At 63.7% G+C, this 461,373-nt stretch carries 418 protein-coding genes, 1 tRNA gene and 7 pseudogenes (2 of these 426 only partly in view); 219 read left to right on the forward strand and 207 right to left on the reverse strand.

Going from position 1 to position 461,373, the window contains the following annotated elements; all coding sequences use genetic code 11:
- On the forward strand, positions 1-235 hold the final stretch of the coding sequence (locus V6657_RS19070; protein ID WP_048932934.1) for a class I SAM-dependent methyltransferase. Its footprint begins 632 nt before the window's first position; only the last 235 of its 867 coding nucleotides appear in the window; its start codon lies beyond the left edge, outside the window; the stop codon is at positions 233-235.
- 11 nt (positions 236-246) lie between these two features.
- Here V6657_RS19070 and V6657_RS19075 read toward each other — a convergent pair whose 3' ends face one another.
- On the reverse strand, positions 247-579 hold the full coding sequence (locus tag V6657_RS19075; RefSeq protein ID WP_021193410.1) for a hypothetical protein: 333 nt from the start codon (positions 577-579) through the stop codon (positions 247-249).
- 371 nt (positions 580-950) lie between these two features.
- Between V6657_RS19075 and V6657_RS19080 the strand changes: the two genes are divergently transcribed.
- Together V6657_RS19080 and V6657_RS19085 are read left to right on the forward strand one after the other, a co-directional pair.
- Positions 951-1,367: an organic hydroperoxide resistance protein gene (locus V6657_RS19080; RefSeq protein WP_169340507.1), complete on the forward strand. Its 417-nt coding sequence runs from the start codon at positions 951-953 to the stop codon at positions 1,365-1,367.
- 68 nt (positions 1,368-1,435) lie between these two features.
- On the forward strand, positions 1,436-2,002 hold the full coding sequence (locus tag V6657_RS19085; RefSeq protein ID WP_048932935.1) for a thioredoxin family protein: 567 nt from the start codon (positions 1,436-1,438) through the stop codon (positions 2,000-2,002).
- Between the two features lie 5 nt (positions 2,003-2,007).
- On the opposite strand, the gene V6657_RS19090 is transcribed toward V6657_RS19085, so the two are convergent.
- The 6 genes from V6657_RS19090 to V6657_RS19115 form a co-directional block, all read right to left on the reverse strand.
- On the reverse strand, positions 2,008-2,397 hold the full coding sequence (locus V6657_RS19090; protein ID WP_048932936.1) for a DUF2784 domain-containing protein: 390 nt from the start codon (positions 2,395-2,397) through the stop codon (positions 2,008-2,010).
- 60 nt (positions 2,398-2,457) lie between these two features.
- Entirely contained in the window at positions 2,458-2,730 is a 273-nt protein-coding gene (locus V6657_RS19095) for a hypothetical protein (protein ID WP_048932937.1), read from the reverse strand.
- Positions 2,731-2,890: 160 nt separating this feature from the next.
- Positions 2,891-3,256 carry a response regulator gene (locus V6657_RS19100; RefSeq protein WP_021193405.1) on the reverse strand — a complete coding sequence of 122 codons (366 nt, stop codon included), beginning with the start codon at positions 3,254-3,256 and terminating at the stop codon, positions 2,891-2,893.
- Positions 3,257-3,282: 26 nt separating this feature from the next.
- The gene (locus V6657_RS19105) at positions 3,283-3,816 is read right to left on the reverse strand and encodes a hypothetical protein (protein WP_048932938.1); all 534 of its coding nucleotides are present in this window, start codon (positions 3,814-3,816) and stop codon (positions 3,283-3,285) included.
- Between the two features lie 19 nt (positions 3,817-3,835).
- Positions 3,836-4,552, reverse strand: a complete 717-nt coding sequence (locus tag V6657_RS19110) for a methyl-accepting chemotaxis protein (protein WP_048932939.1) — start codon at positions 4,550-4,552, stop codon at positions 3,836-3,838.
- Positions 4,552-6,936 (reverse strand): HAMP domain-containing protein, encoded by a 2,385-nt coding sequence (locus tag V6657_RS19115; RefSeq protein WP_048932940.1) that lies wholly within the window; start codon positions 6,934-6,936, stop codon positions 4,552-4,554. Before V6657_RS19115 ends, V6657_RS19110 begins: the two co-directional genes overlap by 1 nt.
- 459 nt (positions 6,937-7,395) lie before the next feature.
- Between V6657_RS19115 and V6657_RS19120 the strand changes: the two genes are divergently transcribed.
- The 4 genes from V6657_RS19120 to chrA all read left to right on the forward strand — a co-directional run bounded on the left by V6657_RS19120 (position 7,396) and on the right by chrA (position 10,173).
- The gene (locus V6657_RS19120; RefSeq protein WP_048932941.1) at positions 7,396-7,791 is read left to right on the forward strand and encodes a DUF1801 domain-containing protein; all 396 of its coding nucleotides are present in this window, start codon (positions 7,396-7,398) and stop codon (positions 7,789-7,791) included.
- 81 nt (positions 7,792-7,872) lie between these two features.
- The gene (locus tag V6657_RS19125) at positions 7,873-8,205 is read left to right on the forward strand and encodes a DUF2322 family protein (RefSeq protein WP_048932942.1); all 333 of its coding nucleotides are present in this window, start codon (positions 7,873-7,875) and stop codon (positions 8,203-8,205) included.
- A 130-nt stretch (positions 8,206-8,335) separates the two neighbouring features.
- Positions 8,336-8,917, forward strand: a complete 582-nt coding sequence (locus V6657_RS19130) for a membrane protein (RefSeq protein ID WP_048932943.1) — start codon at positions 8,336-8,338, stop codon at positions 8,915-8,917.
- 17 nt (positions 8,918-8,934) lie between these two features.
- The gene (chrA, locus tag V6657_RS19135) at positions 8,935-10,173 is read left to right on the forward strand and encodes a chromate efflux transporter (protein ID WP_048932944.1); all 1,239 of its coding nucleotides are present in this window, start codon (positions 8,935-8,937) and stop codon (positions 10,171-10,173) included.
- A gap of 5 nt (positions 10,174-10,178) precedes the next feature.
- On the opposite strand, the gene V6657_RS19140 is transcribed toward chrA, so the two are convergent.
- Positions 10,179-11,414: an NADH:flavin oxidoreductase/NADH oxidase family protein gene (locus tag V6657_RS19140; RefSeq protein ID WP_048932945.1), complete on the reverse strand. Its 1,236-nt coding sequence runs from the start codon at positions 11,412-11,414 to the stop codon at positions 10,179-10,181.
- Positions 11,415-11,490: 76 nt separating this feature from the next.
- On the opposite strand from V6657_RS19140, the gene V6657_RS19145 reads away from it, so the two are divergent.
- The 4 genes from V6657_RS19145 (at position 11,491) to V6657_RS19160 (ending at position 20,341) form a co-directional block, all read left to right on the forward strand.
- On the forward strand, positions 11,491-11,949 hold the full coding sequence (locus V6657_RS19145; protein WP_048932946.1) for a MerR family transcriptional regulator: 459 nt from the start codon (positions 11,491-11,493) through the stop codon (positions 11,947-11,949).
- 103 nt (positions 11,950-12,052) lie between these two features.
- Positions 12,053-16,984: an NAD-glutamate dehydrogenase gene (locus V6657_RS19150; RefSeq protein WP_048932947.1), complete on the forward strand. Its 4,932-nt coding sequence runs from the start codon at positions 12,053-12,055 to the stop codon at positions 16,982-16,984.
- Positions 16,985-17,179: 195 nt separating this feature from the next.
- A complete protein-coding gene (locus tag V6657_RS19155; RefSeq protein ID WP_048932948.1) occupies positions 17,180-18,904 on the forward strand; it encodes a molecular chaperone HscC in 1,725 nt (574 codons plus the stop codon).
- Positions 18,905-18,916: 12 nt separating this feature from the next.
- A complete protein-coding gene (locus V6657_RS19160; RefSeq protein ID WP_248694778.1) occupies positions 18,917-20,341 on the forward strand; it encodes an energy transducer TonB in 1,425 nt (474 codons plus the stop codon).
- A gap of 13 nt (positions 20,342-20,354) precedes the next feature.
- Here V6657_RS19160 and V6657_RS19165 read toward each other — a convergent pair whose 3' ends face one another.
- Positions 20,355-21,359 (reverse strand): lyase, encoded by a 1,005-nt coding sequence (locus tag V6657_RS19165; protein WP_048932949.1) that lies wholly within the window; start codon positions 21,357-21,359, stop codon positions 20,355-20,357.
- 150 nt (positions 21,360-21,509) lie between these two features.
- On the opposite strand from V6657_RS19165, the gene V6657_RS19170 reads away from it, so the two are divergent.
- Entirely contained in the window at positions 21,510-21,944 is a 435-nt protein-coding gene (locus V6657_RS19170; protein WP_048932950.1) for a hypothetical protein, read from the forward strand.
- 178 nt (positions 21,945-22,122) lie between these two features.
- Here the strand turns inward: V6657_RS19170 and V6657_RS19175 are convergent, their stop codons facing one another.
- The gene (locus V6657_RS19175; protein ID WP_082170142.1) at positions 22,123-22,356 is read right to left on the reverse strand and encodes a hypothetical protein; all 234 of its coding nucleotides are present in this window, start codon (positions 22,354-22,356) and stop codon (positions 22,123-22,125) included.
- Positions 22,357-22,731: 375 nt separating this feature from the next.
- Entirely contained in the window at positions 22,732-23,280 is a 549-nt protein-coding gene (locus V6657_RS19180; protein WP_048932952.1) for a GNAT family N-acetyltransferase, read from the reverse strand.
- Positions 23,281-23,432: 152 nt separating this feature from the next.
- Here V6657_RS19180 and V6657_RS19185 point away from each other — a divergent pair, with 152 nt between their 5' ends.
- Positions 23,433-23,909 carry an SRPBCC family protein gene (locus tag V6657_RS19185; RefSeq protein WP_048932953.1) on the forward strand — a complete coding sequence of 159 codons (477 nt, stop codon included), beginning with the start codon at positions 23,433-23,435 and terminating at the stop codon, positions 23,907-23,909.
- Between the two features lie 69 nt (positions 23,910-23,978).
- Here V6657_RS19185 and V6657_RS19190 read toward each other — a convergent pair whose 3' ends face one another.
- From V6657_RS19190 to kbl, 8 genes are all read right to left on the reverse strand, one after another.
- Positions 23,979-25,004, reverse strand: a complete 1,026-nt coding sequence (locus V6657_RS19190; RefSeq protein ID WP_048932954.1) for a PgaD family protein — start codon at positions 25,002-25,004, stop codon at positions 23,979-23,981.
- Positions 25,001-26,281 (reverse strand): poly-beta-1,6-N-acetyl-D-glucosamine synthase, encoded by a 1,281-nt coding sequence (gene pgaC / locus V6657_RS19195; protein WP_048932955.1) that lies wholly within the window; start codon positions 26,279-26,281, stop codon positions 25,001-25,003. The genes V6657_RS19190 and pgaC overlap by 4 nt, the downstream gene beginning before the upstream one ends.
- Position 26,282: 1 nt before the next feature.
- On the reverse strand, positions 26,283-28,439 hold the full coding sequence (gene pgaB, locus V6657_RS19200; RefSeq protein ID WP_048932956.1) for a poly-beta-1,6-N-acetyl-D-glucosamine N-deacetylase PgaB: 2,157 nt from the start codon (positions 28,437-28,439) through the stop codon (positions 26,283-26,285).
- A gap of 50 nt (positions 28,440-28,489) precedes the next feature.
- The gene (gene pgaA / locus V6657_RS19205; protein WP_048932957.1) at positions 28,490-30,925 is read right to left on the reverse strand and encodes a poly-beta-1,6 N-acetyl-D-glucosamine export porin PgaA; all 2,436 of its coding nucleotides are present in this window, start codon (positions 30,923-30,925) and stop codon (positions 28,490-28,492) included.
- A 91-nt stretch (positions 30,926-31,016) separates the two neighbouring features.
- On the reverse strand, positions 31,017-31,943 hold the full coding sequence (locus tag V6657_RS19210; protein ID WP_048932958.1) for a response regulator transcription factor: 927 nt from the start codon (positions 31,941-31,943) through the stop codon (positions 31,017-31,019).
- Positions 31,944-32,543: 600 nt separating this feature from the next.
- Positions 32,544-32,804, reverse strand: coding sequence for a hypothetical protein (locus tag V6657_RS19215; protein ID WP_171017979.1), 261 nt, complete (start codon positions 32,802-32,804; stop codon positions 32,544-32,546).
- Positions 32,805-32,894: 90 nt separating this feature from the next.
- Positions 32,895-33,878 carry an NAD-dependent epimerase/dehydratase family protein gene (locus tag V6657_RS19220; RefSeq protein WP_048932959.1) on the reverse strand — a complete coding sequence of 328 codons (984 nt, stop codon included), beginning with the start codon at positions 33,876-33,878 and terminating at the stop codon, positions 32,895-32,897.
- A complete protein-coding gene (kbl, locus tag V6657_RS19225; RefSeq protein ID WP_048932960.1) occupies positions 33,878-35,095 on the reverse strand; it encodes a glycine C-acetyltransferase in 1,218 nt (405 codons plus the stop codon). The genes V6657_RS19220 and kbl overlap by 1 nt, the downstream gene beginning before the upstream one ends.
- Positions 35,096-35,182: 87 nt before the next feature.
- On the opposite strand from kbl, the gene V6657_RS19230 reads away from it, so the two are divergent.
- Together V6657_RS19230 and V6657_RS19235 are read left to right on the forward strand one after the other, a co-directional pair.
- Entirely contained in the window at positions 35,183-35,791 is a 609-nt protein-coding gene (locus tag V6657_RS19230) for an XRE family transcriptional regulator (protein WP_048932961.1), read from the forward strand.
- Positions 35,792-35,803: 12 nt separating this feature from the next.
- Positions 35,804-35,962 carry a hypothetical protein gene (locus V6657_RS19235; RefSeq protein ID WP_160315279.1) on the forward strand — a complete coding sequence of 53 codons (159 nt, stop codon included), beginning with the start codon at positions 35,804-35,806 and terminating at the stop codon, positions 35,960-35,962.
- Between the two features lie 404 nt (positions 35,963-36,366).
- Here V6657_RS19235 and V6657_RS19240 read toward each other — a convergent pair whose 3' ends face one another.
- The 5 genes and pseudogenes from V6657_RS19240 to V6657_RS19260 all read right to left on the reverse strand — a co-directional run bounded on the left by V6657_RS19240 (position 36,367) and on the right by V6657_RS19260 (position 42,448).
- A complete protein-coding gene (locus V6657_RS19240; RefSeq protein WP_048936133.1) occupies positions 36,367-36,834 on the reverse strand; it encodes a universal stress protein in 468 nt (155 codons plus the stop codon).
- Between the two features lie 57 nt (positions 36,835-36,891).
- Positions 36,892-37,536: a hypothetical protein gene (locus V6657_RS19245; RefSeq protein ID WP_048936134.1), complete on the reverse strand. Its 645-nt coding sequence runs from the start codon at positions 37,534-37,536 to the stop codon at positions 36,892-36,894.
- A 5-nt stretch (positions 37,537-37,541) separates the two neighbouring features.
- A pseudogene (locus tag V6657_RS19250) lies at positions 37,542-39,834 on the reverse strand (heavy metal translocating P-type ATPase).
- Between the two features lie 69 nt (positions 39,835-39,903).
- On the reverse strand, positions 39,904-40,428 hold the full coding sequence (locus tag V6657_RS19255; protein ID WP_048936132.1) for a cytochrome b: 525 nt from the start codon (positions 40,426-40,428) through the stop codon (positions 39,904-39,906).
- 679 nt (positions 40,429-41,107) lie between these two features.
- The gene (locus V6657_RS19260) at positions 41,108-42,448 is read right to left on the reverse strand and encodes an MATE family efflux transporter (RefSeq protein ID WP_048936131.1); all 1,341 of its coding nucleotides are present in this window, start codon (positions 42,446-42,448) and stop codon (positions 41,108-41,110) included.
- A gap of 374 nt (positions 42,449-42,822) precedes the next feature.
- Between V6657_RS19260 and V6657_RS19265 the strand changes: the two genes are divergently transcribed.
- On the forward strand, positions 42,823-44,466 hold the full coding sequence (locus V6657_RS19265) for an APC family permease (protein ID WP_048936130.1): 1,644 nt from the start codon (positions 42,823-42,825) through the stop codon (positions 44,464-44,466).
- 101 nt (positions 44,467-44,567) lie between these two features.
- Here V6657_RS19265 and V6657_RS19270 read toward each other — a convergent pair whose 3' ends face one another.
- The 5 genes and pseudogenes from V6657_RS19270 to V6657_RS19290 all read right to left on the reverse strand — a co-directional run.
- Positions 44,568-45,515, reverse strand: coding sequence for a LysR family transcriptional regulator (locus tag V6657_RS19270; protein WP_048936129.1), 948 nt, complete (start codon positions 45,513-45,515; stop codon positions 44,568-44,570).
- 205 nt (positions 45,516-45,720) lie between these two features.
- Positions 45,721-46,506, reverse strand: a complete 786-nt coding sequence (istB, locus tag V6657_RS19275) for an IS21-like element helper ATPase IstB (protein WP_004630242.1) — start codon at positions 46,504-46,506, stop codon at positions 45,721-45,723.
- Positions 46,496-48,022 carry an IS21 family transposase gene (istA, locus tag V6657_RS19280; protein WP_012760797.1) on the reverse strand — a complete coding sequence of 509 codons (1,527 nt, stop codon included), beginning with the start codon at positions 48,020-48,022 and terminating at the stop codon, positions 46,496-46,498. Before istA (V6657_RS19280) ends, istB (V6657_RS19275) begins: the two co-directional genes overlap by 11 nt.
- Positions 48,023-48,120: 98 nt before the next feature.
- Positions 48,121-48,438, reverse strand: coding sequence for a hypothetical protein (locus V6657_RS19285; protein ID WP_248694738.1), 318 nt, complete (start codon positions 48,436-48,438; stop codon positions 48,121-48,123).
- Between the two features lie 440 nt (positions 48,439-48,878).
- Positions 48,879-49,262: pseudogene (locus tag V6657_RS19290) on the reverse strand (MerR family transcriptional regulator); the annotation flags it as partial.
- 229 nt (positions 49,263-49,491) lie between these two features.
- Between V6657_RS19290 and V6657_RS19295 the strand changes: the two are divergent.
- A complete protein-coding gene (locus V6657_RS19295) occupies positions 49,492-51,300 on the forward strand; it encodes a phosphodiesterase (RefSeq protein ID WP_053166409.1) in 1,809 nt (602 codons plus the stop codon).
- A 171-nt stretch (positions 51,301-51,471) separates the two neighbouring features.
- On the opposite strand, the gene V6657_RS19300 is transcribed toward V6657_RS19295, so the two are convergent.
- The 7 genes from V6657_RS19300 to V6657_RS19330 form a co-directional block, all read right to left on the reverse strand.
- On the reverse strand, positions 51,472-52,269 hold the full coding sequence (locus V6657_RS19300) for a thioesterase domain-containing protein (RefSeq protein WP_048934929.1): 798 nt from the start codon (positions 52,267-52,269) through the stop codon (positions 51,472-51,474).
- Positions 52,270-52,283: 14 nt separating this feature from the next.
- A complete protein-coding gene (locus V6657_RS19305; protein ID WP_248694737.1) occupies positions 52,284-55,844 on the reverse strand; it encodes an indolepyruvate ferredoxin oxidoreductase family protein in 3,561 nt (1,186 codons plus the stop codon).
- Between the two features lie 109 nt (positions 55,845-55,953).
- Positions 55,954-56,928 (reverse strand): ketoacyl-ACP synthase III, encoded by a 975-nt coding sequence (locus V6657_RS19310; protein ID WP_048934928.1) that lies wholly within the window; start codon positions 56,926-56,928, stop codon positions 55,954-55,956.
- Positions 56,929-56,966: 38 nt separating this feature from the next.
- Entirely contained in the window at positions 56,967-58,031 is a 1,065-nt protein-coding gene (locus V6657_RS19315; protein ID WP_048934927.1) for a ketoacyl-ACP synthase III, read from the reverse strand.
- On the reverse strand, positions 58,032-58,268 hold the full coding sequence (locus V6657_RS19320) for a phosphopantetheine-binding protein (protein WP_021193357.1): 237 nt from the start codon (positions 58,266-58,268) through the stop codon (positions 58,032-58,034).
- A gap of 16 nt (positions 58,269-58,284) precedes the next feature.
- Complete coding sequence (locus V6657_RS19325; RefSeq protein WP_160315307.1) at positions 58,285-59,001, reverse strand: HAD-IB family hydrolase; 717 nt, start codon at positions 58,999-59,001, stop codon at positions 58,285-58,287.
- 14 nt (positions 59,002-59,015) lie between these two features.
- Positions 59,016-59,723 (reverse strand): AfsA-related hotdog domain-containing protein, encoded by a 708-nt coding sequence (locus V6657_RS19330; protein WP_048934925.1) that lies wholly within the window; start codon positions 59,721-59,723, stop codon positions 59,016-59,018.
- A 524-nt stretch (positions 59,724-60,247) separates the two neighbouring features.
- Here V6657_RS19330 and V6657_RS19335 point away from each other — a divergent pair.
- The 6 genes from V6657_RS19335 to V6657_RS19360 all read left to right on the forward strand — a co-directional run bounded on the left by V6657_RS19335 (position 60,248) and on the right by V6657_RS19360 (position 66,398).
- The gene (locus V6657_RS19335) at positions 60,248-60,631 is read left to right on the forward strand and encodes a nuclear transport factor 2 family protein (protein ID WP_048934924.1); all 384 of its coding nucleotides are present in this window, start codon (positions 60,248-60,250) and stop codon (positions 60,629-60,631) included.
- A gap of 121 nt (positions 60,632-60,752) precedes the next feature.
- Positions 60,753-61,574 carry a hypothetical protein gene (locus tag V6657_RS19340; RefSeq protein ID WP_048934923.1) on the forward strand — a complete coding sequence of 274 codons (822 nt, stop codon included), beginning with the start codon at positions 60,753-60,755 and terminating at the stop codon, positions 61,572-61,574.
- A gap of 66 nt (positions 61,575-61,640) precedes the next feature.
- Positions 61,641-63,206 (forward strand): MFS transporter, encoded by a 1,566-nt coding sequence (locus tag V6657_RS19345; protein WP_048934922.1) that lies wholly within the window; start codon positions 61,641-61,643, stop codon positions 63,204-63,206.
- Positions 63,206-64,039 carry an alpha/beta hydrolase gene (locus V6657_RS19350; RefSeq protein WP_048934921.1) on the forward strand — a complete coding sequence of 278 codons (834 nt, stop codon included), beginning with the start codon at positions 63,206-63,208 and terminating at the stop codon, positions 64,037-64,039. The genes V6657_RS19345 and V6657_RS19350 overlap by 1 nt, the downstream gene beginning before the upstream one ends.
- Before the next feature lie 10 nt (positions 64,040-64,049).
- On the forward strand, positions 64,050-65,216 hold the full coding sequence (locus V6657_RS19355) for an NAD(P)/FAD-dependent oxidoreductase (RefSeq protein ID WP_082170261.1): 1,167 nt from the start codon (positions 64,050-64,052) through the stop codon (positions 65,214-65,216).
- A gap of 18 nt (positions 65,217-65,234) precedes the next feature.
- Positions 65,235-66,398 carry an acyltransferase gene (locus V6657_RS19360; protein ID WP_048934919.1) on the forward strand — a complete coding sequence of 388 codons (1,164 nt, stop codon included), beginning with the start codon at positions 65,235-65,237 and terminating at the stop codon, positions 66,396-66,398.
- Positions 66,399-66,401: 3 nt separating this feature from the next.
- Here V6657_RS19360 and V6657_RS19365 read toward each other — a convergent pair whose 3' ends face one another.
- On the reverse strand, positions 66,402-67,157 hold the full coding sequence (locus V6657_RS19365; protein ID WP_048934918.1) for an autoinducer binding domain-containing protein: 756 nt from the start codon (positions 67,155-67,157) through the stop codon (positions 66,402-66,404).
- Positions 67,158-67,689: 532 nt separating this feature from the next.
- On the opposite strand from V6657_RS19365, the gene V6657_RS19370 reads away from it, so the two are divergent.
- Together V6657_RS19370 and V6657_RS19375 are read left to right on the forward strand one after the other, a co-directional pair.
- The gene (locus V6657_RS19370; RefSeq protein WP_048934917.1) at positions 67,690-68,766 is read left to right on the forward strand and encodes a type IV toxin-antitoxin system AbiEi family antitoxin; all 1,077 of its coding nucleotides are present in this window, start codon (positions 67,690-67,692) and stop codon (positions 68,764-68,766) included.
- Between the two features lie 118 nt (positions 68,767-68,884).
- Positions 68,885-69,625, forward strand: a complete 741-nt coding sequence (locus V6657_RS19375; RefSeq protein ID WP_338755512.1) for a nucleotidyl transferase AbiEii/AbiGii toxin family protein — start codon at positions 68,885-68,887, stop codon at positions 69,623-69,625.
- 45 nt (positions 69,626-69,670) lie between these two features.
- On the opposite strand, the gene V6657_RS19380 is transcribed toward V6657_RS19375, so the two are convergent.
- Positions 69,671-70,831 carry a mandelate racemase/muconate lactonizing enzyme family protein gene (locus tag V6657_RS19380; RefSeq protein ID WP_048934915.1) on the reverse strand — a complete coding sequence of 387 codons (1,161 nt, stop codon included), beginning with the start codon at positions 70,829-70,831 and terminating at the stop codon, positions 69,671-69,673.
- A gap of 567 nt (positions 70,832-71,398) precedes the next feature.
- Between V6657_RS19380 and V6657_RS19385 the strand changes: the two genes are divergently transcribed.
- From V6657_RS19385 to V6657_RS19395, 3 genes are all read left to right on the forward strand, one after another.
- Positions 71,399-72,817 (forward strand): discoidin domain-containing protein, encoded by a 1,419-nt coding sequence (locus V6657_RS19385; protein ID WP_048934914.1) that lies wholly within the window; start codon positions 71,399-71,401, stop codon positions 72,815-72,817.
- A gap of 364 nt (positions 72,818-73,181) precedes the next feature.
- Positions 73,182-74,849, forward strand: coding sequence for a twin-arginine translocation signal domain-containing protein (locus V6657_RS19390; protein WP_048934913.1), 1,668 nt, complete (start codon positions 73,182-73,184; stop codon positions 74,847-74,849).
- Between the two features lie 27 nt (positions 74,850-74,876).
- Complete coding sequence (locus tag V6657_RS19395) at positions 74,877-75,890, forward strand: 2-dehydropantoate 2-reductase (RefSeq protein WP_048934912.1); 1,014 nt, start codon at positions 74,877-74,879, stop codon at positions 75,888-75,890.
- Positions 75,891-75,897: 7 nt separating this feature from the next.
- On the opposite strand, the gene V6657_RS19400 is transcribed toward V6657_RS19395, so the two are convergent.
- Positions 75,898-76,572: a Crp/Fnr family transcriptional regulator gene (locus V6657_RS19400; protein WP_048934911.1), complete on the reverse strand. Its 675-nt coding sequence runs from the start codon at positions 76,570-76,572 to the stop codon at positions 75,898-75,900.
- Between the two features lie 158 nt (positions 76,573-76,730).
- Here V6657_RS19400 and V6657_RS19405 point away from each other — a divergent pair, with 158 nt between their 5' ends.
- Positions 76,731-77,444, forward strand: a complete 714-nt coding sequence (locus tag V6657_RS19405) for a tetratricopeptide repeat protein (RefSeq protein ID WP_048934910.1) — start codon at positions 76,731-76,733, stop codon at positions 77,442-77,444.
- 5 nt (positions 77,445-77,449) lie between these two features.
- On the opposite strand, the gene V6657_RS19410 is transcribed toward V6657_RS19405, so the two are convergent.
- Both V6657_RS19410 and V6657_RS19415 read right to left on the reverse strand, forming a co-directional pair.
- Positions 77,450-77,824, reverse strand: a complete 375-nt coding sequence (locus V6657_RS19410; protein ID WP_021193340.1) for a 2OG-Fe(II) oxygenase — start codon at positions 77,822-77,824, stop codon at positions 77,450-77,452.
- Between the two features lie 41 nt (positions 77,825-77,865).
- A complete protein-coding gene (locus V6657_RS19415; RefSeq protein WP_048934909.1) occupies positions 77,866-78,129 on the reverse strand; it encodes a DUF2164 domain-containing protein in 264 nt (87 codons plus the stop codon).
- A gap of 272 nt (positions 78,130-78,401) precedes the next feature.
- On the opposite strand from V6657_RS19415, the gene V6657_RS19420 reads away from it, so the two are divergent.
- From V6657_RS19420 to V6657_RS19430, 3 genes are all read left to right on the forward strand, one after another.
- Positions 78,402-78,785, forward strand: a complete 384-nt coding sequence (locus V6657_RS19420; protein ID WP_048934908.1) for a VOC family protein — start codon at positions 78,402-78,404, stop codon at positions 78,783-78,785.
- Positions 78,786-78,838: 53 nt separating this feature from the next.
- Positions 78,839-79,405, forward strand: coding sequence for a transcriptional regulator (locus V6657_RS19425; RefSeq protein ID WP_048934907.1), 567 nt, complete (start codon positions 78,839-78,841; stop codon positions 79,403-79,405).
- A gap of 82 nt (positions 79,406-79,487) precedes the next feature.
- Positions 79,488-80,096, forward strand: a complete 609-nt coding sequence (locus V6657_RS19430) for an HD domain-containing protein (protein ID WP_048934906.1) — start codon at positions 79,488-79,490, stop codon at positions 80,094-80,096.
- On the opposite strand, the gene V6657_RS19435 is transcribed toward V6657_RS19430, so the two are convergent.
- Entirely contained in the window at positions 80,075-80,632 is a 558-nt protein-coding gene (locus tag V6657_RS19435) for a dihydrofolate reductase family protein (protein ID WP_048934905.1), read from the reverse strand. The genes V6657_RS19430 and V6657_RS19435 overlap by 22 nt on opposite strands.
- 73 nt (positions 80,633-80,705) lie before the next feature.
- Between V6657_RS19435 and V6657_RS19440 the strand changes: the two genes are divergently transcribed.
- Positions 80,706-81,425 (forward strand): site-2 protease family protein, encoded by a 720-nt coding sequence (locus tag V6657_RS19440; RefSeq protein WP_048934904.1) that lies wholly within the window; start codon positions 80,706-80,708, stop codon positions 81,423-81,425.
- Positions 81,426-81,438: 13 nt separating this feature from the next.
- Here the strand turns inward: V6657_RS19440 and V6657_RS19445 are convergent, their stop codons facing one another.
- From V6657_RS19445 to V6657_RS19470, 6 genes are all read right to left on the reverse strand, one after another.
- Entirely contained in the window at positions 81,439-82,413 is a 975-nt protein-coding gene (locus tag V6657_RS19445; protein WP_048934903.1) for a cysteine synthase A, read from the reverse strand.
- Positions 82,414-82,477: 64 nt separating this feature from the next.
- Positions 82,478-83,650, reverse strand: a complete 1,173-nt coding sequence (locus tag V6657_RS19450; RefSeq protein WP_048934902.1) for a GGDEF domain-containing protein — start codon at positions 83,648-83,650, stop codon at positions 82,478-82,480.
- 167 nt (positions 83,651-83,817) lie between these two features.
- Positions 83,818-84,366: an RNA 2'-phosphotransferase gene (locus V6657_RS19455; protein WP_048934901.1), complete on the reverse strand. Its 549-nt coding sequence runs from the start codon at positions 84,364-84,366 to the stop codon at positions 83,818-83,820.
- 104 nt (positions 84,367-84,470) lie between these two features.
- A complete protein-coding gene (locus V6657_RS19460; RefSeq protein ID WP_048934900.1) occupies positions 84,471-84,797 on the reverse strand; it encodes a hypothetical protein in 327 nt (108 codons plus the stop codon).
- Between the two features lie 59 nt (positions 84,798-84,856).
- Complete coding sequence (locus V6657_RS19465; RefSeq protein ID WP_248694741.1) at positions 84,857-85,288, reverse strand: GFA family protein; 432 nt, start codon at positions 85,286-85,288, stop codon at positions 84,857-84,859.
- A gap of 85 nt (positions 85,289-85,373) precedes the next feature.
- Entirely contained in the window at positions 85,374-85,724 is a 351-nt protein-coding gene (locus V6657_RS19470; protein ID WP_021193329.1) for a hypothetical protein, read from the reverse strand.
- Positions 85,725-85,914: 190 nt separating this feature from the next.
- Between V6657_RS19470 and V6657_RS19475 the strand changes: the two genes are divergently transcribed.
- The gene (locus tag V6657_RS19475) at positions 85,915-86,502 is read left to right on the forward strand and encodes a chorismate mutase (protein WP_048934899.1); all 588 of its coding nucleotides are present in this window, start codon (positions 85,915-85,917) and stop codon (positions 86,500-86,502) included.
- Positions 86,503-86,595: 93 nt separating this feature from the next.
- Here the strand turns inward: V6657_RS19475 and V6657_RS19480 are convergent, their stop codons facing one another.
- The gene (locus V6657_RS19480) at positions 86,596-87,162 is read right to left on the reverse strand and encodes a hypothetical protein (RefSeq protein WP_048934898.1); all 567 of its coding nucleotides are present in this window, start codon (positions 87,160-87,162) and stop codon (positions 86,596-86,598) included.
- Between the two features lie 158 nt (positions 87,163-87,320).
- Here V6657_RS19480 and V6657_RS19485 point away from each other — a divergent pair, with 158 nt between their 5' ends.
- The 5 genes from V6657_RS19485 (at position 87,321) to V6657_RS19505 (ending at position 93,073) form a co-directional block, all read left to right on the forward strand.
- Positions 87,321-88,358: a bifunctional nicotinamide-nucleotide adenylyltransferase/Nudix hydroxylase gene (locus tag V6657_RS19485; protein WP_048934897.1), complete on the forward strand. Its 1,038-nt coding sequence runs from the start codon at positions 87,321-87,323 to the stop codon at positions 88,356-88,358.
- Positions 88,359-88,429: 71 nt separating this feature from the next.
- Entirely contained in the window at positions 88,430-89,863 is a 1,434-nt protein-coding gene (locus tag V6657_RS19490; protein ID WP_048934896.1) for a nicotinate phosphoribosyltransferase, read from the forward strand.
- A gap of 93 nt (positions 89,864-89,956) precedes the next feature.
- Entirely contained in the window at positions 89,957-91,294 is a 1,338-nt protein-coding gene (locus tag V6657_RS19495; RefSeq protein WP_048934895.1) for a radical SAM protein, read from the forward strand.
- Positions 91,291-92,316, forward strand: a complete 1,026-nt coding sequence (locus tag V6657_RS19500) for an aminotransferase class I/II-fold pyridoxal phosphate-dependent enzyme (RefSeq protein ID WP_048934894.1) — start codon at positions 91,291-91,293, stop codon at positions 92,314-92,316. Before V6657_RS19495 ends, V6657_RS19500 begins: the two co-directional genes overlap by 4 nt.
- 1 nt (position 92,317) lies before the next feature.
- A complete protein-coding gene (locus V6657_RS19505) occupies positions 92,318-93,073 on the forward strand; it encodes a class I SAM-dependent methyltransferase (protein ID WP_048934893.1) in 756 nt (251 codons plus the stop codon).
- Positions 93,074-93,147: 74 nt separating this feature from the next.
- Here V6657_RS19505 and V6657_RS19510 read toward each other — a convergent pair whose 3' ends face one another.
- Both V6657_RS19510 and V6657_RS19515 read right to left on the reverse strand, forming a co-directional pair.
- Positions 93,148-93,660, reverse strand: a complete 513-nt coding sequence (locus tag V6657_RS19510; protein WP_048934892.1) for an SRPBCC domain-containing protein — start codon at positions 93,658-93,660, stop codon at positions 93,148-93,150.
- A complete protein-coding gene (locus V6657_RS19515) occupies positions 93,650-93,994 on the reverse strand; it encodes a metalloregulator ArsR/SmtB family transcription factor (protein ID WP_048934891.1) in 345 nt (114 codons plus the stop codon). The genes V6657_RS19510 and V6657_RS19515 overlap by 11 nt, the downstream gene beginning before the upstream one ends.
- A 222-nt stretch (positions 93,995-94,216) precedes the next feature.
- On the opposite strand from V6657_RS19515, the gene V6657_RS19520 reads away from it, so the two are divergent.
- The gene (locus V6657_RS19520) at positions 94,217-94,696 is read left to right on the forward strand and encodes a VOC family protein (protein ID WP_048934890.1); all 480 of its coding nucleotides are present in this window, start codon (positions 94,217-94,219) and stop codon (positions 94,694-94,696) included.
- A gap of 389 nt (positions 94,697-95,085) precedes the next feature.
- Here V6657_RS19520 and V6657_RS19525 read toward each other — a convergent pair whose 3' ends face one another.
- The 3 genes from V6657_RS19525 to V6657_RS19535 all read right to left on the reverse strand — a co-directional run bounded on the left by V6657_RS19525 (position 95,086) and on the right by V6657_RS19535 (position 98,771).
- Positions 95,086-96,558 carry a DegQ family serine endoprotease gene (locus V6657_RS19525; RefSeq protein WP_048934889.1) on the reverse strand — a complete coding sequence of 491 codons (1,473 nt, stop codon included), beginning with the start codon at positions 96,556-96,558 and terminating at the stop codon, positions 95,086-95,088.
- A 149-nt stretch (positions 96,559-96,707) separates the two neighbouring features.
- The gene (locus V6657_RS19530; protein ID WP_048934888.1) at positions 96,708-98,024 is read right to left on the reverse strand and encodes an ATP-binding protein; all 1,317 of its coding nucleotides are present in this window, start codon (positions 98,022-98,024) and stop codon (positions 96,708-96,710) included.
- Between the two features lie 3 nt (positions 98,025-98,027).
- Complete coding sequence (locus tag V6657_RS19535; protein ID WP_048934887.1) at positions 98,028-98,771, reverse strand: response regulator transcription factor; 744 nt, start codon at positions 98,769-98,771, stop codon at positions 98,028-98,030.
- Positions 98,772-99,286: 515 nt separating this feature from the next.
- Here V6657_RS19535 and V6657_RS19540 point away from each other — a divergent pair.
- From V6657_RS19540 to V6657_RS19570, 7 genes are all read left to right on the forward strand, one after another.
- Positions 99,287-100,453, forward strand: coding sequence for an ABC transporter substrate-binding protein (locus V6657_RS19540; RefSeq protein WP_048934886.1), 1,167 nt, complete (start codon positions 99,287-99,289; stop codon positions 100,451-100,453).
- A gap of 101 nt (positions 100,454-100,554) precedes the next feature.
- Positions 100,555-101,475, forward strand: coding sequence for a branched-chain amino acid ABC transporter permease (locus V6657_RS19545; RefSeq protein WP_137884693.1), 921 nt, complete (start codon positions 100,555-100,557; stop codon positions 101,473-101,475).
- Between the two features lie 124 nt (positions 101,476-101,599).
- Positions 101,600-102,490: a branched-chain amino acid ABC transporter permease gene (locus V6657_RS19550; RefSeq protein ID WP_248694740.1), complete on the forward strand. Its 891-nt coding sequence runs from the start codon at positions 101,600-101,602 to the stop codon at positions 102,488-102,490.
- Positions 102,487-103,275 carry an ABC transporter ATP-binding protein gene (locus V6657_RS19555; RefSeq protein WP_048934884.1) on the forward strand — a complete coding sequence of 263 codons (789 nt, stop codon included), beginning with the start codon at positions 102,487-102,489 and terminating at the stop codon, positions 103,273-103,275. The genes V6657_RS19550 and V6657_RS19555 overlap by 4 nt, the downstream gene beginning before the upstream one ends.
- A gap of 1 nt (position 103,276) precedes the next feature.
- Positions 103,277-103,987, forward strand: coding sequence for an ABC transporter ATP-binding protein (locus tag V6657_RS19560; protein WP_048934883.1), 711 nt, complete (start codon positions 103,277-103,279; stop codon positions 103,985-103,987).
- Complete coding sequence (locus tag V6657_RS19565) at positions 103,977-104,861, forward strand: alpha/beta hydrolase (RefSeq protein WP_137884689.1); 885 nt, start codon at positions 103,977-103,979, stop codon at positions 104,859-104,861. The genes V6657_RS19560 and V6657_RS19565 overlap by 11 nt, the downstream gene beginning before the upstream one ends.
- A gap of 96 nt (positions 104,862-104,957) precedes the next feature.
- A complete protein-coding gene (locus tag V6657_RS19570; RefSeq protein ID WP_048934962.1) occupies positions 104,958-105,431 on the forward strand; it encodes a MarR family transcriptional regulator in 474 nt (157 codons plus the stop codon).
- Positions 105,432-105,476: 45 nt separating this feature from the next.
- On the opposite strand, the gene V6657_RS19575 is transcribed toward V6657_RS19570, so the two are convergent.
- A complete protein-coding gene (locus V6657_RS19575; RefSeq protein WP_048934882.1) occupies positions 105,477-107,201 on the reverse strand; it encodes a S53 family peptidase in 1,725 nt (574 codons plus the stop codon).
- A gap of 206 nt (positions 107,202-107,407) precedes the next feature.
- On the opposite strand from V6657_RS19575, the gene V6657_RS19580 reads away from it, so the two are divergent.
- Positions 107,408-108,256: a MurR/RpiR family transcriptional regulator gene (locus tag V6657_RS19580; RefSeq protein ID WP_048934881.1), complete on the forward strand. Its 849-nt coding sequence runs from the start codon at positions 107,408-107,410 to the stop codon at positions 108,254-108,256.
- Here the strand turns inward: V6657_RS19580 and V6657_RS19585 are convergent.
- From V6657_RS19585 to zwf, 4 genes are all read right to left on the reverse strand, one after another.
- Entirely contained in the window at positions 108,241-108,615 is a 375-nt protein-coding gene (locus V6657_RS19585; protein WP_048934880.1) for a CzcE family metal-binding protein, read from the reverse strand. The two genes, V6657_RS19580 and V6657_RS19585, sit on opposite strands and share 16 nt — an antisense overlap.
- 114 nt (positions 108,616-108,729) lie before the next feature.
- Complete coding sequence (locus V6657_RS19590) at positions 108,730-109,785, reverse strand: glucokinase (RefSeq protein WP_048934879.1); 1,056 nt, start codon at positions 109,783-109,785, stop codon at positions 108,730-108,732.
- Positions 109,766-110,470: a 6-phosphogluconolactonase gene (gene pgl / locus V6657_RS19595; RefSeq protein ID WP_048934878.1), complete on the reverse strand. Its 705-nt coding sequence runs from the start codon at positions 110,468-110,470 to the stop codon at positions 109,766-109,768. Before pgl ends, V6657_RS19590 begins: the two co-directional genes overlap by 20 nt.
- Positions 110,470-111,939, reverse strand: a complete 1,470-nt coding sequence (gene zwf, locus V6657_RS19600) for a glucose-6-phosphate dehydrogenase (protein WP_021193296.1) — start codon at positions 111,937-111,939, stop codon at positions 110,470-110,472. Before zwf ends, pgl begins: the two co-directional genes overlap by 1 nt.
- 388 nt (positions 111,940-112,327) lie before the next feature.
- Here zwf and edd point away from each other — a divergent pair, with 388 nt between their 5' ends.
- Positions 112,328-114,166: a phosphogluconate dehydratase gene (edd, locus tag V6657_RS19605; protein ID WP_048934877.1), complete on the forward strand. Its 1,839-nt coding sequence runs from the start codon at positions 112,328-112,330 to the stop codon at positions 114,164-114,166.
- A gap of 47 nt (positions 114,167-114,213) precedes the next feature.
- Here the strand turns inward: edd and V6657_RS19610 are convergent, their stop codons facing one another.
- Both V6657_RS19610 and V6657_RS19615 read right to left on the reverse strand, forming a co-directional pair.
- Positions 114,214-114,912 carry a YceH family protein gene (locus tag V6657_RS19610; RefSeq protein ID WP_048934876.1) on the reverse strand — a complete coding sequence of 233 codons (699 nt, stop codon included), beginning with the start codon at positions 114,910-114,912 and terminating at the stop codon, positions 114,214-114,216.
- A gap of 124 nt (positions 114,913-115,036) precedes the next feature.
- Positions 115,037-115,492: a universal stress protein gene (locus tag V6657_RS19615; RefSeq protein ID WP_048934875.1), complete on the reverse strand. Its 456-nt coding sequence runs from the start codon at positions 115,490-115,492 to the stop codon at positions 115,037-115,039.
- Positions 115,493-115,623: 131 nt separating this feature from the next.
- Between V6657_RS19615 and V6657_RS19620 the strand changes: the two genes are divergently transcribed.
- The 8 genes from V6657_RS19620 to V6657_RS19655 all read left to right on the forward strand — a co-directional run bounded on the left by V6657_RS19620 (position 115,624) and on the right by V6657_RS19655 (position 122,992).
- The gene (locus tag V6657_RS19620; protein ID WP_048934874.1) at positions 115,624-116,091 is read left to right on the forward strand and encodes a DUF3293 domain-containing protein; all 468 of its coding nucleotides are present in this window, start codon (positions 115,624-115,626) and stop codon (positions 116,089-116,091) included.
- 99 nt (positions 116,092-116,190) lie between these two features.
- A complete protein-coding gene (locus V6657_RS19625; protein WP_021193290.1) occupies positions 116,191-116,703 on the forward strand; it encodes a hypothetical protein in 513 nt (170 codons plus the stop codon).
- A 232-nt stretch (positions 116,704-116,935) separates the two neighbouring features.
- Positions 116,936-118,093, forward strand: coding sequence for a c-type cytochrome (locus V6657_RS19630; protein WP_048934873.1), 1,158 nt, complete (start codon positions 116,936-116,938; stop codon positions 118,091-118,093).
- 12 nt (positions 118,094-118,105) lie between these two features.
- Positions 118,106-119,875, forward strand: a complete 1,770-nt coding sequence (ctaD, locus tag V6657_RS19635; protein ID WP_048934872.1) for a cytochrome c oxidase subunit I — start codon at positions 118,106-118,108, stop codon at positions 119,873-119,875.
- The gene (locus V6657_RS19640) at positions 119,872-120,480 is read left to right on the forward strand and encodes a cytochrome c oxidase subunit 3 (RefSeq protein ID WP_048934871.1); all 609 of its coding nucleotides are present in this window, start codon (positions 119,872-119,874) and stop codon (positions 120,478-120,480) included. Before ctaD ends, V6657_RS19640 begins: the two co-directional genes overlap by 4 nt.
- Complete coding sequence (locus tag V6657_RS19645; RefSeq protein WP_048934870.1) at positions 120,477-121,169, forward strand: heme-copper oxidase subunit III family protein; 693 nt, start codon at positions 120,477-120,479, stop codon at positions 121,167-121,169. The genes V6657_RS19640 and V6657_RS19645 overlap by 4 nt, the downstream gene beginning before the upstream one ends.
- An 8-nt stretch (positions 121,170-121,177) precedes the next feature.
- Positions 121,178-121,528, forward strand: coding sequence for a cytochrome C oxidase subunit IV family protein (locus V6657_RS19650; protein ID WP_048934869.1), 351 nt, complete (start codon positions 121,178-121,180; stop codon positions 121,526-121,528).
- Between the two features lie 150 nt (positions 121,529-121,678).
- Positions 121,679-122,992 (forward strand): MFS transporter, encoded by a 1,314-nt coding sequence (locus V6657_RS19655; protein WP_137884687.1) that lies wholly within the window; start codon positions 121,679-121,681, stop codon positions 122,990-122,992.
- Here V6657_RS19655 and V6657_RS19660 read toward each other — a convergent pair.
- From V6657_RS19660 to V6657_RS19690, 7 genes are all read right to left on the reverse strand, one after another.
- A complete protein-coding gene (locus tag V6657_RS19660; RefSeq protein ID WP_048934868.1) occupies positions 122,983-124,221 on the reverse strand; it encodes a cystathionine gamma-synthase family protein in 1,239 nt (412 codons plus the stop codon). The genes V6657_RS19655 and V6657_RS19660 overlap by 10 nt on opposite strands.
- A gap of 116 nt (positions 124,222-124,337) precedes the next feature.
- A complete protein-coding gene (locus V6657_RS19665; protein ID WP_082170255.1) occupies positions 124,338-125,474 on the reverse strand; it encodes a porin in 1,137 nt (378 codons plus the stop codon).
- A 117-nt stretch (positions 125,475-125,591) separates the two neighbouring features.
- Positions 125,592-126,812 (reverse strand): 3-(3-hydroxy-phenyl)propionate transporter MhpT, encoded by a 1,221-nt coding sequence (mhpT, locus tag V6657_RS19670; RefSeq protein ID WP_048934867.1) that lies wholly within the window; start codon positions 126,810-126,812, stop codon positions 125,592-125,594.
- 29 nt (positions 126,813-126,841) lie between these two features.
- Positions 126,842-128,593, reverse strand: a complete 1,752-nt coding sequence (locus tag V6657_RS19675; RefSeq protein ID WP_048934866.1) for a tannase/feruloyl esterase family alpha/beta hydrolase — start codon at positions 128,591-128,593, stop codon at positions 126,842-126,844.
- A gap of 61 nt (positions 128,594-128,654) precedes the next feature.
- Positions 128,655-130,535: a feruloyl-CoA synthase gene (locus V6657_RS19680; protein ID WP_048934959.1), complete on the reverse strand. Its 1,881-nt coding sequence runs from the start codon at positions 130,533-130,535 to the stop codon at positions 128,655-128,657.
- 81 nt (positions 130,536-130,616) lie between these two features.
- On the reverse strand, positions 130,617-132,068 hold the full coding sequence (locus V6657_RS19685) for an aldehyde dehydrogenase (protein WP_048934865.1): 1,452 nt from the start codon (positions 132,066-132,068) through the stop codon (positions 130,617-130,619).
- Positions 132,069-132,101: 33 nt separating this feature from the next.
- Positions 132,102-132,935, reverse strand: a complete 834-nt coding sequence (locus tag V6657_RS19690) for a p-hydroxycinnamoyl CoA hydratase/lyase (protein WP_048934864.1) — start codon at positions 132,933-132,935, stop codon at positions 132,102-132,104.
- Positions 132,936-133,124: 189 nt separating this feature from the next.
- Here V6657_RS19690 and V6657_RS19695 point away from each other — a divergent pair, with 189 nt between their 5' ends.
- The 4 genes from V6657_RS19695 (at position 133,125) to V6657_RS19710 (ending at position 139,703) form a co-directional block, all read left to right on the forward strand.
- Positions 133,125-133,607, forward strand: a complete 483-nt coding sequence (locus V6657_RS19695; protein ID WP_048934863.1) for a MarR family transcriptional regulator — start codon at positions 133,125-133,127, stop codon at positions 133,605-133,607.
- Between the two features lie 165 nt (positions 133,608-133,772).
- Entirely contained in the window at positions 133,773-136,967 is a 3,195-nt protein-coding gene (locus V6657_RS19700; protein WP_048934862.1) for an efflux RND transporter permease subunit, read from the forward strand.
- Entirely contained in the window at positions 136,960-138,252 is a 1,293-nt protein-coding gene (locus tag V6657_RS19705; protein ID WP_048934861.1) for an efflux RND transporter periplasmic adaptor subunit, read from the forward strand. The genes V6657_RS19700 and V6657_RS19705 overlap by 8 nt, the downstream gene beginning before the upstream one ends.
- Positions 138,249-139,703: an efflux transporter outer membrane subunit gene (locus tag V6657_RS19710; RefSeq protein ID WP_048934860.1), complete on the forward strand. Its 1,455-nt coding sequence runs from the start codon at positions 138,249-138,251 to the stop codon at positions 139,701-139,703. Before V6657_RS19705 ends, V6657_RS19710 begins: the two co-directional genes overlap by 4 nt.
- Here the strand turns inward: V6657_RS19710 and V6657_RS19715 are convergent.
- On the reverse strand, positions 139,700-140,629 hold the full coding sequence (locus V6657_RS19715; protein ID WP_048934859.1) for a hypothetical protein: 930 nt from the start codon (positions 140,627-140,629) through the stop codon (positions 139,700-139,702). The two genes, V6657_RS19710 and V6657_RS19715, sit on opposite strands and share 4 nt — an antisense overlap.
- Before the next feature lie 574 nt (positions 140,630-141,203).
- On the opposite strand from V6657_RS19715, the gene mqo reads away from it, so the two are divergent.
- The gene (gene mqo, locus V6657_RS19720; protein WP_048934958.1) at positions 141,204-142,841 is read left to right on the forward strand and encodes a malate dehydrogenase (quinone); all 1,638 of its coding nucleotides are present in this window, start codon (positions 141,204-141,206) and stop codon (positions 142,839-142,841) included.
- A 54-nt stretch (positions 142,842-142,895) separates the two neighbouring features.
- Here the strand turns inward: mqo and V6657_RS19725 are convergent.
- A pseudogene (locus tag V6657_RS19725) lies at positions 142,896-143,123 on the reverse strand (cupin domain-containing protein); the annotation flags it as partial.
- A gap of 362 nt (positions 143,124-143,485) precedes the next feature.
- On the opposite strand from V6657_RS19725, the gene V6657_RS19730 reads away from it, so the two are divergent.
- Both V6657_RS19730 and V6657_RS19735 read left to right on the forward strand, forming a co-directional pair.
- Positions 143,486-143,848, forward strand: coding sequence for a RidA family protein (locus tag V6657_RS19730; RefSeq protein ID WP_048934858.1), 363 nt, complete (start codon positions 143,486-143,488; stop codon positions 143,846-143,848).
- Positions 143,849-143,861: 13 nt separating this feature from the next.
- Complete coding sequence (locus V6657_RS19735) at positions 143,862-145,115, forward strand: FAD-binding oxidoreductase (protein ID WP_048934857.1); 1,254 nt, start codon at positions 143,862-143,864, stop codon at positions 145,113-145,115.
- 13 nt (positions 145,116-145,128) lie between these two features.
- Here the strand turns inward: V6657_RS19735 and V6657_RS19740 are convergent, their stop codons facing one another.
- Positions 145,129-145,788 (reverse strand): glutathione S-transferase family protein, encoded by a 660-nt coding sequence (locus tag V6657_RS19740; protein WP_048934856.1) that lies wholly within the window; start codon positions 145,786-145,788, stop codon positions 145,129-145,131.
- A gap of 280 nt (positions 145,789-146,068) precedes the next feature.
- Between V6657_RS19740 and phaZ the strand changes: the two genes are divergently transcribed.
- The gene (gene phaZ, locus V6657_RS19745; protein WP_048934855.1) at positions 146,069-147,424 is read left to right on the forward strand and encodes a polyhydroxyalkanoate depolymerase; all 1,356 of its coding nucleotides are present in this window, start codon (positions 146,069-146,071) and stop codon (positions 147,422-147,424) included.
- A gap of 100 nt (positions 147,425-147,524) precedes the next feature.
- Positions 147,525-148,724, forward strand: coding sequence for a hypothetical protein (locus V6657_RS19750; RefSeq protein ID WP_200900883.1), 1,200 nt, complete (start codon positions 147,525-147,527; stop codon positions 148,722-148,724).
- Here the strand turns inward: V6657_RS19750 and V6657_RS19755 are convergent.
- The 7 genes from V6657_RS19755 to V6657_RS19785 all read right to left on the reverse strand — a co-directional run bounded on the left by V6657_RS19755 (position 148,655) and on the right by V6657_RS19785 (position 155,968).
- Positions 148,655-150,130 carry a M81 family metallopeptidase gene (locus V6657_RS19755; RefSeq protein ID WP_048934854.1) on the reverse strand — a complete coding sequence of 492 codons (1,476 nt, stop codon included), beginning with the start codon at positions 150,128-150,130 and terminating at the stop codon, positions 148,655-148,657. The genes V6657_RS19750 and V6657_RS19755 overlap by 70 nt on opposite strands.
- Positions 150,131-150,143: 13 nt before the next feature.
- The gene (locus V6657_RS19760) at positions 150,144-151,397 is read right to left on the reverse strand and encodes a Zn-dependent hydrolase (RefSeq protein ID WP_048934955.1); all 1,254 of its coding nucleotides are present in this window, start codon (positions 151,395-151,397) and stop codon (positions 150,144-150,146) included.
- 13 nt (positions 151,398-151,410) lie between these two features.
- The gene (locus V6657_RS19765; protein ID WP_137884692.1) at positions 151,411-152,109 is read right to left on the reverse strand and encodes an ABC transporter ATP-binding protein; all 699 of its coding nucleotides are present in this window, start codon (positions 152,107-152,109) and stop codon (positions 151,411-151,413) included.
- A gap of 5 nt (positions 152,110-152,114) precedes the next feature.
- Positions 152,115-152,885 (reverse strand): ABC transporter ATP-binding protein, encoded by a 771-nt coding sequence (locus V6657_RS19770; RefSeq protein WP_048934852.1) that lies wholly within the window; start codon positions 152,883-152,885, stop codon positions 152,115-152,117.
- On the reverse strand, positions 152,882-153,850 hold the full coding sequence (locus V6657_RS19775; RefSeq protein ID WP_048934851.1) for a branched-chain amino acid ABC transporter permease: 969 nt from the start codon (positions 153,848-153,850) through the stop codon (positions 152,882-152,884). The genes V6657_RS19770 and V6657_RS19775 overlap by 4 nt, the downstream gene beginning before the upstream one ends.
- The gene (locus tag V6657_RS19780; protein WP_048934850.1) at positions 153,850-154,707 is read right to left on the reverse strand and encodes a branched-chain amino acid ABC transporter permease; all 858 of its coding nucleotides are present in this window, start codon (positions 154,705-154,707) and stop codon (positions 153,850-153,852) included. Before V6657_RS19780 ends, V6657_RS19775 begins: the two co-directional genes overlap by 1 nt.
- A 61-nt stretch (positions 154,708-154,768) precedes the next feature.
- Complete coding sequence (locus tag V6657_RS19785; RefSeq protein ID WP_048934954.1) at positions 154,769-155,968, reverse strand: ABC transporter substrate-binding protein; 1,200 nt, start codon at positions 155,966-155,968, stop codon at positions 154,769-154,771.
- A 355-nt stretch (positions 155,969-156,323) separates the two neighbouring features.
- Here V6657_RS19785 and V6657_RS19790 point away from each other — a divergent pair, with 355 nt between their 5' ends.
- Positions 156,324-157,163, forward strand: coding sequence for a FadR/GntR family transcriptional regulator (locus tag V6657_RS19790; protein WP_048934849.1), 840 nt, complete (start codon positions 156,324-156,326; stop codon positions 157,161-157,163).
- A 4-nt stretch (positions 157,164-157,167) separates the two neighbouring features.
- Here V6657_RS19790 and cynS read toward each other — a convergent pair whose 3' ends face one another.
- The gene (gene cynS, locus V6657_RS19795) at positions 157,168-157,611 is read right to left on the reverse strand and encodes a cyanase (RefSeq protein ID WP_048934953.1); all 444 of its coding nucleotides are present in this window, start codon (positions 157,609-157,611) and stop codon (positions 157,168-157,170) included.
- A 307-nt stretch (positions 157,612-157,918) separates the two neighbouring features.
- Between cynS and V6657_RS19800 the strand changes: the two genes are divergently transcribed.
- The 5 genes from V6657_RS19800 to V6657_RS19820 all read left to right on the forward strand — a co-directional run bounded on the left by V6657_RS19800 (position 157,919) and on the right by V6657_RS19820 (position 164,357).
- Entirely contained in the window at positions 157,919-159,274 is a 1,356-nt protein-coding gene (locus V6657_RS19800; RefSeq protein WP_048934848.1) for a carbohydrate porin, read from the forward strand.
- Between the two features lie 31 nt (positions 159,275-159,305).
- Complete coding sequence (xylF, locus tag V6657_RS19805; protein ID WP_048934847.1) at positions 159,306-160,316, forward strand: D-xylose ABC transporter substrate-binding protein; 1,011 nt, start codon at positions 159,306-159,308, stop codon at positions 160,314-160,316.
- A gap of 42 nt (positions 160,317-160,358) precedes the next feature.
- Entirely contained in the window at positions 160,359-161,906 is a 1,548-nt protein-coding gene (locus V6657_RS19810) for a xylose ABC transporter ATP-binding protein (RefSeq protein WP_048934846.1), read from the forward strand.
- Positions 161,907-161,920: 14 nt separating this feature from the next.
- Positions 161,921-163,120 (forward strand): sugar ABC transporter permease, encoded by a 1,200-nt coding sequence (locus V6657_RS19815; RefSeq protein ID WP_048934845.1) that lies wholly within the window; start codon positions 161,921-161,923, stop codon positions 163,118-163,120.
- 310 nt (positions 163,121-163,430) lie between these two features.
- Complete coding sequence (locus V6657_RS19820; RefSeq protein WP_048934844.1) at positions 163,431-164,357, forward strand: NAD(P)-dependent oxidoreductase; 927 nt, start codon at positions 163,431-163,433, stop codon at positions 164,355-164,357.
- 18 nt (positions 164,358-164,375) lie between these two features.
- Here the strand turns inward: V6657_RS19820 and V6657_RS19825 are convergent, their stop codons facing one another.
- Together V6657_RS19825 and V6657_RS19830 are read right to left on the reverse strand one after the other, a co-directional pair.
- Positions 164,376-165,416, reverse strand: a complete 1,041-nt coding sequence (locus V6657_RS19825) for a LacI family DNA-binding transcriptional regulator (RefSeq protein ID WP_048934843.1) — start codon at positions 165,414-165,416, stop codon at positions 164,376-164,378.
- Between the two features lie 122 nt (positions 165,417-165,538).
- Positions 165,539-166,429, reverse strand: coding sequence for a DMT family transporter (locus V6657_RS19830; RefSeq protein ID WP_048934842.1), 891 nt, complete (start codon positions 166,427-166,429; stop codon positions 165,539-165,541).
- A gap of 107 nt (positions 166,430-166,536) precedes the next feature.
- Here V6657_RS19830 and V6657_RS19835 point away from each other — a divergent pair, with 107 nt between their 5' ends.
- Entirely contained in the window at positions 166,537-167,331 is a 795-nt protein-coding gene (locus tag V6657_RS19835) for a helix-turn-helix transcriptional regulator (RefSeq protein WP_048934841.1), read from the forward strand.
- A 40-nt stretch (positions 167,332-167,371) separates the two neighbouring features.
- Here the strand turns inward: V6657_RS19835 and V6657_RS19840 are convergent, their stop codons facing one another.
- A complete protein-coding gene (locus V6657_RS19840; protein ID WP_048934840.1) occupies positions 167,372-168,142 on the reverse strand; it encodes a glucose 1-dehydrogenase in 771 nt (256 codons plus the stop codon).
- 158 nt (positions 168,143-168,300) lie between these two features.
- On the opposite strand from V6657_RS19840, the gene V6657_RS19845 reads away from it, so the two are divergent.
- The 5 genes from V6657_RS19845 to V6657_RS19865 all read left to right on the forward strand — a co-directional run bounded on the left by V6657_RS19845 (position 168,301) and on the right by V6657_RS19865 (position 171,558).
- On the forward strand, positions 168,301-169,200 hold the full coding sequence (locus V6657_RS19845) for a LysR family transcriptional regulator (RefSeq protein ID WP_048934839.1): 900 nt from the start codon (positions 168,301-168,303) through the stop codon (positions 169,198-169,200).
- A 74-nt stretch (positions 169,201-169,274) separates the two neighbouring features.
- Positions 169,275-170,078, forward strand: a complete 804-nt coding sequence (locus V6657_RS19850; protein ID WP_160315305.1) for a helix-turn-helix domain-containing protein — start codon at positions 169,275-169,277, stop codon at positions 170,076-170,078.
- Positions 170,079-170,121: 43 nt separating this feature from the next.
- Positions 170,122-170,439 carry a putative quinol monooxygenase gene (locus V6657_RS19855; RefSeq protein ID WP_048934837.1) on the forward strand — a complete coding sequence of 106 codons (318 nt, stop codon included), beginning with the start codon at positions 170,122-170,124 and terminating at the stop codon, positions 170,437-170,439.
- 136 nt (positions 170,440-170,575) lie between these two features.
- Positions 170,576-171,070 (forward strand): hypothetical protein, encoded by a 495-nt coding sequence (locus tag V6657_RS19860; protein WP_031328827.1) that lies wholly within the window; start codon positions 170,576-170,578, stop codon positions 171,068-171,070.
- Positions 171,067-171,558 carry a hypothetical protein gene (locus tag V6657_RS19865; RefSeq protein WP_048934952.1) on the forward strand — a complete coding sequence of 164 codons (492 nt, stop codon included), beginning with the start codon at positions 171,067-171,069 and terminating at the stop codon, positions 171,556-171,558. The genes V6657_RS19860 and V6657_RS19865 overlap by 4 nt, the downstream gene beginning before the upstream one ends.
- Here the strand turns inward: V6657_RS19865 and V6657_RS19870 are convergent, their stop codons facing one another.
- Entirely contained in the window at positions 171,559-172,140 is a 582-nt protein-coding gene (locus tag V6657_RS19870; protein ID WP_048934836.1) for a TetR/AcrR family transcriptional regulator, read from the reverse strand.
- Between the two features lie 93 nt (positions 172,141-172,233).
- Here V6657_RS19870 and V6657_RS19875 point away from each other — a divergent pair, with 93 nt between their 5' ends.
- The 9 genes from V6657_RS19875 to V6657_RS19915 all read left to right on the forward strand — a co-directional run bounded on the left by V6657_RS19875 (position 172,234) and on the right by V6657_RS19915 (position 179,394).
- A complete protein-coding gene (locus V6657_RS19875; RefSeq protein WP_048934835.1) occupies positions 172,234-172,968 on the forward strand; it encodes an SDR family oxidoreductase in 735 nt (244 codons plus the stop codon).
- Positions 172,969-172,996: 28 nt separating this feature from the next.
- On the forward strand, positions 172,997-173,584 hold the full coding sequence (locus V6657_RS19880; RefSeq protein ID WP_048934834.1) for a 2-hydroxychromene-2-carboxylate isomerase: 588 nt from the start codon (positions 172,997-172,999) through the stop codon (positions 173,582-173,584).
- A gap of 133 nt (positions 173,585-173,717) precedes the next feature.
- Complete coding sequence (locus V6657_RS19885) at positions 173,718-174,002, forward strand: hypothetical protein (RefSeq protein WP_048934833.1); 285 nt, start codon at positions 173,718-173,720, stop codon at positions 174,000-174,002.
- On the forward strand, positions 173,999-174,265 hold the full coding sequence (locus tag V6657_RS19890) for a hypothetical protein (protein ID WP_048934832.1): 267 nt from the start codon (positions 173,999-174,001) through the stop codon (positions 174,263-174,265). The genes V6657_RS19885 and V6657_RS19890 overlap by 4 nt, the downstream gene beginning before the upstream one ends.
- A gap of 2 nt (positions 174,266-174,267) precedes the next feature.
- The gene (locus tag V6657_RS19895) at positions 174,268-175,914 is read left to right on the forward strand and encodes a PepSY-associated TM helix domain-containing protein (RefSeq protein ID WP_048934831.1); all 1,647 of its coding nucleotides are present in this window, start codon (positions 174,268-174,270) and stop codon (positions 175,912-175,914) included.
- A 119-nt stretch (positions 175,915-176,033) separates the two neighbouring features.
- Complete coding sequence (locus tag V6657_RS19900; protein ID WP_082170252.1) at positions 176,034-178,229, forward strand: TonB-dependent siderophore receptor; 2,196 nt, start codon at positions 176,034-176,036, stop codon at positions 178,227-178,229.
- Between the two features lie 115 nt (positions 178,230-178,344).
- Entirely contained in the window at positions 178,345-178,761 is a 417-nt protein-coding gene (locus V6657_RS19905; RefSeq protein ID WP_048934829.1) for a MarR family transcriptional regulator, read from the forward strand.
- A 51-nt stretch (positions 178,762-178,812) separates the two neighbouring features.
- Positions 178,813-179,205: a 4-oxalocrotonate tautomerase family protein gene (locus tag V6657_RS19910; RefSeq protein WP_048934828.1), complete on the forward strand. Its 393-nt coding sequence runs from the start codon at positions 178,813-178,815 to the stop codon at positions 179,203-179,205.
- Positions 179,206-179,259: 54 nt separating this feature from the next.
- Positions 179,260-179,394, forward strand: coding sequence for a hypothetical protein (locus V6657_RS19915; protein WP_039596576.1), 135 nt, complete (start codon positions 179,260-179,262; stop codon positions 179,392-179,394).
- 5 nt (positions 179,395-179,399) lie between these two features.
- On the opposite strand, the gene V6657_RS19920 is transcribed toward V6657_RS19915, so the two are convergent.
- Positions 179,400-180,437, reverse strand: coding sequence for a helix-turn-helix domain-containing protein (locus tag V6657_RS19920; RefSeq protein ID WP_048934827.1), 1,038 nt, complete (start codon positions 180,435-180,437; stop codon positions 179,400-179,402).
- Positions 180,438-180,521: 84 nt separating this feature from the next.
- On the opposite strand from V6657_RS19920, the gene V6657_RS19925 reads away from it, so the two are divergent.
- The 5 genes from V6657_RS19925 to V6657_RS19945 all read left to right on the forward strand — a co-directional run bounded on the left by V6657_RS19925 (position 180,522) and on the right by V6657_RS19945 (position 188,917).
- Positions 180,522-181,664 carry an acyl-CoA dehydrogenase family protein gene (locus V6657_RS19925; RefSeq protein ID WP_048934826.1) on the forward strand — a complete coding sequence of 381 codons (1,143 nt, stop codon included), beginning with the start codon at positions 180,522-180,524 and terminating at the stop codon, positions 181,662-181,664.
- A 17-nt stretch (positions 181,665-181,681) separates the two neighbouring features.
- A complete protein-coding gene (locus V6657_RS19930) occupies positions 181,682-182,887 on the forward strand; it encodes an acetyl-CoA C-acetyltransferase (RefSeq protein WP_048934825.1) in 1,206 nt (401 codons plus the stop codon).
- 12 nt (positions 182,888-182,899) lie between these two features.
- Positions 182,900-185,026, forward strand: a complete 2,127-nt coding sequence (locus V6657_RS19935) for a 3-hydroxyacyl-CoA dehydrogenase NAD-binding domain-containing protein (RefSeq protein ID WP_048934824.1) — start codon at positions 182,900-182,902, stop codon at positions 185,024-185,026.
- 27 nt (positions 185,027-185,053) lie between these two features.
- The gene (locus V6657_RS19940; RefSeq protein WP_048934823.1) at positions 185,054-186,013 is read left to right on the forward strand and encodes a fatty acid desaturase family protein; all 960 of its coding nucleotides are present in this window, start codon (positions 185,054-185,056) and stop codon (positions 186,011-186,013) included.
- 225 nt (positions 186,014-186,238) lie between these two features.
- Complete coding sequence (locus tag V6657_RS19945) at positions 186,239-188,917, forward strand: EAL domain-containing protein (protein ID WP_082170251.1); 2,679 nt, start codon at positions 186,239-186,241, stop codon at positions 188,915-188,917.
- Here V6657_RS19945 and V6657_RS19950 read toward each other — a convergent pair.
- From V6657_RS19950 to V6657_RS19990, 9 genes are all read right to left on the reverse strand, one after another.
- Positions 188,914-190,029, reverse strand: a complete 1,116-nt coding sequence (locus V6657_RS19950) for a diguanylate cyclase (RefSeq protein WP_082170250.1) — start codon at positions 190,027-190,029, stop codon at positions 188,914-188,916. The genes V6657_RS19945 and V6657_RS19950 overlap by 4 nt on opposite strands.
- Positions 190,030-190,081: 52 nt before the next feature.
- Positions 190,082-191,089 carry a chemotaxis response regulator protein-glutamate methylesterase gene (locus V6657_RS19955; RefSeq protein WP_048934822.1) on the reverse strand — a complete coding sequence of 336 codons (1,008 nt, stop codon included), beginning with the start codon at positions 191,087-191,089 and terminating at the stop codon, positions 190,082-190,084.
- Positions 191,086-193,455 (reverse strand): hybrid sensor histidine kinase/response regulator, encoded by a 2,370-nt coding sequence (locus V6657_RS19960; RefSeq protein WP_048934821.1) that lies wholly within the window; start codon positions 193,453-193,455, stop codon positions 191,086-191,088. The genes V6657_RS19955 and V6657_RS19960 overlap by 4 nt, the downstream gene beginning before the upstream one ends.
- Positions 193,452-194,156, reverse strand: coding sequence for a chemotaxis protein CheW (locus tag V6657_RS19965; protein WP_048934820.1), 705 nt, complete (start codon positions 194,154-194,156; stop codon positions 193,452-193,454). The genes V6657_RS19960 and V6657_RS19965 overlap by 4 nt, the downstream gene beginning before the upstream one ends.
- The gene (locus V6657_RS19970) at positions 194,137-195,564 is read right to left on the reverse strand and encodes a CheR family methyltransferase (protein ID WP_048934819.1); all 1,428 of its coding nucleotides are present in this window, start codon (positions 195,562-195,564) and stop codon (positions 194,137-194,139) included. The genes V6657_RS19965 and V6657_RS19970 overlap by 20 nt, the downstream gene beginning before the upstream one ends.
- A 5-nt stretch (positions 195,565-195,569) precedes the next feature.
- Entirely contained in the window at positions 195,570-196,040 is a 471-nt protein-coding gene (locus V6657_RS19975; RefSeq protein ID WP_048934818.1) for a chemotaxis protein CheW, read from the reverse strand.
- Between the two features lie 37 nt (positions 196,041-196,077).
- Positions 196,078-197,754 carry a methyl-accepting chemotaxis protein gene (locus V6657_RS19980; RefSeq protein ID WP_048934817.1) on the reverse strand — a complete coding sequence of 559 codons (1,677 nt, stop codon included), beginning with the start codon at positions 197,752-197,754 and terminating at the stop codon, positions 196,078-196,080.
- Positions 197,755-198,005: 251 nt separating this feature from the next.
- Positions 198,006-198,839, reverse strand: coding sequence for an anti-sigma factor (locus V6657_RS19985; RefSeq protein ID WP_048934816.1), 834 nt, complete (start codon positions 198,837-198,839; stop codon positions 198,006-198,008).
- The gene (locus tag V6657_RS19990) at positions 198,829-199,470 is read right to left on the reverse strand and encodes an RNA polymerase sigma factor (protein WP_048934815.1); all 642 of its coding nucleotides are present in this window, start codon (positions 199,468-199,470) and stop codon (positions 198,829-198,831) included. Before V6657_RS19990 ends, V6657_RS19985 begins: the two co-directional genes overlap by 11 nt.
- A gap of 208 nt (positions 199,471-199,678) precedes the next feature.
- On the opposite strand from V6657_RS19990, the gene V6657_RS19995 reads away from it, so the two are divergent.
- Entirely contained in the window at positions 199,679-200,641 is a 963-nt protein-coding gene (locus V6657_RS19995) for a metallophosphoesterase (protein ID WP_048934814.1), read from the forward strand.
- A 1-nt stretch (position 200,642) separates the two neighbouring features.
- A complete protein-coding gene (locus V6657_RS20000; protein ID WP_048934813.1) occupies positions 200,643-201,020 on the forward strand; it encodes a cytochrome c oxidase subunit II in 378 nt (125 codons plus the stop codon).
- Positions 201,021-201,088: 68 nt separating this feature from the next.
- On the opposite strand, the gene V6657_RS20005 is transcribed toward V6657_RS20000, so the two are convergent.
- Positions 201,089-202,399 carry an MFS transporter gene (locus tag V6657_RS20005; RefSeq protein WP_048934812.1) on the reverse strand — a complete coding sequence of 437 codons (1,311 nt, stop codon included), beginning with the start codon at positions 202,397-202,399 and terminating at the stop codon, positions 201,089-201,091.
- 235 nt (positions 202,400-202,634) lie between these two features.
- On the opposite strand from V6657_RS20005, the gene V6657_RS20010 reads away from it, so the two are divergent.
- From V6657_RS20010 to V6657_RS20025, 4 genes are all read left to right on the forward strand, one after another.
- Positions 202,635-203,240: a J domain-containing protein gene (locus tag V6657_RS20010; RefSeq protein WP_048934811.1), complete on the forward strand. Its 606-nt coding sequence runs from the start codon at positions 202,635-202,637 to the stop codon at positions 203,238-203,240.
- A 173-nt stretch (positions 203,241-203,413) separates the two neighbouring features.
- Positions 203,414-203,626 (forward strand): hypothetical protein, encoded by a 213-nt coding sequence (locus V6657_RS20015; RefSeq protein WP_160315304.1) that lies wholly within the window; start codon positions 203,414-203,416, stop codon positions 203,624-203,626.
- Between the two features lie 86 nt (positions 203,627-203,712).
- A complete protein-coding gene (locus tag V6657_RS20020; protein WP_048934810.1) occupies positions 203,713-205,002 on the forward strand; it encodes an extracellular solute-binding protein in 1,290 nt (429 codons plus the stop codon).
- On the forward strand, positions 204,999-207,941 hold the full coding sequence (locus tag V6657_RS20025) for an EAL domain-containing protein (RefSeq protein ID WP_048934809.1): 2,943 nt from the start codon (positions 204,999-205,001) through the stop codon (positions 207,939-207,941). The genes V6657_RS20020 and V6657_RS20025 overlap by 4 nt, the downstream gene beginning before the upstream one ends.
- A 50-nt stretch (positions 207,942-207,991) precedes the next feature.
- On the opposite strand, the gene V6657_RS20030 is transcribed toward V6657_RS20025, so the two are convergent.
- The 4 genes from V6657_RS20030 to V6657_RS20045 form a co-directional block, all read right to left on the reverse strand.
- Positions 207,992-208,147, reverse strand: coding sequence for a hypothetical protein (locus V6657_RS20030; RefSeq protein WP_248694736.1), 156 nt, complete (start codon positions 208,145-208,147; stop codon positions 207,992-207,994).
- Positions 208,148-208,277: 130 nt separating this feature from the next.
- Entirely contained in the window at positions 208,278-208,682 is a 405-nt protein-coding gene (locus V6657_RS20035; protein ID WP_137884686.1) for a hypothetical protein, read from the reverse strand.
- A 22-nt stretch (positions 208,683-208,704) separates the two neighbouring features.
- Entirely contained in the window at positions 208,705-209,226 is a 522-nt protein-coding gene (locus V6657_RS20040; RefSeq protein ID WP_048934807.1) for a DUF6714 family protein, read from the reverse strand.
- A gap of 99 nt (positions 209,227-209,325) precedes the next feature.
- Entirely contained in the window at positions 209,326-209,643 is a 318-nt protein-coding gene (locus V6657_RS20045) for a hypothetical protein (protein ID WP_048934806.1), read from the reverse strand.
- A gap of 657 nt (positions 209,644-210,300) precedes the next feature.
- Here V6657_RS20045 and V6657_RS20050 point away from each other — a divergent pair.
- Positions 210,301-210,816, forward strand: a complete 516-nt coding sequence (locus V6657_RS20050; RefSeq protein WP_048934804.1) for an ATP-binding protein — start codon at positions 210,301-210,303, stop codon at positions 210,814-210,816.
- A 9-nt stretch (positions 210,817-210,825) separates the two neighbouring features.
- Here V6657_RS20050 and V6657_RS20055 read toward each other — a convergent pair whose 3' ends face one another.
- Positions 210,826-211,731: a LysR substrate-binding domain-containing protein gene (locus V6657_RS20055; protein WP_048934803.1), complete on the reverse strand. Its 906-nt coding sequence runs from the start codon at positions 211,729-211,731 to the stop codon at positions 210,826-210,828.
- A 293-nt stretch (positions 211,732-212,024) separates the two neighbouring features.
- On the opposite strand from V6657_RS20055, the gene V6657_RS20060 reads away from it, so the two are divergent.
- Both V6657_RS20060 and V6657_RS20065 read left to right on the forward strand, forming a co-directional pair.
- Positions 212,025-213,365, forward strand: a complete 1,341-nt coding sequence (locus tag V6657_RS20060) for a hypothetical protein (protein WP_048934802.1) — start codon at positions 212,025-212,027, stop codon at positions 213,363-213,365.
- A gap of 58 nt (positions 213,366-213,423) precedes the next feature.
- Positions 213,424-213,705 (forward strand): high-potential iron-sulfur protein, encoded by a 282-nt coding sequence (locus tag V6657_RS20065; protein ID WP_048934801.1) that lies wholly within the window; start codon positions 213,424-213,426, stop codon positions 213,703-213,705.
- A gap of 86 nt (positions 213,706-213,791) precedes the next feature.
- On the opposite strand, the gene V6657_RS20070 is transcribed toward V6657_RS20065, so the two are convergent.
- From V6657_RS20070 to gspG, 20 genes are all read right to left on the reverse strand, one after another.
- The gene (locus tag V6657_RS20070) at positions 213,792-214,424 is read right to left on the reverse strand and encodes a lytic transglycosylase domain-containing protein (RefSeq protein WP_048934800.1); all 633 of its coding nucleotides are present in this window, start codon (positions 214,422-214,424) and stop codon (positions 213,792-213,794) included.
- 20 nt (positions 214,425-214,444) lie between these two features.
- Entirely contained in the window at positions 214,445-215,092 is a 648-nt protein-coding gene (locus V6657_RS20075; protein ID WP_048934799.1) for an SCO family protein, read from the reverse strand.
- Between the two features lie 143 nt (positions 215,093-215,235).
- Positions 215,236-216,801, reverse strand: coding sequence for a c-type cytochrome (locus V6657_RS20080; RefSeq protein WP_171017964.1), 1,566 nt, complete (start codon positions 216,799-216,801; stop codon positions 215,236-215,238).
- 104 nt (positions 216,802-216,905) lie between these two features.
- Positions 216,906-217,739: a hypothetical protein gene (locus tag V6657_RS20085; RefSeq protein WP_082170248.1), complete on the reverse strand. Its 834-nt coding sequence runs from the start codon at positions 217,737-217,739 to the stop codon at positions 216,906-216,908.
- Between the two features lie 29 nt (positions 217,740-217,768).
- Positions 217,769-218,557, reverse strand: coding sequence for a hypothetical protein (locus tag V6657_RS20090; RefSeq protein WP_048934798.1), 789 nt, complete (start codon positions 218,555-218,557; stop codon positions 217,769-217,771).
- Positions 218,558-218,605: 48 nt separating this feature from the next.
- The gene (locus tag V6657_RS20095; RefSeq protein WP_048934797.1) at positions 218,606-219,121 is read right to left on the reverse strand and encodes a hypothetical protein; all 516 of its coding nucleotides are present in this window, start codon (positions 219,119-219,121) and stop codon (positions 218,606-218,608) included.
- Positions 219,118-227,463 carry an Ig-like domain-containing protein gene (locus V6657_RS20100; RefSeq protein WP_048934796.1) on the reverse strand — a complete coding sequence of 2,782 codons (8,346 nt, stop codon included), beginning with the start codon at positions 227,461-227,463 and terminating at the stop codon, positions 219,118-219,120. Before V6657_RS20100 ends, V6657_RS20095 begins: the two co-directional genes overlap by 4 nt.
- A 23-nt stretch (positions 227,464-227,486) precedes the next feature.
- A complete protein-coding gene (locus tag V6657_RS20105; RefSeq protein WP_048934795.1) occupies positions 227,487-229,085 on the reverse strand; it encodes a multicopper oxidase family protein in 1,599 nt (532 codons plus the stop codon).
- Between the two features lie 10 nt (positions 229,086-229,095).
- Positions 229,096-230,577 (reverse strand): multicopper oxidase domain-containing protein, encoded by a 1,482-nt coding sequence (locus V6657_RS20110; protein ID WP_048934794.1) that lies wholly within the window; start codon positions 230,575-230,577, stop codon positions 229,096-229,098.
- A gap of 178 nt (positions 230,578-230,755) precedes the next feature.
- On the reverse strand, positions 230,756-231,250 hold the full coding sequence (locus tag V6657_RS20115; RefSeq protein WP_048934946.1) for a type II secretion system protein: 495 nt from the start codon (positions 231,248-231,250) through the stop codon (positions 230,756-230,758).
- A 65-nt stretch (positions 231,251-231,315) separates the two neighbouring features.
- On the reverse strand, positions 231,316-231,708 hold the full coding sequence (locus V6657_RS20120; RefSeq protein ID WP_048934793.1) for a prepilin-type N-terminal cleavage/methylation domain-containing protein: 393 nt from the start codon (positions 231,706-231,708) through the stop codon (positions 231,316-231,318).
- 8 nt (positions 231,709-231,716) lie between these two features.
- Entirely contained in the window at positions 231,717-232,244 is a 528-nt protein-coding gene (locus tag V6657_RS20125; protein WP_048934792.1) for a type II secretion system protein, read from the reverse strand.
- Between the two features lie 3 nt (positions 232,245-232,247).
- Positions 232,248-234,524, reverse strand: a complete 2,277-nt coding sequence (locus V6657_RS20130; RefSeq protein ID WP_048934791.1) for a type IV pilus secretin PilQ — start codon at positions 234,522-234,524, stop codon at positions 232,248-232,250.
- A complete protein-coding gene (locus tag V6657_RS20135; RefSeq protein ID WP_048934790.1) occupies positions 234,525-235,106 on the reverse strand; it encodes a hypothetical protein in 582 nt (193 codons plus the stop codon). It lies immediately after the preceding gene.
- The gene (locus V6657_RS20140) at positions 235,103-235,669 is read right to left on the reverse strand and encodes a hypothetical protein (protein ID WP_048934789.1); all 567 of its coding nucleotides are present in this window, start codon (positions 235,667-235,669) and stop codon (positions 235,103-235,105) included. Before V6657_RS20140 ends, V6657_RS20135 begins: the two co-directional genes overlap by 4 nt.
- On the reverse strand, positions 235,666-236,196 hold the full coding sequence (locus V6657_RS20145) for a hypothetical protein (RefSeq protein ID WP_048934788.1): 531 nt from the start codon (positions 236,194-236,196) through the stop codon (positions 235,666-235,668). The genes V6657_RS20140 and V6657_RS20145 overlap by 4 nt, the downstream gene beginning before the upstream one ends.
- A complete protein-coding gene (locus V6657_RS20150) occupies positions 236,193-237,239 on the reverse strand; it encodes a hypothetical protein (RefSeq protein ID WP_048934787.1) in 1,047 nt (348 codons plus the stop codon). The genes V6657_RS20145 and V6657_RS20150 overlap by 4 nt, the downstream gene beginning before the upstream one ends.
- Positions 237,220-238,923: a GspE/PulE family protein gene (locus V6657_RS20155; RefSeq protein ID WP_048934786.1), complete on the reverse strand. Its 1,704-nt coding sequence runs from the start codon at positions 238,921-238,923 to the stop codon at positions 237,220-237,222. The genes V6657_RS20150 and V6657_RS20155 overlap by 20 nt, the downstream gene beginning before the upstream one ends.
- 7 nt (positions 238,924-238,930) lie before the next feature.
- Positions 238,931-240,133 carry a type II secretion system F family protein gene (locus tag V6657_RS20160; protein WP_048934945.1) on the reverse strand — a complete coding sequence of 401 codons (1,203 nt, stop codon included), beginning with the start codon at positions 240,131-240,133 and terminating at the stop codon, positions 238,931-238,933.
- Positions 240,134-240,192: 59 nt separating this feature from the next.
- Positions 240,193-240,660: a type II secretion system major pseudopilin GspG gene (gspG, locus tag V6657_RS20165; protein ID WP_137884784.1), complete on the reverse strand. Its 468-nt coding sequence runs from the start codon at positions 240,658-240,660 to the stop codon at positions 240,193-240,195.
- Between the two features lie 316 nt (positions 240,661-240,976).
- Between gspG and V6657_RS20170 the strand changes: the two genes are divergently transcribed.
- Positions 240,977-242,122 (forward strand): histidine kinase, encoded by a 1,146-nt coding sequence (locus tag V6657_RS20170; RefSeq protein WP_048934785.1) that lies wholly within the window; start codon positions 240,977-240,979, stop codon positions 242,120-242,122.
- Between the two features lie 41 nt (positions 242,123-242,163).
- On the opposite strand, the gene V6657_RS20175 is transcribed toward V6657_RS20170, so the two are convergent.
- Entirely contained in the window at positions 242,164-242,922 is a 759-nt protein-coding gene (locus tag V6657_RS20175) for a response regulator transcription factor (RefSeq protein WP_248694735.1), read from the reverse strand.
- Positions 242,923-243,743: 821 nt separating this feature from the next.
- Here V6657_RS20175 and mdcA point away from each other — a divergent pair.
- From mdcA to V6657_RS20230, 11 genes and pseudogenes are all read left to right on the forward strand, one after another.
- The gene (gene mdcA / locus V6657_RS20180; RefSeq protein WP_048934783.1) at positions 243,744-245,429 is read left to right on the forward strand and encodes a malonate decarboxylase subunit alpha; all 1,686 of its coding nucleotides are present in this window, start codon (positions 243,744-243,746) and stop codon (positions 245,427-245,429) included.
- Positions 245,429-246,343, forward strand: a complete 915-nt coding sequence (locus V6657_RS20185) for a triphosphoribosyl-dephospho-CoA synthase (RefSeq protein ID WP_048934782.1) — start codon at positions 245,429-245,431, stop codon at positions 246,341-246,343. The genes mdcA and V6657_RS20185 overlap by 1 nt, the downstream gene beginning before the upstream one ends.
- Entirely contained in the window at positions 246,330-246,629 is a 300-nt protein-coding gene (locus V6657_RS20190; protein WP_048934781.1) for a malonate decarboxylase subunit delta, read from the forward strand. The genes V6657_RS20185 and V6657_RS20190 overlap by 14 nt, the downstream gene beginning before the upstream one ends.
- 9 nt (positions 246,630-246,638) lie before the next feature.
- Positions 246,639-247,484: a biotin-independent malonate decarboxylase subunit beta gene (locus V6657_RS20195; RefSeq protein ID WP_048934780.1), complete on the forward strand. Its 846-nt coding sequence runs from the start codon at positions 246,639-246,641 to the stop codon at positions 247,482-247,484.
- Positions 247,481-248,326: a biotin-independent malonate decarboxylase subunit gamma gene (mdcE, locus tag V6657_RS20200; RefSeq protein WP_048934779.1), complete on the forward strand. Its 846-nt coding sequence runs from the start codon at positions 247,481-247,483 to the stop codon at positions 248,324-248,326. Before V6657_RS20195 ends, mdcE begins: the two co-directional genes overlap by 4 nt.
- A 337-nt stretch (positions 248,327-248,663) precedes the next feature.
- On the forward strand, positions 248,664-249,071 hold the full coding sequence (gene madL / locus V6657_RS20205; RefSeq protein WP_048934778.1) for a malonate transporter subunit MadL: 408 nt from the start codon (positions 248,664-248,666) through the stop codon (positions 249,069-249,071).
- Positions 249,072-249,082: 11 nt separating this feature from the next.
- Complete coding sequence (gene madM / locus V6657_RS20210; protein ID WP_048934777.1) at positions 249,083-249,847, forward strand: malonate transporter subunit MadM; 765 nt, start codon at positions 249,083-249,085, stop codon at positions 249,845-249,847.
- A complete protein-coding gene (locus V6657_RS20215; RefSeq protein ID WP_048934776.1) occupies positions 249,844-250,479 on the forward strand; it encodes a malonate decarboxylase holo-ACP synthase in 636 nt (211 codons plus the stop codon). The genes madM and V6657_RS20215 overlap by 4 nt, the downstream gene beginning before the upstream one ends.
- Complete coding sequence (mdcH, locus tag V6657_RS20220; RefSeq protein ID WP_048934775.1) at positions 250,476-251,411, forward strand: malonate decarboxylase subunit epsilon; 936 nt, start codon at positions 250,476-250,478, stop codon at positions 251,409-251,411. Before V6657_RS20215 ends, mdcH begins: the two co-directional genes overlap by 4 nt.
- Positions 251,412-251,429: 18 nt before the next feature.
- Positions 251,430-252,019 (forward strand): annotated as a pseudogene (locus V6657_RS20225) (RpiR family transcriptional regulator); the annotation flags it as partial.
- 141 nt (positions 252,020-252,160) lie between these two features.
- On the forward strand, positions 252,161-252,676 hold the full coding sequence (locus V6657_RS20230; protein WP_048934943.1) for a DUF2867 domain-containing protein: 516 nt from the start codon (positions 252,161-252,163) through the stop codon (positions 252,674-252,676).
- Between the two features lie 57 nt (positions 252,677-252,733).
- Here the strand turns inward: V6657_RS20230 and V6657_RS20235 are convergent, their stop codons facing one another.
- On the reverse strand, positions 252,734-254,329 hold the full coding sequence (locus V6657_RS20235; protein WP_048934774.1) for a peptide chain release factor 3: 1,596 nt from the start codon (positions 254,327-254,329) through the stop codon (positions 252,734-252,736).
- Between the two features lie 391 nt (positions 254,330-254,720).
- Between V6657_RS20235 and V6657_RS20240 the strand changes: the two genes are divergently transcribed.
- Together V6657_RS20240 and V6657_RS20245 are read left to right on the forward strand one after the other, a co-directional pair.
- The gene (locus V6657_RS20240; protein ID WP_039596537.1) at positions 254,721-254,948 is read left to right on the forward strand and encodes a hypothetical protein; all 228 of its coding nucleotides are present in this window, start codon (positions 254,721-254,723) and stop codon (positions 254,946-254,948) included.
- Between the two features lie 124 nt (positions 254,949-255,072).
- Positions 255,073-255,366 (forward strand): hypothetical protein, encoded by a 294-nt coding sequence (locus V6657_RS20245; RefSeq protein ID WP_048934942.1) that lies wholly within the window; start codon positions 255,073-255,075, stop codon positions 255,364-255,366.
- Here V6657_RS20245 and V6657_RS20250 read toward each other — a convergent pair.
- From V6657_RS20250 to V6657_RS20265, 4 genes are all read right to left on the reverse strand, one after another.
- Entirely contained in the window at positions 255,363-256,355 is a 993-nt protein-coding gene (locus tag V6657_RS20250; RefSeq protein WP_048934773.1) for a YihY/virulence factor BrkB family protein, read from the reverse strand. The genes V6657_RS20245 and V6657_RS20250 overlap by 4 nt on opposite strands.
- A 90-nt stretch (positions 256,356-256,445) precedes the next feature.
- Positions 256,446-256,751 carry a membrane protein gene (locus V6657_RS20255; protein ID WP_048934772.1) on the reverse strand — a complete coding sequence of 102 codons (306 nt, stop codon included), beginning with the start codon at positions 256,749-256,751 and terminating at the stop codon, positions 256,446-256,448.
- A 63-nt stretch (positions 256,752-256,814) separates the two neighbouring features.
- Positions 256,815-256,982: a DUF1328 family protein gene (locus tag V6657_RS20260; RefSeq protein ID WP_048934771.1), complete on the reverse strand. Its 168-nt coding sequence runs from the start codon at positions 256,980-256,982 to the stop codon at positions 256,815-256,817.
- Positions 256,983-257,060: 78 nt separating this feature from the next.
- Positions 257,061-258,467: a sigma-54 dependent transcriptional regulator gene (locus V6657_RS20265; protein WP_048934770.1), complete on the reverse strand. Its 1,407-nt coding sequence runs from the start codon at positions 258,465-258,467 to the stop codon at positions 257,061-257,063.
- A 589-nt stretch (positions 258,468-259,056) separates the two neighbouring features.
- Here V6657_RS20265 and V6657_RS20270 point away from each other — a divergent pair.
- On the forward strand, positions 259,057-260,178 hold the full coding sequence (locus V6657_RS20270) for a sigma-54 dependent transcriptional regulator (RefSeq protein WP_048934769.1): 1,122 nt from the start codon (positions 259,057-259,059) through the stop codon (positions 260,176-260,178).
- 226 nt (positions 260,179-260,404) lie between these two features.
- Here V6657_RS20270 and V6657_RS20275 read toward each other — a convergent pair whose 3' ends face one another.
- Positions 260,405-260,740, reverse strand: coding sequence for a hypothetical protein (locus V6657_RS20275; RefSeq protein WP_048934768.1), 336 nt, complete (start codon positions 260,738-260,740; stop codon positions 260,405-260,407).
- A gap of 312 nt (positions 260,741-261,052) precedes the next feature.
- Between V6657_RS20275 and V6657_RS20280 the strand changes: the two genes are divergently transcribed.
- The 3 genes from V6657_RS20280 to V6657_RS20290 are packed head-to-tail and all read left to right on the forward strand — an operon-like array spanning position 261,053 to position 264,618.
- The gene (locus V6657_RS20280; RefSeq protein WP_048934767.1) at positions 261,053-262,564 is read left to right on the forward strand and encodes an RNA polymerase factor sigma-54; all 1,512 of its coding nucleotides are present in this window, start codon (positions 261,053-261,055) and stop codon (positions 262,562-262,564) included.
- A 32-nt stretch (positions 262,565-262,596) separates the two neighbouring features.
- On the forward strand, positions 262,597-263,808 hold the full coding sequence (locus tag V6657_RS20285; protein WP_248694733.1) for a glycosyltransferase: 1,212 nt from the start codon (positions 262,597-262,599) through the stop codon (positions 263,806-263,808).
- A 15-nt stretch (positions 263,809-263,823) separates the two neighbouring features.
- Entirely contained in the window at positions 263,824-264,618 is a 795-nt protein-coding gene (locus V6657_RS20290) for a DUF2334 domain-containing protein (RefSeq protein ID WP_048934766.1), read from the forward strand.
- Between the two features lie 548 nt (positions 264,619-265,166).
- On the opposite strand, the gene V6657_RS20295 is transcribed toward V6657_RS20290, so the two are convergent.
- A complete protein-coding gene (locus V6657_RS20295) occupies positions 265,167-265,793 on the reverse strand; it encodes a TetR/AcrR family transcriptional regulator (protein WP_048934765.1) in 627 nt (208 codons plus the stop codon).
- A gap of 127 nt (positions 265,794-265,920) precedes the next feature.
- Here V6657_RS20295 and V6657_RS20300 point away from each other — a divergent pair, with 127 nt between their 5' ends.
- The gene (locus tag V6657_RS20300; protein ID WP_048934764.1) at positions 265,921-266,874 is read left to right on the forward strand and encodes an SDR family NAD(P)-dependent oxidoreductase; all 954 of its coding nucleotides are present in this window, start codon (positions 265,921-265,923) and stop codon (positions 266,872-266,874) included.
- A 587-nt stretch (positions 266,875-267,461) separates the two neighbouring features.
- Here the strand turns inward: V6657_RS20300 and V6657_RS20305 are convergent.
- The 5 genes from V6657_RS20305 to V6657_RS20325 all read right to left on the reverse strand — a co-directional run bounded on the left by V6657_RS20305 (position 267,462) and on the right by V6657_RS20325 (position 273,073).
- Positions 267,462-267,998 carry a phosphatase PAP2 family protein gene (locus tag V6657_RS20305; protein WP_137884783.1) on the reverse strand — a complete coding sequence of 179 codons (537 nt, stop codon included), beginning with the start codon at positions 267,996-267,998 and terminating at the stop codon, positions 267,462-267,464.
- Positions 267,976-269,148, reverse strand: coding sequence for a glycosyltransferase family 1 protein (locus tag V6657_RS20310; protein WP_048934762.1), 1,173 nt, complete (start codon positions 269,146-269,148; stop codon positions 267,976-267,978). The genes V6657_RS20305 and V6657_RS20310 overlap by 23 nt, the downstream gene beginning before the upstream one ends.
- 8 nt (positions 269,149-269,156) lie before the next feature.
- Entirely contained in the window at positions 269,157-269,600 is a 444-nt protein-coding gene (locus tag V6657_RS20315; protein WP_048934761.1) for a hypothetical protein, read from the reverse strand.
- Between the two features lie 209 nt (positions 269,601-269,809).
- Positions 269,810-272,134, reverse strand: coding sequence for a PAS domain-containing protein (locus V6657_RS20320; RefSeq protein ID WP_048934940.1), 2,325 nt, complete (start codon positions 272,132-272,134; stop codon positions 269,810-269,812).
- 153 nt (positions 272,135-272,287) lie between these two features.
- Positions 272,288-273,073: a DUF4397 domain-containing protein gene (locus V6657_RS20325; RefSeq protein WP_082170244.1), complete on the reverse strand. Its 786-nt coding sequence runs from the start codon at positions 273,071-273,073 to the stop codon at positions 272,288-272,290.
- A 211-nt stretch (positions 273,074-273,284) separates the two neighbouring features.
- Here V6657_RS20325 and V6657_RS20330 point away from each other — a divergent pair, with 211 nt between their 5' ends.
- Entirely contained in the window at positions 273,285-274,556 is a 1,272-nt protein-coding gene (locus V6657_RS20330) for an integrase (protein WP_048934760.1), read from the forward strand.
- Between the two features lie 287 nt (positions 274,557-274,843).
- Here the strand turns inward: V6657_RS20330 and V6657_RS20335 are convergent, their stop codons facing one another.
- On the reverse strand, positions 274,844-276,148 hold the full coding sequence (locus tag V6657_RS20335; protein ID WP_048934759.1) for an NCS2 family permease: 1,305 nt from the start codon (positions 276,146-276,148) through the stop codon (positions 274,844-274,846).
- A gap of 1,483 nt (positions 276,149-277,631) precedes the next feature.
- Here V6657_RS20335 and V6657_RS20340 point away from each other — a divergent pair.
- Positions 277,632-278,705, forward strand: coding sequence for a replication protein RepA (locus tag V6657_RS20340; RefSeq protein WP_048934758.1), 1,074 nt, complete (start codon positions 277,632-277,634; stop codon positions 278,703-278,705).
- An 82-nt stretch (positions 278,706-278,787) separates the two neighbouring features.
- Here the strand turns inward: V6657_RS20340 and V6657_RS20345 are convergent, their stop codons facing one another.
- Positions 278,788-278,991: a cold-shock protein gene (locus tag V6657_RS20345; RefSeq protein WP_021193171.1), complete on the reverse strand. Its 204-nt coding sequence runs from the start codon at positions 278,989-278,991 to the stop codon at positions 278,788-278,790.
- Between the two features lie 407 nt (positions 278,992-279,398).
- Here V6657_RS20345 and V6657_RS20350 point away from each other — a divergent pair, with 407 nt between their 5' ends.
- From V6657_RS20350 to V6657_RS20380, 7 genes are all read left to right on the forward strand, one after another.
- Entirely contained in the window at positions 279,399-280,067 is a 669-nt protein-coding gene (locus tag V6657_RS20350) for a ParA family protein (RefSeq protein ID WP_048934757.1), read from the forward strand.
- A complete protein-coding gene (locus tag V6657_RS20355; RefSeq protein ID WP_048934756.1) occupies positions 280,064-281,077 on the forward strand; it encodes a ParB/RepB/Spo0J family partition protein in 1,014 nt (337 codons plus the stop codon). Before V6657_RS20350 ends, V6657_RS20355 begins: the two co-directional genes overlap by 4 nt.
- Positions 281,078-281,391: 314 nt before the next feature.
- On the forward strand, positions 281,392-282,228 hold the full coding sequence (locus tag V6657_RS20360; RefSeq protein ID WP_048934755.1) for a DNA-binding protein: 837 nt from the start codon (positions 281,392-281,394) through the stop codon (positions 282,226-282,228).
- Between the two features lie 246 nt (positions 282,229-282,474).
- A complete protein-coding gene (galU, locus tag V6657_RS20365; protein ID WP_082170243.1) occupies positions 282,475-283,422 on the forward strand; it encodes a UTP--glucose-1-phosphate uridylyltransferase GalU in 948 nt (315 codons plus the stop codon).
- Between the two features lie 245 nt (positions 283,423-283,667).
- Positions 283,668-285,020, forward strand: coding sequence for an MFS transporter (locus tag V6657_RS20370; RefSeq protein ID WP_048934754.1), 1,353 nt, complete (start codon positions 283,668-283,670; stop codon positions 285,018-285,020).
- Positions 285,021-285,027: 7 nt separating this feature from the next.
- Positions 285,028-286,938, forward strand: coding sequence for an ATP-binding protein (locus V6657_RS20375; RefSeq protein ID WP_048934753.1), 1,911 nt, complete (start codon positions 285,028-285,030; stop codon positions 286,936-286,938).
- Complete coding sequence (locus V6657_RS20380) at positions 286,931-288,304, forward strand: sigma-54 dependent transcriptional regulator (protein WP_048934752.1); 1,374 nt, start codon at positions 286,931-286,933, stop codon at positions 288,302-288,304. The genes V6657_RS20375 and V6657_RS20380 overlap by 8 nt, the downstream gene beginning before the upstream one ends.
- A 9-nt stretch (positions 288,305-288,313) precedes the next feature.
- Here the strand turns inward: V6657_RS20380 and V6657_RS20385 are convergent, their stop codons facing one another.
- A complete protein-coding gene (locus tag V6657_RS20385) occupies positions 288,314-289,114 on the reverse strand; it encodes a YhfC family glutamic-type intramembrane protease (RefSeq protein WP_048934751.1) in 801 nt (266 codons plus the stop codon).
- A gap of 128 nt (positions 289,115-289,242) precedes the next feature.
- On the opposite strand from V6657_RS20385, the gene V6657_RS20390 reads away from it, so the two are divergent.
- The 7 genes from V6657_RS20390 to V6657_RS20420 all read left to right on the forward strand — a co-directional run bounded on the left by V6657_RS20390 (position 289,243) and on the right by V6657_RS20420 (position 297,510).
- A complete protein-coding gene (locus tag V6657_RS20390) occupies positions 289,243-289,683 on the forward strand; it encodes a surface-adhesin E family protein (RefSeq protein ID WP_048934937.1) in 441 nt (146 codons plus the stop codon).
- Positions 289,684-289,793: 110 nt separating this feature from the next.
- On the forward strand, positions 289,794-292,475 hold the full coding sequence (locus tag V6657_RS20395) for a diguanylate cyclase (RefSeq protein ID WP_048934750.1): 2,682 nt from the start codon (positions 289,794-289,796) through the stop codon (positions 292,473-292,475).
- 468 nt (positions 292,476-292,943) lie between these two features.
- The gene (locus V6657_RS20400) at positions 292,944-294,104 is read left to right on the forward strand and encodes an ABC transporter substrate-binding protein (protein WP_048934749.1); all 1,161 of its coding nucleotides are present in this window, start codon (positions 292,944-292,946) and stop codon (positions 294,102-294,104) included.
- A 105-nt stretch (positions 294,105-294,209) separates the two neighbouring features.
- Entirely contained in the window at positions 294,210-295,091 is an 882-nt protein-coding gene (locus tag V6657_RS20405) for a branched-chain amino acid ABC transporter permease (protein ID WP_048934748.1), read from the forward strand.
- 13 nt (positions 295,092-295,104) lie between these two features.
- On the forward strand, positions 295,105-296,001 hold the full coding sequence (locus V6657_RS20410) for a branched-chain amino acid ABC transporter permease (RefSeq protein WP_048934747.1): 897 nt from the start codon (positions 295,105-295,107) through the stop codon (positions 295,999-296,001).
- A 7-nt stretch (positions 296,002-296,008) separates the two neighbouring features.
- Entirely contained in the window at positions 296,009-296,788 is a 780-nt protein-coding gene (locus V6657_RS20415; RefSeq protein WP_048934746.1) for an ABC transporter ATP-binding protein, read from the forward strand.
- Positions 296,785-297,510 carry an ABC transporter ATP-binding protein gene (locus V6657_RS20420; protein WP_048934745.1) on the forward strand — a complete coding sequence of 242 codons (726 nt, stop codon included), beginning with the start codon at positions 296,785-296,787 and terminating at the stop codon, positions 297,508-297,510. Before V6657_RS20415 ends, V6657_RS20420 begins: the two co-directional genes overlap by 4 nt.
- Before the next feature lie 106 nt (positions 297,511-297,616).
- On the opposite strand, the gene V6657_RS20425 is transcribed toward V6657_RS20420, so the two are convergent.
- On the reverse strand, positions 297,617-298,489 hold the full coding sequence (locus V6657_RS20425) for a LysR family transcriptional regulator (RefSeq protein ID WP_048934744.1): 873 nt from the start codon (positions 298,487-298,489) through the stop codon (positions 297,617-297,619).
- A gap of 197 nt (positions 298,490-298,686) precedes the next feature.
- Between V6657_RS20425 and V6657_RS20430 the strand changes: the two genes are divergently transcribed.
- The 4 genes and pseudogenes from V6657_RS20430 to V6657_RS20445 all read left to right on the forward strand — a co-directional run.
- A complete protein-coding gene (locus V6657_RS20430; RefSeq protein ID WP_048934743.1) occupies positions 298,687-299,685 on the forward strand; it encodes a quinone oxidoreductase in 999 nt (332 codons plus the stop codon).
- Positions 299,686-299,804: 119 nt separating this feature from the next.
- Positions 299,805-300,122: a YciI family protein gene (locus V6657_RS20435; protein ID WP_048934742.1), complete on the forward strand. Its 318-nt coding sequence runs from the start codon at positions 299,805-299,807 to the stop codon at positions 300,120-300,122.
- 52 nt (positions 300,123-300,174) lie between these two features.
- Positions 300,175-301,626 carry a ClcB-like voltage-gated chloride channel protein gene (locus V6657_RS20440; RefSeq protein WP_248694731.1) on the forward strand — a complete coding sequence of 484 codons (1,452 nt, stop codon included), beginning with the start codon at positions 300,175-300,177 and terminating at the stop codon, positions 301,624-301,626.
- A pseudogene (locus V6657_RS20445) lies at positions 301,623-301,718 on the forward strand (PKHD-type hydroxylase); the annotation flags it as partial. The gene V6657_RS20440 and the pseudogene V6657_RS20445, both read left to right, overlap by 4 nt.
- A 56-nt stretch (positions 301,719-301,774) precedes the next feature.
- On the opposite strand, the gene V6657_RS20450 reads toward V6657_RS20445, so the two are convergent.
- Complete coding sequence (locus V6657_RS20450; RefSeq protein WP_021193148.1) at positions 301,775-301,921, reverse strand: hypothetical protein; 147 nt, start codon at positions 301,919-301,921, stop codon at positions 301,775-301,777.
- Positions 301,922-302,111: 190 nt separating this feature from the next.
- On the opposite strand from V6657_RS20450, the gene pip reads away from it, so the two are divergent.
- The 4 genes from pip (at position 302,112) to V6657_RS20470 (ending at position 305,897) form a co-directional block, all read left to right on the forward strand.
- Entirely contained in the window at positions 302,112-303,065 is a 954-nt protein-coding gene (gene pip, locus V6657_RS20455; protein WP_048934741.1) for a prolyl aminopeptidase, read from the forward strand.
- A 9-nt stretch (positions 303,066-303,074) separates the two neighbouring features.
- Entirely contained in the window at positions 303,075-303,980 is a 906-nt protein-coding gene (locus V6657_RS20460; RefSeq protein WP_048934740.1) for a LysR family transcriptional regulator, read from the forward strand.
- A gap of 94 nt (positions 303,981-304,074) precedes the next feature.
- Positions 304,075-304,737 (forward strand): HAD-IA family hydrolase, encoded by a 663-nt coding sequence (locus tag V6657_RS20465; protein WP_137884781.1) that lies wholly within the window; start codon positions 304,075-304,077, stop codon positions 304,735-304,737.
- A 77-nt stretch (positions 304,738-304,814) separates the two neighbouring features.
- On the forward strand, positions 304,815-305,897 hold the full coding sequence (locus V6657_RS20470; RefSeq protein WP_171017976.1) for an alanine racemase: 1,083 nt from the start codon (positions 304,815-304,817) through the stop codon (positions 305,895-305,897).
- On the opposite strand, the gene V6657_RS20475 is transcribed toward V6657_RS20470, so the two are convergent.
- The 3 genes and pseudogenes from V6657_RS20475 to V6657_RS20485 form a co-directional block, all read right to left on the reverse strand.
- Positions 305,885-306,676, reverse strand: coding sequence for a LysR substrate-binding domain-containing protein (locus V6657_RS20475; RefSeq protein WP_248694730.1), 792 nt, complete (start codon positions 306,674-306,676; stop codon positions 305,885-305,887). The genes V6657_RS20470 and V6657_RS20475 overlap by 13 nt on opposite strands.
- 206 nt (positions 306,677-306,882) lie before the next feature.
- Complete coding sequence (locus V6657_RS20480; protein ID WP_160315302.1) at positions 306,883-307,716, reverse strand: aspartate dehydrogenase; 834 nt, start codon at positions 307,714-307,716, stop codon at positions 306,883-306,885.
- A gap of 140 nt (positions 307,717-307,856) precedes the next feature.
- Positions 307,857-307,979, reverse strand: a pseudogene (locus V6657_RS20485) (rhodanese-like domain-containing protein); the annotation flags it as partial.
- Here V6657_RS20485 and V6657_RS20490 point away from each other — a divergent pair.
- Positions 307,927-308,169: a helix-turn-helix domain-containing protein gene (locus V6657_RS20490; RefSeq protein WP_082170241.1), complete on the forward strand. Its 243-nt coding sequence runs from the start codon at positions 307,927-307,929 to the stop codon at positions 308,167-308,169. The pseudogene V6657_RS20485 and the gene V6657_RS20490 sit on opposite strands and share 53 nt — an antisense overlap.
- Positions 308,170-308,222: 53 nt before the next feature.
- Here V6657_RS20490 and V6657_RS20495 read toward each other — a convergent pair whose 3' ends face one another.
- Positions 308,223-308,795, reverse strand: coding sequence for a hypothetical protein (locus tag V6657_RS20495; RefSeq protein ID WP_048934736.1), 573 nt, complete (start codon positions 308,793-308,795; stop codon positions 308,223-308,225).
- Between the two features lie 110 nt (positions 308,796-308,905).
- A tRNA-Leu gene (locus tag V6657_RS20500) sits at positions 308,906-308,990 on the reverse strand.
- Positions 308,991-309,181: 191 nt separating this feature from the next.
- Here V6657_RS20500 and blaOXA point away from each other — a divergent pair.
- Positions 309,182-310,021 (forward strand): OXA-22 family class D beta-lactamase, encoded by an 840-nt coding sequence (gene blaOXA / locus V6657_RS20505; protein ID WP_048934735.1) that lies wholly within the window; start codon positions 309,182-309,184, stop codon positions 310,019-310,021.
- A 9-nt stretch (positions 310,022-310,030) separates the two neighbouring features.
- On the opposite strand, the gene V6657_RS20510 is transcribed toward blaOXA, so the two are convergent.
- Entirely contained in the window at positions 310,031-310,756 is a 726-nt protein-coding gene (locus tag V6657_RS20510) for a winged helix-turn-helix domain-containing protein (RefSeq protein WP_048934734.1), read from the reverse strand.
- 127 nt (positions 310,757-310,883) lie between these two features.
- On the opposite strand from V6657_RS20510, the gene V6657_RS20515 reads away from it, so the two are divergent.
- The 5 genes from V6657_RS20515 to V6657_RS20535 all read left to right on the forward strand — a co-directional run bounded on the left by V6657_RS20515 (position 310,884) and on the right by V6657_RS20535 (position 319,026).
- Positions 310,884-312,260, forward strand: coding sequence for an MFS transporter (locus tag V6657_RS20515; protein WP_053166403.1), 1,377 nt, complete (start codon positions 310,884-310,886; stop codon positions 312,258-312,260).
- A 98-nt stretch (positions 312,261-312,358) separates the two neighbouring features.
- Complete coding sequence (locus tag V6657_RS20520) at positions 312,359-313,048, forward strand: glutathione S-transferase family protein (protein ID WP_048934933.1); 690 nt, start codon at positions 312,359-312,361, stop codon at positions 313,046-313,048.
- A gap of 735 nt (positions 313,049-313,783) precedes the next feature.
- Positions 313,784-316,879, forward strand: a complete 3,096-nt coding sequence (locus V6657_RS20525; RefSeq protein WP_171017975.1) for an autotransporter outer membrane beta-barrel domain-containing protein — start codon at positions 313,784-313,786, stop codon at positions 316,877-316,879.
- Between the two features lie 459 nt (positions 316,880-317,338).
- On the forward strand, positions 317,339-317,518 hold the full coding sequence (locus V6657_RS20530) for a DUF3311 domain-containing protein (protein ID WP_009240236.1): 180 nt from the start codon (positions 317,339-317,341) through the stop codon (positions 317,516-317,518).
- The gene (locus tag V6657_RS20535) at positions 317,518-319,026 is read left to right on the forward strand and encodes a sodium:solute symporter family protein (protein ID WP_048934732.1); all 1,509 of its coding nucleotides are present in this window, start codon (positions 317,518-317,520) and stop codon (positions 319,024-319,026) included. The genes V6657_RS20530 and V6657_RS20535 overlap by 1 nt, the downstream gene beginning before the upstream one ends.
- Before the next feature lie 210 nt (positions 319,027-319,236).
- Here V6657_RS20535 and V6657_RS20540 read toward each other — a convergent pair whose 3' ends face one another.
- On the reverse strand, positions 319,237-319,572 hold the full coding sequence (locus V6657_RS20540; protein ID WP_048934731.1) for a DUF3175 domain-containing protein: 336 nt from the start codon (positions 319,570-319,572) through the stop codon (positions 319,237-319,239).
- Between the two features lie 231 nt (positions 319,573-319,803).
- Here V6657_RS20540 and V6657_RS20545 point away from each other — a divergent pair, with 231 nt between their 5' ends.
- Positions 319,804-319,992 (forward strand): DUF3008 family protein, encoded by a 189-nt coding sequence (locus tag V6657_RS20545; protein ID WP_082170264.1) that lies wholly within the window; start codon positions 319,804-319,806, stop codon positions 319,990-319,992.
- Between the two features lie 54 nt (positions 319,993-320,046).
- Positions 320,047-320,208 (forward strand): DUF1328 domain-containing protein, encoded by a 162-nt coding sequence (locus V6657_RS20550; RefSeq protein WP_048934730.1) that lies wholly within the window; start codon positions 320,047-320,049, stop codon positions 320,206-320,208.
- A 274-nt stretch (positions 320,209-320,482) separates the two neighbouring features.
- Here V6657_RS20550 and V6657_RS20555 read toward each other — a convergent pair whose 3' ends face one another.
- Positions 320,483-320,938, reverse strand: a complete 456-nt coding sequence (locus V6657_RS20555; protein WP_048934729.1) for a PRC-barrel domain-containing protein — start codon at positions 320,936-320,938, stop codon at positions 320,483-320,485.
- A gap of 182 nt (positions 320,939-321,120) precedes the next feature.
- On the opposite strand from V6657_RS20555, the gene V6657_RS20560 reads away from it, so the two are divergent.
- Positions 321,121-321,603: a hemerythrin domain-containing protein gene (locus V6657_RS20560; RefSeq protein WP_048934728.1), complete on the forward strand. Its 483-nt coding sequence runs from the start codon at positions 321,121-321,123 to the stop codon at positions 321,601-321,603.
- Positions 321,604-321,663: 60 nt separating this feature from the next.
- Positions 321,664-323,406: a thiamine pyrophosphate-requiring protein gene (locus tag V6657_RS20565; RefSeq protein ID WP_248694729.1), complete on the forward strand. Its 1,743-nt coding sequence runs from the start codon at positions 321,664-321,666 to the stop codon at positions 323,404-323,406.
- 22 nt (positions 323,407-323,428) lie between these two features.
- Here the strand turns inward: V6657_RS20565 and V6657_RS20570 are convergent, their stop codons facing one another.
- Entirely contained in the window at positions 323,429-323,920 is a 492-nt protein-coding gene (locus V6657_RS20570) for a YetF domain-containing protein (RefSeq protein ID WP_048934726.1), read from the reverse strand.
- A 121-nt stretch (positions 323,921-324,041) separates the two neighbouring features.
- On the opposite strand from V6657_RS20570, the gene V6657_RS20575 reads away from it, so the two are divergent.
- The gene (locus V6657_RS20575) at positions 324,042-324,890 is read left to right on the forward strand and encodes an SDR family oxidoreductase (RefSeq protein ID WP_048934725.1); all 849 of its coding nucleotides are present in this window, start codon (positions 324,042-324,044) and stop codon (positions 324,888-324,890) included.
- On the opposite strand, the gene V6657_RS20580 is transcribed toward V6657_RS20575, so the two are convergent.
- Positions 324,836-326,158 (reverse strand): phosphatidylserine decarboxylase family protein, encoded by a 1,323-nt coding sequence (locus V6657_RS20580; RefSeq protein WP_048934932.1) that lies wholly within the window; start codon positions 326,156-326,158, stop codon positions 324,836-324,838. The two genes, V6657_RS20575 and V6657_RS20580, sit on opposite strands and share 55 nt — an antisense overlap.
- Positions 326,159-326,411: 253 nt before the next feature.
- Here V6657_RS20580 and V6657_RS20585 point away from each other — a divergent pair, with 253 nt between their 5' ends.
- On the forward strand, positions 326,412-326,666 hold the full coding sequence (locus V6657_RS20585; protein ID WP_048934724.1) for a hypothetical protein: 255 nt from the start codon (positions 326,412-326,414) through the stop codon (positions 326,664-326,666).
- A 210-nt stretch (positions 326,667-326,876) separates the two neighbouring features.
- Positions 326,877-327,800: a recombination-associated protein RdgC gene (locus V6657_RS20590; protein ID WP_048934723.1), complete on the forward strand. Its 924-nt coding sequence runs from the start codon at positions 326,877-326,879 to the stop codon at positions 327,798-327,800.
- Positions 327,801-327,902: 102 nt separating this feature from the next.
- On the opposite strand, the gene V6657_RS20595 is transcribed toward V6657_RS20590, so the two are convergent.
- The 4 genes from V6657_RS20595 to V6657_RS20610 all read right to left on the reverse strand — a co-directional run bounded on the left by V6657_RS20595 (position 327,903) and on the right by V6657_RS20610 (position 330,922).
- On the reverse strand, positions 327,903-328,472 hold the full coding sequence (locus V6657_RS20595; protein ID WP_048934722.1) for a YdeI/OmpD-associated family protein: 570 nt from the start codon (positions 328,470-328,472) through the stop codon (positions 327,903-327,905).
- 97 nt (positions 328,473-328,569) lie between these two features.
- Entirely contained in the window at positions 328,570-328,962 is a 393-nt protein-coding gene (locus V6657_RS20600; protein WP_048934721.1) for a VOC family protein, read from the reverse strand.
- A gap of 236 nt (positions 328,963-329,198) precedes the next feature.
- A complete protein-coding gene (locus V6657_RS20605; protein ID WP_137884779.1) occupies positions 329,199-330,077 on the reverse strand; it encodes a HEAT repeat domain-containing protein in 879 nt (292 codons plus the stop codon).
- A complete protein-coding gene (locus V6657_RS20610; RefSeq protein WP_048934719.1) occupies positions 330,074-330,922 on the reverse strand; it encodes a LysR substrate-binding domain-containing protein in 849 nt (282 codons plus the stop codon). The genes V6657_RS20605 and V6657_RS20610 overlap by 4 nt, the downstream gene beginning before the upstream one ends.
- Positions 330,923-331,025: 103 nt before the next feature.
- Between V6657_RS20610 and V6657_RS20615 the strand changes: the two genes are divergently transcribed.
- Positions 331,026-331,673 (forward strand): LysE family translocator, encoded by a 648-nt coding sequence (locus V6657_RS20615; RefSeq protein WP_048934718.1) that lies wholly within the window; start codon positions 331,026-331,028, stop codon positions 331,671-331,673.
- A 51-nt stretch (positions 331,674-331,724) separates the two neighbouring features.
- Here V6657_RS20615 and V6657_RS20620 read toward each other — a convergent pair whose 3' ends face one another.
- The 3 genes from V6657_RS20620 to V6657_RS20630 form a co-directional block, all read right to left on the reverse strand.
- Positions 331,725-332,378, reverse strand: a complete 654-nt coding sequence (locus V6657_RS20620; RefSeq protein WP_048934717.1) for a glutathione S-transferase family protein — start codon at positions 332,376-332,378, stop codon at positions 331,725-331,727.
- Between the two features lie 201 nt (positions 332,379-332,579).
- Positions 332,580-333,278, reverse strand: coding sequence for a DUF2076 family protein (locus V6657_RS20625; protein ID WP_048934716.1), 699 nt, complete (start codon positions 333,276-333,278; stop codon positions 332,580-332,582).
- Between the two features lie 102 nt (positions 333,279-333,380).
- Complete coding sequence (locus V6657_RS20630) at positions 333,381-334,352, reverse strand: helix-turn-helix domain-containing protein (protein WP_048934715.1); 972 nt, start codon at positions 334,350-334,352, stop codon at positions 333,381-333,383.
- A 97-nt stretch (positions 334,353-334,449) separates the two neighbouring features.
- Between V6657_RS20630 and V6657_RS20635 the strand changes: the two genes are divergently transcribed.
- The 17 genes and pseudogenes from V6657_RS20635 to istB (V6657_RS20715) all read left to right on the forward strand — a co-directional run bounded on the left by V6657_RS20635 (position 334,450) and on the right by istB (V6657_RS20715) (position 353,020).
- Positions 334,450-334,908, forward strand: coding sequence for a tautomerase family protein (locus V6657_RS20635; RefSeq protein WP_048934714.1), 459 nt, complete (start codon positions 334,450-334,452; stop codon positions 334,906-334,908).
- 15 nt (positions 334,909-334,923) lie between these two features.
- Complete coding sequence (locus V6657_RS20640; RefSeq protein WP_048934713.1) at positions 334,924-335,739, forward strand: dienelactone hydrolase family protein; 816 nt, start codon at positions 334,924-334,926, stop codon at positions 335,737-335,739.
- A 135-nt stretch (positions 335,740-335,874) separates the two neighbouring features.
- Positions 335,875-338,238, forward strand: a complete 2,364-nt coding sequence (locus tag V6657_RS20645) for a bifunctional salicylyl-CoA 5-hydroxylase/oxidoreductase (protein WP_048934712.1) — start codon at positions 335,875-335,877, stop codon at positions 338,236-338,238.
- 16 nt (positions 338,239-338,254) lie between these two features.
- Positions 338,255-339,022: an SDR family NAD(P)-dependent oxidoreductase gene (locus V6657_RS20650; protein ID WP_048934931.1), complete on the forward strand. Its 768-nt coding sequence runs from the start codon at positions 338,255-338,257 to the stop codon at positions 339,020-339,022.
- Positions 339,019-339,624 (forward strand): MarR family transcriptional regulator, encoded by a 606-nt coding sequence (locus V6657_RS20655; RefSeq protein ID WP_048934711.1) that lies wholly within the window; start codon positions 339,019-339,021, stop codon positions 339,622-339,624. The genes V6657_RS20650 and V6657_RS20655 overlap by 4 nt, the downstream gene beginning before the upstream one ends.
- Complete coding sequence (locus V6657_RS20660; protein WP_048934710.1) at positions 339,621-340,472, forward strand: enoyl-CoA hydratase family protein; 852 nt, start codon at positions 339,621-339,623, stop codon at positions 340,470-340,472. The genes V6657_RS20655 and V6657_RS20660 overlap by 4 nt, the downstream gene beginning before the upstream one ends.
- Before the next feature lies 1 nt (position 340,473).
- A complete protein-coding gene (locus tag V6657_RS20665) occupies positions 340,474-341,649 on the forward strand; it encodes an acyl-CoA dehydrogenase family protein (protein ID WP_048934709.1) in 1,176 nt (391 codons plus the stop codon).
- Positions 341,650-341,675: 26 nt separating this feature from the next.
- The gene (locus V6657_RS20670) at positions 341,676-343,295 is read left to right on the forward strand and encodes an AMP-binding protein (RefSeq protein WP_048934708.1); all 1,620 of its coding nucleotides are present in this window, start codon (positions 341,676-341,678) and stop codon (positions 343,293-343,295) included.
- Positions 343,292-343,714 (forward strand): thioesterase family protein, encoded by a 423-nt coding sequence (locus tag V6657_RS20675; protein WP_048934707.1) that lies wholly within the window; start codon positions 343,292-343,294, stop codon positions 343,712-343,714. Before V6657_RS20670 ends, V6657_RS20675 begins: the two co-directional genes overlap by 4 nt.
- Positions 343,715-343,727: 13 nt before the next feature.
- A complete protein-coding gene (locus tag V6657_RS20680) occupies positions 343,728-344,120 on the forward strand; it encodes a RidA family protein (protein ID WP_048934706.1) in 393 nt (130 codons plus the stop codon).
- A 141-nt stretch (positions 344,121-344,261) separates the two neighbouring features.
- Positions 344,262-344,623: pseudogene (locus V6657_RS20685) on the forward strand (aldehyde dehydrogenase family protein); the annotation flags it as partial.
- Positions 344,624-346,248: 1,625 nt separating this feature from the next.
- Positions 346,249-347,322: a patatin-like phospholipase family protein gene (locus V6657_RS20690; protein ID WP_160315301.1), complete on the forward strand. Its 1,074-nt coding sequence runs from the start codon at positions 346,249-346,251 to the stop codon at positions 347,320-347,322.
- Positions 347,315-348,361 carry a cyclic GMP-AMP synthase DncV-like nucleotidyltransferase gene (locus tag V6657_RS20695; RefSeq protein ID WP_048934703.1) on the forward strand — a complete coding sequence of 349 codons (1,047 nt, stop codon included), beginning with the start codon at positions 347,315-347,317 and terminating at the stop codon, positions 348,359-348,361. Before V6657_RS20690 ends, V6657_RS20695 begins: the two co-directional genes overlap by 8 nt.
- On the forward strand, positions 348,354-350,138 hold the full coding sequence (locus V6657_RS20700; RefSeq protein WP_137884777.1) for a ThiF family adenylyltransferase: 1,785 nt from the start codon (positions 348,354-348,356) through the stop codon (positions 350,136-350,138). The genes V6657_RS20695 and V6657_RS20700 overlap by 8 nt, the downstream gene beginning before the upstream one ends.
- Positions 350,135-350,620: a Mov34/MPN/PAD-1 family protein gene (locus tag V6657_RS20705; protein ID WP_082170237.1), complete on the forward strand. Its 486-nt coding sequence runs from the start codon at positions 350,135-350,137 to the stop codon at positions 350,618-350,620. Before V6657_RS20700 ends, V6657_RS20705 begins: the two co-directional genes overlap by 4 nt.
- Before the next feature lie 98 nt (positions 350,621-350,718).
- Positions 350,719-352,245, forward strand: a complete 1,527-nt coding sequence (gene istA, locus V6657_RS20710) for an IS21 family transposase (RefSeq protein ID WP_012760797.1) — start codon at positions 350,719-350,721, stop codon at positions 352,243-352,245.
- Entirely contained in the window at positions 352,235-353,020 is a 786-nt protein-coding gene (istB, locus tag V6657_RS20715; RefSeq protein WP_004630242.1) for an IS21-like element helper ATPase IstB, read from the forward strand. Before istA (V6657_RS20710) ends, istB (V6657_RS20715) begins: the two co-directional genes overlap by 11 nt.
- 61 nt (positions 353,021-353,081) lie before the next feature.
- Here the strand turns inward: istB (V6657_RS20715) and V6657_RS20720 are convergent.
- A protein-coding gene (locus tag V6657_RS20720; protein ID WP_137884966.1) for an IS3 family transposase occupies positions 353,082-354,220 on the reverse strand; the annotation gives its coding sequence in 2 pieces (ribosomal slippage) (positions 353,082-353,956 and positions 353,956-354,220; 1,140 coding nt in all).
- Positions 354,221-354,288: 68 nt separating this feature from the next.
- On the opposite strand from V6657_RS20720, the gene V6657_RS20725 reads away from it, so the two are divergent.
- The gene (locus tag V6657_RS20725; RefSeq protein ID WP_048934698.1) at positions 354,289-363,687 is read left to right on the forward strand and encodes a LysM peptidoglycan-binding domain-containing protein; all 9,399 of its coding nucleotides are present in this window, start codon (positions 354,289-354,291) and stop codon (positions 363,685-363,687) included.
- A complete protein-coding gene (locus V6657_RS20730) occupies positions 363,688-363,954 on the forward strand; it encodes a DUF5076 domain-containing protein (protein WP_048934697.1) in 267 nt (88 codons plus the stop codon).
- A gap of 299 nt (positions 363,955-364,253) precedes the next feature.
- On the opposite strand, the gene V6657_RS20735 is transcribed toward V6657_RS20730, so the two are convergent.
- The 8 genes from V6657_RS20735 to V6657_RS20770 all read right to left on the reverse strand — a co-directional run bounded on the left by V6657_RS20735 (position 364,254) and on the right by V6657_RS20770 (position 370,705).
- Entirely contained in the window at positions 364,254-364,424 is a 171-nt protein-coding gene (locus V6657_RS20735; RefSeq protein ID WP_171018006.1) for a hypothetical protein, read from the reverse strand.
- 239 nt (positions 364,425-364,663) lie between these two features.
- Positions 364,664-364,894: a hypothetical protein gene (locus V6657_RS20740; protein ID WP_053166401.1), complete on the reverse strand. Its 231-nt coding sequence runs from the start codon at positions 364,892-364,894 to the stop codon at positions 364,664-364,666.
- Between the two features lie 705 nt (positions 364,895-365,599).
- Positions 365,600-366,904, reverse strand: a complete 1,305-nt coding sequence (locus V6657_RS20745; RefSeq protein ID WP_048934696.1) for an MFS family transporter — start codon at positions 366,902-366,904, stop codon at positions 365,600-365,602.
- 187 nt (positions 366,905-367,091) lie between these two features.
- Positions 367,092-367,394, reverse strand: a complete 303-nt coding sequence (locus V6657_RS20750) for an addiction module antidote protein (protein ID WP_048934695.1) — start codon at positions 367,392-367,394, stop codon at positions 367,092-367,094.
- A gap of 2 nt (positions 367,395-367,396) precedes the next feature.
- A complete protein-coding gene (locus V6657_RS20755) occupies positions 367,397-367,696 on the reverse strand; it encodes a type II toxin-antitoxin system RelE/ParE family toxin (RefSeq protein WP_048934694.1) in 300 nt (99 codons plus the stop codon).
- A 98-nt stretch (positions 367,697-367,794) separates the two neighbouring features.
- A complete protein-coding gene (locus tag V6657_RS20760; RefSeq protein WP_048934693.1) occupies positions 367,795-369,015 on the reverse strand; it encodes an MFS transporter in 1,221 nt (406 codons plus the stop codon).
- Between the two features lie 123 nt (positions 369,016-369,138).
- The gene (locus V6657_RS20765; RefSeq protein WP_048934692.1) at positions 369,139-369,972 is read right to left on the reverse strand and encodes a GntR family transcriptional regulator; all 834 of its coding nucleotides are present in this window, start codon (positions 369,970-369,972) and stop codon (positions 369,139-369,141) included.
- 190 nt (positions 369,973-370,162) lie between these two features.
- Positions 370,163-370,705: a helix-turn-helix domain-containing protein gene (locus V6657_RS20770; RefSeq protein WP_048934691.1), complete on the reverse strand. Its 543-nt coding sequence runs from the start codon at positions 370,703-370,705 to the stop codon at positions 370,163-370,165.
- Positions 370,706-370,837: 132 nt separating this feature from the next.
- Between V6657_RS20770 and V6657_RS20775 the strand changes: the two genes are divergently transcribed.
- Positions 370,838-371,416, forward strand: coding sequence for a GNAT family N-acetyltransferase (locus tag V6657_RS20775; RefSeq protein WP_048934690.1), 579 nt, complete (start codon positions 370,838-370,840; stop codon positions 371,414-371,416).
- 247 nt (positions 371,417-371,663) lie between these two features.
- The gene (locus V6657_RS20780; RefSeq protein WP_048934689.1) at positions 371,664-372,107 is read left to right on the forward strand and encodes a VOC family protein; all 444 of its coding nucleotides are present in this window, start codon (positions 371,664-371,666) and stop codon (positions 372,105-372,107) included.
- A 35-nt stretch (positions 372,108-372,142) separates the two neighbouring features.
- On the opposite strand, the gene V6657_RS20785 is transcribed toward V6657_RS20780, so the two are convergent.
- On the reverse strand, positions 372,143-372,316 hold the full coding sequence (locus V6657_RS20785) for a hypothetical protein (protein ID WP_160315300.1): 174 nt from the start codon (positions 372,314-372,316) through the stop codon (positions 372,143-372,145).
- A 211-nt stretch (positions 372,317-372,527) separates the two neighbouring features.
- On the opposite strand from V6657_RS20785, the gene V6657_RS20790 reads away from it, so the two are divergent.
- On the forward strand, positions 372,528-373,850 hold the full coding sequence (locus V6657_RS20790; protein WP_048934688.1) for an MFS transporter: 1,323 nt from the start codon (positions 372,528-372,530) through the stop codon (positions 373,848-373,850).
- Positions 373,851-373,908: 58 nt separating this feature from the next.
- Positions 373,909-374,796: a LysR family transcriptional regulator gene (locus tag V6657_RS20795; protein WP_048934687.1), complete on the forward strand. Its 888-nt coding sequence runs from the start codon at positions 373,909-373,911 to the stop codon at positions 374,794-374,796.
- Here the strand turns inward: V6657_RS20795 and V6657_RS20800 are convergent.
- Positions 374,784-376,889: a TonB-dependent receptor gene (locus V6657_RS20800; RefSeq protein WP_048934686.1), complete on the reverse strand. Its 2,106-nt coding sequence runs from the start codon at positions 376,887-376,889 to the stop codon at positions 374,784-374,786. The two genes, V6657_RS20795 and V6657_RS20800, sit on opposite strands and share 13 nt — an antisense overlap.
- 212 nt (positions 376,890-377,101) lie before the next feature.
- On the opposite strand from V6657_RS20800, the gene modA reads away from it, so the two are divergent.
- Positions 377,102-377,884, forward strand: a complete 783-nt coding sequence (gene modA, locus V6657_RS20805) for a molybdate ABC transporter substrate-binding protein (RefSeq protein ID WP_048934685.1) — start codon at positions 377,102-377,104, stop codon at positions 377,882-377,884.
- On the opposite strand, the gene V6657_RS20810 is transcribed toward modA, so the two are convergent.
- A complete protein-coding gene (locus V6657_RS20810) occupies positions 377,885-379,183 on the reverse strand; it encodes an MFS transporter (protein ID WP_048934684.1) in 1,299 nt (432 codons plus the stop codon).
- A 182-nt stretch (positions 379,184-379,365) separates the two neighbouring features.
- On the opposite strand from V6657_RS20810, the gene V6657_RS20815 reads away from it, so the two are divergent.
- The 7 genes from V6657_RS20815 to V6657_RS20845 all read left to right on the forward strand — a co-directional run bounded on the left by V6657_RS20815 (position 379,366) and on the right by V6657_RS20845 (position 387,297).
- Entirely contained in the window at positions 379,366-380,013 is a 648-nt protein-coding gene (locus V6657_RS20815) for a TetR/AcrR family transcriptional regulator (RefSeq protein WP_048934683.1), read from the forward strand.
- A gap of 97 nt (positions 380,014-380,110) precedes the next feature.
- Complete coding sequence (locus V6657_RS20820; RefSeq protein WP_048934682.1) at positions 380,111-381,091, forward strand: MoxR family ATPase; 981 nt, start codon at positions 380,111-380,113, stop codon at positions 381,089-381,091.
- A 12-nt stretch (positions 381,092-381,103) separates the two neighbouring features.
- Positions 381,104-382,210: a DUF58 domain-containing protein gene (locus V6657_RS20825; protein WP_048934681.1), complete on the forward strand. Its 1,107-nt coding sequence runs from the start codon at positions 381,104-381,106 to the stop codon at positions 382,208-382,210.
- Between the two features lie 99 nt (positions 382,211-382,309).
- The gene (locus tag V6657_RS20830) at positions 382,310-384,358 is read left to right on the forward strand and encodes a DUF3488 and DUF4129 domain-containing transglutaminase family protein (protein ID WP_048934680.1); all 2,049 of its coding nucleotides are present in this window, start codon (positions 382,310-382,312) and stop codon (positions 384,356-384,358) included.
- Between the two features lie 15 nt (positions 384,359-384,373).
- On the forward strand, positions 384,374-385,081 hold the full coding sequence (locus V6657_RS20835) for a GNAT family N-acetyltransferase (RefSeq protein ID WP_048934679.1): 708 nt from the start codon (positions 384,374-384,376) through the stop codon (positions 385,079-385,081).
- Positions 385,082-385,441: 360 nt separating this feature from the next.
- Positions 385,442-386,608, forward strand: coding sequence for a collagen-like triple helix repeat-containing protein (locus tag V6657_RS20840; protein WP_182570811.1), 1,167 nt, complete (start codon positions 385,442-385,444; stop codon positions 386,606-386,608).
- A gap of 140 nt (positions 386,609-386,748) precedes the next feature.
- Positions 386,749-387,297 carry a DinB family protein gene (locus V6657_RS20845; protein WP_048933835.1) on the forward strand — a complete coding sequence of 183 codons (549 nt, stop codon included), beginning with the start codon at positions 386,749-386,751 and terminating at the stop codon, positions 387,295-387,297.
- Positions 387,298-387,302: 5 nt separating this feature from the next.
- Here the strand turns inward: V6657_RS20845 and V6657_RS20850 are convergent, their stop codons facing one another.
- On the reverse strand, positions 387,303-388,262 hold the full coding sequence (locus V6657_RS20850) for a helix-turn-helix domain-containing protein (RefSeq protein WP_048933870.1): 960 nt from the start codon (positions 388,260-388,262) through the stop codon (positions 387,303-387,305).
- A 109-nt stretch (positions 388,263-388,371) separates the two neighbouring features.
- Here V6657_RS20850 and V6657_RS20855 point away from each other — a divergent pair, with 109 nt between their 5' ends.
- The 3 genes from V6657_RS20855 (at position 388,372) to V6657_RS20865 (ending at position 390,231) form a co-directional block, all read left to right on the forward strand.
- Positions 388,372-388,680: an antibiotic biosynthesis monooxygenase gene (locus tag V6657_RS20855; RefSeq protein WP_048933834.1), complete on the forward strand. Its 309-nt coding sequence runs from the start codon at positions 388,372-388,374 to the stop codon at positions 388,678-388,680.
- Between the two features lie 306 nt (positions 388,681-388,986).
- A complete protein-coding gene (locus tag V6657_RS20860; RefSeq protein ID WP_048933833.1) occupies positions 388,987-389,778 on the forward strand; it encodes a membrane protein in 792 nt (263 codons plus the stop codon).
- Positions 389,779-389,817: 39 nt separating this feature from the next.
- The gene (locus V6657_RS20865) at positions 389,818-390,231 is read left to right on the forward strand and encodes a hypothetical protein (protein ID WP_048933832.1); all 414 of its coding nucleotides are present in this window, start codon (positions 389,818-389,820) and stop codon (positions 390,229-390,231) included.
- A gap of 21 nt (positions 390,232-390,252) precedes the next feature.
- On the opposite strand, the gene prpF is transcribed toward V6657_RS20865, so the two are convergent.
- From prpF to prpB, 4 genes are all read right to left on the reverse strand, one after another.
- Positions 390,253-391,437 carry a 2-methylaconitate cis-trans isomerase PrpF gene (gene prpF, locus V6657_RS20870; protein WP_048933831.1) on the reverse strand — a complete coding sequence of 395 codons (1,185 nt, stop codon included), beginning with the start codon at positions 391,435-391,437 and terminating at the stop codon, positions 390,253-390,255.
- Positions 391,434-394,031: a Fe/S-dependent 2-methylisocitrate dehydratase AcnD gene (gene acnD, locus V6657_RS20875; protein WP_048933830.1), complete on the reverse strand. Its 2,598-nt coding sequence runs from the start codon at positions 394,029-394,031 to the stop codon at positions 391,434-391,436. The genes prpF and acnD overlap by 4 nt, the downstream gene beginning before the upstream one ends.
- A 278-nt stretch (positions 394,032-394,309) precedes the next feature.
- Positions 394,310-395,479 carry a 2-methylcitrate synthase gene (gene prpC, locus V6657_RS20880; RefSeq protein ID WP_048933829.1) on the reverse strand — a complete coding sequence of 390 codons (1,170 nt, stop codon included), beginning with the start codon at positions 395,477-395,479 and terminating at the stop codon, positions 394,310-394,312.
- Between the two features lie 35 nt (positions 395,480-395,514).
- Entirely contained in the window at positions 395,515-396,411 is an 897-nt protein-coding gene (gene prpB, locus V6657_RS20885; protein WP_048933828.1) for a methylisocitrate lyase, read from the reverse strand.
- A gap of 194 nt (positions 396,412-396,605) precedes the next feature.
- Here prpB and prpR point away from each other — a divergent pair, with 194 nt between their 5' ends.
- Positions 396,606-398,558, forward strand: a complete 1,953-nt coding sequence (gene prpR, locus V6657_RS20890) for a propionate catabolism operon regulatory protein PrpR (RefSeq protein WP_048933827.1) — start codon at positions 396,606-396,608, stop codon at positions 398,556-398,558.
- A gap of 25 nt (positions 398,559-398,583) precedes the next feature.
- On the opposite strand, the gene V6657_RS20895 is transcribed toward prpR, so the two are convergent.
- Positions 398,584-399,153, reverse strand: coding sequence for an isochorismatase family cysteine hydrolase (locus tag V6657_RS20895; RefSeq protein ID WP_048933826.1), 570 nt, complete (start codon positions 399,151-399,153; stop codon positions 398,584-398,586).
- 233 nt (positions 399,154-399,386) lie between these two features.
- Here V6657_RS20895 and V6657_RS20900 point away from each other — a divergent pair, with 233 nt between their 5' ends.
- Positions 399,387-399,818, forward strand: coding sequence for a hypothetical protein (locus tag V6657_RS20900; protein ID WP_048933825.1), 432 nt, complete (start codon positions 399,387-399,389; stop codon positions 399,816-399,818).
- Between the two features lie 18 nt (positions 399,819-399,836).
- Here the strand turns inward: V6657_RS20900 and kdpA are convergent, their stop codons facing one another.
- The 7 genes from kdpA to V6657_RS20935 form a co-directional block, all read right to left on the reverse strand.
- Entirely contained in the window at positions 399,837-401,573 is a 1,737-nt protein-coding gene (gene kdpA / locus V6657_RS20905; RefSeq protein ID WP_048933824.1) for a potassium-transporting ATPase subunit KdpA, read from the reverse strand.
- Positions 401,574-401,698: 125 nt separating this feature from the next.
- Positions 401,699-402,070: a DUF6697 family protein gene (locus V6657_RS20910; RefSeq protein WP_048933823.1), complete on the reverse strand. Its 372-nt coding sequence runs from the start codon at positions 402,068-402,070 to the stop codon at positions 401,699-401,701.
- A 110-nt stretch (positions 402,071-402,180) separates the two neighbouring features.
- Positions 402,181-402,324 carry a hypothetical protein gene (locus V6657_RS20915; RefSeq protein WP_160315293.1) on the reverse strand — a complete coding sequence of 48 codons (144 nt, stop codon included), beginning with the start codon at positions 402,322-402,324 and terminating at the stop codon, positions 402,181-402,183.
- Between the two features lie 576 nt (positions 402,325-402,900).
- Positions 402,901-403,749 (reverse strand): DUF2242 domain-containing protein, encoded by an 849-nt coding sequence (locus tag V6657_RS20920; protein ID WP_048933822.1) that lies wholly within the window; start codon positions 403,747-403,749, stop codon positions 402,901-402,903.
- 214 nt (positions 403,750-403,963) lie between these two features.
- Positions 403,964-404,788, reverse strand: coding sequence for a glycoside hydrolase family 75 protein (locus V6657_RS20925; protein WP_048933821.1), 825 nt, complete (start codon positions 404,786-404,788; stop codon positions 403,964-403,966).
- Positions 404,789-404,843: 55 nt separating this feature from the next.
- Positions 404,844-405,812, reverse strand: a complete 969-nt coding sequence (locus V6657_RS20930; RefSeq protein ID WP_048933820.1) for a hypothetical protein — start codon at positions 405,810-405,812, stop codon at positions 404,844-404,846.
- Positions 405,813-405,842: 30 nt separating this feature from the next.
- Entirely contained in the window at positions 405,843-406,166 is a 324-nt protein-coding gene (locus tag V6657_RS20935; protein ID WP_137884663.1) for a hypothetical protein, read from the reverse strand.
- Positions 406,167-406,558: 392 nt separating this feature from the next.
- Here V6657_RS20935 and V6657_RS20940 point away from each other — a divergent pair, with 392 nt between their 5' ends.
- A complete protein-coding gene (locus tag V6657_RS20940) occupies positions 406,559-407,233 on the forward strand; it encodes a hypothetical protein (RefSeq protein ID WP_048933818.1) in 675 nt (224 codons plus the stop codon).
- A 118-nt stretch (positions 407,234-407,351) separates the two neighbouring features.
- On the opposite strand, the gene V6657_RS20945 is transcribed toward V6657_RS20940, so the two are convergent.
- Genes V6657_RS20945 through V6657_RS20955 form a run of 3 tightly spaced genes read right to left on the reverse strand, consistent with a single transcriptional unit; the run spans position 407,352 to position 409,392 of the window.
- Positions 407,352-408,065 carry a hypothetical protein gene (locus V6657_RS20945; protein WP_248694617.1) on the reverse strand — a complete coding sequence of 238 codons (714 nt, stop codon included), beginning with the start codon at positions 408,063-408,065 and terminating at the stop codon, positions 407,352-407,354.
- A 13-nt stretch (positions 408,066-408,078) separates the two neighbouring features.
- A complete protein-coding gene (locus tag V6657_RS20950; RefSeq protein ID WP_048933817.1) occupies positions 408,079-408,819 on the reverse strand; it encodes a metallophosphoesterase family protein in 741 nt (246 codons plus the stop codon).
- 33 nt (positions 408,820-408,852) lie between these two features.
- Entirely contained in the window at positions 408,853-409,392 is a 540-nt protein-coding gene (locus tag V6657_RS20955; protein ID WP_137884664.1) for a YcxB family protein, read from the reverse strand.
- Positions 409,393-409,587: 195 nt separating this feature from the next.
- Between V6657_RS20955 and V6657_RS20960 the strand changes: the two genes are divergently transcribed.
- The 3 genes from V6657_RS20960 (at position 409,588) to V6657_RS20970 (ending at position 413,440) form a co-directional block, all read left to right on the forward strand.
- Positions 409,588-410,550, forward strand: a complete 963-nt coding sequence (locus V6657_RS20960) for a restriction endonuclease (RefSeq protein WP_048933815.1) — start codon at positions 409,588-409,590, stop codon at positions 410,548-410,550.
- 71 nt (positions 410,551-410,621) lie between these two features.
- A complete protein-coding gene (locus V6657_RS20965) occupies positions 410,622-412,697 on the forward strand; it encodes an AAA family ATPase (protein WP_048933814.1) in 2,076 nt (691 codons plus the stop codon).
- Positions 412,698-413,161: 464 nt separating this feature from the next.
- A complete protein-coding gene (locus tag V6657_RS20970; protein ID WP_048933813.1) occupies positions 413,162-413,440 on the forward strand; it encodes a hypothetical protein in 279 nt (92 codons plus the stop codon).
- A gap of 70 nt (positions 413,441-413,510) precedes the next feature.
- Here the strand turns inward: V6657_RS20970 and V6657_RS20975 are convergent, their stop codons facing one another.
- A complete protein-coding gene (locus V6657_RS20975; RefSeq protein WP_048933812.1) occupies positions 413,511-414,584 on the reverse strand; it encodes an FUSC family protein in 1,074 nt (357 codons plus the stop codon).
- A gap of 290 nt (positions 414,585-414,874) precedes the next feature.
- Here V6657_RS20975 and V6657_RS20980 point away from each other — a divergent pair, with 290 nt between their 5' ends.
- Entirely contained in the window at positions 414,875-417,046 is a 2,172-nt protein-coding gene (locus tag V6657_RS20980) for an EAL domain-containing protein (RefSeq protein WP_048933811.1), read from the forward strand.
- Positions 417,047-417,162: 116 nt separating this feature from the next.
- Positions 417,163-417,441 (forward strand): hypothetical protein, encoded by a 279-nt coding sequence (locus tag V6657_RS20985; RefSeq protein WP_048933810.1) that lies wholly within the window; start codon positions 417,163-417,165, stop codon positions 417,439-417,441.
- 68 nt (positions 417,442-417,509) lie between these two features.
- Here the strand turns inward: V6657_RS20985 and V6657_RS20990 are convergent, their stop codons facing one another.
- The 6 genes from V6657_RS20990 to V6657_RS21015 all read right to left on the reverse strand — a co-directional run bounded on the left by V6657_RS20990 (position 417,510) and on the right by V6657_RS21015 (position 423,062).
- A complete protein-coding gene (locus V6657_RS20990) occupies positions 417,510-418,577 on the reverse strand; it encodes an HNH endonuclease (RefSeq protein ID WP_082170200.1) in 1,068 nt (355 codons plus the stop codon).
- Between the two features lie 257 nt (positions 418,578-418,834).
- Positions 418,835-419,416, reverse strand: coding sequence for a hypothetical protein (locus V6657_RS20995; RefSeq protein WP_137884665.1), 582 nt, complete (start codon positions 419,414-419,416; stop codon positions 418,835-418,837).
- Between the two features lie 59 nt (positions 419,417-419,475).
- Positions 419,476-420,462: a dienelactone hydrolase family protein gene (locus V6657_RS21000; RefSeq protein ID WP_248694618.1), complete on the reverse strand. Its 987-nt coding sequence runs from the start codon at positions 420,460-420,462 to the stop codon at positions 419,476-419,478.
- A gap of 176 nt (positions 420,463-420,638) precedes the next feature.
- The gene (locus V6657_RS21005) at positions 420,639-421,190 is read right to left on the reverse strand and encodes a hypothetical protein (RefSeq protein ID WP_053166383.1); all 552 of its coding nucleotides are present in this window, start codon (positions 421,188-421,190) and stop codon (positions 420,639-420,641) included.
- Between the two features lie 79 nt (positions 421,191-421,269).
- Positions 421,270-422,277, reverse strand: coding sequence for a serine hydrolase domain-containing protein (locus V6657_RS21010; protein WP_048933807.1), 1,008 nt, complete (start codon positions 422,275-422,277; stop codon positions 421,270-421,272).
- A gap of 41 nt (positions 422,278-422,318) precedes the next feature.
- Complete coding sequence (locus V6657_RS21015; RefSeq protein ID WP_048933866.1) at positions 422,319-423,062, reverse strand: acyl-CoA thioester hydrolase/BAAT C-terminal domain-containing protein; 744 nt, start codon at positions 423,060-423,062, stop codon at positions 422,319-422,321.
- A 164-nt stretch (positions 423,063-423,226) separates the two neighbouring features.
- Between V6657_RS21015 and V6657_RS21020 the strand changes: the two genes are divergently transcribed.
- From V6657_RS21020 to V6657_RS21040, 5 genes are all read left to right on the forward strand, one after another.
- Complete coding sequence (locus V6657_RS21020) at positions 423,227-423,688, forward strand: GFA family protein (protein WP_048933806.1); 462 nt, start codon at positions 423,227-423,229, stop codon at positions 423,686-423,688.
- A gap of 127 nt (positions 423,689-423,815) precedes the next feature.
- The gene (locus V6657_RS21025) at positions 423,816-424,418 is read left to right on the forward strand and encodes a hypothetical protein (RefSeq protein WP_048933805.1); all 603 of its coding nucleotides are present in this window, start codon (positions 423,816-423,818) and stop codon (positions 424,416-424,418) included.
- Between the two features lie 36 nt (positions 424,419-424,454).
- Positions 424,455-425,303, forward strand: coding sequence for a hypothetical protein (locus V6657_RS21030; RefSeq protein ID WP_048933804.1), 849 nt, complete (start codon positions 424,455-424,457; stop codon positions 425,301-425,303).
- Between the two features lie 55 nt (positions 425,304-425,358).
- Positions 425,359-426,906: a tetratricopeptide repeat protein gene (locus tag V6657_RS21035; RefSeq protein WP_048933803.1), complete on the forward strand. Its 1,548-nt coding sequence runs from the start codon at positions 425,359-425,361 to the stop codon at positions 426,904-426,906.
- Between the two features lie 77 nt (positions 426,907-426,983).
- Positions 426,984-427,502: a hypothetical protein gene (locus V6657_RS21040; protein WP_048933802.1), complete on the forward strand. Its 519-nt coding sequence runs from the start codon at positions 426,984-426,986 to the stop codon at positions 427,500-427,502.
- A 68-nt stretch (positions 427,503-427,570) separates the two neighbouring features.
- Here the strand turns inward: V6657_RS21040 and V6657_RS21045 are convergent, their stop codons facing one another.
- Positions 427,571-428,974 carry a GGDEF domain-containing protein gene (locus tag V6657_RS21045; protein WP_248694619.1) on the reverse strand — a complete coding sequence of 468 codons (1,404 nt, stop codon included), beginning with the start codon at positions 428,972-428,974 and terminating at the stop codon, positions 427,571-427,573.
- A 275-nt stretch (positions 428,975-429,249) separates the two neighbouring features.
- Here V6657_RS21045 and V6657_RS21050 point away from each other — a divergent pair, with 275 nt between their 5' ends.
- The 3 genes from V6657_RS21050 to V6657_RS21060 all read left to right on the forward strand — a co-directional run bounded on the left by V6657_RS21050 (position 429,250) and on the right by V6657_RS21060 (position 432,185).
- Positions 429,250-430,164 (forward strand): DMT family transporter, encoded by a 915-nt coding sequence (locus V6657_RS21050; protein WP_048933800.1) that lies wholly within the window; start codon positions 429,250-429,252, stop codon positions 430,162-430,164.
- A 123-nt stretch (positions 430,165-430,287) separates the two neighbouring features.
- Complete coding sequence (locus V6657_RS21055; RefSeq protein ID WP_048933799.1) at positions 430,288-431,202, forward strand: amino acid ABC transporter substrate-binding protein; 915 nt, start codon at positions 430,288-430,290, stop codon at positions 431,200-431,202.
- Positions 431,199-432,185 (forward strand): threo-3-hydroxy-L-aspartate ammonia-lyase, encoded by a 987-nt coding sequence (locus V6657_RS21060; RefSeq protein WP_048933798.1) that lies wholly within the window; start codon positions 431,199-431,201, stop codon positions 432,183-432,185. Before V6657_RS21055 ends, V6657_RS21060 begins: the two co-directional genes overlap by 4 nt.
- A 14-nt stretch (positions 432,186-432,199) precedes the next feature.
- Here the strand turns inward: V6657_RS21060 and V6657_RS21065 are convergent, their stop codons facing one another.
- The gene (locus tag V6657_RS21065; protein ID WP_053166381.1) at positions 432,200-434,032 is read right to left on the reverse strand and encodes an alpha/beta fold hydrolase; all 1,833 of its coding nucleotides are present in this window, start codon (positions 434,030-434,032) and stop codon (positions 432,200-432,202) included.
- Between the two features lie 178 nt (positions 434,033-434,210).
- Between V6657_RS21065 and V6657_RS21070 the strand changes: the two genes are divergently transcribed.
- From V6657_RS21070 to V6657_RS21085, 4 genes are all read left to right on the forward strand, one after another.
- On the forward strand, positions 434,211-434,870 hold the full coding sequence (locus V6657_RS21070) for a LuxR C-terminal-related transcriptional regulator (protein WP_137884667.1): 660 nt from the start codon (positions 434,211-434,213) through the stop codon (positions 434,868-434,870).
- A 467-nt stretch (positions 434,871-435,337) separates the two neighbouring features.
- The gene (locus V6657_RS21075; RefSeq protein ID WP_160315290.1) at positions 435,338-436,849 is read left to right on the forward strand and encodes a caspase family protein; all 1,512 of its coding nucleotides are present in this window, start codon (positions 435,338-435,340) and stop codon (positions 436,847-436,849) included.
- Between the two features lie 80 nt (positions 436,850-436,929).
- Positions 436,930-438,582: a C1 family peptidase gene (locus V6657_RS21080; protein ID WP_048933796.1), complete on the forward strand. Its 1,653-nt coding sequence runs from the start codon at positions 436,930-436,932 to the stop codon at positions 438,580-438,582.
- Positions 438,579-439,124, forward strand: coding sequence for an OmpA family protein (locus V6657_RS21085; RefSeq protein WP_048933795.1), 546 nt, complete (start codon positions 438,579-438,581; stop codon positions 439,122-439,124). The genes V6657_RS21080 and V6657_RS21085 overlap by 4 nt, the downstream gene beginning before the upstream one ends.
- Before the next feature lie 129 nt (positions 439,125-439,253).
- Here the strand turns inward: V6657_RS21085 and V6657_RS21090 are convergent, their stop codons facing one another.
- The 12 genes from V6657_RS21090 to V6657_RS21145 all read right to left on the reverse strand — a co-directional run bounded on the left by V6657_RS21090 (position 439,254) and on the right by V6657_RS21145 (position 451,793).
- Positions 439,254-440,036 carry a DUF4852 domain-containing protein gene (locus tag V6657_RS21090; protein WP_048933794.1) on the reverse strand — a complete coding sequence of 261 codons (783 nt, stop codon included), beginning with the start codon at positions 440,034-440,036 and terminating at the stop codon, positions 439,254-439,256.
- A 50-nt stretch (positions 440,037-440,086) separates the two neighbouring features.
- Positions 440,087-440,863 carry a hypothetical protein gene (locus V6657_RS21095; protein ID WP_160315289.1) on the reverse strand — a complete coding sequence of 259 codons (777 nt, stop codon included), beginning with the start codon at positions 440,861-440,863 and terminating at the stop codon, positions 440,087-440,089.
- A 221-nt stretch (positions 440,864-441,084) separates the two neighbouring features.
- Entirely contained in the window at positions 441,085-442,530 is a 1,446-nt protein-coding gene (locus V6657_RS21100; RefSeq protein ID WP_048933792.1) for a caspase family protein, read from the reverse strand.
- Positions 442,527-443,186, reverse strand: a complete 660-nt coding sequence (locus V6657_RS21105) for a hypothetical protein (protein ID WP_048933791.1) — start codon at positions 443,184-443,186, stop codon at positions 442,527-442,529. The genes V6657_RS21100 and V6657_RS21105 overlap by 4 nt, the downstream gene beginning before the upstream one ends.
- Positions 443,183-443,905 (reverse strand): sigma factor, encoded by a 723-nt coding sequence (locus V6657_RS21110; RefSeq protein WP_048933790.1) that lies wholly within the window; start codon positions 443,903-443,905, stop codon positions 443,183-443,185. Before V6657_RS21110 ends, V6657_RS21105 begins: the two co-directional genes overlap by 4 nt.
- Before the next feature lie 103 nt (positions 443,906-444,008).
- A complete protein-coding gene (locus tag V6657_RS21115; protein WP_048933789.1) occupies positions 444,009-444,431 on the reverse strand; it encodes a YbjN domain-containing protein in 423 nt (140 codons plus the stop codon).
- A 154-nt stretch (positions 444,432-444,585) separates the two neighbouring features.
- Positions 444,586-445,425 carry a glycerophosphodiester phosphodiesterase family protein gene (locus V6657_RS21120; protein WP_248694620.1) on the reverse strand — a complete coding sequence of 280 codons (840 nt, stop codon included), beginning with the start codon at positions 445,423-445,425 and terminating at the stop codon, positions 444,586-444,588.
- Positions 445,426-445,507: 82 nt separating this feature from the next.
- On the reverse strand, positions 445,508-447,130 hold the full coding sequence (locus tag V6657_RS21125; RefSeq protein ID WP_248694621.1) for a hypothetical protein: 1,623 nt from the start codon (positions 447,128-447,130) through the stop codon (positions 445,508-445,510).
- Entirely contained in the window at positions 447,127-448,029 is a 903-nt protein-coding gene (locus V6657_RS21130) for a hypothetical protein (RefSeq protein WP_137884673.1), read from the reverse strand. Before V6657_RS21130 ends, V6657_RS21125 begins: the two co-directional genes overlap by 4 nt.
- 167 nt (positions 448,030-448,196) lie before the next feature.
- On the reverse strand, positions 448,197-449,390 hold the full coding sequence (locus tag V6657_RS21135) for a hypothetical protein (protein ID WP_053166379.1): 1,194 nt from the start codon (positions 449,388-449,390) through the stop codon (positions 448,197-448,199).
- A 114-nt stretch (positions 449,391-449,504) separates the two neighbouring features.
- Positions 449,505-450,065, reverse strand: coding sequence for a DUF4755 domain-containing protein (locus V6657_RS21140; protein ID WP_048933786.1), 561 nt, complete (start codon positions 450,063-450,065; stop codon positions 449,505-449,507).
- Positions 450,066-450,164: 99 nt separating this feature from the next.
- Positions 450,165-451,793 (reverse strand): hypothetical protein, encoded by a 1,629-nt coding sequence (locus tag V6657_RS21145; RefSeq protein ID WP_137884674.1) that lies wholly within the window; start codon positions 451,791-451,793, stop codon positions 450,165-450,167.
- Between the two features lie 452 nt (positions 451,794-452,245).
- On the opposite strand from V6657_RS21145, the gene V6657_RS21150 reads away from it, so the two are divergent.
- Together V6657_RS21150 and V6657_RS21155 are read left to right on the forward strand one after the other, a co-directional pair.
- The gene (locus V6657_RS21150) at positions 452,246-453,358 is read left to right on the forward strand and encodes a hypothetical protein (protein WP_048933784.1); all 1,113 of its coding nucleotides are present in this window, start codon (positions 452,246-452,248) and stop codon (positions 453,356-453,358) included.
- A gap of 82 nt (positions 453,359-453,440) precedes the next feature.
- A complete protein-coding gene (locus V6657_RS21155) occupies positions 453,441-454,961 on the forward strand; it encodes a hypothetical protein (RefSeq protein ID WP_048933783.1) in 1,521 nt (506 codons plus the stop codon).
- Positions 454,962-455,053: 92 nt separating this feature from the next.
- On the opposite strand, the gene V6657_RS21160 is transcribed toward V6657_RS21155, so the two are convergent.
- The gene (locus V6657_RS21160) at positions 455,054-455,989 is read right to left on the reverse strand and encodes a GlxA family transcriptional regulator (RefSeq protein ID WP_048933782.1); all 936 of its coding nucleotides are present in this window, start codon (positions 455,987-455,989) and stop codon (positions 455,054-455,056) included.
- A 144-nt stretch (positions 455,990-456,133) separates the two neighbouring features.
- Between V6657_RS21160 and V6657_RS21165 the strand changes: the two genes are divergently transcribed.
- Both V6657_RS21165 and V6657_RS21170 read left to right on the forward strand, forming a co-directional pair.
- Positions 456,134-456,820 carry a DJ-1/PfpI family protein gene (locus tag V6657_RS21165; protein WP_048933781.1) on the forward strand — a complete coding sequence of 229 codons (687 nt, stop codon included), beginning with the start codon at positions 456,134-456,136 and terminating at the stop codon, positions 456,818-456,820.
- 86 nt (positions 456,821-456,906) lie between these two features.
- A complete protein-coding gene (locus V6657_RS21170; RefSeq protein ID WP_048933780.1) occupies positions 456,907-457,713 on the forward strand; it encodes a 5'-methylthioadenosine/adenosylhomocysteine nucleosidase in 807 nt (268 codons plus the stop codon).
- Here V6657_RS21170 and V6657_RS21175 read toward each other — a convergent pair.
- Together V6657_RS21175 and V6657_RS21180 are read right to left on the reverse strand one after the other, a co-directional pair.
- Positions 457,697-458,155 (reverse strand): lysozyme inhibitor LprI family protein, encoded by a 459-nt coding sequence (locus V6657_RS21175; RefSeq protein ID WP_048933779.1) that lies wholly within the window; start codon positions 458,153-458,155, stop codon positions 457,697-457,699. The genes V6657_RS21170 and V6657_RS21175 overlap by 17 nt on opposite strands.
- A 25-nt stretch (positions 458,156-458,180) precedes the next feature.
- Positions 458,181-458,783, reverse strand: a complete 603-nt coding sequence (locus V6657_RS21180; protein WP_048933778.1) for a DJ-1/PfpI family protein — start codon at positions 458,781-458,783, stop codon at positions 458,181-458,183.
- A 114-nt stretch (positions 458,784-458,897) separates the two neighbouring features.
- Between V6657_RS21180 and V6657_RS21185 the strand changes: the two genes are divergently transcribed.
- Positions 458,898-460,235, forward strand: a complete 1,338-nt coding sequence (locus V6657_RS21185; RefSeq protein ID WP_048933777.1) for a PLP-dependent aminotransferase family protein — start codon at positions 458,898-458,900, stop codon at positions 460,233-460,235.
- An 83-nt stretch (positions 460,236-460,318) separates the two neighbouring features.
- Positions 460,319-461,170, forward strand: a complete 852-nt coding sequence (locus V6657_RS21190) for a cytochrome c (RefSeq protein WP_048933776.1) — start codon at positions 460,319-460,321, stop codon at positions 461,168-461,170.
- 12 nt (positions 461,171-461,182) lie between these two features.
- On the opposite strand, the gene V6657_RS21195 is transcribed toward V6657_RS21190, so the two are convergent.
- Positions 461,183-461,373, reverse strand: partial view of a helix-turn-helix domain-containing protein gene (locus V6657_RS21195; RefSeq protein WP_248694622.1) — the 3' end only. Its footprint extends 841 nt past the window's final position; 191 of the gene's 1,032 nt are visible here — the last part of the coding sequence; its start codon lies off the right edge, out of view; it ends in the stop codon at positions 461,183-461,185.

The following is a 461,373-nucleotide window of genomic DNA, read 5'->3' on the forward strand; positions in this document are numbered from 1 at the left end:
AGATCCCGACGTGCGCCCCGGGCTGGAGATGGCCGAGAAAGGTGCACGGGCCAGCGGCACGCCCTTCATCAGCTTCTTCACGCCACCGCAAATTCAGTCGCTGGCCCGTGAAGCCGGTTTCAGCAAGGCAGAGCACGTTTCTGCAGCTGCGCTGACCGAACGCTACTTTGCCGACCGGACCGATGGCTTTCGCCCGCCGAACAACGCAGAGGAGTTGCTCGTCGCAACGGTCTAGCCGCGTGTGGACTACCGTTCGTGCACAGGCCCCGGCAGCGCCTTCAGGCCGATCCACAACACCCCGATCACCATGTTGATCGGCACGCTGAGCGCACTCGGTACGTAGAACACCGCCGACAAGCCGGGCGTCTTGAGCCCCAGCTCAACCAAACCGCCCAGGGCATAACAAAGTAGTCCACACCAGAGCCAGCGGCGCATATAGGCCAGCAGCCAGTGCGCATGTGCCTTGTTGAAACGCCACGCTGCCGAACGCTCGAACAGGTTGCCGTGGCTGGCATCCTTGAACAGCCAGCCGAAGAAGAAGTAGCGATACAGCAGGGTGCGAAAGGCAAGCTCTTGCATGACGACTCCTTCACCCGTTGCCCCGTGAGCCCAATCCGTTCCAGCGTATCAAGGAATCGCCAACTTTGAAGCCGATTCTTTGCGGCCGACACGGCTAAATACCGGGCGGTTCGGCCGGATGGTCCGATGCGCAAAACGCCTCACCTGCCCACCTTACCCATGCCAACGCTCCGCCACTTCACGGGGCGTTTTGTATGCGTTTGTATCTGCCGCCTACCGCGATACGTGCCCTGACAGAAAGGGGGGCTGGGCGCTACGTGCGTGATACGTCCGCCGTCTTAAATGCGTCTCGTGGCCCGGCGCCGAACGCAAGCAAAGCGCTCTCCGGCCGCGCAATCCCAATGCAAACCCTCTCTCCAAGGAACACGATCATGACCCGCATCGAGAACGTGCTGTACACCGCCAACGTCCACGTGACCGGTGGCCGCGACGGCCAGGCGCAGAGCAATGACGACCGCCTGAATCTGAAGCTCTCGCCCCCGGGCAGCAGCGGCCGCGGCACGAACCCGGAGCAACTGTTTGCTGCAGGTTGGTCCGCCTGCTTCATTGGTGCGATGGGCCGCGCGGCCAGCCAGATGAAGATCAAGCTGCCGGCAGACCTGGCACTGGATACGGAAGTGGACCTGGGCACCACCGACGATGCGTACTTCCTGCAGGCCCGCCTGAACGTCAGCCTGCCGGGTCTGGACCGCGAGGTTGCGCAGGCCGTGGTGGAAGCCGCACACCAGCTCTGCCCGTATTCGAAGGCCACGCGCGGCAACATCCATGTCGAACTGAATCTGGTCTGACGCAGTCCACCGCCAGCCCGGTGCGATCGGGCTGGCTACCGCTCCCAACCTTTCACAGGCTAGAGATCATGCGCACCTATTTACGCGCCGCCCTGGTGGCGATTGCCATTGGCGCGGCCTACTTTGCTGCCACCGGCGCACGCGCCTACAGCCCATTCAGCGCACCTGCGGCCAACGGCACTGCTGCCCCTGAGTTCACCGGCATTGACCAATGGCTGAACTCCCAACCGCTCACCATGCGCAGCCTGCGCGGCAAGGTGGTGCTGGTCGATTTCTGGACGTACTCGTGTATTAACTGCATTAACACGCTGCCATACGTGAAGCAGCTGCACGAGAAGTACAAGGATCAAGGGCTCGTTGTGGTGGGCGTACACACGCCCGAGTACCCGTTCGAGAAGTCGACTGCGAATGTGCAGGCCGCGCTCAAGCGCTTCGACATCCGCTATCCGGTGGCGCAGGACAACAGCTATGCCACATGGACGGCCTTCAACAACCAGTACTGGCCAGCCCAGTACCTGATCGATGCCGATGGCCGCATCGTCTACCAGCACTTCGGCGAAGGGCGCTATGCCGAAACGGAAGCTGCCATCCAGAAGCTGCTGGCGGAACGCAAGCCGGCACAACCTGCACGTTGACGCCATCACCCCGAGGGGCCCGACCCCTTGGGGTGTGGCGGAATACGCCACCACGTGAGCACCACTGCCAGCAGGAACGCGACGTAGCTCACGGCAAACACCCACAGTGGCAGATCGTAGTAAAGCAGCGCGCTCACCCAGCGCTGGATGAAACCGCTTGAGCCGGCTGACCCGGTGCGCAGCCGATCCTCCAGCACTGTGAGCGGACATGGCACATCAAGCACCGCCAGCCCGGCAACGATGCTGATGGCCGTGAGATGCACAAAGCGGAACACGCGATTGCGCGCCCAACTGCGCTTGCGCGCTCCACCAACCCAGATGGCAACGAGCCCGCCGACAATGAACACGACGAGCAACGCGTGCAGCACGAGCACTGCATCGGCCAATGCAGTCATGGCATCTGGCCCTTGGGTGGCTTGGGTGGGAAGGTACGTCCAGCCTAACGCCGAAAGTCGTCAGGCGGGCATTCGGCTTGAATCGGCACCGGAGGCAAACCACTGCTCCACGATGGATTGCCCCTGCTGCATGCCGGCAGAGATAGCCTCATCGGCCGAATCGAAATCGGCAGCGGTGTGATGAAAACGCTGGAGTTGCGGATAGGCGAGGCTTTCACCTTTCGGTGCGCAGACGAACCCGGTGTAGGCGTAATGGAAGCGGGCACCGCGCCCCAGCACCGCAAGCACATGCACCGAGCAGCCGCGAAACTGCTGAATCGCCCAGGCCTGCATCCTTCCTCCTGCGAAGTTTCAATGCAGGCATTCTCAGCGCAGAGGGAAGCGGTGCGCAACGTGACCTTGCTTCAATCACATATGTGACAAATTTATGTCATCACCGCATGCGCGGCGGCGGGCATCTTCTCACCCGCCGCTCAGCGCACACCGGGTTGGCTCAGCTCGCCAGCTTCTTGAACGTCTCCAGCACGGCATCGCCCTTGAAGGGCTTGACGATCCAGCCCTTCACGCCAGCCGCCTTGCCGCGGTCCTTCATGGCCGGGCTGCTTTCCGTGGTCAGCATGATGACGTTGACCGTCTTGTTGCCCAGCTCGCCGCGCACCTTCTCGACCATGGTCAGGCCGTCCATGTTGGGCATGTTCACGTCGCTGATGACCAGTTTCAGGCCGGGGTTGGCCTTGATCTTTGCCAGGCCGTCCTTGCCGTCCACGGCGGTATCCACTGCCAGCCCGTTCTTCTTCAGGAAGCCGGCCACTTCGTCGCGCACCGTGCTCGAATCGTCGACCACCAGAATCTTGCTCATGGGTTTTTCCTCTTTCTCAAGCTGAATCAAAACAATTCCAGTTCACCGCTGGACTCGACCTCGTCACGCACGTCGGCCACGAAGTTCAGCGGTGCATGGGTGCACACACACACCGTTGCGGCTACCCGCACAGCGTCATTGATCGTGACCGTGTAGGCGGCCATGTACCCCGGCTTGAGCGCGTCCAGATACGGCAGGCAGCGCGCGCTCACTACATAGGGCGTCGACATGCCAAGGTCCGGAAACACTTGCAGCAACTCCTGGTTCACCGCCCCGCAGCACAGGTTGCCGATCTCCAGGCAAGCCTCGTCAAACGAGCGACCCGGCGCCTCGCCTGTGTAGTACGCCCGCGTGTTGTCTTCATCGTCAAAACGCAGCACCAGCAGCAGGCGAAATGCGATGGACGAGATGGTCAGGATCATGGCCTGCTCGCCGCCAACGGCATCGCCCTGGGGTGCGGTGACCACATCGCAGGTGTCTTCCGCATGCAGCGCGAGCCTGCTGCGCGCGGCCTTGCGGAAGATGCGGTCGAAGCTGTCTTGCGCGTTACTGCTGATCACGTCGTACCTACCTGATGGCCTAGTGAAGCTGGGTTTGAAACTGGTTGGCCAGCGCCTCGACGCTCGACAACGACGCCGTGATCATCTTCCCGCCTGCCTGAATGTCCTGGAACGTGGCGGTGGTGGTCAGATCATTAAGGTGCAGGCTGTTGCGGTAGCTCTTGGAGAGTTCCTCCGAGCGCGCCGCAAGCGAACGCACCTCGCTGGCAACCACGGCAAAGCCACGCCCCGCCGTACCCGCACGCGCCGCCTCAATGGAGGCATTGAGCGAGACGATCACCACATGGCGCACGATCGACTGCAACTCCTGGTTCTTGGCGTGCATGTCGTGGTTCTGTTCCATGAGCGAGATCATCTGCTCGTGCCAGCGCTCGAAGGTCAGCGCCAGGCCGCGCAGGCGTGCTGCCTCGTCGGTAATCTGCCGGGCGCGGCTGGCCCATTGCTCCTTGGCCTCTGCGGCTGACTGCAGCTCGGTGCGCAACTGCTCAACAAGCTCTGCCTGATCGGATGCGGCGCTCTGCATCTGCGCGACAGTGGCTTCCAGCGTCTGCACCTCGCGCGTGCCGGCTTCCACTTGTGCGGTGTGTTTCGCCAAATCACTCGACAGTGCGGCGATGCGGTGTTCGGCGTCGCCCAGCGTGCGCATCAGCGCGTTGACCCGGCGTTGCTGTGCCATCCATGCCAGCACACCCAGCACCAATCCGCCGGCCAGCGCGGCCAGAACAATCGATCCCATCACGACGCTTCCTTATCCATATCCAGATGCACATCCGGCTGACCGCCGAGTGCCGCGTTCACGCTGTCCACCGCAAAGCGCTCGGGCAGGCAGACCACAGTCTGGAACTGGCGGAACGCTGCGCCCTTGTGGTCATCGGTAAAGCGCAGCTCGATGCGGCCCTGCTCGCGCTTGAGGAACTCCAACACGGCATCCATGCCAACGCCGCGGCCGGAGATTTCCGTCACCGTCTCGGCGGTCGAGAAGCCGGGGCGGAAGATGAACTGCGCGATGTCCTCATCGCTCGGGCGCTCTTCCGCGCCAATCCAGCCGCGCTCCACGGCGATGTTGCGGATGCGATCGAGCGCCAAGCCACGGCCGTCGTCACACAGCGTGATCTGCAGCATGCCCTGGTCGACACCGACTTCGAGGTGGATCGTGCCGGCTGCCGGCTTGCCGAGCGCAGTGCGCACGTCGGGCGTTTCGATGCCGTGGTCGATCGAGTTGCGCAGCAGGTGCGTGAACACGTTCTGTAGGATGCCGCCGGCTTCCGTGCGCACGCGGTAGCCGTTGTCGTCGATGCGCACGGCGGCCGGTTCTTTGCCCAGCTCCTTGGCGAGCGACGGCAGCGATTGCAGCACGCCCGACAGCATCTCATCCACCGTTTCGCTGCCCAGCAGACGCAGCAGGTGGTAGACAGAATCACGCATCGAGACCAGCTCGTACAGGCTGCCCGGATTGGCCGATTCCAGCAGGCGCAGGCTTTCTTGAATGCGCGACATGGCGTCCGGCACCACCTGCACCGCACCGCCCTGGGCTGCGCCACCCTTTCGGCCCAGCTTGCTTTCGTTGATGCGCGCGTAGTTCTCGATCGCCTCGCGCACGCGGGTCAGCTCTTGCATCAGCCAGTCCTGGTCCCACGTGTGCTCGCTGCCGGGCTCGCGCAGGGCGTGGTAGGTCTGCTCGGTCTCGTGCACGACGTTGGTCAGGTGCTGCAGGTTGTACGTGCGCGCATTGCCCTTGATGGTGTGCATGTTGCGGAACAGCGCCGCAATGGCCGCGCTGTCCGCCTGCGAGTACTGGCGGATGATGCGTTCGTTCTCGTGCACGAAGCTGGTGGAACTGTCGATGAAGTGCTGGAACTTCTCCTGGCTCACCGCCAGGATCTCGCCAATCATCTCCAGGTTGCGGCGCTGCTCGCTGGCCTCCGCAGCCAGCTTGCGCAGCTCGGTCACGTCGCGCACACACAGCATCAGGCGCAGGATGGTGTCGCTCTCATCGGTAATGGCCGACCACGACAGGTCCAGCGTCTTCACGCGGCCATCCGGCATGCGCTTTTCCACCTCGCTCGCCAGCAAGTGCTGGTTGAAGGCAAAGTTGATGACGTCCTGCCCCAGGCACGCGTCCACCGCTGCGTCCACCTGTGACAGCGCATCGGCGCCCAGGTTGGTATCGGCAAAGATCAGGTCCATCAGCTTGCGACCGGCAATCTCCTGCGTCTCGAAAATCGATTCCAGGTAGATCGAATACTCCTCATGCACCACGCCGGCATCGACCACGGTCAGGATGCCCTGCTGCATGTTCTGCAGCATCGCCTGGATGTCGGCCGTCTTCTGCTTGAGCAGTGCCTGGTTCTCCTGGATCTTCTCGATCATCTGGTTGAACGCCACCACCGAGTGACCGATCTCGTCCATGCGGCCCACAGGCACGCGGCGCGTGAAGTCCTGGCTGGTGGCGATCTCGCTCATCTCGGCCTGCATGCGCGTGAGCGGGCGGGTGATCTGGCGATACAGCAGCATGCCGATCGCAGTCAGCAGCACGATGGCCACGCCGCTCACCACACCGATGGTGGTGGCCGTGCTGGCGAGCTTGCCGTTGAGGCCGGCAATGGCATCGTCCTTCTCGCGGTTCTTCTCGATGCGCAGCGTCTCGACAATCTTCTCCAGCACATCGCGATAGCTGGCCACGTTGGCAAACAGGAAGGCCTGCGCAAGCTCGTTCTTGCCTTGCACCTTCATGTCGGTGGTCTGCTGGATGGCCTCGAAGTAGCTGTCGACGGTTTCCTTGGCCTGCGTGACCAACCCTTCCTGGGCATGACTGTTGGCGCGCTTGGCCTGCACTTCCAGCGCGGCACGCAGCGCGGCTTCCTTGGTCTTCAGGTCATCCTTGGCCTGGCTGACGATGTTGTCGTCGGGGGCATACACCAGCGCCATCGTCGCCAGTTGCACATCCTTCACCAGCGACACCAGATCGGCTGATGCCAGCGCGCTCGGCACAACGCCCTCGGTCACCTGCTTGACCTCCGACGCGCTGCTGCGGGTCTGGTAGACCGCATAACCGCCAATGGCCGCCAAGGCGACAAACATCAGCACGATCAGCAAAGTAATACGATGACGAATAGTCATTTGAAATTCTCTCGGTCCAATCGCCACCCCTTCAAAAGTGGGGGCATCCTTATGCGTTACCGACTTCGGAGGCGCAATTATTGGATTCGAAAGATGACCAATCGATGACTGCCACAGCAGAAATCAGGGCATTTGCAACAGCGCATCGCTGCGTGCGAGCATCGAGCTGCACACCCGCATCCTGCTTGGGTTCGGGCTGAAATGGCCTTGCACCCTACTCAAGTGGGGAATTAGCGAAAATGGCTCAAGTTCTTAGAAATTCCGCCGTTAAATAAGAGCCGATTTATTATCTTTTTATTTTCCGATCCATTTTCCCAAAATTAACCCGGAATTCAGCAAAAATGCGTTTCTAAGCTTTCCGCTGAATATCTGCGACCAACCCCGCACAGCGTTGCCGATTGGCGACCGCCCCGCGTTCCTGCCAGAATGGTCTGCTGGTCCCACCAGGAGGCAGCCCCCATGAAGAAGAGCGCACCGGAGAACGCGGCACCTGCATCTGAATTGATCGACGCGAAAATCGCTGAACTGGATGACTGGCGCGGCGAGATGCTCGCCAAGCTGCGCGCGCTGATCCTGGCGGCCGACCCCGACGTGGTAGAGGAATGGAAGTGGAGCGTGCCGGTCTGGTCGCACGACGGCATCCTCTGCACCGGCGAGACCTACAAGCAGACCGTGAAGATGACGTTTGCCAAGGGCGCTTCTGTGCCGGACCCCACGGGCCTCTTCAATTCCAGCCTGGAAGGCAACACCCGACGCGCGATTGATTTTCGCGAAGGCGACAAGGTGGACGAGAAGGCGCTGAAGGCACTCATCCAGGCCGCCGTGGCCCTGAACCAGTCCACCGCGCGGCGCTGAGGTTCACGTTGGTGGTGTCAGAGCAGTTAACATACGGCCCCATCCAGGGCCGAACCCTGGCCAACCAACGGAGCAATTTCAGTGATTCAGCCGAGCAACGTATTCAAGGACAACCTCGCCCAACTGCCCGCCATTGACGGCATCGAGCGCATCGATCTGGTCGACGGCAAGGGCGCCGTGGTGGCCGACATCGAGAACAAGCCCGGCAAGCAAGGCTCGGTGGCGGTGTATCACTATCTGCAGCAGGCCTTCGGTCAGCTCGACGCCAAGGCCGCTGAGCACGGTCTGGCCGTGTTTGCCGAGCACACGGTGGATGCACGCAACCGCCCGGGTGCCCACCCGAATGTGGATCGCCTGCTCGCCATCGTGGCCGGCGGCGAGGCGCTGCAGATCAACGTCATCGCCCGCGCGTGATACGTTAGCCGCATCGCCCTGGATTGGCAGTTCTGCGGGCGGGCATCCCTGCAAATCATCATCGGATGACAACGCCGGTCAATGCCCCCCACCTCACTCACAGTCACAGTCAATCTCCGCACGCCAACCCATGAAGCTCACCCGGATCCTGCTGGCCACCAGTGCCGCCTTGTTGATCGCATTGCCCACTGCAGCACTTGCCTTCGTCAAGCCGCTGCGGGTTGTTGCGCCATCGCTCATGCCGGGGGTGTCCTGTCCGCTGCCCAACATCTGCACCGACGACATTGCCAGCCTGAGCGATGCGCAACGGCTGTACCAGGAGGGCTACGCCAAGACCGCTGACGTGGTTGGGCCATTCCAGCGCGCGCCGCGCATGGTGTTCTGCACAACAACGGCTTGCGCCGATATGTTCGGCCTGGGGCGCCGCGCGGCAGAAGCCGTGGGCAACCTCGGCCTGGTCGTTGCGCCGCGCGGGTGGAAGACCTACTACGTGACGCACGAGTTGATCCACTTCCGGCAGGCGGAAGTGCTGGGCAACTATGCGGTGGCCACCCGCCCCGGATGGTTGATCGAGGGCATGGCCTATGCATTGAGCGACGACCCCAGGCACCCGCTGGGCGAGCCCTTTGAGCAATGGCGATCCCGCTTCGAAGCCTGGCATGCAGCCCTCGGCACGCGCGACCTGTGGGACGCGGCAAGAGACATCCGTTAAACGGCGCGCAGACAGCAATGGACACCAACATGGATGCATCACGGCCCGCACAGGCAACCAACGCGCTGGGCGTGCTCGCGGTCTTCCTCAAGCTGGGGCTGACGTCGTTTGGCGGTCCGGTGGCACACATCGGGTACTTCCGCCGCGAGTTTGTCGAGCGACGGCGCTGGCTTGACGACGCGACGTTCACTGATCTGGTTGGCCTGTGCCAATTCCTGCCGGGGCCGGCCAGCAGCCAGGTCGGCTTTTCGATCGGCTTGCTGCGCGCCGGGTGGCTTGGCGGCCTGGCTGCGTGGTGCGGGTTCACGCTGCCGTCCGTCGTGCTGCTGATTGCCTTTGCCATGCTGGCGCCAACGCTCGGCGGCCCCTTTGGTGATGGATTGATCCACGGGTTGAAGCTGGTGGCCGTTGCCGTGGTTGCGCAAGCCGTGTGGGACATGGCGCGGCGCTTGTGCCCCGATTTGCGTCGGGCCGGCATCGCACTGGCAGCTATCGTACTGCTGGGCCTGACGGCTTCCGTCTATGCGCAGCTCATCGCCATTGCGCTCGGTGCGGCGCTTGGCCTTGCGCTGTGCCGAGACACATCCGTGACCGGCGTCACCGCTGTGCCCGCGCAGCACGCGGGGTTCCGCATTTCCCGCAGCGCGGGCGCCATCGCGCTGGTGCTCTTCTGCGTGCTGTTGCTCGGGTTGCCTGCGCTAGTACAAGCCGGCGCCGGCGATGCTGTTCGTGTGTTCGACGCGTTCTACCGCTCCGGCGCGCTGGTGTTTGGCGGCGGCCATGTCGTGCTTCCGCTGCTGCAGGAGCAGACGGTTGCCACGGGGTGGGTGACGTCCAGCGACTTTCTTGCTGGATACGGCGCCGCGCAGGCCGTACCAGGGCCACTGTTTACGTTCGCCGCGTTTCTCGGCTGGATGATGAGCGGCGTGCCCAATCACCTGGGCGGTGCCGTGCTCGCCACGGCGGGCATCTTCCTGCCTGGTTTGCTGCTGGTTGTTGCCGCGTTGCCGTATTGGCAGGCACTGCGTGCGCGCAAGTCCATGGCGGCGCTGTTGGCCGGGGTGAATGCGGCCGTGGTTGGCGTGCTGGCCGCCGCACTGTACTCGCCGGTCTGGACCAGCGCGGTGCATGCTCCGCTGGATTTTGCGATTGCCGCCGTCGGGTTCTGCCTGCTGACGCGGTGGAAGCTGCCACCGCTTGCCGTGGTGGCCCTCTGCGCAGCCGCTGGCATTGCCCAAGCCACCCTCCTGCACTAGTTCGGTCAATCTACAGCGCGCTGCGCCGTCCAGCGCTTGTACCGCCGTGTCTGGCACGCGTTGGACAACTGCTGCACCACCAACGCCCTGAACGGCGAGACACGCGGGTTCGTCCCACGCCCCTGGCTTAGCCGTTGCAGCTGAAACTTGACCACCGCCATGTTGGCCAGCGAGCCCAGCACCTTGTTCTTCCAGGTAATCGGGCGCAGCACCGGTGCTGTGTTCTTGCCCGCCTGCCAATCGCGCGGCAGGTTCGGATCAATCGACAGCGCGGTCGCAATGCCAACCATGGCGATACCGCTGTCGACCACCTGCTCTGCCACCGCACGGCGGCGGATACCGCCCGTGACCATCAACGGCATCTGCGCAATGGCAACGATGTCGCGTGCGAACTCCAGAAAGTAGGCCTCGCGGGCCAGCGTGCGGCCGTCGCGGGCGTGCCCCTGCATGGCCGGCGCTTCGTAGCTGCCGCCAGAGAGTTCCACCAGATCCACACCCAGCGGGTTGAGCAGTTCGACCACGTGCTTGGCATCGTCCGGGCTGAAGCCGCCACGCTGGAAATCCGCCGAGTTCAGCTTGACCGCCACCACAAACTGCGGCGACACCGCGCCGCGCACCGAACGCACGATGTCGAGCAGCAAGCGTGCACGGTTCTCGATCGGGCCGCCCCATTGGTCCTGCCGCTTGTTCGTGATCGGGGAGAGAAACTGGCTCAGCAGATAGCCATGTGCCGCGTGAATCTGCACGCCGGTAAAACCGCTCTGCTCAGCCAGCACCGCTGCGCGCGCGAAGCGCTGCTGCACGTCGGCGATGTCGTCGGCGGTCATCTCCCGGGGCACGGGAAACTGCTTGGAAAGCGCGCCCAGATCCATCGCCACGGCAGACGGCGCCAGCGTGGTCTGGCCGAGTGCGGCAGGCATCTGGCGGCCCGGGTGGTTGATCTGCATCCAGACATGCGCGCCGTGCGCACGTGCGGTTTGTGCCCAGCGCCGGAAGCGGTCTAGGTGAGCATCGCCTTCCAACACCACGCCGTTGGGACCGGTCATGGCGCGGTGGTCCACCATAACGTTGCCCGTGAGCATCAGGCCGACGTTGCCTTTGGCCCAGGCTTCATACAAGCGCACCAGCGCATCGGACGGCGCGTGGTCCGCATCGGCCATGTTCTCTTCCATGGCGGCCTTGGCCAAGCGGTTGGCAATCACCGCGCCATTGGGCAACGTAAGAGGCGTGAACAGCTTCATGAGGGGCACTCCGGTTTGACGACGCACTAACCTTAAGCTTAAAGTTGACTTTAATGTCAAGCCCCGGAGCCTGCGTATGAAAATCGGCGAACTGGCGGAGCAGAGTGGCGTAGCCGCCTCGCGCATCCGCTTTTACGAAGCCAGCGGCCTGCTGCAGCCCGCACAGCGACAAGCCAACGGCTACCGCGAGTACACGCCCGACACGCTGACCCGGCTGGAGATCATCCTGTGTGCGCAGGGTGCGGGGTTCTCGCTGGAGGAAATCCGCGCCATCCTGCCGCCCGATCTGGACAAGTGGCCACATCAGGAACTGCTGGAAGCGCTGCACCGCAAAATCAGCGAGATCGAATTGCTGGAGCAGCGCCTGGCACAGACCAAACACCACCTGCTCGCGCTCGTGGGCGACATCAACAACCGCACGGAAGGCGAGAGCTGCGCAGGGCGGACCAAACGCGTGCTCGACAAGATCACGCAAGGCGCCGCAAAAACACCCTCAACCGATCTGCAAACGCGCCGCACAAAAAAGCGCGCCTGACCCACGCTCCCCTTTCGGTTGACACGGGTTGCACGTTGCGGCCCAAGGGCACGCGGCGTAGCATGGAAAAGCCGTTTTTTCCGCGCTTTTCGGGAGATCGCCCATGTCTGCCCAGCACGAAGAAAAAGTCCGTCAGCACATGATGGATGCAGTGGCCCTCGCACGCGGACGTGCGCCAGAGATAGCCGCGCTGTTCGAGCCATTCATGCGGCACTACTACGGACTGGCCGACCCCGAAGACGTTGTCTCGCGCAGCGTGGCCGATCTCTACGGCGCGGCAATGGCGCACTGGCAGCTTGGCCAGAAGTTCGTGTCAGGGCAGCCACGCGTGCGGGTCTACAACCCAAGCCTGGAACAGCACGGTTGGTACTGCGGCCACACGGTGGTCGAGATCGTCAACGACGACATGCCCTTCCTGTTTGACTCCGTCACCATGGAGATCAACCGGCAGGGGTTGGCGCTCCATTCCGCTTTCCACCCCGTCTACCGCATGCGGCGCGATGCGTCGGGCACGCGCACGGCGGTAGAAGCCGGCGGCGTGTTGCGGCCGGCCGCACTCGCGGGTGACGCGCCAGCCGACGCCTACGACGACACGAATGGCGACGCGCACTACGAGTCGTATATCCACATCGAGGTCGATCGTTTCTCTGAGCCGCAGCGGCTGCAGGCGCTGCACGACGGCCTGGTGCGCGTGCTGCGCGACGTGCGATCCGCCGTGGAAGACTGGAAGCCGATGCAAGCTGCAGCGCAATCCGCCATCGATGCATTGGGCGCGCGCGCCGCGCAAGCCTCGACCGATGAAACCGAACGTGCAGAGATTGCCGAGGCACAAGCCTTTCTGGCGTGGATGCTTGATCGGCATTTCACCTTCCTGGGCTATCGCGACTACGAACTCGTCGTGAAAGAAGATGGCCACTACCTGCAAGGTCTGCCGGGCACGGGCCTGGGCGTGCTGCGCGAAGCGTTGCGCGATGCGGGTAGCCCAGACCTTTCGCGACTTGCTCCGGGCGCGGTCAAGATCATCAACGCCCCGGCTCCCATCTTCATCACCAAGGCCAACTCGCGTGCCACGGTGCACCGCCCCGGCTATCTGGACTATGTGGGTGTGAAGCGCTTTGATGCCGAAGGCCGCACCTGCGGCGAGCGGCGCTTCCTGGGGCTGTATACCTCCACCGTGTACATGGAGCCTGCAGAGAGCATTCCGCTGGCACGGCGCAAGGTCGCCAGCGTGATCGCGCGCACCGGCTTCCTGCCGAACGGGCACCTTGCCAAGACACTCATTACGATTCTCGAACAGTATCCGCGCGATGAGCTGTTCCAGCTTGAGGGTGAGGAGCTGCACGACATCGCGCTCGGCATCCTGCGGCTGCAGGAGCGGCAGCGCACGCGGCTGTTTGTGCGGCGCGATCGCTTTGACCGCTTCGTGTCTTGCCTTGTATTCGTGCCGCGCGAGAAGTTCAACACAGACTTGCGCATTCGCATTCAGAAGCTGCTGCAGGACGCCTATCACGGTACGGGGGTTGAGTTCACACCGTTGCTGTCGGAGTCCATGCTCGCGCGCATCCACATCACCGTGCGCACGCAGCCGGGCAACGTGCCCGAGGTGGATGTGGCCGAACTGGAAGAGCGCATCGTGCAGGCCGCGCGGCGCTGGCAGGACGACCTGGCCGATGCCCTGCTGGAGCGCGGCGGCGAGGAGCGCGGCAACCGCCTGCTGCGCCGCTATGGCGATGCCTTCCCCGCGGGCTTCCGCGAGGACTACCCCGCGCGACTCGCCGTACGCGACATCGAACTGATGGAACCGCTGTTGGCGGCTCCACCATCGGCACCGCAAGCCGCTGCCGCCGGCACACTCACGATGCAGCTCTACCGGCCGCTGGAGGCACCCACCGGTGCCCTGCGCTTCAAGATCTACCGTGCAGGCGAGCCGACCTCGCTGTCGCGCAGCCTGCCGATGCTTGAGCACCTTGGCGTGCGCGTCAACGAAGAGCGCCCCTACTGTGTCGAACCTGCCGATGCCGCCCCCATCTGGATGCACGACTTCGGTATGGAGACCATCGACGGCAGCGAAGTCGATCTCGATGAAGCGCGCGTGCGCTTTGAAGACACCTTCGCCCGCATCTGGACGGGCGAGGTCGAGAACGACGATCTGAACCGTCTCGTGCTGCAGGCTGGCCTGACTTGGCGCGAGGTCCGCATCCTGCGAGCGTATGCGCGCTATATCCGCCAGATCGGCTCGACGTTCAGCAACGCCTATATGGAAAGCGCGCTGACGGGCAATCCGTCCATTGCCCGGGCATTGGTCCGCCTGTTCCTGGTGCGCTTTGACCCGTCACTCAACGAGGCCGAACGCACCCGCGATGCCGACAAGCTGCGCGCACAGATTGCCGAAGCACTGGAAGAGGTGCCGAACCTGGACGAAGACCGCATCCTGCGTCAGTTCCTGGGCGTGCTGGAGGCCACGCTGCGCACCAACTACTTCCAGAGTGCGGCAGACGATGGGCAGGCCGGGCAATCCAAACCGTACCTGTCGTTCAAGTTCGACCCCGCACGCGTGCCGGGCCTGCCCGAGCCCAAACCGATGTTCGAAATCTGGGTGTATTCGCCGCGTGTGGAGGGCGTGCACCTGCGTGGCGGCAAGGTGGCGCGCGGCGGGCTGCGCTGGTCTGACCGGCGCGAAGATTTCCGTACCGAAGTGCTGGGGCTGGTCAAGGCGCAGATGGTCAAGAACACCGTCATCGTGCCGGTGGGCTCCAAGGGCGGCTTCATCGTCAAGCAACCGCCGCCCGCCGGAGACCGCGATGCGTACCTGGCCGAAGGCGTGGCGTGCTACCAGACCTTCCTGCGCGGCCTGCTGGACCTGACCGACAACTACGTCGACGGCCACCTCGTGCCACCGCGCGACGTGGTGCGCTATGACGAGGACGACCCCTACCTGGTGGTGGCCGCCGACAAGGGCACCGCCACGTTCTCCGACTACGCCAACGCCATCTCTGCGGAATACGGCTTCTGGCTGGGCGATGCGTTTGCCTCCGGCGGCTCGGTCGGCTACGACCACAAGAAGATGGCCATCACCGCGCGCGGTGCGTGGGAATCGGTCAAGCGGCACTTCAGCGAGATGGGCATCGATACGCAATCGCAGGACTTCACCGTGGTGGGCGTGGGCGACATGTCGGGCGATGTATTCGGCAACGGCATGCTGCTCTCGCGCCATATCCGTCTGCTGGCGGCGTTCGATCATCGCCATGTCTTTCTTGATCCATCCCCCGATGCGGCCACCAGCTTTGCCGAGCGCGAACGCATGTTCAACCTGCCGCGCTCAAGCTGGGCCGACTATGACAAGACGCTGATCAGCCCCGGGGGCGGCATCTTCCCGCGCACAGTCAAATCGATTCCGCTATCGCCCGAAGTGCGCGCGATGCTGGATGTGACCGCAACCGAGATGGCACCGAATGATCTGCTGCACGCCATCCTCAAGGCGCCGGTGGATTTGCTCTACAACGGCGGCATCGGCACCTACGTCAAGGCCAGCAGCGAAACGCACGCTCAGGTAGGCGACCGAGCCAATGACGGGCTGCGTGTGGACGGCGCAGAGCTACGCTGCAAGGTCGTCGCTGAAGGCGGCAACCTGGGCTGCACGCAACTCGGCCGCATTGAATATGCGCTGCATGGCGGCCGCATCAATACCGATGCCATCGATAACTCCGCCGGCGTGGATTGCTCCGACCACGAGGTCAACATCAAGATCCTGCTGGGCCTGGTGGTGGCCGACGGCGAGATGACACTCAAGCAGCGCAACACGCTGCTCGCCGAGATGACCGACGAGGTGGGCACGCTGGTGCTGCGCGACAACTACTTCCAGACGCAGGCGCTTTCACTCGCACGCACGCGCACGACACAGTGGCTGGATGCCGAAGCGCGGCTGATGCGCTATCTGGAACGCACCGGGCGCCTGAACCGGGTCATCGAATTTCTGCCGCCCGACGAGGAGATCGACGCCCGGCGCGCCGCCAGCGGTGGCCTCACCACGCCGGAGCGCGCGGTGCTGATGGCCTACAGCAAGATGTGGCTGTATGACGCGCTGCTGGCCAGCGATTTGCCCGACCAGCCCTTCGTGGCCGACGGCCTGCCCGGCTACTTTCCGCATCCGCTGCAGGCACGTTGCGGCCCGACCATGCCGCGGCATCCGCTGCGGCGCGAGATCCTGGCAACCATGCACGCCAATGCGCTCATCAACCGCGCCGGCGTAACGTTCGTGCACCGCCTTGCCGAAGAAACCGGCGCCGAGCCGCTAGCTGTTGTGTGGGCCAGCTTGGTGGCGCGCGCGGTCTATCGGCTGGACCCGCTCTGGGAGCAAGTCGACGGGCTGGATGCGCAGGTGCCGCACGAAACGCAGACGGCGCTGTTCACCGCATTTGCGCAGCTACACGAGCGCGCCGCGCTGTGGTTCCTACGGCGGCGCATGTCGGACGTGCCGGCCACGGTGGAACGCTTCCGCGATGCGGTGGATGCGCTGGCGCCGGAAGTGGATGGTTTGCAAACGGAAGACTCCGCGCGCACGTCGGCACAACAGCAGCAAGCGCTGGCCGACGAGGGCGTGCCCGAAGCGCTGGCGCGCACCGCGGCAGGTGTGCCGGCGCGCGTGTCGCTGCTCGACATTGCCGAAGTGGCTGCCGCCAGCGGTTGCGACGCCAAGCTCGCTGCACGCGTCTACTTTGCGCTCGACCAGCCGCTGGGTTACGGCTGGCTGCAGGGCGGCATCCTCAACCTGCCCACGCAAACCCATTGGCAGATGCTGGCGCGCGCAACGCTGCTTGAAGAACTGGGGCAACTGCGCCGCAGGCTGACCGGCTCGGTGCTGCGTGATGCGCCCGTCGGCGTTGGGGCAGAGGCGCTGGTCGATACGTGGAAAGCCGCCCGGCAGGAAGCACTGGCGCGCTACAACCGCGTGATTGCCGATCAGGTGGCCGCAGGGCAAGCCGATCTGGCCATGTTGTCGGTGGGGCTCAAGGCGCTGGCAGAAGTGGAGGCTTGAACCTAGCGCCCCTCCATTCCCCCCTCTCCTGTGCGGCGGCCACACCACTTCTGCCGTGGTATCTTGGCCGCCGCGTCGTGATTCCGTGGCCAGATCGCACCGATCAGCGGCATGACAGGCACGGGCGATTCACGTTACGCATCCGACAGAAATCACAAGTGGCCTGAAGGCCGTATCAAAGTTGTTGGGGGCGGGATGATCATCGGCATTGATCTGGGAACGACAAACAGCCTGGTGGCCGTTTGGGAAGATGGGCGACCACGCCTGATTCCGAACAGCCTCGGGGAATTCCTCACACCCTCCTGTGTGAGCCTGGACGAAGACGGCACCATCCTGGTCGGGCGCGCGGCGCGCGAGCGGCTGCAAACGCATCCGGACAAGACCGCCGCCGTGTTCAAGCGCTTCATGGGTAGTGAGCGCACCATTCGCCTTGGCAAGCGCGAGTTCCGTGCCGAAGAGCTCTCCGCGCTGGTCCTGCGCTCGCTCAAGGAAGATGCGGAAGCCGCGCTGGGCCAGCCGATCACCGAAGCCATCATCACCGTTCCTGCCTATTTTTCCGACGCGCAGCGCAAGGCGACGCGCGCAGCGGGTGTCATGGCGGGCCTGAAGGTCGATCGGCTGCTGAACGAGCCCACGGCGGCGGCCCTCGCCTACGGCATCCATCAGCTTGGCGCCGAAACCCGCTTCCTCGTCTTCGACCTGGGCGGCGGTACGTTCGATGTGTCGGTGCTCGACATGTTCGAGGGCGTCATGGAAGTCCGGGCGTCTGCCGGCGACAACTTCCTCGGTGGCGAAGACTTTGTCGCCTGCATCATCGACCGCTTCTTCGAGCAGGCCAAGGCACCGGCCAAGCTCAAGACCGATACCGCGTTCATGCAACAGCTCACCGCGCAGGTCGAGGCAGCCAAACGCGCGCTGTCGGAACAGCCGGCGGCCACGATCGAGGTCGCTCACAACAGCGATACGTACACGCTGGAACTGGATGAAGCAACGTTCGAGCAGATCTGCGCCCCGCTGCTGCAGCGGCTGCGTGCGCCGGTGGAACGCGCCCTGCGCGACGCCAACCTGCGCGGCACTGATCTGGACAAGATCGTGCTTGCGGGCGGCGCCACGCGCATGCCGGTGGTCCGGCGCATGGTCGCCCGCATGTTCGGGCGCTTTCCGGAGTGCGAAATCAATCCGGATGAGGTGGTGGCGTTGGGGGCTGCCGTGCAGGCCGGCCTGAAGATGAAAGACGCGGCACTGGATGATGTCGTCATGACAGACGTCGCGCCCTACTCGCTCGGCGTCGCCGTGGCCATGCAGCTCCCTGACGGCTCTTATACCGACGGCCACTTTGACCCGATCATCGAGCGCAACAGCCCGGTGCCGATCAGCCGTGTGAAGACCTACAGCCCGATCCGCGAACAGCAGCGCGCAGTGGATCTGCACGTCTATCAAGGCGAAGCCCGTCTCGTGACCGAGAACATCCAGCTGGGCACATTGAAAGTGCCCTTGCCCGACCTGCCACGCGCCCAGTGTGCCGTCGACGTGCGCTTTACCTATGACGTCAATGGCCTGCTGCAGGTGGAAGCCACGGTGCAGAAGACGCAGGAAACCGTGAGCCTCATCATTGAAGACAACCCAGGCCTGCTGTCCGAAGAGGAGATCGCAGAGAAACTCGCCGCGTTATCAACGCTCAAGATTCATCCACGTGACCAGATGGAGAACCGCACCCTGATGGCGCGCGCGGAACGGTTGTATCAGCAGTTGCGCGGTAACGAGCGTGAATGGTTCGGCGCCCAGATCCGGCTGTTCGAAGCGTCACTGGCATCGCAGGAGCTGCACCGCATTCAGGCTGATCGGCAGAAATTCGACGAACTGGTAGAACACGTCGAGCGCCAGATCCGTATCTTCCCGCAGCCAGAACCCCAAGCCTGATTCGTGACCGGAATGCTCATGGTGCCGCGCTTTCTGCAGCAACTCGAACTCGATACCTCGGCGGACGAGCGCGCAATACGGCGCGCGTATGCGCAGAAGCTCAAGAAGATCGACCAGGAAGCCGACCCGGCGGGCTTTCAGGCTCTGCGTGCCGCTTACGATGCGGCGCTGATGTGGGCGCGACAGCCCAGCAGACCGACGCCGGAACAAGACCTTGACGCAGAGGACGAGGACGAAGCTGACGCGGCGCCAAGCCCGGCGCCCACGGCATCTTTTGCGCCGCCGCACGTGGCGATCCCCAAGCTACGCGTGGAGGCGACATCGCCGCCTCCAGCAGCAGCGCCCGTGCCGGCGCCGACACAGCAAGACGACGCAGCAGCGCATGCCAACACCGCGTTTGCCGGCTTCATGGACACGTTCAAGGCAGCCGCGGCCAACCCGAAGACCATGCCGGACTACCACACGTGGCAGGCCGCGCTTGAAAAGCTCATGGCCGGCGATGCGCTGATCAGCATGACCGCGCGCGAGATGTTCGAGTACAAGTTCGCGGCCCTGCTAACACAGGGGTGGAAGCCTGGTCACGAAGCGCTGCTCGTCGCCGCCACCAATGTGTTCCGCTGGAACGAAGACCGCCGGCATCTTCAGAATTTCGGGAATATTGGCTTCGTGCTCGACCGTGCCCTGCAGGAGCGCGCGGCGTTCGATCTGCTGCAGCCGATGGATCGTGCGCAACAACGTGCGCTCATCCAGCGCCTGCGCAATCCGTCAGAGCCGAACCATCGGGAGCTGCAAGACTCTTTCGCGCTGCTGGAGAACACGGTCAGGAATTTTCCGACCTGGTTGGGCATCATCACCGACGTCAGTCAACTGCCGCGTTGGCGAGAACTGTATGCCGCGTTGCCGCCTGGCAAGCGCAGAGAGCAGGCGCCGCAGCGGCAGTCGTCTGGGCCTTCCTCATCCAAACGGTCATTCTCCAGCTGGTGGTGGGTATGGCTAGTGTTGATTGTGCTGATCAATGGCGCGCGCTTGCTCGGCAACGGACCAGTGCAGCCATCGACGGTGTCTCACGAATCAAGCACTGCAGGCAGCCATGATCTTCTGGCACAGCGTTCCCCTTCACCGACCATCGCACCACCTCCGGCATCGAGCGCGATGGGCAGCACTGGCGCCAACACCATCCAATGCAACGATCCACAGCCGGTGTATCCGTCGATGTCGCAAAAGATGGGCGAGGAAGGTCGAGCGACAGTCAAGCTCTTCATTGGTGAAACCGGTGAGATCACCAATGTGGCACTGACCTCTTCATCCGGCTCACCGCGCCTTGACAACGCTGCCACCACTGCCGCCCGTACCGTTAAGTGCACGCCCTATCGGCAACATGGCAAAGCTGTACCTGTCGTGGCAAGCAAGTCATACGTCTTCAGGCTCGACAACTAGCGACCGAGCACCTTCAGTTTCCGCCCGCCCCTGCTGCGCGTGTCTGATAGCGCAGCAGATGATCGGTGCCGGATTCGGACAGCCACAACTCGCCCGGTCGCCCCATCATCTGACGCACGCGCGCATGCGGCCGGGGCATCGGCAACACGTCAAACGTCTCCGTGCGCAGGTCAAAGCGCACCAGTGCGTTGGCGGTCCACTCGCTGAGCCAAACGATGTCCTTATCATCGACAAAGATGGCATAGGCGTGTGGATCTTCACCGGGCAATTTCCATTCGCGCCATTGATGGGTTGCCGGATCGAACATGCCGACCTTTCCCGCATTCCACTCGCTGATCCAGACGCGCCCTTTTGAATCTGCCCAGACGCGGCGTGCGCCCTGCTTTGGTGTAGGCGGCTCAATGACCTGCGCCGCACCGCTCACACGATCGATGTGGCCCAAGTAGCTACTGGCCAGCGATGCAAAGTACAGATTGCCGTTTGGGGTGACGCAGATACCGTAGGCACCCGGGCCGCGCGGTGCATCGAACACGCGCATCTTTCCGCTGGCGGGGTCCAGCTCACCGTAGATGCCGCTCTGTCCGGTAAACCACAGGTGTCCTTGCTTGTCGAAAACGGCGGTGTTCAGGTTGGCGCCGGTGCGGTTCTTCGGTAGCGGAAAACGCGTGACGGCGAGCGTTTTCGGGTCAACGCGCACGATGGCATTGAGGCCGCCATCAGTAATCCACGCTGCCTGGTCGGGACCAACGATCACGCCATGCGGCGCTGAACCGGTGCCCAACGCAACACGATCCGCCTTGCCGCTGCTTGGGTCCAACCGCCCCACAGCCGCTTGCGCCTGCGCGGTGTACCACACGGTGCCGTCGGGGGATGGTGCAACGTCGTGCGGCGCACTGCCAATCGGCACGGCAAAGCCTTCATACGATGACGATTGCAGCGACTGTGCCTGCGCCGTGCCGATGGCAAGTGCAATGGACATCAGTGCTGCCATGCCCACACTTCGACCGATCTTCAACATGTCCGCCTCCGTGCGAGGGACACCAACTGCTTCAGTGTTGCACTGATGCCGTCGCCATCCCAACCCATATTCGTCCGCTTCAGCACAGCAAAAGGGCCCATGCAGTGCACTACATGGGCCGCTTGGGGTTGGCATCGCGTGCGTGGATCAATGCTCCATGTGCTCGCGCATTTCATGTTCACGGGCCTCACGTTCACGGCGCTCTCGCATTTCACGCTCGTGATCCCTGGCGGCTTCCGCACGTGCCTGCTGGCGGTCGCGCATCATCTCGTGGCGTTCCTCGTGCCGCTTCTCAGCGTGCTCCGCACGCTCGCGGTCTTGACGAAGTTCGTGACGCTCTTCCGGCCCAGGGGCGCCCAGCGGAGCGGTCTGTGCATAGGCAGCAGTTCCGGCCAGAGCAAACAGGGCAGCGATCAACGTGTGCTTGGTTTTCATGGTGGCTTCCTCGTGAGTAATCAGGCGCCTCACCCGGCGGTGCCGGCGCGCCGCTCCACGAAGGCCGTGCGCCCGCAGCATCCCACACAGAGTGGACACCTGTTACTCAGCAAGAAGCTCGCCCCGTCCATCGCGCACAAGGCGGTGTGAACCGTGTGCTAGCGGTATCGCAATCGGGATGACCGCAACCGTTCGCGTGCGCTGCGTGCGGGCGACGGTGATCCGAGCGCAGCGCGCAATCGACACCGCAAACGGCAACCCTCACGACAGGATGCCGTGATAGCTGCACATCAAGAATGAAGAGACGTTCGCGCTTGAAGCCGTGCGTTCAATGCGCAGTTGCGGTGGCCAACCTTCGCCCGCTTGCGCGAACATGGCCCGAGGCTTTGAGGAAGACGTACCCTTGGAGGGTCACCCGCGCGTAGCAACGGTCGGGGCCACGATGCTCCAGCGTGACGAGCTGCCGCTCGATCAGCGCCTCGACATCAGCACGATCCAGTTCATCGGGCTCGGCACCATCGTTGACGAGAAGCAGGACGGCAAATTCATGGGGACTCAGCACAGTCAACTCCAGCATGTTTGTCGGTCACGGAAGGGCCGCCGTGACGATAGGCTTGATTCACTGACACCATGAGCACTGCAAGAGCCGATGAAGATGAGAGAGCGTGCTGTGCCGGCCTGCAGGAGAACCAAGCATAGGCGTGCGCGAACAACCAATCAAGGCGCCCGCTCACCACGTCAACACCAGGCTGCTGGCCGATTTACGGTGCCCGCGCACGCTCGCGGCGCAACATACGTTTGCCTGATCAAGGCTCGCGCGGCCGACAACGATTGCGCTGGCCGAGCGTTTGCACTGCAGCGACTATGCAGCGACGTTTAGTCCTTTTTCGCTAGCCCTTTTGCTTGTTGCAATGACGTCTTGCCGGTTCTACTGCGCTCAACCATCCACCGGTTGTTCGGGCATCTCCAGGTTCAATTGATAGAACGCGGCATCCAGCCAGCGGCCGAATTTGAAGCCGGCCTCTTTGACGGTGCCCGCGTGCATGAACCCCAGACGGGTGTGCAGGCCGATGCTCGCCCCGTTGGCCGCGTCAATGCAGCCCACCAGCACGTGCACCTGCTTTTCTTTTGCGCGGCGGATCAACTCGCGCAGCAACCGCTCGCCCAGCTTGCGGCCGCGGCATTCGTGGTGCACGTACACGCTGTGCTCCACCGTGTACTTGTAGGCGGGAAACGCGCGGAACGTGCCCCAGCTCGCAAAGCCCAGCAGCTTGCCCGAGGCATCGACCGCGCCCACCACCGGAAAGCCGCCCGCGCGCTTGGCAGCAAACCAGGTTTCCATGGCTTGCGGCGGGCGCGGCACATAGTCGTACAGCGCCGTGGAATTGACGATGGCCTCGTTCAGGATTTCAAGAATGGCTGACGCATGCTCGGCCTCGGTGCAGTCAATGAAGCGGATGTCGTCGTGGGGTGCGGGGGAAGTCATGCAAGCTCCAGTGCAGCGGTTCGATGATTTCCATCATACTGGATTTCATGTCCATTAAACTGGAATTCAAACCATGGGCGACGCAACAGGCCGTCCCCGGTTTTCGTGCCTGATCGCGCGTTCTATGCTGAAACGACAACGGGAGAACGCCCATGCCACAGTCGACCTTTTCCTACGTGACCTATATCCGCACCACACCTGAGAAGCTGTGGCATGCCCTGACCGACGCTGAATCCATGAAGCAATACTGGTTCGGCATGCGCTGTGAAAGCGAATGGACGGCGGGCGCTTCGTGGGCGCTGGTATCCGGCGATGGCGTGGTCTTCGACGACGGCGAGATCGTCGAAGCCGAGCCGCCCCGCCATCTGGTCATCCGCTGGCAGCACCAAACCAAACCCGAACTCAAAGCCGAGGGCCCATCGCTCTGCACGATGGAACTGGAGCTGAGCAGCACGGCAGTCAAGCTGACGATTACGCACACCATTGAGCGTGTGCCTTCGAAGCTGATCGAAGCCGTGTCGGGTGGCTGGCCGAAGATCCTATCCAACCTGAAGTCGTTGCTGGAGACGGGGGCCATTGCGCTGGAGGAGGCCTATCCGTCCAAGAGCGCCCAGCCTCAACAAGCGTGAGTGACATGCGATAAAAAAAGCGCGCCTTCCAAGGAAAGGCGCGCCGTGGCTGACTGCCCGTTCAGGCGATCAGTCTTCGTCCGCAACGATGTTGCCGCGACGCCCGAAACCATGCAGCGGGTCGATACGCTCAACGCGGTCCAGCGTCGCATATGGGTCTTCCAGTTGCGCATGCGCGCCAAACGCATGCAGGCTCCGACGGCGCTCCGAGGTGCGGTCTGCCGCATGCACCGCGGGGCGAGCACGGCCATGCACCACAGCGCTCACACCGCCGTAGTGGCGCGCCATGCCTGGGCGCATCGCAAATGACTGTGCCGGCTCGGGGGGCTCCACCCAATCGTTGCGGCCCAGTTTGCCGCGATAACCGAAGCGATGAAATCCAGCGGCTTCCGCGGTGACAGTGTCGGCGGCCTTCACCACGTCGCGCCGCTGCGGTGCTTGCGGTGCCACTTCGGTCGCTTCGGCCGCATGGGGTGCGTGGGCCAGTGACGGCTCGGCACGATCGGCGCGGTCCACAACGATCACCGGGCTAGCGGAGAGCACCGGTTCGTCCGGGTCGTATTCGGGGCTGCGCGTGAACGGCGTGGCCGGCGCAGCGGTCCCTGCCGGTGCCGGGCGGCCAGACCACTCCTGCCACGAGCGCACGTGGGTGATATCGCCGTCGTCGTCATGGTCGACCACCAGCAGGCGCGTGTTGCGCGGGCGCTGCCACGCCGTCTGCTGGCCATGCAGCGCAGCACGCGAAGCCGCGGCGGTGGGCGTGAGGGTGGACGCAGGCGCGGGGGCCTTAGCGTGCGCCATCTTGCGGCGGATGGCGCGGTCCAGGCGCGAGAGAACCAACCACACCACCAGCACCGCGCCCATGCCGGCAATGATGTGGCTATACATGCGCAGCTGTTCGAACGGCAGGCCGCTTGGCCCCACGCTGCTGATGGAGTAGCCCACATACAGCCCCAGCAGCGCCCAGATCGAGATCACAAGAATCGGCCGGAAGATACGGAACCACAGCACGTGATGCACGGTGCCGACAACACCCTTGTCCGAGAACGACTGTCGGATCGAATTGCGTGAAACGTCAATGACAAGTGCGGTCATGGCGAATTCCCCTGTTGTTGTACGCCCCGGTCGGGGCTGGTCCAGCGGGCGCGGGCGCGCGTGCGCTGGAAAGCGACGGCCGGAAAGCCGACCACCGTGGTGATGAGGTTGAGAATCCAGAACGCCACCGGATACCAGACGGTATCGACGAAGTAGCGCAGGATGCCGTCGTCGTAGCGGCGGTCGATAAAGCAGCCGACCAGCAACTGCAGCACGCACGTGATGAACAGCAGCGTGCCGTGCCAGCGTGGGAAGGCCTCCATGCGCCATTCGGGTGCCATGTCGACGAAGAAGCCAAGCACCGACCACGTGATGACCAGCAGCATGTTGTACGCCCACACGACCGACAGCGCGTACTCGAAGAAGATCGGCCACATCATCGATTGCCGCAGGCTCAGCATGGCCGGCGCGTACTTGATCAGCGCCTGGATACCGCCCTTGGCCCAGCGCAGCCGCTGCTTGTACAGGCCGCGGAAGGTCTCAGGCATCAGGATCCACGACAGCGCGCGCGGCTCGTAGCGGATGATCCACCCGCCCACCTGCAGCTTCCAGCTGATGTCGATGTCTTCCGTAAGCATGTCGTTGCTCCAGTAGCCCACTTCTTCGATGGCGTGCTTGCGGAACATCACGACCACACCCGACACCGTCAGCAAGCGCCCGTAGATTTGCTGCGTGCGCTTGATGAGCCCCACGATCGACGAAAACTCACCCACCTGCATACGCCCCAGCAACGTGGAGCGTGTGCGAATGCGCGGGTTGCCCGTCACGGCCCCGATGGTCGGGTTCTCCAGCAAATGGCGGATCATCCAGGCAATGGCATCCACATCGAGGATGGAGTCGCCATCGATGCACATCAGGTACTCGGCATCCGTAACCTGCGCGGCGGTGGTCAGCCCAATCGCCTTGCCTTGGTTGGACGACTGATGGATCACCAGCAACTGCGGGTACTGCGCGGCGAGTTCGTTCAGGCGCTCGCCGGTGCGGTCGGAGCTGCCGTCGTTAACGGCAATGATGTCGAAGTTCGGATAGCGCATGCGGGCGAGGTGGCTGATCACCTCGCGCACGTTGGCCTCTTCGTTGTAGCAGGGCACGATGATCGACACCTTGGGGTAACTCTTCACCCCCAGCAGCGCAAGCGGATGCTGCACGCGCGCGGTGCCGCGCTCCAGCAGGAAGTAGTGCAGCAGCCCCCCGATCATCCAGAAGTACGACATGAAGAACGGGTAGTAGAAGACGAAGCCCGAGACCCAGCGCTTGGCGATCAGCAAGTCCACCATGTCAGCCTCCCGCCTTGTTGTTGGCCGGAGCAGCAGCGCCCGCCGCAGCCTCGGTTGCTACCGGGCTCTTGCTTGCCGGTGCCGCCTGAGCACTCGGCGGCTGGGTCTTCGGCAACGCGCCGTTGATCTTCTCGGCGCTGGGCGGCGCACTGCGCGTTTCGATATAGCTCTTGAGCGACATCACATCGCGCAGCACCTCGGTGTCGGGCCGCCCGGCAATGAAGTCGTCCGGGTAGTAGCCGTAGTTCAGGGCACCGGCAGCACGCAGGTGGCTCATCTGCTCGTGCAGCTCTGCACTCGGGATGGGCTTGTCCTTGTTACGCCAGTCCACGGCCTGCAGCTCGAAGATGGTCTTGCGCAAACCATCCTTGTGCTTGGCCACGGCTGCCGTCAGCTTCTTCATCCAGTCCCTCGGATCCTTGGCCTCTTCCATGTAGGGCATGGCTTCAAGCGCAACGTAGTCGTAGGCCTGCAGGAAGTCGTCATAGTTCTGCGCCGTCCAGGTTTCGGCCTTCGGATCGAGCACGGGGCCCGCGAAGATGTTGCGCGCGGTCAGCATGTCGCGGCCGTTCTGGTAGCCCTGCGCCACCGAGATCAGCTCGTGCGAGAACGCGATCAGCGCGGCGGTCTTGCCGCGTGTCCACTTCTGCATCAACTCGGGCGACTGGCGGATCTGGTTGATGTCGCCCGGCAGACCCATCGCCTGGTAGGCCTTGAGTGCGGCGGGGCTGGCGTCTTCATAGTCATCGAGCACGCCGTCGTCGTGGAAGAGAATGCCGTCGATGATGGCGTTCTTGGCCAGGTCCTCGTAAATGTCGCCGATCATCTTGCGTGCTTCCGGATCAAACGGCGACAGGCGCGGCGGCTTGACCGTGCCCGGCTTTTGCGGTGCGCCCGGCAAGGATTGCACAAGGTGCGTGGCGGCCGGGTTGTTGGCCGGCAGCTTGAACGACAGCATCGGCAGCCAGGCGTACACCTCCACCTTGGCACGGGTCTTCAACTGCCACGACACGCGCGAGAAGAGGTCGGCACGCATCGGCATGTGGCGGTTCGGGAAGTACACAGACTCCACGGCGCCGTTGCCCTTCGCGTCTGCATAGGCCTGCAGGTAGACCGCCCGCGGTGCCAGGTCCTTGATGCGGTCGATCAACTTGCCGAGGTTGGCTTCCTGCTGCTTCGGGTCAGGGTCGTAGATGTAATCCATGTCGACCTGCACGACGCGCTGCACGGGGTTGATCTCACCGTGGTGGGTGACCGGTTCGCGCAACGAGCGCTCCAGGTTACCGGTGGTGGTGTCGTAGCCCATCAGGCTACGGCGGATGGCGGTGAGCGGTACGTCCGGCGTATTCGGGCCCGGCTCCAGCGTGAGCATGTACTTCAGGCCCACGTTGGCCGCTTCCTGGTCAAGGATCACGTTATGCGCACCGTACGGCCAGACCACGGTGTGCACCTTGGCGCCGATGTTCTTCTGGATGATGTCGACGCTGCGCTGCAGATCATCACGCACGCGCTTGCGATACTCGTCGTCGGTCTCATACCGGCCCATCTTGGGCAGATATTCGTGCGTGCTGGCGGCCGGCAATTCGTTGCCCTGTGGGTTGCCCAGAACGCCGTGGTGCAGGTCGTGCGTGTGGGTGGCGAATTCCGCCAGGCCCGAGGCCTGCATCTCTCGGATCTGATTCCAGTTCATGAAGAAGTCGCGGTCGACGATCTGCTTGTCCGACAGCTTGACCTTGGCCCCCGGAGGCGCGTTGGTCCACTCCGTCACCAGCCCGAACACGGCCGGGAAGCGGAACTGCTTGAGCAGCGGGAAGACCTTCGCGTAGTGGCTTTCGTAGCCATCATCAAAGGTCAGCAGCACTGGCCGTTTGGGCAGTGGCTTGCCGCCGCGGCGCGCCTCGTCAATCTGCGCCAGCGTCACCGGGTGGTAGCCGTTGGCCTGCAGCCAGCTGAACATGTTGGTGAGTGCCTTGGTGTCGATGGCAAACGCATCGGGCAGCGTCTCGAAGCTGGCGCGCAGGTTGTCGCGAATATCGTGGAAGCAGAGCACGCGGTACGTCTTGCCGTCGTCCGGATCGGGCTTAGGCAGGAAGTCCACCTGCAGCGCGGCAGCCGGACGGATGGCGGCGGTCAGCGTCATCGCCGCAATCAAGACCATCCAGCCGAAGAATCGTCGCAATGACGTTTGTCGGAGAGCTTGCATGGGCATCAGAGGGGAATATTGAGGTTCAGATAGAGGAACTTGCGGTTCTCAGGCTGGCCGTCATAGCGATGGCGCCCGTAACCGATCCCATACGAGACCTGCGTCTTGCGGTTGATCTGCCAGACGTGCTCAAGCCGTGCCTCATACATCGGGCTGTTGCCGAACGACTGCTGGTTGTACATACCGCCGGTCAGGTACACGCGCTGCGTGAACGACTTGTCGGCATAGCGCCAGGGCGTCCACGACCAGATGGCAGTGGCCGTGCCGCTGTAGTCGCGTGATGGGCTGAAATAGTTCAGGCCCGTCATGGTGTTGGTACTGGTATCGGCCCCCAACAGCACGCCCACCGTGTGGCGCGGCGAAGTGAACACCTGCTGATAGAAGTTCGCAGCCACGCGCTTGCGGAAGTTGTCATCTGAATAGCGCGACATGCCGTACGTCAACGATGCGTAGCGCGTTTCATCCCAGGTGTAGCGCACGTTGCCGCTCACGGTCTTGCCGGTCACGCCCACCTGGTACGCCTTGTAGGGCACCTCCAGGTCATCGGTGGTGACCAGGCCCGACACCTTCCAGTGGTCGCTCGGCAACCAGGTGGCGTCGAGGGTGCCGCCCGTCTTGCCGGCCGCACCCACCGATTGGTGCACCTCGCCGTTCACCTCAATGCCGGTGTCGAACCACTGCACGCCCGCACCGTTGCGTACGCGGCTTTGCGATGCGCCATCAAACTGCGCCTTGCCCACAAAGCTATCGAAGAACAGGCGGTAGTGATCGGCAAACGGGCTGCTGTAGACCTTGGTGTTGACGCCGTACTCGTTGTTGGCAAACACCGAATTGCCCTTGTCGGCCGTGGACTGGATGATGAGCTGCGGGCTCTGGTAGACATCCAGGTCCTTGTTCAGCGCATTGATCGAGCCGTTCTCCGGAAAGCGCTCGCCCAGCCCGTTGGCGACATCCTTGGCGGTCTTGAGGTCATCCACCGCAAGCGAGGCACGCCCATAACCCGAGACCACGCTCAGATCATCCGGGTGCTCCGCCAGCGCAGTTTTGTACATCTCGCGCGAGCGATAGGGCTCGGCCTGCACCATCGCACCGTCGGCACGTGCACTCACCAGCGACGCGGAGAACGGCGCCTCATGCCGCCACTTGTCCATCTCGGCAATACCCTGGTGCGTGCGGCCGGTCAGCACCAGGTATTGCGCCTCCAGGCGCTTGACGCGTGAGTAGTCCGGGTTGGGCGTGCCGACTTCCGGTGCCAGGCGCACGTACTCGGGGTTGTCGGCCTTCATTTTGTCGAGCAGTGCGCGGGCCTCTTCAAAGCGGCCGGTATCCAGCAGCGCATAGAACAGGCCTTCCTGCACGTCACCGGTTTCGATCTCGCCGGGGCCGGCGTCTTTCAACGCCTGCGCGTAGGCGGCAGCAGCCTTGTCCGGCGTATCAAGATAGGCGTAGGCATCGCCCGCGGCCACGCGCGTGTAGGCGGGCACCTTGCCTGCCTGCGACATCTCTTCGTAGCGCTTGACGGCATCCTTCATGCGCCCGCGGGACGCCAGCGCTACCACCTCGTCGGCGACGATCTCCTGGCGGAACTCGGCGTTCTCCTTCGTATCGGGCACCTTCTTGATCAGCGCTTCGATCTCGGCCACCGCCTGGTCGATGATGACAAAGCGCTCAGGCCCCTGGATGGACTTCATCTGCTGACGGCCCCACCGGATGCGCTGCGCGGCGGCCGCATGATCGACATGCCAGGACTCGGCTTCCATGAACCAGTCCGGGTGCTCACGCAAATGCTCCTGCGCCAGCGTGGCCGCACCTTCGCGGGACTCGCGCTGGACTTCGTTGCGGAAGGCCTCGCGATCGGTCGGCATCGGGCCTGCGGGGGCGTTCTCCGGCTGGTTGGCAGTGGCATGGGTAGCCGCAGCGTTGGCGGCTTCGGGAGACACCTGCAGCGGCTCCAACGCACCCGGGCCTTGGGCGCTGGGGCCTGCGGGCATGGGTGGTGCAGCGTCGGTCGAGTGGGTGCCCGGCGGCAGGATCACCGTGGGTGATGGTGGCGGTGCGGGCGGCGCCATGTCGGCGCCGGGCATGGGCGATGGGGCCTGCTGTGCGGGCGCGGCCGGCGCCGCGGCGTTGGCATCGGCCGGGGCGGGTTGCTGCGCCTGCGCCACCAGCCTTGCATTGGCGGGCGAAGCCGGCAGACCGTTCGAGCCGGTGGGAGCGGCAGCGGCTGTCGTACTGCCGTTCAGTTCAGCGAGCTCCGCATCGATCAGGTTGCGCGTGGCGGTGTTCGATGCATCGTTGGTGGTGGCCGCAGCGTGTACGGCCATCGGCGCCGTGCCGACCAGCACCACAGTGGCGCCAGCAATCGCGCACCGACGCGGGTGCCAGGCAGAAGCCGTACTGGCGCACGGCTGGCCAGAGAGAATTGGCTCGTAGGTGTTCATGTTGTTTTGGTGTCCGTTAGGCGGCGCACACGTGCGTGCATGCGTCGGCCGCGTGATGTGGGGATCGGACCCTGGGGACCAGGAGCGTGTGTCAGCCCAGGCGGGCTGTGCCGTTGGCGGTACGCACGGGCGTGCGTGGTGATTTGGCGGGCGTCACGCCGCCAAAGGCGCGTGTCATGGCTGCCCACCGCGATTCCGCACCGTGGTCGGCCACCGCAACGCGGGGCGAGCTCATCACAGCATCGGTGGCAGACATCGAGGTGGACGCAGACGCGCGCGACGGGCCGGCAGCGGTCTGGACAAACACGGCGGCGGCGTCCTGCACGGCGGCAGTGGTTTCACCCTGTGCCATGGCATTGCCTTGCAGTTCCAGCGGAATGCCCAGGCGCATGGCGGCGTACACAGCCTCGCTCTTGTTGCGCACGTTCAGGCGGCGATACAGCGTGCACGCGTGCGTTTTGACGGTGGCTTCCGAAATGCCGAGCAGGCGGCCAACACCCTTGACCGAGTGCCCGCGCGACAGGAGCACCAACACCTCGTACTGGCGCAGCGATACATTCAGCCGCTGCGCGGCTTCCGACGCATCGAGCGCGAGCATGGTCACGGCCGTGGTGGCCGGGCGCGGCATCAATGCCGGATACGACTGCCCACCCGCCAGCACCAGCTGCAGCGTGGCGAGCAGCACTTCAGGCGACTGTGACTTGGAGACATAGGCATCCACCCCGCACGTCATCGCAACGTGCGCCTCTTCTGCCGACGGGCGAGCCGCGAGCAGAACCACGCGGCTGGCCTCGCTGCAGGCAATGGCTTCGCGCAGTTGAGCCATGTCGACAGGGGCATCGGCTTCGTCCAGGCCGATGACAAGCAGGTCGGCACGCGTATCAACGGCATGCACGTCGCCCGGCTCGCCAACCGGCAGCACGGGGGCGACGACTTCCAGGCCCAGGGTGGGATGCTTGAGCAGTGCGCCAAGTCCGGCTCGCAGCAACGGATGATTCTCCAGCAGGACTGCTTTCATGGTTTCCTCGTTTTCTGGTGAAGCGATTCCGGTCGAGCGCGTACCGAGCCTGCCGCGGCAGGCATGCACGTGCGCGTAGTCGACCGTTGAAACCCCGGGACCGTCCGAGAGAAGCGCCCTGCCACCAGCGAAGTGCGAGAGTGCCGGCAGTTGAGAAGCGAAGTGCGAATGCCGTGGATTGCTCCGGATCCGCTTATGGGAAGAACGTTGTGTGCGTGAGGCGCCAAGCGCCTGCTCACGCAGCGTGACCGCACGACATTGAGCAAGCATCGGGCCAGCACCGTGCAACGCAACATCTGCTTACATACTTGGCACAAAACCGACCAGTCGGAAGGCGGTTGAAACCTGCTGTGGCAAAGGCTCAACGGCCTGCAGCATCGTTTGTTGCACTGCCGCGTACGCACCCGATTCTGTAACCGGATGGTTACGACTTCAGGACGCTTGGCGAATGCGCGCTCGTGCCGTTGGTCGACAACTGAACGTTTTTACAACCTGTTTTAAAACTTACCGAGCGAGAGAGGCCGGCGTCGCTTGATCAGCTGGCAGCTGGCACCTTGGCATGTGCCGCAAGCAACGCGGAGGGAAAGGATGCTGCGCCGCTCAGGACTTACGACGCATCACAAAGAGGAACAGGCTGTCGATAGCGCCCACCGTGAAGATGAGGCCCGCGGCGGTGTGGAGCATCCACGCGCCATCCGCAAACGGTAACGAGATCGAGGTGTGCGGAATGGCACCCACCACCGCGGCTGCCACTGACATGCGCACCACGGGTACCCACCACGTGCGTTGCGCGGGCGGCGGGTCGTCACGATGACGCGGCGGCGGAGGGGGCATGCGGCGGGGGCAGGAAGTGGCGGTCATGCTGCATTGTTGGACACAACCGATCCGACCGAAACCGGGAACAGCCCCGCACATCAGCCCCATTTCCGTCGATCGCCCTACCGGTGTTGTTTAGTGAGCGCTCTGCGTAGCCAGGTGCGCGAGGTTCTTCAGCATGTCGGTCGTCATTTCCGCCACGCCGTACTCGGGCCTCCAACCCCAGTCGCGCCGGGCGACCGAATCGTCAATCGAATTGGGCCAGCTTGCGGCAATCGCCTGACGGAAATCCGGCGCGTACGTCACTTCAAACGCTGGGTGATGCCGGCGAATTTCCGCCGCCAGTTCTGCCGGCGTAAAGCTCACACCCGCTAGGTTGTAGCTGCCGCGTTCGGTAATGTGCTCGGCCGGTGCTTCCATCAGTTCGATGGTGGCGCGCACGGCATCGGGCATGTACATCATGGGCAGCGCTTCGTCGCTCTCCAGAAAGCACGTGTAGCGTTCGCCCTTCACGGCGGAATGGAAGATGTCGATGGCGTAGTCAGTCGTACCGCCGCCCGGCGCGGTCTTGTACGAGATCAGCCCCGGATAGCGCAGGCTGCGCACGTCGATACCGTGGTGCTCGAAGTACCAGCGGCACCAGCCCTCGCCCGCCAGCTTGGAGATGCCGTAGACCGTCTTGGGCTCCATGATCGTGCTCTGCGGCGTGTTGTCGGGCGGCGTAGTGGGCCCGAACGCGGCAATCGAACTCGGCCAGAAGATGCGCTCGATGTTGTGCTGGCGCGCGGCCTCCAGCACGTTCAGCAGGCCGTTCATGTTGAGCTGCCAGCCCCACGTGGGCGATTGCTCCGCCGCTGCCGAGAGCGCCGCCGCCAGGTGATAGATCTGCGTGATGCCGTGGCGCTCGATGATCTCGCGCAACTGCCCGCGATCGATCACGTCGAGCATTTCGTGGCGGATCTGCGGGTGGCGCCCCTTGGGCACCATGTCGCTGGTCACCACGTTGCCGGTGCCGTAACGCTCGGCCAGCGCCGCCGCCAGCTCCGTCCCCAATTGCCCATTGGCGCCGATGATGAGAATGCGCGGCGCACTTCCTGTCCCACTGCCGGTGTTGCTCATCAGATGATCCCCAGTTCCTTGCCGGCGGTTTCGAACGCCTTGAGTGCTGCATCGAGCTGCTCACGCTCGTGCACTGCGCTGATCTGCACGCGGATACGCGCCTGCCCCTTGGGCACCACCGGGTAGAAGAAGCCGATCACATACACGCCCAGCTCCAGCAGGCGTTTGGACAGCGCCTGCGCCTTGGGCGCGTCGTACACCATGATCGGCACGATGGGGTGGTCACCCGGCTTGATGTCAAAACCGAGTTCAACGATCTTGCGGCGGAAGTACAGTGCGCTGTCTTCCAGCTTGTCGCGCAACGAGGTGTCGGCCTCCAGCAAGTCGAGCACCTTGATGCTGGCGCCAACAATGGCCGGTGCCACGGTGTTCGAGAACAGATACGGCCGCGAGCGCTGGCGTAGGAGCGCCACCACTTCCTTGCGCGCGCTGGTGAAACCGCCCGATGCACCGCCCAGGCCCTTGCCCAGCGTGCCGGTAATGATGTCGATCTTGCCAAACACGCCGCGGTGCTCGTGCGAGCCGCGCCCGCGCTTGCCCAGGAAGCCCGTGGCATGGCACTCATCAATGCCCAGCAACGCGCCAAACTCATCGCAAATGGCGCGAATTTCATCGAGCCGCGCAATGGTGCCATCCATCGAGAACACGCCGTCGGTAAAGACCAGCTTGAAGCGCGCGCCGGCTGCGTCCGCAGCTTTCAGTTGCGCGCGCAGGTCATCCAGATCGTTGTGCTTGTAGCGATAGCGCTGTGCCTTGCACAGGCGGATGCCGTCGATGATGGACGCGTGGTTCAGCTCATCGCTGATGACGGCGTCTTCCGCGCCAAGCAGCGTCTCAAACAACCCACCGTTGGCATCGAATGCCGAGCCGTAGAGGATGGTGTCTTCCGTACCGAGAAACTTCGCCAGCCGCGCTTCCAGCGTCTTGTGCAGATCCTGCGTGCCACAGATGAAGCGCACCGAGCTCAAGCCAAAACCGTGCGTGTCCAGCGCCTCATGCGCCGCCTTGAGCACCTCGGGGTGCGACGACAAACCCAGGTAGTTGTTGGCGCAGAGGTTGATGACCTCCTTGCCATCGTCCGTACGGATCACGCTGCCCTGCGGCGAGGTGATGATGCGCTCGGTCTTGTAGAGACCGGCCTCCTCGATGGCTTCCAGTTCGCTGCGGATATGCGCGTAGAAAGCGTCGATGGAAGCGTTGGCTGCCGTTGTCCCCATGGTGCTCCTCCTGTAGACTGCGTTGATCGATAAATCGAACAAGTTCGATATATCGAATAATTTGTTCAATTTACAAGATACCATCCAATGGCACAAGCCCCTGCCACCCGTCCGTTCGATGAAGGGCTTGCCGAAGGCCCGCCGGCCGTTGGCGCCAAGCTGCAAGTGCTGCGCCAAGCACGCAAGCTGTCGCTGGACGAACTCTCGCGCCGCGCCGGCGTATCCAAATCCATGCTCTCGCAAGTCGAGCGCAACCTCGCCAACCCGACCGTGGCCGTGCTGTGGCGCTTGGCAACCGCGCTGGGCGTGGGGCTGGCGGATTTCCTCTCGCCCGAAGGTGCAGCGGATGCGGCACCGTCCGTCACGGTCATCCCGGCTCACTCCATCCCAGTCATCAAAAGCCCGGATGGCAAGTGCGAATTGAAGATTCTTGGGCCGGTGGACCTGGCGGCGCGTTTTGAGTGGTATGAGCTGTCGATCCAGCCAGGCGGTGTGCTGGCGTCAGAACCGCATGAGGTGGGAACGAAGGAGCACCTGTCGGTGCTCAGCGGCACGCTGACGGTGCAATCCGGGTCGAGCGAGAAAAAGGTGCGGCACGGAGAGTCCGCGCGCTACCCGGCGGATGTGCAGCACGCGATTTCGAATTCGGGGAAGACAGTGGCGACGGCGTTGTTGGTGGTGGAGTGTGCGCAGTAGTGAGCGCAAACAATGGACACGCAACTGCTACAGACTGAAGACGCTTACAACGAGGCGCTCGCCATCGTGTCGAAACTCGTCGATGCTGCCGCTACGCCAGGCACGACAGATGGAAATCGCCTCGAAATCATGACCGGGCTGATCGAGCTGTTGAGATTCACTCAACGCTGAATCTCGCATCAGCGAGCGCCGTGCTTTCCAAAGACCGCGCTTAATTCAGTCTGAATCGCTGGTTCACTTAACGTTGAACTATCCGAGTTTTGGTTCTCTTAACTCTGAACTTTCCGGCTACGTTTCCAACGTCAGAAATAGCACGGGCCGGCCGTGATCGACCCGCTACGGACGTTCGATGCTGCGCATTCTTGGTCCGCAACAGGTTCTTAAGCCGTCGCTCGTCACGCAACAAAGAGTCGGCGGCAGCAAACAGGAAAGGTGGCTCCCTTGAAATCCTGACTCTCCCAACAGGCTGTCAGACTATGCGAAGGAGCTGCCTCGCCGATGAGCAAGGTGCCGCTTTCGAGCGGTTTCCCGAAGTGACGCACATGCCGTCCCGAGGAGACTCGCGATAACAGCGGCTAGCCGTGGGCCTCTCTGTCCGGATTGTTTCTCACCAGTAGTACCGGGAGGGAAGACGTACGGACAACGCTCTCCGCGACGCTTCCCAGCAACGCCCTCGGCACGCCTCGCCTCCCATGTGTGCCAAGCACCAAGACTTGCGCGCCAGCCTCCGCCGCAAGTCTCTCCAGCTCCGTGGCGACGTCAATATACGTCAGCGGATCTCTTGTGATGGCGACCGAAGCCTGGATTCCAGCTTGTTGGGCCTTCCGAATCGCAGCCGAGATCAGCGTCTCTCCGCGCTGAGCCAGCGCTGCCGTGACCTCCCGCACGAACGGAGAGCTCAAGTCGTATTTGACGTGGGCGTTATCCACGACATGGGCGATCACAAGCTTTGACCCGAGTGATTTGGCCAGGCGGATGGCCTCGTCGAGGGCTTGCTCCGCGGTCGGGCTTGCATCGATTGCGACCATGATGGTTTCGTACATCGTGATCTCCTTTCGGTACCTGCGTTGAACGATGGTTTGCCGCGTCACTGCATCGGATCAGTGATCCCCGGATGGTCTGGGGCCCTCTGGAGACGAGGGGCTTCTTTGCGGGTGCCGCCAGCACAGCCGCTTTTCCGTCATGAGGCGGCGCCAATCCACTTTCGTGAACCCATAGACCGCAGCGAGAAACACCAGCTGCGACACGACAAAGTAGACACCAAGATAAGAGCCATCGATCTCGGACTCTTCGTCCAGATAGCGGGCCCCGATCTGGGCAATGTGCGTCCAGGTCAGGTAGCTCACCCAGCGCCCCACCAAGAATGGCAGTCCGATCAACCACAGCCGCATGCCGGTCAGGCCGTAGGCGATGAAGATGGTGTTGGATGGAAACGGGCTGAACGCGTAGGCAAGCACCAGTCCCACAGTCATACCTTTGCGCTGCTTGAGCCAAGCGCCCACCACGTCGATGTTCTGCCGGTCCGATTCGCGCATCCAATGGTTGCGGACCAGCATGCAGGCCAGCCTCGCCAGGACCAGACGCCCCGCCGTCGCGGCGCAGGCGGCCACCGCTGCCAGCGCAACGGGGTTGGCTTCGGGCTGAGAAAAACCGATCCATGACATCACCATCCACGTGGGTGGCGCAAAGGCTGGGATCACGTTCAGGGCAAAGACCGTGGCAAACAAGGCGAGCAGGCTCGTCATGGTGTTCACGCCTCCTTGCCGAGTACGTGAAACAGCTCATCTTCCTGGGCGCAGTGCAGCCGCAGGACCGCGTCCAACCCATACAGCAAACGCTGCAGTTCCTGTAACGCGGAGGGGTCCGGTCCTTGCTCGGGGATGTCCGCGACGATCCTGTCCAGCAGGCTCGTCACCCGAAAGATTTCGCGATGCATGCCGCTCATGGCGGCCAGGGGGTCTTCCCCCCCCAAGCAGGCGCGCCACGTCAGGATAGATCTCGGTATCGTCACGGCGCTCGTGCGGCACCAGCACCAGATTCAACGACCGGTTCAGCTCGGAGAGCGCCGTCTTTGCCAGACTCCGTTCCATCCGCGGTAGTTGATCCGCCACCGTGCGGATGTGGTTCATGATCGGTTCCAGCTCGGTATGTTCGGCTTTGAGGCGTTCCACGTCCGTTGGCGGCAACGAGCGTGTGGCTTCACGCCGGCCTGCTTGTAGGGCGCGCAGGGCATTGAGGATGACGAGAACGTCGATGATCTCCTGCAGCAGAGCCCCGGCCAGCGCAGGCAGATAACCCAGCGCTGCCGCGATCATGGCCGCGATCGACAGTGACATCCCGGCTCCCACGCTTTGGACCGCAATGCGACGTGTGCGCCGGGCGATCCGCACGGCATCGACCAGGCGGTCCAACCGGTCAACCAGCAACACAACGTCCGCCGCTTCCGAGGACGCCGCGGCACCGCGTGCCCCCATCGCCACTCCGATGTCCGCTGCCGCCAGCGCCGGTGCGTCGTTCACGCCGTCACCGACCATGATCACCGTGCCCGCCGCGCGGGCCTCCCTGATTGCTGTGAGCTTGTCCGCGGGCGATTGCTCCGCATAGACGTCGGTCACGCCCAGCATCGCGCCAACCGATTCGGCCACATCAGGCCGATCCCCCGTGAGCATCCCTTGGCGGCACACCCCAATCTGGCGCAGCAAACGCAGCGCGCGCGGGGTTTCAAGGCGGATGCGGTCTGCAAGCTGCAACGCACCGGCCAGCTCACCATCCACCCCCACGAAGACAGCTGATGCGCCGGCATACCGAACACGCTTGATGAACGCCTCGCTCCATGGCGGCGCGACCGCCGAGCCGAGCACGTGAGGCAAGGTGCCAATCGAAACAGCATGGCCGCCCACATGACCTTGGACCCCCGCGCCTGGACTCTCGATCACGGCGCTGGGCAGCAGCAGCGCGGCACCTCGCTCGCGGGCCGCTTTGGTCACCGCTTCGGCCATGACGTGATTCGAAGCTTGTGCGAGAGAGGCTGCGAGACGCAGCACCTCCTGGGGTTCATAGCGGCTGCTGCACTCGATGTCGACCAGCCGCGCGTACCCTCCTGTGAGGGTCCCGGTCTTGTCGAAGAACAGGGTATCGGCCTGTGCGAGCCGTTCCAGGGCGCCGCCGCCCTTGATCAGAACGCCGCGCCAGGCACAACGCGACATGCCCGATACGATCGCCACCGGTACTGCCAGGATCAGCGGGCAAGGCGTGGCAACCACGAGCACCGCGAGGCAACGGGCTGGATTGCCTGTCAGTAGCCAGCTCGCTCCGGCGAGCACGACCGCGACGGCTGCGAATGCGAATGCATAGCGGTCGGCCAGGCGCACGGACGGGCTGCGCTCGGCCTGGGCGGCACTGACCATCCGGACAATGCCCGCAAAGGTACTGCGCTCGGCCGATGCCGCCGCCACCATCTCGAAGGCGGCCCCAGCGTTCAGCACACCGCTGCTCACGGCTTCTGCGGCCTTGCGGTGTCGCGTGACGGATTCACCGGTCAGCGTTGACTCATCTAGATCGGCCGGCTCCGACAAGGTGCCGTCCACGGGTACGACTTCGCCATGCCGCACCAACAACCGGTCGCCCGACCGGACTGTCGCCAGATCAACCTGGCACCACTGGCCGCCATCGAAGCGATTGGCCTGTTTGGGTGCGTGGCTCAGTAGCGCCGTCATCTCCTCTTGCGCACGCGCCTGAGCGAAGTCCTCCAGTGCGCGCCCGCTCGCCAGCATGAGGGCAATGACGGCGGCCACCAGCACCTCGCCCGACAACAGCGCAAAGCTGATCGACAAGAGTGCCAGGACGTCAATGCCCGCTTGCCGCCGTATCAAGGAACGAACGATCGTGACCGTCAGCGCCACCCAATTGGGAGCAATGCCGATCAACCATAGATCTTGCGCCAGCGCACCTGCGTTCAGGTAGCGAGCGAGCAATCCTGCCGACAGCGTCAACGCAGAGGCGGCGAGCAGGACGGCATTGAGGTGTCGGAAACCGGAGGGCATGGGCCAGAGGCAGGCGGGAGGAGCCGAGACGGCAGAGGCATCGCCTCCGTTCCTGCGCGCTCAACGATGCTAGATCATGCGGCGCAACAGCCTATCCTTCAGTACAACCTCGTGCCAGAGAGCAGCAACAGCGTGCAGTCCCACGAAGATGTACACCAGCGTTGCTCCCGACTCGTGGACTTCCTTGGCTAGGTCAGCCAGCGCCTTGTCCGGCGCAAGCGGGACAGGCCAGTCCAGGCCGAACGGCTGGATGGCCTTGCCATCCCAGGCGAGTGCCAGTGCACCGAGGATCGGCATACCCAGCATCAACACGTAGAGCACTAGGTGCATGGCTCGTGCAGCACGCTCAAGAAGCTTAGGCCCTGGAATTGCCGCTGGCACTTCCGTGCCTAGGCGGGCAAACAACCGCAGCACCATCAAGGGCAGCACGGAAAGGCCAGCCGTTTGATGGATGGTGAACAGGGCGTCCCGCATGGCGCTGCCCTTAGGGAAGAGATCGTGGATATCGATGGTCACCACCGCGATCAGCGCAGCTAGGAACACGAGCCAATGCAGCGACCGTATGACCGGGGAGTATTTCTGCTCGGAGCTCATGGAGGTCACCCAGGGAGAAGGTGGAAAACCGGTAGGTCGCGATCCGCAACCGCTACGTTTCACGGATACTCGTTCCAGTTCGGGAGGGCTTGTCGCAAGTCAACAAAGCATGAGTCGGCCGCGATTAAATCGGCACACAACCTCACCGACCGGGCAGCTATCACAGCGCACAATCTGCGGATACACCGGCGCCGAGATTGCAAATACCCGTTTTGTCCCGCTCGGAGCGGGTGCTCGTGCGCTTATTCGACAACCGGCGCGGGTCGTACTTGCTACAAAGCGGGGCGCGTGTTCGATCTGGAAAATGACCGTCGTGTAGGCCTGAGCAAACTTTCAAATCTCGGCTCGAGGATGAGGAGCGTGCGAGCCAAGTGCAGTCGGAGAGCTGCGTGGGCGCTTCGTACGCAATCGCGGACATTCAAGATACATAGGCGACCGTCCCCTTGATGGCCGAACTGAGCCTAATATCCTCCCCGTTCTGCCGATCGTGCCTCGGTTCCGGCCTCTGCCGCGCTTTCTGCCGGTTGCCCAGCCGTCCCTGTTGGCACTTCCGTGTTCCTTACCCACGACCGTACCGAGGGGCGTGTGCCGCAGGAAGTTCAGAGTTAAACGAACAAGGTTCAAAGTTAAGTGAATCTCGACACGAGCAGTACGAAGCGCAGGATTTTCCGTTTGAACCCTAGGCCGCCCACCACACCCTCGGCAGCAATACTCCAAGCATCAACCCACGCAGCGCCATAAAACCCAGCATCGACACCCACAGCCCGTGGTTACCCCACAGCGGCTGGAGCATGACCGACAGCCCCCAGAACGCAGCGGCGGCCACAGCCATCGTCACCAGCAGTTCACGCGTGCGCGTGGCGCCGATAAACACGCCGTCAAACTGGAAGCCCCACATGGAAACGATCGGCAGCAGCGCCGCCCACACCAGATAGTGGCGCGCGGCCTCGCGCACGGCCGGCTGATCGGTCAGCACGCCGATGATGGCCGAGCCCGCCAGCGCATACACCGCCGCAAACAGCCCCGCCCCCAGCACTGACCAGAACGTCGATACGCGAATTGCCATGCGCAGTGCATGGCGGTCCCGCCCGCCCAGTGCGGCGCCCACCAGTGCCTCGGCGGCATGCGCAAAGCCGTCCAGCCCGTAGGCCATGAAGGTCAGGAAGTTGAGCAGCAGCGCGTTGGCAGCCAGCACCACGTCGCCCTGCTTGGCGCCCGCGTGGGCAAACCAGCCGAAGGCGCCCAACAGGCACAACGTGCGCAGAAAAATGTCGGTGTTCAAACCCATCAGCCGGCGCCAGGCGTCGCGCGCGAGCAGTTCAGCGCGCGTGAGCGGGGGCAAACCCAGCGGCCGCTGCAGCCACAGCAGCAGCATGCCCAGCGCAAACCCGGCGATGTCCGCCAGCGCTGTCGCCGCGCCGATGCCACCGACACCCATGCCCGCCCCCAGCACCAGGCCCAGCACCGCCGCCATGTTGACCGCGTTGATGAACACCTGCAGCAGCAACGCGCGCCGCACCTGCTGGCGCCCGAGCAAGGTACCGAGCACCACATAGTTGGCCAGCGCAAACGGCGCTGACCAGATACGCGCATGGCAATACACCTCGGCCATGCGGGTGACGGTGTCACTTGCCCCCAGCAGCGTCAGCGTGATGCGGATGGCCGGCCCCTGCAGCACCAGCAACAGCGCACCAATAGCCAGCGCCAGCAGCAACGCACGCACCACGCTCGCCCGCAGTGCACGTGCATCGCCCGCACCATGCGCCTGCGACACCAGCCCCGTGGTACCCATGCGCAGGAAGCCGAAGCCCCAGAACACGAAGTTGAAGAACACCCCGCCCAGCGCCACCCCGCCGATGTATTCCGGCCCAGGCAAATGCCCCGCCACGGCCGTATCCACCGCCGACAGGATCGGCTGCGTCAGGTTGGCCAGCACGATGGGAAACGCCAGCGTCAGCACGCGCCGATGCCACTGCGCAGGTGTCGCAGGTGCAACCGATGTGACGGATGAGGACTCCATGGGGGTAAAAAATGGGGAGGGACAGTGAAAATCGGATGAAAAAGAGGTGCAACCGCCAGCGATTTCGCTATGATTGCGCCCCATTGCGAGTTCCGGCAATCGTGCGACAAGTGCGTCACCCTGCACAACGTCGCCGATGACTATACGCGAATCCCCCCGGAAGGCAGGCACCATGCCCCCGCCTTTCAACGCGACCGGACAAGCGCGGTTGATGCTACGCGTCACCCCGTGCACGCATGTTCTGCGCTGGTGACACCCACCATGCGGAACGGTGGGCGACGCCAAAACAGCGTCGCCTCGGTAGAACTAAGCGGACTGTTAAGCAAGCCGCGGTGCCCTGTCGAGCGTCCGAACTCGCCGGGGTGGAGACTTCCTTGGAAAAAAACGTACAACGCAACCTTGGCGCCTGGCCCCTGATGTTGACCGGCTTGGGCTCGATCATCGGTTCGGGCTGGCTGTTCGGTGCGGGTCACGCCGCACAGGTGGCAGGCCCTGCCGCCATCTTTACCTGGGTCATCGGCGCAATCGTTATCCTGGCCATCGCCCTGACGTATGCCGAACTGGGCGCGATGTTCCCCGAGTCCGGCGGCATGGTGCGCTACGCGCGCTACTCGCACGGCTCGCTGGTGGGCTTCGTGGCCGCGTGGGCCAACTGGATCGCCATCGTCACCGTCATCCCCATCGAGGCCGAAGCCTCCATCCAGTACATGAGCTCGTGGCCGTGGCCGTGGGCGCAGGGGCTGTTCCAGAACGGTGAGCTGACCCCGGTCGGCCTGGTGCTCTCGGCCGTGCTGGTGATCGTGTACTTCCTGGTGAACTACTGGGGCGTGAAGGCGTTTGCCAAGGCCAACAGCGCCATCACCATCTTCAAGTTTGTGATTCCGCTGGCAACCGCCGTGGCGCTGATCGTGGCGGGCTTCCACCCGGGCAACTTCGGCATGGCCGAAGGCGCGAGCACGGCAGGCGGCTTTGCGCCGTATGGCTGGTCGGCGGTGCTGTCGGCCATTGCCACCAGCGGCATTGTGTTTGCCTTTAACGGCTTCCAAAGCCCGATCAACCTCGCGGGCGAGGCGCGCAACCCAGGCCGCAACGTGCCCATTGCGGTGATCGGCTCCATCCTGCTGGCCGCTGTGATCTACGTGGCCTTGCAGATTGCCTTTCTGGGTGCAGTGCCCCCGGCGTCGCTCGCGGGCGGCTGGCATGGCATCGACTTCCACTCGCCGTTTGCTCAATTGGCGATTGCGCTCAACCTGAACTGGCTGGCCGTCGTTCTGTATCTGGATGCGTTCGTGAGCCCCTCGGGCACCGGCGCCACCTACATGGCCACCACCACGCGCATGATCTACGCGATGGAGCGCAACAACACCCTGCCGGCCATCTTCGGCCGCGTGCACCCGGTGTTTGGCGTGTCGCGTCCGGCCATGTGGTTCAACCTGGCGGTGTCGTTCATCTTCCTGTTCTTCTTCCGTGGCTGGGGCGCACTGGCAGCCGTCATTTCGGTGGCGACCGTCATCTCGTACCTGACGGGCCCGATCAGCGTGATGTCGCTGCGCAAGACCTCCCCGGGTCTGCACCGCCCGCTGCGCCTGGCTGGCCTGTCGCTGATCGCACCGTTTGCCTTCGTGTGCGCATCGCTGATCCTGTACTGGGCCAAGTGGCCGCTGACCGGCGAAATCATCGTGCTGATGCTGGTGGCACTGCCCGTGTACTTCTACTACCAGGCCAAGGCTGGCTGGCCCGACTTCAAGACGGAGCTTAAGGGCGCCTGGTGGATGATCGCCTACCTGCCGACCATTGCCGCGATGTCGTACTTCGGCAGCAAGGAATTCGGCGGCCTGGGCCTGATCCCCTACGGTTGGGACATGGTCATGGTGGCGGTTGTGTCGCTGGGCTTCTACCGGTGGGGCGTGGCCAGCGGCTGGCACACCCGTTATCTGGATGAAGTCGAGCACGTGCATGAAGACGCGCCGGCTCCAAGCGGCAAGCGCGCACCGCGCGGCGTACCGCAAGGCGTCTGATACCAGCATCGCCATCCTCAGAAAAAACGCCCGTCCGGTTCGCCGGCGGGCGTTTTTTTATTTCACGATGGCTCCAGCACCGTTGTCCGCTGGACTGCGCCTCAGTTTGACTCCCGGTGCATCGCTGACTTGCCCCGAGGAGAAGCCACGTCGCTGAGAGCCTGCCGCAGGCGTGGCGCGGCAAAATCAAGGAAGCGACGCATCTTCAACGGCATCTGCCCACGTGCAACGTGCACGAGATGGACTGGAGCGGGTTCCGGCTCGTACGCCTCCAAGAAGATCTGCAGCTCGCCACGCGAGACAGCCTCCGCCGCCTGGTAGTGCAGCAACCGAGTGATGCCGACCTTGCGGACTGCCGCCTGCATTGCCGCTTCCGGAGTCGTGACGGTCAGACGCGGCAGGATCGGGACATCGATCACCGTGCCGGATCGCGGGTGCAGAAAACGCCACGACGGCGAAGGCATGGGCGTGTCCACGCTCACACACGGAAGACGCGACAGATCATCGGGAGCCTGCGGTGTGCCGCGACCGGCAAGGAGCCCGGGGCTGGCACACGTGACCGTTCGCATGACGCCGATTTGCGTGGCCACCATCGAGCTGTCCGGCAGCTTCCCAATGCGCACCGCCATGTCCACATGGTCGCCAATGAGATCCACGTTGCGATCGGACAGGATGAGCCGAATGTTGATCTCAGGAAACGCCGCCAGAAAGTCGGTAACAACCGGCAGCACGTGCAGGCGCCCAAACATGAGCGGCGCGGTGACGACCAATTCGCCCTTGGGCACGGTGAACTCGCCAGCCGCTTGGCGCTCCGCCTCCTCCACCTCGTCGAGGATGCGGCGTGCTGACGCCACATAGGCGACGCCGGCATCCGTCAACGTGAGCTTGCGGGTCGAACGGATCAGCAGCCGCGCGCCGAGCCGCGTTTCCAGCTCGGAAATCTTGCGGCTGAGGGTGGCCAGCGGCACCTTCAAATCGCGTCCCGCCGCAGATAGGCTGCCTTTCTCCGCAACCGCCACCAGCAACGACATGGCCTCCAGGCGATCCATCTTATCCTTCCAACATTTGGTAGAGATATTCTTGATATTGCCGGATTATCAATAGAAATGGAAAGAGGCAAGATCCATTTCACCGAGCGTATTCCACGCTCGAGACACTGGAGAACGCCATGTCCCGCCTTGCCATCCCGACTGTTGATTTGCACCGAATCCTGACCCAGGATTTGCATCGAAAACTGACCCACCCCAAAGGCTGTTAGGTGTCGCTTTGTGCGGGTTGTTTGGCGGTGCGTTTCTCCTTCTTGGGCTGGGTGGTGCTGTGCTTGAAACGATAGCTATCGTTGCCGGTTTCAACAATGTGGCAGTGGTGCGTGAGGCGATCCAATAGCGCGGTGGTCATCTTGGCGTCCCCGAAGACGCTGGACCATTCGCCGAAGCTCAGGTTGGTGGTGATGACGAGGCTGGTGCGCTCGTAGAGCTTGCTGATCAGGTGGAACAGCAATGCGCCGCCGGTCTGGCTGAACGGCAGATAGCCCAGCTCATCGAGGATCACCAGGTCGGCATACATGAGTCGCGTGGCCAGGTGTCCCGGCTTGCCTGAGACCTTCTCCAGTTCCAACGCGTTGACGAGCTCCACGGTCGAGAAGAAGCGCACTCGACGGTGATGGTGCTCCACGGCCTGCACGCCGATGGCGGTGCCGAGATGGGTCTTGCCCGTACCTGGGCCGCCGACCAGCACGATGTTGTGCGCCGACTCGAGGAACTCGCAGCGGTGAAGCTGCCGCACCAGTGCTTCGTTGGCCTCGCTGCAACTGAAGTCGAAGCCGGTCAGGTCTCGGTAGGCTGGGAAGCGCGCCACCTTCATCTGATAGGCCAGCGAGCGCACCTCGCGCTCGGTGAGCTCGGCCTTGAGCAGACGCGACAGGATGGCCACGGCCGACTGGTAGGCCGGCGAGTCCTGCGCCGCCAGGTCGCCCAGCGCTTGTGCCATGCCGTGCAGCTTCAACGACTTGAGCATCTCCAACATGACTTCATGCTGCATGATGCACCTCCCGATCTCGCAAGCTGTCGTAGCGGCCGACGTTGGCCTGCGGTTCGACGTGCAGCGCCAGTGCCTGTGGTGAGGTGATCGGTGCCACGGGCTCGCCTTCCAGGAGGCGGCTGAGGATGTTCAGGATGGTTTGCTTGGACGGGGCACCCGCCTCCAGTGCGAGCTCCACCGCAGTGAGCACGGCCTGTTCGTCGTGCAACAGCACCAGCGCCAGGATCTCGACCATCTCGCGATCGCCACCAGGGCGTTTGAGCAGTGTGGATTGCAGGCGTCGGAAGCCCTCTGGCAGTTCGGCGAACGGTGCGCCGTTACGCAGCGCACCGGGCTTACGCTGCAGCACCGCGAGGTAGTGGTGCCAGTCATAGATTGTGCGCCCCGGAAGATGGCTACGGTCGATGTGCCGCACGTGCTCGGCAATCACCTGGCCTTCGGCCACGAACACGAGCCGATTGGCATAGACGCGCAGACTGATGGGCCGGTTGGCAAACGACGCCGGTACGCTGTAGCGGTTGCGCTCGAAGGTCACCAGGCAGGTTGGTGAGACGCGCTTGGTGTGCTCCACAAAGCCATCGAACGGCTGCCCCACGGGCATCAGGTGTGGCCGCTCCAGCGACCAGGCCTCCCAGAGGGTCATGTCCAGCTCAGGATGGCGGGTCTGCTGCCACAGCCGTACGCACTGGTCGGCCAGCCAGTCATTAAGTGCCGCCAGAGAGCCGAATGCAGGGATGCGTTGCCAGATGCGGTGACGGCTGTCCTGCACGTTCTTCTCTATCTGCCCCTTCTCCCAGCCCGAGGCCGGGTTACAGAACTCGGCGTCGAACAGGTAGTGGCTGACCATGGTGCTGAAGCGCAAGTTGACGTCACGCAACTTGCCCAGGCGCACGCGATCCACGGCGGTCTTCATGTTGTCGTAGATGCCGCGACGCGGGATACCGCCCCAGGCCACAAAGGCGTGGTGATGGGCATCGAACAGCATCTCGTGGGTCTGCAGCAGATACGCGCGCAGGAAGAATGCGCGGCTGTGGCTGAGCTTGAACTGAGCCACTTGCAGCTTGGTGCGCTCGCCGGCGATGACCGCCCAGTCCTCGCTCCAGTCGAACTGGAAGGCCTCACCCTCTGCGAAGCGCAGTGGGATAAAGGTGCCTCGCCCCGACGTGCGGGCTTGCTCCTGTTGCTCCTGGCGCCAGCGGCGAGCGAATGCGGCAACGCGATCGTAGGAGCCGGTGAAGCCCAAGGCACACAGATCAGTGTGGATCTGCTTGAGTGTGCGCCGTTGCTTGCGTGGCTTGTTGGCCTCGGTCTTGAGCCAAGCGGAGAGCTTGGCGGCATGGCCGTCGAGCTTGCTCGGACTCTGCCGTGCAGGATAGGCCGGTGCCGTGGTGTCAGCGCGCAGATAGCGCCTGACCGTGTTCCTGGAGATGCCCAGGCGTCTGGCGATCTCGCGCAGCGGGATCTGGTCGCGAAGATGCCAGCGTCGAATGATGCTCAGTATGGCCACGTCGATCACTCCGATCTCCCGCTCGTTGCCGAGCGGGACAGTGTTCTATACGTGGGTCAACATTCGATGCAAAAACCTACCTCGGGTGGGTCAGGATTCCGTGCAAATCAACAGGTTGCCCATTCAGTGCCATGCTCACCGGCTCTCTGCGAGGTATTTCTGGAGGAACACACCGCTACTCTCTTTGACCTGAGGCCGCCAAGAAAACGAGAAAGAGCGCTGCGACGACAGGCGAAAAACATAATTGCTCTTCCGACTGACGGCACCCTGGGGGGCGCCCCGGATTCATCGACCACGACGATCTCACCGCCCTGGTGAAGCTCCAGTAGAGTGGCCTCCAGCATGTCGCGAGTGGCTCGCGTTGTGTTGAGCCGCTTCAGGAAGAACTGCTCGAAGGCCATGCCCTCGGCACCGTTGAACGACATCGCGGAGATCCGTTCGATCAACTCCGATGATCTTCCAGTAATGAGGACGAAGTATTGGAAATACCTTACCTCACATCACGCTAGATGAAATCTAATCAACTTCGCTATTTTTTATAAATAACTTCGCTACTCCCGGGGCGGGAGGCGCCATTTTTTCTAAATTTCTTCGCTACGCCCACACTAGCTCCATGCCGCCACCTCTTGCTCGTCGTAGGCATCGCACAATGACCTACAGCTACAGTTCAGGCTCAAGCTCTGGGATGTCGAAACCTCCACGCGGCTCAATGGCGAGCGGGCACATCGCTCGGACCATTGGTCATTAGAACACCCCCAGCAGCTACAGGTTCTTTCCCCAAGGATTGCCAATCGATGCTGGGACACCCAGCACCGGGCAGCAGTGCGGTGACAGATTTGTAAGTAAACAACCCAACACCGCTCTTCATGGTCATCCATTCCAAGGTTGTGAGCCACTCGGCAAGCTCGGGCTCTTCCTTGCGCATGAGCTGGTCGTGCAGACGGGTCAGCCGATCGCGCAGCACGCTGGCCTGCGTGATCTGCTGATCGAGCATCGCGATCTGCCGTTCCATGATCGTGGTCAGGGGAACGTCCGGGCTTGCCAGGAAAGCCCCGACATCGGCCAGCGACATGCCGAACCGCCGCAACGCCTGAATCTGGTGCAGCCGGGCAATGTCAGCCTTGTCGTACAGCCGGTAGCCGCTGTCGGAGCGGGCCGAAGGCGTGAGCAGGCCGATGCTGTCGTAGTGATGCAGCATGCGGACGGTGAGGCCGCAGCGTTTGGCGAGGTCGCCCACTTTCAACAACATGGTCAGCTCCTGTCTTTTGGCTTGAACCCAGGCTAGGACCTCACGCAGTGTGAGGGTCAAGCGCGGCGTGAATGGATGGCGCCCCGTGAAGACTCCGGCGCACTCCGCATTCTGAACCATGCCCCCTCTGTGGTGGGGGCTGCAGCCCGCCAACCCGCGCTGTGCCGTGCGTCATAAAAAATTCATTCAACGCTGTGTTCAGCACTCTCGTCTGTGACCGTTAGGCGGAATGTCCGAGCTTCCGTCCAACGCCATGACTTTCTCACCGCTTCCCTTGCCGGCGGGCATTGCGCCCGAGATGCTGCGTACGGTGTTCCAACCGATCTTCCGCCTGTCCACCACCGAGGTGCTTGGTTACGAGGCGCTGCTGCGTGGGCCGGCGGGCACGGCCATGGAGTCGCCCGCCGCGTTGTTTGCCGCGGCATCGGACACGCAGGGCGCAATTGCGCTGGAGACCACGGCCGCGCGCCTGGCCATTGCCAATTTCTCGGCCATGCGCCTGCCGGGCAAGCTGTTCCTGAATTTCAGCGCGTTTGGCGTGCGCCAGTTGCTGCAAGACCATGCCCGCCTCCTGCACGCGATTGCCGACCACGATCTGCACCCCTCGCGCATCGTCATCGAGCTGACCGAGCAGACGCCCATCGACGACCTCGCCAGCTTTGCCCAGGCGCTGTCGGTGGCGCGTGACTTCGGCATGCAGTGCGCACTGGACGATTTCGGCACGGGCAATGCCAACCTGAACCTGCTGATCGAACTGACGCCGGACTTCATCAAGCTCGACAAGTATTTCCTGCGCGACATTGCCAAGCACCCGGCCAAGCTGGACGTCGCACGCTCTTTGCAGCAAACGCTCAAGGGCGGCGCGACCAGCATCATTGCCGAGGGGCTGGAAACGGAAGATGAACTGGGCGTGGTGCGCGATCTGGGCATCCGCTTTGGCCAGGGTTTCTTCCTGGGGCGACCGCAAGACAAGCCGGCGGGCGACATGTCGAGTCAGGCAGCGCGCGTGCTGCAGTCCTCGCAGATTGCGGTGTTTCCGCAGGCGGTGCGCGTGGGCTGGCGCGCCATCACCGCCAGCAAGCTGCTGCGCGTGGCACCCACTCTGCCCCTGCGCTGCAGCAACGACGACGTGCTGCACCTGTTCAACCGCCACCCCGATCTGCATGCCGTGGCGCTGCTGGATGAAGACGAACGGCCGCTGGCGCTCATCGCCCGCCGCGCCTTCATTGACCGCTACGCGATGCCGTATCACCGTGAGCTGTACGGCAAGAAATCTGCGCTGGCGTTTGCCAACCGGCAGCCGGTACTGGTGGAAAAGTCCGCCTCGCTGGAAGACATGTCTGCGCTGCTGATGAGCGAAGACCAGCGCTACCTGACCGACGGCTTCATCATCACCGAGCACGGCCGCTACCTCGGCCTGGGCACGGGTGAAGAGCTCGTGCGCACCGTGACCGAGATCCGCATTGAAGCCGCGCGCTACGCCAATCCGCTCACGTTCCTGCCGGGCAACATTCCGTTGAACCTGCACATTGAACGTTTGCTGGAAGCGCGCGCGGAGTTCTACGCCTGCTATGTCGACCTGAACCACTTCAAACCCTTCAACGACCAGTACGGCTACTGGCAGGGTGACGAGATGCTGAAGATGGCCGCTGCCGTACTGGCCACGGCGTGCGAGCCGACGCGCGACTTTCTCGGCCACGTGGGTGGAGATGATTTCCTGATCCTGTTCCAGAGCGCCGACTGGCGTGCGCGCGTCGAGCATGCCATTGCCACGTTCAACACCAATGCGCTGGCGATGTATACACCGGCCGACCAGCTAGCCGGCGGTATCCATGCCGAAGACCGCAAGGGCCTGCCCGCGTTCTTCCGCTTTGTGACGATGGCGGTGGGTGCCTTGCACGTGCACCCAGGTGCCGCACGTAACAGTGATGACATTGGCACCGCCGCCGCGCTGGCAAAACGCCGCGCCAAACAGAGCGACAGCGGCTTCTACCTGGAAGCGATGCGGCCCGCGCAAACCCTGTCGGCCATCGCCTGAGCGTCGGTTGCTAGTCCGCTGAATCATTGAAATGGGAGGGGCAGGACATGCCATGCGGGATGCAGCGCTAGGCGCAAAGCGCAGCAATAGCTGGCTATTGCGAGCATTTGCAACGACGCGATGCGCCCGCATGGCGTGGCAGGCACCGACCAATTTCAGTGATTCAGTGGACTAGAGCGCCTCCGCCGGATCGCGCCGGCGGCGAGTCGGGCGGTTGGCCAGCGGCGTGAGATCGGCTTCAAGGTGTGCGTGCAACGCCTCCAGCCCATCCTGTTCAAAGAAGTGGTGGCCGGGCAGCGTGCGTAGCACGCTCGGGCCACGCGTGACGTCGGCCCAAGCGGCATAGTCTGCTTCGTTCAGCAATGGATCATCCTGGCCGCGAAAGCCGAACAGCGGCAACGACAGCGGCGGCTCCTCACGGTAGTCATAGATTTCCGACAGGCGCAGATCGGCCCGCAATGTCGGCAGGATGTACGACAGCGTGCGCGTATCCGTCAGCACGGATTCCGGCATGCCGCCCAGCCCACGCAGGCGGTCGATGAAGGCGGTCTGCTCCAGTTCACAGATCGGCGGGCGGCCCAACAGCCGATGCGGTGCGCGATGCCCGGAAATGGCCAGCGCCACCGGCTGCGGCCCGCCACGCGCTCGCAGCGTACGGGCCAGCTCGAACGCCACCAGCGCGCCCAGGCTGTGCCCGTAAAACGCAAACGGCAACGCATCGGCCTGCGCACCGGCCACTTCATCGGCCATGCCAGGCAGCAGTTCATCGAGATGGCCGGCACGCGCCACCCCCGCCGGCAGAAAGCGATGCGGCAACTGAATGGCCCGCACCTCGAAGCTGCGCAGCCCGGCCGGCCACTTGGCAAAGTTGCCTGCGCTGCCGCCCGCATGGTGGAAGCAGTACAACCGCAGGCGCGGCGCAATCACGGGCGTGCGCCCGACCGGAACGATATAGCGTAGCTGGGACATGGCGGTCACCCTCCTTACCAGGAAACCTCGCGCGGCAGGCCGTAGCCATCGGCCCCGGGGAATGCCGGCCACGCAGGCGCCTGTGCTTCGTGCGCCGGGCTGTGGCCGGTCAGTTGTGCCAGCAGCGCGTGCTGGCGGGTGCGGGCGGATTCGATGCTGGCGGCCTTCACGTGGCCGTAGCCGCGGATCTGCTTGGGCAGGTTAGCCAGCTGCAGCACGGCGTCGTACGTGAGAGCACTGAGCTTGCCGAGCGCGGTGTCGATGGCGTGCTCGTACTCGACGATCAGCGCGCGCTCCTGCCGGCGCTCGCGCGTGTAGCCGAACGGGTCGAAGCGTGTGCCGCGCAGCCACTTGAAGCGCGCCAATACGGCAAACAGGCGCTGCGTGCCGGGCCCGTACGTGCGCTTGCGCGGCGTGCCGCCTTCCAACGCAGAGAGAACGGGCGGCGCCAGATGAAAGCGCAGCGTGACGTCGCCTTCAAAAGTATCGGCCAGCGCGCGGCGGAAGTCTTCACCGCTGAACAGGCGCGCCACCTCGTACTCATCCTTGTAAGCCATCAGCTTGAACAGGTTGTGCGCCACGGCGGTGGCCAACGTCTGCTTGCCGGTGGCGGCGCGCTCGGCCTGCCGCACGTGCTCGACAAAGTTCACGTAGCGGCGCGCATAGGCTTCGTTCTGGTAGGCCGTCAGGAAGCCGCGGCGATGCGCGAGCACAGCATCCAGGCTGGCAGGCTTTTGCAGCTTGATGATGGATTCCGCCAATGGCTTGCTCGCCCCGATGCCCGCGTCGAACGCCGCATACCGCCCCCACTGGAACGCACGCTGATTGGCCGCCACGGCCACGCCGTTAACTTCAATGGCGCGCAGGATGGACGCCTCCGACAGCGGCAGCAGCCCACGCTGAAACGCATAGCCCAGCATCAGCAGGTTGGTGTACAGCGCATCGCCCAGGTGGTGCTGCGCGAGCGCACCCGCGTCAACAAACTCCAGCCTGGCCTCGGCCGTTTCCCCCAGCAGGCGGCGCAGTTGCTCGGTGGGGAACTGCCAGTCCACTTGCCGGATGGCGTGCCCAGGGGGTGTCTCCTCCGTGTTCAGCACGATCTGCGTATGGCCGGGCTTGATCTTGTCCACCGCATCCCGCGCAGCGGCGGTGAGGATGTCGTAGCCGAGCACCACGTCCGCCTGGCAGGCAGGAATACGCTGCGAGTGCAGCGCGTCCTGCCGCTGCGCGATGCGCACGTGCGACATCACCGCACCGTTCTTCTGCGACATGCCGGTCATGTCCAGAACCGAGGCGCCCTTGCCTTCCAGATGCGCGGCCATACCGAGGATGGTGCCGACCGTGATCACGCCCGTACCACCAATGCCACAGATGAGCACGTTGAACGGTGCATCCAGCGCTACAAGTTGCGGTGTCGGCAAGGCTGGCAGGTTGTCGGGCAACGCGGCCTTCTGCTGCTTGCGTCCGCTGCCGCGCAGGCGGCCGCCTTCCACGGTCACAAAGCTTGGGCAGAAGCCCTTGGCACACGAGGTGTCCTGATTGCACGACCCCTGGTGCACGGCACGCTTGCGGCCGAACTCGGTTTCCAGCGGCACGATGGACGAACAGTTCGATTGCGTGGCGCAGTCTCCGCAGCCCTCGCACACCAGCGGGTTGATGAAGAGATGCCGGGCCGGCGCCTGCACCGCTTGCTTCTTCTTGCGGCGGCGTTTTTCCGCCGCGCACACCTGTTCGTAGATCAGCACGCTGGTGCCCTGCACTTCACGCAACTCGCGCTGCACGGCATCGAGCGACTCACGCGGGTGAATGGTCACGCCGTCCGGCAAGCCGATGCGGCCGTCATGGCGTGATGGGTCTTCCGACACCAGCGCGATGCGTGTCACGCCTTCCGATGCCAACTGTCGCGCAATCGCCGGCACGGTCACGGTGCCGTCCACCGGCTGGCCGCCGGTCATGGCCACGGCGTCGTTATAGAGCAGCTTGTAGGTGATGTTCACCTTGGCGGCTATGGCCGCGCGAATGGCGAGATAGCCCGAGTGGAAGTAGGTGCCATCGCCCAGGTTGGCAAACACGTGCGGCACCTGCGAGAACGGCGCCTGCCCGATCCACGTCGCACCCTCGCCGCCCATCTGCGTAAAGGTCTTGTTGTGCTCGGGGTAGATGGCGGTGGCCATGATGTGGCAGCCGATGCCGCCCAGCGCCAGGCTGCCCTCGGGCACCTTGGTGGACGTGCTGTGCGGGCACCCCGAGCAGTAGTAGGCCGAGCGCGCGGGCGTTGCCACCTCACGATCGAGAAAGGCCTGCCGGTCACGCAGCCAGGCCGCCGTCTTGGCAAGGCGGCCCTGCGGATGAAACTGTGCGAGCCGATCCGCAATCACCATGGCGATCTGCGCGACGGAAAGATCCGTCTTGGCCGAGAACACACCATTGCCAGCGGGGCCGGCCAGCTCGCCCACCCCGTCGGACTTGCCGACGATCCGCGGGCGCGCGTTGTCCGGCAGGTCGTACAGAAACTGACGCAACTGCGATTCCACCACCGGGCGCTTCTCTTCGATGACGAGAATCTCGTCCAGCCCCGTGGCGAAATCGCAGATACCCTGTGGCTCCAGCGGCCACGGCATGGCCACCTTGTGCAGGCGCAGGCTGGCCATCTCGGGTGAATCGGCATCGATCTCCAGCAGGGCGAGTGCTTCGCGCACATCGCGGTAGCTCTTGCCGGAGGCGATGATGCCCAAGCGCGCGGTGGGCGCATCGTGCGTGGTGCGATTGAGCCGGTTAGCGCGCGCATAGGCCAGCACCGCGGGCAGCTTGTGGTCTTGCATCAACGCTTCCTGCTTGCGCGCGGTCAGGCCCAGTGGGTCTGATGAAAGGCGGCAGTTCAGCCCGCCTTCTGGCAGCACGTGGTCAGTCGGCAAATGGATCTGCAAGGCAAACGGATCAGCCTCGATGCCGGCGGACGACTCCACCGTATCGGCCAGCGCCTTGAAGCCCACCGCGCAACCCGAGTAACGCGACATGGCCCAGCCGTGCAGGCCCAGCTCGATGTACTCCTGCACATCGGCCGGATACAGCACGGGAATCATCGCCGAGCAGAACAGGTGATCGCTCTGATGCGGCAGCGTGGACGAATACGCACCGTGATCATCCCCTGCCACCAACAGCACGCCGCCGTGCGCGCTGGTGCCAGCATGGTTCAGGTGCTTGAGCACATCGCCCGAGCGGTCCACGCCCGGGCCCTTGGCGTACCAGAGTGCAAACACGCCATCGTGCTTTGACTCACCCAGCAGATGCACCTGCTGCGTACCCCATACGGCGGTGGCGGCCAGGTCTTCATTTACACCGGGTTGAAAGCGGATGTCGTGCGCCGCCAGCGCATCACTGGCTTTCCAGAACGCCTGATCCAGCCCGCCCAGCGGCGAGCCGCGATAGCCCGACACAAAGCCCGCCGTGTTGAGCCCCGCAGCGCGGTCGCGCAAGCGCTGCACCACCGTCAGTCGGACCAGCGCATCGATGCCGCTCAGGAACACGCGCCCCGTGTGCGCCGTGTATTTGTCTTGTGCCGTGGTGAGTTGCACGCGAACCTCGCGAAGGTGAGGCAGTAACAAAACGCAGCGCGAGCGGAGCCTGCCCCGCCGCGCAGCGGGCATCGAAACAGCATGGATTGAACGGAAGAAGGCGGCCGGCTTACCAGTCGATCAGGCAGGCGCTCCATGACAGCCCCGCGCCAAAGCCGATCAGCACGACCTTGTCACCGCGCATCACACGGCCTTGCCGCACGGCATCGCCCAGCGCCAGCGGGATGCTGGAAGCACCGGTGTTGCCGGTATCCGCCAGGCTGACGAAGAAGCGTTCTGGCGCAATACCCATCTTGATGCGCACCGACTCCAGCATGTGCGCGTTGGCCTGGTGGAAGACGAACAGGTCCACGTCTTCCTGTTCCAGGCCGTTCTTCTCCAGCAGCGCGTCGATCACCTCCGGCACCTTGGTCAGCACGAAGTTGAAGACGCCCGGCCCATTCATGCGGAAGTCCGGCTGATACGCGCCGCCGCTGGTCAGGCCATGCAGCCCCGAGGTGTACGCGGTGATGGCCTCGGCGCCCGTGCCATCGGTGCCGAACTCGAAATCGCGCACGCCGATGCCTTGGTCGGCCCGGCGGATGAACGACGCCGTGGCTGCATCGCCCATGATGGTCTTGAGGCTGCGGTCTTCCGGCGCCACCAGCTTGGTGTACGTGTCGGCCGTGATGAGCAGCACGCCCTTGGCGCGGCCGCTGTCGACCAGCCCTTCGGCCAGCATCAGGCACGACACGTAACCCGAGCACCCCTGGTTCACGTCGAGCGCGCCGCTGCGCGTGGGCAGCCCCAGTGCATGCTGCACCAGGCAGGCGCTCGTCGGGATCAGGAACTTGGGCGTCTGGCTGCAGAACAGGATGAAGTCCACGGCTTCCGGTGCGATGTTGTGCTCGTCCAGAAGACGGCGTCCGGCGGCGATGGCCAGCTCGAGGCTGTACTCGTCGTCGCCGGATATATGCCGAAGGTGGATGCCGGTTTTGCCTGCGATTTTGTCGACAGGCCAATCCGGGTTCAGCGCAGCAATGGATTGATTGCTGAGCGTCGCATCCGGCAGCGCATAGCTGATCGATTGAATCTGTACCGCCATGAGAGGGCTCCGCGTGAGTGCGTGGTTGCGCGACTGCGTTATTGACGGTGATACACAAGAGGCACCATGACCGGGTCGGCCTGCCGCAACAGCGCCCCACCCCACGAAAAGCCCACGCCAAAGCCGACCATGCCGAGGGTCTCACGCGCCGGCCGCGGAGCGTCTGCGTCGTGCTCTGTCACCATCATCAGTGGGATGGACGGCGGGCTGGTGTTGCCGAAGCGGTCGATGTTGCTCGGCATCTTCTCGGGCGCAATGCCGATCTTCTTCGAGAAGTAATCGAGCATGAACTTGTTGGCCTGGTGGAAAAGCCAGCGGTCTACGCTCTGCACCGGCCAACCGGAGATGGTGGCAAGCTGCTGCACCAGTTCCGGCACGTGGTTGAGCGTGAGGCCGAACACGGCCGAACCATCCATGTACAGCTCTTCCTGCGAGCGCAGCACCTTGTCTTGCGGGTGTGGACGGCGCTCGGCCGATTCCGCCGTGCTCGGCTGGCGAAACCCGCCGGCCTGGATGATGAGCGAGTCGCTGCCCGCGCCGTTGGTGCCGGCAAAGAAGAAGCTCTCGGCTGCGTCTTCCGAATACTCGATGGCCGTGGCCGTGCCTGCATCGCCAAACAGGATGTTGGCCGGAATGTCGTGCGGCGAGATCAGCTTGCTGGGCGTGTCACCCACCAGCAGCAGCACGCGCCGCATCCCTTCCTTGGCCAGCAGGCCGAAGCCCACCATCAGCCCATACACATAGCCCGAGCAACCGAGCGTGATGTCGAACGCCGCGCAGTGGAACGACAACCCCAGCCGGCGCTGCAGCACGCAGCTCGTGGCGGGCACCACGTAGTCAGGTGTTTGCGAGAGGAAGATCAGCGCGTCGACGGAATCCTTCTCCCAGCCGACGGACTCCAGCAGGCGCTCCGCCGCCACGTAGCAGAGGTCGGATGCGCACATGCCGTCAGGCGCCACATGCCGGGCCTGGATGCCGCACAGCTTGGCCGTGCGGCCGATCTCCACCGGATCACCGGCGATGTCTTCATTGCGCCGGACGTGATCCGGCACCGCGGCAGACACCCCGGCAATGCGCGCGTTGTGAAAGCGCCGGTAGCCCATTCAAGCCTCAACGCTCTGACCGTGCACCAGCGCACGCAGCTCGCGGAACGTGGTTAGCTCCTGGAGTGCCATCGGGTCCACGACTTTCTTGTAGTGCGTGTCGATGAGGGCGATGGTGCTGAGAAACGCCAGCGAATCCCACACTGCCTCTTCCACCATGTTGAAGTCGTCGGTGATCCGCTCCGGCGACACTTCGAGCAGGGCCGCGAAGTCTTCAATGAATTTTTGATCGTCCATCGGTTCACCTCAATCATCAGGAAACAGCGGGGGAAATACGCCAGTCGTGCCGGCGGGCATGGTCCAGCAGTGCTGCGTTGGAGCCGACCGCCACCGGGTGGTCAGCCAGGGAAAGCAGGGGGATGTCGCTGTCGTGGTCGCCATAGGCAAAGCCGCCGTGCATGGAAAGGCCGTGCACCTGCAGGAACTGGCGCAACGCAGTGGCCTTGCCTTCGCCAATGGTCGGCTCGCCCAGCATCGCGCCGGTGTAACGGCCATCACGCTGCTCAAGGTGCGCGCACACCACATGCTCGATCGATAGGTCAGCCGCAATGGGTGCAATGGCCTCAGCAAACGAACCGCTCACCACGATGACAACGGCGCCGGCCTGCTGATGCGCGTTGAGCCGTGCGACTACCGTGTCGTGGTACAGCACTGCGCGATTGGCCTCAAACCACTGCTGCGCGGCGCGTGCCATGTCCGCCACCGGAATGCCCGCGAGCTGTCGGTAGAAGTAGCGGTTCTGCGCGGCGCGGTTGGCATTGCGCTCGACGTACCACGTCAAGTTGGCGCGCACATCACGGATGCGGCGCTCGGCCTGATCGGGCGAAGCGGCCGTACTGCGGTGATACTGCTCCAGCACGGCGAGCATGCTCTTCGGGCGGATCAGCGTTTCGTCCAGATCGAACACCGCGCAGATGCGCGTAGCGTTGACCTCCGGCGCAGCACAGTCAGGGGCGATGGCGGCAGTCATGGCAGCACCGTCCATCAGTTGTGCAACGACTTGAGCGCCGTGCTTTCCAGCGCCGAGACAAACTTGCGATCGAGCACCGTGAAAGTGAGCGTAAGTTGCGCGATCACTTTGCCTTGCTGGCGAAAGTCGATCCGCACGGCCATCTTGCCGTCGCCGGTGGTGCGCAGGTTGCGCTCCAGCACGCGGTATTCCAGGTCCACCTGGAACGGATAGGCAAAGGCCTTGAAATCCACGTTGATGTTTTCGGCCAGGTACATCTTGGCCGCCGTGGAGTGAAATTTCTGCGTCACGGCATTGCCCATCTGCCGGGCCGCTTCCAGCAGCACCATGAACTGCACATGCTTGCCGGTGACGTGGTCGCTCAGGTCAGCGCATTCATCGTCGATCAACAGCACGCTGGCGTAGGTGTCTTCGCCCGTTTCCTGCGGGTCGGAGATCAGCGTATTTGCGCGCTTGATCTTGTGCGTGAGCGTGCCGTCACAGCGCTGATGGCTGTCGAAATAGCTGCGCAGTGAGATCTGCCCGGCGTGGTTGCTCTGGGCCACGAGATCGCGCAGCACATCCACCTGCGATTCCGAGATGCCCTGTTCCAGCGAGATGGCGGCCGGCTCAAGCTGCCCGTCACGAACACGCGCCACAAGCTCATCGAACGTGAGGATGCTTTGCGCGTTGGACAACTCCTGAAACTTGTTGCCAACCACACGAATGAGGGTATCGGTCATAGGGCGCCTGTCGTATGCGTGCTGGGTAATTGGATTGCCAATTGCGATGCATGCGGTATCCATTCGAATGCGCTTCGCATTTGTCATCGTTTTTATATTGACCCGCCTTTTCCGCATGTGCGCTATTGCATTTACATATGCGGCCAACCTGATGAATTCGCGCTTTGGTGCCTTGCCGCAAATCCACTGCTGGAAACGGGTCGTTGCCTCTGCCGGACGCATCCTACCGTTTGCTGCAATGCGGTCAACTGCAAAAAAATACAGTAGACGGGTTGCCGCTTTTCACACAGCATCCGCGCTTAATCACGGCGCCTTTGTGCTTTGAACCAAACCGGGGCACAGGCGGCGCTGCAACACCTTTTTGATCTGCAAAACGGTGCACGCACGTGATTTAAAAGGCCGCCATTGGATTGCCAATCAATCCAATGCGACGGATTGGTGAAACCGCGCGTTGGTGCGCGGCATCCGGCCCAACCTGGATGCCCGCTTGCCGATGCGTTCCACACTCCAATAGAGGCAGCAAGATGGCTCAACACGACTCCAAGGCTCTGGCCAACAAGTTCATCCACGCGCTGGAAACACGCGACCTCGACGCCGTATCGGACCTGCTGGCCGATGACGTTGTCTTTGAAGACGTGCCGCTGGCCGACACCGTGCACCGCGGCAAGCCCAAGGCTGTCGAAAAGGTGGCCGAGTTCTTCGGCAAATCGTCTTCGTACGTCTGGAAGAAGCACCGCGTGGTGTCGGAAAACGGCACGGTGTTTGTCGAGCGCACCAGCGACATCGTCTTTGGCGACAAGAAGGTCACGCTGCCGATGGTCGTCATTCTTGAATTCAACGACGCCGGCAAGCTGACGCTGTTCAAGGACTACTTCGACCTGCAGACGCTGCAAAGCCAGCTGGCCTGATTCGCTGCTATTCCGCGGCTGATTCGCGGGCGCATCCCATGCAGGCACGCCGCCATCCCGAGCAGGTGGCGGCACCTTCCCATCGCCCTACCTACCAATCCACCGTTTGAGGAGATGACCGATGAGCACGTCGTATCGCTCCGAAATCCACCGCTTCGGCGCACCCGCCGAAATCCGTGACCTGCACATCGATGAAGCCGTGGCGCTGGTGCGCGATGGCGATGCGATTGCCGTATTGCTGGACGTGGTCCAGCCCGAGCAGCTCGATACCTGGTGGGCCGACCCGTCGTACCCCGAGGTGATTCCGCACCGCTCGCTCTCGGGCGTGGCCAACACCGGCGTGGCGGTCGGCCCGATGCAGTTTCTGGAAAACGAAAAGCTCGTGGTCGGGCTGGCGGACTACTTTGCTTATGCCGGCCGCTTCAACGGGCAACTGCGCAACACCGCCTTTGCACGGCTGATTCACGATGCGCTGCACATCGACACCGTGCAGGTGGGCACGTGGGCGGAGTTTCCGCTCACCTCCAAGCGCGAGTTCCAGCCCAAGAAGGAAGGCATCTACAGCGTGCCGCCGCATTGCGACGCCATCCACTTCTCGCGCGACCCGGGCAACTGGCCGATTGGCGAGAACTACTCCGAGCTGAAGAACCAGATCTCGGTGTTCCTGTCGGTGGCGGATTCCAACGAGGGCACGGGCCTCGTGTTCTGGGACTACCGCCCGCAGGACTTCGCCCAGCTGCACACGCTGATGGCCGAGTTTTTTGCCAATCAAAGCATCCCCCAGCTTGAAGACGTGCCCAAGCTGGTGGTGCGCGGCAAGCCCGGTCAGCTGCACGTGCTCAACACGCGCGTCATGCATGCCGTGGAGCAATGCCAAGCCGTGCGCCGCACGATCGGCGCCTTTCTGGTGCGCCATGAAGACAGCTGGCGCATGTTCCACTGACCCTGCCCAGCCACACGTTGGCCGGCAGATGCCCACACGGCGTCTGCCGGTGCAAGAGGCCTGCCCATGAAGAAATGGATCGTGCTGTTCTCGATCGGCATCTACCTGTTGCTGATCAACCTGGATCTGACCATCGTCAACCTGGCGCTGGCGGAATTCTCCAAAGATTTCAACGCCAGCATCGAGCAGATTCAACTCGTGATCGTCAGCTACCTGGCGGCTGCGGCGGCGTTCTTCTGCCTGTCGGGCGTGCTGGCTGATCGCTATGGCAAGAAGCGTGTGTTCATGGCGGGCGGCCTGCTGTTCGTGCTGTCGTCGCTCTACATCGGAGCATTTGCGCACAGCATCGAGGCCATCATCGCGGCGCGCTTTGTCCAGGGCATTGGCTTCTCGGCCACGCTGGGGCTGGCGCTCATCCTGATCGGCAAGGCGTTTCCGCCCGAGCAGAAGGGCCTGGCAACCGGTGTGGCCGTCACCATCACGGGGATTGGGCTGGCGGCGGGGCCGCCGCTGGGCGGCTTCATCCTGCAGGCCTTCGGGTGGGAGATGATCTTCCTCATCAACGTGCCGCTGGGGCTGCTGTCGCTGCTGCTCACCGCCGTGTTTGTCGACAAGGATGATCCGAACGAACTGAGCGCCCGCGCGCTCGACGTGGTGGGCGTGCCGCTGTACCTGCTGGGGCTCGGTTGCCTGATCGTGCTGTCCAACGCGCTGGCCACGCTCTCGTGGGCGCAGATCGGTGCGCTGACTGCCGTGGGCGCCATCTCGACCATGCTGTTCGTGCGCCGCAGCCTGCGCGTAGAGGCACCGCTCATCAACCTGTCGCTGCTGAAGAACGGCACCTACCTGACGGTGGTGGGCATCCGCATCATCTTCAACTTCGTGATGGCGAGCTTCCTCTTCGTGCTGCCGCTGTTCATGCAGAACATCCTGAACTACTCGAAGGTGCGCGCGGGGCTGTGGGTGCTGTGCATGACGGCGTGCATCTTTGTGGTGGGGCCGATTACCGGCAAAGTCATCGACCGCCGCGGCTACAAGCTGCCGGTACTCACCGGCATGACGCTGCTGCTGGTGAGTTGCGCTGCATTCCTCACGCTGCGTGTGGACCTGTCCATCGTGCTGTTCGTGATCGGGCTGGTGAGCTTCGGGCTGTCCAACGGGGCGCTCACCACGGCCACCATCAACGGCGCTACGTCACAGGTGTCGCCCAAGCACACGGGCACGGCCATCGGCCTGTTCTTCACGCTGTCGATGGTGGGAGCGATGTTTGGGGTGGCGGTGTCGGGGTTGATCTTGAGCAAGGTGGGCGCGTTTGAGCTGGCCCGCCACATTGCCGGTGCCGCGACCACGTTCACGCCTGAACAGCTGCACACGCTGCTCGGCCTCGTCAACGCCAGCCAAAACCTAGTCAACGTCACAAGCACGTTTGCCGATCACCCGATCGATGCGGTGCGCGACATCGTCAACACAAGCTACGTGCCCGCCATGCGTGCGCTGATGGCGTTCAACGCCCTGCTGGCGGCCATCGGCATCGGCCTGTCGGTTGCTCTGTTCAAGCGCAAGGAAACGCGCCCCGCTGAATCCGCTGACCCCACGCAATCCCGCAACGAACACCTCGAAGGAGCCGTGTGATGCAATCCAGATTCCTGAATTTCGATTTCGGCAAGCTGCACTACCTGCAGGGCGGCAAGGCCAACGGGCCCACCATCGTCTTCCTGCATGGCACGGCGTCCACCGCCGCTTCTTACGCCGATCTGGAACCGATCCTGGGCGACCAGTTCAACCTGATCGCGCTGGATTTTCCGGGCCACGGCCAGTCGGACCATATCGACGTGGCGCGCTTCGGCTTTCAGTACAGCATGATCGGCCTGCGCACCTTGTTTGAAGAGTTCCGCCACCGCCTGTCGCTGCACGAGATCATTGCCGTGGGCAACAGCGTGGGCGCCAACATCGCCACGCAATCGCTGTTCAAGGACCCGAACCTGCTGGGGCTCGTGTCGATTGCCGGCGTGCATGCCGTCAGCCGCGAAGATGCGTTCTCCAACTTCCGCCCCGAAGCGCCGAAGGAACTCGCCTTCAAGAACCACTTGGTAGGCGACGAGGCCGATGCGCTCACACGCGCTTACCTGGATGTCTCGCAAGCCGGCACCGACGTGTACAAGCGCATGCTCACGGACATCAAGGAATCCGACGGCAACTTCCGCGAGCAATTCGCCATTCACCTGAAGACGCAGGGCTGGCTGGACGAACTGGCCATCCTGTCGGGCAGCAAGGTGCCCTTCCTGTACATCGGCGGCAAAAACGATGCCTTCATCGACAACGCCTACTACGACAAGCTGCAGGCCCGCGTGCCGCGCATCCAGCCGGCCAACGTGCACATCCTGGAAGACGTGGGCCACGTGCCGCACCTGGAAGCACCCGAGGTGTGCGGCAAGCTGATTCTTGAGTTTTCCAAGACGCTGTGAGGAGCCGGCCATGAGCCTACTGATCGTCGGGTGTGGCCCCGTAGGGATGACGCTGGCCGGGCTGCTCGCACAACGGGGCGAGGCGGTGCAGGTGATCGACAAGCGGCTGGAGCTGTCGACCCTGCCGCGCGGCATTGCCGTCAACCAGGCGAGCCTGGCGGTGTTCGACCAGCTTGGCATCGGCGCGCAGCTGGATGCGCTGGGCCTGCGCGTGCCGCGCATGAACCTGTACCGGCGCCGCGCGTACTTTGCCGACATCAACTTCCACCAGCTCGACATTGCGCGCCCGCACTTCTTCCACCTCACGCAAGACGTCATCGAGCGCGCGCTGTATCAGCGTATTTCCGAGCTGGGCGTGTCGATCCGCCAGGGGCTGGAGTTGCAGGCGCTGCAAGAGACGCCCACCGGCGTGGTCGCCACCTGCACCCACCCGGACGGCACCGAAGAGCGCATCTTTGCCGACCATGTCATCGCCTGCGATGGTGGCAACAGCACGGCACGGCGTCTGCTCGACATCCCCGTCGACCAGGTCATGTATGCCGGCTACTTTGTGGTGGCAGACGTGAGCTTCGACACGCTGCCGCTGGCCAACGACGAGATGCACTGTTTCTGCGGCGTGGATGGCTACCTGATGATCGTGCCGATCCCTGGCGGCAGCTACCGCGTGATCGCGTCCTTCCCGGGCGAAGACCCGCAGAGCGGCTTCGATGCAGCGTTCATTGAACGCATCATCCGTGAGATGACGCCCATCGCCGCCAACGTGCAACACCTGCACTGGATCACGCACAGCGCGTTCGGCCACCGCATTGCGAGCCGCGCACGCGTGGGGCGCGTGTTCTTTGCCGGTGATGCATGGCACCAGTTCAGCCCCATCGGCGGCACCAACATGAACCTCGGCATTGAAGACGCGGCGGTGCTGGCGCGCGCCATCCTCGCGCGCGATCTAGATGCGTATGAGCTGCCGCGCCTGGAAGCCGTGGCCCGCAATCTGGCGGTCACGCGCTACCTCAGCCGCCTACTGGTGCGCTCCCCCGACCTGGCGACGACCGAACGTCCGTTTGGCGCATCGTCGCTTGAGCGTTTGCTGCACGACGAGCTACCGCGCTTTCTGACGGGGCTGCGCACGCACATCCCGGCCGTAGCAACCCGCAGAGAAACCGAAGTCGCCACCGCCTGATCTGCACAGGAGACCTTCATGGTGCTCACGTTCCGCACGCCTGCAGCCAGCCGGCTGCCGTCGCTCACCGGGCTGCGCTTTCTGGCGGCCATGCTGGTCTTCCTGTACCACGGGTCGCTCATGAAGATCGCGGTGTTCAACCCGTTTGCGGATGCGCAGTGGGCCACGGCCTACAACCACCTGTTCAACGTGGGCGGACGCGTGGGGGTGTCGTTCTTTTTCGTGCTGAGCGGATTCGTGCTGACGTGGTCTGCACGCAGTACCGATACCACGTCGGCGTTTCTCAGGCGGCGCCTGCTCAAGATCTACCCCAACCACATCGTCACATGGGCGGTGACCATGATGCTGCTGGTGGCACCCGGAACGCGGGCTGCCGTGTGGCTGCCCAACCTGTTCCTGCTGCATGCGTGGGTGCCGGAAGACGACATCCTGCGCGGGGTGAACGCGGTGTCGTGGTCGCTCGGCAGTGAGCTGGTGTTCTATATGCTGTTTCCGTTGATCCTGCCGGCGGTGCAGCGCATACGTGCAGCGCGGTTGTGGTGGTGGGCAGCGGGCACCGTGGCGGCGCTGTTGGCAGCACAGGGGCTCATCACGCTGCTCACACCGGACGCGCCCGTCGCGCCCGGTTGGCCGTTGCCTGAACTGCGTTTCTGGCTGGCGTATTTCTTCCCGCCGCTGCGGCTGTTCGAGTTCGTGCTCGGCATGCTGATGGCACGCATTCTCATGACAGGGCAGTGGATCAGGCTTGGCCTGCTGCCGGCGTTTCTCATCATGGCCGCGGGTTATGCGGCGGCGCGCGTGGTGCCGTTCCAGTACAGCCTGAACGCGGTCACCATCGTGCCGATTGCGCTGCTCATCACCGCGGTGGCGGCAACAGATGTGGCCGATGCACCCACGCTGCTCGCCTCGCGCCCGATGGTGTGGCTGGGCGAGGTGTCGTTTGCGTTCTACATGGTCCACCTGGAGGTGCTGTACGGCGCGCAAGCGCTGCTGCACGGGCAGGCGTTTGCCACGCCCGTGGCACTGGGCGTGATTGCGGCGGAGTTCGGCACGGCGCTGCTGCTGGCGTGGATGCTGTACGCGCTGGTCGAACGCCCCATCATGCGCCGCTGGGCCGGCAGCGCACGGCCACGCACCGCGCGCGCGCTGGTCAGCCGCGCAGACGACGGCAGCCGTGCTTGAGCCTCAGGCTGCCGTGGCCGGAATCAACCCCAGCATCGCCGCCTTCACCACCGCATGCGTCTTGTTGGCCGCGTTGAGCTTGGTGATGGCGTTCTGAATATGAAAGCTCACGTTGCGCTCGGTCATCTCCAGGATGGCCGCCACCTCGGCCACGGTCTTGCCCTCGGCCGTCCAGTGCAGCGTCTGGCGCTCAACGTCTTTGAGGCGCGCGGCGGCATCAGGCAGCACCTTGCTCGCCATCAGGTTGCTGATGGTGGCGTGGGCAAGCTGGCCCAGCCAGATCATCTCCGGCTCGATGACGGCCAACTCGTCTGCGGTAATGGGCTCGGCGGTGCGCGCCAGGCTGAAGGTGCCGAAGATGCCGCGATGGTCTCGCATGGTTTGCGACCACCCGTGGTTCAGCCCATGCTGACGTGCCTCCACCCAGAACGGCTCGTTCGGATCGCTGATGCCCGGCCACAGCATGGGCTTCACGCAGCGCTGGCCGAACTGCAGCACCGGGTCGATGGCAGCATAGCCGCGCGCCAGATAGGTCTCTCGCCAGCGCTCGGGATAGTTGCTCCACGCCACGGTATTGAAGCGCGTGATCGGGATCGCCGCGCGCAGGGCATAGGCGTAATAGTCGAAACCCAACAGGGTGACGGCCGTGTTCAGGCTGCGAAACGCAGCGTCTGCATCGTCCAGGGTGTTCAACTCGCGCAACAGTTCTGCGCGCCACGATGTCATCCGGTTTTCCGTCAATTCAATGCGAGCGCCCATGCAAGCGTTCTCCCAAATAGAGTCAGTGCGGCAGCAATGGCGCCGGATAATCCCACGCGCATTACCGCCTCCACCTACAGACGTTTTGAACATGGCCGCGTGCCGGCACAGCATGCGGCACTCCCCCGGCTCAGGCTTGTGGCGGCCAACCCGCGTCGGTACGCGGTTTCAGCCTTGATCTGGTCGTCGCCTTACGCTTTGCTGATGGCTCGAAACGGCGTGCTGGAACTATACAAAATCTGAAGCGGTTTGCGCGGCGCAACATACTAATGAGGGGTAGTACGTTGTCTCGAATGCGGATTTGACTGAAGGCAGGAATAAATCTTCTGATAATCGCCTACCTTTGCGCAAAGTTGATTCATTGATATAACCACATGCTTTTTATTGGCTGCTGTGTAGTTGCCTGTTGTTCAGACTTCCATAACGTTCACGTTGCATGAACACTGAATTTTCTTGAACAAAGCAGCCTTGCCGTTCATACTTATCATGTGTTCACGAATCATGAACATGTGACAAATATGAACAACCTCACATGGCGACCCGATACGATCCCCAGCATCACGAGCGTGAAGTGCTCGATACTGCGCTGAAAGCCCTGGGCGAACTCACCGGCATAGACGGCAAGGTTGTTGCGATCGAAGCCCGCACCAGTCCCCGCGCAAAGTCCGACGCCGTTGTCGACCTGAAGGTCGCCGGCCAGACACATCGTTACCTTGTGGAATGCAAGCGCACGATGGACCGACCCTCCGCACTGGCCCTAGTTCGTACGCAACTGGCCCCCCACCTCGACTCTGGTTTGCTGGTTGCACCGTACCTCAGCCCACAACTGGCAGAGCACAGCCGGCAGCTCGACTTGCAGTTCATTGATACCGCAGGCAATGCTTACCTTAAGACCGATGGTTTGTACGTATTTGTGAGTGGACGCAAGCCGCTCGCCCTTCCGACACAGACGTCTACGCGCAGCGCGGGCAACGCCACAGCATGGCGCATGGCCTTCGCCCTGCTCTGCGAACCTACACTCGTACAGGCGCCATATCGGGAGATCGCAGAGGCCGCCGGCATTGCACTCGGCTCCGTCGGTGCAGTGTTCCAGGACTTGGCCGCGCGCGGTCTGCTAGTTGAGTCAGCAAGAGGCCGTCGCCTCGCAGCGCCTGCGCAAATGCTCGACGAATGGGTTGCCGGCTACCCCTCGATACTGCGCCCCAAGCTGCATCCTCGCCGCTTCCAAGCGACCAACCCAAACTGGTGGCAAGACGCCAGCCTGGCCGACCCGACACAACTGAGCGCGCAATGGGGTGGCGAAGTCGCGGCCGCCCGCATGACCGGCTATCTCAAACCCGCCACGCAGACGCTCTATATTGACCCGCCTGCCATGCGAGATACGCTGCGCCACCTAGTCACCAAGTATCGCCTTCAGCCTAGCGCGGATGGCCCCATCGAACTGCTGGAGACCTTCTGGCGACCGCCGACTAGCCAAACCGCCCGGGAAAGTCTTGTACCACCGATCCTGGTGTATGCGGATCTCATCGCCACCATGGACTCGCGCAATTTGGAAACCGCCAACCTCATCCGAAAAAAAAGCGTCGCTCGTGTACTCGATCCGCTCTGACCGCCCACTGGACCGCTCAACCCAGGACATTCTCAGTGCCATCCACGACATGGCTGCACCGCTGGCACTGCCCATCTTCGTGGTGGGCGCCACAGCGCGCGACATTCTGCTGACACACGTGTTTGGCATCGAGACCGGGCGTGCCACGCTCGACGTGGATTTCGCCGTTGCCGTAGAACATTGGCCGCAGTTCGAAAACATCAAGCAGCACCTGCTAGCTAACGACCATTTCGACTCTGCCACCAGCATCACCCATCGACTGCTCTATCGCACGAGCGACAACACGATCGCCCGGCCAATCGATCTCATCCCATTCGGCGGCATCGAACAGCCGCCAGCCACTATCAAATGGCCGCCCGACATGGCTGTCATGATGAATGTTGCGGGCTATGCAGATGCCTGGCGGGCCGCGGTCGAAGTAGAGTTTGCGCCCGGACGCAGCATACGCGTGGCATCGTTGGCTGGGCTTGCCGTGCTCAAGCTAATCGCCTGGAAGGATCGCGGCCTGGAGGACCCAAAGGACGCGGAAGACCTGCAGTTCCTGCTGCAAAACTATGCCAGCGCCGGCAACTTGGATCGTCTGTATGACGCCGAATCCGCTCTGCTGGAATCGGCCAACTACGACCAGGACCTCGCAGGCATGGCCTTGCTTGGTAGAGATGCCGCCACGCTGGCCGGCCCGCAAACCTGTGAGCAATGCATCGCCCTGCTCGACGACACAGCAATGCGCGATCGCCTGGCCCTGCATATGGCCAGAACGCGTGCTGGCGCAACGGATGCGCTGGACGCGGCCTATACCCGCTTGACCTGGTTCCGGCGAGGGTTCGAACTGCACGCGACCGGCTCCCCCTCCGTCTGATTACGAGGCGGCGCCAACTCGAACCCGCCGCCACTGGACGCGCACTTATGCAAATGTCTGCCGGAATGTGCGCCATGCCTCGGTGTGCGTCTCGAAACCGATGCCAGGCGCCTGCGGCAAGCCTGCGTAGCCCGCCTCGATGCGTGCGCCATCCGCCAGCCCGCGAAACGGCGCAAATGCAAATGGACTGACCTCCGCACCACCCAGGCCAAGTGCCGCCACCAGATGCAGTGCAAAGAGATGCCCACCGTGCGGCCAGAATGCATGGCGCGGCCAGCCATGCGCGGTCATGGTGTCGATGATGCGCAGGTAGCCCGGCACGCCATAGCAATGCACGGGATCGAATACCAGCACGTCGCGTGCGCTGCGCAGGCCACCGTAATGATCGAGCAACCGCGCCTCTGCCTGTGAGAACAACGCCTCGCCCGCAGCGATGGGCGGCGCGTATACCTCGGCCACCTTGGCGTGCGTGGCGAAGTCCAGCGGGTCGCACAGGTCTTCGAACCACCAGAGCGCATAGGGCTCCAGCACGATGGCGGCCTGCAGCGCGGTGGTCTGGTCATACAGGTTCATGGCATCCACAGCGAGGTGGCCGGTGCCAGACAACTGTGCAGCGGCCACTTCAATGCGCCGGCAATCCACATCCAACGGCGCACCACCGATCTTGATCTTGGCGTGCGTGAAGCCGAGATCCACGCAGCGGCGCATCTCATCAGACAGGCGCGCGAGATCGTCTTGCGGATAGCGATAGCCTCCGCCGGCATACACGCGCACACGCGGCTGCGCCACCCTACCGAGCCGCTGCGCAAGGAAGGCGTGCAGCGGCACACCAGCAATCTTTGCGGCGGCATCCCAGATCGCCATGTCGAGTGTGCCGACGGCCACGCAGCGCTCGCCGTGGCCGCCGGGTTTCTCGCCCGCCATCATCGTGTGCCACGCGCGGAACGGGTCGAGATTGGTGCCAGCATCATCCGCCAGGCTGCCGGGTGATGCACGCAGCAGGCGCGGTGCAAAGCGCTCGCGAATCAAACCGCCCTGCGCAAAGCGGCCAACCGATGCGTAGCCGTAACCGACCACCGGTTTGCCGTCACGCATCACATCGGTGGTGACGGCCACTAGGCTCGTCGTCAACCCGCCCGATGGAATGGACGGATCGTCATATCGGGATACCGGAATGGCCTGCTCGCGAATCTCGGTGATGTGCATGTCAGCCCTCGCTGCACCGCCGATGTGGCGGCACGTTCGCGTGCATTGTCGCAAGCTCTCGCACACTGCGTGCGCCCGCGGCGACATGGCTGCGCAGTCGTCAGCAAGCCGTGCGCCGCAACCACGCGACAAATCGTCGCGGTAAAAATAACAATTTGCACGGCCTGCGTGCAGCGCGGACAACGTTGCGGAAATTGCGCGTGTCACTTTTACACGCGCATGTGGCGGCGGCCGCCCGTGCAGAAAATTGAGCGCCGATTTAATGCGGAAAGCACACGTTTATCGCGCTATCGAATTGCGCGCAAAGCCCTTAAAGTCTCGCCCGCGACTCGCCTTTCCGATGTAGTCGAGACCCCGACAATAAGCACGACGGTACGAAGCAACAGGGTCACTTTTCGGCGCGTCTTCGTCGCCTCGTCACTCCCCCGGTTTGTGGCGCTTTTTCAACTTGGGCCTGTCCCGAGATGGCGGAGCTTTGCCTGCAATCTGGCGATGAGACGAGGACGTGGTTTTGACCTACCGCGGCGTTCTTCGCCGTGACCCTCTTGCACAGGAAGTACCCGTTTCATGCGTACCCAACTACTCTCTCTTGGTGTTGCCGTTGGTGCAACGTTTGCCCTGTTTGCGGCACCGAGCCAGGCCAACTGCGTGGCCAATCCGCCCACGCAATCCAACACCACGTTTCCGGCCAGCCTGACCGGCAAGCTCGCGTACCACAGCTACGTGAGCTACGGCGATGGCACCAGTCAACTCTTCATCTACGACTTTGCCGCGCGCACGCTGCAGCAGGTATCGCAACCCGCCTGGGGCATCCAGGACCCGATGAACGCGGTGTTCAGCCCCGACGGCAAGTGGATTGCCTTCATGGGCATCACCAACAACGCATGGAACGTGTTTTTCTGGCAGGTCGGCTCCAGCAACAGGCCGATCAACCTGACCAACAGCACGGGCCAGACGCGCAATGAAGATCCGAAGTTCAGCGCCGATGGCAAGTCGCTGATGTTCAAGCAGAACGGCGACGTGATGCAGGCCGCGCTGTCGTACACGAGTTCGGGCCCGGTGTTCACCTCCATCGTCAACCTGACGCGCACGGCACCGGCGGTGGAAAACTCCATGCCCTTCCTCACGCCCGATGGCACCGCCGTGTACTACGCCACTGGCACAGGCAGCAACATGGGCCTGTACAAGCAGACCGTCGGCAGCACCAACAAGGTGGCGTTCGACACGCCGGCCGGCCTGGTCGCGTACTACCCGATCGTGCGTGCAGACGGCACCGTTTTCTACGCCCGTTGGCTTGACGCCACCAGCCAGTCCGACCAGATCTACACCAAGGTCAACCCGGGTGACACGCCCAACCAGCTCTCGCTCAACGACTGCAACAGCAACAACTCCGACCCCTCGCCCGTGAACGGCACGAACTACGTGTTCTTCTCGTCCACCACAGCCGGCGGCTATCAGCTCTACCTGGGCGATGCGAGCACGGGCCAGCGCTGGAGCCTGTCGCAGTTTGGCGTGAACAACGACACGACCAAGGCCAAGCTCGGTTCGAACTACTACGCGGGCACCACGGCTGCCGCTACTCAGCAAACCGTATTGCTGTCGCAAGGCAAGCCGGCCAGCGCGTCGTCCAGCTACAGCAGCAGCCTGGGCCCGGCCTACGCGTTTGACGGCAACACCACCAGCACGCGCTGGGATTCGATTGAAGGCGTGGCCGGCACGCAATGGCTGATGGTGGACCTCGGCTCGACGCGCACCATCAACGGCGTTGATCTGTACTGGGATGCCGGCGCCAAGGTGTACTCCATCCAGACTTCCAACGACGGCGTGAACTGGACCAACATCTACTCGACCAGCAATGGCGTGGCGTATGGCCACGTGGCACTGGCCAACCTCAAGGGCAGCGGCCGCTATGTGCGGATGTACGGTACGCAGCGCGCCACGCAGTGGGGCTACTCGCTGGACGAAATGCAGGTGTGGGGCTACTGATTGGCGGATCAATTGATCGGCCTATCTGCCTGACATGACAACGCCCCGGTGGCAACGGCCATCGGGGCGTTTGTCTTTGCAGCGCGCTGGCGCATCACCCCGCCTGGAACTCGCCAGGCACCCAGGCAAACGGCTTGGCAATACGGTTCCACATGCAAAGGCTCCGTTGAAAGACCGCGGCCATGGTAGGCAGCACTGACCGTTGCAGCGTGCGTGCATACCGTATGGCAAAGATCATCCCGCCGGTATATGCCGCGCCGTTGCCTCTGGTTGAGGACTAACCCCTAGATTGTCAAAAGCTGAACATTCAGGGTGGACATGGCTCGGCACGATGGCGTCTCCGCACCACGCCACAGGATGGACGATGCCCGCTCCGATCAAACCACGCACCCAAGCACCGCACGGCATGAGCCGGCGCGATTTCTTGACCCTCGGCACCGCCGCTACCGGCCTGGGCGCGTTTGGCCTGACCTTGCCCGACACCGCACTCGCAACCGCATCGGCAGCGGATACCAACTGGCATGCCGGGCAGCTTGCACACCTGATCCCCGCCGCCAGCCATGACCGCTTTCTCATCAAGGCATCGTTTCAGGCACCACTGGCACGCGCACCGTGGGTGATCGTGAACGGCAAGCGTGTTGCTGGCGAGCCCACCGACACGGCAGGCCGCTTCTGGCGCTTTGATGTGCGCGGCCTGCAGCCGGCCACGCAGTACACGCTGCGCATCGTCGACGCTGGTGGCAAACCGCTGGCCGATGCCTGGCCGCTGAAGACCTTCCCCGCACCCAACGCCACACCCGCGCGACTGCGCATCCTCGCCTACACGTGCGCGGGCGGTTACGACGGCCCTTCCATCGCCGGCAAGACCGCTTGGCTCGACATGGCCGCGCGCCGCCGCCTTCTGGCGCGCGGCATGGCGTTCGCACCCGACGCCGTCATCGCCAACGGCGACCACATCTACTGGGACTTGCAGACCTCGCAGAACAAGCCCTTCGCACGCCAGGTGCGCGAGCTGATGTGGACAAAATTTGGCGGCGCACTCGACATGTCGGTGCCGATGTCGTACCCGAAGAACGAGGCGATCTTCACGCGCGTATGCGACTACCAGATTGGCGGGTTGTACGGCACCACGCTGCGCTCCACGCCCGCGTACTTCCTGACGGATGACCACGACACCTTCGAGAACGACGAGTTTGACGACAAGGTCGCCACGCTGCCGCCGGAGCCATATGGGCTGATCGGCGCGGAGCTGACACAGCACCGCTACTACCCCGAGTTCCTGCCCGATGCCAACCGCCCCGTATGGCTGCCCGGCGGCGACAAGGCAGGCATGCCCGTCGACACCAACAGCGCGTTCGGCACCCTGCGCTACGGCAGCCTGCTTGAAGCGGTGTTGTATGACTGCCGGCGCTTTCTCGACAACAAGGGCATGCACGCACGCGTGGTGCCACAGTGGGTGGAAGACTGGCTCGTGGCACGCACGCGTGCGGAAGACACGGCGCATTTCTTTCACGTACCGTCGCTGCCGTTTGCGTACTCCTCCGGCAAGCTGGGCGACTGGTATCCGGACCTGCTCGACACGAAGACCGGGCGGCTGGTCGGCAATCAGCCCAAGCCCGGCTGGCAGACCGGCTGGCACGCACAGCATCAGCGCCTGGTGGCGGCGCTCGGGCAACAGAAGCAGCGTGCCGCCGTCATCGTGCAGGGAGATTTTCACGCGTCGGCCGTCGGGGCGATGTCGCGCTCGGCCGAGCTGGAGTTCGCGCATCCGGTGCATGCCATCATGACCGGGACGCTGGGCACCGGTGACATGGGCTTCCCCTCCGCCTTCCGCAGCATCGAGACCACGCCCGCGCTGTCCGTCGCCATGCAGGAAGCGTTGCGCCCAACCGAGAAAAACGGCTTTACTATCATCGACGTGACACCGGAGAAGATGACCTTCTCGCTGTTCCTGTGGCGCCCGCCCGAGCCGGTGGACGCCATCGATACCCTCCAGCCGGCCCTGGTGTACGAGGTGCCGCGCCTGGCCTGAGGTGTCTGCACAACAACAAGGAGACGCATGGCGAAGATCTGCATCGTGGGGGCTGGCTCGATCGGCTGCTATCTGGGGGGCCGTCTGCTGGCCGCGGGCGCTGACGTAACACTGGTCGGGCGGGCGCGCATTGGCGATGAACTGCGCACACATGGCCTGACGTTGACGGACTACCGTGGTGGTCGCTGGCAGGTGGACGCCGCCAACGTGGCCTATATGACCGAGCCCGACGTAGCCGCCACGGCAGATCTGGTGCTGGTCACGGTCAAGTCAGCCGCAACCGCTTCCGTGGCTGATGCGCTAAAGCCGCTGCTGCGCCCCGGCACGGTGGTGGTCAGCTTCCAGAACGGACTGGGTAATGCCGACGTGCTCCGCGCCGCGCTGCCGCAGCAGACAGTGCTGGCTGGCATGGTGCCCTTCAATGTGATGCAGCCCGGGCCGGGCGCCTTTCATCAGGGCACAGCGGGCGAACTGGAGGTCGCGGCGTCGCCCGCGTTGCACATCTTCCTTGATACTTTCCGGCGTGCCGGTCTGCCGCTGGTTGAGCGTACGGACATGGCATCGGTGCAATGGGCCAAGCTGCTGCTCAACCTGAACAACGCCATCAATGCACTGGCCAATCGGCCATTGAAGGAAGAGCTGTCGCAGCGCGCTTACCGGCGCTGTCTGGCGCTCGCGCAAACCGAGGCGATGCGGCTGCTGGCGCGCGCAGGCATCCGGCCCGCCAAGCTCACCCCCATACCACCCGCATGGATTCCGCACCTGCTTGCCACACCCGATGCCGTGTTTGCCCGGCTGGGCGGCAAGATGCTCGCCATCGATCCGCTCGCACGCTCGTCCATGTCCGATGACCTGGCCGTCGGCCGCACTACCGAGGTCGACTGGATCAACGGCGAGGTCGTACGCCTGGCCGACCGGCTTGGGCAGCGTGCGCCAGTCAACGCGCAGTTGTGCGCACTGGTGCATGCTGCAGAAGCCGCCGCCACACGCCCGAGCTGGTCGGGCAACGATCTGCTCGCGGCGCTGCGCTCAGCCACCTGAACGCGGTTCAGCCCACGCTCAGCAGTAGCGGCATGTCCTGAATCTCGATGTGCCCGTAGCGCAGGCGGATGGCGCCCAGCTTCACCAGCGCCTGCAACTCCTTGCTGAGCGTCTGCCGGCTGATGCCCAGCATCATGGCCAGCGCGTCCTGCGAGGTGTTGATGGTTGCGCGCCCTTGCGCCGATTGCGATACATCGCCGTGTGCCAGCATGGCAATCCGCCGTGCCACGCGTACGCGCGTGCCCTGTAGCGCGGCACTCGCCAGCGAGCCATAGGCCAAGCGCAAACGCATCGCCACCAGGCGCGCGATGGCGGCCGCAAATGCCGCATCACGCATCAACGCCTCGAAGCGCTCGGCACTGACGGCGAGCACCTCTGCATCTTCCAGCGCAATCGCACAGTGGCCGCGCGGTTGCTGATCCAACGTCGACACGCCGCCAAACCAGTTGCCGGGCTCAACCAGCGCGAGAATCGCCTCGTCGCCTTCGGCGTTGAAGATCGACAGCTTGAGCACGCCGCTGGCGACGCCAAAGAACGCGTTGGTACCCGCATCCACCGGATCACCCTGGCGGAAGAGGAATGCACCAGCGGCAACCGGCACGGTCGTGGCGGCCTTCAGCAAGGCCTCGGCGGCCTGTTGCGGAAGACTCTGGAACCAGGGATTGGTGAAAAAAACTTGCATGGCCGGCGGCGGTGAATGCGCTGGCACGAGACTACCTGCAATGCCTGCCTATTGGCAAAACGGTTGTGCGTTGCGGTGCACCGACATACCCCACTTCCAGGCCCACCAGCGGCCGGCACGTTCTGCTAACGTCGCTCGACATTTCAATGGGAGGGGCCATGCCGTATCCGCGTGTTCTGGTTGCCGTTGCCGCACTGCTTGCAAGCGTGTCCGTCTGGGCGCAGAGCGCGCCCGCCGCCAACGCAGACGACACCCGCAACGCTCAGCTGTTGCAGGAAGGCGCACAGCTTGCCAAAGCGAGCCGGCAAGCCGAGGCCATCGACGATTTCGATAAGGTGGCCACCTTCTACGAAAACGCGTATCGCGACGAAACGGCCCGGCTCTACAGCGCCCGCAGCCAGGTGGAATCGCTGTTGTACCTGGCGGAAGCGGCCAACGCCAAGACGAGCGCCAAAGTGGTGTCCTCCAACTGGGCGTACGCGTACTACCTCAAAGCCTACGCCCTGATCGAGTTGAACCGCGCAAGTGAGGCCAAGACGATCCTGCAGCGCGCCATCGACATGGCACCGCACAATGCGCAGTTCCATGCAGAGATGGGCAACCTGTACCAGCGCGAGAAGAACTGGCCGCAGGCACTCGCCAGCTTCGACGCCGCCGCACGCGATGCGCGCGAGTTCTCGCCCCCGCAGATCAAGAACAACGAGATTGGACGCGCCTGGCGTGGCACGGCGTACGTGTATGTCGAACAGAACCGGCTGGACGAGGCCGAAGCGCTGTATCGCAAGTGCCTGGAGCTGGACCCCAAAGACGGCCGCGCGGCAGCAGAACTGCGCTACGTGCAGGCGCAACGCGCCAAGGCAGGCAACCCGTAAGCGGATTACCCTGGCCGACGCCCCAGCACCCACCCCACTGAGAACACATACCGGCTGCCGCCCACCACGCGCGTCACGCTGTGCTCACACGCATCGGGGCGGAACAGCTTGATGCGCCGTGTCTGGAAGATCGGGTTGGCGCAGATGAATTCACCGCCTGCGCGCGGCGACTTCAACACGACGTTCAGCCGATAGTGCCGCCCGTTGGATACGGGGTCGGTATGCGGGGGGATTTCCGACCCTTCCGGGTAGCGGATCAGATAGCTGTCAAACGGGATCGGCCACATGGCTGTGGCCAGCAGCATCTTGTCGTAGCCCGTGCCCTGACGGCCGCGTTGCCAACGAAAAGCGGTTTGAAGAAACTGGCGCAAGGAAGACATGAGGGCCACGGGTCGCTGAACCCGCGCATGTTAGCCGGGAACTACCGCCGCTTGCCAACCTTCGACCAGTACGTGAAGGGCGCTTCGTGGCATTCATAGTCGAGTTCGGCCACGCGCGTCTGCAGGCGCTCCTGTACATCCCGTACAGCGAGGTTGTAGACCACCGGACCGATCTCTTCGATGAAGAAACTCAGCAACGCGCCAGCCTGGATGTTGCCGATGCGTTCTTCCAGGTGTTCAGTGAAGTAGCGCTGGATGGATTGAATCGCCTCTTCGCGGGTATCGCGGTCAAGCTCGATCGGCATGGGGGCTCCTAAGAATGGGCTGGCTTCAGCGCGTCAGCTTGTAGCCCTCGTGGCTCGCCACGAAGCCCAGGCTTTCGTAAAAACGATGTGCGTCGCTGCGGGAAGTGATCGACAGCGGCAATGCGCGTTGGCCGCCAGTCTAAGCCTTTCTGTGCGCTGGCCGCATGAGCGTTGCACAGCCAAAAGCATCCATCCATCGTCTATCGTTAAGGCAGGACCACGGCGGCCCGCCAGCGAGTGCATGGGCCGCCTCATCGCATGGGAGACACAGCATGCGCGTCGAGCTAAACCACACCATCGTCTGGTGCCGCGACAAGCAACAGTCCACCCGCTTCCTGCGCGACATCCTCGACCTGCCCGAACCCATCCCATTTGGGCAGATGCTGGTCGTACCGCTGTCCAACGGCGTCTCGCTCGACTTCTTTGACAGTGACGCGCCGATCGCCGCGCAGCACTACGCCTTCCTCATCAGCGATGCCGAGTTCGATCGCGCCTTCGCGCGCATCCAGGAAAAAGGGCTTGCGTACTGGGCCGACCCCGCCAAGAAACGGCTTGGCGAGACCTATGCGCACAATGGTGGCCGCGGCCTGTACTTTGATGACCCGGACGGGCACTTTCTGGAGATCATGACGCGGCCGTATGACCTCGGGTCGTAAGCTCGCCCTCCCATGCAAGGCCTGATGGCATTCCTCTGCACAACACAATCCACATGGACAACGCTCCATTTACGCAACGCCCGCTAGGGCCGATGCTGCGGCGCTGGCGCACCCTGCATCGCGTCAAGCAGACGCACGCCGCAGAACTGTTTGGCGTAGCGCAATCGACCATTTCCCGCTGGGAGGCCGGCGTGCAGGACATGCTTCCGGATGAGCGCCACCGCGCAGAAACGCTGCTGCATGCACGACTCAGCTCCGCCGCCGACCACGCACTAGCCCGATTGATCGACGCGCATCCGCGTGCAGTGCATCTCGTCTGCGACCTGACCCATCGGCTGCTCGCATGCTCACCCGCACGTGCCGCCGAGTTCGGCCAGCCGATGGCGCAACTGATGGGGCAATCGCTATGGCGTTATGCCACGGAGGCCATCGCCCAGCAGGAAGCTGCGCTTGGCGCGCTGGGCTGGCATGACAACCTCGCCCCGCCCGGCGTGGAGTTCAGCACCGGCACCAACGAATCGATCGTCGTGCCCATTCGGCCAAGCCTGTGCCGCTGGACGCGCATGACACTGTCCGACGGCACGGCGGTGCGGCTTGTCGAAACGCTGTCGGCAAGCTGAATCGTGCCGTCCGCATTTTTTATGCGTGGACAGTGCACAGTCGAACGCCATAGGCTCAGCCAACAAACAATCGACCCGCCCCATGATCACCGATACCTTGCTTGCCCGGCTCGACTTTCTGCGCGAGGCGGAGCGCCTCAAGAACGTACTGCGTAGCGGCCATACCTCAACAGGCCGCCCCGAAAGCACGGCGGAACATAGCTGGCGCTTGAGTCTGATGGCCATCGTGTTTGCCGACGCGCTGAAGGAACTCGACCTGTTGAAGGTATTGCAACTGTGTGTGGTACACGATCTGGGCGAAGCCATCCACGGCGATGTGCCCGCCACCCATCAACACGCACATCCCAACAAGAGCATGCAGGAGCGCCTTGACCTGCTACAGCTCACGCACATGCTGGATACCCCGGCGCGCAACGCCATCGTCGCACTGTGGGATGAATACGAAGCAGAAGCCACGCCGGAAGCACGCGCGGTAAAGGCGCTGGACAAACTGGAGACCATCCTGCAGCACAACCAGGGCGCCAACCCGGACGACTTCGACTACGCGTTCAACCTGAGCTACGGGCAGCGCTACATGCAAGCGGCGCCGCTGTTTGCCACGCTGCGCGAGCTGCTGGATGCACAGACGCGGCTGCGGATGGCGGACTCGACACAGGTCGCTGAATCGGACTACCCGCGCACCACCTCGTAGCGCATCTCCACGAACGTATCCTTGTACGGCGTGGCCGATGTCAGCTTCAATGCCGGTGTCACCACCGCACGTGGCAGGAGCGGCAACCCGCTGCCCAGCACCACCGGCATGATCTGCACGATCAACTCGTCGAGCAGACCGCGATCGAGAAACTGCCCGGCCAGCTCTCCGCCACCAACAATCCACACGTTCTTGCCGTTGGCCGCTGCGCGCATCTGTTGATGCACCAGCGCCACGTCACCTTGCACGAAGCGGACATCGGCACCCTCCACCACCGGCAGCTTGCGCGAAGTGAACACCCACGCGGGCTGCGCATACGGCCAAGGCGCAGCTTGCGCAGTGCCGGGCTTGACCAGCTCGCGCAGCAGCCATTCATACGTGGATGCGCCCATCGCCAACGCACCCACATCGCGAATGAAACCGTCGTAGCTCGTGCCCTCCAGCGAACCGAACTGCATCAGCCAAGCCAGCGAGTGATCCGTCGTCGCGATGAATCCATCGAGGCTCGCGGCGGCGTAGTACTGAGTCTTGGACATGGCATGCGCTCTTGTGAATGTTTGGGGGCACGATGCTACGCACACCACGTTAGTACCGGCTTGCGGACATACAATGCAGCCCAGCCCACTGCGGGCTGATTCCAGCCACCCGACCCAGGACAACGCCGCAATGCCCACCGGCTACGCCTTCATCGCTGCCTTTGTGCTCTGCGCGCTGCTGCATCTGACGACGTTCGCTGTCGTCGGCACGGCGTTCCGGATTCCTGTACGCGAGATGACGCTCGGCTTTGGGCCGCAGTTGATCCGGTTGGGACGTGTGCGCATCCGCCTGTTGCCGCTCGGCGGCTCTGTCCGCTTCAAGGACTTGAGCGAAGACGCGCTGACCGAAGACGATCTGCTCGGTGCGCTGGATACCCAGCCGCTGTGGATGCAACTGGTGCTGGCCCTCTCGGGTGGGACCATGCTGTTGGTCGTGGCGTTGGCGCTGCTCCAGCTTGAAGCGCTGCCGACCTTCATTCACGGCTTTGCGCAGATCGTGCTCGGCGCCCTGTCTCCCGCCGGCGATGCACAGACCTTCCTGGCGCAGGCGCATCAGGCCATCCTGCAGTGGCCATTCACCATGCTGCTGGGCAGCGTGGCCGCCAAGTTTGCGGCGTTCAACCTGCTGCCGCTTCCTGCAACGAATGGTGGGCAGGCACTGGCCTTCATTGGGCGCAAGCTTGGACTGGCCAGGACTTGGCCCGCTCAGCTGACGCAGTTGCTGATGCTGGCATATCTGGCATTGGTGTTGTCCTGGGCCGCTGCGCTCTTGATGTACATCGCGCACCGATAGTCCGCATCGCCGTTCACCCTGCCCGCAAGCCTTTTTGCGCCAACCACTGCGCATTGAACAGCCGCGCGAAGTACAGCGTGCCCCGATCGCACAACAGCGTGACGATGATGTGCCCCGGCCCCATCTCGCGCGCGAGCTGCACCGCCGCGCCCACGTTGATACCAGTCGAGCCGCCAACGAACAACCCTTCCTCGCGCAGCAGCCGGTAGACCATCGTCACGCACGTCTGGTCATCAATGCGGATGGCGTCGTCGATGGGCGTGCCCTCCAGATTGGCCGTCACACGCGTCGAGCCGATGCCCTCGGTGATGGAACTGCCCTCAGCCTGGATGGCACCCGTCTTGATGAAGCTGTAGAGCCCGCTGCCGTGCGGGTCGGCAAGTACGATCTTCACCGCCGGGTTTTGCTCTTTCAGGTAGCGCGCCACGCCGGCCAGCGTGCCACCCGTGCCCGTTGCGCAGACGAAGGCATCGACCCTGCCTGCCGTGTCATTCCAAATCTCGTGGCCGGTGGTCTCGTAGTGCGCCTGGCGGTTGACAGGGTTGTCGAACTGGTTGGCCCAGATGGCGTTGTCCAGCTCCTGCGCCAGTCGACCGGCAATCTTCTGGTAGTTGTTCGGGTCTTTGTACGGCACTGCCGCCACCGGGCGCACCTCTGCGCCCAGCACGCGCAGCAGGTCCATCTTCTCGGGCGATTGCGTTTCAGGAATCACGATCACGCAACGATAGCCGCGCGCCGCGCAGATGTGCGCCAGACCGATGCCGGTGTTGCCTGCGGTGCCCTCCACTACCGTGCCACCCGGCTTGAGCACGCCACGCCGCTCGGCGTCTTCGATGATGTAGCGCGCGGCGCGGTCCTTGACCGATCCCCCGGGGTTCAGGAATTCCGCCTTGCCAAGAATCTCGCAACCGGTCTCCTCGCTCAGCCGGGCCAAGCGGATCAGTGGCGTGTTGCCGATCGTGCCGACAAACCCATCGTGGATAGACATGGCGCCTCCTGCAGGGTGGTGTGCACACCTCTACAGAATAGGCAGGGAACGCCGGCCCGGTGGGCTAGACCACACTGGCAGCGTTGGCGACGTCGGCCGCGCAGATCCTGTTGCGCCCCTGGTGCTTGGCGTCGTACAGCGCGCGGTCTGCGCGCACGCTCAGTCGGTCGAAGGATTCCCCAGGCTGCCAGCTGGCCACGCCGCCGCTCAGGCTGTAGTGATGCACCTGCGCACCGATCGCCACCATCTGAACGGCGGCTGCCTTGCGCAACCGCTCTGCCAGCAGCATGGCGTTGTCCAGGCTGGTCTCTGGTAGCAACAGCGCAAATTCCTCGCCGCCGATGCGCCCCAGCACGTCGGTCGGCCGCAACTGCGCCTGCGCCATCTGCACGAAGGCACGCAGCACGGCATCGCCACCCGCATGGCCCAACGTGTCGTTGATGTTTTTGAAATGGTCCAGATCCAGGATCAGCAACGAGAGCGGCCGGGCCTGCTGCTGCAGGCGATCCACGTAGCGGCGCGCCAAGGTTTCGAAGCCCTTGCGCGACAACGCGCCGGTCAGGAAATCACGGTTGGCAGCCTCTCGCGCATCGGCCAGCAGCGCGTCGTGCATCATCAGCATGGCCGACATCGACAGGATCGGCATGATGGCCGCCGCAATCACCAGCAGCAGCACGCTGCCCGCCGTGGAAAACATGGAGGGGCTGGAAGCGGTATCCAGCGTCAAGAAGTAGATGCCACGCACGAGCTGGCATGCACCGAAGATGAAGGCGATGGCGGCCGTCACCCGATACGGATACGTAGGGCGGCCCGCCGGCGGATACCGTACGAGCATCCATGCCAGCGCCGAGCAGAAAGCAGCGGAGAACAGCGTGGTCGAAAACACCCGCATCGGGATGCTGTCGACGGCATAGCGCCAGTAGATGACGGCGACGCCCACCGCCGCCACGCCCGCCAGCAGCATCGGCCAGTGCGGCCGGCGCCCGAGAAAGCGCGCGCAGCCCGCGTAGTAGGCCGCACCCGCCAGCGCAAGCAGCACGTTGGCCACAACAACGGACAGCGCATCGGGAATCGTTCCGCGCAGCAGGAGCATCGGCAACGCCAGCACCACAGCAAGGTTGGCGCCAAACCATTCGGCCACACCCGGCTTGCCTGCGCGCAGCAGCGAGCCCAGCAGCACCAAGAGCACAAAGCTCATCAGCGCAGACGTGGCGATGGCGACACCTGGATCTAGCATGGGCACCCTCCCGCTGGGTCTACTGTGGCGGTGGATTCTACGTGAGGGGGCGTTCTGCGGGCATCACCGGGTGGTGGGGCACGAACTCCCGCGAACTTGTCTACATCCAGTACTCAAGTTAAGCGAGCCCGCGTGTGGGCAGATGAAAGATCTGCGCGTACCACGACTCAGATGCCGGCAGAAAGATAGCGTGCCGGCACCACGTCAGTCAGCCACACACCGTTCTCTGAGCGGAAGAACGTGTGCCCCTCGGCATGCATGCGCGCGGCGTCCACTGTCAGTACCACCACAACCCCATAGCGCTGGCCGACCGATCGGGCAGTGGCAGGATCGTTCGTCAAGTGCACATGGTGGCGCTGGCGCTTGTCCAGGCCAGTGGCAAGGATGGACTCCAGAAACCGCGTTGCCGTGCCGTGGTACAGCACCTCGGGTGGCGCCGCGGGCAGCAGGCCGAGGTCCACATCGATCGAATGGCCTTGATTGGCGCGAATGTGCTGGCCATCTTCGCTGATCGCAAAGCGTTTCTTGTCGCTGGTTTCGACCACGGCTTCAAGCTGCTCGCGCGTCATCGGGCGACCTGATGCGGCGGCTTTCTCCAGCAAGGTGCCGATGCCGGCCCATCCGGCATCGTCGAGCGCCAGCCCGATGCGTTCGGGCTCGTGGCGCAGGATCAGGCTGAGAAATTTGCTGAGGGATTTGAGTTCGGATGGGTGCATAGGGCCGATGTTCTCACCCCTCAGGACGGACGACCATCAGGCGTGGCCAGAAAGCTGCGAAATGATCGCGCCCGGATGCTTGGTAGCCGGCGCCGCCGTTGCGATCAGTGCCTGGGGTACAGATCGTCGATGGCAACACCACCAACCGAAATCAGCAGGGCCTCTGTGGATGCCATCGCTGCGGGGTCGGCCTCTACGGTCAGGATGTAACGGCCGCCCAGAACGACGTTCTGGAACTTGCTCTCGTACGTTTCGGCCTGCTCGCCGCGCGGTTCGTGATCTCCGCTGACGAAGTTGCCGCACACGGCACCCGCTTCGTCACCCTGGTACGAGAGCGCCACGCAATCGCGTGCCAGGCCGGACCGCAGCACGGTCTGCCGGGCCGCTTCAGCATCCGCGTGGTCAATAAAGATGCGAACAATGGTAGGCATAAGGTTCTCCCTGTCGTGGTGAACCCTGTTTTGACGCATCACATGTGCCTGCCGCTAGGTCACACCACGTCGTACATCGGCCCATCCCATCCGTCCAGGTATTTGGGCAATGCATCCGCCACATCCACCACGCGGTGCCGGTAAAACAGATGCATGGTCGGCGCCAATGCGTCAGGCAAACCGTTCTGCGCGGCGCGCGCGAAGAGGCTGTTAGGGATCACCGCCATGCCCAGGCGATTGTTGCCGAAGAGGGTCTCTCCGCAATGGCGGCAGAAGTGGCGCTTGAGTTGGCGTGTGGGGTGCTGGAAGGCGATGAGGTCGGCGGCGCCGCGTTCAACGGTGACGTGGGCTGGGTCCCACGCGGTGGCGGAGAGTACCGGCGTGCCGTAGAAATCGCGACAGGCGTTGCAGTGGCAATTGGCGCGTGCAGCGGGTGAGCCGGCAATGCGCAGTTGCACGCGGCCACAGATGCATTGCAGGGTATCGGGGATTGCTGTCAAACCTGAACTCCTGAGCTGGAATGCTGGTGCGCATTCTACGAGCGCCCGCTCAGGTCTGCTGGTAACGCTGCGCCGCTTAGAACAACGCCATCTGCCGCATGCCAAACCCGATCGCCTCTTCCACGCGCATGCGCGCATGCGAGAGCGACCCTTCAATGCCCGACAGCGTGCCCGCCAGCCAGCGGTAGACGAGGGGCGCATCGCCACGCGGGCTCAGGTGGATTTCACCGAGCTTCTTGCCGCGCTTGTCGCGATAGTAGTGAGAGCGGTAGCCGCGTTCCCAATGCGTGATCGGGCCGCGCCATTGGCGCGGGCGGCGGGGTTTGGCGGAGGGGGGGTCGGCGGGCGCTGCCGACACCGAATCCTCCCAGCCGAATGCGGGTTTGGCGAACAGCGGCAAACCTTCCAGATCGGGGTAAAAATCCATCGTCGTAGGCTCAGCTAACCGCGCCGCCGCTGGCTTTGCAGACATACACGGCGCGTAGTCCGCATGATACCTGGGTTTGTGGAGAACATCACGTGCAAACGCAATGCGGGCGCGCTCCGGATGCCATTTGCATCGGTATCATTGCGCTTGCCAACCCACCCAGATCTCCGGTAATCCGCCAACACCCGCCATGCACACCACTCTCAAACCTTCCGTCACGATCAAGACTGCCTTGCTCGCCTGCGCCGTGTGCCTCGTGGCGGGTTGCGCAACGCCGGTGACTGCGCAGGAAAGCGCCTTCGCACCGCTGCTGCGCCATCTGGCCGACCGTCTTGTCACCGCCGATCAGGTGGCCCTGAGCAAATGGGACACCGGCCAATCGGTCTACGACCCGGAACGGGAAGCCAAGGTCATCGCCAACGTTTCGGGCATCGCGTCCACCTTCGGGTTGAACGCGACGGACGTGGCCAGTGTCTTTGCCGACCAGATCGAAGCCAACAAGGAAGTGCAATACGCCCTGCTCAACGACTGGCGCAGGGCCGGCGCGGCACCCACCACGCCGCGGCAGAGCCTGTCCGGCGACATCCGGCCGCGCTTGGACACACTGCAGACGTCGATCCTGCAAAGCCTGCGTGACGCTGCCCCAGCCCGCAGTCAAGCAGATTGCCTGACGCGCGTCGCACAAGACATCGGCCGTGTTGCCCACGAGAAGTCGCTAGACACGCTGCACCGCATAGCACTGGATCGCGCGACGGCGCGGCTTTGCGCCAAATCCTGAGCGACGGATATGTCAGCGCGGTGACTGATCTACGCGCAGCCAGATGCGCGAAGCATGCTGAGGGCGCTGGTTCAATGCGGGCGGCGTGAGCGCCTACAGCGTGCCCGCCCGGCGACAGACCTCTCTGACCAGCGCGTTCAGCAACGTCGCCTGCTCACTGGCCACCTCCACCATCGGCACAGCCCAGGCACAGTCCGACAGATCGAAGTGATGCTGCCAGTCCTGCGAGGCCCGCAGCCCGGCAAGGCTGAACCCTGACGACCCGCCCGTATCGGCGTGCCCGCCGCCGATGGATTCGCCAAGCTCGAACGCCCGCTCCCTGAACGGGCAGAGCCACACGCCGTACACGTGATGCGACGCATGCTGAGAAGTCGGTGCCTGGTTCTTGTAGCCAAGCCGAAGAACCTGGCGCTGCAGCGCCCAGCCTTCGATCGGCTTGGACTTCTCATAGAGATAAGCGGCGTCGAGAATGCGGCCGCCAGGCCAGCACACCTGCCGCGCGTCAAAGGTCAGGTTCTTGAGCTTGTGCGGATAGGCAAGCTCAGGCCAATCCTTCTCCGTCCGGGCGATCGATGCGTCGAACAGGCGAATCTCCTGCCCTTCAAACTCCAGCGCGAGTTGCCAGGTTTCGTTCGGGATGACGTTGGTGAGGGTGGGCATCTTGTCGTGGCTAAGTCGTCTGACAACGGGTCGCATGCCGTTGTTGCACATCGCGCATTTTTACGAGATTTTCATTTGACGCTCAATGGGGGCGGCGCGTAGTATGAATTCACGGTTGCGGGACAGACCCAACGCCGCCAATCTCTTGAGGGAGCCTCATGAGCACCAATGCAAAGCGCTTCGATGCGCTTGTCTTCATCGGCCGTTTCCAGCCGATGCACCGTGGACACCTTGACGTACTGCGCCGGGCATTGAGCCTTGCCGATACGGTTTGCGTCCTGATCGGCTCGACCGATAAACCCCGCACCATCAAAGACCCGTTCTCGTTCGACGAGCGCCGGCAGATGATTGCCTCTGCGCTGGACGCGGCGTCCCGCACCCGCGTGCGCTTTGCGCCGGTACAGGACTCCACCTACAACGACGGCGACTGGGTCCGCTGGGTACAAGACGCGGTGGCCGCCGAACTGGGCGACACCGCCGGCCGCAAGATCGGCATCATCGGCCACGAGAAGGATGGCACCTCGTACTACCTCCGCATGTTTCCGCAGTGGGAGCTGGTGGAAGTCGACAGCACCGAGGACATTTCCGCCACCGAGATCCGCGAGCAATTCCTGGCTGAGCGCAGCAACAGCTTCGTGTCGTGGGCCGTGCCCGCACCGGTGTTCGAGTGGATGGAGAACTTCCGCAACCAGCCGGCGTTCGCGCAGCTGAAGGCGGAAGCGGAGTTCATTGCCGGCTACAAGAAGGCCTGGTCGGCAGCGCCGTATCCCGTCACCTTCGTCACGGTCGATGCGGTGGTCGTGCATTCCGGCCACCTGCTGCTGGTGCGCCGGCGCAGCGAGCCCGGGCGTGGCCTGTGGGCATTGCCGGGCGGCTTCGTCAACCAGGAGGAACGGCTGGAGGCTGCGTGCCTTCGCGAGTTGCGCGAAGAGACGGGGCTCAAGCTGCCGGAGCCCGTGCTGCGCGGCTCGTTGAAAGACCGGCAGGTGTTTGATCACCCGCAGCGCTCGCTGCGCGGGCGGACGATCACCCACGCGTTCCTGTTCAGCTTTCCGGTGGGTGACCTGCCGCGTGTCAAGGGCGGCGACGATGCCGACAAGGCACGCTGGGTCCCGCTCAACGATTTCGCGCGCATGCGCAGCGTCATGTTTGAGGACCACTTCGATATCGCGTACCACTTTCTCGGCAAGCTCTAACGCTACCGATACCCGCTTCACCCGCTGGGACAGACCCGGCGGCCACCCAACGGCATAGAGGAGCTCTAGCCATGCAAAACGACCTGCGTCGTCTGTCGTCCATCCTGTCCAATCCGATCCTCAACACGGATTCGTACAAGGCTTCCCACTACCTGCAGTACCCGCCGGGCACCTCGGCGATGTTCTCGTACATCGAGTCGCGCGGCGGGCGCTACGACAGCACGCTGTTCTTCGGGCTGCAGATGCTGCTCAAGGAGTACCTGAGCCAGCCCATCACTACGGCGATGATCGACGAAGCCCGCGACTTCTTTGGCGCGCACGGCGAGCCGTTCAACGAAGCCGGCTGGCGCTATATCGTCGAGGCCTATGGCGGCTATCTGCCGGTGCGCATCCGTGCGGTGCCGGAAGGTTCGGTGGTGCCCACGCACAACGTGCTCGTGACCGTGGAATGCGACGACCCACAAGTGTTCTGGCTGACCTCGTATATCGAGACAATGCTGCTGCGCGTCTGGTATCCGGTGACGGTGGCCACGCAGAGCTGGCAGTTGCGGCAGCTTGTGCGCCGCTACCTGGAGCGCACCAGCGACGACATCTCGCAACTGCCGTTCAAAGTGCATGACTTTGGCGCACGCGGTGTGTCGAGCGCTGAATCCTCGGCCATTGGCGGCGCCGCACACTTGGTGAGCTTCATGGGCTCGGACACCGTGCTGGGCGTGGTGGCGGCCAACGCCTACTACAACGCGCCCATGGCAGCATTCTCGGTGCCGGCCGCCGAGCACAGCACCATCACCGCCTGGGGCCGCGCGGGTGAAGGCGATGCGTATCGCAACATGCTCCAGCAGTTCGGCAAGCCGGGCGCGATCGTCTCGGTGGTCTCCGACTCGTACGACCTGTTTGCCGCGCTGCGCATGTGGGGTACGGAACTCCGGCAGACGGTCATCGACTCCGGCGCCACGTTGGTCATTCGCCCAGACTCCGGCGACCCGCAGACCATTGTGATGCAGACCCTGCACGCGCTGGACGAAGCCTTCGACTCGGTGGTCAACGGTAAGGGGTATCGCGTGCTCAACCATGTGCGCGTGATCCAGGGCGATGGCGTCAATGCAGACTCCATCGAGGCCATCCTGGCTGCGATGGAAGCCGCGGGCTATGCAGCAGACAACATCGTGTTCGGCATGGGCGGCGCGCTGCTGCAGCAACTGAACCGCGACACACAGCGCTTTGCCATGAAGTGCTCGGCAGTCAAGGTGGACGATGTCTGGCGCGATGTCTGCAAGGACCCGGTCACGGATGCCGGCAAGCGCTCCAAGCAAGGGCGCCTGACCTTGCTGCGCAATCGGCAGACCGGCGCCTACCAAACCACGACGCTCCCGCTGGCCTGGGACGACCGTCGCGTCGAAGGCGATTGGGTGGAAGCGCTCGAAACGGTGTTCGACTGCGGCAAGCTGCTGATCGACGTGTCGCTGGATGACGTACGCGCCCGCGCCCAGGCGCACGAAGTCTAAGTACAAGGCTGTAGCGCGCCTGCCGCGACCCGGACGACCTTTACGTGGCTCTGCCGCGGCAGACGCAGAAGCATCAAGAAACGGATTCCGATCATGATCGAGAAGAAGAAGCTCTATCACGTGACCGTGCTGTCCAACTTCGCACGGGCATTCGACAAGTACTCGCATTGCTATGCGAAGGCCGGCATTCCGGAAAGCACCTATCCCGACCGCTTCTATCTGCTGGAGCGCAGCGACCTCCACATCGGTTATCAGAAGGCTTCGCAGTTGCTGGAGAAGCTCGCAATTCCTGGCAACCGATTGATCGCACTGGAAACCGAAGTCGACCCCAGGCTGATCCAGGAGAACACGACCACCGGACGCGGCGTTTTCATTCAATCCGATCACATCAGGCTCAGCGGGCTGTACGACCTTAAGCCGAACGACAACGGCATCGCCATACGCCGCGCTGTGGTTGAGGAAATGACAGCGGCTTCGCTTCGGCTGTCGAGCCAGCAGTTTCAAGAATTTGCGGCGCTGCGGCCGCGCACCCTGTCCATCCTGCCCATCGCGCAGGGTTGTCAGGCCAAGTGTGCGTTCTGCTTTTCCAAGGCGTCGATTTCCGCTGACCAGGCACCGTATCGGCCCGACTGGGACACCGTTGGCGCATGGCTGGACAAGGCGGCAGCGCATGGTGCCGAACGCGCCGTGATCACCGGTGGTGGCGAGCCGACGCTACTGCCTTTCGCACAACTCGAAAAGCTCATTGCCTGTTGCGCAGAGCGATTCAGCAAGGTGGTGCTGATCTCCAACGGACACGCGTTTGCAACGCTTGCACAAGCCGAGCGCATTGCGCACTTGCGTGCCCTGCACGACGCGGGGCTGAGCGTGCTGTCCCTCTCCCGCCATCACTTCGATGCGCAGCACAACGAACGCATCATGAAGCTCAACACGCCAGTTGAAGCGATCGTCAGCACTTGGCGCGAGCATCGTCATCTCTGGCCGAATCTGCGCCTGCGGTTCATCTGTGTTCTGCAAGATGGCGGGGTGGAAGATGAAGAGACGCTCGAACACTATCTGACCTGGGCGGCAGATCAGGGCATTGAAGAAATCTGCTTCAAGGAGCTTTACGTTTCAACCAGCACGGAATCGATGTACTTCGATCGCGCGGCAAACGATTGGAGCCGGCATCACCAGGTGCCGCTTGCGCTTGTCACCGATTTTGCCGCGCGCGCGGGCTTCTCCATTGCGCACCGCCTGCCCTGGGGCGCGCCCGTCTTTGCCGGTGAATGGGCAGGCCGTCCCATGCGCATTGCCGCCTATACCGAACCGAGCCTGTACTGGGAGCGCACCCACGGCATCGCCCGCAGCTGGAACGTGATGGCTGATGGCCGCTGCTACGCCTCACTGGAAGACCGCGCAAGCGAACTCACCCTGGAGGCCCTGACATGAACTTCGCAGCGTTCAAGCTGTGGCGCGAGGCCTGCATTCGTACGGTGCCCGACGTGGTGGATTGCGCCGAAACGAATCTGTATAGCGCCCTCGCCCCACTGCAACCGCGTCTTGATCCTTCAGACACACATCCGCGGGTGCATCGTTGCGATCTCGCGCGGGCATGGCTGCAACGGTATGGCTTTGATACCGGGCGTTCGCGCCAGGCGCTCGTGTGTCGAGGGGTGCGGCATGCTCTGCAATTGATCTTCAAGCGGCTGTCTGCAGAGGGCGCTCGCCTGTGGCTGCCGAGTGATGTCTACCCCGTCTACCAAGCGCTCGCGCAGTCGGCAGGCATCGCACCGCAGACGTTCCCGACGCTACCCGCGCCGAGCTTTCCTATGGCCGGGGGGACCGACGGCCCCGAGTTTCTCCTCATCGCGAACCCGCTCAAGCCGCTGGGGCGATTCCTGAACGATGAGGAATGCGCCGCGCTGGTGGCATGGGTCAACGCGGCACCTGGCCGGCGTCTGCTGATTGACTGCGTCTACGACCTGGGGGCGCCGTTTCACTCAACGACGATGCAGTTGCTGCAGACCGAACGCGCGATCCTGCTCCACTCGACCACCAAAGGCTGGCTGACGCCGCAGACGTTCGGCGTGGCACTGGTGGGCGAGGACTGCGCTGGGTTCGAATCCGACTTCCGGGAGGATCCACCGGCCGCAATGCAGCTACAGCTCGCGCACCATTTTCTTTCGGTGGAAGCCGACTGCCCCGCGCGTGTGGTCGACGCGCTTCAGGCACGCGCCCGCAGACTTGCCGAGCGATTGCCCGAGGCCATTCGCGATGCGGGCCGGGTTGGGTCCACAGACTGCGCGCCTGGCTGCTACCTCTTTCCGGTACCGCTCAGTGCGGAGCAGCTCCTGCACACGCACGGCCTGGTTGCCATCCCCGCAAGCGCGTTCGGCGCCGAAGGCTGGAGTGGCAGCATTCTGACCAGCCTGTCCGATAGCTTTGCTCCACAACACCATGCATCGACCTGACATGACGCCACTTGCCGACATGGCCGTCTACGAAGACGCCGACTTCTACGATCAGGAATTCACCAACCGAGCGCACGACGCCAGCTTCTTCATCGAGCAGGCCAAGCAAGCCGACGGCCCCGTGTTGGAGGTGGCCTGCGGCACCGGCCGTATCACGCTGCCCATTGCGCGAGCCGGTGTCGACATCACGGGGCTGGACGTCATGCGTTCCATGCTGGACCGGGCACGCCAGAAATCGCAGGCCGAAGGGCTTGATGTGATCTGGCTTGAGCAGGACTGCCGGGCGATCCAGTCAGAACGGCGCTTCTCGCTGATCTTCTCGGCCACCAATGCCATGCAGCATCTGCACGACCTGGATTCGGTCAACGCGTTTCTGGGTTCTGCAAAGCGCGCGCTGGCGCCGGGCGGCACGTTGATCCTCGATGTGTTCAATCCGGACATCCGCAAGCTGGCGCGGTCGGGCGATACCCGCTACCTGCACAAGTCGATGATTGACGCCGAGGGAAGGGAAATCCGCGTCGAGGCGACTTCGCACTACGACACGGCCAGCCAGATCCTGAGATTCGAACTCTATTACCTGCGTCACGGCGAGTGCATCCGGACCAAGCAGGTCAGCATGCGCTGCTTTTTCCCGGAAGAGCTGCTGGCGCTGTGCCGGTTCAACGGATTCGACGTTGTGCAGCGGTTTGGAGGGTACGACGCGTCGCCATTCACGACGCACGCATCCAAGCAGATCCTGTTCTGCCGTGCCGCCTGACATACGCCCCGGCCAAGCGCAGCGATACGGAAGTCCGCTGCGCCTGGCCCGAAAGGCCTGCATACACCTGATGCCTAGGCCTCTGCTGCACCGATGACCTGTAGAAGCTCGTCGAGTCGCTCAAGGGTGGAGGTCATGCCGTCCTTCAATCCCATGTCGATGACCTTCTGCACATCTTCCGGCGAGTTGTAGACCACAACGGTCGTCACCAGCGTCGTTTCCTTTGCATCGGTGAAGGTGACATCCCAACGCGCCCTGGGCATATCGGGATTCACAACGCCGGTCTCGTCGCTGAAGCCGTCCAGGGCCGTGTAGCCGTCGATCGGGTTGACGGTTTGGTAGTCCACCCGGCTCCAGAACGTCTGGCCGTCAGGGGTGGTCATACCGTAGTGCCAGTAGCCTCCTGCCTTGAATTCCATGTGCTTTGTCTTGGCGGTCAGAGGCTTGGGTGCAAACCATCGATCGAGCAGCTCGCGCTTCGTATGGCAATCCCACACGAGCTGGCGCTTGGCCGCGAACTCTCGCTTCACGGTGATGCGGCTCTTTTCCTTGTCGACGAGAAAATCGAATTGAAGCTTAGCGTTCATCACCTTCTCCCTTTAGTTCATCCAAGAGGTTGTCCAGATTGCGATACCGGCTTGCCCAGGTCGCGCGCTGGTCTGCAAACCAGCGCTCTGCGGCATCCAGCTTCTCTTGTTCAAGCACGCACGTCCGGATTCGGCCGCTCTTGCTGGAACGGATCAACCCGGTCATTTCCAGTACCCGCACGTGTTTCATGAACGACGGCAGGGCCATGTCGAATGGCTCCGCCAGTTCACTCACCGTTGCGGGCCCGCTACCGAGCCGATGAACAACAGCCCTGCGCGTCGGGTCTGCAAGCGCATGAAAGATCGCGTCTAGCGCAATTGCATTGTTATCCATTTGGCTAACTATAGTCTCGATGATTTTTCATTGCAACAAGGATGACCGCAACGACAGCCGGCCGCACTACGAGTAGGCCAGCAACCGACATACACCCGTCGCGGAGGTGTGAGACATTGGTCGCCCCGACAGCGGCATGCGCCCTATCCCGCAGCGCCCGGCTCTGTGATGTGATCGATTGAAGCCAGCGGACGCGCGTGCCCGATTCTTCAGGAGACACACATGCCCAGCAAGAACACGATCTGTCTATGGTTCAACAACGATGCGGTTGACGCTGCCAACTTCTATGCGCAGACCTTTCCCGACAGCGCGGTGCAGGCCATCCACCGCGCGCCGGGCGACTACCCCGCGGGCAAGCAGGGCAACGTGTTGACGGTGGAGTTCACCGTGGCCGGCATTCCCTGCCTGGGGCTGAACGGCGGCCCGGCCTTCCAGCACAATGAGGCCTTCTCTTTTCAGATCGCCACGGACGACCAGGCCGAAACCGACCGCCTGTGGAATGCCATCGTCAACAACGGCGGCCAGGAAAGTGCGTGCGGCTGGTGCAAGGACCGCTGGGGCGTCTCGTGGCAGATCACTCCGCGCGTGCTCAGTGAGGCGATCTGCGATCCCGACCCCGCCGCGGCCAAACGCGCCTTCGACGCGATGATGACGATGGGCAAGATCGACATCGCCACGATTGAAGCGGCACGGCGGGGCTAGGGCGCCACCTCAAACACCATGTGCACTGGGCGGCTGGATCACGACACCAGCGCCCGCTCTAACCCTCGCAACCTTGTCATCCAGCCGGTCCCGTCGCTTGCAGCGATTCTTCTCTCGGTCGAACAAAAGAAAGGTGAGCCTTTGACCAAACCGGAGGTGGAAGCCCTGCGGGACAACATCACCGTGGTCGCGGTGCCCGCTGAAGCTGCGGAGGCTGTCGATATCAATCGGGGCGCCAAGGACATCGACGCCTCCAATGTTTGGGAAGCGTGGCAGGTGCTACGGAAGCCGTTTCAGTGCGTTGACTGCCCGCTCAACAACGAAAATGGCCAGTCCATCAAGACCGGCCATCCGGGGAGAAGCGTCTCCCAGCGTGTTGGGGAGTGGGATCAACCCAAATCAAGCGGCACGAAAATCTTTGTATCGTCCCGCTGCACCAGCAACGCAACATGCTTGCCGGCGCGATCGACCAGCGTGCGCAGTTCCTGCGCAGACGACACCGGCGTACCGTTGAGCGACAGAATCACGTCGCCCGGCTGGATGCCGACCTTGGCCGCAGGCCCCGTCGCATCCATCACCACCAGCCCGCCAGGCAGGCCGCTCTGACGCTTTTCTTCCGGCTGCAGCGGGCGCACCGCCAGGCCCAGGCGACCTTGGTCAGGCGTCGCCTTTTCGTTGGCCGCCACCTTCGCATCCTTGGCAGCACCCACGGTGACCGCCAGCGTGGTCGGCTTGCCCTGGCGGATGATCTGCATCGGCACGGTGGTGCCCGGCTTGATCTCGGCCACCTGTTCGGGCAGGTCGCCCGAGTGGTCAATGCGAGCACCGTTGATTTGCAGGATCACGTCACCGGTCTGCAAGCCCGCCTTGGCGGCCGGGCCATCGGCCTCCACCGAGTTGACGAGCGCACCTTCAGGCTTCGGCAGCTTGAAGGAATCGGCCAGCGACTGATTGACCTCCTGCACAGCAATGCCCAGGCGGCCGCGCGTGACCTTGCCGGTGGACACAAGCTGCTGCTCCACCTTCATCGCCACATCAATCGGGATGGCAAACGACAGGCCCTGGTAGCCACCGGTCTGGCTGTAGATCTGCGAGTTGATGCCGATCACCTCGCCGCGCACATTGAACAGCGGGCCGCCCGAGTTGCCGGGGTTCACGGCCACATCCGTCTGGATGAAGGGCACATACGTATCGTCTGGCAATGAACGCGACTTGGCGCTCACGATGCCCGCCGTCACCGTGTTGTCAAAACCGTACGGCGAGCCGATGGCCGCCACCGGCTCACCCACCTTGGTGTTGGCCGGGTTGCCGATCTGCACCACGGGCAGGTTGTTGGCAGAGATGCGCAGCACAGCCACATCCGATTGCTTGTCCACGCCCAGCACCTTGGCCTTGAACTCGCGGCGGTCGGTCAGCTTGACGTTGACCTCCTGCGCACCATCCACCACGTGGGCGTTGGTCAGGATCAGCCCATCGGCCGAGACGATGAAGCCCGAGCCCAGCCCGCGCACGATCTGGTCGCCGCGCTGCTGCGGCACCTGCGGCATGAAGCGCTTGAAGAATTCAGCAAACGGATCGTCCGGGCTCATGCCGGGCGGCAAGCCTTGCATGCTGGTGCGTTGCGCGTGCGCGGTGGTGCTGATGTTGACCACCGCGGGGCCATAGCGCTCGACGATGCCAGAGAAGTCCATCGGTGCAGCCACCGCTATCGGGGCACCTGCTGCAGCCTGCGCAGCCACCGGCGCCAGCGGTGCGGCCACCGCATGCGAGATCATGTCCTTCTGCAGATAGGCATAGCCGCCTGCAACGGCCAATACAGCGGCCAGGCCGGCCGCGCTGCGGGTCAGGGTTTGACGCGTCATGTCGTGTCCTCTCGTGCTTGGTACGCGGGCCACGACTGACAAGGTCGCCTGTCGTGCCCATCGGTTGCCAACATCGTAGGCACGCAGACTTAATCGAGACTTAAATGCTCGGGCGTCACATGCAACAAAGTATTTCTGGAGGGTGACGGCTAGGCGGCCGCCTTGAACGGAAAGCGCAGCACCACGCGCAAACCGCCGCCCTCTCGCTCCTCAAGCGCCAACGTGGCGTCGTGCCCCTGCGCAATCTCGCGCACGATCGCCAGGCCCAGTCCGCTGCCGCCGGTGGGTGCCTGCGCGGGACGATAGAAGCGGTCCAGCACGCGCTCGCGCTCTTCCGCCGGAATGCCGGGGCCGTTGTCTTCCACCACGAGCTGTGCGCCACCGTCAGGCGCATGGCCCGTCGATACGTCCACCCGCGCGCCGCGCGGGCAGTAGTTGAGCGCGTTGTCGACCAGGTTGACCAGCAGCACGCGCAGCGCATCCCCGTTGCCGGTAACAGACGCGGGCTGCGACTCCATGGCGATGCCGAGGTCGATGCCCTTGTGCATGGCCGCCGGCGACAGCTCGGCCACCACATCAGCCGCCACCGCATCAAGCGCAACCGGCACGCGCTGCGTATCTGCCGCGCCGGGCTCCTGCCGCGCTAGCGTCAGGAGCTGGCCCACGAGGCGAATCATCCGCTCCACACCGCGATGCAGATCGGCATGCGCGGCGCGACGCTCATCCTCATCTTGCGCGCGGTCGGCCACCTGCAGCTGCAGCTTGAGCGCGGCCAGCGGGGTACGCAGCGCATGCGCCGCATCCGCAACGAAAGCACGCTGATGCGCGAGTGCCGTACCAAGACGGGCCAGCAGATCATTCAACGCATTGGTAAGCGGGCGAATCTCATCCGGCAAACCCTGCGTGGGCAACGGCGACAGCGCAGCAGCATCACGTGCCTGCACTTGCTTGGCGACCGAGCCCAGCGGCGCCAGCCCGCGCCCCACCGCCAGCCACACGATCCACCCCAGCAGCGGCAGCAGGATCAGCAACGGCGCCACCGTGCGCAGCGCCATGCGGGCAGCCACCTCGTGCCGCGCGCTATACGGCTGCGCGATCTGCACGACCGCCGGCCCATAGGCGACGCTGTAGACGCGCCATAGGCCCTCGGGCGTGCGCACATCGGAGAAACCGAGTGCGGCACGCGCGGGCAAGTCGGGGCGCGCGTGCGAGAGGTAGAGACTGCGGCCCGTGTCGTCCCAGATGCGGATCACCACATCGTCATCCCCCGCAATAGCGGCCAGTGCGGGCGGCGGCGGGTCGATCCACTGGCTCGGCAGCGCGGCGGCTACCTGCTGCATCTGGTAGTCGAACAGTGCGTTGGCTTCCTGGCGCGCCTGCGCGTAGATCAGGCCGGTGGCCACGACGATGGCCGCCAGCAGACCGCCGGCCAGCCACCACAGCAGGGTTTTTCGAATCGATTGCATGCGCTATTGGTGGTCTTTGCTGTCCGCAGGTTCCGCAGGAGACGCCGACGTCTCGCGCGGGATGACATACCCCACACCACGGATGTTCTGGATGAAGTGGCTGCCAAGCTTCTTGCGCAACGCGTGGATGTAGACCTCCACCGTATTGCTGCCGACCTCTTCATCCCAGCCATAGAGGTTGTCCTGCAACTGCGCGATCGACCATACCTTGCCCGGTCGCGCCAGCAGCGCATGCAACACGGCAAACTCGCGCCCCGACAGCTTGACTGGCAGGCCCGCACGCAGCACCTCGCGCGTAACGGGGTTGAGCAGCACCTCGCCGTGGCGCATGAGCGGATCAGCACGGCCGCCCTGGCGACGCAGCAGCGCATGCATGCGCGCAGCCAATTCCTGCAGGTCGAACGGTTTGACGAGGTAGTCGTCTGCCCCCGCGTTGAGGCCGGCCACACGGTCGGCCACCGCATCGCGTGCGGTCAGGATCAGGATGGGGATGGCGATGCCGCGCTGGCGCACCTCGCGCACCACCTCCAGCCCGTCGCGCTTGGGCAGGCCGAGGTCAAGCAGCATCAGGTCGAACATGGAGGTGCCGGGGTCAGTACCGGTCGCACCGGGGGCGCCTGGTGTGATTACAGCCTGCACGGCGGCTTCGCCGTCGCGCACCCAATCGATGGCGAAACCGTCGTGGCGCAAACCCTTGCGCACGCTGTCGCCAATCATGTCGTCGTCTTCGACTAGCAGTACGCGCATGACAAGAAAGATGATGAGCCGGGGAAGGCTCATTGTAAGACCGCCATCGGGATTGCCCGATGAAGGCCCGACGGCCCCTCTGGTTTACCCCTTCATCCGAAAGAGACGCACCGTCTACGCCCGGCCCGCTGGGCGCTTGCCGTGCCGCAACAACGCTGTATGCATCCCGCGCAAACCCAATCACCATGGGCTTTTTTGCGCATATCGCACACAGGTGGCAGGGCGTACAAGCCCGCCTTCCCGCTCCGGCAGGGGCCGTGAAAACCCCGAGTCGGCGGCAATTGACAGCTTAAATAGTTCATACCTAAATTAATCACACTCAAACCATTCGCAGCCGGCATCACACCGCCGGGCCCTGCGCAGCCTGGCGCGACCGTACCCGGACGCGCCCCGCCCCAGCCCGCACACCAGGCGAAGGGTATGCGGCCGACCGCCGCTTCATCTCGCGCCGCACGCATGAGCCGCACCGCCAGCAGCACCCCAAGCCGTATCCACCCCAATACCGAGGAGACCCCATGTTCAAGCCACTCGTTCTTGCCGCGGCGCTATCTACATTGGCCGCGGGCGCCATGGCCGCCGACGGCATCAAGGTCGGCATGATGACCACGCTGTCGGGCCCCGGCGCGAGCCTGGGCATCGACATCCGGGACGGCTTCAACCTGGCGCTCAAGCGGCTGGACAAGAAACTGGGCGGCCTGCCGGCCGACGTGCTGATCGCCGACGACGCGCAGAACCCCGAGACGGGCAAGCAGATTGCCGAGCGCTTCATCAAGAAGGACAAGGTCGACATCGGCACCGGCATCGTCTTCTCCAACCTCATGCTGGCCGTGGGGCCGGCGTTCTTCAACGCGCAGACCTTCTACATCTCGGCCAATGCCGGGCCCAGCCAGTACGCGGGCGCGCAGTGCAATCCGTACTTCTTCAACGTGGCCTGGCAGAACGACAACCTGCACGAGGCGATGGGCAAGTACATGCAGGACAAGGGCATCAAGAAGGCCGTGCTGCTGGCGCCCAACTACCCGGGCGGCAAGGACGCGTTGGCGGGCGTGAAGCATTACTACAAGGGCGCGGTGGCCGACGAGATCATGACCAAGCTCGGCCAGCTCGACTACGCCGCCGAGATCGCGCAGATCCGCGCGGCGAATGCCGATGCGCTGTACGTATTCCTGCCCGGCGCGATGGGCGTGAACTTCATCAAGCAATATGCGCAGTCCGGCCTGCTCAAGAAGACGCCGCTGTACGCGCCCGGCTTCTCCGCCGACGAGGATGTCGTGAAGGCCGTGGGGCCCGCCATGGAAGGCATCTACAACACCTCGCACTGGTATCGCGAGATGGACAACCCCACCAACAAGCAGTTCGTTGCCGACTTCCAGAAGGAATACGGCCGCCTGCCGACGCTGTATGCATCGCAGGGCTATGACGCCGCCCTGCTGATCGACGCAGCCGTCAAGCAGGTCGGCGGCAAGCTCGACAACAAGGCCGCGCTGCGCAAAGCCCTGGAAACCGTCAAGGCTCCGACCACGCGCGGCGAATACCGCTTCGGCCCCAATCACTACCCCGAGCAGGCTTACTACCTGCGCGAGGTCGTGAAGAACGCCGACGGCAGCGTCAGCAACAAGTACATCGGCAAGGTGGCCGACAAGCTGGCCGACGCCTACGTGGGCGAGTGCAAGATGCAGTAGGCGGGCGGACCACCGACGTTATACCGATGCCGATGCCGCTTCGCGCCACGCGGGGCGGCCCTCCTGGATGGCCTCACGCCTCTGCGCTTCCCTGCGGTTTCATCATGCTGGCACTGATCTTTGAACAATTCCTCAACGGGCTGCAGTACGGGCTGATGCTGTTCCTGCTGGCGGCCGGGCTGACGCTCGTGTACGGCATCATGGACCTGATCAACCTGGCCCACGGCTCGCTGTACATGATCGGCGCCTTCCTGGCGGCTGCGTTCTACCAGCTCGTGCACCACTTCTTCGGCGCGCTGCTGCTGGCGATCGTGGCCACGGCGCTGTTGGGCGCGCTGCTGGAGAAGGTGCTCTACCAGCGGCTGCAGCGCATGCCGCATCTGTCGCAGGTGCTCGCCACCTTTGCGCTGATCCTGATCGCCAACGAGGCCACAAAGATGCTCTTCGGCGCGCAACCGCTGATGATCGGCATGCCCGACAGCCTCTCGGGCTCCGTCAATCTGCTGGGCGACGATCTGCAGTACCCGCTCTACCGCCTGGTGATCATCGCCGTGGGCGTAGCGGTTGCGGTGGGGCTGTATGTGCTGGTCAACAAGACGCGGCTCGGCATGTGGATCCGGGCGGGCGCTTCCAACCCGTCCATGGCGGCCACCATGGGCGTTCGCATCCAGCCACTGTTCACGTTTGTCTTTGCGCTGGGCGCAGCGTTGTGCGCGCTGGCGGGGGCGCTGCTCGGGCCGCTGCTGTCGGTGTCGATCGGCATGGGTGAATCGATCCTGATCCCGGCCTTCGAAGTGATCGTGATCGGCGGCATCGGGTCGATGCGCGGCGCGCTGGTAGGCGCCCTGCTGGTGGGCATGATCGACACGCTGGGCCGGCTGGTGATGACCACGCTGCTCAAGGCGCTTGCGGTGTCAGAGGCGGCCACGCTGGGCGCCACGCTCGCCTCCATGCTGGTCAGCCTGCTGATGGTGGGCATCCTGTTCTTCCGGCCCAAGGGCCTCTTTCCGGCGCGGGGGTAAGAGCATGTCGCAACAACCTTCTCTGCTGAACCTGCGCCCCGCCGACACACCTTTGACGGCCGGCCTGCCCGGCGGCTGGACCGCGCTGGCCGTGGTGGTCGGCCTGGCGCTGTACCCGCTGCTGATGCACGGCATCGGCGCGGATTTCTACATCACGCTGGGCGCGCGCATCCTGATCCTGGCGCTGGCTGCCAGTGCGCTCAATCTGGCGCTTGGGTACGGCGGCATGATCAGCCTCGGGCATGCGGCGTTCCTCGGCACCGGCGCCTACACCGTGGCCTTCCTGATGAACCAGGGCGTGCAGGCGGCCTGGCTGGCGGTGCCGGCCGGCGTGGCTGTCGCCGCGCTGGCGGCCTTCCTGATCGGGGCGGCCAGCCTGCGCACGAGTGGCGTCTACTTCATCATGATCACGCTGGCCTTTGCGCAGTTGCTGTACCTGCTGGCGGTGTCGCTGCCGGTGCTGGGCGGCGACGACGGCCTGCAGTTGACGACCCGCCTGAACGTGCCCGGCCTGTCGCTGGGTGACGACGTGGCCTTCTACTACTTCGTCCTCTTCATTGCAGGGCTGGCCTTCGCTCTGCTCTACCGCCTGGTCGCCTCGCGCTTCGGCCGCGCGCTGGTCGCCATCCGCGAGAACGAGCGGCGCATGGCGGCCATCGGCTACCCCGTCTACCGGCTCAAGCTGATGGCCTTCACGCTCTCGGGTGGGCTGGCAGGACTGGCCGGTGCACTGCTGGCCAACCTGAGCCTGGGCGTCACGCCGCATACGCTCACGTGGCACCAGTCGGGCCTGTTGATGGTCATGGTGATCCTGGGCGGCTCGGGCTATTTCTGGGGCGGCGTTGCGGGCGCGGCCATCTTCCTGCTGCTGGAAGAGGTCATCTCCTCGCACACCGAACACTGGAACCTCGTGCTCGGCGCGCTGCTGCTGTTGATCGTGATGGTGGCGCCCAACGGCGTGATGAGCCTGCGCGGCCGCATAGCCGCTGCGCTGCGCCGCGGAGGTGCGCAATGAGCCCGATCCTGCAGGTTGATCATCTCTTCAAGCGCTTTGGTGGGCTGGCGGCCACCAACGACTGCAATCTGGAAATCGCCGCCGGCGAGGTCCATGCGCTGATCGGCCCGAACGGCGCCGGCAAAACCACGCTGTTGGCGCAACTGTCGGGCGAACTGGCCTCTGACAGCGGCCGCATCCTGTTCCGCGGCAACGACGTCACGCGCCAGCGCGTGCATCAGCGCGTGGCGGCGGGCATCGCGCGCTCGTACCAGATCACGACGCTGTTTGCCCGCCTGACGGTGCGCGAGAACCTCGCGCTCGCCGCGCAGGCCCGCACGGGCCACTCCTTCGACGTGCTGGGCGTGGTAGCCGGTGAATCGGAGTTGGACGCCGCCGCGCAGGAGATCGCCCACGTCGTCGGACTGAGCGATGCGCTGAACCGTGTGGTCGGCACGCTCTCGCACGGCAAGCAGCGCGCGCTGGAACTTGGCATGGCGCTGGCCTGCCAACCGGCCGTGCTGCTGCTGGACGAGCCGATGGCCGGTACCGATCCGGAGGAATCCCAGCGCATGGCCGATTTGATTCAGGCGCTGCGCGGCACGTACACCATCGTGCTGGTCGAGCACGACATGGATGCGGTGTTCCGCCTGGCCGACCGGATTTCGGTGCTGGTCGCCGGCCACGTCATCGCCACGGGTGCGCCGGCAGACATCCGTGCCAATCCGGCCGTCATCCAGGCCTACCTCGGCAACGACAGCGACACCGCCGACGAGGCGTCTGCCACCCACACGATAGTGATCTGAGATGAGCGCCCTGCTTTCGTTTGAACACGTGGAATCCGGCTACGGCCAGAGCCAGGTGCTGTTCGGCATGGATTTCGAACTGCGCGCCGGCCAGGTAACCACCCTGCTCGGCCGCAACGGCATGGGCAAGACCACCACGCTCAAGGTGCTGTTCAACCTGCTGCCCGCCTGGCGCGGCGAGATCCGCTTCCGCGGCGAACGCATCAACGGCCGCTCCACCGAACGCATTGCGCAGATGGGCATTGCGCTGGTACCGGAAGGCCGGCAGATCTTTCCGAACCTGACCGTGCGCGAAAACCTCACCGCCTTTGCCGGCAACCGCAGCGGCAGTGCAGACCCTTGGAACCTCGACCGCATCCACGCCCTGTTTCCGCGCCTGAAAGAGCGCAGCGACAACATGGGCAACGAATTGTCCGGCGGCGAGCAGCAGATGCTGGCCATCGGCCGTGCATTGATGACCAATCCGCATCTGCTGATCCTGGACGAGGCGACCGAGGGCATCTCGCCGCTGATCCGCCGCGAGATCTGGAACGTGCTGGCCCGCCTGAAGGCCGCCGGCCAAACCATCCTGGTGATCGACAAGTACCTGAAGGAAATCCAGCGCGTGGCCGACTACCACGTCTTCATTGAAAAAGGCCACGTGCCGTGGACGGGCGACAACGCCCGCCTGGCGGCGCAGCCCGACCTGTGGGAGCGCTATCTTGGCGTCTGAACCGATGCATGCGCCGGCGGTGGACCTGGCGCGCGAATACGATGTCTCGGCCTTCGTGCCGGCCTTTGCATCGACCCTGTCGTCGTGGACCGAGCGCTCCCGCGCGCTGCGCGACGGGCCGAACCGGCTGCCCGGTCACTACAACCTGCCATACGGGCCGGGCGAAGCGGAACAGCTCGACCTGTTCTGCGCCGCACCGGCCACGCACAACGCGCCCCTGCTGGTCTTCCTGCACGGTGGCTTCTGGCGGCGCCTGCACAAGGACGATTTCGCCTGGGTCGCTCCCGCTTACGTGCAGCGCGGCGTGTCCGTGGCCGTCGTCAACTACGGCCTGGCTCCGGCCACGACGCTGGAGACCATCGTCGACCAGACGCGTCGGGCCATCGCCTGGCTGTACAGCCAGGCAGACACCTACGGCATCGATCGCCGCCGCATGGTCGTGTCGGGCCACTCGGCGGGCGGGCACCTGACGTGCATGGCCATTGCGACCGACTGGCCCGCGTTGGATGCAGCCCTGCCGGCACGGCTGCTGGCGGGCGGCATTGCGCTGTCGCCGCTGGCCGACCTTGCGCCGCTAGCGCAGGTGCCGGTCTTGCACAACGACCTCCATTTCACGCCGGAGCGCATTGCGACCTTGAGCCCGATCCACCAGATGCCGGTGGCGAACACCCCGCTGATCGGCGCCGTGGGCGGCCGGGAAAGCAGCGAGTTCAAACGCCAACTGGCGCTGCTTGCCGATGCCTGGTCCGATGGCTGGCGCGGTGCGGTCGACATGCCGGCGGACGATCACCTGAGCCTGTGCGAAGCCTTCGCGCAACCGCAGTCACCGTTGTTCGAGGCATCGCTGGAATTGATCGATGTCTGTCGCGCGTAGGACCGCACCGGCAAGCATGCACAACGCTTGGCAGACATCGTGAACGCTCCACGCAACCGGCGCAAAGGCAAGACGGAACCGCAGCATGGCGGCGCCGTGCGCCCCGACTCGAAGCCCCCATCCGCCGGCAACCACGGTGCTTTGCGCGTGTGGTTGCGGCTGCTGACCTGCCACAGCCTGATCGAAACGGAACTGCGCAGCCAGCTGCGCACCCGCTTCGAGACCACCCTGCCGCGCTTCGACCTGATGGCGCAGCTTGAGCGCCATCCGCAAGGGCTGAAGATGCGCGACCTGTCGCGGCTGCTGATGGTGTCCGGCGGCAACGTGACCGGCATCACTGATCGCCTGGTCGAAGAAGGCCTGATCGAGCGCCGTGATGACCCGCGCGACCGGCGAGCCTACACGGTCTGCCTGACGGACAAGGGCAAGACCCAGTTTGCGGAGATGGCGGCGTTGCACGAGCAGTGGGTGATCGCCCTGTTCGACGGCCTGAGCGGCGAAGAGCAGGGCCAGCTCGCCAACCTGCTCGGCAAGCTCAAGCGCCACCTGGGCGAATCGCCTGGGCGCTAGCGGCCGCCCCTTGCCGGCCGCTAGCCAACCACGTCTACGTAGCGATCAGAACCCGCCCGACCGGATGAGCTGGTTCAGCGCACCGATGTTCAGGCTGCCCCAACCCGTCGGGTAATCCCAGCCCTGGGCCGCGTTATAGCCGTAGCCCTGGTAGCCGTTGTTGCCCGACACCACGTCATACCGCAGCAGCGAGGCGTTGGCCGGTATGGCGCTGTACAGCCGCGCCGCCGGGAAGCCCAGGTTGCCGTTGGCCGCCAGCAGCCGTGCCCAGAAGCCCACGAAGATCGGCGACGACAGGCTGGTGCCGCCAATCTGCTGCAGTTGCCCGTAGTTGTAGATGTAGGCACCCGTGCTTTGCGCGGCATCGAATGACACGTCGGGCAGCAGGCGAGCGTTGCCGCCCTGCCAGGCGGGTGCCGGCAGGATCTGGCTGATGCCGCCGCCCGTGGCCCACAGCTTGCCGTTGCCATCCAGGCCCTCGTTCCACACGGTTTCGCTGGCGAAGCTCGAACCGCTGGTGTAGAGCGTCGTGCCGCCAATGGCCAGTACGTGCGGCGACGATGCCGGCCACGACACGCTGTAGTTGCCGCCGTCCGGATAGCCACGGTTGTTGCACTCGTACACCCCTTCGTCACCGGAAGAGACGGAGAACGTCTGCCCCTGCGCGGCGGCCGTGGTGAAGATGGCCTCTTCAGCGTTGAGCGTGCCGTCGGCGTTGGCGTCGTTCTCACACCAGCCGAGCGACACGTTGATGATCTTGGCCGTGTTGTCCGACACCGCCTTGTTAAAGGCCTTGGTCAAACCCGTATTGCCCGGCGCGTTCAGATCCGCCATGTAGAAGGCCAGCTTGCCGACGGCGCCGCCTGCCGCACCCACGATGGATTGGCTATCGAGGTTCCACTCGCCCTGGCCTTCCTGGTCATCGGCGTAATTGCCGCTCGTGCCGTTGGTCTTGATGGTTTGCGTGGAAACGGTGGCGTAACCATTGCTGCTGGTGAAGGTGCGCAGGTCACGCAGCGTTTGCGACACACCGCCAATGGTGATGATGCCGATGGTGGTACCGCTGGCCGTCGGCACGCCGGTAGCGCCGTACAAGGCCGGGAATTCTCTCGGATAGTGACCCGTAGCCGTACCGGCGGCCAGCGTACGCGCTTCTGCCACGTCACCCACGCGCAGTAGCGGGCGGGCGCGCGTCACGTTCTGCAGCCCCAGCACGGAGCCGACAATGCCGCCCAGCGCACGCGGCACCTGAGCCTTGCCGCTGTTGGCAAAACCGCTGCGGCCCGCAAACTGGTATTGCACCAGCGGCGTATTGAATGCGGTCTTGACCGTGCCTGCCGTACCGCGTGCCGACACCAGCAGCCGGTTGGGCGCAACCTCGATGTCGATGAAGCCGTTCTGGCGTAGATAGCTCACCACCGCATCGACCTGCGCCTGGGTGGGCGCATGGTCAGCCAGGAATTGTGCGCTCGTGAGGTACTGGCGATAGTGCGGGCTGCGCGGATTGTTCACGTCGTGCGCGAGCGCCTTGAGCTTGGCTTCGTTGCGCGGCGTGAGGCTGATCAGCACATCGGTGGTCTGGCCAGGTGCGACCTCGTTGGCGGCACCGCGCGCCATGAGTTGGGGGCCCGTGACGAAGGCCTTGGTGTGGGTGTCGACCCAATCCGTGGCGGCATGCACGGAGCCCGCCGCCAGCACCAGCGGCCATGCGCGGGCCAGGTGACGGCATAGGGAGGAAAGATGCTGCATGGGGGTGGCAGTACGGTTCATCGGATGTCCCTTTGAGGAGTACGACGTTGTGGAGCCACCGCGCTTGTGGCGCCCGTGGCGTCGTTCACCGTATCCACCACCTCGCCCCTGCAACAGTGCAAAAACATACAGTTGCGGGCGGAGTGATCCACACCTAAGCAGGCGGTTGCGCAAGGCCGCGCTTGCCTTTATCGTGACGCGATCGACCACCCGAGACCCGTGCGCAGATGAGCGCCCTGCCAGCCACGCCCCCCGCTCCCGCCAACGCCTCGACCGACTTGCGCGAGCGCATCCGTACAGCACGTGCATCGCTGTCGCCAGCGGAACGCCAAGTGGCCGACTGGGTGCTGCGCCAGCCGGGCACGGTGCTGAGCCTGCCCGTGGCAGCCATCGCGCGTGAGGCCGGCGTCAGTCAGCCAACCGTGATCCGCTTCTGCCGTTCGATGGGCTGTCACGGCCTGTCGGATTTCAAGCTGCGATTGGCGCAGGGCAATGTGGCGCACGATGGCGCACGCGGTGCCACGCCGGAACGCGCCGCACCGCCGCCGGGCACGCGCGTGCTGCAGAACACCATCGACGCACTCGCCGCCTTGCAGGACCGGCTCGACCCGCACGCGCTGGAAGCCGCCGTTGCACTGGTCGACGCTGCCCACCGCATCGACCTGTATGGCTTCGGCAGTTCCGGCGTGGTGGCGGCCGATGCGCAGACCAAGTTCTTCCGCTACGGCATTCCCGCCAATGCGTACAGCGATCCGTACCTCGTGTCGATGTCGCTGAACGTGTTGCAGGCGGGCGATGTGGTGATCGCCATTTCCAAGTCGGGCGCGCTGCCCGAATTGCAGACGGCCGTGGAACGCGTGCGTGAGCTGGGCGTGCGTGTGATTGCCGTGACGGCGCCCGACAGTGCACTGGCCGCGCTGGCCGATGTGGTGTTGCCTGTCGACGTGGACGAGGCTGTAGCCGACCGATCCATGGTGGCGCGGCTGCTGCACCTGGCGCTGCTCGATGCGCTGGTGCTGGAAGTGGCGCTGCGCAAGGGCAGTGCCATTCCGCAAGACCGTCAGTTGCCCGAGTAGATCGGGCTGCGCTCGATCAGCACATACACCTGCGCACCGCCAGGCATGGCGGGCAACAGTTCACTGAGCGCCACCGTCGTGCTGTCAGCTCGCGGCGTGAAACTCCATGCGCCGGTACGCGTGCCGCTGCTGAACGCCACCGTCTCCCCCGATGACACACGCACCACGTTCTGGCCGCGCAACTCGATCGTGCGCGTTGCCGTCTTCGCATCCGCGGGCGTGCCGAACAGGTGGGAGTAAGCGCCCGGCCGGGCAGCTTCCTGCACGGTCATCTGCGTGACGGCCAACGCAGGATTGGCACTGAGAAACGCCGCAAGCGAAAGCGCGGCGGGCACTACATAGGAAGCAGAGAAGGTCATCGCAAACTCCTGTCGTCGTGTAAGAGACAGGGTCAGCGTAGAAGGCGGCCCCCAACGCGAACGTGGCGCGCAGATGACAAACGCATCATCTACCGCACCCACATCCGGGCGCGATCAATGCCCTTGTGCGACCGCGTGGTCCATCGCAGCGCACAGGCCGATGAGCGCGGGGTACGGCGAGTGAATCACATACACCGGCATTGATGCCACATAGGCCGAGAAACGCCCCTTGTCTTCAAAACGCCGACGGAACGGCGAGTTGGCAAAGGTCGGCCCCAAGCGCGGCACGATACCGCCGCCGATATACACACCGCCCCGCGCACCAAGCGTGACCGCCAAGTTGGCCGCGATGGTGCCCAGGAACGCGCAGAACGTGTCGACCGCATAGCGGCAGCGCGCATGATCGCCCAGGTTGTCTTCCATCTCGCCGAGCGCGATGGCGGTGATGTCTGCGGCGCGCCGCACGGCGGGGCCTTGCTGCCAGAGGTCAAAGCATGCGCCCAGCGCTTCGTAGATCAGCTCCAGCCCCATGCCTGAAATCAGGCGCTCGGCCGACACGTGACCAAAGCGGTCGCGAGCGAAATTCCAGATCGCCACTTCCTCATCGTTCATCGGTGGAAAGGCGACATGGCCGCCCTCACCCGCCACGGCAATGAAGCGACCATCCGGTGTGGGCAGCAATGACGCCACGCCCAGGCCTGTGCCGGCGCCCAGCAGCGCGCGCGGCGCATCGGTCAGGCTGGCACCACCGCCCACCTGCTCCAGCTCATCCGCCGGCAAGTACGGCAACGCATGCGCCAGCGCCGCAAAGTCATTGAGTACGACAAAGGTGTCGAAGCCCAACGATTGCCGCATCGCTTCAATGGAAAACGCCCAGTCGCGGTTGGTCATGCGGATCTGGTCGCCCAGCACCGGGTTGGCGATGCCGATGGCGGCATGCCTGACACCCGTGGCCGCAATCTCACGCGGCAGCGCCGCAAGATACGTGCGCATGGCCGCTTCGAGCGAGGGATAGTCATCACCGGCCAGCACGCCGATATGGGCGAGGCGCATGGGCGCCATCTCCAGCGCGAAACGCACGTTGGTGCCACCCACGTCAGCCACCAGGCGCGGGTAGGCCGTCACATCGGCCGTGGTGCCCGTGCTCACCTCATGCAGTCCAATAGACATCGAGCGGTACCTCCCGCTGATGAATGACGTAGCTCACCGGCAGCGCGCGTTGCGCCACGCCCTGCGCAGCCTCGTCGAATACCGTGCGCTTGACCGGCCCCGTGATCGACAGGAACAACTGCCGCGCCGCGCACAGCGCCGACAGGTTCAGGCTGATGCGCCGATGCGGCGCCACACCCGGGCGCACCGGCAAATACGCAGGCGCATGCTTGCGGTCGATGCCCTCGTCCAGTTCTGCCGCGTCGGGAAACAGCGATGCCGTATGCCCGTCGTCTCCCATGCCGAGGATCACTACGTCGGGTTGCTGAAACGGATCGTTGGCGGTGGCCACACACGCATCCACATCCACGGAATCACCATGTACGTGTGCGGACAGCACCAGCGGAAAGAAACGCGCGGCGGCAGCGCCGTCCTGCAGCAAATGTTCGCGCACCAGGCGTGCGTTGCTGTCGGCATGCTCGGGCGGCACGGCGCGCTCGTCGACCAGCGTGATCGACACATCGGCCCAGCGCAGCGGCAGTACACGCAGCGCGGCAAACAAGGCGATGGGCGAACGCCCGCCGGATACGGCTAGGCAAGCACTGCCCTGCTCGTCGATCACGCGTGCAAGCGTGCCGGCAATGGCTTCTGCCAAGCGCGCGACTTGTGCTTGCGCGTCGGCCGCGGCATGCCACTGCATCGTCATCACATCTCCTCGTGCCAGGCAGCGGCGTCGCGCGAGAGCAGTGCGCTCGACGCAGCCGGGCCCCAACTGCCCGCCGTATAGCCCTTGGGTGGCGTACGTGCCTCATTCCACGCTTCGATGATGGGCTCGACCCAGCGCCACGCCTCGGCTTGCTCATCGCGACGCACGAACAGGCCCAGCTTGCCGTTGACGGCATCCATCAGCAGACGCTCATACGCGCCAGCATGGCGCACACCGCCGTGGTTGGTGAAGTCCAGGTCCAGCGTGGAAGGCTGCAGGCCCAGCGCCGCGCCCGGCGTCTTGGTCAGGAACTGCAGGCGGATGCTTTCTTCCGGCTGCAGGCGAATGACCAAGCGGTTCTCGGGAAACTGGATCAGCGGCTTGGGGAACAGCGCGTGCGGCACGTCATGAAAGCGCACGACGATTTCCGCCAGCCGCTGGGGCATGCGCTTGCCGGTGCGCAGGTAGAACGGCACGCCGGCCCAGCGCCAGTTGGCAATCTCGGCCTTGATGGCGACAAACGTTTCGGTACGGCTGTCAGGCGGAATGCCCTGCTCGTGCAAATAGCCCTGCACCGGCTGCCCGGCGATGGCACCTTCCAGATACTGGCCGCGCACGGTCTTCTCGGGCACTTCCTGCAACGGAATCGGCTTGAGTGCCTTGAGAATCTTGAGCTTCTCGTCGCGGATGGCGTCTTGCGACAGGCTCGACGGCGGCTCCATGGCGACGATACACAGCAGTTGCAGCAGGTGGTTCTGCACCATGTCGCGCAGCGCGCCAACGCCGTCGTAGAAATCCCCACGCTTCTCTACGCCGAGCTGCTCGGCAATGGTGATCTGCACGTCCTTGATCCACTCACGGCGCCACAGCGGCTCGAACAGCGCATTGCCGAAGCGGATGGCCATCAGGTTCTGGACGGACTCTTTCCCGAGGTAGTGGTCGATCCGGTAGATCTGCTCTTCGGCAAAGAACTCGGCCACGGCAGAGTTGATGCGCTCGTTCGACGCGAGATCGGTGCCCAGCGGCTTTTCCAGCACGAGCCGTACGTTGGGCGTATTCAGGCCAACGCGGGCAAGCTGCGCGCAGATGTCGATGAAGATGCCGGGCGCGGTGGCCAGGTAGCACACGGTCACCGGCGCACGGTCTTCACCCAGTGCAGCGGCCAGTCCGTCGAAATGCTCCGGTTTGCGGGCATCGACCTGCTGATAGACGATGCGCTTGGCGAAAGACTCCCAGGCGTCGTCCGACACGGGTGCCCCGGAATAGAGGCGCATGGTCGGCCGGGTTTCGCGCTCCAGCAGGGCCAGGTAGCCCGCCGTTTCCAGCGGCTGCGTGCCGATGGCGAAGATCCGCCCGCGCGGGTGCAGCTCGCCGCCCTGGTGCGCATCGAACAAGGCCGGAATCAGCTTACGGCGGGCCAGATCGCCCGTACCGCCAAACAACACCATGTCGAATGCGGGCACCGACATCGTCATCTCCTGTGTGTGAGCCACTGATTAGGCTAGCCTAGGAAACCTGCACCAATCGCGCAGGAGTTGCGCAGGAATCGCGCCGATTCATTGTGAGCGCGTTTCATGGCGGCTAGCGGGGCAACGTGCTTTTCTCGTCCATTTTGTAGTATTACTACATCACAGGCAAGGCGTTGTTGCGGCCGCCATGGCAATGTTTTCCGGTCGACCGGAACCTGCCGGAAATGCCGCACAGCGAGAACCTTGGCGCCTCTTCGGGCACGCAATTCGCGTACTCAGCCGTCAGAACACAACCGGCACCGGTGGAAAACCCTGCACCACGAACGGCCTGTTTGTAGGAAAATTACAGAATTCCGTCCCACCCCGGACCCCCACCAGGAGAACCCGTATGGCCCCGCACCGCCTGCACAACGTTGTGGCCGACGTCACCCAGCGCATCATCGACCGCAGCCGCGGCCCTCGACAGGCCTATCTGGACGTCACGCGCAAGAACATCGGCCGCAAGGTCGAGCGCTCGCTGCTGTCGTGCACGAACCTCGCCCACGGTTTTGCGGCCATGCCGGGCGAAGCGAAGATCCGCCTGAAGGCGCTGGAGCGGCCCAACATCGGCATCGTCTCGGCGTACAACGACATGCTCTCGGCGCACCAGCCGCTGGAGGCATTTCCGGCGTGGATCAAGGAGACCGCACTGGAAGCCGGCGGCACCGCCCAGTACGCCGGCGGCGTGCCGGCCATGTGCGATGGCGTGACGCAGGGGCAGGACGGCATGGAGCTGTCGCTGTTCTCGCGCGACACGATTGCGCTGTCGACCGCCGTGGCGCTGTCGCACCAGATGTTTGACGCCGCGCTGTACCTGGGCGTGTGCGACAAGATCGTGCCGGGCCTCGTGATTGGCGCGCTGTCGTTCGGCCATCTGCCGGCCATCTTTGTGCCGGCCGGCCCAATGACCACCGGCATGAGCAACGACGAGAAGGCCCAAACGCGCCAGCGCTACGCCGAGGGCAAACTCTCGCGCGCTGACCTGCTGGAAGCCGAATCCAAGTCGTACCACGGCGCCGGCACCTGTACGTTCTACGGCACCGCCAACTCCAACCAGATGCTGATGGAAGTCATGGGCCTGCATCTGCCGGGCACCGCCTTCATCAACCCGGGCACGCCGATGCGCGAAGCGCTCACGCGCGAATCTGCCCGCCAAGTGCTCAAGCTTGTGTACGGCGGCGAACAGTTCACGCCGATTGCCGATGTGCTGGACGAGCGCGCCTTCGTCAACGGCATCGTCGGCCTGCTGGCGACGGGCGGCTCGACCAACCACACGCTGCACCTGATTGCCATGGCACGCGCGGCGGGCATCCTGCTCACATGGGATGACTTCAACGATCTCTCCGGTGTGATTCCGCTGTTGGCGCGCGTGTACCCGAACGGCAAGGCCGATGTGAACGAATTCCAGGCGGCGGGCGGTTTGTCGATCGTGATTCGCGAGCTGATCGACGCCGGCCTGCTGCACGACGATGTGACCACCGTCATGGGCAAGGGTCTGCGTCGTCATGCACAAGAGCCCTTCCTGGAAGGCAGCACGCTGGTGTGGCGCGATGGTGCGGCAGCGTCGCTCGACACCAACATCGTGCGCGGCGTGGCGGAGCCGTTCTCGGCAGATGGCGGCCTGCGCGTGCTGGACGGCAACCTCGGGCGTTCGGTCATCAAGGTGTCGGCGGTCAAGCCGGAGCATCGCTTTGTGGAAGCACCGGCACGCGTGTTCCTTGCGCAGGATGATTTGATCCACGCCTTCAAGGCCGGCGAGCTGGAGCGTGATTTCGTTGCCGTGCTGCCCTACCAGGGCCCGGCCGCCAACGGCATGCCCGAGCTGCACAAGCTCACGCCCACGCTGTCGGTGCTGCAGGAGCGCGGCTTCAAGGTGGCGCTGGTCACGGACGGGCGCATGTCGGGCGCATCGGGCAAAGTGCCGGCCGCCATCCACATCACGCCGGAAGCGCTCAACGGTGGGCCGCTGGCGCGCGTGCGCGATGGCGATGTCGTGGTGCTGGATGCCGAAGCCGGCACGCTGCAAGTGCGTGTACCGGAGGCGGAATGGAATGCCCGTCAGGTCACGACGCCAGACCTGGCGCACTACCACGCGGGTGTTGGGCGGGACTTGTTCTCGGGCTTCCGCCGCAATGTGTCGGCAGCGGAAGAAGGGGCCTGCACGTTGTTTGTGTCGGCAGGGGCGTAAGTTAGCGCAGTGTGCGTCGGCGCTTTTCCGGGGCGAGCTGCCCCCGATTACAGTGTCGACGTGTCAATCGAGATACCCAACTCCGCTGCCATCCGTTCAACAAGCGCTTGAAGCCGGGCCACTTGGTCGGCCAAGCGCTTCTGCTCCGCTTTGAGCGCTTCGAATTCGGAAGGCGCGACGGTCTCGTCGCCAGCGCTGCTCTGCGGCATATCGGTCTGCGTGACTTCACCGCACAGCAAATGCATCCAACGGCTTTCACGCTCGCCCGGCGTGCGCGCCAACTTTACGGCGGTCGGCGGATCGCTTTCGGCCATCTCTTCCAGAAACGCTTCGACGGACGAAATGTCGGCAAAGGCGTGGAGCCTTGCGGCGTTCAGTCGCAATTCGGCGGCGGTCTGTGGGCCGCGCAGCAGCAGCACGGTGAGCAACGCAATGGCTTGGCTGGGCACACCGAGCACGCGATTCATGTTGTGCTCGAAGCGCGGCACGCGGCTACTGCTGCCTTCCATGACCAGGCTCAGTGATTTCAGCCCGTCAATGGCGGTGAGGATCTCGGCTTCGGTGACAGACATCACCGGGGCGCGTGCGGTCTTCTGATTGCAGCCCGAAGCCAGCGCGTTGAGCGTCAGTGGGTAGGTGTCAGGCACCGTTTTCTGCTTCTCGACCAGGACGCCGAGCACGCGTCCTTCAAGTGCGGTGAGAGTGCGGATTGTGCGGCGCACAGGCGCGTCGGGATTGACGTTCATGATGGGATGGCGACGGATGTGTTGGGAGCGAGGCCGGTCGTGCGCCTGTTAGGCGGCGGCCTGTGATCCCAACATGATATCCGGCACAGGCGGGGGCACCCGTCGCCATCGGGCCGGCGTTACGTCAGCCCTTGGCAGGCCCACGCACCAGCAGTACCGGCGTGGTGGCCTGGCGGATGAACTTCTCGGCCACGCTGCCCAGCATGGCGTGCGCCAGACCACGGCGGCCGTGCGTGCCGATCACGACCACATCAGCACCGCTCTGTGCGGCTTCGCGCTGCAGGGCAGCGGCCACGTCTTCGCCCACGCTTTGGGTTTCCACCAGCGTGGTCTCGTACGTCAGGCCTTCCTTGGTGAGTGCGGAGCCAACATCCGCCAGCAGCGCCGTGCCAGCCTGGACGAACGATTTGCGCAGCTCGGTCGGGTCGTAGTAGCCGACGTCGAACAGCATGGCCGGGCTGTCGACGATATACACGGCGCGCACCGTGCTCTGGAAAGCCTTGGCCAAGCGTACGGCTTCAGTCAAAGCCAGTTTGCTGGTTTCGCTGCCGTCCACGGCGACCAGGATCTTCTTGTACATGTTCAAGCCTCGCAGGAGAGTGGTTGGGATGATTGCGATGGCACGGCGTAGCCGGCACATGCGTATTCTGTGACATCCACGGCCCTTTTGCGTTGCGCCAAATCAGATGGCCGTGACGAAGAGACACAACAATGCACCGTCATCCACCCGCCCTCACACCTGAGTTGATCGCCGCATACCGCAGCGCGCGGTATCGCGTCGCGTCGCCGCAAGGCGATGTACTGCTGCCCATCGACGCCGCCAGCCCGCGTGTGGCCGCGCTGCTCGCGCAGGCTGAAGCACCATGGGCTGCCTTCGTGACGGCGTATCAACCGTTCTCCCACCCGGTCTCTGCAGAAGAGAACGCCGCCCGCCAGGCCGAGCTGCTTGCCTGGGCCATCGCGCGCGGCATGTCGTGGCTCACCGGCGAGGGCGGCCCACCTGAAAACACACCTGCGGGCATATCCAATGCGTGGGCACCGGAGCCCAGCCTGCTGCTGTTCATCGGTGATCCGGCCATCGCCGACACCCTGATGCTGACCTTCGAGCAGAACGCCGTGGTGCTGTGTGATGCGCAGGGTTTTTGTACCTTGCGTTGGCACCCGTATCTGCCAGACTGAGTTACGCAAAAGGGCACTTAGCGAGTGGCGCTCTGAAGCATTGCGAGTGGCGCTTCCGATTCATAAGTGCTGACGCGGATACATCAGCAGGAGGTTCGTATGGAACTGCATATGCAATCGCATCATTGGGAGCGCCGCATGCCCGACTGGCTGGCTGCGGGCGTGGCGGGCATTGTGGGTGGCGCACTGGTCATCGTGCTGGAGTTTTTCTGGTCGACCATGGTGCTCAATGAAAGCCCCTGGCGGCCGACGCACAAGATTGCGGCCATGATCATGGGCCAGGGGGCACTGGAGCAGATGTCGCTGTTCAGCTTCGGCATCGTGGCGACGGCATTGGTGCTGCACTTCGTGCTGGGCGCCATCATGGGGATGATTCTCGGGGCCATCATCGCGCCGTTCCACTTCGATTCGAGCATGGGCATGCTCGCCGCCATCGGGCTGGCCTTTGGGATCGTCGCGTACGTCGTCAACTTCTACGGCATGACGGCAGTGTTTCCGTGGTTTGCATCGGAACGCGGCTCCGGGCCATTGCTGGCGAACCTGCTATTTGGCGCGGTGACCGCCGTCACGTACGGCATGCTGGAGCGGCGCGCTCAGGAAACGATGCACTGACGCGCCGTTTTTTCCTGCGGCGCCGCAAGACACCCGACGCCATCAGGAGACGGCCGCCTGCGGCAACACATGCCGGAGGCGGCCGTTTTGCATTGCATTGCAGCACGCAAAACGTGTGTTGGCGCAATCCGCATGCCGGGCGCGCGTCCTCCTTTCGTTGCCTTGCACGATCCGATCACGCGACCTAGCCTGTCTGTAGCGTGTTGAGGATCACCCTCGGCGGGAGGTGCCCATGGCCCTTGCGATTGCGCTTGTGCTGATCGTCGTGCTGGCGGTGGGGTTTCACTTTGTCAGCCCGTGGTGGATCACGCCAATCGCATCCAACTGGGTGCGCATGGACGACACGCTCACGATCACCATCATCATCACCGGCGCGCTGTTCATCGCCATCAACCTCTTCGTTGTGGTGGCGCTGGTGCGCTACCGTCATCGCGATGGCCATCGCGCCAGCTACGAGCCGCACAACCGCCGCCTGGAATGGTGGCTGATCGGCATCACCTCCGTGGGCGTGGCGGCGCTGCTGGCGCCGGGCCTGTTCGTCTATGCCGACTACGTACGCCCACCTGCCAACGCGTTGCAGATGGAGGTGCTCGGCCAGCAATGGCAATGGCGTTTCCGCTTTGCCGGCGCGGGCGGCAAGCTCGGCTCAACCGACGTGAAGTACATCAGCGACGACAACCCGTTTGGCCTGAACCCGGCTGACCCGAACGGGCGCGACAACCACCTGATCGACGCGCCCGAAGTACACCTGCCGCTGAACCATCCCGTGCAGGTGCTGACCCGCTCGCGCGACGTACTGCACGACTTCTATGTGCCGCCGTTCCGGGCGCGGATGAACATGGTGCCGGGCATGATCACCTCCTTCTGGTTCACGCCTACCAAGGCGGGCCGCTACGACATCTTGTGCGCGCAGCTCTGCGGCATCGGCCACTCCAACATGCGCGGCGTGGTGGTGGTGGAAGACGAAGCGTCGTTCGCGCGCTGGCTGGCGCAGCAACCGACGCTTGAGCAACGCCAGCAAGCCAAGGTGCAGGCCGCATCGGCCGGGCAAACAATGGCGGGTGGCAACGCCCAGGCGTTGGCCGACCAGGGCAAAACGCTCGCGCAGGCCAAGGGCTGCGTCGCCTGTCACACGATCAACGGCAGCCCCGGCGTCGGCCCCACGTGGAAGGGCCTGTACGGATCCACGCAGACCATGGCCGACGGCTCAACCGCAACCGCCGATGAGGCGTACCTGCGTGCCTTCATCCGAGACCCGAAAGCGCGTGTGGTGAAGGGCTTCGCGCCGATCATGCCGAACTTCGATCTGAGCGAGCAGGAACTCTCGGCACTGGTGGCTTACATCAAGGCGCAGAGCAGCGACGCTGCAGCCACCGCTGCCAAACCGTAGCGAGGAGACTCCATGTCCTACGCCCACACCGATCACGACGGCCAGGGTCACGAACCCTCGAGTTTCTGGACACGCTACGTCTGGAGCCAGGACCACAAGGTCATCGCGGTGCAGTACTCGCTCACGGCCATCGCCATCGGGCTGGTCGGGCTCGTGTTGTCGAACCTGATGCGGCTGCAACTGGGCTTTCCGGGCAAGTTCGCCTTCATCGACGCCAACCACTACTACCAGTTCGTCACCATGCACGGGATGATCATGGTGATCTACCTGCTCACGGCGCTGTTCCTGGGGGGCTTCGGCAATTACCTGATCCCGCTGATGCTGGGTGCGCGCGACATGGTGTTTCCGTTCCTGAACATGCTCAGCTACTGGGTCTATCTGCTGGCCGTGCTGGTGCTGGTGGCGAGCTTCTTTGTGCCGGGCGGGCCGACCGGCGCGGGGTGGACGCTGTATCCACCACAGGCGATTCTGCCCGGCACACCGGGCACCGAGTGGGGCATCGTGCTGATGCTGGTGTCGCTGGCCATCTTCATCGTCGCGGCCACCATGGGCGGGCTCAACTACGTGACGACCACGCTGCAGGCGCGCACACGCGGCATGACGCTGATGCGCATGCCCCTCACGGTGTGGGGCATTTTCACGGCGACGGTGCTGGCGCTGCTGGCATTTCCGGCGCTGTTCGTGTCGGCCATCATGATGCTGCTCGACAAGACGCTGGGCACGAGCTTCTTCATCCCGGCGGTCGTGTCGATGGGGCAAACACTCCAGCATGCCGGCGGCAGCCCGCTGCTGTTCCAGCACCTGTTCTGGTTCTTCGGGCACCCCGAGGTATACATCGTCGCGCTGCCAGCGTTCGGCATCGTGTCAGACCTCATCAGCACGCACGCGCGCAAGAACATCTTCGGCTATCGCATGATGGTGTGGGCCATCGTCATCATCGGTGCACTGAGCTTTGTCGTGTGGGCGCACCACATGTTTGTGGCGGGCATGAACCCGTACTTTGGTTTTTTCTTCGCCACCACCACGCTCATCATCGCCATCCCGACCGCGCTCAAGGTCTACAACTGGGTGCTCACGCTGTGGCGCGGCGACATCCACCTGACCGTGCCGATGCTGTTTGCCATCGGCTTCATCAGCACGTTCGTGATCGGCGGGCTCACCGGCCTCTTCCTCGGCAACGTGAGTGTGGACATTCCGCTGTCCAACACGTACTTCGTGGTCGCGCACTTCCACATGGTGATGGGCGTGTCGCCGATCCTGGTGGTGTTTGGCGGGCTCTACCACTGGTATCCGAAGGTGACGGGGCGCATGCTGAATGACACGCTGGGCCGCGCGCATTTCTGGATCACCTTCATCGGCACGTACCTGATCTACTTTCCGATGCACTACCTGGGCGTGCTGGGCATGCCGCGCCGGTATTACGCCTATGAGGGCTACAGCTTCATCCCGCCATCGGCGCAGACGCTGAACACGTTCATCACTGTGATTGCGATCATCGTGGGGGCGGCGCAGTTGCTGTTCCTGATCAACCTGGCGTGGAGCCTGGTGCGCGGCAAGCAGGCCGGTAGCAACCCGTGGCGCGCCACCACGCTCGAATGGCAGACCCCGCAGACACCGCCCGTGCACGGCAACTGGGGGCCGACGCTGCCGGTGGTCTATCGCTGGGCATACGAGTACAGCCCGCCCAATCGCGCAGAAGACTTCGTGCCGCAGAACGAGCCGCCCACCGGCGCGCCCGAGACAGAAGCCGACATCCTCCACGCTGGCGGGGTGCGCGCATGACGACCCTGCCCCGCCGCTTCGTTCCGGATGCATCGCCCGTTCCACCAAGCGCCGGGCGCATCGGTCTGCGCGTCTTCATGGGCGTCGTGACGGCCTTGTTCTCGCTGCTGATCCTCGCTTATGCGATGCGTATGCGTGAGGCGGATTGGATGCCCGTGCCGCACCCGGTGCTGCTGTGGTGGAACACCGGTGCGCTTGCGCTGGCGAGTGCGGCGATGGAGCTTGCACGGCGCGCAGCATCGCGCCGCACGGTTTGGTTACTGGCAGGCGGCGCGCTTGCGGCGCTGTTCGTCTTCGGCCAATGGACCGCCTGGCAACAGCTGTCTGCCAGCGGCCAAGGTGTGGCGGCCAACCCCTCCAACAGCTTCCTCTATGTCTTCACTGGCCTGCATGCAGCGCACGTGATCGGCGGGCTTGTCGTCTTGGTTGTGACGATTGTGCGCCTGCGCGGCAACATGGATCGCACCCAGCGCGCCGTCGCCCTCTGCACAACGTACTGGCATTTCCTGCTGGCCGTGTGGCTCGTGCTGCTGGCGGCGATGTGGTGGATCACCCCAGCATTCGTCACCGCCATCTGCGGGCCGTTGTACGGAGCCACGCCATGAGCACGCCCACGCTACCGACCGATTCCACGCAAGCCGCCCCGGAAGGCTGGCCCGGCATCGTCAACGACTGGTCAGGCGACCGCGAAACCTTCAAGGTGCCGTGGGGCAAGGCCATGATGTGGATCTTCCTGCTGTCGGACACCTTCATCTTCAGCAGCTTCCTGATCGGCTACATGACGGTGCGCATGTCGACCACGGTGCCGTGGCCGGATCCATCGAAGGTGTTCGGGCTGTCGGTGGGTGGCGTCGAGGTGCCGTTGCTCCTCATCGCCATCATGACGTTCGTGCTCATCAGCAGCAGCGGCACGATGGCGATGGCGGTCAACTTCGGCTACCGGCGCGACGCCAAGCGGGCGGCGTTGTTGATGTTGGCCACGGCCTTGCTGGGCGCTGCCTTTGTCTCGATGCAGGCGTTCGAATGGACCAAGCTGATCGTGCACGAAGGCATCCGCCCATGGGGCAACCCGCTAGGCGCAGCACAGTTTGGCGCGTGCTTCTTCATGATTACCGGGTTCCACGGCTTTCACGTGACCTGCGGCGTGATCTACCTGCTGCTGATCGCGCGCAAGATCCTGCAGCCAGGCTTTGCCGAACACGGCAACTTCCAGATTGTTGAGATCGCCGGCCTGTACTGGCACTTCGTCGATCTCGTCTGGGTATTCATCTTTGCGCTGTTCTACTTGTGGTGAGGCAGACCATGGACCACACCGACGCCGCTCACGGCCATGAGGCTTCCACCGCCGCACATGGCCAGCAGCACCCCATCGGCATCTACTTGAAAATCTGGGGGCTGCTGTTTGTGCTGAGCACCCTGTCGTACCTGGTGGACTACTTTCGCGTGGAAGGGCTAACGCGCTGGACGCTGATCATTGTGCTGATGATTGCCAAGGCGGGCCTGATCGTATCGGTGTTCATGCACATGGTTTGGGAGCGGCTGGCGCTGGTGTACGCCATCCTGATACCGCCCCTGGCCCTGCTGGTGTTGATGGTGCTGATGGCCGCAGAGGCACACCACACCTTTGGCATGCGCGCCCTCTTCTTCCACTGACCTGCCCGAGCGCAACAAGAACGTAAGGATTGGTTGAGCGCAGCACGACCCGGCGACATTCCAAGCACCATCCTTTGATCGAGGCACCACAAAACCATAGGCCTCGGCACGCATGCCAAACATGGCGCGCGGACAACAAAGGAGACATGCATGGAAAAAACGTTGGCACCAGCCGACTTGCGCCCCCTTGCGCAACCCAATGACGACGCACTCTTTGCCAAGGTGAACTGGCACCTTTTGCCATTGCTCATCACGTGCTACGTCATTGCCTACCTGGACCGGATCAACATCGGCTTTGCGCAGTTGCAGATGAAGCATTCACTGCCGTTTAGCGATGCGGTGTACGCGGCAGGTGCGGGCATCTTCTTCGTGGGCTACTTCCTGTTTGAAGTGCCGAGCAACTTGATCCTGGAGCGGATCGGCGCGCGCAAGACGTTGCTGCGCATCATGGTGTGCTGGGGCCTGTGCGCGGCCGCCATGATCTTCGTGCAGACGCCCATGCAGTTCTACGCGCTGCGCTTTGCGTTGGGCGCATTCGAAGCAGGGTTCTTTCCGGGCGTCATCCTGTACCTGACCTACTGGTACCCCAGCAGCCGGCGCGCCAAGGCCATCTCAACCTTCATGGTCGCCCTGCCGATTGCCGGCATCATCGCCGGGCCGGCTTCAGGCTGGCTCATGAAGTTCATGGATGGTGTGCTCGACTTGCATGGCTGGCAGTGGCTGTTTGTGGTGCACGGTCTGCCGGCACCGTTGCTTGGCATCGTGGCCTATTTCATGCTGAAAGACCGCCCCGAAGACTCGGCCTGGCTCACGCAAGGCGAGAAGAACACGCTGCGCCGCCTGCTGAGCCAAGACACCACTCAGGCAGGCCATGGCGCGCTGGGCAGTCTGCTGCGTGATCCGAAGGTCTACCTGCTATCGCTCACGTACTTCCTGTTTCTGGGCGCGAGCTATGCGGTGGTGTTCTGGACACCAACGCTCATCAAAAGCTGGGGCGTGGCAGACGTGTTCGTGGTCGGATTGCTGGCCGGCATTCCCGCAGTGGTGGGCGCCGCCAGCATGGTGCTGGTGGGCCGCAGCTCCGACCGTCACCAGGAGCGCCGCCGGCACTTTGCCTGCATGGCGCTACTCGCCGCATTGGGCCTGTTCCTGACGATCTTCGCCAAAGGACACCTGGTGTGGTCCATCGTGGCGCTGGCGGTGGTCGCGGTGGGCAAATCGTCCACCACGCCACTCTTCTTTGCCGCCGTAAGCGAGTACGTGCCGCGCAAGACCGCCGCGGGCGGCATCGCCCTCATCAGCAGCCTGGGGAATCTCGGGCCATCCGTCATGCCGTCGATCACGACCTGGATTACCGGCGCGACCGGTTCTCCCGTGCCCGGGCTTGCATTCGTGATGGCCCTCTACCTGTGTGCCGCTGCGTTGCTGATGCACGTGCTGCGGCACAAGCCGGCTTACGCCTGAACGGTAATGGCGTCCAGCGCCTGGGTGAAGTCGGCCAGCAGGTCGGCTTCATCTTCAATGCCGACCGACACACGCACCAGCGAATCGGCAATGCCCATCGACGCACGGCGCTCGGCGCCCATTTCCCAATAGATGGTGGGCGCCACCGGAATCACCAGCGTGCGCGTGTCACCCAGGTGGGTGGCACGCACGGCAAAGCGCAGGTGGTTGAGCATCTCCACGTAGTCGGCGCCTTCCACCAGCTCGAAGCTCAGCAGGCCGCCGTAGTGGCGGAACAGCTCGGTGGCGCGGGCGTGCTCGGGGTGCTCCGGCAGGCCGGGGTAGTACACGCGTGCCACCTTCGGGTGCGCGGCCAGCGTGCGGGCCAGCGCCAGCGCGTTGCTGCAGGTGCGGTCAATGCGCAGGGCCATGGTTTCAGCACCCACGGCAATGCGGTGTGCGGCATCGGCAATGAGCGTCGCGCCCTGATCGCGCAGGCCCTTCTTGCGGATCTGCTGGATGCCCTGCATTTCCGGCTTGGCCTTGCGATAGGCCGGAAAGATGTTCGGATACGTCGTCCAATCAAACAGACCGGTGTCCACCACCGCGCCGCCCAGCGCGTTGCCGTGCCCGCCGATGTACTTGGACAGCGAATGCACCACCAGGCTGGCCTGTGCATCACGCCCACGGAACAGCCACGGCGAGGTCATCGTGCTGTCGATCACGTACAGCAGGCCGCGTGCCTTGCAGATGTCGCCGATGCCCTTGAGGTCGGCCACCTGCGTGCGCGGGTTGGCGATGGTCTCCACAAAGACGAGGCGCGTGTTCGGTTGCACGGCGTCCGCCACGGCCTGTGCCGAGGTGGCATCGACAAACGTCACCTCTACGCCCATGTGTCGCAGCGTCTCGAACACGCTGTTGGTGTTGCCGAACAGGAAGGCGCTGGAGACCACGTGGTCGCCCGCGCGCAGCAGGGTCGAGAACACGGCCACGATGCCGGCCATGCCGGTGGCGAAGCACGCGGTGGCCAAGCCACCCTCCATCATGGTGATCTTGGCTTCCAGCGCCGCCGTGGTCGGGTTGCCCTGGCGCGCATAGGTGTAGCCGGGCTTGCCCTGGAACACGTCGATCAGCTCGCGCGTGTCCGTATAGCCATACGTGGTGGACGTATGCAGGGGCTTGTGCACGGCGTAATGCTCGTTGCCGGCTTCGCGGTCGGCGTGCAGGAGGGCGGTGGTCAGTCCGGTCATGGCGGGGGCAGCAGAAGAATCACGGGAAAGTTGGCCATTATCGCGCGATTCCCGGCCGGCCCGCTGCTCATGGGCCCGGCGCCGCCGCAAAACCATGCGACGGCGCCTTCTCCTCATCAGAATGCGGTCCGCATCCCCACCATCGCGCCGAGCTGGTTCATGCCCTTGGCCGGCGTCGTACCGCCGCCCCCGCCACTGACGGAGTACTGCGCGTTGGCGCTGTTCCACAGATAGCCCGTCTGCGCATACAGCGCCGTGCGCTTGGACAGCGCATAGACCCCACGCACCACGGCCATGGTCGCGCTGCGGCTCTGGTCTGCGTTGATGATGCGGATCAGGCCTGCATCCAGCGTAAGTGCGCCGGTGAGCGGATAGCTGCCGTTGACGAAGACCAGATTGGAGCGCACGTCGCCGGCGGCGGCCTGCAGGTGACGGCCGATCCATCCTGCGCCGAGCTTGGCGTTGCCCAGCTTCACATAGCCGTTGGCGACGATGCGGCGGTCCTTGTCACCCGCATCAACGAATGCGACGGGCGCACTCCCGTTGAAGAACGAAGCGGTGGCGCCGGTGCCGCCGCGCTGTTCTTCGTACGCACCCGCAAAGCCGAAGGTGGCCGCGTCGTATTTCACCATCGCCGACACGGCACGGCACGACGAGGCGTTGCCCGCCACTTCCCCCGCACAGGTGCCGGATGCCGGCACGCCGCCTGCGGCATCGCGGCCGAACGAGTATGTGGCGCCCAGCGTCAGGCCGCTGAAGGTGCCCTTGTAGGCGATGGTGTTGTCGGTGCGCGCGTTGGGGATGTAGGCGTCCAGCGAGCCGATGGCGTACTGGCTGGGGCCGAGGAAGTCGGCGTCGGCCAGCGACAGGAAGACCATGCTGTACTGCCGGCCCAGCGTGACGGTGCCGTAGTCGCTCGCCAGCCCCACCCAGGCCTGGCGGCCGAACAGGCGGCTGCCCTGGCCGGACGTGCCGGTGTTGGTGTTGAAGCCGCTCTCCAGCGTGAACACGGCCTTCACGCCGCTGCCGAGGTCTTCCGCACCGCGCAGGCCCCAGCGCGAGGGCAGCGTGCCCGTGACGGATGGGATGCGTGTCAGGCCATTGCCGTTGGCATTGGCGTGGCTGACGTACTCGATGCCCGTATCAATCAGGCCGTAGAGCGTGACGCTCTGGGCGCTGGCGGCGCCGCTGGCGAGTGCGCATGTGGCGGCCGCGAGCGCAAGACGGCGCATGCGCAAGTTGGTGTTTTGCATGTGGGGCCCCTCCTAGGGTCGAGCCGGTCCCGCCCCCCATGTCTGGCGGGCCGGCAGTTTGGAATCCGGGAATGCGAGGAGGCGCCATCCGGGCGGACGGCGCAAAGATACGGTGCGCTAGTCCTGCACGCGCGGCCGCTTGAGCAACAGCAACGCAGCCAGCGCCGCAATAATGGTGACGGGGATGCTGGCGCCAATGATGGTGGTGGCGTGCTGCCCCATCGCCAGCAACTGGCCCGCCAGCAGCGGCCCGGCAATCGAGCCCAGCCGCCCCACCGCCACCGCCGCGCCCACACCCGTGCCGCGCACGACAGTCGGGTAGTAGGCCGCCGCCAGCGCATACAGCACCGACTGCGCGCCGATCACGAACAACCCGGCCATGAACGCGCCCGCCGACATTGACGTCATGCCGCCCGCCGCAGCCAGCAGCGACAGCGCCGCGATGATGCCGACATACATGCCCGACACCACCCAGCGCGGTCGTGCCGCGTCCATCAGCATGCCGATGCCCAGCGCACCCGCGCCGCCGCCGATGTTGAACAGGATCTGCACCACGCCCACCTGCGGGCGGCTCAGCCCCTGCGCGGCCATCAGCGAGGGCAGCCAGTTGAGCAGGAAGTACAGCACGATCAGCGTGAAGAAATAGCTCACCCACAGGAGCAGCGTAGCCGCCGCGCGCCGCTCGCCAAACAGCGCCCAGGACACCGGCGGCGGTTGGATGGCGCCACGTTGCGCGCTGTCGAAGCGGCGCGATTCCTGCAGCGTCAGCAGCAGCGGCACCACCACCAGCGGACCGAAGCCGCCCACGTAGAAGATGTGCCGCCAGCCGTCGTCGCCCGCGCTGAACATGCCGACCACCGCCGCGATGGCCCCGCCGAACGGGATGCCGCAATACATGACGCTCACGGCGGTGTTGCGCAGACGTGTGGGCACCGCTTCGGCACACAGCGCGATCAGGTTGGGCATGGCTGCGCCCAGCCCGATGCCGGTGGCCACGCGGATCATCAGCAAGCTGTTGAAATCCCACACGTGCGCGGTGGCGATCGAGAACACGCCGAACAGCGCAGTCGCCAAAATCAGCACGCGCTTGCGGCCGATGCGATCGGCCAGGCGCCCGCCCAGCATGGCGCCTGGCAACAGGCCGAACGTGCCTGCGCTGAAGGCCAGACCCATCTGCCCGACCGACAGGCCGAACTCGCGTGCCATGCGCGGCGCGGCCACGCCAATGGATTGCAGATCGAGCCCTTCAAGCAACGCGACGATGAAGCACAGCCCGAGGGTCATGGCGACGGCGGAGCCTGCGGACTCGCGGCTCACGGTCGTGGTGGTGGTTTGCATGGCGTCTCCTTCCGGAAGTTGGACAGGCGTCATTGGCAACTGAAGCTCGATGCGTCGTTAATGTTGCCGCTGCCGGTGTAGCGCGCGTTCTTGGGGTAGGCGCACAGCGGGCGGGTCCGGTCGTGGCCGGCGGCGTTCCAGTCGCTCGGCACTTCGGCATTGGGTACGGCGTTGGCAGGCCCGCGCGCGGTGGCGACCACGCTGTCGGGTGCCACGCCCTTCTCCACCCAGGCCACCAGCGGGGTCAGCATGTCGAACTGATCGGCGGTGGGGCCGCCCGAGCAGTGGTTCATGCCGGGCACCGGATAGAAGCGCGCGAAGTTGCTGGCGTCGCCGCCATTGGCTGCCGCCAGGCGCTGATACCAGTCTGTGGTGTCGTCGGACGAGAACACCGGGTCGCTGGTGCCGTGGTAGACCATCAGCTTGGCGCCGCGTGCCTTAAGTGTGCTGAGGTTGGTCTCATTGGGCGGCGTCATGAACGACCAAGCCGATTCGGTGTACGTGGCGTCGGTCGCGAAGATCTTGGGCGCGTCGGTGTCCATGTTGAACGCCAGCCCGTACGCCGTGAGCGTGGTGATGGCGGACGCAGGCTGCGGCGTGGTCGTAAAGACGAAGGCCAGCGCTGCCGGGTCGAGCTGGATCGAATTGCCCTGCTTCCACGCCGCCCAGTTGCTGCCGCTGATGCCGGCATCGAACGGAAAGCCCGAATACAACGCCTGCCCCGCACTGTTGTGCGCGCCAGCAAACAGGTTGGCCATCACGGTCTTCTGCGCTGTCGTCAGGCACGTGCCGTCACGCGCACCGGTGCAGGTCGGCACATCATTGGCGAGGCTGAAGGCAGCCTGACAGGCCTTGAGGTTGTTGATCATGCCGTCGGTCGTGCCGTCCAGCGCATCGCACTTGGCGAGCACATGGCTGGCCACCATGGCACGCTCCGTGGCGCTCAAGGCGGTGGTGATGTCTGGGAAGCCGGCGCTGGTGTTGGCCGTTGCCACCGTTGCCAGTTGCTGCGCGCTGTACACCTCGTTGATGGCCGCCTTGGGTAGGTGGAAGCCCGGGTCGCCCGCCACGATGCCGTCGTACGCATTGGCCGAACGTGCAGCCGCCACCATCGCGTGACGCCCGCCGTTCGAGCAGCCGCCAAAGTAGCTGCGGTCCGGCGCCTTGCCGTAGACCTGCGCGATCATCGACTTGGCCATCGGCGTGAGGGTGGCGACGGCGTTGTAGCCGTAGTCCTGGCGAGCCTGCGGGTCCAGCCCGAACAGCGGAATCTGGCTGCCGTTATGCCCCGCATCCGAACTGATAACGGCAAACCCCGAACCCAGCGCACTGCTGACGGGCCCGCCGCCCAGCGCACCAAGCGCCGTGAGCACCGAGCCGTCCAGCCCGCCGTTGGCCTGATAGAAGAAGCGGCCGTTCCACGTCTTGGGCAAGCGCATCTGGAAGCCGATGGCGTAGGTCTTGCCATCGACCGGGCTCACGCGCGTGTTCATCGTGCCGGTGATCAAGCAGTGCTCAGGAATGGCGTTACCGCCCACGGTCAGCGTGCCGGCGGCTACGGTAGAAACGGCGGTGATACTGGTGTTGGCAAAGCTCAGCTTGCCGGCAAAGCTCTCGCACGCGGCGGCGAGGTTCATGCCGGTGGCAGCTGTGAGCTGCGGCAGTTGCGACGCCTGCGACGACGATGATGCATCGCCAGCACTGTCGTCGTTGCAGCCGGCGCAGCTCAGCGCGAGGGCGAGCGCGGCCAGCGCCATGCCCCGTGACATGACGGTCTTCATGAGTCTCCTCCTGGGTGGATGAACCGGTCTTTGCCGGTTGGATCGTGTTGCAGCGGTGGGGTCAGCCCGTGCGGATCACGGCAGGGTCGCCATCGCAATACAGCGTGTCGACCTGCGCTGCGCGGTGGGCGAGCACAGCGCGCTGGTTGAGCGTGCCCTTGTCGGTGATCTCGCCGCGGTCCAGCGACGGCGGCGCATCGAGCAGCAGCAGCCGCGCCACGCGCGTGGCGCTGCCGGTGGCTGTGGCGTTCAGCTCGTGCAGCAGGGCGGCAAATGCCGAGCGCACGGCCGGCGCACCCAGCACATCCGCCACGCTGGCCGTGGGCGGCAAGCCCGACAGGCGCCGGCATGGCTCGATGTGTGGAAACACCAGCAGCCCGATGTCGTCACGGTTCATGCCGGCAATCACGACGTCTTGCACATACGGCGCACCTGTCGCGATCACGCGGGCGCGCAACGGCCCGACGCTCACGAACGTGCCGGAGCTGAGCTTGAAGTCTTCAGCGATGCGGCCATCGAAGACGAGGCCTTTCTCCGGGCACGCCGGGTCGTAGAAGCGCAGCGCATCACCGCTGCAGTAGTAGCCCTCTTCGTCGAAGACCGGGGCAGCCGGTTCCTCGGCCAGCCGCCAGTAACCGCGCATGACGTGCGGCCCGCGAAAGCGCGCTTCCAGCTTGTCACCCACGGGTACGAGCTTGAGTTCGCAGCCCGGTGCCGGCGTGCCGACATAGCCCGCGCGCATGATCGGCGCGGTGGTGAACAGGCAACACGGCGAGGTCTCGGTCATGCCCAGGCCGGCCATGATGCGGATGCGTTCACCGCAGTGCTGTCCGGTCACGCGTTCCAGCCGGTCCCACGCTTCCTGCGACAAACCCGCGCCGCCGAAGAAGTAGAGCTTCACGCGCGAGAAGAATGTCTCGCGCAGCGCTGGGTCCCGTTCCAGCGCGAGCGCGAGTTCTTCCCACCCCTTGGGCACGTTGAAGTACGCCGTGGGCGCAATCTCGTGCAGGTTGCGCAGGGTCTCGTTGAACTTGCCGGGCACGGGCCGGCCGTCATCGATGTACAGCGTGCCGCCGTTGTAGAGCACGATGCCCACGTTATGGCTGCCGCCAAAGGTGTGGTTCCAGGGCAGCCAGTCCACCAGCACCGGCGGTTCCTTGGCGAATTCGGGAATGGTCTGGCGCAGCATCTGCTGGTTGCTGCACAGCATGCGGTGCGTGGTCGGCACGGCCTTGGGCGCACGCGTCGAGCCGGAGGTGAACAGCACTTTCACCAACGTGTCGGGGCCGGTTGCAGCCTGCGCGGCGTCGGCGGTGGTCACCAGCGTTTGCAGCAACGTGTCGAAGGCAGTGGCGGCGCGGTCAGGCAGTGTGCCGTCGCGCGTGATGACTTCAATGCCCTCGGGTACCACGGCATCGATCGCCTTGGCAAATGCGCTGCCGTCTGCCGCGTATACCAGCCCTGGCGTGAGCACGTCGAACACGTGCCGCAGCTTGCCGAAATCCGTCGACACCAGCGCATACGGCGGCGACACCGGCGCATATGGCACACCCGCCCACATGGCGCCGAGCGCCAGTTGCAGGTGTTCAAGATCGTTGCCCGACAGAATCGCCAGCGGGCGCTCCGCCGACACGCCACGATCCAGCAGCGCCTGACCGATGGCGCGGGCGCGCTCCAGCATCTCGCGGTAGGTCAGCTTGATCCATCCGCCGTCCGGCCCGCGACGTGCGGCCAGCACGCGATCCGGGTGACGCTGGGCGCCGGCCACCAGGCAGTCGGTCATGCGCTGCGGATGGTCGGCCAACGCTTCGGTATTGCGCACATGCCAGACAGTGCCGTCCGTCTCGCAGCGCGCAGGCGCATCGCTCACGGCAACCTGCCTGTATGGGTGAGGAGGCACACCCGCCGGGGGCGGCGTGGGGTGCCCGGTTTGAACCTGCATCTCGACGTGGTTCACGTCTTGTCTCCTGAATGCGCCGCCCGTTTTATCGTTGTGATGGGCGGCTGCGGCACTTCAGATCGGTCAGATCGGATAGTGGCGCGGCGTGTTCTGCAAAGTAATCCAGCGCAGCTCGGTGAACTCCGCAATCGATGCCTTGCCGCCAAAGCGGCCATAACCGCTGCTCTTCACGCCGCCGAACGGCATCTGCGCTTCGTCGTGCACGGTGGGCCCGTTGATGTGGCAGATGCCCGATTCAATGCGCCGCGCCACCTGCATCGCACGTGACACATCGCGGCTGAACACAGCGGCCGACAGGCCGTATTCGCTGTCGTTGGATAGGCGGACGGCCTCGTCATCGCCATCCACGCGCGCCACCGTCACCACAGGGCCGAACGATTCCTCACCGTACAACCGCATGGCCGGTGTCACGCCATCGACAATGACTGGCTGCACGATCGCGCCATCTGCGTGCAAACCCACCGGCAGCGCGGCACCATGTGCGCGCGCATCTTCCACCAGCGCCTGCACACGCTTTGCCGCATCCACACTGACCATCGCGCCGAGCTGTGCGGTGGCATCCATCGGATCGCCCGCACGCAGCGTGCGCGCCTTGGCCGCCAGTTTGTCGACCAGTGCATCGGCAATCTTGCGATCGGCAATCACGCGCTCGGTCGACATGCAGATCTGGCCCTGGTTGAAGAACGCGCCGAAGGCGATGGCATCCACGGCTGCATCCAGGTCGGCATCGTCCAGCACGAGCACCGGCGCCTTGCCGCCCAACTCCAGCAGCGCGGGCTTCAAGTGCTGCGCGGCGTGCTGCGCGATGATGCGCCCCACGTGCGTCGACCCGGTGAAGTTCACCCGCCGCACGGCCGGATGCGCGATCAGACGTTCGACCACTTGCGCGGCATCGGCGGGCGCGTTGGTCACCACGTTGACCACGCCGTCGCCCAGGCCTGCCTCGTGCAGCACCGTACCGATCAGCCGATGCACGCCCGGGCACAGTTCCGACGCCTTGAGCACCACCGTGTTGCCGCACGCCAGCGGCATCGCCAGCGCACGCGTGCCCAGGATCACCGGCGCATTCCACGGCGCAATGCCAAGCACGACGCCGCACGGCTGACGCACTGCCATCGCAAAGTTGCCGGGCACATCCGACGGGATCACGCTGCCGTCGATCTGCGTGGTCATGGAGGCGGCTTCGCGCAGCATATTGGCCGCCAGCATGACGTTGAAGCCGATCCAGTTGGGGCTGGCGCCCGTTTCCGCTGCACCGGTGCGGATGAAGGCATCGGTGTGCTGGTCCATCAATTCAGCGGCATTGAGCAGGCGCTTGCGGCGCTCGCCTGGTGGCAGTGCTGCCCACGCAGGGAAGGCATCGGCGGCGGCCTGCACGGCGGCATCCGCGTCTTCCAGCGTGGCAGCTGCAGCGCGCGAGGCCACCGCGTCGCTGACCGGGTTGCGGCGCTCGAAGGTGGCGCCGTTGGCAGCCGACCGGCTCTGTCCGCCGATCAGCAGGGTCACGTCATGCATGGATTCGTCTCCCGGGGCGTTGGCGTGAGCGGGTCAGGCGCGCTTGTACGCTTGCAGGCCCGGCTTGATCGACTTGTCATCCAGGAACTGCTTGAGCCCTTGCTCGCGACCGCCTTCGGGATCGCGCAGCGTGGCTTGGTCGAGCTTGGCGTACAGGTAATCCTCGTTCTGCTCCCACGTCAGCTCGCGGCTGCGCTTGAAGCCGTGCTTGGCGGCACGCAGCACCACCGGGTTCTTCTCCAGCAGCTTCTCGGCCAGCGCCACGACGCGGGCACGCAGGTGGGCGCGCGGCACGCTTTCGTTGACAAGGCCCATGGCGGCGGCTTGCTGGCCGGTGAAGGTCTCGCCGGTCATGATGTAGTACAGCGCCTGGCGGTGGCCCACCGTATCGGCCATCGCCTTGCTGACGAGGTTGCCCGGCGGAATACCCCAGTTGATTTCCGACAGGCCGAAGACGGCTTCATCGGCGGCAATCGCCAGGTCGCACGCCACCAGCGGCGAGAACCCACCGCCGAAGCACCAGCCGTTGACCATCGCGATGGTCGGCTTAGCGTACATGCGCAGCAGCTTCCATTGCCACTGGCAGGCGTCGCGGCGGATCTTCTCCTGCAGGATCTCGGGGCCGGCATCGACTTCGCGGAAGTATTCCTTCAGGTCCATGCCGGCTGTCCATGCATCGCCGGCGCCGGTCAGCACCAGCACTTTGGCATCGGCATCCAGCTCCAGTGCTTCGAGCACCTGGATCATGTCCGAGTTGAGCGTCGGGCTCATGGCGTTGCGCTTTTCGGGGCGGTTGAACGTCACCCACGCGATGCCCTGGTCGACCTTCACGTCCACGGTTTTCCAGCGCCTTTGGTAATCAGCCATTTCCATCTCCTTGATCTGTCGGCTTGCTTGAGACACACACCATCTGGGTTGCGGTGCGTGTCAGCTTGGTGCCCATTTAATATCAGGTAGCCTGATATAACAAGGAGATTATCATTGCCGTAAACCCTGATCCGAACGACACGTAGCAGAATGCGCACATCGGCAAGCGCACACCTCTCACCCACATCCATGGCGGCTACAAAAACCACCCGCACCGCACCTCGATCCAACACGCCGGGCGCGGAGTCTGTTCCGGCAACATCCGCTCGATTGCCCTACCTGATCGGCCGCACCGACCGCATCGTCAAGCGCCGCCTGGGCGAGGCGCTGGCGCCGCATGGGCTGACGGTGCCGCAGTTCACCGCGCTGTCGGTGCTGCATGCGCGCGGCAGCCTGTCGAACGCGCAACTGGCGGAACGCTCGTTCATGTCGCCGCAGTCGGCCAATGAAGTGGTGAAAACAATGGAAGCGCGTGGCTGGGTCACCCGCACGCCCGACCCCACGCACGGCCGCATCGTCATGCTGGGCCTGACTGACGAAGCGCTGGCGCTGCTCGCGCTGTGCGACGAGGCCGTCAGCCGGCTGGAGAAGGAAATGCTGCAGGGGATCGACGACGCCCACGCGGAGTTGCTGCACGATCTGCTGCTGCAATGCGGGCGTAACCTGCGCTGAGCATGGTCCTTCAGTTGCCGCGGCAACCGCCGTTATGCAATGTAATAAAGACAGATCAAAGGAACATGCAGAGCGACTGACCCCGGCGATAGAATGGTGAGTCACCGCCGTTCGAGCGGATTGCGCCCCGATCAACGCTTCGCACCGCAGTTCTGAAACGCCTCCATGTGGATTGTCCAACTCGCGCTGCGAAGGCCGCTGACGTTCATCGTCCTCGCCTTGCTGATTCTGCTGGCGACGCCGTTTACGCTCATGCGTACGCCAACGGACATCTTTCCGGAAATCGACATTCCGGTCGCCAGCATCATCTGGAACTACAACGGCCTGCCCGCCAAGGAGATGGCCGACCGCATCGTCTCCGTGACGGAGCGCAGCCTCACCACCACCGTCAACGACATCGAACACATCGAGTCGCAATCACTCGGCGGTGTGTCGATCATCAAGGTGTTCTTCCAGCCCAACGCCAATATCCAGACCGCGCTGGCGCAGATCGTGGCGAGCACGCAGGCGCAGGTGCGGCAGTTGCCGCCGGGCACCACGCCGCCGCTGGTGATCAAGTATTCGGCGTCGAGCATTCCGATCCTGCAACTGGGGCTGTCGAGTAACACACTCTCGGAGCAGGAACTCAACGATGCGGCAGTGAACTTCCTGCGTCCGCGCCTGATTACCGTGCCGGGCATCGCGGTGCCGTTTCCGTACGGCGGCAAGAGCCGGCAGATCACGGTGGACCTCGACACGCAGAAGCTGCTGGCGCAGGGCCTGACGCCCGTGGACATCGTCAATGCGGTGGGCGCGCAGAACCTGATCCTGCCCGCCGGCACGCAGAAGATCGACGCCACCGAATACGGCGTCACGCTCAACGGCACGCCGGGCAGCATCGCCGCACTCAATGCCATTCCGGTCAAGACCAGCAACGGCGCCACGCTGTACCTGGGCGACGTGGCCAACGTGCGCGACGGCTTCTCGCCGCAGACCAACGTGGTACGCCAGGACGGTCAGCGCGGCGTGCTCCTGTCCGTCCTAAAGAACGGCGGCGCGTCCACTCTGGATATCGTCAACAACATCTACAAGCTGCTGCCGACCGCCGCCGCCGCGCTACCGCAAGACCTGAAGATCACGCCGCTGTTCGACCAGTCGCTGTTCGTGAAGGCAGCAATTGAGGGCGTGATCCGCGAGGCGCTGATTGCCGCGTGCCTGACGGCGGCCATGATCCTGCTGTTCCTGGGCAACTGGCGCAGCACGGTCATCATCGCGATATCGATTCCCTTGTCGATCCTGACATCGATCATCGTTCTGCACCTGATTGGCGAGACCATCAACCTGATGACGCTCGGCGGCCTGGCCTTGGCGGTGGGGATTTTGGTGGACGACGCCACCGTCACCATCGAGAACATCGAGCGTCACCTGCACGAGGGCAAGGACCCGATTACCGCCATCCTGGACGGTGCAGCCGAGATTGCGGTGCCGGCCTTCGTGTCCACGATCTGTATCTGTATCGTGTTCGTGCCGATGTTCTTCCTCACGGGCGTGGCGCGCTACCTGTTCGTGCCGATGGCCGAAGCGGTGATCTTCGCCATGCTGGCCTCGTACGTGCTCTCCCGCACGCTGGTGCCGACGCTGGTGATGATGCTGATGACGGGGCACACACAAGACGCCAAGAAGCCCAGCGCATTCAGCCGCATCTACGAGGGCTTCAACCGTCAGTTCGAGCACATGCGCGGCAACTACGCCGCCATCCTCGGCGGGCTGCTGGAGCGCCGCCGCGTGTTTGCGCTGTCGTTCCTGGCCTTTTGCGTGGCGTCGTGCGCGCTGTATCTGGTGCTGGGGCGTGACTTCTTCCCCGATGTGGATGCGGGGCAGATCCGCCTGCACATGCGTGCACCGTCCGGCCTGCGCATTGAAGAGACCGCGCGCCTGGCGGACGAGGTGGAATCGGCCATCCGCGAGATCATTCCCAAGAATGAACTGTCGACCATTCTCGACAACCTGGGCGTGCCGAACTCGGGCATCAACCTGTCATACAGCAACGCCGGCACGATCGGCACGCTGGACGGCGAAATCCTCATCGCCCTGCACGAAGGCGAGCGCAAACCCAGCGCCACCTACATAAGCCGCCTGCGCGAAGAACTGCCCAAGCGCTTCCCGGGCGTGGAGTTTGCGTTCCAGCCGGCGGACATCGTCAGCCAGATCCTGAACTTCGGTTTGCCCTCGGCGATTGACGTGCAGTTCTCGGGCGCAGATGTGGCCACCAACCAGCAACTCGCGGGCATCCTGGCCAACCGTATCAAGCAGATTCCGGGCGCGGTGGATACGCACGTGCACCAGCGCTTCGACCAGCCAACGCTTGCTCTGAACATGGACCGCACGCGCATCCAGCAAGTCGGCTTGGAAGGACGCGACGTGGCGCAAAACCTGCTCGTATCGCTCAGCTCCAGCTTCCAGACGTCGCCCACGTTCTGGCTGAACCCGATCAACGGTGTGGTCTATCAAGTGGCCGTGACGAGCCCGCAATACCGCGTGGATTCGCTCGATGCACTGCTGCGTACGCCGGTGGCCGGCTCGCGTGGCGGGGCTGCGCAGGCGGGCGGCCCGCAATTGCTCGGCAACCTCGTGCAGGTGAGCCCGGGCGTGCAGCCGCAGGTGGTCTCGCACTACGACATCACGCCGGTGGTGGACGTGTACGCCTCCGTGCAGGGGCGCGACCTGGGCGCCGTCGCCAAGGAAGTCCAGAAAGCCGTTGACGACATCCGCCCCAAGCTGCCGCGCGGCGCGCAGGTGACCATTCGCGGCCAGGTACGGACGATGGAATCGTCGTTCGTAGGCCTGGGCGTCGGCCTCGTGATGGCCATCGTGCTGGTCTACCTGCTGATCGTGGTGAATTTCCAGTCGTGGATCGACCCGCTCATCATCGTGACGGCGCTGCCGGCGGCGCTGGCCGGTATTGCGTGGATGCTGTTCGTGACGGGTACGACGCTGTCGGTGCCATCGCTCACGGGTGCAATCATGACGATGGGGGTAGCAACGGCCAACTCCATCTTGCTGATCTCGTTTGCACGCGAGCGGCTGGCGGAAGGCATTGCACCGGTGCAGGCCGCGCTGGAAGCCGGTGCCACCCGCCTGCGCCCGGTGCTGATGACGGCGTTGGCAATGATGATCGGCATGGTGCCGATGGCATTGGGCCTGGGCGAAGGCGCGGAGCAGAACGCGCCGCTGGGCCGCGCGGTGATCGGCGGTCTGCTGTTTGCGACCGTATCAACACTCTTCTTTGTTCCGGTGGTGTTTGCCAGCGTGCACAACAGATTGCAGCGGCGCGCCGCACGGCGTAGTCACGATTTGCGGGGAAGCGAAGGACATGTCTGAGCAAACATCCGGAGCCCATGCGGGGCCTCATCCGGGACACCAAGCGGTGCACCCACCGCATCACGTGGTCACCGTTGACCCGATCGAGCAGGTGGACCGCGGCCGCGCCATGCGACGCGCACGCTGGGTCGTGATTGTCGTGGCAGTGCTGCTGGCACTGGGCGCTGCGCGCACGCTGGTCAGCCGCTACTACAACGCCCACGCGCTGGAGCGGCAGGTGAGCGCGCAAACCAGCCGCTACGTCAACACCACCGCACCGAAACCCGCCAACACCAGCCGCGACCTGACACTGCCCGGCACGTTGCAGGGCTTTGTGGAGTCGCCCATCTATGCGCGCACCAACGGCTATGTGCTGCGCTGGTTCAAAGACATCGGCGCGCATGTCGACAAGGGCGAAGCGCTGGCCCTGCTCGACACGCCGGAAGTGGACCAGGAACTGAACCAGGCCCAGGCTGCGCGCAACCAGGCAGCCGCGCGTCTGGCACTTGCGCAGACGTCTCTCACGCGCTGGCAGAACCTGCGCCAGAAAGACGCCGTCTCGCAACAGGAACTGGACGAGCGCACCAGCACCGCCAACCAGGCACACGCCGACCTGGCTGCCGCCGATGCCAACGTGCGTCGCCTGCAGGAGCTGCAAGGCTTCCGCCGTGTGGTGGCACCGTTTGCAGGTGTTGTCACCAAGCGCAATGTCGACGTGGGCACGCTGGTCAACGCCGGCAACGCAGGTGCCAACCGCGAGCTGTTCACGCTGGCACAGACCGACCCGCTGCGCATTTACCTGTACGTGCCGCAAGCCTATTCACAGCAGGTGAAGGTGGGGCAGGATGTGGCCGTCACGCTGGCCGAAATGCCGGGGCAGACCTTCCACGGCACCATCGCCCGTGCATCCGGCGCCATTGATACGGCCACGCGCACCATGCAGGTCGAGGTGCAATTGCCCAACAAGGATGGCCGTCTGTTGCCCGGCGCGTATGTGCAGGTGGCCGTCGCCGGCAAGGCAGGTGCAACCGGCGATGCGCCAAAGTCGTTCATCGTGCCGACCAACACGCTGCTGTTCCGCAAGGAAGGCCCACGCATTGCCGTGGCAGAGAACGGCCGCGTGGACCTGCGCGCCGTCAACATCGGCCGCGACTTCGGCCGCACGGTGGAGATCCTCTCCGGCCTGAAACCGGACGATGCGCTGATCCTCAACCCGGCCGATTCCATCGAACAGGGTGAGGCAGTGACTATCGTAAAGCCGGCGCCAGCCTCCTCGCCTGCGGCTTCCGCGCCGCGCGCATCATGACCGGGCTGCCCAAGTTCCATGTGACCGCATTGGCATCCGCGCTGACCGCCCTGCTGGCGGGCTGCTCGCTGGCGCCAACCTACGAGCGCCCGGCCATGGACGTGCCCGCGCACTGGCAAACCGAGGCCCCCTGGCGCGCCGCGCAACCCGCCGACGATGCCCCCAAGGGCCCATGGTGGCAGCGCTTCAATGATCCGCAGCTCGACAAGCTGATCGAGCAAGCGCTGCGCGAGAACCAGTCGCTCAAGGTGGCACTGACCAATCTGGAGCAAGCCCAGGCCCTCACGCGCGTGGCGCGCGCCAGCCTGCTACCAACGGTCACTGCCAGCAGCAACGACGCACGCACCCGCACGTCCGCCTTCCGGCCGCTCGCGTCGTACAGCAGCCCGACCATGTCGACGGTGCAGGACGACTTCGTCCTGCGTGCTGACGTCAGCTACGAAGCCGATCTGTTCGGCCGCGTGCGCAACACCGTCAGCAACGCCAAGGCCAGCGAACAACAGGCTGCGGCCAATCTGGAAAACTTTCGGCTGCTGCTGGCCGCGCAAGTGGCCACCACCTGGTACAACCTGCGCGAAGCCGATGCCGAAATCGCCGTCGTGCAGGAGGGCTTGGCCCTGCAGCGCAAGGCGCTCGATTTCGTCACCTCGCGACATCAGGACGGCGTGGCCTCTGGCCTGGACCTCGCGCAACAGCAAGCGCTGGTAGACAGCACCGCCACACAGGCTGAGCTGCTGACCAAGCAGCGTGCCCAGTATGAGCACGCGCTGGCCACATTGGTCGGCACGCCCGCCCCCGCCTTCCACGTCGACCCCACACCGCTGGCAGGAACACCGCCCACAATTCCGGTGGCGCTGCCGTCCGACGTGATTGAACGCCGCCCCGACGTGGCCGCCGCTGAACGCGGTGCCGCAGCCGCCAACGCACAGGTGGGCGTGGCGCGCGCAGCATTCTTCCCCAGCGTGATGCTGAGCGGTGGCGCCGGTTGGGAAAGCCGTGATATCGCGCTGCTGTTCAGTGCACCCACGTTGCTGTGGTCGTTCGGCACGCAGATCGCGCAGACGGCGTTTGACGCCGGCCGCACAAGCGCGCGCGTGGACTTTGCGAATGCCGCGTACCAAGGCTCGATCGCCAACTATCGGCAGACGGTGCTGGGCGCGCTGCAGGAAGTGGAAGATGGATTGGCCGGGCTGCAATCGCTCGACCGCGCTGCGACGCAAGCGCGCGCGGCCGTCGCCAGCGCCCGCAAGGTCTACGACATTGCCAGCGTGCGCTATGAAGGCGGGCTGGCGACGTCGCTGGACGTGATCACCGCGCAGCAGTCGCTGCTGAACAACCAGCGCACGGCGGTGCAGATATTGGGGCAGCAACTGACGACCAGCGTGTTCCTCGTCAAGGCCGTGGGCGGGGATTGGAACCACCCCACCACGCCGCCAACTGCCGAGCGCTAAGCGACGCGGCGCAGGAAACACGCGCCGGCAAAGAGGCCAACCAGCCAACTCAGTGTCAGCACCAGCACCATTGGCACCGCAAAACGTTCAAGTGCAACACTGGGCAGTCGGAGAGCCAGGGCAATCATCGCGACCACCAGAAGCGCCATCGCCGTCAGGCTGACAAACAATGCGCCCAGGCCGGATGCCAGCGTGCGCAGCAGCGGCGGGTGCACATGGGCCGGCGGGCACAGCTCGGCCATGCGGGCGCGCACGTAGGCGGTGGTGCGCAGGCTATCGGTGGCATCGGCGTGATGGCGCATCACCTGCATCCACGTTTGCGTGTCCAACACGCCAGAACTCAATTCCTGCGTCACACGGCGCAGTGCGGCCCGCTCGCGGGCATGGTCAGTGGCATCGGTGGGCGTCTCATTTGGAGCAGGCCGATCGAACACCGCTGGTGCAGCGGCCGGATCGCCAATCCGCACCTGATGCCGATAGGTGACCCGCACGCGGCGCGAGCGCACGATGTACCCCATCGCCACCAGGGGCGCCAGCACCTGCAATGCAAACAGCAACACCGTCGGCAACGCTTCAATGGCGTGGCTGGGCGCTTGTGCCAGCCACTGCTGAAGCATTGGCCCTACGTAGAGCACCATCGGCAACTGGAACAGGCAGTACACAAACCAGAGCGCGGGAAACCAGCGCACGCGCAAGAACGCCACTGCCACCAGCCCCACCGGATACACCAGCCACGGCAGCACGAACAACGGATGCACCCATTCGCCGCCCGTCACATGCAGCACGAACGCGGCAATCATCCCGAGCACCATTGCCAGCACCGGCAACGTGGTCAGCCACAACAACGTCACCAACCAACCCCGCACGCCATACAGCCGATGCGCCCGCGCGCGCGCTGCGGAGATTGCAATCCAACTTCCCTGCATGAAGTTCCCCCGTCCGGATCTGCAATGGTTTCGAGTGCCGTCAAGGCCGCAGTTTCCGGTTTTCCGGCGATTGTGTCATCGGGCCGATGGCGGCCGCTCCCCTCAACCGGGGGGACATGTTTTAAATGTTGCTAACACTCGCAAAAACCCAATGCCCGCGCGGCTTGGCGGCGAAACAGAGTTATTTAATTCTGATCTTTACGTGGCTAACTGTTGTTTCGGCGTGTCGATTCCAATGCCATCCACCCCGCGCAGCCACGTAAGCGCGAAGCCATGTCACTGCAGCAGAAGACGGGGCCATAGGCCTCATGCTGCACGGCAATAAAAATCGTCAATTTCGGTTATATTACGCCGCCGATTGCCCGCCGCCGGCTCCCCGCCAGGCTTGCCACCAAGCCATGCAGCGGGTTGCATACATGCCCCGCTGTGGTGCAGCAATTTCCACCTCCGCGGTGTGATTTGAAGACGCGCTGGCATCGGCTGAACCGATTTTTGTGAACGCCTCGATGTGAGGCGTCAGGCTTCGGCATGCGTTCGCGGCCGGGGCGTTTTCTGTCTGAGAGAGTGAGTTGTGGTGATCAAAGCAATACGAAGGGTCGTATCAGCGGTCGTGGTGTGCCTGGTGACGGTGTCCGCGCACGCAGATGAGGCCAAGAAGGTCGATGTGCTGCTGGTGGGCGGTGGCATCATGAGTTCGACGCTGGGTGTCTGGCTGCACGAGTTGGAGCCGAACTGGTCGATGACGATGGTGGAACGCCTGGATGGCGTTGCCATGGAAAGCTCAAACGGCTGGAACAACGCCGGCACCGGCCACTCTGCGCTGGCCGAGCTGAACTACACGCCCGAGAAGCCGGACGGCAAGATCGATATCTCGAAGGCCATCGAGATCAACGAGTCGTTCCAGATCTCGCGCCAGTTCTGGGCGTGGCAGGTCAGGAATGGCGTGCTGAAGAACCCGCACGCGTTCATCAATTCCACCCCGCACATGAGTTTTGTGTGGGGCGACACAAACGTTCGCTATCTCAAGAAGCGCTACGAGGCACTGCAGGCGAGCCCGCTGTTCCGCGGCATGCAGTACTCGGAAGACTTCGACCAGATCAGCAAGTGGGTGCCGCTGATGATGGAAGGGCGTGACCGCTCACAGAAGGTGGCGGCTACGTGGATGCCAGTGGGCACCGACGTGAACTTTGGCGAGATCACGCGCCAGTTTGTCGGCTATCTGCAAAGCCAGCCGAACTTCTCGCTGTCGCTCTCCAGCGAGGTGCGCGAGATCAAGCGCAATGCCGATGGCACGTGGCACGTGTCGTACGTCAACCTGAAGTCGGGCGCGCAGCAGGACATTGATGCGAAGTTCGTCTTCATCGGCGCGGGCGGTGGTGCGCTCAAGCTGCTGCAGGCGTCGGGCATTCCGGAAGCGCGCGACTATGGCGCCTTCCCGGTGGGCGGCTCGTTCCTCGTCACCGACAACCCCGAGGTGGTGAAGCGCCATCTGGCGAAGGCGTATGGCAAGGCGTCGGTCGGTTCGCCGCCGATGTCGGTGCCGCACCTGGATACGCGCGTGCTCGACGGCAAGCGCATCATCCTGTTCGGGCCGTTCGCGACGTTCTCGACCAAGTTCCTGAAGAACGGCTCGTATCTGGACTTGATGCGCAGCACGAACACCCACAACGTCATGCCGATGATGCACGTAGGTGTGGACGAGTTTCCGCTGGTCGAATACCTGGCGGGCCAACTGATGCTGTCGGATGACGACCGCTTCAATGCGCTGAAGGAATACTTCCCGAACGCGAAGAAGGAAGACTGGCGCCTGTGGCAGGCCGGCCAGCGCGTGCAGATCATCAAGCGCGACGAGGCCAAGGGCGGCGTGCTGAAGCTCGGCACCGAGATCGTCGCGTCGAAGGACGGCACCATCGCTGGCCTGCTCGGCGCATCGCCGGGTGCATCGACTGCGGCGCCGATCATGCTGAGCGTGCTGGAGAAGGTGTTCAAGGACAAGGTGGCCACGCCGGCCTGGCAGCAGAAGATCCGCCAGATCGTGCCGAGCTACGGCACCAAGCTGAACGACAGCCCAGCCAAGGTCTACGAAGAGTGGGCGACCACCAGCGAAGTGCTGCAGCTCAACCCGCCGCCGCAGATTGACCTGCACGTGGCGCCAGCCGCCAAACCCGCTGCACCGCAACCCGCCAAGGCTGCAGCAGAGATGGCGCTGTAACCTGCGGCGATGGACATACAAAAAGCTCAACAGCCGTTGAGCTTTTTTTTTTGCTCAGATGATGTCGCCGAGCTGCCGTACATCCGTGCCCACGCAGCAGGCCAGCACTTCCGCATCTTCCTGGCTGGCAGACAGGTACAGGTGGCCGACCGCGCTGTCGAAGTACAGGCTGTCGCCGGGTGACAGGTGAAAGACCTCGCCGGTCTCGAAGTGCAGTTCGATCGCGCCGCCAAGCACGAAGACGAATTCCTCGCCGGAATGCTGGATGTAGTCTGGAAAGTCGTCAGGACGTCAGCGCATGCATGCAGGCATGTGCCACAGCCAGCCCATATGTCCTTCCCACATAGTGGCCCCAATCATTTGCATGCGTCCTGAGGAACCAAGCTCCTTACACTCGCTGCAAATTCGATCAAAGCCGATACGTATCCACGCCGCCCGCCGCGGTGCCTCCTCCACCTTGAGCCTTGTGCTAGCCGGGCAAACCAATGCGACACCGGAGCCCGCCAGCGTCAACATCCTCATCTGCAATGACATGGCAGCTAGCGGCGGGTCATACCTGACGTGCTGGCGAGCCGCTCCCTGCGCAAGTAAGGCAAGCGCGCTACCATCGGCGTTCTTTTCCCCCTCACTCTCCCGACTCCACCATGTCCGACATCCAGCGCCTCCACACCAACGCCCGCATGAGCCAGATCGTCATCGCCAATGGCGTCGTGCATCTGGCAGGCCAAGTGCCCGACGCCGCGTTCGACTTCAAGTCCATCACCGAGCAGACCAACAACATCCTCGGCCGCATCGATGCACTGCTGGCAGAAGCTGGCGTCGACAAGACGCGCCTGATCTCCGCCAACATCTGGCTGACCGACGCCAAGCACTTTGCCGAGCTGAACGCCGCGTGGGAAGCCTGGGTACCGGCCGGCCATGCGCCCACGCGCGCCTGCGTGCAGTCGGGCCTAATGCGTCCAGGTATTGACGTGGAGATCGCCGTCACGGCGCTGGCCAAGGGCTGAAGGCAGATCACGCATGCGCTTTGACACCATCGTGCTGGGTGCCGGCATCGTCGGCGTATCGGTGGCGGTGCACCTGCAGCAGCGCGGGCGCGCCGTCGCCCTGGTTGACCGCCGGGCACCGGGCTTTGAGACGTCGTTCGGCAACGCCGGGCTGATCCAGCGCGAGGGCGTCTATCCGTATGCCTTCCCGCGCGATCTGGCGACGCTGCTGCGCTACGCGGGCAACAGGTCGGCGGACGTGCACTACCACCCCGGTGATCTGCCCCGGCTGCTACCGTTTCTGTGGCAGTACTGGCGCAATTCCCACCCGGCGCGGCATGCGGCCATTGCGCGCGCCTATGCGCCGCTCATTGCGCACAGCGTGAGCGAGCACCGCACGCTGGCGGAAGCGGCCGGCGCCACGCACCTGATCCGCCCGAGCGGCTGGATCAAGGTCTTCCGCAACGCCGCCACGCAGGACAAGGAAACGCGCAACGTCGAGCGCTGGCAACGCGAATACGGCGTCGCCTTCGAAGCGCTGGACCCTGCACGCCTGCGCACCGTCGAGCCCCATCTGGACACATCGCTGCTGGGCGGCTTGCGCTACACAGAAGCCGATTCCGTGAGCGACCCCAACGCGCTGGTGACGGCGTATGCGAACTATTTCGAGCAGATCGGTGGCCAGTTGTTTGAAGGCGATGCGAATTCGCTCACGAGCAACGCACCGTGGCTGGTGCGCAGCAAGGAAGGCGAGCTGCGCGCCGACAACGTCGTCATCGCCATGGGCCCGTGGGCGGACGTGGTCACCTCGCGCCTGGGCTACAGCCTGCCACTGGCCGTCAAGCGCGGTTACCACATGCATTACGCACCGGCGGACGGTGCGCAGTTGAACCACCCGGTGCTGGATGCCGATGGCGGCTACGTGCTGGCCCCAATGGCACGCGGCATCCGCCTGACCACCGGGGCTGAACTCGCGCACCGTGATGCGCCGAAGACGCCCGTGCAGCTGGAAGCCGTGGAACCCGTCGCGCGCAAGCTCTTTCCGCTGGCCGAGCGCGTGGATGCGGAACCATGGATGGGCGCCCGCCCCTGCACGCCCGACATGCTGCCGATCATCGGGCAGGCGCCACACCACCCAAGCATGTGGTTCGCGTTTGGCCATGCACACCACGGCCTGACGTTGGGCCCGATCACCGGGCGATTAATTGCGGAAATGATGACGGGCGAAGCACCGACTGTGGATGTTCGCCCGTTCCGGGCAGAACGCTTCTGGGATTCGGTGCGCTAGTCAGACAAGCCCCCTAAAACTCCATATCCAACTCATCAATATCTTCCTTCTCGGCCTTTGCCCCGGCAATCCATTCGGCAACGTGCGGGTGTGCGAGCACACGCATGCAGTACTCGGCGATCTCCGGATCGAGCTTGACGTCGTAGGTCAGGAATCGCATAACGACGGGCGCATACATCGCGTCGGCCATGCTGATCTCGCCAAACAACCAGGGGCCGCCGTACTGGGCTAGGCATTCGCGCCAGATCAGCGTGATCCGCTCGATGTCGTGCTGCGCGCGGGACCAGATGCGGAAGCCCGGAAAATGTGCGCGCAAGTTCATCGGCAGTGCGGAGCGCAGTGCGCTGAAGCCCGAATGCATCTCGCCGCAGATCGCGCGGCAGTGTGCGCGGGCATGTCGATCGGCGGGCAGCAGTTTGGCCTGGGGCGAGAGTTCGTTGAGATATTCGGCAATCGCCAGCACGTCCCACACCTTGCGACCCTCGTGCGTGAGGCACGGCACCAGAATCGACGGCGACAGCAGCAGCAATTCCGCACGCGATGAGGCGTCGATCGGCACGCTCACCGTCTCGAACGGCAGGCCGCTCAATTTGGCGAGCAGCCAGCCGCGCATCGACCACGACGAATAATTGCGGCTGCTGATCGTGAGCGTGGTCAGGTTGGCGGATTTCATCTCAGTCCTCCAGGTTGTTCCATTTTCCATCCCGTTTTCCAATCGGGTGCATAGCCCGGCGCCAGGCACCTTGCCGGTGCGCTGTCTGCACCCGTGCGCCCCAAGAGCACAGGCCACGCCGCGCCCCGCATGGACGCCGCGCAAAGCCTGTGCCAGTCATCACCAACGTGCATGCGGTTTCCCGCCCACCAGCACCTGAGCTGGCACACGTATTGCCTGCTTCGCTTGACCTGCCTTACGTGCACTCACGGGCATTCACGTGCCCTGCGACGCAATCGCCATGAACCTGCTCGCGTATCCCCTCTACCAGTGGCTCTCCGAATGCCTGCGGCCCACGCGGGCATGGGCCTCGTTCTCGCGGCTGGCGATGGCGCACTGGCCACCCTCGACCGAACACCCGACTGGCCGCGCGATCGATGCCTGGCTCGAACTGCTGGAATGCAGCGCGATCACGCACCGCCGCCCGTCGTTCGGCATCGACAGCGTTGAGGTCGACGGCCAGGCCGTGCCGGTGGTGGAAGACACCGCCATGCAGACGCCATTCGGCTCCCTCGTGCATTTCCGCAAGGCCACCGCCACGCGGCAACCGCGTGTGCTGGTTGCCGCGCCTTTGTCCGGGCACTTCGCCACGCTGCTGCGCGGCACGCTGCGCACGATGCTGGCCGATCACGACGTGTACGTAACGGACTGGCATAACGCGCGCGACATTCCCGTTTCCGCCGGGCGCTTCGGCTTTGATGAATACGTCGGCCACCTGATCGACTTCATCCGCCACATCGGCCCGGACGCACACGTGCTGGCCATCTGCCAGCCGACGGTGGCCGCGCTGTCGGCGGTCTCGCTCATGGCCGCCGACAACGACCCGGCGCGGCCGGCAAGCCTCACGCTCATGGCCGGTCCCATCGATTGCCGCGTGGGCCCGACCGCGGTGAACGACTTGGCCAACAGCAAGCCGATCGAATGGTTCGAGAAGAACCTGATCGGCGTCGTGCCGCCCGGCTTTGTGGGTGAGCAGCGCCGCGTGTATCCGGGCTTCGTGCAGTTGAGCGCGTTCATGTCGATGAATTCGGATCGCCACGTGCAGTCGTTTGAAGAGCTGTACTACCAGCGCGCCAAGGGCGACCCTACCAAGGCAAACACGATCCGCGCCTTCTACGACGAGTACCTCGCCACGTGCGACCTCACCGCCGAGTTCTATCTGGAAACGGTCGAGAAGGTGTTTCAGCAATACGCACTGCCGCGCGGCGAGTTGATGGTCAGTGGCCGGCTGGTTGAGCCGGCAGCAATCCATCGCACCGCGCTGCTGACGGTCGAGGGCGAGAAGGACGACATCTGCGCGGTCGGGCAAACGGTGGCTGCGCAAGACCTGTGTTCAGGGCTGCCGCCGTATCTGAAGACCCACCATGTGCAGGCCGGTGTGGGGCACTACGGCGTGTTCAACGGCAGCAAATGGGAAAAGCAGATCTACCCGATTGTGCGCGCCACCATCCACGACAACGAGCCCTTCGACAGCAGCACCACCGCCGGCGACGCAGACAACGCCCACCGCGTCACGCTGTGGGCGCTGCTCAACGCACAAGCGTCGAGCCAAGCTATTACGCGCGGGCGCTCACGCAAGATGGCGGTCGTGCACTGACCCCAAGGTCCGTGTCAGCGAGGCGTAATTTGGACGGGCGAGTATCGAGCCACGAGCGGGTCATGCTCCATCGATGTTGATCGATTCACGGAGGGTTGCGATGAACACGCACACCACGGAGTCCCTACGCGCTTCCAGCCTGTTGCATCCGGCCGGCAACCCCATCCGCCTCAATACGGGCGACTTCGTTGCCATCGATCGCCGCCAGGATGCCAAGTACGAGGCGACCTATCGCCCGCAGGCGCTGTACAGCCGCGCCGACGAAGGCTTTGCCGCCAACAACGAAGCCTTTCTGCTGCATGAGGTCGCCACCAACCGGCCGATCTACCTGGAAGACACGGGCCCGACCGATTTCCACATGCATCTGCCGCCGGGCGCCTTTCAGTTCGTGCTGGTCACATCGGGCGTGTTTACGTTCGACTACGATGGCCGGCTGCATTACGTCGGCCCCGGCTCGGTGATCCTGCAAAGCGCGATCGTGCATCGGCAGCTTTTCTACACGTGGTCGGGACTGTCCACGGAAGACAACTTGAGCACGCCGCAAACCGTGGTGCCCGACGCACTTTCCATGGGGTGCTCGGGCAAGTTTCTCGAAGCGTTTATCACCGATCCGACCTCGTTTCCCAACCCGACGATTGTGCCGTCGGCACTGATCAACGAAGCCGAAACACCGCGCATCGCCTGGAGCCATCCGGTGCATGATCGGCCGGCAGGTGCGGGCTTCTGGGTGCAAGACCCGCTGGAGTTGAATGCGCTCTACAGGCCGTTGGCCGGCGATTCCATCCGATCGCCCGAACCGGTGTACGTGCGTGATACCGGCATCGAAGCGCCTAGCGGCCAGCTCGTGACCGGCCACCTCATCGCCACCGACCCGCACGGTGAGTCGAGCCTGCCCAAGAGCCAGGCGGGTGCGGTCGACGCGGCCTCGTTCTCGAAGGGCGAGGTGGTCATCTACCGGGTCATTCGCGGCACGGCCACATTCAAGGACGGTGCGGGCAAGGTATTTGAACTGACCGCCGGCGACGTGGTGACGGCGGGTCAGCATTCGGTCGCGCTTGTCGGCATGGGCGAAGACACGCAGATTCTCCGGCTCGGCCTGCTGAAGAACATCGAACAGCTGCGGAGCTGGACGCGCGCGCAATGCGAAGAGATCGACGGTTTGGCGGGCCGTATCATCACCCGAACCGAGACGCGCCCGCAGCGGACCGAGGGTAAGCCGGTCGGGTATCTCTACGAAGCAGTCGCCGCATCCAACGGAAACACCGGCCGCTTGAGCGCGGCAAACGGAAAGCGGCTGTAGTCCGAACTCGTCACACCGCCGCCATCGCACTCGACCACGGCCTTGGCAATCGGCACGAACACGGGCCGGCAATACATGCGCGACTTCAGCAGCACGAAGCGCGCGGCATGCGGGTCCACGCCGATGTGCGTGAAGATGCCGAGGTCCCAATGTTCCTGCGGCGTCTCGGTCACGATGACCTGCGCCGCGCCGATGTCGAACAGCGCCGTGCGCCCCATGCGGATGCGCTGGCCCGTGTAGGTGGGCCCGGTGATGGTGTATTCGCCGTCGCTGATGGCAGCAACCTTGCCCGTCAACGCCCGTGATACCGGGTACACGCCCAGCTGCGTGAGCGGCACCTTGTCGCCCACGGGCAGCGTAACGGTGGCGCCAACCCCTGCCTCGATCATCGCGGCGACTGCTTCTGGATCACACACGGGCCCGACGGCGATGCCGCTCAAACCCTGCTTCAACGCTTCGTGCAGGACGTGCATGTCGTCGCACGTGCCGCCGGACATGCAGTTGTCGCCGTGGTCGAGCAGCAGCACAGGGCCGTTGCCGGGGCCATCCGCCAAGTCGGCAGCGCGTGCGATCGATTCGGCCAGCGGTTCCGAGCGGTAGACGAAGCCTTCGCGGTCCGCCCAGATGGCGTCCGCAATGCGCTGGGCTGCGGCGTCGGCAGCCTGTGCATCGCCGTTACCGACCACCACGACGGAGGGGCATGGCGCGGCGATGTCCGCCAACCCGAAGCCCGCGAGGATCGACACGGCCAGCATGCCGTCCTTCTCCGCCTGCTTGGCGAGCGCCACGGCACGATGCATCGCCCCTTCATCGGTCCGGCTGCGCAGCGTGTGCGTGACCATCGGCAGGCAGCGCCACGCGAGCACCGGGTTCGCGCGACCGGCCAGCTTGTCGAACAGCAGGCGGCCGGCATGCTCACCGGTCTCATACATGTCGACGTGCGGATAGGTCTTGAAGCTGACGGCAATGTCCGCCAGCTCGATGAACTTCTGCGTGAGGTTGCCGTGCAGATCCAGCGCGACGGTGATCGGCACATCGGGCACCACCGCGCGCAAACGTTCGAGCAAGTCGCCTTCACCGTCGTCGCTGTTCTCGGCGACCATCGCCCCGTGCAGGTCGAGCATCAGCGCATCGCACCCGGGCGCGGCCGCGACGATGGCATCGCACAGTGCGGTGTATACCTCTGCGGCGACGCGCCCGCTCGGGTTGGCCCCGGCGATGACGGGCACGACGATCTCCGCGCCCGCCGCTTCCGCCAAATCGATAAACGCACCGGCCGCCGTGCGCGTGCCCTTGGCGGCGCGGTAGGCGTCGGCACCATAGCGCGGATGGAACGATGCCAGCGGCGTCGGCACCGGCGAGAATGTGTTGGTCTCGTGATTGAAGCGGGCGATCAGGATGCGCATGGGCGTGTATCGGTTATATGGGGCCAGCGGCTTGCAGCATGGCATGCAGCAGCACGTTGCAACCGGCTTCCAGGTGTTCGGGCCGGGCGTCTTCGATCTCGTTGTGGCTGATGCCGTCCTTGCACGGCACGAAGATCATGGCGGTGGGCGCCACACGGGCGAGGTAGACCGCGTCGTGGCCCGCACCGCTGATCACGTCCATCTCCGACAAGCCGAGCTGCCGCGCGCCGTTGCGCACCGCGTTGACCAGCGTCGCGTCAAACGGTTGCGGCGGGAAGTAGACGACCTGGCGCAGTGCGATCTGAATGCCGCTGCGTGTGCGCAGCTCGGCCACGGCGGCTTGCAGCGCGGCGTCCATGTCGGACAGCACGGCGTCATCCGCCGCACGCAGGTCGACTGTCATGGACACGCTGCCGGGAATCACGTTGCGCGAATCGGGGTGCACGCTCAGGCAGCCGACGGTGGCACGCGCATGCGGCGGACGCTCCAGTGCGATGCGGTTGGCAATGCCGACCAGTTCTGCGGCAGGCAACAACGCATCGCGGCGCAACTCCATCGGTGTCGGCCCGGCGTGCGCCTCCATGCCGGTGAAGACCACGTCGTACCAGCGCTGCCCGAGCGCGCCCGTCACCACGCCGATCGTCGTGGCGTGGGCTTCCAGCACGGGCCCTTGCTCGATATGCGCTTCGAAATACGCGCCCACCTGCCGGCCGCCCACCGTCTCGGTGCCTGCATAGCCAATGCTGCGCAGCGCCTCGCCCACGGCCACGCCGTCGCGGTCCTGCGCGGCCAGCACGGCGTCCAGCGCGAACTCGCCGATGAACGCGCCGGAGCCCATCATCACCGGCACGAAGCGCGAGCCCTCTTCGTTGGTCCACACGGCCACCTCGATAGGCGCTTCGGTTTCGATGCCGACATCGTTGAGCGTGCGCACCACCTCGATGCCCGCGAACACGCCGTAGTTGCCGTCGAACTTGCCGCCGGTGGGCTGCGTGTCGATATGGCTGCCGGTCATCACGGGCGGCAGCGCGTTGTTGCGCCCCGGGCGGCGCGCGAAGACGTTGCCGATGGCGTCCACGCGCACGGTGCAGCCGGCCGCCTCGGCCTGCGCGACGAAGAAATCGCGGCCCTGGCGGTCGAGGTCGGTGAGCGCCAGGCGGCGCACGCCACCTTTGGGCGTGGCGCCAATGCTGGCCTGCTGCATGAGCGTGCTCCACAGGCGCGCGCCGTTGATACGCAAAGTAGTGTCGAGATGGGTAGTCGTCATGATGGTGTGCGGTTCAAGCGGCAAGCCCGACGCCGAGGTAGCGGTCCTTGATGGCGTCGTCGGCGCGGAAATCGTCATTGCTGCCGGTGTAGACCACGCGGCCCTGCTCGATGATCACGTGGCGGTCGGCCAGTTGTGTGCAGACCTCCAGGTTCTGCTCGACCAGCAGGATGGACACGCCCGCCTGCTTGATCACCTTCAACTGCGCGACGATCTCTTCCACGATGACGGGCGCCAGGCCCTCGACCGGCTCGTCGAGCATCAGCAGGCGCGGGTGGTTCATCAGCGCGCGGCCGATGGCCAGCATCTGCTGCTCACCGCCCGAGAGGTTCGCGCCACCGTTGCGGCGCCGCTCGTGCAGGCGCGGGAAGATGCGGTAGATGTCGGCCAGTTGCCACGGCGAATCGCGCCGCGCGCCGAGCTTCAGGTTTTCTTCCACCGTCAGCAGCTTGAAGATGCCGCGGTGCTCCGGCACCAGGCACAGCCCCTGCGCGGCAATGCGATGCGCGGGCTGCCCGGCGATGTCCTTGCCGCGAAAGCGCACATGCCCACGCGGTGCAACCACCCCAGCAATCGCCTTGAGCGTGGTCGATTTGCCCGCGCCGTTGCGGCCGAGCAGCGTCACCAGTTCGCCCTCGCCTACCGTGAGCGCCACGCCCTGCAGCACGTGGCTCTTGCCGTAGTAGCCGTGGAGGTCTTCTACGTCGAGGATCGTCGTCACTTCTTGCCTCCCGTGATCATGTTGCCGAGGTAGGCGGCACGCACGCGCGGGTCTGCGCGCACGGCGTCGGGCGTGCCTTCCATCAGCACCTTGCCCTGCTGCATGACGGTGATGGTGTCGGAGATGTCCATGACGATGTCCATGTTGTGCTCGATCAGCACCACGGTGTGGTCGTGCGCGAGCCCACGGATGAGTGCCTTCATGGCGGGCAGGTCGTCCACGCCCATGCCGGAGGTGGGCTCGTCGAGGAAGATCGCGCGGGGCTTGGCGGCGAGTGCCATGCCCACCTCCAGACGGCGCTGCTGGCCGTGCGAGAGCGCGGCGGCAGGTGTGTCAGCCAGGCGCGGCAATTCAAGCCGATCGAGCACGCTGTCAACCGTATCGGCGCAGGCCAGATCGCCTCGCGGCAAGCGCCAGCCATGCATGGCACGACGCGGCGTGGTGCCGAGCGCAGCCAGGCGCAGGTTCTCTCGCACGCTCAAGCTCGGGAACAGGCTCGTCACCTGGAAAGAACGCGCGATGCCGCGCTGCACGCGCTGATAATCCGCTTCACGCGTCACGTCATGGCCATCAAAGACGATGGTGCCGCTGGTGATCATGCGCGTGCCCGTGAGCATGTGGAACAGCGTGGTCTTGCCCGCGCCGTTGGGGCCGATGACGGAGTGCACCGTGCCCGGCATCACGCGCAAGTCCACACCGCCCAGCGCGGTGAACTTGCCGTACTGCTTGACGATGCCGGTGGCTTGCAGGATGGGCGTGGTGCTCATGCGCGTTCCTCCTGAACAGCGGGCGCAGTACGCGGCGCACGCACGCGTTGCCACAGCTTCTGCCCAAGCCCGAACAACCCGCGCTGCATAAAAAGGCTCACCGCAATCAGCAGGAAGCCGAGCAGCATCAGCCAGCGCGGCCACAGGCTGGAGAGCCAGTCCGACAGCAGCACATAAAACGCCGCGCCCAGCACCGACGCAAACACGTTGCCCGTGCCGCCAATCACGGTCATCACCAGGATCATTTCGCTGACGTGGTAGTCGATGTTCGCCAGCGGCGCGATGCCCGTGAGCATGGCGTGTAGCGCGCCAGCCAAGCCAGTGACCGCACCCGAGATGACGAAGGCGAGCAGCTTGAACGCCCGCACGTTGTAGCCGACGGCGAGCGCGCGTTCTTCGTTGTCGCGGATCGCCAGCAGCGTGCGGCCGAACACCGATTCCGTCACACGCTGCACGAGGAAGAACACGATCAGGAACAGCACCGCCACGAATGCATAGAACGCCCACGGCGATGCCGTAAACGCGGGGCGTGGAATGTCGAGCAAACCGTTGTCCCCACCCGTAAGCGACGGCGTGGTGTAGGCCAGGAAGTAGAACATCTGCGAGAAGGCCAGCGTGAGCATGACGAAGTACGTGCCGCGCTGACGGATGGCGAACCACCCCACCGCCGCTGCAACGACTGCGCCCACGACCACTGCCAGCACGATCGCTACCGGCATCGGCAACGACAACTGCGTGAGGCCGACGCCCACTGCATAGCTGCCCAGCCCGAAAAAGATGCCCTGCCCGAACGACAGCAGCCCCGTGTAGCCGAGCAGCAGGTTGCAGGCCATCACGGCCATGGCGTAGACCAGCACCTCGGTCGCCAATGTGCCGGAGTTGAGTACCAGCGGCAGCAGCAACGTCACACCCAGCGACAGCCACCAGAAGCGGTATCGCGCAAATCCATGGAATGCGGCTTGCATCATCCCCTCCCCAGCAGGCCGTGCGGGCGCAGCAGCAGCACGGCTGCCATCGCCACGTAGATCATCAGCCGCGCGCCCTCGGGCCACAGCGTGCTCATCAGGCTCTGCACAATGCCGACCAGCAGGCCGCCGACCAGCGCCCCCGCAAAGCTGCCCATGCCGCCCACCACCACCACGACGAAGGCGATGCCGAGTGCTTCCACGCCCATGAAGGGCTCAGCGCCACGAATGGGCGCGGCGAGCACGCCGGCCACCGCCGCCGTGGCGGCACCGAGCGCAAACATCAGACTGAACAGGCGGAATACGTTGATACCGAGCAGCGACACCATCTCGGTGGATTCACTGCCCGCGCGCACTGCACTACCGAGCCGCGTGCCTTCGAGCAGCCACCACAAGCCCATCGCCAGCACGGCAGTGAAACCGATCACGAACAGCCGATACTTGGGATAAACGAAATCGCCCCACATCACGACGCCTTGCAGCGCATCGGGCGGCGGCACGTCCACGCCCAGCGGCCCCCACGCGACGATGATCAGTTCCTGCACCGCCAGCGCCAGCCCCACGGTGATGAGGATGTGGAACTCGTGCGCCTGCGCATACACGTGGCGCAGCAGCACCTTCTCCGTCACCCACGCCAGCGCGCCGATGACGATGGGCGCGAGCACCAGCGCCAGCCAGAAATTCATGCCCAGTTGCAGGGCCTGAAAGCAGAGATACGCGCCCAGCGCATAGAACGCGCCGTGGGCGAAATTGACGAAGCGTAACAGCCCGAAGATGATCGACAGCCCTACCGCCAGCAGGAAGTAGAGCATGCCGATCCCCACGCCGTTGACGACCTGGAGCAGGTAGACGTTCATTGGGATCGCATTCAGGAAGACAGAAGCCCGCAACTCACAACAAGCGCGGGCGGTCGGCAGATCAAGCCAGCTTGCACTGCGTCTGTTCGACCGGCAGGAACGCCTTGCCAACGGCCACCACCTCGGCAAAGTCGTCCTTGTCCTTCATGCGGCTCTTGGGCTTGCCCTTGAGCAGGTAGTAGTTCTTGAGCACCTGGTGGTCGGCCGCGCGAATCTCTTCGGCGCCGGTCAGGCCGTCGTACTTCATGCCCTGCAGCGCGGCAATCACGGCCTTCGGGTCAGCGCTGCCCGCCTTGGCCATCGCGTCGAGCAGGATCTTCGTGCAGGTGTACGAGCCCGCCAGGCTGTAGTTCGGGTTGGCCTTGAACGCGGCCTGCGTGCGCTTCACCAGATCACGGTTGGCGGGCGTGTCCACGTCGTGCCAGTACTGCGCGCCGAAGTACACGCCGTCGCACAGGTCCGCGCCCAGCGATTCGAATTGCTCCAGCCCCGACGCCCACGCCACCAGGATCGTCGTGTTCTTCTTCATGCCGAAGCTCACTGCCTGGCGCAGCGTGTCGGACGATTGCGAACCGAAGTTCAGGATCAGCAGCACGTCAGGCTTGGCGGCCATCGCGTTGGTCAGGTAGCCGCTGAATTCCTTCTCGGTGAGCGCGTGGTAGCTGTTGCCGACATGCTCAATGCCCTTTTCCTTGAAGATGTTCTTGGCCGCCGAGAGCAGCCCATCGCCAAACACGTACTGCGGCGTGATGGTGTACCAGCGCTTGGCCTTCGGCATCGATTCGATCAGCGGCCGCACGGTGCGCTCGATGGCGCCGTAGGTCGGCACCGACCAGCGGAACGTCGCGCGGTTGCAGTCCTTGCCGGTGATTTCATCGGCCCCGGCCGTGGTGATGAACACACCGCCAAACTTTTCCGCCTCCTTACCCATCGCCAGCGATTCAGAAGACAGGATGCCGCCCGCAAAGTAGCGCGCGTTCTTCTGCTGCGCGAGTTCCTGAACCTTGCGTACAGCCGTGGCCGGCTTGCCCTCGGTGTCGAGCACGCTGTACGCCAGCGGCCGGCCTAGCACCTTGCCGTATTGCTCCACGGCCAGCTTCATGCCCAGGTCGGCGAACTTGCCGTTGGCGGCAAACGCACCGGACATCGGCACCGGGCAGCCCAGTTCGATGGCATCAGCAGCCAACGCGGAACGGGCCTGCAGCACCGACGCGGGCACGGCGGACAGCGCCGCCAGTTTGAGCAAGTCTCGACGATTCAAAGCGCACTCCTTGGGTTCGTGTGGGACAGAACAGCGCTCGGAGCCACCACCGGCGGCAGCTTCCTCCTGGCCTTTACCGGCGAGGTTTTCGCCGACCATCGAGTCGAGCAAGAACCAGACCAGTTCTTTATATTTGTTATGATAAATAGGCGAAATCATCATAGAAGCCGCATCCGCGCCGCGTCAACGGCGAAGAGGTCGGTGTTTACGCCAAGGTGTGTGGAGTCGAAGTACCGGGCGAGGATGCAGATATACGGTGCGTGCGCACGCTCGAAGGGCATGCATGCACCACGTCGGTCAGGCCGCGCGGCACGACCCCGCAGTTAGAATGCGCGCAACTCAGGAACGGACAACCATGGCCACACTCGGAGCAGGCAAGACGGCGTCGATCGGCATCCGCAAGCAGAAACGCGCCGACCTCGTTGCCGAAGAACTCAAGCGGCTGATCACGCAGCGCAACCTCAAGCCCGGCGACAAGCTCCCGCAGGAGGTCAAGCTGCAGGAGACCTTTGGCGTAAGCAAGGGCACCATCCGCGAGGCGCTCAAATCATTGGAAGTGCAAGGCCTGGTGAGTGTGAGCACGGGGCCCGCCGGCGGCGGCACCATCGTCGAGGTGCCGCTCGACCGCACGTTCCAGCTCATGCAGAACTACCTGTTCTTCAAAGACATCGGCATTGCGGATGTCTACACCGTGCGCCGATTGCTTGAGCCTGAGCTGGCCGCCGGTGCCGTGCCGCATCTGACCGAAGACGATTTCCGCGCGCTCGAGCACACGATCGACCTGTGCGACCCGGCGTCGGCCAAGGCCGCCGCGCCACTCGACCAACGCCAGGAAGACCTGAGCTTTCACGACATTCTGGCCGCCGCCAACCCCAACCCGATGCTGCGGTTCTGCTGCGAGCTGATCAACGAAATGATTCGACAGCTTGTGGTGTTCGGCAACGAAACCCCGGCCAAGGAGCACGCCAAGTTCGGCGCGTCCAACGTCAAGTTCCACCGACAGATTCTCGACGCCGCACGCGCGCGCGACGCCGAAACCGTGCGTGAACTCATGAGCACGCACATGGAAGACTGCACACATCACGTCACGCGGATGAAGGGCCGCGTGCATGGCCGGCTCGTGCTCGACTCCGAGATGCCGCGCCGCAATCGGCCGCTGATCGACGACCACGACGACGGCAGCGAAGACGCGTGAGCGCTCAGTAGGTCTTGTACGGCAGAAATTTGCCGCTCATCACGATGCGCACCCGATCGCCCTTGGGATCGGGCTCGCGCTTGAGGTCCATGTTGAAGTCGATCGCGCTCATGATGCCGTCGCCAAACTCTTCATGGATCAGCGCTTTGAACGTCGTGCCATACACGCTGATCAGCTCATAGAAACGGTAGATCAGCGGGTCCGTCGGCACAGCTGTCGGCAATGACCCCTTGTAAGGCGGCACCTGCAGTAGCGCGATTGCCTCGTCCGGCAAATCCAGCGCCACACCCACGGCATTCGCCTGTGCTTCGGTCAGCGTCATCTGACCGAGCAGTGCGGCGGTGCTCCACTCCTTGCTGTGGCCGATCACCTCGGCCAGTTGCGCCCACGTCAGCTGCTTCTTGATCTTCTGCAGGACGATCAGGTCAGTCACATCTTCGCGTTGCATGTGCGGCTCCTTGGGTTGGATGGCAAAGAGGAAGGTGCGCGCAGCATGAGCAAGGTCAATGCCATGCACAAAGCGCCACGCCCATGGAGGCACTTGCCTGTTCGGCTGCGATTTCCGCATCGCAACATCCACCCCCGTCGCCTCCTCAACACGCTGCAGACAGGCCTCGGACTAGGGCAAACCCCGAGATTGACAGCGCTGTCAATTGTGGCCATTCTTGCGTCCGTCAGCCCGCTACACCTTGAGAACAGAACGCTGACACCGCTGTCATCCAAGGCAGACGGGACCAATAATCAGGAGACAGTCCATGGAGCTCGAAGCCGCACGTCCGGCCGCACGTCGTCAATCCCGCAACAAGCGCTTTGGTCAACGCGTTGGCGCGTCGGCCATCGCGGCAGCCGTACTGGCACTCGGCGCTGCCAGCGCCCACGCATACGACATCACCACCAGCCCGTATCTGCTGGGCGACTGGGGCGGTCTGCGTACCCGCCTAGCCGATCAGGGCGTGACGTTCAACCTCGGCTACGGCAGCGAAGTGGCGCACAACTTCAGCGGCGGCACCGAGCACCTCACCCGCTATACCGACCAGTGGGTGATGGGCACCACGCTGGACCTGAACAAGCTGGCCGGCTGGCAAGGCGCTACATTCCAGGCCACTGTCACCGACCGCAACGGCCGCAACCTCGGCAGCGATGCGAACATCGGCAACAACATGCTGATCCAGGAGGTCTATGGCCGCGGCCAGACCTGGCACCTGACGCAGTTCTGGCTGAACCAGAAGCTGCTCAACGACCGCCTGGAAATCAAGGCCGGCCGTGTGACGGTGGGCGAAGACTTCTTCTCGTTCTCGTGCGACTTCCAAAACCTGACGTTCTGCGGCTCGCAGCCGGGCAACCTGGTGGGCAGCTACTGGGTGAACTGGCCGACCAGCCAATGGGGTGCCCGCGCCAAGGTGCACACCTCGGCAGAAACCTACGCGCAGATCGGCGTGTACCAGGTCAACCCGAACTACGTGGATGACAGCTGGGCCCGCCGCAACGGCTGGAAGCTGAACAACCCGGGTGGCACCACCGGCGCGCTGATCCCGCTGGAGTTCGGCTGGCTGCCCAACATCGACGGTCGGCCGGGTTCGTACAAGGCAGGCGTCTGGTACAACACGTCCAACGGCAAAGATCTGTACGAAGACGTGAACGGCAACCCGCGCGGCATCACCGGCCTGGACGCCAAGCAGCACAGCGGCCAATATGGCGCCTACCTGAACCTGCAGCAGCAAGTGACCGGCACGGCCGGCGGACGCGGCGCCACGGTGTTCCTGAACTTCTCGCAGGCAGATCGCAACACCGCGCAGACCGATCACCAACTCTCGGTGGGCGTGCAGTACAAAGGGCCGTTTGATCGCCTGGCGGACACCGTCGGCTTTGCTGTCGGCGCAACGCACAACAACGGCCGCTTTGCTGACTTCGTCCGCCAGAGCAATGCCCGTACCGGTTCAAACACCGTCGTGGGTGACGGCTACGAATACGTGAGCGAGTTGTACTACAGCTACTCGCCTGTGCCCTCTGTGTACTTCCGTCCTAATCTGCAGTACATCCTGCATCCGGGCGGTACCACGCAGAACAAGAATGCGTTCGTGATCGGCCTGAAAACGGGCATCACGTTCTAAGAACACCCTTATGCACAACAGGAGACCTCTCATGATTTCCCGTGTACTGAACACCATTGCCGCTGCGGCGGTCCTGAGCTTTGCCGCAACGTCGGCCCATGCCAGCAAGGAAGCGCCGGTGATCGGCTTCTCGATCGACGACCTGCGTGTCGAGCGCTGGACGCATGACCGCGATTACTTTGTCGACGCTGCCAAGAAGCTGGGCGCCACCGTCAACGTGCAGTCGGCCAACGCCAATGAGGCCAAGCAGATCGCCCAGATCGAGAACCTGATCGCGCAGAACGTCGACGTGCTCGTGATCGTGCCGTTCAACTCCAAGGTGCTGGGCAACGCCATTGCCAGCGCCAAGAAGAAGGGCATCAAGGTCGTATCGTATGACCGCCTGATCCTGAACGCCGACATCGACGGCTACGTGACCTTCGACAACGTGAAGGTGGGCGAGCTGCAGGCACAGGGCGTGGTCAAACTGGCGCCCAAGGGCAACTACTTCCTGCTGGGCGGCGCCTCCACTGACAACAATGCGCGGCTGCTGCGCGACGGCCAGATGAAGGTGCTCAAGCCGCTGGTCGACAAGGGCGACATCAAGATCGTCGGCGAGCAATGGACGCCGGAGTGGGACCCTTCCAAGGCCCAGAACATCGTTGAGAACGCGCTGACGGCCAACAGCAACAACATCCAGGGCATCGTCGCCTCGAACGACGGCACGGCAGGCGGCGCCATCCAGGCACTGGCACGCCAGAAACTGGCGGGCAAAGTGCCGGTGTCGGGTCAGGATGCCGACTTGGCCGCCGTGCGCCGCGTGGCCGAAGGCACGCAAGCCATGACGGTGTACAAGCCGATCAAGGAGATTGCCGCCACCGCCGCTGAAATGGCCGTCGATCTGGTCAAGGGTACCGCGCCCAAGTTCAACACCAAGCTGAACAACGGCAAGAAGGATGTCGACACCGTGCTGCTGACGCCGACCCTGCTGACCAAGGACAACCTGGACAGCACCGTCGTCAAGGACGGCTTCTATACGCACCAGCAGATCTTCGGCAAGTAAGCAGTCGATGCAGTCGTCAGTCGTTGTGAGTAGGAGGACGCCATGAGCAGTAACGGCACCCTGTTCGAGATGCGCAACATCGTGAAGTCGTTCTCCGGTGTGCGCGCACTCGACGGCGTGAGCCTGGCAGTACAGCCAGGCGAATGCGTCGGTTTGTGCGGGGAGAACGGCGCCGGAAAATCCACCCTCATGAAGGTGCTGTCGGGGGTCTACCCCTACGGCACCTTCGAGGGCGAGATCGAATGGGAAGGTCAACCGCTGCGCGCGCATTCCGTGCGCGACAGCGAGCGTGCAGGCATCGTCATCATCCATCAGGAACTGATGCTGGTGCAGCAGCTCTCCGTCACGGAGAACATCTTCCTCGGCAACGAGATCACCAAGCCGGGGGGCCGCATGGACTACGACGCCATGCACGCCAAGGCCGAACAACTCCTCGCCCGCCTGCGCCTGACCGACGTGAACGTGGCCGCGCCCGTCAGCAACTACGGCAGCGGCCACCAGCAGCTTTTCGAGATTGCCAAGGCACTCGCCAAGAACGCGCGTCTGCTGATCCTGGACGAGCCGACGTCGTCGTTGTCCGCCAAGGAAATCGAGGTGCTGCTTCACATTATTGAAGACCTCAAGCGCAGCGGCGTGGCGTGCGTCTACATCTCGCACAAGCTGGATGAGGTCAAGCGCGTGTGCGACACCATCACCGTCATCCGCGACGGCAAGCACATCGGTACGCGCCCCGCCGCTGACATGACCATCGACAACATCATCACGATGATGGTCGGCCGCGAAATGACCTCGCTCTTCCCCAAGGTGGAACACACCGTGGGCGACGTCGTGCTGGAAGCGCGCAACGTCACCTGCTGGGACGTCACCAACCCCAACCGCAAGCGCGCCGACAACGTGAGCTTTGCCGTACGCCGAGGAGAGATCCTCGGTATTGCCGGCCTGGTGGGTGCGGGGCGTACGGAGATGGTGTCGGCACTCTTCGGTGCCTACCCTGGCCGCTCGTCCGCCGAGATCGTCATGGAAGGCAAGCCCGTCAAGGTGAACTCCCCTGCCGAGGCCATCGCCAACGGTATCTGCCTCGTCCCCGAAGACCGCAAGCGCCACGGCATCGTGCCGCTGATGAGCGTGGCCGAGAACATCACGCTTGCGACCCTAGCGCAGTACGCGCGTGGCGTGCGCGTCAACAAGGGCGCAGAACTCGCCACGGTCGACCGCGAGATCAAGCGCCTGCGCATCAAGACCGCCAGCCCCGCGCTGTCGATCGCCAGCCTCTCGGGCGGCAACCAGCAGAAGGCCGTCGTGACGAAGATGGTGCTGGCCGCGCCAAAGGTGCTGATCCTCGACGAGCCCACACGCGGTGTGGATGTCGGCTCCAAGTACGACATCTACAAGATGATTGCCGACCTGGCCGCCAGCGGTGTGGCGATCATCATGGTCTCGTCCGAAATGCCGGAGATCCTGGGCATGAGCGATCGTGTTCTGGTCATGGGCGAAGGCCAGGTGCGCGGCGACTTCGTCAACCAAGGGCTGACCCAGGAACGCATCCTGGCTGCTGCAATCAACGCTGAACCCGGCCGCCAAGCGGCTTAGCTGTAGAGACTGCCATGTCGAACATCCTGCAATCCCAACTCGCCCGCCAGAACGGTGGCGGCGGCTCGCATCTGGATAGCCGCGCCATCCAGCAACTGTTCGTACGCTACAAGGTGCTGGCGCTGCTGCTGGCCGTGGCGCTCATCTGGATCTTCTTCTACTTCCGGACCAACGGCACGTTTCTCAAGCCCAACAGCATCTCCAACCTGTTCCTGCAGATGTCGGTGACGGGCATGCTGGCCTGCGGCATGGTGTTCGTCATCATCGCCGGAGAGATCGACCTGTCGGTCGGCTCGCTGCTCGGCCTGCTCGGCGGGCTCGTCGCCATCCTCACCGTCAATCTCGGGTGGAACACGTGGCTGGCCGTGGGCACGGTGCTCGTGGTGGGCGCGGCCATTGGTGCGTTCAATGGCTTCATCACCACCAAGCTGCGCGTGCCCTCGTTTATCGTCGGGCTGGGCGGCATGCTGGCGTTCCGCGGCGTGCTGCAGTGGAGCACCGACAGCGTAACCATTGCACCAGTGCCGGATGACCTCGTCAACATCGCGCAGAGCTTCGTGCCCGCGTGGCTGGCGTGGTCGCTGGCGGCCGTCATTGTCGCCATGTCGGTCGTGCTGACCGTGCGTCGCCGCAGCGAGCGCGCCCGCCTGCAACTCGCAGTCCCGCCAATGTGGGCTGATGGCCTCAAGCTCCTGGCGATTGCGGCGGCATCGTTCGGTTTTGTCGCCGTGCTCAACCAGGCCAACGGCGTGCCGCTGCCTGTGCTGATCCTGCTGATCCTGCTGGCGGTGTTCTCGTACGTGGCCACGCAAACCGTGTTCGGCCGCCATGTCTACGCGGTGGGCGGCAACACGGAAGCCACGCGCCTGTCCGGCGTGAACGTGAGCCGCGTCAAGCTGCTGGTGTTCGTGCTGATGGGCCTGATGTGCGCTTTCGCGGGCATCATCACCACGGCGCGTTCAGCCGCCGGTTCGCCGTCGGCCGGTGTGGGCGGCGAGCTGGATGCCATCTCCGCCTGCTTCATCGGCGGCACGTCGATGCGCGGCGGCTCGGGCACGGTATACGGCGCGCTGATCGGCGCACTCGTCATGGCCAGCCTCGACAACGGCATGCAGCAGATGAACGTCGACGCTTCGTGGCAGATGATCGTCAAGGGCGTGGTGCTGGTGCTGGCGGTGTGGATTGACGTGCTGTCCGGCTCGAACCGTGGCTGACAACACACGAACCCCAGCGCCAACACAAGCCCACTGACGGTTTGGCCGTTGACGTTCCTGCCCTAGATGGCGCCTTGAATTTTTGTCGGCGGGCGGAAAAAAGAAGGAGGCTTGTCTGAGCGAAGCGAGTTTGCCTCCTTCTCCGCCCGGTGACACAAATTCAAGGGGAAGTCGCCATCTCGGGCGCGCCTTTCTTTGCTTACTTTCTTTGGCAAGACAAAGAAAGTGAGTCGCCCCCGGCAGGGGGTGAAACGGGGGATGGACCACGAGGCCCAAGCTCCAATCAAACACACAAGCAAAATCCAACATCGTGGCTGACTACCAAACCCCTGCTCGCGTACTCGTCACCGGCGTAGCCGGCAACCTCGGCCGCAAAGTCGTTGAAGCGCTGGCCTCCGCCCCGTGGTGCACGTCCATCATCGGCGTCGACTGGGTCGCCCAGAACGTCGAGTTCTCGCCGCAGGCGGCTCAGCGCTTTCAATGGGTCCAGGCGGATCTCACGCAAGCCGACGGCGCGTGGACCGACCTGCTGAACAACGTCGATGCCGTCATCCACCTGGCTGCCATCCACTCCACACCCGATGCGACGTGGGAGCAGGCATTGGCCTCTTACGGCATGACGCTCAACGTGCTGGAGGCGGCTGCCACGCGTGGCGTGCGGCGCTTCGTGTTTGCCTCGTCCAACCATGCAATGGGCGCGTATAAAGACCAACCGCTGGCCGGCACCATCGGCCCCAGCCAACTCACCGCCGAGTTGCCTCCGGCGCCCGGCACGCGCTGGAACAACGGCATCGAAGACGTCTACTCGCTCGCCTACGGTACCTCCAAAGCGATGGGCGAGCGGCTGTGCAAAGCGGTGGGTGCTGTGTCGGCAGCCGCGGGCGGCAAGCTGTCGATCGTGTCACTGCGCATCGGCTGGGCCCTGCCAGATGAAAACGACCCGAACGACATCAACCACTCCGGCACCGCCGACACGCCCGTGCCCACCGAAGTGCCCGATGAAGCCAGCCGGATTGCGCTGCGCTGGTTCCGCAACATGTGGTTGTCGAATGCCGATCTACGGCAGTTGTTCCTTTGCTCTGTCACGGCAGACCCGGCGGGCTGGCCGGCACCGGCCATCGTGGTCAATGGCGTGTCGAACAACAGCGGCATGGATTGGGGCCTGGAAACCGGCCGCAAGCTGATCGGCTACGACCCGCAGGATGATCTGTACGCGCGGCTCCGGCAGCCCGTGTAGCCTGGCGCGCGTCGCGCTTCAACGCGCCGGCGGGCAGGTTGATTCGCGAATCACCAATTCGTACTGCAGATTCTCATGCACCGAGTGCGGCTTCAGCCCGGGCAGGTGCGGGCGGTGGATAGCGATGAGCTGCTCGACGGCAGCATGCGCCATTGCCTGAATCGGCTGGCGCACGGTGGTGAGCGCCGGCCACAGCTGGCGCGACAGCGGCGTATCGTCGTAGCCGCAGATGGAGAGTTCTTCCGGCACCTTGATGCCGCGTGCCTGCGCCACACGCAGCACGCCGGCGGCCATGTCGTCGTTGCCGGCAAAGATGGCCGTCGGGCGCGGTTCGCATGAGAGCAGCCGCTCGGCGCAGGCCACGCCAGATTCGAACGAGTGCTCGCCCTGCTCTACCAGGCGCTCATCGACAGCGATACCCGCCTGCGCCATTGCGTCGCGGTAGCCGAACACGCGCTGGTATGCCGCACCGTGGTCCGGATCGCACACCACAAAGCCGATGCGCCGATGGCCCAACCCAATCAGGTGCAATGTCATATCGCGCGCGGCGGCACGATCTTCGGTATTGACCGACAAGCCTTTGTGTTGCCGATCCGCAGGCGCCAACCGCACGTAGTCAACGCCGGCTTCGTCCAGCGCATGCACCAGCGACGCCACATCCGACACCGGCGGCGTGAGGATCAGCCCGGCCAGCGCGCGCTGGCGCACGCTCTGGATGATCTGCTCGGCGAGGTTCGGATCGCGGTAGTTGCAGGGCGTGAGCAGCAGGCTGTAGTCGAGCGCCTGGCAGGCTTCGAGCGCGCCGTGCTGGATGTTGACGATGTAGTTGTCGGAGGGGTTGTCGTAGACCAGCGCGATGATGTCGGCGCGCTTGCTGGCTAGGCGCCGGGCGGCGGGATTGGGCCGGTAGTCGAGTGCCTGCATCGCCTCGACCACCTTGGCGCGCGTCTTCTCGCTGATGTTGGGCTCGTGGTTCAACACGCGCGAGACGGTCTTGATCGACACGCCCGCATGCGCGGCAACATCATCGACGGTGACGGCTCCAGCGCTCCGTTTCATGGTCTGGCGGGGGTCGGGCAAATGGGGGTCTCGAACACGAGACGGGCGCTGCTAACGCGCCCGTCGTACGTTCGATTTTACCGCCAACCCTCGCGCAGCGCGGGGAGAAAATCAACGTGGGCTCAAGCCTGGACGCGCGATTGCCCGATCGGCAGACGGACGATGCCCTGCGCCAGACTCACGCCCAGCAGCACAAGCCCGCCGCCGATCCAGTGATAGCCGTGCACGGTCTCGCCCAGCATCACCGCCGCCATGGCTGCGGTGAAGACAGGCATCAGGTTCATCAAGATCGCCGTACGCTCGGCGCCGATGCGCTTCAAGCCCAGCATCCACAGATACGACGCGACAATCGACGAGGCAATGCCCGCAAACACCACGAGCCCGATGCCCTGGCGCGGAATCGCCAGACTCTGCGCGGTGAAGGCCAGCGGCACCAGAAACACGACGGCAATCAGCACCTGAACGTACAGATTGAGCCATTGCCCGAACGGCAGCGCCCAGCGTCGGTACAGGATGTTGTACAGCGCGTACGACGTTGCACCGATGAGGATCAGCACGTCGCCGCGATTGACGCCGCCGTCGAGGAACGTAGCCGGATGCCCGCGGCCAAGCAGATACAGCACGCCCAGCAACGACACCACGACGCCCGTCACCGCCTGCATGCCCACGGGCTGGCGAAACGCCGCAACGTTGAGGATCAGCCCCAGCATCGGGATCAACGCGCCGATCACGCCCATGTTGGTGGCGCTCGTGCTATGCGCGGCGTAGTAGGCCAGGCACTGGTACATCACCATGCCCAGCAGCGCGAGCACGGCAAAGCGCGGCAGTTGCGCCGCCACGTCAGCACGTTGGCGCCATAGCGGCCGCACGCAGAATGGCGTAAGCACGCACGCCGCCAGCAGCCAGCGGTAGAGCGAGATGGCCGCCGGATCCAGCACACCGGCGGCGGCCTTGGAAACGATGGTGTTGGCGGCCCAAATCAACACCGCCAGCAGGGGATACAGCACAGGCACGATGGCCTCCGTTATCAGACGATGGCCGAAGTGTAGTGATGTCTGGTTCGGAACATATAATTCAAACCAGACAATCTGACGCATCGAAAGCGACAAAGCGCGCCAACATGTACACCGCCTCCGCCTACCGCGAAGCCGACCTGCGCGTGCCGAAGGGCGTGCCGTTCTACTTCCGGTACAACCACTTCGAGCCCGAAACCGCCGTCGAGCCGCATACGCACCCGTGGGGCCAGCTCTGCCGGATCAGCCTCGGCCTGATGGAGGCGACCGTGGAAGCCCACAAGCTGACGGCGCCGGCGGAATACCTGATCTGGGTGCCGGCCAACGTGCCGCATTCCGCGTCGATCCGGCAGGCGACGGATTTCATCTCGGTGTACGTGGCGGAGTCCCTGGCCGAGCGCCTGCCCGCAACGGGCTGCCTGATTGCGCAAACGCCGCTGGTGCGCGCGCTGTTTGAGGACTTTGCCGCGCGCCGCGTGTCGGTCATGCAGGACGCATGGGACTTGCGCCAGTTCGAGTTGATGCTCGAACTGCTCACCCGCGCCGAGCACACCGACAGCTATCTGCCCGACAGCCAGGACCGCCAGATCGAGCCCATCCTCCAGGCCATCCGGCTGGACCCCGCCGACAACACCACCCTGCAAGCCTGGGCAGAGCGCGTGCACAGCACCGAGCGCACGCTCGCACGCCGCTTTCAGGCCGAACTCGGCATGAGCTTCGTGCAATGGCGCAACCGCGTGCGCCTGCTGCGTGCGCTGGTGTGGCTGAAGGAAGACCACTCGGTGCAGGACATTGCCCTGGCGCTCGGTTACGGAACGCCCTCGGCGTTTATCGCAATGTTCCGCAAGCAGGTCGGGTTCTCGCCGGAGCGTTACCGGCGGCAGATGTGCGGCGAGACCTAGGGTCTCAACAAACCCTGGCCCCACCGCATAGCCCACCACATCAAGCCACCGAGTACCCGCCATCCGCCACGAGCGCGTGGCCCGACACAAAGCTCGCATCATCCGAGGCGAGGAAGGCCACGATCGTCGCCATCTCCTGCGCGCTGCCGACGCGGCCCGCTGGCGTGTTGGCGGCAAAGTCGTACATCGCCTCGGCCGACGGCCAGATGCCGCGATGGTGGAACGGCGTCTCGATCAAGCCCGGCGCCAGCGCGTTGACGCGGATGCCACGGCGGAACCATTCGATCGACGCGGTCTTCGTCATGCCGATCACCGCGTGCTTGGTACCGATGTACAAGCCCGCGTTCTCAAAGCCGATCACGCCGCCCATCGATGCGTTGTTGATGATGCTGCCCGAGCCTTGGCGGAGCATCACCTCGGCCTCGTACTTCATCGAATGGAAAACGCCGCGCACATTGGGATCGAACACCTTGTCGTAGGTAGCATCGGTCTGCTCGGTGAGCGGTGCGAACACGCCCTCGGTGCCTGCGTTATTGAAAGCGATGTCCAGGCGCCCGTACGTGCTGACGGTGAAGTCGACCATCTTGCGGATGTCGTCTTCGCGCGTGACGTCGGCTTCGATGGCGGCCGCTTCGCCACCTTGCGCGCGGATCGTCTGCACCAGCGCATCGAGCTCTGCCTTGCGCCGTGCAGCCACGACCACCTTGGCACCGCGCTTGGCCAGTTCGATGGCTGAAGCGTGCCCGATACCCGAGCTGGCACCCGTCACGAGGGCGATCTTGTCCTTCAGTTGTTGCGTTGCTGCGTTCATGTTCGGCTCCTTGCCGTAAATGGAAAAATCTGGCGTCCGGCGGTTAGGTGGTGCTCGGTACAACCAGGCTTGGAGCCAAGTATGGGTAAGCCGACGCGGCAAATAAATGGAATAATCCGGCAAACAAAATTCCCATTTCTGGAATTCAAGGGGTTGCCATGCAAGACCGGCTTGAACTGCTGCGCATCTTCACTGCGGCCGCCAGCGCGACGACGTTTCGAGAGGCCGCTGCGCGGCTTGGCGTATCACCGCAGGCCGTCACGCGGGCGGTGCGCGAGTTGGAGGACACGCTAGGCGAAACGCTCTTCCACCGCAACACGCGCAGCGTGCAGATCACGCGCTACGGGCAGCATCTCGCCGCACAGGCGCAGACCGCGCTGCAGACCGTCGAAGGCCTGTTCGATGCCTCCTCGGCCAAGGCGGCAGAGACGGGCGGCATCGTGCGTGTCACGGCGCCTTCGCACGTGGGGCGCACCTATGTCATGCCCGTGCTGACGGCGCTGATGCAACAACACCCGGGCCTGGTCGCAGACCTTCGGCTGTCGGACACCCCTTCCGCTGTGGTGGATGAGCAGATCGACGTGGGCGTGCGCGTCGGCTTCATCGGTGACAACCGCTTCGTGGCGCGCTCGATCGGCACCGTGCCGCTGTGGGTGGTGGGCGCACCCGCGCTGCTCGCCCGTGTGGGCGAACCCAAGACGCCCGACGCACTGCTGGCGCTGCCAGTCACCACGCTCATCAACCGCGCGGATGGCCGTGCCTGGCCGTGGGCCTTCCGTAGTGACACCCAGATCCAGCCCCGCCGCACGGCCTTCGTGACCGATGACCCGGAGACCGAGGTGCAAGCCGCCTGCGCGGGCCTGGGCTTCACGCAAACCTCCGAGTACCTGCTGCGCCCGCACGTCGAGCGCGGCGAACTGGTGCGCGTGCTGCGGCGGTTCGAGCCTCCTTCATGGACGCTTCACGTCTATCGCCCGCAGCGGGGGCCAGTACCAACGCGCGTGCGGGTGGTGTTCGATGCGCTGGTCGCGCACCTGAAGGTGCTCTGCCGTACGTGAAAGCGGGCAACGTGGCTGCCCCTCTGCCCAAACGCTGCAGCACAATGGCGTGTCGACCGCCTCGAGGCAAACCCGTGCAAACGCAGATGGCGCGCCCGCATCCCGCACTGCGCCCTTACATCGACCGCTACTGGAGTTGGGAAGCCACGCCGGGCGAGCGCATTGCACTACCACGACTACTGCCCGGCACTGGCGCCGAAGTGTTCCTGCATCACCGCCTGCCATTTCGTAGCGAGAGCGGAGCCGCGCTGCCCGCCGCCCACATGCTGAGCGTACGGCTGCAGCCGTATGCGCTGGCATCAACCCATGACATCGGCTTCACGGCGATACGGATTCGCGCGGGTCGATGGGGGGCGTTGGTCCGCGAATCCATCGGCCGGTTGCTGGATACGCAGGCGCCGATCGACGCACTGTGGGGTCGCGAAGCACTCCATTGGCACGAGCAGGTGGCGCAGGCCGCCGATTTCTCGCAGCGCGTTGCGTTGATCGATGCGTTCCTGCTGGCACGGTTGGCACCCGCACACGCCGATGCCCAGGTGACGGCAGCGGTTGCCGCGCTCTATGCCGCGCCACACGCCACCTCCATCGATGCGCTCGCCGCACGCTTGCACCTCGGCCGGCGGCAACTAGAGCGTCGCTTCCTGGCGGTAGAAGGCTTGCCGGCGGTCGCATTCCGGCGGCTGGTACGGTTCCAGCACACCGTACGCGCCTTGCATCTGCAACCGCAATCGCCGTTGCTCGACACTGCGCTCGCGCACGGCTACTACGATCAACCGCAGTTCAATCGCGAGTTTCGATCGCTCACTGGGCAATCGCCATTGCGCTATCGACAAGATGCGCAATCGAAGACGCATTTCTACAAGACCTCGCTCGCCTGACCAGGAAAGATGGCAACCCATCTTCCTAGTTCTGAGGTGAAGCATGTATCTGCTGATCGTTCGACTGCGGGCGCGGCCCGAAACCGTTGATGCGCTCTGCGGGCAGCTCTCGACGCTGGTGGCACTGGCGCGCGAGGAGCCCGGCACGCTGGCGTATTCCTTTTATCGCGCGCACGAAGAGTCGGACGTATTTCTCCTGCACGAGGTGTATCGGGACCGGGCTGCGTGGGAGGCGCACATGACCTCCGAACCCGTGCAGCGCGCGCTGGCGACGTTCGACACGCTGCTCACAGCACCTCCAGAAATCACCAGCGGAACGCTGATGGAAGCGCATGGATTGACGCTGGGCAGAACAGTATAGGTGACCCGCGCGAACTGAAAACAATTGTGGGAAGCGCCGCCACATAACCGTTTCCGGGCAGCGACATCCCTTAGAATCAAGCGCGTTGCAGATTTGGAAGCCCCCCATGCGCACACCTTGGTTCACATCCGCACGGATGCTGGGCTGTGCCCTCGCCCTGAGCGCGCCGGTACTCAGCGGCTGCAGTTCTTTCATGTCGGAAGGTACGACGGCCGCGGCCGGTATTGGTGGCGCTGCCCTTGCCGCCAAGGTGACCGACAACGCCGCAGTGGCCACCGGTATCGGCCTGGGTGTGCAGGCCGGCGCCCGCGCGGCACTGCAGCACACCCAGCGCGTCGTGCACACCGAGACACAGGATCAGATTGCCCAGATCGCAGGCGCACTGCCTGACAACACTGTCGGCAACTGGCAGATCAAGCACCGCATCCCCCTTGAGCCCGATGAACGCGGGCGCGTTGTCGTCACCCGTTCGATCAACGGGCCGCTCGTCAGCTGCAAGGAAATTCTCTTCACCGTAGACGGCGAGGCCACACAGGTCGACTTCTTCATCGCGTCGATCTGCAACGACGGCAAGCAATGGAAATGGGCCACCGCCGAGCCGGCCACCGCGCGCTGGGGTTCGCTGCAATGAGGACGTTGCGCTGGCTTCTGTTGGGCTGCGCAGGCCTGGTTGCCGGATGCTCCTCCGTCGGGCCGCTGACGGGCGCGGCGGCAGGCGTGGCCAGCGGCGCAGTGACGGCCAATCCGGCAGTGGCCTATGGCGTGGCCGTCACGGTCAACGCAGCTACCGATGCGTCGATCAAGTACGCCACGCGCAAATGGGCAGCCAGTGAGCAAGACGCGCTGGCCACAGCAGTGGGCCGGCTGAGTGACGGCGCTCCTTCGCTCAACTGGTCGTTGGAACGCCTGATGGGCATCACCAAGGCACACGGCAAGGTGGTGCTGGTACGCACGTTCACCACGCCGCTGGCAACGTGCCGCGAGGCGATCCTCACCGTGCAGGACGGCGACGCCCCCAAGACTGCACCCGGCTACACCATCTACGCCTGCCAGAACGGCAACGCCTGGCAATGGGCCAATGCAGAACCCGCCGTGCCGCGCTGGGGCAATCTGCAGTAATTACGGCTGAGCCTTGGCCGCCAGGCGCATCACAGCGTCCTGCAAAAACCGCTTGCTCGCTTCGATGACGACCCGCTGCATGGCCTCGTCCGGCATGGCCCGGGCGATATGGATGGCGCCCACCAACTGCGCGATCATCGCCCACGCTGCATCGTCATCGCCCAGGCGCTGCGCGAGAACCGCGTGGCCCTTGCGCATCTCTTCCTGATAGAGCTCACGCACGCTGTTGTCTGCGCGTGCAATCTCTGCTGCCAAACCAGGCACCGCACAGCCCGCTTCGGGATGCTTTACGTGGGCGAGATTCAGGTAGCGGTCCAGCTCAAAGCGCAGCCAATCTTCCGCCGTATCGTGCGGGTTGCCGGCCCACATCTCGCGGCTGGCGGCCAGTTCGGCCTCGATCAGCGCCTTGAGCCAATCCGACTTGGAACCAAAGTGGCTGTAGAACGCGCCGCTGGTCATGCCGGCGGCCTGCGCAAGGGCATCCACCCCCGTCGCCGCAAACCCACTGATCTTGACCTTGCGGGCGGTTGCCTTGAGCAGCTCCTTGCGCTTTTCTTCTTTGTGACCCGGCTGGTATCGCATCCTGACCTCCGTACTTCGACTCGCTTGACACTATGCAACCAGTAGCATAACGTTTGTTACGATAACGATCGTTATTTTATAAACGAGGTGGATATGGAGACAAGCAACAAGCAGGCGGCACTCGTCATCGGTGCAGGAGACGCCACAGGCGGTGCCATCGCCAAACGCTTTGCGCGCGAGGGCCTGGTTGCCTGCGTCACACGCCGCTCGGCCGACAAGCTGCAGCCGCTGGTCGAAGCGATCCGCGCGGAAGGCGGCCAGGCGCTCGGCTTCGCGTCGGATGCGCGCAAGGAGGAAGACGTCATCAAGCTCGTCGACAACATCGAGCGCGACGTCGGCCCGATCGAGGTGATGGTCTTCAACATCGGCGCCAACGTGCCGAGCAGCATCCTGGAAGAGACCGCCCGCAAGTACTTCAAGATCTGGGAGATGGCGTGCTTCTCCGGCTTCCTGGCCGGGCGCGAAGTGGCCAAGCGCATGGTCACGCGGGGGCGCGGCACGATTCTCTTCACGGGGGCGACGGCCGGCCTGCGCGGATCGGCCAACTTTGCGGCATTCGCGGGCGCCAAGCATGCGCTGCGGGCGCTGGCGCAAAGCATGGCGCGCGAGCTGGGCCCGAAGGGCATCCACGTGGCGCATGTGGTGGTCGATGGCGCCATCGATACCGAATTCATCCGCGAGAACTTTCCCGAGCGCTATGCCCTGAAAGACCAAGACGGCATTCTCAACCCCGAGCACATCGCCGAGAACTACTGGTACCTGCACACGCAACCACGCGACGCCTGGACGCACGAACTGGATCTGCGCCCGTGGATCGAGCGCTGGTAACACCATTACAACACCAGGAGACACACGCATGAAGCAGGTCGAATTCTTCTTTGATGTGGGCAGCCCGTACAGCTACCTCGCGTATCACCAACTGCCGAAGATTGCGCAAGCCAAAGGCGCGGAGATCGTCTGGCGGCCGATGTTGCTGGGCGGCGTGTTCCAGGCCACGGGCAACAGCAGCCCGGCGACCATTCCCGCCAAGGGCCGGTACTCCAACATCGATCTGGAGCGCTGGGCGCAATACTTTGGCGTACCGATCCAGCAGAACCCGCACTTCCCGATCAACACACTGCAACTGATGCGCGGTGCGGTGGGGATGCAACTGCGCAGCGATGCCGAATTCCACAACTACCTCGGCGCCATCTTCAGCGCGATGTTCGAGCACCCGCGCAACCTGGGTGACCTGAACGAGCTGGCGGCTGTGCTGGAGGCCGCCGGCATCTCTCCCGCGCTGATGATGGCGCTGGTGCAGGACGACCACGTCAAGCAGACACTGCGCAAGACCACCGAAGAAGCCGTGGCGCGCGGCGTGTTCGGCGCGCCCACGTTCTTTGTCGGCAACGACATGTTCTGGGGGCAGGACCGCCTGCATTTTGTCGAACAGGCATTGTCCTGACGCCCACATGCGCCGGTGAGGATGTGCCGGCGCATCCCCATATCGCCCTACCTTACGACGCAACACCGCACCGCCTTGCCTCCTTCAATGCGAATCATTATCATTTGCATTATTGATTCCACTGAACTCTGTCATGCACGGTGTTGCCCTCCTGCTCGGGTTGCTGGCCGCAGGCTGCCTGTACGCGGCTTCGCCCAATCAGGCGCTGCTGGCGCCGGGCTCGCTTGTGCGCGGGCGCGTGCTCTGCGCGGCCGCACTGGTAATGGCGGCGATTGCCGTGGTGCTGTGGAACGACGTGCTCGGTTGGGCCGGCGCGGCCATCGGCGTGTTGCTGGTGGTGGCAGGCGGACTCTCACTGTGGCCGATGGCGGGCGCTTGGGTGCAGCAACGCCGTCATGCCGCAGAGGCGCGGCCATGAACGGCATGGGAACCAAATGGCTGGCCGGCACGGTGCTCGGCCTGCCCCTGTCGATTGCGCTGTGCACATTGGCGATCCTGTGGCTGCCGGGCGGCTGGGAAAGCGGCCTCATCGGCGCGCTGCTCGTCTGCCTGCCGCTGTGGGCTGTCTTCATCAGCGTGAGCGTGCTGTTCTCGACCAGCGTCCGCGCATGGGCGGTGTTCGGCACGGCCAACCTCTTGTCCTTTGGCGTGCTGTGGCTGCCGCGCCTGTTGCAGACCTGACCATGAAATCCGCCACCCTTCGTCTGTATCAGACGCTGCATACCTGGGTCGGCCTGATGGCCGGCTGGGCGCTGTTCATCGCCTTCTTTGCCGGCGCGCTCACGGTCTTTCATGAAGAGCTGCATGCGTGGCAAAACCCATTGCGTGCGGAACACGCTGCCGTTGCCACCACGCCCGCGGATGTCGATCACTTCGTCAACACGCTGGTGCGCACGCACCCGGCAGCGGCAGCCAGCGCCTACGTCATCCTCCCCAACGAGGGCGAGCCCGAGTTCTCCGCCTATTGGCAAAACAGCAAGGGCGATTGGCAGACCACCTCCGGCAGCAAGCTCGCCGCAGGCAAGACCACGCCGAAAGACCTGTCGCTCGAACCCTCCAAGGGGGAACTGGCCAACTTCCTGAACCGGCTGCACTACTCGCTGGGGTTGGAAGACATGGGCATGTACTTCATGGGGGTGATCTCGGTGCTGTACGGCGTGGCGCTCATCTCGGGCGTGCTGCTGCACCTGCCGCGCCTGAAGAAAGACCTGCTGGCCGTGCGCCCGGGGCGCAATCTCAAGCGCTTCTGGATGGACGTGCACAACGTGCTCGGCCTGTTCAGCCTGCCGTTCCACCTGATCTTTGCGATGACCGCGCCAGTGCTGTGCCTGAGCGTGGTGCTGATGACGGTGTTCAACAGCGTGGCACTCAACGGCAAGCTGTTCGATGCCGTGCCGCGCGTCACCACGGCGGCCGGTACGGTGGTCGCCGCCAATCGTTCGGCATCGATGTTGTCGGCAGAGGAACTGCTGGCCCGCGCACGTGAAACCGCTGGCCCCAACTTCACCGTCAAGTCGATCCACTACCAGCACATTGGCGATGCCAACGCCGTGGCAGAAGTGCGCGGCAGCAGCACGCTCGCGGTGGGCGACTACGGCTCCGTCGCCATTCACGCCGCCGCTGGCCAACCCAACAGCGGCCAGCTCGTCAGTGATCAAACGCCCGATGCGCGCGACACCAATCACGCCATCTTCAGCCTCGTCTATGGCCTGCACTTTGGCACCTATGGGGACATCGTCCTGCGCCTGGCTTACCTGGTGATGGGCATCGCCGGCGCGTTCGTCTTCTATTCGGGGAATCTGCTGTGGATCGAATCGCGCCGCAAACAACGCAAGCTTGATCAGTCACGCGTCCACCAGTTGCTGGCGCGCGCCACGGTGGGCGTCTGCATCGGCTGTTGCGTGGGGGTGATGGCGATGTTCCCAGCGGCGCTGCTGTGGCCGGAGCGCTCAACGGGCGTGACGTACTACACGGTGTTCTTCGCGGCGATTGCGTGGGCGCTGGTACGACCGCCCGCACGCGGTGCAGTGGAGCTGCTGAGCGCCGCTGCCATTGCGGCGGTGCTGGCGCCCATCACCAATGCCGTCGTGACTGGCGACCATCTGCTGCGCACGATCGCGCGTGGCGAATGGAACGTAGCTGGTTTCGACCTCGGCGCGCTTGTGCTGGCGTGCGGCTTTGTCGCCCTTGCACGTGCCACGCTGCGCCGGGCGCGCCAGGGTGCGCCTGATTCTGTCTGGGCGATGCCTGCACGCAAGGTAGACACCAACAACGCACCTGCCGCGCGCGCCGGCAACGGCCTGCATCCGAGCGTGGCCAAAGAGCCCTAACGCCAGGCTCACCTCAAAAAATACACAACCACCCGCATGTTCCCGCGCCTGCCGTTCAACGGCATGCGTGGGCACGCGCACGCCTTTTTCAATGACAACGCTGTCCAGGGGAGCATCACATGCCAGCCGCCGTTTCACGCCGATCCACCCTTCGCCGCAGCACGCGCGCCGCACGTCTACGCGTGACGCCGCTGGCGCGGCAACTCGCGTGGATACTCGCGGCCATGAGTGCGGGTGCACCCGCCTGGGCGCAGCGGATCTCAGCCCAGGTCGACCTGCCCGCCACGCGGGTCTCCGCCTGCAAAACGGCTGCGTACGGTGCCAAGCAGGCCAGCACCGGTGCCCTGGGTGACAAACCCCTGCTCGACACGCCGTTCTCCATCAACGTCGTCACGCAGGAGTTGATCCAGAACCGCCAGGCGCAGACGATTGGCGAGGTGTTCAAGGGTGACCCATCCGTGACCGCCAACAACGACGGCTACATTGGCGAGGCATCGAACATCACCATCCGCGGCCTGCAGCTCGACTTGCTGGAGGGCTACAAGATCGACGGCATGGCCGTGCCCAACTGGGGCAGCGATGTGCCGCTGGAACACTTCGAGCGCGTGGAACTCCTTAAGGGTCTGTCGGGTTTCATGTACGGCTTCGGCACGCCGGGCGGCATTGCCAACTTCGTCACAAAGCGCCCGACCAACACCTTTGGCGGCAGCGCCACGTTCGGCTATACCAGCGGCGGCACGCTCAAGGAATCGATCGACCTGGGCGGCCGCTTCGGTCCCACCAAGGCACTGGGCGCACGGCTTGGCGTAGTGCATGAAGAAGGCGACACCTTTGTCGACGGCGGCCATATCAAGCGTGACTCCGCATCACTCGCGCTCGATGCGCGCATCACGCCGAATCTGCAATGGTCGTTCGATGGCTTGTACATGCAGCGCAACGTGCGGGGCGCGTACTACGGCATCATCCCCGGGCAGGACTTTGGCGTGCCGGTCAGCGAGTTCGTGCGCACACCGCGCGCCATTGACGGCAGCCAGCGCGTGGCCTCGCGCGGCTCGTACTACGAGACCGAGATCAAGACCGTCGGCACCGAACTGAACTGGGCGGCCACACCCGACTGGAACGTGCGCGCGTCGTACCGCTACACGCAGCAGAACCGCGGTAACGCCGACAGCGCCATCCAGCTGACCGACAACGCTGGCACCTTCAGCGAGCTGCAGTACGGCTCGTACCAGCGCTATGCGTACAGCCAGGCGCAGGTGATGGCCAATGGCAAAGTCCGCACGGGTTCGATCGAGCATGAACTGGTGTTCGGCACGTCGTGGCAGCGCCTGACGCAAGCCACCACCGGCTTCGCTTCCACCTTCCTCGGCACCGGCAATCTGTACAACCCGTCGGCCTTTGTGTCGTCGGGTGCGCCGTTGATGCAGGTGCCGTCATCGGCGGGCCTGTATCGCACATCGAAGATCGACCAGACCTCGGTCTTTGCCAGCGATACAGTCAAGTTCAACGAACAGTGGTCGGTGTTGGGCGGCCTGCGCTACACGCGCTTCAGCCAGACCGGCTACACGCCGAGCGGTGACGTGTCGGCCAAGTACAACCGCGAGCCGATCACGCCCACGGTGGCGCTGATGTTCAAACCCGTGCAGCCGATGACGCTGTATGCGAGCTATGTGGAATCGCTCGAAGCCGGTGCCAGCGCGCCCATCACGGCGCTGAACGCCGGCACCGTGTTCGGCCCGCTCAAGAGCAAGCAATACGAGGTGGGCGCCAAGGCGGAGTTGCACGACTGGACACTGGGTATGGCGCTGTTCCAGGTGCAGCGCGGCCTTGCCTACCTGCGCCCGGACAACGTCTATACGCAAGACGGTATGACGCGCTACCGCGGCCTGGAGCTAAGCGCACGGGGCAAGATCGCGCGGGACTGGACAGTGCTTGGCGGGGTGTTGTTCATGAACTCCGAGAACACGGAGTCCGATGCGTCCGTGCTTGGCAAGCGCGCCTATGGATCGCCGCGGTACAAGGCCACGGCGTATGTCGAATACGCGGTGCCGGCCATGCCTGGGCTGGTGCTGTCAGCCGGTGGCCAGTATGTTGGTAACTCGGCGCTGGAGGCCAACAACAGCAATATCGTGCCGGGGTATCACACGTTTGATTTGGGGGCGCGGTATTCCACCAAGGTGGGCGGCAAGCCTGTGACGTTGCGGTTCAATGTCGACAACCTGACGAATGAGAAGTATTGGTTGCCGAGTTGGGGGTTCATCTTGGCGCAGGGGGCGCCGCGGACGTTTAGGGCTAGTGCTACGGTTTATTTTTGATTCTTGGTCTTGGGGGTTTACCGCCCTTTCGTCCCCAGCCGGGGATGGACCACAAACAACAAAACCCAAAAATAAGTTGCATATCTAACTATATCCGCCTACCATTCAACTCACCATGTTTGACCACTGCCTCTACTTCAACACCTCAGCACTGGCCCGCAAGCTGGAACGCGTCTGGGCAGATGCCTTCGCGCCCTTCGACCTGACGCCTCCACAAGGCTTCATGCTGAGAGCGATCGTCGACCGCCCCGGCATGCTGCAGAGCGAGCTGTCGGAGGCGATGTCAGTCACGCGCCCGACGGCAACGCGTGCGCTGGACGGCCTGGAAACCAAGGGCCTGATCGAGCGCCGCAAGACAGAAGCCGACGGCCGCGAGACCGCGATCTTCCCGACGCCAGAGGCCATGAAGATTGGCGCGGCGTTGAACGAGGCCAGTGGTGCTGTGACCGCCCGCCTCAAGCGCGTGCTGGGCAGTGCAGAGTTCACCGATACGGTGTCGAAAATCCGGGGTGTGCGCTCAACCCTGAGCTGAGCGTTTTTTTTGTTCTTATAGTTGCATTGCTAACTAATAAAGGAAGCTATCATGCCGATCCTCAACGTCAAAGTCAGTGCCCAGCGTTCTGCGGAAATGACGCAGAAGATTTCCGACACGCTGCTGGAACTCACCTCCCGCATCCTCGGCAAAGACCCCAAGGTCACGGCCATCGCCATCGACTACGTCGACCCGGCGGATTGGATTGTTGGCGGGCAAACACTGGCCGCGCAGGGCAAGAGCAGCGTCTATTTCGACATCAAGGTGACGGACGAAACCAACACCAAGGCGGAGAAGGCGCAGTACATCGCCGAGGCGTTCGAGGCCTTTGCAGCGCTGCTCGGCAATCTGCACGAAGAGTCCTATATCTATGTACAGGACGTTCGCGCCGCGGCGTATGGCTATGGCGGCAAGACCCAGGAGTATCGCTTCCAGCACGCGTAACGCACACGATGTGCTGGCAGCGCCGCCCCAACCACATAACAATCAGGTGTGATCATGAACCGCATGAGTGCTTTTTTCGCGGCCAGCTGGCTGGCCGCCGCGTTGCTATATTTCGGCCAACATTCACTGGCGTTGACCGCGTTGGCGGGTGTTGTTCTGCTCGCCGGTTACGACCTGTTCCGCCCGTGATGCACTCAGTTGTTGCTACCACGTTGTTGCGCCCGATAACGCAGCGGGCTGCTGCCGTAGCCCGTTGCAAACGCACGGCTGAGCGCACTGACGCTGCCAAAGCCGCATTCATCTGCAATGTGATCGAGCGACTGCCTGCCGGTGCGCAGCAGGAACGCCGCCAACTCCAGTCTTAACGCCGCCACGTAGCGCCGCAGGTTGCTGCCGGTGGCGGCAGCGAAACGGCGTGTCAGGGTCCGCTCGCTCATCGCGGCTTGGGCGGCCAACTCCGCCAGCGCCGGGGGCGCTGCCAACTCCCGTTCCACAATCTCCTGAATGGCCAGCACGGCCGCATCGCCGTGGCGCTTGAACTGCGCTGTCCACACGGCCATGTGCTCGTATGACGGCAGCGACTGCGTAAGCGCCGTGCGCAGCAAACGCCGCGATGCGCCCGCGCCCCGGCAGTGGTCGATCACATAGGCACAGGCATCGACGGCCGGGTTGATGCCACTGACGGTAATGAGGCGGCCATCCACCACCAGTGGCTTGTCCGGCGTGTAGTGCACCTCGGGAAAGTGCCGAGCAAACCACGCCCGCTCACTTGCCAGCCCCGTTGCGCGGCGACCATCGAGCAAGCCTGCCTTGGCGAACAGCGGCGCGGCATTCAAGCCCACGACCAGCGCGCCAGCGTCGTACTGCGCGCGCAGCCAATCGGCAAATAGCGACTCCTCCCCCTCCAGCATGGCCTGCGGCGCGAACTGGCCAGGCACGATCACCACGTCGTGCGGGCCGGCCGTGCGCAACGCACCACTCGCCGGTACCGCCATGTCGGCAAAGCTGATGGCGGGTTGCCCGTCTGCTGAGAGCAGATCGATCTCGAACAGGCGGCTGCCCATCACGTCCACGCTGCGCGCCTGCATGGTGCCGGCCACCAGCAGCATCTCGTGCGTGAGGAACACGTAGCCGGCAAATAGGCGCGGCGGCAGCAGGATGGCGATGCGAGCGCGGTCCGGACGATGGGGCCCATCAGGGCGTTTGGAGGCAGATTTCGACTGTCTGCTCATATCAAGAACGTGGCTATTCAGATCAACCGGAATTGTCGCGGCCTTGCTGAAATACGGCAACCCACCCGCGCATCCGGAGCCACCATGATTGCCCGCACGCTGTTCGACCCGGAACACGACACCTTTCGCGAATCCGTCCGCCGCTTTATCGACGCAGAAGTCCTGCCCCACCACGAGCGCTGGGAAGACCAGGGCTACGTCGACCGCGCCATCTGGGAGCAAGCCGCCGCTGCGGGCTACCACTGCGCCAGCATGCCCGAGGCCTACGGCGGCGCCGGGGCCGATATCCGCTACAGCACGGTGCTGATGGAAGAGATCGCCCGTGCGGGTGCCACGGGCCTGGGCTTTGGCCTGCACTCGGAAATCGTCGCGCCCTACCTGCTGCACTACGGCAGCGAGGCGCTCAAGCAGCACTACCTACCCAAACTGGCGAGCGCGGAGATGATCGGCGCGATTGCCATGACTGAGCCCGGCGCCGGCTCCGACCTGCAAGGCGTGCGCACCACCGCGACACGTAGCAGCGAGGGTGATCACTACGTGCTCAACGGCTCGAAAATCTTCATCACCAACGGCTGGCATGCCGACGTGGTGATCGTCGTGGCGCGCACCACGCCCGAAGGCGGCGCCAAGGGCACGAGCCTGTTCGTGGTGGACACAAGCATGGACGGCTTCAGCAAAGGCAAGCGCCTGAAGAAGGTCGGCATGAAAGCGCAGGACACCGCTGAGCTGTTCTTCGACAACGTGCGCGTGCCCGCCGCCAACCTGCTGGGCGAAGAGCATCGCGGCTTTGGCTACCTGATGCAGGAGTTGCCGTGGGAGCGGCTGCAGATCGCCATCAGCGCCATCGCCTCGGCAGAGGGCGCGCTCGACTGGACATTGCGCTACGTGCGCGAGCGCCAGGCCTTCGGCAAGTCCATTCTGGATTTCCAGACCGCGCGCCATGCGCTGGCCGAGCTGAAGACCGAGGTGCAGATCGGCCGCGTGTTCGTCGATCAGTGCATCGCGTTGAAGCTGGCCGGCAAGCTCGATGCCGCCACCGCATCGATGGCCAAGTACTGGACCACCGACTTGCAGTTCAAGGTGATGGACCGCTGCGTGCAACTACACGGTGGCTACGGCTACATGTGGGAATACCCCATCGCCCGCGCGTGGGCCGACTCGCGCGTGCAGCAGATCTACGGCGGCACCAACGAGATCATGAAAGAGCTGATCGCCCGCACCCTTTGACCCTAGGAACGAACGCTATGGAAGCCTATATCTACGACGCCGTGCGCACGCCGCGCGGCAAGGGAAAAAAGGATGGCAGCCTGCACGGCGTGACGCCGCTGCGTCTGGCCGCAACCGCGCTGCGCGCCATCCGTGACCGCAACCAACTCGACACCGCATTGGTGGATGACGTGGTGCTCGGCTGCGTCGAACCCGTGGGCGAACAAGGTGCCTGCATCGGCCGCGTGGCGGTGCTCGCCGCCGGCTATGCAGAGACGACCGCCGGCGTGCAGATCAACCGCTTCTGCGCCTCCGGCCTGGAGGCCTGCAACATGGCCGCCGCGCAGGTGATGGCCGGACAGAGCGACTTCGTCATCGGCGGCGGCGTGGAAAGCATGTCGCGCGTACCGATGGGCGCCAGCGGCGGTGCGTGGCCGGTCGACCCGGCAGCGGCCATCCCGCTGTACTTCGTGCCGCAGGGCGTGTCGGCTGACACCATCGCCACCCAGTCTGGCTACAGCCGTCGCGATGTCGACGCCTACGCCGCCGAGAGCCACCGCCGCGCGCACGCCGCCGCCACCGCAGGCCGGTTCACGGGCTCCATCGTGCCGGTGCGCGACCAGAACGGCCTCACCATCCTCGATCGCGACGAGATGATCCGCCCGCAGACCACCGTGGATACGCTCGCGCAGCTCAAGCCGTCGTTTGCGGAACTCGGCGAGCAATACGGCTTTGACGCCGTGATCCGCCAGCGTTATCCGGAGCTGGAACGCATCGAACATGTGCACCACGCCGGCAACAGCTCGGGCATCGTCGATGGTGCCGCTGCCGTGCTGATCGGCAGCCGCGAAGCGGGCCAGCGCGCGGGCCTCAAGCCGCGTGCGCGCATCCGCAGCTTTGCGAGCATCGGCTCGGAGCCGTCGATCATGCTGACGGGCCCCTCCTACGCCGCCGAGAAAGCGCTCAAGCGTGCCGGCATGTCTGCATCGGACATCGACCTGTACGAACTCAACGAAGCGTTTGCCTCCGTGGTGCTGCGCTTCATGGAGGTCATGGCCGTGCCGCACGACAAGATCAACGTGAACGGCGGCGCCATCGCGATGGGCCATCCGCTGGGCGCCACCGGCGCCATGATCCTCGGCACGCTGCTCGACGAGTTGGAGCGCCGCGGCGCCAGCACGGGCCTCGCCACGCTGTGCGTGGGCGCGGGCATGGGCACCGCCACCATCATCGAACGCATCTAAGGGAGCGCCGACATGATCGACATCACCATCGACACCGACGGCATCGCCACACTCTCGTGGGATCAGCCGGGCCGCGCGCAGAACGTGCTCAACGGCGAGACTTGCGCCGCCTTTTTCACCGCCATCGACAAGGTGGTGGCGGATGCCAACGTCAAGGGCATCCTCATCACCTCCGCCAAGCCGGACTTCATTGCCGGCGGCGACCTTGAATGGCTGCAGGCCAGCGACGACGCAGCCACACTGTTCGATCGCACGTGCGAACTGCACCGCGCGTTGCGCAAGCTGGAAACCTGCGGCAAGCCCGTGGCCGCTGCACTGCCCGGCTCTACGCTGGGCGGTGGGTTGGAGATTGCACTCGCCTGCCACTACCGCGTGGCCGCTGACAACGCACGTGCGCGCTTCGGCCTGCCGGAAGTCACGCTGGGCCTGCTGCCGGGCGGTGGTGGCACGCAGCGCCTGCCGCGCTTGATTGGTGTGCAGAAGGCGCTGCCGATGCTGCTGGAAGGCAAGCGCATCAAAGCCGCAGAGGCACTCAAGCTCGGCATCGTCGATGCGGTGGTCAATGCCGGTGAGGTAGTCGACGCAGCACGCGCGTGGCTGCTCGGTGGGGGGCAAAACCACGTGCAACAACCGTGGGACATCAAGGGCTACAAGGTGCCCGGCGGCGGCATCTCCAGCCCCGCCGTGCAGCAGATCTTCACGGCGGCTAACGCCATGCTGCGGCAGAAGACCTACGGCAACTACCCGGCGGCGGCCAGCATCCTGTCGTGTGTGTACGAAGGGCTCATCACCGATCTGGATACGGGCCTGAAGACCGAAGCGCGCTACTTCGTGCAGGCCGTGCTGTCACCCGAGGCGCGCGCAATGATACGGACGCTCTTCTTCAGCCTGAACGCCGCCAACAAACTGGCCGCACGCCCCACCGATGTGCCGGTGCGCCGCTACGCAAAGGTAGGCGTGCTGGGCGCGGGCATGATGGGCGCCGGCATTGCGTACGTCACGGCCAAGGCGGGGCTGCCGGTCGTGTTGCTCGACAGCACGCAGGAAGCCGCCGAACGCGGCAAGGACTATTCGCGCAAGCTGGTCGAGAAACAGGTACAGCGCGGCCGTCTGCATGCGGAGCAGGCCGAAGCGCTGCTCGCACGCATCAAACCCACCACGCGCTATACCGATCTGGACGGCGCCGAACTCGTCATCGAAGCCGTGTTCGAGCAGCGCGACATCAAGGCCGATGTCACACGCCAGGCCGAAGCCGTGCTGTCGCCGGATGCCATCTTCGCGTCCAACACGTCTACGCTGCCGATCACGGGGCTGGCAGAGGCCAGCAGCCGGCCGGGCAATTTCATCGGGCTGCATTTCTTCTCGCCGGTCGACAAGATGCCGCTGGTGGAAGTGATTGTCGCGCGGCAGACCACGCAGGCCACACTGGCGCAGGCGCTGGACTACGTCAAAGCCATCGGCATGACGCCCATCGTCGTCAACGACAGCCGGGGCTTTTATACAAGCCGCGTGTTCTCGACTTACGTGCTCGAAGGGCTGGCCATGCTGGCCGAGGGCGTGGCCCCTGCCCTCATCGAAAACGCCGGGGTACAAGCGGGCATGCCGGTCGGGCCGCTGGCGTTGATCGATGAGGTGTCAAGCGAGCTGATCCACAAGGTCAATCAGCAGACCCGCGCAGACCTGGGCGTCGCTTACATCGAGCGCCCCGGTGAAGCCGTGGCCGAGCGCATGGTGGCGCTAGGCCGCATCGGCCGCAAGGCGGGGCAGGGCTTCTACGACTATCCGGAGGGCGGTAAGAAGGCGCTGTGGCCGGGGCTGGCAACGGAATACCCGAAGGCCGCCACGCAGCCCAACGTGCAGACACTGGTCGATCGCCTCGTCACCGTACAGGCGGTGGAAACTGCCCGCTGTCTGGACGAACGCGTCGTAACCGACCCGCGCGATGCCGATGTGGGTGCATTGCTCGGCTGGGGCTTTCCGGCATTCCGGGGCGGGCCGGTATCGCACATCCACCGCGTGGGGGTAGGCGCCTTCGTTGCACTGTGCGACCAGTTGGCCGACGAGCATGGCCGCCGCTTTACGCCACCCGCGTTGTTGCGCGACATGGCTGCGCGGCAGGCGGTGTTCTACGAACGCTGATCGACACACAGAAACAGGAGCCGCACGATGTCTGTCCTGCACGTGATCGACAAGGCCGAGCTGAAGGCGTTGACCACGCCGTCAGAGTGGCGCGCATGGTGGGTCACGGCGGTCAACTTTGCGTTGATTGCGGCGGCATTTGCGCTACCCGCCGTGTGGCCGCATCCAGTTGCGTGGGGGGTGGCGTCCATCGTGCTGGCAGGGCGCGCGCTGGGGCTGGGCATCCTCACGCATGACACGGCGCATCTGGCGTTCTTCCGTTCGCGGCGCATGAACGAATGGGCGGGTACGTGGCTGTTCGGTGGCCTGCCCAACGTGCCGTACCGGGCGTATCGCAAAGGGCATCTGGAACATCACCGCACCGCCGGCACGGCCAATGACCCCGATCTCGCCTTCGTGCACGGCTACCCCGCCACGCGTGCGAGCCTCGCGCGCAAGCTGCTGCGGGACGTGTCGGGCATCAACGGCGTGAAGAACCTCGTCTATCAGGTGCAGACGTTCCACTGGAAGACCACCGCGCCCTTCCTCGTATCGCATGGCGTGCTGTTCGGCACGCTGTGGGCATTGGGCGTGCCGCTGGTCTACACCTGTTGGTGGATCGGCATGGTGTTCGTGTTTCCGCTGCTGGTACGCGTGCGGGTGATGAGCGAGCATGGCGGCGTGCCAGATCATCTCTCGCGCGACCCGCGCGAGAACACCGGCACCACGTTGGCTGGGCCGCTCGGGCGGTTGCTGATCGGCCCGAACCGGGTGAACTTTCACGTTGAGCATCACCTGGCTGCGAGCGTGCCGTCTTACCGGCTGCCTGCCCTGCACCGGCTGCTGACCCAGCGCGGCTACTACGCACATGCCCACTGTGTCGCGCCCTCGTACTGGGCTGTGATTCGCAGGTGCATGGCTGCGCGTACCTCAGACAGGGTAGACCCCACACCCGCTGCCAAGCTCCCCCGCGCCCGGGCGCGCGGCATGCTCGACAACATGCGCTGAACCGCCAGCGCACAGCGTTGCACCCAAACACCAATCCCAAGGCGCGCATGCCATGGCAAACGATTGCGCTGTTCTAGCCTCCCTCCTACCGTTTGGCTTAAGACACATAGGATCTGCTCCGATATAGAGTGATGTGCATGGAGTTGCCGAAACCCCGGGCCGAAAGACGTCCCCCAGAGACGACTGGCCCCGGAGACAAATGGATGAGCTCACCCTGGAGTGGGGATGGCCGCGGCGCAATCGAAGGCTTCAGATGGCACGACGTCAGAGCGGCGAAGACAGCCGGGGAGACCCTCTGGGCTGCGCTGGCTGCTGTCGCCGCTCAACCTCGGCGTGGCGGCATGCCTGGTCTTCATCTGGTGGTTCACGTTCCACCAGCTCACGAAGGAGCACGACCGGCTGATCCGCGACGCAGAAGCACGCACCGAAGTTGAAGCGCAGGCTTTTGGCGAGTACTCGCTCGGCAGCACGCGACGCGTGTCGGAATTCCTGCTCGACCTGCGCGCCAGTTGGCTGGCTGGCCGTGATGTATTCGAACAAGTCATCCACGAACGGCAGGAGGTCGTGCGCGACCTGACCTTCCAGGTGTCCGTCATCGATGAGAACGGCATGCTGGTCTACTCCAGCATCGGCCCCGTCAGCGACCGCGTTGACCTGAGCCAGCGCGAGCACTTTCGCGTGCACAAGGAATCGGGCGGACGCGACACGCTGTTCATCAGCGACCCGGTCCAGGGCAAAGTCTCGAAAAAATGGTCCATCCAGTTCACACGGCCCATCCTCAAGGCTGGGCGCTTTGCGGGCGTGGTGGTGGTGTCGGTAAGCCCCGAGCAGTTTGCCGGCTTTGCCAACACGCTCACCGTCGGCAAGGACGGCGTGGCCACCATCATCAAGGACTCGGGCCTGATCATCGCCCGGGTACCCAACCCGACCGTGGGCATGGAAAAGCCGCCGCGCAAGCGCCAGTTCAACGAACCGGGTGCGCCGGAAACGGGCAGCTACCGCGTGGTCTCTGGCACCGATGGCATCGAGCGCATCATCGGCTATCACCATGTGCGCGAAATCGGGCTCTACTTCCTGGTTGGCGAATCGGTGGCATCGGTGCTGGAGCCGTTCGAGACGTACCGGCACACCGCCGTGGTGGGGGGCATTGCCTCGACCTTGCTGATCGGGCTGCTGTATCTCACGCTGCGCCGGCAGATGGCTGAGCGCAAGCGACATCTGGAAGACATGCGCATGGCCTCGCTCGTCTACGCGTCGAGCAGCGAAGCGATGATGGTGACGACGCTCGACGGCGAGGTGGTCGACGTCAACCCGGCCTTTACCGTCACGACGGGCTACAGCGCGCAAGAGTTCAAGGGCCAGCCCAGCGACGCCATCCGCTCCGAATGCAACGAGAGCGCCGTCGTCGATGCCATGCGTACGGCCGTTGCCGACAAGGGCACGTGGAGCGGCGAATACCTGATCCGCCGCAAGGACGGCAGCGAGTTCCCAGCCTTGCTGACCATCGACACGTTTGCGGGCAGCACACTGGGCGAGCCGCACCGCGTTGCGCTCATCCACGACATGACGGAGAAGAAGCGCGCGGAAGAGGTCATCTGGCGGCAGGCCAACTTCGACACGCTCACCGATCTGCCCAACCGGCACCTGTTCTACGACCGCCTGCGCCAGGAGATTGCGCGGGCCCGCCAGTCGCACACGCAACTGGCACTGCTGTTCATTGATCTGGACCGCTTCAAGGAGGTCAACGACACGCTGGGCCACGACCAGGGCGACATCCTGCTCAAGGAGATCGCGCGCCGCATTTCCGCCATCGTGCGCGGTACCGATACGGTCGCCCGGCTGGGCGGGGACGAGTTCACCATCATCTTGCCGGACCTGTCCGATGCCGGCGCCGCGGCGCCCATCATCCGGGCCCTGCTGGCGCGGATCGCGTCACCGCTGCAGCTTGGCCAGGAAAGCGTGGAGGTGTCGGCCAGCATTGGGCTGGCGCTGTACCCGCGCGATGCGGACAGCGCGGAATCCTTGCTGGTCCGTGCCGACCAGGCGATGTTCGCGGCCAAGAGCGCGGGGCGCAACCAATGGGCCGTCTTTACCCCGGCACTGCAACGCGCGGAACAGGAGCGCCTGCGCGTCACCAGCGACCTGCGCGTGGCGCTGGAGCAAGGCCAGCTTGCCGTCCACTATCAGCCGATTGTCGACCTGAGTAACGGCAAGGTGCGCAAGGCAGAGGCCCTGATCCGGTGGACGCACCCGGTGCGCGGCGAGATCGATCCGGCTGATTTCATTCCGGTGGCCGAAGACACCGGGCTGATTGTCGAGATCGGCAAGTGGGTCTTGAATCAGGCGCTGGATCAGCTCACGCACTGGCACACAGCTCTCGACAGCACGCTGCAGGTGTCGGTCAACAAATCGCCGGTGGAGTTTCGCGCCAACGCGGCTGGCAGCGAGTCGTGGCCCAAGGTGGTTGCACGCCGGGGCATTCCCGCACACAGCCTTGTCGTGGAGATTACCGAAGGTTCGCTGATGGCCGACAGCGCAGAGGTGATCGATCACCTGACCGACTTCCGCCGGGCCGGCATCGACATTGCGCTCGACGATTTCGGCACAGGGTACTCGTCCCTGTCGTACCTCAAGCGCTTCGACATCGACTACATCAAGATCGACCAGTCGTTCGTGCGCAGCCTGGCGCATGACCCGAAAGACATCGCCCTGTGCAGCGCCATCGTCAGCATGGCGCACGCACTGCGCATCAAAGTCATTGCCGAAGGCATCGAGACCGAGGAGCAGAAAGCCATCCTCATTGCCGCCGGGTGCGACTACGGGCAGGGCCACCTCTTCTGCCCGCCGGTGCCGCCACCGGCGTTCGAGGCCTTCGTCATCGAACGTCAGCTGGCGGAAACCTAGCCGGCGCGGCTGGCGTCCGCACCCACCACCGCGCGGTTCTTGCCCTCGTGCTTGGCCTGATACAGCGCCAGGTCGGCAGCTTCGATCAACATGGTGGTCGGCGCGTCGCGCACCGGGCTGACCACGGCACCGCCCACGCTCACGGTCACGTACCCGCCCGTGGAGGAATGTGCGTGCGGCACCTGCAAGGTCTCGATGGCGTTGCGGATCTTCTCGGCCAGCGCCTTCAACCCCTCCACGCTGGTGCCGGGCAGCACCACGGCAAACTCCTCGCCGCCAAAACGCGCGGCCAGATCGCCGGGCCGGCCCAGACACGCTTCCACCGTGCTGCCGATACGCTTGAGCACCTCGTCGCCGGCCACGTGGCCGTAGTTGTCGTTGTAGAGCTTGAAGTTGTCGACGTCGATCATCAGGAACGACAACGTCGTGCCTTCGCGTGCACCGCGTCGCCACTCGGCGCTCAGATATTCGTCGAGATAGCGACGGTTGGCCAGGCCCGTCAGGCCGTCAGAGTTGGTCAGGCGGCGTAGCTCCAGGTTGGCCTCCAGCAACTGCTGCTGCGACTGGCGCAGCGCGCGGTAGGCCTCGTCCCGCTGCAGCAGATTGACGTACGAGCGCGAGTGGTAACGGATGCGCGCGAGCAACTCGATGCGGTCCGGCAGCTTGACGAGATAGTCATTCGCGCCCGCGGCAAACGCGGCACTCTTGATGACCGGCTCTTCCTTGGTGGACAGCACAATGATGGGCACATCGCGCAGCACCGGGTTGGCGCGGTAGTCGCGCACCAGCGTCAGGCCGTCGGTGCCCGGCATCACCAGGTCTTGCAGGATGACGGTGGGGCGCGTCTGAATGGCGGCGATCATCGCCTCGTCCGAACGCGCGCAGTAGTGGAAGTCGAGGCGCTCTTCGCCGGCCAGCGCCTGGCGCACGGCCTCGGCCACGATGGCCTGGTCGTCCACCAGCAGCACCATCACCGGTACGTCGGCCGCCGCTGGCGTACGCAGCAGCGAACGCGCCGCTTCCAGTGCAGCTTCCGCTGCGGGGATGGGTTTGTCGTCTGGGCTGTCCGAACCCTCTGGGCCGCTTGGACTGTCGTGTGGTTGGTTGGTCATGTGATGCTCCCCGTTTTTGGTTATGTGTTGTCGATCATGGCGCGTGCCGCGTTCATTTGCGCACGAGCACCGTGAGTTCGTCGGCAATGCGGCCGAGCGGCAGGATGGCGCGTGCCGCGTCCAGGGCCGCAGCAGCCTTGGGCATGCCGTAGACCGCGCTGGTCGCCTCGTCCTGCGCGATGGTGTGATAGCCCTTGGCACGCATCGCCTTCAGGCCGATGGCACCGTCACGCCCCATGCCCGTGAGCAGCACGCCAATTGCCGTGCCCTGCCAGTGCTCGACCAGGCTATGAAAGAACACATCCACAGACGGCCGATAAGGCGTGGCGGCCGGCTCTCGTGTGTAGCCGAAGGTGCCGCCGGGCAGCACGTGCATGTGGTCGTTCGTGGCGGCCAGCAGCACCTCGCCGGCGCGCGGGCGGTCGCCTTCAACGGCCACGCGCACCTTCAATGCGGTCTGGCCATCCAGCCATTCGGCCATGCCGGCGGCAAAGGCCTGATCCACGTGCTGAACCACGGCAATGCCCGCCGGAAACTCCGCCGTCAGCTTGCCCAGTACCGTAGCCAGCGCGGTCGGGCCACCCGCGGATGCGCCGATCGCCACCAAGGGCGCTGCACCTCCGCTCACGGGCGCCACGACGCGCGGTTTGGACGCGGTGGGCTTTTCCAGCAGGCGGCCAATCTGGTCGATCTTGGTCAGCAGCGGGTGGTTGCCTTCGGCATCGGTGCCGCTGGTCAATGTGGGGGTGTCGACGGCATCGAGTGCCCCCGCGCCCATCGCCTCATACACACGCCATGCGTTGGCGCCCACGCTGCTGGTGACCACCAGGATCGCGCACGGATGGCTCGATGCCATGATGCGGCGGGTGGCCTCCACGCCGTCAAAGCGCGGCATGATCAAATCCATCAGCACCACGTCCGGCGGCTGCGCGGCGCAAAAATCCACCGCCTGCGCGCCGTCGGTCGCCACCCACAGCACACGGTGTTCGGGCCGGCGCGCAATCGTGCGGCGCATGGCTTCCACCGCCAGCGGCATATCGTTGACGATGCCGATGTTCATGTCCGCGCCTCTCCAATCAGGTCTCGCACCGCATCGAGCAATGCTTCATCGTGGAAACTGCCCTTGGCGAGGTAGTAATCGGCGCCGGCTTCCAGCCCGCGGCGGCGATCCTCCTCCCGATCCTTGTAGGACACGACCATCACCGGCAGTGACTTGAGCACCGCGTCGCGCTTGATGAGCGTGACCAGCTCGATGCCGTCCATGCGCGGCATGTCGATGTCGGTGACGACGAGGTCGAACTGGGCGCCACGCAGGGCGTTCCAGCCGTCCATGCCGTCCACGGCCACGGTGACGACGTAGCCGCGCTTCTCCAGCAGCTTGCGCTCCAGCTCACGCACCGTGAGCGAATCGTCCACCACCAGCACATGCTTGCGGTGCTGCACGGCCACGCTCTGCCCGCGCTGCACCTTGTCGAGCTGGCCGCCGCGCACGAGCTTGTCGACCGAGCGCAGCAGATCATCCACGTCGACGATCAGCACGGCGTCGCCGTTCTCCATCAGCGCCCCGGCGGCAATGTCGCGCACCTTACCCAGCCGTGCATCCAGCGGCTGCACAACCAGCATGCGCTCGCCCAGGAAGCGGTCGACGGCAATGCCGTAGGTCTCTGCCCCTTCGCCAATGACGACCACTGGCACGCTATCGCGCGCCTCACCTGGTGGCTGCGTGCCGAGCAACTGGTGCGCGGTCACCAACCCCACCGGGCGGCCATCGAAGCGGAAATGCTGCTGCCCTTCGAGCATGTCGATCTCGGTGCGGGCCAGCTCCAGCGTGCGCCGCACGTAGGCCAGCGGAAACGCATACGCCTCGCCGCCCACATCCACCAGCAGACTGCGGATGACCGACAGCGTGAGCGGCAACTGCAGCATGAAGCGCGTGCCGCGGCCCGGCTCGGTCTGGATGCGCACCGTGCCGCGCACCGCCTTGACCATCTCGTGCACGGCATCGAGCCCGACACCACGGCCGGACAAGTCCGTCACCTGCTCGCGCATCGAGAAGCCCGGCAGCAGCAGGAAGTCGAGCAGTTCATGGTCCGACAGGCGGCTGGCGGTATCGGCATCCGACAAGCCGCGCCGCACCACCGCTGCGCGCACGGCTTCCAGGTCGATGCCCGCGCCGTCATCCGCCACGGTAATCAACAACTTGCCGGCACTGTGGCGCGCCTCCAGCGTAATGCTGGCCTCGGCGGGCTTGCCCTGTGCCTCGCGGGCTTCCGGGGTTTCCACGCCGTGGTCGATAGCGTTGCGCAGCAGGTGGCCCAGCGGCGCATCCAGCATGTCGAGAATGTCGCGGTCGACCTGGGTGGCCTCTCCCACGATGGCGAAGCGCACACGCTTGGCCAGCGAACGCGCCAAGTCACGCACCACGCGCGGGTACGCATGCGTGGCATCGCCGAAGGGGCGCATGCGGCATTGCAGGGCTTCGTCGTACAACTGCTGCGCGAGGTGCGTGCTGCGGCGGTCGAAGCGGTCGAGATCGTCGATGTGCTCACCCAGCGTCTGCTGCATCTGGCCGAGCATCTGGCGCACGTCGTTGAGTGCAGCATGCATGTCGGCATCAGCATGCGGGTCCAGCCGCTCGACCAGGGTTTCGTAGAGCGTATCGAACGCCAGCGTGGTGGAACGGTGGCTGCGTTTGACACGCAGCATCGATTCACCAAACGGCTTGAGCCAGCGAGACTCCACCAGCGATTCCCCCGACAGGCTCAGCAGCCTGTCCAGGTTGTCGGCGCGCACACGCAGCATGCGCTGCCCGTCCTGGAAACCTCGGCGCGTGGCACCGATGGGCGCGCGATGTGGCGCTGGCGCAATGGGCTCGGGTGGTAATTCGGGTTGCGGTTCCGGCAGCGCGGCCGGCGCCGGGGCAGACAGCGCCGCCACCTCGGCGTTCAGCAGGGCCATCGCGGCCTTCAGCGTGGCGTCTTCGGCGGCCTGCTCGGGGTCGGCAAACGTTGTAGTGGCAGGCACGGCTTCAGCACCATCGGCGGCAGAAAACGCAGCGAGCACGGCGTCGATCTCCGTACGCGGCACTTGCCCCGCGGTGGCAGGCTGGCCGACGCGCAGCAGCAGATCGGTCCCGCGCAGCAGTACATCGATATGCGCGGCGGTCAGCACCAGTGTGCCGCGCTGCGCGGCCACGAACCATTCCTCCATGCGGTGCGCAACGTCCACACCGTCCTGCAGGCCGATGATGCGTGCCGCCCCCTTGAGCGAGTGCGCGGCACGCATGCAGGCTTCCAGCGCGGCAGCGTCGGTGGGGGCGCGTTCCAGCGTCAGCAAGCCGGTGGACAGCACGCGCGTCTGCGTCTGCGCCTCTTCGTGGAACAGCGCGAGCAGCGATTGGCGGCCCAGATCGTCATCCACGCTCATCGCAGGCTCCGGGCAATCGAATCGAACAGGCGATCGGCATCGAGCAGGCCGATGGTGGTTTCGCGCCAGGCCAGCACGCCACGTGCGTGCGCCGTGGCGGCGGTGGTCAACGTGGATGGCACCGGCAGCAAGGCAGACGCCGGAAAGCGCAGCACACCCTCCACCTCGTCCACCGGAAAGACGGCCGGCTCGTCCTGGTGCGCGGCCACCAGCAGGCGCGCGTAGCCATTGCGGCTCGCGTGCTTGCCACTGCCCGACAAGTCCAGGCCCAGCAGCTCGCCCAGGGATACCGCCACCGTCAGCGCCCCGCGAATGTTGACCAGCCCCAGCACCACCCGATTGCGCCGATGCGGCAGCGAATGGATGGCGCGCGGCTTGTCGATCTGCCGCAGGGCGGTGGCTGGCAGCGCCAGCCATTCATCAGCAATGCGGAAGACGAGTACGGCCAGTTCTGCGTCGGCCTGGTCGTGCGCACGCAGTGGCGCGGCGTGGCGGTGTGCCCGCGCGGCGGCTTCCAGATCGTCCTGGCTGAGCGCGCGGTCGAGTAGCGCGGCGGCACCTTGTTCAAAGACGGGGCAGTTCAGGCAGCGCGTGTACGTTGGCAACTGCGGGCAGGACTGATCACCGCGGGTGCCAATGCGGTTCCAGCAGTCGTCAACGCGCGTGGTGACGCCCGCGTGGTCATGGACGGCGTGCGCCATGCGTTCCTCGTGAGTACTGCGGTGGTTCGGATGGTGCAGAGGGTCCGGAAGGTGCCCTGCCCTGGCGCGCCAAAGCCCGCTCCGCACGCAGCATAAGCTGGCGCGCGCCGACCGTGTCGCCGGCCACGTCCAGCAACGCGGCCAGGTGGGTCAGCGCTTCGTAGTGCGCCGGTTCCAGGTACAGCGCCTTGCGGTAGAAATCGCCCGCATCGGTGTGGCGGCCGCGTGCATCGGCAATCAGGCCGAGCAGGTAGAACGTATCGGCTTCGGGTGCCCGCAGGTTGGCGATCTCCAGCGCCACGTGCTCGGCCTCGTCAAAGCGGCCGGCGTCGGCCAGCCGGCGTGCTTCCGCCAAGGTGGGCGGCTCGGGCAGCAGGGCGTCCAGAACAGGGATGGCCGGTACGGCCAAGGTCGCAGGTCGTGCCGAAAACGCGGGAGCCGGCTTGGCGGCAGGCACGCGCGCCGCCACCGGACGCACAGGCACGGTCGGCAGCGCAATGCCGGGCAAACCCACCGGCGCCGCGGCGGGCTTCTCGGGTGGCAGCGGCAAGCGGAACGGCAGCGGTGTCCGCACACTCTTTTCACCCGCAGGCGTGCGCTGGAAGGCAAAGGCCAACGGAATGCGCGCAGAACTCATGGCGTGGCGCATCATCAGGCCCGTCTCTGCAGGGCCGACGAAGATCATGCCGTCATCCGCCAGTTGTGAGTCGAGCCGGCGGATCGCCTGGTCCTGCGCATCGCGGTGGAAGTAGATCAGCACGTTGCGGCAGAAGATGAAGTCGTAGCGCGTGTCATCGGCCGGAGCGTCAGACAGATTGGCCTGCGCAAAACGCACCAGCCCACGCACGGCGTCGTTCAACTGCCAGCCACCTTCCGCCTCGGTGAAGTGCCGATCGCGAAACGTGAGCGGATGGCCACGAAACGCGTTGCGCCCGTAGACCGAGCGCCTGGCCACGTCAAGCGCGCGTGCACTGATGTCGATCGCGTCGATGGTGAAGCGCGCGGGGTCGATGCCCGCGTCGAGCAGCGCCATCGCCGCCGAATAGGGTTCCTCCCCCGTCGAGCACGGCGCGCTCAGGATGCGCAGCACGCGCGTGGGCTCGCGCACGAGCCTCTCACCGGCCAGGCGGGCAAGCGTGACAAAGGCTTCGCGGTCTCGGAAGAACCAGGTTTCGGGCACCACCAGCGCCTCGATCAGCGCCTGGCGCTCTTCGGGCGCGGTGTTCAGGCGCAGCCAGTACGCGTCGAGCGCAGCGGCATCCACGACATTCGGCACGCCGCGCGCGGCCAGCATGGCGCGCGTACGATCGAGCACCACGCGCTCCAGCGTATTCGCGCCGAGCGAAGGCGCGTCAATGCCGGTCTCGTGCGAGAGCCAGGCTTCAAAACGGGGGTCAACGGCCACCATGACGATCAGGCCGGTTGTGCCGCGGCCGGAAACAGCAGCGCACGCGCCTGCGCATCGAGCATCGCCTGCGCGTCGACACGCTGCACGAGGCCGTCTTCCAGGCTGGCGACAGGTCCAAGCCAACGCGCGTTGGGCGTGGCGATGCCGCTGTCGGCAAAACGCGCCGCATCAATGCGGCGCGTATGGGTAGCGTGCTCGACGATCAGGCCGAGCAGCGGTGCATCGTCGCCACGCATACCCGTGTCGTACTGCACCAGCACCAGGCGCGTGGAGCGCAGCGGCCGCGCCGGGCGCCCGAGCGCAAGCTGCGGCACGTCAATCACCGGTACCGGCGTGCCATGCCGCTCGATCACGCCGGCCACCCACTCGGGCGCGCCGGGAATCGCCTTGGGTGCGGCCAGCGGCAGCACTTCGGCAATCTGCGCCACATCGAGCGCATAGCGGTCGCCATCGAGTTCAAATAGGAGGTAAAGCATGGCGATTCTCGCGACAGCAAAAAAACTCCGGCAGGCGTCAGGCTTCGATCTTGAAACGCGACACGCCGGTACGAAGCTGGTTGGCCACCAGCGTCAGGTCATCAATCGCCTGCGACGACTGGCGCAGCGATTCCGCCGTCTGCTGCGCGGCTTCGGACAACTGCGACAGCGCCTGCGTGATCTGCTCGGCGCCGGTGGCCTGCGTCTGCATGCCTTCGTTCACCATCTGGAAGCGCGGCGCCAACGTCTGCACCTCCGTAATGATCTGCGAGAGCTGCGTGCCGACCTGCTGCACATCGCGCATGCCGCGCCGCACTTCTTCCGAGAACTTGTCCATGCCCATCACACCGGCGGACACGGCAGACTGGATCTCCTTCACAGTCTGCTCGATGTCGTAGGTGGCCACGGCCGTCTGGTCGGCCAGGCGGCGGATCTCGGTGGCGACCACCGCAAAGCCGCGGCCGTATTCGCCGGCCTTTTCCGCCTCGATGGCGGCGTTGAGCGACAACAGGTTGGTCTGGTCCGCCACCTTGGTGATGGTCGACACCACCTGGTTGATGTTGGTCGCCTTCTCGTTGAGGATCGCCAGCTTGGCGTTGACCGAACCCGCCGCTTCCATCACGCCGCGCATGGTGTCTTCCATGCGGGTGAGGCCGCTCTGGCTGGCGCCGGCCAGCGTGGCCGACTGCTCGGCCACGGTGGACACCTCGTTCATGGTGCGCAGCAAATCGCGCGAAGTGGCGAAGATCTCGCGCGAGGTCGCGCCGATCTCAGTGGTGGTGGCGGCCGTCTCGGCAGCGGTGGCCTGCTGCTCCTTGGAGGTAGCGGCAATCTCGGCCACCGAGGTCGTCACCTGCAGCGACGACTTCTGCGCCTGCGATACCAGGCTCGCCAGTTCTTCGGCCATGCGGTTGAAACCTTCTTCCAGCGTGCCGAATTCATCGCTGCGATGCAGGTCCAGCCGCCCAGACAGATTGCCGGTGCGCATGTTGTCGTGCACCTGCACCAGCCGTGCCATCGGCACGGTAATCGCCTTGTGCAGGATGTAGCCGAGCACCAGCGCCGCCAGCAGCACCATGCCCAGCGCCACCGCCAGCGTTACCTCAGCGCCTTGCACGGAGGTGCGGATCTGCCGTGCCGATTCATCGGCCACCTTGCGGTTATCGGAGACCAGCCCGTCGGCGAGCACCGTGGCTTCCTCCCAGAGTGCGGTGCCACGCACGGTAGCCGCCTGTGCGGCGGGCTTGGAGGTGCGCGCCAGTTGCATGGCCTCGTTGAACATCGGCAGGTACTTGTCAACGACTGCGCGATAGGCGCGGAAGCGCTGGCGGTCGTCTTCACGGAAGATCGTGGCCTCGTAGGCAGCCGAGTGCTGGTCGAGCTCGCGCACGCTCTGGGCGGCGCGCTCAAGATCACGGTTGGCGGTTGCAGCGTCGGCGTCGACAAACAGGGCACGTTCGAGCGTTGCATGGCTGTTGCGCGTGGCTCCACGCAGCGCCGTCGCCAGATACAGCCCCGGCACGGAGTCTCGCTCCAGGCTCACGGCTTCTTCATCAATCACGCGCAGGCGGTCGTAAGACACCACCGCCATGACGACCATCAATACGAACAGCACGCCAAAGCTGAAGACGATGCGGTTGCCGAGAGAGAACCGGCCGCCGCGAAGCATGCTTGCCAGGGTTGCGTTGCTGATGCGGGGCGTCGCAGAAACCATGTTTAAACCTATGAGACAGATACCGGGAAGACATGGAAGCGGCTCGCCGAGCACACCCCACAAAACTGTGTTGAATGGTAAAGGAACGTATCGGCCACCGGAACCGAAACCTTTGCAATTGGGCGCAAATGCGGGTAAGTCCTTGCCAAGACAGCCGTAGGCAACCTTGCAGTCATTGGGCAAGGTGCGGCGAAAGCGCACACCATCGGCGCGCGTGGCGCCGGGGCAAACGCGCGAAAGAAACGCCGGTTTCAACCACCGCGCACGGCACGCGCAAACGCTTGCACTACGTTGGCCGAGGCATCGGTGATGGCCCAGTAGCCCATGCCGGCGCTGCGCCAGTACATCAACTGATAACCGCGTTCCGTGCGCAGGGCGGGCTCGGCGTCGCCGCCGGCCTCCGGGCGCACGTACAGATCGACCGGGTGCTGCGCAGACCGATACACCAGCACTGCCACCGGGCGGCCGTCGATGTAATCCAGCCGCCCGCCGATGAGCGGGAAGCCGCGCGTGGCGAGGTCCGCGACCGGCGGCGCGTAGTCGATCCGGCCGTTGAACCAGGGCTTGACGGTGTGGCGGTCCGACGACAGCACATCGGTCTCACGTGCGCCCAGCAGCGCCCGCACATGGCTGGCGGTGATGTCGTGCGCGGTCAGTGCCACCGTATCGGGCCGGCCGACCAGCACACCCACGCCCAGCGCTACGGCCGCCAGCGCGCCCGCCGCCAGGCCCAAGCCCCGCGTTGGCGTGATGAGCCATCCGGCCAGGCGCTGCCAGGCGGACCCTGCCCGTCGCGGCCCACGGGCAGGCGCGGCCGGCGCTTCATGCCGTGTACCCGTTTTGGCCTGCGCTTCAACCTGCACAGCGTGCAGCACGCGCTCGCTCAAACCCGCGGGCGCCTTCATGTACAGCGCGGGCGCACGCAGCCCCTGGCGCAACGCACGCACCACGGCATCGTGGCGCGTGGCAGCGCCCGTGCAGGCCGTGCAGGTACCCAGATGCGTTTCCATGCGCAAGCTGTCGGCCGCACCGAGTTCGCCATCGGCGCGCGCGGCCAGCAAAGCGCGGATGTCGTCACAGTTCATGGCGGGCCTCCTTGGTACTGGTTCCCGTGCCGCCCGATGCACGGATCGGCGTGACATTGGTGCGCGGCGGCGCGGTGTCTTCGGTCAACAGGCGCGCGAGCTGCTGCCGCGCACGCGCCAGCCGCGACATGACCGTGCCGATAGGTGCGTCGACCACGGCGGCAATGTCGCGATACGGCAGGTCTTCCAGCTCGCGCAACACGAGCACCTCGCGATACGGCACCGGCAGTTGCGCCAGCGCGGCATGCACCCGGCGCACATCATCGATACGGGCCAGCAGCGCGGCCGGGTCCACACCGTAGCTGGCACCGTCGTCATCGGCCTGGGCCTGACTCGCGGCGGCTTCGTCATTCCACGGTTGGGCGGGCGCCTGCTTGCGGCGCGCGCATTCCGAGAACCACGTGTTGCGCACGATCGCCAGCAGCCAGGGGCGACCATCGCCGCCCCGGAATCCACTAAACAAACGGAACGCGCGCAGGCAGGCTTCCTGGACGAGGTCGTCGGCGTCCTGCGCATCGCCCGAGAGCCAGCGCGCCAGGTTGTAGGCCGCATCGACATGCGGCAGCACCGCCTGGGCAAAACGCTGGGCGTCGGTGGGCAGATCGAGCGTGGGGTCTGACAGGTCGGACATGGCGGCCTGATAGCGGTTGACGTGCGTATACCGGGGTGCAATCCAGTTTATTCCCGCCGAAAGAAATTTCGTTGAAAACGCGCGTTTTGTGGAATACGCGCCCACGCCGACCGGTATGACAGGCAGGACCGGCGCGCCATCTCTCTTCATTTTTCTCCATTGCGCTGGATCAACGACCGAATCAGCAACCCAACGCAGGGGACACCCCATGAGCAAACAACCCGGACGACGCCAGTTTCTGCAACTGGCCGCGGTCGGCGGTCTGGTGTATGCCTCCGGCCTGCCCGGCTGGCAGGCGATGGCCGCCACCACGCGCGCAGTAGGCGGCAAGCAAGAAGACTTCTATTTCGTGCAGCTATCGGACTGCCACTGGGGCTTCAAGGGCGCACCCAACCCCGACGCGCGCGGCACGCTGCCCAAGGCGATTGCCGCCGTGAACGCGCTGTCGCCCGCCCCTGATTTCGTTGTCTTTACAGGTGACCTCACCCACATCAGCGACGACCCTGACGAGCGCCGTAGGCGGCTGACAGAGTTCCGCGATATTGCTGCCAAGCTCACGGTACCGGTGGTGCATTACATGCCAGGTGAGCACGATGCCTCGCTCGACAACGGCGCCGCCTACATCGAACTGTTCGGCCGCACGCATTACTCGTTCGACCACAAGGGCGTGCACTTCATCGCCATCGACAACGTGTCGGACCCATCCGCACGCGTGGGCGAGGCACAGCTTGCCTGGCTGGCGGCAGACATCCGCTCGGTGCCAGAGCACACGCCCGTCGTGGTGTTCACGCACCGCCCGCTGTTTGATCTGTACCCGCAGTGGGACTGGGCCACGCGCGACGGTCAGCAGGTGATCGACCTGCTCATGCCGCACCCGAACGTGACCGTCTTCTACGGCCACATCCACCAGGAACACCACCACATGACCGGGCACATCGCGCACCACTCTGCGCGTTCGCTGATGTTCCCGCTGCCTGCACCACCGGCGCCGGGCTCGCAAGCCAAACGCAACCCGATCCCATGGGATACCGCCGCGCCGTATCGCGGCCTGGGCTGGCGCAGCATCACCGAACACGGCAAGCAGGATGCTGCCACCTGGGCGCTGGCGGAACAACCGATCCAGGCCAGCAGCGAGACCAACGCCACCGCCAAGACCCCGGAGACCACCTGACATGCGCCCCACCCTTGCACACAACCCCAAGCGGCGCCTGGCGCTGCGTCAGTTCACCGTACTCGCCGCTGGTGCCGCACTCGCCTGCGTTGCGCATGGCGAAGGCCCGCAGGTGATCCGCGTGCATGCGCGCAAGTTCACCTTCACGCCCGACAAGATCACGCTCAAGCGCGGCGTACCCGTGGTGTTCGAGTTGACCGGGCAGGACATCCTGATGGGCTTTGCGATTCCGGATTTCAACGTGCGGGCGGATGTGGTGCCGGGGCAGACGGTGCGCCTGGCGCTCACGCCCGACAAGACCGGCACGTTTGATTTCCTGTGCGACATCTTCTGCGGCTCGGGGCATGAGACGATGAATGGGACGTTGACGGTGACATAAGGCAAGCGTAACTCGTACCAAAGAAAACGCCCCGAGATGTCGGGGCGTTTTCTTAGGTGTCTCGGCGCCTACGTCGACTCAGTGTCCAGAACCTCGCCCACCACCTCGGCCTCGACTTCCGGAGTGGGTTCACCATCCCTGGTAGCAATCAACCCCTTCGGCACCAGCATGATCAGGGGCAGGATCAGCGCATACACCACAGTTGTGGCAATCACGCAGTACGTGAATCCGTACGTTGGACTGCTGCTGTAGATGCGTGAGCCAAGCAAATCACCTGCACGTGCAGAGAGTGCGAGCACACCATCCACCAGCATCATCAGCGTGCCTTGCAGTCCTGGCGGACAGGACCGCATGGCGAGATCAAAGTACGCTGCCGTGGCGACACCACCCATCAGCCCGATCGGTGCCGCCAGCACCAGCGCGAGATCGGCCGAGTGAATGAATGCCAGCGGAACCATCTGCGGCACGGCGATGATCGTTCCCCACCACAGCAGCTTGTTCAGCGCCACACGCTTGCACAGCACGCCATACAGCAAGAAGGTCGGGATGAACGCGGCGGCGAAGATGCCGTTGTAGTACGAGTACACGGAATCCGATGCATGCAGCGCGTTGGTCAGATAAAACTGCAGCGGCGTGGCCGCGCCCGGTGCGAAGTTCCACAGGAAGCAGATCAGCACCGCTGGATAGACCGCCCGATGCCTCACCAGCCGCCTGACATTCCCAACGAAATCCGCCGCTTTGGCCTGCGGCCTTGCATAGGTGTGACCGAAAACGGAAGCGGGCGTCCATCGCCCCAGCATGGCTACCACCAACATGAGCGCCGCCGCCAGGAAGAAGGCCTGCTTCGGAGCAAGATGATCGGAGATGTACCCCGAGGCGAACGCGCTCGCAACAACCGGTAGCGTGCCAACGCAATTCAACAGCACGCTCAGGCGCCCAGACATGCGTTGCTCCTGGCCCACCAGCGCAATCAACCCCTGGTAGGCCGCCGCGACAAACCGGGACGACAGCATCGCCAGCAACATCCCGACAAGCAGTGCCGGGTAGGAGAGACCCGACAACGCCATCCCGACGAGTGCCAGCGCGGTGACTGGCGCGAACATCAGGAAGAAGCCGCGATCCCGCAATCCCAGCGGGTTCCATTGGTCGCGCACAAGACCGAACGCGAACGCCAGGTACACCGGGATGCCTGTCACCAGCCGGAACATCGAGATCTGCGTCGCCGTGGCATGCAACTGGTTCTTGAGCAGATACGACGTCTGGATATCCACCAGATAACCGGCCGGCGAAGCCAGCGCGATGAACAGCGTCAGGCAGCCGAAGTACAGCAGGGTCTGGTCACTGCCCTTGGCACCTTCGTGCCCCCACCCCGTGGGCAAGCGCGCAAGTCGTAGAGCGTGCCGGCAATGGGCGACCGCTTTTGACAGGCTAGATGATTTCGTTGCCACGGCACGCACCCTGTGGGTGACGACTCCATAGCAGCATGCGCCGTGCGAGCGCCAGGGGCAACGCAACTCATTCGAAGAGACGAGGCCACCCGACCGGGAATCGGCCATAAGAGGTCAACAACCGCATGCTAGGATCACCTTACCCCTGGCAGCCGCCCCTTCCGCCATGACGACCATCTACGCGACCCTCGGCGTGCAGCCGGACGCGACCCTGGACGAAATCAAGCGCGCCTATCGCCGTGCCACGATGAAGTGGCACCCCGACCGCAACCTTGGCCGTGAGGCAGAGGCCTACGCGGCGTTCCAGGAAATCCGCGAGGCCTACGCCATCCTCTCCGATGCCGAGCAGCGCCGGGTCTACGACGAAGTCTTCGCCCAGGAGATGCAGCGCTGGCAGGCCGAGCACGAGGCGCAGGAAGCCGAGGAGCGCGCCGCGCAACGCGAGCGTGAACGCATTGCGCAGGAACACTACGAGAAGATGGTCGCCATTGCGATGCGCTTTGCTGACGACGGCCACAGTCGGGACGTCCTCTTCGGCGTGCTGCTCGGGCGGGACTGCGAGGCGGAGCTGGCGGCGCGCATTGCGGATAGCGTGTGGGCGATGCAAGAAGCGCGGCGGGCGAGTGTGGCTGCTGCAGATGTGCCTGACAGCGAGGCAGCCCCGACGCCTGACGAAGCACTGGGGTCAAAGGCTGATGCGCCGACGACGCACTCGCGGCACCCCAGCACTTTTGAATCGTTCTGGCAGGGGTTGTTTGGCTTGCGCCCGTAGGTGCCGATTGCCCTGCCCGCCAACTGCGGATGATTGGATGCGAGTCCGTCTCGCCCTGCGAGCAAGATCACCAAGGCCGTGCTGATGGTGCCCGGCAACGCCTTTGTCATGGGCCAAACGATTGCGGATTGCCGTTTGCCGCGGTGCCAGGTTCATTTGGGCCCTTGGGCCGCATGAGAAACAAGCACCCGCGCCTCGCGACCATTAAAGGATTCATGTTGGCTGCCGATGAGCTGATTGCGTCTGTTGCGGTCAATCAGCTTATTCGTCGTCATGCCCAACTATCCGCATTCTGGCTGTCGCATGGGCTTCCCGACCCGGTCAGCGTGGCGGGCGCTGCTGGTGCGCGCCGTCATCTGCAGGCAATCGGTGGCCAGCAATATTGAGCGCTCCGATCGACGGGTGGCCGCGAGAAGTCTCCCCTGCCGCGCGAGCCCGACCGGCCTATACCGAACCCGAAAGCGAGCGTGATGTGCGACAAAATCACTTTGCCCGGCTGCTATCCAGCCTGATCGGTTTGCTGGTTCTGTGCGGTTGCCACCAGCAAGACGCCCCCATCACCAGTTTGCCCCCGCCACACCGGACCAGCATTACGGCATTGATCTGGGCACCGGACTGGCCCGAGCAGATGCTTCAGATTGCTGCCGAGTTCAGCAAGCTCAATCCCGATGTGCAGCTGGACGTTCAATTCATGATCGGCAATTCGGTCGAAGAGAACATCAAACCCCGCGTCGCTGCCGGCACGCTGCCCGATCTGTTGAGCGTCAATCCCAATGCCTATTCGGCCGAACTGGCCGATCAGCGTGTCCTTGCCGATGTCAGCCAGACATCGGCCTGGACGAACATGCTCGCCCCGCTCAAGCGGGACTGGACCAGCCGCAGCGGCAAAGGGTTCGGCATCTCGGGCGGTGTCGCAACGACGATGATCTACTACAACCGCGAGATGTTCGAAAAAGCGGGTGTCGACAAGCTGCCAACGAATTTCGACGAGTTCCTGCGCGTGTGCGCGCAGCTCAAACGCGCGGGATTCACGCCCATGATGTTGAACGGCGCATTCCCAAACATGCTCGGAAACGGACCGTTTGCCTCGGGCTTCGCCAACAACGTGGTCGCGCGCGAGCCGAACTGGAAAAGCAAGATGGCCGAGGGCACGCTGGATCTCGACACCCCCGAGGTCGCCGATATCTTCGCCAGGACGGCGCTGCTGCCGGAGCGCGGCTACGTGCAGGCGTCGTTCATGGCAACCGGCTACGACGACGGCATGCGTCTTTTCAAGGAAGGCAAGGTAGCGATGGCTTTCCAGGGCAGCTGGGCGGCGGGCCTGCTGCTGCATGGCAATCCCTTTGCGGTCGGCGTGTTCATCCCGCCATGGAACAAGCGCGGCGAGCAGGTGGTGCCCGTGCTCGGCAGCGAGACCGGCTTTGCCGTATGCGAGACGCCCAACAAGGCGGCTGCCATGCGCTTTCTGGAATTCATCGCCGGCAAAGGCTTCCCGATTCTGCAGAGAAAGCGCCACAACATCTCTCCATTCCAGCAAGACGCGGAAACGACCGTCAGTGACCCGGAAATCGTCGACTATACGAACTCGGTCAGCCGCCATTTGATCACTGCCAGCCCGTACTATTCGACGCTGCCGTCAAACACACTCGAGTCACTGCACGGGTTGATGCAGGACGTGTTGCTCAAGAAGATGTCGCCCAGGCAAGCGGCGAAGCGACTCGACGAATCGGTCAAGAATGAAGCGAAGATGCACTACAAATGAACTCGATCCCACGGTTACTGCAGCGCGCTTTCGACTATCTCTCACAGGACCTGCTTCGCCGCGTTGAGATTCGCCACCGATTGGTTGCCGCGTTCATCCTGCTGTCTCTGCTGCCGATCTTCATTTCGGCCTGCATTTCGTACGTGAACTCGATCGCGGCGATCAAGGAGAACGCAGAGATATTCTCGAAGGAGGTGGTCAAGCAAGTCTCGAGAAACATCGAGTTGCGCATGCGGCAGATCGAGACGGAAAGCAACTTGCTGGTGCTCTCCAATCGGGTTCAAGGCGCGCTTGCCAGGGCTGCGAGCGGCCACGGCAAGGAACAAAGCGAGGCACGCCAGGACATGGCGCGGCTGCTCCTCGAGCATTACGGATCGGTGGATTTCATCAACCAGAAGTATCTGCTCGACAAAAACAACCGGATTCTGGACACACAGGCCGCCACGCAATTGACCCAGGGTGTGACACGCCTCGTCTCGCGCGCTCAGGATGCGCATGAGCACACGTACTGGGGCAGCTACGACAACGGTGTCGGACAGCAAAACCTCGGGGTGGTGCGCGCCATCATCGACAAGAACAGCAACCAGCAGCTCGGCAATCTGGTGCTGATCGTCCGCCCGGCATACTTCTCGACCATCTTCAACGACGTCGCCACAGGCAGCGGTACGCAAATCTACATTCTCGATGCGAGTAACGAGGTCATCATCCGGCCCGCCGACGCATCGAATGACGCCGGCGCACTACCCGAACCCGGCTTGCTCGAAAACATCGCGCGCAACGCGACATCGGGCGAGGCCCGAAGCTTCGTTGCGGTCGAGGGAAAGCGCGGAGGACGTTATTTGGCTGCGTACGCCAAAATCCCCGGCACGACCTGGTTCGTGGTGAGCACCATTGCGGAGAAAAAACTGACGGCCGAGGCACAAGCGGTGCGAAACCAGATCGCGCTGGTCGGCATCTCGGGGGTTTTGCTGTCGATCTTCCTTGCTTACTTCATCTCGCACAGCATTTCTGCACCGCTCAGGGAGCTGGTGCGCAAGGTGCACGATACCGGCGACGATGCCGGCGCCGAGGTAGACGAAGGAAAGCACGTGGAAACCGGGGCCCGCGCCAAGGACGAACTGAGCAGGCTCGCGCAGCGCTTCGAGAGAATGCGCGAAGCGATCAAGCAGAAGATCCAGAAGATCAACGAGATCAATGCCTCGCTCGAGCAAACCGTTGTCGAACGGACGGCAGAGCTCGTCACGCGGGAGCGGGAGTCGCGCACGCTGATCGAGAACTCGCCCGATACGATTGCGCGCTATGACCGCGATTCCCGCCGCATTTACGCCAATCCTGCGTTCTGTGCCGCGGCGGGCTGCAGCCTGACAGAAGCGCTCGGCAAGCGGCCGTCGGAGCTGCCTGGAGGCGCCAACGCGCGCGTTTACGAAAAACTCATCAGCGACGTCATTGCAAGCGGAACCAGTGCGCAACTCGAACTGAAATGGGTCGGCAAGGATGGGCGGGAACAATGCTCGCACATCCGCCTCACGCCGGAGACCGACCGCGCAGGCCATGTGCATTCCGTGTTGGCGATCGGTCGTGATCTCTCCGACCGGATGGCGTTTGAGGCCACCATCTGGAAGCAGGCCAACTTCGATGCGCTGACCGGCCTGCCGAATCGTCAGATGTTCCATGAACGACTCGCTCAGGAAGCCAGGCAGCCAGGCCACGTCGGGCAGCGCATGGCGTTGATGCTGATCGATCTCGACCGTTTCAAGGAGGTCAACGACTCGCTCGGGCACGACCGGGGAGATACGTTGCTGATCGAGGCCGGCAAGCGCATCGGTTCGTGCGTGCGCCAATCGGATACGGTCGCCCGTCTTGGCGGCGATGAGTTCACCGTCATCCTGCCCAATCTGGATGACACGGAGAGCGTTGAACGGATCGCCAGGACCATCATCGGCAAGTTGGCCGAGCCATTCACGCTGGGCACGGAAGAAGCCTTCATTTCTGCCAGCGTTGGCGTGACGTTTTACCCCGACGACGCCCACGATCTTGATGTGCTGTTCAAGAACGCCGATCAAGCCATGTATGCGGCCAAGAACGCCGGGCGCAATCGCTTCAGTTACTTCAAGCCCGATATGCAGGTGGAGGCCGAAAAGCGCCTGCGGCTTACCAGCGATTTGCGCGCCGCGCTGCCCAGTGACCAGTTTCAGGTCTACTACCAGCCCATCGTCGACCTCGCCACCGGCGAGGTTTGCAAAGCCGAGGCGCTGATCCGCTGGCTACACCCCGAGCGCGGCACGATCAGCCCGCACGATTTCGTTTCCGTGGCGGAAGACACGGGCCTCATCGTTCCCATTGGCGACTGGGTGTTCAAGCAAGCAGTGCAACAGGTGCGGCAATGGCGCGATCAATTCCATCCGTCGTTCCAGATCAGCGTCAACATGTCGCCGGTGCAGATGCGCCAGGATGCCCAACTGTGCGCGCGATGGTCTGACTTCCTCGCGCGCGAAGGCTTGCCGGCGCAGAGCGTGATGGTGGAAATCACGGAAGGGCTGCTATTGCAGGCCGAATCGCGGACGGACGAGACACTGCTGACCTTGCGCAGCGCGGGCATCGGGATCTCGATCGACGACTTCGGGACCGGCTATTCATCGCTCGCTTATCTCAAGCGCTTCGATATTGACTACCTGAAGATCGATCGTTCATTCGTCCACAACCTGAGCTTTGACGAAGACAACCAGGCGCTGTGCGAGGCAATGGTCGTCCTCGCGCACAAACTGGGGCTCAAAGTCATTGCCGAAGGTGTGGAGACCGCCGAGCAACGAGATTTTCTCAAGGCCGTCGATTGTGATTTTGCGCAGGGCTTTTTCTATTCAACACCGGTTCTGCCGCACGCGTTCGAACAGCGGGTGTGGCCACAGTCCGCAAAGCGCGCTGCTGAAACTGAGGCATGAAAGACTGAGACGCCCTGACCCGCTCAGGGCGTTTTCATTTGCGGTTGCGGCTATCGACGCTCAATTGCTTCCAGTGCGTCCCATGTCTCTGGGTTCAACTGGCACCCCTCCAGCGCGAGCAGCACATACGCGCCAATGGCATCGAGAAAGCCCGCGCGATATTCCAACGGGCGTGCGCCCAGCACGTAGTCCAGTGTTTCACGCAAGAGCGCGGGCTGGACCCTGCGATGCCGGTGCAACGAGCGCTGCGTAATCCGCAGAAACCGCTGCGCGCGCAGCGCGCCAGATTGGTACAGTGTGGGGACAGATGGGGGCGCGATGCGCGTTCCGCAGTCTCTATGTATGCCTTGCTGCGAATGCCTTGATGTAATCGTCGACGGTGGCAAAGGAAGCGATATCGATCTTCACACCACGCTGCGTTGCGTGTCTGGCTGCCAGATCGCCGAGAGCATCCAGTTCTTCGCTCGTAATGAACCAGACGCCGATATCGGTCCAGAACCGATCGCTTGGCCTCAACTTGTTCGCGGGCACTTGCAACGTGCCGGCGATCTCATTCCAGAGCGTGCAGACCTCCGCTTCGTCAAGATCGTTTGTGGCGTAGAACTGCCTATAGATCTGGACATCGCTGAGCGCTTCGCGATCGGCAAGGGCAGCACGACTCCCATTGCGACGACTCCGATCGAGCAATGCCAACGCTCCACTGAGTGCAATTGCGAGTGCCGCTAGAGGAAGAAAATTCATGGCGTAGCGACAATGCACGAAGTCATGAGGGCAACCCCGCTCGCCCGAGCCAGTAGTTGGCCAGCGCCTGCTGAATTGAGGGCGTATCGAAGCCGTCCGGCCCCTCAGCTTCGAGCTTGAACTTCAGGTACTCAACAATTGCACCTGCTTGCGCTTTCGAAAATACGGAATGCCGATACACAGCACTATCCCAAGCTGTCCGATCCCCGTACCTACGAGGATTGATCCTTTCCGCTGCACCCTGATCCGCAAGACCGTGGACCAAGTGGAACACAACATCGTTGTAGTGAATCTCCCCTCTGATGTCGTACAGCATGAAAGCCTGTAGGTAGTACCTGAAAGCCTCGTCAGAAAGAAAGGACAAGACTGCGTCCTGATCCATTTTGAATACGTGCAGGTCTCTCCAATTTTTTACCCCACGAAATATTGCTTCGATATCAGCGGGCTCGGAGCCTTCACGACTGCACACCAGCGCCCAGTCCGGAGGCACCTCGACGTCAGAGAATGCGCTGAGGATTGCGTCTTCCAGTTTGGCTTCTTCCATGTTTCTGCGCCTACGGTGACAGGCACCGGCCCCGAAAACCTATTTGACAGGAAATTCATAGCACCGTAGCACAGAACGCGCGGAGCGCAGGCTCCAGCCTTACAAGCCGGAATCAGGCGACATCAAATCGCCACCAAAATAGCTGTCAAAGATCTGTCCCTCCAAAGTGAAACTCACCATCCAGGAATACTCCCCATTCCTCTTCGGGACGATACCGTCCACCAGGGCTGCAATTCTCTTTCTGTCCAGAGGCGACACATCACTCACCCCATCTGTCACTACAGAAAGAAGAACAAATTGGAAGTCGTCCTGTATTTCATAGGAGATGACCTCTTTTCCGAAAGGAGAGAGTTTTGCAATTTCCGAAACGCAATTCTCTGCGATCGCGTCATCAATCATCAGCAGTCCCTTGTCCAACCTACTCCATTGGGTGGTACTTGCCGTAGCCCAAGTAGTCATAGAAAACCTGGTTGACCTCCTCCCAACTGTCGGCCTCGAACGTTTTCATCAAGACCGAATCCTCTTCGAAGATATGCGCTTGCTTCTCCTTGGCCCCTTTCTCAACCAAGATCGGATCTCGTCGGTAAGACGGGGGTGAGGCCCATATTTCAAAAGTCGTCATAGCAGTCCTTGTCATGGTACGAATGCAAGTCCCTTCTTTACCTCAATATCCACGCGCTCACTCCCGTTATTGTCTTCCACTTCGTCATTTCGGAAGCTTCGACTCAACGGGCCCACGGGCTGCTCTCAGCATAAACGTGCGCGCCTTCTCGATGGCCGGAGCACGTTTCTTTTTCTGAGCCTTGGTCATGCGTGAAGCAAGCGATTCCAGTTTGGCCAGCCCTTGCGCCAGGGTCAGCGGGTCCGCTTGATTCCAACTCTCCAGCGTTGACAACACCAACCCAATCCACCAAGCTCCCTACCATGCCTCGCCACACCACCCGCCTCGCGTCGATTATTCGCACCATTCCTGGAATGGTGGGTTAGCGCGCGTCAGCCGGTAGCAAACGAACCCGCCTCCGAGGCGGGTTTTTTGTGCCCGCCTCCTGAACCCTCCCCTCTCAGGAGCTTGTCATGACGCTGCAATCGCAAACGCCCACCGCCGCACCCACCCAGGCCACGCTGCATCTGGTGTGCGGCAAGATCGGCGCCGGAAAATCAACGTTGACGCAACGGCTGGCGGATGCGCCGGCAACCGTGTTGCTGAGTGAGGACACCTGGCTCGCACATCTGTATCCAGACGAGATCACGAACGTGGCCGACTACGCACGCAGCGCGCGCCGCTTGCGTGGTGCGTTGACTGACCACCTTTGTGCGCTGCTTGGCGCAGGCCTCTCCGTTGTGCTGGATTTCCCCGCCAACACACCCACCAGCCGCGCGTGGATGCGCGAAGTCTTCGAGCGCGCCGGTGTCGCGCACCAGCTGCATTACCTGGACGTGCCCGATGCGGTCTGCAAGCAGCGTCTGCACGATCGCAATGCCGCCGGTGCCCACCCGTTCGCACCGACCGACGCGGAGTTCGAAGAGATCACGCGCTACTTCGTAGCGCCCACGGCCGAAGAAGGCTTTCACGTGGTGCGGCACACGTGATCATTTGAATCATCTGGTGCCCAACAACCGACACTCCGCCGACAACGCCAGCAGATTCGGATCCCGCTCCCGATTGCGCTGCATCACCAGCACGATGTGCTGACTGATCGCATACCGCGCCGCCAGCGGAATCAACTGCACCTTGGGGCTGAAATCCGCCACGCGGCGCGGCAGCAGCGCATAACCGATGCCACCGCTCACCAGGTTCATGAGCGAGAAGATGTCGCCCACGCGCAGCGCAATCTGCGGGGCAAAGCCAGCCTTGTCGAAGGCGGCCATGAAATCGTGGTACGTGGCGAAATCATCGCCGAGCGCGACAAACTTCTCGCTGCGTACCGCCTGTAAGTCGATCTCCGCCGACGCGGCGTACGGGGAGTTGAGCGGCGCGGCAAACAGGATCTCGTCGTCGAACATCGGCACGGTCAGCAGATCGGGATTGCGCAGCGGCTCGCCCAGCGCGATCACGATGGCGTCGAGCTGGCCGTCTTCCAGCTTGGCGAGCAGGCTGCGGTTTGAACCCAGCGTGAGTTCGATGTCGAGTGCGGAGCGGCGTGTCTTCAGGCCTGCAAAGATGCGCGGCAGCGTGCCGACCGTCATCGAATACAGGCCGCCGATCTTCAGCGTCGTCGACGAGAAACCCGCCGCCTCGCGCGTGCGGCGCACACCGGCCTCGCATTCGGCGAGGATGCGTTCGACGTGCTCGGCGAAGACATAGGCGGTGGACAGCGGGATCAGCTTGCGCCCATCACGCTTGAACAGCGGGCAGCGCAATCCCTCTTCCAATGAATGCAGCGCGCGGTGCACGCTCACCGTGCTCTGCCCCAGCGCTTCGGACACGCGCGCCATGTTGCCCAGCGTCATGAAGGACTGGAAGACCTCCAGCTTCTTCAGGGTGATGTCTTCGTCGATGGCCATGTGGGTGCCTGGTAATTTCGAATCGTTACGGTGACAACGCACAGCAAGTTGTGGCGACGGCGCACACAACCGGAAAAACTGCGGTGCCGAAACGATCCTATCCCATTGATCCGTCTGACTGGCACGCACGGCGACCTTCTTGCGCGCCGTGGCGACACGCGTAATGCAAATCAGATGTGGTACGTCGCCCCAGAACAGAAGTAGGAACCCACCCCATTTATGGCCCGCCGATCGACCACCTAACATTCCAAACATGGATCGACAGCTAGGTCGCGCGTTGCGCCAGGGGAGGCATGATGTTGCCCATTGCGAGTACACCTTTCCTCTTCTTTGCACTGCTGCTTCTCGCCGTGCCGAGCGGGCATGCCAACCCGCTTTTCGCGCGCCAGACAGGGCTGGAATGCGCGTCGTGCCACACCATCTATCCCGAGCTCACGCCTTTCGGCCGCAAATTCAAGCTGACCGGATACACGATGGGCGAGCGCGAAAAGATACCGCTGGCGCTGATGACCGTCGCTTCAAGAAACGCGATCAGCAACGACACGGACAAGTCCAGCGGCCAGCCGCTCTATGCGAAGAACAAGGAGTTCGTGCTGGAAGCCATCAGCCTCTTCTCCGGCGGAAAGTTCACCGACAATGCGGGCGCCTTTGTGCAGTGGACGTACAACAACGTCACCACCACGGACAACATCAATTTCGTAGGACATGGCGCGCTCGACAATACCGATGTGCGCCTGGTCAAAAAATTCGGCTCGGAAGAAAAACCGACCGTCATCGGGCTGACGCTACACAACAATCCCACCGTGCAGGACATCTACAACACCGCGCCGGCGTGGAGTTTTCCCTATTGGTCCCCGAGCGTTGCTGCTCCGGGCCGCGGCACACCGACGTTTCTTGAAACGGGCGCGCGCGTTGCGGGCATTGGGGCCTACACCTACCTCTTGGATTCGCTATACCTGGAAGCAACGTCCTATCAGACGGCAAAGGGATGGCTGTCGCCCTTGCGCGCAGGAACCCCCGATCCGCAGCGGGTGACGCTGAACGGCATGAATCCCTATTGGCGCGTCGCATACACCATCGGTGACGAGCACCAGAGCCTGACCGTCGGGCATTTCGGCACCATTGCCGACGTTGTCAGACCGGAAGCGGCAACGCCAGCCGACCAGTTTCGCGATCTGGGATTCGACGCGCAATTCCAGTACATCGGCCCGGATGACCGGCACATCATCAGCGCGCAGGCCACCTATATCGATGAGCGAGCGAAATGGCGCACCGGCTTTCCCGGCGGGAGCAACGACAACCCGACATCCAAGCTGCGCTCGGCCAGGGCAAAGGCGACCTACCTGTACAACCACACCTATGGGGTGACGGCTGGCGTCTTCAAGGTCACGGGCGATCCTGACTTTGCGCGGTTCGGCTCCACAACGGGCACGCCGGATACCACCGGTTACATCATCGAGCTCAACTACTGGCCCAAGTTCAAGGCACCGTTCGACCCGCAGATGAATGTCCGTTTCGGCATCCAGTACACCGGCTACACGAAGTTCATGGGCAGTTCCGAAAACTACGACGGCACGCTCAGACGCGCCCGGGACAACAACACGCTGTTCTTCTACGCCTGGTTCATGTTCTAGATCTAGAGCCTGTTGACCGATTGCGCGCGCCCATTGGCATGACCTGGGAGTCAAGACCATGAACCCGAACAAGATCCTCTCGCGGCGGAAGATGCTCCGCCATGGTGCCGGCGCGCTGGGCGCCGTGATGCTGACCCGCATTGTGTTTCACAGCCAACGCGCCGAGGCCGATAACGGCAACAAGGCGATATTGCATTATCAGGACAGCCCCAAGGAAGGACACCGGTGCGCAGACTGCACCGCGTTCAAACCCGGGGCCGAGGCCGATACAGGCACGTGCAAAGTGGTGGGCGGTCCTGTCAGCCCGAACGGCTGGTGCATGGCATTCTCGCGGCGGTAGCGCGCGCACCATGCCGTATGCGTTGTGGGTTGGCGCGGCAGATCCGCGCGATAGAGTCACGACACCGGCGCAGCCGCCAGGCACCACTACATTGCAGCCGCAAACCGGCGGTAGTGCGCCATCACCGCAGGCACGTAGGACTGCGTTTCCGCGAAGGCCGGAATGCGGTAGCCCGCGCGGATCACGGCGGCCTCGCCGGCGTTATAGGCAGCCAGCGCCAATTCGATATCACCGCTGAACAGGTCGAGAAGCAGGCGCAGATATCGTGCGCCCGCCAGCACGTTCGCGCGGGGGTCGAACAGATCGCCCGCGGAGAAGCGTCGCCCTGTTTCCGGCATCAGTTGCATCAGGCCCCGTGCCCCTTTCTTTGAGACGGCGCGGGGGTTGAACTTCGATTCAACGGCAATGACGGCGCGCAGCAATTCGGGTTGCACGTTCCAGGTGCGTCCCGCTTCGGCAATGATGTCGCCGTACCGTGACATGTCGATCGCGGCGCCGCCCCCGCTGCGTACCTTGTCTGCAGGCTGTTGCACCGGGGCCGGACGCGCCTCGACGATGACGCGAAGACCGGTGCCACGCGCGCCGCTCGGCATGTTGGTCAGGACAACGGTACCGTCCGCTTGAACGGTGCCGAAGATCTGCGCATGTGCGCAATGCATGAACGCGTCGCTTACGATCACGGCGGCGGCCAGGCTGACGCCAATCAGAGGCGCATGCATCTTGGGTCTCCGCCGCGCCGTCAATGGGCGTGCGAATGGGGGTCGGGTTGCGACGCCAACAGACCGTGGTAGGAATCCAGCAGTTCGTCAGCGGTTGCGAAACCGTCGATGCGAAGCCAGTCCTTGCCCGGTGCCGCGCGCAACAGCACCACCGGGTTGTGCTCCATCTTGTCTTCGCGGAACACGTTGAACGCCTTCTGCGTCGCCACGCTGGCGGCAAGCGTGCCGGTGTAGTGCTGCCATTCCGGTCCCGCGCCAAACTTCGCCGCATACTCGCGCAGACGCGCTGGCGTGTCGTTTTCCGGGTCGATCGAGATCGATACCAGATGTACCTTGTCCCGCTCAGGCCCCAGCTTGGCTTGCAACTGCGACAGCGTCTGGCTGATCACGGGGCAGATGGTGGTGCACGTGGTGTAGATGAACGTCAGTACGACGGGGCGCCCATCGTTGAGCGCATCCTTGAGCGACACTGCCTGCTCATCGTCGCGTACGAGTGTCACATCCGGCAGGCTGTACGCCACCCGCGACAGGTTCATGTTGCGCATCATGTGATGGTGCGCATGCGGGTCGGTATCCTCATGCGCCGACACGCACGGCGCCCCCACGGCAATCATGCCGGCAGCCGCCATCACAACCAGCCGCATCGAGATATTCAGAACGGAATCCATGACGTCCTCCGCGACGGATGGTTCGCGCTTTCATTGTGGTCGCCCGCTAACCGCATCGGTATGGGAGTCTCCCGCCCCCGGCAGTGGGAAAACCCTTCCGTTGCACCAGCGGGCATCTGCGGTACACGGGGTCGGACCAGCCTCTACGGCACAATCCAATCCCCCTCGGCCACGACGCGCGCACCGCTCGCGTCAGCAAAGTGCACCATGTACCCGCCCTTGGAGGCGAAGCGCTGCCCCGGTGCGAGGGTCAGGCGCGGGTAATAGCCCGTGATCACGCGTCGCTCCAGCATGTCTTCCATGATCTCCACCAGGTAATCACGCACAAACGTGTCAGCCATATGGCTCAGCGTCTCGGACAGCAGCCCGCACGCCAGGAAGGTATCGGCCTGCACCTGCTCGTCGACCACCGGAATGCGCCGGATGGAGAACCAGCCGAGCGCATAGTCGACGCGCACCCGCCTGCGCTCGGGCAGGTCGAACGGATACGAAAGATGCGTCACGTCGCGCCAGCGGGCCGGCAACGGCGCGCGTTCAAGGCCCCCCATCAGCCCGGACAGGTAGACCGTCTGCGCAGGCGCCGTCTTGCCAAGCGCTGCGATATCGGCAGGACGCAGCCACAGCACCAGAGCGTCGCCATCCTTGATGCCGTGCAGCGCCTTTGCGGGGCTTTCGCCGGGTGCCAAAGCGCGGTCCGATATCTCCACGCCTGCCGCCTGCAGCGCGAGCGTGAGTGCGTGTGCGCCCGCCTCGCCGTTGTCGCCGGGGCGATAGACCTGGCGCACCGCCTTGATGGTGTGGTTGCGGGCCGCTGCGGAAATTTCCTTCGCGAACAACCCAGCCTCCAATAGCACGCCGCGCGAGAAATACAGCGTGTAGAAATCATCCCGGCCGGTGTCCGGCGCCTCAACGTTCGGAAACAGGCACGGCACGGCAGCACGCTCGCAGAAGGCGCTCACGGGCGCCCAATTCTTGCCGCCGAGCCCGGAGATCACGGCAAACACCGGCTCGTCGGCCAGATGCTGTTCAAGCTGCGCCTGCCAGGTTTGCGGCGGGCCGCTCAACGCCCATACGTGCAATTTCCACTGCCGGTTGACCATGTACATCATCTTGCGCGTGGAACGCAGCGGCGGGGTCTTGCCAAACGGAAACGCGTTCTTCTCGGCGACGAAGTGCTCCAGCACGTCCAGCATGCCGCGGCGCTTGATCGGGTCGGCATCCGGCGTGATGATCGTGGCGAAGTGCAGCACGCCGTCGCTGTCGACGCCGGGGGCGCGGCGCGGGTCGAGCCGCTTCAGATAACCGATCAGGGCCGCCATGTCGGCATCGTTCAACGCGAAATGCGGCATCAGGTAGTTCAGGGGCCGCCCCTGCGTGTCGATGCCCTCGCGAATCGCCCGCGCCAGCGTGGCATCGGTATACGGCTCGCGGTCGCCGCGCATGGTCTCGACGTAGGGGATGTTGAGATCTTCGCCGTTCCTTGCGCGCGGGTGGAACAGGTACCGCCCGGTGATTGGCGGGATCGTCGTCAAGCCGGACTTGGTGCCCAGCCCGCTGCGCCGATGGCAGTTGACGCAGGCGCTTGCGGCGCCTTCCGTGTGCATGCCGCTCTCACGGGTTGCCATCAGCGGCTGCCCCGATGGCAGCACGCCCTGGCGGAAGATGGCTTCGCCCGGGTCAGCCGGCGCAACGGCGCCCGCCCGCCCCATCGGCACGGCAAGCAACAGCAGAGGCCACGCGGCAAGCCACGCGCGCCATACCGCTTTCCATTTGCGCAGGGCGCCCGGCTGCGTGGTCACGGCGCGCTCCACTGCTAGCGAGCCGGCACCGTGCGCGGCATGGCGGCAGCGGGGCCGAGATCGGGGCGCACCTGCACAGAGCGGCTGCGGTCGGCCGCCACCACCGGCCGTGCAAACAAGCCGTCATCCAATTTGGGGTTGAACTGCACCTTGTCGATCACGAGCCTGTCGGAAGCCTGCCCGGTCCCCGCGCTGGTTTCAATGACGGCCGGTAACTGAAGATGCTCGATGGTCTGGTAGTCGCGGTAGTAGATCGTGACGGTCACCGGCTGGCCGAGCGTGCCTCGCCCCTCGCGTTCGACTTTCGTTTCCAGATAGGTTTGCGCGTCAACCCACACATGGCGCATCGCCCCGGAAGGCAGCATGACCTTCAACCGATAGGCCTTGTGCCCATCCACGTCATCCACACCTTCCAGCGCGAGCGTAATGCCCTTGGCCGCGTGGTCGATCAGCACACCGTCGATGACCTGCTCGTCGTGCGCGAACTTGAGCTCCTCCACGGTATACGGCTGCACGTTGGGGCCCTCGCCGTGCCGCATCGGACGCAGCTTCCAGCCTTGCGCGCCATCGTAGACGCGCAAGGCCATTCGGTTCATCGCGACAATCTCGAAGCGGGTCTTGTTCGGCCGCTTCATGGCGAGGACGTAGTTGGCGGGCGCGTTGCCGCTTTCCACGTGCCCGATCCAGACCATCGAATCGATGTTGTGCCAGGCTTGCGCACCGCCGCGCGCCTCGGCGTTCTTCTCGACGATCTGCTCCACCGACAGCGACCCTGCCGCGCCCCGCTCGGCGCAGCCCGCGCAGGCCAAGATGCATGCAGCCAGCGCCCATGCCGCAATTCGTCTCATGATGGCAATCCCCCCGGGAGTTGCACGCCCTATTGATGGTCGTGGCCCGTCTGTAAGCTCGCCAACTGCGGCTTGGCAAACAGCGCGTCGTCCACCGGCGCATTCACTGCCACGCGCTCAATCGTGATCTTGTGCGTCCGCTTGACACCCTGCACGGCCGTCTCAAGCACGTAGGGCACCTTCAGGCCATGCTCGACGCGGTAATCGCGAAAATAGACGGCGACATCGTGCATCTTGCCGTCCAGCTTGCGCGGCTCGCCATCGATCTTTAGATCCAGGAACGTTCCCGCATCGATCCACAACCGCCGTGTGACGCCGTCTTTCATCGTCAGCTTGAGCCTGTAGGCGCGGTGGCCTTCCACCTTGTCGACGCCTTCCAGCGCGATCTGCGTGCCCTTGCTGGCGTAGTCAATCAACGGGCCGTCCAGCTCGGAGGAGGACGCGGCCGACTTCAATTCCGCCGGCGTGTAGGCATCGACTTCATCGCGCCCCAGGAAAGGCCGGACTTTCCAGCCCTGCGCGCCGTCATACACCTGCAGCGCGGTCTGCCCTTGGAAGCGGATCTCGAAGCGGTTCTTGTGAGGCCGCTTGAGCGTCATCACAAAGGGCAGCGCCCAGTTCTTCGTGCCGCCCGCTTCAATCTGCCCGGTCATCACCATCGTGTTGACCGCGCGCCATGCCTGCAGACCACCGCGCGCAGCGACATTGCGCTCGGCAATTTGCGCCGCACTGAGCGCACTTGTGGACCCGGCCGCTGCCGCAGCGGAGGCGGTGAGCAAACCCGCCAGGCTCAATGCCAGAAAGCGAAATCGTGTCATCACCGCCCCCTCTTCATGTCTGACGTCTGGCAAGACGCCGTCGCCATGTCACTCGACCATCAAGCCGTCGATATGAAATGCACCGGCAACCACGTTGACGCGATCACCAGCCTTGACCAGATTGCCCTTGTTCGAGAACACCATCCAATACATCCGGCCGCGCTCCAGTTGCCCCGTCTGGCGCAACTGCCCAATCCTGTCCATGGCGGGCACTTGCACCAGCGCACGGCTTCGCTGATCGAACAGATACGGTGTGATGTTCTTGTCGGCAAACACCTTGGCCACCGCCGGATCGAGCACACGGTAGCTCAGCCGGATCAGGTTGCCCGACGCGGTCAGCCGCACGCTCAGGCCATCGACACCACCGTACGACCCGTAGTAGTACATCGCGTGGCCAGGTACCTTCGCAGGCAGGTAGGGCGAGCCTTTCTGCGAAGGCGCGCGGGCGAGGGCGGCCTTGGCACCGCCCTGCGCCTGCGGGGCCGGGTCGCTTGCGCAACCGACAAGCGCCACCGCCATTGCCAGCCCCGCCAGCGCCACGGGTACGTGGGTTCGCGGGTTCATGGCAGCAGTCCTCCGAACCATCGTCCGCCTGGGAATCCGGCCGGTGCACCGCCTGCAGGTGCCGCACCAGGTGTCACACCGGGGGGCGTGCCGGGCATGCCGGGTAGGCCGGGTAGGCCGGGCAGTCCGCCGGTCGGCGGCGTGCGCGGCCCGAGCGGCAATCCTCCAGCCCCACCGGGAAACCCCGTGGGCGGATTGAATCCACCACCCAACCTGCCAAGCAGTCTCGGCGGAAGCGCGAACCCCAGGATGCTGTTGAACGGATCCCACTGCACGGCCCCGATGTCGATCCAAGGCACCCGCGGATTGCCGAAGAAGTCATACGACGGCGCGCCGTTTGGACTTCCGCCCGCGACCGCCGGCCCCTGTTGGATGACGTAGTTTCCGAGTGCCGGCGTATTGGTGCCCGCCGTGGTCTGCACGGCAGGATTGCTCAGCGACAGCGGACCGTACTGCATGTTGATCCAGTTGTTGCCCTCATCGGGCGTGGCCGAGGGCTGCAGGCTGAACAACGGGTTCGGCAGCACAGCATCCGCAATGCCGGGGGGCACCTGGATACCGTTGCCGCCCGCCTCCGGCGGCAGGCGCGAGCCGTTGCAGTACTGGCTGACCACTCGCGGGTTGCCGCCCCGGTTGTTCTGGGCCGGATAGTCGCTCGCATCGGTCAGGATCGAGTACGTCGGATTCAGCGTGTAGCCGGAATCGTGGCTGTTGGCCGCTGTATCGCCTGCCACACCGATGTCCCAATAGACCGCTCCCTGCGGGCAGTATCCGGTGGGATGACCGGCTTGGTTCAACGTCGGAACCAGCGTGACGATGTTCTGCAGGCCCTGGATTCCGCTATCCAACCCACCCACGGTGATATGGAATGTGCGGTTCTGCCAGAAGATATTGTTCTCCAGGATCGGATTGGAAATCTGCGTGCAGTTGGCCATTCCGGCCGGGCACGCACCGCTCGCACCGTTGAAGGCTGCAATCAGGTTCGCTGTATGCGGTGCCACCTCCAGGCCGGCCGGCTGGTTGGTCGACGTGGTGATCGGCTTGCAAGTCGTTTCCGCGCCCACCGTGGTGCAGTTGGGCGGCCCGACGTTCGCCTGCGTTGCCGCATCGGTATTGAACAGCACACCGGATGTGGCCGTCGCATCGTTCGAGATGACCGTGTTGTTGATGAAACTCACGTTCACGGCATCCTGCAACGACACGCCCCCGCCTGCCCAACCGGCGACGTTGTTGCCGATGATGTTGTTGATCACCTGCACGGCGTACCACTGGCTCGGGTCACTCGGGCTGCGCTGCACGTCGGTGCCATTGACCTGTTGCAGCCTGAGCCCACCACCCTTGCCACTCTCGGCCGTGTTACCGATCAGCAGGTTGCTGTCGATCACGATGCCCGGCCCGGCGCCATCGGATAGCTGCGGTGCACAGTCAATATCAACGGTCGAGCTTTCGCAGAACGAGCCATCCGGCGGCACGCCTTGGACGATGATGCCGCCGCCATAGGTGGGCAGCGTCGGGTTGTTGCTCTGGTTGAACAGCACCCAGTTGTTGGCGATGTTGCCTTCATAGCTGAAACCGAAATGCGCCACGCCACCGCCGTCTCCGCTGCTGATATTGCCGCAGACCCAGTTGTAGTTGAACGCGTAATAGTCCGAGCCGGTACAGAAGGTCACCCCCCCTGCTGAGGACGGCGTGGTCGAGTTGATCTCGTCACCATACGAAGCGTTGTTGGTCACGGCGTTGTTGTGCACGTTCACGTTGGTGTTGTACTCGAACGGCAGCTCCGTCACGCCATCATCGCCGATGGTGCCGTCAGGCGTCTCCACCTGCCCGACTGTGATGCCGCCGGTGAGCGTGCCCGCATTGCTCATCACGCGGTTGTTGGCGATCTCCATGTTGTGGTTCCAGCCGTGCAGGAAGATGCCGCCTCCGCCCTGTGAGCTGTTGGTAAACGTCATGCCATCGATGCGCGACGGGTTGCACTGGAAGTTGGTCGGGTACTTCTTGCAGTCATCCGCACTATTCGTGAGCGGTGTGCAGATGCCGTTCGCGGTGCAGTTCGGGTCGGGCTGCAGGCCGTTGACGCCGGGCACGTCACGCACGCCCTTGGCCAGCACCGTGATCGCCGCGCCTTCATACGCGCCCATCAGCGTGGGCTCCATCAGCAGTTCAGCCAGATTGCCGTTCAGGTTCGTGTCCCAGCCGACCACGGGCTCGAGCGGGATCGCGTCCACCTGCCGCTGCATGCCAGCCGAGCAGGTGTATGCGCCGCTGGGGTCGTACGGATGGGTCGGGCTGATCATCCCGCCATCCAACGCGACACCGAACAGGCAATCGACCTGCCTACGCCACGGGTCCATCTTGCCGGACGGATGCGTGTTGGCATTGACAACGACCGACGGCGCACCCACGCCCTGCAGCCGCAGGGGCTTCCACATCAGCAGCATTTCCTTGTAGGTGCCTGGCCCGACGACGATCATGTCGCCCGGCGTGGCCTTGTCGATCGCGGTCTGGAGCGCGTTGTTTGTCGCGTTCTCGCCGTTCACATAGGTGGGCGTCTTGCCGCCGATGGTGACGGTCACCGCATCAATCGAACTCTTGCCGTTGTCCGCGTTGATCACCAGTTCACCACAAGTGGCCTGCGGCTGTCCGGGCTGCTGGATCGGGCAACTCGATTGGTCCGCAGTCAGGGGAGGCACCAGCACCTTGATCTGAGAATCGCTCCACGACTGAATGATCGCGGGTTGGTCGCCAATCGTGACGCTGCTGTCCGGCCCTTGCGCACCGAACCCATAGTGGCGTGTGACGAACTTCGCGTTGAACGGTGCGGCTGTTGCAGCCGGCCCGGTGTAGCCGCTGTTCGGCACGGGCTGATCGCCAAGGGCATTGATCGTCAGCGTGTGCAGCGGTGCACTCACCCACGGGCCGCTGCCGCCACCGGGCAATGGGTCGCCAACCACGGTGGAGACAGCCGGCGTGGCATCGGGATACGCGCAATCCGGCGGGTTGTACCCGTCCGCAAAGGCCTGTACGGGCACCACGGGCGTGTCCATGTACTGCGTCTGCCCCGGCATGAACGGGATTTCATAGCAGAACTGACTGTAGGCCGGGTTGTAGAGCGGGTCACGGATGGTCTGGCCGGGATGCGCCGGGTCCGGCAGGTCCGGATCGTTCATGCAGGCGACCATCATAGTCGGCGCATAGCCGGTCGGATTCGGCGGATCGACTTCCCACGTCGAGTACGTCAGGCCGTTGAAGATGCCCCATTGATCCGAGTACACACGCGAGATCTCGTTGCCGGCGAAATCCTTGATGGAAATCGGCACGTTCGGGACCGCGAACTTCTCGCCAAATTGCGGCGAGTACGGATCGAACTCCGACGAGAAATCATCCAGCATGAAGCCCGTGTAATGCGAGGCAACGTGTGTCGAGCTGAACAGGTAGAACTTGGCCCGCACCGACATCTGGTTGTCCAGCCGCACCTCCTTGCGGTCGCACAAGTGGCGCGATGCCCCGGCAAACGGCGCCACCTGCTGCGCCCCTGGGAACAGGCTCAGGTAGTCCGGCACGACGCGCAGTGCGCCGACACATGGCCAGTAGGTCTCTGTCATCCCCGTATCGCCCTCACTGCGCGGGAACGTGACCGACCCAAGGTTGGTGGTCATGTTTTGCGGGTTGTTGGCGTTGTACGCTGCGTTCACCGCTGCCTGATCGGGCATGATGTAGATGTTGTTCAGGCCGGCAAACTGCTGGACCACCGGCGCAATGAAGTTGTCGCCAATCAGGATGTTCTTGTCTTCCTCCTTCATCAGTTCGTAGCCGGGCGGCACGACCACTTCCACCACATATTTGCCAGCGGGCAGCATCATCGTGCCGTCACCCGTCGGGTTGGGCGCGCAGACGGTGCAGTGCGTGCCAGTGGGCTTGCCGGTTTTCGGGTCGCGGCCGGTCACACTGGGGAACTGATACATCCCATCAAACGGCGCCGGCTGCAGTTGGTTGAATACATGCATGCCGTCGTAGCATTTGAACTGGGAAGCGTTGGGCAGTGCACGCTGTTGCGGATCGAGCCATTGCGTTGAATTCTTCAGCGTGAAATAGAACGGATCCGTCGTTTCCTGCCCCGGGCAATTCATGTTCGGAACACCATCGGAGCGGAAGCCCTGTGCCCAATCGTCCCAGCTTGTCGTCTTGGTGGTATCCACCAGCTTGAGCGTCGTGGAGCCGTCTGACGCGATGGTCTCCTGATACAGGTTGACCGTCACGTTCGGGATGTTCGGCAGCCACTTTGCGTGCACCGTCAGCGTCGGGTCGTCGAACGCGCGCGTGGAAGCGTAGGCCACTTCGCCCTGGATGCCGCCGTTCTCGTTGGCCGCGAACGCCTTCTTGCCGAACTCGACGAACCCGCTCTGCCCTGAGAAGCCCTGCCATCCCATCGTGGTCACCCACGGCGGGTCGATGCGGCCGGTGGACGGGTTGGAACCGCTGCGGTCGTTGCAGTCCGCGTCGTTGCAATAGACGGCGCCTGGCACCCGCAGGTTGCTGGGCAGATGCGCCGTGGACGATTCGAGCGTGTTGGCAAGGTTGGCGGCGATGACCGACTTTCCGCCGCCGGGCGTGCCGTCCGGCGGGCCACCGGCGTCGTACACGACGTGAACGCCCGTCTGCTTGTAGCGCGTCGTATCCGCCTCGACCACGTACCAGTTAAACAACGGGAACACCTCGTTGAACGACATGTAGCCGTTCATGTCGGTGGCGCCCAGATTGGAAATGCTGCCATCGCGGAAGCGGACGTTCATCGGCACCATGGCCAGGCCGGGGTCGGTGTCGCGCGACACGCCATCCCCCGTCAGATCGAAGAACGTGCGCGTGTACAGGTTGGTGTGCCACTGCAGCACGGCAATGTCGCCGACATCCATCGTCGTGCCGCCACTGATCGTCACCGCCCGCGCCAGGCCATCGACGATCTGGTCGTTCCACTGGTCGAACACCGTGATGCGGAACGTGCCGTCCGGCAAGCCATTGAGGGCGAAGGTGCCATCGGGGTTGCACTTGGCGAAGGCAATGTCGTCGCCATCTGTGCTGCCAACGCTCACATAGCACTGCGTAAAGCTCAGCGGTTTGCGTGATTGGCTGCCATACAGGTTTTCGTTAGGCGGGCGGCTGTAGTGCAGGTTCGTAATGCGCCCTTTCACGCCGTTGTTGCAGGTGGTGCCGTTGCACACGACAGGCAACCGGTCGTTGATGATCTTCGGGTTGGCAAAACCAATGGACACATGAAACCCGGCCGGCCCGAACTCCTGGAAGTAAGCCGGGCCACCCACCTTGATGAACGAGTCGTGTGCCTTCTGGCCATCCAGCGTGTTGGTCTGCAGCCACTGCTCGCCGCGCGCGATGCGATCTGCCGCAGGCGTGGCGATGATGCCGTAGCGGCCTGGCATCAGGTTGGCGATGATCGCCTGGCCCACCAGCGGCGAGTAGGTCTTTCCATCCGATTCAAACGGCGGGCAGGTCGGAATCATGCCGACGATGTGGTCCGGCGCCAGGGTGATCGGGCATGCATCGAGTCCGGTGGATGGGTCGATGGTGCCGGCCAGCGAATTGGACAGCGGCATGTTGAACATGTCGTAGGTCATCTGGCCGGTCGGGTCACCAGTGCCACCCGCGTCGTCCCAGAGCTTGATCTCAAAGCCGCCTAGACCGGGCTCGCGGGATGAACCGGCTGTATCCGAGCCGCCGTGCACGTCGACTTCGCCGTTCAGCGGTGAATCATCCTCGAACACGAACACCGACACCTTCGCAGTCTTCAACGGCGTCTGCTGGAGCGAGACGTTCACTGTTTTCTGCCCCGCCGCGATCGGGCCACCGCCCATGGCGTGACCGCACTTGCCCTTGGGTGGGGCGAAATCGGCACCACCCGGGCCAGACGGACAGTCCTTCGCAATATCGAATTGCCGCGTCGCGCCCGTCGGATTGGCCGGATCGATTGGCACGGGCGCACCGCCATTGTTGGTAAAGGCATTGCCCGCATCGCCCGGCAGAATGGAGATGTAGTAGCGCTTGGCCGGGTCGAGCACGACCTGGCTCGGATCAACCGGAACCTGCTGTGCGCCATCCGTGCGGCAGACACCGTTGCCGATGTCGCACACGGTCGGCTTATGCGTGTTGGTGGCCGGGTCGTACACCGTCTGGCCGAATTCGCACGCGAATTGGCCCACGCAGCCTGACGCCACCACGGGCATGTAGCTCGTGTGGAAGTTGGTGCCGATGCTCGGCACCGGCAACGGTGGGCACGTGGCCGGCCGGTTGGTGGTCGAGTTCACCTGGCAGGCCGGATCAATATAGAAAGTACGGTCTTCCTCGATGATCCAGCGATAGTCCGTGATTGCCGTGCCGGTGTTGGCATCCTTAACGGCAACCGCAAGTCCGCTGCCTGCCTTGAAGGTCACGGTCACGGTGCCGGGTGTGGCACTCGACGTCTTCTGCGAATTGACAGCGTTGTACTTGAACGTCAGCGTCGCGGTCGCGTTGCCTGTGGGCACGGTCGTCGGCGTCGCGGTAAACGAACCGTCCGGGTTCAACGTCACGGTGCCGCCCGTTGCGGAGCCCACGATGGCGGCCGTCATCGGCAAGCCGGAGGGGTCTGTCGCATAAGCCAGCACGCCAGGAGACGCTATGCGCAACTGGGCCGCCACGTTGCTCATGTAGCTTTGGTTTCCGGCCGTGGGAGCGCCGCCCAGGCAGCCCGTGGCCGCAGCCCCCGCTCCGCAGCTCGTCAGGGCCGTTAGCGTGACGGTGCCGGTGATGGCCGCATTGCCGTTGGCTTCATAGACGAAGCTGTCCGAGGCGGTTCCGGCATTCGGTACGTACGTGAACGTACCGTCGGCATTGAGCGTGAGCGTGCCGTTTTTTGGAGGGGTCAGCAATTCGACGCCATAGATGCCCACGGTATTGGCCATCACACCTTTGGCGGGGTCGGACACCGTCAACGTCGTATTTGGCGTGAAATAGTATTGGGCGTTCTTGGCAGTGACGCCGCTGCCCGCCCCCGTCAGGGTCGGCAATGCCCCACCATTGACGCTGATGTACGCCCGCATGCCGCCGTCGCGCTGGTTATCGGTCGACAGGCTCAATTGCCGGTCGAACACGGGCACGGCCGATGCGCCCGCTGCCGGCGCGTCCATCATCACGTCGAATACCTTGCCGGCGGGCAGGAACACTTCGTTCTGGATCTTCCAGTTGCCTGGCTGCGGGTTGCCGTCCTCGGCAATCAGCGCGAAGCCCGGAACCGGCTTGGCGGCCGGCGGCGTGACTTGCGTGCCGACCGTCGCCGGCACGTGCATGCGCAGCCCGGCGTTGACGAAACGCACGAGAACCTGGCCATTCGCGGGAACATTGTTGACGGCAAACTGCGAGCGTGTCGGATTGCTGCGGTCGAACGCGACACCGTTGATCAGGTAGTAGCGCGGGTCGTAGTTGACCACTGGCGGATAGCAGGTGCGGTAATTTTTTGACGCCGGGTTGCCGCATTGGTTTGGCTGGCCCGACCAAGCCTGCGTTTCGCTGAAGTTGGGGGTCACCACATCGAGGGCGATCTCACGGTTCAATGCAGGGTCGATCTCCCCCAGCACCAGGGGCACGTCGGCGTCGTAGCTGACGTTCGGATACGCCCGCGCCCGCACGCCTGCGCTCGCAGGCGTTCTGACCACGAGCACGCCGTACAGGCCCATCGGCCCTTGAATCGACGGATGCGTACCGGATTCGATCAGATACGTTCCGGGCCGCAGGTTTGCCCATGTCAACGCAGTGGTCGCACCATGCGCGACTTCCGTCGAGAACGACTGCACGCGCGGCGCCTGCGGAGGCGGCTGGAAGACGACGGGCGGCGGGGTGCCCTGCCCCGCCACACCGCTCGCGGGGGTGACAGTCGACCAGGTGGTCGCGGTCTGCGGCGGATGCACGGGGCTTGGCTTGGACGTCGCCGTCGTACCCAGACCGCCACCGACCTGGCCAACGATCGTGAGCGAGGTCGGCACCGTGCCCGGCAGGCTGTTGGTCAGGTTGATGGTCAACGGACCGGGCGGCACCGTAATCACCACCGGCGACCACCCTGCGCCGGCGTTCGGATTCGACGCCGTGCAGGTGGCGGGCGCCGTGACTGTGCCGCATTTGTAGCCCCACATCGGCACCGACTGGCCGTCGGGCAACGCGGCATTCACGCCGGCGGCCGTCAGGTTCACGGATTGCGCGAACGACGCGCCGCTCGCCGCCGCGAGAATCGATGCCACAAATCCGGCCTTCCTAACCAGGCCGAAGAGCGTCGCATGAAACGAATCGGATTTCATCGCCTTGCTCCCCTGGTGTCCCTTTAGTTACCTTCATTGATCGTGAAGGCCTGCGGATCGACGAGCATCATCATCATCATCCCGCCCGGGAAGATGTTGTTCGTCGTAATCTCACGCTCATTGTGCGAATGCCACATGTAGGCGAACCCCGCTTCGGTCGTGGGGGGGTTCACGATCAAGCTGCTGGGTGGAGTCGTACCCGTCGCGCCGACGGCACGCACCGTGGCATCCGGGCCGAGATACGGGCTGCCCGCATACCACGCACCGTTGGTCAGAATGTTTGCGTCGGGCAGTGTGACCGGACCACCGCTACTGACGTCGCCAAATGGATGCGCCTCAAGCGGCTTGCCATGGTCGGCACACCACTCGTAGTAGTTGGGCGCGTGTGGATCCGCCGTGTAGTAGCCGTTTGCATCGGGAATGCACACGCTGCTGTCGCCGGGCTTGTGCCCATAGACATCCCAGTTCAGCCCTTTTCCGGTCCAATAGAAGATGCCGTCCATCGTGAGCCCCGGCGTGGTCGTGGTCGTGAACAACAGCGGTCCTGCCAGCTTGGTCGGGTCGGTCTGACTGAGCAGCAGGTTGCCGTCGCGCGCCAGCACGCGCACGTGGTTGCCGTGCTCGTGGAACGGATGCTGCCAACGCCCGGTGCCGATGATGCGCAACAGCACCAGCTCGCCCGGATGCATGTGCGGGTTGCCGTTGTATGGCTGGTGCGGATACTGCGGCGCGTAGTTGGTGTCCATGTCGTCGGGCATCGACCGGCCGTTGACCATGAAATACGCGGGGTGATACGGCTCGGTCTGCACGATCATGCAACCGGTGGGCTGCGTGCACGGCAGCGCCGCCTGCTGCTCGGCCTGTGCGTGGATGGCCGGATCGATCTCAGAGAACTGGAACAGGTATTCCCGGTCGTAGCACGCCATGCCGTGGTTGTAGGCGGCTGCCGCGTTGCGGTAGTCGGGCTGGCCGTCGGGCAACTTCGCAGCCACTGCGTGGCAGCCGACGGGAACGGCCACCGTGCCGGAGGTTGCGGGCAGCACGATCAACGCGCCGTACAGCCCCATCTCGACCTGCAGGTCGCCCTGCGTGCCGCTGTAGTACGCATGCGTGCCGGGCGTCGTTGCGATGAATCTGTACGTCACCGTTGCGCCGTGCGGCGCCTCCCTCGCCAGCAGGCCCTGCACCCCGGTTGCCGTGCCCGTGCAGGCGCCGGTTGCGGCATTCAGCGTTGCCGCGCACACCTGGAAGCCCGGGAACAGGATCGACGTGTTCCCGGCAGCGGCGGGCAGGTTGTTGGTGAGCGTGACCGTGACCACGTCACCCTGCTTGACGATCAGCGTGGGGCCAGGAATCTGCATGCTCGGGCAGTTCTGGCCGTCCAGCGGATTGATAGCGGGCAGGAAGCTCACCGCCGTGCGCGGGTTGCATCCATAGCCCCACGAATACACGCTGGCGCCATCGGGCTGGCTGACCCGGTTTGCCTCGGCGGTGAGATCGAAGGTGGGGCCCGCAATGCCCGGCGCCGCCGCGCGCGCGGCAATCGAGATCAGCATGATGACGATGGCCGCAGCGAGGCGCCCCAGCCAAGCGTTCCACGCAGAAAAAGTAATGTGGTTCACGGCAGGTCTCCTAGGGGGTGCATGCCTTCGTCGCCGTGTCCACCGCGCTGCAGATATGCACCTCGGTCATCAAGCCGCCGAAGTTTTCCGCGTCGTTGGCGAGGTGATCGAGATTCGGCGTGTACAGGTAGTACGTGGAACCGCGTGGATAGCTGTTGGTGTCGCTGGCATCCAAGATGACGTCGAGCGACTCACCGCCGCCCAGCGTGATCGAGTTGGAGTAGTACGTCATGTCATTGCCGGCCATGTCGCGCAGCAGGCGGGCGTTGATGCCGATCACATGCATCGGGATGCCGAGCGAAGCCAGCGTCTGGTACTCCGTCACGTCCAGATTGGAGATGCGCAGCAGCGCCTTGCCGCCGACCGGGATGTTGATGATCGATGGCAGCGGCTGTGAATAGTGCAACGCACCGTCGGACGAAGGCGTGCTCATCGGCCCGGTGCTGACGGTATCCGGGTAGCTGCGGCCGTTGAGCAGGAAGTACTTGTCCTTCATATCGGTGAACGGCTCGGGGTTGAACGTCATGCCGATGAAGTGGAAGTTCGGGTCGAAGCCGTGAATCTGCAGCGGGTATTCCACGTCGTACGCGGTGGAACCGTCGCCATCGTTGTACGCGTACAGCGTTGGCGCGCCGCTCTTGTCGTTGGCGTGCAAGGTGCTGTTCTGCGGCGGCAGCGGCGACGGGCACAGGATGTCGGTGCCGCAGCGTGTGCGCAGATCGGCCTGCTGACCGAGCAGCGCCTGATACAGCGAAGCACCGGCCGGCACCCGGTTCTGCCGCGGCCGCACGTAGATCTGGCCGACCATGCCCATCTGCAGGTGCTCGGGCGGCGTGATGTGGCAGTGCCAGAAATAGGTGCCCGCATCGGGCGCGAGGTAGTAGTAGGTGAAGCTGCCGCCGATGTTGATGGCCACCGACGCGTCCGGCACGCCGTCATAGAACGACGACGCATTCGGATACCCGTGGAAGTGCACGGTGTGCTTCTCGAACAGGTCGGGGCGCATGATCATGCCGACGTTGGTCAGCGTGAGGAAAAACTCGTCGTCCTCGTCGATCGCCATCAGGGGCGCCGGGATATTGCCGTTCATGACGCCCGTGTCCATGATCGGGCGCGGGTCGACATGGCCATCGATCTGGCCGGGCGGCGACGAGTTCGGGTCGGGGGTCAGGCCCACCGCGGCGTTGGGATCGGTCAGCGAGTTGAAGATCGACGGCGGCTGGGTTCCCGGCAGGCCGTTCTGGATGTCTTTCAGGCCGGAGAGCGGACCGAACGAGAACATGTAGGTATGTACGCCGTCGGCCATCGTCGAGTAGCCATCGCCGCCCGAAATCTGCTGGCACTTGATGCCACCAGGAAACGTGCTGGAAGGGTTATGCGTGATCGTGGTCGTGGGACACTGCACCCGAAACGACTGCGCGCCAACCGGCACAGCGACAAGCAGCAACAGCAGTGCCACGGCACCACTGCCTGCCACGCGAAGAGCGAACATATGACCTCCCAGCGACTGGTCATCGCGCACGGTATGCGTCTATGCATCAGGCGACCTGCTGCCCTTGCGGCGACCGTGCAGCCTTCAATTCCCGTTTCCCCGGTGTTTCTATTGTGGGAAGCGCCGCCAGCTTCCGACATGGGTCAAACTCCTACTGTTGTGGTGGGGCAAACCTGCGTCAACGAGCGGGGCGACCTGGTTTGATGGTCAGCCTGGGCGGCAGTGCTGGCGTGCCGGCGGCGCTGCGCCTGCCCATGCCCGGCACGGGATAGACGAACTGCCAGTCTGCGTAGGTCTGGGCGTTGGCAAAGAAGGCATACCGGCCCGGAAAATTCGCATGCTTGATCGGCGCCGCGTCCGACTTGCTATGGATGCCGTAGATGCCGGTGCCGTCGCGCAGCAACTCCCAGTCGTTGCTCCCGGTGATCGGATCGGGATAAGCGCGGCGCAAATGATGCAGCGGCACCGGAAAGCGCTTGTCGTCGATCAGGTCGTCGATCGTCAGCGGCAGGCTGCGCCCCGCCAGGTAATAGCGCTCGATGGCGTGCCTGTATTGGTTGCCGACAAACAGCAGTTCTTCCTCCTGCTGCCGTTGTCGCTGCAGCGCCCAGACATCCAGCCCCGCGAGCAGCGCGATCGACGCCAGCATCAGCGCGATCAGCAGTGTGAGCATGACCAGGCCGCGCGTCCTTGCGGGACGGTGGGCAAGGTTGGTGCGGTACGGATACGACGCCGCAATCATTTTTCTGCCACCGGTTCGGAGGCCGCCTGCGTGGTGTTCGCCTCCCGCGCCGGGCCGACATCGTAGATGCCGGTCTTGGATGTATCCGGCGGCGCGATCACCGCCCACGCCGTGCTGTCATGGACGGGGTCGATCGGAATGCCGCGCAGATAGCGCTTGGCCACCAGGTCTTCCAGCGTATCGGGGTACTGGCCGTTGTCGCCGTAGTACTTGTCGATGGCATCACGGATGACTGCCAGGTTCTGCTGCTGTACCTGGGTTTTCCCCCGCTCGATGCTGTGGAAATAGCGCGGCAGTGCCAGGGTCAGCAGCAACCCGATGATGGCCATGACGACCACCAGTTCGATCAGCGTAAAGCCTCGGCGTAGCGCGTGCAGTGCTCGCTTCATGATCGCCCTCACCAATCCCGGTACGGAATGCCGTTCAGGCCCACGCTGTCCGACTTCGACTTCACGTCGAACACGTCGTCGCCACCCGCCCCGCTGTCGATCGGCACACCGTATGCACGCACGTTCCAGGTATCCGCAGCCAGCGTTGACGCGTCGCCGGAAAAGAACGGATCGCGTGGCACCCTGCGCAGGAACATCAGCAACCCGCCCTTGGGGTCCTTCGCATCCTTGACGCCGTCCGCCAGCACCGCGAGCGATGGCGGATAGCCGGACGCGCCCGCCTCGTGCTCCACCGACCCCGAGTCGCTCGCGTCCTTGTAGGCGTCGATCGCGGTGCGGATCTCGCGCAGCGCCACCCGCAGTTCCTGCTCCTTCTCGCGCTGCACGGCCAGCTCGGAAAGCGGCACGATGGCCGAGGCGACGATGCCGACCAACGCCAGCGTGATCACAAGCTCGATCAGCGTGAAACCGGCGCCGCAGCGGCACCATCGGCTCGCGCGACCACGCCCGGGGGGAAGACGCCGCAGACAGGCCATGGCTCAGTACGTCCCGGTCGGGATCGGGTGCAGCGGGTTGTCGCTGGACATGTCGCTCGGTGGCACCGTCATGACCGGCGGCGGCGCTGCAGGCGCGGCGGCGGGTGCCTGCGCGGGTGCCGCTGCCTCCGGCGGTGCAGCCGATGCCGTCTGCGCCGGCCCACCGGCAGATTCGGGCGCCGCCGCTGGGCCGGGCGCGGCCGGCGGTGGCGGTAGTGTGGTGCCTTCCGGCGGCGGCACCGATGTCATGAAGCGCCCGCCGAACATTGCGGGCGGCGGCGTGGTGCGCGGCGCGGCGGCAGGCTGCCCGAACGAGCCTTTGGGTGGCGCATTGCTGGCCGCGGCCGGCGCGGCGGCTGCAGCGGCGGCAGCTTTGGAAGCCTGTTCGCGTGTTGTGGTCCCGCCACCCACGGCGCCCACCGGTACGACGGCGCCGGCAGCCGACGCCGGCGCGGGCAGTGCCGCAATCGGCGCGGCCGGCGGATCGAGCCGCAACTGCTCCGTGCGGACGGTGCTGTCGGTGCCGGACCAGATCTCGCGCGTGTCCGCATCCGCGGCCAGTTGTGGCCGCACGATGTGCGGCGTGATCTGCAGCACGATCTCGGTCTTCTTGTGCTCGCCGTTGTGGTTGGAGAACAGGCGGCCGAGCACGGGCAACTGACCCAGCCCCGGGACCTTGTTGGCCGCGTCGCGATCCTCATCCTGGATCAGCCCGCCGAGCACCTGGGTCTCGCCGTCCTTGAGCCGCAGGGTCGTCGACGCATTGCGCGTGCCGATCTGATAGGCCAGCGAGCTCAGGCCCGTCTGCGCGTTGCTGCTGGAGATGATCTGCGTGATGTTGCTGACCTCAAGACTCATCTTGATGCCGACATCGTCATCTCGATAGACCTGCGGCTCGACTTCAAGCTTGATGCCGACGTCCAGGTACTGGATGGATTGCGAGTAGACCGGTCCACTGGTGCTCGGCACGCTGGAGCTGGAGATCACGGGCACCTTGTCGCCGATCAGGATCTTGGCCTTCTCCTTGTTGCGTGTGCGAATGCGCGGACTCGCCAGCAGGTTCGCGTCGGTATCGGTCAGCTTGAAGTTGGCCGTGGCCGACAACCCGCTGGCCGTAAGCTGATTGATCGTCAGATGGTGCAACGCGCCCCATGTGTTGGCGGAAGACGGCGTCCCGAGCGAGAAGCTGTTCGGCCAGTCGATGCCAAGATCGGTCAGGCGATCGCGCGACACTTCCAGCACCTCGACTTCCAGCATCACCTCCGGCTCAGGCAGATCCTGGGCAGCAATCATCCGCTCGGCCACGCGGATGGTCTCGGGCGTCGCCCGGATCGACACGGTATTCGCCCGGTCGTCGATCACGATCTCCTTGATCTTCAACAGGTTCTTCAGGAGTGTTTCGATGTGCTTGGCATCGGTATTGGAAAGCTGGAACGTGCGAACCTTCAGGTCTTGGTATTCCTGCTGCTTGGCCGGGGTGGCCGGATAAATGAACACCGTGGTCGCGTTGAGTACCTTCTTCGCCAGTTGGTTCTGGAGCAGGATCATGTCGACGGTATCTTCGAGCGAAGCGTTCGAGACGAAGATCGTGGTCTTCAGATCGGTACGCACATCCCGGTCGAAAATGACGTTCAGGCCGGTGGTGCGCGACAGCGCCTCGAACACCATGCGCACGTTGGCATCGCGGAACTGCAGCGATACCGGCTTGCGCATGATCGACGCGGCCGCATTCTTGTCTTCGCTGGCCTGTTTTTGCGCGCGACGCTTCTCGGCAATCTCACGATTGAGCTGCAGCGCGAGGGCATCATTCGGACTCTGCGCGAGCACCTGATCGATGCGCTCGGCCGCGCTGTCATACGAGCCGCGCGCGATCATCCGCTCGGCCTCTTGGAGGGTCGCATTGTCGCGCCGGCCGCGGCCGACTGCCGCGGCGATACGCTTGCCGCGCTCGCTGGTCGGGTCAAGCCGATACGCTTGTTGGAGTTGCGCTTGCGCCCCGTCGAAATCATGGTCCAGACGCAGGCGGTCGGCCTCGTCGAGCAACACCTTGACCTGGCGGTCCCGCTCGTCCATGTACTTGAGCCTGAGCTGCGCATTGCTCGGCTCCCGCTGGCTGGCGGTCTGTAACTGGTTGACGTCCCGCGTGGTGGCACACCCGCCACCAACGGCAACGAGAACGGCCAACGCCAGGCCGCGGAGCAGCGGCGTGGGGGCTGGGTGGGGGAGCAATCGGCGGCGGTCTGCTTCAGGCGCCGCTGCCGCACGGCAGGACGGTTTCATTTAGTTCCCCTCGCCTTGAATGGGCATCACTTGCTGCTGGTTCAGCGGCAGGTATGTGAAGAGCGCCCCGGTGGCCGCGATCGATTCGAATCGGTACGTCCCGTCGACCACCTCCCCGGGTGAGACGATCAGGAGCCGATCGCCGCTGCTGATGAACACCTGCGGCTTGGCCGCATCCGGGTTGAGCGTGCCGAGATAGACGAATGGCAACGCAGGCGCGCTCGGTGGTGGAGCCGGCTCCGGCGCTGGCGCAACAACAGGAGGGGGCGGGGGCGGGGGCGGCAGCCACGACAATACGGCGAATGGATCGTTGTCCGACGTCTCCGACAGCGGCGCACGCAACTCGGCGAGGCGCACGCGCGGCGCGGCTGGCTCCGTCTTGGCGGCCGGTTCAACACCTGAGGCCACCACGGGGTGCGACGCATCGCGTGCGGCAGCATGGCGCACGCTGGGCGGTACCGCCGCCTCCACATTCAACACATGCAACGCGTGCAGGCGCTTCGCGCCGCCCCAATAGGACAACACCGCGGTGGCAAGCACCGCGACCGCAACCAGGCTGCGGGTAGCGAGGGCCGGTTTCATGAGCTGCCCCCCTTGTAGATCAAGTCAAAGCGGATGCGGGCTTCCAGTACATCGCCGCTCACGGCGGGCCGGTCCACGTGAATTTCCTGAAGCGCCGCATTGGGGATGTTGTTCAAGACCAATGCCACGAAGCGCCGGATGGAAACGTAGCGGTCCTTGACCGGCAGCAGGACCTGATAGCTCAGGTACGCGCCCGAACGATCGTTGCCAATCTGATACTGGGCCGAGCCGAGGGTCAGGCCTGCGGTGTGTGCCTGCGCCAGAATGGCCGCAACGTCATCGCTGCTCTGCGCGAAGGGTGGAAACCATTCTGGCAGCGTCTCCAGCAACTGCGCATCGGATACCAGACGCGCATCGCGCACAGCACTCTGCGCGGCTGCCGCCTTCGCCAGTTGCGCCCTTTGGTGCAACGCGCGCGTGCTGGCATCGAGCATGGGCGCTGCACACCACGTTGCCGCTGCAGCGGCGAGCATCGCGGCACCGGCCAGCCCGGTCCAGCCAAACATGCGCCGCAACCTGAATTGCAGGGTCAGCAGCAGATCGCGCAGCCGGGTGGGATTCATGGTTTCCTCCACACCGCTGTAATCTGAAAGCGCACAGGCACGCCCGGCACCGTCGTTTCAATCAGATGCGTGTTCAGTGCGGCCTCGCGCAGCGGCTTGCTTTGCTGCAGATACTTGAGATAGCCAATGACCGCATCGAAATCCTTCGCCTCCGCAGTGATGCGGATCTGCCCTTGCGCGGACGTATGGTCGATGCCGATGAGAGCGACGTCGTGCTCACGGTAGCCCTCTACGACGGCGAGCAGGTCTTGCCAGGGCACCGTCAATTCGGAGAGCACGGCCCGGCTGTCTTTCGCGGTTCTTTTCTCAAGCGCGGTCGGTTCGATTTTTTCAGCGCGCTTCTTGACGGGCACGCTCGAGGCGACCGAAGCGAATTCCGCACGGGCGCGATCGTTGTTGCGGTAAGCACGCCAGAGCGCATGGCCCGCCAGCGACAGCAGCAATGCGGCGACGATCGCCAGCGAGATTCCGGCAGCGGTCGGGCCTGCACGGCGGTGCGCAAAATCCAGGGCGAGGTGCGACATCATTGTGCGAACTCCATGAGGCAGCACGCGGGGGCGTGGCCGCTGATGTGGTCCGTCAGCAACTGAACGTGGTCAAAGTACGGATCGAATTGCCCCGGATCGACGGCGAGCCCGCAAACGTAGACCTTGCAATCGTGAGGCAACCGAACGGAAGCGCGCTCGAAGACGTGACGGGCAACTTCACCGAGCGGCGCCGCCGTCGTCGTGGCATTCGGGAAGACCCGCTGAGCGTCATACGCGAGCCAACGCCCATCCTCGATCGTCACCGCGTGCAGCGTGGTATCCCCCACGACCAGCAGCAGACCCTCATGGCCGCTCACCGCCCGGCGCACGCGATTCAATATCTGCGGCAACCCCAGCGTGATGCTCTCAGCCTGCACCCGGGCGTCGGAACACGCCTGACCGATGCCGTCGAGCAGCGTGCGTGACAAGGCGCTGGCAAACAGGGCTCGACCGTCCTCGCGTACTTGCCAGCGGATCGACGGAACCTGCGAATCAGCACTGGAATTGGCGCCGAATACATCGGAAAAGTACGCGCGGACCACGTCCTCCACATCGCGCGCGTGCATCGAGCGGAAGTCTCCGCGCACGATGGCATGATTGCCCCAGAAGTCGTCCAGGACGATCGCAGCGCGGCGCGTTACCCGAGCGACGCGTTCTGTTGACGGAGCGGCCTGCGGCGCCTCGACTGCCAGTGCCTCGCTTTTCAGCGCTTCGGTTTTCAGCGCCTCGCTTCTCAGCGCATTGCTTCTCAGCGCATTACGCAGCGCCTCGATCGCACCCCGTTCCGTATAGCGCAGCGCTTCGTCAATCTCGATCGTCAGCCGTGGCGCGTTGCTTGCATCCGGTGCCGGCGTGGTGGCGGGCGAATCCCCAGCCCCCTCGGGCGGGACATCTGCGCTGGGATGCGAACCTGGCATGGCCCAGGACGGAAGCGCCGCATGCAGCCGGTCGGCAAAGCGCGCGCTTGCGCTTCGCTGCCGGCCCAGCGCGAGCATGCTCGCACCGAGCCCGATGGCCAGTGCCTCAGTCGACGATGGTGACACGGTTGAGCTCCTCAAGCGTTGTCTCGCCCGCGGCCACCAGCTTGACCGCTGCCGTGCGAAGCGTTGTCATGCCGCTGCGCATCGCCGCCTGCTTGATCTGGCTGATCGGCGCGCGCTCGGACAGCAATTGCCGCAGTTCGTCATTCATGCGCAGTGACTCCGCGATGGCCCGCCGGCCGCGATAGCCGGTGCCTCGGCACGACGCACAGCCAATGCCGCGCCGAAATCGAAAGCCTTGCGCCACTTCGGGGTCGATGCCCGAGCGCGCCAGCAGTTCAGGCGCGTACTGCTCCGGCACCGAGCAATCCGCGCAGCACTGGCGCAGCAGCCGTTGCGCAATCACACCGTTCAACGCAGAAACAAAGCTGTATGAATCGACGCCCATGTTGGTAAAGCGTCCGATCACATCGAACACGTTGTTGGCATGCACGGTCGTGAACACCTGGTGGCCGGTCAGCGCTGCCTGCACGGCAATCTGCGCGGTCTCGCTGTCACGAATTTCGCCCACCATGATCTTGTCGGGATCGTGCCGCAGGATCGACCGCAGCCCGCGCGCGAACGTCAGCCCCTTCGCCTCGTTGACGGGAATCTGCAAGATGTCGCCCAGTTGATATTCGACCGGGTCTTCGATCGTGATGATCTTCTCCAGGCCATCGTTGATCTCGGTGAGGATGGCGTAGAGCGTGGTGGTCTTGCCGCTGCCGGTCGGGCCGGTCACCAGCAGCATCCCGTAAGGCATGCCTGCGACCGTGCGCATGAAGGTCACGTCGTCCGTCTGGAAACCCAGCGCTTCAAGCGTCAGCCCGCCGGCTGCCTGCGAGAGCTGGTATCGATCCAGAATCCGCAGCACGGCATCCTCGCCAAACTGGTTGGGCATGATCGACACCCGAAAGTCGATGTCGCGCGCCGCGTATTGCGCCTTGAAGCGGCCGTCCTGCGGCACGCGTCGCTCGGCAATATCGAGCTCGGAGATCACCTTCAGGCGCGACAGCACCTGGTCTGCCAGCTCACGCCCTTCCATGCGGCTGACGGCGCTCAGCACACCGTCGATCCGGTACTTGATGGTCAGCCCGCTGGCGCGGCATTCGAGGTGAATGTCGCTCGCCTGCAATTTCAGCGCGTCGTAGATCGTGGAATTGAGCAGCCGCACGACCGGGCTGTCGTCGTGGCTGATGCCTTGTAGCGTGAGGGCAAGCGTGGCGGTATCGTGTCCGCCCTGCACGGCGCCCTCCAGCGCAACCGTGTCCATTGCGCGAACGTCTTTTTCGCGGGCGGCAAGATAGGCGGTCAAGTCTCCAACGGTTGCGAGCGACCAGCGGTAAGGCACGGTCGGACGTGCGCGCATGCGCTGGTCAACACTGCCGCGTGTGCGTGCATCCAGCGGATCCGCAATCACGAACAGCAGGCCCGGCCCGTCGCAAAAACACAGGCACAGGCGGGTCGCCGCCTCAACAAACGGGATCACGCTGAAATCCGGCTCCAGCCCGTGCATCTCCCGGATCGTGATCGGTGCCATCCTGAACGCCCGGGCAAGCTGCGCCAGGACAACCTCGGCGTCGGCCTCCACATGTGCGGGCAGCGCTTCCAGCGCGCGGATGCCTGAGCCGTAGCGCTCGCTGAGTTCGAGCAAGGCATCGCGGTATGCCGTGCAAGAGGGTTCGACCGTCGCGCCGTTCGTTTCCATGGCACACCTACTGAACGCTGGAAGCCAACTGGAAGATCGGCAGGTACATCAGCACCACAATGCCGCCGATCACGAAACCGATGACAATCATCATCGCGGGCTCCACAAGCCGTGAAGCCAAGTCAATCGCCTGGGATACGCGTGCCTCCTGAAACGCGGCAATCTTGTCGAGCACCGGCCCCAGGGCGCCGGTCTTCTCCGCGACCGTCAGCAACCGGTAGGTGATCGGGTCGGCCAACCCGACATCGAGGAACGCGTCAGAGATCCTTCCGCCATTGCGAATGCGCTCCATGGCCGCCTGCAGGGCGGATCGGTCCGTGCGGCTGACCAGCCCGCTCGCCAAGTCGAAGGCCTGCACGGCCGGAATCCCGCCGTCGGCGAGCATGGCGGAGGTCCGGAAGAACTGCGCCTGCCGGTAGACACGAAAGTGTTCGCCAATGCCGGGCAGCGACAGCAGCCGGTCGATCATCCAGTGACGTGTTGCCTGGCGCCGCAGCGCACCGGTCAATGCCAGCAGGCCGATCGCGAGTGCAATCGCCAGGCCCTGCCCGTGCGCGTGTACCAACGCACCCCAGGCCATCAGCCATTGCGAGAGCATCGGCAACTCACGTCCGCTGTGTTCCAGCAGCCCCGCAAAGCGCGGCACCACAAACGCCAGCAGAAACATGACGACCGCGCCCCCCACGGCAAGCAGCACGGCCGGGTAAATGGAAGCGGATGCCACCCGGGCACGCAGCGCCTGCAGCGTCGCACTGTTCTTCGAATAGCGTTTCAGGCTGTCGGCCAGCCCCCCGGTCTGCTCACTGGCCTTGACGCAGGCCACCAGTACGGGCGGGAAGATGTTGTCCGCCAGGTCCAGCGCCTTGGATAGCGCGTGCCCCTCCTCCAGACGCCGAAGCAGATCCCGATACACCGCTGCCGACGCCTCGCGGCGTTCATTGCTGCCCAGCGTGCGCAGCGCATCGATGACGCTCACACCCGCATCGAGCAGCGCTGCGAGCTCGCGTGCAAACAATTCAATGTTGAACTTCGCCGCGCCCAGCACCGTGCGGCCGACTCGGTTGCGGGACCGCGCGCTGCCGGCCCGGATCGCGATCACCTTCCAGCCTCGTGCGCTGGCCGCTGCGCTCGCGCCGGCCGGCGTGTCGCCCTCGATGCAGACCGTCTGCACCTGGCCACCGGAATCGAAGACGCGCAGCAGATACTTCACTTCATCCCCCTTCTTCACGGGCCTTGGCCCGACCCATCACGGCCAGCCTGCAGGCGTTGTCACCACGAAGTGATCGCCACGTTTTCGCCGGTACCGCCGGGCTGCCCGCTCTTTCCCAGCGAGTACAGGTCGTATTCGCCATGCTCGCCGGGCGACCGGTAGACGTACGGGCGATCCCACGGGTCCAGCGGAACGGCCTTCTTCAGGTAGGGACCACTCCAACGCGGCTGGTTTTGCGGCTTCGTGTTGAGCGCGTCCAACCCCTCTTCGGTACTCGGGTATCCGCCGATGTCGAGCCGATACTGGTCAAGCGCCTTGCCGAGCGATTCGATCTGCGCCTTCGCGATCTTGATGTTGGACTTGCCGATCTGGTCGAAATACTGCGGCGCCACCAGGCCCGCCAGCAGGCCGATGATGACCATGACGACCAGCAGTTCCAGCAGCGTGAAGCCACCATCGCGGCGCACGCAGCGAGGTGCGAAGACCGTGCCGCAGCCACCACGTGGGCGACAGGGGATTCGAATCATCCGCATAGCAAGCACCACGACGCGCCTCCCTTTCCGTCCCATCGAGCACCTCGCCCGACTCGGCTTGATCTCATTCTTGTTCGCGCATCACGGTAGAAGAAGTGAGGAACCCCCACCCCCACACATGGGTAAGGACCCGATGGTGGATAGGCGCACTGCGCCCCGTTGCATGCCGCCGGTCGGAATCTAGAATGCAGAAGCAGGAACAAGACCAGGGAAGGGGACAAGCCGGGCACGGATATGCGGGCAATCGGCGCGTACCGCTGCGCGGCGCCCGGCTGCGCCACATCGACCGGTGGTCACGTTCGGAGGCCTGATGAAAGCATCTTCGCAACGCGATGGCCGGCAACTGACGTGGCATGACGTCATCGAAGCGGTCCGCAAACTGACCATGGCCATTCGCCCGCAGGAGCGAGGCTTTGGGGCTGCCTCGGACGTTCGCGGCACCGCGTTCTGCATCCTGTCTCCCGATGGGCGGTTTGTTTCTGCCAATGGCAGTACCGAAGCCATCTTCGGCTATTCGAGAGAGGAATTGGCTTGCCACTCGCTGGTCGACATGGCAGCGCATGGTGGCCGACAGAACATCATCGATGGACTCTCACGCTGCGCCTCAGGCATGTTTCATTCATTTCACGCCGACCTGTGCACGCGCAGCGGACACCCCGTCGCGATACTGCTTCACCAGCATCCCATTTTCGATAGCGATGGCCGCGTCGGCGCGCTGCTGACCATCCTTGAAGAACCCTCTGCAGGTGAACCGTCTGCCCCTGGTGCGGCCGGCGACACCTCGACCACCGAACTCGACCCGACGCGTCAATACGCGTACCTGATGATCGGCCAGGAGCGGGAGCGCAAGCGCATCGCCGCCGAGCTGCACGATGGGCTCGGCCAGGCGCTGACGCTGATCAAGCTGACGATCGAGGATGCCCTGATCCACATCCATCGCAACAACATCGCCGAAGCTACGGAATTGCTCGACACGGCAGCGCTGCGCATACGCGAATCGATTGGCGACATGCGCCGCATCTGCAGCGAGCTGCGCCCAGCCCTGCTCGATCGCCTTGGGTTGGCCGCCGCGCTCGACGCCCTGTGCAAACGCATGGCGCAAGGCGCCGGGCATCTCGCCGTGCGCTTCGATTGCCGCGTCGAAGATGAGGAAGTGCCGGACAGCCTGAAGGCAGACATCTTCCGCATTACGCAGGAAGCCATGAGCAACGCCGTCAAGCACGGCGCTGCCACCGAGATCCGGCTGTGCCTGCGCCGTATCGAAACTGGAATCCTGCTGACAATCCAGGACAACGGAATTGGCTTTGACACCCAACCGCTGTTTTCCGACCCGGTATCGCAATCGGGCCTCGGGCTCATCGGGATGCAGCAGCGTGTTGAGCTGGGCGGCGGCAGCTTCTTCATCCAGTCAAGCGTGGGTGACGGCACGGTGGTCTCCGCACTCTGGCGTACCTAAGCCAAGCGCTAGCAACCACTTGAGCGCGCGGCTGAACGCGATCACCCCGATGTGCCGCCGATCAGGCCACCCTGTTGGTCATAAGGATCACAGGGGTCAGGCGTGGAGTCGGCGCCGGGGTTGGCATCGGCGTGCCGATCCTGATGCGGCGCGATCAACCCCAGATCGATCGCGGCAAGCACCAGCCCCGTCACGTTGGAGACACCGAGTTTGTCCATCAGGTGCGCCCGGTATTTTTCGATCGTTTTTGGACTGAGGTTCAGATACTGCCCCACCTGGCGATTGGTCCGGCCTTCCGCCACGAGTTGAAGCACGCTTCGCTCGCGCGCGGTCAGCGTTTCCCAAGCGCTCCTGGGCGCAAGCACATCGTGGCCATTGACGAACGACTGAACGACGTTGCCATAGACATCGGCACTCAAGTGTCGCTTGCCCTGCGTGACCGCGTGCAGCGCTGCCACCAGTTCGTCGAAGGACGCGTCTTTGAGGACGTACCCGTCGACGCCCACGCGCAGCGCTTCCCTCACGTACTCTTCTGCCTTGTAGACGGTCAGCACCACCACGCGAACCTGCGGCAGGCGGCGCTTGATGGTGGCGACCATGTCGATACCGTTCATGCCGGGCATCGACAGGTCGGTCAGCACCAGATCCGGAACCAGCGAGATGGCAAGCTGGCATGCCTCTCTTCCGTCCTTGGCCTCGCCCACCACTTCGTATTCACCCAGGGCAGACAGCATTGACCGCAAGCCGCACCTGAGCAAATGGTGATCCTCCGCTATCAACAAGCGATGCATGGCGCTCACGGCAAGTCCTCCCCAGTGCGGCCGCGTCTTTTGGGGCATCGGCGGGCCGACTGTGCTTGTTATCCCGATAAGCTCACACGAAACCGTGGAGCATGGTCTTTTTGCTTCTGGTTGCTCGCACTGCAGAACGTGCGGCTGCGCTCGCTGCGAGGTCAGCAAGAAACACGCCAAGGCATTCAAATTCACAGGCCATACAGCACCCCTGCTCAGTCATTCAACAGAATCCAAAACAGACCGACAAAAAGCGTTTCAGCGGTGTTACATGCGCCGGGGTTCAAATCCTGGCCAATCGCCCACAGCGCCGTCCGTGCAAAACAGGTCGGGCGGGCGGAAAGCCTGACGCAGCATGCATTACCAGCGCGCGGCACCTCGGCAGCGAGCGCATTTCCACACTGTGTGGCTCTTGAAAGAATATGTAATGGAAACGAAGCCCTCCCCCTTTGAATCGGGAGGCGCTCACGGCCCGGAGATCTTGCAAGGGTCGCGTCCACACTGAAAGCCAGGCGAATGGCGCACCCAGTCAGTCTGACCGCTCGCCTCTTCAGCACTGGCCGCCGCTATTTCGCATTCGGCGTTGCCCAGGGCGAACTCCGCATGTCGTCTTGCATTGAGATGACACGCCAAACCCTTGGATCCTCTGGGCTCTTCCGCGTGTCACCACAACGGCTCTGAAATGCCGCCACCCCTGCCTTTGCCATCCGGCTGCTTGGCCATTTCATTAACCTCAAGCTAATGAAACGGCGCCTAGGTTGATTGAAGTGCACGTCCTTCCGGCATACGGTACTGAACATTGAACGACTCAAGGCTGGAGACGCCACCCCATGCAACCGATGTCCACCCAATCGGCCAACGGAGCCGCCGCCATCCCGCCCCAGTGGCGCCGCCGGCGCGATGAAAAGGAACGCCGCCTGGCCGCCGCCCGTCGCATCGCCAACGGCAAGGTCATCCCCACCGGCGATATCGTCGCTGCGCTCGAAGCGCTGCTTGCCCCAGGCGACCGCGTCGTGCTGGAGGGCAACAACCAGAAGCAGGCCGATTTCCTCTCGCGCTCGCTGGCCAAGGTGAACCCCGAGCGCCTGCACGATCTGCACATGATCATGCCGAGCGTGAGCCGCGCCGAGCATCTGGATATTTTCGAAGCCGGCATCGCCCACAAGCTCGACTTCTCGTTTGCCGGGCCGCAGAGCCTGCGCATCAGCCAGTTGCTGGCCGACGGGCTGCTGGAAGTCGGCGCCATCCACACCTACATCGAGCTATATGCGCGGCTGGTGGTGGACCTGATCCCCAACGTATCGCTGGTGGCGGGCTTCAAGGCCGACCGCCAGGGCAACATCTACACCGGCCCCAGCACGGAAGACACGCCCGCGCTGGTCGAGCCCACTGCGTTTTCCGACGGCATCGTGATCGTGCAGGTGAACGAGATCGTCGATGACCCGGCCGACCTGCCACGCGTCGACATCCCCGGCTCGTGGGTCGACTTCATCGTGCAGGCCGACAAGCCGTTCTACATCGAACCGCTGTTCACGCGCGACCCGCGCCTCATCAAGCCCGTGCACGTGCTGATGGCGATGATGGCCATTCGCGGCATCTACCAGCGGCACAACGTGCAGTCGCTCAACCACGGCATCGGCTTCAATACCGCAGCCATCGAGCTGATCCTGCCGACGTACGGTGAACGCCTGGGCCTCAAGGGCAAGATCTGCCGTAACTGGACGCTCAACCCGCACCCGACGCTGATCCCCGCCATTGAATCAGGCTGGGTGGAAAGCGTGCATTGCTTCGGCACCGAGTTGGGCATGGAACGCTACGTGGCCGCGCGCCCGGATGTGTTCTTCACCGGCCGTGATGGCTCGCTGCGTTCGAACCGCATGCTGTGCCAATTGGCTGGCCAGTACGCGGTGGACCTCTTCATCGGCGCGACGCTGCAAGTGGATGGCGATGGGCATTCGTCCACCGTCACGCGCGGCCGCCTGGCTGGCTTTGGTGGTGCGCCCAACATGGGCCACGACCCGCGCGGCCGCCGTCATGCCACGCCCGCGTGGCTCGACATGACCGAGCCGGTGACGATGCTGGAGCGCGGCAAGAAGCTCGTCGTGCAGATGGTCGAAACCTTTCAGGAAGGCGGTAAGCCGACCTTCGTCGATACGCTCGATGCGGTGGCCGTCGCCAAGCAAAGCGGCATGCCGCTCGCGCCCATCATGATCTACGGCGACGACGTCACCCACCTGCTGACCGAAGACGGCATTGCATATCTCTACAAGGCACGCTCGCTGGAAGAACGGCGCGCGATGATCGCGGCCGTGGCGGGCGTCACATCGATTGGCCTGCGCCACGATCCGTCCAAGACCGAGCAGATGCGCCGCGACGGCCTGATCGCCCTGCCCGAAGACCTCGACGTGCGCCGCAGCGATGCCAGCCGCGAACTGCTCGCCGCCAAGAGCATTTCAGACTTGGTGGAATGGTCCGGTGGCCTGTACGAACCGCCTGCGCGCTTCCGGAGCTGGTAATGGAAAAGACCTTGCATCGGCCCTTGCCGGCCAGCCCGAAAGCGCGTGCGAAGCGATTGGGCGCGTTGGTGGAATCCGCCCTCATCGACGAGGTGACGCTGTCCCCCAAACCCGGTCTCGTCGACGTACGTGGCAACGGCGCGCACCACGATCTCGATTGGACGCTGATGGTGCATTCGGCCCAGACCCTGCGCCCCGCGTTTGAAGCGATGGCGTTGGCTGGCGCACAGATTGACTCGCTGCTGGCGCTGCGCGAGCGCATCGGCCGTCTGGGCCGCGAAGGTGAAGCGGCCATGCTGGATGCCACCGGCGGCATCAACACGCACCGTGGCGCCATCTGGGCGCTCGGCCTGCTGGTAACGGCGGCTGCGCAGGCACCGCACGCGTTGGATGCCGCCGCCGTTGCGAATCGCGCAGCTCGCCTGGCCAACATCCCTGATCGCTTTGCGCCCGTCTCTACCGGCCACAAGGGCGAGCGCGCCTGCAACGACTACGGCGTCGGCGGTGCGAAGGGCCAAGCCTGTGCCGGCTTTCCGCACGTGATCAAGATAGCGCTGCCCGCTTTGCGCCAGGCGCGCGCCGCAGGCATCCGCGAAGACCACGCACGCGTGGACGCGCTGCTCGCCGTCATGGCCACGCTGGACGACACCTGCGTGCTCGCACGCGGTGGCGCTAATGCATTGCGCGTCGTGCAAACCGGTGCCGCCACCGTGCGTGCTGAAGGCGGGCTCGCAACACAGCAGGGCCGCCGCGCCTTCCGCCTGCTCGAACACGACATGCTGGCGCTGCACGTATCCCCCGGCGGCGCAGCCGACTTGCTGGCCGCCACGCTGTTCCTCGACCGCCTGCCCGCCAGCGCGCACGCATCTGACATCGCATCCGCTCATCAGGAAACCGAACATGGAGCATCTTGATTTTCAGTTCACCGGCGGCGCACCCGCCGGCCGGCGCGCGTATGCCGGCGTGGTCGGCTCCGGCGACCTCGAAGTGCTGCTGACTCCCGGCAACGCCGGCCAGATCGACGTGGCCATCACTACGTCCGTTAACGGGATGAGCGCGACATGGCAGGCGCAGCTTGCACGCGTGTTCGGCTCGCATCCCTGGCCTGCTGCCAAGATCACCATCAACGACTTCGGCGCGACACCGGCCGTGGTGCGGTTGCGGCTCGAGCAGGCGCTTGAAGCGCTTGCCCAAGCGTAAGGAGACGCCATGTCACGCAACCCGATTGAACGCGACAGCTTTATCGAACGCGATGCGCGCCGTCGAGCCATCGCGCTGCTCGACCCGGGCACCTTCCGTGAATTGCTTGATCCGTTCGAGCAGTTGACCTCCCCGTGGCTGCCGCGCCAGGGCATCGTCACGCAGGCCGATGATGGTGTGGTCGTCGCACGCGGCGCGCTTGGCGGCCAACCCGCCGTGGTGCTCGCCATTGAAGGCGCCTTCCAGGGCGGCAGCATGGGTGAGGTCTCCGGCGCCAAGATCGCAGGCGCGCTGGAGCTGGCGGCGGAAGACAACCGCAACGGCATTCCCACGCGCGCTGTGATCGTCTTTGAGACGGGCGGCGTGCGGCTGCAGGAGGCCAACCTTGGCCTCGCCGCCATCGCTGAGATCCATGCAGGCATCCGAGCGCTGCGTGAGTACGGCCCGGTGATCGGCATCACGGCGGGCACGGTCGGCTGCTTTGGCGGCATGAGCATCGCAGCGGGCCTGTGCAGCTACCTGCTGATGACGCGTGAGGCGCGCCTCGGCCTCAACGGCCCGCAGGTGATCGAACAGGAAGCCGGCATTGAGGAATACGATTCGCGCGACCGCCCCTTCATCTGGAGCCTGACCGGCGGCGAACAACGCGCCGCCACGGGCCTGGCCGATGTATGTATCGAAGACGATTCCGTCGCCATCCGAGCACAAGTCGTCGAATGGCTACGCGGCGGCGCACCCAAGCACCAGCGCAGCGAACAGATCGACCTGTACCTCGATCGCCTCGCCGCCGTCGACACCACGCGCCAAGTCACCGCCGAAGATGTGCGCACGCTCTACGCCAAGGATCAAGCATGAGCCAGAACGAACTTTCCACGCGCGGCGCGACCTGGATCCGCGCACTCACCAACGGCACGCCGGTGGCGGGCTATGGCACCACGCTGCAAGTCGTCGACGCCACGCTGGCGGATCAGGGCGCGCGCTACATCGCCGTCGTGCCTGATGCCGAGAACCGCTTCCCACGCGCGCGCAACGGCGAGGTCGGCCTCGTTGAAGGCTGGCAACTCGCGCGTGCCGTGCGCGACGTCATGACCGAAGACGCCGGGCAAGAGAAGAAGCGCGCCATCGTCGCAGTCATCGATGTCGCCAGCCAGGCCTATGGGCGCCGAGAGGAAGCCTACGGTATCCACCTCGCCCTGGCGGCTGCAGCCGACGCCTATGCGGCCGCACGCTTGGCCGGCCACCCCGTGATCGGCTTGATCGTCGGCCGTGCCATGTCGGGCGCACTGCTCGCACACGGCTACCAGGCCAATCGCCTGCTCGCCCTCGACGACGCCGAGGTGATGGTCCACGCGATGGGCAAGGCTGCGGCTGCGCGCGTGACGCTGCGCTCCGTGGCCGATCTGGAACGCCTCGCGCAAGAGATCCCGCCCATGGCCTACGACATCGCCAGCTTCGCGTCGCTCGGGTTGCTGTGGAAATTGCTGAAGGTCAAGTCGGCCAACGCACCCGATGCAGGCGACATCGACACCGTGCAGACCGCACTCGCGGCAGCGTTGGCGGACATTGCCGCAGACCCATCACGCGGTCTGGAAAGCCGACTCGGCGCGCCGCTGCGTCAGGCCTCATCGCAAGTGCGCGAACGCCTGCGCGCGCAATGGAACGCGCAAGCGGAGAACACACAGCCCAACGAGAAATGACCTGGGCGCCAACGCAAGCGCCCAGACGGTGTGGCCGTACCCTGCCCTAGATGGCGCCTTGAATTTGTGTAAGCGGGCGGAAAAAAGAAGGAGGCCTGTTTGAGCGCAGCGAGTTTGCCTCCTTCGCCGCCCGGTTACAGAAATTCAAGGGGAAGTCGCCATCTCGGGCGCGCCTTTCTTTGCTTACTTTCTTTGGCAAGACAAAGAAAGTGAGTCAGCCCCGGCAGGGGATGAAACAAAGGATGCACCACCAGCAAAAAGAAAACAGTTTCTAACCCTCGATCACCACAACACCCATAACAGGCGACCCATCGCCGTTCCTTCAGGAGACAAAGACGTGATCATCTACGGTACGACCCTGCTGGCGCTATGTCATCTCGCCGGCCTCTTCCTGGGCGATTTGCTCGGCCAGGCCATCGGTGTGAAGGCCAACGTTGGCGGCGTAGGCATCGCCATGTTGCTACTGATCTTTGCGCGCCTCTACCTGCACAAGCGCGGGCTAATGCCGGCCGCCACAGAAGCCGGCGTCTCGTTCTGGGGCGCGATGTACATCCCAGTGGTGGTGGCGATGGCGGCCACGCAGAACGTGGTGACGGCACTGCGCGGCGGCCCCGTCGCGCTGCTCGGCGCGATCGGCGCGGTGGTGGTGTGCGGCGTGTGCATCGCGCTCATCAACCGCACGGGCCGCGCAGAAGATCGGCAACCCCTGCCGCCGCTGCCTGAATCCGAACAAGCCCGCGCCTAAGGAGCCCCGCCATGCTGTCAATGCTAGAAAAAGTTCTGCAACACAACGGGCTGGTCGCGGCGTTTGCGCTGGTCGGCATCGTCATGGGCCTGTCGATGTGGCTGTCGAAGAAACTGACGTTTGGCCGCGTGCACGGCTCTGCCATCGCCATCATGATCGGGCTGGTGCTGGCCTACTGGGGTGGCATGCAAACAGGCGGTGAACGCGGCCTGGCTGACCTGAAGCTGTTCGGCGGCATCGGCCTGATGGGCGGTGCCATGCTGCGCGACTTCGCCATCGTCGCCACCGCCTTTGAGGTGCAGGTGACCGAGGCACGCAAGGCCGGCATGATCGGCGCCGTCTCGCTACTGCTGGGGACGGTGCTGCCGTTCATCGTCGGCGCCTGCGTTGCCTACGCCTTTGGGTACACCGATGCCGTGAGCGTCACTACCATCGGCGCGGGTGCCGTCACGTATATCGTCGGGCCGGTAACGGGCGCGGCGCTGGGTGCCAGCTCCGATGTGATGGCGCTGTCGATTGCCACGGGCCTCGTCAAGGCGATCCTGGTGATGGTCGGCACGCCGTTCGCGGCCAAGGCATTGGGCCTGAACAACCCGCGTGCGGCCATGGTGTTCGGTGGGTTGGCGGGTACGGTCAGCGGCGTATCGGCTGGGCTTGCCGCCACCGACCGGCGTCTGGTGCCCTACGGCTCGCTGGTGGCGACATTCCATACGGGCCTCGGTTGCCTGCTTGGCCCGTCGGTCCTGTTCCTCGCCACCAAGGCGCTGATCGCATGACACAAACGCCGCTGCGCGCGCACGATCTGCTGTGGGTATCCGCGATGCCCACAGCAGCAGACGGCGCACCTTTGCCAGACTGGGCCATCACGGCATGTCGGGAAGGTGCGCCCGTCGTTGTGCGTCGTGCGCCGCGCGGCGTGGATGGGTCGATCCCCGTAGGGCTGCGCGGCCGCGCACGAAGCGAGCGCTGCGCAGGCACCATCGCGACCAGCGCCATCACGCGTGTGGTCACGCCGGAAACGCTGGCGACCACCGCCGCAGCGATCGCACACGACGCTCCGTTTGCAGCACTGCGCACCTTGCGCGCGTTGGCGCCCGCACTCGATGCACTCGGCTGGGCATGGGGGCCGACCGGCGGTGCGGGCTTTGCGCTCGCCAGCGGCTTGCCGGTTTTGCACGCGGACAGCGATCTCGACCTCGTCGTCCGCATGCCGACTGCACCGTCGGCCACGCAGCGTGACCACCTCGTGCACCTGCTAACCGACACCGAATGCCGCGTCGATCTTCAAATCGACACCGACCACGGCGGCTTTGCATGGCGTGAGTGGCTGGCCTCGCCGCGCCAGACCTTGCTCAAGACCGACCACGGCCCCCGCCTCGTTGCCGACCCATGGAGCGACGTCGCATGAGCGTCCTCTTCATGTTCCCCGGCCAGGGCAGCCAGCACGTGGGCATGCTGCACGCGTTGCCTGACGACCCTGCTGTCGCGCAAACACTGGCCGAAGCGGGCGACGTCATGGGCGTCAATCCGTTCACGCTCGATACCGCGCAGGCATTGCAGTCAACCGTGGCCGTCCAGCTCTGCCTGCTGATCGCCGGTGTGGCCGTGGCGCGCACGTTGGTTCGCCAAGATGCCGCGCCGGACATGGTGGCCGGCCTGTCGATCGGCGCGTGGCCCGCGGCCGTCGTAGCAGGCGTGCTGGATTTCAGCGATGCGCTGCGGCTGGTCCGCCTGCGCGGGCAACTCATGGAAGACGCCTACCCCAACGGCTACGGCATGGCCGTCACCGCCGGTTTGACCGAACCGGAAGTCGCCGCCATCGTTGCGCAGGTCAACACGGCGGCAACGCCCGCCTATGTCGCCAACCTGAATGCGGAGCGGCAAATTGTGGTGGCGGGCAACGATGCCGCGCTCGCGCAAGTCATGGCGCGCGCGCAAGCGGCAGGCGCATCGACTGCGGCGCGGTTGTGCATGGCAGTGCCGTCGCACTGTCCGCTGCTCGATGTTCAAGCCGCCGAACTGGCTGCCGCCGCCGCAAAGGTGACGCCCCACGTGCCGCAACTCACATACGTCAGCAGCAGCCGAGCGCGTGCGCTCTTCCGTGCGAACCTCATCATCGAAGACCTTGCGTGGAACATGGCCCGGCCGGTGCTCTGGCATGACACGATGCGGCATGCGTTCGAGCGTGGCGCTCGGCTGGGCGTGGAGATCGCGGGCAACGGCGCACTGAAGCGCCTCGCGCAACCCGTCTTCGCAAGCGATGCGGTGTTCGATGCGAGCAACGGGCTCGATGCGGTGCGGGTGCGCATCCAGCGTCAGGCACGCGCTGACGAACGATAGGGCGACACAGTCACCAGCACCATCACCGATCTGGCGACGTCGCTCGACATCAACGCCTCCAGCTCGGCTACGCAGGCTTTGCCGACTTCCAGAACGTGTTCCGCGACAGCAAAGCGCAGCGCCACCGCCACTTCTACAGCCAGTAGGCCGAGCGGCTGGTGACGGGCAAAAATGACACGTGTGCATCCACGGCCTGCGGCAATTCAGCGCATTGGCCAGCGCCCTCTGCTACGGCCTCGGTATGATCCGCACGGATGTCGCGATGCTCGATATGCAGGGCCTGGGCGCGGCAGAAGGCCTGGCGCAATGCAGCCAGGCGACGTTGTGGTGGCGACGAACGTGGCTCCGTACACGCGCAGCGTGGCTGAAGCTGCCGCCAAGCAGACGGAGCTATCGGTGATCGCGCTCACGGACACCCTTGCCTCGCCACCGGTGCCGCCTGCGGATCGCGCCTTCCTGATCCCGCATGAGAGCGGCTTCTTCAGCAACAGCATGAGCGCCTATCTTGTATTCAGCGAAGGGCTGCTCAACCTGGTGGCGACGCGGCTTGGCAAGCGCTGGAACGGCGTGAGCGGATGATTACGGCATTGGGGGTTGAAACGTCGTAGTGAAAAACGGTGCCGAGAACGCGGCATCACACGGCAAACCTTACCTCGGCGCATGTCTCCCAAAGGTGAATGCCGCATGATGGCGTGAAGCCAATTGCCCGTGCCGACTTCTCGTTTGGCGAAACCAAGGAGGATTGGTTGATGATGAACTCCCATAGAGCGCATGCGATACCCGTGCCGTCCGACAGCATCCTAGCGCCGCTTTATAAGGGCGCGGACCTGCTGGATGCGTATGCGGTTCAGTTGCCGGCGGGGGCCAGCGACGATCTGGAAGAGTTGACGCGTGCTGGATTCGAGCGGCAGGCATGGTGGATCCGTGCCCTGACGCGGGTGCGGGACATGGTTATGGCGACAGTCGGCGTCAAATCGTCTCGTGCGGTTGGTATTGCCGCGGCGACGCGGGGGCCGGTGATCGGTTTCTTTCCACTGCTGTCGAAGAGTGCGGGGGAACTGGTGATGGGCGAGGACGATCGGCATCTCGACTTCCGGCTCGCGATCCAACTGCGCGCGGGTGCGGCAGGCGGCAAGGAGCTCGTCGTGGTGACCGTTGTGCATTGCCATAACTTGCTGGGCCGAACGTACCTCGCGGCAATCACCCCGTTCCACCGTGTGATCGCGCGGGCTAGTCTGGAACAAGCGGTAAGCCGCGCTGCCTGAACTGGTCTGCACCTGCCAATAACAAACGGGGCCATTGGCCCCGTTTGTTTTTTGGCGTCAGACGATTTCCCGCGTCTCCAAGAACTGGATGTCCGGAAACCGCTCCTGCGTCAGCCGCAGGTTCACGTTGCTCGGCGCCAGGTAGACGTAGTCACCCGCACCATCCAGCGCCACGTTGTGGCCGGCCTTGTCGATCAGCTTGTCGATGTCTTCCGGCTTGCCCTTGAGCCAGCGGGCGGTCGCGCATTCGTGCGGCTCGAAAATGGCATCGACGCCGTACTCGTGCTCCAGGCGGTGCGCCACCACGTCGAACTGCAGGATACCGACCGCACCCAGCACGAGGTCGTTCGATGCGATCGGGCGGAACATCTGCGTGGCACCTTCTTCGGCCAGCTGCTGCAAACCCTTCTGCAGTTGCTTGAGCCGCAGCGGGTTGTTCAGGCGCGCGCGGCGGAAGAATTCCGGCGCAAACGACGGGATGCCCGTGAACTTGAGCGGCTCGCCTTCGGTAAACGCATCGCCCAGGCGGATCGTGCCGTGGTTGGGCACACCGATGATGTCGCCGGCAAACGCTTCTTCCGTGGTGTTGCGGTCCTGCGCCATGAAGGTAATGGCGTTGTTGATGGCCACCGTCTTGCCGGTCGACACCTGCAGCAGCTTCATGCCGCGCTCGAAGCGGCCCGAGCATACGCGCACAAAAGCGATGCGGTCGCGGTGCTTCGGGTCCATGTTGGCCTGGATCTTGAAGACGAAGCCGGTGAACTTCTCTTCCAGCGGCTTGACTTCGCGCGTCTCGGTGGGGCGCGCCAGCGGCTCCGGCGACTGGCCCACCAGCGCGTCGAGCAGCGACTGCACACCGAAGTTGTTCACCGCCGAGCCGAAGTACACCGGGCACTGCTTGCCAGCCAGGAACGCCTCTTTGTCGAATGTGTGTGAAGCACCACGCACGAGTTCGATGTCGATGCGCAGCTCTTCGGCCTGCGAGCCGAGCACGCGATCCAGCTCCGGGTTGTCGAGGCCTTGAATCAGGCCAGCGGTTGCACCCTTCTCGCTGTCCGCATTCGGGTCGAACAGTTGCACCGTGTCGTTCACGAGGTGATACACGCCCTTGAACGATTTACCCATGCCGATCGGCCACGTCATCGGCGCGCACTGGATCTGCAGCACGCTTTCGATTTCGTCGAGCAGTTCGATGGGCGCGCGGCCTTCACGGTCGAGCTTGTTGATGAACGTGAGGATGGGCGTGCTGCGCAGGCGGCAGACGTTGAGCAGCTTGATGGTCTGCGCTTCCACGCCGTTGACGGAGTCGATCACCATGACGGCCGAGTCGACGGCCGTGAGCGTGCGATACGTGTCTTCCGAGAAGTCTTCGTGGCCCGGGGTGTCGAGCAGGTTGACGATGTAGTCGCCGCCCTCGTTCTGGTACGGAAACTGCATCACGGAAGACGTGACCGAGATGCCGCGCTGCTTTTCCATCTCCATCCAGTCGGAGGTGGCATGGCGGTTGGCCTTGCGCGCGCGCACGGCGCCAGCCATCTGAATGGCGCCGCCAAACCACAGCAGTTTTTCCGTCAACGTGGTTTTACCCGCATCCGGGTGGGCAATGATGGCGAACGTCCGGCGGCGCCGGATCTCCTGCTGCAGCGTACTCACGGGCAAAAACCGAAAGGGAGGGGTGAAAAATGCGGATGAATGCACACACGGCGTGTGTGCAGGCCGACGGGGGTCATCCTGACGGCCGATGGACTGCCCGATCGGGGTTGTCGGGGTTGCCAACCCAGGGGGCAGCCGAGATTGTACGCGATCGGCGACCTTGCTTAGGATCAACTGACCCGTCGCCTAAGCAAGGGAAACTCCGTAGGAACCGTCCGCCGGATGGCGGAGACCAATACGTTGTCGGAATGCTCCGACAACCCTTTCGGAGACGGTGTTATCGAAGTTGTCATGAAGCTCCCGTATTGTGGAGGCCGTCGCGAAACCCACACGGTGTGGTGCTTTGCGACATTGAAAGAAAGTAAGAAGTTAAGAAGTAAGGAGTCCAATCGTGCGTAGTCGAACCCCTGTCGATCCCGCAGTGCAGCGCATTCTCGAGACCACCCGTAAGGCATGGCAACTCGACGCGGAAAGCCTGCGTGCGGCGCGTCAGCAGCGTGCCGCCAATCGCCGCAAGCGGATCAAGGCGTTGCCGCAGGACAGCCTGCGGGCACTCGCAGCCCTCGCTCTGCAAGCGGAAATCCTGGCAGTGCGCAAGACCGTGGTGACGGTCGGCTAGTCGCGCAGTTTTCGTTTTCACCTGTATCCAGGGCCACAGTCGTGGCCCTTTTGTTTTGGAGCGCGGCGCATCGGGGCATGGCGGTTGCTGGGCAATGTTTGCCATCGCACTGCAGGAGCCCTTCATGACAGAGCTGAACCCTAGACCGCCGTCCGACGGCGCCACCGTCACGCCTCTGCACCCGCAGATCGATCACACCGCACAGCGCGTGAAACACGCCACGACCGAGGGCATTGACCGGCTGGCGGGCGTGGTCTCCAGCGCGCTCACGCAACTTGACCGACGTACCGAACAACTGAAGACGCTGCACGCGAACGCGTCGGTGCAGGCCAGCAGTTCCATGCGCCAGCGTCCGGTGCTGACGATCTGCCTGGCCTTTGTGGCAGGGGTGCTGCTGGAGCAGTTGACGCGGGATTAGCGTCTGCTGTCGCGCGGGCCGTTGGCTGCACCGGCGGCCAGCGTCGAGTTGAGCAGCGCAGCTTGTACGACGCCCCCCGAGGTTCCAGCCGCCCCAGTCGCCTCATCTTTGCGGCTGCCGAACAGCAACGCGTACTGGCGCGTGACCAGCGCGCCGAAAAAGAAAATCTGCGCGGAATAATAGATCCACAGCATCAACGCCACCACCGACCCGGCTGCGCCATACGAAGACGCCACTGCGCTGCTGCCGAGATACAACCCGATGAAGCGCTTGCCGAGCGAGAACAACAGCGCCGTCACTACCGCGCCCAGGGCCACGTCACGCCAGGCCACGCGCGTCTCGGGCAGCATCTTGAAGATGGTGCCGAACAACAGCGACACCACCGCAAACGCAAAGGCAGAAGACATGACCTCTGCCACCGGTGCGAAGAAGCCCGCGCCCGCCCAGATCTCACCCCAGAAGCGCTGAACTACCGCCAACGCCGCATTGACGATGAGCGACACCAGCAGCAGAAAGGCCAGCACCAGGATCAGGCTGAACGACAGCAGCCGCGCGCGCAGCAGCCCCCATAACCCGGCCTGCTGGCGCGGCGGCACTTCCCACAGTTCATCGAGGCTGCTCTTGAGTTCGGAGAAGGCGCTGGTGGCGCCAATCACCAGCAGCGCAACGGCCATCACAGCGGCAAACAGGCCGTGGCCGGAGCGCCGGGTGGCGGCCAGCACGGTCTCCACCGCCGCCGCACCTTGGTCGCCCACGAGGCCTTTGATCTGCCCAAAGATTTCGCCGCGCGCCGCCTGTTCACCAAAGAACAGCCCGGCAATCGAGATGACCAGCACCAGCACCGGCGCCATCGAGAACAGCGTGTAGAACGACAGCGCCGCGCCCTTGCTGGCTGCACGATGCACAGACCACTGCTGCGCCGCCCCGATCAGCACCTGGGCGGAACGCTTGAGCACATCGCGGTCAATGAAAAAGGCAGCCAGGCGCATGAACGGTCCTTGAGGAGAGGCGAGCGGGCAGGCCCGCGCCGCCTTCGAGCGTAGTCAGCCCGCAGCATACGCGCAAGCGGGGGTACGGGCTCAGTCGTCGTCGCTGCCCAGCAGCCGGCTGATGAGAAAGCCTGCGCCAAAGGCCAGCGCGATCGTCGCCAGCGGATGCGTGCGCATGCAGTCGGCCGCATCGTTGGCAAAGCGCTGCCGTGATGCGCGCCACTGCTCGCGCCGGGCGACGGCTTCATCGAGTGCATCGGCAGCCGCACCGGCAGTACGGTCAATGGCCTCCGCGGTCGTCGCCTTGACGCGCTCGGCAGCCTGCACCACATCTTCGCGGATCAGGTTGCCGTTGCCATCGGATTTGGGAAACGGATTGGTCTGGGACGGTTCCATGGGTCTGCGCTCCTGAGATTGCATCGCGTATCGATTGGCACGCGCATGAGGTTGGCTGCGCCCTCACCTGCGCCCGGCCACTAGGCCCCAAAGCAGACTCACCACAAACAGCACCACGAAGATCATGAACAGGATCTTGGCAATGCCGGCTGCGCTGGCGGCAATGCCACCAAACCCAAGCACGGCCGAGATCAGCGCGATGATGAAAAAGATAACGGCGTAATGCAGCATGGCAACCTCCTGTCGGGTAGGGATACTCACCGTCAGCAAGCTGCGTACCGCGCCCGGAGCATCACCGATGTGCGCGACCTACGCCTCGGTGGCGTGCGGTCGGCCCGACCCTGAATGGGTGCCGTCGTCACCGCCTTCGCTGTTGCTGTTGCCGTATTCCTCCAGGCGGTTGTAAAGCGTCTTCAGGCTGATGCCGAGAAGCTCGGCCGCACGCTTCTTCACTCCGCCGCATTGCTCCAGCGTGGCCAGGATGATCTTCTTGTCAGCGCTGGCCAGTGACGTGCCCACCGGAATCGTCAACGTGGAGCCGGACGTGGTTTGCGTGCTCGACACCTGCAGCGGCACGTTGGCTGTGTCGATGCCCGCGTCGTCCGACAGGATGAACGCGCGCTGCACATAGTTGCGCAGCTCGCGCACGTTGCCGGGCCAGTTGTAGGCGCGCAGCGTGTCCATGGCAGGCGGCAGGAATGCCTTCTTGGTGTTGTTCTGCGCGTTGAGCTGGTCCAGGAAATGCTGCGCCAGCAGGTCGACGTCCTTGCCGCGCTCGCGCAGCGGCGGCAGTTGCAGAGGGAACACGTTCAGGCGGTGATACAGGTCAGCCCGCAGCTTGCCGTCGGCCACGGCTTCTTCCGGGTCGCGGTTGGTCGCGGCAATCACGCGCACGTCGGAGTCGATCTCGCGGTTGGTGCCTACCCGCATGAACACGCCGGTTTCCAGCACACGCAGCAGTTTCACCTGCAGCTCGATCGGCATTTCGGTAATTTCATCAAGGAACAGCGTGCCGCCGTTGGCGCGCTCGAAGTAGCCCTTGTGCTGGCGATCGGCGCCGGTAAAGCTGCCGCGCTCGTGGCCGAACATTTCCGACTCGATCAGGTTGGGCGAGATGGCGCCGCAGTTGACCGGCAGGAAGGGCTGCTTGCGACGCAGGCTCAGGTCGTGGATGGTCTGGGCGGCCAGCTCCTTACCGGTGCCGGATTCGCCGATGAGCAGCACGGTCGCCTCGGTGGGCGCCACGCGGCTGACCTGGTCGTACAGCGTCTGCATGGCCGGCGAGTTGCCGAGCATCTGGCCGAACAGGCCCAGCCGGCGCAGCTCGCCGCGCAGGTTGCCGATCTCGGCCTTCAGATCACCCGGGCGCGGAATGCGCGCGAGCACGGATTTGAGCCGCTGGAAGTTGACCGGCTTGACGAGGTAGTCGGCCGCGCCCATGCGCAGCGCCTCGACGGCGGTCTCCACACTGGCATGGCCGGTCATGACGATGATCTCGGTGCCGGAATGCGGCTCGATGTCTTCCATCAGATCCATGCCGTTGCCGTCAGGCAGCAGCAGGTCGATCAGGACGGCATCGGGGCTGTGACGCGACATCTGAATGCGCGCATCGCGCAGCGAACCGGCCTGCGCGGTGGTGAACCCTTCCGCACTCACCAGCTCACCCAGGGCGGCGCGAGCGTTGGCATCGTCTTCGACAATCAGAATATGTGGCATCTCGATTCGATTGGGTGGCCGGCGGTTCGATTGGGCCGTCGGCGGTCAATGCGCGGGGCAACTGCGGGCCTTCCATGCGCGGGCAGGCGGCAGGTGCAAAAAGTATTCCATCGCAGACCCGCTTGGCGGCGGGCGCAGTGGTTGTGCAGCCAAGCCCTGGTGCCCGTGCAGAGATCGGTAACTTTTACACGCTCATGTGCAAGAAAAGACTCGGAGGCGTCACTCCGAGTGGTCGGCCCGACCAAGCGGGTGTGATCTCAGCATAGGTGAGAAGGCCCTGGCTTCGCCACCCGTCGGCCCGAATGGACAACGGATGGACACGATAGGCCGCCTGAAGGGAAGAAGCGGAGTGAAAGCTGCGCCCCGCCAACGTTTCGGGCCCGTTTCTTGTCAGCGTTTGGCCGACAGGATGGCCGAAACGTCAGCGCATGCCTGACATACAACGCGCTGGGGCGGCCCCGATAATGGCTCAACTTTTCAACACAATGTGACGGGATGACGACGCGCCAAGCCATCGGGAGCCAGCATCGCTGAACAGGCGGCGGCTCCGTGCCGGGACGTCCCCGTCGTGACCGACCACGAGGGAGCCATGTCCTTGAGCGAAGCCAACGCCTTCGATCGTGCAGTCACTGCCGGGCGCCTACGCTGCCCCCCCGGCCTGGCCGAACTCGCCGAGTTCGACGATACCGATCACGTGTCGACAGAAACCGACACCCCCGCCAGCCAAGCCACCCAGACCATCGCGGCACCCGATTTCGGTCACCTCTATGGCCGCTCCCCGGTCATGCGCGCGCTGTACAGCCAGATCGCTAAGGTGTCGAACACGCTGGCCACCGTGCTCATCATGGGCGAGTCGGGCACCGGCAAGGAGCTGATCGCGAACACCGTGCATGACATGAGCGCACGTGCCGACCAAGCCTTCATTGCCGTCAACTGTGGTGCCATTTCGCCCAACCTGATCGAGTCCGAGCTGTTCGGCCACGAAAAGGGCAGCTTTACCGGCGCAGCGCAGCGCCATATCGGCTATTTCGAGCACGCCAGCGGCGGCACCATCTTCCTGGACGAGATCACCGAGATGCCGGTGGAGATGCAGGTGAAACTGCTGCGTGTGCTGGAGACCGGTGTCTTCATGCGCGTGGGCGGCACCGAGCCGATCCAGACGCGCGTGCGCATCATTGCGGCTACCAACCGCAACCTGATGGAGGCCGTGGCCGACGGCGCGTTTCGCGAAGACCTGATGTACCGCCTGGCCGTGGTGCCACTGCACGTGCCGCCGCTGCGCGAGCGCGACGACGACATCGAAGAACTGGCCCTGCACTTTCTCGCGCAGTTCAATGCCGCGCACCAGACCGACAAGGTGTTCTCGCGCGCGGCACTCGGTGTGTTGCGCAACCATGCTTGGCCCGGCAACGTGCGCGAGCTGCGCAATGCGGTGCAGCGCGGCTACATCCTCGGCGAGAAGACCATCGAGCTGACCGCCCCGCTGGCGTCGCCGCGCGGCCCCGCGCAGCCGAGCGTCAAGGAGGGTGTGCTGAGCCTGTCGGTGGGCGTGACGCTGGCCGATGCGCAACGCACGCTGATCCTGGCCACGCTGGAGCACTTTCGTGGTGACAAGCGCCAGGCGGCCAAGACGCTGGGCGTGAGCCTGAAGACGCTCTACAACCGGCTCGAGCTCTACCAGAACACCGCTGCGGCCAGCATGGCGGCCTGATCCAGCGCTTCCTCGACGCCGCCTACCGTACACCGTACGCATCCGTGCTGAACGCATCAGCGCGGATGCGTGCGCGTGCGCTCGCCCGGGTGCTCATGCGGCGCACGGCGAGGTGCGGGTTCCGCAGCGGTCGCCGCAGCGCATTCCATTCGGCCCGCCTGCGGTAGCGTTAGAGATTGGACTCGCATGGCGGGCCTCCTCATATGTGGTTCGATGGATGGGTCGGCTACTGGCTTTGCTTGGCCGCACCCGCTGGCGCGGTGCCGGCACCTGCTGCCGCGTCATTGCCGCCAGAGGCCTTGCCTGCGTCTGACGTATCACCTGCGCTGGCGCTGCCCGATCCGCCTGACTTGCTTGAAGACTTCGCGTGGTGCGACTTCTTGTGCTTGGCCTTTGGCTTGGCGCCTTCGGCATTGCCGTCGGCAGGCATGGCATCCGTGCCCGCCTTGGGCGCATTGGTGGGCGCATCTGCCGGCGCGGGGTTGGTTTGGGCCAAGGCCGTTGTCATGCCAAGGGCCAGGACGGTGCCCGCGAGGGCGGCAGTCAGCGTGCGTGATTGCATCGGTTTCTCCTTACGTGTGACGGTGATGGAACGCGAAGCCGGCGTGCAGCCGGTCCCCGGTCACCACAGCAACGCATGTACCCGCCATGCCACCCGTTGCCATTGCACGATGCGGCCCGCGTGTGCGCACAACGCTGTCATGTGCCGGCAACAATGCGCATATAAAAACGACATGACCATGTAGAAACGGCGTGCCTGCCACCTGCAAAGCCTTGTCGCATCTGTGTTTGCTGACATGGCACACGCTTTGCATCAAAGGAGGGGCATGCTGGTTGTGAGACCAGCGCCCACTCACCCAAGGAGGCAAGGCGAATGGTCAAGGCCGCTCTCGAAATGCGTGCGAAGCAGCATCTCGCGCTGACGCCGCGGCTGCAGCAGTCCGTGAAACTGTTGCAGTTGTCCGCCAACGAATTTGCGCAGGAAATGCAAGAAGCGCTCGCCAGCAACCCGTTCCTGGAAGAGGTCGAACACGAGGCAGGCGCGCAGGCCCAGGCCGATGGCGTTGCCCGCACGGGTGAAGTGCCGGCATCCATCGAGCCGGACGGCGCGATCGCTGACACCTCGCACGCAGATGCAGCGCCGCTGGAGACCACTACCAGCGCTATCGAAACCGATCCGGCCATCGCTGCATCGGAAGAGTTTCCTGCAGATTTCAGCACCTATTACAACCACAACGGCAGCCGTCATGGCGACGGTGAAGACAGCGACATCGGCGAATGGGTGCACGCTACCCCGAGCCTGCGTGAACACCTGCATGAAGAGCTGCTGAGCTACCGCCTGTCGGACCGCGACCGTGTACTGGCGCAGACCGTGGTTGAAGCCCTGGACGACGATGGCTACCTGCGCCAGCTGCTCTCCGAGTTGATGCCGATGGCGCCTGTGGAGCCCGTGCCCACCGAGAAGGAAATGCAGATCGCGCTGGCGCTGGTGCAGAGCCTGGACCCGCCGGGCGTGGCGGCGCGTGATCTGTCCGAATGCCTGCGCCTGCAGATCGAAGCACGCCCAGCCGACACCGAAACCGAAGAACGCATTCAGGAGATCGCACAGGACATCGTGCAAAGCCATCTGCCGCGTCTGGCCAAGCGCGAGTTCGTGCAGATGCGCCGCGCACTCGGCTGTACCGAAGAAGAACTGCGCGACGCCTGTGCACTGATCCGCGCGCTGGACCCGCGCCCGGGGCAGCGCTTCTCTCAGGCGCATGCGGGCTACATCGTGCCGGATGTGTTTGTCACCAAGATCAAGGGCAAGTGGGTGGCCGTCACCAATCCGGCGGTAGCGCCGTGCGCGCGCATCAACAAGGTCTACGCCGAACTCTTTGCACAGACGCGCGGCCACAACCGCACGCCGCTGGCGCACCAGCTGCAGGAAGCGCGCTGGCTGATCCGCAACGCGCAGCAGCGCTTTGCCACCATCCAGCGTGTGGCCGAGGCCATCGTTGCGCACCAGAAGCATTTTCTGGAATACGGCGAGGTGGCGATGAAGCCGCTGGTGCTGCGTGACGTGGCAGAAGAGCTCGGCCTGCATGAGTCGACCATCTCGCGCGCCACCGGCAACAAGTACATGGCCACGCCGCGCGGCATCTTCGAGTTCAAGCATTTCTTCTCGCGCCAGCTCGCCACTGACACGGGCGGTGCATGTTCGGCCGCATCGGTGCGGGCGCTGCTCAAGGAGATGATCGAAGCCGAAGACGCCGATGCACCGCTCTCCGATGTGTCGCTCGCCAAGATGCTGGCTGACCAAGGCGTGATCGTTGCGCGCCGTACGGTGGCCAAGTACCGCGGGTTGATGCGCATTGCACCGGCCGAGTTGCGCCGCCAGGTCTGACCCGCTGCCCACCACCCGCCAACAGGACACCCGTGCGCAAGCTGCCAAACCATCACGCTCACCCCGACCACGCTGACGACGCGGCAACCACGTCGTTCCACCTGGCCGATGTGACGATGTTCTGGGCGGCGGAAAGCGGCGGCGTCAAACGCTACCTGCGCGCCAAGCACAACTTCCTGCGGAGTACACGCTGGCGGCACACGCTGGTGGTGCCGGGCACAGCAGACGATGCATCCAACGAGGTTGCCGTGGTGCCCGGCGTACCGTTGCCGATGTCCGCCGGCTACCGCGTGCCGCTGCGTTGCGGCCCGGCCGAGCGTGCGTTGTGCGCGCTGTCGCCGGACCTGATTGAAGCGGGTGACCCCTACCGGCTGTCGTGGGCGGCGTTACATGCGGGCGCGCGGCTGCAGGTGCCGGTGGTGGCGTTCTGCCATTCCGATCTGCCAGCCTTTTTCCGCCGCCTGGGTGGCCCGCCCGCCGAGCTGGCGGCAGCCGCCTACGCGCGCAAGCTGTATCCGCACTTCGACACGGTGTTCGTACCCAGCCGCTACATCGCCCAGAAGGTGGCCGACCTGGGCGTGCAGCGCATTGAACTGCAACCGCTTGGCGTAGACACGCGCCTGTTCCACCCAGCACGGCGCTCGCTACGCTGGCGCGAGCAGCTTGGTCTGCCGCGCGACGCGCGCGTGCTGCTCTACGTGGGCCGCTATGCGCCGGAGAAAAACCTGCACGTGTTGTGCGAGGCGGTGGACAAGCTCGACGATGGCAGCGTGCTGGTCACGATCGGTTCTGGGCCGACACCGCCGCGCGGCAAACACGTACGCGCCTTGCCGTACGAAGGTGATGCGCAGCAACTGGCGGCAGCCATGGCCAGCGCCGATGTCTTCGTGCATGCGGGCGATCAGGAAACCTTCGGCCTTGTCGCACTGGAGGCCATGGCCAGCGGCGTGCCGGTGGTGACATGCTCGGCGGGAGGCTTGGCGGAGCTGGTGCACGAGACCGTCGGCCATGCCGTCCCGCACTGCCGGGCAGACGATTTTGCGCAGGCGCTACGTGCACTCCAGCAACGCGATCCGGTGGCACTGGCACATGCCGCGCGCCGCCACGCCATGCAATACGACTGGCACGCAGTGCTGCCGCAACTGCAACGCCGCTACCTGGCACTGCTTGGCCGACAAGCCGAGTTGGTCAACGAAACCCCACGCCACACCCGCGAGCGCTTACACGCCTTACGCACCCGATAGACGAGCCCATCCACCATGTCGCGCTACCTGGTCATTGCCATGCACGATGTCACGCCCGCGACCTGGCCGGCGTGCATGGCCTTGCTTTCTGCATTGGATGAGGTCTGCCCAGTACCGAAATCGCTCCTGGTGATTCCCAACTACCATCAGGCGCCCACCGCACGCAACAGCGAGCGCTTCTGCCGCCTGATGACCGAGCGCCTGGCCCTGGGCGATGAACTCGTCCTGCACGGCTACGCGCACCTGGACGACCAGCCCCCTGGCGGCTTTGTTGATCAACTGATCCGCACGCGCTATACGGCGGGGGAAGGCGAGTTCTCGGCGATTCCGCTGGCGACAGCGCGTGCGCGCATGGAAGCCGGCGCCGCCTGGTTTGCCGCCAACGGCTGGCCGCTGCATGGCTTTGTCGCGCCGGCATGGCTGATGAATGCAGCCACGTGGCAAGCACTCGATGCGCTGCCGCTGCGCTACACGACGACACTGCAGCGCTTCTACCTGCTACACCCAACGCGCGCGCTGAAGGCGCCCTGCCTGACCTATAGCGTGCGGACCAACGTGCGCCGACTGGTGTCGCGCTACTACCTGCGCTGGCTGACGCGGCAACATGCCAACACGCCGCTGCTGCGCCTGGGCCTGCATCCGGCGGATGCCGCCTATCCGGACGTCATCCGCCATTGGCAAGACCTGCTGGCCACCTGCCTGGAAACCCGCACGCCGGTCACCAAGAACGGCTTTGCGCAGGTGTTTGCACAGGCATTGATGGGGGACCCGGAAACCGCCCTGGCCGGCCGACCGCTGACGTCGTACTAGATGACGAGATTCACTTAACTTTGAACTTTGTTCGTTTAACTCTGAACTCCCTGCGGCACGCGCCCCGCGGTACGGTCGTGGGTAAGGAACACGGAAGGGCCAACAGGGACTGCCGGGCAACCGGCAGAAAGCGAGGCAGAGGCCGGAATCGGGGCGCGATCGGCAGAACGGGGAGGATATTAGGCTCAGTTCGGCCACGAGCCGCCGGTCGACGTCGCCATCTGGTCTGAATAGCCAAGATCTCGTCCGCCCCCGCTGAATGGCCGGTTTCCGGCGAGCGAATTGCAGGCGGTACCTCAACCAGCCAACAAAGGCCCGTTGAGAAGGGCCGCTCGGAGTTCCTTGCAGGCATGGTCAACTCATGCTGCCGCCAATCGCCACCCGAGAGGGACCCCGCTTGGTGCCAACTGATTCACGGGCTTCGATTTCCAAATCAAGGTACCCCATCCTATCCGAAGAGGGAAACGATTGATCGGGTGGAGGGGTGCGCGGAGCGGCAACTACCAAAGTCCACTGCCCCGCAACGCCCCTTAACGTCGGCGTCAACTTTATGGCCCCGCGTTCCCACGCTGCGGCAGGAGCACTAGGTCGGCCGCTTCGTCAGCATCTTTCAGGAGCATCTTGCGGGGCGTGCCTATGTGCGCACGCATTGTCAACCCGCGCGCAAGATCCGTGACTTGCGTTGCGCGCGCGACTACGGGGAAGTCAGATGCGATTTCTCCCGCACTGATCCCGTCCCGGAAACGGCGCTCCACTAGCGCCGTGCCACCCGCGACGGCGCTCTGCAAAAACCGCTGAACCTCGGCGTCGTTCACAAGCGGCGCGACGCACACCATAAGGCAGCCCCGGGCGGACCCTTTCGCCGTCGCACTCTCGACGGCGAACCTCAAAAAGCCCGAGATAGAGTCGCGAAGACTCTCTGGCGAGAGGAGCGCCTTCGCGGCCTTTGCGCCTTTCCGTTCTGCATACGCCTTCAGGACGCGCAAGAATATCTCCCGCTTGTCGCCGAAGACGGCATACAGGCTCGGCCGTCCCACGCCCATCCCCGCGACAAGGTCGTCGATCGTGACGCCGTCATAGCCTTTCGACCAGAACACCTGAGTTGCCTTTTGCAGCGCCTCTATCTCGTCGAAGCTGCGGGGCCGTCCACGCGGCGCAGGTGAATTCTGAACCATTTAGTTTCAAACTCCTTGACGCCTGTTCTTGCATGAATATATAACTGAACAGTTCTAAATTGGCAAGTTGGCTCCAGCCTCGCGGGACCATACGGCCCGACCTTAACCCTCTACCACGGAGACGCCCTTGGAACATTCGATCGCTCTCGTAACCGGCACCACCTCCGGGCTCGGTCATGCTGCGGCCCGCCTTCTTGCTGGAGAGGGCTGGCGCGAGATCATCATCACCGGGCGCAGCGTGGCTCGAACCCGGGAAACGGCCGCACAGCTTGCGGCGGAGACCAAAAGACAGATCTTCACGCCGCTCGAGCTGGACCTGGACACGCCCGCCTGCGTTCAGTCCGCGCTTGTCGAGCGAGGCCGGCCGATCGATTTCCTGCTGCTCAATGCCGGGATGGTCCCGGGCAAGCAGCGGGTGATCACAGCGGCGGGCGTCGAGGCTTCTCAGGCCCCGCTCATCGGCCATCATCAATTGACCGTCGGATTGCTCCGCGCCCACCTGCTGAGCCCCAACGCACGGATTGTCATTGCCAGCGCGGAACCTGCCCGAGGGGGCGTACCCATGTTCAAGTACACCGACGTGGACACACTCGCTGCCAAATACCACGGAGGCGACCTGACCGCTGCTATGGAACCCCTGCTGCGCAATGGGCCGAACGTGAGGTATGTGCCCAACAACGCGTATGCCGACGCGAAGCTCATCGTTGCTTGGTGGGCTGCGGCGCTGGCGCGTCGGCTACCTTCCCACATGGCCGTATACGCTGTCTCGCCTGGTGCGGCAACCTCTACCAAGGTTTCGCGACAAGCTAGCCTGGCCGTGAAGTATCTGTTCATCCCGATCGCGAACCTCATTCCCGGCATGAATCAGACGCCGGAGACGGCGGCTCGTCGGTACCTCCAGGCGTCGGCGTTCGGAACCGATGTCTCAGGGCAATTCTTCGCCTCGGCTGAAGGGAAATTCTCGGGCCCAATTGAGGCGCAGCGCCACCCACACCTACACGATGGCGCTTTTCAAGAAGCCGCGTGGCAGGCCATCGTCAACGTCTCTGGCGTTAACCTCCCTGTGGCCAACTTGCATTAGAAGATCAGGCGTCCGCTACTCGTCCGGAGGAGCGTCCGGTTCGGGGCGCTCGGTGCGGGTAGGCCGGTGGCTGTTATCGGGTCGGAACACGCACTGCCGACTGGTCCCTTCCGGTATGTGGAATTCCACTGGCCTCTTTCTGGCAATGCAATTGAAGAGCGGGTTGACGCCAGCCAATCACCGGCGGACATCGAACGGCCAATGTTCGACCATCTGGTGTCACACATGGCGACGGACGCTCTTGAGCTACACACCGGATGCAGTCCTCCACCGTCAAACCACGAACGCCCACTTCTGGCCGATTGGCTGAGATCGCCAACGGCCGCTTAGTGGCACTCCAGTTTGCAAGATCTGGATTTGGCTGACCGAGTGGTTTGAAGAAGGTTGTCTGACCGAAACGGGTCGATCACGGCCGGCCCGTGCTATTTCTGACGTTGGAAACGTAGCCAGAAAGTTCAGAGTTAAGAGAACCAAAACTCGGATAGTTCAACGTTAAGTGAACCAGCAATTCAGACTTAATTGAGTGCGGTCTTTGGAAAGCACGGCGCTCGCTGATGCGAGAGTTCAGCGTTGAGTGAATCTCAACGCTAGAGCAGCCACACCGACAACCCGCCAATCAGCATCCCGAGCCCAGCGCCGGCCAGCACATCGCTCGGGTAATGCAAGCCAAGCACCACCCGTGACAGCGCAACCATGAGCGTGAACGGCACCAGCGCCAGTGCCATGCGCGGATAGTACGCAGCGATCACGATGGTGAATGACACGGCGTGCAGCGTGTGCCCGGAAGGGAAGCTGAACTGGTCGAGCACGCGACCGCACAGGTGGATCTCCTTGCAGGAAAGATACGGGCGCGGTCGGCACACACCGCGCTTGAGGAGGAGGTAGATGACCAGCGACAGCAGCCCCGTGAGGCCCATCTGCTTGGCACACGCCCAGCCTGCCGCCCCACCAACCACAGGCAACGCCGCCATCAACGCGTACCACAGCATGCCGTCGCCCAGGCGGCTGACGCCGCGATAGAAGCGCATGGCCACCGCATCGCCAGCAACGTGGTTGAGCGCAACGGCCAGTTGGCGGTCACGCTCACGCCAGCGCTTCCAGTCAGGCCAGGCGTGGGTCGCCATCGTAGGCCTCGCCGGTGATGGCTGCGTGATGCACAGCCATGAGCGCCGCTTCAAAACGTTCGAGCACACGCGGCCAATCCAGTTGCTGCGCAGCCAGCCATGCGGCGTGACCCAGGCGCTGACGTTGCGCGGCATCGGTGGCGAGCTGCAGGGCGGCAAGCGTGAACCCAGCCGCATCCCCCACGGGTATTGGGCAACCGTTCTCGCCAGCGCGCAGGTGCATGCCTGCCGCTGCCGTATCGAATGCCACCACCGGCAAGCCGCTGGCCATGGCTTCAACAACGACATTGCCAAAGGTCTCGGTCAGGCTGGGGAAGAGAAACAGATCGGCCGAAGCATAATGCGCGGCCAGTGCCTCGCCACGCTGCATGCCGGCAAACACGGCATCGGGACAACGCTGCTGCAGCGCGCGCCGCAACGGTCCATCGCCCACCAGCACCAGCCGCGCGCTGGGCACGCGTTGACGCACGGCATCGAATGCGTGGAGTGCCACGTCCAGGTTCTTCTCCACCGCCAGGCGACCAACCATGAGCATTACCGGTGCATCGTCGGCAACGCCCCACTGTGCGCGCAACGTGTGGCTGCGATAGTGCGGCGCGAACTGACGCGCATCAACACCACGTGTGCTGACCGTCAGGCGCTCGAAGCCGAAGTCCGCCAACTGCCGCTGCAACTCGCGCGTGGGGACGAAGGTGCGGTCCGTGCGGTTGTGAAAGGCGCGCAGATAGCCACGCACCAGCCCCTGCGCACCGTCCCAGGCGTAGTGACGCCCGTACTCATCAAAACGCGTGCGGAAGTCAGACGTCACCGGCACCCGCAACTGCCGGGCAGCACGGACGGCCGACCAGCCGAGCGGGCCTTCGGTGGCCACGTGCACAAGCTCAGGCCGATGCACTTGCCACGCCCGCAGCAAACGGCGGCGCGCGGGCAAGCCCATCCGCAAATCCGGATAGAGCGGGATCGGCACACCGGGCACACGCAGCGTGTCACCTGCCCACGCAGGCTGGCCAGCATCGATGGCACGTTGGCGCGGGCGCACGAGCATCACGTCGTGCCCACGCGCGTGCAGAAACGCCACCGTGCGCGCGGCGGTCAGCGACACGCCGTTCAACTCCGGCGGCCAGGTCTCGGTCACATAGGCAAGACGCATGGGGCCGCTCAACGCTGGTGCGCGTGACTGTGCGCGGGCTTACCCGCGTCACCGCGCTTGTCGGCCAGCTCATCGGCGCTGCGGTTGGCGACCTGGCGATCGTGGTCTTCGCGATTGGCCGTGCAGCGCTCGCGCACGACGCGTTCAATGCCCGGTGTGTTGTGCAGATCGGTGTCGAGCTGTCCGCTCTCGATGTCGCGGGCCGCTTGCTCGATGTTGGCGCGTGGGCCGGAGTGTTGCTCGTCCAGCCGCTGATCGCGCTCATGCGGTAGGTGGCCTGATGTCCCCGGTCCCGCCCCGGATCTCTCGTGATCGTGCTCTGGTTTGCCGAGCACGCGATCGACACGTTCGCTAACGTGCCCGGCATTGGGGGCGCGCGGCGGCGCGGTGTTTGCCGATGATTCGTCGCGCTGGTGCGGGGCGCGCACGGTGGCGCGTGGGTGCGGGGTCATGGCGCCCTCCTGCGGACGAAACCTGGATACCCTGCACACCGCAACCGGCGTGCCACACCAACGCTGGTGAGCATGACCCAGGCAAGACGCGCGCTGCATCCATGCCCCGCGGCGCACGGTGCCTGATACTGCCGGAGCAACCGATGCGCTGGTCGCGTAAGGGTTACATCTGCCGTGTAACGCTTGCGTTGCGCCGACGCGCCCGTCGCCTACAGCCGCGCCAGCGTGCGCAACGCGCGTACCAGATCGTGCGGTGATACCGGTTTGACCAGATGCTCGTGAAAACCACTCGCCAGCGCACGCACGCGGTCGTCCGGCTGCGCGAATGCGGTCAGGGCAATCGCCGCAATCGGTGTGGCGCCGGCGGACACACGCTGGCGTTCCCACCAGCGGACCTTCTGCAGGATCACGTAGCCGTCTTCGTCCGGCAGCGCGATGTCGCACACCATGACCTGCGGGCGCGCCAACGGCCCCCAGGCGTCGAGTTGGTGGATGGCTTCCTGGCCGGAACCGACGCTGCCCACATCGGCCCCAACCTGCGCCAGCAACGTCGCCAGCGCATCGCGTGCATCCTGCTGGTCATCGATGAGCAACACGCGCAAACCGGCCAGTGAGGGCAGCGGCCCGCCTTGCGCAGGGTCTTCCGCAAGCGGTGCAGTCATCTCTGCGCCGGCGTGCAACGGCAGGTAGACGGTGAAGGTCGCACCGCGATGTTCGCCGTCGCTGTGCGCATGCAGGCGGCCGCCATGCAGCTCGGTCAACCGCTTGACGAGTGCCAACCCGAGCCCCAGGCCGCCGGTGTGCCGCGTGTGCGAGTCGTCTGCCTGACGAAACGGATCGAACAGATACGGCACAAAGGCCGGCGCGATACCACGGCCGTTGTCGCGCACCACGATGCGCGCCACCTCGCCCACTAGGTCGGTCGACAGCCAAACGTCGCCGCCCTCCGGGGTGAACTTGATGGCGTTGGTCAGCAGGTTCCAGACGATCTGCTGGATGCGATCCGCATCGCCATCAATCTCGTGCGCCTCCAGCGCGGAGGAGGTATGCAGGGTGATGCGACGGTCGGCAGCCAATGCGCGCACGCTATTGAGCGCGCTCTCCAGAGCGGTACGCAGCGTGAAGGGTTCCCGCGTCAGGCGCAGCTTGCCGCTCATCACACGCGTGGCGTCCAGCAGGTCTTCGATCAACCGTACCTGCTGCTCCACACCGGCCTTGATGCCGGCCAGCGCGCGTTGCATCAATGGCGCGCCACCTGAGATCTGGTTTTCAAGCACGTAGGCCCAGTTCTGAATGCCGTTGAGCGGCGAGCGCAGCTCGTGCGACACCACCGCCAGAAACTGATCGCGCGCCAGCGCAGCGGCTTCTGCCTGGGCACGTGCAGCCTGCTCACGCAGCAGCAACGCATTGCGTTCGCGCTCGGCCTCCGTACGCTCGGTCACGTCATAGACGATCAGCAGCGCCGCCTCCATCTCGCCAAAGCGATCGGCCTCTGGAATCACGCGCGCGTTGTAGTACGCAATGCGTTTGCGCTCGGTGTTGGCGTCCAGGTGCAGCGTCAAGGTCTGCTCGGTGCCGGTCTCAAATGCCTGCCGCGTTGCCTTGTCCAGCGGACCGGTCACACTCGCCGGCAATGGCGATTCCACCAGCATCTGACCAATCACGTCGGCGGGTGTCACGCCAAAGGCGTCGGTCACGGCGCGGTTTACGTAGACACAACGCAGCTCACGATCGAGCCGCGCAATCACGTCGGGGGCGTTCTCGACCAGCGTGACGAACTCGCGCTCGTGGCGAAAGCGCTCACGCTCGACTTCCTTGCGCTCGGTGATGTCATCCACCACGCACACAAGCGCCAGCACGCTGCCATCCGGCCCGTATTGCGGCGTGTAAGCGGCATGCACGAAGCGGCGCCCGATGTCGCGCGGGTACTCCAGCTCCATCTCGAAATCAACACGGCGGCCGGCAAAACCTTCGGCCAAGTGGGTGAGCACACGCGAGTAGGCCACGTCCCCCATCAGTTCACGCAGATGGCGCCCCAGCACGTCGTCCACCGGCAGCCCAAAGCGCTGCGCGTACGCACGGTTGGCAAACCGTACGCAATGCGCAGTGTCGATCTGCACCAGCGGAAACGGCACACTCTCGGTCAGCCATTGCAACTGGAATTCGGATTCAGCAAGCGCGGCCAGCGCCTGCTGACGCTGCGTCACGTCTTCGAGCAGACCCACGGCGTGGGCCGGTACGCCGTGGGTACGCGGCATCAGGTAGCCACGCTCGCGCACACGGCGCTCAAGTTGATCAGCACCGATCCAGCGATACTCAAGCGTGAAGCCATGCCCATGTGCCAAACCACTCCAGGCGGTGCGCAGCGCAGCGTGATCATCCGGATGGACGTACGCCAGCCAGTGCTCGCGGGCGCCACAGAGGGTGTCGGGCTGCACGCCCCAGCTCTGGGCGGCGGCGCTCACGTGCAGTCGTGTTCCCGTCGCCGGATCATCCGCCCAGAACACATCGAGATATCGACCGCCGACAGGCATGGGCGCCGCGGGCTGCGTGCCGTGCGGTGTAGCCGACAGGTTGCCTGCTGGTTCGCTCATCCCATCCCCTGGCCAGCCGGACATGTGCCGGCACGTGAACTTCATCTCCTTAACTAGCAGTTTTTGTTCCCGGGCCGGTGCACGTGAACGCGCTTACTTCGACGGCAGTTCGGAGGCTGTCTGCGAAGCGCCGTTGGCCTGTGCCACCAGCACCCGAATGGCGTTCGGCGTGACCGCGCCCACACCGCCGGCAGGCAGTGTGGTGATCAGCCAGTCGGCGTTGTTGGCCAGGCTGAATGGTTGCGAAGCAAAGATGACGTTCTTTGTACCTGCCGTCGTCACGCTCACCTGGTACGTACCGCCATCCAGATAGATCGAGTCCTGCGTGCTGACCGGCGATGCGGCCCCATATGCCGCGCCGCTCATGGTGGGCGAAAGGGTGGTGATATCAGCATTTGGCGCGGTCACATACACGTCAACGTTGTTCGCGTTGTATGACGCGTTGAAGGTACGCACGCGTGCCTTGTCTGAGAGAATCGACTTGTTGTACGGATCATCGATGATGGACAGGCTGGTCGCGGTGCCAGTGGCCGCGACGATTGCCAGTGCGGTATAGCGATGTCCGTTGGCTGGGGAAAGACTCGCCGTAGCCAGCGGCGCCGAGGTACCGGCGCTCGCCACGGTCGCAACGGTCGGCACCGAATCGATCCCGAAATAGCTGCTGACGCTCTTGAAGCCAACGTTGGCAATCTTGACGGTGCCGTTCACGCCAAAGTCGACGTTCTGGATGAACGGATTGGCATGCACCGTGCGGTACTGCGGCGCGCTGGTGCCAATGATCTGGCCGATATCGTCATCGCCACCACCGCACGCCGCCAGCACGCCCAGTGAGCCCAATGCAAGCACGGCGGCAATCTTCCTGATCTGGTTCTTCTTCATCTTCAACCTCAGAGGAGAATGGTTCGAAGCGGGTGATCACCTTGCCGCGCACCCGCGTGTGTAGTTGTCCAATGCGACGCTCCCATACCGAGCACGGTGCGTGCCTGCGCCGGTTGAATCCGCACTCCAGTGACGCGCTTGCCGCTGTGTCCCTACGCGGCTCGCTATACTTGCGCGATCCACCTCACCCTCGTGCACGACGCGTTCCAGCATGTCCGAACCGCGCCCGGCAGACGCCGCGCCTCCTCCCGAGAAAGCCGCCTCCCAGGCGGATCTGCAAGCGTTCGCGCAAGATCGCAAACGTGTGCAGGCGTGGCTTGACGCACGGGCAACGGGCGCGCGCGCGGTGGGGGCGTCAACGCTGTCGCAGTACCGTGTGGAAGCGGAGCGCGTGTGCTGGTATGCGCGCACGTTTGGCAAGCCGATCGTCAATTGGCTGCGCGACGACGCCGTCGCCTATCTGCGCTTTTTGCAAGAACCACCTGCCTGGGCCATCAGCGCGCGTGGCATCGAACGTGACGATGCCAACTGGACACCACTGCGCGGCGCGCTCTCGGCACGCTCCACTCGCCAGAGCAGTGTGATCACCGCCAACCTGTGCGGCTGGCTGCAACGCACCGGCTATCTGCGCACGAACCCGTTTCTCGATGACAACGCGATCGTCATCACCGTACCGGAGCCGAGCACGACATCCGCCGCACCATCGGTACCGCAGTCGGCCGTCGAGTCCGAAGCCTCGCTGAGCGCCGCCGACACGACACTGCTGGTGGATGCGGTGCGCGCACGCGTGGCGTTGGGCCGTGAAGCCCGCCTGCGCCAGGCACGCGATCGCTTCCTCGCCGAGCTGCTCGCACATGCGGGCCTGCGTGTGTCGGAACTCGTGAGCGCGCGCATGGGCGATGTCGCGCTGCATGCCGTCTCCACGGCGCAAGCGTCAACCGATGACGCGCTGCCGGCATCCGTCTGGTTGCTGGCGGTCGGCAGCGGACGTACACAGCGGTGGCTACCGTGCGATGCGTTGATGGTCGCGCTGCGCGAGTACCGCACCGCGTTCGGTCTGTCGCCGCTGCCGTTGCCCGACGAAGCCACGCCGCTGCTGCTCTCGATCCGTAAACGCTCCCCGCGCCGTGCCGACGGCAGCATCATCGATTCCCCCGCCTTGCGCCGCGATTTCGGCGAGCGCAAGGGCATTGCCTCACGCTCGCAACTGCTACAGATCGTGAAAGCCATGCTGGTCGAAGCTGCGGACTACGCACGCACCCTCGGCCAGAGCGATGCGGCGGCACGCCTGGCGCATGCCTCGCTGCGCGGTGTTCGTGGCGCACACCTACGCGAGCGGCTTGCCTCTGGTGAGGCGGCGGCCGACGTGGCCCATGCTCTCGGCCTGGCAGCGCTGCCCACTGCCGCCGCACGAGCACGTGAAGCCAATCTGACCGCCAGCATTGCCGAGGCGGCACGCAAACTGGCCACACCGTCGGCCTGACATTCCTCCACATATCACGCAGAAACGGGTACGCACTGCGTGCGTTTACCGTGTCCACTCGAATCGTTGAGACCGATTGTTGGCGCGATTTTCGCAACAGTTGTCGCTCACATCGTCCGCAGAATTGGGTACGCTCTGCTGCGTAATCGCCGACATCGTTACGCAGAAACGGGTACGCCAGCGCTCAAAGTTGCACGCAGAAATGGGTACGCTTTTGGCACACGGGCATAAAAAACGCGGACCCGAAGGTCCGCGTTGTCTGATTGCCGGTCGGCAGCACAGCGTGTTCAGTGTCCGCCCGAGAGATAGAAGAACCGGAACAGAAACACTGCCGAGATGATCCACACGATGATCGGCACCTCGCGCATGCGGCCCGTGAACAGCTTCAGACCCGAGTACGTGATGAAGCCAAACGCGACGCCGTTGGCGATCGAGTAGGTGAACGGCATCATGAGTGCGGTCAGCACCGCCGGCACGGCTTCGGTCGTATCTTCCCAGTTCAGGTCGACCAGCTCGCGCAACATCAGGCACGACACGTACAGCAATGCGGGCGCCGTCGCATAGGCCGGCACCACACCAGCCAGCGGCGAGAAGAACAGGCACAACAGGAAGAGCACGGCCACCGTCAGCGCGGTCAGGCCCGTGCGGCCGCCGGCCTGCACGCCCGATGCACTCTCGATATACGCGGTGGTGGACGACGTGCCCAGCAGTGAACCGGCCATGATGGCGGTGCTGTCGGCCAGCAGCGCCTTGTTCAGGCGGTCCATCTTGCCCTCCTTGAGCAGGCCTGCGCGGTTGGCCACGCCCATCAGCGTACCGGTCGCGTCAAACAGCTCCACCAGGAAGAACACCAGCACCACGTTCAGGATGCCCACCGACAGCGCGCCCATGATGTCGAGCTGCAGGAACGTCGGCGCCAGCGACGGCGGCATCGACACCACGCCGTGGAACGTGTTGCCGGCAAAGAAGAAGCTGGCCACCGTCACGGCCAGGATGCCGATCAGGATGGCCCCCTTCACGCGCAGGTGATCCAGCGCCACGATCAGGAAGAAGCCGATCACCGCCAGGATGACCGAGGGCTGATGCACATCGCCCAGCGTCACCAGCGTCGCCGGATGACCGACGATCAGCCCCGCGCCACGCAGCGACACAATGCCCAGGAACAGCCCGATACCCGCCGTGATCGCCACGCGGATCGAATGCGGAATCCCGCTGACGATCATCTTGCGGATGCCAAACAAGCTCACCAGCAAGAACAGGCAGCCCGAGATGAACACCGCACCGAGCGCCGCCTGCCACGCAAAGCCCATGCCCTTGACCACGGCGTACGCAAAGTACGCGTTCAGCCCCATGCCCGGCGCCATCGCGATCGGGTAGTTGGCGTACATCCCCATGATGATCGTGCCGATCGCCGCAGCAATACACGTGGCAACGAACACGGCATCGTGCGGCATGCCCGCGTCAGCCAGGATGTTCGGGTTGACGAAGATGATGTACGCCATCGTGAGGAACGTCGTCAGGCCGGCAAGCAATTCCGTGCGGACATCGGTCTGGTGTTCCTCGAGCTTGAAGGTGCGCGCGAGCCAAGTCATGCGGGTTGTCTCCTCTTGTTGTGAAGTGTCATCGCTGGCCAGCCCAGGGTAGAGCCGTGTCCCCCCGATGCACGCCCGCCACGGGGCGAGGCTACTCTGAACAAGATTCCGGCACACCAAAGCGTGCCGATCGAAATACAGTGCATTCGGATGGAATGATGGAAAACGCGCCAGAGCAGTGCTAGCTGCCCGGCGCGGGATGCGCATCATGCCCGAAACATGGTCGGTCCGCACGCGCCTGTGCATCGGCCCGAATGCAGTCCGCCGCAGTGCACAGACCGTACCCATTTCTGCGAAACGCTGATGCCATGAAGCCTGGTGGACAATTTGCGTACCCGTTTCTGCGCACACCCTCGCAGAAACGGGTACGGGTCGCACAAAGGTGAACACCTCGTCTCGTCAAGATCGCGATGATGGCCAGGCGTACCCGTTTCTGCGGAAGTCCGGAAGGTGCGGCGTACCCGTTTCTGCGGGGTTGAGCGGGTTCCGATGCCAGCAGAGCGAACCCGTTTCTGCGTAACCCCGGGAGAACGGGCGTACCCATTTCTGCGAGCAGGCATCGATTCTGATGATGGAGAAGCGAACCTGTTTCTGCGTGCTTGTTCGCAGAAACAGGTTCGCTTGCCATGCAGACGCGCAAGGCAAGCCGTTGGCGGATAAGGGTTTTTACTCGCAGAAACAGGTACGGCCGCTCAGGCAAGCACCTGCTCGGGAGGCTGGCATACAGACTGCACGCCTTGAGGTTTCAGCGATGAAAGTTGTGTCACCCGTTACCGACGACAGTTCCCGGGGACTTGGCATCCATGCAGCCGCCGATCAGCCCTTCGCAGAAACAGGTACGCATAGATTTGAGCGTGATGCTGAAGAGTAGGTACTTGCTTCTACATAGACTCAGTTAAAACAAGGCTGCCTGAAAACGCATTGCGCAACGGCACGCAGAATTAGGTACGCCCACATGGAGACAGTTTGTCGATTGGGCCGCAGAAACGGGTACGCTTTGGGCCAGCGCAAGCGGTTTTGATCGAAAACGTGGTCATTTCACCCGCAGAAACGGGTACGCATCCGAAGAAACGCCATGAATTTCGGTCGCCGCCGGCCGTTTTCTGTGGATAACACTGTGGACAACCTCATGTTGTCCCCGCAGAAATGGGGACGGGCTTTGCGCAGAAGCGGGTACGGTTTCGCGCAGAAGCGGGTACGCCACCACGCAGAATCAGGTTCGCACCTTCGCAGAATCGGGTACAAAATGGACCCCTAAACCCAATGCTGGCAAGGCTTTGCGGGACGCGTATACGGTTTACCTGTAGTAAACGTAGAAGGTATAGATAACTTGTAGTGAGGAAAGGTCTTCCGTGGACAACCCTTCAGGTTGCCCACCGATGCCCTTCCCGCAACAACGAGTGAAAATCAGAGAACGTACCCAATTCTGCGTGACAACCCGAAGGCGTTTTAGTACAAAGGCTCTGAACAAATCTCGCGCACCATGGTCACCAAACGCCTTACACCCAACGGGAAGCCGGACGACAATTCGCCCAGCCGCATCATCGTCCCCTCGGGAGGGCAAGTCATTGCCGCACCGGAGAAATTCCAGCGCCTGTTCGATGAAGCGCAGGCAATGGAACGCGAAGACGCCTGGCAAAGCGGCGAAGTTGGCTTCCTCAGCCGTGCTAGCGTTCAAGTCACGCTCCCCTACCGGGCTCCCAAGGGCTCCCCGCCGGTTTGGACGCGCTCGAGCGGGAATATCTCGCTGATGATCCAGCCCGGGTACTTCACGCAGCAACGCTCGGAACGGGCTACCAATGGACGGCAGCGCATCGTCTCCGAGACGGTCTCGTTTGGCTATCCCTATGGCTCGTATCCACGGCTGATGCTGGCCTGGATCGGCAAAGAGATCATGGCCAAGAAAAAGCGTGGTGAATTCCAGGGCACGGTGGAAGACCGGCGCATCTCGCTCGGCAACTCGCTGTCGGAGTTCATGTACAACCTGGGTATTCCGATGGCCACGGGCGGGAAGCGGGGCACCATGACGCTGGTGCGCCAGCAGATGATCCGCCTGTTCTCAGCGACGATTGCCATCGTGCAGAACAAGTCGGCGCCCAGCCAGAATCAGAACCAGGAACCACTGTCGATCGACCGTATCGGCTACCTGCTGGCAGATCAACTGTCGACCTGGTGGGACCCAATGCAGCCCGGGCAGGGCTCGATGTTCGAGAGCTTCGTGGTGTTGTCCGAACCGTTCTTCAACGAGCTCGTGAATCGCCCGGTGCCCGTCGACATGCGAGCGTTGAAAGCGCTCAAACAGTCGCCGTTTGCGCTCGACGTATATTCGTGGCTCACCTATCGCTTCTTCACCATCCAGAAGCGTACAGAGATCCCGTGGGAAGCCCTGCAGATGCAGTTTGGTACCGAGACCGAAAGCGAGCGGAAATTCCGTGCGCTGTTCCGCAAGGCCTTGAAGGACGTGCTGGTGGTGTACCCGGATGCCAAGGTGGATGCGGATTCGTCGAAGGCGCTGATCCTGCAGCCGTCACGTACCAGCGTGCGAAAGCTGGCCTGAAGCGACAAGATAGTTGTCGCGGGCAAAAAGAAAGGGGAGCCGAGGCTCCCCTTTTTCATACCAGGCAATCAGCCTGATACGCTTATTCCGGCTTGATCGCCGAGGCTTGCAGACCCTTCGGGCCTTGCTTCACCTCAAACGAGACCTTCTGGCCGTCCTTCAGGGTCTTGAAGCCCGAACCCTGAATTTCGGAGAAGTGCGCGAACAGATCTGCGCCGCCGCCGTCCGGAGTGATGAAGCCGAAGCCTTTGGTTTCGTTAAACCATTTGACAGTACCCGAGGCCATGCAAAAATTCCTTTAAAAAAACAAAAAATACAAGTCATCCAGCCGATCCGGACATCGCACGAAGAGTCCGGCTGATTCCGAATCCTGCGTCGACAAAGTCTTCAGACGACTGTCTAAGCATCATAACCAGTTTGGGGCACAGTGTCGATGGCCGGCATTTCTTTGCAATGTCGCTTTTCCGCACGCACTGGTAAACACCTACGAAGTACGCAAGTACCGCGGCAAACGCAGGACGTTATGCACTGAAGACGGCATTTACATCTCAATTTAAGTGAGTTGAACTCCGCTTGCGTTTGGCTGCTCTTACTTAACCATTTGTATAAATTGAATTTTATTGATCTTGTGTTTTCGCGATCTCTTCCCTAAGATGAGCGCTACTGACTTTCAGCGCTGAAAGTGGAGGACCAGTGAGCGCCAAAATCGTAACGGTATTCAATCAGAAGGGCGGGTGCGGCAAAACAACGGTCAGCATGCACATCGCTGGAACCCTTGGCCTGCGGGGCAATAAGACGCTGCTGGTCGATATGGATGAGCAAGGCACGGCTACCCGGTGGGCCGCGCAGGCGCCAGACGAAAAGCCGTTCCCCGCTTCGGTGATCGGTCTTGCGCCGTCGGGTGGTGCGATGCATCGGGAAGTTCGCAAGTTTGTGGGTGACTACGACTACATCGTGGTCGATTGTCCGCCGGCAGTGCATTCCCCTTCCTCATCCAGTGCGTTGTTAATTTCCGACATCGCCTTGATCCCAGTTGTACCTTCGCCGCCGGATCTCTGGGCCGCCGTCGCGGCAAAGGCCCTCGCGCAGCAAGCTCAGGTGACCAACGAAACGCTACGGATTCGTGTGCTGGCCAATATGGTTCAGCGACGCGTGTCGCTCGCGAAGCAAGCAATTGAAATTCTTGGTGATGATGGTGATATCCCATTGATGGATTCCATGATCGGTTCTCGCTCTGCCTTCCGAGAGTGCCAGGCGATCGGTGCCACGGTGCACGGCGTGCAGGGTGCGAGAGAAGCGGTCAATGAGGTCGACATCATGGTCGACGAGGTATTGCAGCTGTTGCAGGAGGAACGCGTATGAGCGCGAAGTTGAAATCGCTCAAGGATGGGATGCTGGCCGGTATTGCGGCAGAGAAAACCAAAGCGACTCCGGTGGACCGGTTTGCACTGGCGGAACAGGCCATCACCTCGCATCCGCGGGGCTTGCTTGGGCAGCCGGCGGCACCAGCTTTCAGCGCTGAAAGTCCCACACCCGTATCTGCAAACACGTCTGAGCGTCGCGTCATCAAGGTTCCGCTGGAGCGCTTGCAGGAGAACCCACTCAACGCTCGGCGCATCTACGATCCACAGATCGTGCAGGAGCGGGCAGCTTCGATTGCCACGCACGGCCAGCAGACGCCTGGCTTGGCGGCCCCCGATCCTGCTAGGCCTGGCTGGTATGTTCTGATCGATGGCCACTACCGCAAGCGGGCACTGGCCGCCGCGGGCAAGGCCGAGATGGACTGCTTCATTGAGGACGGCCTGTCGGATATCGATTTTTACCGATTGTCGTTTGTGCTGAACGAGCAGCGTTCAGGGCAGTCGGTCCTCGACAATGCCATCGCCTGGCGACAGTTGTTGGACGAAGGAAAAGTTAAAAAAGAAGAAGATATTTGTGAGATTACTGGTGTGTCAGCCGGTACGGTCAACAAGACCCTGGCCCTGCTGAAGCTGCCGGAAACCGTGCTCGACGTCATGAAGGAACGCCCCGCGGGGATCGGGATTGCGACCGGCTATGAGTTGACGTTGTACTTCAAGAGCGCCGGAGAGGAGCGCACGCGCGAATTGGTACATCGGGTCTTGGAAGAAGGCTTGTCCAGCCGCGATGTTGAACAGATCCGAAAAGTGGCCCAGGAAGGGCGTACCCGGAAGGTCAAGGAAGTCAGTCGCCAGTACAAGATTCGCAGCAGCGAAGGTGATCTTCTCGGCACAATCAAGGAATGGGATTCCGGCCGCGTCATGTTGGATGTGAAGCTGGAAGATCGGGCTTCCCGCGAGTCCTTGGTGGAAGCGCTGAAAAGTCGCTTCGGCTTGGATATCGCTCTGCTGTAACTACCCGCCGCAGATCATCAGAAGCGCCCCTTGGGGCGCTTTTTTTGCCCATTCGCCAGCACGCTGATCCCCAAGAGGGGAGGGCGTACCCATTTCTGCGCACCCGAAGCCCGCGTGCGCAATGGTTCAGCAAGGCGCACTGCATCGCTGAAAGCGCTTCTGCAAACGCATTCCGAAGGCTCCTTCGACAGTTCTTTGCGTGAAAACGCCGCTACAACTATATAAAAACGTTATATAAATAATGATCTGTTAATGGCTATTATTGATGTTTTTAACCCTTCATGTACACTATATAGACATCAGAACCGTCAATCATGGCCAGACCCGGTCTCCATTTCTCGCCCGAACAGCAATTGCGAATCGTTGATGCGGTCCAGCGTCTGGATGTCGCCTTCCCGCACGACAACGCGGTATTCCTCGATGAAGTGATTGAGGCGATCCACGTTGTGACACGTCGCGTATATGGCGCACGTCGATATGCTCAGTGGCTAGCGGAGGCTGGCGTACAACGCCGACCAAGCAATACAACGCTGCAGAAGGCGGTGGATCGTGCGCGAGGCCGCGGTGACGCATCTGCAGGCCTTGCTGCTGATGCGGTATCGCCGTGGCCGATCCCATGGACGCACGCAGAAACGGGTACGCCTCCGGCACCAACCGGCCACTCCGCCCGCCAAGAGCGTGATCGGGTGGCATCACGTGCGATCGGTGCGCCGGGCGCTGGCGCCGAGTGGATGGAGGCGCGCATCCGCGCCGAAGTTGCCGAACGTGCGCTGGAGCACGAAGCCGCGCGCAATCGACAACTGCAGGCGGCAATGGCGGATCTGGAGCGGCGCCTTGGCGAGGCGCTGGCGACGGCGCCAGCCACCCCGCCCAAGCTGACGGACGAGACGCTGGAGCGCCTGGAACAGACCTTCGAGACCGTCACGCGCCTGGAAGGCGCCGCCAGCGCGCTGGCCGGCACCGAGCGCTTCCTGCGCCTGCAGAACGACGCGGTGCGCCAACAGACGCAAAACGAAGCTGACCAGCTGCGCCAGCGCATCCGCACGCTGGAAGCAGAGGTGACGCAACTGCGCACCCAGATCGACGCCTATCGCCGCGCGCCCGAACGCGCCGCACCAGTCTCGCGCGGCTGGGTCAAGCCATCTTCCTGATGCGCTGTTGGCGTGTACTTACTGGTCCGCCGCGCCGCAAACGGCAGTGAGCGGTCTCGCAGAATTGGGTACGCTTTTCAACTTTCGGCGCTGAAAGTTGGCTCGGCAGACTTGCAATCGATTGTAGGAAGGGCTCGCCGGAGCGCGCTCGAATGCGCTCGTGAACTGACCGTCCCGCTCCGCCAAAGGGCCGAGCCGCAGGCATATGACTTGCTCATGACGCTACGTCTCACCGATGGAGTTGTCATGAACGAGAAGATCACCAAGGCCGTGTTTCCCGTGGCGGGGCTCGGTACGCGCTTTCTGCCCGCCACCAAGGCCAGCCCGAAAGAGATGTTGCCGATTGTCGATAAACCGCTGATTCAATATGCGGTGGAAGAGGCGGCAGCCGCGGGTATTACGGAGATGATCTTCATCACCGGCCGCGCCAAACGCGCGATTGAAGACCACTTCGATAAGGCATACGAGCTGGAATCGGAGTTGGCGGTGAAGAACAAGCATGCGCTGCTGGAGATGGTGCAGTCGATCAAGCCACCCGGCGTCGAGTGCTTCTATGTGCGCCAGCCCGAAACGCTGGGTCTGGGCCACGCAGTGTTGTGTGCGCAGAAATTGGTACGCGACGAACCCTTTGCCGTGATCCTGGCGGACGACTTGCTGGACCACCAGCCGCCCGTCATGCAGCAGATGACTGAGCTGTACGACCATTACCGCTGCTCGATCGTCGGCGTTGAGACGATTGCGCCGCAGGCGACACGTTCATACGGCGTGGTGGCGGGCCGTGAATGGGATGACCGCCTGGTCAGGCTCGACGGCATTGTCGAAAAGCCCGCCCCCGAGAAAGCGCCGTCCAACCTGGGCGTCGTCGGGCGCTACATCCTTACGCCGCGCATCTTCGATCATCTGCGTAGCGTGAAGCCCGGGGCTGGCGGCGAGTTGCAGTTGACCGATGCCATCCAGAGCCTGCTCGCTGAAGAGCAGGTCCTGGCGTATCGCTATCGCGGCCAGCGCTTCGACTGCGGCAGCAAGTTCGGCTACCTGCAGGCCACGGTGGAGTTTGCGCTGCGCCATCCGGAAGTGCGTGCTGACTTTGCGGCGTACCTGGCCGCGCGCATGGATCTGCTACCTGCGCAGGAAACGGTGGACGAAGCGGACCCGCTGGTGCGCGACACTATCCCGCTGGGCGTGGCCGCCTGACGTTCCATGACGATTGCCTCTGGCCGACCGTGCGGGTTTTCGCACAGTCTGCGCGGCCGATTCTGGAAAACCGCACACTTTCTTTGTCCTTGTTGATCCGGCGATCTCCCGCAAAGCCTTGCCCCAAAGGCGTTTGCGGCGGATCGCCGTACCCGCGTTCCGCATGGAATGCTTCTTGAGTAAGAGCGATCACCTACTAACCGGCGGGCTTCGACAGCACCGCCGCAACGCTCCAAGGAGACACCATGACGCAGCCCCAGGCTGGCGCGGTCACGGGCGCGCATGTGCCCACGCACACGCCCACCCAAGCCCCCACCAAAGACACCCCCGCAGATGTGCGTCGCCGTCTGCGTTCGATTTTCTCCGGCTCGGTCGGCAATCTGGTCGAGTGGTACGACTGGTATGTGTACTCCGCGTTTGCGCTGTACTTTGCCAAGTCGTTCTTCCCCAAGGGTGACCAGACAGCGCAGTTGCTGAATACCGCCGCGGTGTTCGCCGTCGGCTTCCTCGCCCGCCCGGTGGGCGGCTGGCTGATGGGCATCTATGCCGATCGCTATGGCCGCAAGCGCGCGCTGTTCTTCTCGGTGGTGCTGATGTGCATGGGCTCGCTCATCATTGCGCTCACGCCGAGCTACGCGACCATCGGCGTTGCCGCACCGGTGCTGCTCGTGCTGGCGCGCTTGCTGCAGGGCCTGTCGGTGGGCGGGGAGTACGGTACGTCCGCCACCTACCTGAGCGAAGTCGCCAACAAGGAAAACCGCGGTTTCTTCTCCAGCTTCCAATACGTCACGCTCATCGCCGGGCAACTGGTGGCGCTGGCGTTGCTGATCGTGCTGCAGCAGTTCGTGCTGACGCATGAGCAGCTGGAGGCGTGGGGCTGGCGCATTCCGTTCTTCATCGGTGCGCTGTGTGCGCTGATTGCGATGCGCATGCGCTCGCACATGGAAGAGACGCAGTCGTTCACCGCTGCGAAGGACAACAAGAAGCGCGGCACGCTGGCCGAACTCGCCAAGCATCCGCGTGCGGTGGCTACCGTCGTGGGCCTGACGCTGGGCGGTACGGTCGCGTTCTACACGTACTCGATCTACATGCAGAAGTTCCTGGCCAACACGGTCGGCCTGTCGAAGGATCAGGCCACGCTGGTGTCCGGTGCCACGCTGCTGCTGTTTGCGATTCTGCAGCCGATCGTGGGCGGATTGTCTGACCGCATTGGCCGTCGTCCGATCCTCATCGCGTTCGGCGTGCTGGGTACGCTGTTCACGGTGCCCATCATGACCGGCATCAGCCAGACGACCAGCGTGTGGACGGCCTTCTTCCTGATCATGGCCGCGCTGGTGATTGTCTCGGGTTACACGTCGATCAACGCGGTGGTGAAGGCCGAGCTGTTCCCGGCGGAAGTGCGCGCGCTGGGCGTGGGCCTGCCGTATGCACTCACGGTGTCGATCTTTGGCGGCACGGCCGAGTACATCGCGCTGTGGCTCAAGCAGGCCGGTCACGAGTCGCTGTTCTACTGGTATGTGACGGGCACGATCTTCATTTCGCTGATGGTGTACGTGTTCATGCGCGATACTCGCAAGCACTCGCGAATCGAACATTGATGCATTCATGACCCCACCCGACGGCCACGCCGACCTTGCCCACCCCGCACGCGGGCGCGGCTGGCGGCTGGCCGTTGCACTGGCTATGGCCGCGTGCTGCGCGGCGGCGGGGTGGGCCGCCTACGCCATCGCCCTGCAACGCTACGTTGCCACGCGCGCTGAAGAAGCCGGTCAGCGCACCACCTTTTACGCGCAGAACCTGCGCAGCACGCTGGCGCGTTATGAATCGCTGCCGCGCCTGGCTGCGCTGGAACATGTGCTGCACGTTGCGCTGCTGCAAGGCGCGCAGGCGGGAGACGCCACCATGCGTCGTGCCGCCAATGCCTATCTGAAAGAAGTCCAGGCGGCCACCGATCTGGCCGCCGCTCACCTGATCAATACGACGGGCCTCACGATTGCGGCCAGCAATTGGGATCTGCCGACGTCCTTCGTCGGCCAGAACTACGCGTTTCGCCCGTACTTTGCCGAGGCCATGCGCGAGGGCCTGGGCCGCTTCTACGGTGTAGGCAACACCACCGGCGAGACCGGCTATTTTGTGGCTGCCCCCGTACGCGAAGACGCCAAGCCGATCGGCGTGGTGGTCGTGAAGGTCAACCTGGATGCCTTCGAGGCATCGCTTTCTCGCAGCGGCGATACGGTGCTGCTGGTGGATCGCCACGGCGTGATCTTTCTGTCGTCCGTGCCTGAGTGGAAGTACCGCACACTTGGCGCGCTAAGTCCCGAACAGCAAACCGCCCTCGACGCGACGCGCCAATACGCGCCGCATACCCTCACGCCACTCGATACGCAAGACGGGGGCGTACCCTTTTCTGCGGACCAGCCACCCCAGGCTGTACGCGTTGCACTGCCCGGAAAATCGGTGTCGACACTGCGCGTGCAGTACCGGCCCGTGGGTCTGCTTGGCTGGCAGGTCGCTGTGCTGATTGACCCGCGCGATGAGCAGCGTACCGCCCTGGTGGCCGGTGCCAGTGCTGCGTTTGCGATGGGATTGGTCTTCTCCGTGTTCGTCGCGCTGCGCCTGCGCACCCGCCGACGCGAAGAGCAACGCCGCGCACGCGCTGCCCTGCGCGAAGTCCAACGCGACCTGGAAGCGCGCATTGCCCAGCGCACGGCTGAGCTGACCTCCGCCAACACCGCGCTCGCCGGCAAGGTCGAGGCGCTCGACGCCGCGCAACGCATCCTGCGCGAGACGCGCGATGCCGCCGTGCAGGCGGGCAAGCTCGCGGTGCTGGGCCAGATGGCCGCCGGCATCACGCACGAACTCAATCAACCGCTCACCGCGCTGACCACGCTGTCCGATAACGCCAACCAGCTCGCCGAGCGTGGCCGCATCGACGAGGTACGCGGCAACCTCACGCACATCAGCCAGCTTGCCGAGCGCATGGGCCGCATCGTTTCGCACATCAAGGCGTTCTCGCGCAAGGGTGATGCGGCGCGTGCGGCGGTGTCGGTGGACGAGGCCATCCGCCAGGCGCTGATGCTGGTGGAAACGCGCCGCCGCCAGGTGGGTGTGACGGTGACGGCGCCACTCGTGCCGGCCGACCTCGCTGTCTGGGCCAACGCCGTGCGCCTGGAGCAGGTGCTCGTCAACCTCATCCGCAACGCCATTGATGCGATGGCCGAGACCGCACAACCGGAATCCGCCGCCGTGCATGTGCGCGTTGAGCCCATCGAGAATTGGGTACGCATCACCGTGCGCGACGTCGGCCCGGGCATCCCCTCCGACGTACTGCCGCGCCTGTTCGAGCCCTTTTTCACCACCAAGGACGACGGCCTGGGCCTTGGGCTCGGGTTGGCAATCTCACTGGCCATCATCGAAGATTTCGGCGGGCGGCTCGTGGGCCAGAATGCCGACGACGGCGCTGGCGGCGCAGAATTCGTCATCGAGCTGGAACGTGTCGTAAAACCGCATGCCTGAAAACGTCTCTCCTGATCTGTCTTCCCCCATCGATCACGCACCTGTCTTCCTGATCGAAGACGACGACGTGGTGCGCCTGGGCTGCGAGCAAGCGCTCACGCTGGCGGATGTGCCGGTGCAGTCTTTTGCCGACGCGGAAAGCGCGCTGGCTGCGCTCGCCACGCAAACGCCCGCCGTGGTCGTGACCGATGTGCGCCTGCCCGGCCGCGACGGCCTGGCCGTGCTGCGCGAGATGCTGCAGCACGATCGCCAGTTGCCCGTCATCCTCATCACCGGTCATGGCGATGTGACGATGGCCGTGGCCGCCATGCGTGCCGGCGCGTACGACTTCATGGAGAAGCCGTTTCACTCCGAGCGGTTGGTCGATGTGGTACGGCGCGCGCTGGAAAAGCGCAGGCTCACTTCCGAAAACCTGCGCCTGCATGAAGCGTTACAGGCGGCGCTGCAGGGCCGTCAGGCGTACCCGTTGATCGGCCAGAGCCCGGCCATGCAGAACGTGCGCCGGCTTGTCACCGCGTTGGCACCGACCGACGCCGACATCCTCGTCACCGGTGAGACCGGCTCGGGTAAGGAAGTGCTCGCTCGCGCCATTCACGAAGGCAGCCGGCGGCGCGGTCCGTTCGTCGCGCTGAATTGCGCGGCGCTGCCCGAGTCCGTGTTCGAGAGCGAGATGTTCGGTCATGAGTCGGGTGCGTTCACCGGCGCCAACCGCCGCCGCATCGGCAAGATGGAATACGCCAACGGCGGCACGCTGTTTCTGGACGAGATCGAATCGATGCCGCTGGCATTGCAGGCCAAGCTGCTGCGCGCGCTGCAGGAGCGCAGCATCGAGCGGCTGGGCAGCAACACCAGCGTACCGGTCGATTGCCGTGTGGTGGCGGCGGCCAAGATGGATTTGAAGGCGGCGTCCGACCGCGGCGAGTTCCGCGTGGACTTGTACTACCGCCTGAACGTCGTGTCGATTGCATTGCCGCCGCTGCGTCAGCGCGCCGAGGACATCCCGCTGCTGATGGCCCACTTTCTGCAGCAGGCCGGGGTGCGCTACGACCGCGCCGCGCCCGATTGGTCGGCGCAGGACATGATGCGCTGGCAACACCACGACTGGCCCGGCAACGTGCGCGAACTGAAGAACGTGGCCGAGCGCTTCTGCCTGGGTCTGGACGATGGCTTGGTCGCAACGGAGGCGAGCCAGCACTCACTGGCCGGCCGCATGATGGCGGTGGAGCGCACCACCATTGAAGAGGCGCTGCGTGCCACCGAAGGCAACGTCGCCCGCGCGGCCGATCTGCTGGCCGTGCCGCGCAAGACGCTGTACGACAAGCTCAATCGGCACGGCATCGAGCCGGATCGCTTCCGATCCAACTAGCGCTGTGACCTAACGCAGCGACGACTCGCCAACCTTCCTGCCGCCCTGCGGCGGCCAGCACGTTGCAGCCAGCAGCACGGCCACAACGGCGTAGACAGCCTCCGTCACCGCCAGCGGCAGCACGTGCACTTGGTACAGCGCGGCGGGCAGGTCGGCCAGCGCGTGCAGCAGGATCGCCAGCACCACAATCGCAAAACGCCGCTGCCGCACCGCGTACCACACCACCAGCGTCAGGGTGAACTGGATCAGCATCGCCGCGATGCGTTCCACCGCAGCACCCGCAGCCAGCCACGGCGAGAGCTGTGTCAGCATGGCGTGCATCGTGCCGATCATGGATTCAGCGCCACTGGCCGCCAGGCGCGTGTCCAGATCCCCCCGGTTGGCGGCGATGCCGAACATGACCATCTGCGCTTGAGATGCCGTGCCGACCAGCCACGCTTCGATGCCAGCGTGTCCGAGCGCGTAGGCGACGGGAGTGGCTGCATCACCGGGCTTGCGCGTGAGAAAGCGCAGACCCAGCCAGCGGCCGACCTCTTCGAACAGCCCCGCCATCAGCGCGCCGTAGATGACGAACAGCGCGGGTGTGCGCAGCCATTGCGCCGTCACGGGATTGAGCTGCAGCAGATAGACATGCAGCAGGCGCTCCAGCACCAGCGCAAATACGGCAAACACCGCTGCACCCACGAAGATGTCGCGCCACGCCAGGTCAAAGCGCCGGCGCAGCCAGAGCCACGCGCCAATCGGCACACAGGCGATCAGCAGGGCAGCAACGGCATGGGCGGCAAGGGTGGTCAGTGGAACGGTTGGCATGGCGGATGACGCAGATCAGGTTGCCGGCATGCTACCTGAGGGGCGTGGCGGCGCCGGTGGGCGGCTTTGCGTGTCCCTGGCAGGGCGATTGTTACAATGTATGCAGGCGGCAGCAGGTGCCGCGCTTCCTGGCAGGGCAGACGGTCGTGAAACGCATGATGTGGCGGTGGATCTGGGTGTGTGGCGTGGGTATCGGTGCCATCGGCATGGCGGCGCCTGCTCGGGCGGCGCGCTGGCACGAATACCTGGCGACGACGTCAGTGGCGGCCTCGATCGATCGCACTTCGCTGCGCTCGAACCACATTGGCCACAAGACCTTTCTGGCCCGCACCGTGCTCAAGCGCGGTGAACGCCGTGCGCACGGCTCGCGCTATCGGCCGGGTACGGTGATCCTCTCGCGCCAGGAGATCGACTGCCGTCGCCAGCGCATCCGCCTGGTCGACTACGTGGTGCGTGACCCTGGCGGTGCCACGCTCGACACCGGCAACGCTGCCGGCGCGCACTGGATGCGCATCCGGCCGGGCACGCTGGCGGCGCGCTCAGCCGCCTACGTCTGCGCGCGTCGCTAGACCGTTGCGTGCGTGCGCCGCTGGCCTGCTGGCAACTCGACAGCAGCCTGCGGGCATAGCACTATGGTGAGCGCTCCCTATCACTGTTGGCCGGCTACTGCTCCTGTCCGATGAAACTCACCTTGAAGTCGCAGGCGGCGATCATGGCGACCGTCATCAGCGTGACGGCGGTGAGCCTGTTCGGCTGGTCGCAGCGCGAGCCGATCCGCCGCGAGGTGATGGCACAGATCAAGGCGCAGCAGACCGCGCTGGTGCGGGAATCTGCCGAAGACCTCAAACAGCGGCTCGACACCTACCTGGGCGTGCTGGAGCGCACCGCACAGCAGATGCACACGGTGCAGTTTGAAACGCCGGAGCAGCGTACCCGTTTCTTCGAGTCCATCCTGCCCACCAGCGGCCTGTTCGACGGCGTGTTCCTGGCATCGGCTGACGGCAAGGTCACCGCAACTTCGCCATACCGCGAAGGCGTGATCGGCATCGACATTACCGATCGGGATTACTTCAAGCAGGTCATGGTGGTCGACCAGCCGACCATTTCCGCACCGTTGCGCAACCGTGTGGGCGGTGAGCCCATCGTCATCCTGGCCGCACCCGTGCACGATCAGGATGGCCGCCTCGTCGGGCTGATCGGCGCGTCGCTGTACCTGCTCAAGCCGAATTTTCTGGGCGACCTGCGCGACATGCGCGTCGGCCAGACTGGCCACGTCTACCTGATCGCGCGCGGGGAGCACCCCGTCTACATCGTGCACCCCGATGCCGACAAGACGCTCGCACCGCTTGATGCCGATCCGTCCATTGCGGCGGCGTTCCGCAGCGATCCGGCTGCGCTGCCCGATCCCGGCGGCGACGTCGTCACCACGCAGGACATCATCGCCGCCGGTTGGACGCTGGGCGCCGTATTGCCCGGTGCCGAGGCCAACCGTCAGCTCTTCCTCATGCGCCAGCGCTTTCGCTGGTCACTCGTGTTGCTGGCAGCGTTGATTGGCGTGTCGGTGTGGGCGGCGATGCTGTGGCTGCTGCGCCCGCTGGGCCGCCTGCATGCCGCCATGACGCAGCTCTCGCGCACCGACCTGCGTGACGCGCAGCCGCTGGAGTTGTCCAGTGCCTCGGTGGAAATCGAAGCGGTTTCCACCGCGTTTCACAAGCTGATGGGCGAGGTGACCCGCCAGCGTGCCGAGCTGGAGGCCGTGAACGACGCCTCGCCGATGGGCCTGTTCCGTACCGATGCCGTTGGCCGCACGGTCTACGCCAATGAGGCGTATCGCCAACTGCTCGGCGCCACGCATGAAGAGGCGCTGGCCGACGTGTGGCTGGCTCGCCTGCATCCGCACGACCGGGACGCCAGGGAGGCCGGCTGGCACGACGCCGTCGCGCACGGTACCGGCTACCGCACCGAGCTGCGCGTGATCGTGCCGGGCGTTGGCGAGCGTCTGCTTGTGGTCAACACCGCACCCGTGCGTGTGGACGGCGAGGTGGTTGGCCATGTCGGTGCGATGGAAGACATCACCGAGCGCGCGCGCGCCGAGCAGGCCTCGCGCGTGCTGACCAAGATTCTCGATTCCACCACCGACTTCGTCGCGCAGACCGACTTGCTCGGTAACGTCACCTACATCAACCCGGCTGGCCGGCGCTTTGCCGGTATCCCGTTGGATGCCGACGTGCGCACCCTGACCGTTGGCGATTTCTATCCACCGGAGACGATGGATTGGCTGCGTGAGGTGGCTGTACCGGCCGCAGCGCGCGACGGCGTGTGGATTGGTGAGACCACGGTGCGCGGCGTCACCGGTGAGGTCGTGCCCATCAACCATATGATCATCGCGCACCGCAATCCGGGCGGCAGGATGGAACACTTCTCGTCCATCATGCGCGACATCACGCAGGACAAGGCCGCCAAGGAAGAACTGCAGCGCAGCCGCGAAACACTCCAGACGGTGACGGATGCGCTGCCCGCGCTGGTGTCCTTTGTCGACACGGATGAGCGTTTCCGCTTCCTGAATGCCGCCTACGAGAAGGCCTACGGACGGCCTGCCGCCACCATGCTGGGGCAGACCGTGCGCGAGGTGGTGGGCGAGGATGGCTACCGCATCCTGCGTGACGCCCTGCGGCGCGCGCTGGCCGGCGAGACCATCGTCTTTGAACGCGAATACCGCGGCCGCGACCTGTATCGCTGCGAAGAAGTCAGCTACCTGCCGCAATTTGACGCGCAGGGGCATGTGGCTGGTGTGCACGCCGTTACGCTCGACATCACCGAGCGCAAGAAGCAGGAGCTGCGCTTGCGCGCGCTGACCACCACCGATCACCTGACTGGCTTGCTCAATCGCGCCGGCTTTGACGAGCGCTTGCTCGCCGCGCTGGATCAGGCGCGTGTGGCTAACACCGTGGGCGCGCTGCTGCTGCTGGATCTGGACGGCTTCAAGGCGGTCAACGACACGCACGGCCATTCCGTGGGCGATGCATTGCTGCGTGCCTTCGCGCAGCGCCTGGCGCGTGCCGTGCGGCCATACGACGGCGTGGCGCGCTTTGGCGGCGATGAGTTTGCCGTGGTGCTGGAGCAGCTCCCGCAGCCGGAAGATGCCAAGACCGTCGCGCGCAATGTCCTCGCTGCGTGCAACAAGCCGTTTCGCCTGGGCGACATCTCCGTGCAGATTGGCAGCAGCATCGGCCTGGCGAGTTTCGACGGCCGGACGCTGGCGCAGAGCGTGGTCTTCGAGGCCGCCGATGAGGCGTTGTACGAAGCCAAGTCGCGCGGCAAAGGCCTGTTTGTGAGCGCGGACGAGCTTTCGGCTGGCTGATTTTGCGGTGCCGCAGCGTCGTGTGAACATTACGCAGAAATGGGTACGCTCAATGGTGATCTGACGCTGTTGTGCGACCAATGCTGCATCACAACATCGGCCCCCCAGGCGGGGCGGCGGACAATCCCCTATCGCACGGTCGTGCGCTTTCCGGTAAAGTCCCGCGACTGACTGCGCGCGCCGGTGACCCCAGCGCGTCGCACAAGAGCGCTGTACCCATGGCGCCTTCGCTTCACACTCCGACGCACTCCCGATGCACGCGTGCCCGATCCGGCATCGCTTGCCCGGTAGGTCTTCCGCTGTTTCGCCAATGCCAATCGTTTCCGACGGCATGGCGCGAAACGCGGGCAGGCACGCGGCCGGACGCGATGCAGGGCGCATGCGGGGGAGCGACGGTGTTGGGCCAGCGCATCTTCGAGACGAATCGCATTCACGCAATCGCGACGGACAAACAAGGAGCAGGTTCGCATGAAAAAAATGATCAAACAGCTGCTGTTGACGGCAGTGGCTGCGGGGGCGGCAATCGCAACGGGCGCGGCATCGGCAGCGCAAGACATCAAGATCGGCGTGGCTGAGGCACTGTCGGGCGGCGCAGCCCAATACGGCGTGGCCATCCGCAACGGTTTCCAGCTGGCGGCGGACGAGATCAACGCCGCTGGCGGCATCAATGGCAGCAAGATCGCGCTGGTGATCGAAGACGAGCAGGGCAAGAAGGAAGAAGCCATCAACGTCTTCAAGAAGCTGATCTTCCAGGACAAGGTGGCGATGGTGTTCGGCCCCACGTTGTCCAACTCCGCACAAGCGGCTGACCCGATTGCACAGGCGTCCAAGACGGTGGCGTTCGGCACCTCCAACACGGCAGACGGCATCACCAGCATTGGCGACTACGTTTTCCGCAACTCCGTGACCGAAGCCGACGTGCTGCCGGCCACCATCCAGACCGTGGTGAAGAAGGCCGGTGTGAAGAAGGTGGCCGTGCTCTACGGCAACGACGATGTCTTCACCAAGAGCGGCTACGACAACTTCAAGAAGGCGCTCGAAGACCTGAAGATTCCGGTGACGACCATCGAAACCTTCGCCAAGGGCGACGTGGACTTCAAGGCCCAGCTCACCAAGATCAAGGCGACGAATCCGGATGCGATCGTGCTGTCGGCGCTGATTGCAGAAGGTGGTCCGATCATGGTGCAGGCGCGCCAGCTTGGCCTGAACGTGCCGGTCATCGGCGGCAACGGCATGAACTCGGTCAAGGTGTTCGACCTAGCCAAGGACAAGTCCGACAACCTGTGGGTGGGCAGCCCGTGGTCGATCGAGAACCACACGGCCGAGAACAGCAAGTTCATTACCGCCTACACGTCCAAGTACAAGGCTGCGCCGGACCAGTTCGCAGCGCAGGCGTATGACGCCCTGTACATCGCATCCAAGGCACTGAAGGCGGTCAAGTTCAGCGGCAACCTGGAAGCTGATCGCAAGGCCATCCGCGATGCGCTGCCGGCGGTCAAGCACACGGGTGCAACCGGTGCGTTTGCGTTCCGCCAGGTGACGGCGCGTGGCAAGCCGGCCGGTTATGACGCCGTGCAGACGCCGATCGTGAGCGTGACCAAGAACGGCAAGTACACGATCGAGAAGTAATTTCCGGTCAGCTTTGAGACCAAAACGCGGGGCGTAGCTAAACCTACGCCCCATCGCTTTTTTGTGGCTTGGGGCAACCTCGGTCACACCTTCATCTGATTCATCATGCTGGAACAGCAACTCGTCAATGCGCTGTCGCTCGGTTGCGTGTATGCGTTGTTCGCCCTGGGATTCACGCTGGTTTTCGGCATCCTGGGCGTGATCAACCTGTCGCACGGCGCGGTCTTCATGCTGGGTGCCTATGCGGCGCTGCAGGTCGTGAACCATTTTGAACTGCCGCTGTGGGTGGCCCTGGCCGTCGGCTTTGTCGTGAGCGGCGTGGCCGGGCTCATCATCGATGTGCTGCTACTGCGCCCGCTGCGCCGCCGCAACGCGCCTCACCTGATCCCGATGATTGCGACCATTGGTGCGGGCATCGCCATCAACAACGCCATGCAGGGCGTGTTCGGTGCGGAGAATATGCGCTTCCCGGCCGGGCTCGTGTCGGATGCGTCGCTGGACCTGGGCGGCATCCATCTCACGCCGCTTGAACTCGGCATCATCGTGCTGTCGTTTGTGCTGATGGCCGGGCTCATGCTGCTGCTCAAGCGCACGCAACTCGGTCGCGCGTTGCGGGCGATTGCGGAATCGCCGAAAGCCGCCGCGCTGCTCGGCATCAACGTGGAAGGGCTCTTCTTGCTGACCTCGTTTGCCGCGGCTGCGCTGGGCGGGTTGTCTGGCGTGCTGATCGGCCTGTACTCCAACGCCGTGTTCCCGCTGATGGGCCAGCCGATGCTGCACAAGGGCATCGCGGTCATCATCCTGGGTGGCCTGGGCGACATTCGCGGCGCCATGCTGGGTGGGCTGTTCCTGGGGTTTGCCGAGGTGCTGTCGGTGGCCTACATCGGCTCGACCATGCGCGATGCGGTGGCGTTCGGTTTGCTGTTCCTGATCCTGCTGGTGCGGCCGCAAGGGCTGTTCGGCAAGGTGCTGGAACGCAAGGCATAAGGAGACCGACGACATGGAATGGTTCGACAACTTCTGGTCGGTCTACAGCAACCTGGTGCTGACGCTCGGCATCAACGCGCTGCTGGCGCTGTCCATCTATCTCACGCTGTCGTGCGGTTTGCTGGCGATGGCGAATGCGGCGTTCATGGGCATCGGCGCGTACACCGCGTCGTTGCTGACGATGAATGCCGAGATGCCGTTTTCGGTAGCGCTGGCTGGCGGCATGGCGGCACCGGCTGTGGTGGCGCTCATCATCGGCGTGCCGGTGCTGCGGCTGTCGGGCGTGTACTTGGCCATGGCCACGCTGGGCTTTGGTGAAGTGGTGCGCGTGCTGATTCTGAACACCGAAGACTGGACTGGTGGTGCGCTGGGCCTGAACGGCATTCCGCAGCTTACGCAGTGGTGGCACGTGGCGCTGGCGGTGTTGCTGACGCTGTTCGTTCTGGCACGCATGCGCCGTTCCAAGGTGGGCCGCGCGTTCGAGGCCATCAAGGAAGACGAAACCGCTGCAGGCCTGATGGGCATCAACGTGGCGGGTACCAAGCTGCTGGCATTCGTGCTGGGCGCGGCCATCGCCGGCCTGGCGGGCGCATTGAACGCGCATCTGACCTTCTTCATCGGCCCGAACGAGTTTGGCTTCGACCGCGGCGTGGAAATCCTCACGATGACGATCCTGGGTGGCACCAATGGCTTGACCGGGCCGGTGCTGGGCTCTTTGATCCTCTCGCTGTTGCCCGAGCTGCTCCGCGCGTTCAAGGATTTCCGCCTCGTCGTCAACGGCGTGATCCTGATGGTGATCGTGTTGTTCCTGCCCAAGGGCATCTGGGATCCGGCGCGTTTCGCGCGCTGGTTCGGCATCAAGCGCGGCGGCACGATGCCCGGCGCGGCTGCTTCCAATGAATCGCACTGAGGCCGCCATGCTGAAACTCGCATCCATTTCCAAGCGCTTCGGCGGCCTGTCGGTGCTGCAGGACGTCAACATCGAAGTGCCGCAAGGTTCGATCTTCGGTTTGATCGGCCCGAACGGCGCCGGCAAGACGACGGTGTTCAACCTGATCACTGGCCTGCTCGCACCCACGGGCGGCTCGCTCACCTTCAACGGCGAAAACCTCGTCGGCAAGAAGCCGCACCAGATCACGCAGATGGGCATTGCCCGCACGTTCCAGAACATCCGCATCTTCAAGGAGATGACGCTGCTGGAGAACGTAGTGGTGGGCATGCACCGGCATCTGGATTACGGCGCACCGGGGCTGCTGCTGTCGCTACCGAAGTACCGCGCTGCCGAGCGCCGCGCGCGTGACCGTGCGCTGGAGCTGCTCTCGTGGGTCAAGCTCGACCACAAGGCGCATGACACCGCCGACAACCTCTCGTATGGCGATCAGCGCAAGCTCGAACTCGCGCGCGCCCTGGCCACCGAACCCAAGCTGCTGCTGCTCGACGAGCCCGTCGCCGGCATGAACACCGGCGAGAAGGTCGACCTGATGGCCGAGATCGAGAACATCAAGGCGCGCGGCTACACGATCTTCATGATCGAGCACGACATGCGCTTCGTGATGGGCCTGTGCGAGCGCATTGCCGTGCTGAACTTCGGCCGCATCATCGCCGAAGGGCCGCCCGACGCGATCCGCAACAACCCGCAAGTCATCGAGGCTTATCTGGGCCGCGATGATGACGAAGCTGAGGAGGCCACGGCATGACCACGCTGCTGGAAGTCAAAGGGCTGGACGTGTCGTATGGGCACATCGCGGCCGTCAAGGGTATCGACTTTGCGCTCAAGGCCGGCGAGATCACCTCGCTGGTGGGCGCCAACGGTGCGGGCAAGTCGACCACGCTGCTGGCGCTCTCAGGCCTGATCCCGAAGTCACAGGGCGCGGTGCGCGGCCAGATCCTGTTCGAGGGTGAAGACGTCTCGCAGTGGTCGCCTCACAAGCGCGTGCAGCGTGGCCTCGTGCAGGTGGCGGAAGGGCGTGCGACGCTCACCACCATGACCGTGCGCGAGAACCTCGAACTTGGTGCCTACACGCGCAAGGACCGTGGGCAGATCGCCTCCGACCTGGAGCGCGTGTTTCACCTGTTCCCGCGTTTGAAGGAGCGCATCGACGGCCTGGCCGGCAACCTGTCGGGCGGTGAGCAGCAGATGCTCGCCATCGGCCGTGCGCTGATGGCCCGCCCCCGCGTGCTGCTGCTCGATGAACCGTCGATGGGCCTGGCGCCGATCATCGTGCAGGAGATCTTCCGCATCCTGCGCATGATCAACGCCGAAGGGCTGACGATCTTCCTGGTGGAGCAGAACGTGCGGCAGGCGCTGAAGATTGCGCAGCACGGCTATGTGCTCGAAACCGGGCAGATCGTGCTGGCCGACAGCGGCAAAAACCTGCTGGGCAATCCGCGCGTGCTCGAAGCCTACCTGGGCGGCTGAGCGTGTAAAAGACAACCGGCGCCACCTCCTGGCGCCGGTTTTTTATCTCAAAGCGTACCCATTTCTGCGTGCACTTCCCCAAGAGCGTACCCGTTTCTGCGTACGTTCAGTGCCCCGCCAAAACGTGCCGCTGCGCATCGAATAACGCGATCAGCGCATCGGCCACAGCCCGCACGCGCGGTGATCGACGCACGTCCGGGTGGATCGCCAACCAGATTTCCCGGTGTAGTGCGGGGTCGTCGATCGGCAATCGGCGCAAAAGCGTACCCGTTTCTGCGGGCGCGCCAAGGAAGTGCGGAAGCGCTGCCACACCCAATCCCGCCAGCGCTGCCTGGTGGATTGCCGCCAGATCGCTACAGCGCAGGATTACGCGGCGCTCGCCCGCGTACGCGTCCAGCCAGCGTTGCTGCGGCACGTGGCGCAGGCGCTCGTCGTAGCCGATGAACTCCCATTCCGCTTCGGGTTGTGCGAGGACTTCCGGCGTTGCGTATAGGCCGTAGCCGAGATCGCCCAGTGGCCGCGTGGCCAGCGTGGATGCGGTTGGACGCGACAGCCGGATGGCGAGATCGGCCTCGTGCGCCATCAGGTTGGCGTTGCGCGTCTCGCCCAGCAGCACCAAGCTGATACCTGGCCACTGGCGGTGCAGCGCGGCCAAGTGCGGTGCGATGAAGTGGCTCGCAATGGTGGGCGGCGCTGAGATGCGTACCGTCCCGCGCAGGCTGCCAGCACCCGCCGCTGCGCGGGCGAAGCCGGCGGCCTCCTGCTCCATCCGTTCTGCGCGCTCGGCCAGTGCGGTGCCTTCCGTGGTCAGGCGCCAGCCGCGCGGCAGGCGGTCGAACAACCGCACGCCCAGCGATTGCTCCAGTGCATCGGCACGCCGCGCCACCGTGGTGTGCTCCACCGCCAGCCGACGTGCCGCGGCCGACAGGCTGCCCTCGCGCGCCAATACAAGGAAGTAGCGCACGTCATCCCACTGCAAGGAAGAAGAAGGTTCAACCGCCGCGGCGCTCGTCAGCGCTCGCTTAGGTCCATCTGGGCTTTTTTGCACAGAAGATGGTCAGTTTTTACGAATTCCCGGGTGATTCTGAACGGAATACGCTTGTTTCACAACGTGATGGTGACGGTACACACCATCACAAACTGAAAAGCGTACCCATTTCTGCGAGGACATTTGCCATGCATGCCAAGGTCATTCAACTCCGTGAACCCGCTCCAGCATTGGGTTTACAGCCCACCAGTCTGATGCTGTCGCCACCTGCCCCCAATGCACTGACGGTGCGCCACACCGCCATCGGCGTGAACTTTGTGGATGTGTATCACCGTGCCGGGCTGTACCCAGTGCCGGCGTTTCCGGCCGTGCTGGGGGTGGAGGGCGTTGGGGCGGTGGAAGCAATTGGTACGGACGTGCGCGGTTTTGTGGTGGGCCAGCGCGTGGCCTGGGCAGGGCTGATGGACGGCGCGCCCGGCGGTTATGCAAGCCATCGCAACATTCGTGCGGAGCGCGCGATCGCGCTGCCGGACGCGCTGGATGACGAGACTGTCGCAGCCACGCTGTTGCGCGGCATCACCGCACACATGCTGCTGTCCCGGGTACGCCGGGTACAGGCTGGCGACACGGTACTCTTGCATGCGGCAGCCGGTGGCCTGGGCCTGCTGCTGGTGCAGTGGGCCAAGCGCGTGGGTGCGCGGGTGATTGGTACGGTTGGCAGCGAAGCCAAGGCGGCCACCGCGCTCGGCCATGGCGCAGACCACGTGGTGCTGTACCGCCAACAGGATGTGCGCGAAGCCGTGCTGCGATTAACTGATGGTGAAGGCGTCGACTACGTCATTGACGGTGTGGGCGGCGCGATGCTGCAAACGTCCTTGGCGGTGACGCGGCCATTCGGCATGGTGGCGAGCATCGGCCAGGCGAGCGACGTCAGCAATACGCAAACGAACCCTGTCGACCTCTCTGAACTAGGGCCCTCACGTTCCATCGCGCTGGCGCGGCCGGGTGTGTTCCGCTACATGGCGAATCTCTCGCGCTACCGCGCCGGTGCACAGGCCGCGTTGCAACGCATGCTCGAAGGGGCGCGTGTGCCGGTGGGTGGTACTTATGCGCTGGAAGAGGCAGCCACCGCGCACGCGGCGCTGGAGGCCGGCCAAACTACGGGCGCATTGCTGCTGCGGCCCTGAGCGTACCCATTTCTGCGGCGCACCCCGTACCCGTTTCTGCGAGGCGTCCGGCACGGTAGCGGCGTCTCGCGTCGCGTTGTTTCATCCCACTTCACGCATCACGCACAAGGAGTCTCCCCATGCTGTACCTGATTCTTTTCACCTACCGCGCACCGTTGTCCGAGATGGACCGCGTGCTGCCTGCCCACCGCGAGCATCTGGACGCGCACTACGCGAGCGGGCACTTCCTGATGTCCGGACCGTTCTTCCCGCGCGAAGGCGGCGGCATCCTGGCGCGCGCTGCGTCGCGCGAGGAGATCGATGCCATCGTGGCGCGCGATCCATTTGTGCTGGAAAACCTGGTCGAGGCGCGCGTCATTACGTGGAGCCCGAACCGGCGCGTGGCGGGCTTGCCAGAAGCGTGGTTTGTTGACGGGGCCGTGAGCACGCCGACGTAATCCCTGCGCAGTGCGCCCGCTATCATGATGGCCTGCCGTTCATGGGGCCGTCATGACCCACATTCCGGATACGTCGACACCACCGCCCACCCCATCACCGCGCCCTGCGTGGTGGCAGCGCGTGGTCGCGCGGTTGCCGTTCGGCAGCGAGCATCTGGTGTTCGTCTATGCCGCTGTGATCGGCTGTGCGGGTGCCTTGTCGACGATCCTGTTTCGCGAGTGTTTGCGCCAGTTGCAGTGGTGGCTCTCCGGCACCGACCAGGGGCTGGTGGCCACGGCACGCGCGCTGCCGTGGTGGGCGCGTCTGCTGGTGCCGGCCATTGGCGGCGTGCTGGCTGGGCTCACGCTGCAGATCGGGCTGAAATGGATTCCGCGCAAAGGCTCGGAAGATTATATGGAAGCCATCGCCGTGGGAGACGGTGTGCTGAGCGCGCGGCAGAGCTTGGTACGCAGTGCGTCGTCGCTGTGCTCGGTGGCCAGCGGCGCGTCCATCGGGCGGGAAGGGCCGATGGTGCAACTGGCGGCGATGTGCGGCTCGCTGCTGGGGCGCGCGCTGCGGCGCGGGTTTGGGCACATCAGACCGGTCTCGGTCGAGCAACTGCGTCTGCTGGTTGCGTGCGGGGCGGCAGCAGGCATCACCTCTGCCTACAACGCGCCCATCTCGGGTGCCGTGTTTGTGAGCGAGATCGTCTTCGGCGTCATCACCATGGCCACGCTGGGGCCGATGCTGGTATCGGCCGTGACGGCGGACATCGTGTTGCGCCAGTTCTTCGGGTACGGTGCGGTCTATGAGATGCCGCATTTCGATTTTGTGTCCGGCTGGGAAGTGCTGACCTATTTGGGGCTCGGCCTGGCGGCGGGCATGGCAGGGCCGCTGCTGCTGGGGCTGATTGACCGCGCACGTGATGTCTTTGCCCGTACCAAGTTGCCGCTGACGTTGCGGTTGGCTCTGGGCGGGTTGATTGTGGGTGCGTTGTCGACCCAGTTGCCTGAGGTCTGGGGCAACGGCTACAGCGTGGTCAACAGCTTCCTGCACCAGCCGTGGCTGTGGCAGACCGTGGCGCTGGTGCTGATCTGCAAGGTAGTGGCGACGGCAGCCAGCGCGGGTTCGGGCGCGGTGGGCGGGGTGTTTACGCCCACGTTGTTCTGCGGGGCGGCGCTGGGGTTGTTGTACGGCACGGGCATGCACGCGTTGCTACCCGGCGCGGCGCCGGTTCCCATCAGCTATGCGGTGGTCGGTATGGGCGCGCTGCTGGCAGCCACTACGCATGCGCCGCTCATGTCGATCCTGATGATCTTTGAGATGACGCTGTCATACCAGGTGGTGCTGCCGCTCATGTTGGCGTGCATCACCGGTTATGTGACTGCGCATGCCGCAGGCGCACCGTCTGTCTATGCGCGGGCGCTGGCACAGAACAAAAAGGAGGCGGGCGAAGATACGAACAGCGCGCAGAGCCCGTCGTCCCCCGTGTCGTCCATGCCTCCGGACGGTACGCAGAAATAGGTACGCTCAACCAGGCCGAGGCGGATGCCACCGCGCGCCGCACGCTGATCGGCGTGTATCACAACCTGATGCGGCAGTGGCCTGAAACCTGAGCTGAGATGCCTGCGTCGCGTCCGATGAATGATGCGACGCAAAAACACAGGCGGGCTTAGCGGCCCGAACGGCGATACAGTTCGGCCATCATGCCGCAGCTCTCCACGTGCAGCGCGATGGCGCGCTTGGCTTCACGACGCAGGACTTGCCAGAAACGGGCGAAGCGGGAGGTGGGGGCGGCGTTGAGAGCGGCGGCTTCCATGATGATTCCTTCTGAGCGATAACCTAGGGATTACCCTATGTTAATCGTAATATTGCGTTGCAGCAATTTTTGCCTGTTTGTGTCGCCTCATCGCCACATTGATGCGACGAAATCGTCACCTTCTGATCGGACGCCTTTCGCGCCACCGTGTTTGTAGAATCGGTGCATCTTTCTCCACTCGGAAACCGACATGTCAGAACTGCGCACCCTATATCCACCCATCGAACCGTACGAAACCGGCATGCTCGATGTGGGCGACGGCCACACCATCTACTACGAGCGTGTCGGCACGCCCGGTGCCAAGCCAGCGGTGTTTCTGCACGGCGGGCCGGGTGGCGGCATCTCAGCCGACCACCGCCGCCTGTTCGACCCCGCGCGCTACGACGTGATGCTGTTCGACCAGCGCGGCTGCGGGCGCTCCACGCCCCATGCAGGGCTGGAGGCCAACACCACCTGGCATCTCGTGGATGACATCGAGCGCCTGCGTGCCATTGCCGGCGCCGATCGCTGGCTCGTGTTCGGCGGCTCCTGGGGTTCGACGCTGGCGCTGGCCTACGCGCAGAAGCATCCCGAGCGCGTGAGCGAACTGGTGCTGCGCGGCGTGTACACCGTCTCGCAAGCCGAGCTGCGCTGGTACTACCAATTTGGCGTGTCGGAGATGTTCCCCGAGAAATGGGCACGCTTTCAGGCGCCCATCCCCGAGGCGGAGCGTGACAACATGATCGCTGCCTACCGCAAGGTGCTCACCGGCGACGACGTCGCCAAGCAGATCGAAGCCGCCCGCGCCTGGAGCGTGTGGGAAGGCGAAACCATCACGCTGCTGCCCGACCCGAGCAACAGCGCCAAGCACGCCGACGACCACTTCGCCCTGGCCTTCGCGCGGCTGGAGAACCACTACTTCACGCACCAATGCTGGCTGGAAGAAGGGCAGCTGCTGCGTGAGGCGCACAAGCTGGCCGGCATTCCGGGGGTGATCGTGCACGGCCGCTACGACATGCCGTGCCCGGTGCGCTATGCCTATGCGCTACACCAGGCGTGGCCCGACGCGGATTTCCACCTGATCGAAGGGGCGGGTCATGCATGGAGCGAACCCGGCATCCTCGACCAGCTCGTCGCCGCCACCGATCGCTTTGCCGGCAAGTAAAGCGCACCCATGACCGACTCCGCCGATCTGCGCTTCCTGCTGGCCATCCAGGAAAACGGCAGCCTGGTTGCCACGGCGCGGGCGCTGGGCCTGACGCCCTCGGCGGTGTCGCAGCGTCTGCAGCAGTTGGAAAAGAAGCTGGGCGCGCGGCTTGTTGACCGCACCGCGCGCAGCCTGCGCTTTACGCAAGAGGGCGCACTGTTGTGCGAGCGCGGCGCGGAGTTGATCCGGCAGCTCGATGCGTTGTCGGAGGATCTGCAAACGCGCCAGGGTGGTCTGGTGGGTACGCTCAAGGTCAACGCGCCGCTGGGTTTCGGGCGGCGCTACATCGCACCGGTCATCCGTGACTTCCAGCAGGAGCATCCCGACGTCGACATCGAACTGATGCTCTCCGATGCACCGTTGACCGAAGCGGTTGAGCGTTTTGATGTGGTGGTCCATATCGGCGCGCTGCAGGTGTCCAACCTCGTGGGCTACGCGATTGCACCGAATGCGCGGATGCTTTGTGCGTTGCCTGCGTTCATCAAGCGCCACGGCGTGCCCGAGATGCCCGACGATCTCGCGGCGCTGCCCTGCATCGTGCTGCGCGAGAACAAGGAGGACGTGTCGCTCTGGCATTTCAGCAAGGGCCGCACAAGCCGCAGCGTGCGCGTGCAAGCCAAGCTGATCTGCAATGACGGCGATGTGATCCGCCGCTGGGCCTGCGAGGGGCGTGGCGCGATCCTGCGCTCCGAATGGGATGTGGCGGACGACTTGCGCGCTGGGCGGCTGGTGCGCCTGCTGCCGGGCTGGAAGGCGCCGGACGCCAACGTGATCGCGCTCACGCACAACCGCGCGGGGCTGCCGCAGCGCACGCGCCACTTCATGCAGTTTCTGCAGAGCCGCTTCAAGCCGCAGCCGCCATGGCGCGCATGATGTAGCTGTACTGAATCTTTGAATCAAGCTGGCTTCACCTCAAGCCGGCTGACGCTGCCTACAATCCGTTGCATCAATCAACGCCGATTTGCAGGTGACAAGCGTGAGCTCCTTCACTTCTTCCCCGGGCTATCCCAAGGCCATCCTGTTCGATCTGCTGACTGCGCTGCTGGATTCGTGGTCGTTGTGGGATCGCGCGGCTGGCTCACAGCAGGCGGGCCGAACGTGGCGGGCGGAGTATCTGCGGCTCACGTACGGCTGCGGCACGTACGTCCCCTATGAGGCTATGGTGCGGGAGGCGGCACAGAACGTCGGCTTGCCGCCCTCGGCGCCTGATGCGTTGGAAGCCGGTTGGTTGCAGCTTGAACCCTGGAGCGGTGCTGCCCAAGCGCTGAAGCAACTGCAACCGCACTGCAAGCTGGCCGTCGTCACCAACTGCTCGGAACGGCTTGGCCGGCAGGCGGCAGCGCGGTTGCCCGTTGACTGGGATGTCGTCATCACCGCCGAGCAGGCGGGTGTCTACAAGCCCGATCCCAAACCATATCGCATGGCGCTGGAGCAGCTTTGCGTGAAGGCGGCAGATGCCGCATTCGTAGCCGGTTCCAGCTACGACATGTTGGGTACGGCAGCGGTGGGTTTGCGCACGTACTGGCACAACCGCGTCGGCCTCTCGCTGGTAGACGGTGCGCAGCCGCCGGAAATTGAATCGCCAACACTGGATGGGCTCGTGCCCTGGGCCAGCCGCTTTGCCGCATAAGGAACACAACCGTGACCTCCAGCACCAGCAGCCTTGATGCACTCGACACGCCCGCCGCGTTGATCGACCTGCCGCGCATGCAGCACAACATCACGCGCATGCAGCAGCGCATGAACGCGCTGGGCGTGACATTCCGCCCGCATGTGAAGACCACCAAGTGCCTCGACGTGGTGCGTGCGCAGGTGGCGGCCGGCGCGCAGGGCATTACCGTATCCACGTTGAAAGAGGCCGAGGCGTTCTTTGCTGCTGGCATCACCGACATCCTGTATGCCGTGGGCATCGTTGCCACCAAGCTGCCGCGTGCGATGGCGCTGCACCGCCAGGGCTGCAGCCTCAAGCTCGTGGTGGACAACGTGGAGGCCGCCAACGCCGTGGTCGAGCACTACCGCACGCATGGCGAGCGCTGCGAGGTGTGGATCGAAGTCGACACCGACGGCCACCGCTCCGGCATTACGCCCGAGCAGGATGCGCTACTGGAGGTGGGGCGGATCCTGCAAGCAGGTGGCATCGAGGTGGGCGGCGTGATGACGCACGCCGGCTCCAGCTACGACTTGCATGACCAGGCTGCGCTTGCTGCGCTGGCCGAGCAGGAGCGTGCCGGTTGCGTGCGCGCCGCGCAGCGTTTGCGTGAGGCGGGCATTCCGTGTGCTGCAGTCAGCGTTGGCTCTACACCGACGGCGCTGGCGACGGCGCACCTGGAAGGCGTGACCGAAGTGCGCGCAGGTGTCTACGTGTTCTTCGATCTGGTCATGCACAACGTGGGCGTGTGCAAGATCGACGAGATTGCCCTGAGTGTGCTGACCACCGTGATCGGCCATCAAGCGGACAAGGGCTGGGGGATCGTGGATGCGGGCTGGATGGCGATGAGCCGTGACCGTGGCACGGCCAAGCAGTCGCACGACTTCGGCTACGGGCAGCCTTGCGCGCTCGATGGCACGCCGTTCGACGGGCTCACGTTGATTGGCGCGAACCAGGAGCACGGCATCCTTGCCGCGAGTGACGGCTCGGTTCGCGACGATCTTGCTGCGCGCTTCCCGGTCGGGACGAAGCTGCGCATCCTGCCGAACCATGCGTGCGCAACGGGTGCACAATTTCCCGAGTATCACGCAGTGTCGTCACGTGGCGGGGTGGAGGTGTGGGGGCGATTTCACGGCTGGTGAGGCGCGTCAGGGCCGCCGCCAGGCCCAGGCGGCTCGCCTTGCAGCGCGCCCAATGCTGGCCACGGCCGTCCTGCCAGTGCCACATCCAGGCACGCTTGCGCCGCCGCCGAGAGCGTGCGCCCCTTCAGCGTGGCGATATAGACGCCGTCGTGCAAAACGGGATTCACCAAGGGCCGGAAGGTCAGCCATTGCGGGTCCAATGTCTGTGCCACGTGGGACGGACAGATTGCCAAACCGAGCCCGGCCTGAGCCAGGCCAAGCGCGGTCCCCATGTAGGCGACCTCGTACTCGGGCGTACAGGTCATGCCAGCGTTCATCAGCGACTGCAAAACGAACTGGCGAAACGCGCTTTCGCGGCTCAACAGAATCAATGCCTCTTGCGCCAACTGTGTCCACTCGACATGCGCCGTTTGTGCCAGCGCATGCTGCGCGTGCATGACAACACCAACCCGACTACCCTCGACCAGCGTGAGAGAAACATCGTGATCGACGAGCCCGAAATTGCCGATGGCGAGATCGGCCTCGCCAGAGCGAAGGCTCTGGATATTGTCGATCGCCAACCTGTCTCGGATCACGACCCGCACGCCAGGAAACTGTTTGCGCATCTCGGCGCAGAGACTCGGCATGAAGCTGGTGGCCAGCATTGGCGTTACCGCCACCGTCACGCTGCCTTTGCGCTTCAGGTTCATATCCCGCACGGTCGCCAGTCCGGTGTCCAGATCGGCCAGCACACGCTCCGCTACCGGCAGGAAATCGCGCCCGACGGCGGTGATGTCCATGCTTCGCGTTGTGCGGTCGAAGAGTCGAGCACCCACCTGCGCCTCCAGATCACGCAGGAGCGCACTGAGCGCGGATTGCGTCAGATGTAGCTGCCTGCCGGCAACCGTGAAGCTCCCTGCCTTTGCCAGTGCCACAAAGCCTCGCAACTGTCGCAGCGTGACATTGGCCCGCGCCGATTCCGGAATCGTCGGATGGTCACTCATGATCAGAAAGCGACGGCGGCGCGTAGGTTGAGCAATTGGCGGACAAGGCTGAATGCAGTGACCATGGATGTCTTGGGGTTCGTCAATGAAGGTTGGCCATCGATGCGAATCGAAATGTGGCCATTCTCGCCTTCGGCTTCAATTTCGTGGACATTGTGATGCGCTACGGGGTCTGCGATCAGCTCAACGCGCGTACCTTCGAAGCCCAGGGTGGCCAGCGCGATGGTGGCGGCAACGTTTGCATTCCTGGGGTACGCAAGTGCTGCCTCGCGGGCACTGCCATTGAAGATGACAGTGGCTTCGGTCAGCTCGCTCAGATTCACGACCGTTTCCGCTGCGGTTTCGCGCCACGCCACAAGGGGTTTTCGCGCACGGTATTGAACCCGGCGGAGTCCGGCACATCGGGCAGCAGCAAGGATGTCGAGGCCGCCGATGGCGCCAGCAGCCAATCGCAACTGACTGCCACTGTCCGCCGCAGCGCGCGACAAGCGCGCATAACGTTCGGCATCCGCAAGCGAACCCACGGAGACAAGAAGCAGGTCATGTCCTGTTCGCAGGATCTTCTCGCCGTAAGCGTCCACCGCCTGATGGCCCGCGCATTCAACAACGATGTCCGGCACGCTGTCCAGCAACTGATCGAGCGAGGTGCACAAAGTCGGCCCTCCCGAAGCGGGCGACGCCGAGTTCGCAGCGGCCCTGCCGGCATGCACGAGCGCACCACAGACCTCGATCTCCGGCCGCCATAGTTGAAGCTGTCGATACAACTCCGCTCCGATGGCGCCCAGACCGATCAAGGCGATTCGCAATGGGTAGCGGGAACAGGCGTGGTGTTTCACGGCGGTGCTGCTTGTCATGTCGACATGGAGAGTCCAGTGAATGAAGGCTCCAATTAGATGCCCAATGCCGTACCCGCTACAAACGAGGAGTTTTACTGGATTGATGACTTGCCTTGCTGAATCGCCGGGCGAACGCCATGTCACTGACTTTCGACTGCGCCGGTCGAGAGGGCGAACCCCTCGTCCAACCATCCGGTCACACCGCCCGACATGATCTTGACCGGGCGTCCAAGCCTCGCCAGCCGAAGCGCACCGCTCGCAGCAACGCGACTGGAAGAAGCCAAGCGTCTGCTGGAACTGACTGCCCTGCCCATCGAAACCATTGCCCTTCAGGCGGGCTTTGGCAGCGTGCAGGTCTTGCGGAGTCATTTTCGCAAGACGTTGAGACTGTCACCTAGGGAGTACCGTGCGTCGTTTGCGCCACCGTCCGCGCGGGCACAAGCGTCGCGATAGCGGTCAGCGATCCATGAACGATATCTGTCATTGGCCGGCGTTCGTTGCCACCGCTATCCGCCCGTCACTTGCGTCGTTGCCCCTTCTTCCGTCGCGCTGCGCAGAAGCTCCAGTTGCCGGCCCGCAATATCGGGCCGGTAGTGCCGCGAGGAAGGATTCATGAACCCATGGTGCGTGTTTTCAATGACGGAGCATGCGACTCCGGGGCCGGCAATCGACGCAGCAACAGACGCAGGGGAAAACGACGGCTCATGCTCTGCAAAGACGACCGTCGCCGGGCATCGAGGAATCAACCCGACAGCGTCGCGGATGCGGGAACCGTAGTACAGAAATGCTCGACTTTGCACGTGGCACCGCTGGCTCGCGATGTAACGCCATAGGCTCGTCGCCCCCACACTGAATCCGATCAGAAAGGCGGGTTGGTCTTCAACGACATCCGCAATCTTTTGCGCATACGAGCGCAGGCCATTCTTCGCGTGGAATGCATGAACAGCGTCTTCTTCGCTCGCAAATGGGCAACCGTCTTCGAGCCACGGCGACAGGATGACGGGATCGCCAAGCACGGCGAGTAACGACCGCAACGACGCGTTGATGCCATGAATGTCTGAGGCGACGACGATTTTCATACGGATGGTGATGTTTGCGAGGGGTTGGCTGGGCGCCAGAAACGCAAAAACCCGCGAGGCTCATCGCCACGCGGGTTTTTGGTCGTCCTCGAACAGCTGAGGACTGTGTTTGGTGCCCAGGAGAGGACTCGAACCTCCACGGAGTTACCCGCTAGTACCTGAAACTAGTGCGTCTACCAATTCCGCCACCTGGGCTAGGTGAGCGGCGCATTTTACAGACCCTCGTGAAATTTGCAAGCCTTTCTTGAGCGAAAGGGATTTCGCCCCGCCAGGCGCGCGAGCGTTACAGCCGTTACGCGTGTGGCAGCCCATGAAACGGCGGCACCGCTGCTACGCTGCCGCGCAGTTTTCCGCAGTCCATTCTTTCCCCTTCTCGAGGTTGTTCGATGATGAAACTCCGTCACGCCGCGACCGGCGCCCTGCTGGCCGCGCTTGCCACCTTTGCCCATGCCGAGCGCACGATCTGCACGATCGTTGCCGATGCCGCCACCGGCAAGGTCGTTCTGCACGAGGGCCAGTGCGCCGAACGTGTCACGCCCGCGTCCACCTTCAAGCTGGCGCTGGCCGTCATGGGTTACGACCACGGTTTCCTGAAAGACGAGCACGCCCCCATCGAGCACATGAAGGCTGGCGACCCCGATTGGGGTGGCGAGGCCTGGCACCAGCCCATCGACCCCAGGCTGTGGCTCAAGTACTCCGTGGTCTGGTATTCGCAGCGCATCACGCATGCGATGGGTGCGCAGACGTTGCATGCGTATCTGCGCAAGTTCGACTACGGCAACATGGACGCGAGCGGCGACCCCGGCAAGAACAACGGCCTGGACCGCTCGTGGATCACCTCGTCGCTGAAGATCTCGCCAGAGGAGCAGGTGAGCTTCATGCGCAAGATCGTCAATCGCCAATTGCCGGTGTCTGCGCATACGTACGAGATGGTGGACCGTACGGTGCAGAGCTGGCCGGTGCCGGGTGGCTGGACTGTGCAGGGCAAAACGGGCACTGCTGGGCCGGGCCCCGGCAATACGTCGCCTGATGGCACGTGGGATCAGGCGCACGCTTACGGCTGGTTTGTCGGCTGGGCGAAGAAGGGCACGGGTGACGACAGTCGGACCTACGTGTTTGCAAACCTGATCCAGGACAACAAGGTTGAACCGACATCGGGAGGCCTGCGCTCGCGCGATGCACTGCTGGCACGCCTGCCGCAACTACTAGCCTTTCCGCGCCACTGAACTGCGGGGTCACGCATGACGGTGCTCGGCCTCGCTGCGCACCGTTGCTTCATCCAAGCCCAGGCGCTGGTGCAGCTCCTGCCAGCCTTTGGGGGTGACCAGCACCGCACGTGAGTTGCGCGAGCGCAGCATCCAGCCTGCGTCACACAGCCGATGCAGGAACTGCACGCCCAGCGGCCCCGCCAGGTGATGCGTGCGCTCGGTCCAATCCAGGCATTGCCGCGCCAGCCCACGCCGGGTTGGGCGGATGCCGCGCACGTCGAGCCCCATGTCGCCAAACCAAATCACGCCCGCTGTGCTGATCTCGTATTGCTTGTCGGGCAGCGGCAGCAGATAGCCGTGTGACTGCAGCGCTTGTGTGACGGCCACGCCAACTTGACCGGCAAGATGGTCGTAGCAACAGCGGCAAAAGCCCAGTTCGCGTGCCTTGGGGCTGGGCGCCGTACGCCGCACGGCTGCCGCGGGTGTGATGGCGGCAAGGTGCTCCAGCGCCTGCGCCACGTGCCCGCCAGCCAGCCGGAAGTACCGGTGCCGCCCTTCCGTTTCCACCGCCAGCAGGCCGCCGTCGAGCAGCTTGGCCAGGTGCGTGCTGGCCGTCTGCGCAGTGACGCCGGCGGCATGCGCCAGTTCGCCCGCTGGTAGCGCGCGCCCGTCGAGCAGTGCTGTGAGCATGGCGGCGCGTGCTGGGTCGGCGATCAGGAAGGCCGTGCCGGAAAAGCTGTTCAGATGCGACATGTCGGACTCCTCGAGTTGCGTCCATTCTATGGAGGCCCGTGCCGCGATGCTTCGACACGCGTCGAAACGTCGTGCGGGGTGCCGGCACTACGCTGGGGCCATCGTTTCCCTTGGATGGAGCCCGAAGATGGATGGCATGACGCTGCAGCATGTGCACCCGAACGCCGTGCAGCGCAAACGGCTGGTGCTGTGCGTGTTGTCGATGGCCGTGCTGGTCGCGCAGATCGACACCGCCGTGGTCAACCTGGCCGTGCGCCCGATCGGCCAGTTCTTTCATGCGGGTGTTGGCCCGCTGCAGTGGGTGATCGACGCCTACAACCTTGCCTACGCCACGCTGCTGCTCACCGGCGGCTTGCTGGCCGACCTGTATGGGCGGCGCCGTGCGTTCGTATCGGGAGCGGTGGTGTTTTCTGTGGCTTCCGTGCTGTGTGCGCTGGCGCCGTCCATCAACTGGCTGATTGGCGCACGGGCACTGGCCGGGTTGGGGGCATCGCTGATGCTGCCGGCGTCATTGGCGATCCTGCGGGTGGTGTGGCGTGACCCGGTTGAGCGCGGGCACGCACTGGGTGTCTGGGCCGCGTGCAATGGCCTGGCCATGACGATCGGCCCGACGGTGGGCGGCTTGCTCGTCACGCACTTCGGCTGGAGTTCGGTGTTCTGGGTGGTGGTGCCGGCGAGCGTGGCTGCCATGGTGCTGGCCCTGCGCGTAGTGCCGGAATCGTCGGATGCCACGCGCCGCCGCTTCGATGCATTGGCGCAAGTGCTGGGCGCCATCGTGCTCGGCGGCTTGGCGTTGGCCGCCATTGAAGCGCATCAGGACTGGCGCTTGGCTGTCTGCGTGCTGGCGGTGGCCCTCGGTGCGCTTGTGTGGTTCATCCATGTTGAAGCGCGTCATGGCAGTGCGGCGCTGGTGCCGCTGGATCTCTTTCGCATCCGTGACTTCCGGGGCGCCGTGGTCGCGACGGCAGGCATGACCTTCGGCATGTACGGCGCGCTCTTCCTGCTGCCGTTGATGTGGCAAAGCACCGGGCGCTTGAGCGTGACCGGCGCGGGTATCGCGCTAATGCCGATGGCGGTGGTGTTCATGGTGGTGTCGCCCACGTCGGGCGTGGTGGTACGTCGCTTTGGCGCGCGGTTTGCGATGGCCGGCGGCGTGGGCATCATCGCGCTGGGTTTGCTCGCGCTGGGCGGGTTTGCGGGTGACGCATCCATCGTGCCGACGGCCATCGGGCTGGCGCTGACCGGGCTGGGCATGGGCTTTGCCACCGGGCCATTGATGAACACTGCCGTGGGGGCGGTCGGGCCGGAGCGTTCCGGCACGGCCTCTGCGCTCGTCAACGTTGCACGCATGAGTGGCGCGACACTGGGCGTGGCGATTCTGGGTGCGGTGTACGCCGTGAGCGGTGGTGGTGCGCAGGGCTTGCGCATGGCGATGCTGGGTGGGGGCATGGTGCAGCTTGTTTGCGCCGCCGTGGCCTGGCTGCACGGTGCCGCGCGCCGCTGAGCATTGCGCTGGCGCATGCACGCTTTGCAGCGTCGCGCATTCTCGCGGCGCGGTTGCAGCTCTACAGTCTGGCGGACATCCGCACTCGGGAGCCGCCCGTGCCATTGCAACTCACCCTCGTCAGCCATCCGCTGTGCCCATACGTGCAGCGCGCCGCCATCGTCCTGCGCGAGAAAGGCGTGCCGTTCACGCGTCGCGACATCGACCTCGCAGACAAGCCCGACTGGTTTCTGCGTATCTCGCCGCTGGGCAAGACGCCCGTGCTATTGGCGGGCGATACGCCCATCTTCGAATCCGCCGTCATCTGCGAATACCTGGATGAAGCCCAGACACGGCCCGAAGCGCCACGCCTGCACCCCGAGGCGCCGCTGGCCCGCGCGCAGCATCGTGCATGGATGGAGTTCGGTTCCGCTGTGCTGAACGGCATTGCTGCGTTCTACACCGCGCCCGATGATGCAGCGCTTGCTGCGCGTGCCCAAGACCTGCGTCGGCGCTTTACGCAACTGGAGGCCGAGTTGGGCGACGGTCCTTACTTTGATGGCGCACGCTTTTGCATGGTCGATGCCGTGTTCGGACCCGTGTTCCGCTACTTCGACGTGTTCGACACGATTGATGCGTTTGGTGTGTTGGATGACCTGCCGAAAGTCGGTGCATGGCGCAGCGCACTAACGGTTCGACCTTCTGTGCGCGATGCCGTGGGTGCGGACTACGCCGCGCGTCTACGCACATTCCTGCTGACGCGAGGCTCCGCATTGTCGCGACGGACGGTCGCAGGTACGGTCAATTGAAGCCCACCAAAAAAATACCCGGCGAGGGGAATGCCGGGCTAAGTGGGATGGGAAAGCAAGTCGGTGAAGCGACATTACAAGAGTTCTTTTATTCAGATTGAAAAAAATCTTAAAACAGGGTGTCCTTTGGAGGGATCACTCTAATTAAGCGAGCGCTTAGGAGTCTGCCAACGATTGGCCATAATCCTTTTCTGGTAAGGGTTTGTGAGAGGTCGCAAACGATTTGCGGAGAATGGATTGGGTCTAATTTTTGGCTTTGAGAATTAAAAGAACGCGTGCGAAGTTTTGCGGTTGTTGGATAAAACGGGCGTCTAAATTGGATCAAATTGAAATGCCTAAACTCAGTTGGGCGAATGTGCGGGGCGGCCATTTCTTGCATCCCCGCAATGACCTATCTGCCTGAACAGTCTTTTTACATTTGTTGAGTTTCCGTGGGTCGGGGTCGCCCACAATGCACTCCATCGACGAATCAGTGTCGCCTGCACACCCACCGGGGCCGTGCAACTGAATCGTTTGCGGGCTGGAGCCGCCATCAGAGTGGCCCGCCCGCTTGCCCGGCACCGTGATCTGCGTGCCGGTTGCCAGGCGGCAACGAACGGGGAAGTTCGTTTCCATCCATCCACCCATTGTTTTCTCGGAGCGGTGTCTGCTCCGCTGACGAAGCTTGGTGTGTCGGGTCCGGCATGGGCGCGGTATGCGGGGATGTCGTCGGCGGCGCCGGCACGGGGAATCATTATGCCGACGACATCCTTACGCCGCCGCAAGCGGCAACGCATGCTTTCCATCGCGCTAGTGGCTTCGCCGCTGGCACTGTATGGGCTGGAGGCTCAGGCCGCCTGCACCACCACCGGCACCACCACCACGTGCGATGCCACCGCCCCCAACCCCTGGACGCAAACTGTCGGCACCGGCAACAAGGCCGTTGAAGACAACCGTACAGTGACGGTGCAGACCGGCAGCACGATCAGCGTGGGCAGCGCCAACGCCATCAGCCTGCGCGACAACGCCAACATCAACGTGCAGGGTGGCGCCACCGTCAGCAACAACGCCAGCAGCGGCCCGGGCCTGTTCAACACCGGCAACAACACGATCGAGTTCCGCAACAACGGCACGCTCACGGTGGCCGAGGGCGGCAGCGTGTTGTCCAACGGCCGTCAGAACAACGGCGAGGCCGTCAACGTGATGGGCTCGGGCAACACCGTCATCAACAACGGCACGATCCGCTCGAATAACGCTGCGGCCATTTGGTTCGACAACCTGAGCGGCAGCAACACCGTCATCAATAACGAGACGGGCGTGATCCAGGCGCCGGGCAACGTGATCGGCAGCGCCGGCAATGCCAGCGTGGATTTCACCAACAAGGGCATCGTGCGCGGCAACCTCGTGTTTGCGGGCGGCAACGACACGCTGCGTCTGTACACGGGGTCGACCATCACCGGCAATTTCAACGGTGGCGGCGGCTCCAACACGATCTACCTCAGCGGTACGGGCGACAGCGCGTTGCCGGGCAACATCAGCAACTTCCAGACGCTCATCAAGAACGGCACGGGCACCTGGACGCTGACCGGCACCGTGAGTGGCGTCCAGAACGCCACCGTGCAGCAGGGCACGCTCATTCTCACCGGCAACAACGCTGCCTACACCGGCAACATCACCGTGGATGCGGCGGGCACGCTGCAAGGGCGTGCGCAGAGCCTGATGCCGACCATCGTCAACAACGGCCTGGTGCGCTTTGACCAGCCGGACACCGGCACCTACGCTGGGTCGATCTCCGGCGCGGGCGCGGTTGAGAAGACCGGCGCAGGCACCCTCACGCTGGCGCCCACGGCTGCTGGCGGCAATACATATGCCGGCGGCACCAGCTTCAACGGCGGCACCGTGGCTATTGGCGCAGACAACGCGCTTGGTACAGCCACCGGCGGGCTGTCGTTCAACGGTGGCACGCTGCAACTGAACCAGAATCTCGACCTGGCCGGCACACGTGCCGTCACGCTCAATGCGGGCGGCGGCACGATCGATACGCAGGGCTTTTCGTCGACGCTGTCGCAGGGCATTACGGGCAGCGGCGCACTCGCCAAGCTCGGCAGCGGCGTGCTGACCCTCAACGGCAACAACAGCGTTGGCGGCGGCACGACTGTTGCGGCCGGCACGCTGGTGGTGGGCGACGCCACGCACAGCAATGCATCGCTGACGGGCTCAACGCTGGTCAACAGCGGCGCCACGCTGGGCGGCTATGGCAGCGTAAGTGGCAGCGTGCGTAACGACGGCACGCTGGCCGTGGCCGATGCCATGCCGTCGCTGGCGGGTACCGGTGCAGGCACGGGCACCTTCACCATCAACGGTGCGCTGTTCAATACGGGCCTGATGCAAGTCGGCGGCGCAGGCGTGGGCAATCGTTTGGCAGTCAACGGCGGTTTCATGGGCGCGGGCGGTACGCTGGCGCTCAACACGCAACTGGGCGCTGACAACTCGCCGACCGACCAACTCGTTCTATCGGGCGGCGGCGCTGCAGGCAACACGGCAGTGCGCATCAGCAACGTGGGCGGCGCGGGTGCGCAGACCACGGGCAACGGCATTCCGGTCGTGGTGGCCATCAATGGCGCGACCACGCAGGCGGGTGCGTTTGCACTGGGCGCACCGGTGGTTGCCGGGCCGTATGAGTACACGCTGGTTCGCGGTGGCAATGGCTCGGCGGATAGCTGGTACCTGCGTTCGACGCGTCCGAATCCGACACCCGACCCCAAGCCGGATCCGCAACCTGATCCGCAACCGAAGCCGGACCCGACGCCCGATCCCAAACCGATCGACCCGACGCCCAACGAGACGACCAATCCCACTACGCCCGAGGTGCCGAACTACCGGCCCGAGGTGTCGCTGTACACCGCGGTGCCGTCGATGGCGCTCATGTACAGCCGCGCCATGCTCGACACGCTGCACGAGCGCGTGGGCGATGAAACCCTGCTGCGCACCGGTGTGCCGAATGGCGATACCACGTTCAACGGTGCCTGGGCACGCGTGATCGGCCAGAAGGGCAGCCGCATGTCGGACGGCGGCATCTACGGTGCTGACGGCCCCGCGTTTGACTACAAGCTGGCCGCTGTGCAGCTCGGCGGCGATGTCTACCGCGCGCAGAACGCCGACAACAGCCGCGACCACGCCGGCGTGATGTTCTCCACCGGCCGCATCACCGGCGACGTGACGCACGCTGACGGCACCGACGCTGGCAGCAACGCTATCAACGCCACCACGGTGGGTGTCTACTGGACGCACTTCAGCCCGAACGACTGGTACGTCGATGCGGTTGCTCAGGGCACGCGCTACGACGTGACCTCGTCGCCCATGCGCATGGCTGGGTTGACCTCGCATGGCCTGGGCCATGCGCTGTCGCTGGAAACGGGGTACCCGATTGCGCTGGAAAACCGCTGGCGCGTCGAGCCGCAGGCGCAGTTGATCTACCAGCGCATCGGCCTGGCAGATGGCGCCGACCCGGCAGCACAGGTGCGCTTTGGCAATGCGCAATCGTTGCTGGGCCGCGTGGGCGTGCGTGTGGCGAAGGACTGGGGCGACACGCCCGAGCGTCCGCGTTCCACGTGGTTCCGGGCGAGCGTGTGGCAGGAGTTCCGCGGCACGACCACGACGTCGTTCTCGTCGGCCAACGGCTGGGTGCCGTTCACCTCAAGCATGCCCGCCACCGTGGTCGACCTGCAGGCGGGCGTGACGGCACAGTTCACGCGTACGGCATCGTTTTATGCCAGCGTGGGCTACCAGATCAGCACCGATGGCCGCCTGCACGGCTACGACGGCAAGCTCGGCCTGCGCTGGAACTGGTAATGCGAGTGCACTGAAACCGGCTGTAACACGCGCAGCCTGAATACCCCCGGTCGCCCCGGGGGTTCTGCTGCAACGCGACAACCGCCACGGGGAGCCCCGGCCTATGCCGGTGGCTCCCCGTTTTGCTTGGTGCCATGCGGTGCTGTGGCTGGATTGCGAATTTCTCTCACACATCCCGGGCTCAGGTGCGAGGCTGGAATTCGTGAAAACCCTAGGAAACCCGCGCCAACCTTAGCGATTGGTTATTTCATACGGAAAGCCTACGCTTACTGCGTAGTACTACGTGTGGTGCGTGCGTACAGGTGCGGATGGTATTGCGAGGATGGCGCGATCACAGTGCGCCGGATAACGAAAAGACGGAAAGCACATCCTCAGCATTCCGACCGGTCACGCGGCATGCGTGGCACCTCACCGGTTCACAACAACAACCGAAGTCCCTCGAGCATCAGGAGACAACCCATGAAGTTCTTGCTCGCATTGCCATTCATCGGCCTGCTGTGGGTGCCGTTCTATAACCAGGAAACGCCCACGCTCTTCGGCTTTCCGTTCTTCTACTGGTACCAGTTCCTGTGGGTGCCGATCACCTCGTTGCTGATCTGGATCGTCTTCAAGAACGGTCAGAGCAAAGGAGAAGAATGATGGACGGACAGATCAACTGGACCGCGCTCGCGGTCTTCGTCTTCTTCTTCGCCCTGGTCACGGTGCTGGGCTTCATCGCCTCGCGCTGGCAGCGTGGGCAGTCCGACAAGGGCGCGCACATTGACGAATGGGGCCTGGGCGGCCGCAACTTTGGCACCTGGATCACGTGGTTCCTGGTAGGCGGCGATTTCTACACCGCCTATACCGTGATTGCCGTGCCGGCACTCGTGTACGCGGTGGGTGCGTACGGCTTCTTCGCGCTGCCGTACACGATCCTGGTGTACCCGATCGTGTTCCTGATCATGCCCAAGCTGTGGAAGGTGGCGCATGCCAACGGCCACGTCACGGCAGCGGATGCTGTGTACGGCCGCTACGGCTCTCGCTCGTTGGAGTTTGCGGTGGCGCTGACGGGGGTGGTGGCGACCATGCCCTACATCGCGCTGCAGCTCATCGGCATGGAAGTCGTGATCAAGGCGCTGGGCCTGACGGGTGAGCTGCCGCTGGCCGCCGCCTTCGTCATTCTGGCGCTGTACACGTACTCCGCCGGCCTGCGCGCACCGGCGCTCATCGCCTTCGTCAAAGACATCATGATCTACATCGTGGTGCTGGTGGCGGTGGTGCTGGTGCCGGCCAAGCTGGGTGGTTACGGTGCGGTGTTTGCCACAGCGCATGACGCATTCGCGCTCAAGGGCGGCGCCACGGGCCTCACGCTCAAACCGGCGCAGTTCCTGCCGTTCGCCACGCTGGCCATCGGCTCGGCACTGGCGGCGTTCATGTATCCGCACACGCTCACCGGCATCTTTGCGGCGCGCAGTGCAGACACCATCCGCAAGAACGCCGTGTTCCTGCCCGCCTATACCGTGCTGCTGGGTTTGATTGCGCTGCTGGGCTTCATGGCCTATGCGGCGGGCATCAAGGTCACCAACAACAACGACGTGGTGCCTGCGCTGTTCAACGCGCTGTTCCCGAGCTGGTTCACGGGCTTTGCGTTCTCGGCCATCGCCATCGGTGCGCTGGTGCCGGCGGCGGTCATGTCGATTGGTGCGGCCAACCTGTTCACGCGCAACTTCTGGAAGCCCTACGTGGCACCGGATCTGAACCCGGCTGGTGAAGAGAAGGTGGCCAAGGTGATCTCGCTGATCGTCAAGGCGGGCGCGCTGGTGTTCATCCTGTTCCTGCCCACCAAGTTTGCGCTGGACCTGCAACTGCTGGGCGGCGTGTGGATCGTGCAGACCTTCCCATCGGTGGTGTTCGGGTTGTTCAACCTGTCCAACCGCTTCCGCGCACCGGCGCTGTTGGCCGGCTGGGCGGCCGGCATGGTCAGCGGCAGCTGGCTGGCGTTTTCTGATGGCATCAAGCCGGTGCACACCTTCGTGATGGGTGGCGACAAGTACACCATCTACACGGGCCTGGCGGCGCTGGTGTTCAACATTGTCGTGGCCGTGGTGGTGCAGCTGATCTTCGGCAAGCGTGGGGAAGCAACGCACGCTGTCCGTCAGCCGAGCTGATTGGCGCGCTAGCGCATCTGCAGGGATGAAGGGGCTGGTACCGAAGGGTGCCGGCCCCTTTTGGTTGGGCCTTTTGTGAACCAGCGGAATCAAACGTCGCTTACCGCCGCATTGCGGCCCTTCGCTTCTTTGGCCCGAGCCGCTTCAAGTGTGAGATGGATCTAGCGCCCGAGTACGCGCGAAGGTCGCTCACAGCCTGATTCCCGCGGCTCAAGGCTTACGCCCGAAGGCCTCGCGCAGCTTGAGCTTGGCGGCCTTGAGCTCGGCTTGCCGGCCGCGCGGTAGATTTTTGCCCGCCCGGTTGATATAGAAATTCAGCATCGACATGGCGGATTGGAACGGTGTGCCTTTTCGCCTCCTGCTATGTGTGGACGAGCGTTTCAATGATTGTGCAATCTCGTCAGCGCTCCCCGACTTGAAGATGCCGGCCTCCAAGTCGAGCGCATTGCTGGTCTCCATCACCCGATGGGACCAGCGCGTCGACGATGCTTTTGTTCGGCTCGGTCTTGTCGACTTGGCTGACCGAGATGACTTCTTCGCAGTCATGCGTCTTTCTCCGGCAAGCGTGGTTCCAAGAAGATGCCACGCAATGCCTATGCCTAGGTCAGCGCTCTCCAGATGAGAATCGTGCGGTCATCGTGCCATGCCGGCCGCCAGGAATTTGGCTCGTGCGATCAGCCCATAGGCACGCGGCTTGCGACACCTACCGCACGAATGCCGTCGGCGCCATTGCGGCAGCGGACGGTGCTGACAGACGTTGCACACACGGAGGTCGACATGCCTGCTAAATCCAAGGCACAGCAAATGGCAGCCGGCGCTGCACTTTCCGCAAAGCGCGGGGATAGAAGTCCCGGGTCGTTAAAGGGCGCTTCGAAATCGATGTACGACTCGATGAGCGAAACGCAGCTCAGAGAATTTGCATCGGCGAAGCAGAAGGGAAAACCGCGGCAGAGAGCCAAGCATTGAACATTCGGCAGCAACGCATATCGGCCCATCTCACGGCCATGTAGAGGAGGCGTCATGCTTCATTACGCTCTGATCTTTTTCGTCGTTGCGATTATCGCGGCGGTGCTCGGCTTTGGCGGCATTGCAGCCGGTGCTGCATCCATCGCAAAGATTCTTTTCTATATCTTTCTCATCCTCTTTCTGGCCTCGCTGCTGTTTGGTATCACCAGACGGTGACGCGCGTCCTGTGGGTCTGCTGTGCGCCCGTTGAGCCTGAGCTCGTGATCAAGTTCGATCTCTTAGTGAGAGCGAGTACCTCATGCGCGTCAAACGGTGATTGCGCCAAGATGGCTGAGTCGCCAGATCGTTGGCGTTAAGAATCAGTTGAAGGTCGCAGCGCAATAGTGGGTGGACTCACCACCACGTCGCTCATCCGATCCAACAAAAGACCCGCCATGCGTGCATGCGGGTCTTTGTGCTTTTTGGGGCGGCATACGCAGTCAGCGCAGCGTTAGAACTCCTCCCAATAGGGACGTGCACTGTAGTACTCGTGCACCCGCGTGGCCCACGTCGTATCTGCCATACTCGGCCATCGGTCCTTATCAAAGCCGTGCGACACGTCCAGTCTGTCCTTCTCGATATCCAGCACAAAACACTTGCGCTCGATATCAAGCGCCATCGCCCCCCACGGAACGGCGAACAGCTTGTCACCAATCCCCAGGAAGCCTCCCACCGAAAGCACCGCGTAGGCGATTCGCCCACGTTGAACATCAAGCATGATGTCGGTGATCTTGCCCAGATCTTCCCCGCGTGTGTTGACCACACGGTCCCCTTCAAGGGTATCGGCCCCCATCAATTCAGGGCCTGGGCCTAGCGATGACGATTCATCGCGTCCGATGATGCGCATGCGTACACCTGGTGTTGTTGCGCCTGATGTCAAAGCTGCATTTGATGTCGTGTAGTCCATCACGTTGTCTCCAATAAAGTGGATTCGTTCGGAAAATGCGGACGGTACTGCGCAGTCTTCAGACTGATCGACTGCCCGCGATCCGTGACGGCTTCTGGAGCAAGAAACCGGCCCAGAGGAAATGAGGGCGCCGGTATGACGTTTGCTCACCAGACGAGAGCAAATCATTTCAGGAGCACTCCATGAACAAGGCAGAGATTCCAGTCGCCCAACGTACCGTGCTGTCAATGCTTCTCGACGACCACCGTGAGGTCAGGAAGCTATTCAAAGACTTTGCGCAGGAAAAACACGAAGTCAACCGAGAGAGCATTGCGCGAGAGGCCTGTGAAAAACTGACAGTGCATACCCAGTTGGAAGAGGAGATTTTCTATCCCGCTGTGCGGGAATCGAACGACAACGCCTTCCGGGATCTGGTAGACGAGGCCATTGTCGAGCATGCCAGCGTCAAAGATCTGATCCGGCAGTTGACCTCCATGCATGCAGGAGATGACCTCTTCGATGCAAAGTTCACGGTGCTTGCCGAGTATGTCGCCCACCACGTCGAAGAGGAGGAAACCGAACTGTTCCCGAAATTGATTCGGGAGCATGTGGATCTACGCGCGCTGGAGGCGCCGATGGCGGAGCGCAAAGAGACGTTGACCGGACAAACCACCAAGCCGGTCTGACGACCAAGGAGCCACCATGCAGTCAGCGATTTCCTGATCGAACGGCTCCATGCGTGGGGTGTGCGTCGCATTTACGGATACCCCGGCGACGGCATCAATGGCATGTTTGGTGCGCTGGCACGGGCCCGCGGCAAGATCGAGTTCATCCAGGCGCGCCATGAAGAGATGGCTGCGTTCATGGCGACTGCGCACGCCAAGTTCACCGGAGAGCTTGGTGTCTGCATTGCCACGTCGGGCCCGGGTGCCTCGCACCTCATTACCGGGCTGTACGACGCAAGAATGGACCACATGCCGGTGCTTGCCATCGCGGGCCAGCAGGCACGCACGGCGATTGGTGGCCACTATCAACAGGAAGTCGATCTGGTCGCGATGTTCCGCGATGTCGCTGGCGCTTTTGTCCACCAGGCAAGCGTGCCCGCGCAGGTGCGCCACTTGCTGGACCGCGCCGTGCGCATTGCCATTGGTCAACGGCGCGTTACCGCGTTGGTGTTACCCAATGACCTTCAGGAGATGCCTTACCAAGCGCCTGCGCATGCTCACGGAACACTGCACTCCGGAGTTGGATACAGCGCGCCGTGCGTGGTGCCGCAAGAGGCCGATCTCCAGCGCGCCGCAGACGTGCTCAACGAGGGCCGACGTGTTGCCATGCTGGTCGGCGCCGGCGCGCTGCATGCCAGCGCTGAGGTCGCAGCAGTGGCGCAAACCTTGGGGGCAGGCGTTGCCAAGGCTTTACTGGGGAAGGCGGTGCTCCCCGACGATCTGCCATGCGTGACGGGTGCGATCGGGCTGCTCGGCACGGAACCGAGCTGGGAACTGATGAACCACTGCGACACGTTGCTGATGGTGGGTTCAGGCTTTCCCTACGCGGAATTCCTACCCAAGGAGGGGCAAGCACGCGCCGTACAGATCGACATTGATCCGGGCATGCTGAGCTTGCGATATCCGATGGAGGTCAACCTCGTGGGGGACAGCGCACAGACGCTGCAGAAACTGCTGCCGCTGCTCCAACGCAAAACCGATTCCTACTGGCCCGACCGTATCGCGCGCTGGAATGCGGCTTGGTGGAAAAGGCTGCAGCAGCGTGCCATGCAGCCGGCTTACCCTGTGAACCCACAGCGCGTGTTCTGGGAGCTCTCTCCTCGTCTTCCGGCCAACGTGATCGTGACCAGCGACTCGGGTACTTGCGCCAACTGGTACGCGCGCGATCTCAAGTTTCGGCCCGGCATGATGGGCTCGCTATCAGGGGGCCTGGCATCAATGGGGGCAGCCGTACCCTATGCGATTGCAGCCAAGTTCGCCTATCCCGATCGGCCCGTTATCGCTTTGGTTGGGGACGGTGCCATGCAGATGAACAACATGGCGGAACTGATTACAGTGGCCAAGTACTGGAAGCAGTGGGCCAGCCCACGCTGGATCTGCGTGGTGCTGAACAACCAAGACCTGAATGAGGTGACATGGGAGCAACGCGTGATGGAGGGCGATCCGAAGTTTCCGGCATCGCAGGATATTCCGAACGTGCCGTATCACCGCTTTGCCGAACTGCTCGAACTCAAAGGGTTGTACGTGGACCAACCGGAACAGTTGCCCAACGCGTGGGAGGAGGCCCTGGCCGCAGATCGCCCCGTCGTTCTGGAAGTCAAGACCGATCCGGATGTGCCGCCGCTGCCACCGCATGTCACGTTGCGGCAGGCGCGCCATTTCGTCGGTGCGCTCGTGAGCGGAGACCCTGATGTGGGTGGAGTGCTGCGTGGAACGGCCCGGCAGGTTCTCTCGACCTTACTTCCAGAGAAGAAGGGCCAGTAGCAGAAGGCATGAAATAGCGAACTTATCGACGCTTGGCTACCAGGCTGAGTTCACCATTGCGTTCAAGTATGACCGCTTCAACGCCGTGCAAGTCCCATTGCCCCAGTTTCTGCCGCGCGCTCTCCTGGATGTCTCCATAGGTGACAAGCGCGGCTGACATCTGTGCGTGGTCATAACGGCCGTCCCGGTAAATCTCGCGCTCATGCCCGGCGATGAAACGCTCCAAGGCACGCGAACGCACACACGCCCAACCGAGTAGCCGGTGAAGTACCACTAACGCCAGAGAGGCGGACAGCGCGGTCATAAACGGCGAGGCACCGACGATCGCGCGACTGAGCGTGGCGCCAAGCAGGATGGCGACCACGTAATCAAACGGAGAGCGCTGCCCGAATGAACGTCGCCCCGACAAGCGAACCAGCAGCAGGCCCAGCAAAAACACCACGACAGCACGCATCACCGCTTGCAGCGGATTGAGGTCCTTACCCTCCCCAAACAGGAAAAACAGGGTGTCCATGCCGCCTCCAGCGCTCTAGTGATGTTTCTCCTGGCGGGCAGCAAGCGACATGCCCTGCAACGACGCCCTGTGGCACGCACTCTGCTTCCCGTATCGCAACTGCTCTCGCCAGGAGGTCGCAATGTCTGCACAACCACGCCAGCATCAGGACCGCCAACCGGGTCATGAGGCCGCCATGCAACCGCGCCCGGAGGCCGAAATGCGCGGCTACACCGGCAGCGGAAAACTGCAAGGGAAGGTCTGCATCGTCACAGGCGGCGACAGCGGCATCGGGCGCGCCGTGGCAATTGGCTTTGCCAAGGAAGGTGCGGATGTGCTGATCGCCTATCTGGATGAGCACGAAGATGCCGTTGAGACCTGCCGACTGATAGAGGCCGCAGGGCGGCGATGCGTTGCAATGGCCGGCGACCTGGGCGATGCCGCGCACGGTCAGCGTGTCGTGGAACGCGCAATCGCTGAGTTTGGCAAGCTCGACGTCGTGGTGAGCAACGCTGCCGAACAGCATCCCAAGGACAGCCTGGCAGATATCGACGCCGAGCAGCTCGAACATACGTTCCGGACGAACGTCTTTGCGATGTTCCATGTGCTGCGTGCCGCGCTGCCACACCTTAAGGAGGGGGCGCGCATCATTACCACCACATCGGTGACAGCCTACCGGGGTAGCGGGCATCTCGTGGACTACGCCGCCACCAAGGGGGCAATCCTGGCGTTCACACGCTCACTGGCCCAGCAGTTGGCGGAGCGCGGCATCTTGGTCAACGCAGTTGCCCCCGGGCCGATCTGGACACCGCTCATTCCCTCGACGTTCGATGCCGGACACGTTGCCTCGTTTGGGTCCAAGCAGCCACTGGGGCGTGCCGGGCAACCCGATGAGGTTGCTCCTTGCTACATCTTTCTGGCATCGTCAGACGCCAGTTATATGACAGGACAGACGCTGCACCCCAACGGCGGAGAAATCGTCAATGGCTGAGTCCCGCTGTGGGATAGGGCTGCTGTCGCCAGCCTTGTGTTGATGGCAAGCGGTGGACTGTCGTCGGCAAATGGTGGAGACACCGCAAAGCCGCGAATCGCTCCTGGCTGGAAAACCAGACAGTACGTAGATCCACCGTACTGAAAGTATCCAAGCTCTTCACCTTTCTGGACATGCTGCCCAAGCGCGATGTCTATCACGCAAGACGACACCTCTGCCATGCCCACGAACACACAGGCCACTTGGCCAAGCGCTGGCTCATCGCTGTCGATCACGACAATGGCCCTCGTGGCCATGGCCGTGCTATAGCCCTGAGAGTCGTTGAGCCCTTCCGGGTCGATGCCCTCGGACTCGACACAAGAGTAGTAGGTACCGTCGACTCGATAGGCCTCGACCACCGTACCACTCACGGGGGCATGCCAGCGGTGGTAGTTGAACGCGCTCAGGAATGCCTGATAGATCGTGCCCCGCCTGAATCGTCCGGCTAGGTGAGCGTGCCCGGCGCCGAAGATATCCCGCAGTGAATACGGCTGAGACTTGATCCAGAACGTATCCTCTTCCTGCACGTCGTGAGCGAGTTGATACGGCGATGCCTCGCAGGCGTTGAGGATGCAACCTGGGTCTTCAGCATCTTCAACCGGGCGGGCTCCAGCCCGCAGGCGCCGCGTAAAGAAGTCGTTCCACGAAGCGAAGCCCCAGTGTGGCTGGGTGGGGTGATGGATGAATGCATCCATGCGGAGCCTGTCCAATGCCTCTGGGCAGAACCAGCCATGGGGTGGCTCGGTGTTGAGATGGGCGCATGAGTGCGGACCACTCAGGAAGGCTCCCCACGCCTCCAGTACGTGCTTGAGCGCTGTATTGAACTGCGGGTGCCGAAACAGAGCAAATCCAGAGGGCATACACATCGGCCAGTCGAGCAGGGCATTCAATGGGCACACCACCAGGCTAGTCTTGTCGAAGCGCGGTGCACTGGTCGTGACGTACGCGATTGCTTGCATCAACTGTTCGATGGATGCGTACCCCAGTTCATAACCGACCTCCCGTGCCTCACCAATGGCGCGGGTCAGGTGCATGCGCAACACGGGCTCTGTGTCTACCAGATGCGCCAGTGCATGTGCTGCACTCGAACCCTGCTTCGGTACGATGCCCGCGCGTGAGCGCTCCACCATTTCACGTCGAAAGCTCACCAGTTTCGCTTCCTCTTCCGGGAGCCAATGACCGAGCCGATGTCGATTCTCCAGTGGAGCGTGCAGTTTCCGCTTGGTCACGTCCGTTTTCTCCCAATGCTGTAAGTCTCTTTGCAATAGCTCAGCGTGATGCGCTCGGCGGTACCGGCGGCTGAGTGCTTCCGCCGACGACGGGCTACGAGCGCTGAGCAAGAGAAGTACCCGTGCATGTGCGATCACCCGATCGGCACGAGATATGCGTGGTGTGCGGCACAGACCATGGCGACAAGCGGTATCCCGTTGAGACACGCATGCACCGCTTGGCACAAGCCGCTTGAATATGAAGGAGACAGGAATGTTGATCACCGTGAATGCCAGAGATGGCAGGGTAGAAGTCCGCATGGCCCAGCGGGCCGACCATCGGTGGGAGAGCGAATACCGCTATCTGCCGACCAGTGGAGCGAACACTGATTGGGCAAAAGTGGTGACACCTGAGGGTTTCGTCTCGATCGGAATGGCGCTCACCGCTGCCGTACTGGTCGGACGGCAATACGCTGACGCAGAGGCATCTGTACGGAAGTCGTCACAGTGGCAGAGCAAGTTGCCTTGACTGAGCCTTGTCGAGCGGCGGCTCCTGATTTACGTTGAGCACAAAACAATCGCGTTCGACGCCATCGCGGATGATCAGCTTTTACCGATCGAAATTCGGTCACTGCTTGTGGCCGACGGCCGCCGCGGATCCGTCCAAACGGCAGTGATGGGCACGGACGTGCCGCCGTCATTTAAAATCGCCCACTTTGCCCGTACTCCCCTCCCTCCCATGTGGTTCAAGAATCTCCAGCTTCATCGTCTTCCGGCACCTTGGGCCGTTACCCCTGATCAGCTTGAACAATGGTTGGCGCCCCATGCGTTCCAACCGGGCAACAGCGTTGAGAAGCAGAGCTTCGGATGGGCATCGCCCCGCGATGACGGCGCGCTCGTGTACTCGATCAACCGGCAGATGCTGCTGATGTTTCGCGCTGAGAAGAAGTTGCTTCCGGCATCGGTCGTCAATCAGGTGACCAAAGCCCGCGCGCTTGAAATGGAAGAGCAGCAGGGCTTCAAGCCCGGGCGCAAGCAACTGCGCGAACTCAAGGAGCAGGTGACCGACGAACTGCTGCCGCGTGCGTTCAGCATTCGCCGCGATACCCGTGTGTGGATCGACCCGGTCAACGGCTGGCTCGTCATCGATGCCGCTTCGCAGACGGTTGCCGACGAGGTTCGTAGTCTGCTGGTGAAATCGATCGACCAGTTGCCGCTCGCCAACGTGCACGTGGCGCATTCACCGGTTGCTGCGATGACGGAGTGGTTGCTGTCCGGCGAGGCCCCGGGCGGATTCACCGTAGACCAGGACGCCGAGTTGCGCTCAACCGGTGAAGGCGGCGCCACGGTGCGATACGTCGGCCACGCGCTGGAGGCCGACGACATGCGGCGGCATATCGAGGCTGGCAAACAATGCATGCGCCTCGCCATGACCTGGGATGACCGGGTCTCCTTCCTGCTGACGCCGTCGCTCACGATCAAGCGCGTCACGCCGCTCGACGTGATCAAGGAGGCGGCGGACCCCACGGCGCAAAACGACGACGAACGCTTCGACTCGGACGCAGCGCTGATGACGGGTGAACTGGCGCGGATGCTGACAGATCTCGTCGATATTCTGGGCGGCGATCCGCAAGATGCGGTGCGTCAGCGCGAGGCCGCCTGAAACACATCGGCTTTCGGTGTTCAGGCCGGCGCACTGGCGCATCTGCAATAAAGACAGGGGCTGGCGCCATGCGGTGCCGGCCCTTCTGTTTTGGGGGGAATGCTACGGGTGGAGCTTTTCGCCATTGTTCAGCATGTCAATGAACTGAGCGATTTTCCTTGCACGCGTTTCGGCCTTCTTCACGTTCTGGATTCTGAACAGAATGGCGAACCGGTTCTGGCTGTTCAGGGTGGCGAAGAAATGCTTTGCCTTCGGGTTGGCGTCGAGCGCCTGCTGCAGGTCATCGGGCACGGTCGACGTACTCGCAGATGAATAGGCAGCCTCCCAACGCCCGTCGCGCTTGGCCTGATCGATTGCACGAAGCCCCGTGGGCTGCATCCTGCCGGCGGAGATCAATGCCTCAGCTTTTGCCTTGTTGATCTTGGACCAGATGCTTTTGGCGGTGCGAGGCGTAAATCGCTGTAGCCAGTAGTGCTCGCTTTCTGCCTGTTTTTGCCCATCAATCCACCCGTAGCAAAGCGCGCTCTCAAGTGCCTGTGCATACGATACGGTGGATTGGTCGGCAGATCGCTTGGCAATGCGGAGCCAGACACCGGGCACCGCGTCTGCGTTGGCTTCGAGCCAGGCTTCCCAGGCTTCCTGATTGCTGAACGTGAGTTTTGGGCTGTGCATCTCACTAGGCCAACGTGTTTGGTCAGCGGCTGCGCTGAGAGTCCGCTGGAGTGGGTGTTAGGGCGAGATTCCTGGCAATGACCTTGGGCCTGATGCTTTACTCGTCTTTCCCGGACAGATCTTGTCCCACCACCATGCGGTGCCCGTCCGGCGTTGCCACAACAAACTCCCGCATGCCATGCGCTTTGTCGGCCGGGGCCTGAAGAATGATTGCGCCGTTGCTGACAAACTCGTTGTGAAGCGCATCCGCATCGTCCACTTCGAGATAGCCGAAATAGCTATGGTCGCCGGTTGCGGAAGGTGGAAGTGCGTCAGGGCAGTGCCCCATCATGATGCGTACGCCATCTCGTGCCGCGAGTTGCCAATCTGAACCTTCAGGCCACGCAAGCTGAAACCCAAGAGCGTCACGAAAATAGTGGGCGCTCCGCTGAAGATCGGGTACTGCAAGCACAAAAGAGAACGTGCGCAGATCTGTTCCGGATGCAGGCATGTTGGCAACTCCAGAGGCGGCTTGTGTGATTTATTCAGGCATTCCAGGGCTTCCGGCGCCTTGGAAGCGATGTTGTAGTGCTGGGCGATGTCTCATCTACGTAGATAGCGCTGAATGTTTCTTGGTGGCAGAAAGTCGCCGCTCGCGTACTGAGCAGTCAGCGATCATTTTCGCGCCAAGCATGGCACTCACGTCTCTCCGCACCAGACGTTCGGACGCATCCGAGAAGTCCTCGGCTATTTCCTACCGCACGCATCGATTGCGTCCAAGAGGCAACCATACCAATGTGAGCGAATGTTGTTTTCGTTGGCTACTGAGTCCTTTATCGCATTGAGGCGCTCCAACAGATGCGGACTTCCAATCGCTTCCGAAGCACTCAGTTCATACACACGGCAGTTCGTGTCCAGCTGTTTCAGTAGAACAGGGATGACTCTTTCATCTTTGCGAATGGCCAAACCGACCAGTGCTTCACCTCTAACATCCTCGTCCGTGTCTTGGAGGTTGTCCCATAGCAGATCGCGGATCCTTTGACTATCCACCTCGTGCATGGAGCCAATTCCAAACGTGGCCCAGTCACGAACAGCATCTGAGTCGTCTTTGGCAAGGCGTAACAACGCATCAACTGCGTCAGGCTCGGGATAGCCGCCCAACGCAACTGCAACTTCAAAGCGAACTCTTTGGTTGGGGTGCGAAGCGAACTTGACGAGCTCTGGCAACGCAAGCGAGTGTGACCGGTGACCAAGCCCAGAGATTGCTGCATAACGTGCGTCAAGACTGATGTCATGCAATCCCGCCAACAGCATTTCCTGTGTGTCTTCTACAGCGTACTTAACAAATCCAAAGGGAACACCTCTTTGGCGCCGGTAAAGTTGCGACGCCATATACAGGCCGAGTGCACGTTTTCGACAATTTCGACTGTTTGCCAACCTGCGGGCAAGGGCCAATGCCTCCGGCGATCCGCGCATCTGGAGTTGCGAAATTGCTTGCCAGCTCTCGTCACTCCCCCAATCTTGAAGTGCCATACCGACGAGGCTTTTTAGGCTAAGTGTCATTTGGCTATCGATTTTCAATTTCGCGTGCTGTGGGCGATGTCTGTCATCAAGCAACCCGCTCAACCCCGCAACTCCGCCAAAATCTGCTCAGCAAGAAAATCGCAGGGCGGCCGTCCGGACCGGGCGCTGCGGGCGAGCACAACCTCCAGATCATCCAGTGGCGGCAGCCCTTCATTTTGCGATAGCTGGACAAGGTGCGCCGGCACACTGCATCTGGCAAGCGGCGCGATGGCGAGCCCGGCTTCAACCATGCTGATCAGGCCCAGCAGGCTCGGGCTTTCATAAGACATCCGGTACTTGATGTTCTCCCGCTGCAGCGCGCTGATGGCGTAAGCGCGTGCGGTACTGCCCTGCGCAAACACGGCAATCGGAAGCGGGCGCTCCTGCCACACCTTTCTTGCGGGTGACCCGGCCCACACCATCGGCTCGTAGCGGACGAATTCGCCTGCAATGCCTTTCGTTTTCGTCATGCAGGCTAGGTCCAGCGTGTTGTCCTTGAGCAGTGGGGCGAGCGCACTGCTGGGCAGGCCGATGACCCGGATTTCCACACGCGGATGCGCAACCGCAAACTTGCTCAAAACCTGCGGCAGCAATGATGCGGCGTAGTCATCCGGAACACCAATCGTGACGCGGCCCTTGATCTCCGGGCGGACGACCGACGCCCACGCCTCATCGCGCATCGCGAGCATGCGGCGGCCATAGTCCGACAGCGTTTTGCCTTCTGCGGTAATCGCTACGCTGCGGGTGCTCCGCACGAAAAGCGGCTTGCCCAGCGCTTCTTCCAGCGCCTTGATCTGCATGCTCACCGCCGACGGTGATCGATGCACGGATTCCGCCCCACGCACAAACGATCCCGTCTCGGCAACGGCCACCAGCATCTCCAGTACATCCAGATCGAGCTTCTTCATGTTCGTCAGAAAACCTGAGGAATCGGTTCAGTTTAATTCGTTTTACTCGAGAAAACGCGAATCCGATACTACGGCCAACGAGCACTTGAAGGAGCCCACAAACATGCAGGGTGCGGGGTCAATTTACGGATTCCTGGCAGTCGGTGGCATGCTTGCCGTGACACCAGGCCCGAACATGGTCTACGTGATGTCGCGCTCGATCGCGCAAGGGCGCACGGCGGGATTGATCTCGCTGGCGGGCGTCATGCTCGGCTACCTCTTCTACATGTTCGGGGCGGCGTTCGGTATCACGGCGTTCTTCCTGAGCGTGCCCTATGCCGGCAGCGTTCTGGGAGCGGTGGGCGCGGCCTATCTGTTCTACCTGGCGTGGCAGGCAGTGCGGCCGGGTGGCCGGTCTCCTCTGGAGGTTCGCGATCTGCCTCGTGAACAGCCGCGCAGGCTGCTGGTGATGGGTGCAACCACAAGCCTGTTGAATCCCAAGCTCGCGATGATCTTTCTGTCGCTCCTGCCGCAGTTCATCGACTATCAGCACGGTAGCGTTCTCAAGCAATCGCTCGCGCTTGGCGCGTCATTGATCGTCGCATTCGCTACCGTCAATGGCTTGGTGGCAATCTGCTCCGGCAGCATGGCGACGCTGCTATCGCGTCGACCTGGGCTCCTGCTAGCGCAACGCTGGGCGATGGGCACTGTGCTGGGTGTGCTGGGGGCACATATGTGCGTCGATGCGTTGAAGCTGGCGGGCGTGTATTGAGTGACGTACAGCCGCTGGCGGAGCGCGGCTGGAGGCCAAAGCGGGCTTCCGTCAGCCGTCCGATGGCTTGCCCGTGAACACCGCCAACTGCGCCGCAAAAGCCCGCTGGTAACCAGGCCGCGCTTCACCACGGGCGACATAGGCCGCCAGCGTCGGAAACGCATCCAGCAGGCCCGACGGCCGCAGCCTGAGCAGCACCGACACCATCAGCAGATCGCCCGCGCTGAACGCACCATCGAGCCAATCTGCATCGCCCAGGCGGGCAGAAAGCTGGTCTAGCCGATGGCGGATGCGATCCATGATCAACGGCAGGCGCTCCTTGGTCCAGGGCTTGTCGCCCTCTTGAAACTTGGCGGTGGAGAGTTCGAGGATCGGCGGCTCCACGGTGTTCAGCGCCGCAAACATCCATGCGATTGCCCGTGCTCGCGCATTGCCATCGTCCGGTAAAAGACCCGCATGGCGCTCGGCAATATGGAGAATGATCGCGCCTGTCTCGAACAAGACGAGATCGCCTTCCTCATAGGTGGGAATCTGGCCGAAGGGCTGCAGGCCCAGATGTGCGGGCGCCTTCATCGCATGGAACGAGACGAGGCGAACTTCGTAGGGTTGGCCCACTTCTTCGAGCGCCCAGCGAACGCGCGTGTCACGCGCCAGTCCCTTGCCGCCATCGGGCGACCGTTCGAAGGCGGTGATGATGGGAGTCATTGATGTGCTCTCCTTGCCTTGTTTCACCTACGACGAAAGGGCTGTCAGTTCGATGCCTTTACGGTTTGAGCGCCTAGCGTCGTGTATGGCAGACAAACTGCACTAGCGCCTTAGGTTAGTCCAACCGGCAGCTCAACTGCCAACAAGCCTCAGCCCTCAAGTCGAGTTCGATGCCAGGTCCCCGATGGCGTTTCCGTTCGGTTAGATCAACGTCGAATCATCATCCGAATAATCACCGCCACCCAGGTCGCTATCGTCGACCAGCCCGAGGCTGTCGTCACGCGAGGCTGTGTTGCCATTGCTATTGCCGCTATCACCGTCGTAGTAGTTGTTGATCACCGTTTCCGTGGAGCCGCCCATCAACGGCTGCTGGCCAAAGAAGCCGCCACCGCCGCCGCTGTTGTGATGGAACAGGTTTTCGATGCCTTGGAACAGGAGCGCGCCGCCGGCCACGCCGGCTGCCGTGGTGGCCACGCTGCCCAGCGTGCTGCCCAGGCCGCCGCTGAAGAAGCCCGAGCGCACGGGTTGCGCCGGAGCCTGTTGTGCCGGCTGGGCCTGCGGCGGCATCTGCATGGGGGCCGCCTGTTGGGGTGCGAACCCCGGGTTGGGCGCCGCGCTGTTGGCGTGGCTGCCCCAGTTATTGGCCGAATCCATGAACGACGCGCTGCGGCCGGCTTGTGCCGCTTGCAACTGGTTCTGCAGGGTGACGATCTGCGTCTGGGCCGACGCCAGGGCCTGATCGAGCAGCATGGCGCGCTGCACGAGCAGGTACGCGGCATCCGGCTGGCGTGCAGCGGCGTCCAGAATGCGGGCTTCGGCCTGCGGGTCCTTGGCCCCGGCGCGTGCTTGCGTCAGTTGGGCCAGGAAGTTTTCCAGGGCTTGCAGTTCTTGCGGGGACATGGCGCGGTTTCCTATTGGGGTGGATGCGACGTGTCCAAGTTAGGGGCCAAGTCTTAAACCACAATTAAGGCCGGATGGATTCTTGTGTAACGGCCTGTAACCCTAGGCCGCTGGCCGGTACTGGCTCGGGTTGGCGCCCGACACCTTGCGCATCAGGCGCCGCAGGGCGGTGGCGTCTTCGTAGCCCACGGCTTCGGCCACGCGGTCGATGGTCATGCGGCTGGACTCGATCAGCATGCGGGCGCGGTTCAGGCGCACGCTCTGTATCAGGGCGAGGGTGCTTCTGCCGGTGGCTTCCTGCACGTGCCGCGACAGCGTGCGTTGCGACATGGCAAATTCGTCGGCTAGCGCCTGCACGCTGGGCGGGTTGGGCAGGGCGGTTTCAATGCGCGCCACCAGCCGGCCGACGAGTGCATTGCCGTTGGCCAGCATGGCAGGCACCACAAACGGCGCCTGCGCGTGGCGGCCATCGATCAGCAGTACGCGCCCCACGGCATCGGCCAGCGCCACGCCAAAGCGTGTGCGCAGCAGGTGCAGCATCAGATCAGTCTGCGCGAAGGCGGCGCCGGCGGTGCTGACGGGGCCATCGGCGCAGACCATGCGATCCGCATCGACCGTGCATGCGGGTTCCAACTGCTGCAGCGTGGCGGCCAGCCACCATGAGGTCGTCACACGGCGCTCTGGCAGCAGCCCGGCTGCCTGCAGCAGAAACACCGCAGAACACGATGCCGCCACGTGGCCGCCTGCTGCGGCATGTGTGGCCAGGGTGCGTGCTGCCCGCAGGGCATCGTCACGCGCCAGGCGTGCGGCCAGGGCACCGGCATCGTCAATGCCGAGCCCAGGCACGACCCACGTGCTGCTATCAGGCCGGGGCCGCTTGGGCAAGGTTGCTGCATCGATCTGCATGCCGCTGCTCAGCCGCACATTGGGAGCGTCTGCCGACAGCACGCGCCACGTTGGGCGTGCCGCCTTCACGCGCGGCGCAAGCGTCGACGCCGCGTGCAGAACGTCCAGCGTGGCTGCCACGCTGGTGGCATACGCGCCGGAGAGGACGAGGATGGTGAAATCCGTCATGACCGAATTTGCCTGAAAGATGTCGAAATCGACACTGCCAGTCTAGCGGCCATCGGCGTTCAATGCTGGCATTCCCACAACACGCACGGTTGTCTGCATGCCAAACATCCTCGTCAAGATTCCTGCCGATACCTTTGATGGCGCCGCACGCGCCGCGCTTGCCCGCCGCATGACCGAAGCTGCGGCACTGGCGGAGCAGATTCCCGAAGACCCGCGCAAGCGCCTGACCACCTGGGTGGTCGTGGAAGAGGTGGCGGCTGGCGCGTGGTGGTGTGGTGGTGCGGATCTATCAGCGCAGATCGTGCCGTGCCTGGCCTTCGTCTGCGTACCAGCCGGGGTACTGGATGCTGCCGCCCGCGCGCTGTTTGTGCAGCAGATGCATGACGCCTTTGCGCAGACACTGCCGGCTGCCGATGGCCGGCGCACCGTCACCTCGGTGGTGCTGCACGACGTGGCAGACGGCACCTGGGGCGTGAACGGCGCGTTGTGGATGCTGCCCGATTTCGCCAGGGCATCCGGCTATGCGCATCTGCAGCACCTTGCTACCCACGCCTGACTACGGAGCCCGCACATGACAAGCCACCACCTGCAGGAAGACGATCGTCTGGAAGACTTTGCATGTCGCCAGATCACGCTGGATGGCATCACCAAAACCGTGTACGTGGCCGGCACGGGCCCTGCCGTGATCATCATGGCCGAGATGCCCGGCATCAGCCCGCACGTGGCGCGGTTTGCGCGTTGGGTGCGGGATGTGGGGCTGACGGTCTACATGCCGTCGCTGTTCGGGCGCGATGGTGCGGTGCCCGAGGCGGAGGCCGGGGCGGAAGTTTTTCGGCACGCGTGCGTGAGTGCGGAGTTCCGCGCGTTTGCGGCCAACCAGTCGAGCCCGGTCACGCTGTGGCTGCGCGCGCTGGCGCGGTTGGCGCATGCAGAGTGCGGTGGCCCCGGCGTGGGTGCTATCGGCATGTGCTTTACCGGCAATTTTGCGCTGACGATGATGCTGGAGCCCGCCATGCTGGCGCCAGTGCTGTGCCAGCCGTCATTGCCGTTGAACGCGCCGGGCGGGATCGAGATTGCACCGGAGGATGTCGCTGCCGTGCGCCAGCGGCTGGAGCGTGAAGACCTGACCGTGCTGGCCTACCGGTTTGAGGGCGACCGCTTCTGCCGTGCGCAGCGGTTTGCGGCATATGCGCAGGCGTTGGGTGATCGTTTCGTGGCGCGCGTGCTGCCCGACAGCGCTGCGCACTCGAGCCCGCCACCGTTCTTTGCGCAGCATGTGCCGTGTCCGCACAGCGTGGTCACCGCCCACCTGATCGACGCCGCCGGAGAACCTACGGTAGCCGCCCGCGACGAGATTCTGGCGTTCTTCCGGAAGCGCCTTACCTGAGTCGTCCACCGTGCCCAGGAGTGCGCCCAGCGCCGCCCCTTTGGTGTAAACCCAGGGGCGTCGTTCTGCCAATTTACTTTACAACTAAACTATTCATGACTAATGTAATACCGCATCGAACGCGGAGCCGTTGTCATGAAGATCGTCTGTATTGGTGGTGGGCCGGCTGGCCTGTACTTTGCCCTGCTGATGAAGCTGCAGGACCCGTCACACGACATCACCGTTGTGGAGCGCAACCGGCCGTATGACACCTTCGGCTGGGGTGTGGTCTTCTCAGACCAGACGCTGGGCAACCTCCAGCGGGCCGACGCCAAGAGCGCCGCGCAGATCCTCGATGCCTTCAACCATTGGGATGACATTGAAGTCCACATCCGCGGCCAGGTGGTGCGCTCGGGTGGCCATGGCTTCTGCGGCATCGGGCGCAAGCGCTTGCTGAACATCCTGCAGGCGCGTTGTGAAGAAGAGGGTGTCAAGCTCGTCTTTGAAACCGATGTGCAAGATGACACGGCCTATGCCGACGCTGATCTCATCATCGCCAGCGACGGCCTGAACAGCCGCATCCGTACCAAGTACGCCGCCACGTATCAACCCGATATCGACACGCGCCGCTGCCGCTTTGTCTGGCTCGGCACGCACAAGCTGTTCGAGGCCTTTACGTTTGCGTTTGAACAGACCGAGCACGGCTGGTTCCAGGCGCATGCGTACCGCTTTGATGACGAGACCTCCACCTTTATCGTGGAGGCGCCGGAAGAGGTGTGGCGCGCGGCGGGGCTGGAGACGATGGAGAAAGAAGACGCCATCGCCTACTGCGAGCGCCTGTTCGCCAAATACCTCGATGGCAACAAGCTGATCTCCAACGCCACGCACCTGCGCGGCTCGGCACAGTGGATTCGCTTTCCGCGCGTGGTGTGCCGGCACTGGGTGCACACCAACGAGAACAACACGCCGGTCGTGCTGATGGGCGATGCTGCGCATACGGCGCACTTCTCGATCGGCTCGGGCACCAAGCTGGCGCTGGAGGATTCGATTGAACTCGCGCGCAGCATTGGCCAGTACCCGGGCGACTTGAAGGGCGCGCTCGAACACTACGAAGCCGTGCGCAGCGTGGAAGTGCTGCGCATCCAGAACGCGGCGCGCAACTCGACCGAGTGGTTTGAAAACGTCGACCGCTACGCCAACCTGCCGACCGAGCAGTTTGCGTATTCGCTGCTCACGCGAAGCCAGCGCATCAGCCACGAAAACCTGCGCCAGCGCGACAAGCGCTACCTCGAACAGTTTGAAGACTGGATTGCCGAGCAGGCCGGCGCGCCACGTGCGCCCGAGCATGGCCCCGTGCCGCCGATGTTCACGCCCTTCACCGTGCGCGGCGTCACGCTCAAGAACCGCGTGGTGGTGTCGCCCATGGCGCAGTACTCGTGTGAAGACGGCCAGCCGGCGGACTACCACCTCGTGCACCTGGGCGCGCGCGCCATGGGCGGTGCAGGGTTGGTGATGGCTGAAATGACCTGCGTGTCGCCCGACGCGCGCATCACGCCGGGCTGCCCGGGTTTGTGGAACACCGACCAGCGCGACGGCTGGGCGCGCATTGTCCAGTTCGTGCATGGCAACAGCGATGCGAAGCTCGGCATCCAGCTCGGCCACGCAGGCGCCAAAGGCTCGACGCGCGTGGCGTGGGAGGGCATCGATCTGCCGCTGGACAAAGGGCAGAACTGGCCGCTCATCTCGGCATCGCCCCAGCAGTATCTGGATGGCGTGAGCCAGTGGTCGCACGCCATGACGCGAGACGACATGGACCGCGTGCGTGATGACTTCGTGCACTCGGCACGTCTAGCGGCGCAGGCCGGCTTCGATTGGCTGGAGCTGCACTGCGCGCACGGGTATCTGCTGTCGTCGTTCATCTCGCCGCTGACGAACCAGCGCAATGACGAATACGGCGGCTCGCTGGAAAACCGCCTGCGTTTTCCGCTGGAAGTCTTCCATGCGGTGCGCGAGGTGTGGCCGAGCACGAAGCCGATGTCGGTGCGTATTTCCGCGCACGACTGGGTGGAAGGCGGCATCACGCCGGACGATGCGGTGGAAATTGCGCGCATCTTTAAGGCCGCGGGCGCGGACATGATCGACTGCTCGTCGGGCCAGGTCAGCAAGAAAGAGCAGCCGGTGTTCGGCCGCATGTTTCAGACGCCGTTTGCCGACCGCGTGCGCAACGAGGCGGGCATCGCCACCATCGCCGTGGGCGCGATTTCCGAGGCGGACCACGTGAACAGCATCATCGCCGCCGGCCGTGCGGACCTGTGCGCCGTGGCGCGCCCGCACCTGGCCAACCCGGCCTGGACGCTGAACGAAGCCGCACGCATCGGCTACCTCGATATGCCGTGGCCCAAGCAGTACCGCGCGGGCAAGCTGCAACTCGAACGCAATCTCGAACGTGAACGTGCGATGGCGGCGCAGGCGGCGGGGCTCTCGCCGCTGGAGCAGGCCAACCGCATGCAAGGGGTTTGACGTGACGACATCCGCGATGCTGGCAGGACATCATGCCGTCGTCACCGGAGCCGGCCGGGGGATTGGCGCGGCCATCGCTACACAACTGGCCGCACAAGGCGCCACGCTCACGCTGATGGGCCGTAACGCAGCGGTGTTGGAGGCGACGGCCAAGACGCTGCCGGACAGCACTCGCGCGCAGGTCGTTACGTGCGACGTGACGGATGCGGTGAGTGTGTCCGCTGCGTTCGAGTCCGCACGCGCTGGCCTCGGCGCCATCTCCATCCTCGTCAACAACGCAGGGCAGGCCGAGAGCGCATCGTTTGCCAAGACCACGCTCGACCAATGGCAGCGCATGCTGGCCGTGAACCTGACAGGCACGTTCCTGTGTACACAGGCCGCGCTGGCCGATGTGCAGGCCTCGGGCCGCGGGCGCATCGTCAACATCGCCAGCACAGCGGGGCAGCGTGGATATGCGTATGTGTCGGCGTATGTGGCCGCCAAGCATGGCGTGATTGGCCTCACGCGCTCGTTGGCGCTGGAGCTGGCGGCGCGTGGTGTCACCGTCAATGCAGTGTGCCCTGGCTACACGGAGACCGACATCGTGCGCGAGAGCATCGACCGCATCGTCGCCCGCACCGGTCGCAGCGCAGAAGAAGCCCGCGCTGAACTGACCAAGGGCAACCCGCAAGGCCGGCTGGTGACGCCCGATGAAGTGGCCAACGCCGTGGTTTGGCTGTGCTCCGAAGGCGCATCGTCGATCACGGGGCAGGCCATCTCGGTCTCCGGCGGGGAGGTGATGTGAGTACCGGAAGCAACCGCCGCAAGACCGCGCTCGCCACCCGCGCCTCCGGTTATCACAAGGTGGTGCAGGCCCTGGGCGATGAACGCATCGGCCTGGAAGCCCGCGCGCAGGTGGACGACCACATGGACGTGAAGATCTGGCTGCGCCTCTTGGCCTGCAGCACGCAGATCGAGCAGCAGATCCGCCAGCGCCTGCGCACGCGCTTCAACACCACGCTGCCGCGCTTCGACTATCTGGCGCAGCTTGACCGCTATCCGGACGGCATGCGCATGAACGTGCTGTCGCGCTACCTGATGGTGACGGGCGGCAACGTCACCGGCTTGACCGACCAGTTGGAGAAGGAGGGGCTGGTCAAGCGCGAGCCTGATCCAGACGACCGCCGGTCCTTCCGCGTGTCGCTCACCGACGCCGGCCGCCGGAACTTTGCCGAGATGGCCGCTGAACATGAACGCTGGCTGATCGAGATGTTCGACGGCCTGGGGCTCGCCAACAAGGACGCGCTGTACGCACAACTCGGTAGGCTGCGCATGCACCTGGCCGCGCGCGAGGCAGAACTGGACGCCCGCGACGATCAACCTCAAACGAACTCGACCAAACCATGACCGACCGTATCGACCCGGCTCTCTTGGCCGGCAACCGTCGCCCGCTCGCGGGCTATCAGGCCAAGCACTTTCTGTGGAGCGTGCAAGGCGGTGTCGCCACCATCACGCTCAACCGCCCCGAGCGCAAGAACCCGCTCACGTTCGATTCGTATGCTGAGCTGCGCGACCTGTTCCACCAGCTCAAGTGGGCGGACGACGTGAAGGCCGTCGTGCTGGTGGGCGCGGGCGACAACTTCTGCTCCGGCGGCGATGTGCACGAGATCATCGGCCCGCTGGTGCAACTGAAGGCGCCCGAACTGCTGATGTTCACGCGCATGACCGGCGAGCTGGTGAAGACGATGCGCGCATGCCCGCAACCGATTGTCGCGGCCATTGATGGCGTGTGCGCTGGCGCGGGCGCCATCCTGGCGATGGCATCGGACCTGCGCCTTGGCACCGCACGCAGCAAGACGGCGTTCCTCTTCAACCGCGTCGGCCTGGCGGGTTGCGACATGGGCGCGTGCGCCATCCTGCCGCGCATCATCGGCCAGGGCCGAGCCAGCGAGCTGCTGTACACCGGCCGTTCGATGAGCGGTGAAGAGGGCGAGCGCTGGGGCTTCTTCAATCGTCTGTGCGACCCCGCTGAGGTGCTGACCCAAGCGCAAGCGCTGGCTACTGACCTGGCCGCCGGCCCCACCTTCGCCAACGGCATCACGAAGACGATGCTGCACCAGGAATGGACTATGACGATCGAGCAGGCGATCGAGGCCGAGGCCCAAGCGCAGGCCATCTGCATGCTGACCGAAGACTTCTCGCGGGCGTACCACGCGTTCGTCGCCAAGCAAAAACCGGTATTCGAGGGCAACTGACATGAGCGACAAGGACTATCTGCAGTGGCCGTTCTTTGACGACAAGCACCGCCAGCTTGAAGCCGAGCTGGATGCGTGGGCCGCGAAGCACATCCCGCACGGCCACGGCCCCGATGTGGATGCCGAATGCCGTGCGCTGGTGAAATCGCTGGGGCAGGCCGGCTGGCTGCGCCATGCGGTCGGTGGCACGGCCAACGGTGGTGCGGGCGAGACCATCGACACGCGCGCCATCTGCCTGATCCGCGAAACGCTGGCGCGCCATTCGGGCCTCGCCGACTTTGCCTTTGCGATGCAGGGGCTCGGCTCGGGCGCGATTTCGCTGCACGGCACGCCGGAACAGCGCGAGCGCTATCTGACGAAGGTGGCGCGTGGGGAGGCCATCTCCGCCTTCGCGCTGTCCGAACCCGAAGCCGGCTCCGACGTGGCCGCCATGGCCTGCGCTGCGCGTGAGGATGGCACCGACTACGTGCTCGACGGCGAGAAGACGTGGATCTCCAACGGCGGTATTGCGGACTTCTATGTCGTGTTCGCCCGCACGGGTGAGGCACCGGGTTCGCGCGGCATCAGCGCGTTCATCGTCGAAGCCGGCACGCCGGGCTTTGAGATTGCCGAGCGCATCAACGTGATTGCGCCGCACCCGCTCGCGCGCCTGCGCTTTACCAATTGCCGCATCCCGGCCAGCCAGCGCGTGGGCGCGGCGGGCGAGGGCTTCAAGGTGGCGATGCGCACGCTGGATGTGTTCCGCACGTCCGTCGCTGCGGCTGCGCTGGGCTTTGCGCGCCGTGCGCTGGACGAAGCCCTGACGCGCGCCACCACGCGCAAGATGTTCAGCGGCGTGCTGGCCGACTTCCAGCTCACCCAGGCCAAGCTCGCGCAGATGGCCACCGCCATCGACAGCGCTGCGCTGCTGACCTATCGCGCCGCCTGGCAGCGTGATCAGGGCCGCAACGTCACGCGCGAAGCGGCTATGGCCAAGTTGACCGCTACCGAGAACGCACAGCAGGTGATCGACGCCGCCGTGCAGATGTGGGGTGGCCTGGGCGTGGTAAGCGAGCAGCCGGTCGAACGCTTGTATCGCGAGATCCGCTCGCTGCGCATCTATGAAGGTGCGACCGAAGTGCAGCAACTCATCATCGCGCGCGAACTCCTGCGCACCACCAAGCCCGCAGCGCACTGATACGTTCCAGAGACGGAGAGCTCGCCATGCCCAGCGCCCATATCGACACCTTCGCCCGCGACCGCCTGCCGCCGGTGGAGCTGCAACCGGTGTATCGCTTCGATCTGCCATCGCTGCAGTTTCCGGCCCAGTTGAACTGCGCAACCGAACTGCTCGACCGCCGCGTGGCAGCAGGCGAGGGCGACCGCCTCTGCATCCAGGCGCCCGGCGGCATCCGCTGGACCTATGCGGACTTGCAAGAGCACGCCAACCGCATCGCCAATGTGCTGGTGAACGAGATGGGTATCGTGCCTGGCAACCGCGTGTTGCTGCGCTCGCCCAATAGCCCGATGCTGGCGGCGTGCTGGTTTGCGGTGATGAAGGTGGGCGCGATTGCGGTGGCGACCATGCCGCTGCTGCGCGCCAAGGAGCTGGGGCAGATCATCGCCAAGGGTGAGATCGGCTATGCACTGTGTGATGCGCGGCTGTTCGATGAACTGCGGGATGCTGTCGCGCAGGCGGCCAAGCCCGTGCAGGTGCTGTGCTTCCACGATGACACGCCGGAAGGATTGGAAGCGGCCATGGCGCGCCAGCCAGCCACCTTCACCAATGTCGATACGGCCGCCGATGACACCTGCCTGCTCGCCTTCACGTCCGGTACGACCGGTGTGCCCAAGGCGACCATGCATTTCCACCGCGACATCATGGCCATCTGCGCCTGCTGGCCGCCGCATGTGCTCAAACCGCGTGCTGACGACATCTTCATCGGCAGCCCGCCCATGGCGTTCACGTTCGGGCTGGGCGGCCTGCTGCTGTTTCCGATGAGCGTGGGGGCGTCGACGGTGCTGCTGGAGAAAGGGTCGCCGAACGATCTTGTGGAGGGCATTCGCACGTTTGGTGCCACCGTGCTGTTCACCGCGCCCACCACGTACCGCAATATCGCTGCCCGAGGTGACGAGTTGCGCGCCACGCCGCTGCGCCGCTGTGTCTCTGCGGGCGAAGCACTGCCCGTGGCCACGCGCACGCTGTGGAAGAACGCCACCGGCATCGAATTGATCGACGGCATTGGCGCCACGGAGATGCTGCACATCTTCATCTCCGCCGCCGATGCCGATGTGCGCCCCGGGGCGACCGGCAAGGCCGTCCCCGGCTACGTTGCGCGTGTGGTGGATGACGCAGGCAACACCGTGCCGACGGGCACGGTCGGCCGCCTCGCTGTGCAAGGCCCAACCGGCTGCCGCTACCTGGCCGACGACCGCCAGCGCGCCTACGTGCGCGACGGCTGGAACCTCACGGGTGATGCCTACGTGATGGACGAGGAAGGCTACTTCCACTATCACTCGCGCACCGACGACATGATCATCTCGTCGGGCTACAACATCGCCTCGCCCGAGGTGGAAGACGCGCTGATGCAGCATCCGGCCGTGGCCGAGTGCGGCGTGATCGGCGTGCCGGACGAGGAGCGCGGTCAGATCGTCAAGGCCTTCGTGGTACTGCACCCCGGCCACGAGCCAGGGCCGGAGATGGTCAAGACGCTGCAGGATTTTGTGAAGCAGACGGTGGCGCCGTACAAGTACCCGCGTGCCATCGAATTCCGCGCTGCACTGCCGCGCAGTGAAGTCGGCAAGCTGCTGCGTTACCGCCTGCGCGAGAACAACAAGCCATGAGCTACCACTTTGAGCGCGTCGCGCGCATCCGCTTCGGCCACTGTGACCCGGCCGGTATCGTCTACTTTCCGCAGTACCTCGTACTGTTCAACGGACTGGTCGAAGACTGGTTTACCGATGGCCTCGGCGTTTCGTATGCCAACATGCTGGGCCCGCGCCGTATCGGCCTGCCCATCGTCAAGCTGCATTGCGAGTTCAGCGCCATCAGCCGCATGGGCGACGACGTGCAGTTCAAGCTGAAGCTGGACCGGTTGGGTGGCAAATCGCTGTCGCTGTCGCTCGACTGCTGGGCCGGTGATGAGCAGCGTGTGCGCTCACAGCAGGTGCTGGTGTTTACCGATCTCAATACGCATCGCGCGATTGCGGTGCCGCAGGATGTGCGGCAGGCGATCGAGGCGAGCATCCAACAACAGAACTAGAAGGAATCGCATCATGGAAGTACTCCTCCCCCCCGGCTGGCCGCGCCCGAAAGGTTATGCCAACGGCGTGTCCGCAAGCGGGCGCATGGTCTTCGTAGCCGGTATGATCGGCTGGGATGCGCAAGGCGTGTTCCATACGGATGACCTTGCCGGCCAGGTACGCCAGGCGCTGCAGAACATCGTCGAGGTGCTTGCTGCGGGCAACGCCAAGCCCGAGCACATCGTGCGCATGACCTGGTACGTGACGGACAAGAAAGCCTACGTGGCCGCGTACCCGGAAATCGGCCAGGCGTTCCGCGAGCTGATCGGGAGCTTCAGCATTGCCATGACGGCGGTGGAGGTGTCGGCGCTGGTGGAGGACCGGGCGAAAGTGGAGATTGAAGTCACGGCGGTGGTGCCGGACTGAAGAAAAAACGGCGTAACGGCGTACAAAAAAGTCTGTACCTGTGCAAAAAAGTCTGTACCAATACAAAAAAGTTTGTACCTGCACAAAAAAGTCTGTACCAAGCAGGCGGTTGGGGGCAAAGCGGTTGGTGCTGAAGCGACGGGCTGGTTCGTTGAGCCAACGATATATCTGGATGTGCGGAACGATATGCGCCTAGCACGGGAAGAAATCTTTGGACCCGTGCTATGCGTCATCCGGTTTGAAGACGAAAGCGAGGCGATCCGGATTGCCAACGATTCGGACTACGGGCTATCTGCGGGCATCTGGAGCCGGGATATTAGTCGCGTGCACCGTGTTGCGGCCGCGCTCGAGGCTGGTCGCATCGTTGTCAATGAATACAGTGGTGGGTTCGTCCAAACATCTTGTGGCGGATTCAAAGACAGTGGCTACGGGCGCGAACAGGGGTCGAGGCGCTTGCGCACTACACTGAACTCAAGAGTGTGATCATTCGCTTGTGCCTTTGAATTGGGATTAGGTGTAGACGAAGGAGATGAACTAATCGTCTGCACCGAAGAGATCAGTTACGGCCTGTTGTGGCCATGCGCAGCAGCAGAAATACGGTCGGGCAGTTCGAGGGCCCGGCTCGTTCAAATGGAATCAGGGCATCTCGAATACTTCGTCCGCATCGTGGATGCCGGCAGCATCACGAAGGCGACAAGTGTCTATGTAAATCCCCCCTCGATGAGAGCCACTTGCCCTGATACCAGTTGGTCAACTGCTGCAAGTCTGCGCCTGTACAATTGTTCAAACCGACCGCCAGCGGGAGCGACGATGCGCGAAGTTTCGACAGACCAGACCCAAGAAATAGATTCCGCTGAGATCAAGGGCGCAATGTTTGAGGGGGCTCTCCGGATTCTTGCCGCGCGCATTGGTGTAACAGAGGTCAACATTGCTGGTACGCCGATCTCTCGCTTCAAGGAGAGCTACACCGCCGTCCTGAACCGTGTCAGAGCAGGCTCCATTGAAGTGGTGACACAGAGGCGAGAGCCTTTTGTCATTCTCGGGGCGAATCAAGTCCTGGCGCTTGTCGAGAGCCTAAACAGAAGGCGAACAGCGAGCGAATTACTTGAAGGATTACCCTCCCTTCCAGCGTCGTCGGATCCTCCGCCAAGACACAGGTCCATTGGCGGCAAATCTCACCATCGGGTACCGCGATCCAGTGATGAACGCGATTAGTCTTGTTGACTGTTTGGAATGTCGGAAGTCGCGGACGACCTCAGGTTGACTTCTTGGTTCGCGGCTTACTGGCTCGCTGACGCGGCGTCGCAGTTCGCGTCAGCATGACCGGGTTGATGGTGGAAACTGGCGCAATGGTCTCGAACCACTGCTCACACCCAAGGGTGCGGTCGACTTCGCCAAGCTGAAGAAGCTGCTGGCTGAGGTGACGTTGAATATGGGCGCGCTGATGGTGGTGCAAGGGAATGCCCCGAGCCTAAGCCTTGCTCATGCACGAGCAATTCGACTAGGTTGGCTAGCCTATCGCGGTTCAATTCGGCGGCGCGGAGGACTGCTCCTGTCGCGTAGTCAGTGTTGAGGACGTCGCGTCCGCGTCCCGCGGACTATTTTCTCCGCAGTCCAATCGATTGGCGCTGCGCCGAACGCGCGGCAACGTTGAAGCGGATAGCGGTGTGCGGACTTCAGGCAGGTGCGCTTGCGGGAGGAACACCTGGAGCGCTCGCAAGCGTTCGCATACACGGAGCACAGCCAGCAGCGCTGCAACGGTCCCCGCGCCCTCAGCTTCTAAGCGCCGATAGGTCCTAGTACTTAGCCCCGCGCGCTCAGCCATCTCGGTTTGGGACATACCTCGCCGAATGCGTTCGGCTCGAAGACGGGCCCCTACCTCTTTCGCCACTTGGCTGGCTGAAAGTGATTCAAAACTCACTATTTCATCGATTTTCACAGCCTAGCCTGTGGATAAGTGACGTCACATTGTAATAAGTGTCCAGATCATGCTGATTGTTTGTGAATTATTGAAAACATGACGCGAAGCCCATAAATTGGCTTCACCGTCACTTTAGGGATGCACATGGTTGCCAGCGCCGCAGGGGAAGTTCGGCCGTACCGGGTACTTTCGCTAGATGGGGGAGGTGTGCGCGGACTCTACTCAGCGCTGCTGCTCCAGGGACTTGCAAAGCGGTTCGCGGCAAATCAGCGGCTGCCGGACGCCGAGTCGTTTGATCTTGGTGCACAGTTTGATTTAATTGTCGGCACCAGCACCGGAGCAATTCTGGCAACCGCATTGGCAGCCGGCGTTCCTTTGAAGCGCGTTATTGAGCTGTATCGCCAAAAGGCCAAAGACATCTTCACCAACCCCGCCGGCTCTGGAGGGAGAGCGGCCTGGTGGGCGATGAAGAATGCTGGCCATGCTGCAAACAGCCCTAAGCCATTGGAGACGGCTCTCCACGATGTTCTGCAAGATGAAACTGTCGGCGAGATGTATGCGCGCCGCGGCATTGGACTCTGCGTTCCGGCGGTCAACGTCGAGACCAGCAAGTCGTGGGTCTTCAAGACACCCCATGACAAGGATGGCAACCGACTGAATAGAGACAACAACTATCGCCTCGTTGATGTCTGCTTAGCTTCCACTGCCGCGCCTATGGTCTTGCCGATTCACGGCGTCGCGTCTCCGGGCGACAAGGATGGCGCCTTCAACTGGTTCGCAGACGGTGGCCTGTGGGCGAACAACCCCTCCCTTGTCGCCCTTACTGAAGCGCTATCAATGTCCGATGGAGAGCAACCTATCGAACTGATGTCCGTCAGCACTTGCCCGCCGTTCCAGGGCTGCACCATCACACCACAACAGGCAGACCGAGGCGCACTGGGATGGAAGATTGGCGTGGGCATCGTCGAGGTTGCTTTGGACGCGCAGTCATACGCATATGACTACGTAACGAAGACTGTCGCGCAGTTCACTGGCCGAAAAGTTGGCTACGTGCGGCTGAAGGACCCTGACGTGCCTATCAATGATGTGGCGCATCTGTCTTTGGACAACCCGTCTAAGAAGTGCCTGGATTTGCTGTCGCGACTCGCCAACCAGGCCATTGATTTGAATGTTTCCTTGGCGACGGCGGGGTCACCTCCTCCGCAGCCTCTCATCGCGCAGTTCTTCCAAAACATCCAGGCGTTTCCTGCTCAACAACCTGAAGGAGCCGTGAATGGCTAACGTGCACAAGCATCTGCTCAACTACTTCCTCGAAAGGGTTGCCCTCAAGGAGGACCAAAAGGACCTGATGCGCAAGCGTCGCACGTCCAACGAAACGCGTTTGAAAGATGGATTGAAAGCCCAAAAGAAGCCGTCGCCATTGCGCTTCGTGAAGCAGGGCTCTTACGCTATGCACACGATGGTCCAGGCCAACGCTGCTACGTCGGACATTGACGACGGCGTCGTCTTCGCAAAGGGCGACTTGGTAGGTGAGCGCGGTGGCGAGTTCAACCCGCTCCAGGCCAAGAATATGGTGTGCGACGCGCTGAACGAAAAGAAGGATTTCAAAACGCCGCCCGAGGTCAGGACCAACTGCGTGCGTGTCTACTATGCCGATGGCTTCACCATCGACATGCCCGTCTACCGCGAAGTGGAACTCAACGGTAAGACCGTCTACGAGCTGGCAGCGGCGGAATGGAAAGAATCGGACCCTGAAGCGGTAACTGAGTGGTTTGTGGGCGCGACAAAGAAGAGCCCCGACGAAACCAACGGCCGGCAGCTTCGTCGCATGGTTCGCTTGCTCAAGGCCTGGAGCAAGAGTCGTATTTCCTGGACGCTCCCGAGCGGTTTCGTTCTTTCTATTCTCACCAACGAGAAGTATCCGCAGGGTGGATGGAAGGACCGTGATGACCTGGCACTCTACAACCTTGTGTGCGACATCCATGCTCGCCTTCAGTGGAATCTCACGGTGACTCGCCCCGTGAAGCCCTACGACTCGGTGACGAAGACGAACGACGACGCCGACATGCGGAATCTGCGGGACAAACTTGCGGATGCCAAGACGACGTTGGCGCCGCTCGGCGATTCAAACGCTACTGAGCTGGAAGCGCTGCAAGCGCTGAAAAGCTTCTTCAACACGGACTACTTCGACGAGGCCATCGAAGATCTGAAGAACACTGAGAAGTCCCAGGCCGTTGGGGCAACGGGCTTTATTCGGAGTGGCTCGCAGGAGCCGCAGACGCAATTTTTCAAGGACGGGGGTGAAGGGCGGTATGCCTGACGCCCACTCGCCTGCCGCGCACGAACAGGCAGTCGCCTCACTGGCCGAGGCGATTGCCGTCGCATGGCCATCTGCGACCAAGGTCGATAGCGTGTGGCTACGCGAACGCTTTCCTCTCCGGAAGCTGGTGTCGGGTTGGATTTTGCCACCGGCGCTGACCGGTTTGCAGGAGGACTTGGTCGTAGGAGTTGACGCGCAGTATCCGCACAGTCTGCCGCGGTTCGGCCTGGTACGGAAGCCCGCATCCTGTGAGATGCCGCACGTTGAGTTCGACGGCATTTTTTGCCTAGTCGCCGGAATCAACTCACCGGCCGTTCCTTTGGCATTTGGGCATCTGGACCACATGCTCGACAAGGCCGTCAAGCTGTATGCCTCGGGGTCATCTGGTGAGAATCGCGACGACTTCCTTGACGAATTTGTCACGTACTGGACGCTAGGCTCTGAGAAATTCTATGAGGTTGAGGCCTGGCTGAAGAGTACGAACGAGACCGCACCCATTTGGTTTCAGAAGTCCCGGCGTACATTGTTTGTAGCGAACTCGAAAGACGATGTGGAGTTCCTTTTGAGGCAGCGCAGTATTGCTGTGGACAAGGAAAAGCTTACCAAGGGCCTCCTGGTGCATCTCGATGGCCCCCTGTACCCGACGGGCTATCCGAAGAACTCTCGTGAACTGCTGGACCTCCTGCGTCGCGTTGCGCCTGAGCAGTTGGACTTCGTTCACAAAGCACTTGGGCGTAGCTGGCAATTGCTTGCGGTACTCGCGTTCGAATGGAAGGGCGAAACGATGATGGGGGCGTGTCTCGTCGAACTCAACCGTTCGTTCCCTCATCCGCGAGGGCATGGCCAGCAACTTGTTTCAGGCATGAGGAAAAGGCGCTTCTCTTCCACGCTCCTCTACCGCCGTATTTCGGATGCATCCTTTCCTGTTCATCGTGCAGGCGTGACGCGCATTGATTCAGATTTTCTGCTTTCACGCACAACCGGTGCGCGCCCGCGAGAACTGGACAATGCAACTGTGGCTGTCTTCGGCTGCGGGGCGCTTGGAGCGTCCATCGCGATGCAGTTGGCACAGGCGGGCGTTCGCAGGCTAGTTTTGGCCGACGGCGAATTTCTAACGATGCAGAACATCGGCCGGCACGTGCTTGGGACCAAGTATGTCGGTATGAACAAGGCAGCAGCGGTCAAAGATGAGTTGCTTTCTCGGTTCGTCGACCTTGATGTAGAGGCGCTGCAGGCGAATTGGGATAAAGCGGAGCTGGGCGACACGTTTTGGAGTCGAGTGGACATCATCGTGTCGGCTACCGGTGACTGGCTTACCGACGTGAAGCTCAACGGCATGATTGCGGCAGACCGAGCTCCGCCTACGGTATTCACGTGGGTGGAACGTTTTGCCCTTGCCGGACATTCCATTTATGTCGTGTCAGGCAGCGGTTGCCTGCGCTGCGTGACCAATGCCACAGGCGACTATGCCGGCCAAGTATCGAAACTTGGTGGCGCCCTTCCTAGGGAGCCAGGTTGTGGTGCGTTCTATCAGCCATACTCAGCTTGCGACGCGTCGGTGACCGTCGCCATGGCAACACGGCTCACGCTGGAAGCCTTGGGTGGTATGCACGATAGGAGCGTGCGCAAGACCTGGGTTGGCGCGAAGACCGGGTTCGTCTCTACAGGTGCTGGCATCATGCCGGAATGGCACGAGTTGCTTAGCGAACAGGACGGCTTCGAGCGGACGTACACCGCTTCGCTACAGGTCGAAGACGTCTGCGTGGATTGCCAATGAAAGATGTCGTATTCCAGTCGCGGTTTGGCGAGGTAACCTTCAGTGCAGACTGCCTGGCGGTTTTTGCATCATTCCAGCAGAAGAAAGTGTTCAGTGCAGAGGCGGGTGGTCAACTTTTCGGAACCTTTACCGATGGCCAATCTGTCAGGGTTAGCGTGGCTACCGGCCCCAGCCGTGGCTCGCTCCGCTCCCGTTTCTCGTTTCGCCCGAATCGATCGGCCGAAAAGCGCGAGATTGAGTCCTTTCACCAGAGAGGTCTTCACTATCTTGGGGATTGGCATTCGCATCCCGAGTCTCGTCCTTCACCTTCGCGCTGCGACGAGAACAAGATGATGCAGATTTACGGCGCTTCCCGTCATGACCTCAACTGCGTGCTGATGGTCATCGTTGGCACGTCTACGTTTCCCGATGCGCTATGGGTTGGTACCGTTACTGATTCTGCAGTTGAGCCAGCTGTTAGCATCGGTCGGCCTTTGTGTTGATTTGCACGGAATCCTGACCCACCCGAGGTAGGTTTTTGCATCGAATGTTGACCCACGTATAGAACACTGTCCCGCTCGGCAACGAGCGGGAGATCGGAGTGATCGACGTGGCCATACTGAGCATCATTCGACGCTGGCATCTTCGCGACCAGATCCCGCTGCGCGAGATCGCCAGACGCCTGGGCATCTCCAGGAACACGGTCAGGCGCTATCTGCGCGCTGACACCACGGCACCGGCCTATCCTGCACGGCAGAGTCCGAGCAAGCTCGACGGCCATGCCGCCAAGCTCTCCGCTTGGCTCAAGACCGAGGCCAACAAGCCACGCAAGCAACGGCGCACACTCAAGCAGATCCACACTGATCTGTGTGCCTTGGGCTTCACCGGCTCCTACGATCGCGTTGCCGCATTCGCTCGCCGCTGGCGCCAGGAGCAACAGGAGCAAGCCCGCACGTCGGGGCGAGGCACCTTTATCCCACTGCGCTTCGCAGAGGGTGAGGCCTTCCAGTTCGACTGGAGCGAGGACTGGGCGGTCATCGCCGGCGAGCGCACCAAGCTGCAAGTGGCTCAGTTCAAGCTCAGCCACAGCCGCGCATTCTTCCTGCGCGCGTATCTGCTGCAGACCCACGAGATGCTGTTCGATGCCCATCACCACGCCTTTGTGGCCTGGGGCGGTATCCCGCGTCGCGGCATCTACGACAACATGAAGACCGCCGTGGATCGCGTGCGCCTGGGCAAGTTGCGTGACGTCAACTTGCGCTTCAGCACCATGGTCAGCCACTACCTGTTCGACGCCGAGTTCTGTAACCCGGCCTCGGGCTGGGAGAAGGGGCAGATAGAGAAGAACGTGCAGGACAGCCGTCACCGCATCTGGCAACGCATCCCTGCATTCGGCTCTCTGGCGGCACTTAATGACTGGCTGGCCGACCAGTGCGTACGGCTGTGGCAGCAGACCCGCCATCCTGAGCTGGACATGACCCTCTGGGAGGCCTGGTCGCTGGAGCGGCCACACCTGATGCCCGTGGGGCAGCCGTTCGATGGCTTTGTGGAGCACACCAAGCGCGTCTCACCAACCTGCCTGGTGACCTTCGAGCGCAACCGCTACAGCGTACCGGCGTCGTTTGCCAACCGGCCCATCAGTCTGCGCGTCTATGCCAATCGGCTCGTGTTCGTGGCCGAAGGCCAGGTGATTGCCGAGCACGTGCGGCACATCGACCGTAGCCATCTTCCGGGGCGCACAATCTATGACTGGCACCACTACCTCGCGGTGCTGCAGCGTAAGCCCGGTGCGCTGCGTAACGGCGCACCGTTCGCCGAACTGCCAGAGGGCTTCCGACGCCTGCAATCCACACTGCTCAAACGCCCTGGTGGCGATCGCGAGATGGTCGAGATCCTGGCGCTGGTGCTGTTGCACGACGAACAGGCCGTGCTCACTGCGGTGGAGCTCGCACTGGAGGCGGGTGCCCCGTCCAAGCAAACCATCCTGAACATCCTCAGCCGCCTCCTGGAAGGCGAGCCCGTGGCACCGATCACCTCACCACAGGCACTGGCGCTGCACGTCGAACCGCAGGCCAACGTCGGCCGCTACGACAGCTTGCGAGATCGGGAGGTGCATCATGCAGCATGAAGTCATGTTGGAGATGCTCAAGTCGTTGAAGCTGCACGGCATGGCACAAGCGCTGGGCGACCTGGCGGCGCAGGACTCGCCGGCCTACCAGTCGGCCGTGGCCATCCTGTCGCGTCTGCTCAAGGCCGAGCTCACCGAGCGCGAGGTGCGCTCGCTGGCCTATCAGATGAAGGTGGCGCGCTTCCCAGCCTACCGAGACCTGACCGGCTTCGACTTCAGTTGCAGCGAGGCCAACGAAGCACTGGTGCGGCAGCTTCACCGCTGCGAGTTCCTCGAGTCGGCGCACAACATCGTGCTGGTCGGCGGCCCAGGTACGGGCAAGACCCATCTCGGCACCGCCATCGGCGTGCAGGCCGTGGAGCACCATCACCGTCGAGTGCGCTTCTTCTCGACCGTGGAGCTCGTCAACGCGTTGGAACTGGAGAAGGTCTCAGGCAAGCCGGGACACCTGGCCACGCGACTCATGTATGCCGACCTGGTGATCCTCGATGAGCTGGGCTATCTGCCGTTCAGCCAGACCGGCGGCGCATTGCTGTTCCACCTGATCAGCAAGCTCTACGAGCGCACCAGCCTCGTCATCACCACCAACCTGAGCTTCGGCGAATGGTCCAGCGTCTTCGGGGACGCCAAGATGACCACCGCGCTATTGGATCGCCTCACGCACCACTGCCACATTGTTGAAACCGGCAACGATAGCTATCGTTTCAAGCACAGCACCACCCAGCCCAAGAAGGAGAAACGCACCGCCAAACAACCCGCACAAAGCGACACCTAACAGCCTTTGGGGTGGTGACGTGACCGATATTCCGGTCCAGTTCTTGTGAGAGGGTTGAAGTTTATTGGATGGTGCCTGGTTGCTGTGCGGTCATCGGTGTTGGCCAGTGGGCGGCAGGTGCCGGCGGACGGTATCCAAGCGACGAATGCGGTCGCCGCGTGTTGTAGTGCCGGCGCCATTGTTCAATGACGACCTGCGCTTCTTTGAGGCTGTAGAACAGTTCGCCGTTGAGCAGCTCATCGCGCAGCTTGCCGTTGAAGGACTCGCAGTAGCCGTTCTCCCACGGGCTGCCGGGTGCGATGAACAGCGTCTTCGCACCCAAACGTCCCAGCCAGTCACGCACGATGTTCGCTGTCATCTCCGCACCGTTGTCCGAGCGCACATGCGCGGGGATGCCATGTACCAGCATGGCGTCGGCCAGCGTCTCGATGACGTCCATACTGTTTAAGCGTCGCCCTACCTTGATGGCTAGACACTGGCGCGAGAACTCGTCGACGAGCGTCATCAGTCGCAGGCTGCGGCCGTCTTCGGTCGTGTGGTGCACGAAGTCGTAGCTCCAGACGTGATGTGGATACTCCGGGCGTAGCCGCACACAGGAGCCATCGTTGAACCATAGACGGCCCCTCGGGCGCTGCTTCTTCGGTACCTTGAGCCCCTCGCGACGCCAGATGCGCTGCACGCGGTCGCGGCCAACCTGCCAACCGCTGGCCTGCAACAGCGCCGTGATGCGTCGGTAGCCATAGCGACCGTACTCGGCCGCCAGCGCAACGATGGCCTGCGTGAGTGCGTCCTCGTCAGCGCGCACCGTCGCCACATAGCGCTGTACGGCCCGGGACTGGCCCACGACGCGGCAGGCTTTGCGCTCCGAGACCTCGAACCGTTCCTGCAGCATGCACACGGCGCGTCGGCGTCGCTCGGGGCTCACCAGTTTCCCGAAGCGACCTCCTTGAGCATCGCCTTCTCCAGCGACAGGTCGGCAACCAGCCTGCGCAGCCGGGCGTTCTCGCGCTCAAGCTCCTTGAAGCGTTTGGCTTGGTCGTGCTGCAGGCCGCCGTACTCCTTGCGCCAACGGTAATAGCTCTGCTCGGAAATGCTGGCCTCCTTGCAGGCCAGTTGAGCGGTCTTGCCACTGCCCATCGCTACTTCGATGAGGCGCAGCTTCGCGATGATTTGTTCGGGGGTAAAGCTCTTGCGAGGCATCTTGGGTTGCTCCTTGCCAGGGTTGAATTCTCTCTTTCAACCTGGACTCGAAACAACCGGTCACGTCAGTGGAAGACCACATCAGCCTCAACACGTGGGATGCGCTCAATCGGCTGAAGTCGCAAACCAATACCGAAGGCACTGTTTCTGATTTCCGCTACGACAGCGTTGGAAATGTCGTTGCCACTGTGGATGCCGAGGGAACAGCCGACCAGCGCACCGCGCTGGTGCGCTATGACGCGCTGGGCCGGGTGACGGCGCAGTTGTCGGCACGAGGCGCCGCGTTGATTACGGGCAATGAGACACCCGCCCAGCTCGACGCGATCTGGGCGCAATATGCCACCCAATACAGCTACGATGCCGCCGGACGCCGTGTCAGCGCGACCGATCCCAATGGCAATCGCACCCTGTTCTATTACGACCAGGATGGTCGCCTCCGCTACACCGTCAACGCTGAAGGCGAGGTACAAGAGCGGCAATATGATGCCTTCGGCAACTTGGCCAGCACGATGGCCTATGGCGCCCGTATCGATTCCAATACGCTGACCAACCTGCAAGGCGGCGTACTGAGTAGCGATGCGCAAAGCCTGCAGGCCGAACAGGCCTTCGCAGCGGCGAAACAGAGTGGCGGGGGCCTCAACAGCATCACGCAATACACCTACAACGCCGTCAATGAACTGATCGCGACCACGGACGCCAACGGCGGAGTCACCACCGTGGCCTACGACACCTTCGGCGATGTGGTAAGCAGCACGCAATCCATCGGCGGCTCCAATAGCGTAACGACAACGCGCAGCTATGACCGACGCGGCTTGCAGACTGAAGCGGTATCCGATGCGGGTGGCGCGAACATCGTCTCGCGCGCGCAGTACGATGCCTTTGGCCGCCTGATTGATTCGGTTGACGGCAATGGTAACGTCAGCTCGCAGTCGTTCGACCGCCTCGGTCGCGTCGTGCTAACGCAAGACCCAACGAACGCCCAGCGTACGACCAGCTACGATGCTTTTGGCCGTGTGCTCACGCAAACAGATGCGCTGGGTAACACAACGCAGTACAGCTACAACACAGCAAATCGGAGCATGACAGTCACCACGCCCGAAGGCGTGTCAGTGACCACGACGCACAACGCCGAAGGCCAGACGCACAGCGTTACAGACGGTAACGGCAACACAACCGTCTACAGCTACGACCCCGACGGCAATCTCGTCACGACCACGTCGCCGAACGGGCAGAGCGTCAGCCATTACGATCAGGCGGGTCGTCTGATCGAAACGATCGATGCCAACGGCAACAAGGTTGACTACACCTATGATGCGGCCAATCGGCTACTCAGCCGGACCATCGACCCGAATGGACTGAATCTCGTCACGCGCTACCAGTACGACGCCAAGGGGGAGCGCGTCAGTACGACCGACGCCAACGGTGTTGTCACTCAGGTTGCCTATGACCTGAAGGGGCAGGTGGTCAGTCAGACGGTGGATCCGACTGGACTGAATCTCACCACCACGTACACGTACGACGATGTCGGCCATGTTCTGACCGTGACCGACCCGAAGGGTGTTGCCACTGAGTACGTATACGACGCGCTGGGCCGACGGATCGAGTCGCATGTCGACCCAGCGGGTCTGAACATCACGCGCAGCTATGCCTACGATGCTGACGGCAACGTCGTGGCGGCGACGGACGGCAACGGAAATACCACCCGCTATGTCTACGACGCAGACAGTCGCCTTGTCTATACCGTCGATGCTGCCGGCGATGTTCAGCAGAATGCCTACGATGCACAGGGGCGTCTGACTACTACCACCGCCTATGCAAACCGGGTCAGTCTCTCGGGCCTAGCCGACGCTCCTACGCTGGCCGATGTCGCCGGTCGTATCAATGCAGATCCGGCACACGATGAAGCTCAAAGCCGGGTGTATGACGCGGACGGCCGCCTTCACTACACGGTCGACGGCGCTGGCAGCGTGGTCCGGTATACCTACGATGCCAATGGCAACGTCGTTGACCGCGTTGCCTATGCGAATGCGATTCCAGCGGGCACGCCAGCAACGGAAACGGCATTGAGCGCCGCTGTGGCCGGCGTCGCAGATGCTTCCCGTGATGCACATGTCCGTAATGCCTATGACGCCAGCAATAGGCTGATCTGGAGTGTGGATGGCACGGGTGCTGTCGTCCAGCGTAGCTACGACGCAAATGGCAACCTGACCAGGCAAGTTTCGTATGCAAACCGCGTTGCCAATGGCGCTTCGCCAGACAGCGTAGCGGCCAGCGCAGATGACCGGGTTACGGTGATTGCCTATGACGGCGCTAATCGCCTGACCTGGCAAGTGGATACGATGGGTGGCGTCACTCATCTCGTGTACGACGCGAACGGCAATGTGGCGCAGCGGATTTCGTACGCGAATCGTATTGCTGCGCCAGCATCGACCGGTGGCGTATTGGACGCAACTGCGATCGCATCTGCCGTAGCAGCCGATTCGGCCAACGATCGGACCGCACGTGCGGTATTCGATGCGGCCAACCGCCAAGTCTTCAGTGTTGATAGCACGGGCGCCGTAATTGAGACGCGCTACGACGCAGACGGCAATGTGGTTCAGACGACCGCCTACGCCAACCGCGTGAATAGCGGTGGCCTGCAAGTAGTGGCCCATCTTTCCGACGTTCAGGCGCAACTGCAGCCGGACGCCGCAAACGACCGCACGACGCGCCATGTTTTTGATACCGCTGGTCGACTGGTTTACGCCATCGACGCGATCGGTAACGTTCAGCAGACGGAATATGACGGTGCAGGGCGTGTAGTCAGCACGACGCTCTATGCGAATGCCATTCCACTGGACACGCCGGCTACCGAGGCGAGCGTGTCGGCGGCTATCCATGTCGACGCGACGGGCGACCAGACCAACGTATTCAGCTACGACGCCGCAGGTCACCTGACCAGCAGCACGGACCCGCTGGGCGATACCGAGACGTACACCTGGAACGGCGTTGGCGACAAGCTGAGCTACACCAACAAGAAGGGCGATACCTGGACGTACGCGTACGATGCCGCTGGGCGTATGGTGTCTGAATCGTCGCCGGCCGTGTCGTTGGTGTCGGTGGCGGTAGATGCCAGTGGGAAGTTGGCTATCAGCCAGGCTGGGTCCGCGCCGGTCATCACGCGTCTGGCATATGACGCGCTGGGCAACTTGGTCAGTCGTACCGAAGCAGCAGGCCGGCCAGAGGAGCGCACGACTCAGTATCGATACGATGCGCTTGGGCGTCAAATCCAGACAATCTATCCGGCCGTAGGGGTCTACAACGCAAGTGGCGATGATCTTGCCGGCAACGGCGCTGATGGTGTTGCCGCGCGCACCGACACGGTTCAGCAGCTGAGCACTAGCGTTGTCTATGATGCATTTGGTGACGCCGTGTCGAACGTTGATGTGGCGGGCAACATCAGCTACAAGACGTACGACACGCTGGGACGTGTGTCCTATGACGTGGATGCCATGGGCTACGTCACGCGCTATCAGCGCAATACGTTCGGCGAGGTGACAGCACTGACCCGTTATGCCGACGGAGCTTCTCTGGGGACCGCTGGCGCACCATCATTTAGCACGGCGCAAGTTTCACTTGCGGTTGCTGACCTTGACCACAGTAACGATCGCACGATCGTCACGCAGTACGACCAGTTGGGTCGAGCCATTCAGGTCACGCAGCCGCCGACCTGGGTCAGTAACGGGTCGAGCTACATGGCTTCGGCTGTCACACGCAATACGTACAACGCTTTTGGCCAACTGGTGCAAAGCGCGGCGCTGGCGGACCCCACGACCAACACTTGGGCAGCGACCACGCATTATTTCGATCAGGATGGCCGTGAAACGGCGACAGTCGATGCTCTGGGCTATGTCACCACGCAAGCCTACGATGCTGCTGGCAATGTGGTTCGTCGCACCGAATTTGCCAATGCCACGTCGAACTGGTCGATCGGCAGCCTGACAATGCCGGCCGTCAGCGATGACGACCGTGTCACGACGATCACCTACGATCAAAACAACCGCAAGACGAGCGAGACGCGCGTCAATGTCGAATACAGTCCAAGCGACAACGGCATATCGACGCGGGGCGACTTGACCACCTCGTATGGATACGACGCAGTTGGGAACCTCACGCGTACGACCGACGCGAAGGGGCATAGCACCTATACCTACTACGATGCGATGGGCCGCACGGTTGCCGTCGCAGCTCCGGTACGGGCAAACACGGAGAATGGCATACCCGTTACGCCACTGTCTGTCTTCTATCGTGATGCATTGGGCAACGCGGTCGTCAAGATCGACTTTGCGAGGGGTGCCGCAAGCGCATCGGAGTCGGGCTATGTGCCAGGCGTAGCGACTGGGGACGACCATGTCACCTTCAATCAATTCGATAGCCACGGCAACCTGACGCAGACGACGGATGCCGGCGGAAATAACCACTATTACTCGTACGACGCCCTCGGGCATCTGGCCAAACAATGGATGGGTGTGACGGGCAACGATGGCGTTACCCACACGCTGTTTTCGGCCTTCCAATACGACGCCTTGGGCCGTCAGACCGACATCATCACACCGGCGTCAACGAGCGTGGTGAGCAATGGCACGATCGAGACGGTCAGCCAGCAGCTAGTGGGCGTCATTCACACCCGCATGGCCTACAACGGCTTTGGTGAGATGGTCCTGCGCGGAACCGGTACAGGAGACATAGGCTCCCCCGACGGTGCCATGCACATTGAGTCCGCAGTGGCACCCGGAGGTAAGATCAGCGGCAGTTTTGTCTGGCAGGAGCACTTTGACTACGACGCGGCCGGCCACCTGTGGCGTACCAACAGTGGCGACGGTCTTGAAAAAGTCTTCCTCTATAACCTACAGGGTTACCAGACGGCTCAGATCACGAGCAAGGGGCAGTTCGATGGATCGGGCGACCCTGGCGTGAACCTGACTGGGTTCCGCAGCGCGTACGATGTAGAGCAATTCGGTTTTGAGACGACCTTTGAACGCCGTACAGACAGCGCACGTGATCTGCTCGGCCGCGTAACTCAGGAGACATTGCCAGGGCGCTTTGTACAGAACGTCGGAACGGTCAGGCCCGTCGTCTACCAGACCTATGACCGGTGGGGCAATGTGGTCTCTCAGAGCGACGTGCGAAACGCCGCCTGGATCACCACGTTCCGATACAACGCCAACAACCAAGTTATCGAGGAAAAGCAGCCTGACGGCAATGGCGCGATCAGCCAGGATAGCCCTGTGACCCGTCTGTTCTACGACGCGCTGGGGCAGCAAGTTGGCGTGCTCGATGCGAACGGGAACTTCAACGGAAAAGTCTGGGATGCGGGCGGTAACCTCGTCGAGGAAGATCATGCGGACGGGGGCACAGTCCAGTATGACTACGATGCATTCGGAAACCGCACGGTTGCCGTGGACGCGATGGGTAATACCACCCGATACGTGTACGACAGCCTGGGCCGCAACACCGCCGTCATCAACGACGTCGTCAACCAATACACCGTAGACGGCAACAACAACGTCACCGGCTTTGAATCCAACGACGTCGTCTCCATGACGTACGACCAGGCCGGACGCAAGCTTTCTACGACGAACGGAAACGGCGAGACTACGCGGTTCACCTACGACTTGCGGGGCAATGTAGTTGCGACGACGCAGCCAATGGGCGAAGTCAGCCGCGCAGCATTTGACGCTCTGGGCCATCAGATCGGTGCACTTGACGCCAACGGCGCGTTGGCGACGTGGAGCTACGATGCGTTCGGCCAGTTGCAGGCGCACACCGACATTGGCGGTGCGGTGTACTGGTTCCGCTATGACAACGCAAGGCAACTGATTGCACAAGGCAATAGCCGCTACCAATCGCTCAATTATCAATACGACTCGGCTGGCCAGCTAGATGAGATCATCGATCTGGGTACCGGCCATATCACTCAGTACGACTACAACCTGGCGGGCAAGCATATACACGAGCGTACTTACCTCAATACCGGGGCTGAGACGTACCAAGACCAGACGCTGGCGTATGACACGCTGGGCCGCTTGGCACAAGTGAATACTGCGAACGGCGCGGTAAGCCTGCACTTTGAATACGACAAAGTCGGCAATCGCGTCCTTCAGCAGACTAGCCACACCACGTACACCACCACGAGCGACTATGAGTATGTAGTAACCGGCTACAACGAAGCTGGTGCGCCGGTGTACACCTATATGCAGGTGCAGCATAGTGTCCCGCACACCACAACGCAGAACCTGTGGTATGCCTATGACAGCATGAACCGCCAGACTCTGGTGGATGGCGCAGTCAACAACAATGCAACAGACATCGCTAATGTAGTCAGCGGCCAGGGACACATCCTGGCGTACGACAAGAACGGCAACCGCATCAGCGACACGAGCTGGGGCGAGCAGGTGGTGCGCCAGGAGAACATCATTGGCTATGACGAGTCCGGCCACGCTGTCAGCAATGGCGTGAACTACGTCAACCACGCAGGCCGGATCACCGAGTACTACACGTACGACCGGATGAACCGCTTGTCGACGGTATCGACCGGTGCGTTTGACCAGAACTGGCAGCCGCTGACGATCCGGGAGAGCATTCTGCTGGATACGCGCAGGTACGATGGCGCCTCGCGTGTGGTGGAAACCGGCCCGGCGGGCCACCTGTCGAATGCGTACATCCAAGCGCTGACTAACGGCAAGAGCGACGCCAACGGTGCGGTGACGCGCGTCTCGCGATACGACGCGGACGGCCACTTGCTCAGCCTGCACACCACCAAGCCGGATGGCTCGTTCAGCAGCGACCAGGTGTATGAGAAGGTCAATACCTGGCAGACCCAGGAGCAGGTGCAGACGGGCACGGACGAATCCGGTGCCCCGATTTACACGACCCAGACTGTCACCCACACATCCACCAGCAGCGGCTATGACGCTGCGGGCAACGTCACCGATTACCGGATCACCGACAGCAGCGGTGTGACGGAAACCTTCGGCACTACCTACACCAAGTTCGAGGGCTACAAGGAGGCGAGCGTTACCGGCTTCCGCAGCGACAACGCCGGCCAGAGCGGGACCACGCTCGACCACTACGACGTCAACGGCAACCTGGTGGAAGTCGAGGACACGACCAAGGATGCGAATAGCCGCGCCTTCGTCAACGACGCCAACGGCAACATCCTGCAGAAGACACAGCAGGGCAACGTCCTGCAGCAACTGGTAGTGGATGGTCAGGTCTACGGCACCTACGGTATCGGCGTGGACCCGACCAAGCCGACCAACGATAACGGGGACCCGAACTACACGGACCTGACGAACTTCAACCTCGGTTACCAGCCCATCACGAATGCCTATCCGGGTGCGGCAACGGGCCAGTACACGATCCGCGCGGGCGACACGCTGCGTACGATCGCGCAGTCGGCCTATGGCGACAGCGAGCTGTGGTACCAGATCGCGGATGCTAACGACATCCGCAGCGACAGCGATCTGCGCGTGGGCCAGACGCTGATGATTCCGAACCGGGTGGCGTCGGCACATAACACTAGCAGCAGCTTCAAGCCGTACGACCCGAGCAAGGTAGTGGGGGATACCACACCGAACTTGCCGGTGCCGCAGCAGGATGATGGCGGTGGGTGCGGACCGATCGGGCAGATCGTGATGATTGTGGTCGCCGTAGTGGCCACGATTTACACCGCGGGTGCGGCCGCGGGGGCGCTTGGTGCTGCGGAAGGAGGCGCGGCTGCGGCAGGCGCCGCTGGCGCTGCGGGTGCAGGTGCGGCTGGAGCGGGAAGTACGTTTGCCCTGGGCGCATCAGTGCTCTCGGGGACTGCCACGGGGCTGACAGGCCTGGAGACGGTTGCGGTTGCGGCGGCGGCCGGAGCTGCTGGTTCCGTTGCCAGCCAAGCGGTAGGGAACCTCATTGGTGCAGAACACGGGTTTAGTTGGGACCAAGTTGCCATGGGCGCTCTCGGCGCCGGCGTCACCGCGGGGGTAGGCTCCGCGGCGGTGGCGTCTGGAACATGGCTGGCTGCGCAGGGTTCCAATACGGCAGGCATTGTTGCCGGGGTTGGCCGCGCTGCGATCGGCAGTGTGGTGACGCAAGGCTTGGCCGTCGCGGTTGGGCTGCAAGACCATTTCAGTTGGATGCAAGTCGCGACGGCGGCAGCCAGCAGTGCTGTCGGTTCTCTGGCTAGCAATGCGGCCAATGACGCCATGGGATACAACCCGCAAAAGGGCTTTGATTTCACCAAGAGCCTGATTTCGGGAGCGGCAGCAGGTATCGCAGCCGGTACGACTGCAGCGGTGATGCGTGGTGGTCGAGTGCAGGTCGAACAGATCGCCACAGATGCGTTTGGCAATGCGCTGGGTAGTAGCTTGGCTGAAAATGCTGACAGCACTAACAGTTCGCAAGTGCAGGTGCTTGCCGACACGGTGAGCCAGCAGCAGCCAAGCGGTTTGGTCGATCCGTTGTACGGGATCTCGTTGGGCATTAACCCGACGTATGTGAACGCGCCGCAGCCGATGTTTGCGGATATGACAGCACCGTATGCCGGCAGTTCAGCTAGTGCGCAGGAACAAGAGCTTGCCAATACGGTGAGCCAACCAAGTGGTGGTTTGGTCGATCCGTTGTACGGCACCTCGTTGGGGGTCAACCCGACGTATGCGAGCACGCCGCAGTCGATGTTTGCGGATACACCTGCACCGTACGCAAACGCAGGTGAAAGCGGTCAGCTCCAAAGCGTGGGCGTTCAGCCGCAGATGTTGGCCGCGAGCTGGAACGGTCCAGTTGCGCCTAGCTATTCCAACAGTACGCCGGTTACAGATGCGCTTACGGACGCATTTCCCACAAGTGCCAATGGGAACCCGCCGTCAGGGGAACCTTTAGATGCGATGGGTCGAGACCTCGCTAGAGCAGGGGTGTTTGGACCTTATTCTGCGGCGAAGGCTGCGGCTGATGCTGATCCTGGAGTGCTGCTTGCTTCAGTCGATGTGAATCGTCGACCGCGAGACGAAATGCTGCTTGAGGGCGGCGGTGGCGGGCCAGGACTGGGCGGCGGTGGTGGGCGGAGTTTTGCTGGCGAGTCTTCGGGAACTGGGCGTGCGGGCCTGATGGATGCCGCAGAGGCTGAGGGTGTTGCGGGGGCTCGGTCGATTCGCGAGGGTATCTATGAATTCAAAACGACAGATAACGAACCGTATGTTGGTCAATCAGGCAATATCGATCAACGGCTGCAGCGTCACGTGGAGAATGGTAAGCTCAACGCCGAAGATGTCGAAAGCGTGCAGCGGACAGAGGTTCTTGGTGGAAAAACTGCGCGTGAAATTGCTGAGCACCAGCGTATCCAGGAACTCACAGACGGCGTGCCTGCCCGCCTGTCCCCAAATGTGGCGAATAAGGTAGACCCTATTGGGCCGAATCGTCGATACCTTCTGAATCAGAATAGATAAATGAAAAGCGAACTTCCTATCCCACCTGCCGCTTTGCAGGATGTTGATTCAAAAGAGCTATTGCGTGTATGGGCGGCAGCCGGGAATCAGCACATCTCCATCGCAACTGGAGTTTGGGAAAATCCCACGATCTGGGGAATTATGCTGGTTGATTTGCTGAGGCACATTGCGCGTTCTTACGAGAAGGTTGGGAACGTAAGCTATGAAGAGTCGATGCGTTTGATTAAGGCGGGCTTTGATGCCGAATGGGAAAGCCCCACGGAATGATTGAGTGCTAAGGCCCGACACTGGAAGCAGTCTTTCTTGCGCGCTCCAAGCCTCCGGTTCGGTAGCGAGCGGAGCGTCTCGTTAAACTGTCTCTGGAGCCGGTCCTCGAGAAAAGGCTACTCAACTTGATTCTTTGCGGGCACGGGGGAGCATGGCTGTATGCACGCCATGCGGCTTCCGATTGCGCGTCGCTAACCGCGCGGCGAACACCGGGTTCGTGCTTCGTGGCGTCGGTAAGGGGTGGGCCGTTGTAGCCGAGTAGGTGCTTTACTGGCAGTCGCCGGCGTGAGGTCGGGCCGCTAAAAAATCCTCCGCGCCACCTTCTGACGCGCGTCCTCGTCCTCGTGCATATGCTTGATTCCGGCCATCGCACGGCGGAGCCACTCGGTGGTACTTGAGTGCAATTCGTCATGCGGCTGGTCGGCGGGTGTGGCCGCCGAATTGCGCAATTGATCGTGGCGGTCGGTCATCGAAGTTCCCCCCTTGTAGAGCCACACACACTACGCACGTAGCGAAGCGCGTGCAAAACACCGTCACCCCCGCGCCAGCATTGGCGCTGCGGCGCTAGTGCTGGCTTCGCGGCGAGCGTGGCCGGCTGCGTCGGCTCGGTTGCCAGCCCTTGCCGGGCAAGGCTTGATGGATGCTAGCAAACGCTAGCACGCCATGTTGAAAGCGAGCCTAGAGTGAGCCGGCTGCTTCCGATTGCACGTCACTCTCCCACGACGTGTTCCCCATCGAGATCGAAGCGCACGAGCTGGCGCCGGCCGTCTGGAAAACGCTTCTCGACGAGGCCGTCAGGCGTGTCGGCTGTCGTGCAATAGATGGGATTACCCCTGGCCAGATGCCCACGCGCAGCGGCGCCATCGTCATGCGCAAGGGTTGCAAGGAACGCCTCCAGTTCAGCGAGCGTTATGTCATCGAGCGGGGTTAGCGTCTGCATGGCAGGGAACACAAAGGCAACTTAAAAGGAACGGAAAGGGAACACGCTGCGCAACGAGGCCATGCGGCAGTAACTGAAAGGGAACGCTTCGCATTGCCTGCTATTCCCTGTTCCGAAGCAGCCGTTGTGTCGATCAGCAGGCCTTGGTCCTAACCAGGGGTGAGACAAACCGGCAAATGATGCACCGCTAAGCTAGTACGTCCAGCGCGCAGGCCGAGCGGAGCCTCGCTGGCGCGTGGGCGGCGGGCTTCGTCGTCTACGCATTCTCAGTGTCGCGGTTCTCGGGGCGCCAGCATCGCCGCGTACTAGCAACCGGTCTTGCTGCCGGCGTCTGTGCTGAGTGGGGCGAAAGGGCACCGGGCCGTCGGTTAGAGCGGGGCCACACTTGATCACTATGACGCTAACGACTGCCCGCAGCGTGCATTGCGAGCCATCCCGGACGGAGTGGCGGTTTCCACGATCGATTAGGACCTATAGGCGAGAAAAGTCTGGCCAGCCGGGCGCCGTGCGGGTGGCCAGACTTTTTGTCTCTCATTTGTCTCTCGACGATGGTCGTTGGTACAGACTTTCCTTCTCGCCCAGGTGGAGACGGCTCAATCAAATCAATGTCTTACAAGCGATTTTGGTACGGCCTTTTTTGTCTCCCGTTACGGCGCTCCGCGATGAACGGAGCGCCGTTGATCGACGCAAGACTGCCGGCCGTGATTACGGCTCGTGGCGCAGATACCCTTCCTTGCTCGGGTCAGGCATGAAGTACGTCACGATGAACGACACGGCGCACAGCGCAGTCACGTACCAGTAAAACGTCGACTCGCTGCCGGCCTGCTTGAACCACAGCGCCACATACTCGGCCGAGCCGCCAAACACCGCGTTGGCAATCGCATACGACAGGCCCACACCCATGGCGCGCACTTCCGGTGGGAACATCTCGGCTTTGATCAAACCGCTGATCGACGTATAGAAGCTGACGATGGCCAGCGCCACCGTGATCAGGCCGAATGCAGCGACCGGGCTCGACACCGTGGCCAGGGCGTTCATGAGCGGCACCGTGCCGATGACAGACAGCGCTCCGAACAGCAGCATCGAATTGCGGCGGCCAATGCGATCGGACAGCGCGCCGAACGCCGGCTGCAGCATCATGTACACGAACAGCGCCACCGTCATGACGTTGGAGGCGGTCTTCTTGTCCATGTGCGCGGTGTTGACGAGGTACTTCTGCATGTACGTCGTGAACGTGTAGAAGATCAGCGAGCCACCGGCGGTAAAGCCGATCACGCGCAGGAACGCACCTTTGTGCTTCCACGCGCCGCGGATCGTGCCAGCGCCCTCAGCCTTGCGTGATGCGGTGGTCTGCGTTTCGTGCAGCGATTTGCGCAGATACAGCGCAATCAACGCGGTGAGAGCACCCACCACAAACGGAATGCGCCAGCCCCAGGCTTCCATTTCAGCGGTGCTCAGGAACTGCTGCAGGATCACCAGCACGAGCACCGCGCCCAACTGACCGCCGATCAGCGTCACGTACTGGAATGAGGCAAAGAAGCCGCGCCGCCCGGCCAGTGCCACTTCACTCATGTAGGTGGCGCTGGTGCCGTACTCCCCACCCACCGACAGGCCCTGGAACAGGCGCGCCACCAGCAGCAGGGTCGGTGCGAGTGCGCCGATCTGTGCGTAGGTGGGCAAGACCGAGATCAGCAGCGAGCCGCCGCACATCATCAGCACCGAGATCATCATGGCCGTGCGCCGGCCGTGCCTGTCGGCAATGCGGCCGAACAGCCAGCCGCCAATCGGTCGCATGAGGAAGCCTGCTGCAAACACGCCGGCCGTGTTCAGCAACTGTGTTGTCGGATCCCCCTTGGGGAAGAACGCCGGCGCGAAGTACAGCGAGCAGAACGCGTAGACGTAGAAGTCAAACCATTCGACCAGATTGCCCGACGATGCACCGACGATGGCGAGGATGCGGCGTCGGGTGTCATGTGGGTCGACGGCTTGCTGGGTGGCTGTGATGTCCATGGGAGCGTCTCGGGGTGAGTGTTCTTGTGGAGCGGCGCGAAGCCGGACCTCAGAATTGTAGCGACAAGTGACGGATTGCCGCGCCCCGGAGTTGCCCCATGAGCGAGATGACACGTTGCCGGAAGTGAGCGAAACAGGGCACTTCCGGTGGTTTGGGGTTACGCAGAAACGGGTACGCTTTCGCGATTCAGGCTGGCACAGCGTGCAACCGAATACCCAACGCACGCATGACCTTGAGCACGGTGGCGAAGCTCGGATTGCCTTCTTCCGACAGTGCTTTGTAGAGGCCTTCACGTGTCATGCCAGTGTCACGCGCGAGTTGCGTCATGCCGCGTGCACGAGCAACCACGCCCAGCGCGTGCGTGATGAAGGCCGGATCATCGCCGGCTTCTTCCAGGCAGGCGTCGAGGTACTCGGCCATGTCGGCCTCGGTCTTGAGATGTTCTGCGGAATCCCAGGGGCGGGTTTTGACGGATTTGTCGGCAGGCATGGTCACTCCACGTCGAGATTGCGCGACAGGTCGATTGCGCGCCGGATGTCGGCATCCTGTGTCGACTTGTCGCCGCCGCACAGCAGGATGATGAGCACCGCGCCACGCTGCACGAAATACACGCGATAGCCCGGGCCATGATCGATCCGAAGCTCACTGATGCCGTCGCGCACGGCCTTCGCATCGCCTGGATTGCCCAGTTGCAGGCGGTCGATGCGCACCTGGATGCGCCGCTGCGCAGTCTTGTCACGCAGCTTCGCGAACCAGGCATCGAACACTTCGGTGGTGCGGATCGTCAGCATGCGGGCATGCTAGGCACCACAAACCGATCTGTAAACTATAGTTCACAGATGATGACATCGGCAAGTGCTGCCCGTACTCGTGCGTGCATGCGTGTTTGTCAACGCGCCCCCTGCCGCGCGTTGAACACCACCCGCAGCACCAGCGCCACGAGCGACGCTACCGCGCAGAACGTCATCAGCCCTGACCAGCGCGCATTGGTCCACGCCAGGCTGGCGCCGTAGGCCCCCACCGACATACCGATGAACAGCGAGGTCATGAACACCGCGTTGATCCGGCTGCGCGCTTCCGGTGCCAGCGCATAGATGATGGTCTGGTGCGACACCAGTGCCGCCTGCACACCCACGTCAAAGAGGAGCGTGCCGATCACGATGGCGATGAGCGAGTGTGGAAACAGCGTCATCGTGGCAAACGTCACCGCCATCAGCAGCGCACCGCCCACCACGATATGGCCGGGCGCCACGCGGCCCGACAGGCGCCCGGCGATGCTCGCGCCCAGCGCACCGGCGGCACCCGCCAGCCCCAGCAGACCGGCTTGACCCGTCGACAGTCCGAGCGAGCTCGTCAGCTGTAACGCCACTGTCGACCAGAACCCCGAAAACGCGATGCCGATAAACGCCTGCGTGAGTGCCGACGCCCGCAGCCGTGGATGCTGCATGAACAGCGTGCCCAGCGAGCGCAGCAGCGTGAAGTACGGCTGCCGCGTAGCCGGCGCCACGCCAAAGTGGGCCGCGCGCACGGCAATCGCCAGCCCGACAATCGCCACGGCCGACACGCCAAACGCGGCACGCCAGCCGAAGTGGTCCGCCACGATGCCGCTGAATACGCGCGAGCTGACGATGCCGATCAGCAGCCCCGTCATCACCGTGCCGATGTTGCGGTTGCGGTTCAGGTCTGTGCTGATGGCGGCGGCACTGGGCACGAAGTCCTGTGCGATGGTGGCCGACAGCCCGATCACAAAGCCCGACGCTGCCAGCAGCGGCAGGTTGGGTGCCAGGCAACTGCCGATGAGCGCGAGCGTGAGCAGCACCGCCTTCCACAGAATGACGAGGCGGCGGTCGTAGCGGTCGCCCAGCGGGCCGAAGAAGAAGATGCCGCTGGCGTAGCCGGCTGCCGTGAGCGTGGGCAGCACGCCCAGCGCGTGTGGCGCGATGGCGAGGTCGCGGCTGATGAGCCCGAGTAGCGGGTGGTTCAGGTAAATGCACGCCACGCTGATGCCGGCACCGGCCGTGAGCAGGCGGATCAGCCCTTGGGTGTCGCCATGAGTGGCGGCAGTTGCGGTGGAGGCGGGGGGCGTGGGGGATGCAGGTGAGGCCGACATGGGAACCTCATGGAGAAGGTTGCTGCATCGCAGCGAAGCGGCGATCCTAGCAACTTTCCTTTGAGATTGCTGACGGCGGAATAACCCCGTTGTCGGTGATGTCGGCCAGCGCCGGCCAGGGAATCAGGCGCGCGTGCTGGCGGATGTGGGTGATGCGGGGGAGGCGTCTTCCACGTCTTCACTGTGGCCGCCCTGCACGTCGTGGCCGGCGTTGTCGATCCACAGGCGGGCACGGTCTTCGCCCACGCGCGAGAGTTCCATGCGGTATTCGTAGCGGTCGGGCCGGTACAGACCCTGCAGCAATTGCACCGGGCGCCCGCTCATTTCACGCACGATGCGCTGCACCGACAGCAGCGGCGCACCCACGGCCACGTCCAGGTACTGCGCCGTCGCCACGTCCGCCAGCCGCGCAGAAACCACCTGCGACGCGCGATCAATCCGCACGCCAGAGGCCTCGATCAGCCGCAGCAGCGATTGGTTGGCCAGCCGCTCCAGCGTGAGCTTGCTGGTCACGTCCAGCGGCAGCCACGTGGTGATGAGCGCCATGGGCGTGTCTTCCAGGTGGCGCACGCGCACAAGTTTCTTGATCGGCGTACCGGGGGCCAGGTCCAGGCACTTGGCCTCGTCGGGCGGGGCCAGCACGTCTTCAAATTCGACGACGACGGCGGAGGTGCGCTCGCCCACGTCGATGATGTTCTGCAGCAGCGTCTGACCGCCGCCCATCACCAGCGGGTCATCGGGCTTGACCACGAAGGTGCCCATGCCGCGGTGGCGTCGCACCAGCCCCTCCTTGACCAGATAGTCGAACACGCGCCGCATCGTGACGCGTGACGCGCCAAACTGACGGGCGAGTTCGATCTCGCCCGGCATCGGCCCATCCCCGAATTTGCCTTCGAGAATCTGCTGACGCAGGACAACGTAGATCTGGTGGTAGAGCGGTACCACGGCATCGGGCATGGCGGTCGTGGGTCCGTGCGTGTGCGGCGAGGTCGGGATCGGAAAGGGTAGTCGTCAGGAGAGAACGACCAAGTGCGGGATGACTTTAGAAAAAGACGGCAAAAAGCCGGGCGAACGCCCGTCCATCCGCGACGATAGGGGGTTTTGGCTAGCGTGTAAAGTTGTGTGTTACCCGCTTGTTACCCGTTCGTTATCCGTTAGCCACTGGCGTGTGGGCGTCATCCGCCGGCGGATTCTTGCCATGGCTGTAACGCGGGTTCGGCTCGCGCATCGAGTTCTTGGGCGCCACCGGCTCGCCCAGCGCGTTGACCAGCGCCACATGGATCGGCGTGCCGCTTTCGCGGTCGCGCAGCAGCATCGGGCCTTCACCATCGGGGGTGAGATAGCGGTCGCCCCATTGCATGAGCGCCACGATGGCAGGCAGCAGATCGACGCCCGCACGTGTGAGCCGGTACGCATCGCGCACGCGGTCGCCCGGCTCCTGGTAGGGCACGCGGCGCAGGATGCCGTACGCCACCAGCGCCTTGAGCCGCGACGACAGGATCGCAGTCGAGCACCCCGTGCGGCGCAGAAACTCATCAAACCGTGTCACACCTGAGAACGCCTCGCGCAGCACGAGCAGCGTCCACTTCTCGCCGACGATCGATACCGCCGCCGCGATCGAGCACGGTTCCTCCATCGACGTCACCAACTCGGACGCCGCAGGGACGGGGAAGGGTTCCGGGATTCTCATACCAAAATCATAGTCAATTCTGACTTTACTTGCAAAAGCCAGGGTTTCTGCTAATCTAGGTTCAAATTGAAAAGTCAGGCGGCGATCCCGCGCTGGCGGCCATAAAACGATCCATCGCGTGAGGAGATCCCCATGCTGTACACCATCCACCGTTATCCCGCCGAATGGATCGACCGCTGGACCATGCACGACGGCTCCATCGCCACCGTGCGCCCGATTCTGCCGCAAGACGCCCCGCTGGAGGCCGCCCTGGTCGAGGGGTTGTCGTCTGAGTCGCGCTATGCGCGCTTTCTGGTGGGCGGCGGGCGGCTGTCCGACGAGATGCTCGCCGCTTACACGCAGATCGACTATGTGAACCATATGGCGCTGGTCGTGAGCGTGGCCCGCCCCGACGGCACAGGCGAAAACCTGATCGCCGACGGTCGCTTCGTCCTTGAAGACGGTGTGGCCGAATTCGCCATGCTGGTGGCCGATGCGTGGCAGGGCAAGGGCGTGGGCCGGCGCCTGTTCGCCACGCTGGTGCGCGCGGCGCGTGTGTCCGGCGCCCGCGAAGTCTTTGGCGAAGTGCTCTCCACCAACCGCCGCATGATCGGCCTGGCACGCGATGCGGGGTTCCGTGTCGCCGCCGTGCCGGGCGATGCCACCGTGTGCACCGTGCGCCTGCCGCTGGTGCAGGCCGAAGCGGCTATCACCCCCTTCGTTTTCGCCTGATCGTTCCCTCTTCGCGCGCCTGCACTCCATGCAGGTGTGCTTACCGTGTGTCTCTTTCGCCGCCGTTGTGCGGCTTCTTTTTTGCCTGATCCATCGAAATTCGTGGGGCTCAGAGCAAAAAAACATCGCTTTTGTGGATGAATAGATGCGCATAGACTCATCCGCGTGGCCTGGTGCGTGGGTGGCCCCCCCTCCTGCGTGCCGGCGCCACCTCATTCCCACCATTCAAGATCCATAGCCCCACACCATGAGCGACCAAAGCGACGTCCGGCCTGTGCTTGCCCCATTCCATCTGGCCTTCCCCGTGCACGACATTGCCGCCGCGCGCGCGTTTTATGGCGACATCCTCGGTTGTCCTGAGGGACGCAGCTCGCCGGACTGGGTCGACTTCAACTTCTATGGCCACCAGATCGTCGCCCACCTCGCTCCCGAGGAGGTTGGCCACCGCAAGACCAGCGCCGTCGATGGCGACAACGTGCCGGTGCGCCACTTTGGCGTGGTGCTCTCCATGGCCGAGTGGGAAGCCGCTGCCGACAAGCTGCGCGCTGCCGGCATCGACTTCATCATCGAGCCGCACATCCGCTTCAAGGGCGAAGTGGGCGAGCAAGCCACGATGTTCTTCCTCGACCCGTCGGGCAATGCGATGGAGATGAAGGCATTTGCCAATATGGCATCGCTGTTTGCCAAGTAAATCGATCGGGCCGGCGTTTTAAAAACACCGGCCCGTCAATAAAGATCGTTGAATTGGCGATCTTTATTTACGGGCCGATTTATCCATGTTTTGAGCGACATCGGGTTGTCTTTGGAAACCCGTGGAAGCGTTCGTCTTGCGCTTTCGTCGCGCCCGGCTACCGCCGCAAACGGCTTGGTGGCGCGGGCGACAAGGATGGTGCAGGCCATGCACCGCAAACGCGTCGAGATTCCGTCAGCAGGATTGAAAAGTGGGCATCATCGTTGCCCAGGAGAGCGGTCGCGCTAAAAACCATAAAAACAGAATCCATTGCGCTGGCATAGCTCTTGCCATTACCGGATTCCCAGGTATTCACGCCGCAAATAAAAAGAGCGTGAAGCCGGAATGTCGTGTTCATCAAACCAAAGGAAGAGCCACACCATGTCCAGCGCCCCCGCTTCTGCTTTGCCGTTGGCCGCCGCACCAGCGGTATCCGACGCCAAGATCACTGCCCGCAAGGCTGCACTTGCCGCCGCCGCCGGCACCGCCATCGAGTACTACGAGTTCGGCGTCTACGGTTACCTTGCCAGCACCATCGGCCCGATGTTCTTTCCTGGCGACAACGCCGCCGCATCGCTGCTCGCCATCCTGGCTGTGTTCGGCAGCGCATTCCTGATGCGGCCGGTGGGCGGCATCGTGCTCGGGCGATTGGGGGACCGGCTCGGCCGCCGCGCGATCCTGCTGGTGACCGTGATCGGCATGGGCGTGGCGACGGGGTTGGTGGGGCTGCTGCCCACGGCGGCCAGCGCAGGGCTGATCGCGCCGGTGCTGCTGTTGTTGATCCGGCTGGCGCAGGGCTTCTTTGCCGGTGGCGAGGTGACGGGCGCGGCCGCGTACGTGGCGGAATCCGCACCGCGTGGCCAGCGTGGCTTTTACGGTGCGTTCACGCCGGTGGGGGTAGCGATTGGCGGTGCGCTGGCAGCCACGGTGTGCGGGCTGTCCAGCTTCATCCTCGGTGCCGAGCAGATGCAGGCGTGGGGCTGGCGTATCCCGTTTCTGATGGCGATTCCGATGGTGATCGTGTCGTCCATGGTGCGCCGTCGCGTGGAGGAGTCTGTCTCGTTCCAGCAGTTCCAGGCGCATCACGAACCGCCCAAGGCACCGTTGAGTGAGGTCATGCGTGAGCACGGCAGCAGCGTGCTGCGCGTGACGCTGCTCGCCTTCGGCCAGAACGTCGGCTACTGGGTCGGGCTGGTCTTCATGAACCTCTACCTGACCACGCACCTGAAGTACGACAAGACCACCGTCTACTGGATTCTCGCGTTCGTGAGCATCAGCATGGCGATCCTGATGCCGGTATTCGGTGCGCTGTCCGATCGCATCGGCCGGCGCAAGGTGCTGGCCGCCGGCTTTATCGCCTACGCGGTACTCGTGCTGCCGATGATGCTGCTGATGGATCAACACAACATCGGCCTGGCCTTCCTCGCCATGATGGTGGTGGCGCTGCCGCTGCCGATCGTTCAGTCCGTCGGCTATCCGACCTACGCCGAGCAGTTCCCCACCCGCGTGCGCTACACGGGCATGGCGTTCAGCTTCAACATCGGCGCGATTGTCGGCGGCGGTGTCACGCCCTATGTGGCGACCGCGCTCATCGGCCAGACCGGCAATCTGCTGATGCCCGGCTTCCTGCTCATGGGTGGCGCACTGGTGGCGCTGATCGCGCTGGTAGGCCTGCGCGAAACGGCAATGGAAGCGTTGCAGTAGCCACAAGCGCGCCACGGCCGCGAGTATGCTTGGGGCGATCTGCACAAAGAAACGCCCCATGCTTCGAGAACTCAAGACCTTCATTGCCGTTGCCCGGCACGGCACCTTTGCGGGCGCGGGCGAGCGCATTGGCCTCACGCAATCGGCCGTGAGCGCGCAGATCCAGCGGCTGGAAGAGTCGCTCGGCTTCCAGCTGTTCGACCGCACCGGCCGCTCGGCCACGCTCAATGCCGCCGGGCGCGATGCGCTGGCGCTGGCTGAGCACATCGTCACGCTGTACGACCGGCTTGGTGAACAGGCCAGCGGCAGCGAGCAGCGCGGCCTCGTGCGCATTGGCGCGATTGCCTCGGTGCAGGCGTCGTTCCTGGTGGAGGCGGTAGCGCAGTTCCGCGTTGAATTCCCGCATTGCCGCACACGCATCGTGCCGGGTGTGTCGCTCGATCTGCTCGGGTTGGTGGATGCGGGTGAGATTGACCTGGCCGTGCTCATCCGCCCACCGTTTGCGGTGCCGGCCGATCTCGAATGGCGCACGCTGGTGGCCGAACCTTTCGTACTGCTGGTGCCCGACAGCCTGCCCGGCGATGACTGGCGCGTCTTGCTGGAGCACCAGCCGTTCATTCGCTACGACCGCCGCTCGTTCGGCGGCCGCCGCGTCGATCAGTTCCTGCGCGACCAGCACATCACCGCACACGACGTGATCGAGCTCGACGAGCTGCAAGGCATGACGCGGCTCGTGGCGCGCGGGCAGGGCGTGGCGCTGGCCCCGCAGACGGCCGGGCAAGGCGCCTGGCCACCCGGCGTGCGCGCCATCAGCCTGGGCGACGACACCTTCACCCGCGAGATCGGCCTGATCGAACGCCCGCGCCACAGCCGCCAGCCGATTGCCAGCCGCCTGGCCGATTGCATCGACGAGGCTGCGCGCGATGGGCGGACTCAGAACGAATAGCTCAGCGTGCCCAGGATGCTGCGCGGCGCGCCCGGCGTCACCCATAAGCTGTTGTACGAGCTGACGTAGGTTGTGCGGTTGAACAGGTTGTGGAGCACCACCGAGGCGCGCAGGTGCTTGTCCAGCTGCACATAGCCGTTGATCTGCACGGTGGTGTAGGCGGGCAGTTGGAAGCCGTCTTGCGTGTTGGCGGTGTTGCCCGCGCGGCTGCCGACGTAGACCACGCCTGCGCCCACGCCCGCCTTTTGCGCGAAGGGCGGCGCGAACTCATACATGAGCAGCGCGCTGCCGCTCACGCGTGGGATGTCGACCAGCCGCGCGCCCGGCGCGAGCACCGTATCGTGCGTGACTTCGGCATCGATGTACGCCAGGTTGGCGATGCCACGGAAACCGCCGCCCAACTCGCCGTTCCACTCGAATTCCAGGCCACGGCTGCGTACCTCGCCGGCGGCGCGCGAGAAGCCGCTGTTGGCAGGGTCGGCGGTCAGCACGTTGCGCTTGGTCACGTCGAATGCGGCCAGGGTCGTCAGCGAGTGCGCGCCGGCCCATTTGACGCCCACCTCGTAGCCGTGCCCTTTCTCGGGGGCGAAGGCGTTGCCGTTGGCGTCGATGCCATTGTTGGGGCGGAACGAATACGCGGTGTTGGCATACACGGACAGCGCCGGGCTCCACTGATAGACCACGCCCAGGCGCGGGGTAGTGGCGGTCTGGCTCTGGCTGGCGGTGGTGCCGGTGCGCCGGTTTTCGATCGACTGGCGGTAGTTGTCCCAGCGCAGCCCGGCGATGACCTTCCAGTGCTCGCCCAGGGCCAGCATGTCTTGCACGTAGGCGCCCTGGCCTTCGTCGTGCTCCAGCGCGTTGGTGGCGGTGGCAAGCGCGGGCGTGGCCTGGCCGTAGACGGGGTTGAAGATGTCGATGGCATACGGCGCGGCGGCCGTGGGTGTCGAGCGCTGGACGAGCTGGTCGTAGTTGAAACGGTAAGCGTCGGTGCCCATCGTCAGCGTGTGCGATACGGCGCCGGTTTGCAGCTTACCGGTCAGCTCCAGCCGGCCTTGCAGGTCGTTGCTGTGGAAGCTGACGTTGCGGTAGCGACGCCACAGCGTGCGCCCATCCGCTTGCAGCGAGAACGCTTCGGACGAGCGGCCGTACAGGTCGGTATCGCGCTGCGCCACGCCGGCGTTGACAGACCAATCCGCGTTGATGCGGTGGTCGACGGTCAACTGGTGGCCGAGGTTGCGCACTTCGTAGTTGCCATCGCGCGGCTCGCCCAGGAAGCGCGACGTGGGGATCGCACCAAGCTGACCCTTGACCGCGACCACGCCACGGTCGAGCGGGGCGCTCTGGCGCGCGGCTTCCATTTCGTAGTGGACGACGGTGTCGGGGCCGGCCATCCACGTAAAGCCGGGCGCGATGAGGTAGCGCTTGCTCGATACGGTATCGCGAAAGCTGCCGTTGTCCTCGTTCATGACGCCCAGCCGATAGGCCAGCGTATCGGACAGCCGCCCGGTGGAGTCGAGCGTCTCGCGCGTGGCGCCGTAGCTGCCGGCCGATACGCTCACGATGTTGGCGGCTTTGAACTGCGGCTGCTTGGTGGTGTAGCTGATGATGCCGCCCGGGTCTCCGCGCCCGTACAGCGCGGAAGCCGGCCCCTTGAGCACCTCCATGCGCTCCAGGCTGGCGGTGTCGCGCGGCACGCTGATGCCACGGTTCCACGAGAAGCCGTTGAGCAGGTAGTCGGTGCCGCTGGTGTTGCCGTCGCCGGCAAAACCGCGCACGGCATAGTGGTCCCACAGGCCGCCAAAGCTGTTCTGGCGCGATACGCCCGCCACCCAGTCGTACAGATCGTCACCGCGCCCGGCGGCCACGGTTTGCATGAGTTCCGCGTTGACGCTGCTCACGGCAAACGGGATGTCCATCACGTCGGCATCGGTGCGCGTGGCAACGGACGTCTCCTTGGCGCGAAACCCTGGCGCCTGCCGTTGGCCCGACGCCTTGGTTTCCGGCAATTGAACTTCCTGCGCCAGCACGCTCCCCGTACCCGATGCGCTAACGATTGCGGCCACAACGCTAGCCGCCCAAGTCTTGTTGGGCATTCCCCCGTTCCTTCTTCTACTGTTGCGAATGAGACTGATTCTCAATTTTACGCAAGGAGCGGGAGTTTCTCATCCGCAATGTGGAATAACCCCTAAGAGTCTCGGCATTACGGGCATGACAACAAGGGAATGGCGGCTGGCCACGCGTTGACCTTTCGTTATATTGACTCGTATATTACGGGCGATCTTTTCATCACCGAGCCGGGTTTGCTATGCCATGTTCCTCGCTTTGGGCGCACGCACGCGCCATCGGTCTGGCTGCGGCATTGTCGATGGGGTTGGCCGAGCCGGTGCACGCGGCAGACCTCGTCGTTTCGGCTGCCGCCAGCCTGACCAACGCCTTCAAGACGATCGCCCAGCAGTACGAAGCGCAGCATCCGGACACGAAGGTCGTGCTCAACTTTGGCGCGTCGGACGTGCTGATGCAGCAGATCGCGCGCGGCGCTCCGGCAGACGTGTTTGCCTCCGCCGATCAGGAAGCCATGAACAAGGCCGTGGATGAGAAGGTCATCAAGACCGAAACGCGCCATGACTTTGTGGCCAACCAGCTCGTGCTGATCGTGCCAGTCGTGACGGCGGCGGGCACCGTGCCCGTGCACGCGCTGACGGATCTGACCAAGCCCGAGGTGAAGCGTGTGGCGATCGGCAACCCGGCGTCGGTGCCGGTGGGCCGCTATGCCAAGCGTGCGCTGGAAGGGGCTGGCCTGTGGGCGCCGGTGGAGGCCAAGGCGGTGTTGGCGCAGAACGTGCGCCAGGCGCTGGACTATGTGTCGCGCGGCGAGGTCGAAGCGGGCCTGGTGTTCTCCACCGATGCCGCCATCGCTGCCGACAAGGTGAAGGTGGCGAGCCCCGTGCCGCTGAACGTGCCGCTCACCTACCCGATTGCCGTGACGTCTGGCACGAAGCAGCCGCAGCAGGCGGCCGACTTCGTGGCATTTGTGATGTCGCCGGCTGGCCAGGCAGTGCTGGCCAAGTACGGTTTCTTGAAGCCGTAATTACGCAGTCGCCGGCTGACCTGCACGCTCGGCATCTTGCGTGGGGCCACGGTGGATGCGCAGCACCAGGAAGGCGCCTGCCACGCACAGCCCGCCCGAGATCATCGAGGCTAGCGTGTAGTTGCCCAGCGTGGAGCGCATCATGCCCGCGCCCAGCGTGGCAAACGCCGCGCCCAACTGGTGCCCTGCGACGATCCAACCAAAGACGATGGGCGCTGCCGCCTTGCCGAACACATCGTTGGTCAGGCGCACGGTCGGCGGTACGGTGGCGATCCAGTCCAGCCCGTAGAACAGCGCAAACACCGGCAGGCCGAAGAACTCGAAGCCGAACGCATACGGCAGGTAGATCAGCGACAGCCCGCGCAGGCCGTAGTACCAGAACAGCAGCACGCGGCTGTTGTAGCGGTCGGACAGCCAGCCCGACAGCGTGGTCCCCACCAGATCGAAGATCCCCATCACAGCCAGCAGGCTGGCGCCCTTGACCTCGGTCAGGCCGTGGTCTGCACACATGGCGATGAAATGCGTGCCGATATAGCCGTTGGTGCTGGCGCCGCAGATAAAGAAGCTGAAGAAGAGCAGCCAGAAATCGCGCTTGCGTGCCGCTTGCACGAGCGTGTTCATGGCCAGCACGATTGGGTTTGCGCGGGGGCCTTGATCGACTTCCGGTGCATCGGCGGGTTCGCCATAGGTGCGCAGGCCCACGCTCTTGGGAGACTCCGGCAGCAGCATCGCAACGATCGGCAGCAGCAGCGTCAGCGCGCCGGCCACGATCAGCACCACCGGGCGCCAACCGTAGCGCTCGACCACCGCCGCCATCATCGGCAGGAAGACGAGCTGGCCGGTGGCAGAGCTGGCCGTCAGGATGCCCATGGCCAGCCCGCGGTGGCTCGTGAACCAGCGGTTGACCACCGTGGCCCCCAAGGTGATGGCCGCCACGCCCGTGCCACCGCCCACCATCACGCCCCACAGCAGCACCATCTGCCATGGCTGACTCATCATTGCCGAGAGCGCGGTGCCCGACACCAGCACGGCCAGCGCGACCAGCACCGTGCGGCGGATACCGAAGTACTGCATTGATGCCGCCGCAAACGGCCCCGTCAGCCCATACAGCGCAATGCCGATCGAGATGGCCAGCGAGATCGTGCCGCGGCTCCAACCGAACTCGTGCTCAAGCGGCAGCATCATCACACTGGGCGTGGCACGCGTGCCGGCCGCACACAGCAGGATCAGGAACACCACGGCCAGGGCGATCCAGCTGTAGTGAAAACGAGGGGCGATGAGGCGGGCAAGTCTCTGCATGGGGCGTCCGATTCCGGCGTTCGATTCTTGTAGGCTCGACAATGCGCTATTCGTTACCGACCGGTAACAACGTGCTTGCGATAGTAGGTACCGCTCGGTAACATGTCAAGCAGCAATCGAATGGTATCGACGTGGTAGGGGGCTTGTTTCTCGCCCCGTCGGCAGTCTGTAGGAGCATCAACATGGCAGCACGCGGCCCACGCGCCCTTTCTTCCTCCACTGAAAAAACCACGCCGCGCCGCATCAGCGGTGAGGATGCGCACGCCAGCTTGCTCGAGGCGGCTCGTCAACTGTTCTACTACGAAGGCGTGCGGGCCGTGGGCGTGGAGGCCGTGGTGGAGAAGGCCGGCGTCAACAAGATGAGCCTGTACCGCCAGTTCAAGTCGAAGGACGACCTCGTCCTCGCTTACCTGGAGCGCAGTGACGAGAACTTCTGGGGCTATTTCAACGCGAGCATGGCCAAGCACCCGGATGATGCGCGCGCGCAACTGCTGCAGTTCTTTATCGATGTCTCCGAGCGTGCCTCGCGCCCGGGTTACCGGGGCTGCCCGTTCGTGAATGTGGCGGCGGAGTTTCCGGACCCGTCGCATGCAGCGCGGCAGTTCGTCCAGCGTAACAAGGCGCTGTTGCTCTCGCGCCTGCGTGATCGTGCCGAAGCCGCCGGCGCCACCGACCCGGATGCGCTGGCCGATGATCTTGCCTTCCTGATCGAGGGCGCCTATACCGCCAGCCAGACGTTCGGCACCGACGCGCCGCGCCTCATCAAGAGCTTGCCGCGCACCGCACGCGTATTGCTGGACGCCGGTATTCCCGCAGCCAAGTTGAACTGATGTTGTAGCGGCAGCACGGACGGAAAACGGGCGTGCACCGGCGCTGCACGATGCCGCTACACTCGCTGGCATTGTTGCTTCGGCCCCACCCGATTCGATGACGCCCAACCAAGTCCCGCTCTCTCCCGTTCGTTCGACGCCGGTTGCTCCGGTCCAGCCGCCTGCAATGCTGTCGCTGCCGGTAGCGTTGTCGCAAGCACAACGCGCACTCGACCGCATCGTGCTCGGCAAGCCGCTGCAGATTCGTTTGGCGCTGGCGTGTCTGCTGTCACGCGGGCACCTGCTGCTGGAGGATCTGCCTGGCGTGGGCAAGACCACGCTGGCACACGCGCTGGCCCGCACGCTCGGGCTGCAATATCAGCGGGTGCAGTTCACCAGCGATCTGCTGCCGACCGACCTGATCGGCGTGTCGATCTATGTGAAAGAAAAGAGTGCGTTCGAATTCCACCCCGGCCCACTGTTCGCGCAGGTGGTGCTGGCCGACGAAATCAACCGCGCCACGCCCAAGGCACAGAGCGCGCTGCTCGAAGCGATGGCTGAGGGGCAGGTGACGCACGATGGCGCCACGTATCCGCTGCCCGAGCCCTTCTTCGTGATTGCCACGCAGAACCCGTTGAACCAGATTGGCACGCATCCGCTGCCGGAGTCGCAGTTGGATCGCTTCACGATGCGGCTCTCGCTCGGGTATCCCGACCAAAGCTCGGAACGCGCGCTGTACCTGGGTGGCGGCGCGCCGCAGGACATCCAGCCCGTGCTGACTGCCGCGCAGGTCGTCGCGCTGCAAGCGGCTGCAGATGCCGTGCACGTGGCACCCGCGCTGGTCGACTATGTGCTTGCGCTGGTCAATGCCACGCGCACCGATGCACAGGTGCAGATGGGCCTGTCGCCGCGTGCCGGTCTGGCGCTGCTGGCGGCGGCCCGCGCGTGGGCGCTGATCGACGGCCGCGATGTCGTGCTGCCCGAAGATGTGCAGGCCGTGTTCAAGGCCGTGGCGGCGCACCGGTTGCTGCCGACGGGCGGTACGTTGTCGGCCACGGCGCTGGCGCAGCGGCTGCTCGATACGGTCGCCATTCCATAAGCGCACGGCGCCATGGCGCGTTTCACCTCCTGGCTGGCGGCACCGTTCCGCGCGCTGTTACGCATCCTGGGTGCGGGCTTGGCGGCGTTGCCCGGCGTCCGCTTTGCGCGAGCACGCGTGCAGCGTTTCTTGCAGCGACCGCGCAAGCCGCGCGAAGGCCGCATTCGTCTAGACCGCAATCACGTCTATATCCTGCCCACGGCATCGGGTGTGGGCTTTGCGCTGCTGCTGGTGGTCATGCTCGTCACTTCGCTCAACTACAACGTGAGCCTGGGCTTTCTGCTGACGTTCGTACTGGCCGGTGTGGCGGCCTCTGCCATGTGGCAGACGCACCGCAACCTCGTCGACCTGGAAGTGCGCGGCGCGGCGGGCGAGGCGGTGTTTGCCGGGCATGCGCTCAACGTGAGCGTGGCGTTGGCCAACGTGACGCCCTGGGCGCGCGTGGGTTTGGATGTGAGTGCACAGGGTGTTGCCAACCCTGCCGCACCAGTGGAGGCCGCGCTCGACGCGCAGGACGCCACGGTGGCGGCATTGGCGTTTGCCGCACAGCCGCGCGGCTGGTTCAAACTGCCGCGTTTAACGGTGTCGACGCGCTTCCCGCTCGGCCTGTTTCGCGCATGGAGCTATGCCGATGCGCCGCTCACGCTGCTGGTCTATCCCGAACCCGAGCCCTCTGCGCCGCCGCTGCCCGCCAGCTTTGCGCCCGACCCCGGTGAGGAAGACAACCCGCGTGCCGCGCGTACCCAGGTCGAAGAGGCTGCCGACCAATTGCGCGCCTATCGCCCGGGTGATCCGCTGCGCAGCATCGCCTGGAAGCACAGTGCCCGGCTCGACACGTGGATGAGCCGCACCGGCCAACAGGTGCGCCATGCGCAGTGCGTGCTCGCCTGGGATGCGCTGCCACCATCCATGCATGCGGAGCAGCGCCTGTCGCGCCTGTGCGCCTGGGTGCTGGCCGCCGAACACGCACCTGCCGGTGACGAACCTGAATACACACTGACCTTGCCGGGCATCTCGATTGGCCCGTCGCGCGGATCGGCACACCGCGATGCGTGTCTGCGCGCGCTGGCGCTGTGGGGCAAGCCTGCAATGCCTGAGGAGGGGCAGCATGCGCAGTAAGCAGGGGCCCCGCACAGCGGGGATGCGCACGACCGCGAATGCTGCCGGCCGCCGACACCAGGAGCCGCAGCGCACCGATATCGGCAAGGAGGCGACCGCATGAGCACCGCCACCATCGGCACGCAGGCTGCGGCGTTTGGTTCGGCCCGCGCCCTCACACACCGCGAGCATGGTTGGTTGATCGCACAACTTGCCGTCGTGCTGGTGCCGTTGCTGCGCGCGCTGCCGCTGGTGACGTGTGCCGTGTTTGGTTTGTTGCTGCTCTGGCGCACCCTGCTGTGGGTACGCCGCGCGCCGTTGCCCGGCAAGTGGGTGCTGGGCCTCACAGGTGTGGCGACCCTGCTTGTGACCCTGGCGCTGTCCTTGCGCACCGGCGGCAACATCGGCCGAGACCTGTCGGTGGCATTGCTGGGTGCGTTCCTGGTGCTCAAGCTGATGGAATCGCACACCGTGCGCAACGGCATTCTGGCGACGCAGCTGTGCTGTTTCCTGTTGCTCTCACAAACGCTGTTCGACCAGCCGGCCTGGATGGCCGTTTCCTTGCTGGCAACGGCGGCGCTGCTGCTGCGCAACTGGCTGCTGCTGTTGCATCCGCAGGCGCGCATGCGGGTGTCGGCAGTGCGTGTGCTGGGGCGATTGGTGGCGATGGGTCTGCCATGCGCGGCCGTGCTGTTCCTGCTGTTCCCGCGCCTGGATCATCCGCTGTGGAGCCTGCCGCGCTCCGCTGAAACCGGCACCAGCGGTATTACGGATCGCATGGCGCCGGGCTCCATCGGCCAGTTGATCCTGTCGGATGACCTGGCCTTTCGCGCCGACTTTGCCGGGGCACCGCCAGCGCTCGATACGCTCTATTGGCGCGGCATGGTGCTGTGGCGTTTTGATGGCCAAGCATGGACGGCAGCGTCGATGCGGCAACGGGCTGTGCCCGGAAGCGTACCCAATTCTGCGAGCGCGGAAAGGGTCGCAATCGGTGGTCTGCCAGGCGTGGTGGACTACAACATCACGCTGGAAACGACGCACCAGCGCTGGCTGTTTGCGCTCGATCGCGGCGTGTCGATCGACGCGCGTGACGACATCGGCCGCAGCATCGACGCAGAGTTCCTCAGCCGGCAGCCGATCGACCAGCGCATGCGTTACCACGTGCGTTCACGCTTGCCCGATCGTAGCCGCGTGGATGATGCACAGCCGCTGGATCCGCTCACGCTGCAGACCGCATTGGCACTGCCGCCGGGCAACAAGCAGGCGCGTGCGCTGGCTACGCAATGGGCTGAGCTGCCGCCGGCCGACCGCGTATCGGCCGCGCTCAAGCTGTTCGGCAGCGCACCGTTTGCCTACACGCTGGAACCCGAGCCGCTGCAGGGCGAGCAGATTGACGACTTCCTCTTCCGCACGCACCGCGGCTTCTGTGAGCACTACGCGGGCAGCTTCGTCTTCCTGATGCGCGCGGCGGGCGTGCCCGCGCGCGTGGTGGTGGGCTACCTCGGTGGCGAGGTAAACGCCGTGAGCGGCGACATCATCGTGCGCCAGTCCGATGCGCATGCCTGGGCTGAGGTGTGGCTGGCCGGACGCGGCTGGATGCGTGTGGACCCGACCGCTGCCGTTGCGCCGCAGCGCGTGGAGCGCGGCCTGGCAGCGGCGGTGCCCGCCAGCGAATTCCGCTCGCGCCGTGTGGAAGAACCTGCGTGGCTGCGCAGCGTACGCTGGGGGCTCGACGGCCTGATCAGCGGCTGGAACCGCTGGGTGCTCGGCTACGACCGTAAACGGCAGGCGCAGCTCTTTGCGTGGCTGGGGCTGGAGGCGGCAGACCCGCGCGCGGTGCTGTGGGGCGTGTCGGCCATCTTCCTGTTGGCGGCGCTGCCGCTGCTGTGGCAGCAGCGCAAGCCGAAGCCCGACCCCGTGCAGGTGCAATGGCAGCGCGTGTGCAACCAGTTGGCGCGGCATGGCTGTCCGCGCAGCCCGACTGAAGGGCCGATGGCCTACGCCGAGCGTGCCGCCGCGCAGTTTCCGCAGGCGGCAGAAGCCTTGCGCCGCGTGGCTGCGGGTTACATCGCACTGCGCTATGGCCGCGATGACGGCAATGCGCAGGCCCGTGCGCAGCGGCTGGCGCGTTGGAAGGAAGACGTGGCCGCGCTGCGCGTGTCTGCATAACGAGAGAACGCCGGTATGACGCAACCCGATACGCACCTGCTCGACAACCCCATCTGGTCATCGCTGGCGAGCGGTCATCTGCGCTTCCGGCAAGGTGGCCCGCTTGCCTGCCGCTACCGTGCCGACGTGACGCCGTTTGCTGCCATCGCTGCGAGCCCTGATGCGATGCCCGCCGCATGGCAGGCACTGTACGGGTTGCTGGAACCGGGTGAGCAACTCTCACTGTTTGCGACGTCGGCCATCGATGTCCCGCAGGAATTTGACGTCGAGCGGGCGGGCCTCCTGCAGCAGATGATCGTGGTGCGCGACCCCGGCGGGCACGTTGATACCACCGGCATCGTCCGCCTCGGGCATGCCGATGCGGCCGACATGTTCGACCTGACCGAGCGCACGAAGCCCGGCCCATTCCGTACCCGCACGCAAGAGACCGGCCAGTACATCGGCATACACGAAGGCGGCCGGCTGATCGCCATGGCCGGCGAACGCATGCAACTGGATGACTACGTCGAGATCAGCGCCGTCTGCGTGGACGATGCCCACCGCGGCAAGGGCCTTGCCAACCGGCTGATCCGCGTTTTGCAGCACGACATCGCGCGGCGCGGGCAGACGCCGGTGCTCCACGTGTTCGAGCACAACCATACGGCGATCGCGCTGTATGAGCGGCTGGGGTTTGCGGTCCGGCGGCCATTTCACCTGACCAAGGTGATGCGCCGGGCAGAGTAACCCACCGCTTTTTCAAATCATCGCGCAACGCGGTGATTTTGGCGCCGCATTGCGCGGTGTCGCTGTATTACTCATATTGAGTAATTTAGAGTCAGCCTTCGAAACATAATCGCGTTTCTCTTCCACAGTTCGATAACGTTTGCGCCGTTGCCCCGCTTGGCTCTGCGGCGTATCGATGATGCGTATGTGGCCTCCATCCAGGCATTTCCGGCGTTTGATAATGTTTGCAATTGAGTCGAATCTCCTTCATAGACTCCATTTCAAGCCGATAAGCAGTTAATGGTTTTGGCCATTTGGAAAATGCATGGTGAAAGGCGGGTCGGCATATTATCAAGCGCATTTTTGAAACGGGAGACTGACATGGCGAAAATGCATCGCGGTGCACTGGTTTCAGCCACGCTGGCTGGGTTGCTGGTACTGGGCGGTTGCGCCAGCTCGGGTTCGGGCGACATGAGCGGAACCAGCGGTGGCGGCACTTCCGCCAACAACGGCAGCGGTGGTTCGGGCAACTCGGGCGGCACCGGCGGGTCCACCTCCACAGCCTCGACCACGCCTACAGGCGACGTCGCCAACAAGGGCGGCGGCGTGCTCACTGCCACGGGCAGCGCCGTCAGCAGCCTGGGTAAGACGGTGGGCGGCTCCAATGTGCCGGGCGCCTCTGGGTTGGGCAACGTGGTCGACAACGTCGGCAATACAGTCTCCGCACTCGGCACCGGCGTGCAGTCCGGCCTGGGCAGCATGGGCACCAATCCGAACCCGGTGGGGACCACGGTGTCCAGCACGGGCAACGTGGTCACCCAGGCAGGCAATACCGTCAACGCCACGGGTGGTCTGCTGACCAGCCTGGGCACGGGCCCGCTGCAGCCGCTCGCGCCAGTGACTACGCCGGTGGGTGGCGCGGTCTCGCAAGTGGGGCAAGCCGTGGCCAATGCGGGCGGCACGCTGGGTACGGCCCTGTCGACCGGGCCGGTGGAGCAGGTCACGCAACAGCTCAGCTCGACTGTGGTGCCGCTCACCTCGCAAGTCACCACCACCACGCAGACACTAGGTAACGCCACAGGCCTGGGTGCCCCCGCCACCAACCTGCTGCAGACCGTGGGCGGTACGGTGGCGAACGTCGGCACGTCGATCACGGGCACGAATGCGCCGGTGGTGTCCAACGTGGGAGGCGTGGTGACCGCCACGGGCAATACGGTAGCGGCGCTGGGTGGCGCGGTTTCCACGCCGGGCGGTGCTACGGGCGGCAGCAATCCGCTGGGTGCGGTGACCGGCGCCTTGGGCGGTGCCACAGGTGGTGGCGCGGGGAGCAACCCGCTGGCCCCGGTGACGGCCGCGTTGGGTGGCGCAGCTGGCGGCGGCACCAACCCCGCTGCGGGTGCCACCGCACCGATCGGTTCGCTGTTGACGGGCGTGGGTTCTTCGCTCGCGTCAACCGGTGCAGCCACGCCGCTGGCCCCGGTAACGGGCGCTGTGGGCGGGGCGGTGGGGACGGTGGGCGGTGCGCTGGGGGGCACGCCGCATCATTGATCCACGCTGTGCCGATGGGCCGTCCATGCTTCGCGCTGGACGGCTTTTTTTTCTGGGCATCGTTCGCGCTTTACCTTGGGGCCCCACCCGAAAATAATGCACCCATAGCTCACATTTCATTTGGATAAGGGGTGACTGGCATGAGCGCAGGCGATCTGTTGTTCCGGATGTTCCGCTATCAGGTATGGGCGAACGAAGAGATGGTGCGCGCCATGCAAGGTCTCGATACCGAGGGGTGCGCGGAGGCGCGGCACACTGCGCTTCGCCTGATGAACCATTGCCTGGTGGTCAACAAGATCTTTGCCGCGCATCTGGCAGGCCAGCCGCACGGTTTTGCCGCCGACAACACGCCCGAGACGCCTACGCTGCAAGCACTGTCTGCGGAGCTTGCGACGGTGGACCAGTGGTATCTCGACTACGTGCGCAAGGTCACGCCAGCCATGCTGGCCGAGTCCATCCCCTTTACGTTTACCGATGGTGACCTGGGCTACATGACACGCGAAGAGATGCTGATGCACGTTGTGACGCACGGCGGCTATCACCGCGGTGAAGTCGGACGGGTGATGCGGCAGGTGTCGGCCAGTGCGGGACCGGACTTCCAATTGCCGTGGGATACCTACGCAGTGCATCTGCACAGGACCGAGCCCGCACGCAGATTGCAGGGCGCAGAGGCACCCGCTGTGCTGTAGATCGCTTACGCCGCGCGCAGCTCGCGAATGCCTTTGCCCAAGCGCTTGCGCAACAGCGTACGCAACGTCACGCCATCGGCATAGCCAACCTGCTCGGCAATCTGGTCGACGCTGTGCTTGCTCGTTTTGAGCAGATGCACCGCACGCTCGATGCGCAAATCCTGGATGTAGGCGATGGGCGTTTTGCCGAGGACTTCGTTCAAGCGCCGTGACAGCGTGCGTTTGCTGGTGGCCAGCGCATCCGCAGCCGCGTCGAGCGTGATGGCGGTGTCGAGCCGCTCGCGCACCCAGCGGTCAAAGCGTTCGACCAGCGGGTCCGCATGCGAGAGGTGGTCGGCAATCACATAGGCGGATTGCGATGGCCGCGTGTCGAACACGAGGTAGCGCGCTACCAGCGTGGCCAGCTCCGGGCTGCTCTGGCGGATCACCCACAACGCCATGTCGATATGGCTGAGTGCGGCACCAGCCGTGAGCATCGTGCCGCTGGGCACGATGATGCGATGCGCGTCGAGCCGCACCTGCGGATAGCGCTGGCGGAACAGCGGCGTCAGCCACCACGTGGTGGTGGCGTCGTGGCCGTCCAGCAGGCCGCTTTCCGCCAGTACGAATGTGCCGATGCATGCAGCCGCCATGCGCGCACCGCCCGCCGACCACGCGCGTAAAACGGGCAGCGCGTTCGCCACATCTTCACGGCCCAGCGCGGGCACCAGCACGTCGGGCATCTTGGCGCTGATGGCCGGCACGATCACCCAGTTTGGGGAGGCCGCATCGCCCACGCCGCACACGGGCACCTGCAGGCCCAACCCGCTGCGCACCTGCGGCCGCATACCGACCACTGCCACCTCAAACGTCGGCATATCAATGCCGGCCACCCGCGCCAGTTCATTGGCCGTGGCAAAGGCATCGAGCACCGTGGCCAGCCCCGTATCGAACACGCCTTCCAGCGCGAGCACGGCAATCCGCATGGCAGTATCGATATCAAAGTTGTCAATCGGGACAGTATTTTCCGACATGACGGCTTTGTAAAGTCAGTCTGTCCGCGCAGACCCCCTGCGCGGCATCTGGAGACCCACGATGATCAAGTACGCGTTGTTCGCCCGGCTGATTGCCAAGCCGGGCAAGGAGCAGGCTTTGGCTGACTTTCTGCAGGCCGGCCTGGAGATGGCCAATCAGGAAGCCACCACCCCGATCTGGTTTGCGTTGCGCATTGCGCCCAACGTGTTTGGCATCTTCGATGCCTTTACCAGCGAGCAGAATCGCCAGGCCCACCTGGACGGCCCAATTGCGAAGGCGCTGATGGCGAATGCGGCCGAGCTGCTGGCCTCGCCGCCCGAGATTGCACCGATTGAGGTGCTGGGCATGAAGAACACGCTGGCAAGCTGATCCTGCCTGAGCCTGTCCGAGGGATCGGCCTATGCGTCAGGTCGCGCGCAGCGGCAAGCGGCCTGATGCATCACGCAAGCTCACGTGTCCGCCCGAGGCGCTGTTTGCGTGCACCGCAAGCCATCCACCATGCGGATGATTTTGTGACGCTGCCAAGCAGCATGGCGCCCGTGGCATCGGGCCATTGATCACGCCATTCCATCCATTCGCCACATCTCAGTGGCATCTAAGTCTGCGTGTCTAGCCTGTCACCGTCATCACTTTTTCGCGCTCGCGAAGTTGACGGCGCAATTGACGGAGAAAGCAATGGACACACGACTGGCACGCGAGGTGCCCAGCCTGCTCAACAAGGTGCCCCAGGTGGCGTTGGGGTTCTGGATCATCAAGATCCTCTCCACCACGGTGGGTGAGACCGGCGCGGATTTTCTGGCCGTCAACGTTGGGCTGGGCACGGCCGTCACCGGCGGTGCAATGGCGGGTTTGCTTGCTGTTGCACTCGCGGCGCAGGTGCGCGCGCAGCGCTATGTGCCGTGGTTGTACTGGCTGACGGTGGTGCTGGTGAGCATTGTCGGCACGCAGATCACCGACCTGCTGACCGACAAGCTTGGTGTGAGCCTGTACGTAAGCACAGCCGTCTTTAGCGTGGTGCTACTCGCACTGTTTGCGATCTGGTATCGCGTGGAACACACGCTGTCGATCCAGTCCATCGATACACGCCGCCGAGAGCTGTTCTATTGGGCCGCCATTCTCTGCACGTTCGCGCTGGGCACCGCTGCGGGTGACCTTGCCACCGAAGCGCTTGGTCTCGGGTTCCAACTGGGCATCGTGGCCTTTGGCGCGCTCATTGCGCTGGCGGCTGTTGCGTACTGGCTGGGCGCCAACAAGGTGCTGGCGTTCTGGCTGGCCTACATCCTCACGCGCCCGTTGGGTGCGGCGTTGGGGGACTTCCTGTCGCAATCGCAAAGCTATGGTGGATTGGGCCTGGGCGCGATGCTGACCAGCGTCGTCTTCCTCGCCGTCATCGTTGTGCTGGTGGCGTTTGCTCAGCGCCATGAAGGCCGTATTGCCCGTGCGGCGCACGCCGCGTCGGCTGTCTGATCCGCAAGCCTCTGTCTTGTATCCAACCCAGGAGATGTCATGAAGCTCATCAAACTGACGCCGCCGCTGGCGGCTGCCGCGCTCGTTTTGTTCATGGCTGGTGCCAGCCATCTGGTGCCCGCCAACTTTGGCCCGGTGAAAGCCGTGCAGGCGGCCACGCCCTCCAAGCTGGGCGATCTGGGCCCGTTCCGCGCGATTGCGGTCGACACGGCTGCCATTGTCGACAAGGGCGACCTGGCCGGTGCCAAGACCCGCATCAAGGATCTGGAAGTCTCGTGGGACAGCGCCGAAGCCGGCCTCAAGCCGCGTGCCGCATCGGACTGGCACGTCGTTGACAAGGCCATCGACCGCGCGCTTGAAGCCTTGCGCGCCAGCAAGCCTGATGTGGCCAACTGCAAGCAGACGCTGGCTGACCTGATCCGGACGATGGATCAGGTCAGCGGCAAGCGCTGAGCACTTGCCTAGCCGTGCCGGTTAGCCCGGCACGCGCACCCAACCCTCCATCAGCACGCGCGCGCTGCGGCTCATGATGGCCTTGGTGACGGTCCATTCGCCGTCGACGAGCATGGCCTCCGCACCAACGCGCAGCGTGCCGGACGGATGCCCGAAGCGCACTGCGTTACGCTCGCCGCCGCCGGCCGCCAGGTTGACCAACGTGCCCGGAATGGCCGCTGCCGTGCCGATGGCCACGGCAGCCGTGCCCATCATCGCGTGGTGCAGCTTGCCCATCGATAGCGCGCGCACCAGCAGGTCCACATCGCCTGCACCGACTTTCTTGCCGCTGGAGGAAACGTAGTCCTTCGGTTGCGCCACAAAGGCCACCTTGGGCGTGTGCTGCCGCGTGGCGGCTTCATCGATGTTCTTGATGAGCCCCATGCGCACTGCGCCGTGCGCGCGGATGGTCTCGAACATCGCCAGCGCTTTCGCGTCGCCGTTGATGGCGTCCTGCAGCTCCGTGCCGGTGTAGCCGATGGCGTCCGCATTGATGAAGATAGTGGGAATGCCGGCATTGATCATCGTCGCCTTGAGCGTGCCCACGCCGGGCACCTCCAGGTCGTCGACGAGGTTGCCGGTGGGGAACATCGCGCCGCCGCCGTCACCGTCTTCTTCGGCCGCTGGATCGAGGAATTCGAGCTGCACTTCCGCGGCCGGGAAGGTCACGCCGTCCAGTTCGAAGTCGCCCGTCTCCTGCACCGCGCCGTTGGTGATGGGCACGTGCGCAATGATGGTCTTGCCGATGTTGGCTTGCCAGATGCGCACGATGGCGGTGCCGTTCTGCGGCACACGGCTGGCGTCCACCAGGCCGTTGCTGATGGCGAACGGGCCGACAGCGGCGGACAGGTTGCCGCAGTTGCCCGACCAATCCACAAACGGTTTGTCGATGGAGACCTGACCGAACAGATAATCCACGTCATGGTCCGGGCGCGTGCTTTTGGCGAGGATCACCGTCTTGCTGGTGCTGGACGTGGCGCCGCCCATGCCGTCGATCTGTTTGCCGTACGGGTCGGGGCTGCCGATCACGCGCATGAGCAGCGCATCGCGCGCGGCGCCAGGTTGCTGCGCGGCTTCCGGCAAATCCTGCAAACGGAAGAACACGCCCTTACTGGTGCCGCCACGGATGTACGTGGCGGGGACTTTGATTTGTGCGGGATGGCTCATGCTGCTTCCTTGTTCGATTCCAGGAAGTCCTGTGCGAAGCGCTGCAGCACACCGCCCGCTTCGTAGATCGAGACTTCCTCATCGCTGTCCAGACGGCACGTGACGGGCACTTCCACGCGTTCGCCGCTCTTGCGATGAATCACCAGCGTCAGGTCCGCACGCGGTTTGCGTGCGCCGATCACGTCATAGGTTTCGGTGCCGTCAATGCCCAGCGTCAGGCGCGTGGTGCCCGGCTTGAACTCCAGCGGCAGCACGCCCATGCCGATCAGGTTGGTGCGGTGGATGCGCTCGAAGCCCTCGGCCACGATGACTTCCACACCGGCCAGTCGCACGCCCTTGGCGGCCCAGTCGCGCGAGCTGCCTTGGCCGTAGTCGGCACCGGCAATCACGATCAGCGGCTGCTTGCGGTCCATGTAGGTCTCGATGGCTTCCCACATGCGCGTGACCTTGCCTTCCGGCTCGATGCGCGCCAGCGAACCCTTCTTCACTGCACCATCGACCACGGCCATCTCGTTGATGAGCGTGGGGTTGGCGAACGTCGCGCGCTGCGCGGTCAGGTGATCGCCGCGGTGCGTGGCGTACGAGTTGAAGTCCTCTTCCGGCAGGCCCATCTTGGCGAGGTATTCACCAGCGGCGCTGCTGGCCAGGATGGCGTTGGACGGCGAGAGGTGGTCGGTCGTGATGTTATCGCCCAGCACCGCCAACGGGCGCAGACCCTTGAGCTTGCGCTCGCCGGCCAATGCACCTTCCCAATACGGCGGACGGCGGATGTAGGTGCTCTGCGGGCGCCAGTCGTACAGCGGGCTGACGTTGGCCACTGACTCGCTGCGCTGCTCGAACATCGGGATGTAGACCTTGCGGAATTGCTCCGGCTTGACCGAGGCACGCACGATGGCGTCGATCTCTTCGTCGGTCGGCCACAGGTCTTTCAGCAGGATGGGCTTGCCGTTGGCATCGGTGCCGAAGCTGTCGCGCTCGATGTCGAAGCGCACCGTGCCGGCAATCGCATAGGCCACCACCAGCGGCGGCGAGGCGAGGAACGCCTGCTTGGCATACGGGTGGATGCGGCCATCGAAGTTGCGGTTGCCGGACAGCACGGCCGTGGCATACAGATCGCGGTCGATGATCTCTTGCTGGATCTTCGGGTCCAGCGCGCCGCTCATGCCGTTGCAGGTGGTGCAGGCAAACGCGACGATGCCGAAGCCGAGATTCTCCAGTTCGGCTTTCAGGCCAGCCTCTTCCAGATACAGCTCCACTGCCTTGGACCCGGGCGCCAGCGAGCTCTTCACCCACGGCTTGCGCGTCAGGCCCAGGCGGTTTGCGTTGCGTGCCAGTAGCGCGGCGGCAATCACGTTGCGGGGGTTGCTGGTGTTGGTGCAGCTCGTGATGGCGGCAATGATGACCGCGCCATCCGGCATCTGGCCAGGGGTTTCTTCCCACTTGCCGGCGATGCCCTTGGCGGCGAGGTCCGTCGTGGCCACGCGGGCGTGCGGGTTCGACGGGCCGGCCATGTTGCGCACCACGCTCGACAGGTCGAAGCGCAGCACGCGTTCGTATTCAGCCTGCTTGAGGGTGTCGGACCACAGGCCCGCGGTCTTGGCGTACGTCTCGACCAGCTTGACTTGCTCGTCGCTGCGGCCGGTCAGGCGCAGGTAGTCGAGCGTGTTTTCGTCAATCGAGAACATGGCGGCGGTGGCGCCGTACTCGGGGGCCATGTTGGAGATGGTGGCGCGGTCGCCCAGCGTGAGCTTCGATGCGCCTTCGCCGTAGAACTCCAGATATGCGCCCACCACCTTCTGCTTGCGCAGGAATTCGGTCAGCGCCAGCACGATGTCGGTGGCGGTGATGCCGGGTTGGCGTTGGCCCGTCAGCTCCACGCCGACGATGTCCGGCAGGCGCATCCACGAGGCGCGGCCGAGCATCACGTTTTCGGCTTCCAGGCCGCCCACGCCGATGGCGATCACGCCCAGCGCATCCACGTGCGGGGTGTGGCTGTCCGTGCCGACGCAGGTGTCGGGGTAAGCCACGCCGTCGTGTGCCTGGATGACCGGCGACATCTTCTCCAGGTTGATCTGGTGCATGATGCCGTTGCCTGCGGGGATCACATCCACATTCTTGAACGCGAGCTTGGTCCAGTCGATGAAGTGGAAGCGGTCTTCGTTGCGGCGGTCTTCAATGGCGCGGTTCTTGGCGAAGGCGTCGGGGTCGAAGCCGCCGCATTCCACGGCCAGCGAGTGGTCGACGATCAACTGTACTGGGACGACCGGGTTGACCTTGGCGGGGTCGCCGCCTTGGTCGGCAATGGCGTCACGCAGGCCGGCTAGGTCCACCAGTGCGGTCTGGCCCAGGATGTCGTGGCAGACCACGCGGGCGGGGAACCACGGGAAGTCCAGGTCGCGTTTGCGTTCGATCAGTTGCTTGAGGGAATCGGTGAGCGTGGCGGGGTCGCAGCGGCGGACCAGATTCTCGGCGAGTACGCGGGAGGTGTACGGCAGCTTGTCGTAGGCGCCTGGTTGAATGGCTTCTACAGCTTCTCTAGCGTCGAAGTAGTCGAGCGTTGTGCCGGGGAGGGGCTTTCTGTGGGTGGTGTTCATGGTGTCTGGTACATCCCTTGTTTCATCCCCTGCCGGGGCTGACTCACTTTCTTTGTCTTGCCAAAGAAAGTAAGCAAAGAAAGGCGCGCCCAAGATGGCGAAAGACTCCTTGAATTTTCGTAACCGAGCGGAGACGGGGAAAACTCGCTTCGCTCAGACAGTTCCCCGTCTTTTTTCCGCTCGCTTACAAAAATTCAAGGCGCCATCTAGGGCAGGAACGTCAACGGCCAAACCGTCGGTGGGCTTGGGTTGACGTTCTTTGTTTCTCTTCTCTCTTTTTACGGGCGCTTGGCGATCGGGACGAACTTCAGATCGTCCGGGCCGGTGTAGTTGGCGCTCGGGCGGATGATCTTGTTGTCGATGCGTTGCTCGATGATGTGTGCAGCCCAGCCGGTCGTACGCGCAATCACGAACAGCGGGGTGAACATCGCGGTCGGCACGCCCATCATGTGGTACGACACGGCGCTGAACCAGTCGAGGTTCGGGAACATTTTCTTGATGTCCCACATCACCGTTTCCAGACGTTCGGCAATGTCGAACATCTTGGTGTTGGACGCTTCCTTCGACAGCTTGCGCGCGACTTCCTTGATGACCTTGTTGCGCGGGTCGGACACGGTGTACACGGGGTGGCCGAAGCCGATCACGACTTCCTTGGCTTCCACGCGGCGGCGGATGTCGGCCTCGGCTTCGTCCGGGGTGTCGTAGCGCTTCTGGATTTCGAAGGCGACTTCATTGGCGCCGCCGTGCTTGGGACCACGCAGCGCGCCGATGGCGCCGGTGATGGCCGAGTAGATGTCCGAGCCCGTGCCGGCAATCACGCGGCCGGTGAACGTCGAGGCGTTGAACTCGTGCTCGGCATACAGGTTGAGCGATACGTGCATCGCATCGACCCACGACTTGGACGGTTCCACGCCGTGCAGCAGGTGCAGGAAGTGGCCGCCGATGGAGTCGTCATCCGTTTCGACTTCGATGCGCTTGCCGTTGTGGCTGTAGTGGTACCAGTACAGCAGCATCGAGCCGAGGCTCGCCATCAGGCGATCGGCAATGTCGCGTGCGCCGGGGGTGTTGTGGTCGTCCTTCTCGGGCAGCACGGTGCCGAGCACCGACACGCCGGTGCGCATCACGTCCATCGGGTGTGCGGAGGCGGGCACCCATTCCAGTGCTGCCTTCACGTTGGCGGGCAGGCCGCGCAGGGCCTTCAGCTTGGCCTTGTAGGCCGCCAGTTCGGCCTTGTTGGGCAGCTTGCCGTGCACCAGCAGGTGGGCGACTTCTTCAAACTCGCACGCGCCGGCCAGGTCGAGGATGTCGTAGCCGCGGTAGTGCAGGTCGTTGCCGGTGCGGCCGACGGTACACAGTGCGGTGTTGCCAGCGGTCACGCCCGACAGGGCCACGGATTTCTTCGGTTTGAAGGCGCCGGCGTTCGGGGTGCTGTTATCGGCTTCGCTCATGAGGGGTCTCCTTGGATGCGTGGAATGTGTAGGCGTTATTTCTGTGCAGCAAACAGTGCGTCGAGCTTGTCTTCGTACGCGTGGTAGCCGAGGTATTGGTACAGGTCGGCGCGCGATTGCATGGTCTCCACGGCGGCCTTTTGGGTGCCGTCACGCATCACGGTTTGATAGAAGTTGAGCGCGGCGGCGTTCATCGCGCGATAGGCGCCGCAGCAGTAGAGCGCAATGTCGACATTGGCGCTGCGCAGCTCGTCGGTGGTGAAGAGCGGCGTGCTACCGAACTCGGTCAGGTTGGCCAGGATGGGCACCTTTACAGCGGCCTTGAAGCGGCGGTAGTCGTCCAGCGTCTTCATGGCCTCGGGGAAGATCATGTCCGCACCCGCTTCCACGTAGGCCACGGCACGCTCGATGGCGGCATCCACGCCTTCCGAGGCAGCTGCATCCGTGCGGGCCATGATGACAAAGCCGTCATCGGTGCGGGCATCCACGGCGGCCTTCACGCGGTCGACCATTTCTTCGGTGGGCACGACCTCCTTGCCAGGGCGGTGGCCACAGCGCTTCTGGCCGACCTGGTCTTCCATGTGCACAGCCGCCACACCTGCCTTGATGAACGAGCGAACGGTGCGTGCGATGTTGAAGGCGCCACCCCAGCCGGTGTCGATGTCGACCATCAGCGGCACCTGCACGGCGTCGGTAATGCGGCGCGCGTCGATCAGCACGTCTTCCATCGTGCTGATGCCCAGGTCCGGAATACCGAGTGAGTTGGCGGCCACGCCGCCGCCCGACAGATACACGGCCTTGAAGCCGGTTTGCTCAGCCATCTTGGCGGCGTAGGCGGTAATGGCGCCCACCACCTGCAGCGGTTGGGACTCAGCCACCGCCTGGCGGAATTTGGCGCCGGCGCTGGTGGGGTGTCGTTGGGTTGTGCTCATGTGGGCTCCAAAAAGGTTGGCCCCATACAGCAGGAAGCGGGCCACCTTCGCCACCTCATGTAACCCGTTGATTTGTATGGAAGTGACGTTGCCGCCCTCGCGCACATCATTTCAAAAATGAAATTTCCAATTTCAAAGTGGAAATGCGCGGCGCATAATGACCGGACCGCCGTTTCTGCACCCTGCACCGCACCATGAGCCCCACCCCCGCTGATCTTGCTGACCGCCCGCGCATCTGGGCCTGCGGTATCAGCCGCCTGAGCGACCTGTTCCTCGACATTGCTGCCGAGTACAACGACCGCGCCGAGCTGCGCGTCATCACGCGCGGCTTTGAAGACATCGTGCGTGAGATCGACGCAGCCGGTGCTGACCGCCCCGACGTGGTGGTCGCGGGCGGGTCCAACGGTGCGTATCTGAAGCCGCGTCTGTCGTTGCCCGTGGTTGTCATCAACCCGAGCGGCTTTGACGTGATGCACGCACTGGCCCGTGCGCGGCGTGATGCGGAGTCGGTGGCGCTCGTCACCCATGGCGACACGCCTGAGGAAGTACGCCGCTTTGTCGCTGCGTATGGCATGGACGTGGTGTTTGCCTCGTACACCTCGCGCCAGGGCGCAGAAAGTTGCGTGCTGGATTTGCGCGACCGGGGCGTGGGGGTCGTGGTAGGCCCCGGCCTGGTGACGGACCTAGCCGCGCAGGCAGGCATGAACGCGGTGTTCCTGTATTCGCGTGATTCCGTGAGGGCCGCCTTCGACACCGCGCTCGAAGTCGTACAGGCTACCCGCCGAGAATCGGCGCGCCGCCAGCGGCTCGACAACCTGCTGCAGCACTTGCGCGATGGCGTGGTCGCGCTGGACGCACAAGGCCGCGTGGAGGCGATCAACCAGCGTCTTGCCACCGCGCTGGACATCGACGCCAAGCAGGCGGTCGGCCAGCCGCTGCTCAACATCGCCCCCAACCTATTGGGCCTGCTGCCCGATACCGAGGGGGATACGCTGGGCACCGTGCACGGCGTGAACTACGTTATCCATCGCGGCCCGCTTGCCAGCACGGGCGCGGGCGCCTCGGAAGGCACCGTGTTCACCTTCCAGGAATCCCGCGCGGTGGAACGGCTGGACCGCACGCTGCGCTCACGCCAGCGCCCGCAGCAGTTCAGCGCGCGTTACCGGCTGGATGATCTGGTGGGGGAATCCGCGCCTATCGAGCGCGTGCGTACGCTGGTGCGTCGCTATGCAAAGTCGGACGCCACCGTGCTCGTGCTGGGCGAATCCGGCACCGGCAAAGAGATGGTCGCGCAGGGCATGCATCAGCTCAGCGCGCGGCGCGACTTTCCGTTCGTCGCCATCAACTGCGGTGCCTTTCCTGAAGCCCTGTTGGAGAGCGAACTGTTCGGCTACGAAGAGGGTGCCTTCACCGGCGCACGCAAGGGCGGCAAGACCGGGCTGATCGAAGCCGCGCACCGCGGCACGCTGTTTCTCGACGAGATTGGCGAGATGCCGCTGCCGCTGCAAAGCCGCCTGCTGCGTGTGCTGCAGGAGCGTGAAGTGGTGCGGTTGGGCTCCACCGAACCTACGCGCGTGGACATTCGCGTGGTGGCCGCCACCCACCGCGCGCTGACGAATGCGGTAGAGGCCGGCACCTTCCGCGCCGATCTCTACTACCGCCTCAACATCCTCAGCATCGCGCTGCCGCCGCTGCGCGAACGCCCTGAAGACGTGATGACGTTGGCCGCCGAGTTGCTCGTGCAGGCCGCACGCCGCGAGCCGCGCCTGCTGTTGCGTATTCCCGATACCGAAGTTGCCGCGCAAGTCCTGGCCGACGTTGCCGAGCCGCTACGGCACTACCCTTGGGCCGGCAATGTGCGTGAGCTGCAGAGCGTGGTGGAGCGCATTGCGGTGGAGCTGGCGCACGCAGACGACGCCGACGCAGGCACCATTACGCAAGACGTGCTGCGCTTGATTGCGCCGGAAGTGTTTGCCCACAGCGCACGCGGCAAGACGCCCGCGTTGACGCTGCGTGAGCGCAGCCGCGGTGTGGAAGCGGAAGAGATACGCGCGGCGCTGGCGGCGCATGACGGAGACCGCGACGCCGTGTGCGCCGCGCTGGGCATCAGCAAGACGACGCTATGGCGGCGGTTGCAGGCGGGGTAGTCGGGCACCCGTCAGGATCGTTGCACTAGTCCAGCAAACGCAATGCATCTGCCAACGAGAGCACCGTGGTGCGCGACTCGAACGCCGTGGCAAACAGATGATCGTGCACGACCTGATCCGGGTCGTAGCAGCAATCCTTGACGGTGAACAAGCGGAAGTCCGCATCGCTCGCATGCGCAATCGACGACAGCATCACGCCCGTTGACGCAACGCCCACCATGATCAAGGTATTGACGCCCTGCGCGGACAGCCGCACCTGCAGATCGGTGCCATAGAACACGCTGGCACGATGCGCGATGATGAGCGGTTCGTTGGCTTGCTGGCCGAGTTCCGGCGAGATCCGGTCGTGAACGAACAGGCCAAGCTGCTTGACGCCTTGCCCGTTCTTGTTCAACGGACTGACTTCCGGATAGCCGGGGCTGAAGTGGAATTTAGCGAAATAGGTGTGGACGCCCTTGGCCCGTGCCGCGTCGCACAGCGTGCGTGTGTTGGAGAGCAGCGTGGGCGCGACCGACGGAAACAACCCCATGATGTCGGTCTGGTAATGCATGACCAACAGCGCGGTTTGTGACGGCACAAGTGTCGGAGTCTGCATGGTCTCGTTGCGCGGGGTGGCGTTGGAGGACGATGGCGGACTCTATCACGGCCATCCCATACGGACTTCAGGGCACCAGGCGTGGCGGTCTTGCGTCGATTCAGCCAGCCGATCGTCGCCCCCTGAGCGCGACGTGGGGGCCTATGGTACGGTTAAGAAGTCTTGCCCGTGCACACGCATCAACGGTGGGTGCATGGGCCACATGAATGTGCTGTTGAGGAGAGTGACGCACCGTGAGTGATGCGAAACAGGACGCACGGCGCACGCTTCAAACGGACAAAGCCGCCGTCAGCCGGGCTTTACGCCTGAGCGTGCCGCCAGAGGCCAGACCCGCGCCGGTGAGCCGGAAAGACTGGCTGAAGCAAAGGAAAGCGCAATTGCAGGCCGCCCGGGTGGCGGCCAAGCAACGGCGCGCACAACTCAAGGCCGAGATCCTGTCAGCTGCGCAGGATGTTGCCCGAGAAGAACGCGTGGCTGCCAAGCTGGAAGCCGATCGCCTGAAGGCAGAAGCCAAGACGGCAAGCATTCATGCCAAGGAAGACGCCCGCGCCGCTGCCAAGTTCGAGCGCAGCAAGCCCGCCCGTTCCGCGTCAAAGCGCAAGACGCTGAGCGCCGGAAAACGGAAACTCGTGTCGTACGCCGATCTGCTGCGCATGCGTGGGTGATTCACTGTGCAGATTGCGTCAGGACCACAATTGCAGATGCTCGGCAATCGAGCCCAAGGCCAGTGCCGGCAGATAGCTCAGCACACCGATCAGGAAGAGGGCGCCGACCAGCGCCATGGCAAACATCAAGCCATCGGTCGGCAAGGTGCCTAGCGAGATGGCACGACGCCCCTGGTTGGCAAAGCGACCGGCCAACGCCAGCGCCGGAATGGCCAACCCAAAGCGCCCCGCCAACATGGCGATGAGGGTGGTCACGTGATAGAACGGCGCGTCTGCGCTCAACCCGCCAAACGTCTGCCCGTTATTTGCAAAGCACGAAGCATAGGCAAACAGAATGGTCGTAAAGCCATGGGCGCCGTGGTTGGTGCTCAAGGCCGCTGTGCCCGCGCTCGTAACCACCGCCAGGGCTGTCAGTGCCAGGATCACCACCGGGCCGATCACGATATAGAGCCCGACCAGCTTCACCTCTCTGGGCCCGACCGTCTTGCCCAGGTACTCCGGTGTGCGGCCGATCATCAGCCCGGTCACAAACACCGCCAACAGCGCGGTTAGCACCATGCTGTACAGGCCAGTCCCCAACCCGCCAAAGATGGCCTCACCCAGCAGCATGTTCACCAGAAGCACCGCACTACCCAGCGGCGTGTTGCTGTCGATGGATTGGTTTTGCGAGCCGGTTGCGCCATTGGAGGTGGCGATGGCCGCCAAGGTTGAAGAGGCAATGCCGAAGCGCGTTTCTTTGCCCTCCATGTTACCGCCAGCCTGATCTGCGCCAGCACGCAGGTCGATACCCTGTGCGGCCAACTGCGGACTGCCCATTTGCTCGGCATGGTCGTACACGCACAGCCCCACGGCAAACAATGCCGCCATGACCGTGTACAGCATCCACCCGTGTGCACGGCGTCGTGCCATGCTGCCAAAGGCATACGTCATCGCGGCGGGAATCACGGCAATGGCCAGCATGCCGATGAAGTTGGTCAGCACCGTTGGGTTGGCATACGGGTGCGCACCGTTGGCACCAAAGTAGCCGCCGCCGTTGGTGCCCAGGTTCTTGATGAACTCCAGCGTGGCCACCGGGCCTTGTGGTAACAGTTGGTTGGCGCCCTCAAGGGTGCGTGCCACCGTGTAGGGGCTCCAGTTTTGCGGCACGCCCAGTGCGATCAATAGCAGCGCACCCATCACGGAGATGGGCAGCAGCACCCACAGCGTTGCGCGCGTGACATCCACCCAGAAGTTGCCGATGGTGCGGCTGTGCGACCGGCCGAAGGCCCGGATGAATGCAAAGCCCACAGCCAGGCCGGCAGCACCGGCAAGAAAGTTCTGCGATGTCAGCGCCAGGGATTGGCTCAGATAACTGAGCGCGGCTTCACCGCTGTAGGCCTGCCAAGTGGTGGTGGTGGCAAAGCTGACGGCCGTGTTGATGGCCAGCAGGTGGCTCAACGGGCCGGGGTAGTAGTTGGGGTCGCCCGGCTGCAGCAGCGGTTGTAGCAGGAGCAGGCCGTAGATGAACAGGGTGCCGAGCAGGCTGAGGAGCACAAAGGCCGTGGCGTACGCTTGCCAACCCATCTCCTGCTGTGGATTCACGCCGGCGATGCGGTAGATGGCGCGCTCCACGGGGCGCAAGCCTCGATCCAGCCAAGTGGGCTGGCCGTTGAACACGCAGACAAGATAGCGGCCGACTGGTTTGACCAGCAGCGTGACGATGCCCAGAAACAGCGCGTACAGCAGCAGGTGCGGTGGTGGTATGAAGGCTTGCATGCCTGTATTGCAGCACTCGGCGCACAAAGACGGCGGCAAATTTGCGCGACCCACCGTAAAAATGGCGTCAAGACATCTTCCAGGCCTGAGGGGGTCTCACGCAAGAGACCCCATTGCGACAGCGCTCAGCAACGCTGCATCTTCAGCACGCGAGACACTTGTCCGCTGGTGAAGCTCGTGCCCCGTGCGTACGGTGCGCAATCCAGCGGCGTCGTCAGCGATTCCGCAACCTTGTACTGACCAACGTAGCGCAGCCGGTCCGTCGTCAATTCGATAAACACAGGAATCGCCTCCGCCTGGTGCGCCAGCGTCCGGCCTGCAGCGCGGGCTGCGGCCCCGCTATTGCAGATGATCACATCAGGGGCCTGCGGGTTCAGATCGGGGCGCAGGCATGCGGCCACGACTTTGCCGTTCTTGGTTGGCAAATGCGATTGCTTGTTGCCACCGCAGAAGACATGGATGTCTTCGCGGGTGTACTCCTTGCCTTGCTCAAACATGGGACGCTCCTTGCATCACTGAAAAAAAAAAGAAAAAACGGGCCCTGCCGGGCCGCACGGGCGGCCAGGGCTGTATAGGGAATGACGGATCAGACTGGCAGTGAGAGCGCTCAGCCGTGCGAGGCGCGCCGGCTAAAGCGGTGCATCAGCCGTTGCCACAGGCTTAGCTGCGAGTGCGTTGCCGCTGTCTGGACGATGGGGGTGTGATCGTCATCGTGGTGGCGATCCTGTGCGACGAGTAGTGCGAACAACATGGCGCGGCTCCTGGAGCGGTCTCCAGAGCGCCGAGGCCGATCAATGCCTGGACTGCGCCGGAGACGAATTAGCGAAGGTCTGCTTGGTAAGGTCGAGGTCGACTGTCGTCTGCGGGCATAGCGTTACCTCCGGCTGTGTTTCTGTTCTTGATTGCTGAGCGGGCTGTCGTGTCTTGCCGCGTTTATCAACCACCCAAAACAAAAGCCCGGCATCCTGAGCGGATCACCGGGCTTGAGGGTTGGATCGAGCTTTCGATCTAGCGCATGGACGCATTCCGTGCGCGTTGTGAAGGTCCCCAAGGACGACTCCGCGGATGGTTTGTGTGCGATCGGCACGGCTTGGGCGGAACCACGACACTGCGCCCAATTCCAGCGATGCCAGCACGCGCACGAGCGCGTTCCGCCAGTGCCTTGACCCGCAGGTCGGCAACGGCTGTCGGAACAACTGCAACGTGGATGAGCACTCGGTTCATGGCGCTTCTGCCAGGGCTGTCGGGTTGAACGGGCCTGCAATCAAAGTGCGGGCAGTATGGCACGCAGCAAGTAAAGATTGCGTAAATTCGGCATGCCGTACGCTCAGTTCGCGCCGCCTGTGGCTGCAGGGGCGGAAGCAGGTGCCGGCGTCGGCATCGTCGGTGGCGTGGTTGCCGCAGGCGCCGAAGCCGGTGCGGATTCAGCATGCGCTTTGACCTCCGGCGCGGGCACCGTAGCTGCGGGTGCAGGTGTCGCAGCAGGCGGCGCCACCGGCACAGGCGGGGCGGGCGGTGTCGGCACCACGGGCGTGGTCATCTTCATCGGCTCGCCTTGCGCCGTGGGGGCGGGCTCGGGCAATGGGGCCACATGCTCCTTCTCGGCCGCTTCCGCCGCCTTCACTGCCGCGCGGTCACGGCGCACTGGGTCAATCTTCAGGAAGTGATCAACCAGGTTGAAATAGCGCTCGTAAAACACACCGGCCGGAATCGTCTCGCTGGCCACCTTCACCATCGAATCGTCACCCGAGCCGATCGGCAGCGACACCGAGCCCAGGATGCTCAACCCCACGCTGGCCGACGTGCTCGTCTTCTTGAGCGAGTAGCGGTCTTGCACCGCGTTCACATACGCCGTGCTGGACGTGCCGTCTGCATTGGCATCTGCACACACCACGTGGAAGGCAATCACCACGTGCGAGTCATTGCTCGGCTGGAAATTCTTGCTGCCGTCGATGGTGTCTGCACGCGGTGATGTCGACACATACCCCTGGCTCAGCAGTGCACGGCGCGCGGCTTCACACGTGGCATCCGCCTTGGCGTGGAACGTGCGCGAGTACGGGCTGGCCGCCGCATCAAACTGCTCTTGCTGATAGAGCGGCGTGGGCGCAGAGCTGCATGCCGACAACAGGGCGGCAACGGCACACGAGGCGGACAACAGGCGGAAGCGGTAGGGCATGGTGTGGGTCAAAAGGGCAAGGCCTGGCGATGTGCGGTGCAAGTTTTGTGCGCGACGCTGGCTGGCGGCCACGTGGGTTTGCGTGGCCGGGCGTCATTATAAGTTTGTTGGGTGGCTGGGGGCGCCGCGCGACCGGCGCTGATGGGGCCGGTACCCATGAACCGTTGCCGCCACATGCTGTAGCCGCAGTCCAATCCAGCTTTGTTCTGAAGCGCTATTGCTTGGGTGTTCCGTAGTCCACCAGGAGCTTGCGGACCCGCGCTTGCCCGCGCTGCTTGACCTGCGCGCGGAAGTTGTCGGCGGTCAAGCCTTTGAATGTCGTCTTCGGAAAGATGACGTACGTGACCCCGCTTTCGATGCTCTCGCCATCACCACCCCTGCCCTTCAAGGCTGTGCAGGGCTTCTCCGTGCCCCGACACTGTGGGTGGTCGAGATCGTCATGCGCGGCCATCGAGATTTCACCAAAGCGGTTGTACGAGCCCATGTCTCCAACAATGGCGAATGAGCAGTGCTCCCCGTTGATGACGATGGCTAAGTCTCCGCCCTGAATCCCCGTCTGCTCATTCAGATGCGGGCCATGCTTCGCTCCGGGCATCACGATGTAGGGCATCGTTTCCGCATCCAGGCTCTTCCCCTGCACATGGAAGCTGGTTTGGGGGGCTGAGGTGCCAAGCCGCTTCTGGGAGAGCGTCGAGCCATCAGCGTCAACGCCGGCCTTGGCTGTGACGATCAGCGTCTGGTCGGGCAGCACAAGGAGGCGCTCCACGCGGTTCTTGTCGTCACGGCAGGCTTGTTTGGGTGGGACCGGCTTGCCGTCGAACGTGTTCGTGTTGTCGCACTCTGTGAACGCCGCGCGGAATGTCACCTTGCTACCGGGCCGGATGGGGACTTCCTTGCCTGCTGACAGGCCAAGGGCTGCGACGCCGCGTGCAATCTCCTGACAAGTCTGGGCCTGCGCCACGTTGGACGTGCCCAACAATGTGAAGGCGACGGAGAGGGCGCAGTACAGCGCCGGATGGCTGAGTCGGGTCCTGTTCACGGTTGCTCCTGTTGTACTGGCGTGTTGGCTGCTGCGAGTGAGCGATCGAGGGAAGTTAGTTGGCCAACGCTCTGAGTCTCATGCAGGTATCGAGCAGATTCCTTTTGTACGTGTCCTGATCGCTCAGTCCAGCCGCTGCCGTACTGGCGGTGGCAATGCACTCCGTAAAGCTGCGCGTCGTTGCTTCGATTTTTGCGGCCTCTGTCAGGTTCTGCGACGCAACGCCTGTCGAGAAAATCTTGCCTGCCAACAAGGCAACGGATGCCGATGGCACCGGTTTCCCATCAGCAGGGGCGGCTACTGCAGTCCCGCTGGACACGTTTCCGTCAAACCGGCCATAGACGGAGTACGCGTCTGATTTGTCCTGCTGTAGCAAGCCCGCGGCTTCGGCTGCGGCTGTTAGCTTTTCGTTAGCGTTGGCCTTTGCCTCCTGAAGCTTGTCAGTCGCAAATTTCAGGTTGGCTTCAAGACTCGGGTACTGCTGGGTTTTATCGTTCAATGCATTGTTAGCGGTCTTCTCTGCACTGCGGGCGTTATCCAAATCTGTTTGCGACGCTGTGGTCGTTCCAGTCAAGGCGCTGAGCTTGCTTACGGCGTCGTTATGCGTGGCGCGCAAGCTATCAATGTCTTTCTGTACCTTGCTCAGGGCGTCCGCTTGCAAAGAGAGCGTTGTTACCCTGTTTAGTGCCCTGACGTAGTCTTCGATTTTCTGCTTGTTATCCCTGGTTAGTTTCTCCGGGTCCTTCTTTCCGTCCGACGAGCCGTAGTTACCTTTGATCAGGGTCACCTGCTGCTCAGTCGAGCCGCCTTCGCGCGCTTTGGATGTAACGGCAACCGGAACGTACGCCGCATCCATGATGTCAACGCCCGCGCTGAGCGTAATACCCGAAGAGCTTGCAGGATTCGACGTCAACGAGACCCCCACCGTGCTGCGCGATGAGTAGATCAGTGCTGACTGCGGCAGCGCCGTGCATCCGGACAGCGCGCAGATGATGGCCGTCGCCATTGCGGTTTTTGCGTACATGACCCCCTCCCCCTGACTTCTCTTGCTGGCTTATAGATCTGCGGTGCAGGTGCTTTTGCGCGCCACAGAGATGGTTTCTAGTAGTTCTTTTGCCTGCTGCAGGTCAGCTTGGTTTCGGATGACCAGCAAGACCTTGCACGGTGCCTGAGCTGCCATGACGACCCGCTCTTCCTTCGCCAGGCCGATGGCGACGCCGTCTTGCAGCGGAATCACGCCGACCCCCAGCGTCTTGACCACCAGCGTGCCGTTTTCATCGCCGGAAAGAATGCGAACCGCGCCCGCGTGATATGAAACCGATGTTTGCGATGGCCCCGTTACCTGCACCACCGTGCAGCCAGAAAAGGCCAAACTCACCAACGCACCCAGCGAAAATATTGGTATTCGCAAAGACATACGGATGACGGTGAGGTAACGATTTGATGGTATTGCAGCGCGGAATATCGATCGCGCCGCGCTTTATGTTGTCTTGAATGAGAGGGCATCCTACTGCACGAGTATGAATGCTGCCAGTACGTGCCGCCTCCCTCTTGAGGGGTAATCCGGCACCCTTAGGAAACCCCCACTGCTTGGGACTTTCCAGCGCCGATTTATCGATTATTCTTTCTACCGGAAAAATCGCCGTGGCTACCTCATTCGGACTATGAGGAAGCGATTAGTTCAAAGGAATGAATTCAGAGGCGGCGAGTGCAAGGGAAGCGGATCGCGCCGTGGAATTCCAAAGAACCTGTGGATATCGGGGGTGTTGAATGGTCTATCTGGAAATCAACTGGGCTGACTTCAAGTACATGCTTGACGTGCTCAGTATCGACCGTGCACAAGCGCGGTGGGAGTTCCACGAAGGTGAGATGATTTTCTTGGGGCACGAAGCGGAAAACCTGCTTGTCCAAGCTGAAGAGCAGGCTGCGACCCTTCTGGAAAGATTTGGGGAAGAGCCAAATCCAAACATCCACTACAGTCGGTTGCAACGGACACTCTCCGGCTTCTACCTGGATCGCCTCGAGAACCTGCGCTTTGGGCTCGACTTCAATGCCGAGCTACGTTTTCGGGAACACATCGTCAGCGAGGAAACATACCCATCTCTCTACCGCTACCTGGTGGCCATTCCCGGCGACAAGGGTTTCGGGTTGGATAGAGAGGACCATCAATTCGGCTACCACATTCACTACGTTCAGATGAACGGAAAGAGAGTACAGAGAAGCAATGCCATCTTTGTATTTAACCCGGCGGAGCCGCCGGTGCCCAAGCCTGTGCTGTACTGGGAGCCACACCACGAAGGCGCCCAGGTTCATATCAACCCGGGGGTGTTTGGTGTCCGTCGACGCATGGCTATCTACGACACGTGCACGCCGTTCTTGAATCAGATTCCGAAGACGGAGTTCAAGACGCCTTCAAAGAAGAAGGCGCAACGGTTCCACCCATAAAACATGGTCGTGCCTTGAGTGGGTGTGGCTTCTTGGGCCACTCGCACTCGGCATCAATTGCCCATATCAGGCCGGGTTGCGGGTGGGTCTGGGTAGGGTTGGGAATACGTGTGATGCGTCATTCGGATTCAGCCGGCAAGTCCCAAGCCCGCCAAACTTCTGAGCCATCAAACGCATACCAACGCCCGTCAGACTCAACCGTCGTACTCTCCAGGCGCGGCCAACGAAACCGAAAGCTATACAGATAGAGCGGCAGCACGAAATACCGCCGCTCCTCCAGATCAAACACCGCCGTCTTCCGCTCAAACAGCTTTTCCATCCAGCTCATCGCCAAAAAGCGTGAGTCCGGCGTGCACGCAAACAGGCACCCCCACGCATACCCGGGCGCCTGAACGTTGTTGATCCAGATCGAGTGATAGGAATCGCCGTGTGGCGGCTCACCTTCAAAGCCCAGATAGATCTGGTGGCGGCCGTCTGGCGTGATCAGCTCGATATCCGCCATGCCGGCCCAGAGGGCTGAGCCCTCAACGGACAACTGGCACGTCATCACGTTTGCGCCTGTGGCGGCGGATTTTTTGCGTTTGCGCGTGAGGGCGAATGCCCTGTGCCGCAAGCGCTGCGGGAAGTGGCTGTTCATTGCCACTTGGGCGAGCGCAATTTGTACTTCCATGTCGACAGGCGCCCCGTGCTCGATCCACCCCACCGCCAAGTCTGGCCAATAAGACGTCGGCCACGCGAGCGCGGTCAGCAGCGCGGCCCGAACCTGTGCGGCGGGCAAGTCATGCCGATAGGGCTGCTCCAACAGCGTGACGATGTCAGGCGATTGCGTCATGACACACAGCCCCCTAAACCTTCGCCCTGCCTGTGCGCAACGCCACGGCCCAGTCCGGCCGCCCGCGCTGCTCTGCAAGCACCGCTGCGTGGTCCCATGCGTATTCGATCGCGCGAAACTCGATGGCCCAATCATCGCCATGCCCGGTCACGATGGCGTAGCGTGCATGCGGGCTGCCAGCCTCAATGTGGTGAGCGACGGGATGCACGTCGCTATAGGCCTGCAGCCCGACGCTGCCCGGGTTGACGATGAGGCGGCCGTCGACCAGCTTCACTGCGCGGGGCAGATGGGTGTGGCCACACAGCACGAGCTTGGCGTTGGCATTGCCGGCGCGTGAAAGCACCTCGTCGTGCGTGGCTGCGCGACAGCCGTCTTCCTCAAGCGTTTCCACAAAGTAGGTCACGTCGCTCTCAACGGACCCGTGGACGAGCAGTACGTCTTCGCTGATGTACTGATGCGCCGGCAGGCTGGCAAACCACGCGAGCTGGTCTGGTCGCAACTCCGCAAACGCGTACTGATCTGACGCGCCCATGCGTGATGGATCGCCCGCAAGAAGCTGCCTTTCATGATTGCCGCGAATGGTCGGCAGGTTCAGTGCCATCAACCGGTCGACCGTCTCGCTCGGCTGCAGCGGGCCGGACGCAATATCGCCAAGGTTCACGATCAGATCGACCCCCTGACTTTGAATGTCTTCCAGCACGGCGTCCAGCGCGGCGAGGTTGCCGTGAATATCAGAGAGGGCGGCGATTCTCATGGGGATTCTTGGAGAGTGGGGTTTGCCTCGGCATTACCCGAGAAGCCGGGGCACGAGATGCGAGCGGAATTGCGCGTACTCCTCCGCACTAGAAAAGCGGCGCCGGGGGAACAGGCTGAAGTTGTAGTCAGACCGATACAGCAGCACCATCGCCTCATTCTCTTTGGCCTTGGTGATGTCAGCCCAGCGCAGGTTCTCCAGATAACCCTCGGCATGGACGCTGACGCCCTGGTCATCCCATGAGAACTGATATTCGCGCTGAAGGTTCTTCTGTTGGCGATAGATGCGCCGGCCTCGATTTGGAATGAGCAGGTAGCGGACCACGACGTGGAGCACCGCCACGCCCACCGAGCCCCCCGCCAAACCAGCCGCGTACGGGCTTCCTGTCGCGATATAGGCCGCGACCCCCAATACAAACGCGGCGGCCAACCACGCGGCCTTTGCGCGGCTCATGGTGTAGTGAAGCCGGTATCCGGCAATCACCTCTTGTTCTGTTGTCTGGAATGGGTGCGGCATGGCGATGTACGAATACGGTGCCGCATCGTACCTGAGTGCTTTTGCGTCAGTCAGCACCTGTAGCGCTTAGTTTTATTAACGTACCGTCCGAAATCCCCACCGCAGAGGGCTTCTCAACCCCAAAGCGTGGGCTATGCTATTTGCCGACAAAATCCGAGTGCGATTACCTTGTTCGGATTATAAAAAACCGCCTAATCCTAATGATCTAAAAGGCGGTTCCCAAGAAAGAAAACCTTCACAAGGGTCAGGCAAATGGGGCGCAGGAGAAAGAAACAACCCTCCACGAGCGACGTGCTGCTGGCACTGCCGTGGTGGATGCTGGCGATTGGCTCTGCGGCCAGCTATCTGATCTTCCACAACATCCTCCCGGCGGCGTTTGCGGCCAATCCGTTTCTGGGCATCGTCGTGATGATGATTCGCGGGCTGGCGTGGGTGCCCGCGCTGCTGCTCGCCTTCTTTGCCGTGTTGTCGTATTTGCAGGAGCGTCGCCAGCAGGCCGATGCCCGGCTCGACCCCGCACGCAGCGAACCGGCCATGCGACCCCGACCGGTGAAAGCGCCATCCCAGCCCGCACGCCAAACAGTGGGTGGTGATGCTCCCAACGCTACGCGCGACACCGCCACGCCCCAGCCAGCACCCATGCAGACAGAAGCCGCCGCACCCCAGAGCTGGACCTTGGAAGCCATCAAGTCGCTTGAGTGGAAGCGGTTCGAGCTGCTGTGCGTGCAGTACTACGAACACATGGGGTTCACGGTGAAGACGGTGCCGCACGGCCCGGATGGCGGCATCGACGCCACGCTGTACAAGGCCGGCCAGGATGCGCCCGTGGCGGTGGTCCAGTGCAAAGCGTGGTCCAAGCCCGTGAAGGTGGAGCAGGTGCGGGCGCTGGGTGGCTCGATGCTGGCGCACAAGGTCAAGCGGGGCGTGTTCTGGTCTTTGTCCGGCTATGTCGGGAATCCGGTGCAGGAGTTTTCGGAGAGCGCTGGCATCCAGTTATTGGATGGGCCGGCGATTCTTGAGCGTATTCGTGCGCTCGATCCGGAGAAGCAGACCGCTCTGCTGGCGAAGGTGTTTGAGGGGGATTACCGGACGCCTTCGTGCCCGGCTTGTGGGATGAAGCTGGTGGCGCGGAATGGGAAGAGTGGGGCTTTTTGGGGGTGTGCTAATTATTGGAAGGGGTGTCGGTATACGTTGCAGATGGGGCGGCAAACTTAGTTGCAGTCCTTGCAGACATAAATTCAGCGTCATTTTAAAAATTCTGAAAATCAATTAACCGCGAGGAATCGATGCATATTAAGTCTCTTAGGGTAAAGAACTTCAGAGCGCTAGAGGATATCGAGGTTGATTTTGATAATCGTGTAAACGTGATTGTTGGCCCTAACGCGATTGGTAAAACAACGGTGTTGGAGGCCATTCGCCTTGTAAAGGCTTTGCTTAGTCCTCGGACTCAGAATGAGAGTATGCAGGCGCTTTTTGCAATCGGTGCCGCGTCTCCCCATTTGCCACAGCAACTTACTATTTCCGCGCTCGCTAGGAATCAGGGCAATCCTGTCGTCATTGCGGTGCGGTTCGAGCTGAGTGCTAATGAAATAGCTTGGTTGGAGGCTTCGGTTCAACAAGTTTGTAGAGGGATCGTCCAAGTTCGCATGGGGCAAGCCTTTGCAAATCAGATAACGTTGGTAGGCTTCCTTAGTACCCCACAAGGGACTGCAGCGCTGGAGTCAACTCGCGTAGAAGTAGAGGGGGCGATATCTCAACTGAAAAATGAGAATAATCAGTGCAGGATTGAATTAATGGTCTCAGCAGAAGCTGGCGTGCAGGCGACTGATAATTCAGTTTGGCCAGCTTTACTGGCTATGTTGGACCAAAGGCACCCCCCTGGGCTTGCTAGTTTTAGCTATTTCCCAGCAGATCGAGCGCTTCCTCAAGGGGAGCAACCAGTTCAACTTGGTGCCGCCGACGCACAGGCCCAATTGGAGTCGCACTTTTCACAGCCTCAAACAAAATATGCTCGTCTAAAAAATACCATATTTACTGCAATGTTGATGAGCAATGATGGTCGCGGTAAATTAGTTGAAGAGTTTGAGCGAATATTTTCTGGAATACTTAAAGGCCGGAAATTGAGTGGCTTTGGGTTGAATCATATCGGTCTGCTTTCAATTATTGTGGAAGACACGGAGACGGGGCGAACGTTTGAGATTGATGGGATGAGTAGTGGGGAGAAGGGATTGATTCTTACCTTTCTACTCATTGAGCGGTCGGTGGCCCAGGACGGTCTGATATTGCTTGATGAGCCCGAGCTCCATCTCAATCCGGCGGTATGTAAGGATCTATTGTCTTTTCTTGTTGATGCTTATGCTGTAAGGAAGAATTTGCAGGTATTTGTATGCTCCCATTCACCTGAAATACTTGCTGGTGCCTTTGATAGTGACGAGTGCTCTTTATATCATTTGGAATCTGAATCAATGCTGACAAAAGTAAGGCGCCAAGATCATTCCGTTATCGCAGAGGCTCTTCGTCGATTGGGGACTTCTGAGAGTGAAGGGTTGCTTTACCAGGGTACGGTTTTTGTCGAGGGGGTCGACGATAGTGCCGTATTGGAGGCAGGGTTCTCGTCAATCTTGCGAAGATACAAGATTAAGGACCTTGGGGGACGCAGAGAGGTCGAAAAAGAAATTAATCAACTTCAGAGCGCAGAGAGAAATGGGATGAATCTAGCGCCGCGATATTTTATATTTGATCGCGACGAGATGCCCACCGGATTGCGTAGTTCGAGATTTGTCAAAGTCTTGCAGTGGGAGCGCCGGTGCTTGGAAAACTACCTGCTAGATTTTGATGTGCTGGCCGATTTATTAATGAATGGGGATGTTGTAAAGAGTCCGCTCACGAGCGTAGGTGAAGTGCAGAAAACACTTAAGGATCTAGCGCTGGCGCAAATCGATGATCTTGTCGCCAAGCAGGTGTACCTTGGGTATCGCTATATTGACCCAGGCGTGCGTGCTAACGAAATCCAAGGAAAAGAAATAGCAGCTATTGCTGACACGTTGGCTGCTCGTTTGCTCGATATAAAACAACAGTTCCTTGATATCGAAAGGGATGTTTGGAAGGATAATTTTGTGCATCAGTGTAATGAGATGCGCGAGCGTCTGCGGGCGGAATGGAATTTGAAGTGGGTGACAGAATGCGACGGTAAGCGATTATTCAGTGACCTTTGCCAAAAAGTTCAGCCGAAAAGTGGGCCAAAAAAATTCAAGAGTCGCGTTATTACGGAGATGAGGCTGAAGCCATCGGAAAATTGGAGGACGATGGGTGGTTTAATTACTGATTTGTTATCGAAGGCGGATGCGGAGGGGAGGGCGTAAGATGGTTTGTGATTCTCTTTTTCTGACACTGTGGCTTATTAGAAATAGGGATGTTTATTAAAAACATAAAATATTCGTCGCTTTCTGCCGTGGCTATTGACTTGCCATATTGCTTTGTCAATTGCTAAAATCCCTCCGCTGCGCAAACAAGCGCTGCCGGGACTGCAATCCCGAACCGGAAATATCCCGCAAAGCCTCTCAAGGTTTTGCGGCTGCTGTCGTTCGCCCCAATGGGCGGGCCCGGCAGGGAGGGCTTCGGCCCTGCCGATCTTTGGTATTTCCTTCGGTATTGCAGACCTTGTCGTGTGCCCGCCCACCCTCACCGGTGGGTGGCTCCCCACTCAATCAGCAGAGGGCAAGACAATGGATCAACCGACCCAAGCCGTACCCATCCCACGCGGGCATCGCCCCGCACGTTCTCTTCTCACCCGCATCGCGCAACGCCCTCCCTCCGGAGGCGCCCGATGAGCCTTGAAACCAAACGCGACTATCTGCAAGGCGCCCTGAGCGCGCGAGATTTTCTGCGCCGCACGCAGGCGGGCCTGAAGCTGCATCGCCAGTTCGAGCCCAAGACGCTGCGCTGGGAATACCAGCTCCACATCCAAGACAAGCCCGCCGAATATCAGGCCGGGTTTCTGGATGCGATTGGCGCGTACATGCTGACCACGCTGGAGGGCGTGCTGGTTGACCTGTACCGGTGGGAAATCCTGCGCGTGCTGGAGAGCGCGGATCAGCAGAAATAGAAATAAAAGAACAGTAGTGAACGCGACCTCGGGACGGGCGGGGTGGCGGCAGGCCGCACCATCCCTTGCTTCACCCAATATTCCACTGCGGCGCAATCGCCAGCAGTTGCCCCCGAAGCTGTTCAATCTCGTTGGAAAAACCAAGCGCCAGCGCGCTTTCCACCGTGGGCGTGCCGGCCAGTTGGTTCACCGCTCCGGTGTTGACCACGCGGGGGTGTGCCAAGCGTGCCACCGTGCCGAACCGCAGCGCCCGCGACATGCCGATCAGTGCGTCGCGGATGCGCCGGTCCCCCACGCGGGACAGCACATCAGCGGCCGGCTCGCCCGATGGCCCCCGCGTGGCATTGAGCAGCTCCAGCGTGCTGATGCAGATGCGCAGGCTGCGCTGGATGTTCTCCAGCCGCTCCAGGGGCACGTCGATCTCTTTGGACACCGAGGGCATGAGCGAGCGCAGTTGCACAAGCAGCGTGTTGAGCTTGCCGAGGTGCTGGCTGCGGTAGGCGCCGGTGGGCGCGCCGGCTTGGCCGAGGCTGGCATACGCCCTGGCGCATTCACGCAGCGCATCGGCCAGCCGGTAACGCCACGAGTAGGTGGCATACAGCGGCAGCGCAAACGAGAACAGCAGCGCAATCGCAATCCCGATCAGCACGTTGAGCGTGCGCCACGCGCCGTCGAGCAGATTGTTGTCACCATGCCCGACCACGATGACCAGCGTGATGGCGGCCAGCAGCGCGATATAGCCGCCCTTGCCGATGGCGTGATAGGCGCAGATGCCGCAGGCAAGGGCCGTGAGCGCGTACGTGAGCGGCAGGTGGCCGAGCCAGGTCTGCTGCACGATGATCAACAGGCCTGCCGTTGCGCCGATCAGGGTGCCCCAGGCCCGCTCGGCCGCGCGCTTGCGGATGTTGCCGTGGTGCTGCAGGCCGGCAATGACGATCAGCAGCGAGATGGTGGCCCATTCCCCATGCCGCCAGCCCAGGCCCGATGTGACGGCAATGGACAGCAGCACGCCCAGGCCGACCCGCGTGCCATGGATATACCGCGCATGGCGATAGCGCCGATGCGGGTCGCGCGCCAGCCGGAGTACGGAGAGGAGGGGAGCAGGAAGTTTCAAGGTGCGCGGCGCACGGATGGAAATCGACATAGACGAGATCGTTGCAGATTCTGGGGCGCGCCGTGTGCAAGACGTGCACGCAATGGGCGCCACCTTGGTGCCGATGTTTCAGCGTGGTGCAAAATCGCGGCGAAACATCGGGTTTCCCCTAGGTATTGCACGAAGCCTGCCATGTGCCAAGTGCCTGCGTGGTGGCATTATTTTTGCCCAAGCGCTTCAGAGAGCCCATGGCACGGCCGTTTAAGTGGGTCGTAGCCCGATAGTCGATCCTTGGGGATGCCCAGGATTGCGCCGATCCACCTCGTAGAAAGTCGAGCCGTATGACTACGCAAGCGCTATCGCCCTGGCTCAGGTTGTTGGCCGCCGCAGAGCGAATCGACCGGGGGCCGTATTTCATTGCCATTCGGCGCGGGCTGGCGTTGTCGTTGCCGCTCATCATGGTCGGCGCGCTCGCGCTGCTCTTGCGCTACCCGCCCACCCCCGGCATGCGCCAGTTCCTCACGAGCGCATTCGGCGCGCGCCTGGACGCCTTTTGCGACAGCCTGCTGGCCGGCACCTTCGGCATTGGCGCGCTGGTCGCGCTCTATGGTTTTGCCGATGTGCTCGCGCAACTGCACAACCAGCGCGCCGGTCATCGCGTGGTCAACCCTACGGTTGCGGCGGTGGTGGTGGTGTCGTGCTTCTTTACGCTCGTGGCACCGGGCGCAGATGCGTCATTGATGGCGTCGCTCTCGCTCGGGCAGGGGTTGTTTGGCGCCTTGCTGGTTGCGTCGTTGGGCGGCAGCCTGTTTTTGAAGCTGTGCGGCGTCCGCTGTTTGCGCATTCCGTCCAGTCATTTGAGCAACGACCTCCTTGTTGGGGATGTGCTGGCCGTGATGCCGGCCGGCATGCTGACGATTCTCGCGTTCGCTGTCCTCAAGGTCACCTTGATGTGGGCGGGGTGGTCGAGCCTCATGGTGGCATTGAACGCGCTGCTGGCCGCACCGTCTTCGAGCCTGTCCAACAATCTGCTGTTTGGCATCGGCTACGAGACCGCCGCGCAAGCGCTGTGGCTCTTGGGCATTCATGGGCCGAACGCGCTGTATACCGTGCAGCAATACGTACTGGAGCCGGCAGCGCAGGCCAATGTGGTGGCGGTTGCCGGCGGTGGCCAGCCTCAGTTCATCTTCACCTACGACTTCTTCTCTGCGTTTGCGCGCATGGGCGGCTCGGGCGGCACGCTCAGCCTGATCCTCGCGCTGCTGCTGTCCAGCAGCACGCTGCGCGGCCGCAAGATGGCGCTCATGGTGATGCTGCCGGCGCTGTTCAACGTGAATGAGCCGTTGCTCTTCGGGCTGCCGCTGGTACTGAACCCGGTGTATGCGATTCCTTTCATCCTGGCGCCGGTCGTGCAGGTGCTCATCGCCTATGCGGCCATCATGACCGACCTGATGCCCAAGACGGGCTACAGCGTTGCGTGGACAACGCCGGCGCTCTTCAGCGGCTACGCCACCACAGGCTCGGTGGCTGGCGCGGTGGTCCAACTCATTGGCCTGGCGGCAGGCGCGCTGATCTACATCCCGTTCGTCCGCGTGGCCGACTTTCTGTCGCGCCGGCGCAGCCAGGACGCGCTCGCGTCGCTGCTCCGTATTTCGGAGTCACCCGAGGTGAACCTGAAGGGCAAACGGTGTCTCGACCTTCCGGGCGACGAGGGCCGCATGGCGGTGGCGCTGGCAAGCGACCTGGAAGATGCCATCAAGAAAGAGGAGCAGATCTTTCTGGAATTCCAGCCGCAGGTGGATTGCCAAACCGGGCGCGTCTTCGGCGCCGAGGCGCTGCTGCGGTGGCAGCATCCGGTGCTGGGGCGCGTGGCGCCGCCCATCGTCATCGCGCTGGCCGATGACATCGGTCAGATTGATCGCCTCGGCCTGCGCATCCTGTCGCTCGCCTGCCACCAGAGAGCCGCCTGGCGCGATGTGTTGCCGGACGATTTCGTGATCGCTGTCAATCTATCGCCCCGGCAGTTGCTGGACCGCGCGTTCCACCAGAAGGTGATCGACATCCTGCACAGCGAGGGTTTGTCGCCAGCGCTGCTCGAACTGGAGATTACGGAGTCCACGATGCTGCTGCCCGACGTCCATGCCATCGATAACCTGAAACGGCTTCGAGAGGCCGGGGTCAAGGTCGCGCTGGATGATTTTGGGATGGGCCATACGTCGCTGCACTACTTGCGCGAGCTGCCGCTGGACACCGTCAAGATCGATCGCTCCCTGGCCGATGTCAGTGCGGGCAGCGTCAACGAACACATCGTCCGCAGCATTGCCAGCCTCAGCCGCACGCTCAATCTTTCCACGGTGGTGGAGGGCGTCGAGACCGAGCAGCAGCTCAAGCGCCTATCGGCCCTGGGTTGCGATCGGTTCCAGGGCTACTTCTTCAGCCGTCCGCTGGCTGCGAACGTCTGCCAGCAGTTTGTGCTCGATGCCGGCCAACGGCCCTTGGCGTATCCGCTTTGAGCAGAGGGCGAGACAATGGATCAACCAACCCAGGCCGTACCCATCCCACGCGGGCATTGCCCCGCACGTTCTCTTCTCACCCGCATCGCGCAACACCCTCCCTCCGGACGCGCCCGATGAGCCTTGAAACCAAACGCGACTATCTGCAAGGCGCCCTGAGCGGCCGAGATTTTCTGCGCCGCACGCAGGCGGGTCTGAGGCTGCATCGCCAGTTCGAGCCCAAGACGCTGCGCTGGGAATACCAGCTCCACATCCAAGACAAGCCCGCCGAATGCCAGGCTGGGTTTCTGGATGCGATTGGCGCATACGTGCTGACCACGCTGGAGGGCGTGCTGGTCGACCTGTACCGGTGGGAAATCCTGCGCGTGCTGGAACGCGCAAATCGGCAGAAGTAAAAGAACCGCAGTGAACGTGACCCCGAGACGGGCGGGGGAGCTTATGTGCCTGCGTGATACGGCGTTCTCTACTTACGCTTGCCTAAGAGGAGCGCACGTAGTTCTTCAACGCGCAGTTGAGGATCGGCTCGATGCAACATGCGGTGGCAATTCGAGCACACGAGTGCAAGATCGCTTGCCCGGGTCTTTTCCTTGCCTTTGAGTTGATGCACTGGAATGCGGTGGTGCGCCTCAATAAAGCCGTCACCGACTGAGCCGTACGTCGCTGTGAAGTCGAAAGAACACACTTCGCATTCCAGCTTGCCGGTCTCCTTCAGTCGACTCTCTTTGAGACGTCTAGGGAGTTTCCGATCCCTCTCTAAATGTCTGTGAAGCTTGAACGACTCGCTTCCCTCGGGAAATGCGGATTCATCGTCTTCAAGCGTGATGTCGGGGCTGGAGGATGCGATAGAGCCCAGCGGTGCCAGAACGGGAGACGGATGAGGGGTGTGTGTTCCGTCGAAGTAGTGCCCCAGTGAACATCCGGGGTGGCCGATTCGATGTTCTGCATGTGCTCGCGGAATGCCTCTTGGGCCAGCAGTGTGTAATCGCACAGCGCCATAGCATTCAGGGCATCGCACGATCGCCTCGGGTCTTGCGAGGGCATACGTCACGGTTACTGTCCGCCAGCCGTTCGCTCCCCAAAGCTCGCATTGGTATCCGTCCTCACGCAAGCTGCCTGGACGCTGAGCTAGTAAGGCAATGATGCTCTCTGCTTGCTCCTGATTGCGTAAGCGCTCCATGGTCTGGCGAGGAGCATGTCCGCCGACAGATGCCACCGTTACTGCATCCTTTACGTCTCTGACGTAATGCACCCAGTTCACGCCTCGTTCGTGGCGATGGTCTGAGAGGGAATTCGACGGTAGGGAAGGGTGTAGCCGGTATGTATCGATGTCTTGGACGTGGCCGGCTCCTACAAATCCCCGCCCGTTAACAAAGGCTAGAACCCAGTCCCCCTCATTCATTTTCTTCAGTATTGCGGCACCCTTGTCCTCGGGGTTCCCTTCGAAGCCTGCCGTAATTACGCCACGCTTGATGTTCTGAGTCCACCAATCTGAAACTGCTGGCTTGCCTATATTGAAAACGTAGTAATCCACTTGCCCTCCAGATAATTTCTTCTTTGAGCTTCCACGCTACAGATGCTGGCGTGCAAGGTGGTACAGCACCGCTATGTGTTGTGGGTCCAGAAAAGTTATTACTGCGCCGGGTGGGACGCAATCCTCCATTTTGAGAGGAGGTGCTACGGAAGCGTCAGGGGTATTCACCACAGCTCACGACAACTCCTCCTGGGTGAGGCCAAATCGGTGACGTGACTGGGCTGACGGATGGCATCGGCTTCCCGCTCTCCAGCGCACTACCGCGCCACCTTCCTCAGCACGTAGTACTGATGCCGCCCACTGCGCTCGGCAATATCAAAGAGATAGCCTCCCTCCGGAACCACCATCGTCGCGAACGAGGCCGGCAGGGTGCCGGAATTCACAGGGTCTGGGTTGGCCTGCCGCTGCAGTGAAAAGAAGTTGATCTCGCGGATGTCCGCATCGCACTGCACGGCGGTGTAGCGGTGGTTCTCGGTGTACCACCCGCGACAGTCCGATCCGTTCAACGCCGTGGCGCCGGTCTTAGGGCTCGTCATCACAAGGCTCAGTTGATCCGTGCCGTCTTGCTTGCCGACGACCACCTGCACGTAGCCGCGGCCATCGTCGTTACGGCTGTCCGCCACCTCGTATGACCCGGCGAGTTCGTTGGCGGCCGCGTGCAATGCAGCGCTCTGTTCCGCGCGGCTGCGAGGGTCTTGATAGGTCATGCACCCAGCGATCAACGCCGTGGCGCAGAGCAATGCGATGTTGCGAACGAGCATGGTCGAGAGCGTTTCGTGGCGGGCAAGCTCCACCGCCGGGTTCAGAACCCCAAACGCCGAGCTTGGAGCTTGGCGCACGGAGCAAAAAGCATCATTCACCGAGCTTTGACCTGCGCAGTGCCTGAGCCAACAGCGCCTTATAGATTTGTGTGCAGAAACTCCACGACCTCATGCTCGATCTGGCGATGCACCGCCGTACGGTCCACCCCGGGGGCATCCTCACAAACCGCCGCCGCACTGGCTGCAATTGCCGCTGGGCACGGGTCAACAAAAACGAAGTGGTTGCCCGGCACAACATGCACCGCAGGTGGGGCGGCCAGGCCGGACGCAACCGCAAGCGCGTTTCGTGCAGCGCCGAGATAGCGATCGTCTTGCGGTCGATAGAGCATGGTCGGTATGCGCACGGCAGACAAACCAGATGCGTCAAACAGCATGGCCAGTGGGTCCATCAGCACCAAGGCTTTCAGGCGATGATCGGCGGGCGGCTGCCAGGCAAGCAGTTCAGCGGGGACTGCCGCTTTGCCTTGGGTGCCCTGTGCGTGAGTGCCGGCTGCCGGTTGCGGGCATGATCCCGGATCATCGTGGTTTGCGCAGTACGCACTGGCGTATGCAAAGTCGGGTTTCGCCCCCGCCAGGATCAGCGCGGTGTAGCCACCGGCCGAGTATCCGATCATGCCAATTCGACTGGTATCGGCGCGTGTGGAGAACCGTGGATCGGCAAGAACGGTATTGAGCGCGGCCTCCGCTTGTCGGGGGCGATCCATCAGAATCTGTGCCTGGGACTGCGCTCGGGGGAGGCCAGAAGCATCGCCAACATGCGTTGGCAAGACGACGATCAATCCGGCCCGAGCCAGCGCTGCCGCCAATTCACGGTGGCTGAACGGGCTACCGGCTCGGCCGTGTGAAATCAGTACGACGGGGAAGCGCTCGTCGGGTGCGGGGGCGGCATCGCGTGTTGCCTCGATCGTGAAGGGACCCGCTTGCCATGGCACCTCACGCGCATGCGTGGGGTAGAAGACCACCGTGTCGAACGTAGCAGCCCCATCTGCCACCGTGAGGCGAACGACGCCCGCGGTGAATGCGGCCGGCTCCGCCAGCGCGGGGCACGTGCATACGATTGCCATCACAAGGGGCACTATCCAACGCATGTCATCACTCCTGGCTGGCCAGAATGCGCGGCGAGATTATCAGAGCGCTCGGGCATGTTTGATGACCGATGGGTGTCGTTTGTCGATCGCCTGTTAACCCCCAAAACGGTGTGCGCTGCTGCAACTGCTCAATCCACACCCTCAATGCATACCTAACCCCGGTACTTCCCGACAAAGTGCTCGCACTTGCCAACGCGCCTCAAGTTGGCCGCCCATTGGTACAGCGCTTCAACAAGACCCTTGTTCACCGTCACCGGTTGATCATCCACGCGGCCAAGCAGTGCCGCTTGCTCCTGATAGGGCTTCTCAAGCAGGAGCCGAATCTGGCCGCCGCCACTCAGCGTCAGATAGATCGCTTCCCGTGGCTCGAACTGGGGCGAGAACGTGGCGTGGCGCAAGCCCGCGCTGTCAATGGCCTCCGCAAGCTTGGCAATGAGCGCCGTGTCTTCGGTGGTGTATTCGCAGCCAGCTTGCTTCAGGCGGTCTTCGTCCATGGCTCTGAGCGGCCACAAGCCGGGGTCGGTCAGGTACAGCGTGGCGGCCGTCGCCTTGTGCATCCGTGCGCTTAGCCCGTCGAGTGCCCAGTAGTCGTGGTTGGCCTTGATAACAGGCTCCGTGCTGGCCAGCTCGGTTGTGGTCTGCGCGAATGCTGGCTGGCTCATGGCGCAAGCGCAGGCGAAGGCCAGAGAGATGATCTTTTGCATCAAGTTTCGCCCCCCGAAACGTGCAATGTTGTCGTGCCGTGGATCTTAGACCGACGGCGTGAAAGATTGGGTTACGGACTCACAACCTCCCAATCTGCAGCCACTGCACGGAGGGGTGTTCTCCGGGCACCGTCTCCGGAAGCACGATATGCGCCAGTCGCAAACCGCGTGCGGAATTGGCCAACCACACCACCGCATCCCGAGTCGCGCGGTTGCCGACCACGTAAGCGCGAAACCCGGGGCTGTGCCCCCAGTGGAAGAAGCACTGCTGCGCGGGTTCTAACCCCCAGCCTAAGCCCCACGCAACGTGCGGGTTGGGTGGATTGGCACCCGCCAAGTCTTCTGCGTTGTCGCCCTGGCGCACCTGCACCGCAGGTGAAAACCACTGCGCGTGAGAATGGCTGGAGAGTCCTTCCGCACGCAGCACGGCGCGGACAAAGCGCACGTAGTCCGATGCGGTGGTCAGCAGCGACCACGATGCCTGCGCGGCTTCCACACGGCGCTTGGGCACGGGTTCCCCCTCCCACTCGTGCCCCTGGGCGTGATTGGCGGCAAAGCGGTCTTGCCATTCCAGGCTTGAGTGCGCCATGCCAAGCGGTGCAAAAACCCGCTCCCGGGCCAGCGCCTCTAGCGGGCGATCTGCCACGGTCTGCATCGCGCGCTGTAGCCAGGCGAATGCGCTGCTGCCATAGCTGAAACGTTCACCCGGCGCGAAGTAGGTCTGCAACGGCGCGGCTTCCCGCACGATGTTGGGCAGCCCGCTGGTGTGCGTCAGCACGTGCCGGCTCGTGATGCGGTGGGCGCGGGTGTCGTTGGGCACGTATTCGCCGCAGAGGTCCAGCAGCGGTACGTCCAGGTCCAGCAACCCTTCGTCAACAAGCTGCAGGGCGATGAAGGACACCAGCGGCTTGGTGAGTGAGGCGGCCTCGAACACGGTCTGCGCGTCGACTGGACTTGGGTCGTGCGTGCCTCGAATCCCGAAGTAGCGTTCCGTGATGACGTTGCCCGATCGCAGGGTTGCGATCGACACGCCGGGGATGCTGCCGGCAGCCGTCGTTGCTTCGAGCCATGCGTCCAGGGTGGTCATTGCTGAGCCGGGGTTCTTGGGGGCGGGGGCGTGCATTGTCGTTACGCCAGATGCTCGGCAAAGAACGCCGACAGCCGTGCATCGCGAACCATCGTGGCCTCTGCAGACAGGATGTGGTCCTCGCCGGGGAATGCCAACAGCTCGGCAATGCGGCCCCCGGTGGCATACCGGTCGGCAAGTCGCCAGCTCATGGCGGAAGACCACGTGGTGTCGTTCTCGGCGGCACTGATGAGCAGCGGGCCGGGGTACTGCTCAATCTCGATGGGCTGCGTCGGGAGCAGGGTTTCCGATGTGCCCTTCCACGTCCACGCGCGTCGTGCCGGGTCCCACGCTTGCCAGCCTGGGTCACCGGGGTCTCGCCATTCTTTAGCGTTGAACGCGCCACAGATGACGTCGGGCGCGGCATGGACTGCAACCGCGTCAGGCGCGCGCATCGCGCCGTCGGTGGCCATCAACACCGCGAGCAACAGCGCGTGCTCGGCGCCGCGTGATGCGCCGTAAGCCCCGACCTTGCCGGTCGTTCTTGGGCGGCGGCGCAATGCATCCAACGCGGCGGCGGTTCTGTCGATGGGTACGTTCTCGATCTGGCCCGCGTTCCAGCCATTCCCGCCCACGCTGTACCCAAACGGCAGTGCCGCAATACCCCTGGCAGCAAAGCCGGCGGCTTGCAGGTGGGCAAAGCCGGACCACGCACCTTCCGACCCGTGCAGCACCAGCACATGGGGCACGCGGGCATTTCCAGGGGGCTCGTAGAGGCGGCCAAGGCCGGGGAGGTCCACTATCATGAACGGCTGCGCTGCCATGAGATCGCCGGCGTTGTTGGGCGGTTGCAAGTGGGCCTCCCTATCTATTGGACATTGGATTGAAGCAATCGTGACCGATACGACCGATACGCTCGCGCGATTCTGCTGCCAGCCTGTGTCGATGTCACGCCCCACGTGAGTCCAACATGCACCCACCCTATCCAGGCAGTTGCCTGTGCGGCAGCGTCAAGTACCAGCGCATTGCCGATCCGCTCACGTTCTACGTCTGCCATTGCACCATGTGCCAGCGCCGGACTGGCGGTGCGGCACTCCCGGTAATGTGGGTCCGGCGTACGGATCTGGAGATTCTGGAAGGTCACGCACCGCTTGCCGAGTTCGACCTCGGCAACGGCCACACCCGGCGCGCCCGCATCTGCCCGCGTTGCGACACGCGCCTATGGGCCGAGCCGCTGGATAAACCGGATATCGCCCTGCTCAGGCCCGGCACGCTGGAGCATCAGCAAGCCTTCGCGCCCATCGCGCACGTGTACACGCGCAGCAAGCAGCCGTGGTTTCTCATCCCGCCTGAGGTGGCGCAGTTTGAGACGTATCCGGCAGAGCAGGGGGAGTTGGTGCGGTTGTGGCGGGTGGCTAGGGGGCTGGGCTAGGCCCTACTGCTGTGATCCATGCCAACGCGTTGTGTATCCAACGCACGGGGGATGACGCTGGGCGCGCGCCCGTGCTAAAAGCGTTGCCATTTCTCACACCGCGTTCCGCACAGGATCAACAAACACGATGAAGTCAGTCAACGCATTACTCGTGGTCGTATTGCTGGCCGGATGTGCCTCCGCTGTCGAGGAACGCATATCGAACAACTACATGGCGCAAGGGGCAGCAGCTCAAGCGCGCGGCGACTGGGATACCGCACGCCGGGCCTATGCACGCGCAAGCGTCAATGCTGATCAGGCTGGGTTGCCTGCCGGCCGCAGAGGGATCCTGCACTACGAGTACGGACGCTCACTGGGCGTGACGTGCTTCTTTGATCAGTCAGAGCACGAGCTCAATGCCGCCTATGAACTCGACAAGCAGGCAGGTCAACCGCTGTATCTGTCCTTGGTCGAACTGGCCAGGTTGAGCCTGGATCAGAAGAAGTTCGCGCAGTCTGTGGAGTACTTTGAGCGCGCGTTGCCTGAGCTCGACAAGGACGGGGCTGCGTCCAGAGCACCGGCTGGCTATGCCGATATTCTGGATGAGTACGCCAAAGCCCTGGCGGGTGCAGGAAATGCCGTCGAATCGAAGATTCAGGTGAATCGCGCGGCAACGCTCCGGGTGGAGAGGCCAAGCAAGCGCTCCATCACAGATCGCACGCCGTACGGCAAGTACTGTACGCCGGCGTAAGCCGATGATTGAAGGCATGCAACAAGAGAATCACCCATGCGGCGCCACACCACAGTCCGGATTGCCATTTACGCGCTGACCTTGTCGGCGGCGCTTTCCCTGGTTTCAATTGCGACCTACCTCATCGGGTACCGGGGCGAATGGGAGCAGGTGTTTGCCGCCTATCCGGCCAAGCAGCGTTGGTTGTGGGCGGTTGCATTGCTATGGTCGCTTGCCGCGTTGGTTGCTGGCGCTGCGTTGCTGCGCAGGCTTGCATGGGGGCGCACGCTCTATGTATCGGCCGCGGTTGTTGCCATGATTGCGTACTTCGTGCTCCAGCCTTGGGTGTTGGCACTGAGCGCTGTGCCCGTGCTCGCGGCGACAAGCGCAATCTTGCTGAGTCGCTTGGGCACCCGCTATTTGACGGACGCGCCGGCTGTGTCTGCGATGCCTCCCAAGCGCACCTTCTTTGCCATCGCCCTCCTGGCGGTATCCGCCATCGTGTTCACCATCAGCTATCAGGGCGTCACGCTGCGGCTTGGGTGGATGCTTACGGTGTTCCACCGGCCAGGGGTGTCGTTTCTTGGCGCGCTGCTCGGGCTAGTGATAGGGGCGGGCATGATGCCCAAGGACAAACGGGCCTGGGGCTTCGGCATGGGGTTGATGGTGTCGGTTGTGATCATGGCTGCCACTGTACTGGGGTACCTGCCGTATGCGTCGCCGTTGGTCCATCTGCTCGGGCCGGGCTACCGTGAATACGTCATCGACCTTAAGGTGATCAACACGATGCAGGTTCTGTTCGGTCTGCTTGCTGTGTGGATGCTGCGCAAGGATCGGGTCATCGAACCAAAACAGCCAAAGCCGCCAGAGCCGACGAAGCCACTTTCCTGGCCGGACTACCGCTGAGCGCAGCACACATGTGCTTGCGACATCGTCCATCTGCCGATCACGAACTGAATCTATGCTGAAGCCCCGTTCTTCCTACATTGCGTCCGGCACTGGTGTGATTGCCGCCGCCGCGCTGTGCGGGTTGGCCCTGTCTGCCAATGCCGATATGAAAAGCGCTGAACAGGCGATGCAACAACAGCGTTACGGCGATGCCATGGCCGAACTCAAACCACTTGCCGAGCATGGAGACGCACGTGCTCAGGCAAGCCTGGGCACGCTGATGATGTATGGCCTCGGCATGCCGCGAGACGATAAGGCCGCACTGGAGACGTTCACTAAGCTGGCGAAAACGAACCCCGCGTTGGGTGACAACGGGCTGGCTGGGTTCTATGTGCTGCGGCAACCTGGTCCGGAGGGCTACGCAAAGGCGCTGGCGTTGTACCGCAAGCACGCTCAGGAGGGCGATGCCATGTCGCAGTACGGGCTTGGCACGATGTATCTGTATGGGTACGGCGTACCCGTCGACTATGTGCAGGCAGCGTACTGGTATGAGCGATCGGCCAATCAGCGCAACGTGTGCGCATTGAGCGGGCTCGCCTACCTGTATGACGCTGGGCTCGGGGTCGAGCGTGATGGGGCCAGGGCCGTGAGCCTGTATCAACAGGCGCTCGATGGCGGCATGGCGTTGGCGGGGTACAACTTGGGGGGGCTGTACGAGAGCGGCCGCAGCGTGCCAGCGGACCCGCGGCGAGCACTTGCCTTGTACGAGAAGGCTGCCGCGCAAGGCATCGTCTATGCCCAGACCCGCATCGGCGTCATGTACCGGGATGGGCGGGGCGTCCAGGCGGACGTTGTGAAAGCGCAGACGTTGTTGAGCAAGGCCGCTGACCTGGGAGACCCGAACGCCTACGTCGAACTTGGCAACATGGCGTATACGGGCGCCGACGGAAAGCAGGACTACGCTGTGGCCATGAACTGGTACGCCAAGGCGGCGCAGGCCGGTGCGTCAGCCGGGGAGGCCGGCATCGGTATGCTGTACGAGTACGGCCACGGGGTCCCTAAGGACGACGCAAAAGCCTTCGAATGGCTCAAGCGGGCCGCCGAACACGGTAACGCGGACGGCCAGCGTGACCTGGGCGTGTTTTATCTGACGGGGCGTGCAACAGCCAAGGACAGCACCACGGGCATGCGCTTGCTGCTCAATGCCGCAGAGCAAGGCGATTTGAGTGCGAGAAGCATTGCCGGTCGGGTCTATCTGGGTGGCAAGTACGTTCCTGCGGACTATCCGGCGGCAATCAAATGGTTGCGCTTGGCCGCCGTTGCCGGCGATGTGAAAGCCCAGTACAGCCTGGGTACGGCGTACTACGACGGCAAAGGCGTCAAAGAGGATGCTCGCCTTGGCTACGCATGGCAGTCAGTGTCTGCCGCACACGGATATGACTTCGCAAAGCAGCACTATGCAGACAGCGAAATCTCTTTCTCGTACGACGCGCTTCAACAGGCGAAGATTGTCGCCTTCAAATGGACGGTCGGGCAGGATCTGAAATTGGATACGGACCCGCCGGGCTATGTGGGGCTGGGCATCTTCAACCTGAATGCGCCATTTACGCCGGGCAAGTAAAGCCCGGCTTCGCAGCATCCATTACCACCCAATGGTGGTATCGATTTGAAGAACTGACTGAACAAGGAAGAAAACAAATGACTCCACAGCAAGTGGTTGGGATGGCGGTGCGATTGTTCGCCATTTGGCTCGTCGTGATTGCTTTTCAACTATACGGTTTGGCGCGGGCCACCGTGTACATGGCGCCGGACAAGACAAGTGCTTCGATGATCTACGGTGGGGTTGTCTTGGCGCTGATTCTGGCGGTTGTGTTGTGGCTGTTCCCAATGCTGGTTGCCCACAAAATCGTTCCGCGTACGCACCACACCAATACGTTGCGTATGCCAGCACGTGAGGCAACCGCCGCGGCCTCGGCCATCCTTGGTCTATGGGTGTTGATCGGGGCGTTGCCCCAGGTGATGGGGATTTCCGGAATCTCGATTGTGGGAGGCGGATCACATGCTGTGATTGCGTACTTCTCACAAGAGCCAGGGCGTCTGGCGCAGTTCACTGCATCCGGCTTCCAATGTGTCCTGGGCTTGCTTCTTTTGCTGAAGCCGTGGTGGGTGGCGAGTAAGGTGTTTACTCAACCTGCAACGGAACAGGAGGGCACCTGATTCGGGTTGGCGCCGCGCTCGCCCGAGTGTGATCGCCAATTTGCCGGAGCCGTGCAATCGGCTCCGACTTACACCGCCACCACCCCTCGCCCCAACTGCGCAGGCACCGGCACCACCACCACCCGGTTCCCCCCATCCCCCTTGGCCATCTGCAGCGCACTGTCCGCCACCTTGGTGAGCACCTGCGGCAACACGCCTTCCTGCGCCCATCCGCTCGCTACCCCCACGCTCACGGTCACGTGGTCTGCCACGCTGGAGCTTGCGTGCGGAATGGCCAGCGCGGCCACGGCGTCGCACAGGTGCTGCGCGGTCTTCGCTGCCGTTGCCATGTCGATGTTCGGTAGCACCACAGCAAACGCATCGCCGTTGTAGCGGGTGGCCAGGTCGCTTTCGCGCTGCATCTGTTTGGCCAGGCATTGCGCAACGGCGGTCAGGCATCGGTCGCCCAGGCTCGGGCCGTACCACTCGTTGTAGTCTTTGAAGGCGTCGATATCGACGGTCAGCAGCGACAGCGGCGCCTCCCAGTGCGCACCGTGCCGCCAGGCTTCGTTCAGGGCGGTTTCAAAGGCACGGCGGTTGGGGATGCCGGTGAGCGGGTCGGTGGCGGCCAGTCGTTTGAGTTCTGCGCGGGCGGAGGCCAGGCGCGAGTGCAGGACGCTGTTCTCGATCAGTAGCAGCAACAGGACGAAGCTCGCGCCCAGCAACCCGAACGCGCGCCCGACATAGAAGCCGAGGTCGTAGCGCCCGGCGTTGAGCACGGCGCTGAGCGCAACGTCGCAAAGCCACACGCACAGCACCACCATCAGCCAGACGTCGATGGTCAGGTGCGGCTTGCTACGCCACAGCACGGCCAGAGCGACCATGCAGATCAGCCATGTCGTGCCGGCCACCGCCATTTGTGCGGGTCCATAACGATTGCCCACCATGAAGGCCGGTAGCAGGTGTTCGCCCGCTGTGGCCAGTGCCACGCACGCGGCGGAGGCTGCCAGCACGGCAGTGATGACGAACAGGACGGTCCCGCGCGTGAGCGGGGTTTCGATATACCGATCGGGCTCCCGGTCTTCACGCACTTTCAGCAGGGCATACACGATCACGAACAACGGAAAGCCCGCATGCCAGAACATGTAGATCCAGGCGGTGCTTTGCGGCCCTGCGCCCAGCAGGCCACCGTGTGCAAACAGCCCAGGGAACGACAGCAGGTGGCCGACGGCAGTGGTTGCCGTAAACAGGTAGCCGCTGGCCAGCGCCAGCATGGCGCGTGAACGTGTGATGGCAAATTGCCCGAACAGCAGGACGGCTGTAATCAGGTCATTGAGAATGAGCGCTGATTCGTACGTGGGGATGAACGAGGGCAACTGTGCCAACTGCACCTTGGCAAATGGCAGAGCAGAGATGAAGACCACCAGCGACAGCAGGGCCACTGCCTGTGCTGTCAGATAGGTCCTTCGCCCCGGAGACAGGCTCAGCAACAAGCCCGGCTGCACTTCAAGATGTGCCGATCTCAAAATGGCCCCCTTGCAGCGGTGACTGCGTCACTCGTCTTGTTGTATCGCGCGGCTATCGCTGTGTGGGGGTGTCTGTTCCCCCAAGAGCCTTGCGTGTCGTCGATTCCCACTTATCGGTGATAGTCACGCGGGTGGCCGATGTCAACGCACAACGTGATGCACGCGCAAAGCGCGCGGGGGCGGGGGTATGATGCGTCGCACCAGCGACACACCCATCCAGCCCGCTCTCGGAGTCGACCACCTTGCGTCGTGCCCAACACCCTCTGCAGGGGATCGCTTTTCTGATTGCAGCGGTCGCGTTCTTTGCCGCGTTCGACACACTCACCAAATATGTCAGCACCACCGTGCCGGTGGCCATGGCGCTCTGGTTCCGCTACCTGTTCCAAACGGTCACGACGGGCGTGACGCTGCTGCCCAGCAGAGGGCGCTCCTTGCTGCGTACGCGCCGGCCCTGGCTGCAGGTGCTGCGCGGGGTGCTGTTGCTGTCGGTCAGCCTGTTTGCGTTTCTGAGCCTGCGGCAGATGCCGGTGGGCGAGGTGACGGCCATCGTGATGCTGACCCCGCTGGTCATCACCCTGGTGGCGGCCCTGCTGCTGGGCGAGCAGGTCTCCGCCGTGCGCTGGGTGTTCATGGCGGGTGGGTTTCTTGGCGCCATGATGGTGCTCCGGCCCGGCGGCGGCACCTTTGGCTGGAGCATGCTGCTGCCGTTGGGGCTGGTGGCTGCCAATACCGGCTTCCAGATTGTCACCAGCCGGCTGGCCGACGTGGATGAGGCAGGCACCACCCATTTCTATACGGGCGCCGTCGGCACGCTGTGCCTGACCTTTGCGCTGCCGTTCGGCTGGCAGGCGCTGGGGTGGACGTGGTGGCTGCTGCTGATCCTGATGGGTGTCGTCAGTTCGGCGGGCCATGCCCTGCTCATCCTGGCGTACACCCGTGCGCCGGTGGCAATGCTCACGCCTTACCTGTACATGCAGATCGGCTTTGCCATGATTGGCGGCTGGCTGGTCTTCTCGCATGTGCCGGATGGCTGGGCGGTGGCGGGCATCCTGGCCATTGCGATGTGCGGGGCGGCGGGCACCTGGGTGGCGGCGCGGGAGCGGCGCATGGCGATGGCGCTGTCGTCCGCTGCATCGCCGGCATCGTCGGGCGGCTAGCGCCACGCGCATATGCGAACGACGTATATGCACATGCCCGGCCACGGGATGCGCATATAGCCAATCGATCGTTCGCGCCCACGGGGCACGTGACTATCCTTGCCGCTTTCGTCGAGGATCACCATGCCGTCTCCCGCATTTCAGATCGTCCCGCGCGCGCTTGCCGCGCTGCTGCTGCCGCTGTGGATTGCGGTGGCCACACCGGCGCAGGCCCAGAGCCCGACGCCCGTTCTCGACCAGATTCGCCAGTCCGGCACCATCACCCTGGGGTACCGCGAGGGCGCGGTGCCGTTCTCGTTTTCTGACGCCAAGGGCCAGCCCGCTGGCTATGCCGTGGACCTGTGCCTGCGCGCGGCCGAAGCGGCGCAGCGCCGCCTCAATCTGCCGGAGTTGAAAGTACGCTGGTTGCCGCTGACCGCGCAAAGCCGCGTGCCGGCGGTGGTCAATGGGCTCGTCGCCATTGATTGCGCGCCCAACACCATTACGGCCGAGCGCAAGAAGCAGGTGGATTTCAGCCTGGCGTACTACGTCTCGGCAGTGCGCATGCTGGTGCGTACGGATTCGGGCATCCAGTCGTTTGACGACATGCGCGGCAAGACCGTGGTGACAAGTGCCGGTTCCACCAGCGATCGCCACGTGCGCCGCCTCAAGGATCAGTACGGCTATCGCGAGGTCTACGCCAAGGACCACGTTGAATCGTTCCTGATGCTCGACACGGGGCGTGCGCAGGCGTTCGTGCTTGACGATGTGGTGCTCTATGGCCTGCGCGCCAACGCAAAGACGCCGGCGCAGTACGAGGTGGTCGGCCCCACGCTGTCGGTGGAGCGGAACGCGCTGATGTTGTCCAAAGCGGATGCGCAATGGAAGGCGTTGGTCGACCAGACACTGGCCGCGCTGTTCGCCAGCCCAGATGTGCTTGCGCTGCAGAAGCGCTGGTTCCAGCAGCCGATTGGCGCGCGCGGCATTGTTCTGGGTTTGACACCGTCGCCGGAAGTGCTGGCCGCCTGGAAGCACCCGTCGGACGAGGCGGTTGAGTGACCGCAGTTGCCGCAACAGCCTCCGTGTTGCCAGATTGGAGCGATGTGGAGGCGGCCAACGCACGCCTGGCTGGCCATGCGCTGCGCACCCCGGTACTGCGTTCCCCCGAGATGGATGCCTGGGTTGGGGCGCAGGTCTACTTCAAGTGCGAGAACCTGCAGCGCACCGGGGCGTTCAAGTTTCGGGGCGCGTTCAACGCGCTGGCGCGCTTTGACGCCGGGCAGCGCAAGCGTGGCGCGGTGGCGTTTTCGGGTGGTAACCATGCGCTGGGCATGGCCCTGGCCGGGCAGATTCTTGGCATCCCGGTCACCGTGGTGATGCCGCACGATGCCCAGGCCAGCAAGGTGGATGCGGCGCGGCGTTGTGGTGCGCAGATCGTTTTCTACGACCGGCGCACCGACGACCGGGAAGCCATCACGCGCGCGTTGTCTGAGGCGCACGGTCTGACGCTCATTCCGCCCTATGACCATGCCGACGTCATTGCCGGCCAGGCCACCGTCACGCGCGAGCTGATCGAGGAGGTGGGGCCGCTGGAAGCCATCTTTGCGAGCCAGGGCGGTGGTGGGCTGCTCGGCGGCGCAACGCTGGTGACCGCTGCGCTGGCGCCGGCCTGCAAGGTGTATGGGGCAGAGCCGGTGGCGGGCAACCACGGCCGGCAGTCATTGCAAGCCGGCCACATCGTGCATATCGACCCGCCAGACACGATAGCGGACGGTGCGCGCGCACAGCATCTCGGTGCGCTGACGTTCGCGCTATTGCAGCGCGGGGTGACGGAGATCGTTTCCGTGGAAGACGCGATGCTGGTGGCGTGCATGCGCCGCTTTGCGCAGGCCATGAAGCTGGTGGTGGAGCCGACGGCCTGCCTTGGCCTGGCCGCGGCCCGCTACGCCGGATTGCCCATCAAGGGGACGCGCATTGGCGTGATCGTGACGGGCGGCAACATTGATCTGCCGCGTTACCTCCGGCTGCTGCAGGAAGCTTAGGCACTGCAGCTGCGTCAAGCGATGCAGGACAGCCGCTCCCGCATCGTGTGCAGGATGTTGCGCCAATGTGAGTAGATCAAAAAGTGGCCCCCATCCTCCACCTCGTGGAGGTGTGCGCCCGGAATGCGCTGGACCAGCGCGCGTGCTGCGTTGATGGACACATGCCAATCCAGCGCGCCGTGAAAGAACTCGACCGGCATCGCAAAGTGGCGGCCGTCGACCTGCCAGCCGTGCACGTTCAGTAGTGTTTCGACCACAAAATGCTGGCCGCCGTGTTTGACGCCGGCCAGTAATTCTTGCGCGTAGTTCTCGCGAAATGCGGCTTGCCGGAAGACTTGCTGGTCGACGTCCGGCATGGCTTTCAAAATGGATTCGATATAGCGGTAGACATCCTTGCGGATGCTGCGCACCACCACGTGCAGCAGCGGCGGCAGCAGGTTCGGCATGTAGCGCGCCACCATGAGCGCCATGCGGAAGTGCGCCGAGTAGGCCTTGATGTCGTCCACGCGTTCGATCGGGGGTGTGGCCGCCACGATGAACATGGCGCTCACGCGCTCGGGCATCGCCTGTGCGGTGGCAAAGGCATAGGGCATGCCGGCGGAGTACCCCAGCACGGCAAAACGATCGAGCTTGAGATGGTCGGCCAGCGCCTGCACGTCGGCCGGCCAGTCGGCCACTTTGCGCCCGGGCATCGGGTCGGAGTCGCCCGTGCCCGGCCGCTCGGGAATGATGAGGCGGATCGACGCCTCACGCAGCAGTGCATCGTCCGGATGCCGCAAGTGCCGCGAGCAAGACAGGCCATGCATCTGGATCACGGGCAACCCATCCGGGTCCCCGCTGTCTGACCACGCCAGCGTGCGGCCATCGGGCAGGACCATGCGGCCATCTCCTGCAGATGTGGGGGGTGCGGGTGTGGCGTGCTTGCCCAGCGGCAAGCGGTTGGGTTGGCCGCCGCCCTGGTCCAGCCACAGCGGCGTTGACCAGATGGCCTGCACCAGCTCCGGTTGGCGGCGTACGCCCACCTTGGCAAAGATGGCCTTCAGCTGCGTCTTGGCGGTGTTGGTGGTGGTGCCCAGATCCTGCGCGGATTCTTCCAGCGTGAGCCCGCGCACCAGCCGCTGGGCAAGCCGTGCTTCTGCGGCAGTCAGGCCGAACAGTTCGCGCAGGCCGCCTTCGGGCACCAGCGGCACATCAGCGCTCGCCACCCACAGCATCGCCAGCGGGGTGCTCCCGTTGGTTGGCTGCAGCTTGCTGACGAGCACGGACAGCGGTCCGGCAGCCTGCTCCAGCCGGAATGCCGTGCGGGTGCCTGCGTGTGCGGCGGCCGAGGCCACCGATGCCATTTCACGCAGCGCATCTTCCAACAGCTTTCTCGGGCGGGATTCCATGCGCCCGGCAACCAGTACCAGGCCGTCGTTGTTGTCCAGGATCAGCCGCAGCGCGCGGTTCATGCTGACTACCGCGCCGGTGTCTTCCACCAGCGCCACGCCCACCGGCAGGCGGTCCAATACGGAGTCACTGATCTGGCGATGCGTTTCTGCATCGGCCTGGGTTTGGCGCATGTCCCACGCGCGCACGAAATGCGGCGCGAGTAGTTGGAACACCTGCTGTTCCGCCGCGCTGGCAGTGCTTGGCAGCGGGCTGCTGGTGTCGCCAAACCAGCTGGCGACGATGGCATCGGTCTCTGCGGTTGAGACGGGCCGTGCGTCGTGCGCGCCGCTCTGCATCAGGAAGTCGGCCATGGCCTGCAGCAGGCTGGGCCACAGGTCGTCGTCGCTGGCGGCGCCGTAGATCAGGCCAATGAGCCTGGAAAGCGTTTCCGCCGGAATATCCACTGTCTCGCGCATCGGCGCCTCCCGCGTGGCATGACCCACACCCAGCAATACCCATACCGAGCGCCGATCATGACACGGCCCTGGCAAGTAACGCATACCCCGATCGGGTGATGCATCTTTGTGGTGCGCCGTCCACCATGAGCCTCGACGGCAAGCAAACGGAACACACGACAGGGTCAGGGGAGGCCACATGACGAATTTGCTGGTGGGCGGTGCCACGCCCAGCACTCAAGTGCCGCCGCGCGGTGGGTGGCCAATACCCGCGTGGGGCGACTCGTCCGTCACGCACATGCTTCGTTTGTTGGAAGACGCGTTCTCTGCCATGGATGAGGCGGTGCTGCTGTTGTCGGAAGACGGCGCGGTCGTGCATGCATCCGCATTGGCCAGGTCATTGCTCGACAACCGGTGTGGCCTGCGGGTCCGGCACGACAGGCTCTGGCACCCGAGCCTGTCGGTGCTGGATCACCTGGCCAAGGTGATGGCGACCACCTTGCACACCGGGCATCGCGCAAAGATGACGGTCTCACTCGCCTGGGGTGAGACCCTGAGCCTGGACATGGCCCCCGCCAATCCCCTGCTGTTTCCGTCGGACGCGCCGCTCGTCTTCGTGCGGATGCGCCGCAACAGCGCGCTCAAGCAGGCCGATGCCGACAACCTGATCACCGCGTTCGAGATCACGAAAACCGAGGCGAAGGTGCTGGCAGGGCTGGTGGCCGGCCTGGCACCGTCAGAACTTGCTGCGCAGAACGGCGTGTCGGAGCACACCGTGCGATCGCACATCGCCAGCATGAAAGCGAAGATGTGCTGCAACCGGATCGTGGATCTGGTGAAGCTGGCGGTGCTGGCGTAGGGCTGACGCAGGTGCCGGTCAGCCCCCTGCATGCGGCGTGATGTTTGCGTGGAATCACCTGTACATGTGATCCCTCACTCTCTTGCTTGGGTCGCCAACCTTTCGGTCAGCCGCGCGTGACGCCACGTTTTTCCGCACCGAATGAATCTCGGCAGGGTGTCATCAGCAGCGCCAACCAAGGACCCCTCAGAAGTCGGGGGTGTACCTGTGTGGATCAGGCGCCCGCTCGGTGGTTACCCCAGTTCGGTCGAAGTTGTCTCCGCCGCGAGACAGGCGGCACTTGCTTGACCCGCGTGCCATCCAGTACAACCACGCAGTGTGGCGCGAAGCTCCGCCGACGTTGGCACGGACGGACTGGGGCAGCACGCGCAACTTGGCGTACGTAGAGAAAAAAAGCGTTGGAGTCGGACATGTGGGGTGGTGAGGGGGTGGTTCACCGGTTGAGTGAAGAAAAGCGCAGAACCTTGGTGAAGCTGACAGCGTTGTCGCTCTCGCCCTGGCTGTCGTGGGATGCGCTAGCCGCAGCCGAGCTTGTGCCCAGGCTGGCGCTGGTGATCGGCAACGGCACCTACCCCGGTGGTGCGAGGCTGGGGAACCCGACCAACGACGCCACCTCGATCGCGCAGGCGCTGCGGCAGCTCAAGTTTGACGTGAACCTGAAGACGGATTGCACGCGCCAGGACATGGACAGCGCCGTGCGCGCGTTCTGCGCAGAAGTGGCCCGTCAGAAGGCGGTGGCGCTGTTCTACTTTGCGGGCCACGGCATGCAGATCGACTGGCGCAACTACTTGCTGCCGGTCGACATCAAGCTGGCAAGCGCGGGCGACGTGCAGCGTCAGACAATGGATGTCGCGACGCTCATGGACGGCCTGGGCAAGGCTGGGGGGCCGATGAACATCGTCATCCTGGATGCCTGCCGAGACAACCCATTCGGCGTGTCGAACAAAACGGGCGCAGGACTGAGCCAGATGGACGCGCCGTCGCGCACCATCCTGGCGTATGCCACTGCGCCGGGCAACGTGGCCTCAGACGGCGCGGGCACGAATGGCCTGTACACCGAGAACCTGCTGCAGGAGATGGTGCGGCCCGAAGCCCGTATTGAAGACGTATTCAAGCGCACGCGTTTGTCAGTACGGCTCAAATCGCAGGGCAAGCAGATTCCGTGGGAGAGCACGTCATTGGAAGATGACTTCTTCTTCCTGCCGCCGGCCAGGACGACCCAGCTGACGCAGGATGAGCAGGACGCCCTGTTCAAACGCGATGAAACGGATTGGGGGGCGGCACAGAAGGTCGGAACGGCACAGGCGGTGCTTGGTTACCTGCGTGCGCACCCGAACGGCCACTTCTGCGAGATCGCACAGGCCACGCTCGATCGTCTGTTGGAGAAGCAGGGCGAAAAGAAGGTCCACATTCAGACCTCTGCCGAGAACCCGTTCAGCAAGGGTAGCGCCGGGGCCGGACGCATCCGGTTGGGTGACCGCTACCGCTACCGCCACATTGATCCCCTGACGGGCGCTGAGCGGGCGTCGGTGCAGGTCGTGACCGGGATGACGGATTCCGTTGTCGAGTTCAACGACGGCCAGTTCACCACCGATCTCCTGGGCAACGGCATCAAGGATCCGGAAGGGGGGATCAACGGCGTGAACCAAATTTTTTCCAACGACTACGCCATCGGCAAGGAATGGAAGACGCGGTTTGACTTCACCTTTCCCGATGGGCGCACCGACGTTGTCGAGTTCAACTGCAAGGTCGTCGCGCGGGAGACCATCACCGTGCCGGCCGGCACATTCGACACCTTCAAGGTTGAAGCCACAGGCTGGCGGTTGTACAACCCTTCGCGGCGGACCCGTACTTATTGGATCGCACCCGACCAAGTGCCGCGTTTTATCGCACTGGAGCGTGTCAACTACAACCCCCGGGGACACATCAGGGAATCCAGCCGCCGGGAACTGCTGTCGTTCACACCGGGCCAGGGCTGAGCTGCGCCCCGCTGGCACATGCCCATCGATCGCAGATTGGCCGACCACACGCACGAGATATGGGACTCCACACCGCTCGTATGAGACACAAGCCCGTACTTTCCTCGCTCCTGGTCTGGGGCGCGCTTGCTGCTCCGGCTTACGCGCAGACGCATCACGCCACCGGGCTGATCGACGACGACCCCGTGGCGCTGGCCAGTGTGCCGTTCCGACCGATGTACCGTGCCTACCTGCCGCCCCAGGCCGATGTCATTGCCTATCTGCCGGCTATTCGCTCGCAAGGCGAGCAAGGCTCGTGCACCGCATGGGCAGCTGGCTACAACGCGATGAGCCTGCTGTTCAATCAGAAGCTCAGCGCTGACAGTGCCGCCAGCGGTGGCTTGAAGCCGCGCAAGATCGAATTCAGCCCGGCCTATGTGTTCAACCTGATCCACCGCGGCAGGTGCGAGGGCGGGACCTCAGTGGTGACCGCCCTGGATACGATTCGCGATCACGGGCTGGTGCCATATGGCAGCCTGCCCTACGACCAGCAGTCCTGCTCTGCGCTGCCCAGCGCGGCGGCGGTCGAGGAGGGTAAGAACAAGCGCCTGATCAGCTACAGCCGTATCGACGGCGATCACAAGGCCGTGCTGGAGAAGATGCGTGGCGCGATCTACGCGCACAAGCCGGTCATTGTCGGCATGTATACGGGCGATATGGCCAGCGCGTTCCAGACCTACAACGGGGGCGACATCTTTCGCGCGCGGCTGCCGCACGAGAATGCGCACGCCATGGTGGTGGTGGGCTACGACGATGCGAGCCAGACCTTTACGGTGGCGAACTCATGGGGCCCCCAGTGGGGGGACAAGGGCTTCCTGCGCATCGACTATCAGGCATTGCTGGAGAATTTGTCCGGCCCGACGTTCGTGATTGACGAGATCGATGATGCGGGCGTGCGATCCATCCTGAGCTCGGCACCATTGAACGTGGAACCGGAGCCCAAGCCTGCCCCGGTGCCCGTCATTGAGCCGCCCAAGCCTGCTCCGGTGGTGCACGACGCGCTGCCCACGGTGGATGACCTGAAGACCCAGGTGATGCAGCTCGCGCAGAAGCCATCGTGCTCGGCCATCCGCACGCAAGTGTCCGCCAACCGGGATATTGTGCTGAGCGGGTTCGTGGGCGCACAGGCCGACGCCGATGCCCTGCTGCGCGACGTCAACGGTTTGCCCACGCGTGGGCGCGTGCAAAGCCAGGTGCAGGTGCATCCGTGGCCGCAATGCGAGGCCTACCTCAATTTCGAGCAGGAGTTGCAGGACGGCGGCGGCCTGGGTGTGAAGCTGATGGATCACGCCTTGGCACCGTACACGCAGGGGGACACCCTCTCGTTACAGGTGACGGCCCCGTCGTTCCCGAGCTACCTGTACGTGGCCTATCTGCAGGCCAGCGGCGAAGTGGTCTACCTGAGTTGGCCCGAGCCGCTGGCGCCCAAGCCGACCACGCCAAAAACCAAGCTGGTGTTTGGCGGCGGCAAGAACGGGCAGCCGATTTACCGCGTCAGCAAGCCCTTTGGCGATGAGATGGTGATCGTAATTGCGGCCAGCAAACCGCTGTTTCCCGGCGCATTGCCCGAGCGCGACAACGACCGCGAGTTCCTGACCAAATTCCGTACGGCATTCTTGGCGGGCGGCGTGAAGCGCCACGTTGCCGTTGCCGTGCTGCCGATCAAGACCCTTGCCAAGGAGTCGAACCCATGAAGGCCAAGTCCATCGTGTTGCTGTCGTTGGGCCTTGCCCTGTATGCGGGTGTGGCCTGCCGGCCGGCGCTGGCGGAAGGGCCGACGGCCGATGCCACGCCGTCTTCGGCCGACATCGTCAAGCAATTGACGCCGGAACCCAAGAGCCGCAGCCTGCGCGGCATCGTCATCGAGCGCCAGCAGCAGGCGGGCCCGCCGCGCCAGTCAGTCGACCTCACTGTCGGCTTTGAGTTGGCATCGGCCAAGTTCACCGCCGAGAGCCGGCAGGTGCTGGATAACCTGGGCACGGCATTGAACGACGCATCACTGCTGGGCAGTCATTTCCGCATCGTTGGCCATACGGATGCCTCGGGCAATCCGGGAACCAATCTCGCATTGTCGAAAAAGCGGGCGGAGGCCGTGGCTCACTACCTCGAAACCCGACACGGCGTTGCAGCAGACCGGTTGACCGTTGAAGGCGTCGGCAGCTCGCAGTTGAAGGACCCCGCGCACCCAAGAGCGGGTGTCAACCGCCGTGTCGAGGTCATCAATCTCGATTCCTGACGGGGCTTGCGCCTGGGCGGGCGGCGCGTTCATCCGGTTTCATTTCGACAGCGCGTTCAGCGCCTCGTCTTTGCCCGCAGCTTCAACGGTTTGCAGCCGAGCCCTGGGGCTGCCTCTCCAAGCACCGCGCTACTGCGCAGCCAGAACGTTGCCCTGCTTGTCGATCAGAGCAACCTTGACGATCTGTGCAGTGACGATCTTCTGCGCAGTATCGGCACTTTGGTAGTAGCCGTACACCATAAGCTTGACCGCATCGAAGCGGGCACGCTGGGCCTCGATGGCGCGTGCGGTGGCTTCGTTGTCGACCTTCAGATAATGGAATGTATCGCCGTTGCTGAAGCCGAGCTTGTATTCGCCGTTGTCGAAGAAGTAGCGATAGGCACCCGCTTCCCAGAGCGAGTTGTCCAGAGGGAAGCCCTTCTGCTCGAAGCTGTATTTGCTGATGGGGTTCGGGACCGTCATCTTGAAGTAGCGGCGCGACTTGGCGGCCGCGATGTCGGCGTCGATCCGGGGTGCGAGCGCCGTCAGCAGGTCGTGCTTTCGGAACTCATCCGTGGCGCGCGCATAGTCTTTGGAGATGTTGCTGGCGACTTGCGGATAGTCCGGTGGCATGCCCGTGAGTGCCAGGTAGGCATACATGAGCTGGTTGCCGCTATCGAGCGTGACGTAGCTGCTGTCGGGCGTGGACGCGTCGGCTTTCGGCAGGGCCTCGCGTGCGGCGGCGGCTTGCGTATCGCGCAGGACTTGCGGCGACGTAGCCTGGGCAAGGTTGGGTGTGGTTGGGGCGGCTGTCGTTGCTTTGGCGGCATCGCCTGCCTTGTCGCTGCAGGCGGCCAGGTTCAAGGTGCCAGAGAGTGCGAACAACAGTGCGCAGGCGCGAGCGATCTGGCGGGCGGAGTGGGTGGTCAGCATGATGAGCTCCAGGTGTCGGTAGCAGGGGCGAGCAAACTGTCTGGCCAGGTTCAGCCGCGCTTGGTGAGGAACTTCACTACGCCTGTGGCCGCGAAATACAGGCTGACCGCACAGCTGAGATAACCGCCAGCACCAATCGAGAAGGCGCGCATTGCTTCGCGCGTCATGGCGCCGACCATATCGGCGGCACCGTTGCCGCCAAATGCCGCGGCCGCGCTTTGTGCTTGCGACAGGCTGCTGCTGATGCCCGCGTAGAAAGCCATGCCGATCCCGAGCAGAAACAGCAGGGGGAGGCAATTTGCGAGCTGCGCGCGGGCATCGCGTACGAAGTACGAGGCGGCAGGGCCCGCCAGCGCTGCGATGGCCAGCACGCCGTACATTCCCGTGCTGCCGCCGTTGCCGCTGAGTGCTGCCATGGCATCGCCAGAGGTGTTGAGCATGCCCAGCAGTTTCCACAGGCTCATGCCGATCTTCATTCCCGGTGTCAGTTGTACCGACACCGTGTTCAGCGCAAACCAGGCCGTCGCCAGCAGTCCGGTGCCGACCAGCGTGCCCATACCCATGCGTGCTACGAGTTGACTGCCGCGGGCCTTGACTGCCGCCATGGCTTCATCGGTTTTCTCGCGGGCGAGTTGCGCGTCTGGCACAGCAAACAGCGCAGTGAGCGTGCCGGTCTCGTCAAACTGCGCATCGACGGTCATGTTCACGGCGGGGGCCTCACTTGAGCGCCAGATGCCTTCGAGTGTAAAGGCATGCTGGCGGCCGTCGACGATGATCAGACCGGTGCCGCTATGCGTGTCGCGCAAGATTTTTCCGCGTTGTTGCATGGTGAGTTTCTCCTGTTCGATGTTGCCGCGAAGTGTGTTTCCGCCGGTGCCGTGCATGGCGCGGCAGCACTGCGGATACCCCCTATTCGTGGCGACGATGTCGAACCGGAAGAAAATCTTTTACACGGTTGCGCGGGCAGCCACCGTCCGCCCGCGCAACCCTTGGCGGGTGGCGGAGCAGGGTGTCAGCAAGGTGTGGAGGAGGAAGGCTGACGCGGCCTTCAGTTGCTCGGTCGGGCAGCGCGGGTGGCGGAGTTGAACATCTCCATGAGCGATTGGGGCGTGACCTGCCCAGACTCGGCCTGCACCTGGAAGAGATTGAGTTTTGCGGGCATGTAGCCCTGCGCCGCCGCTGCTTCGTAGTAGCGGCGTGCCTGTACTACATCGCGCGTGGTCCCGTGCCCGAGGTAGAACATCTCGCCTAGTTCGTTGAGTGCATAGGGCATGTCCTGCGCGGCTGCCAGCCGGAACCAGCGCATGGCGATGGTGTTGCTGCGCATGACCTGCGTACCCGCACCAAAACCGTTGCGGTAGGCCGTGCCGAGTACCGAAGCGGCCATCACGTTGCCGCCGCGTGCCTGGCGTTCCAGGCGGGGCAGATCGTCACGGTTGACGCCCTTGGCCTCGCGCTCGATCTGTTGAGCCATCGCCATCTGTTCTTCCTGCCCGGCGGTCTGGAACCACTGCGGCAGGGGTTTGCCGTCGGCCGTGCTGACGGGGGCCGCCTCTCCTGACGACGGTGCAGCGCCGCGCGCAGGTGTGCCGTCGACATTGCGCCCTGGCCGCGCGAGCATCAGGCGCGCTTGGGCATTGGTGGCGGGCACGAGCGCAAAGTCACCAATCAGCGAGGTGGCGATCCACGGCCGTTGTTCGTCGTGCGTGCTCGCACGAACGTCGGTCATGACGTGTTTCATGACGTCTTCGATGGGCATGCCGGGGCGCGTGAGCCAGTTCGACAGGGCTTGTGCAAACGGGCCGTTGGCACCGCGTCCGTCCAGTGCACGCTCGCCGGGTTGCGTGGCGTAGGCCACCAGCATGCCGTTGGCGGGCTTTTGTGCAACGAAGCCGGCCGGTGCGCCAGCGCCACGGTAGGCGCCACTGAAGCCGCCTTCTTCAGGATCGTTGCGGCAGGCGTCGAGCATCACCAGTGACAGATGTGCGCCGCTGTCTTTGAGCCGGCTGATCAGGTAGTCGACCGGCATGGCTGTTTGCGACAGCGCATCGGGGCGGTCCAGCGGTGCGTCGATGGGAATCAGGTAGTTGCGCCCGCGGATCTGCATGCCGTGGCCGGCGTAGTAGAACGCCGCCGCGCCGCCGGCTTTCATGGTTTCCGCCAAACGGCCAAGCGCCTGATACAGCGTGCCGCGGTCGGTGTTGATGAGCAGCTCGGTGGCATAGCCCGCCTGCTTGAGCCGCGCGGCGACCAGCCGGGCGTCGCTCTCGGCGTTGTGCAGGGCGTACCGCCCTGGGTAGCGCGTATTGCCGATCACCACGGCAAACTTGGGCGCGCTGCGGTAGTCGATCGATTCGGCTTGCGTGGATGCAGAGATGGCGGGCGTTGGCGTGCCGGCCGTCGCGCGCCCGGCACCAGAGATCAGGAGCCATACTGCGACGACCATGCTCGCAAGGTGCAGCCCGTTGGCAGCGCGCGTGCGGTGTCTGCTCATGGCCGAGGCTTGACGATGCGTGCATCGAGCACAATGCCCGTTGCCTTGAGCCGGTCCAGCGCCTGCTGTACTTCGCCTTCGCGCACGATGATCCATATCAGGCCCTGGTCGTCGGGGCCGCGGACGATCTCGAGGTTGAGCCCTGCGAGCGTCTTGCGCAGTTCGCCCAGTGTGACGCCATCGGCAAACACGGCCTGGATGATCGGGCCGGCAGTGGCCGAGCCGCCCTCCGTGCCGCGGAAGACCGGCGCATTGGCATCGTTGCTCAACTGCTCCAGGCGTATGGTCTGCACACCGGCCACTAGCGCCAGCGCCGCGATCGACGCGAATGCCCAAGCACCTGCCGCTGGCCGTTGCCACCACGCGGCCAGGCGCCGCCACCAGGCCTGCTGTGCCGGGCTGTTCGGCTGACGGTTGGCGGCTGGCGCCTTGGGCAACGCCTCGAACGGCACCAGCGGTGCAGTGTGCGCGGCTGCGCGGGCACGCACGGCTGCACGGGCCTGGTCGACGAGTGCGCGATCGGCCAGAGCGGTCTCGGCAAGCTCTGGATGCTCGGCAATCATGCGTGCCATCCAGGCGTGCTCCGCGGCGTCGAGCTTGCCGCAGGCGAACAGGAACGATTGCGCCTCGAAGCGCGCCAGGTCTTCACTGTTCATTTGGTCTTCTCCTTGCCCATGCCCAGTTTGCGGCCCAGGCATGCGCGCATCCGGTTTGCCGCCTCGCGGACCCAGCCGCGCACCTGTTCGCTGTTGAGCAGCTTGCCCTCGGGCATGTGGGCTTGCAGCACCGTTTTCATGTGTTCGTAGGTCAGGTCTTCGTCGAGCGCGAGCTCCATTGCCAGCCGGTAGTTCGGGCTGCGGCCAGCCGGCAGTTTTTCCAGGCAATCCTTAGCAGCTGCGATGACTTGCTGCTGATAGGCCGCGTCACCGGTGCTGTCGTGAGGCAACACCGGACATGTCAGGCTGTTGAGCAAGTCACCTTGAATGTCTTCGTTGGCCGTGTCGTCGTCAGCGTCGGTGGGATGACTGCTGCCGGTGCGCAAGGCATCACGAACGCGCACCTCTTTGTAATGCTTGCGCAGTTCGGTGAGCGTGCAGTACTGGGTGATGCGTTGCACCCAGGTTTTGACCGAGCTGCGTTCCGGGTCGTACTTGGGCGCGGCGTTCAGGATCTGCAGCCACGTCTCCTGTACGGCCACGACGGCAATTTCCCGGTTGAATTTTGCCGTTTGCAGGGCGCACAGGTCGATGGTCTTGTACATCCGGTGGTAGAACTCGCGCTGCGCCTGTTCAGCGGCACGGCCATTGGCACCTGGCTGGCCAAACTTGCGCAGCAGGTGCGTCAACTCTTGGTTTTCGACGTCGTCGCGATTCATTCCCGAGGTTCCTGCGTGATGTCCGGCCAGGCTGAGCCTGCCGGTAAAGGCGCGGGCCAGGCGGGCGCACCCGATTCTATGTGAAGGCGCATGCAGCCTGTACTCAGTTGAGGGGGGTACCTGCCTGGTCGTCTGCACGCGGGTCTTGCATGGCATCGCCAAACATCATGACCGCACGCGCAATCGCCCGAACTGCGCGAGACAAATGGCGCTCCCACGCGCGCTGGTCATCAAACAGCAACTCGACGGTAAACCACACCGCACCGGCCTGCGTATGCGCCTTGACCAGCTTCATGCGGCGGTTGACCTGATCGAGTGCCGCCAACGCCTGCCGCAGTTCCGGCTCGGAATCGATGCGCCAGACGTTGGGCAGGATCAGTTTGGCGAAATCGGGGTCATCTTCATCAAAGCACAGCGCATAGGTCATCCCTTCGCGTTTGAAGCGAATGTCACCGTCGTCGTCGCGTTCGGCCGGATAGCCATCGGCGAGCAGGTGATCGAGCAGGTGTTTGACGTGGTCGTGCATGGTTTCCTCCAGGGTGAACGAACGGGTGCCGGGTGCCGTGACGCGGTCGGCGTGCCACGGCTCGGGCAGACACCCTTTATTCGTTGCGATGGGAGGAAACCGGAAGAAAATTTTCTGACTCCGCAGGCTTGAGTGGTGGCGTATCCGCGTGGCACTAGCGCAGGCGCACCGCTTGCCGGACTTGCGCGCAGAAAAGATCGGCGCGGCCGTCGATGATGGCCCCGCTCGGCAACCGGTTGGTACGGGCATGTGCGCGGCCGATGGCGTTTGCCAATGCGGCATCGCCATCCACGGCATAGGCAAAGACTGACAGTCCGGTGGCGGCGGCATCGTCCAACAGTGTCGGGTTGGCATCCATTGTCTTGGCATCCACGTGAACGCCGGCAGGCTTGTCCAGTTCTGCCACCAGGTCAAGCATCCATGCGCGTGTCAGGCGGGGCGAGCTTGCGTGCTGCGCGATCAGATGTGTCCAGCGGTTGGAGGCTGCAGCCTCGGCGTTGCGTCCGTCAAAGACGATCAGGCCGAGATAACCCTGGCGGTCGGCGCCGCGTGCGCAGCGCAGCGGTGTGCGCAGCCCCGATGTCAGAAACCAGTTGCCGTGCGGGATGGCCTGTTGCAACTGTGCGACCAGGGCTTGCACCGGCTGGCAGTTGCCGACCACCTGCTTGATCTCGGCGTTGAAGGTCTTGTCCGGATGGGCAGCGGCAATGGCCGCGGCGTCGGCAAGGAAGGGTGGCGCCTCATCGGTTGCTCGGCCGTGCAGTGTCATGCGTGCGCGCCGCCAGTCGGCGGGCATCAGTTGGGCTACCGGCAACTTGCTGCCGGTCATGACGGCCCGGCCGGTGGTCAGGTCATGGTGCAACACCCACGTGCCGTCGGCCAGTTGCTGCATGTCGATTTCCACGCCGTCCCAGTCGCCGGCGTAAGCGCTGCGCAGAGCGCTGGCGGAGTTCTCCGGCGCATCCGCAGAACCCCGGTGGGCATGGATCTTCATTCCAAGGCATTCGGCCAGCGCGGGTGCTGCCGATAGTGCGCATGCAAGGGCGGTACCCAGTGCAGCACACGCGTGGGCGAAGTCAGGAACCCGCGGGGTGATAGCCATAAGACAAACCTTGCAAGACACGGGTGCGGATGGATTCGTTGATCGGGTAGCCGTAGCCTTGCCCCACCGCCACCACGTGGGCAATGTTGGCGAGCACGTTGCGGCCCGCACTTCCTGATGCGCCGTCTGCCCCGCGCGCCCACTGCAGCATCTGCGTGAACAGGGGGCTGCGCGTGACGGCGTTGTCGGTATAGGACAGCGATACCCATACGCCGCACAACGTGGTCAGCAGCACGCCGGTGGCAATCAACGCCGCGCCGCGCGTGAGCCGGCCATCTGCCGGTGCGCGCAGCAGCAGCAACGTCTTTGCAAGCAGGTAGAGCAGCTTGGAGAAGTGCCCGATGGCGCCCAGGAGCGAAAAAAACAGCGCAATGGCCGGCACAACGGCGGCACGCGTGGCGTCGATCCCGGCTTGCTCATACTTGCCACCACTGGCGAAGTCACTGGCCGAGGCCTCGTACTTGACCAGTTCCTGACGCACCTGGCCATCGACGAAGGCGTCGTACACCAGTGTGAATTCGGCGGGCGAACCGTAGGAGGTTGCAACGCGGATCTGTGCCGGCAGCTTGAGCGTCTGACGCAGTTCCTGCTGCACGCCAGGGCGGGCAACGAAGGCTTCGTACGACAGGCCAGGCGGGATGTGGTCATTGCCGATCTTTACGCTGCGGGCGCTGGCCGACATCTGCTGGCGGTAGCGCTGTTCCACCGCCGCGCGGAACGTGGCTTCGTCTGCCGGATCCCAGTTGGCGGGCACCGGCACGCTGCGCCGCACGTGCTTGACGACCCCGCCGCGCGCCCGAGCCGGTACCGTGGAGGGTTGCCACCCGCGCCGCGCAAGCTGGTTGCGGTAATCGTTCCAGGCGCGATCCTGTTGGTTGCGCAACCCTTCGTCGGATGCAGTCGGAATGCGGGCGTACTGGTGCCATTTGTCGCTCAGCGCCTTCATCGCATCCTGGTAATCCTTGTAGTAGGCCTGCGTCGGCTTGGAACGGCGCACGGCTGTGCGAATGAGCGCTTCTTTCACGGTGCGGGTCTTCTCGTCGAGCCGCTCTACCGACAGCGCCAGAAAGGGAAACAGCGCGAGGAATGCCTTGCCTTCAGGGCGCGCAAACAACGCCTCCTCTTCCACCAGCCCGTCGAGCTTCAATCGGCCCTGCACCAAGGACCGCTGCAGCAGCACGGAGTTAACCGCAATGCGCCGGAACTCCGCATCGCGTGTGTAGACGACGACGTCCACCAGCGTCTTGATGGCGAAGTAGACCACCAGTACGGTCACTGCAAACCACACCGCGATGGCCTTGTAGCTCGGCTTGCCGGTGCCTTTCTTGGCACGGTGCGTCAGCATGAGCTGGAGCACCACCAGCGCAGCAGCGATACCCGACAGGGTGCGCCCGAAGATCTCGATATGGTGAACATCGTCGATGGTCGTATCACCGCCGACCACGTCGAGCAGGCGCGCATTGAACCCCAACTCGAAGGTCAGGTAGACCAACGTCAGGCAGATCAGGAAGAGGCCTTGTTTGAGCAGGACGGATCGCGTGGAGGGACGGTCGGCGGCACCAGCGGCCGCCTGTTGAGAAGCGGACAGCGATGTCATTTGAGCAGGTCCACTCGCACTGGTTTGATTTCCTCGGCGGGGAAGGACATGGGTGCCGGGCCGCGTGCGATGGGCGGCGTGCCACCACTCGTGCCGGTATTGGGGCCGCCGCGCTTGCGATGGGTAGTGCTGGCGGTACCGGTACTGGCAGGACTGGCGGTCGGGCTGGTCGGCGTGCTGGTGGTCGGGGCGCCGGTGCCGGCGGTCGTCTGCGGGAGCCCGGGTACATAACGGTTGCCATCGCCAGCGGGGGCGTTGCCGGCGCTTCCCTCCGGCGCGCGCAGCGACGCATCGGCAAACGGCTTGGTATTCAGGTCCGTGCCTGGTGCCACCGGCACGGTGGACTGCAGCATGCGGTTGTCGGCGTAGGTGTAGCGTACCAGGCGGCCATAGCCGGGCATGTCGAAGGTCAGCGCATTGTTCCTGGTGTCGAGGTTGGCGCGCGGGCGGTCCTTGCAATTGCCGAATTCCCAGTGCAGCACGTCGCTGCCCTGTACGGCCAACAGCACGTACTTGTACGGGCAGTTGCGCTCCTGCGTCTCGATGGTCAGCACGGTGCGGTCACCAATGCTGTCCACGCGTGCCACCTTGGCGGTGAGGGCGTTCTGCAGCGGGATCACGCGCATGTAGCGCGCCAGCTTGAGCGAGTATCCGCCGCTGTCCTTGCGCAGCGTGCCGTCCGAACCATCTTGCAGTTTGAACGTGTCCACTACCGTGCCGAACAGCTCGGTGGTATCCATGCCAAACTGCACGCCGCCGCGGCCGTTCGGGTTGACGGCGCAACCGACCAGCAATGCCGTTACGCCAAGCGTCATGCACAGTTGACGCACAGAGGGGCGGGGGCCGGTGGGAAAAAGGGCACCCATCTTGGTGCTGTCTGGAGCGGTTGTCTTATTCATGCGACGGACATCAGGGGGGCTGACTCGTGCAGATGTTGTTCGGGTGTACGTCGGGTGTTGTTGCATTAGCCAATACGGGTGAGTAGCTTCGTAAGCTGTCGAAGAAGGGGCTGCGCGGGCATTGAAGCGAAGCCTTGACAGAGGTGAGTCTCGGTCGGTCACCCCCTTCAGCCCTTCGCGCTCACGGTATCGAGGACTTGCTTCCAGCCAGCAGGCAACCAATTCATCACGGCGATGTTAGGTTCATACGAGGCCGCCTGATCCCGGCAGTATTTTTCGACAATGGGTGCAAGCCGCGCCGTGGGCACCTGGCGCTTGGCTTCCATCCCCTCATAGATCAAGCGGAATGCCTCGTTGAGCCCTGGTATGCCTTCAGACAGATGGCCGACAAGGATCGGGTTGTACTTGATCGCATAGATGTTCGAGCGCAGGGCAAACGCATCATTGGCCATCAACCGGCCGACGCACTTATCCGGAGCCGCCTCTGCCCGGCCCCTGTCAACCATGTCCTGGGACTCCTGGACTTCCTTCCGAGTCCTCTCGTATTCCTTTTGCGCGTGGGCGATATCTTCCGGCGTGCTGCATACGCTTTTCAGAAAGCGCTTCTCGATATCCGACAGGACATGCGCCTTGTCATCACGGCTTCCCGCTGGCGCATCTGGTTGGCGAGGTTCGATTCGCACGACAGAGCTCATGACTTGCGCGCAATCTCCCGTGCGGCGCTCCAGTAGCTCCGGATGTTGAAGCAGGACCTCCACGACCCGGCTTTTGTTGTCACGTAGCGCGCGCTGTGCGCGTCCGGTGTCCCACGGCATCCCGCCGTCCAAGAACAGGCCCACGGTCTCCGCATCATTGTGGTCGATGGCATGCAGAAAATCGTTGTCGGTCCACATCACCCCGCGGTTGGCCAGTTCCTTGCGCGGATTTGTGCTGGTTTCCTTTTTGACCGTATCCAGTTTCCTATTGAGCTGGTCGACGCCTTCCGAAATCTGGTGCGTATCCACCAGCAAGCGCTGGATTTGTGCAGCAAGCGGGGACGCCGAGGCGATCAGGCCGCCCGCGTCTGCGTGCCTGGCGCTGGCGATGGCTCCCACACTGAACGCCGTCGCGCACACCCCTGAGCAGACCACTAGGCTGGAATGCAACTGGGCGCCTCGCGGAAGGCCCATCAGTTTCATGACCAGTAGCACTAGGAACAGCGTCACCACCCCAACAGCCACGTAGTTGATGTAGGGAAAGTAGGGCCGCAGGAAATCCAGCACCGGGAGGAGCGTAGCCGTGGAGATCGTGATGACCGCATTGATCGGGCCAATATGGTCTGTGATCCACTTGCCGACTTCAACGTATTTCTCGGTTTTCATATTGGTCAGTCAGTGGGCTTTTGCCAAGCCACTCAAGACACGATGTCTCTTGCCTCGCTTGGCGATCAGCGTTCCCAAGAAGCCAGGCGATGCCGCTGTGGAGAGCGTCGCTCCTTATTGCTCGTTCACGACCTGGTGCATGATTTCCATCCAGCGCGCATGTTCATTTTGCGGCATGACGATGCGCCACTTCGGACGGTCGATGTCGCGCACGGTGATGAACAGGCCGCTGCGTGCCGCCGCCGCGCTGTTGGCGCCTATGTTGGCAACGGCACCCTGCAATCCGCCGCCGATGACCTGCCCGGCCGTTTCGTGAATCGTCTGCCACTCGCGAATGTCGTCAAAGCTGTACGCCTTCCGCACGCCCGCTTCGATCAGGGCGATCTTGCGTGTTGCCGGGTTGAGTGCAATGCCGCATGCCGATTCCACACCCGAAGCAAACAGGTAACCCGTGCCTTCAGTCAGACCGATCATCTCGCGCAGGTGCTTTTCCGCCGATGCTTGGTGGCTTTTGCTCCAGCGCCACACCAGAAAGACCGGAACGGCTGCGACGATCAGGACAAGCAATCCGATCCCGGGGCTTTTGGCTGCCAACAAGGTGATCAAACCCACGAGACCGAAAAAGAAAGCCCAAAGTCCCGACAGAATCCACATCAACTTCATCAGGGCACGCATGTCATTTCCTCAATTTTCTGGGGTGGTTAAAAGGGGTTGGTCTTATACAGCGCGAATACCACACCAAGGCGACGTAACGCCGCCTTGGTGCGTGCAGACCTATTGCAACCAGGCGCCGACATAACCGCGGTTGGTGTTGCCGGTAAAGACACCGTGCTCGATCACCGCAAATTGCGTACGACCTTCCGAGACAAAGCGATAGGCCTGGAACCACGTGTTGCCTGGCAAGCCCACTGCAGCGGCAGGTGCGCCAGACAGCAGCGTCGTCAGCTTGTCCGCCGTCAGCGTGACGGGGGGCTGCCCTGCAATGCTGATGGTGGCGTTGCCCGAGGCGTCGACCGCAATGCTCGAATGCACGGGGGCTGGTGACGCGGCAGGTGCACCGTCGCGGCGGCAGTCTTCCCAGTATTGAGAGAAGGTGACGCCCGCAAGATCGGTGGCCAATGTCACCTTGGATGCGGTCTGTGCGACCAGCACGTCGGTCGATTTGAGCCCGTCGGTGCCGTCGCCTGCGTTGGCGGCCATGCAGACCATTGAAGCGGCCGGCAGGTTTGGATCGCTGGCCAGGCTGGAGAAGTTCATGCCGTATCGGACGGGGCTGCCCCACAGGAAGCCGCCATCCGGCTGCGGTGTCACCGTAATGGCCTGCGAGCCGAGGGCCAAGGTTCCGGCCACACCCACGCCGTTGTCGACGATCGTGGCAACGCCAGGCGTCGTGCCCTGCGCGTTGTAGCGATAGTCCGCGTACCCCACCGTGCCCTGCGGAACGACCGGAGTCGAAGCGGTGGCTGCGCAGGCCGGAGCGGGGCTCAAACGCGTGGCCGTCCAGTTGCCGCCAACCGACATGGTGGGCGCGTCCTTGTAGGTGCCCGACGCCGTATTCGTATCGGTGAATGCGCCGACGAGGGCATCGTTGTTGTAGGTGACGCCGCCGGGCATCGACGGGATCGGGACTTGTTGCCCGGAGTTCGCCCCGATTGTCCATTGCCCCGTACCCGGAACGTAGATCACCGCGCCGCTCAGGAAGGCCTGGGTACCATCGTTGCGTGTGACGGTTCCCGTAATGCTGCCGTCCGCTTCGCTGATGGTTGCCACATAGGTGTCATGGCTGCGGTCTGCGCTGCTGAATCGCCACTGGCCCGCAAACAGGCACATGCTCTGGCTTTGCAAATGCGCCTGCGCCACCGCGGGCGATACCAGAGTCTTCTGCGGAGAAGCCGCCCGGATGGCGGAAGCGACGGTCGGGTCAGCTGCGAATGCGGCGGGCGTTTGCGCAAAGTTCAACTGCGTATTGGCCAGTGCGGCAACGGAAGCGGCCGAGATCTGAATGCTGTTGGCAGGGTTGCCACCCGCGTCGAGCGACTGGAGAAACGCGCCGATATTGGTGACGGTGTCGTTGGTCACACCAGTGGCCCCAGGCACGAGTGCAAGCGGTGTCACAACGGCTTGGCCGGCAGCAGAGCCGATGGTCACGCCGCCAACGGAGAAGGTCACCATCTGGCCCAGCACGTAGTTGAAGTGGCCCGCGGCATCCGTTGTGCCGCTCAGGTTGCCCGACACGTAATGCAGGCCGGCGACCGGCGCATCCACAAAGACACCTTGAGCGGTTTGCGGCGTGCCGGGGCTGTTGCCATTGGCGTTGGTGGGGCTGTCATTCCCGCCGCCGCAAGCGGCAAGGGCGGCGCAGAACGCCAGGCAGGTGAAACGCATGTTGTGGGTTGTTTTCATCGCGGATCGGGCCCCGTGCAGAGCACGGGAATAAGTGATTGATACGGCAACTAAATGGATGGGAGCACCCTTCTTTGGTAGGGAGGGCGCCTGCTTCATAGAGGGGGCGGTGAGTGCACCGGCCAACCGATTTGGCTTAACCAGTTCGGTTGAGACGAATGTCGCGGTGCAGTGGCGGGGGGTGATGGCGCATGAGTTCCTCCAGGTGGAACGGCTGCCTGCCGCATCGCTGGGTGGCGCATTGCCACGCCATTGCAGGGCCGTTAACCCCTATTCGCTGCTACGCGCTAAAGGCGGAAGACTTTTTTTGGGGGGGAACTTTGAAAGTTGGCCGCAACCTGTACTGCTAGAATTCCTCGGTCCTGACGCAAACCAAAAAGCAATCGAGCGCAGGCCGGGATAGCCGCATTTTCTGCGGCCAGCACCAGTGATCAATCACTCCGGGGGGAGTCATGGAAGAGCAGGTTCAGGCCGGACGTTCGGCGCCAGCGGCGGCCGACGATAAGTCGACCCTGCGCAGCGTTCTGCAGATGTCGTCCGATTGGATTTCACCCGTCAATGCGACGGTGGCCGGATCGACAGTCGTTCTGGATCTGTTCGCTCCGCTCTTCGGCCATACCGTAGGCCGGCTTGCAGCCATCGCGGGTGGGGCCTGTGTTCTGGTGCTGCTCTATTCGCTCGTAAAGCTGGAGCAGCGGCGCAAACGCATGCAGCCCATCTCGAGTCCGGGCGCGTTCTACGGCCGTTGTCGCAAACTGTGGTTTGTGACGGTGGCTTGCCTCGGCGGTTTGGGTATGGCATCCGGGACGATCTCCCATGCCGACCAACCCAATCCCAGTGCGTTGGGTTCTGCGTTCCCGCAAATCGCACAGATTCAACAGACACTGGCTTCGCTGGACTCGAAGGTTGGTGTGCTGTCCGATCAGACGAAAGCGATACAAGACAACACGGCAGCCATCCGCGATGCAGTTGCACCGCAGGACGCACGCGGCAAGCTGTCGCGTCTGGGTTACGGCATCGATGACGAATCGAAAGCACGCGCCGTTGAAAGCTGCGATGTCGACGCCCTGACGCTCTATGCCGCGCTCCATGAAACGATGCCGCTGGCACTGCCGATCTTCGGCAAGCGCGGAGGCTCGACGCTGGAAGCCCCCATCCTGTCGAAGAACCCGCATTTTGCTGAGGCACTGAACGTGCTGTCGTCTCAGCCCCAGTTCGACAAGCGGGCGGTCTCGACGCCGTACCTGCTGACCTTCACGCAAGCCCAGACGACCACAATTCCAGCGTTCGATGGCCTGCTCGCCAAGGCACGCCAGCACGGTGTGCAGACCACTGGCTTGCTCGCGCCGATGGTCAAGGCCAGCCCGCTGGCGGTTGCGGTCTGGTTTGGCAACAACGACGCAGTGGCTGCGCTGCTCAAGGCCGGTGCGGATGCCGATACGCCGGCCGTTGAATTGATGGCGCCCGTGAATGACCACGGCAACGTGACCATGAAGAGCATTCCTGTCTCGACCGCGCGGGAAGAAGCTCGCCGCTTGAAGTTGTCTCTGCCGGCCCTCGGGTAAGAGACTCGCATGACTGCCCGAGCCGTATCGGTCTGATACGGCTCGAAGACCATCTCGACGCTACGAATACCAAGTCACACACATGATTGCCTTCATCCTGCTTGCACTATTGATGTTGCCCGTGGCGCGGTTGATTGGGACAAGAGAGAACGTTGCCAAGCGATGGCTTTGGTTCTTGATTGCCGCGATACAGGTGTATGTGGTGGTGGCGATCGGCTTGAGGGATGCCGGCGGCTTGCTGCGAGAGTGGGCGCTGTTTGGCTCGGCGTCCAGTGGGAACGGGCTTGGCTGGTTGCTGGCCCTGAGCATGAGCGTGGTGACGATCGCCATGTTGCAGATGCGCCGCCGCGCGACGCATCCGTTCTCCGCCGCGGTCCTGTGCTTTCAACTGGCTGTGAGCGCACTGGTGTTCTATCAGGCCACGGCGCTTGCCGGTATTCAGGCGTTCTGGGTGGCGCCTCTACTGGTCTTCATCCTGCGCAAAATGGACTTCGGACGCCGCTGGCAGGATCTCACCGGCAAGGTGGATGAAACGCACTACGCGTCGTCGTTTCTTGAGTTGTCGTATACGCCAGGCAGCGATACGTTCGACATCGTGTTCAAGCAGGGCAGGCGAGGGCCGCTTGCAAGCGGCGTGAAATTGCTCTCGCTACCGTCAAGCGAGCAGGGTGTGTGGAAGGACGCCTACCTGGATGAAGAGCGTGCCAAGCTTCAGAACGAGCATGCCCAGCCGGTCAAGCTGCCGTTTGCCGCGCAAGGTCTGCCGCTGGTGCACGAGCTGTGGAGCGCATATATGGGCGATGCCAATTCCTGCTTTGGCGACCCATGCCTGAATCTTCTGATCCGGTCAAAGGAAGAGGAGACGCTCTACACGCCCACCTCCACCCAGACAACATATGTTCCCGGCTCAACCGCGACCGGATGGACGAATAACGGGCAAATGATCAACGTCGACATACCGGGCAAGACCATCACCACCCAGGTCCAATCCGGCCCGGCAACGTGGGCGCCCTCGGGCTACTGCACTGTCACGATCGAGGCCAATCTCAACGACGTTTGCTACAGCTACACCATGACTGCCGTTCCGAAGAACGAGGCGAACCTCATCGTGTCGGTTGGGCAAGCCATCAACAAGAAGGCGTGGGCCACGATCCACGCGATGCAGCGCGCGGAAAAGGCGCAGCACGAGGCAGCCGCGCAAAAGCGGCGCGCTGCGGAACAGGCAGCCGTGGAGGCCGCATCGACGAAGGCGGCCGAGTCTGTCCGGCAGGTGTTGGAAGCTGCCGGGTTTCACGCGTCGGGCGACGGTGTTTTCTCATGGCATCGCCACGACCCGAGCGGTGTCCTGGTGGAGTTGATCGCGGCGGACCGGAACGGCCGGGCGTTTGTGGTGGCAGGGCAAGGCGCAGACCGTTGGCAAGGCCTCTGGCAGGGCGCCGAAGCCAAGTTGGAAGGCAATGCACTTCAGCTCAAGGTGATGGATGAAGCGTACCGCGCGCAACACCTGGCCGAGCGCCGATTCAGCTTGATGGCCAACGTCGGGCTCAACGAACAGCAGACTTGGTGCGATCGCGTCAACTTGCTCGGCGCAGCGAAGGCCTAGCGCCACCATGCAATGGCGCGTCTGCCGTGTGAACGTGGTCGACGCGCTTTTCGCTTTCCCTGTCGTTGGTGAGCTTCTCGCCTCAGATGGTGCTACCGCGCCCGCAACACCGACGGCGGCATGCCCAGCAAGCGCTGAAAGCTGCGGCGCATCCGTTCCGTATCGCCAAATCCGCATTCGTTCGCCACGCGCTGCATGGACGTGGCGCCGCTTTCCAGCGCGGCGCGGGCGGCCTCCACGCGCAGCTTCTCGACAGCCTTGGCTGGGGTAAGGCCCGTCTCGGCCTGGAAGGCACGTGCGAAGTGGCGCGGGCTCATGCAGGCGTGTTCGGCCAGGTCGCCCACGCGGTGGGGTGCGCCCAGGTTGCGGCGCACGTGATCCAGCAGCGGTTTGAAGCGGCCGCGGGCGGAGTCCATTTCGTTGAGCGCCGAGAACTGCGATTGCCCACCGGGGCGCCGGTAGTAGACGACAAGCTGCCGTGCCACCGCGCGTGCCACGCGCTCGCCCAGGTCGTCAGCAATGACCGCGAGTGCGAGGTCGATACCGGCGCTGATGCCCGCGCTGGTCCAGAAGCGGCCGTCGTTCACGTAGATGTGGTCGGCCTCCAGCTGCACCTGCGGGAAGTCGCGCGCGAACTGCTCGCTGCGGCACCAGTGCGTGGTGGCACGCCGGCCGTCCAGCAAGCCCGTGGAGGCCAGCAGCAGGCTGCCTGAGCACACGCTGGCCACGCGTGCGCCACGTGCCGCGCAGCGCTGCACGAAACGGCGCGTGCGTGCATCCAGCATGGCGGCGTCCACGCCATCGCCGCCGGCCACGAGCAGAGTGTCGACCTGGCTTGCGGGCGGCAGCGCCTCGGCCGCCCAAAGCGCGCCCGCCGAACTGCGCACCAGGCCGGGCTGTGCGGCCACGACCCGCAGGGCGTAGTGGTCATCCCGGTAGCGGCTGGCCACCTCGAATGCGGCCACCGGCCCGGCGGCGTCGAGCACCTGGAAGTCAGGAAACACAAGAACGGCAATGCGATGGGGCATGGCGGCGGGTGGGTATCAGGTGTGTAGCAGGTGGGTGCGGATGGCAGGAAATGTGGGAAGCATGACATTGCTGCCAACACGATAGAGCGCGATGCTGTGAGCCGTCAACCCAAGCGTTAACTCACCCAACAGGAGATTCGTGCCATGAGTGCTTCCCCCTTCATCGTTGTGTTTGCTCTGTTCGATCGCGTTACCCAGCTGGATTTCACCGGCCCGGACGAGGTGTTCTGGCGCCTGCCCGGCGCGCAGTGCGTGATGGCATCGGCGCGTGGCGGAGAGATCCGCGCAGATGGCGGGCTCACCATCACGAATGTGCAGCGTCTGGCTGACATTGAGCGTGCCGATCTCATCTGCGTACCCGGTGGCTTTGGCGTGATCGAAGCCATGGCCGACGCCGACTTCGTGCGTGAAGTGCGCCGGCTGGCGGATGGCGCGCGCTATGTCACCTCGGTGTGTAGCGGCTCGCTCGTGCTGGGTGCCGCCGGTTTGTTGCAAGGCAAGCGTGCAGGCTGCCATTGGGCGTGGCGTGATCTGCTGCCGCCCTTCGGTGCCACTGTGGACGAGAGCCGCGTAGTGCGTGACGGCAACCTCATCACCGGCGGCGGCGTGACGGCGGGCATCGACATGGCGCTCACTGTCATGGCCGACATTGCCGGCGCCGAGTATGCGCAGTCAGTGCAACTCGGCATCGAGTACGCACCGGCGCCGCCGTTCGAGTGTGGACGCCCCGAGCTGGCCGCGCCGCAAGTTCTCACAGCTGTGAAGACGCGCCTGAATACCCTGCGCGCGGATCGCCATGCAGCGGTGCAGAAGGCAGCCCAACTGCTGTGAATGTGTGAGGCGTGCGCGCCGATTGCGGCGACAATGGCGTCCTTTCCCGATGTTATTGCCGTCCGAATCGGCGCGCCGCACCGCACATGAATACACCGTCCCCCAACCTGAACGCCAACGGCCCCGGTGGCCCCAGTGGTCCCATTGGCATCGTGGCCGCGCTGCATGAAGAGATCAACGAGCTGCTGACGCTGCTGTCTGGCGCACGCGCCGTACATGTCGGCAGCCGGGATTTCTGGACGGGCGAGCTGGATGGCCAGGCCGTGGTGGTGGTGCTGTCGCGCGTTGGCAAGGTGGCGGCGGCCTCCACGGCAACCATGCTGGTTGCGCAGTTTGGTGTGCGGGCCGTGGTGTTTGCCGGCGTGGCCGGTGCGCTGGCACCCGGGGTGGCGGTGGGCGATGTGGTGGTGTCGTCCGAACTGCTGCAGCACGACGTGGATGCCTCGCCGCTGTTCCCGCGCTGGGAGATTCCGCTGACGGGCGTGGCGCGCTTTCAGGCCGATGCTGCGCTGGCCCAAGGGCTGCTCGACAGCGCCCGTGCCGTGCTGGCCGATCCGCTTGGGTTGCTGGGGCAGCCGGTCATGGAGGCGTTCGGCATTGCCGCGCCGCAGGCATACGCCGGTCTCATCATCAGCGGAGACCGCTTCGTTTCCACCTCGGCCGAAAGCGCTGCGTTGCGGGCAGCCTTGCCCGACGCGCTGGCCGTTGAAATGGAAGGCGCCGCAGTCGCGCAGATCTGCCACGAGTGGGGCGTGCCGTTTGCCGCCATCCGCACGATCTCTGACCGCGCAGACGACGCGGCCAGCGTGGACTTTGCACAGTTCATTGCGGAGGTGGATTCGCGCTACAGCGTGGCGATTCTGCGCCGATGGCTGGCTACTGCGCCTTGGTGATCGCCAGATACTTCTCGAGCGCGTTGGCGCGTTCACTCAGGCGGAAGACCGTGTTCTCAAGCCGCTGCAGATCGTCCGCGGCCTCCTTGCCGTAGACCGTGGTTTCAAAGGCGCCGGTCTTCTCGTGAAAGTCTTGCCAGGCCTGTTCTGAGTTCACCAGCGCGTCTTTTGCCACGCCATTGAGCTTGCCCAGCAGCGCCTTGTACGTGCTGTCCAGCCGGTTGTCCTGCGCCGTCTTTTCCGCAGTTAGGCATGCCGCGATGGCGGTAGCGCCGCCGCTGGCATCGGCCTTGTCGACGCAGGCATAGAGCTTGGTGGTGATGCCCTGGGGCGCGCGGCGTTTGATGCCCTGGCCCAGGGTCTCGGCCGCGAGCGCCCCTGCACCGCAGGTGAGCAGGGTGAGGGAGACGGCAAGTGCCTTCAGTGTCGCTCGCGTGTTCAAGGTGTCACTCCTGATATGCCTGAAGTCAGCCCGGCAGGTAGGGCTGCAAATTCTTCAAAGCGTTTGCCACATAGGCCTCTTTCTCACCCACGGGCGCCACGTAGTGCAGCGCTGCAGTGGCGGCTTCCAGACCTTCGGTGCGCGCAATGACCCACGCCGCCAGGTACGGTGAAGCAAAACACCCGCCAGCCGTCGCCACATTGCCGTTTGCATAGAACGGCTGGTTCAACACTTCTACCCCCGCCTCCTGCACCCAGGGTTTGGTCGTCAAGTCCGTGCATGCCGGCACGTTGCCCACCAGCCCCAGCTTGGCAAGGACCAACGTGCCGGAGCACTGTGCGCCAATCAGCTGACGCGCAGGGTCGAGCGCCAGGCGCGCCATCAACCCCGCATCGGCGACGACCTCACGCGTGCGCACGCCGCTGCCGACCAGGACGGCATCTGCCGTGCGCGCGTCTTCCAGCAGCGACTGCGCATGGACCGTCACACCGTTCATCGACGTGACCTGCGCCTGCGGGCAGCACAGCGTCACGCGCCAGTCAGGCTTCTTGATGCGGTTGAGCACGCCCAGGGCGATGAGTGAGTCCAGCTCGTTGAATCCGTCAAAGGTGAGGATGGCGATGTGCATGGCAGTCCTGAATGTGCGGGCCGGCGCCCGATAGGGTGGGGTATGTCGGGCATGCTAGGGTGCGATGGCAATACAATCAAAAAATTGTCCTTAGTACATCCGGTACTCCCAGCAATGACGCAAGCCCGCTATCAGCCATTGGTCGATGCACTGGCTGCGCAGATCCGTTCTGGTGATCTGCCGCCCGGCACGCGCCTGCCTACGCACCGTCGGCTGGCAGAACACCACGGCATTGCACTGGTGACGGCCACGCGTGTGTATGCCGAACTCGAAGCGATGGGGCTGGTGAGCGGCGAGGTGGGCCGCGGCACCTTTGTGCGCGAAGCCGTGCTGCCGCGTGGCCTGGGGGTCGATCAGCAGGCCGTGGCGGCAGGGGTGGTGGATCTGAACTTCAACTACCCGTCGCTGCCGGGGCAGGCTCAACTGTTGAGCCGCGCGTTGCGGCAACTGGCGGCCCAGGGCGATCTTGAAGCGCTGTTGCGCTACGCCCCGCACGGCGGCCGGCCGCACGAGCGCGCTTGTGTTGCGCGGCACCTTGCACGCAAGGGCCTGACGCCTGAGCCGGACAACGTGCTGATCGTCGATGGTGCGCAGCATGGGCTGGCCGTGACGGTCATGGCGCTGCTGAAACCGGGCGATGTGGTGGCCGTGGATGCGTTGACCTACCCCGGCTTCAAGGTGCTGGCCGAGATGCTGCATCTGGAGCTGGCGCCGGTTCCCGCAGCGGGGCAGGGCATGGATCTGGATGCGTTGGAGCGCGTGTGCACGCGCCGCCGTGTTCGCGCCGTCTATGTCATGCCCACGCTGCACAATCCGCTCGGCTGGGTCAGCGGCATTGCCTGGCGGCGCCGGCTGGCCGCCATCGTGCGTCGACACGGGCTGCTGGCAATTGAGGATGCCGCCTACGCCTTCCTTGCAGAGGATGCGCCCACGCCATTGGCTGCGCTTGCGCCGGAGGCGACCGTCTACGTATCGGGGCTGTCCAAGAGCGTGGCCACGGGCCTGCGCTTTGGTTTTGTTGCGGCACCGGCGGCCTGGGTGCACAAGCTCGAACGCGCCATTCGCGCCACCACCTGGAACACGCCCGCGGTCGTCACGGCCCTGGCGTGCGCGTGGCTGGACGACGGCACCGTGAACCGCCTGGAGGCTGAGAAGCGGCGCGATGCGGCTGAACGTCAGGCCATCGCCCGCAAGGCCCTGGCCGGGCTGACGCTCATCAGCCATCCGGCGTCGTATTTTGTCTGGCTTGTCCTGCCGCCGGAGGTGCGGGCGGACCACGTGGCAGCGGTGTTGCAGGCAGACGGCATTTCCGTCTCCACGGCAGAACCCTTTGCGACATCGAAGCAGGTGCCGCACGCCTTGCGCCTGGCGCTGGGTTCTGTGGCGCTTGAGCGGTTGCAGGCCGTGCTGCAAGTCGTCAGGCAGCGCATTGAGGAACAGATTGACCGATGAAAGTGGTCAACCTCATGTCTGTCAGCTTGAATACACTCACCCCTCAACAACGACATCCGAATGCTTTACCGATGGGAGAACACATGAAGCACTGGCTTGTGACACTGGCAGGATGGGCAATCTGCGCCTGCGCAACGCTGAGCGGTACGGCGTACGCGGCCGAGTTTGCTACGTTGACGGTTGCCGTTGGCGCGCAGCCGCGCATGTGGACGCGCGAAGCACTGCTGCATAACCCGCACCTGACCGACGTCACCGTGGAAGACGAAAACCTGAAGCGCCGCCTGACCTTCAAGGCGGTCCCCGTGACGGAATTCTTCAAGGGCCAGCCGACCAGCCCAGACGCCAGCGCCACTACTGTCGCCAGCGATGGCTACGTATCGCATCTGCCGATGCGCCTGCTGCTGGCCGACCGCCCCGACGGGCCGCGTGCCTGGCTCGCCGTGGAAGACCCGGACACCCCGTGGCCGACACTCAAGGGCCAGGATATCGGGCCGTTCCGCCTGATCTGGACGGCGCCGCCGGCCAAGGCTTCTGTGGTGAACGAAAGCCTGTGGACGTACAACATCGTGCGCATTGATGTGGCTGCGCAGCCGCAAGAGCGCTTCGCGGCCATTCGCCCCGCAGCCGGGTTGCCTGCCGATGGCCCTGTCATGCGTGGCTTCGCCACCTTCCAGCGCGTCTGTTTCTCCTGTCACACGCTCAACCGCGCGGGCGATGCCCAGTTGGGCCCCGATCTGAACGTGCCGTACAGCCCGGTCGAGTACCTGGGAGACGAGAAGCTGCGTCACCTCATTCGTGATCCGCAGTCGCTACGCTGGTGGCCGAATGCGCGCATGTCGTCCATTGATGAGAAGACGCTGTCCGAGGCGCAGCTCAATGACCTGCTGGCGTACTTCCACCACATGGCGCATCGCGAGGCAGTTGCCGCGCATTGATGCGCGTTGGCATTAGTGCCCGAACTGCGCCTGGTATTGCGACGGCGTGAGGTCAAACCGGCGCCGGAACGCCTTCGCCAGATGCGCCTCCGAACCGAAGCCGGCATCGCGGGCTGCGCGCTTGACGGAGTCACCCGCCTCCAGATGTGCGCGGGCGGCTTGCAGTCGCAACGTTTCCAGAAAGGCGCGCGGCGTCATGCCGG

This window comes from Ralstonia sp. RRA (assembly GCF_037023145.1).
Classification (GTDB): Bacteria; Pseudomonadota; Gammaproteobacteria; order Burkholderiales; family Burkholderiaceae; genus Ralstonia.

Bases quoted from the DNA above. Each gene is read 5' to 3' on its own strand.
- V6657_RS19955 (WP_048934822.1), bottom strand. From the start codon at position 191,089: ATGAACATCGGCATCGTCAACGATATGCCGCTGGCGGTGGAAGCCATG.
- V6657_RS20780 (WP_048934689.1), top strand. From the start codon at position 371,664: ATGAGCGACCAAAGCGACGTCCGGCCTGTGCTTGCCCCATTCCATCTG.
- V6657_RS21005 (WP_053166383.1), bottom strand. From the start codon at position 421,190: ATGCAAAAGATCATCTCTCTGGCCTTCGCCTGCGCTTGCGCCATGAGC.
- V6657_RS19790 (WP_048934849.1), top strand. From the start codon at position 156,324: ATGGCCACACTCGGAGCAGGCAAGACGGCGTCGATCGGCATCCGCAAG.
- V6657_RS20050 (WP_048934804.1), top strand. From the start codon at position 210,301: ATGACGCTGCAATCGCAAACGCCCACCGCCGCACCCACCCAGGCCACG.
- V6657_RS19120 (WP_048932941.1), top strand. From the start codon at position 7,396: ATGAAGAAGAGCGCACCGGAGAACGCGGCACCTGCATCTGAATTGATC.
- V6657_RS20855 (WP_048933834.1), top strand. From the start codon at position 388,372: ATGATCAAGTACGCGTTGTTCGCCCGGCTGATTGCCAAGCCGGGCAAG.
- V6657_RS19215 (WP_171017979.1), bottom strand. From the start codon at position 32,804: ATGACCGCCACTTCCTGCCCCCGCCGCATGCCCCCTCCGCCGCCGCGT.
- V6657_RS20980 (WP_048933811.1), top strand. From the start codon at position 414,875: ATGACTACGCAAGCGCTATCGCCCTGGCTCAGGTTGTTGGCCGCCGCA.
- V6657_RS20595 (WP_048934722.1), bottom strand. From the start codon at position 328,472: ATGCACAGCCCAAAACTCACGTTCAGCAATCAGGAAGCCTGGGAAGCC.
- V6657_RS19320 (WP_021193357.1), bottom strand. From the start codon at position 58,268: ATGGACGATCAAAAATTCATTGAAGACTTCGCGGCCCTGCTCGAAGTG.
- V6657_RS20775 (WP_048934690.1), top strand. From the start codon at position 370,838: ATGCTGTACACCATCCACCGTTATCCCGCCGAATGGATCGACCGCTGG.
- V6657_RS19295 (WP_053166409.1), top strand. From the start codon at position 49,492: ATGTCCGAGCTTCCGTCCAACGCCATGACTTTCTCACCGCTTCCCTTG.
- V6657_RS19930 (WP_048934825.1), top strand. From the start codon at position 181,682: ATGGAAGCCTATATCTACGACGCCGTGCGCACGCCGCGCGGCAAGGGA.
- V6657_RS19915 (WP_039596576.1), top strand. From the start codon at position 179,260: ATGAACCGCATGAGTGCTTTTTTCGCGGCCAGCTGGCTGGCCGCCGCG.
- V6657_RS19875 (WP_048934835.1), top strand. From the start codon at position 172,234: ATGGAGACAAGCAACAAGCAGGCGGCACTCGTCATCGGTGCAGGAGAC.
- V6657_RS19575 (WP_048934882.1), bottom strand. From the start codon at position 107,201: ATGAACCGTACTGCCACCCCCATGCAGCATCTTTCCTCCCTATGCCGT.
- V6657_RS19840 (WP_048934840.1), bottom strand. From the start codon at position 168,142: ATGAACGCAGCAACGCAACAACTGAAGGACAAGATCGCCCTCGTGACG.
- V6657_RS19920 (WP_048934827.1), bottom strand. From the start codon at position 180,437: ATGAGCAGACAGTCGAAATCTGCCTCCAAACGCCCTGATGGGCCCCAT.
- V6657_RS19185 (WP_048932953.1), top strand. From the start codon at position 23,433: ATGCCACAGTCGACCTTTTCCTACGTGACCTATATCCGCACCACACCT.
- V6657_RS19360 (WP_048934919.1), top strand. From the start codon at position 65,235: ATGGTGCTCACGTTCCGCACGCCTGCAGCCAGCCGGCTGCCGTCGCTC.
- V6657_RS20560 (WP_048934728.1), top strand. From the start codon at position 321,121: ATGAACAAGGCAGAGATTCCAGTCGCCCAACGTACCGTGCTGTCAATG.
- V6657_RS20740 (WP_053166401.1), bottom strand. From the start codon at position 364,894: ATGCAGACGCTAACCCCGCTCGATGACATAACGCTCGCTGAACTGGAG.
- V6657_RS20385 (WP_048934751.1), bottom strand. From the start codon at position 289,114: ATGCCAACCGTTCCACTGACCACCCTTGCCGCCCATGCCGTTGCTGCC.
- mdcH (WP_048934775.1), top strand. From the start codon at position 250,476: ATGAGCGTCCTCTTCATGTTCCCCGGCCAGGGCAGCCAGCACGTGGGC.
- V6657_RS20675 (WP_048934707.1), top strand. From the start codon at position 343,292: ATGAGCTACCACTTTGAGCGCGTCGCGCGCATCCGCTTCGGCCACTGT.
- V6657_RS20660 (WP_048934710.1), top strand. From the start codon at position 339,621: ATGACCGACCGTATCGACCCGGCTCTCTTGGCCGGCAACCGTCGCCCG.
- V6657_RS20680 (WP_048934706.1), top strand. From the start codon at position 343,728: ATGGAAGTACTCCTCCCCCCCGGCTGGCCGCGCCCGAAAGGTTATGCC.
- V6657_RS19385 (WP_048934914.1), top strand. From the start codon at position 71,399: ATGCGTACCCAACTACTCTCTCTTGGTGTTGCCGTTGGTGCAACGTTT.
- V6657_RS19260 (WP_048936131.1), bottom strand. From the start codon at position 42,448: ATGGAGTCCTCATCCGTCACATCGGTTGCACCTGCGACACCTGCGCAG.
- V6657_RS20525 (WP_171017975.1), top strand. From the start codon at position 313,784: ATGCCGACGACATCCTTACGCCGCCGCAAGCGGCAACGCATGCTTTCC.
- V6657_RS20765 (WP_048934692.1), bottom strand. From the start codon at position 369,972: ATGCCCGATGCCGTGGTACCGCTCTACCACCAGATCTACGTTGTCCTG.
- V6657_RS21080 (WP_048933796.1), top strand. From the start codon at position 436,930: ATGAGACACAAGCCCGTACTTTCCTCGCTCCTGGTCTGGGGCGCGCTT.
- V6657_RS21010 (WP_048933807.1), bottom strand. From the start codon at position 422,277: ATGACCACCCTGGACGCATGGCTCGAAGCAACGACGGCTGCCGGCAGC.
- V6657_RS20665 (WP_048934709.1), top strand. From the start codon at position 340,474: ATGAGCGACAAGGACTATCTGCAGTGGCCGTTCTTTGACGACAAGCAC.
- V6657_RS20295 (WP_048934765.1), bottom strand. From the start codon at position 265,793: ATGGTTCAGAATTCACCTGCGCCGCGTGGACGGCCCCGCAGCTTCGAC.
- V6657_RS19970 (WP_048934819.1), bottom strand. From the start codon at position 195,564: ATGGTGGCCGTTGACCCCCGTTTTGAAGCCTGGCTCTCGCACGAGACC.
- V6657_RS19910 (WP_048934828.1), top strand. From the start codon at position 178,813: ATGCCGATCCTCAACGTCAAAGTCAGTGCCCAGCGTTCTGCGGAAATG.
- galU (WP_082170243.1), top strand. From the start codon at position 282,475: ATGAACGAGAAGATCACCAAGGCCGTGTTTCCCGTGGCGGGGCTCGGT.
- V6657_RS20120 (WP_048934793.1), bottom strand. From the start codon at position 231,708: ATGAAGCGAGCACTGCACGCGCTACGCCGAGGCTTTACGCTGATCGAA.
- V6657_RS19470 (WP_021193329.1), bottom strand. From the start codon at position 85,724: ATGGATTTTTACCCCGATCTGGAAGGTTTGCCGCTGTTCGCCAAACCC.
- V6657_RS19080 (WP_169340507.1), top strand. From the start codon at position 951: ATGACCCGCATCGAGAACGTGCTGTACACCGCCAACGTCCACGTGACC.
- V6657_RS19155 (WP_048932948.1), top strand. From the start codon at position 17,180: ATGATCATCGGCATTGATCTGGGAACGACAAACAGCCTGGTGGCCGTT.
- V6657_RS19740 (WP_048934856.1), bottom strand. From the start codon at position 145,788: ATGAAATCCGCCAACCTGACCACGCTCACGATCAGCAGCCGCAATTAT.
- V6657_RS19480 (WP_048934898.1), bottom strand. From the start codon at position 87,162: ATGCCCACCCTCACCAACGTCATCCCGAACGAAACCTGGCAACTCGCG.
- V6657_RS20640 (WP_048934713.1), top strand. From the start codon at position 334,924: ATGACAAGCCACCACCTGCAGGAAGACGATCGTCTGGAAGACTTTGCA.
- pgl (WP_048934878.1), bottom strand. From the start codon at position 110,470: ATGACGATGCAGTGGCATGCCGCGGCCGACGCGCAAGCACAAGTCGCG.
- V6657_RS19405 (WP_048934910.1), top strand. From the start codon at position 76,731: ATGCCGTATCCGCGTGTTCTGGTTGCCGTTGCCGCACTGCTTGCAAGC.
- V6657_RS20125 (WP_048934792.1), bottom strand. From the start codon at position 232,244: ATGGCCTGTCTGCGGCGTCTTCCCCCCGGGCGTGGTCGCGCGAGCCGA.
- V6657_RS20115 (WP_048934946.1), bottom strand. From the start codon at position 231,250: ATGCTCACACTGCTGATCGCGCTGATGCTGGCGTCGATCGCGCTGCTC.
- V6657_RS19975 (WP_048934818.1), bottom strand. From the start codon at position 196,040: ATGCTTTACCTCCTATTTGAACTCGATGGCGACCGCTATGCGCTCGAT.
- V6657_RS20860 (WP_048933833.1), top strand. From the start codon at position 388,987: ATGGACACACGACTGGCACGCGAGGTGCCCAGCCTGCTCAACAAGGTG.
- V6657_RS20100 (WP_048934796.1), bottom strand. From the start codon at position 227,463: ATGAAATCCGATTCGTTTCATGCGACGCTCTTCGGCCTGGTTAGGAAG.
- V6657_RS21155 (WP_048933783.1), top strand. From the start codon at position 453,441: ATGATTGCCTTCATCCTGCTTGCACTATTGATGTTGCCCGTGGCGCGG.
- V6657_RS20430 (WP_048934743.1), top strand. From the start codon at position 298,687: ATGCATGCCAAGGTCATTCAACTCCGTGAACCCGCTCCAGCATTGGGT.
- V6657_RS20815 (WP_048934683.1), top strand. From the start codon at position 379,366: ATGGCAGCACGCGGCCCACGCGCCCTTTCTTCCTCCACTGAAAAAACC.
- V6657_RS19540 (WP_048934886.1), top strand. From the start codon at position 99,287: ATGTTCAAGCCACTCGTTCTTGCCGCGGCGCTATCTACATTGGCCGCG.
- V6657_RS20330 (WP_048934760.1), top strand. From the start codon at position 273,285: ATGTCCGAACCGCGCCCGGCAGACGCCGCGCCTCCTCCCGAGAAAGCC.
- V6657_RS21090 (WP_048933794.1), bottom strand. From the start codon at position 440,036: ATGCTGACCACCCACTCCGCCCGCCAGATCGCTCGCGCCTGCGCACTG.
- V6657_RS19675 (WP_048934866.1), bottom strand. From the start codon at position 128,593: ATGAAGACCGTCATGTCACGGGGCATGGCGCTGGCCGCGCTCGCCCTC.
- V6657_RS19100 (WP_021193405.1), bottom strand. From the start codon at position 3,256: ATGAGCAAGATTCTGGTGGTCGACGATTCGAGCACGGTGCGCGACGAA.
- V6657_RS21110 (WP_048933790.1), bottom strand. From the start codon at position 443,905: ATGAATCGCGACGACGTCGAAAACCAAGAGTTGACGCACCTGCTGCGC.
- V6657_RS19750 (WP_200900883.1), top strand. From the start codon at position 147,525: ATGAACACGCACACCACGGAGTCCCTACGCGCTTCCAGCCTGTTGCAT.
- V6657_RS20600 (WP_048934721.1), bottom strand. From the start codon at position 328,962: ATGCCTGCATCCGGAACAGATCTGCGCACGTTCTCTTTTGTGCTTGCA.
- V6657_RS20310 (WP_048934762.1), bottom strand. From the start codon at position 269,148: ATGCGTCTTGCCTATGTGACCGAGACCTGGCCGCCGGAGTTGAACGGC.
- V6657_RS19300 (WP_048934929.1), bottom strand. From the start codon at position 52,269: ATGTCCCAGCTACGCTATATCGTTCCGGTCGGGCGCACGCCCGTGATT.
- V6657_RS19535 (WP_048934887.1), bottom strand. From the start codon at position 98,771: ATGCGCGTACTGCTAGTCGAAGACGACGACATGATTGGCGACAGCGTG.
- V6657_RS20530 (WP_009240236.1), top strand. From the start codon at position 317,339: ATGAAGTTCTTGCTCGCATTGCCATTCATCGGCCTGCTGTGGGTGCCG.
- V6657_RS21185 (WP_048933777.1), top strand. From the start codon at position 458,898: ATGACGCAAGCCCGCTATCAGCCATTGGTCGATGCACTGGCTGCGCAG.
- V6657_RS19420 (WP_048934908.1), top strand. From the start codon at position 78,402: ATGCGCGTCGAGCTAAACCACACCATCGTCTGGTGCCGCGACAAGCAA.
- V6657_RS20570 (WP_048934726.1), bottom strand. From the start codon at position 323,920: ATGGACACCCTGTTTTTCCTGTTTGGGGAGGGTAAGGACCTCAATCCG.
- mdcA (WP_048934783.1), top strand. From the start codon at position 243,744: ATGCAACCGATGTCCACCCAATCGGCCAACGGAGCCGCCGCCATCCCG.
- V6657_RS19895 (WP_048934831.1), top strand. From the start codon at position 174,268: ATGAAATCCGCCACCCTTCGTCTGTATCAGACGCTGCATACCTGGGTC.
- V6657_RS20615 (WP_048934718.1), top strand. From the start codon at position 331,026: ATGCAGGGTGCGGGGTCAATTTACGGATTCCTGGCAGTCGGTGGCATG.
- V6657_RS19230 (WP_048932961.1), top strand. From the start codon at position 35,183: ATGGCACAAGCCCCTGCCACCCGTCCGTTCGATGAAGGGCTTGCCGAA.
- V6657_RS21065 (WP_053166381.1), bottom strand. From the start codon at position 434,032: ATGCGCGAGACAGTGGATATTCCGGCGGAAACGCTTTCCAGGCTCATT.
- V6657_RS20835 (WP_048934679.1), top strand. From the start codon at position 384,374: ATGACGCAACCCGATACGCACCTGCTCGACAACCCCATCTGGTCATCG.
- V6657_RS19325 (WP_160315307.1), bottom strand. From the start codon at position 59,001: ATGACTGCCGCCATCGCCCCTGACTGTGCTGCGCCGGAGGTCAACGCT.
- V6657_RS19525 (WP_048934889.1), bottom strand. From the start codon at position 96,558: ATGACGCGTCAAACCCTGACCCGCAGCGCGGCCGGCCTGGCCGCTGTA.
- V6657_RS20270 (WP_048934769.1), top strand. From the start codon at position 259,057: ATGTCCTTGAGCGAAGCCAACGCCTTCGATCGTGCAGTCACTGCCGGG.
- V6657_RS21115 (WP_048933789.1), bottom strand. From the start codon at position 444,431: ATGCACGACCACGTCAAACACCTGCTCGATCACCTGCTCGCCGATGGC.
- V6657_RS19400 (WP_048934911.1), bottom strand. From the start codon at position 76,572: ATGCAAGTTTTTTTCACCAATCCCTGGTTCCAGAGTCTTCCGCAACAG.
- V6657_RS19315 (WP_048934927.1), bottom strand. From the start codon at position 58,031: ATGGGCTACCGGCGCTTTCACAACGCGCGCATTGCCGGGGTGTCTGCC.
- V6657_RS20865 (WP_048933832.1), top strand. From the start codon at position 389,818: ATGAAGCTCATCAAACTGACGCCGCCGCTGGCGGCTGCCGCGCTCGTT.
- V6657_RS20755 (WP_048934694.1), bottom strand. From the start codon at position 367,696: ATGCTGACGATCCGCACCACCGAAGTGTTCGATGCCTGGTTCGCGAAG.
- V6657_RS19370 (WP_048934917.1), top strand. From the start codon at position 67,690: ATGGCGACCCGATACGATCCCCAGCATCACGAGCGTGAAGTGCTCGAT.
- V6657_RS19160 (WP_248694778.1), top strand. From the start codon at position 18,917: ATGCTCATGGTGCCGCGCTTTCTGCAGCAACTCGAACTCGATACCTCG.
- V6657_RS19660 (WP_048934868.1), bottom strand. From the start codon at position 124,221: ATGACCGGACTGACCACCGCCCTCCTGCACGCCGACCGCGAAGCCGGC.
- V6657_RS20190 (WP_048934781.1), top strand. From the start codon at position 246,330: ATGGAGCATCTTGATTTTCAGTTCACCGGCGGCGCACCCGCCGGCCGG.
- V6657_RS19170 (WP_048932950.1), top strand. From the start codon at position 21,510: ATGCTCCATGTGCTCGCGCATTTCATGTTCACGGGCCTCACGTTCACG.
- V6657_RS19705 (WP_048934861.1), top strand. From the start codon at position 136,960: ATGTCTGAGCAAACATCCGGAGCCCATGCGGGGCCTCATCCGGGACAC.
- V6657_RS19625 (WP_021193290.1), top strand. From the start codon at position 116,191: ATGGAACTGCATATGCAATCGCATCATTGGGAGCGCCGCATGCCCGAC.
- V6657_RS20650 (WP_048934931.1), top strand. From the start codon at position 338,255: ATGCTGGCAGGACATCATGCCGTCGTCACCGGAGCCGGCCGGGGGATT.
- V6657_RS20035 (WP_137884686.1), bottom strand. From the start codon at position 208,682: ATGAATTTTCTTCCTCTAGCGGCACTCGCAATTGCACTCAGTGGAGCG.
- V6657_RS19865 (WP_048934952.1), top strand. From the start codon at position 171,067: ATGAGGACGTTGCGCTGGCTTCTGTTGGGCTGCGCAGGCCTGGTTGCC.
- V6657_RS20750 (WP_048934695.1), bottom strand. From the start codon at position 367,394: ATGCCTGCCGACAAATCCGTCAAAACCCGCCCCTGGGATTCCGCAGAA.
- V6657_RS19355 (WP_082170261.1), top strand. From the start codon at position 64,050: ATGAGCCTACTGATCGTCGGGTGTGGCCCCGTAGGGATGACGCTGGCC.
- madM (WP_048934777.1), top strand. From the start codon at position 249,083: ATGCTGTCAATGCTAGAAAAAGTTCTGCAACACAACGGGCTGGTCGCG.
- V6657_RS19960 (WP_048934821.1), bottom strand. From the start codon at position 193,455: ATGAGCGTGGATGACGATCTGGGCCGCCAATCGCTGCTCGCGCTGTTC.
- V6657_RS20245 (WP_048934942.1), top strand. From the start codon at position 255,073: ATGACAGAGCTGAACCCTAGACCGCCGTCCGACGGCGCCACCGTCACG.
- V6657_RS21150 (WP_048933784.1), top strand. From the start codon at position 452,246: ATGGAAGAGCAGGTTCAGGCCGGACGTTCGGCGCCAGCGGCGGCCGAC.
- V6657_RS21145 (WP_137884674.1), bottom strand. From the start codon at position 451,793: ATGAAAACAACCCACAACATGCGTTTCACCTGCCTGGCGTTCTGCGCC.
- V6657_RS20575 (WP_048934725.1), top strand. From the start codon at position 324,042: ATGTCTGCACAACCACGCCAGCATCAGGACCGCCAACCGGGTCATGAG.
- blaOXA (WP_048934735.1), top strand. From the start codon at position 309,182: ATGATGAAACTCCGTCACGCCGCGACCGGCGCCCTGCTGGCCGCGCTT.
- V6657_RS19180 (WP_048932952.1), bottom strand. From the start codon at position 23,280: ATGACTTCCCCCGCACCCCACGACGACATCCGCTTCATTGACTGCACC.
- V6657_RS20975 (WP_048933812.1), bottom strand. From the start codon at position 414,584: ATGTCGATTTCCATCCGTGCGCCGCGCACCTTGAAACTTCCTGCTCCC.
- V6657_RS19900 (WP_082170252.1), top strand. From the start codon at position 176,034: ATGCCAGCCGCCGTTTCACGCCGATCCACCCTTCGCCGCAGCACGCGC.
- V6657_RS20460 (WP_048934740.1), top strand. From the start codon at position 303,075: ATGACCGACTCCGCCGATCTGCGCTTCCTGCTGGCCATCCAGGAAAAC.
- V6657_RS21015 (WP_048933866.1), bottom strand. From the start codon at position 423,062: ATGATAGTGGACCTCCCCGGCCTTGGCCGCCTCTACGAGCCCCCTGGA.
- V6657_RS20280 (WP_048934767.1), top strand. From the start codon at position 261,053: ATGGTCAAGGCCGCTCTCGAAATGCGTGCGAAGCAGCATCTCGCGCTG.
- V6657_RS21085 (WP_048933795.1), top strand. From the start codon at position 438,579: ATGAAGGCCAAGTCCATCGTGTTGCTGTCGTTGGGCCTTGCCCTGTAT.
- V6657_RS20540 (WP_048934731.1), bottom strand. From the start codon at position 319,572: ATGACTGCGAAGAAGTCATCTCGGTCAGCCAAGTCGACAAGACCGAGC.
- V6657_RS20450 (WP_021193148.1), bottom strand. From the start codon at position 301,921: ATGGAAGCCGCCGCTCTCAACGCCGCCCCCACCTCCCGCTTCGCCCGT.
- V6657_RS21140 (WP_048933786.1), bottom strand. From the start codon at position 450,065: ATGCGTGCCCTGATGAAGTTGATGTGGATTCTGTCGGGACTTTGGGCT.
- V6657_RS19735 (WP_048934857.1), top strand. From the start codon at position 143,862: ATGCGCTTTGACACCATCGTGCTGGGTGCCGGCATCGTCGGCGTATCG.
- V6657_RS20000 (WP_048934813.1), top strand. From the start codon at position 200,643: ATGCGCCCCACCCTTGCACACAACCCCAAGCGGCGCCTGGCGCTGCGT.
- V6657_RS19500 (WP_048934894.1), top strand. From the start codon at position 91,291: ATGAACTTCGCAGCGTTCAAGCTGTGGCGCGAGGCCTGCATTCGTACG.
- V6657_RS19150 (WP_048932947.1), top strand. From the start codon at position 12,053: ATGTCTGCCCAGCACGAAGAAAAAGTCCGTCAGCACATGATGGATGCA.
- V6657_RS19115 (WP_048932940.1), bottom strand. From the start codon at position 6,936: ATGACTATTCGTCATCGTATTACTTTGCTGATCGTGCTGATGTTTGTC.
- V6657_RS19710 (WP_048934860.1), top strand. From the start codon at position 138,249: ATGACCGGGCTGCCCAAGTTCCATGTGACCGCATTGGCATCCGCGCTG.
- V6657_RS19775 (WP_048934851.1), bottom strand. From the start codon at position 153,850: ATGCAAGCCGCATTCCATGGATTTGCGCGATACCGCTTCTGGTGGCTG.
- V6657_RS20250 (WP_048934773.1), bottom strand. From the start codon at position 256,355: ATGCGCCTGGCTGCCTTTTTCATTGACCGCGATGTGCTCAAGCGTTCC.
- V6657_RS19110 (WP_048932939.1), bottom strand. From the start codon at position 4,552: ATGGGATCGATTGTTCTGGCCGCGCTGGCCGGCGGATTGGTGCTGGGT.
- V6657_RS19655 (WP_137884687.1), top strand. From the start codon at position 121,679: ATGGAAAAAACGTTGGCACCAGCCGACTTGCGCCCCCTTGCGCAACCC.
- V6657_RS20490 (WP_082170241.1), top strand. From the start codon at position 307,927: ATGATCTTGACCGGGCGTCCAAGCCTCGCCAGCCGAAGCGCACCGCTC.
- V6657_RS20290 (WP_048934766.1), top strand. From the start codon at position 263,824: ATGTCGCGCTACCTGGTCATTGCCATGCACGATGTCACGCCCGCGACC.
- V6657_RS20215 (WP_048934776.1), top strand. From the start codon at position 249,844: ATGACACAAACGCCGCTGCGCGCGCACGATCTGCTGTGGGTATCCGCG.
- V6657_RS20130 (WP_048934791.1), bottom strand. From the start codon at position 234,524: ATGAAACCGTCCTGCCGTGCGGCAGCGGCGCCTGAAGCAGACCGCCGC.
- V6657_RS20435 (WP_048934742.1), top strand. From the start codon at position 299,805: ATGCTGTACCTGATTCTTTTCACCTACCGCGCACCGTTGTCCGAGATG.
- V6657_RS19255 (WP_048936132.1), bottom strand. From the start codon at position 40,428: ATGAGCTCCGAGCAGAAATACTCCCCGGTCATACGGTCGCTGCATTGG.
- V6657_RS20970 (WP_048933813.1), top strand. From the start codon at position 413,162: ATGAGCCTTGAAACCAAACGCGACTATCTGCAAGGCGCCCTGAGCGCG.
- V6657_RS19665 (WP_082170255.1), bottom strand. From the start codon at position 125,474: ATGCAAAACACCAACTTGCGCATGCGCCGTCTTGCGCTCGCGGCCGCC.
- V6657_RS19485 (WP_048934897.1), top strand. From the start codon at position 87,321: ATGAGCACCAATGCAAAGCGCTTCGATGCGCTTGTCTTCATCGGCCGT.
- V6657_RS19440 (WP_048934904.1), top strand. From the start codon at position 80,706: ATGCAGCCCAGCCCACTGCGGGCTGATTCCAGCCACCCGACCCAGGAC.
- V6657_RS20630 (WP_048934715.1), bottom strand. From the start codon at position 334,352: ATGACGGATTTCACCATCCTCGTCCTCTCCGGCGCGTATGCCACCAGC.
- V6657_RS19495 (WP_048934895.1), top strand. From the start codon at position 89,957: ATGATCGAGAAGAAGAAGCTCTATCACGTGACCGTGCTGTCCAACTTC.
- V6657_RS20810 (WP_048934684.1), bottom strand. From the start codon at position 379,183: ATGCAGAGACTTGCCCGCCTCATCGCCCCTCGTTTTCACTACAGCTGG.
- V6657_RS20495 (WP_048934736.1), bottom strand. From the start codon at position 308,795: ATGAAAATCGTCGTCGCCTCAGACATTCATGGCATCAACGCGTCGTTG.
- V6657_RS19755 (WP_048934854.1), bottom strand. From the start codon at position 150,130: ATGCGCATCCTGATCGCCCGCTTCAATCACGAGACCAACACATTCTCG.
- V6657_RS19560 (WP_048934883.1), top strand. From the start codon at position 103,277: ATGAGCGCCCTGCTTTCGTTTGAACACGTGGAATCCGGCTACGGCCAG.
- V6657_RS19690 (WP_048934864.1), bottom strand. From the start codon at position 132,935: ATGGCTGATTACCAAAGGCGCTGGAAAACCGTGGACGTGAAGGTCGAC.
- V6657_RS21025 (WP_048933805.1), top strand. From the start codon at position 423,816: ATGAAGTCAGTCAACGCATTACTCGTGGTCGTATTGCTGGCCGGATGT.
- V6657_RS20910 (WP_048933823.1), bottom strand. From the start codon at position 402,070: ATGTTTGAGCAAGGCAAGGAGTACACCCGCGAAGACATCCATGTCTTC.
- V6657_RS19520 (WP_048934890.1), top strand. From the start codon at position 94,217: ATGCCCAGCAAGAACACGATCTGTCTATGGTTCAACAACGATGCGGTT.
- V6657_RS20850 (WP_048933870.1), bottom strand. From the start codon at position 388,262: ATGCGGATTGCCGTGCTCGCGCTGGAAGGCGTGTTCGATACGGGGCTG.
- V6657_RS19680 (WP_048934959.1), bottom strand. From the start codon at position 130,535: ATGCAGGTTCAAACCGGGCACCCCACGCCGCCCCCGGCGGGTGTGCCT.
- V6657_RS19450 (WP_048934902.1), bottom strand. From the start codon at position 83,650: ATGCTAGATCCAGGTGTCGCCATCGCCACGTCTGCGCTGATGAGCTTT.
- V6657_RS19890 (WP_048934832.1), top strand. From the start codon at position 173,999: ATGAACGGCATGGGAACCAAATGGCTGGCCGGCACGGTGCTCGGCCTG.
- V6657_RS20260 (WP_048934771.1), bottom strand. From the start codon at position 256,982: ATGCTGCATTACGCCGTTATCTTTTTCATCATCGCGCTGATCTCGGCC.
- pgaA (WP_048932957.1), bottom strand. From the start codon at position 30,925: ATGAACACCTACGAGCCAATTCTCTCTGGCCAGCCGTGCGCCAGTACG.
- V6657_RS20585 (WP_048934724.1), top strand. From the start codon at position 326,412: ATGTTGATCACCGTGAATGCCAGAGATGGCAGGGTAGAAGTCCGCATG.
- V6657_RS20155 (WP_048934786.1), bottom strand. From the start codon at position 238,923: ATGGAAACGAACGGCGCGACGGTCGAACCCTCTTGCACGGCATACCGC.
- V6657_RS21165 (WP_048933781.1), top strand. From the start codon at position 456,134: ATGAGTGCTTCCCCCTTCATCGTTGTGTTTGCTCTGTTCGATCGCGTT.
- V6657_RS19965 (WP_048934820.1), bottom strand. From the start codon at position 194,156: ATGGCGCACGCCGTCCATGACCACGCGGGCGTCACCACGCGCGTTGAC.
- V6657_RS20705 (WP_082170237.1), top strand. From the start codon at position 350,135: ATGAAAGATGTCGTATTCCAGTCGCGGTTTGGCGAGGTAACCTTCAGT.
- V6657_RS19335 (WP_048934924.1), top strand. From the start codon at position 60,248: ATGGCTCAACACGACTCCAAGGCTCTGGCCAACAAGTTCATCCACGCG.
- V6657_RS20065 (WP_048934801.1), top strand. From the start codon at position 213,424: ATGAACCCGAACAAGATCCTCTCGCGGCGGAAGATGCTCCGCCATGGT.
- V6657_RS19310 (WP_048934928.1), bottom strand. From the start codon at position 56,928: ATGGCGGTACAGATTCAATCGATCAGCTATGCGCTGCCGGATGCGACG.
- V6657_RS21120 (WP_248694620.1), bottom strand. From the start codon at position 445,425: ATGAAGATCCATGCCCACCGGGGTTCTGCGGATGCGCCGGAGAACTCC.
- V6657_RS20090 (WP_048934798.1), bottom strand. From the start codon at position 218,557: ATGACACGATTTCGCTTTCTGGCATTGAGCCTGGCGGGTTTGCTCACC.
- V6657_RS19610 (WP_048934876.1), bottom strand. From the start codon at position 114,912: ATGAACGTCAATCCCGACGCGCCTGTGCGCCGCACAATCCGCACTCTC.
- V6657_RS21125 (WP_248694621.1), bottom strand. From the start codon at position 447,130: ATGACATCGCTGTCCGCTTCTCAACAGGCGGCCGCTGGTGCCGCCGAC.
- acnD (WP_048933830.1), bottom strand. From the start codon at position 394,031: ATGAACACCACCCACAGAAAGCCCCTCCCCGGCACAACGCTCGACTAC.
- V6657_RS19685 (WP_048934865.1), bottom strand. From the start codon at position 132,068: ATGCATGACGTGACCCTGCTGATCGGCGGACAGAGCCGGTCGGCTGCC.
- ctaD (WP_048934872.1), top strand. From the start codon at position 118,106: ATGTCCTACGCCCACACCGATCACGACGGCCAGGGTCACGAACCCTCG.
- V6657_RS21035 (WP_048933803.1), top strand. From the start codon at position 425,359: ATGCTGAAGCCCCGTTCTTCCTACATTGCGTCCGGCACTGGTGTGATT.
- V6657_RS20070 (WP_048934800.1), bottom strand. From the start codon at position 214,424: ATGCATGCGCCTCTGATTGGCGTCAGCCTGGCCGCCGCCGTGATCGTA.
- V6657_RS20625 (WP_048934716.1), bottom strand. From the start codon at position 333,278: ATGTCCCCGCAAGAACTGCAAGCCCTGGAAAACTTCCTGGCCCAACTG.
- V6657_RS19935 (WP_048934824.1), top strand. From the start codon at position 182,900: ATGATCGACATCACCATCGACACCGACGGCATCGCCACACTCTCGTGG.
- kbl (WP_048932960.1), bottom strand. From the start codon at position 35,095: ATGGGGACAACGGCAGCCAACGCTTCCATCGACGCTTTCTACGCGCAT.
- V6657_RS19845 (WP_048934839.1), top strand. From the start codon at position 168,301: ATGCAAGACCGGCTTGAACTGCTGCGCATCTTCACTGCGGCCGCCAGC.
- V6657_RS19240 (WP_048936133.1), bottom strand. From the start codon at position 36,834: ATGTACGAAACCATCATGGTCGCAATCGATGCAAGCCCGACCGCGGAG.
- V6657_RS20315 (WP_048934761.1), bottom strand. From the start codon at position 269,600: ATGACCCCGCACCCACGCGCCACCGTGCGCGCCCCGCACCAGCGCGAC.
- V6657_RS20170 (WP_048934785.1), top strand. From the start codon at position 240,977: ATGAAAGCATCTTCGCAACGCGATGGCCGGCAACTGACGTGGCATGAC.
- V6657_RS19770 (WP_048934852.1), bottom strand. From the start codon at position 152,885: ATGAGCACCACGCCCATCCTGCAAGCCACCGGCATCGTCAAGCAGTAC.
- V6657_RS21100 (WP_048933792.1), bottom strand. From the start codon at position 442,530: ATGAGCAGACACCGCACGCGCGCTGCCAACGGGCTGCACCTTGCGAGC.
- V6657_RS19210 (WP_048932958.1), bottom strand. From the start codon at position 31,943: ATGAAAGCAGTCCTGCTGGAGAATCATCCGTTGCTGCGAGCCGGACTT.
- V6657_RS20965 (WP_048933814.1), top strand. From the start codon at position 410,622: ATGCATATTAAGTCTCTTAGGGTAAAGAACTTCAGAGCGCTAGAGGAT.
- V6657_RS21070 (WP_137884667.1), top strand. From the start codon at position 434,211: ATGACGAATTTGCTGGTGGGCGGTGCCACGCCCAGCACTCAAGTGCCG.
- V6657_RS19145 (WP_048932946.1), top strand. From the start codon at position 11,491: ATGAAAATCGGCGAACTGGCGGAGCAGAGTGGCGTAGCCGCCTCGCGC.
- V6657_RS20395 (WP_048934750.1), top strand. From the start codon at position 289,794: ATGAAACTCACCTTGAAGTCGCAGGCGGCGATCATGGCGACCGTCATC.
- V6657_RS19990 (WP_048934815.1), bottom strand. From the start codon at position 199,470: ATGTCCGACCTGTCAGACCCCACGCTCGATCTGCCCACCGACGCCCAG.
- V6657_RS21130 (WP_137884673.1), bottom strand. From the start codon at position 448,029: ATGAATAAGACAACCGCTCCAGACAGCACCAAGATGGGTGCCCTTTTT.
- V6657_RS19585 (WP_048934880.1), bottom strand. From the start codon at position 108,615: ATGACCTTCTCTGCTTCCTATGTAGTGCCCGCCGCGCTTTCGCTTGCG.
- V6657_RS20110 (WP_048934794.1), bottom strand. From the start codon at position 230,577: ATGTTCGCTCTTCGCGTGGCAGGCAGTGGTGCCGTGGCACTGCTGTTG.
- xylF (WP_048934847.1), top strand. From the start codon at position 159,306: ATGATTTCCCGTGTACTGAACACCATTGCCGCTGCGGCGGTCCTGAGC.
- V6657_RS20370 (WP_048934754.1), top strand. From the start codon at position 283,668: ATGACGCAGCCCCAGGCTGGCGCGGTCACGGGCGCGCATGTGCCCACG.
- V6657_RS19330 (WP_048934925.1), bottom strand. From the start codon at position 59,723: ATGACCGATACCCTCATTCGTGTGGTTGGCAACAAGTTTCAGGAGTTG.
- prpB (WP_048933828.1), bottom strand. From the start codon at position 396,411: ATGAGCACAACCCAACGACACCCCACCAGCGCCGGCGCCAAATTCCGC.
- V6657_RS20360 (WP_048934755.1), top strand. From the start codon at position 281,392: ATGGCCAGACCCGGTCTCCATTTCTCGCCCGAACAGCAATTGCGAATC.
- V6657_RS20590 (WP_048934723.1), top strand. From the start codon at position 326,877: ATGTGGTTCAAGAATCTCCAGCTTCATCGTCTTCCGGCACCTTGGGCC.
- V6657_RS20670 (WP_048934708.1), top strand. From the start codon at position 341,676: ATGCCCAGCGCCCATATCGACACCTTCGCCCGCGACCGCCTGCCGCCG.
- V6657_RS19645 (WP_048934870.1), top strand. From the start codon at position 120,477: ATGAGCACGCCCACGCTACCGACCGATTCCACGCAAGCCGCCCCGGAA.
- V6657_RS20080 (WP_171017964.1), bottom strand. From the start codon at position 216,801: ATGGGGCGGGCGGGCGCCGTTGCGCCGGCTGACCCGGGCGAAGCCATC.
- V6657_RS19460 (WP_048934900.1), bottom strand. From the start codon at position 84,797: ATGCCTACCATTGTTCGCATCTTTATTGACCACGCGGATGCTGAAGCG.
- V6657_RS19555 (WP_048934884.1), top strand. From the start codon at position 102,487: ATGAGCCCGATCCTGCAGGTTGATCATCTCTTCAAGCGCTTTGGTGGG.
- V6657_RS19640 (WP_048934871.1), top strand. From the start codon at position 119,872: ATGACGACCCTGCCCCGCCGCTTCGTTCCGGATGCATCGCCCGTTCCA.
- V6657_RS20700 (WP_137884777.1), top strand. From the start codon at position 348,354: ATGCCTGACGCCCACTCGCCTGCCGCGCACGAACAGGCAGTCGCCTCA.
- V6657_RS19590 (WP_048934879.1), bottom strand. From the start codon at position 109,785: ATGTCTATTGGACTGCATGAGGTGAGCACGGGCACCACGGCCGATGTG.
- V6657_RS20915 (WP_160315293.1), bottom strand. From the start codon at position 402,324: ATGTTGTTCGCACTACTCGTCGCACAGGATCGCCACCACGATGACGAT.
- V6657_RS19410 (WP_021193340.1), bottom strand. From the start codon at position 77,824: ATGTCTTCCTTGCGCCAGTTTCTTCAAACCGCTTTTCGTTGGCAACGC.
- V6657_RS20960 (WP_048933815.1), top strand. From the start codon at position 409,588: ATGGGGCGCAGGAGAAAGAAACAACCCTCCACGAGCGACGTGCTGCTG.
- V6657_RS19235 (WP_160315279.1), top strand. From the start codon at position 35,804: ATGGACACGCAACTGCTACAGACTGAAGACGCTTACAACGAGGCGCTC.
- cynS (WP_048934953.1), bottom strand. From the start codon at position 157,611: ATGCAACGCGAAGATGTGACTGACCTGATCGTCCTGCAGAAGATCAAG.
- chrA (WP_048932944.1), top strand. From the start codon at position 8,935: ATGGACACCAACATGGATGCATCACGGCCCGCACAGGCAACCAACGCG.
- V6657_RS19435 (WP_048934905.1), bottom strand. From the start codon at position 80,632: ATGTCCAAGACTCAGTACTACGCCGCCGCGAGCCTCGATGGATTCATC.
- kdpA (WP_048933824.1), bottom strand. From the start codon at position 401,573: ATGCAAGCCTTCATACCACCACCGCACCTGCTGCTGTACGCGCTGTTT.
- pip (WP_048934741.1), top strand. From the start codon at position 302,112: ATGTCAGAACTGCGCACCCTATATCCACCCATCGAACCGTACGAAACC.
- V6657_RS19505 (WP_048934893.1), top strand. From the start codon at position 92,318: ATGACGCCACTTGCCGACATGGCCGTCTACGAAGACGCCGACTTCTAC.
- V6657_RS20830 (WP_048934680.1), top strand. From the start codon at position 382,310: ATGAGCACCGCCACCATCGGCACGCAGGCTGCGGCGTTTGGTTCGGCC.
- gspG (WP_137884784.1), bottom strand. From the start codon at position 240,660: ATGATTCGAATCCCCTGTCGCCCACGTGGTGGCTGCGGCACGGTCTTC.
- V6657_RS19715 (WP_048934859.1), bottom strand. From the start codon at position 140,629: ATGCAGGGAAGTTGGATTGCAATCTCCGCAGCGCGCGCGCGGGCGCAT.
- V6657_RS19430 (WP_048934906.1), top strand. From the start codon at position 79,488: ATGATCACCGATACCTTGCTTGCCCGGCTCGACTTTCTGCGCGAGGCG.
- V6657_RS19415 (WP_048934909.1), bottom strand. From the start codon at position 78,129: ATGCCGATCGAGCTTGACCGCGATACCCGCGAAGAGGCGATTCAATCC.
- V6657_RS19245 (WP_048936134.1), bottom strand. From the start codon at position 37,536: ATGACGAGCCTGCTCGCCTTGTTTGCCACGGTCTTTGCCCTGAACGTG.
- V6657_RS19455 (WP_048934901.1), bottom strand. From the start codon at position 84,366: ATGCACCCATCCGAACTCAAATCCCTCAGCAAATTTCTCAGCCTGATC.
- V6657_RS20820 (WP_048934682.1), top strand. From the start codon at position 380,111: ATGACGCCCAACCAAGTCCCGCTCTCTCCCGTTCGTTCGACGCCGGTT.
- V6657_RS19695 (WP_048934863.1), top strand. From the start codon at position 133,125: ATGGCGGCTACAAAAACCACCCGCACCGCACCTCGATCCAACACGCCG.
- V6657_RS20770 (WP_048934691.1), bottom strand. From the start codon at position 370,705: ATGAGAATCCCGGAACCCTTCCCCGTCCCTGCGGCGTCCGAGTTGGTG.
- V6657_RS19580 (WP_048934881.1), top strand. From the start codon at position 107,408: ATGAGCGCCCTGCCAGCCACGCCCCCCGCTCCCGCCAACGCCTCGACC.
- V6657_RS21040 (WP_048933802.1), top strand. From the start codon at position 426,984: ATGACTCCACAGCAAGTGGTTGGGATGGCGGTGCGATTGTTCGCCATT.
- modA (WP_048934685.1), top strand. From the start codon at position 377,102: ATGCCATGTTCCTCGCTTTGGGCGCACGCACGCGCCATCGGTCTGGCT.
- V6657_RS20555 (WP_048934729.1), bottom strand. From the start codon at position 320,938: ATGGACTACACGACATCAAATGCAGCTTTGACATCAGGCGCAACAACA.
- pgaB (WP_048932956.1), bottom strand. From the start codon at position 28,439: ATGGTCTTGATTGCGGCGATGACGCTGACCGCCGCCATCCGTCCGGCT.
- V6657_RS20095 (WP_048934797.1), bottom strand. From the start codon at position 219,121: ATGAACCCGCGAACCCACGTACCCGTGGCGCTGGCGGGGCTGGCAATG.
- zwf (WP_021193296.1), bottom strand. From the start codon at position 111,939: ATGTCGGTGCCCGCATTCGACATGGTGTTGTTTGGCGGTACGGGCGAT.
- V6657_RS20010 (WP_048934811.1), top strand. From the start codon at position 202,635: ATGACGACCATCTACGCGACCCTCGGCGTGCAGCCGGACGCGACCCTG.
- V6657_RS20620 (WP_048934717.1), bottom strand. From the start codon at position 332,378: ATGACTCCCATCATCACCGCCTTCGAACGGTCGCCCGATGGCGGCAAG.
- V6657_RS20510 (WP_048934734.1), bottom strand. From the start codon at position 310,756: ATGTCGCATCTGAACAGCTTTTCCGGCACGGCCTTCCTGATCGCCGAC.
- V6657_RS20060 (WP_048934802.1), top strand. From the start codon at position 212,025: ATGATGTTGCCCATTGCGAGTACACCTTTCCTCTTCTTTGCACTGCTG.
- V6657_RS19800 (WP_048934848.1), top strand. From the start codon at position 157,919: ATGGAGCTCGAAGCCGCACGTCCGGCCGCACGTCGTCAATCCCGCAAC.
- V6657_RS19270 (WP_048936129.1), bottom strand. From the start codon at position 45,515: ATGGATCGCCTGGAGGCCATGTCGTTGCTGGTGGCGGTTGCGGAGAAA.
- V6657_RS21170 (WP_048933780.1), top strand. From the start codon at position 456,907: ATGAATACACCGTCCCCCAACCTGAACGCCAACGGCCCCGGTGGCCCC.
- V6657_RS19700 (WP_048934862.1), top strand. From the start codon at position 133,773: ATGTGGATTGTCCAACTCGCGCTGCGAAGGCCGCTGACGTTCATCGTC.
- V6657_RS19870 (WP_048934836.1), bottom strand. From the start codon at position 172,140: ATGCGATACCAGCCGGGTCACAAAGAAGAAAAGCGCAAGGAGCTGCTC.
- V6657_RS19855 (WP_048934837.1), top strand. From the start codon at position 170,122: ATGTATCTGCTGATCGTTCGACTGCGGGCGCGGCCCGAAACCGTTGAT.
- V6657_RS20735 (WP_171018006.1), bottom strand. From the start codon at position 364,424: ATGACCGACCGCCACGATCAATTGCGCAATTCGGCGGCCACACCCGCC.
- V6657_RS19835 (WP_048934841.1), top strand. From the start codon at position 166,537: ATGTACACCGCCTCCGCCTACCGCGAAGCCGACCTGCGCGTGCCGAAG.
- V6657_RS20145 (WP_048934788.1), bottom strand. From the start codon at position 236,196: ATGATGTCGCACCTCGCCCTGGATTTTGCGCACCGCCGTGCAGGCCCG.
- V6657_RS20470 (WP_171017976.1), top strand. From the start codon at position 304,815: ATGCAGCACAACATCACGCGCATGCAGCAGCGCATGAACGCGCTGGGC.
- V6657_RS19825 (WP_048934843.1), bottom strand. From the start codon at position 165,416: ATGAAACGGAGCGCTGGAGCCGTCACCGTCGATGATGTTGCCGCGCAT.
- V6657_RS19780 (WP_048934850.1), bottom strand. From the start codon at position 154,707: ATGAACGTCTACCTGCTCCAGGTCGTCAACGGCGTGGGGATCGGCATG.
- V6657_RS20400 (WP_048934749.1), top strand. From the start codon at position 292,944: ATGAAAAAAATGATCAAACAGCTGCTGTTGACGGCAGTGGCTGCGGGG.
- V6657_RS19425 (WP_048934907.1), top strand. From the start codon at position 78,839: ATGGACAACGCTCCATTTACGCAACGCCCGCTAGGGCCGATGCTGCGG.
- V6657_RS20075 (WP_048934799.1), bottom strand. From the start codon at position 215,092: ATGGATTCCGTTCTGAATATCTCGATGCGGCTGGTTGTGATGGCGGCT.
- prpC (WP_048933829.1), bottom strand. From the start codon at position 395,479: ATGAGCGAAGCCGATAACAGCACCCCGAACGCCGGCGCCTTCAAACCG.
- V6657_RS20825 (WP_048934681.1), top strand. From the start codon at position 381,104: ATGGCGCGTTTCACCTCCTGGCTGGCGGCACCGTTCCGCGCGCTGTTA.
- V6657_RS19340 (WP_048934923.1), top strand. From the start codon at position 60,753: ATGAGCACGTCGTATCGCTCCGAAATCCACCGCTTCGGCGCACCCGCC.
- V6657_RS20645 (WP_048934712.1), top strand. From the start codon at position 335,875: ATGAAGATCGTCTGTATTGGTGGTGGGCCGGCTGGCCTGTACTTTGCC.
- V6657_RS19995 (WP_048934814.1), top strand. From the start codon at position 199,679: ATGAGCAAACAACCCGGACGACGCCAGTTTCTGCAACTGGCCGCGGTC.
- V6657_RS20325 (WP_082170244.1), bottom strand. From the start codon at position 273,073: ATGAAGAAGAACCAGATCAGGAAGATTGCCGCCGTGCTTGCATTGGGC.
- V6657_RS20790 (WP_048934688.1), top strand. From the start codon at position 372,528: ATGTCCAGCGCCCCCGCTTCTGCTTTGCCGTTGGCCGCCGCACCAGCG.
- V6657_RS20055 (WP_048934803.1), bottom strand. From the start codon at position 211,731: ATGGCCATCGACGAAGACATCACCCTGAAGAAGCTGGAGGTCTTCCAG.
- V6657_RS19980 (WP_048934817.1), bottom strand. From the start codon at position 197,754: ATGGTTTCTGCGACGCCCCGCATCAGCAACGCAACCCTGGCAAGCATG.
- V6657_RS19140 (WP_048932945.1), bottom strand. From the start codon at position 11,414: ATGAAGCTGTTCACGCCTCTTACGTTGCCCAATGGCGCGGTGATTGCC.
- V6657_RS21160 (WP_048933782.1), bottom strand. From the start codon at position 455,989: ATGCCCCATCGCATTGCCGTTCTTGTGTTTCCTGACTTCCAGGTGCTC.
- V6657_RS21055 (WP_048933799.1), top strand. From the start codon at position 430,288: ATGCCGTCTCCCGCATTTCAGATCGTCCCGCGCGCGCTTGCCGCGCTG.
- V6657_RS19510 (WP_048934892.1), bottom strand. From the start codon at position 93,660: ATGAACGCTAAGCTTCAATTCGATTTTCTCGTCGACAAGGAAAAGAGC.
- V6657_RS20340 (WP_048934758.1), top strand. From the start codon at position 277,632: ATGGTCACCAAACGCCTTACACCCAACGGGAAGCCGGACGACAATTCG.
- V6657_RS20610 (WP_048934719.1), bottom strand. From the start codon at position 330,922: ATGAAGAAGCTCGATCTGGATGTACTGGAGATGCTGGTGGCCGTTGCC.
- V6657_RS20420 (WP_048934745.1), top strand. From the start codon at position 296,785: ATGACCACGCTGCTGGAAGTCAAAGGGCTGGACGTGTCGTATGGGCAC.
- V6657_RS19940 (WP_048934823.1), top strand. From the start codon at position 185,054: ATGTCTGTCCTGCACGTGATCGACAAGGCCGAGCTGAAGGCGTTGACC.
- istB (WP_004630242.1), top strand. From the start codon at position 352,235: ATGCAGCATGAAGTCATGTTGGAGATGCTCAAGTCGTTGAAGCTGCAC.
- V6657_RS20135 (WP_048934790.1), bottom strand. From the start codon at position 235,106: ATGAAACCGGCCCTCGCTACCCGCAGCCTGGTTGCGGTCGCGGTGCTT.
- edd (WP_048934877.1), top strand. From the start codon at position 112,328: ATGGCCCCGCACCGCCTGCACAACGTTGTGGCCGACGTCACCCAGCGC.
- V6657_RS21030 (WP_048933804.1), top strand. From the start codon at position 424,455: ATGCGGCGCCACACCACAGTCCGGATTGCCATTTACGCGCTGACCTTG.
- istB (WP_004630242.1), bottom strand. From the start codon at position 46,506: ATGCAGCATGAAGTCATGTTGGAGATGCTCAAGTCGTTGAAGCTGCAC.
- V6657_RS20375 (WP_048934753.1), top strand. From the start codon at position 285,028: ATGACCCCACCCGACGGCCACGCCGACCTTGCCCACCCCGCACGCGGG.
- V6657_RS21135 (WP_053166379.1), bottom strand. From the start codon at position 449,390: ATGAAAACCGAGAAATACGTTGAAGTCGGCAAGTGGATCACAGACCAT.
- V6657_RS20475 (WP_248694730.1), bottom strand. From the start codon at position 306,676: ATGGACATCACCGCCGTCGGGCGCGATTTCCTGCCGGTAGCGGAGCGT.
- V6657_RS20795 (WP_048934687.1), top strand. From the start codon at position 373,909: ATGCTTCGAGAACTCAAGACCTTCATTGCCGTTGCCCGGCACGGCACC.
- V6657_RS20840 (WP_182570811.1), top strand. From the start codon at position 385,442: ATGGCGAAAATGCATCGCGGTGCACTGGTTTCAGCCACGCTGGCTGGG.
- V6657_RS19950 (WP_082170250.1), bottom strand. From the start codon at position 190,029: ATGACCAACCAACCACACGACAGTCCAAGCGGCCCAGAGGGTTCGGAC.
- prpR (WP_048933827.1), top strand. From the start codon at position 396,606: ATGAGCCCCACCCCCGCTGATCTTGCTGACCGCCCGCGCATCTGGGCC.
- V6657_RS19620 (WP_048934874.1), top strand. From the start codon at position 115,624: ATGCACCGTCATCCACCCGCCCTCACACCTGAGTTGATCGCCGCATAC.
- V6657_RS20195 (WP_048934780.1), top strand. From the start codon at position 246,639: ATGTCACGCAACCCGATTGAACGCGACAGCTTTATCGAACGCGATGCG.
- phaZ (WP_048934855.1), top strand. From the start codon at position 146,069: ATGAACCTGCTCGCGTATCCCCTCTACCAGTGGCTCTCCGAATGCCTG.
- V6657_RS20320 (WP_048934940.1), bottom strand. From the start codon at position 272,134: ATGCCTGTCGGCGGTCGATATCTCGATGTGTTCTGGGCGGATGATCCG.
- V6657_RS20405 (WP_048934748.1), top strand. From the start codon at position 294,210: ATGCTGGAACAGCAACTCGTCAATGCGCTGTCGCTCGGTTGCGTGTAT.
- V6657_RS19945 (WP_082170251.1), top strand. From the start codon at position 186,239: ATGGCCGCGGCGCAATCGAAGGCTTCAGATGGCACGACGTCAGAGCGG.
- V6657_RS21000 (WP_248694618.1), bottom strand. From the start codon at position 420,462: ATGGCAATCGTATGCACGTGCCCCGCGCTGGCGGAGCCGGCCGCATTC.
- V6657_RS19130 (WP_048932943.1), top strand. From the start codon at position 8,336: ATGAAGCTCACCCGGATCCTGCTGGCCACCAGTGCCGCCTTGTTGATC.
- V6657_RS19550 (WP_248694740.1), top strand. From the start codon at position 101,600: ATGCACGGCATCGGCGCGGATTTCTACATCACGCTGGGCGCGCGCATC.
- V6657_RS19285 (WP_248694738.1), bottom strand. From the start codon at position 48,438: ATGTCGTTCAACGGTGCCGAGGGCATGGCCTTCGAGCAGTTCTTCCTG.
- V6657_RS19350 (WP_048934921.1), top strand. From the start codon at position 63,206: ATGCAATCCAGATTCCTGAATTTCGATTTCGGCAAGCTGCACTACCTG.
- V6657_RS20025 (WP_048934809.1), top strand. From the start codon at position 204,999: ATGAACTCGATCCCACGGTTACTGCAGCGCGCTTTCGACTATCTCTCA.
- V6657_RS20305 (WP_137884783.1), bottom strand. From the start codon at position 267,998: ATGGCGACCCACGCCTGGCCTGACTGGAAGCGCTGGCGTGAGCGTGAC.
- V6657_RS20635 (WP_048934714.1), top strand. From the start codon at position 334,450: ATGCCAAACATCCTCGTCAAGATTCCTGCCGATACCTTTGATGGCGCC.
- V6657_RS20745 (WP_048934696.1), bottom strand. From the start codon at position 366,904: ATGGACATCACAGCCACCCAGCAAGCCGTCGACCCACATGACACCCGA.
- V6657_RS20515 (WP_053166403.1), top strand. From the start codon at position 310,884: ATGGATGGCATGACGCTGCAGCATGTGCACCCGAACGCCGTGCAGCGC.
- V6657_RS19095 (WP_048932937.1), bottom strand. From the start codon at position 2,730: ATGCAGGCCTGGGCGATTCAGCAGTTTCGCGGCTGCTCGGTGCATGTG.
- prpF (WP_048933831.1), bottom strand. From the start codon at position 391,437: ATGAGCCATCCCGCACAAATCAAAGTCCCCGCCACGTACATCCGTGGC.
- V6657_RS20930 (WP_048933820.1), bottom strand. From the start codon at position 405,812: ATGTACGCAAAAACCGCAATGGCGACGGCCATCATCTGCGCGCTGTCC.
- V6657_RS20785 (WP_160315300.1), bottom strand. From the start codon at position 372,316: ATGGCCTGCACCATCCTTGTCGCCCGCGCCACCAAGCCGTTTGCGGCG.
- V6657_RS20355 (WP_048934756.1), top strand. From the start codon at position 280,064: ATGAGCGCGAAGTTGAAATCGCTCAAGGATGGGATGCTGGCCGGTATT.
- V6657_RS19515 (WP_048934891.1), bottom strand. From the start codon at position 93,994: ATGGATAACAATGCAATTGCGCTAGACGCGATCTTTCATGCGCTTGCA.
- V6657_RS19390 (WP_048934913.1), top strand. From the start codon at position 73,182: ATGCCCGCTCCGATCAAACCACGCACCCAAGCACCGCACGGCATGAGC.
- V6657_RS20140 (WP_048934789.1), bottom strand. From the start codon at position 235,669: ATGAATCCCACCCGGCTGCGCGATCTGCTGCTGACCCTGCAATTCAGG.
- V6657_RS20760 (WP_048934693.1), bottom strand. From the start codon at position 369,015: ATGTCGGCCTCACCTGCATCCCCCACGCCCCCCGCCTCCACCGCAACT.
- V6657_RS20550 (WP_048934730.1), top strand. From the start codon at position 320,047: ATGCTTCATTACGCTCTGATCTTTTTCGTCGTTGCGATTATCGCGGCG.
- V6657_RS19860 (WP_031328827.1), top strand. From the start codon at position 170,576: ATGCTGGGCTGTGCCCTCGCCCTGAGCGCGCCGGTACTCAGCGGCTGC.
- V6657_RS20845 (WP_048933835.1), top strand. From the start codon at position 386,749: ATGAGCGCAGGCGATCTGTTGTTCCGGATGTTCCGCTATCAGGTATGG.
- V6657_RS19395 (WP_048934912.1), top strand. From the start codon at position 74,877: ATGGCGAAGATCTGCATCGTGGGGGCTGGCTCGATCGGCTGCTATCTG.
- V6657_RS19810 (WP_048934846.1), top strand. From the start codon at position 160,359: ATGAGCAGTAACGGCACCCTGTTCGAGATGCGCAACATCGTGAAGTCG.
- V6657_RS20185 (WP_048934782.1), top strand. From the start codon at position 245,429: ATGGAAAAGACCTTGCATCGGCCCTTGCCGGCCAGCCCGAAAGCGCGT.
- V6657_RS20945 (WP_248694617.1), bottom strand. From the start codon at position 408,065: ATGACGCAATCGCCTGACATCGTCACGCTGTTGGAGCAGCCCTATCGG.
- V6657_RS20535 (WP_048934732.1), top strand. From the start codon at position 317,518: ATGGACGGACAGATCAACTGGACCGCGCTCGCGGTCTTCGTCTTCTTC.
- V6657_RS19085 (WP_048932935.1), top strand. From the start codon at position 1,436: ATGCGCACCTATTTACGCGCCGCCCTGGTGGCGATTGCCATTGGCGCG.
- pgaC (WP_048932955.1), bottom strand. From the start codon at position 26,281: ATGGTGGACTTGCTGATCGCCAAGCGCTGGGTCTCGGGCTTCGTCTTC.
- V6657_RS20695 (WP_048934703.1), top strand. From the start codon at position 347,315: ATGGCTAACGTGCACAAGCATCTGCTCAACTACTTCCTCGAAAGGGTT.
- V6657_RS21020 (WP_048933806.1), top strand. From the start codon at position 423,227: ATGCACCCACCCTATCCAGGCAGTTGCCTGTGCGGCAGCGTCAAGTAC.
- V6657_RS20985 (WP_048933810.1), top strand. From the start codon at position 417,163: ATGAGCCTTGAAACCAAACGCGACTATCTGCAAGGCGCCCTGAGCGGC.
- V6657_RS20895 (WP_048933826.1), bottom strand. From the start codon at position 399,153: ATGCAGACTCCGACACTTGTGCCGTCACAAACCGCGCTGTTGGTCATG.
- V6657_RS19530 (WP_048934888.1), bottom strand. From the start codon at position 98,024: ATGCAATCGATTCGAAAAACCCTGCTGTGGTGGCTGGCCGGCGGTCTG.
- V6657_RS19650 (WP_048934869.1), top strand. From the start codon at position 121,178: ATGGACCACACCGACGCCGCTCACGGCCATGAGGCTTCCACCGCCGCA.
- V6657_RS20265 (WP_048934770.1), bottom strand. From the start codon at position 258,467: ATGCCACATATTCTGATTGTCGAAGACGATGCCAACGCTCGCGCCGCC.
- V6657_RS20730 (WP_048934697.1), top strand. From the start codon at position 363,688: ATGAAAAGCGAACTTCCTATCCCACCTGCCGCTTTGCAGGATGTTGAT.
- V6657_RS20040 (WP_048934807.1), bottom strand. From the start codon at position 209,226: ATGGAAGAAGCCAAACTGGAAGACGCAATCCTCAGCGCATTCTCTGAC.
- V6657_RS19445 (WP_048934903.1), bottom strand. From the start codon at position 82,413: ATGTCTATCCACGATGGGTTTGTCGGCACGATCGGCAACACGCCACTG.
- V6657_RS20015 (WP_160315304.1), top strand. From the start codon at position 203,414: ATGAGAAACAAGCACCCGCGCCTCGCGACCATTAAAGGATTCATGTTG.
- V6657_RS21105 (WP_048933791.1), bottom strand. From the start codon at position 443,186: ATGAACAGTGAAGACCTGGCGCGCTTCGAGGCGCAATCGTTCCTGTTC.
- V6657_RS20410 (WP_048934747.1), top strand. From the start codon at position 295,105: ATGGAATGGTTCGACAACTTCTGGTCGGTCTACAGCAACCTGGTGCTG.
- V6657_RS19730 (WP_048934858.1), top strand. From the start codon at position 143,486: ATGTCCGACATCCAGCGCCTCCACACCAACGCCCGCATGAGCCAGATC.
- V6657_RS19925 (WP_048934826.1), top strand. From the start codon at position 180,522: ATGATTGCCCGCACGCTGTTCGACCCGGAACACGACACCTTTCGCGAA.
- V6657_RS19905 (WP_048934829.1), top strand. From the start codon at position 178,345: ATGTTTGACCACTGCCTCTACTTCAACACCTCAGCACTGGCCCGCAAG.
- V6657_RS20335 (WP_048934759.1), bottom strand. From the start codon at position 276,148: ATGACTTGGCTCGCGCGCACCTTCAAGCTCGAGGAACACCAGACCGAT.
- V6657_RS19365 (WP_048934918.1), bottom strand. From the start codon at position 67,157: ATGGGCGCTCGCATTGAATTGACGGAAAACCGGATGACATCGTGGCGC.
- V6657_RS19380 (WP_048934915.1), bottom strand. From the start codon at position 70,831: ATGCACATCACCGAGATTCGCGAGCAGGCCATTCCGGTATCCCGATAT.
- V6657_RS19190 (WP_048932954.1), bottom strand. From the start codon at position 25,004: ATGACCGCACTTGTCATTGACGTTTCACGCAATTCGATCCGACAGTCG.
- V6657_RS19760 (WP_048934955.1), bottom strand. From the start codon at position 151,397: ATGACGACTACCCATCTCGACACTACTTTGCGTATCAACGGCGCGCGC.
- V6657_RS19885 (WP_048934833.1), top strand. From the start codon at position 173,718: ATGCACGGTGTTGCCCTCCTGCTCGGGTTGCTGGCCGCAGGCTGCCTG.
- V6657_RS19615 (WP_048934875.1), bottom strand. From the start codon at position 115,492: ATGTACAAGAAGATCCTGGTCGCCGTGGACGGCAGCGAAACCAGCAAA.
- V6657_RS19815 (WP_048934845.1), top strand. From the start codon at position 161,921: ATGTCGAACATCCTGCAATCCCAACTCGCCCGCCAGAACGGTGGCGGC.
- V6657_RS20085 (WP_082170248.1), bottom strand. From the start codon at position 217,739: ATGAGACGAATTGCGGCATGGGCGCTGGCTGCATGCATCTTGGCCTGC.
- V6657_RS20230 (WP_048934943.1), top strand. From the start codon at position 252,161: ATGATGAACTCCCATAGAGCGCATGCGATACCCGTGCCGTCCGACAGC.
- V6657_RS20545 (WP_082170264.1), top strand. From the start codon at position 319,804: ATGCCTGCTAAATCCAAGGCACAGCAAATGGCAGCCGGCGCTGCACTT.
- V6657_RS20440 (WP_248694731.1), top strand. From the start codon at position 300,175: ATGACCCACATTCCGGATACGTCGACACCACCGCCCACCCCATCACCG.
- V6657_RS20415 (WP_048934746.1), top strand. From the start codon at position 296,009: ATGCTGAAACTCGCATCCATTTCCAAGCGCTTCGGCGGCCTGTCGGTG.
- V6657_RS20345 (WP_021193171.1), bottom strand. From the start codon at position 278,991: ATGGCCTCGGGTACTGTCAAATGGTTTAACGAAACCAAAGGCTTCGGC.
- V6657_RS21180 (WP_048933778.1), bottom strand. From the start codon at position 458,783: ATGCACATCGCCATCCTCACCTTTGACGGATTCAACGAGCTGGACTCA.
- V6657_RS19165 (WP_048932949.1), bottom strand. From the start codon at position 21,359: ATGTTGAAGATCGGTCGAAGTGTGGGCATGGCAGCACTGATGTCCATT.
- V6657_RS20275 (WP_048934768.1), bottom strand. From the start codon at position 260,740: ATGCAATCACGCACGCTGACTGCCGCCCTCGCGGGCACCGTCCTGGCC.
- V6657_RS20255 (WP_048934772.1), bottom strand. From the start codon at position 256,751: ATGGAACCGTCCCAGACCAATCCGTTTCCCAAATCCGATGGCAACGGC.
- V6657_RS21190 (WP_048933776.1), top strand. From the start codon at position 460,319: ATGAAGCACTGGCTTGTGACACTGGCAGGATGGGCAATCTGCGCCTGC.
- V6657_RS19630 (WP_048934873.1), top strand. From the start codon at position 116,936: ATGGCCCTTGCGATTGCGCTTGTGCTGATCGTCGTGCTGGCGGTGGGG.
- mdcE (WP_048934779.1), top strand. From the start codon at position 247,481: ATGAGCCAGAACGAACTTTCCACGCGCGGCGCGACCTGGATCCGCGCA.
- V6657_RS19985 (WP_048934816.1), bottom strand. From the start codon at position 198,839: ATGAACTGTGACGACATCCGCGCTTTGCTGGCCGCGCGCGCCGATGGC.
- V6657_RS19090 (WP_048932936.1), bottom strand. From the start codon at position 2,397: ATGACTGCATTGGCCGATGCAGTGCTCGTGCTGCACGCGTTGCTCGTC.
- mhpT (WP_048934867.1), bottom strand. From the start codon at position 126,812: ATGCAAACCACCACCACGACCGTGAGCCGCGAGTCCGCAGGCTCCGCC.
- V6657_RS20920 (WP_048933822.1), bottom strand. From the start codon at position 403,749: ATGCCCTACCGCTTCCGCCTGTTGTCCGCCTCGTGTGCCGTTGCCGCC.
- V6657_RS19490 (WP_048934896.1), top strand. From the start codon at position 88,430: ATGCAAAACGACCTGCGTCGTCTGTCGTCCATCCTGTCCAATCCGATC.
- V6657_RS21095 (WP_160315289.1), bottom strand. From the start codon at position 440,863: ATGCAACAACGCGGAAAAATCTTGCGCGACACGCATAGCGGCACCGGT.
- V6657_RS19075 (WP_021193410.1), bottom strand. From the start codon at position 579: ATGCAAGAGCTTGCCTTTCGCACCCTGCTGTATCGCTACTTCTTCTTC.
- V6657_RS20800 (WP_048934686.1), bottom strand. From the start codon at position 376,889: ATGCCCAACAAGACTTGGGCGGCTAGCGTTGTGGCCGCAATCGTTAGC.
- V6657_RS20380 (WP_048934752.1), top strand. From the start codon at position 286,931: ATGCCTGAAAACGTCTCTCCTGATCTGTCTTCCCCCATCGATCACGCA.
- V6657_RS19345 (WP_048934922.1), top strand. From the start codon at position 61,641: ATGAAGAAATGGATCGTGCTGTTCTCGATCGGCATCTACCTGTTGCTG.
- V6657_RS19880 (WP_048934834.1), top strand. From the start codon at position 172,997: ATGAAGCAGGTCGAATTCTTCTTTGATGTGGGCAGCCCGTACAGCTAC.
- V6657_RS19475 (WP_048934899.1), top strand. From the start codon at position 85,915: ATGCACACCACTCTCAAACCTTCCGTCACGATCAAGACTGCCTTGCTC.
- V6657_RS20950 (WP_048933817.1), bottom strand. From the start codon at position 408,819: ATGAGAATCGCCGCCCTCTCTGATATTCACGGCAACCTCGCCGCGCTG.
- V6657_RS19220 (WP_048932959.1), bottom strand. From the start codon at position 33,878: ATGAGCAACACCGGCAGTGGGACAGGAAGTGCGCCGCGCATTCTCATC.
- V6657_RS20940 (WP_048933818.1), top strand. From the start codon at position 406,559: ATGGTCTATCTGGAAATCAACTGGGCTGACTTCAAGTACATGCTTGAC.